Genomic DNA, 461,373 nt, shown 5'->3' on the forward strand with positions numbered 1-461,373 from the left:
ATAACGCGGTGGCCGGCGATCGCGTCGTCAATCATCGCGACGTAACGGGGCTCAAAAATATTCAGTGGCAGTTGGCCGCGCGGCAGGAGGAGCGCCCCGGCCAGAGGAAACAGCGGGACCACGGCGGGGCAATCCTGCGGACTACGATAGGTCTGGTGGGTCGACATCTCGATCAGGACCTAAATATGCAATGTCGATGCCGACCGGAGCCCCGCAGCGAGTATGGCCTGCGGGACCGGATGGCATCAGGCGAACAGCAGGGATGACAGGCGCCGCCGGCCGGCCAGCGTCGCCTCATCCGTCGGGCCCCAGGCCTCGAAGAACTGCAGAAGCTGCTTGCGCGCGCCGTCGTCGTTCCAGTTGCGATCGCGGCGAACGATCTCGAGCAGATGATCGGCTGCTTCCTCGCGCTTACCTTGCGCGTTCAGGGCCACTGCGAGATCGAAACGCGCCTGATGATCGAGGGGATTGGCCGCCAACCGTTGCTCGAACTCCGCGAGATCACCGAGTGAAGCGGCCTGTTCGGCCAGCTCGAGGGCGGCGCGCGCCGCCGCTATCGCGGGATCGTTGGCCTTGTCGGCCGGCGCCATGTCGAGAAAGCGGTGGGCGCCTTCAAGGTCATTGAGTTCCACATGAAGCTTGGCGAGCGCTCCGATAGCGCGGGCGTTGTCGGGCTCCTGCGCCAGCGCCTCGGCATAGAGCCCTGCCGCGCCAGCCGCATCTCCGGTCGCGGCAAGCTGGTCCGCACTGTCCAGCAGTTCGGCTACCGGCCCCGGCCCAAGTGGTCCGACAAGCCGCTCGATGAATGCCTTGACCTGGCTCTCCGGCAAGGCGCCGACAAAGCCGTCGGCTGGCTGGCCGCGGCTGAAGGCAACGACCGCCGGAATGGACTGAATACCGAGCTGACCGGGGATCTGGGGGTGCTCGTCGATATTGAGCTTGACGAGCTTCACCTTGCCCTGCGCGGCATTCACGGCCTTTTCGATCACCGGCCCGAGCTGCTTGCATGGTCCGCACCAGGGTGCCCAGAAATCCACCAGGACCGGCTGGCGCATGGACTCCGCGATCACATCCTGCCGGAAGTCCGAGGTTGTTGTATCCTTTACCAGGGAATCGGCCTGGCCGGACGTATCTGCGAGCATGAAGTCCTCATCTCTCCTGGCGCATCTGGGGCAGAGCCCCCGACGCCGTCCTCACCTTCGGGCGATAGCGTCGACGAGCGCGCTCCCGTCCATGATCCGCCGACTCATCGAACAAGTCACTGCATAAGTCCACCTGATATCGCAACCCAAACTTGATATGAGACGGGTATGCGCGGGTGACCCCGCATTGGTCAGATAGGAAGTCACACCTCTTCCGCAAAGGGCACTGTCCCTGATGTCCAACGGGTTCCCTCTCCGCAAACAGGGCCTGCAGGTCCGTCGCCGAAGCAAGCCCCGAATCCCCACGTTAGGGATAATCCGCCCTCGCCCGCTCAAGGCGAGCGCACGTGAGCGGAGGAAAGCTGGCGTCCAAAACCGTGGGCCTATGTTCCGCCGGCGACCATCCTGGGAGAGGGGTGTATTGCCACGCTTTGCAAAGGGGGCGGTTCGGCAGGGGCGGTGATGCTCAGCCTCGTCTCAGCTCGGCCAAACGGAAAAACGTCCCGTAGTCTTGACCGATTCTAATTTGTAATTATTCTAATGAAAGTGAATTGCCGGCCTGTTGCGGCCGAAATGGAGTGATGACCATGGATAGGACCACGTCCTGCACAAGCTGCATCTTCTTTGACACCCACGCCGGGAATGGCGGTAGCCCGGCTGCCGACGCGGGTCTTTGCCGTTTCAATCCTCCCGTTTCCCAGCCCGGTCCCGACGCCCATGGTCTCTGGCCGGTGGTAACCACCGACGATTGGTGCGGGCATTTCACGGCCCAGCGTCAGGGCACCCGCGTGGCCTGATTTCCTGACTTAGTCCCAATAAAAAAAGCCCGCTGACGGTCCGTCGGCGGGCTTTTTTCATTTGATATCAAAGCGAATCGGGATGGCGAGGGGGATCGTGGCCCCCCCTATGTCGGCTGGCGGTGCTGGAACAGGACTGGCCCTCCGGACAATCGCGACAGCTTCCTGGTCCAAGAGCGCGGCGCCTGAACTCCGGGCGACACGGGCAGATAAAACACGCCCTGAGCGGTCGATTGTGAAGGCGACAACCGGATTGCCCTGCTGACCTCTCGCCTGCGCGGCGCCGGGGAAGCGGGAATAACGCCGCAGATGCGCACTCACAAAGCCTTTCCAGTTCGCTGACGCGCGCGAAGGCGCCTGCGTCACGCCTTGTGACGGCGCGGCGGCGGTCTGCGCGCGCGGGGCGTCGCTGGTCGGTGGCGCGGAATTTCGATCCGAACGCTTGTCCTTGCGCTCAACCTCACGACGACGCTCGAGCCGGCGAACCCTCGGCGGCTCCTTCTTTTCAATCTTCTTCACCTCCTTCTTGACCTCCTTGGGCGGAAGCGGAGGCGCTGGCGGCGTCAGGACAGCGGCGGCGTTGGGCACATCTGGCAGTTCCGGCACGTCGACGTCCGGCGCCTCCACCATCGGGCGCGGCGGCTCCGGTTTCGGTGGCAGTGGCTCAGGCTCGGGTTCGGGTGGAGGCGGCTCTGGTGCGGGCGGCGCTGGCTCAGGCGGTAGAGGCGGTTCCGGTTCCGGCGTTTCAACAGGTGGCTCGATCGGCTTTTCCGGTTCGGGCTCGGCTTCCACCATCAGCGGCCCGACTTCCGTTTCCGGTGGCGCTTCAGGAGACACCGGGAGGGGTGCCAGCTCGATCAGCACGGCCGCACCGGTCGGGTCGGTCGGGCCAGGATCCTGCGGCCAGTTCATGACGCTCCAGGCACCCGCCGCATGGGCGGTGACCACCAGCAATGCGGCCAGCCCCCAGCGGGCGACTTGACGGGGCGCCCCCTCCTCCCACCGGGAAGCTCCCAAGGGCAACTGCGAACTCACTGTGCCGCCCCGGGAGCCGCGGCCGCAGGTGCGCCCCGACTTGACGCGTCTTGGCTTGAAGCCGGAGCAGCTTGGCCCGGAGCAGCTTGGCCCGGAGCACCCTGACTTGGCGCACCTTCAAGGCCCACCAGCCCTATCTTGAGATAGCCCGCGGATCGCAGGAGGTTCATCACCTCCATGACGTCGCCATAGGGCACGGCCTTGTGGGCCCGCACGAAGACACGTTCCTCGCGATTGTTGTCGGTCTGCGCATCAAGGGCCATTTGGAGCATGCTGCGGTCCGTAGGCGTATCGCCGAGGGCGAGCGTCAGATCCTCCTTGACGGTCAGGAAAAGCGGCTTTTCCGGGCGGGGTTGCGGCTGCGCGTTGGAGGTCGGCAAATCCACCGCGACATCCACAGTCGAAAGCGGCGCGGCGACCATGAAGATGATCAGCAAGACCAGCATCACGTCGATGAAGGGCGTGACGTTGATCTCGTGGTTGTCAGCGAGCTCCTCGTCGCGATGATCCAGACGGACACCCATGACGGCTTACTCGGCAGCGGCGAACAGGCCGGGCTTGCGCCGCCCGTTCGCGGCAGCGCGGCGATCGAGATCGCGCGACAGGTGGCGCAGCACTTCGGTGCCTGCGTCGGCGAGCATGGCCCGATAGCCGGTGATGCCGCGGGCGAAGACGTTATAGATGATCACGGCGGGAATAGCCGCAACAAGGCCGATCGCCGTCGCGAGCAGCGCCTCGGCAATGCCGGGCGCGACCACCGCCAGGTTAGTCGTGTTCGACTTCGCTATACCGATGAACGAATTCATGATGCCCCAGACGGTGCCGAACAAGCCAACGAAGGGTGCGGTAGCGCCGATCGTCGCGAGAAGCCCGGTTCCGCGTGTCATGAGCCGGCCGGCCCGAGCCTCGATCCGTGACAAGGCCGCTGACGCGCGCTCCTTGATGCCGTCGGCAGGCAGGTCCGCCGAAACCTCCTCCTCCTGCTTGGCCGCGCGAACGAGAGCCGCAACCACGCCCCCATCCAGCCCGCCCTGCCTGAGGTTGCTTTCAGCTTCCACCAGGCTGCGCGCTTCGAGGAGGCCGGTGAGCGAGCGGCGCGCACGGCGCTTGGCGGCGGCAAGCTCTATGCTTTTGGCAAGCCACACCGTCCAGGTGATCAGGGAGGCGAAGGCAAGACCAACCATCACGGCTTTCACGACGAGATCCGCCTGCATGAACATGCCCCAGGGGGACAGATCATGCGGCAATCCGCCGGCAATAGGGCCTTGCAGGGATGGCGCCTCCGGCAGCACAGCTTCCGTTGCCGGCGCAGAGGTCGGCACCCCGTTACCTGTCTGCGCCTGCGTGGTAAGCGCCTGACCGTTGAGAGCCTCCCGGCCATTCGGCGTGCTCGAAGGCTGCGGAATTGGAGGCTGTATCGCGGCCGGCGAAGCAGCGGTCGGCATGGTCACCGGATTCTGCCTCATCGGCGACGGCCCCACAGCCGGGTGTCCGGCAGGAAGTTGAACGGACGTAGCGCCGGTCCCGCTGCTCTGCACGGGCTGGGGCTGCTGCGCCGCAAGCGGGCTGAAGCAAGCCGCAGCGATCAAGAGGGCGCAGCCACATATGAGGCGGTGAGGCCAATGTTTCGACCGGGATGCGACGCTCAGCGGAGAGGGCATGTTGAGCCGGAGCGCCAGGGCCATCGGCTTCATCACTCCCACCGCGGAAGACGGGCGAGAGTGATCGACATGCGTCAGTCCGTGAATCGCAGGCATGAGCCACATCCCTATTGGCATCTAGCAGATTGGCCACTGGCTGGCTGATCCGGCCGAAGCAGGAATTGGCTGGCTTGCGGTATATTCAGACGTCGTAAAGCAGCGGAGCGGTTATTCCTCTCCCTCGCTCGCTCTCACATACGTCAAATATTAGGGCTAGGAATAGTCCATCAGAGCATGGCTGCCTAGTTTCTATATCACTTTAGATATATTCAAAACTAAGAACATCCGCTCTATATCTTAGAACTCATCTAATTACAGGATCAGCCCTAGTCTTCAGCTGGAGCTTTCTTGAAATCACCTTCGCTGACCCCTCGACGCCAGTAGGCAACAGCGAGATGGCTGCTGCGGTCAAGGTTCATATCTTTGCGCCAGTAGCTGCGGATGGCACGAAAGGCTTCGAACTCGACCCCCGCCCAAGCGAAGACGCTTCCCTCCGATGGCCATTCGATCGCACGTACCGCATCCGGCAGCAGAGTCGTGGAGCCGGGTTCCGCGCCGTTGCGATGAAGAAAGCGCAAGGAGATTCCAGGTGGGTGCTGGATGATCTGCTCCTCGCTGACGTCGCTCACCTCGACCAGTGCGATCCCTCGAGCGGTCGCGGGCATGGCCTCCAGGATGCGCGCGATAGCCGGGAAGGCGGTCTCATCCCCGACAAGGCAATACCAATCAGCCTCGGCGATCCCCCGCCCGCCAGGCCCCATCACGCCGATAACGTCTCCCGGCTGCGCGCGCAGCGCGAAAGCGGCCCCCGGTCCGGCGTCCTCATGCATGACGAAATCGACGTCGAGCTCGCCTGCCCGCACATCGACGCGCCGGACCGTATAGGTGCGCACCGTCGGCCGACGCTCGCCCTCAGGCCAGACCGGCAAGCCATTGCGTCCCATTACCGGCCACGCCGGCTCCAAGCCGGCAGGGGGAAGCAGGAGCTTGACGTGAAAGTTACTGCTGTCGAAACGCGCCAGATCCTGACCCGCGAGCGTGATCCGGCGCAGATGTGGCGTTATATCCGCTATCCTCGACACAAGCATCTCGCGAAAATTCAAAAGTTCCGTGCGGTCACAGCCATCGCCCGTCCAGGCGATGTCCGGCTTCTCGGCCTTCGCCAGTTCCTCGAAACGCAGCGCCAACAGGAACTTCACCCGGGCGAGCGATGCCTCATCGGCAGCCTCGGCCCGCAGCATGATGCTGCCGACGCCTGCTTCGAGAATTCCAGATCCGAAAGTGAAATCCGCCCGTCCGGCGCTCTCGCTCCAGGTAATCTTGGCATGGTCCTGTGCAAGGCGTTCGCAGAGTGTCGCGATGACATGTGACGAGAGGCTCGTGCGGACCCGCGCTTCACAGACCAATGTGGCCATCGGTTTAATCTCCTTAGCACTCGCAGCGCGCTGTTTCGATGCCGCGGGCCTTCCCGCCGACCTGCCGTGATCCGGCAAATCCATGCGGCGGCCGCACCTGGCCAGACCTCCGCTTCATTTTGGAGGACGCCCGCATCCGAGCGCTTTTTGCGCGCATTCAGCGGCGCAGCGCAAGAGCTAAGTAACGGAACTGATTATATTTTAACTGTTCTACATCGAAAGCGGCCGGTTAAAGCGCGGTATTTCATCTCGTTAGCCGGCATCTGGTGAAACACACGAAATGTATGTTTTCAAGCTCGATCGATATGGCCGAGATCACGCCCCGGCTCAAGCTGGTCGCGAACGCGTTGCTTCAGAGTTTTTACATCTGGAAAGCCATTGTCCCTCTGGCGCTCCCAAATAACGACATCATTGCAGTCGATCTGGAAAACACCGCCGGTGCCCGGAACAAGAGCGACCTCGCCGAGATCCGCACCGAATGTCGACAGAAGCTCCTGCGCCATCCAGCCGGCCCGCAGCAACCATTGGCACTGGGTGCAGTAGGTGATGACGATGCGCGGCTTGTTCGTGTCCGTCATGGCTTTCCGCTCGCGGTTCGGCGATGGATATGTCTCGCATAGGATGCCTAGGCGCAAGCCTACGTGCAAGCTCCACGCAAGCAGGGCGGCCAAAGCGCCTGACGAACCGCGTGAGCCCCCGATCACAGGGGCACTCACTTGGCCAAGCAATCGGACTGAGTTCAGAGTATAGGACAAGTCCTGAATCTGCCGCGCCATGAGCGTGGAACATACCGGCGCCACAAGTGGGCTTCGCCTCCGCCGAAATGCCCGAATTCCCACGGCGGTGCCACTGGGCGGAATTGCTTCCAGAACTGAACGGTATTGCGGACAAGCGCGTCGGTTTGGTTTCTATAGATCCAACGGAGCTCAGAGCCTGTGCAGGAGCGGGACTTGTCGCCCTTGTCCTTGAAGTCCAGTTTCCGACCACCGTGCCATGTCGCGTTCTTTTCCACAACCGCAGCCATATCCAATTGATCGAGAATGAAATGGGCAGCTATCGTAAACTTGCCGGTGGCGGCCCAGTGTAATCCGCCTTTGCATTTCCGCCGCAAAGTCTCTGATGAGTAAACCGGCCAATCCCTTCGCAACTCATACGTGCCGTCAAGAGCAGAGCAATAGACTGGATGGCGGCGCAATGCCCTCCAAAAATCGGCCTGCCGATGAGATAAGGGGTTGAAGTCGTCGGTGCTCCCCCGATCGCGAGCTTCCTCTTCCGACAACGAATAGCTGTCGATCATCGGGAATGGCTCTTCGGATAACTCCGCGTCCAGCCCCCAATGTCCGCAGTATGCCGCCCTTGGAAGGCGCAGGCCATACAGAAGATCACCTCGCTCATATCGCTCTTTGAAAGGGGGATCCATGGGCATAGATGCCGCCGCCATATTTGGAGTGAAACCATGCCTCCACATCGAACAATCAAAATACAAGTAATATGATTGTGCGAAGAGAGGCGTACACTCCAAATAGATATACGCGTCATATATCGATATGCGCTGCAATGACTGCAGGATCGACATCAGATAGCGTCGCCGGGGACCATCGCGGAGTTCTGTCCTTATCGATGACCGCTGCTCGTACGCCCTCATAGAAATCATGGCCCCGAAGGGTTTGGCAGGCAGCAGCGTACTCCGCATCGAGGCAAGCCTCGAGGGACGTGGCCAAACGAGCCCGGCGCAGGAGAGCCAACGTGACCTTCACACTTGTTGGCGAACGACTGAGGATCGTCTCTGCCGTTTCCAGCGCGAACGGTGAACGGTTAACCTTCAGCATCTGGATGATTGCTGAGGCATCATCGTTGCTCATCAATTGATCGATAAGGGGCTGTTCTGCCGAAAGCTTGGACGCCCCCGCAGGCTGCGCAAGCGCGGCGATGACTGCTTCCACGTCGGAACCCGTCGCGCCGGCCGGCAGCGCCAAGAGGCCCGCCAGAAGTTGGCTTTTATGGGTTGAAGGCATGAAATGGTCGGCGAAGCCGGTGAATATGGCATCAGCCGCATCCACGCTGTTACCGGTAAGCCCCATGTAAGTGCCGGTCTCGCCCGGCGCGCGCGCCAACAGCCACGTCCCACCGACATCGGGAATGAAGCCGATGCCGGTTTCCGGCATCGCCAGGCGGGTGCGTTCTGTGACGATCCGATGGCTTCCGTGGGCCGATAACCCGACGCCGCCGCCCATGGTTATTCCATCCATGAAGGCGACATAGGGCTTTACGAACCCGGCAATTCGCGCATTTACCGCATATTCGGTGCGCCAAAAGGCCTCGGCGCGGCCGTCGTGGGCGCGGCCACTATCGGCGACCGCGCGGATATCACCACCAGCGCAGAAGCCACGCTCGCCGGCCCCGTCTATGAAGACAAGCCCGATCGCTCCGTCCCGCTCGGCCCGATCCAGCGCGGCGGCCAGGATCTCCACCATTTCAAGCGTCAGACTATTGAGCGCCTTGGGGCGATTGAGCCTGATATGCAAAAGGCTCTTCCGACGCGCCACGAGAACGGGCGCGTCGGGGTCGTCCCACGTCACGTCTTGATCGCTGTCAGGTCCCTGCACGCTTGTTCAGCCGGTTTGCGACAAGATCATCGACCACTCCCGGGTCCGCCAGGGTTGATGTATCGCCGAGGCTCCCATGTTCATCCTCGGCGATCTTGCGGAGGATGCGTCGCATGATCTTCCCAGAGCGCGTCTTCGGCAACCCCGGGGCGAACTGAATCAGATCAGGCGTGGCAATCGGCCCTATCTCATGGCGTACCCAGGCCACGAGTTCCTTTCGCAGGTTCTCGGAGGGCTCGACGCCAACCATCAGCGTGACATAGGCGTAAATGCCCTGGCCCTTGATGTCGTGAGGATAACCCACGACGGCCGCTTCCGAGACGTTGTCATGGGCAACGAGGGCCGACTCGACCTCAGCGGTGCCAAGCCGGTGACCGGACACATTGAGGACATCGTCGACGCGGCCGGTGATCCAATAATAGCCGTCCTCATCGCGCCGGCAGCCGTCACCCGTGAAATAACGGTTCGGATAGGCGGAGAAATAGGTGTCCATGAAACGTGCATGGTCCCCATAGACCGTGCGCATCTGTCCTGGCCAGGAATCCGCCAGCACGAGATTGCCAGCCCCTGCCCCTTCGATAATCTTGCCGTCAGCGTCGAGTAGCTCTGGGCGGACGCCGAAGAAGGGGCGTGTAGCCGAGCCGGGCTTGAGATCTGTTGCGCCGGGTAGCGGTGAAATCAGGGTCGCGCCGGTCTCTGTCTGCCACCATGTGTCGACGATCGGGCAGCGGCCGTCACCCACGACGCGATGATACCACTCCCACGCCTCCGGATTGATCGGCTCGCCCACGGAGCCCAAGAGCCGCAAGGAAGCGCGGGACGTTTGCTTCACCGGTTCGTCGCCGGCCTGCATCAGCGCGCGCAGCGCGGTCGGGGCGGTGTAGAAGATGTTGACCTTATGCTTGTCCACCACTTCCCACATGCGGGACTTGGTCGGATAGGTGGGAATTCCCTCAAACATCAAGGTCTTGGCGCCATTGGCCAGTGGCCCATACACGATATAGCTGTGGCCCGTGACCCAGCCCACGTCGGCCGTGCACCAATACACCTCATCGCCATGGTAGTCGAAGATGTACTGGAAGGTCATCGAAGCATACACGAGGTAGCCGCCGGTTGTGTGCAGCACTCCCTTGGGCTTCCCCGTAGAGCCGGATGTATAGAGGATGAACAGCGGATCTTCGGCGTTCATCTCCTCACAGGGACATTCTGCGGTGACCAACGCTGCCGCCTCGTGCAGCCACACGTCGCGGCCCGGCTCCATATTCACCGGCGAGCCGGTGCGTTTGACGACGATCACATGCTCCACGCCGCCTGCAATGGCGATCGCTTCATCGACATTCACCTTGAGCGGCACCTTACGGCCGCCGCGCACCCCTTCGTCCGCGGTGATCACCACTTTCGATCCACAGTCGGTGATACGGCCGGCCAACGAATCCGGCGAGAAGCCTCCGAATACGACCGAATGCACAGCTCCAAGCCGGGCGCAGGCGAGCATGGCATAGGCCGCTTCGGGGATCATCGGCATGTAAATCGTGACCCGATCGCCTTTTTCCACGCCTCTCAGGCGCAGGACATTGGCGAGCCGGGCAACTTCGTCATGGAGTTCCTGATAGGTGATGTACTTGTGTTCGCCGGGATCATCGCCCTCCCAGATGATCGCGACCTGGTCCGCACGTTCTGGCAGATGCCGATCGATGCAATTGTACGCGACGTTGGTAACGCCATCCTCATACCACCGGATTGAGACCGCCCCGGGCGCAAAGCTCGTGTTCTTGACCTTGGTATAGGGCGTGAACCAGTGAATGCGCCGCCCGTGCTCGCCCCAGAAGGCTTCAGGATCGTCGATGGACGCCTGGTACATGGCTTCGTAACGCGCCTTGTTGACATAAGCGCGGGCAGCCCATTCCGCGGGCACCGGATAAATCTTGTCCGACATTGGTTTCCTCCCGGTCGGCTTATGAAACGGACGCTGACGCTACCAACCGCGGCTCAGTTGATTATGCGAATCGGCCTATCAATCGGCAAGCGCAACGCATGCCGGTCTGCATTGGAATAAAGGCTACAACGGTTTGAAATCACTAGGACCTTAGTAGAAGCTGCCAAGTGTCGCACACGTGCGACAATCCTTCGCGGCAGTTTCAGCCCTGCAGACGACGGCAAAGCGCGTCAAGCTGATCCAAGGTGAGATAGCGGATCCGCATTTCGCCACCACGTGCCTGATGGTTGATGGTCACCGCCAGCCCCAGAACATCCTCAAGCGCTTTTTCGAGAGCCCGCGTATCTGGGTCCTTTTCCGCCTTCGCGCGAGCGCGCGGCACACTCGCCTTTCCGCCATCGCGCGCCTCGTCCTGGGCGATGCGCTCGACGTCACGGACATTGAGTCCTTTTTCGATGACTTGCCGCGCGACAGTCTCCGGATCTTCCAAGCCGAGCAGAGCCCGCGCGTGGCCGGCTGACAGCTGACCGTCATTCACAAGCTCCTTCACACCGGCTGGGAGCTTGAGCAATCGGAGCGTATTCGCGACATGGCTCCGGCTTTTGCCGATAACTTGGGCCAGATCGTTTTGCGTATAGTCAAAGTCGGCAATGAGCCGTTCGTAGCCCGCCGCCTCTTCCATCGGATTGAGGTCCGCTCGCTGCACGTTCTCGATGATGGCGATCTCAAGAGCGGTCTTATCGTCCGCCTCGATAACCACCACGGGAACCTCGTGCAGACCGGCACGCTGGGCCGCACGCCAGCGACGCTCGCCGGCAATGATCTCAAAGACATCGATCAAATGGGGTAGCGACCGGACAACGATGGGCTGAATTACGCCCCGCTGCTTGATCGAATCAGCGAGTTCGGCCAAGTCCTCGTCGACAAAGGCCTTCCGCGGATTGCGCGGGTTCGGCCGCAGAAACTCCACGGGAACGAGGCGTTGACCGGGTGCGCGCGTACGTTCCAACGCGCCAAACTCCTCGCCGACATCGCCGATGAGAGCAGCTAGGCCTCGGCCAAGACGGGAACGTGCGGGATCATCGGCCATAGGAATTCTCCAGAACGACGGGGCCTGCAATCAGGCTGCGCACAAGCTACGCTCGCGCTGAATCACTTCGGACGCCAATTTGAGATAAGCCTGAGCTCCCGCGCATTTGAGATCGTAGAGCAAAACGGGCTTACCATGTGAAGGCGCTTCGGATACCCGAACATTCCGGGGTATGACCGTGTCATAAACCTTCTGGCCCATGAACTGCCTGACATCAGCGACCACTTGGCCCGCAAGATTGTTACGGGGGTCGTACATTGTCAGGACAACGCCATGGATCGTGAGCCGTGGATTAAGCGCGGCCCGAACCTGATCCACGGTCTTCAGGAGTTGGCTAAGCCCTTCCAGGGCAAAAAATTCGCATTGGAGCGGCACCACAACTGCATCGGCGGCTGTCAGCGCATTGATGGTAAGTAGGTTGAGAGAAGGCGGACAGTCGATCAGCACATAGGTAAAACCGCCGGTATGGCCGTCCGAAGATGGCAATGCCGAAACGGTCTTGATTGCCTGCATCAATCGATGCGCTCGATCGCGTGATGAAGCGATCTCGAGCTCTACACCTAGAAGATCGAGCGTCGATGGGGCCACCGCCAGATTGGGAACGGCGGTATCGATGACTGCGTCTGCCAGCTGGGCAGCCCCTGTCATAACATCATAGGTCGAAATACGACGGCTGCGGCGATCAATCCCCAAACCGGTCGTTGCGTTACCCTGCGGGTCGAGATCTATGATCAATACACGTTCACCGATGGCCGCAAGCGCGGTGCCAAGGTTTATCGCCGTTGTAGTTTTACCGACGCCCCCCTTCTGATTCGCCAGAGCGAGAACACGTACGGCCTGGGAATGCAGCCTCTGGATCGGCTCCACCTGTGGTGGCTCGATGGTATGGCTATCGGTCATTGCGTCGCCTATCCCCGCTCAAGCTCAGAGGCCGCGCTCACGATGAGAATCCGCGCTTCGGGATCCGTTAAGCTCGGCGCGATATCGGCCGTGATTCTCCAAGATTTAGCGGCCTCGGTCAATTCGGCATCGAGATCCTGGCCCTTCGGAAATATCCCGACTGCTCCGGTTCTCAACAGATCTTTGACCATTGGCATTAATCGGACCACTGGCGCCAAGGCGCGCGCCGTCACGACCTCCACCTGCCCGGCAAACTGATTCGCCACATTTTCAATGCGGCCCTCGTGAACGTGAGCCGGTGCGCCGGTCGCGCGAATAGCAGCCCGCAAAAACGCACATTTCCGGCTGTTGCTCTCGACCAGATGGACTTCTGCCTCCTCAGATTCGCTGAGGAGAATTGCGATGACGAGCCCCGGCAGCCCAGCGCCCGATCCAAGATCGAGCCACCGGCGCGCGGCGGGCCGGAGGCGGAGAAGCTGCGCCGAGTCAGCGATGTGCCGTCCCCAGATGTCGTCCAGGGTTCCTGGCCCCACCAAGTTCTTGATCGATTGCCACCGCCGAAGCTCGTTGACGTAGGCGCGGAGCTTGGCCTCGGTTTCACGTGAAACACCAGCGACACTGGTAATGTCCAGACCGCCGTTATCGCTCGCTGACGCCATCAACCTGAACTGCCCGATTGTTGCGGATAAGAATCGATAACGCTTCTATATCACCGCGAGCGTCGATGCGAAATGACCGCTACGTAACGGTTGCGAATCGACCGCCTTTCCCAAGTGCTATCCCAGCGAGAATCGTCATCGCCGCAGGCGTCATACCTTCGATCCGAGCCGCCTGTCCAAGCGTTTCAGGCTGAACCTCCACGAGCTTCTGCCTGATTTCATTGGACAGCCCCGGCATGGTCAAGAAATCGACCGCCGGAAGCTTAACTGCTTCATCAGCACGATACGTGGCGATGTCAGCAGCTTGACGTTCGGTATAGACTGCGTACGTCGCATCGGCTTCCAGGCGAGCAGCCAAGCGGTCGGGCACAGTGGACAGCTCGGGCCATATGCCGGCGAGCCTCCTCATATCAACGCCGGGGTAGGATAGAATCTGGAAGGCCGAACGCCGCTGTCCATCCCGGTTGAGCGACAAGCCGAACTTCTCTGCCTGATTGGGAGTCAAGTCGAGAGAGCGGAGTTGCGCGCGTAGGCGGACCAGCGATTCCTGCGAGGCGCGGAAGGATTCCGCTCGTTCACTTCCGATGCACCCTATCGCAAGACCACGAGGGGTTAATCGCTCATCGGCGTTGTCGGAGCGGAGGGTCAGCCGGTACTCCGATCGAGATGTGAACATGCGGTATGGCTCACTCACTCCTTGGGTGACGAGGTCATCAACCATAACGCCCATATAGCTCTCGGCGCGGTCGAAGATAATCTCCGGCTGGTTACCTGCGCGACGCGCCGCATTAAGTCCCGCGATCAATCCCTGAGCGCCCGCTTCCTCGTAGCCGGTCGTACCGTTGATCTGGCCGGCAAGGAAGAGCCCGCGGCAAGTTTTGACCTCCAGGGTAGCTCTCAGATTGCGTGGATCGACATAGTCATACTCGATAGCATAGCCGGGCCTCAGAACAGCCGCTCGCTCAAGGCCGGGAATGGTCGCGATAAACGCGCGTTGAACGTCCTCCGGCAAAGACGTCGAAATCCCATTGGGGTAGACCGTTGGATCGTCCAACCCCTCTGGTTCGAGGAAAATCTGGTGCCCATCTCGATCACCAAAGCGCGTAATCTTGTCCTCAACGGAAGGGCAATAACGCGGGCCTCTGCCAGTGATTGAGCCCGAGTACATTGCTGACCGATGGATATTCTCGCGGATGACCGCGTGGGTCGCCTCGGTTGTCCGCGTAATGCCGCACTCTATCTGAGGCGTTGTGATGCGGCCGGTCAGCGTCGAAAAGGGCTCGGGCGGGTCATCGCCCGCCTGCATCTCCACAATGGCCCAATCGATCGTCCGCCCGTCAAGGCGGGCCGGAGTGCCTGTTTTCAATCGTCCAAGCGATAAGCCCAGCTGCATCAAGCTCGTAGAAAGGCCGTTCACCGGAGCTTCGCCATAGCGGCCTCCGGCGCGCTTCACCTCGCCTATATGGATCAACCCGCGCAGGAACGTTCCTGTTGTAATCACGACAGAACCGCAGCCGACGTCACGACCGTCGGCCAGTCGCACGCCGGAAACGCTGTTTTCCGAGAAGATAATCCTGTCTACTTCCGCTTCGAGGATTGTCAGATTCGCCGTGGCATCCAAGGCCTGCTGAACAGCCTGGGCGTAGAGCTTGCGGTCGGCCTGCGCACGAGGTCCGCGCACAGCTGGGCCCTTGCGGCGGTTGAGAACGCGGAACTGGATGCCGGCCGCGTCGGCCGCTCGCCCCATAACACCATCAAGAGCGTCGATCTCCCGGACCAGATGGCCCTTACCGAGCCCACCTATCGCCGGGTTACATGACATCGCGCCAATGGTCGCGCGACTATGCGTTATAAGCGCGGTCCTGGCACCCAGACGCGCGGATGCGGCCGCGGCCTCAGTCCCGGCATGGCCACCACCTACAACAACCACATCAAACTTCGTCAACATATGGATCTCCAGCCGGATCCCAGAACTTCTGACGTCTGCGTCGCTCACCCCGTTTCACGTGAAACAGCGGAACGATGGCTTATTTTCCAATACAAAACGACGAGAAGATCCGGTCGAGGATCTCCTCGACTCCCACATGGCCTGTCACACGCCCTAGATCTCGCAAAGCAAGCCGAAGATCCTCCGCGAGAAGCTCAGTAGGTTTGTGTGGCTCCAATCCTCGCTGAAGCGCCGCGAGCGCCCTGGTCAACGCGTCTCGATGGCGCTCGCGGGTAACCAGCGCTGAACCGTTACCGAGCGCTTCCCGGGCGCGTTCGGCGACCTCGTCCAAAAGCTCGGCTATACCTCGGTCTTTCGTTGAAGAAATAACCAACCCGGAAAATCCTTGAGGCGCGTCCTCAACGTCGCTTTTTGTCCATATCTGCAAAGTCGGCGTTTGCCAATCAGCCGCTTGGGGGGCTGAGTCGAACGCCTGTAGCGAAAGCACCAAATCTGCACGCTGCGCCCGAACGAGGGCGCGGCGAATACCCTCCTTCTCCACCGCGTCGTCGGTAACGCGGAGGCCCGCTGTGTCGATCAGCATGACCGGAAGCCCGTCGATATCGAGCGCGGTCTCCAATATGTCCCGGGTTGTACCGGGAATGGGCGTCACGATCGCAGCTTCCCTTTGCAGCAAACGATTAAACAGAGTGGACTTACCGGAGTTGGGGGCCCCAGCGATGACAACCGTGAAGCCCTCGCGGAGGCGCTCGCCGCGACGGCCGTCGGCGATCGCCGCAGCAATCTCATCCCGAACCGCCATAATCCGCGGCGCTACCGCCTCAGCCAAGCGATCTGGCACATCGGCCTCGTCGGAGAAATCGAGGTCAGCCTCAACTTCCGCCAAGCAATCTGCAAGACGGTTCCGCCAGTCCAAAATGACGACGGAAAGGGCGCCGTCCATCTGACGTTGGGCTTGCCGGCGTTGCAGCTCGGTCTGCGCCTCCACGAGATCGGCAATGCCCTCCGCTTCACTCAGATCAAGGCGCCCGGCGAGAAATGCACGACGCGAGAATTCGCCCGGCTCAGCAAGGCGGCAACCCGGTATGGCCAACAGCGCGCTGATGACAGCCCTGATCACGGCGGTCCCGCCATGAACATGAAACTCAGCCATGTCTTCGCCGGTGAAGCTCGCTGGCTCCGGAAACCAGAAGACGAGCCCACGATCTAGGATTTCTTCTGTGGCTGGCGCGCGGAGGTACCGCAGGGATGCGCGACGCGGTGCCGGGCACCCCCGCGCGATCGTTTCGAGTGCGAATCGGCTGGCGGGGCCCGACAGGCGCAGTATTGCCACTGCTGAACGGACCGGGCCGGTTGCGAGGGCGAGGATCGTTTCCCTTCCCGTGGCGTTCTCATGATGTAGGGGGGCCATACCGGTCATCAGAACAAGTCAGCCTTCGTCTATTCGGTCTGGTTTGAGCGGAAAGGCGTGGCACACTGCATTAAGCAACGGAGCTCCGATATGAACCGCCTGGGTAACCAGACCAGTCCCTATCTCTTGCAGCACCGACACAATCCGGTCGACTGGTGGCCCTGGGGAGCCGATGCTCTCGCGGCGGCCCGCCGGGAGGGCAAGCCTATTCTCCTATCGGTGGGCTATGCGGCCTGCCACTGGTGCCACGTCATGGCACACGAAAGCTTCGAAGACCCCGGGACAGCCGCGGTCATGAACGAACTCTTCGTCAATATCAAGGTCGATCGCGAGGAGCGGCCGGATGTGGATCAAATCTACATGCAGGCGCTCCATATGCTCGGCGAACAGGGGGGCTGGCCGCTCACCATGTTCCTGACACCTGACGGCGAGCCATTCTGGGGTGGAACCTACTTCCCGAAGACCGCACGTTTCGGGCGCCCGTCTTTCGTCGCCGTGCTTCGAGAGGTTGCTCGACTGGTCCGTGAGGAACCTGGACGAATCGCGCACAACCGAAATGCTCTGCTCCAGAATCTCCGCGCGACCGTGGCCGCGAGCCCCGATGCCTCTCTTGGGGAGAAGTGGTTGCTGGAGGTGGGATCAGCTCTTAAGCGCGCTTTTGACCCCGTCCATGGCGGGCTGAAAGGTGCGCCTAAATTCCCAAATCCCATGCTTCTCGAGTTCCTGTGGCGCCACGCCGTGTCATCACACGACACGGAAGCAATGGCCCTGTTCCAGTTATCGATGGAGCAGATGGCGCGTGGAGGTATCCACGACCATCTCGGCGGAGGGTTCGCCCGCTACTCCGTGGACGATCGGTGGCTCGTGCCGCATTTCGAGAAGATGCTCTATGACAATGCGCAACTCCTGCCCCTGTTCGCGCTCGCCGCGGTGAAAACCGGTAGCGCCCTCTGCAGAGAGGCGGCAGAAGGAATCGTCGCCTGGTTGAACCGGGAAATGCGCCTTCCTGGCGGCGTCTTTGCGGCGAGCCTAGACGCCGACTCCGAAGGCGAGGAAGGCAAGGCCTATGTGTGGTCTGAAGCCGAAATTGACGAGTTGCTCGGAGCGGAGTCTGCGCTGTTCAAGACGGTCTACGGGGTGACGCAAGAAGGTAATTGGGAAGGCTCCACCATCTTGAACCGGCAGAACCGAGTCATGGTTGATCCCGCCAAAGAGGCCCAATTGGGAAGGCTTCGAGATCGTCTCTTGGAACACCGCAACAAGCGCGTTCAGCCAGGACGGGATGACAAAGTTCTGGCCGATTGGAACGGGCTGATGATTATCGGGCTCGTGCGCGCCGGGCTGCTGCTTGACCGGCCGGACTGGGTTCAGGCGGCGCAAGAGACCTATCGTTTCATACGCGAATCGATGGTTAGAGATGGTCTCCTCGGTCACAGCTGGAGGGATGACCGCTTACTTTTTCCGGGGTTTGCCACAGATCATGCCGCGATGATGCTGGCCGCCGTGACGCTTTACGAAGCGAGCGGAACCCGGCACTACCTTGAGGATGCATCGCGCTGGAGAGATCTGTTAAGAGATCATTACGCAGACGAATCGGGTGTGCTTTACCTGGTCTCGGATAGCGCGGATGATCTGGTAATACGACCGCGGCAGACAACCGACGAGGCCACACCGAATGCAAATGGTCTCTTCGGAGAGTCTCTGGCGAGACTTGCCGCACTTTCGTACGGGACGCCGGATGAGGAACTATCCAGGCTGGCGGGGTATGCGAAGGTCGCACCACTCAACCACGCCTCGATTCTGAACGCGTTGGACTTCTATCTCCATGGCGCGGCTGTTATTGTCGCCGGGTCAGAGAGAGAAGCGCTTCTGGCTGCAGCCCGATCCGTTCCTTATCCGAATCGGACAATTATGGATCTCAAGGACGCCGGTGATCTCCATGCCGATCATCCCGCGAGGACCCAGGCTGAGAGAGCCGGATTGGGAAGCGCCTTCGTTTGTCAGGGGCAGAGTTGCTCGCTCCCTATCAGCGATGCGGCTCTCCTCCGCCAAACTTTGCGGTCGTCCTTGGACAAGACTGAGTGATCCGTGAGAATAAACCCCACGCAGCAGAGGCGCGGCCGTGGGGTTACCGTGAAAGGAGCCGATCCTTCAATCTCGTAGTGGGGTCATACTGGTCCGAGAAACCGGTCGACCAACCGGCTAGCTCAATCGTTCAGGCAAAATACCAGTCGCTGGTGGACGGGTTCCATGCGAGTGAGTGCAGGTAGTCGCTCTGGCTCACGTTTTCCGCGCTATCCGCGAAAGCGATGAGAAGGCCCTCTCTGCTAAAGCCGTTTTGCAACTGGCTAATCCAGAATGCTGCCCCCGCGCTGTCGCTGGCCCGACCCAACACATTCTCATACATGACCTCAACCAAGTCGGCGTTGGTCATGGTGTATGCATTTCCATATGCCTTTGTGAACTCGGCGCTCTTGAGGAGCGAGCCTACGATATCCTGCTCCGAGACCCCGCTCACCTGCACGTCATACCAGAAGTTCAGACCCGCAATGTCCGCTTTACGGCCAAGCCCGGCCTCGTAGAGGCGGCCAACAGCCTCCGCATCGGCCTTATTGGAGCCGAAGGCTTCCTGCTCCCGATGGAAGTTGATGGTGTCGTTGGCGTCGTTGGACAGAAACCCGGTCAGACCAAGGCCGCCCAACCCTTCCCATGGTATGTCGCCAATGAAGCTCTCCTTGCCCGGGAGATAGTAGGCGATTTCGCCCCAACTCAAGCTCACGTCATTGAAATGATAGAGCTCCACCTGCCGCCCTGGATCGAGCCAGTCGAGCACGATGACCGACGTGTCGCTCGCGGTGTCCCAAAGAACCAGATGGCGATTATCGATCGTCGCGATGTGGCTCGTGGGTGATGACCACGAGATGCCCAGCATCGTCACATAGTCATGCCCGCCGCTGTCCGAGATGACCATATCGCCGTTGACGATGTAGCCATCCTCACCCTTGCCGCCCATGGCGAGGTTGAGACCGCCGCGCGCCTTGCCTTCGATCGTGTCATTGCCGCCATACCCATAAGCGACGGAATAGGAACTTCCGAGCGTCAGGTAGTCCCGAAACGACACACCGCTCGTTGGTGTCAGATTGATAACCATGCCAGAAATCCCGCTTTGACTGCGTCTTTGCCCCGTTTCGAGATAGACCGAGGTCCCCGAAGAGACGTTGCAATTGCCGAGCCTGGCTAGCCGAAGACGGCCACTGGCTTTCTCGACGAGGGATTGCGGGCTGTCAGCGCAAAAGAAAAGCCGCCGGAGCAGAGCCGGCGGCTTATAGAGAGAAGAGATAGAGGCAACCGAGCGAAGCGGCGGTCCTACCTGTAGTCCTTCAATCGTCAGGTATTCATGGAATCGAAGAACTCGCCGTTGGACTTGGTCTGCCGCAGCTTGTCGAGCAGGAACTCGATGGCGTCGACCGTGCCCATCGGATTGAGAATCCGCCGGAGCACGTAGGTCTTCTTGAGGATATCGGCCGGCGTGAGCAGCTCCTCCTTGCGCGTGCCGGACCGGGTGATATCCAGCGCCGGGAAGACCCGCTTGTCGGAAACCTTACGGTCGAGAATGATCTCCGAGTTGCCGGTGCCCTTGAACTCCTCGAAGATCACTTCATCCATGCGGCTTCCGGTGTCGATGAGGGCTGTCGCGATGATCGTCAACGAACCCCCTTCTTCGATATTGCGAGCCGCGCCGAAGAAGCGCTTGGGCCGTTGGAGCGCGTTTGCGTCCACACCGCCGGTCAACACCTTGCCGGAAGAGGGCACGACGGTGTTGTAGGCGCGGCCAAGGCGAGTGATCGAGTCGAGCAGGATGACCACATCGCGGCCATGCTCGACCAGGCGCTTGGCCTTCTCGATCACCATTTCCGCAACCTGCACGTGGCGCGCAGCCGGCTCGTCAAAGGTCGAGGAAATGACCTCGCCCTTCACGGAGCGCTGCATGTCGGTGACTTCCTCAGGGCGCTCATCGATGAGCAGAACGATGAGGTAGCACTCGGGATGATTCGTGGTGATTGACTGGGCGATATTCTGCAGAAGCACCGTCTTGCCGGTACGTGGCGGCGCCACGATGAGGGCGCGCTGGCCTTTACCGATCGGAGAGACAATGTCGATGATTCGCGCCGAGTAGTCCTTCTTCGTCGGATCCTCGATCTCCAGGCGCAACCTTTCATCGGGATAGAGCGGCGTCAGGTTGTCGAAGTGAACCTTGTGCCGGATCTTCTCCGGATCCTCGAAATTGATCGTGTTGACCTTGAGCAGCGCGAAATAGCGCTCGCCTTCCTTGGGACCACGAATAGGTCCTTCGACGGTGTCGCCGGTCCTGAGTCCAAAGCGGCGGATCTGCGACGGAGAGATGTAAATGTCATCCGGGCCCGGCAGATAGTTGGAATCGGACGACCGGAGAAATCCGAATCCGTCCTGAAGCACCTCGACGACGCCCTCGCCGATGATCTCAATTTCACGCGCAGCAAGCTGCTTCAAAATCGCAAACATCAATTCCTGTTTGCGCATGATGCTGGCGTTCTCGACTTCGAGCTCCTCGGCTGAAGTCAAAAGCTCGGTCGGCGTCTTGGACTTGAGGTCCTGAAGCTTGATCTCCCGCATGGAGACTCTCTCAAAATGTAAGGGGCGTGCCTGGGGAAGGCCGGCCACGGAAAGAAGGGGAACTAACAGGTAGAAGGGCAGCGGCTAGGGATTAACGAGCTACCGGGGAGAGGCGTCGCGTGGCAGGGATCCACGCCATCCGCCAACCTGTTTCAAGGAAGGATGGGATTTCCATATCCGTTTTTGAAGAGGCTCTCAAGCCCCGGTATCACGGCTTCAAAAAGGTTTGACCACGACGAGGATCACAATACCGATCATCAGAACAGTCGGTATCTCGTTCACAATACGATAGAATCGCGCCGTGCGCTTGCGGATGTCGCCCGCTAGCCTGCGCTGTTCGCCAGCAAAAAAACCGTGAATGCCAGACAGAAAAAGAACCAGAAGAAGCTTCCCGTGAAGCCAGCCCGATGAAAACCAGCCTCCGCTATAGGCTATGTAGAGACCGGATATCCACGTCGCGCCCATTGCGGGATTGATGATCGCCTTCAAGAGGCGGCGCTCCATGACCTTGAAGGTCTCCGACCTCTCGGAACCGACCGGCGAATCCGCGTGGTAGACGAAAAGGCGCGGCAAATAGAGCATACCCGCCATCCAGGCGATGACAGAGATAACGTGGAAGGCTTTGATCCATTCGTACATGAGGATCAGCCTAACCCGTCACGCACCCGCTTGACGAGCCTTTCCACATGCGGAATCGGCGTCTGCGGCAGAATGCCATGGCCGAGATTGAAGACATGAGGACGCCCGCGGAAGGCACCAAGGATCGCGTCGATCGCATGATCGAGGGCATCCCCACCTGAGAGCAGAACCCCGGGGTCGAGGTTGCCCTGTACCGGGCGGATAGCCTGAACGTCACGCGCGCGGTCCAACGCCACTCCTTGGTCCAGGCCCACCGCGTCGACACAGCTTTCTGCAGCGAACAGCGGGTAAAAGCGGCCACTCCCCTTCGGAAAGCCGATAATCAGGGCCTTGGGAATCTCCGAGCGGACGCCCTGCACAATTCGGCTGATCGGCTCGAGGCACCATCGACGGTAGAGGGCTTCATCCCTGACGAGCGCGCCGGCCCAGCTGTCGAAGATCTGGACGGCGTCGGCGCCAGCTTTCAGCTGGTTGACCAGATATCGAGTCGATTGCGCGACAAGGAGGTCGATGATCTCGGCAAAGAGCTCAGGCTGCTGGGCAGCGAGATCGAGAGCAGGAGCTTGGTCCGGCGTGCCTCTGCCTGCAACCATATAGGTCGCAACCGTCCAAGGCGCCCCGCAGAAGCCGAGTAGCGCCGTTTCGCTTGGTAAGGCCGCTCTCACCCGGGCGACCGTCTCGAGCACGGCACCGATCTTCTCGGGATCGAGATCCGTGCGCAGCGCTGCGACATCCGCAGGCGTTGTAACCGGCTTTAGCCGTGGTCCCTCTCCCTCGACAAACCACAAGTCCTGCCCAAGGGCGTGCGGAACAACGAGAATATCGCTGAAGAGGATGGCGGCATCGAAGCCGAAGCGGCGAATGGGTTGAAGTGTGACCTCCGTGGCCAGGCTCGGCGTATAGCAGAGGTCAAGAAACGATCCCGCTTCAGCACGCAAGGCACGATATTCCGGGAGGTACCGGCCAGCTTGGCGCATCATCCAGAGAGGGGGAGGGGTCATTGCCTCTCCGGCGAGCGTTTTAAGAATCGGGGAGGCCGAGCTTTCGGAGGCTTGCAGGACGCTGGTCACACCATCTCTCTCTTCAAATCTAATCTTATTTTAGAGTCTAGATTCTGTTGTTTCTACTGGTCAGGGCATGACGCATGCGCCAGTCCCGTCCACAACCAGTCCCCAGATTGCTCGCGCGGTATGGCCGGGGAACGGCGGCCAGGCGAGGCGCCGCATATCTTAACAAACCGTTAATCTTCATGGTTTGTTAACGATTGCGGCGCGATTGAGTCGACGCTGTCCCCGCTTGCGTCGAATGACCCGGCCGGAATCCATCCATAGGAGGCTGGCTGTTGATCGCTTCGACCACTCAAGCCACAGTGTGGCGTCGGGTCTGGATACAGGCGGGGGTTCTCCACAGTCGTCAACGCTTCATCCACTTGGCTGTTAGATGACTTGGCATGGCTCCATCCGCTGGGCCCGCCGCAGGAAGGTTGGGAAAAACACTTGAGTCGCAGCTACTTCCATATTCATCTCGTATCCGATTCGACGGGTGAGACGCTCATTGCGGTCAGCCGTGCTGCGGCCGCCCAGTACGAAGGGATCTCGGCGATCGAGCATGTCTATCCCTTGGTGCGGTCGAAAGCGCAGCTGGAACGGGTCATCGCGGAGATCGATGCCGCGCCGGGCATCGTGCTCTATACCCTGGTCGAACCGGACCTGGCGGCAATGTTGGAAGCGGCCTGCGCAGCCGCGAGTTCTCCTTGCCTCCACGTCCTGGATCCCGTCCAGCGGCTGTTCGAATCATACCTCGGCATGGCGTCGCAAGCGCGTCCAGGCGCCCAGCACACGCTGAACGCGGACTATTTCCGGCGCATCGAGGCGATGAATTTCACGTTGATGCATGATGATGGGCAAATGGCCGATGACGTAGATGCGGCGGATGTCGTGCTGCTCGGCGTCAGCCGGACGTCGAAGACGCCGACCAGCATTTATCTGGCGAACCGAGGCATCAAGACAGCTAACATTCCACTGGTGCCGGGTGTTCCCGTGCCGCCGCAGGTGATGGAAGCACGCAAGCCCTTGATCGTCGGGCTGATCGCGACACCGGAACGCATTGTCGAGATCCGTCGCAACCGTCTTCTCAGCCTGCGTGCGGACGAGGATTCGGACTATGTAGACCGGGATATGGTAGCGGAGGAAATCGCTCAGTCGCGCCGGTTGTGCTCACGGAACAATTGGCCCGTGATCGATGTGACGCGTCGTTCAATTGAGGAGACGGCCGCGACGATCATCGAGCTGCATCGCGACCATCGTTTGAAGTTTATCGCGCTATGACATCGACCAACCTGTGGCTTTCGCCTGATGCGCTGATTCTTGCGTCGACGAGCGCGACGCGGCGCTCACTTCTCAGCGCGGCGGGGATTCTCCTGGAAACGGACGATCCAGCTGTCGATGAACGTGCCGTTGAGGCACCGCTCAAAGCGGCCGGCGCGTTGCCGCGGGATGTCGCACTGGCCCTTGCTCGTGCCAAGGCCCTGGCCGTCAGCCAAAATCATTCAAAACGGCTGGTGCTCGGGGCTGACCAGACGTTGGATTGCGAGGGGCGATCCTTCTCAAAGCCAGGGAATATGGAAGCCGCGCACCGCCAATTGATGGACCTGGCCGGTCGCACGCATCATCTGCATGCCGCAGCGGCCCTGGCCCGCGACGGTGAGATCGTCTTTGAGACGATTGCGAGCGCTGCGCTTACCATGCGCCCCATAGACGCGGCATTCGTCACACGCTATCTCGCGACGGCAGGGGAGGCAGTGACTCGCAGCGTGGGTGGCTATCAGCTGGAAGGCCTCGGTATCCACCTGTTTTCAGCGATCACCGGGGATCATTTTACCATTCTCGGCTTGCCCCTGCTTTCGATTCTTCCGGCGCTGCGCCGCGAAGGCGTTCTTGCTTGATAGGAAGCGACCGATGTCAGCCACCCTGCCCAAGGCCTGTGTTATTGGCCATCCCATCGGTCATTCCCGCTCACCGCTCATCCATGGCCATTGGCTTCACGAGCATGGGTTGGCCGGCGCCTATGAGAAGGTGGATGTGGCCCCGGACGATGTTGCTGCCTTTGTGATGAATTTGAGCGAACACGGCTACGTCGGTGCGAATGTCACGGTCCCCCATAAAGAAGCCGTCATTCCGCACATCACACATTTGAGTGATACGGCCGTGGCTCTTGGTGCCGCCAACACGCTCTGGCTGAACGAGGACGGCGAACTCTGCGGCGACAACACCGATGTCGCAGGCTTTCTCGGCAATCTCGACGAACATGCGCCCGGCTGGGATGCCCGCACCGAGGTTGCCTTGGTGTTGGGCGCCGGTGGTGCGGCCAAGGCGGTAGTCTATGCGTTGTTGACCCGGGGTGTCCAGCGTGTGGTGATCGCCAATCGCAGCCTCGGCCGAGCTGAGGCACTGGCGGAACGCTTCAAGGGATCATCCAATGGCCGGGTAGAGGTGACGCCTTGGCAGGATCTCGACAAGCTCCTGCCGCACACGAAGCTTCTCGTGAACGCTACCTCCCTCGGCATGTTTGGCCAAGACCGTCTCGCGATCGACCTGTCCGGCTTGTCCGTCAACGCCGTCGTCAACGATATCGTGTATGTTCCCCTTGAGACCGAGCTTCTTGCTCAGGCACGGGCGCGCGGCATTCTGGGCGTGGATGGCCTTGGCATGCTTCTCCACCAGGCGGTGCCGGGTTTTGAGCGCTGGTTCGGTATACTGCCGCGCGTTACGCCCCGGCTACGGGAACATATCGAGGCGGACGTCCTTCGACAGTATCCGACGACGTGAGCGGCATGACGTTCATTCTAGGCCTCACCGGCTCCATTGGCATGGGCAAGTCAACGACTGCCGCAATGTTCAAAGCGCGGGGGATACCCGTTCATGATTCCGACGAGGCGGTCCACCGGTTATATCAGGGTGCGGCCGTACCGCTGATAGAAGCGGCTTTTCCGGGCACCACGACTGATGGAGTAGTCGACCGCGCCAAGCTCGGTGCGATCGTCATTGGTCATCCCGACCGGATGGCACGGCTCGAACAACTCATTCATCCGCTTGTCCGCGCCGACAGGGATGCCGTGCTCGCGGAGGCGCGGCGTTCCGGAGCCGCGCTGATGGTCTTTGACATTCCGCTGCTCTATGAGACCGGGGCGGAGAAGGATTGTGACGCGGTTTTAGTGGTGACGGCGTCACCGGATATTCAGCGCGCGCGTGTTCTGGCTCGCCCCGGCATGACACCCGAACGATTTGCGATGATTCACGTGAAACAACTCCCGGACGCTGAGAAGCGGAGAAGAGCGGATTTCATTGTGGACACCGGCCTCGGGCTTGCGGAGGCGGAGGCACAGGTCGACGCGATCATTGCTAGAATCAGGGCTCGGACAAGCGAGCGGCGGGGTGACTGAATGCGTGAAATCGTACTCGACACGGAAACGACCGGCCTCGATCACCTGACCGGAGACCGCATTGTCGAGATCGGAGGCGTGGAGCTCATCAACCATTTGCCGACGGGCCGCACTTTCCACAAATACATCAATCCCCAATATCCGGTCGCCCCGGCTGCCTTCGACGTGCACGGCCTTTCGAACGAATTTCTCTCCGACAAGCCGCTGTTCCAGGACGTGGCAGCGGAATTCATGGAATTCATCGCGGATGCCCGTCTTGTGATTCACAACGCGGCCTTCGATGTCGGCTTCCTCGATTCCGAACTCACGCGTCTCGGCTTTCCACGCATAGAAGCGGCCAATGTCGTCGACACATTGATGTTGGCGCGCCGCAAACACCCGGGCGGGCAAAACAGCCTCGACGCCTTGTGTTCACGCTATGGCATCGACAATTCTCGTCGCACGAAGCACGGCGCCCTGCTCGATTCAGAAATCCTGGCGGATGTCTATCTGGAGCTCATTGGCGGGCGGCAAACGGATCTCGGCCTGGCCGTGGCCGGTGCGGCGCGTGCAGCCATCACCCTCGTTGAAGGCTCCCTGCGCGCGATGCAACGGCCGGAACCGCTTGCCTCGTTCTTGACCGATGCCGAACGAGAGGCTCATCGCAGTTTTGTGACTGGCTTAGGCGAGGCCGCTATCTGGAGGCGCTACGGGCTTACGTCTGAGGCTTAAGCTGAAGCGCCAGCTTGTCGGGCCACTTAGTAGCGGTGAGCGCCGCCAGCCCCGGCCAAGCCCCACGCTTGGACGGGGCGAGTAGAGCGGGCATTCCTCGAAGGAAATGCCCGGGAAATGATCAGGCCTGCGCGGCCGGCTGCTGCGGCTGCACTTCCGCCAGCTTCTGGCGGTAGAGCGCGGCGAAGTCGATCGGATCGATGAAAAGGGGCGGGAAGCCGCCGTTGCGGACGCTGTCCGCCACGATCTGCCGGGCAAACGGGAAGAGGAGGCGCGGGCACTCGATCATGACAGTCGGGTGCAGATGCTCCTGCGGGATGTTGCGCAGGCGGAACACGCCGCCATACACGAGCTCGAAGACGAACAGGACGTCGTTGCCGATGGTGGCCTTGCCTTCAAGGGTGAGGTCGACCTCGAAGTCTGTCTCCGCGAGCTGGTTGGCACCGACATTGACCTGGATCGAGATTTCCGGGCCCTGCTGCTGCGGCGTCAGAGAGCGCGGGGCGTTCGGGTTCTCGAAGGACAGGTCCTTGATGTATTGTGCGAGAGCGTTCAGCGAAGGCGCCGTATCAGTCGGGGCGCCAGTGCCGTTGGTTGAGGTGTCGGTCATGACGAAACTTCTCCGGATGGACGGATGATGGAAAGCGGGGTTCCGGAAGGCATCCGCGCTCCCCGGACCAGGACTCGTCGACCGGCGACGGATCCCTGTCGGAGCCGGGCCGTTCTGAACGGATACCGAAGCCTTGCAATGTTCCCAGCTTCAGTCGCTGGGGGCTAACATGGAAGCCGGTCACCGACAAGGCACCATAGTCCCAATCCCGCGTCCTTGTGAGCTAGCCATCTCTTGTTTGCCGCAACAGTGGATGTTACGAGCGCAAGGCCCCATATCTACGAAGCGGTATCGGACAAGGATGGTCTTTGTGGCTATGAATCGAACCGTGGGACTTGACGCCGGGGAACGAGCACGAGACGACTGATAGCCATGCAAGACGGTTTCGACGTAACGACTATAGTCTTCCTCGCGCTCGCGGTGTTCGTGATCTGGCGCCTCCGTTCGGTGCTCGGCCAGCGCACCGGTAATGAGCGTCCCCCGCAGGATCCTTTCGCCCGTCGCGATCCACCGATGAAGCCCGCCAACGGAAGTGCGAACGGTGATAATGTCGTGCGCCTGCCGGGCGCGGCGAACGACACGGGCCTCGGCGGCGAGGGCAACCCGAATCGCTGGAAAGGCATCGCCGAGCCAGGGACACCGCTGGCGGCCGGACTTGATGGCCTGGTGCGCGTCGAGCCGAGCTTCAATCCGCAGGAATTCCTGGCGGGCGCCAAGATGGCCTACGAAATGATCGTGATGGCCTTTGCTCAAGGCGATCGTAAAACCCTGAAGGGCCTTCTCTCGAAAGAGGTGTTCGAAGGCTTCGATCGTGAAATCGGAGAACGCGAAAAGCGGGGCGAGAAGATCGAGACCACCTTCGTCTCGATCGACGGCGCCGATCTTCTTGCCGTGGATCTCAAGGGCAAGCTTGCGCAGGCGACGGTGCGCTTTACCTCGAAACTCATCACGGCCACGCGTGATGCCTCGGGCACCGTGGTAGACGGCAGCGCCGAGACGGTTGTCACGGTCACCGATGTCTGGACCTTCGCGCGCACCCTCGGCGGCCGCGACCCCAACTGGCAACTGGTCGCGACTGAAGCGGCACAGTAGCGGGTCCGGCACGGTGCGGCGCGGCATCGGATACGGATTCGGGCAGACCGGTGTGTTAAAGCGCTTTCTGCTCGCGCTCTCGGCGGGCGGAATTCTCACCTTCGGCGGGCTGTTGCCTGCCTTTTCGGCGCCACCCACTGAGGTTGGCGGGGCACGGCTGGAGCCCGTTCCTTTTGAGACGCTGGGCGGCTGGCGTAGGGATGACCACAGAGCCGCCTTCGCGACGTTTCGACGATCCTGCGAGGCGATCCAGAAAAGCGGTGACCAACAGCGGTGGATCACGCCATCGTCGTCCGCGCTGATCGGGATTTGCCAGCGCGGCTTGAAGCACCCTCCGAAAACCCGATCTGCGGCGCGCAGGTTCTTCGAACAGAACTTTGCAGCCTTCCGGATAGTGACACCAAAAGGCTCAGGCTTCCTGACGGGCTATTTCGAGCCCGAGTATCGCGGGCGATTGCAGCCGGACGACCTCTTCTCAACGCCGCTTCTCGGCCGCCCTGCCGACCTCATTACCTTCGCTGATGGGGAGCGTCTGCCCGCGCCGCACACGGCGCTTACGGCTGCCCGGCGCACAACGAGCGGCGCTCTCGAGCCTTATCCGGACAGGGCAGCAATCGAGGATGGTGTGCTCGGCCCCAAGGCGCAGCCGCTCGTTTACCTTGACCCGATCGACGCCTTTCTTGCCCATGTTCAGGGGTCGGTTCGGGTCCGAATCGACGATGGCCGCATTATCCGGCTCGCCTACGCCGCCCGCAACGGACATCCCTACAGTTCGCTCGGCCGCATGGTGGCTCTTGAGACAGGCCTGCCACCCGCAGAGCTCAACACGCCCAAGCTCGTGGCTTGGCTCAAGGCCAATCCGGATGCCGGACGGCGCCTGATGCGGCAGAACCGTTCGTATATTTTCTTTCGCGTCGCGAATGAGCTCGATCCGAAGCGTGGGCCTCTTGGTGGGTCATCCGTCCAGCTCGTGCCGGGGCGCAGCCTCGCGATCGATCGGAACCTTTGGTCCTATGGTCTACCGTTCTGGATCGATGCGGAGCTGCCGCAGCCGGACGAAAGCACGAAGCCGTTCCAGAAGTTGATGATCGCGCAGGACACGGGCTCGGCCATACTCGGGCCAGCGCGGGGCGATATTTTCTTCGGGAGTGGTCCTGCAGCCGGGGACAAGGCGGGGCTGATTCGCCATCCTGGGCAGTTCATCGTGCTGCTCCCCCGCGAGATCCCGCGGCCTAGCGGAGCGGACCGATGAGACGCCGGCGCGGCCGGACACTCGACAAGGAGGAGATCACGCTATGGCACCACGTGGTGAAAAGCGTGAAGCCCTTGCCGGGCCGCGCCGTCCCGGTCTTACCGCCGGATGAGACTGCCCCCGGGCCAGCCAATCAAACCGCCGCCGAATCAAACGACATCGCCAAGGCAACGGGGGATCTTGCGGGGAAATTCGGCGGCAAAGCCGGGAAGAAGGTCGCGCCTCCCAACCCTGCCACTCCCAAGTCTGCCATTCCCAAGCCTGCCACTCCCGACTCTCGTGCCCCGAAGGTCCCCCCGCTCGCACCGCTGGAGCGGCGGCAACGTCTAGCGCTACGACGGGGCACGGAAGCCATCGAGGCGGTGCTCGATCTGCACGGTATGCGACAGATCGAAGCGCACGCGGCGCTGACCGGGTTCGTACGGAGGGCTCAGCGCGAGCAGAAGCGAGTCGTCGTGGTCGTCACCGGCAAAGGCGGCGGCGAAGGGAGCAGTAAGTTGATGTTCGGCGAGCGCGGCGTTTTACGACGGTTGGTTCCCCAGTGGCTTGCCTCGCCGGAGCTGAGATCGGTCGTGCTCGGCTATGGAGAGGCCGGCAGGCATCACGGCGGCAGCGGCGCGCTTTACGTGCGGCTTCGCCGGAGTCGGGAGACGCGGCCATGACTCCATTCGGCGCGCGTATTCGCGAGCTGCGACGCGAGCGTGGCGCAACCTTGAAGGATATGGCTGAGGCTCTCGATGTTTCGAGCGCCTATCTGTCCGCCCTGGAGCATGGCAGGCGCGGCCGGCCGACCTGGGCACTCATGCAGTCCATCCTGCAGTATTTCAACATCATCTGGGATGAAGCCGACGAACTCATCAGGCTCGCCGAACTCTCTCATCCCCGCATCGTGATCGACACCGCCGGCCTCAGCCCGGAAGCGACGCTTCTCGCCAACCGTCTGGCAAGGGATATAGGTTCGCTGCCGGCTGTGCAGGTGAGGCGGTTGCTGCTCATCCTGGGAGAGCGTGACGAGAGCGTGAACCCCAAAGCTTCTACCTCCGAGAACTCCGCCTCGAGCTGAGCACTTGTACTCATACGGCCGCGCTTGACCCCTCACGCGGTGCGATGCTTAGTGCGCGGCCAGAGGGCAGATTTGCTCGCCGCCCCTTGAGTAAGCGGCCCGCAAGATAGACCTGCTCGAGGCTCGAAAGGGAAATGGATGACGCGCCGCTATGACGTGCTGGGCATTGGCAATGCGATCGTCGATGTCATCGCTCGCACGGACGAGGAGTTCCTCCTCACCCACAATCTGCGCAAGGGCGGGATGACACTCATCGACGAAGCCCGGGCGGAAGCGCTCTATCAGGCCATGGGGCCCGCAACCATCATATCCGGCGGCTCGGCATCCAACACCGTCGCCGGCCTTGCTTCGCTTGGCGCGTCGGCCGCCTTCATCGGCAAGGTCAAAGGCGATGAGCTTGGCGGATTGTTCTCCCACGACATCCGGGCGCTCGGCATCAACTTCGAGACGACCCCCGCTGCCGACGGCCCGGCCACGGCGCGCTGCTTCATTCTGGTGACGCCGGACGGCGAGCGCACCATGAACACCTATCTCGGCGCAAGCCAGGATCTCGCGCCCGCAGATATCGACGAGGAGACCGTCGCGTCAGCGGCGATCGTCTATCTCGAGGGCTATCTGTGGGATCCGCCCGCGGCGAAGGAGGCGTTCGTCAAGGCAGGACGCATTGCCCACGGGGCCGGCCGCAGGGTTGCGCTGACCCTGTCTGATTCATTCTGCGTCGATCGCTACCGCGAGGAATTTCGAGGCCTGATGCGCACGGGCGCGGTCGACATCCTGTTCGCGAACGAGTCTGAGCTGACAAGTCTCTACCAGACGGCCGATTTCGAGACCGCCTTGGCGTATCTGCGGGAAGAAAATCTGCTCGGGGTGGTCACCCGTTCCGAGAAGGGCGTCGTCGTGGTGACGCGTGAGGAAACGCTCGCTGTTCCCGCTGAACCTATCGAGACGCTTGTCGACACCACGGGTGCCGGTGACCAGTTCGCCGCGGGCTTCCTGTTCGGCCTTGCTCGCAACTTCGACCTGCGCACCTGCGCCCATCATGGCGCGCTCGCGGCCAGCGAGGTGATCCAGCATGTCGGCGCCCGGCCGGAGCAGGAACTCAAGCAGCGCGCGCTGGACAACGGCTTGCCGGTCTGAGCGGTTGCCCCAGCACTTTGTGGTGGTCTTGGGGTTCCTTCTCCCCGGCGGGGAGAAGGACAGGATGAGGGATCCGGCAACACTTAGTCGCCCTCACCCGGATGCTGCGCGTTCGACCTCTCCCCCGCCGGGAGAGGTGGCCCGCGCTTTACGCGGCTGAGTGGCGAGGCGATCTCCCGCCTATAGCCGCCGCAGCGCGACCTCCTCGATGCGGTGACTGTCACCTTTTTTCAGGATGAGGCTGGCGCGTCGGCGCGTCGGCAGGATGTTCTCGCGCAGGTTCGGCAGGTTGATCCCTGTCCAGAGGCTTTCAGCGGTTGTCAGAGCCTCCTCGCGCGACACGACGGCGTATTTGGCGAAGTAGGATTTCGGGTCGCGGAAAGCCGTCTCGCGCAAGCGCATGAAACGGCTCACATACCAGTCGTGCAGGTGCTGCTCGTCCGCATCCACATAGATCGAGAAATCGAAGAAGTCCGACACGAACGGGATGGCCTTGCCGTCACGCGGGAGGCGCGCAGGCTGCAGCACGTTCAATCCTTCGACGATGAGAATGTCGGGGCGGTCGACGACAGTCGTCTCGCCGGGCACGAAGTCATAGACGAGGTGCGAATAGACAGGCGCTTCGACCTGCCGCTTGCCCGCTTTGATATCCGTCAGGAAGCGCAGGAGGGCCTGGGTGTCGTAGCTCTCGGGAAAGCCCTTGCGCTGCATCAGCCCGAGCCGCTGGAGCTCCGCATTGGGCAAGAGAAAGCCATCGGTGGTGATGAGATCCACCTTCGGTGTGTTCGGCCAGCGTGCGAGCAGCGCCTGCAGGACGCGGGCCGTTGTCGACTTGCCCGCCGCAACCGAACCGGCAACGCCAATGATATAGGGCACCTTGCCGTTCTCGTCCGCCAGCAGAAAGCGCTGGGTAGCGCGGAACAGCCCCTGAGTCGCCGCCACATAGAGCGATAGCAGGCGCGACAATGGCAGGTAGATCTCTGACACCTCCGACAGGGAGATGATGTCGTTGAGGGACTGCAGGCGCAGAACCTCGTCCGCGGTAAGGGTTAGAGGCGTATCGGCGCGCAAAGCCGCCCATTCCGCGCGCCGGAATACCCGGTATGGCGACAGTTCGGCCTCGAGGTCAGGAAACGGGGTGACGCGATCATCCATGGACGGATTCCAGTCGTCGAGGGTCAGCGCTTGCGCTGGGCTTTCTCCGCAAGCCCGGATTGGGACGTGCGACGCTGTAATTCTGAGAGAACATCGGCGATGCTCACATCACCCGCTTCGAGCACGACGAGCAGGTGATAGATCAGATCCGCCGCCTCGTAGGTCAGGGCCTGCCGGTCGCCCGCCATGGCGGCGATCACGACCTCGACCGCCTCTTCGCCCAGTTTCTTGGCGGGTCCTTCCGGGCGGCTCGCCATCAGCTTGGCCGTATAGGACTGATCAGGTCCCGCTTTGGCCCGTGTCGCGACGATCTCTGCCAGGTCGGCGAGCGTAAAGGCGTTTGTCGGCACGTCCGTATCGGCGTCAGTCATTGGCCTTGCGTCCAAACCCAAAAAAGGGGCGGTCGATGTCAGCGCGCCCGATGGTGGGGACCGCTTCGTGGGGGATCCAGACGCATCGCCAAGCCGGCATCGGCCATATAAGCCTTGGCCTCACTTATACTATAGTCTCCGAAATGAAAAATTGACGCCGCCAGCACGGCGCTCGCATGGCCTTCACGCACGCCGGCGACGAGGTGGTCGAGATTTCCAACACCGCCGGAGGCGATGACCGGGATGGTTACTGCGTCGGCGATAGCCCGCATCAGGGCGAGATCGTAGCCGGCATGGGTGCCGTCGCGATCCATCGAAGTCACGAGCAGTTCACCGGCGCCCAGGCTCGCCACTTCCGCGGCATAGGCCACCGCGTCAAGCCCCGTCGGATTGCGCCCGCCATGGGTGAATATCTCCCACTGATCAGGCGCACCGGGCAGGGAGGTCTTTTTGGCATCAATGGCGACGACGATGCATTGGTCGCCGAATTTCTCCGCCGCCTCGCGCACGAACTGGCGGTTCTTCACCGCAGCCGTCATGATCGAGACCTTGTCGGCGCCGGCCAGCAGGAGCGTTCGGATGTCTTCCACGCTGCGCACGCCCCCGCCGACGGTCAGCGGCATGAAGCAGGCCTCGGCGGTGCGCTGCACCACATCGAGCAAGGTGCCGCGATCTTCGTGACTGGCCGTGATGTCGAGGAAGCACAGTTCGTCGGCTCCAGCAGCATCATAAGCAATCGCAGCCTCGACGGGGTCGCCGGCATCCCGCAGATCGACGAATTTAACGCCCTTGACGACGCGGCCGTCCTTGACGTCAAGGCAAGGAATAAGGCGGACCTTCAGCATGAAAGTCTCCCCTTATGACGCGAGCGGCGTGGGAGCGCGCCCAGCCGTATTGATCAAGGCCATGGCCTCGGCCGGATCGAGCCGCCCGTCATAGAGCGCCCGCCCGGTGATAGCCCCCTCGAGAATGGCGCAGTCAGGTTCGAGCAGCCGTTTCACGTCATCGATGGAGGCAAGGCCGCCGGAGGCGATGACCGGGATCGACACGGCGCTCGCAAGCCGCAGGGTCGCCTCGATGTTGAGCCCCTTCAGGATGCCGTCGCGGGCGATGTCGGTGTAAATGATCGCAGCGACGCCCGCATCCTCGAAGCGCTGCGCGAGGTCCTCCGCCGTCATCTCCGAAAGGCGGGCCCAGCCTTCCACCGCGACACGGCCGTCGCGGGCGTCGATGCCAACGGCAATCCGGCCGGGGTGGACGCGGGCTGCCTCGCGCACGAACTCGGGATCCCGGACCGCGGCGGTTCCGATGACGACACGCGAGATGCCGCGCTCGATCCAGCCATCGACAGTCTTCATGTCGCGGATGCCGCCGCCGAGTTGCAAGGGCATCGGGCTTCGCGCGATGATCCCCTCCACGGCGGCTGCGTTCATCGGCCGGCCGGCGAAAGCGCCGTCGAGATCCACCACATGGAGCCAGGAAAAGCCCTGCGCCGCGAACGTGGCGGCCTGCGCGGCCGGATCATCGTTGAAGACGGTGGCTTGGTCCATGTCGCCCTGGACGAGACGCACGCAGCGACCTTCTTTCAGGTCGATGGCGGGAAACAAAATCATGGCCGCCACCTCAGGAAATTGGCGATCAACGAGAGACCGAGCTCCTGGCTCTTCTCCGGGTGAAATTGTGTGCCCGCGACATTGTCGCGGGCGACGATGGCGGCAATCGCACCGCCGTAGTCCGTCTCCGCCACGAGATCGGACGGATCGCGCGGCTTCAGCGCATAGGAGTGGACGAAATAGGCATGCAAGCCGGAGGGCCCGGTCTCGATGTTCTTGAGGAGTGCATGCTCTCGTGTGGCGCCCAGCGTGTTCCATCCCATATGCGGGATCTTTAAATTGGCGTCATCAGGCTCGATCTGGGCAACGTCACCGCCGATCCAGTCGAGCCCGGCAGTCGTCTCATACTCGAGGCCGCGCGTTGCAAGCAGTTGCATGCCGACGCAGATGCCTAAAAAAGGGGCACCACGACGTCGCACGGCCGTTTCAAGCGCCTCGACCATGCCTGGCACCGCATCAAGTCCCCTGCGGCAGTCAGCGAAAGCTCCAACCCCGGGCAGAACGATCCGCTCGGCGCCCAGGACGACGTCCGGGTCAGACGTCACGGTGATCGCCTGCTCAAGCCCGGACTCACGCGCCGCGCGCTCGAAAGCCTTGCGGGCGGAATGCAGATTGCCGGAGCCGTAGTCGACAATGGCCGTCGTCATCGTGGACCCTCCTGGTCAGGGAACAGGCCGAGCACCGGATGCGTGCCCGACGCGCCGGAGGCGGCAGCCTGTCGGGGCTGGTCGAAGGCGACCGTTGCAGCGTTTGGCACGGAGGTGTCAACGCGCGGCTTGCGGGCATTGAGCCAGGCGGAGAAGGCCCGCGTCTCCGCATCCGAGTAGCTGTCAGCGACGACGACACCCGCTGGGCGGAAGCCGCGCCGCTCCAGCCTCCGCCGCCGAAGCCCGTTGGCCTCGAGCGCAAAGAAGGCAGCGATGAGCAGGGAGATCACTGTCACGGCGATAGATGGCAGACCAAACCACTGCAGGCCGGCGCTGACCCCGAACGTGACCACCGCCAGCGCCAGGGCTATCAGCCACAGCCGGTGGTAAAGGCACCAGAAAACCTGAAAAATGAATGCGCCCCAAGCGAAGCCGTCCTTGAGAAGAACAACGTCGCCAAGTGCTGCCGGATCGCCCGGCATGCCTTCAGCCGGGACATGCAGCGTATACACCGCCATCACCTAAACTCCCGCACTAAACCGCCCTAAAGTGCGCCCTTTGTCGAAGGGATGCGCTCGCCTTCGCGTGCGTCCACGGAGACGGCGGCACGCAAGGCGCGGGCCAGTCCCTTGAAGCAGCTCTCTGCAATATGGTGCGCGTTGTCGCCATAGAAAGTCTCGACGTGGAGCGTCAGGCGCGCGTTGACGGCGAAGGCTTGAAACCATTCGCGCACCAGCTCCGTGTCGAACTGGCCGACTTTCTCCGTGGGGAAGGTTGTGCGGAAGACGAGGAAGGGCCGGCCGGAGATGTCGACCACAACCCGGCTCAGCGTCTCATCCATCGGCAGATCGACGCTCGCGTAACGCTGAATGCCGCGCTTTTCACCGAGCGCCTTGAGCACGGCCTCACCAAGGGCAATGCCCACGTCCTCGACCGTGTGATGCTGGTCCACATGCAGGTCACCGGTGACTTTGACCTTCATGTCGAACAAGGCGTGGCGCGCGAAGAGTTCGAGCATGTGGTCGAAAAATCCAACGCCCGTCGCAATTTCAGCCTTGCCCGAGCCGTCGAGAGCCACCTCGACGGCCACATCGGTTTCGCTGGTGCGGCGTTTCACGGTCGCGGCCCGCATCGCTTGTCTCCTTCGGCGCCTGCCTCTTGCAGTCTGGCAGTCCGGCTGCTTCTAGCAAGACGCGGGGCGCTGCGCCACCATCGCTTCAGGCTCCCTCCACCTCAGGCGTACGCGCCGCAAGCTTCGCGCCCCTCGGACCTCGCTCGCACGCGAAAGTCTGGACCTTGGCGAAAATGGGCTTACATGAAACCGCGACAGTCCTATCGGCCGTCGTCTATTCCCGTTCGCATTCAGAAGCTGGCCAGATCCCCATGCGCATGCACAATCCGAGCTCCCACCTTGACGGCGACCAGGGCGGCGTCTTCCACGCCACCACAATCCTCATGGTGCGCAAGAACGGGAGGGTGGTGATCGGCGGCGATGGGCAGGTCAGCCTGGGCCAGACCGTTATCAAGGGTAATGCGCGCAAGGTGCGGCGGCTCGCGCAGGGCAAGGTCGTGTCTGGTTTTGCGGGAGCCACCGCAGACGCCTTTACCCTGTTCGAGCGGCTCGAGGCCAAGCTCGAGCAGTTTCCCGGGCAGCTCACGCGCGCTTGCGTCGAACTTGCCAAGGACTGGCGGACAGACCGCTATCTGCGTCGGCTGGAAGCCATGATGCTGGTGGCGGACAAGGATGTCGGCCTGCTTCTGTCGGGCACTGGCGACGTGCTTGAACCGGAGATCCAGCACGGGGCGGCTATCATGGCTATCGGATCTGGAGGCAACTACGCGCTGGCCGCGGCGCGCGCGTTGGCGGACAGTGAGCACGATGCAGAAACCATCGTACGCCGCGCGCTCGGCATCGCGGCTGACATATGTGTCTATACCAACAGCAATCTCGTGATTGAGAGTATAGATTCATGATGCAAGAGAGCGTAATCGCCACCGCGGTCAGCCGTGGCATCCTGTCGGCCGATCAGGCCGGCGCGCTCAATCGTCTCGCGGCCGAACTTGCGGGCGAAGCACACCCGCCGATCCAACGCACGCCCGATGACGAGGCGTTGCGGCTTATCACCGGTTTCGCCGATATTTTCGTGACCCTTGGCCTCGTTTTGTTCCTCGGCGCGGTGCGATATATCGGCGGGGTGCTTCTGCCGGATCTTGGTCTTTCGTGGCTTGTCCTGGCGTTGGTTGCCTGGCTTCTGGCCGAGTTCTTCACACGTCGCCGTCGTATGGCGCTGCCGAGCATCGTACTGCTTGCCGTTTTCGCCAGCGCGACCTTTCTTGCTTTGCTCCACGGCTTCGCGGTGCTGACAGGAGACGCAGACATTGCCGCTGGTAACTATCTGGCCTTCGTCAACGGCTATCCCATGTTCACGAGTGTTGCGGCTCTGGTAACGAGCGTGGCCGCATTCCTGCACTACCTGCGCTTCCGGGTACCGATCACCGTCGCGGCCGGCGTCGTCGCCCTCGCCGGCGCTCTTTTCGCGGGTCTGCTGGCGGCGGCTCCCGAGATCGTGCGTCCCCATGTGACAGCCCTGCTTTTCGTGCTCGGGGTCGCGATCTTCGTCCTGGCCATGCGTTTCGACATGTCCGACAGGGCGCGGCTGACCCGTCGAACGGACGTAGCTTTCTGGCTTCACCTCGCCGCTGCGCCAATGATCGTCCACCCCCTCTTCGCGGGTATTGGTGCGGACTTTGGCGCGGTCAGCCTCGGTCAGGCGATAGCCATACTCGGCGCCTTCCTGGCGCTCGGTATCGTGGCGGTGATCATCGACCGTCGGGCGATCCTCGTTTCAGGCCTCATCTATGCCGGTATTGCCTGCGGGACATTGCTGCGCAACGCTGGCGCGTCAGACCTGATGTTGCCGGCGACGCTGCTCGTGCTCGGCGCCTTCATTCTCCTGCTCAGCGCCGGCTGGCAGCCCCTGCGCGGTCTGCTCCTGCGGGGATTGCCGGCGAATCTCACCCTCCGACTTCCAAACCCAGTGACCTGATTGACCTGATCATGACCAATTTTTCGCCCCGTGAGATCGTCTCCGAGCTCGACCGCTATATCGTCGGCCAGAACGACGCCAAGCGTGCCGTGGCCATCGCCCTGCGCAACCGCTGGCGTCGGCAGCAGCTCACGGGACCGTTGAAGGAAGAGGTTCTGCCGAAGAACATCCTGATGATAGGCCCCACGGGGTGCGGTAAGACCGAGGTGTCGCGGCGTCTCGCCAAGCTCGCCGGCGCGCCCTTCCTCAAGGTCGAGGCGACCAAGTTCACCGAGGTCGGCTATGTCGGCCGTGACGTGGAGCAGATCATCCGCGATCTCGTCGAAGTCGGCATCGGCCTCGTCCGCACGGCCAAGCGCCGGGATGTAGAGGCGAAGGCGCATCTGGCGGCGGAGGAACGGGTGCTGGTGGCGCTGGTTGGCCCGAACGCGAGCGCGCCGACGCGTGATTCGTTCCGCCGAAAGCTTCGGGCAGGCGAACTTGACGACAAGGAAATCGAGATCGAGGTGCAGGCACCGGCGCCCGGAATTTCCATGTTCGATCTCTCGGGCATGCCGGGCGGCTCCATGGGCGCCATCAATCTCGGCGATATCTTCGGCAAGGCTATGGGCGGTCGGTCCAAGACGCGCCGTGTCACTGTGAAAGAGGCCTATGAGCCGCTGCTGGCCGAGGAGAGCGACAAGCTCATCGATCAGGATCAGATCACCCAGGAAGCTGTCCGTGAGGTGGAGCAAAACGGGATCGTCTTCCTCGACGAGATCGATAAGATCTGCGCCCGCGGCTCGGATACCGGGCGGGGTGGTGGGGCTGACGTCTCGCGCGAGGGTGTGCAGCGCGATTTGCTTCCCCTGATCGAGGGAACGACCGTCTCCACCAAGCACGGCCCAGTGAAGACGGACCACATCCTGTTCATAGCCTCCGGCGCTTTCCATGTGTCGAAGCCGTCCGACCTTTTGCCGGAACTGCAGGGCCGCCTGCCGATCCGCGTGGAGCTGCAACCGCTGAACGAGGCGGATTTCCGCCGCATCCTCACGGAGACCGAGGCAAGCCTGATCAAGCAGTCGGTGGCGATGATGGAGACCGAGGGCGTGACGCTCGTCTTTGCCGATGACGCCATCGATGCCATCGCCAAGGTGGCGGTGGACGTGAACAGCTCGGTCGAGAACATCGGCGCCCGCCGTTTGCAGACGGTGATCGAACGCGTGCTCGACGACATCTCCTTCACGGCGCCGGACCGGGGCGGCGAAACGGTCACCATCACCGGCGACTATGTGCGCGCGGGCGTCGGCGATTTGGCCAAGAACACGGACCTCAGCCGTTTCATTCTGTGAGTTCTGGCGCCACCGCCGCGCCCAAATGTTTCACGTGAGACAGGTCGGCCGGGGATCCACCCCACCCGACCTCGCTGCGCGAGGCCACCCTCCCCCTGAGGGGAGGGATCGGCACGCGCGTTCACGGAGGCGCGATCCTCCCTTTCCAGGGAGGGGCCAGCCGCAGGCTGGCGGAGGGGGACACGCGTTATCCCGGGAGGTACGCCCGTTCCAAGGCCGCGAAAATTAGCCGCTGATCCCCACCGGCGAATAAGCTAGACCTCAGGCATGTCGCTCGCTCGCTCTAGCCTCCTCGTCGGTTCGGCGGCCATCGCCTCGCGCCTCATCGGTTTCGCGCGGGATGTGATGATCGCGCGCGCGCTCGGCGCCGGTATGGCCGCGGACGCCTTTCTGCTTGCCTTTCGGCTTCCCAACGTCGCGCGTCGTGTCTTCGGGGAAGGCGGGCTCAATGCGGGCTTCGTACCGCTCTACAGCCGGATCCGCGCGGAACGGGGCGAGGTGGAGGCGGGGCGCTTTGCCGGTCAGGCCATGAGCAGCGTCGCGGTCGTCCTGCTCGCGGTGACCGCGTTTGTCGAGCTGGCTGCGCCTCTCGTCGTGATAGCTTTGGGGGCCGGCTATGCCGCCGAGGTAGATAAATTCGCGCTGGCGGTGACTTACACGCGGCTGGCCTTCCCGTTTGTTGCGCTGGCGGGGCTCGCATCGCTCGTCGGCGCCTACCTCAACGCCGACCGGCGCTACACGGCGGCCGCCCTCGCGCCGGTGCTGGTGAATGTCCTGATGATCGCCGTGCTGCTGATGCTCGACGTGCCTGACGAGGAGACCGCGATCCGGCAGGGCTGGTGGCTCGCGCTCGCGGTCAGCACCTCCGGCCTCGTGCATCTCGGGATCGTCGTCGCGGCGCTGCTGCGCCATCCCGGCAGTTTTGCATGGCACCGGCCCAGGCTGACGCCCGACATCCGCAGGCTGGCGCGCCGCGTGCTGCCCGCGACAGCCGCAAGCGGCGCGACTCAGCTCGCGGTCGTTGTGGCGACCGCGGTCGCTTCCCAAGAGGCTTCGGCGGTGTCGTGGCTCTACTATGCCGATCGCGTCGCGCAGCTTCCGCTCTCTCTCATCGGCGTGGCGGTGGGCACGGTCTTGCTGTCTGAGGTGGCGGCCCGTCTCGCTGCGGGCGATCATAAGGGCGCGGCCGTCGCGCAGGCACGAGCTCTGGAAGGGGCGCTCGGGCTCGCGCTGCCGGCGGCGGTAGCCCTCGTCATACTCGCCGAGCCGATCAGCGTGATACTCTTCCAGCGTGGAGCCTTCGGCCCGGAGGATGCTGCGGGCACGGCGGTCCTTCTGCGCATGCTGGCCCTTGGCCTTCCCGCAGCTGCCATCGCCAAGGTTCTGGCACAGCCCTTCTTTGCCCGGGAGGCGCTACGCATACCCATCGTCGGCGGGCTCTCATGTCTCGTAGTGACGGGCCTCGCCGGCTATGCGCTCAAATCGGTGCTGGGGATTGCCGGAATCGGCCTCGGCCTTAGCCTTGGCCTTGGCGTGAATGCCTTGGTGCTTTGGGGCGCCGCTCGGTCGACGAGCGAAGCGTCGCCGGTCGGTATGACTCGCCGCGTCATGCTCATGCTTGCTGCCTCGCTCGTGATGGGCGTAGGCCTTGAGGCGGGCATGCGCTGGCTCGCGCCATGGCTCCTCGTGGACCATCTCGCCGCGAGAGCAGGAGCGCTTGCCCTGCTGTGTTGCGGAGGGCTTGCCCTTTACGTCGGTATGGCCTTTGCGACCGGGGCGATACCGCCACAGTTTCTGCGATGGCGTCGCTCTTGAGCTGTGCTATCACGCGGCACCTTGCGCTCAGGCCGGCGCATTGCGATAAGGCCGCACGTTTTTTCATGCAGGTGTTGCCGACGCGTAGCGGGATGGATGGGCCATCCACGACAGGCGCCGGTCTATCCGCATAGGCTGGGGTTGACGGAGTCATCATGGCGGCTTTTCAGGAACGCGTTTTCTCTGGCGTGCAGCCGACGGGAAACCTTCACCTTGGCAATTATCTCGGCGCGATCTCGCGCTTCGTTCCGCTGCAGGACAAGTATGACTGCATCTATTGCGTGGTCGACATGCACGCCATCACCGTGCCGCAGGACCCGGTGGAGCTGAAGCGGCAGATCCGTGAGGTCACGGCCGCCTTCCTCGCCGCCGGCATCGATGCCAGGCGCCATATCGTCTTCAACCAGAGCCAGGTGACGGAACACGCCGAGCTTGCCTGGGTATTCAACTGCGTCGCGCGCATCGGCTGGATGAACCGCATGACGCAGTTCAAGGAGAAGGCTGGCAAGGACCGAGAGAATGCCTCGCTCGGGCTCTATGCCTATCCCTCCCTCATGGCCGCTGACATCTTGGCATACCGGGCGACGCACGTGCCCGTGGGCGAGGACCAGAAGCAGCATCTGGAGCTGACCCGCGACATCGCGCAGAAGTTCAACAACGACTATGCCGCGTCCATTGCCGCGAACGGATTCGGGGACGCCTTCTTCCCGCTGACCGAGCCGCTGATCCAGGGGCCGGCCATGCGCATCATGTCCTTGCGCGACGGCACCAAGAAGATGTCGAAGTCCGACCCGTCGGACTATTCGCGGATCAACTTGACCGATGACGCGGAGACCATCGCTCAGAAGATCCGCAAGGCGAAGACCGACCCGGAGCCCCTGCCGTCGGAGGAGAAGGGGCTCGAAGGTCGCCCCGAGGCGGACAACCTCGTCGGTATTTTCGCGGCGCTGAAGGGCATTCCGCGCACGGACGTGCTGCGCGAGTATGGCGGCGGTCAGTTCTCGGCGTTCAAGGCGGCGCTGATCGACCTCGCCGTCGACCGGCTTGGCCCGCTGGGCGCCGAAATGAAGCGCCTCGTCGACGATCCAGCCTATATCGATTCTGTGCTAATCGACGGTGCTGCCCGGGCCCGCGCAATCGCGAAGCCGACGATCGATGCGGTGAAGGACATACTCGGTTTCGTCAGGGCGAAGTAAAACGCATCGCCTGCATCAATCGTTTCGCATACGATTCGAGCCCGGAAGGCATAGCGCTCCGGCACCCCACCCCTCACCCCTCCCCCGCAAGGGGGAGGGGCGCGGCGACGTAGTGCATTTCCGTCAAATCGGGTGTCGGGAAACGTGAAGGCCAGGGGCTTTTGTTCAGCAGTCTCAACGCGAGACACGCCCCTCGCCCTTGCGGGGAGGGGTAAGGGGTAGCGAACGCCGCGCTTGAGATTGCCGCCATCTGCCAAAGCGCACGCTTAGCCATATAAAGACTTCTTTATGTCTTTATTGCGCGTCTCGCCGCAGCCTGCTATAGAGGCCGCGCTATCGCATCAGAACGGAATCGCGCCATGTCCACCGCTGCCCAGGACTACATCGTAAGGGATATTTCGCTGGCCGATTGGGGCCGCAAGGAAATCGCCATTGCCGAAAGCGAGATGCCCGGCCTCATGGCGGTCCGCGAGGAGTACGGCGCGGCGCAGCCGCTCAAGGGCGCTCGCATCGCCGGCTCGCTGCACATGACAATTCAGACGGCCGTCCTCATCGAGACCCTGAAAGCGCTGGGCGCCGACGTGCGCTGGGTGTCTTGCAACATCTATTCGACCCAGGATCACGCTGCCGCCGCGATCGCAGCGAGCGGCACGCCGGTCTTCGCCGTGAAGGGCGAGACGCTGACCGACTACTGGGATTACACCCGCAAGCTGTTTGAGTGGCATGGCGGCGGTGTGCCGAACATGATCCTTGACGACGGCGGCGACGCGACGCTCTTCGTGCATCTCGGCCTGCGCGCCGAGAACGGCGATACCGCCTTCCTCGAGAAGGCCTCCTCGGAAGAGGAAGAAGTGCTCTTCGCGCTTCTGAAGAAGACGCTCGCCGAGAAGCCCAAGGGCTGGTTCGCCGAGATCGCGCAGTCGATCCGAGGCGTTTCGGAGGAGACGACCACGGGCGTGCATCGCCTCTACATGATGGAGAAGGACGGCAAGCTCCTCTTCCCGGCGATCAACGTCAATGACAGCGTCACCAAGTCCAAGTTCGACAATCTGTATGGCTGCCGCGAGTCGCTGGTCGACGGCATCCGCCGTGGCACCGATGTCATGATGGCCGGCAAGGTCGCCTTCGTCGCGGGCTTCGGCGATGTGGGCAAGGGCTCGGCCGCCTCACTGCGCCAGGCCGGTGCACGTGTGATCGTTTCCGAGGTCGATCCCATCTGTGCGCTGCAGGCGGCGATGGAAGGCTATGAAGTCGCCACCATCGAGGACGCCCTGCCGCGTGCCGACATCTATGTCACGGCCACCGGCAACAAGGACATCATCACCGTCGAGCATATGCGGGGGATGAAGGATCGGGCGATCGTCTGCAACATCGGCCATTTCGACAACGAAATTCAGGTCGCGGGCCTCAAGAACTTCAAGTGGCACAACGTCAAGCCGCAGGTGGATGAGGTCGAGTTCCCCGATGGCAAGCGCATCATCCTGTTGTCGGAAGGCCGCCTGGTGAACCTTGGCAACGCCACCGGCCATCCGTCGTTCGTGATGTCGGCGTCGTTCACGAACCAGACGCTCGCGCAGATCGAGTTGTTCACGAAGCAGGGTCAATACGACAAGAAGGTCTACACCCTGCCCAAGCACCTCGACGAGAAGGTCGCCCGGCTGCATCTCGCCAAGATAGGCGTGAAACTGACGGAGCTCAGCGCCGAGCAGGCCGCCTATATCGGCGTGACGCCGCAGGGGCCCTACAAGCCGGATCATTATCGTTACTGATCCGAATCAGCGACAGCCGGCGAACCTTGTCGGCAGCAAAGACACAGCACCCGGCCTTCAACAGCCGGGTGTTTTTTTGCGTCCGTTAACCACTTCCTGAGGGAGTCTGGCAAACGATACAGTGAAACTGATTCGGCCATTACCCGGTTTTGCCTGCTCGCGCCGCCCGATGGGAAGTGACGCGAGCGGTTTGCGATAGCGGGGGCGGACATCCTGGTTTTGAGGCTTGGGCGCGTGGGTCGGCTCAGGCAGAATCTTGAGAGAAGCGGGTTGAATCGCGTGGCGATGAAGAGGGGGATCGTGGCGAGAATGGCGCGTTTCGGACATCAGCGGAGCCAGAGCAAGGCCAACGCCGGCTCCAGACCTGTCCTGGCGCCAGCCGCAGCGCTCGGTGGCACGGTTTCCGTCCTGACACTCGGCATTTTCGCAGTCCCTTCCATGGCCCAGCCTGCGCCCGGGGTGGCAGAAGGCTTCTCCTTGGCCGGCTGGCTAGCCCGCGCGCCGGGCTCGGGTGGATATCTCGAAACAGCCGTTCCGTTGGCCATCATGGGTGGGCTCACGCTTTTTGCCGCGGCGACCGCCTTCTTCCACCTCCGCGAACGCCGGCGCGCGCAGGAACGGGAAGATGTGCTGGCCGCTGAAGTGGCGCAGCTGCAACTGCGGTGTGATCGGGCCGACGTGATCTTTGCGGCTGAGCGCCGCGTGGTCGTCAGCTTCGGCCACAAGGATGACGATCCCGTCATCGAGGGAGATGTTTCCGTTGTCGGCGAAGGCGCCTCACCGCGCCGCATTCTCGCGTTCGGCTCCTGGCTCACCGCCGCGAGCGCCCAGGCCCTGGAAACCTCTCTTGGCCATCTCAAACGGAACGGCGAGGCATTCCATCTGGTCCTGCGCTCGGTCTCCGGCCTCTATTTCGAAGCGGAAGGCAGCGCGATCAGCGGACAAGCCGTGCTGCGCCTGCGCGAGATCACCGCCGAGCGGCTCGAACTCGTGCGCGCGCATGATGCGCTGATAACCACGCGCGGCGATCTGGAAGGCTTGCAGGCGCTGCTCGACGCCCTGCCCCAACCGGTCTGGCTACGGGATGGGGACGGCGACGTCCTCTGGGTAAACGCAGCCTACGGCCGTGCCGTGGAGGCGAAGGATGCGCGTGACGCCATCGATCGCCGCCTTGAGCTGCTGGACGAACCGGCGCGCTTGGCATCGCAAGACGCTCGCGGCGGTGGTGGCACCTATAAGGCAAGGGTTGCAGCCATTGTCGCGGGCCAGCGACGCACGCTCGACGTCGTGGAAACCCCGACCGGAGAGGGTAGCGCCGGTATAGCCACCGATGTTTCAGAGCTAGAAGCGATGCGGCTCGATCTGCAAAGGCAGATGCAAGCGCATGTGCGCACGCTGGATCAGCTCCCGACCGCCGTGGCGAGCTTCGACGGCAACGAGCGCCTGGTGTTTTACAACGCGGCCTACCGTGAGTTCTGGCAGCTCGACGCCGAATTTCTTGATTCGCGGCCAAAGGATGGTGAAATCCTGGACCGGCTACGCTCCGAGCGCCGTCTCCCCGAGCAGGCGGACTTCCGTGTCTGGAAGAACGAGATCCTGGCCGGATACAAGACTTTGGAGACTCAGGAGCATTGGTGGTATCTGCCGGACGGACGGACCCTGCGGGTGATAGGCAATCCCGCCCCGAAGGGCGGCGTCACCTATCTCTTCGATGACGTCACGGAGCGCGTCCAGATGGAATCGCGCTACAATGCCCTCGTTCGGGCTCGCGGCGAGACGTTGGATTCGCTCCGGGAAGGTGTGGTTGTCTTTGCGGCCGATGGCAGTCTGACGCTCTTCAACCCCGCCTTTGCCACGATCTGGAACCTGGAGCCCTCGCTGCTGGCGGGGCATCCTCACATCGACGCGATCGTGGCCCTCTGCGGCCACCTCTCCGAAGATTCGGATTGGAGCGAGTTGCGTATGGCGGTTACGGGCCTCTACGATACACGCACCAGCCACTCCCAACGCATCAAGCGCCCGGATGGCACGGTCGTCGATTGCGTGACAGCACCGCTGCCCGACGGCTCTACGCTGATAACCTTTACCGATGTCACGGCGGCGGTCGATGTGGAGCGGGTCCTCACGGAGCGTAACGACGCGCTGGAGAAAACCTCGCGTCTGCGCGACGATTTCGTCCACCACGTCTCCTACGAGTTGCGTTCGCCGCTCACCAACATCATTGGCTTCACGCAGCTTCTGGGCGACGAGACCGTCGGCGCGCTGAACGCGCGCCAGCGCGAATACACCTCCCACATCACGAAATCGTCGGCCGCGCTGCTGGCCATCATCAACGATATTCTCGATCTCGCCACCATCGACAACGGCTCGATCGAGCTCGACCTTGGGCCGGTGGACGCGCGCGAGACCATCGCGGCCGCGGTGCGCGGGTTGGACGACCGCCTGGTGGAGCGCAATATCCAGCTTGATATCGAAGTGGCACCGAACATCGGCGTCTTCATTGCGGATGCCAAGCGCGTGCGCCAGGTGTTGTTCAACCTCCTGTCGAATGCGGTCAGCTTTTCCGCGGTTGGGCAGAGGGTCAAGGTTTCGGCCTACAAGCAGAACGACGAGATTCTGTTCTCGGTGGCCGACGAGGGACCCGGTATTCCGCACGAGATCAAGGCCCATGTCTTTGATCGGTTCGAGAGCTACGCTATCGGCTCCCGGCATCGCGGTGTCGGCCTCGGCCTCTCCATCGTGCGGTCCTTCGTGGAGCTGCACGGCGGCCATGTTGAACTCGACTCGGGCACGGGCCGCGGAACAACGGTAGTGTGTCATTTCCCGGCAGCCGGCGGGCTCGCCCGCGTCGCGGCCGAATAAGAGCAGTGTGACGCGATGACGGCGGTGACAGTAATGGCGTTCGACGACACCACAGACGGCTCGGCTGCCGCGACGACCATCAACAGCCTCCTCTCACCACCCGCTCCCGCCCTCGTGCGCGAAGACAGCCGCACGGCGGAGGCGGCTTGGGATTTTCCCATCGACAATGAGGCGGGAACTGAAGCCCTGGCGCAGCTTCTCGCAGAGGAGCTCAGGCCGGGCGACCTCGTGACTTTGTCCGGCGACCTCGGCGCCGGAAAGACCACCTTCGCGCGGGCGCTGATCCGCATTCTGGCGGACGACCCCGACCTCGAGGTGCCGAGCCCAACCTTCACCCTGATGCAGCTCTATGAGACCGGCCATGGCACCGTAGTCCATGCCGATCTCTACCGCGTTGGCGACGCCTCGGAGCTGGAGGATCTCGGCTGGGACGAGGCGAGCGAGGAAGCCATCGTCCTCGTCGAATGGCCAGACAGGGCGGCGGGCGTTCTCGCCGCGGATAGGCTGGATGTCGCGCTGACCCATGTGAATGGCGACAACTACGAGGCGCGGCGTGTCAGGCTCACTGGCACCGGCCGTTTCGCGCCTCGCCTTGCGCGGCTGCAATCCCTTCGCCGGCTGCTGGAGAAGACAACCTGGGGCGAGGCGCGTCGCGAGCATATTCAGGGCGACGCATCGGTTCGCCTGTACGATCGCCTGCACAAGGCCAGCGGTGAGACCGCGATCCTGATGATCGCCCCGCCACGGCTGGCTGGACCGGCGATCCGCAACGGGCGACCCTATCACGAGTTGGCGAAGCTCGCCGAGCGCGTCGATGCCTTCGTCGCCGTGGCGCAGGGCCTGCGCGCGGAGGGCTTCAGCGCACCCGAGATCTATGGAGCCGATCTCGACCAGGGCCTCGTTTTGGTCGAGGATCTCGGCCAGGAGCCTGTAACGAATGCGGATGGCCCCATCCCGGAGCGCTACCGCGAGGCCATCGGCGTGCTCGCCGCGTTGCACGACAGGGAGTTGCCGAGCGTTCTGCCCGTTATGGACGGGCGCGAGCATACCCTGCAGCCCTATGATCTGGAGGCGCTCCTGATCGAGGCCGAGCTGCTGCTGGACTGGTACGCGCCGCACAAGGGCGGTGGTTCCCTGGGCGCCGCCGCCCGTTCCGATTTCATCAAGGTCTGGACCGAGCTTCTTGGACAGGTGATGAATGGCCCGCAGACCTGGACGCTGCGCGACATGCATTCTCCTAACCTGTTCTGGCTTCCGGAGCGGCAGGGGCTGGCGCGCGTCGGGCTGATCGATCTGCAGGACACGGTGCTGGGCCACCCGGCCTACGACGTGGCGGCCTTGTTGCAGGACGCGCGGGTGACCGTGCCTGCCGCGCTTGAGTTGGAGCTCGTCGCCCATTACGCGAAGCTTCGCCGGGCACAGAATCCGGACTTCGACATGGCGAGCTTCGCCGAGGCCTACGCGATTTTGGGCGCGCAGCGTGCGACCAAGCTGTTCGGCATTTTCGTGCGCCTCGACAAGCGCGACGGCAAACCCCAATATCTCGATCATCTGCCACGGATGCAGGACTATCTCGCCCGCAATCTCGCACATCCGGTGTTGTCGGAGCTGAAGCTCTGGTATGAGGCTCGCCTGCCGGGCCTTGTCGCCCGCCCCCCCGCATAGCGGCCGCTTCCTTCGATCCGGAGGACGGCCTCCTCAAGATCGATCCACGATGACAGACGGTTCGACGATAGATTCTTCCGCGAACGCTGGCCGCAAGGCAGATCAGCACGCGGGCCGAGAAGCTGGACAACTGCCGATCACCGCCATGGTGCTCGCCGCCGGCCTCGGCAAGCGAATGCGCCCGATCACGGCGACGACCCCGAAACCCCTCATCCGCATCGCGGGCCGCTCCCTGCTCGATCATGGGCTCGATCGGCTGGCGGCCGCCGGGGTGAAGCGGGCCGTCGTTAACGTCCATTACCTGGCCGATCTCGTCGAGCAGCACCTGAAGCGCCGCAAAGCGCCGGAGATCATCATATCCGACGAGCGCGGAAAGCTCCTCGAGACAGGAGGCGGCGTCAAGAAGGCTCTGCCCCTGCTCGGGGAGGATCCGTTCTTCATCATCAATACCGATTCGTTGTGGCTTGAGGGGCCACATGGCAACATCGCGCGCATGGGGCGGATCTGGGATCCGGCGCGCATGGATATTCTGCTCCTGCTTGCCTCCGGCGCCACTAGCATCGGCGACGAGGGCTACGGCGATTTCACGATGGATCCGGCTGGCATCCTGCGGCGGCGCGGGGAACGGGAACTCGCCCCGTTCATTTACGCCGGTGTGGCAATCGCCAAGCCCGAGCTGTTCGCGGATACGCCGGACGGGCCGTTCTCGCTGAACCTCCTGTTTGACCGTGCCATTGCCGCGGGCCGTCTCTATGGCGTGAGGCTCGACGGCCAGTGGCTACATGTGGGCACGCCGGCCGCCGTCAAACTCGCTGAAGAGACCTTCGTCGCGAGCGCGAGGTAGGATGGTTGGGAGGTAAGCTTGGCTAGGGCGCCATCGCCAAGAGTCTTCACCATTGCGCCAGGCGCGCCTTTCCTGCCGACTCTGGTCGAGGCTCTGGCTTCCGGGCGCCTTGTGCCCGGCCTCCAGCTTTCCGACGGGACCGTCGATCCGCTGGTCCTTGCCGATACCACCATCTTCCTGCCCACGCGGCGCGCTGCGCGGGCGCTGACCACCCTTCTTGCCGAGCGCTGCGGCGGACGCGCTGTGCTTCTGCCGCGCATCGTTCCGCTGGGCGATGTGGACGACGCCGAGATAGCGTTGGCCGCCGACCTCGGCGCGATGGGCGAGGGGGACTTCGCTGGCCTGCCGCCGGCTATCGGTGAGACCGAACGGCGCCTCATCCTGACGCGGCTGGTGCTCGCCTGGGCCAAGGCCGTCGATCGGGCCCTCCTGCGGCTCGACGATCACGAGCCGTTGCTCGTGCCTGCCTCTCCCGCAGATGCGCTCGGGCTGGCGGGTGATCTTGCCCGCCTCATGGATGCGCTTGCCACGGAGGGGATTGCCTGGGAAAGCTTGCACAGCCTCGTGGAGGACCGCTACTCCCGTTACTATGGCATCACGCTCGACTTCCTGAAGATCGCCGCGGAGACTTGGCCCCAGATCCTGGTGGACCGCGGCGTGAGCGACCCTGTCAGCCGTCGCAATGCCATCATCCTCGCTGATGCCGCACGGCTCGCCCGCGAGCGGCCGGAGGCGCCGATGATCGTTGCGGGGTCCACGGGCTCGGTGCCCGCGACCGCCCATCTCATCGCGGCGGTATCGCGGTTGCCGCAGGGCGCCGTCGTTTTGCCGGGCCTCGACCGGGGTCTTGATGAGCTCTCGTGGCGCGCCATCGCGGATGCGCGTCACGGCCACCCACAGGCCGCCTTGCAGCGCCTCATCGCCACCATCGGTATCGACCGCGCCGATGTTCAGGAGCTCGCGGATCTCGCCCCTGAGGTCGCCGCCCGCGCAATTTTTCTTGCGGAGGCGCTGCGTCCTGCCGAGACGACCCATGTTTGGGCAGAGCATCGAAGGGGAACCGACGATCTCTTCGCCAGAGACTTCGCCGCCACCACGGACGCCGCCCTTGCAGGCTTGATCCTCGTGGAGGCGCCGGACGAGCGCTCGGAGGCGCTGGCCGCGGCCCTCGCCATGCGCGAGACGCTGGAGACGCCGGGCGCGACGGTCGCGCTCGTCACCCCGGACCGTATGCTGGCGGAACGCACTATCGCCGAGCTCGCCCGGTGGGATATCGCGGTAGAGGATTCGGCCGGACTCCCGCTGAGCCGAACCCGCGCGGGAAGCCTTGCCCAGCTCGTCGCGGACGCGGCGCTTGCCGACTGCGCGGCACCACAGCTGCTGGCGCTTCTCAACCATCCCGACGCGACTTTCGGACAGAGCTTCGCGACGGCACGCCAAGTGGCGGCGGAGCTCGAAATCGGGCTGCTGCGCGGTCCGGAGGCACCACCTGGTATCGCCGGTTTGAAGGCCATTCTTCCCGAACGTCAGAGGGAAGCGGCGAGCCGTCGCAGCCCGCGCCCCTTGCGGCGCCTCGGCCCAGCCGCGTGGAACAGGGTGGCAGCGCTGCTTGACGCGCTCCAGGCCGCCTTCGCGCCGCTCGAGCGACAGATTCTCGCGGATGGTCAGGTCGATCTCGTCGCCATGGCCTCAGCGCACGACGAGGTGTTGCGCGCGGTTTCAGCACGCACGTCGGATGAGGATTGGGACCCGCCGCGGGCAGATGGCTGGGGTGATCTCGCCAGCCTGTTCGACGATCTCGCGGTCGTGCAGTCCGCCGAACTCATCGGCCGCCCCGGGGATTATCCCGCGTTCTTTGCAGGGCTTCTCGCGGAGCGCGTGCTGCGCCGGGGCGAGGCGGCCCATCGGCGCGCCAAGGTCTTCGGCCTGCTGGAGGCTCGTCTCCTGACCGCTGACAGGATCGTGCTGGGTGGCCTCGACGAAGGCATCTGGCCGCCGGCCGTCCGGACGGACGCCTTCCTCAATCGGCCCATGCGCACCGCGCTGGGCATGAGTCCGCCGGAGCGGCGCATCGGCCAGACTGCCCATGACTTCGTCGAGGCGCTCGGCACGCGTGATGCCGTCATCACCCGCTCGCTCAAGCGCGAGGGAGCGCCGACCGTGCCGTCGCGTTTCCTGCAGCGCATGAAGGCGCTGGCGGGGAGCGAAGCCTGGGAGGCGGTTCGTGCGCGGGGCCGCGCCATCCTCGCCTGGGCCGAGGCCATCGATCGGGTGCCCGCTGAGCCGCCCTTGCGCCGGCCAATGCCGAAGCCGCCGCTCCACCTCATACCGCGCTCCCTCAGTGTCACTGAGGTGGAGACGCTGGTGCGCGATCCCTATGCCATCTACGCCCGGCATGTGTTGAAGCTCGACCCGCTGGACGGGCTTGCGGTGCCGCCGGGCGCCGCGGACCGAGGCAATCTCGTCCATGAGGCGCTCGGCCGTTTCGCCCTGGCCTATCCGGCGGCGCTTCCGGCCGATGCGCTCGCCGCCCTCACGGCGATCGGTCGCGAGGTCTTCGCTCCGTATGGCGCCTACCCCGATGTCATGGCCCTGTGGTGGCCGCGCTTCCTCAGGCTGGCGGAGGCGTATGTGGCCTGGGAGGCCGCCCGTCGGCCGGGGCTGGCGCGGCTTCACGCCGAGATTTCCGGGGGGCTCGATCTGGTGCTCGCGGACGGGTCGAGCTTCGCCCTGCGCGGGCGGGCCGACCGCGTCGAGGAAAGCAGCGACCGTGCCGTCATCGTCGACTTCAAGACGGGTCAGGTGCCGACACCCAAGCAGATCTTCGCAGGCTTCGCGCCGCAGATGACGCTGGAAGCCGCGATGCTGGTGGCCGGCGGTTTCAAGGGCCCGGCGCCGATGCCCGCGGACCGGATTGACCTTCTGTATGTTGGCGCCAGCGGCGGCAAGGAGCCTCTCAAGCCTCGACCCGTGCAACCGGAGCGAGGCGAGACCCGGAGCGTCGCCGATCTCGTCGCAGAGCACCCCACCCGACTGGCGCAGCTCCTGTCACGCTATTGCCGAGGCGAGATCGGTTTCGCGTCGCGTCCCTTTGCGGAATATGCCAAGCGCGAAGGGGTCTATGACCATCTGGCGCGGGTGCGCGAATGGTCCATCGGCGGCGACGACGGAGGCGGCGAATGAACGCTCCGCCATCATCCACCCGGGTGTCCTCTGCCGATGAGGTGATCGGCCGGGTCATCGCCCAGCAGCACCGGGCCGCCGATCCCGCCGCCTCCGCCTGGGTGTCGGCTAACGCGGGTTCCGGCAAGACCACCGTGCTTGCCAACCGGGTGCTTCGGCTCCTGCTCGCCGGCGCGGAGCCCGGCCGCATCCTTTGCCTCACCTTCACCAAGGCCGCCGCGGCCAATATGTCGAACCGCGTGTTCGACGATCTCGGCCGGTGGGTGGCGCTGGATGACGCTGCGCTCGATGCCGCCTTGCTCCGCCTCACCGGCAAGCCTTCGACCGCCGATCTCCGCTCTGTCGCCCGCCGGCTCTTCGCCCGCGCCATCGAAACGCCGGGCGGGCTTAAGATCGAGACCATTCACGCCTTCTGTGAGCGCGTGCTGCATCTTTTCCCCTTCGAGGCGAATGTCCCGGCGCGCTTTGAGGTGCTGGACGACACGGACGCGGCCGATCTCCTCGCTCGGGCACGCGTTGCCGTGATCAGCGATGCCATCGCCGGTCGCGCGCCCGCGCTCGAGACTGCGCTGTCCCGGCTGGTGGAGGAGGCGGGCGACGTCACCATCGACAAGGCCCTTGCTGAGGCATTGCGCGCCAAAGCCTTGCTGCGGCAGGGTGTTTCGAGCTCGGGCGGCGTCGCGATCGAGTCCATCAAGGAGGCGCTCGGGCTCGCGCCCAACGACGATCGCGCCGGCGTCGAATGGGCGATCCTGGGCGAGGGCATCCCCGAGGCCGAGTGGCCCGACATCATCGCGGCACTCGCCGCGGGGCAGAAGACGGACAGGGATCTCGCCGATTGCCTCGGTAGCGCGCTCGCCGCGACGAACCAGGCGGACAAGCTTGCCGCCTATCAATCGCTGTTCTTTACCAAGGCTGGAGAGCCGCGTTCTGATAGTCGCTTCGGCACGAAAGCCATCGATCCAGTCCTGATCCAGCAGCTCCGCGACGAGCGTGATCGGCTCTGCGGGTTGTCCGGACGGCTCAGGGCGGTGCTCGCCGTCGAGCGCACGGCCGCCCTGCTGACGCTGGCAAGTGCTGTCTTCAAGCGTGTCGAGGCCCTCAAGAACGCGCGCGGGGCGTTGGATTTCGACGATCTCATCGGACGGACGGTCGATCTCTTCGCTCGCCATGAGGCGGCCTGGGTGCTGTACAAGCTGGACGCCGGCATCGACCACATCCTGGTCGACGAGGCGCAGGACACAAGTCCGGCGCAATGGCGCATCCTCAAGGCGCTCGCGGAGGAATTCACCGCCGGCGAGAGCGCCGCGCTGACGCAGCGGACGCTGTTCGCGGTCGGTGATCCCAAGCAGTCTATCTACGGCTTCCAGGGCGCGGCGCCGCGCGAGTTCGATGGCAGCGGGCGTTATTTCCGTCAGCGCGTCGAGGCTGCCGGCCAAGCCTTTGAGGATGTGCGCCTGACCGTATCCTTCCGCTCGGCGCCAGAGGTGCTGAAGGCGGTTGATGCGGTCTTTGCCGATCCCCAGCATTTCCAGGGGCTGTCGTTCGATGACCTCGCCGTCGGCACGGTGCATGAGAGCGCCCGGCCGCAGCTCGCGGGCCTTGTCGAGTTCTGGGAGACCGAGCGCCCCACAGAAGTGGTCGATTCAGAGGCCTGGACGCTGCCGGTCGATGAGCTCGAAGAAGGGTCACCCCAGGTGCGGCTGGCGCGGCGTATCGCGCGCGCCGTGAAGCACTGGACCGGAAAGGGCGACGACGGCCGGCACTTCTCACCCGGCGATATCCTCATCCTCGTGCGCAAGCGCGGAGGGTTCTACGAATCTCTGATCCGCGCGCTGAAGGACACCGGTCTGCCGGTCGCGGGCGCAGACCGGCTCAAGGTCACCGAGCACATCGCGGTGCGCGATCTCGTCGCCGCCGGCCGCGCGGCTTTGTTGCCAGCAGACGACCTGACGCTCGCAGCGCTCCTGAAATCCCCTCTCGTCGGCTTGGACGACGATGATCTCATGCGGATCGCCGCTGAGCGGCCCGAGGATGGCTCGCTCGATCACGCCCTGGCGCTGGCGGCGGAAGCCGGCGATATCAGGGCCGCGCGCACCGTCGCGCTGCTGGCGGAGTGGCGGCAGCGGGCGCGCCGGGGCGGCCCCTTCGCCTTCTACGCTCATCTTATCGGGCCTGGTGGCGGACGCCGCCGGCTGGTGGCGCGTCTCGGCGCAGAGGCGGGCGACGCTATCGACGAATTCATGGCCGCAGCGCTCGGCCATGAGCGGCGGCAGGCGCCCTCCCTGGCCGCCTTCCTCATCGCTTTCGGCGAGGCTGAGCGCGAGGTGAAGCGCGACCTCGAAGACGGTCATGATGAGATCCGCGTCATGACCGTGCACGGCGCCAAGGGGCTGGAAGCACCCGTTGTCATCCTCGCCGACGGTTGCGACGTCCCCAGTGGGCGCACCGATCCGAAGCTTTTCGCCATCGCCGGCCGCGATGGCCTTGCCTTGCCGATCTGGTCTCCCAGGAGCGAGCTCGATCCCCCGCCGGTCGCGGACGTACGTGACAGATTGCGGCGCGAGGCGGAGGAGGAGCACAACCGTCTGCTCTATGTGGCGATGACTCGGGCCAAGGAGCGGCTGGTGGTCGCGTCCTACACGAGCCTTGGCCGTGACACGAAGACCGGTGATTACAAACCGTTGCCGGACAAGAGCTGGCCGGCAATGATCCGCAAGGGACTTGAGGCCGGCGCATACGGGCTGGTTCAGGCCCGGGCCCCCCACGGCAACGGCACCGTATGGCGTTGGCGAGATCCGGCGCGGGTGGCGAGCCCCTCCCAGACCCCGAACGTCACCTCGTCCGCTTCGCCGACCCTGCCCGCCTGGCTCGATCGCGCTCTGCCGCCCGAAGCGGAGGCGAGACCCCCTCTCAGGCCATCGAGCGCCCTCGGCGCGGCTGATCAGCTTCCGGAGGCCGCAAGTCTTTCCTCCGCCCCCCTTGGCGGAGCCTTGGGCTTGCCGCTGCCGCGTTCACGGCGGGATGAGGACGCCCGCCGCGTTGCCCGGCTTGGCGGCGACTTCCTGCACAGGCTCCTGCAGCATCTACCAGAAGGCTTCAGCCGTGGCGGTGAGAATGCGGCGCGGGAAATCGCGAAGCTTCTGGAGGTACGCGCGGCAGGGCTCGATGCGGTAAGGCGAGAGGCCATTCTCGCTGATGCGCTGGCGGTGCTCGTCCGGCCGGACCTCGCGGCCCTGTTCGGTCCGTCAAGTCGCGCTGAAGTGCCGATCGCCGGCTCGATAATTATCGATGGTGAGACTGTGCCCGTCTCGGGCCAAATCGACCGTCTGGCCGTGACCGACGACGCAGTCCATGTCGCCGATTTCAAGACGAGTCACTGGCCGCCCGCAACGCTTGAGGCGGCTCCACCGGGCCATCTCGCGCAGCTTGCGGTGTATGCGGCCTTGCTCGCGGAGGTTTATCCCGATCGGCCCATCCGCGCCTTCCTCGTCTATACGCGAGGGCCACGGGTGTTCGCCGTGCCGCCGGAGGCGCTCGAGGCTGCACTCATGCTTGTCAAGCAGGCGTGACTTGTGCTGCCTGCTCCTTGACCCACCCCGGGACGCTTCTTACGTTCCTCATCCAACGGACGGCCATGGGCTCTCCCGTGCAGCCTGCCACCACGAAAGGTTTTTTCATCATGGCGACCATCAAGGCAACCGATGCGAGTTTCGAGGCCGACGTCCTGAAGGCCGGCGAGCCGGTGGTTGTGGACTTCTGGGCGGAATGGTGCGGCCCCTGCAAGATGATCGGCCCGGCCCTTGAGGAGATTTCCACGGAGCTCGCCGGCAAGGTCAAAGTCGTGAAAGTGAATGTGGATGAGAACCCGGCGACCGCCGCGCAGTTTGGCATCCGTTCCATCCCGACGCTGCTCCTCTTCAAGGACGGCAAGCTCGCCGGCCAAAAGGTCGGCGCGGCGCCAAAGAGCGCCCTCTCGGACTGGATCTCCGGTTCGGTCTGATTCGATCCGGCGCCTGCGGCGCCGCGTTTTTCGAGAGAGTGAAAGAAAGCCCGGCGCTCTCGCGGAGCCGGGCTTTTTTATTGACGCAGTCCGTGTGGCAAGCAGGGTGACACGCACAGGACCGCCGGCGCTGATCCCTTCCCTTCAGGGGAGGGGGCGCCGCAGACGCCGGGTGGGGCTGCGCCGGGACTGATCCGTCCGGAAGATGGCAGCAACAGTTTATTGCCAGCGGAGCACCATTCCCGGCCTCGTCACTCCACCCGACCTCGCTGGCGCGAGCCCCCTAAGGGAAGGGATCGCTGTGGCAGTTTGCCACTCGCTGCGCATCAGCGGCGAGGAAACGCGGGGTGGTTTCCGCTGCAATCCGGCGGACGCTCAGGTCGGCGGAGTTCCGTTCGCCGCCAGCACTTCGCCAGCGAAATAGAGCGACCCCGTGATCAGGATGCGGGGAGGATGCTCCCAATCCTGGTGTCTGAGGGAGGTAAGCGCAGCCTCGACACTGGCATGAGCCGACGTGACGAAGCCGAGCTCCTGGGCGATTTCGGCGATTTCCTCGGCGGAGCGCGCCGCGAGCTGCGTCGTCATCGACACCGCCAGCAGCTCGCGGGCAAGGCCAGCGAAGGGGGAAAGGAAGCCGACCGCATCCTTGGTGCCGAGCATACCGACGATGAGCACGAGAGGCGCGGGCCTGCTCTCTTCCATGTCAGCCATGGCGCTGGCGACGGCGCGGCCTCCATCCGGGTTGTGCCCCCCGTCGAGCCAGATTTCAGCGCCGTCAGGCGCATGCCCGATGAGATCGCCGCGTGTCAGGCGCTGCATCCGTGCTGGCCAGTCCGCGGTTTTGACTCCCGCCTCATACGCGGTGACCGGTAGACGATCGAAGCCGCCGGTTCGCAGCGCCGCGATCGCGGTGCCCGCATTGATATGCTGGTGGCGGCCAGTCAGGCGAGGCAGCGGTAGATCGAGGAGGCCGCGCTCGTCCTGATAGACGAGGCGCCCGCCTTCCTCATGCACGGAAAAATCCTGTTCGCCGATGATCAGCGGCGCCCCGATGCGCTCGGCTCGAGCTTCCAGCACGGCTGAGGCCTCTGGATCCTGCGGCGCGAGGACCGCGGGCACGCCGCGCTTGAAAATCCCGGCCTTGGCCGCGGCGACACTGGTGATGCGGTTGCCCAGATATTCAGGATGGTCCAGTGAGACGGGCGTCACCACCGTCACCAGCGGCTCCGAGATAACGTTGGTGGCATCGGCCTCACCGCCGAGCCCCACTTCGAGAAGGAGGACGTCAGCCGGATTTTCCGCAAACAGCAGAAACGCCGCAGCTGTCGTGATCTCGAAGAAGGTGATCGGCTCGCGGCCGTTGGCCTCCTCGCAGCGACGGAACGCATCGAGCAGGCGCTGCTCGTCGACGATGCGGCTGCCGCCGGGGGCCCCGAGCCGGATGCGCTCGTGGTAACGCACCAGATGCGGCGAGGTATAGACATGCACCGCCAGCCCCGCAGCCTCCAGAATGGCGCGCATGAAGGCGATGGTGGAGCCCTTGCCGTTCGTGCCGGCGACATGGATGACCGGCGGAAGCCGGTTCTCTGGATGGCCTAGGGTCGCCAGCAAGCGCGCGATGCGGCCGAGCGAAAGGTCGATCACCTTGGGATGGAGCGCAAGAAAACGCGCCAGCAGGGCATCGGATGAATCCATTGCTTCTTGCTCCGCGCAGCCTCGCCGGCGACCTACTCCGCGGCGGCTTCCAGCATCTGCTGCGGTTCCGGCGCTGGCTCGTCCTTCACCTCCGCCGCAGGCGCGGCGGGCATTCGCATCAGGAGCCGGCTCAGGCGGGCGATCGTTGCCTTCAAGTCATGGCGATGGACAACCATGTCGACCATGCCGTGATCCTTGAGATATTCCGAGCGCTGGAAGCCCGGCGGCAGCTTTTCGCGGATGGTTTGCTCGATGACGCGGGGTCCGGCGAAGCCGATGAGCGCGCCTGGCTCGGCGATATGAACGTCGCCCAGCATGGCATAGGACGCTGTGACGCCGCCTGTGGTCGGGTTTGTGAGCACGACGATATAGGGGAGCTTCGCGTCTCGCAGGCGCTGCACGGCGACCGTCGTGCGCGGCATTTGCATGAGCGAGAGGATACCCTCTTGCATGCGCGCTCCGCCTGACGAGACGAAGAGAACGAAAGGCGTGCCACGGCTGCGCGCGGTGTCGAGGCCCGTAATGATGGCCTCGCCGGCCGCCATGCCGAGCGATCCGCCCATGAATTCGAAATCCTGGACCGCGATTGTCGTCTTCTGGCCCTCGACATCGCCGACGCCGACCAGTACCGCGTCCTGCATGCCGGTCTTGGCCTTGGCGTCGCGAAGGCGATCGACGTAGCGCTTCTCATCCCGGAACTTGAGCGGATCGACCGCAGCTTCAGGCGTCGGAATCGCTTCCCACCGGGCGTCGTCGAACATCGCCTTCAGGCGATTGGCCGCCGTCATGCGCAGGTGATAGTTGGAACCGGGAATGACGTAGAGATTCGCCTCCACGTCCTTGTGGAACACCATCTGCCCCGTATCTGGGCATTTGATCCAGAGGTTCTCCGGCACTTCGCGCTTGAAGAGCGTTTTGATCTTCGGCCGAACGACGTCGGAGATCCAATTCATCGTTTATCCATCCTTCCAGATGTCGCGGCTATGAACGCCGGGCAGTCCTTCAAGCCTCGACGCGTTGGCCGTCACGTACACCGGCGGCAAGTTCCCCGACGAGGCTGGCTACGGCTTCCACGGTCCCCGCCCCAGCCTTGCCGTCTGCATCCAGCGAGCGGCGTACCGTTTCGACCAGGGCCGATCCGACAACCACCCCATCGGCCACCTTCGCCACCTCGGCTGAATGGGCGCGGCTCTTCACACCGAAGCCCACTACAACAGGAAGGTGGGTATGCGCCTTGATCCGGTCAACCGCCAAGCCCACTTCCGCAAAGTCGGGGGTCGCCGACCCAGTGATACCGTTAATGGAGACGTAATAGACGAATCCGCTGGTGTTCGCGAGCACCGTCGGCAACCGCCTGTCGTTGGTGGTCGGGGTTGCGAGCCGGATGAAGGCGACGCCGGCTTCAAGCGCCGGCAGGCAGAGTTCGGCGTCTTCCTCCGGTGGCAGGTCCACGACAATCAGACCATCGACACCGGCTGCCTTGGCATCGGCGAGGAAGCGCGGGACACCGTAGATATAGATGGGGTTGTAGTAGCCCATCAGGATGATCGGCGTGTCCTTGTCGGCTTCACGGAAGGCCGCGACCATGGCGAGGGTCTTCGCCAGGGTTTGCCCACCTTTCAGTGCGCGCTGCGACGAGAGCTGGATGGCCGGGCCGTCCGCCATCGGATCTGTAAAGGGCATGCCGATTTCAATGAGATCGGCACCGGCACCGGGCAGGGCCTTGATGATGGCGAGCGATGTATCGGGATCGGGATCTCCCGCCGTCACGAAGGTGACCAGCGCGGCGCGTCCTTCCGCCCTGACGGCGGCGAATCTGGCCTCGATGCGGCTCATGACAGGCTGCTCCCCAGCATATCCGCGACTTGCGACACATCCTTGTCGCCGCGGCCCGAGAGGTTGACTACCATGATGTGGTCGCGCGGACGCTCGGCGGCGAGCTCGACGGCCTTGGCGACCGCGTGGGCGGATTCGAGAGCGGGAATGATGCCCTCGAGCTTGGAAAGAAGCTGGAAGGCGGCGAGCGCCTCAGCGTCAGTCGCCCCGATATAGTTCACTCGGCCGACGTCATGCAGCCAGGAGTGCTCTGGGCCGATGCCGGGATAGTCGAGGCCAGCCGAGATCGAATGGGCCTCGATGATCTGGCCGTCGCCGTCCATGAGGAGATACGTGCGGTTGCCATGCAACACCCCCGGACGGCCGCCGCTGATCGAAGCGGCGTGGGCATCCGTGGCGAGACCGTGTCCCGCGGCCTCGACGCCGAAGATCTCGATGCCACGGTCATCCAGAAAGGGGTGGAACAGGCCGATGGCATTGGAGCCGCCGCCGACACAGGCGACGAGCGAGTCTGGCAGCCGTCCCTCGGCTTCCATGATCTGCTTGCGGACTTCGTTGCCGATGATGACCTGGAAGTCACGCACCATGCTGGGATACGGATGGGGCCCCGCCACCGTGCCGATGCAGTAGAAGGTGTTGTTGACGTTGGTCACCCAGTCGCGCAGGGCATCGTTCATCGCGTCCTTCAGGGTGCGTGAGCCCGACTGCACGGGAACGACCTTGGCGCCCAGCATCTCCATGCGGAAGACGTTCGGCTTCTGCCGCTCCACGTCCACGGCGCCCATATAGACCACGCATTCGAGGCCGAAGCGCGCGCAGAGTGTGGCCGTCGCCACGCCATGCTGGCCGGCGCCGGTCTCGGCGATGATGCGCGTCTTGCCCATGCGACGCGCGAGCAGGATCTGCCCGAGCACGTTGTTGACCTTGTGGGAGCCCGTATGATTGAGCTCCTCGCGCTTCAGATAGATCCGGGCGCCGCCGTTGCCGCCATTGGCGGCCGCTTGCTCGCGCACATGCTCAGTCAGCCGCTCCGCGAAATACAGCGGGCTCGGGCGTCCGACATAATGCGTGTGATAGCGCGCCATATCCTTGGCGAAGGCCGGATCTGCCTTGGCGGCGGCATACGCCGCCTCCAATTCGAGCAGGTTGGGCATGAGGGTCTCGGCCACGAAGCGGCCGCCGAACTGCCCGAAATGCCCGTGTTCGTCGGGTCCGGTCCGATAGGAATTCGGCTCGCTGGTCACGCCAATCTGTCCCTCGTCTGTCCGCCGTCGACGCCTGCTGCGCGGGCGGCCCTGATGAAAGCCTCTATCCGGGCAGGGTCCTTGATACCCGGCGCCCGCTCGACCCCTGACGAGACATCAACACCCCAAGGGGCGACGAGCTTGATGGTTTCGGCCACGCTCGCGGGATCAAGCCCTCCTGACACCATGAACGGCAGTGCGAGGTCAAGCCCGGCGACGAGGTTTCGGTCAAAGGGCAGCCCGTTTCCGCCCGGGAGTGCGGCGTCCTTGGGGGCCTTGGCGTCCAACAGTATGCGGTCCTGGCTTCCGGCGGCGGCGAGCGTCGCCGCGAGCTCTCGCGCCCTGGCGACATCGTCCGCGGAGGCAATGCCGACGGCTTTCATCACGGGCCGACGGTAGCGCATCCGGATGTCCGCGATGCGCTCGGGCGTCTCATGACCATGGAGCTGCAGGATGTCCGGCCTGGTTGCGGCGATAATGCCCTGGAGTGCGGCGTCATCGGCATTGACCGTGAGGGCCGCGATGGCGGCGCGCCCCCGTGCCTGCTCCGCCAGAGATCGCGCGGTCTCGAGATCGACATGGCGAGGGCTCCTGGCAAAGAAAACGAGCCCGATGATGTCGGCTCCGCTATCGAGCGCCGCGGCCATGGTGTCCGGCGTGCTTAGCCCACAGATCTTGATGATGGTCACAATGGAGTGCCCTCATGGCCATGGAGCGCGTTGCCAAACCATGGCGACGGCTTTTCGCATGAAGCATGCTCTGGAACGATGAGAATGGATCACGCCGCGCTGCTTAAACCGGCTCAAATGGGCGGAATCGTGGCTATCGCCTGAGACTGCGGGCGGTGCTCCACGCGACCCACACGCATGCGCTCCAGTTCGCGCCTCTGCTGGCGCACGACCTTGCGGTGTTTCCCCTGCGCGGCCCAAACGACAACGCCGCCGATCACGACCCCCAGCATGACGCACAGGAACAGCGCGACGAACAGCGGCATCTCGAGGCTCGCCATCGGCTGGTCGGGGGAGAATGGATCGAGCGACACCCGCACGGCGCCGCGGTTCGCCACAGACAGGAGCACGACAATCAGGGCAAGCGGCAGGAGCACGAGAGCTTTCAGGAACCGCTTCATCGTGATGCCTCCTGTCGTATCAAAACATGTCAAGCGAGACTGACAGCGGCTCGCGTGAAGAAAATGCAAATACGGAGGGGAGCTTCCGATTGGATGGAATCGGAACCCCCTCCGGGATCGGCTCTTTGCCGCTCAAGACAAGGTCACGCCCGCGCGCGGGCCGCGCCACGGCTGCGCGTCGTTGGAGTGGCGCCGTTGAGCCGCTGGCGCATTTCCTTGCCGGTCTTGAACACGGGTATCATCTTTTCTGCGACCGATACGGTCTCGCCCGTGCGCGGATTACGGCCCACGCGGGCGTCACGCTTCTTCACGGAAAAGGCCCCGAAGCCGCGCAACTCCACCCGGTCGCCACGGGCCAAGGCCCGCGTGATCTCGTCCAGGATGGCATTCACGATGTTCTCAACATCTCGCTGGTAGAGATGCGGGTTTTGCTCAGCAATGAGCAGCACCAGTTCCGACTTGATCATGTGCCCCGCTTAGTCCTTGAAAAATCACTATTTTTCGAGTGCAGGGTGCCAGAGGGCGAGAAGTCCGTCAAGGCGGTCAGCGGCTAATTGATTGTCAAGACGGTCAAAAATCGTCGCAATGTTAGTCAGGCCCATGCCGTGCGCGCCGATCGCCAATGCACTCCACAACCCAAAGGTTCCATCCGATCCGGAGCGTTTCCACTCGCGCACCGGAAGATCTCGGGTGACTTTCTTTTCCTGCTCCAGCCAACGAATAGCGTCACGGCGGTCGCCAATCTGATCGATGAGGCCGAGCTCGGCCGCCTGGTGGCCGGTGAACACTCGCCCGTCCGCAACGACGGTCAGCTGTGTGTCGTCGAACCTGCGCCGCTCGCGCACCAACCGCTTGAACCAGGCGTAGCTGTCGGCGATGAGGGATTCGAGGGCAGCGCGCGCTGCGGGAGAGGTGGGCTCGAAGCCATTGGGCGCTGCCTTCAATGGGCTGGATTTCACCTCTTCCATCTTCACCCCGAGGGTGTCGAGAAGGCCTTCCACATTGGGATATTGCATCAGCACGCCAATCGAGCCGACGAGGGATGTCTCCAGCGCAACGATGCGATCCGTGCCGATGGCTGCGATATAGCCGCCAGACGCAGCAAGACCGCCGACCACGGCGACCGTGGGCTTCTTCGCCGACAATTCCCGCAGCGCGTTATAGACCCTCTCCGCACCTGAGGTGGTGCCACCGGGGCTGGATATCTGGACGATGACCGCGCGCACGGCCTGGCTCTCGCCGACATCACGAATGAGGTTGAGCGTGCGCTCGTCGCCGCTGATGAAGCCGGACAGGGATATCCGCGCGATCTGCGCCTGACCGCCGCTGACCTTGTCGCGGAAAGCCCAGGCGACAACTCCGACGGCGAGAATGAGCACGAGGAACGCCGCCGCGCGCCACCACGTCAGCTTGCGTCGGAGACGCTTGCGATCGATAAGAAGATCGGCCTCGAAGGACATCGGCAAGGTTCCTCAGCAACGCAGATGGCATGCGATGCCGTCTGATTTAGTCCCCGATGGGCGAGCCGACAAGGCTTCAGGCGGCTATGGCGGCGCGTTGACGATCGAGCGCGATCAAAGCAAGGCCGCTCGCGACGGATCGGAAAGCATCGCCCACATGGATGCGTTCGGGCCCGAAGCGCCGGTCGAACAGGGCGCGTACGCTCGGCACATGCGAGGTTCCGCCCGTCATGAAGACCGCCTCGATGGCTTCGGGCGCGATGCCAGCACGGGCGAGCGCCTCATCGAGCGCGCCCTCGATCGCGGTGACGTCGTCTGCGATCCATCGGTCGAAATCCGAGCGCTTGATCGTCGCCTCGATCTTCACATCCATTTCATTGAACGACAGGAGCGCCTCGTCCGCTGACGACAGCGTGATCTTGGCGGCTGAGACGGCTCGGTAGAGGGCGTAGCCAAGATCATATTCGATGACGGCCAGAAGATCCTCCAGCTTGGCCGGTTCCTCGGAATCCCTGATCAGGGCCTTGAGCTCGGCCATGGTCTCCCGGCTTTTCATCAGCGAGAGGCGGTGCCATTGCGCGAAGGCGGCGTGGTAATGCGCCGGTACCGGCAGCCACTTATCAAAGGAACGGTAGCGCGTGTTCTTGCCGAGACGCGGTGAAACGGCGTGCTCGATGATTCGATAATCAAAGCTGTCTCCCGCCACGCCGACGCCGGCATGGGAGAGCGGAATGGCCTTGAGCCGCCCGGCATCTCCGCCGGGTTCGAAGCGCATCACCGAGAAGTCGCTGGTGCCACCGCCGAAGTCGGCGACGAGCATGGTCTCGGCGCGTGCGAGGTTACGCGCGTACCAGTAAGCGGCACCCAGCGGCTCATAGGCGTAATCCACCTTCGCCATGCCGCCGGCCGCATAGGCCGCGGTGAGGCGGCGTAGCGCCAGCTCCTCGTCCGGCCGGTCTCCTGCGAAGACGACCGGACGTCCGGAAATCAGCGAGAGGTTGTTAAGCCCCTCGAGATTGGCTGTGAGATCGCCGAGGAACACGCCGATCAGATCTTCGAGGCTGTAAAGCTTGCCGAAGAGGCGCGTATCCTGGAAAGCGCGGCTGGACAGATGGGTCTTGAGCGACTGCAGAAAGCGGTGCTCGCTCGTCATGTCGATCGCCATGGCAAGCGCGTCCGGGCCGCTGGCATGGCGGATCGTGGTAGCCGGCGGGCGCCCCTCGCGCCAGAACATCAGCGCGGAACGATAGGCATCCACCGGCCCAGCATGGGTGGGGAAGCTGCGTGTCGAGACACGTCCGTCGGGATGAGCCAACGCAACGACGCTGTTCGTCGTGCCGAAATCGATGCCGATGGCGGCAATGTCGCCTTCGATCCTATCAAAGGGGGCATTCACAGCGACTGTCACGTCCGGGCTCCTGTGGGAGCAATTCCAGGAAAGAAGAAATCGGTTCTTCCGTCAGGAATTGCGTAAAAACAACGGGGTGCGGATAGAAAAACCCGCGCGGATCGCTCCGCGCGGGTCTAATTTTGCGAAAGGCCGCGAGCGCCGCGGCCCTATGATCACTTCTTCTCGTTGGCGCGCTTGAGGGCGGCCCCGAGAATATCGCCGAGCGAGGCGCCCGAGTCGGACGAACCATACTGAGCGATGGCTTCCTTCTCCTCGGCCACTTCCAGCGCCTTGATGGACAGCTGGATACGGCGCGCCTTGCGGTCGAACTGGACCACGCGGGCATCGACCTTCTCGCCAGGGGCAAAACGCTCCGGACGCTGGTCGCCACGCTCGCGAGCGAGCTCGGCACGGCGGATGAAGGAGGTCATGTCGGTATCGACGATCTTAACCTCGATGCCGCTGTCCTTCACCTCGAGAACCTCGCAGGTGACGATGGCGCCCTTCTTGAGCTCGCCGGCATCGGCGAAGGGGTCACCCTCGAGCTGCTTGATACCGAGCGAGATGCGCTCCTTCTCCACATCGACGTCCAGAACGACGGCGCGCACGACGTCGCCCTTCTTGAACTCTTCGATGACCTGCTCGCCCGGACGGTTCCAGTCGAGGTCGGTGAGATGGACCATGCCGTCCACGTCGCCGTCGAGCCCGATGAACAGACCGAATTCGGTCTTGTTCTTGACCTCGCCTTCGACGGTGGCGCCGGCCGGGAACTTCTCGGCGAAGGCTTCCCACGGGTTCTGCAGGGTCTGCTTGAGACCGAGCGAGATGCGGCGCTTGACCGGATCGACCTCGAGGATCTGCACTTCGACTTCCTGGGAGGTCGAGACGATCTTGCCAGGATGGACGTTCTTCTTCGTCCAGGACATCTCGGAGACGTGGATGAGACCTTCGATTCCCGGCTCCAGCTCCACGAAGGCGCCGTAGTCGGTGATGTTGGTCACGCGGCCCTTGAAGCGCGCCTCGAGCGGATAGCGGGCGGCGATGCCTTCCCACGGATCGGCCAGAAGCTGCTTGATGCCCAGCGAGATGCGGTGCGTCTCGTGGTTGATCTTGATGATCTTGACCTTGACCGACTGGCCGATGGTGACGACGTCGGTCGGGTGGTTGACGCGGCGCCATGCCATGTCGGTGACATGGAGCAGGCCGTCGATGCCGCCGAGGTCGACGAACGCACCGTATTCGGTGATGTTCTTGACCACGCCCTCGATGACCTGACCCTCTTCGAGGTTGGCCACGAGCTCGGAGCGGGCCTCGGCGCGGGTCTCCTCGAGGACGGTACGGCGCGACACGACGATGTTGCCGCGGCGACGATCCATCTTGAGGATCTGGAAGGGCTGGGGCTGTCCGATCAGCGGAGTGACGTCGCGCACGGGGCGGATGTCGACCTGGCTGCGCGGCAGGAAGGCGACGGCGCCGTCGAGATCGACGGTGTAGCCACCCTTGACCTGGTTGAAGATGACGCCCGTGACCTTCTCGTTGGCCTCGAAGGCCTTCTCGAGCTTGACCCAGCTCTCTTCACGGCGCGCTTTGTCACGCGAGATGACGGCTTCACCAAGCGCGTTCTCGACGCGCTCCAGATAAACCTCGACCTCGTCGCCCACCTTCAGGGACTGGTCGCGGCCGGGGCCGGTGAATTCCTTGAGCGCGACGCGGCCTTCGGTCTTCAGGCCGATGTCGATGACGGCCACGTCCTTCTCGATGGCGACGACGGTGCCCTTGACGACGCTGCCCTCGTGAGACTCGTGCTCACCGAAGGATTCCTCGAGAAGCGCCGCGAAATCCTCGCGGGACGGGGCGTGATTGACGGAAACGGACATTCGTTCTCCACTGCCAGTGTACCGGCGTACAGGTTGCGTTTCGCTCCACGACCTCGGCCTCGCACGGCTTGGCGAGCCATGCGACTTTCGCCACGTATCGCTCCGCAACCAGGCCCAAAAATCTCGGTGGCCATTAGCGCAAGGGAGACACGGACGTGCCGGCACATCGAACCGATGGTCGGGAACGATTGGTATGTCCGCGCGAGCCCCGCCGGCGGCGGGGTTCGCAACAAGATGTTGGATCTTGGAACACGAAAAGGGCGCGGTATGACGCACCCTGACGCGCTGCCAAAAGATGCAGCGTCTTGCTGGACGGCACAGCTATATAAGACGCACTGGGGACTCCGCAAGGCCTCTGCGCGACCAAAGACCGCACAAAATCGAGAGAAACCCCGATCTAAGAGATCAAAAACCAGACTTTTTGCCGTTACTGGCGGATGAAGGTGAAATAGCCTGGTATTCGTCCTTCACGCAGGGCTTTCGCCTCATAACGTGTTCCGGGCCACCCCGCCCACGGCTTTCGCCAGTCGTCGGGCCCTTTTGCGCCCCACGCGAAGTCGGACGAGCGCATGATCCGGGCGAGTGTCCAGGCTGCATAATCGTCGATGTCCGTCGCAAAGCGGAATTCCGCTCCGGGCTTCAGAATGCGCGCGAGGGCTTGCAAGGTCGCATCGGAGACGAAGCGCCGCTTGCGATGCCGCCGCTTCGGCCAGGGATCGGGATAAAGGAGGAAGGCGCGCCCGATGCTGGCCGGCGCCAGGCGAGGCAGAAGGAGCGCCGCATCCTCGTCAAACAACCGAATATTGTCGAGTCCACGTTCTTCGATGCCCGCCAATAGCTTGGCCATGCCATTGATGAAGGGCTCACAGCCGATGAAGCCGATATCACGATTGGCTTCCGCTCGAGTCAGCAGATGTTCGCCACCGCCGAAGCCGATCTCGAGCCATAGATCGTGCATGGGACGGCCGAACAACGCCTCCGATGGCGGCAGCGTCCCTTCCGGCACCATGAGGTGCGGCAACAGCACGTCCATGAGTTCGGACTGGTGCCCGCGGAGCTTGTGGCCCACCCTGCGGCCCCAGAATGCGCCGCGTCTTTCTTCCGTCTCGATCATACCCGTCTCGTACCGTCACGTTGACGGTTCAAAAATGGCAATGGCCGGGCGAACCCGGCCAATCCCTCCGCATGCAATGTCCGGTGTTCACACCAGGGCGTTGCGGATGTTCTGCGCGATGTCCGTACGCTCCCAGGAGAAGCCGCCGTCGGCTTCGGCAGGGCGGCCGAAATGACCATAGGCTGCGGTCCGTGCGTAGATCGGGCGGTTGAGCGCGAGATGCTCGCGGATGCCGCGTGGCGAGAGGTCCATGACGTCGAGCAGAACCTTCTCGAGCTTGGCTTCATCGACTTGGCCGGTGCCGTGCAGGTCGACATAGAGCGAAAGAGGCTTTGAGACGCCGATGGCGTAGGAGACCTGGATGGTGCAGCGATCGGCCAGCTCGGCCGCCACCACGTTTTTCGCCAGATAGCGCGCGGCATAGGCGGCGGAGCGATCGACCTTCGTCGGGTCCTTGCCGGAGAAGGCGCCGCCGCCATGCGGCGCGGCACCGCCATAGGTGTCCACGATGATCTTGCGGCCGGTGAGACCGCAGTCGCCGTCCGGGCCGCCGATAACGAATTTGCCGGTGGGATTGACGTGCCAGACCGTCTCGCTCGAGATCCAGTTCTCGGGCAGCGCCGAGCGGATGTAGGGCTCGACGATGTTGCGGACATCGTGCGACGTCAGCGCTTCATCGAGATGCTGAGTCGACAGCACGATCTGGGTCACGCCGACCGGCTTGCCATTCTCGTAGCGAACCGTGACCTGGCTCTTGGCGTCCGGCCCCAGCGCGCCGGTCTCACCCGAGCGGCGTGCATCGGACAGGATCTTCAGGATGCGGTGCGCATAATAGATCGGTGCGGGCATCAGCTCCGGGGTTTCACGACAGGCATAGCCAAACATGATGCCCTGGTCGCCAGCGCCTTCATCCTTGTTGCCGGCGGAATCGACGCCGACTGCTATGTCAGCGGACTGAGCATGCAGGAGGACGTCAATATCCGCCTTCTCCCAGTGAAAGCCGTCTTGCTCGTAGCCGATGTCGCGGATGGCAAGTCGCGCCAGATGGGCGAGGTATTCCTGCGTCAGGCTTTCAGGCCCGCGCACCTCGCCGGCGATAACAACGCGATTGGTGGTAGCGAGCGTCTCGCATGCCACGCGCGCTTCCGGCAGGGCCGCCAGGTAGGCATCGACGATGGTGTCGGAAATGCGATCGCAGACTTTGTCCGGATGGCCTTCGGAAACGGATTCGCTCGTGAAAAGATAATTCTGGCGAGGCACAGTCGACCCTCTCTCGGCGCGAGCCGTTGCGCTGCTCGCAGATGCGGGAGTTGTGACAGCCCGGCCGCGTTGGGTCAAGGTGAAAGACAGGAATCGTTCGATAAAAAGAACGGAACGATATGCCTTATTCCAGCTCCGATTCTTCACCCGCGAGCGCCGTGACGAGATCCACTATGCGTCTGCGCACTTTCGGATCGCGGATGCGGACGAAGGCTTTCGTAAGTTGGACGCCCTCGCTGGTCGATAAAAAGTCCGCGACATAGGCCGTGGACGGCGCTTCCGAGAAGCCCCCGTCACCATTCCCAGGGACGGGCGCATCTGTGAAAAAGAAGTCAACCGGTACACCCAGCACTTGCGATATCTGCTGAAGGCGACTGGCACCAATGCGGTTGGTGCCCTTCTCATATTTTTGAACCTGTTGAAAAGTGAGGCTTAGCGCCTCTCCCAGCTTTTCCTGGCTCATCCCTACCAGCATGCGCTGCATGCGCACGCGGCTACCGACATGCTTGTCGATGGGATTGGGAGTTTTCTTCACGCTCTAATCTCCATCACCCCGATGGGCCACCCACCACAATCCAAGCCGCGACCTTGGACGTCGCGGGGGCTAACACTAGATCATCTCCCGAAAGAGAGGGAACAGCTTTTTCCAGGAATTGATCGTTAAATATTTGATTTTGAGCAGCTTGTTGCTCGGCGGCCTGCTTGTCGAGGGTTATATACCCTGCGAAAACCGGCGGCGCCGCAGCGAGAGGATCAAAATCGCTGCGCACCATATAAGCGGAAACGCGACAAATACATTGCTGAATTGCGCATAAGGTGTCGAGGCGAGTGCGACGGGCAAGCGGGCATCGACGACGCCCTCCTGTCCCAACCCGAGCGACGCGGTGACCCGACCATAGGGATCGATCACGGCGGAAATCCCGGTATTGGCTGCCCGGATCAGGGGCAGGCCTTGCTCGATAGCCCTGAGGCGCGCCTGCGCAAAATGCTGGTGGGGACCGGCCGTCATCCCGAACCATGCGTCATTGGTCAGGTTCAGGAGCAGGGCGGGCCGCGTTCCGGCGGGAATGACGTCCTCGGGAAATATCGCCTCGTAGCAGATGAGCGGTGCTGTCTCAGGCAAGCCTGGAACGGCGAGCGGCGCGCTCTTTGCGCCGGCCGCGAAGGTGCCGGGCACCTCGACGAACTGGCGAAGGCCGAACCGCTCCAGCAATCCGCCGAACGGCAGATATTCACCAAAGGGAACGAGATGCACCTTGTCATAGGTGGCGCGCAACGTTCCCTGTCCGTCGACCACTTGGATGCTGTTGTAGATGCGATAGTTTTCGCCGGGCAGGCGATCGTCCGCACGCGCCGCGCCGGTGATCAGGATGCGGTCTGCACCGAGCACTGCCCCGATTTGCGCAAGCGCCGCGGGTTCCCGCTCCAGCAGGAACGGAAAGGCGGATTCCGGCCAGATCACATGGGTCGGCTCGCCGAGCGCCGTGTTGGTCGGCCGCCGGGTGACGGAAAAATAGTGGTCGAGGATTGCCTGAGCGCGGTCCCGTCGGAATTTCTCGTCCTGAGGCACGTTGGGCTGCATGATCCGCAGCACGACGCCGGGGACGGTCGCTACGTCTTGCAGGGGAACGCGCGCGAACCCGTAGGCGCCCATGCCGGCGAGCGCGATGAGCGCGACAAGCGGCGGCCCGATACGGCGCTGAACGGAGCCGCGATCGGCCAGGGTCGCAGGGCTCGCAAGGCAGGCAATCGCGACGAAGGTCAAACCCCAGAGGCCAATGATCGAGGCGATCTGACCCATAATCGGCGTGGCGGCGATCTCCGGACCCTGAGCGAGCGCCATCCCCAGCACGTTCCACGGAAAGCCGGTGAGGATATGTCCGCGCAGCCATTCGGCAAGCGTCAGCGCCGCGGCGAGGGTGATGATCCGTGCCGGCCCCGGCGACCACAAGGCGCGCGCCAGCGCAAAGCCGAGGGCGAAGAAGATCGCCAGTCCGGCTGGAAGACCGAGCACACCGAGCGGCAGAGCCCAGAGAAACTCGTCAGCCTGAACGAAAAAAGCTGCGCCTAGCCACCACAGACCCGCCACGAAATAGCCGAAGCCGAACCACCAGCCATCCGAGGCGGCGCCCCGGATGGCGCGCCAGAAGGGTTCCTCACGGCCGGCGCGGCCATCGAGAAGCCAGACCGCAGTCGTGAGCGAGAGAACGAGGACGGGCCACAGGCCAACGGGTGGCATGGCAAGGGCGCCGATGGCGCCGGCAATCCAGGCAATCGCGCGGCGCGGCCAGACACGCGCGGTCGGCAGACGCTGGGCCACGCTTATGACAGCGGCTGAGATCACGCTGCAGTATCGGAGCGGGGCGGCTTAAAGGCGTCCGCTGGGGGTGCCTCTCCCAAAGGTGAGGTCTCGCCCGCGCTGGTCGCAGCGTCTGAGACCGCGCGCCGATGTATGCGCACGCGCTTGACGCGGCGCGGATCGGCATCCAGCACCTCGAAGGTCAATTGCTCCGGTCCGTCAACGGTTTCGCCCTGGGTCGGGACACGCCCCGCCATCGTCACGATCAGGCCCCCGATGGTATCGACGTCTTCGGCCGTGTCAGCGGCTTCGAGATCGATGCCTATGGCGGTAGAGACCTCCTCCAGCCCGGCACGGGCATCGACAATGAAGGTATCGCCTTCACTGGCTTCGATCTGCGGATCCTCGTCGTCGTCATGCTCGTCGGCGATATCGCCGACGATCATCTCGACGAGATCCTCCATCGAAACCAGGCCGTCGGTGCCACCATACTCGTCGATCACCAGCGCCATATGTGTGCGCGTGGCCTGCATCTTCACGAGCAGGTCCATGGCCGGCATGGATGGCGGGACAAAGAGGACGGGGCGCAGGATCTTTGCAGAAGCAAGCGGGGCCGACAGGTCGATGGCGAGGCGCGCCATGGCGATCTTGGCAAGGCTGGGCGCCTGCGCTTCTGTCCGGCTCGCGAGATAATCGACGAAATCGCGGATATGGACCATGCCGCGCGGGTCATCGAGCGTTTCGCCATAAACGGGAATGCGGGAATGGCCGGCGGTGCGGAACAGATTCAGCACTTCGGCGAGGCTCGCTTCAGCATGAATGGCGACGATATCGGATCGCGGCACCATCGCATCATCGACGCGCATTTCGCGGAGATCGAGGACGTTCTTGAGGAGCGAGCGCTCCTGGGCATTGAAGTCGCCACCCGGCCCGGTGGCTTCCAGGGCATCAGCGAGGCCCTCGCGAATGGACGGGGTGTTTCTCAGGCCGATACCGGCGAGAAGCCGGTCTATCCAGCGTTCACTGGGGGGCTCCCGGTGCGCCGGACCATCGTCCTGTCCCGTACTTCGGTCGTCACTCATGGCCTCTTTCATCGCTCCATCAAACATCAGGTGGTTCCGTATAAGGGTCGGCAATGCCGATCCTTGCAAGCGCGGCCACTTCCCGCGCTTCCATGGCCTCGGCTTCCGCCTCGTCCAGATGATCGTCACCCAGAAGGTGCAGTATACCGTGAATGACGAGATGACACAGATGGTCGCTCACCGTCTTGTCATCGGTCGCCGCCTCACGGGTTATCGTTTCCTCGGCCAGCACGATATCGCCGAGATGCGAACTCTCACCCACCGCATCAGGCTCGGCTGCCGGGAAGGACAGCACGTTGGTTGGCTTGTCGAAGCCGCGCCACTGGCGGTTGAGCTCACGGATGTGGGCATCGTCCGTCAAGACAAGGCTGACTTCGGCCCCCGCGGCCGGCTTCACCGGCGCTTCGGCTAGCGCGGCCGCCACGGCGCGCTGGATGAGCGACGCGACAGGCAGGGCTGACCAGTCCCCGGCCTCGATTGCGACATCGACCACGAGCCCATCCACGACAAGACTCTCGTCCAGGGTGTCGGCCCCATCGTCGATTTTGGCATCCGCCGCGACCAATGCGGGCGGGTTGCGCGGTTCAGGGCGAATGGTCAACGCCTGCGGTCCTCTTGCCCCGCTTCACGAAGCCGGGTTGTCTCTTCCTCATAGGCTTTGACGATGCGCTTCACCAGCTCATGACGAACGACATCGCCTTCCCGGAAGCGAATATGGCCCACGCCTTCGACTTTTGACAGGAGGCGCACAGCCTCTACCAAACCCGAGCTTTGGCCTGGCGGCAGGTCTATCTGCGTGGGATCACCGGTCACGATCATGCGTGAGCCTTCGCCAAGGCGCGTCAGGAACATCTTCATCTGCATGGTGGTGCAGTTCTGTGCCTCATCCAGAAGGATGGCAGCGTTCGTGAGTGTGCGCCCCCGCATGAAAGCGAGCGGCGCGATCTCGATGAGACCCGTCGACAGCCCCCGCTCCACCAGCCGCGCCTCCATGAAATCATAGAGCGCGTCATAGACCGGCCTCAGATAGGGGTCGACCTTCTCCCGCATGTCGCCCGGCAGGAAACCGAGGCGCTCGCCAGCCTCCACCGCCGGCCGCGACAGGATGATCCGCTCGACGAGGCCTTGCTCGAGCAAGGAGACCGCATGGCCCACCGCGAGCCAGGTCTTACCGGTTCCGGCGGGCCCCTCCGCGAACACCAGCTCATGCCGGCGCAAGGCTCTGAGATAGATGTCCTGCGCCGCGTTACGCGCCTTCACGGAGCCGCGCTTGCGGGTGACGATCTGCTCGAAGCCTCCGGGGCGGGGCTCGGTTTTGGTTTCTTCCTGCGGGAAAAGGAAGCCCTGCTGGGCGCTTTCTTCGATCGCGCCGTCGACGTCGCCAAGGGTGATCTGAGCTCCCGCCTTTACGCGCTGTGCCAGGCTTTCCAGCACATGGCGGACCCGCTCGGTGAGATCAGGCGGGCCTTTGATGACAACGTGGTTGCCGTTGGCAGTCGCGCGGACATCGAGCCGGCGCTCGATGTGAGCGAGATTCTGGTCATAGTGGCCGAAGACCAGGCTTGCGGTGCGATTGTCGTCCAGGGTTACGAGAATTTCGTCGGCCTCGCCGCTACTGGCGTCAGGTCCGCCGCCAGGGCGGCCGAGGACAAGTGGATCACCGACTGCACGTCCCCGCGACACGCGTTGCGACACGTCGTCCCCTCCCTTGAATGCCTTCTCCGGCACCTGTCTGACGTCACGGCTCACAATGCGCCTGCCCTCTCCCTGGCGGAGGTGGCCACCGCACCGACCGGGCGGCCGAACAGGCTGTTCGGACCGGTCTCGGTGATCTCGACGGTGACGATATCGCCGATAGCGACATTCTCCGCCTCGAATTGCACGGCCTGTAAATAGGGCGACTTGCCGGCCACCTGGCCAGGATGGCGCCCCTGGCGTTCGACAAGGATGTCTGTGATGAGCCCGACGGTTGCGCGGTTGAAGGCCCGGCGGCTGTCATCGAGTTCTGTCTGAAGGATGGCGAGGCGCTCGGATTTCACCGCTTCCGGCAGCTGGCCGTCGCGAACGGCGGCGGGGGTGCCGGGGCGTGGGCTGTATTTGAAGGAATAGGCGCTGGCGAAGCCGATGTCGCGGACGAGCCGCATCGTCTCCTCGAAGTCGGCATCGGTTTCGCCGGGGAAGCCGACGATGAAATCCGAGGATAGGGCGATGTCCGGCCGTGCCTGACGGACGCGGTCGATGATGCGGCGGTATTCGTCGCCATCATGCTGGCGGTTCATTGCCGCCAGAATGCGGTCGGAGCCGGATTGCACGGGCAGATGGAGGTAGGGCATCAGCGCCGGCAGGTCACGATGGGCCGCGATCAGGGACGCGTCCATGTCGCGTGGATGGCTGGTCGTATAGCGCAGGCGCGCTACGCCGGGCATCTCCGCGAGGCGCTCCAGCAGCATGCCGAGCGTCCATGCGCGGCCGTCCGGTCCTTCGCCGTGATAGGCGTTGACGTTCTGGCCGATCAGCGTCAGCTCGCGCACGCCCGCGTCCACGAGCTGCTCGGCCTCGGCCAGGATCTTGAGGACGGGGCGCGACATCTCGGCGCCGCGCGTATAGGGCACCACGCAGAAGGTGCAGAACTTGTCGCAGCCTTCCTGCACCGTCAGGAAGGCAGAGACGCCGCGGGCGCGGGTAACCGCGCGCGGGGCGGCGGGCAGGTGGTCGAACTTGTCTTCCGCCGGAAATTCGGTCTCCACCACCTTTTCACCGTTGCGGCTGCGGGCGATGAGGCCCGGCAGGTGATGGTAGCTCTGCGGACCGACGACGAGATCGACAACGGGCGCGCGGCGCGTGATTTCCGCGCCTTCCGCCTGGGCAACGCATCCGGCGACGACGATCGAGGTATCCTGACCCCGGGTCGCGCGCTCGCCCTTGAGCTCACGCAGGCGGCCGAGCTCGGAATAAACCTTTTCAGCCGCCTTCTCGCGGATGTGGCAGGTGTTGAGGACCACGAGATCGGCATCTTCCGCCGTCTCGACCTCGACATAGCCCTCCGGGCGCAGAACGTCCGCCATGCGCTTGGCGTCATAGACGTTCATCTGGCAGCCGTAGGATTTGATGAAGACTTTCTTTACGTCGCTCATTCGTTCAGATGCTAGCACGCGGTTGGCCGATCGGTCAGGAGAAAGTAGGGGACCGCGTTTCTGTCGCAGCCCCGGTCGAGCCACCTCGGCGCCCGATCTCGCGACGGATCTCACTCCGCCCCTCGATCCGGCAGCCTGGCCGGCGAGCTCGCCGTGCCGGTTGTCGGCCGTCGCGTTGCCTTCTCCTTATGCCACTCAGCCCCTGTTTAAGCCGCCAGGCGGCCCGAGGAAATAGGCCGCGCATGACAATTGCGCCAATAGGCGCGGATCACGCAAGGCCACGCGCAGCCCGGGCCGCCCGCATTGCGGCGCGAACCTGCGCCTCCGCGAGTCGTGTCACGGACTTGCGGTCCGTCCTTGCATCGACAGTAATGGGGTCGCCCCATGTCAGTATCACGTCGATTGGCGCGCCTTTGAGGATTGCGCCGAGGTGTGGTGCCAGGTCCATATCGCCGTACCAGGCGATCTCGGCTTGGTCCGCGTCGCTGAGGGGCAAACCGCCTCGCCTGGCATAGGTGATCGTGAGGGGCTGGAGACTGACGGGCGCTTCGCCATCGCCCGTCAGCGTGTCGCGCACGGCGCCGACCAAGGAGGATCGGAACGGCAGTATGCGGATGCCGTCGCCGGTCGTTCCTTCTGGAAAGAGGACGACCGCGTCCCCGCGGCCGAGCCGGGACGCCACCATGGTGTTCGTGGCGGCTGTCGCCGTGCGTCGCGTGCGATCGATGAACACCGTGCGCTGCAGCCGGGCCAGAAGGCCGACCACAGGCCAGGTCCCGACCTCCGCCTTGGCGATGAAGGAAACGGGCGCGGCCGCGGAGATCACGGGAATGTCGAGCCATGACACATGGTTGGCGACGATGAGGGCAGCGCGGTTCTTCACGCGCTCGCCCCGAACCACCAAGCGCACGCCCAGAATGCGGCAAAGCATGCGGTGATAGATCTGGGGGATGACCTTGGCGGCGCGCGAGCTCGTCCGCACGGCCGCCCATTGTAGCGGAATGCCAACGAGAGTGATCGGCGCGATCATCGCCAGCCGCAGGATCTGCTTGGGATGGGGAACCTTCATCGACGAGGGGGTCTCCGTCAGGACGACGAGCGCCGCATCAGCTGCGCCGCGACACGCCGTCCGTCCGGCTTCACATAGTAGCTTTCGCGTCGTCCCGTGTGGAGGAAATCGAAGGCCTCGTAGAGGGCGATTGCCGGCCTGTTGCCTTCTTCAACCTCAAGGAAGATGTCGGTAACGCCGCGGGCCATGACCCGGCCGAGATGGGTTGCGAGGAGGGTCTTGCCGAAACCCTTCCCATGGTGTCGTCGGGCGATCACGACCGTCAGAAGTTCCGCCTCGTCGAGGACGGCGCGGGACAAAGCAAAGCCGCTCGGCTGGCGATCACGCCCCAGAAAGAGGCCATCGCCGACGATCATCGGGTCGATGATCATGGCTTCGAGGTCGGCGGCACTCCACGGTCGCGCGAAAGCCTCTGCGTGCAGGGCGGCCATGGCACGGGCGTGGTCCGGTCGCAGGGTAAGGACGTGGGCGTCGGCTGGAGGCCTCCGCAAGCGGTCGAAGATCATTGCGGAGCGGGCTGCCTCGGGATCTGTGCCGCAGTCTGAGGTTTGGCGTCCGCCGGACGCAGATAGAAAGGCTTGGGCAGGGCGGTTGCCGGATCGGCGGTGAGGCCGAGGCGCGCTATCCAGGAGATGTCGGGGGCCATGCTCACCCCTTCCGTCGAGACTTCTACGCCGAGCGCCCGCGCGTCCGCGGCGACAAGGCCTGCCCCGGAGCCGACCAGGGCGGCCGGACCAGCGCCGAGGGCGCGGGCCGCATCCCGGATCGAGATATGGCGGGCATTCACGACGCTGCGCCCACCGGGCGCAACAGCCTGGAAGAACACATGCCCGTGCCGGGCATCGATGGCGGCGCCGACCAGGCGCTGCTGGCCGCTCGCTACCAAGGGGGCGGCGAAAGCCGTCAGCGTCGTGACGCCGACAACCGGAATCTTCGCGGCGAGACCAATGGCGCGCGCCGCCGCGATACCGACGCGGATGCCGGTGAAGCTGCCCGGCCCGATGCTCACGGCGACCCGGTCGAGGCTCTTGAAGCCACCATCGACCCGCGCCATGACCCGTTCCACCAGCGGTAACAAGGCTTCCGCGTGGCCGCGCTCCATGACGAGGGACTCGGCCGATAAGGGCGTCGCCGCATTGTCCTGCTGGACGCAGGCGGCGCACACGCCGAGCGCGGTGTCGATGGCTAGAATACGCAAACCTGGCAGCCTTTCCGCCCTTTAATGCGGGCACCCTCCATGGCAGCGCCCGCTTGTATCAATTCTGTGTCGCCTGAAACAGCATCACCGTCAAACGGCCTGGACCTCGCGCACATCCGGCAGGAAGTGACGTAACAGGTTCTGGATGCCGTGGCGCAAGGTGGCGGTGGATGAGGGGCAACCGGAGCACGATCCCTTCATGGCGAGGTAGACCACGCCGTCGCGGAAGCCGCGAAATGTAATGTCGCCCCCGTCGCCCGCAACCGCCGGCCGCACGCGCGTTTCCAGGAGCTCCTTGATCGTCTCGACGGTGTCCGCATCTTCCTCCGCGAAGAATTCTTCGTCGGTGTCGAGCTCGTCGGCCGCGTCGGACCGCAGCAGCGGTTCGCCGGACATGAAATGTTCCATGATGGCGCCGAGAATGGCGGGCTTCAGGTGCTGCCACTCGCCGTCGCTCTTGGTCACCGTGACGAAATCGGAGCCAAAGAACACGCCGGATACGCCGTCAATGGCAAACAGCCGCTCCGCCAATGGGGAACGGTCCGCTCCCGCGCGGTCGGGCAGGTCCAGCGGCTCGCCCGACTTGACCTCTCGGCCTGGAAGGAACTTGAGGGTCGCCGGATTGGGCGTCGCCTCGGTCTGGATGAACATGCGTCTCTCCTCACGCAGCCGGTTCAAGGCCGGCGGTGTCGGTCATGCCGACTTGTCGCGTCGGCATACGGCCGATGGCATTATGCCATATCCGTCCGTGTTCGAATTAGACGAAATTGGCTCTGTCGGCGAGTGTGATGTGGCGACGCGGGCTCAATCAATCAATGCGAGCCCACGCTGTCCGCGCGGCTTGATCATATCCTTCATGAAGCGCCATCAGACCGAGGTCCCGCGAGATCGAGCATCATCAGCTCCTCGTCGCGATAGTCGCCGGGCCCCAGCTTGAGCGCATGGCGCTCCAGCCCATAGGGCGTGAAGCCGCGCGACAGGTAAAGCGCGCGAGCCGACGGATTATCCGTGGCCACCGACAGCTGCAGGATTTCAACCCCGCCATGGGCTTTCGCATGAGCAATCAGCGCGTCGATCACAGCGGCGGCAAGACCTTGCCGGCGCCAGCCGTTGCGGACATAGACGCCCCAGACGAGGCCCTTGTGAAGCTGTTTGAGGGACCCCGCGACCATCAGCCCGGCAACGGCGACAAGATGCTCAGTCCCAGGATCGGGATCATGCACAAACGCGCCAAAAATCACGCTCGGCGGATGGTGGGGAATACGCGCCTCGACCGCCTCATCCGACAGCTCCGCCCAATCCGCGGCCAACGCCCCGAACGAGCCGGGATGAAGGGTCAGCGCTTCCAGCCGGATCGCGCGGAAGGCGGGCGCGTCGCTCCGCATGAGTGGGCGAATGGTCGGCATCCGTTGCGTGGGCTTCATCGCAGCAGGTCTCGCTGGAGCGGCAGGGGTCCACCAGGCGAGAATCCGCCGGGCTGGCGTTCGTCAGGCGAGCGCATCGATTTCTTCCGTGCTGAGGTGCCCCGGCACGATGGCGACCGGCACGGGAAAGCTCGCCGCAGTGCGGGAGGCGAGTGCCGACACAAGCGGGCCCGGACCGTCGCTGCCGGTGCCGGCCGCCAGAACCAGCAAGGCGATGTCCTCGTCATCATCGATGAATTTGACAAGCTCATCTGCCAGCACGCCGATCCGCGTGGCGCATTCGGGCTCCAGCCCGACCATGCCGCGCACATAGGCCGCGGCCCGTTCCAGCGCGGCGGCCGCGTCGTCCTCGGCTTCCGCGCGCATGACATCGCCGACACCCAGCCAGTCCTGCATGTCGGCTTCTGGCTTGATACAGAGCAGGACGAGCGAAACGCCGGTGCGCACGGCGCGCCGAGCGGCAAAATGGATCGCGCGCTCGCATTCCGGCGAATCATCGACGATGGCGAGGAACTTCGCGTGATGGCCGGCTTCATAGGCGCGTCGCGGTTTACCCATGGATCTCTCCGAGGAACGCTTCAGGGCGATGATGCTGGCAGGCTGAATCAATGCGGGCAAGAGGCCTTGATAAGCGTTGCTGCCGCGAGGCAAAATTCAGGCACCAACTTCCGTAGGCGCCTTCTCGGCGCCGCAGCGCCTCTCGAATCGGCTACAGTGCCTACTGGATCTCTCATCCAGGCGACTGCACAGGATGGTCAGAGGGGCTTACTCGTCCTCGCCGAAGCGGGAGGTCACGAGGTTGGTGATGGCGTCGAGGCAGGCTTCCGCATCGTCGCCTTTGGCGGTCACAAAAATCGTCGTGCCCTGCGCGGCGGCGAGGATGAGCAGTCCCATGATGGAACGCCCGCCTACGGTTTCGCCGCAGCGTGTCACCGTTACGTCGGATTCGAACGCATCAACCGTCTGAACGAATTTGGCGGAGGCGCGGGCATGCAGTCCCTTGCGATTGATGATCGCCAGTTCACGTACCAAAGCTCCGGGCGGCGGCACGAACGGCTCACAGTCCTCGACGTCGTCGGTCGTGCTCATATCGCGCTCTTGGCTTTCATCCCGGTGGCGCTCACTTGCCAGCCAGGACGTGGCTTGCCACGTTGATGTACTTTCTGCCGGCATCCTGCGCCTGGAGAACCGCATCCTGAAGCGGCAGCTCGTCCCGAACGCTGACGAGCTTGATCAACATCGGCAGATTGATGCCGGCGACCACTTCCACCTGGCGTCCACCCATGACCGAAATGGCGAGATTGGATGGGGTTCCGCCGAACATGTCGGTTAGAACCACCACACCGTCTCCCGTGTCGACATGGTCGACGGCGGCGACAATGTCACGCCGACGCCCTTCCATGTCGTCATCGGGACCGATCGTGACGGTCTCGACTTGCGTTTGCGGGCCGACGACATGCTCCAACGCCGCACGGAATTCCGTGGCGAGGCAGCCGTGCGTCACGAGCACTAAACCGATCATTCAGCAACCTTGCGGCACCCCCATATTGGGGAGCGCTCATTTTGTGCATTGCGGCGGCAAGCGCAAGTGCAATACGTCTAAGTCTTCATCATTTCGTCATCAACAAACCCTGAAAAGGCGTGCTGGGTCATCAAAAAGTCCAATATATCGAGGGCTATTGCTGCACTGCCACATAAGCTCAGCCTCGGCAGCAGAACCCCACGAATGTCAGTTCGTTGGGCTGCCGGCGCCGGCATCCGCGCAGGGTACGTCTTCTCACAGTCCACAACCAGTCGCACGATGCAGGCCGGCTCGAAGTCGACCTTCACGATCCCGATGCTGCGGACTTCCAACATCCCGGCGATGGGGGCTGGAACTTCGGCGATGAGGCGCCCGCCAGCCGGGGTCAGCCGCACGCGATCGTCCGCGACCAGTGCGGCAAAACGTCCGTCCCTGCGCGCATCCACCACGAGGCGGCGTGCGAGCTTCGATTTCCCCGACCCAGTAGACCCGCGAATGAGGACCCCGGCCTCACCCACGACAACACAGGACGCGTGGATCGTGCCTTGGTCCGAGCGGCTGCATGCAGGGCTATGAGCCGCCCGTGAAGCGCCCCCTGCCATCGCTCACGACGAGGGTGTTGCTGCCGCTGCCGGCAGGCGGACAATGAAGCGCGCACCGAGGCGGGGACGATCGCAATCGGCAGGCTGTCCGGCATCCTCGCCCGCCGGGACTTCCGCGAAGCGGTTCTCCGCCCAGATGCGACCGCGGTGCGCCTCTACGATCTGGCGTGAAATGGAAAGACCGAGACCGGAATTCTGACCAAAGCCCTGGTCCGGCCGGTCCGTGTAGAAGCGTTCGAAGATTCGTTCGAGTGCATGGGGAGGAATGCCTGGCCCGTCGTCCTCGACGATGATCTCGACCTCCTGAGGCAACCGCTGCAACTCGACACGGATCTCCGCATCCGGTGGCGAGAAGGACGCGGCGTTGTCGATGAGGTTGCGCACGACTTGTCCAAGGCGGCCGTCATTCCCTACGACAAAGAAAGCGCTGTTTCCGAGCGAACTCTTGTTAACTGTGACCTTGATGGGCACCGATCCCGTAGGCTTCAGCTCGTTGGCGACGCCCGCGACGGTCTGCACGAGGCGTTCGAGGTCCACTGGCTCGGCCTCCGCGCGCGCGAGTTCCGCATCAAGGCGGGACGCGTCGGAAATGTCGCTGATCAGCCGGTCGAGCCGCCGCACATCCTGCTGAATGACCTCGAGCAGCCGGTTTCGTGCGTCCGCCCGCTTGGCGAGGGGGAGGGTTTCGACCGCGCTGCGCAGGGAGGTGAGCGGGTTCTTCAGCTCATGGGCGACGTCCGCCGCGAAGCTCTCGATGGCGTCGATGCGGTTATAGAGTGCCCGCGTCATATCCCGAAGGGCCCCGGAAAGATGGCCAATCTCGTCCGAGCGATCGGTGAAATCGGGGATTTCCTGGCGCGATTTGATGCCGCGCCGCACCCGCTCGGCAGCATCAGCAAGCCGGCGCACGGGACCGGCGATCGTGCCGGCAAGGAGCACCGAGAGGATCGTCATCACACCCGCGGACACGGCAAAGACACGCAGGATAGCCCAGCGTTCCGCCGAGATGATCGCGTCGATATCGCCGCCCTGCGTCGAGAGCAGCAAGGCCCCCCTGACTGTGCGGAATCTCTGGATCGGCACAGCCACAGAGACGATCGTCTGGCCACGGTTGTTGACGCGGACCACCGTTCCCGGCGTTCCGATGAGAGCCTGCTGGACCTCGGGCAGTGAACGCCCGTTGATGGGCGCGAGCTCGTCGATGAGGGGAGACGACCCCTTGCCGAGCAGCTTCCAGAATCCTTGCCAGACGCGTTCGAGCAGGGGCGGTTTGTTTTCCACAAGGGGCGGCAGGTCGTAACGGAGAATATCGCCGCGCGAGTAGAGCGAGCGGGAATCAAGAAGCAGCAGGCCGTCACGATCATAGATGCGCGCCCGCGTGCGTGTCGGGGTGACTAGGCGCCGCAGCACCGGGGCCACCCGTTCGGGATTGATGGAAAACTCCAGCGGCGACAGCTCGTCGTTCATGCCGAAGCTTTCGCCGGCCTGCAATTGCAGGAGCTTGTCGGGATCGAGCGTCAGGGTATCCGTCTCGACGGTGGCCGAGGCGGCAACCGCTGCGGCGATGATCTCACCCTGGGTGAGGAGGCTCTGAACGCGCGCATCGATGAGGCCGGCGCGGAACTGGTTGAGATAGAGGAAGCCGAGCAGGAGGGCGACGAGCCCGGCCAGGTTGAGCACGACGATGCGCCGCGTCAGGCTGGAGGCGCTGCGCGAGGCAAGACCGGCCGCGCCGCGCCGGAGGGCCCGGGCAACGCCGCTGAGGAAACGCCGCGCTCCGCTGGAATGCATGCGTTCCGAACGATCAATCGGCTCGACAGCCATTGTCCTCGTCTAAGCCTTTCCGTGGAGCCGCCAACTCCGATACCAGCCCTGCGGCCGGATGTGCATGGCTATTGGCGCTGAAGCGTGCTGCGATGCCTTTCGCAGGAAGGGTGCTCCACCTCTCCAGGATCGATCACCTCCTCATCTTCTGGATGAGTCGGTCCAGAAAGCAGCGTGATCTGGAGCAAATCCACGTCAATGAATGTGCTCGTCTATTCGCAAGCGAATTGTCCGCAACAGGCGGACGTGCCCTATGCCTCCTTGAAGCGATAGCCAACGCCGTAAAGCGTTTCGATCATGTCGAAGCTGTCGTCCACCGCCTTGAACTTCTTGCGCAGCCGCTTGATGTGGCTGTCGATGGTCCGGTCATCGACATAGACCTGGTCATCATAGGCAGCGTCCATCAAGGCGTTGCGGCTCTTCACCACGCCCGGGCGTTGGGCGAGCGCCTGCAGGATCAGGAACTCCGTCACCGTCAGGGTCACCGGGTCGTTGTGCCAGGTGCAGGTGTGACGCTCGGGATCCATCTTCAGCAGTCCGCGCTCCAGAGCCTTGGCGTCGTTTTCGCGCGAGGCGGTCTGATCACGCGGGCTGACACGACGCAGCACGGCCTTGACGCGCTCCACGAGCAAACGCTGTGAAAACGGCTTCCGGATAAAATCGTCGGCGCCCATCTTGAGGCCGAACAATTCATCGATCTCCTCGTCCTTGGAGGTGAGAAAGATCACAGGCAGGTCGGTTTTCTGGCGCAAGCGGCGGAGAAGCTCCATGCCGTCCATGCGTGGCATCTTGATGTCGAGGATTGCAAGGTCCGGCGGGTTGGTTTTCAGCCCGTCAAGCGCGGAGGCGCCGTCGGTATAGGTTTGAATGCGGTAACCCTCTGCCTCCAGTGCAATGGAGACCGAGGTGAGGATGTTTCGATCGTCGTCGACGAGGGCGATGGTCGGCATGCGTCTCGCTCATCATTCCGTTTCGCGCGGCCCCAAGAGCCATAAGTGCGGCCGCAGAGGCGTCACGTGCAGTGTCACCTCGCGTCCTACGGCGGCCGAAATAAGGCAGCGCGGCCCACTATCTTAGCCTGATTGGCGTCTTCGCACCATCGCGCAGGCCAAAAAGCACCCACCCCCGGCCAAGCGATCCTCAATTTTTGAGCTCCGATGGGGCAGTCTGTGGGCATTGTCCGAATGAAGATAAGTTCAAGAACATTTCCGTTTGGCACAAGACCCGCTTCCGCTTCCCGCACTTGTCGATAATGCAATTGTGCCGGCGCAGGCGGGCCTATAGCGAAGAGGCGAGAAGCGGCGTGGAGATGGACGTGACAAGCGGCCAGCGCTCCTGGCACGTCATGCAAGACCGCCGCGTCATGCAGGTGCCCGACTTCAGCCTGTGGCGCCTGACGGACACTGCTGCCCGTTTCGGAACGGGCGTGTCGATCGCTGAGGCGAGCTCTTCAGGATGCCCAATACAAACCACCGGGCTGACATGGCACGTGTCGCCACTCTTCTGGCGGGCGCTCCCGATGGACCATGGGCGTGACAGGCATCGATCCCGATGGACTCGACCTGAGCTCGCCGACAGCGACCGCGAATCTCATTTCCGCATGGGGTCGACGCGCCGGAAGTCGTCGCGCCGCTTGCTGCTGTACTTGCTTACCAAGGTGCCGAAGATCGTGATCAAGCGTTACAAATGCGCGGAATTGTCAATTAAATGCCGCAAATCCGCTTGCAAAGCTGACGCTCCTGACGAAAAACGCCACTGAAGTCGTCGGCGGTCGGGCAATAGTGCGGCCGGACGGGCATTCAGCCGGGCTCAAGGTGAGAGCTGGCAGCGTGATCTTGGGAGATATGATATGTCCGAACCAGAGCGCCACCTACCACCCACGGGAGATGCCGGTGCGAAGACCGCCATGAAGGCGGCCGCCGCGAGCGCCGCCTCCTTCGACCAGATCGGCGCCGCCAAGACGCTCCTGCGGAGTACGCGTTACGGCGCGCTCGGCTCGCTCGATACCGAGCATGCGCCCTACACATCTCTCGTCAATGTCGCGACGGATGTCGATGGCGCGCCTGTCATTCTGATTTCGCGCCTGGCTCTCCACACCAAGAACATCCTCCGCGACTCCCGCGTCTCGCTGATGCTGTCGCATGTCGGTGGCGGCGATCCTTCAGCTCATCCGCGCATCAGCATCAAGGGCCGCGCGTCGCTCACCACGGATGAAAACTCGCGCCGGCGCTTCCTGGCGCGGCATCCTGCATCCGCCGGCTACGCCAGCTTCGCGGATTTCGGCTTCTACCGCATCGAGCCGGAAAGCGCCCACCTCGTCGCAGGCTTCGGGCGTATATACAGCCTCAAGGCCGAAGAGTTCATGACGGATCTCACCGGCGCCGAGGCCATCGTCGCAGGCGAGGCGGGCGCCGTCGCCCACATGAACGAGGACCATGCAGACGCGCTGGAACTCTACGCGGTGAAGCTTCTGGGGCAGGAGCCAGGTTCGTGGGTTGCGACCGGCATCGATCCTGATGGTCTCGATCTGATGCTCGGAGACAAGACGGCACGCCTGCCTTTCCCCAAACCGGCGGAAGGCACGAGCCTCTCCCTGCGAGGCGTCCTGAAGGACCTGGCGCAGGAAGCCCGCCGGGTTGCCTGATATACGAACTCATTCAAGCGCCCGTCCTGATGAGATCAGGGCGGGCGCTGTCTATCTGTCGTCCGCTTGGCTTTTAGTCTAACGTCCGAGTGTACGTCGTCCTGGCGAGAGGTTTTGGGGGGTTCTCGTCACCATTGTGAGAGGCATGGCAAAAACGCGCATGGCAAGGGAGACAAACGTGGCGAACGCCGGACTGTTCAACGAAGCACATGGCGCCGAAACATTCGGCTTCCGTAAGCTCCAGGGTGTGAACTGGAACTTTCAGGCACCGCGCCTCTATGAGGAGTCTTTGAAGCGCGGTGAGGCGAAGATCGCCGCCGGCGGCGCTTTGACCGCCGACACAGGCGTCCATACCGGGCGCAGCCCGAAGGACAAGTTCGTCGTGAAGGACGACGTTACCGCCGACGCCGTCTGGTGGGACAACAACGGCGCGATCACCCCCGCGCAGTTTGATGTGCTCCTCGAGGATTTTCTCAAGCATGCCGAGGGTAAGGAGCTTTTCGCCCAGGATCTCTTCGGCGGAGCTGATCCGGCCTATCGTGTGAAGACGCGGGTCTTCACGGAATATGCGTGGCACTCGCTGTTCATCCGTAACCTTCTGGTGCGGCCGGAACTCGGCGATCTGCGCAATTTCGTGCCCGAACTCACCATCGTCGACCTGCCGTCGTTCAAGGCAGATCCCGCACGCCACGGCGTCAGGAGCGAGACGGTGATCGCCTGCGATTTCACGCGCAAGATCGTGCTCATCGGGGGCACCTCCTACGCGGGTGAGATGAAGAAGTCGGTCTTTACCTACTTCAACTACATCCTGCCGGCCGAGAACGTCATGCCGATGCATTGCTCCTCGAACGTTGGTGCGCGTGGTGATGTGGCGATTTTCTTCGGCCTCTCCGGCACGGGCAAGACGACCTTGTCGTCGGATCCGGAGCGCACGTTGATCGGCGATGACGAGCATGGCTGGAGCGAGCGCGGCGTCTTCAACTTCGAAGGCGGCTGCTATGCAAAGACCATCCGCCTGTCGCGCGAGGCCGAGCCGGACATCTACGCGGCGACCGAGCGCTTCGGAGCGGTTCTCGAAAATGTTGTGCTCGATCCCTTCACCAGCGAGCCGGACTTCGACGACGATTCCAAGACCGAGAATACGCGTTGCGCCTATCCTCTGGACTTCATCGCCAATGCGAGCCCCACGGGCCGTGCCGGTATTCCCAAGAACGTCGTGATGCTGACCTGTGATGCTTTCGGCGTCCTGCCGCCGATCGCCAAGCTGACGCCGGCGCAGGCGATGTATCATTTCCTGTCGGGCTACACCGCCAAGGTGGCCGGCACCGAGAAGGGCGTCACCGAGCCTGAGGCAACGTTCTCGACATGCTTCGGGTCGCCGTTCCTGCCGCGCCACCCCTCCGTCTACGGCAATCTGCTACGTGATCTCATCGGAAAGCACGGCGTGGATTGCTGGCTGGTGAATACCGGCTGGACGGGCGGCAAATACGGGATCGGGCGGCGCATGCCGATCCGCGTCACGCGCCGTCTTCTCACGGCGGCGCTCGACGGCTCGCTGAATCGTGCCGATTTCCGGCAGGATCCGTATTTCGGCTTCGCGGTGCCAACGTCGGTGCCTGGTGTCGAACCGCATATCCTGTACCCAGTCAAGACCTGGGCCAACAAGGCGGATTTCGCAGAGACGGCGAAGACGCTGATCGGTATGTTCCAGAAGAACTTCGGCAAGTTCGAGGGCCACGTCGATGCCGACGTACGCCAAGCCGGGCCGCATAGCTCGCTGGCGGCCTGAAGCAGGCCGATAACCGACACGCAGACAGTGAAGGCCGGGGGGCCCCGGCCTTTTTGTTGTGTTATCAGACGGAGCGTGTCGCGCCGCCGTCCACACGCACCTTCGTGCCCGTTACGTAGGATGCCCGCGTGCTTGCTAGGAAGGCGACCACATCGGCGAATTCCTGCGGATCGCCGAGGCGTCCGGCGGGAATGGTCGCGATGGAGCTCTTGGCGACCTCTTCGACGCTCTTGCCGCTCTGCTTGGCATTGGCCGAATCGAGTTCGGCTATGCGCTCGGTCGCGATCCGGCCGGGCAGCACGACGTTGACGGTCACGCCGTTGGCGGCCACTTCGCTCGAGAGTGTCTTCGACCAGCCGATCAAGGCCGAACGAATGCCGTTCGAGAGCGCCAGCCGCGGGATGGGCTGCTCGACGCCGGAGGAGGCCACGGTGATGATCCGCCCCCAACCCCTTTCCTGCATGGGTGGCAGAAGGAGCTGGGTCAGATGGATGAGATTGGCCGCCATGGCCTCGAACTGCTTAAGCCAGCTCTCTCGGGGTGCTTCCTGAGCGGTCGCGGGCGGCGGTCCGCCGGAATTATTGACGAGAATATCGACGCCACCGTTTGCCGTCATGGCCGTGGCGAGCGCTTCCACGCTGGCAAGATCGAAGAGATCGACCGTGGCCGGTGTCACCCGGGCGCGGACGTCGGGGGGCAGATCCGCCGTCCAGCTCGCGATCTTGTCGAGGTTGCGCGAGGCGGCAACGACATCTGCGCCCTCGACCGCCAGCGTTCGGGCAATGGCAGCACCAAGGCCACGGCTCGCACCCAGAACCAGAGCGCGTTTTCCGGACAATCCTAGATCCATCGTTCCATCTCCATCTCATCGCGACCCATGTTTAACACGGTCTTAGGCCGATTGGCGCAGGATGGGAATGTCGGTCCTTCGAGAGTCCGACAAACGGGGGGATGGGGACGAGCCTGCGGGTTGTGGATGACGAAGCTGGATATGTGGAGGAAACACGTTTCGCAATGCCCGGCGCGTGATTTGCATTTCGGTTGGATGAAGTATCGGATTTTATAGATATTAATAAGAAGCAGAATAAAAAATATAAGTGATGTATTTTTCCTAAATCTCGCGAATTGGCCAATGTTGGTGGTTCGTGAAAAGTACTGGCAACTATTATTGTGTGGTCGATTGCTATGTCTTTGTCGTCTTATTTTGGGGCAGGGGCTGCCCAAGATGTTATTGCTTCGCGTTTGCGGTCCGGTATCGGCACGCTCTGGCAACATGTTCCGGCAAACGTCCGCAAGACAGTGCGGCTCCGAGTGGTCGGCACGCCAAGGCGCAGTGGAGCACGTCCCTCGGCGCCGGGAGGCTCGGTCTATATTGCGGGGGTTCTGGAGGGAGCTTCTCAGGCTGGCTGGTCGGCCCGGCTCATGCAGACGCTCGCCGTGGAAGCGGGGCTGCCGGTCGGGAAGATCGATATCGCCCATGCCTTTCGGACGGTCAGGGGGCGACGTGAGAAAACCCGAGCGACGGGTGCGGGAACCCTTTTTGTCCATCTGGGACCGGATCAACTCGCCTACGGCCTCTCCTATATCGAGGAAGAGGCCCTCGCGGATAAATTCGTCATCGGCTATTGCCCATGGGATCTGGAGCAGCTACCGCCCGAAACAGCGGCGCAACTCTCTCTGCTGGACGAGGTGTGGGTGCCGAGCCATTTCACCCGTCGTGCCTTTCAGGCGGCGGGTGTCCGCCGTCCGATCCGCGTCATTCCCTATATCCTCGATGTACCTCCAGCGGTTCATGCGGATCGCAAGCGCTTCGGGCTCGACGAGGACAGCTTCATCGTCGCCTCCGTCGCCAATCTCAATTCAGGATTTGCTCGCAAGAATCCGCTGGCAACCATCTCCGCTTTTCAAAGGGCGTTCTCCCGTCATGAACAAGTCACGCTCGCCTTGAAGATCAATAAGGCCGACCAGGCCTCGGCCGGCTACGCCAAGTTGCGGAAGATTGCGGAGCAGGATTCAAGGATCAAGCTGATCAGTCGTGATCTCGCGGACGACGACATGTGGCGCTTTCTCGCCAGCGCCGATGTCGTGCTGTCACTGCATCGGGCGGAGAGTTTTGGAGTGACCCTCGCCCAGGGCATGCTCCTTGGCCGTCCGACCGTCGCCACGGCCTGGTCCGGAAACCTCGATTTCATGCCGCAAAGTGGCAGCTGCCTTGTGCCTAGCCGCCTCGTTCCGGTGGAAGGCGCTGACAAGCTGGAGGGTTGCCAGGGGCAGGTCTGGGCCTCACCGGATGTGCCGGCCGCGGCGGATATTCTTCGGCGTCTGTATGGCGACCCCAATTTGCGGCTCATCCTGGGGGAGGCCGGCCGCCAAGCGGCGCGGCGCTTCATGCAGCATCACCGCTTGCGCCTTGTCGGCGAGTTACGCAGCTGGGCCAATCCACAGCGGATATCTGCCGCCGCTGTTGCTGGTATGGCGTCGAATTTCGGCCAGGGCAACGGCGACCGTCTGGTCGGTTGAAGACAATCGAGCCGCGAGATCTGCGCGGCACGATTGCCTGTTCCGTCGAGTCGTGCTCAGGAGGCGGGCGGAGCCGAGGGAGCGGCGACAGGCTGGGCGGCGAGGGCTTCGCGGAGAGCCTGCTCCTTGCTATGATCGAGCGAGGTCTTGATGACAGTTCCGCCGGTCCCACGCAGGTCTTCGAGCACCTTGTCGCCTGTGACGTTCTGCACGAGAACGAACAGGGCGGCGTTGCCCGGCTGGAGCGTCTCGCTGAGCTCCTTCATGAACTTGTCATTGATGCCGTAGTCGGTGAGGGCGCCGCCAAGTGCCCCCGAGGCCGCGCCGATGGCTGCGCCAACGAGCGGCATCAGGAAGATGGCACCGATTAGCAGGCCCCAGATACTACCGGAAGCAGCCCCGACAGCTGTCGTGTTCATGAGCTGGTTAAGCTTCACGTGGCCGCTTTCGTTTTTTGTGGCGATAACGGCATCGCCGATCTGGATCAGATACTCCTTCTGCAAGTTGAAGAGGCGCTGGCGAACTTCTTCTGCCTTTTGTTCGGAGGGGTATACAACGACGACGAGATCGGACATGGGACACTCCACAGGGTGAGCGTCTGATAAGACGCGGGCGGAGCCTATCACCAAGCCAGAAGGCCCGCCAATGCTTCACTTTGCTTGGATATGCCAGCGATCACGCTGCTCGGCATATCGGCCTGCAACATTTCGCCGTTCCATGCATTATCGAATGAGGTAGCCCAGGAGGACTCGAACCTACGCTGATCGGCATGGCCGTGAGCACGGCCGGTGAGACGATGCCCATGTCATACGGGCTTAATTATGGACCCGGTGCGTCATGCTGGCGGCTCTCGTTACGAGTTTAAACCGAAAATTCAACGCGATCAGTTAGCGTGTATTTGGGTTAAGCGATTGATGTCTGCTCATCAATAAGAATTGAATGTCGTGGGAGAACCTAAATGAAACATCTCATTATTATCGGGTTGCTTGCCGTAGGCTTGGCTGCGTGTAATCCGAACGATCGGACCGATCGGACCATCGGTGGTGCGGCTATCGGTGCCGGGGCTGGTGCCTTGGTTGGTGGTCTCGCGACGGGACGCGCCGGTGGCGCACTCGCAGGCGCAGCCATTGGCGGTGTCGGCGGCGCGATCGTTGGTAATGCGACAACTCCCACCTGCCGTACCTACGTCTACCGCGGTCGTCGCTATCAGGAATGCTAAGGAAGCGCCGGGCGGACCAGTCGCCCGGCTTTTTCAAGGCGTCTGAGATGAATCACATTGAGGTGGATGCGTCGGCTATCCCCGGCGAACTATGGTTCGCTGGGTCCGCAGCACATTGCCGTTGGCAGCTACGGGAGTTCGTCATAGCTCCGACAAAGATGCATCAGGCCATTGGAGGGCTCTCCGCGGATAAGGAGGGCAACGGTGTGCGTAGTCTCAGTTCCGGATGCTCTTCAAATCGCTGGAGCGGTGTCATCCAGCGCCGGAGGGTCTGCGCGGCGGTAAAACGCGCCGTGAACGGGTCTTTGCCGTAGACAACCCAGGATATTGTTTCGCCTAGCTCCAGCAGCGCGAAGGCGCCGGCTGGTTCGGGTCCCGTTGTGAAGCTTTCTGTCAGCGATTGCAGCGTCAGATGGGGAATGCCATCCACGGTCGTCAGCGTGTTCCAGTGGACGTGGCCTGACAGGCATACGACGGGAACCCGCGCCCGCGACAGCACCGCCCGCGCGCGCTCGGCGCCAGGATAGGTCGAAGACGCGGGGTTGCGTTCGAAGTAATAGTTGCCGATCTGACTATGACCCGAAACCGGGACATGGCTCATGATGGCAAGCGGACGGTCAGCGGCATCCACTGTCGCGGCGAGCCAGAGCAGGTCCGCTTCCCTCAGCACGAAGCCGCCCGGCCGATAGATCTTTGAATCCGCGGCCCAGAAGACGAGGCGCCATTCTCCAAGATCGACCACGCGATGTCCGAGGGGCTGTCCCAGGATCGCCTCGTTCTCCGCAACGGAGAGATGATCGCGATCATGATTGCCGCAAAGGTGGAAGCGTGGCGCCATTATCGGCGCGAAGGCGTCCGCCACCTCCTGCTCGAGCCTGAGGTCCGTCTCATGGTCGCGGTCGGAGATGCGGTCGCCGAGATCGATCACAGCATCCGGCCGCGCGTCGCCGACGAAGCGGCGGAATTCCTCCATCAGCGGCAGCGCCTCGACGCCAACCTTGGTGAAACTATTGTCGCCATGGTGGATGTCGGCGACGAAGGCGAGACGAAGGGCTTGGCTCATGACAGGCTCTCAAGAATGGCACAACAGCCGGTACTTCAGTGATCGGGAAGGGAGCCGGCGCCAGCCGGCTCCATAGATATCACCGGGACGCGAAGTTCACGCGGCCGGCCCGGAAATCGAGCACATAGGGGATGTGGCCGGGCAGCGGCCGCCAAGCGAGCGACCGCTTCATGCCGTAGGACTCGTAGGGTTGGTAGAGCGGCAGGACTGGCGGGTCATTCTTGATCGCCTGCATCAGGTCGGCATAGGCTTGCTTGCGTTCCGCGAGATCCGTCGAGAAGCGGAATTTGTCCCACAAAGCGATATAGGCCTCGTCAGCCTTGAAGCGTCCTTCTGAGGCGGAATTGCCAGTTGGTGCCCACATGATGCCGAACGCACCGGCGGGATCGGGGAAATACATCGGGTTCGACCAGCCACGCGCCATCATGGTCGGGTCGGCGCCGGTCCATTGTTCGGTGACGTTGAGCTGGGTCTTGACGCCGACAGCGCCCCACATTTCCTGAATCGCCTGCGCGGCGAGCAAGCCGTTGGTGTAATAGGCCGCCTGAATATCGTAGCGGATCGGGAAACCGTCATAGCCGGCCTCCTTGAGGAGCCCCCTTGCCTTTTCCGGATCATACTCGAAGGTGTTGAGCTCAGGCATATACAGAGGCCCAAACTGCTCAAAGCTATGCGACGTCGGCACCTTGGCCTTGCCGAACCAGAGCGCCTCATTCAGCGTCTTGCGGTCGATCGCATAGGACAGCGCTTGCCTCAGCTTCGGATTGGCCATCTTCGGGTTTTGCGTGTTGAAGATGACGACGTGGAAGAGCGGCGTCTGCATGCCTTCGACCTTGAGCTTCTGATCGGAGGCGATCGGGTCGAGCTGGTCCGGCGGAACGTTCGTGATAAGGTCGACTTCGCCGTTCTTGAGGGCGGTCAGGCGGCCCGAAAGTTCCGGAATGCGGGTGATGGTAACCTTCTCGAAGGGGGCCTTCTCACCCCAGAACCCATCATGGCGTTCATAGACAAGGCGCTGGTTGGGCACAAATTCGGTGATCTTGTAGGGGCCGGTGCCGACCGGCTTCAGCGCGAAGGCCTCGAAATCGGCAGCCTCGGCGATGTTCGGGTCGCCGGTCAGGCCCATGATGTATTTCTTCGGGACGATCATGCCCTGTTGCACGTTGAGCAGCGTTTCGAACAGCGGCTCGGGCTTCGTTGCGGTGAGACGGATCGTTTCGGCGTCCAGGACCTCGACCTTGGCCATATTCGGCAGGGTATCGCGCTTGCGGACCGTGTAAGGCGCGAAGGTCGAGTTGATGATGCGGTCGAAGGAGAAGACCACGTCTTCCGCCGTCATAGGATCGCCGTTGTGGAAGGTCACGCCCGGGCGAAGCTTGAGCTCGATCTCTGTCGGCGAGACCTGCTTCCAGCTCAGCGCGATGCCGGGCTGCCATACGCTCTCGGCCCGCGTGGCGTCCTTGCCGATCAGCGGGTCGAACGCGTTGAAATAGAACTGTGAGCCGACGTTGGAGAAATCGCGGCCCGGATCGAGCCAGGGCGCCATGTTCTGGACGCCGACTTTAAGTTCCTGTGCCGCGGCAACGCCGCTGAGCGCCGTAGTCGCCAGGGCGGCGAGCGCTATCGTCTTCAGGGTCTTCAGCATGACGGGGAGGTCCCTTTGCGGATGAGCGGAATGAGGCCTTGAGATCGGTTCGTGCGGACAGACTTTGGTGATGCGTGAAAGAGGCGGCGCACGGGTCTGGCGCTTGGGCGAATGGCGCGTCACCATCCACGCAGGCGTGGATCGAGTCGGTCACGCAGCGCATCGCCGAGCAGCATGGCGACGAGGCTCACGATGACGATGAGCAGAGCCGGCACGGCCACGATCCAGGGCGCCGAAGCCATGTAGTCGCGGCCCTGTCCGACCATGGAGCCGAGCGTCGCCGTCGGCGGCTGAACGCCGAGCCCGAGGAAGGACAGCGCCGATTCGAGCAGGATGAGGTTCGAGAAGTTCAGGCTCGCCATTACCACGACCGGCGAGATGAGGTTCGGGAGCATATGCACGGTGGCGATGCGCCAGCCGCTGGCGCCGACTGAGCGGGCGGCCTCGACGAACGGCATCTCCCTGAGGCTCAGCACCTGCGCCCGGATCAACCGCGCGAAATGCGCCCAATAGGCGATGCCGAGCACACAGATCAGCACCGTGACATCAGTGCCGGCGATCGCCACCACGAAAAGGGCGACCAGCGTGAAAGGCAATGACATCATGATGTCGACGAGGCCCATGACCAGCGCGTCGACCCAGCCGCGCACCAGTCCGGCGAGGAGACCGAGCGCCGCGCCGAGGGCAAGGCCGAGAAGCGTGCCGAACAGGGCCAAAAGCAGCGTCAGCCGCAGGCCATGGAGGCAGCGGGAGAGGAGGTCCCGGCCGAGTTGGTCGGTCCCGAGCCAGTAGGCGGGATTGGCGCCCGCGAAGCCGACCGGAGGCTTCAACCGCGCCAGGAGTTTCTGTTGATCGGGATCGAACGGCGAAATGACAGGCGCTAGAATGGCGAGGCTGACGAACAGGAGCGCGAGCAGCCCGGCGATCGCGATGAAGGAATTGGGGCCGTTGGGCCAAGCCAGCTTGAGCCGCGGCAGGCGGCGCGTCGGAGCGGCGAGCTTGGAAGCCGTGATCTCGGTCATGGCGGCTCAGGCTCCTGCGATGCGAACGCGCGGATCAGCCGCCGCATAGGCGAGGTCGATCGCGAAATTGACGAGGATCACGGTGCCGGCGACGACGAGGACGCCGAATTGCAGCACGGGGTAGTCACGCCGCAGCGTCGCGCCGACAAGGAGGTCGCCGATGCCGTTCCAGGCGAAGACGGTCTCCACCACCACCGTGCCGGAAACGAGCGTTGTGATCTGCAGCCCGAGCACGGTGATGACCGGGATCAGCGCGTTGCGCAGCCCGTGCTGCAGGATGACCACGCGCTCGGACAGGCCCTTGGCGCGGGCGGTGCGCATGTAGTCCTCGGAGAGGACATCGAGCATGGCGTTGCGGGTGTAGCGCGTCAGCGCCGCGATGAAATAGGCCGAAAGCGCGGCTGTCGGCATCAGATAGTGCCAGAGGGTGGCCGAGCCTGCGCTGGGGAGCCAATGCAGCGTGTAGGAAAAGATGAGGAGCAGCAGGATCGCGAGCACGAAATTCGGGATCGCGTAGCCGAGGAAGGCGATGAAGAGCACGCTTTGGCCGCGGGCCTGACCGCGCCAGAGCGCCGCCAGAATGCCGAGCGGAACGCCGACCGCGATGGTGAGCACCAGTGTCGCCACCAAAAGCGATGCGCTCTGCCAGAGCCGTTCGCCGAAAATGACCGCGACCGGCCGCCGTTCCATCAGGCCCAGTCCAAAATCGCCGGAGGCGAGGGATTTCCAAAAGAGCGCGTATTGCTCGATCACCGGCCGGTCAAGGCCCCAATAGGCAATCATCTCGCCACGGGATGCCGCGTCGAGGCCTTCGGGCATCAGGAAATCGATCGGGTTGCCGGTCAGCCGCGTCGCGAGGAACACGGCCGTAACGATCGCCCAGAGCGTGATCGCCATCCGAACGAGGCGACCGCCCAGGAATGCGAACATCACGCCCTCCATCTCAGTCGGGATCAGGTCGGCATGCGGCTTCAGCCCATGCGACCGCCTCGTTCTCGCAGTCTTCCATGACAGGATAATGAACATTGCTCAGCTAATGATGCATTTGACACTGAGATAATATTAGTCCATGCAAGCCTTGCTCGAAGTTGGGATGCATGCCTTGCGCGCATTGGAAGATATCAGCGGCTGCCTCGTCGATCTTGATGGAACGCTGGTGAGTGGCGGGCTGCCGCTGCCAGGTGCCGCAGATTTTCTGGACGCCTTCGCAAACCGCTGTGTCATCGTCTCGAACGATGCCGAGCACACGCCTGTGGAATTGGCGCGCAGCCTGAGGCGGCTTCGGTTGAACGTCCCCGCTGAACGCATCCTGCTGGCAGGAGCGAGCGCGCTCGATGGTGTCGCGGCCGAGCGCCCGGGCGCACGGGTTCTCATGCTGGCGAGCCGCAGTCTGATGCGCTACGCGCGCGGCAGGGGGCTAGCGCCCGTGGCCGAGCGGCCGGATTTCGTATTTCTCGGGCGGGACCGTCAATTCACGTACGAGCGGCTGGCAATTGCGGCCAATGCGGTGCGGAGCGGTGCCAAGCTCGTCGTCGCCAATCCCGATCTTGTGCATCCCGGCGTGGGTGGCCGCGTTGTTCCTGAGACTGGAGCGCTGCTTGCGGCGTTGCTGGCCTGCACAGGTCCGGTTCCCTATCGCCTCGTTGGCAAGCCGCAGCCAGCCCTCTTCGAGGCCGGTCTTGCCCTCCTCGACCTGCCGCGCCACCTCGTGGCTATGGTTGGCGACAATCCTGCGACGGATGGGGAGGGCGCGCGCCGTGCCGGCTTGCGTTATGTGGAGATGACAGGCGGGTTTTTTCCTGACGCTGCTCGGGAGGGCGTGTGGCTCCAAGCAGAAGATGGCCTCGCCATTCCCGCAGGGGTCCCCTGAACAGCGAAAGGCGCCAGCGTGAGTGGGATTGAGGTCGGAGACAAAACGCGAGTGCCCGCCGTCGTCGGGCTGGATGGTGTTCTTGAACGCCTGACAGCTTTGCGGGCTAGCTTGCCGCCGACTGCGGCGCGCATTGCCGATTTTTTCCTCGCCCATGCGGCGGAGGTCGTCCATATGTCGGTCACGGAGGTGGCTGAGCGTGCCGGAGCGAGCGAAGGCAGCGTCATCTCGCTATGCCAGCAACTGGGCGCGCGTGGATTTCAGCAAGTCAAGATCGCCCTGGCGCGTGATCTCGTGCAACCCGTCCAGTTCATCCACGAGGATCTGTCGCCGACCGACGCGACCGGCACGGTGATCGAGAAGATCTTCCGCAGCGACCTGCAGGCTCTGCACGACACGATGAAGGTGCTCGATACCGGGGCGATGGAAGCGGCCGCGCACGCGATTCGCAAGGCGCGTCGGGTAGAGCTTTATGGCATCGGCAGCGCGGCGCCGATCGCCGAGGATGCCAACTACCGGCTTTTGCGCATCGGCGTCGAGGCCAAGGTGGTGGTCGATTCGCATGTGCAGGCGATCAGCGCGTCACTGACCGGGCCTGGCGTTGCGACGATCACCATTTCCCATTCCGGCTCGACCCACGAGACCGTGACCGCGACGAAACTCGCGCGGGAAGCCGGCGCGACGACGATCTGCATAACCAATTTCGGCAAATCGCCGTTGCTGGCGTATGCCGATATCGTGCTGCATACCATGGCGCGCGAGACGCAGTTCCGAACGGAAGCAATGACCAGCCGCATCGCTCAGCTCGCCGTCATCGACGCTCTCATCGCCTGCCTGTCCCTTGCCGATTATGACAAAGCATTGACGACGATCAGCAAGACTTTCGATGTGCTTTCGACGAAGCGCTTCTAGAATTAGATCAACAATTGAATGATTGGCGAGGCTGAGGCTCCGAAACCTCAGGTCATCCCGGAAGCCGCAAATCGTCCGGGATGACCGCTGTATACCATCCTCAATGCCGGGCTGGCCCAAGATCCTGAGCTGCCTAGGTTGTCTTCTTTGTCACGAGCGTCAATGTGCCGTCTTGGCTCAAGCTGGCCACGATGACTTGCGCTGACGTGCGCCCTTTTGATGTCAAGGCCGACTTGATTGCAGGCGTCGCTTCGATCGACGCGCGGAGCTGCTGAAGTTCGGTGGGGCTTCGTTGCGCCGCGGCGTTATTGACTTCCGTCCTCGTGGCCTCCGGCAGTTCTTCGATGTCGAAGACCCTGACACTTCGTATCTGTGGCGCTTCCTGGGGAACCTGTTGAGAAGTGGTTGGAGGCTTTGCAGCAGGAGCTTGTGCATAAGCGACGGGGGAAAACGCGAGGGTTGTGCTCGTCGCGAGTACCATCATGAGTCGCATCGATCATTCCTCATTAGCCGTTTCAGAAGCCATCTAGGCTGCAGGCGCAATGCGAGCGCAATCTGTCAGGCGGAGGATAACTCCGTGGTGATTATGTGTTCGTTATGTGAGCGTCACAGTAAGTAATGGCAAAAATCTGTATTCAGGATTGAATTGTTCCATGCCGCGCAAAAAAATAAAGGGATGCATATGGCCTTAGGAACAAAGGATGGACGTTGTAGGTCGTGCCTGGGTCTCACCATTGGTAACTAATATAAATTGCGCGAGGTGGTTGGGCGCATGTTCTCCTCCTTTGCCAAGCCTGCGCTGCAGCCGAGTCTGCACTATTCGCCTCGCGGAGCTTGTTTTGAAATACTATTTATAGGTCGAGACCGTGAGTAAATGCTACGTTCGCATCGTGTCTTCGTGCGGACGATGGGGTAGAGGTCTCGGCAAACAGTTTGGATATCTTTGATATCGAGGAGTACTGCTATGACCAATGGCTTCGAAAAAGTCGCCAAGTTGTTCAAGGATGCGCGTTACCAAGAGCGAAAGCATGGCGATGATGGCTACAATCTTTATCAGGACATGACGACAAAAAAATTCTGGATCGGGACGGAAGACAACCCGCGACAGGTCTGGTTGGTCGATCCAGCCAAGATCGAGGAGGCTCAGACGAGTTCGAGTTTCAAGCACTTCATTCCATCTTACCTTCAGCCTGCCAACGAACCGCTTGTTTCTAAGGCAAGCCACCGCAGCGTGCGAGATGTTAGCGCGTCGGACCTTGCGGAACATAGCGCGGGTTTTCACGCGCCAGATGCACCAGCAAAGGATGTCGAGGTTACCGGCGTTGATCCCAACGTTGAGATCCAGGCACTCCTGATGGCCGGCTTATGAGATGCGCAAGGCGGCATCTGAAATCCGCGTCCTCGAGATGACCATTCTAGGCGGCGCTATGATTTGCCGCACCACCAATCTAGACCCGCGGTGTGGCCCGTTCTGAAACTCCCGCCCCAATCTTGTGCGGGGATGAAAAAATGAAGACGAAAGCGACAGTTGCTCGACATCATGTCCTTTGCTCTAAGAGCGGGCATGACAACGATCGCTGTTCCGGGACTACTCTCTTTCACTATCGCCATCCTGGTGTACTTCACCGGAGCGGGGCTCAATCGCTTGATCGCGCCGCTGCGCCGCTGGAACATTCCCGAGGCCGTTACCGGCGGTCTCGTCGCAGCGGTCGCGACGCTTGCTGCCTACCACGTTTTAGGCACTACGATTGGCTTCGATCTCGAGGCGCGCGACATGCTGCTCCTCTATTTCTTCACGGGGATCGGGCTGAATGCCCGCCTGTCAGACCTTATGACAGGCGGGCGTCGGCTGGCTGTCCTGCTGGCGGTCACCATCGTTTTCCTCGTCCTGCAGAACGTGATCGCGGTCGGCAGCGTTGCCCTGCTCGGCCTGCCGGAGGGACTTGCCCCGTTCCTCGGCTCGGCTTCGTTGATCGGCGGCCATGGCACGACGATCGCCTGGGCCCCGATCATCGAGCAGCGTCTGGGAGTCTCTCAGGCCCTGGAGGTCGGCATTGCCAGCGCCACGCTCGGCCTTGTCATCGCGAGCCTGGTGGGGGGCCCAGTCGCGCGCTTGCTCATCGCGCGCTATGGCTTGAGTGGCCCTGTTGAGAAGGCCCCGATCGTCGGTCTGCCGGATGATCCGGAAGGTGGCTCACGAAGTGAGGTGAGCGCGGTAAGTCTGCTGCGGACGGTCCTGGTGCTCAACATCGCCATTCTGATCGGCTTCGCCCTGGATGAGCTGGTGGACGAATTCGGCATCAATCTGCCGCTGTTCGTCGCTTGCCTCATGGTCGCGATCGTGATGACGAACACCATCCCCTATGTCTTCCGGGGCCTGCTCTGGCCGACACGGACCAAGGCGCTGTCGCTCGTCTCTGACCTGTCGCTGAGCGTTTTTCTCGCCATGTCCTTGATGAGCATGCAGCTCTGGACGCTGGGGGATCTAGGCCCTGCCCTGCTCGTGGTGCTTGGCGTCCAGACAGTTGCGGCGGTCGCTTATATCCTGTTCGTGGTGTTTCCCGCCATGGGCCGCGACTACGACGCGGCGGTGGTTTCGGCCGGGTTCAGCGGCATTTCCCTTGGCGCAACGCCTACCGCCATCGCCAATATGACCGCTGTGACGAAGGTGCATGGCGCCGCTCCTGTCGCCTTCATCATCCTGCCGCTCGTCTCCGCCTTCTTCATCGACATCGTCAATGCGGTGGCGATCGGGTTCATGGTGCGGTGAAGGTGGCGCCGGTCACCGAAAGGCGTTCTGGCGCAGCCATTCAGTAAAGGCGGCCGCGCGGCAATCGGATCGAGGGCCGGCCTTCTCGCGAAAATAAAAAAGCGGCGGTCCTGCCTGAGGCAGATGCTTCGCCGCTTGTCACAATGGTGCCCAGGAAAGGACTCGAACCTTCACGCCTTGCGGCACAGGTACCTGAAACCTGCGTGTCTACCAATTCCACCACCTGGGCAGGTGGCCTTCCCATCAGGGCCGGCAGGCGCTCTTTAGAGGGTCGCCGCATCACCTGTCAACGGCATTCGTCATGCCGCGGTCATATCCAACTTACTGTCACGGGAAAACGCCCGGTGTGTGGGGAACGGCGGTGCTCTGCGGTCTCACCATGGCATTCGCCTCCAGGAGAGGCGCGCCGCGAGACGTCTTTGCCTGACGGGCGGAGAATCCCGCCGCATCTACGCCGTTCCGTCTTCGTGGCCGCGCGAGAGCGGATATTGGTGCAGCGGTTGCATACGCATGACGGAGCCGTCGGCAGTACCGCTGCGAGGGGAAGGGCACCGTCTGTCTGAAGCGGCCTTGGGTCACGCATCGTTCGGTTGAGGGCGAAGCCTCGCAGCGACGCAATGGCACGTGTGATTTGATGGATTCTTCACTGCCGCATGGTTCCCTCCTGCGGCAAAGCGCTCTATGGAACACGTGTCGAGATCAATTCCAAACAGGCGGAGGCTTTCGATGACAGCGGGAGTAGTGGGGACGTCCTCACAGCTCATCACCGTCTTCGGCGGATCGGGCTTCATCGGTCGTCATGTGGTGCGTGCGCTCGCCCAGCGCGGCTATCGTATCCGTGTCGCCGTGCGGCGGCCGGACCTCGCCGGCTTCCTGCAGCCGCTCGGCCGTGTCGGACAGATCCACGCGGTACAGGCCAATCTGCGCTACAAGCAATCCGTCCAGAATGCGGCACGCGGCTCGGACGTCGTCATCAATCTGGTTGGTGTGCTCAAGGAAGCCGGCCGTCAGAATTTCGCGGCGGTTCACAGCTTCGGTGCCCGCTCGGTGGCCGAGGCAGCCGCGACGGCGGGCGCCCGTCTTATTCATGTGTCCGCGCTCGGCGCCGATGCGCAGTCGGAATCGCTCTACGCCCGCACGAAGGCAGCCGGAGAGGCTTCGGCGTTCAGCCATGTTCCCACGGCAACCATCTTTCGTCCGTCGGTCGTGTTCGGCCCGGAGGACGGGTTCTTCAACCGCTTCGCGGCGCTCGGCAGCCGCATGCCGGTCGTGCCGATCACTGGCGGTGCCACGCGTTTCCAGCCGGTCTATGTCGGCGACGTCGCTGAAGCCATTGCCCGCGCTGTCGACGGTGCCGTTGCGGAAGGCCATGTCTACGAGCTCGGCGGGCCTGAGGTGAAGACACTTCGCGAAATCGTCGACTACACGCTTGGCGTCATCGGCCGTCGCCGGCTTGTCGTGGATCTGCCGAAGGCCGGCGCCTCACTTCTGGCGGGCGTCGTTGAGTTCGCCGACAAGCTTACCTTCGGTATCCTGCCGGACTATCTCGTGCTCACGCGCGATCAGGTCGCGTTGCTGGGCCATGACAATGTCGTATCGGCGACGGCCATCGATACCGGCCGCACGCTCACCGATATCGGGATCACGCCAACGCCCTATGAGGCGACCGTCCCGGGCTATCTCTGGCGTTTCCGCCGCGCTGGCCAGTTTGCCGACATTCGGGCTATCTGATCGGAACGTGCTAGTACGTCTGCGAGCGTTCGGGAACCCGGCCGCGCGCCGCCAGCCCCTTATGGATATGAACCATGAGGGCGACGCCGAAAAGCGGCGTGAATAGGTTGACGATGGGAATGGCCACCATCACCGCGAGCATGAGCCCGGCGATCAGGACCGTGCCGCGATTGGCGACGCGCATGGCCGCTGCTTCCGGCATGGGACGGAAGCGGCCGGCGGCGAGTTCGAAATACTCCCGTCCGAGCAGGTAGCCATTGGCCAAGAAGAAGGCCACGATATTCACGACGGGCACGAAGAACAGGATCAGCGCCACGCCGTTGACGAGCAGGGCGAGGCCGGCGAAGCGCAGGCCGTAAAGTAGCGAGCGTCCGAAGGACAATGGCTCGCCGGGTCGGTCGCCCGGATAGTGACGCTCCTCCACCAGAGCCGCCGCATCATCAAGGAAATAGCCGGCGACGACAGCCGTCACGGGTGCGATGATATAGGCAAGCCCAATGAAGATGCCCACTCCCGCGAAGAAGAAGGCCAAGCTGTCGATGAGCGGGTAGTTCGACAGGATGTCACTGCCGTCCATGAAATGGGCGATGACCCGCGTCAGGGCGAACCAAACGATCGCAAGCAGCAGGATCGTCAACCCCAGCGAACGCCACAGGAGGCGGCGGAAGCCTGGCGACAGGACTTGTGAGGCCGCCTTGATTGCAGCCTGCAGGACGAGGGAAAAGGATGCGAACAGGGGCAATGCGATCACAACATGCTGGGCAGGATACGGTTCGGCGGCTTGTGCCCATCGAGAAAGGCACGAATATTGACCATGACCTTGTCGCCCATGTCGATACGCCCTTCAAGCGTGGCCGACCCCATATGCGGCAGCAGCACCACCTTGTTGGCCTTGGCGAGGCGCAGCAGCCGCGGGTTGACCGCCGGATGATGCTGAAACACGTCGAGACCAGCGCCATGCAGCTCATTGGCTTCGAGCATGGCGATGAGGGCGGCCTCATCGATGATCTCACCACGCGCCGTGTTGATGATGACCGCGTCAGGCTTCATCAGCTTCAGGCGGCGCGCTGACAATAGATGGTAGGTCGCCGGCGTATGAGGACAGTGGATCGAGACAATGTCCATCCGCGCCAGCATACGGTCGAGGCTCGACCAATAGGTTGCGTCCAGCGCCGTCTCGGTATCTCCCGGCAGCCGGCGCCTGTTGTGATAGTTGATCGAAAGCCCGAAGGCGCGGGCTCGGGCAGCAAGGGCCTGGCCGATCCGCCCCATGCCAACGATGCCGAGGCGCTTGCCGGTGATGCGCCGCCCGAGCATCCAGGTCGGAGACCACCCAGCCCAAGGCTCTTCGTTCGGGATGATCCGGGCGCCCTCCGGCAATCGGCGGACCACCGCGAGCATGAGGGCCATGGTCATGTCGGCGGTGTCCGCCGTGAGAACACCGGGGGTATTGGTCACGGTGATGCCGCGCGCCGTCGCCGCTTCGACATCGATGTGGTCCACGCCGTTGCCGAAATTGGCAATGAGACGCAATTGCTCGCCGGCTTCGGCGAGAACGCCCTCATCGATCCGGTCGGTGATCGTGGGTACGAGAACTTCGGCCGTCTTCATCGCGGTGATCAGGTCGGTGCGCGAGAATGGCTGGTCGGTACCATTGAGCTGGACCGAAAACAGCTCGCGCATTCGCGCTTCGACCGGCTCCGGCAGACGGCGTGTAACGACGACGAGAGGCTGTGGCTTGCTCATCTTCTGGATCTCGGCCTCAGAGCGAATCCAACTTGGACTGAATCGCCCGATACAATGAAAGTCAGGCAATTGCTCGTATTTTTAGGCGGCGCAAGTCCGCAGCAGACGGATTTGCTCTAGCGGAACGGCAACCAGGTCGCAAGAGAGCGAAGCTGCGGGCGGCCGTCAAGTCGCGGCTGTGGCGCAGCGGCCTGCGCGGTTGCGCGGGCTGGTTCTGTGGAAATTGACACGGCGTGCCGGTGGGTGATGATGCATCGCAGACCCATTAGGCTGCCGTTAACGCATAACGCCACAGATTGGCGGGGCTCGTGCGTTTGCCGCATGTCTCGACCATCCCGATGTTACCTGCACCGATTTCAGACTGAGAAGACGATGCTGATCCAATCTGCGAACGTGATACGCCTCGCCTGCCTTCTGATGGTTGCCGCAGTACCGATTGTTGCCATTGTGACTCACGGGACCCAGGACGCCCGGGCGGCCAGCAGCGTGCCGGCCGGAAAACCCGCCGCCAGCGCATCAGAGAGTGTCAAAGCCGAGAGCATGCAGGTGGCCGCTGCTCCCGCGCAGCCAGCGACGCCTGTCGGCACGGTGAGCGGCCTGCCCGTTCCCCGTTACGTCAGCCTGAAATCTGATCGGGTAAATCTACGGGAAGGTCCCTCCAAGGATCATCGCGTCACCTGGGTTTTCCAGCGCGCCGGATTGCCGGTGGAAGTGACGGCCGAGTTCGAGACATGGCGTCGCATCCGTGATTCAGAAGGTGCTGAGGGTTGGGTCCTGCATAGCCTGTTGTCCGGACGCCGGACCGCGCTCGTCGCACCTTGGGAAAAGGGTCAGACCTTCGACATGCGCGATCAAACCGATGCAAATTCGCCGGTCACCGCGAGGCTCCAGGCGGGGGTCATCGCCAACGTACGCTCCTGCGACGGCACGTGGTGCAGTGTGATGGTGCGCGACGTCGCGGGCTATATGAAGCAGGACCGCCTATGGGGCGTTTATCCGCACGAACAGGTCAAGTGACGGGAAGCACCCGACGCCGAGGTGGTGCGCCGCAGAAAGCCTTGACGCACCGGATATTCTGAAGATCCGAACCTTTCGCCTCAATCCATTGACCGGTACGCTTCCCTACCAGGATGGGCGTCGGCGATGGGCAACATGTTCCAGCGCGCTCAGAAAACTCGGGGCCCAGCCCGCGATGTCTGTGGTCTCGAGCCGATCCCACATCGATTGCCAACGTTGCCGCCGCTCTTCCAGCGGCATCGCGAGAGCCTGGCTCAACGCGTTGGCGGTGCCGTCCATATCATAAGGATTGACCACCAACGCACCGTCGAGAACGCTGGCGGCGCCGGCGAAGCGCGAGATCACGAGGACGCCGGGATCCTCCGGGTCCTGTGCCGCGACATATTCCTTGGCGACGAGATTCATGCCATCGCGAAGAGGCGTGACCACCCCGACCTTGGCGACGCGATAGAGACCGGCGAGCTCAAGCCGCGTATGCGACCTGTTGACGTAACGTATGGGCGTCCAGTTGGCTTCGCCGTAACGCCCGTTGATGCGCCCGGCGGTTTCACCGAGAGCACGCTGCATGGCCGCGTATTCCGGGATGTCGCCCCGGCTCCTGGGCGTGATCTGCAGGAAGGTGACATGACCACGCCACTCCGGTGCTGTTTCCAGCATCCGCTCGAAGGCATCAAGCCGCTGCGTCAGTCCTTTGGAGTAGTCGAGACGGTCGACGCCCATCAGCATGGGCCGGCCATTCAGGCTCTCCGCAACCTCGGTGACAAAGCGCGAACGGCTGGCGCGCTTCGCCATTTTGGCAAAGCCGAGCCTGTCGATGCCGACGGGATAGACCCCTGTCCGCAGCTCGCGTCCGGCGACTGAAAACACATGGTCCTTGCGCGCGAAGGCTCCGAGTTCCTCGACAAGGTAACGGCCGAAATTGACCGCGTCACGCTCCGTCTGAAAACCGACGAGGTCGCAGGCTGTGAGCGCATGGCCGATCTCGATGTGGTTCGGCAGTGCGAGGAAGATATCGGGCGAGGGCCACGGAATATGCTGGAAATAGCCGATGCGGTTGTTGACGCCACGCGCTCGTAAAGCCTCCGCGAGCGGGATGAGATGATAGTCGTGGATCCAGATGAGATCGTCCGGATCGATGTGCTTGATCAGGAGATCGGCGAAATAGCTGTTCACCCGCCGGTAGCCCGCAAGGTCTCGCCGCGCGAATTCAGTTAGGTCCAGCCGGTAATGCAGCAGCGGCCATAAGGTACGGTTCGCGAAGCCGTTGTAATATTCGCCGAAATCCTCGCTGGAGAGATCGCAGAGGGCATAGGTGATCTTGCCATGCTCCACGAGCGTCGCGTCGGATTGCGGCGCTCCGATCTTGCCACTCCAGCCGAACCACAGGCCTCCTCTGTCGGCGAGGACATCGTTGAGCGCCACGGCCAGTCCACCTGCGGCGACCCCGCTTTTCTTCGTGGGAACACCGACACGGTTGGAAACGACCACCAGCTTGCTCAAAAGGCCTCCTCCCAGGATCGCGACAGTGACAAGGCGGCGTGGATCAGCCCCACCATGGAATAAGTCTGGGGGAAGTTACCCCAAAGCTCACCCGTCTCGACATGAATGCCTTCGGAGAGAAGGCCGAGACTATTACGGCGGCCGAGCACGTGCTTGAACAATTCCCGCGCTTCCGCCCCACGGCCAATCTTGGCCAAAGCTTCAATATACCACAGCGTACAGATCGTGAAGGCCGTCTCAGGCTTTCCGAAATCATCCTCTCCGGCATAACGGAAGAGATGATTGCCGCGCTTGAGGCGCTTACCGATCAATTCCACTGTTGAACGGAAACGCGGATCATCCGCCCGTACCAAGCCGATGTCCGCCAGGAGTAGCAAGGCTGCATCAACATCCGTGCCACCGAATGACGAAACGAAGCTTTGCAGTTCCTCGTTCCATGCTTCCGCAAAAATTCTTGAGCGCAGCCGGTCGGCATGCTCGCGCCAATACGTTGCGCGATCGGTGAGTTCGAGCTTCAGTGCGATACGCGCAAGGCGGTCACAGGCGGCCCAGCACATGGCGGCCGAATGGGTATGGACGCTCGACAGCGTTCGGTATTCCCACAAGCCGGCATCGGGTTCGTTCCAGAGAATAGCCGCGCGTTCGCCCAGGGCCTCGAGACGATAGAACAGATCAAGATCACCCCGCACATCCAGCCGTTCGTCGAAGAAGCACTGGGATATCGCCAGGATCACGGAACCATAGCCGTCGTTCTGCCGCTGCAGATAGGCAGCGTTGCCGCGGCGGACAGGCCCGTATCCGCGGTACCCCGGCAGCGCTTCGAGCGTATATTCGTCGATTTTGGCTTCGAACTGCAGTCCGAACAGAGGCTGCAGCTCCCGATCCGCGCTGCGGGCCACCACATTGGCGACATAGCTAATGAAGTCTTCCATCGTCTTGGTCACGCCGAGACGATTGAGCGCGCGAACCGTGAAGAATGAGTCGCGAAGCCAGCAGTAACGGTAATCCCAGGTACGGCCACTCGTGCCGTATTCCGGGATAGAGGTGGTGAGGGCCGCAACGATGCCCCCGGTTTCCTCGTAGGCGCAAAGCTTCAGCGTGATCGCCGCGCGAATGACCACGTCCTGCCATTCGTAGGGAATCGCGAGATAGCGTACCCATTCCCGCCAGTATTGCGTCGTTTCCTCGAGGAAATGACGAAAGACCGCGCTGGGGGCTTCGTTCAGCGTTTCATCGGAGCCGAGCACGAAAGTGAGAGGCCTGTCGAGGACGAAAGCCACCTCGTCCAGGATGAGGCCTGGCGAGGCATCCGTCGTCAGCCGCAGCGTCTGCTCCCCAAGGCGGTAGCGGATGTGGTTCGAACCCCGCGTGATTTCCGGAGCGACCTGGCCAAAATCCGCGCGCGGTTTGATGCGGATCGTCACCTGTGGCGTACCGACCACCGGCTCGATCTGGCGCATGAGCATGGCAGGCCTGAAGATACGCCCGCTGAATTTAAAGCGGGGCGCGAAATCGATCACGCGAACACGCGCACCGTCGGCTGTCTCGATGAGTGTTTCAAGAATCGCGGTATTCGGAAGATAGCGTCGCTCAGTCTTGACGACATTCTCGATGTCGATCGCAAAGGCGCCATCGCCTTTATCGATACTGCCGAGCAGGGCGTGAAAGACGGGATCACCGTCAAGCCGGGGGTAGCAGCACCATACGATGCTTGCCTTGTCATCGATCAGTGCCGCGAGTGCGCTGTTGCCGATCACGCCAAGATCAAGATTCCCAGCCACAGGTTCGGTGCCCGCAGCCACATGGGCAGGCTCGCTCAGTTCCTCTGATATCATGCAATCGCTCCGACCGGCTCCAGATTCTCGGCGCCGGCCAGAGCGATGAATTTCCGAACGCTAGCGGGGTTGGGAAGGGACAGGTTCGCGCCCGCCTCCTCCGCTGGCCGGCCAATAACAACCGCGACGCCACCCTTCTCGCGCGCGGCCGCAAAGGCGTCCTCATCCGTTCGGTCATCGCCGAAGAACACAGGCAGGCGACCGGCAAAAGGCTCCTCACGCATGAAGGCCATCAGCGCGGAGCCTTTGTGGGCACCTGTCGTGCGCAGCTCGACGACAGCCTTGCCCGGCAACACGTCGAGCATTCCATCGCTTCCCTCAGCAAGACGGGTCAATAGCCGCTTCACTGGAAGGCGCTGCTCGGGCGCAGCGCGATAGTGCAAAGCGATGGAGAGATCCTTATCCTCGACGAGGACGCCCGTCATGTCGTCGAGCGCCGCCATGATCGTCGCGCGCGCTGCTTCGAGCATCGGTGGCGCTCCGATCCGCTGCAGCACGCCACTGGCATCTCGCCGCTCGAGGCCGTGCAACCCCCCGATCGGAGTCACCGCATTCTCGAAGCGCCCGTCGAGCCATTCAATGGATCGCCCGCTCAAGAGGGCAAGCGCATCGCCGTACCGGTGAGATAGGCGACGCAGGCCATCCGGCAGGTCTCGGGGAACCTCGACGGCATCGGGTGACATGGCAATCTCGATCAGCGTGCCGTCGACATCGAAAAAGAGGGCGTAGTCCGCCGGACGCTCGACGATTGTCTTCAGCAGCGACGAGGCCGCAACAGAATCGTCGTCTGTTCTATTGACTCGAGACACCATACTCTTTCCAGCTCCATCCGGGCCGGCTCCGGCCTCAGAAGCGTGAAAAATCAAGCCTTCCGGCGCAAGCGAACGATGACGTCCACGCGCGCGACCTCCATGCCGGGAGGTGGCTCGGGAAGATCACTGACCGCGACTGCGGGCGCCGGGATATCCAAGAGCGTGTCATCCCCTTCGAGAAAGAAGTGGTGATGGTCGGACACGTTGGTATCGAAATATGTCTTCGATCCATCAACGGCAAGTTCCCGCAGGAGGCCAGCCTCGGTGAACTGGTGGAGAGTGTTATAGACGGTTGCCAGGGACACAGGCACACGCGCCAGCGTCGCCTCCTCATAGAGCATTTCGGCTGAAACATGCCGATCGCCCTTGGCGAAGAGGAGCCAGCCCAACGAGATGCGTTGGCGGGTGGGACGCAGGCCTGCCTTGCGCAAATGCTCACGCAGGTCGTGGACGGGGCAGCCGTGGCGCGGCGACGGTTCGGCGAAAGTCCCGTTGGCGCGCTGCGAAGTCTCTGTCGAATCGCGCGCTACGCGGACCTGTACGGTCTCCGTCATCGTTCCACTTTCCAGATCTCAAGGGCCAATTGTCTCTATCACCTTATAACAATAAGAACTTTAGGCTTTCGCCGCAACCCGCGCGCCCCGCGGCGGGCCGATCAAATGTCCGGCAGACGTTGGCCTTGCCGATGCTACATCGGCCTTGCCACGTCATTCGCGCACAATGACATTCTGCGCTGGACAGCCGGGGGGACGGCCCGTTGCGGGAGCGGTGATTGAGCATCCTGCGCTAAAACGCTGCAGCCCCGCTTTCGGCCATCAAGGCTGTATGTTACGACATCGTTGAATGAGCCGGCGCAGAACGAGCCAGCCAAACGTGACGAAATGATGAAGAGGTTGCCTGAAGGATATGGAGCGGCAGTCCAGTTTTAATTACGAAGAGCTTCTGGCTTGCGGCCGCGGCGAGATGTTCGGCCCTGGCAATGCCCAGTTGCCTCTGCCGCCGATGCTGATGTTCGATCGGATCTCGGAAATCGCCGAAACCGGCGGGGCTTCGGGGAAGGGCTTGGTGCGGGCTGAGCTGGACGTCAGGCCGGACCTCTGGTTTTTCCCATGCCATTTCAAGGGTGATCCTGTCATGCCGGGCTGCCTTGGGCTTGATGCTCTCTGGCAGCTCCTTGGCTTCTATCTCGGCTGGCTCGGAGCGCCGGGGCGGGGACGGGCGCTGGGTGTGGGCGAGGTGAAATTCGTCGACCAGGTCCTGCCGACCGTGAAAAAGGTCGTCTACGGAATCGACCTGAAGCGCGTTTTTCGTTCCAAGCTGGTTCTCGGCATCGCCGATGGCTGGCTGGAGGCGGACGGCAAGCGCATCTATCTCGCGCAGGATCTGCGTGTCGGATTGTTCCAGGTCCAGGCAGACGCACAGGGCGGCTGATCGTGTCACGCGCGCCGCGTCGTAGTCAGTCGAGAGAAGAGACTGGACTTGACGGCGCCGAGTGGCCATATCGCGGGGCAGAAATGGCCGCGAGGTCGAAGGCAAGGCAGAGGATATTGCGATGAAACGCGTTGTGGTGACGGGGATGGGCATCGTCTCGTCCATCGGCAACAACACGCAGGAGGTGCTTGCATCGCTGCGCGAGGCACGCTCCGGCATCGTCTTTGCAGACGACTACGCCAAACTGGGCTTCCGCTGCCAGGTCCATGGCGCCCCCACGATGGATCCCGCCGAGGTGGTGGATCGGCGCGCCATGCGCTTCCTTGGTGAAGGGGCGGCCTGGAACCACGTGGCCATGGAACAGGCGATCCACGATTCCGGACTGGAGCCGGATGAGGTCTCCAACATCCGCACTGGCATCATCATGGGCTCTGGCGGCCCGTCGACGCGCACGCTCGTGGAAGCAGCCGATACGGCCCGGAGCAAGGGTCCGAAGCGGATCGGCCCGTTCGCCGTGCCCAAGGCCATGTCCTCAACGGCTTCCGCGACGCTCGCGACCTGGTTCAAGATCAAGGGCGTCAACTATTCGATCTCGTCGGCCTGCGCCACCTCGAACCACTGCATCGGTAACGCCTACGAGACCATCCAGATGGGCAAGCAGGACGTGATCTTCGCGGGTGGCTGCGAGGAGCTCGACTGGAGCCTGTCGATGCTGTTCGACGCCATGGGCGCCATGTCGTCGAAGTACAATGATCGTCCACAGGTCGCGTCACGCGCCTACGACAAGAACCGCGACGGCTTCGTCATTGCCGGTGGGGCTGGGGTGCTGGTGCTCGAGGAGCTCGAGCATGCGAGGGCCCGCGGCGCCAAGATTTACAGCGAAATCGTTGGTTACGGCGCAACGTCCGATGGTTACGACATGGTCGCGCCCTCCGGTGAGGGCGCGGTGCGCTGCATGCGCATGGCCCTGGAAAACGTGAAGGTGCCGGTCGACTACATCAATCCGCACGCCACCTCGACGCCGGTCGGCGACGAGAAGGAGATCGAAGCGATTCGCGAGGTGTTCGGCGACAAATGCCCCCCTATCTCGGCGACCAAGTCCCTCACCGGTCACTCCCTCGGCGCGACGGGGGTCCAGGAGGCGATCTATTCGCTTCTCATGATGAACAACGGCTTCATCTGCGAAAGCGCCAATATCGAGGAAATCGACCCGCTCTTTGCCGACATGCCCATAGTCCGCAACCGGATCGACGATGCGAAGCTTGGCTGCGTACTGTCGAACTCGTTCGGTTTTGGGGGCACCAACGCGACGATCGTCATGAAGCATGTCGATCTCTGACGCTGAGTGACGCCGTGTATCGTTCTCAGCGTACGGCGTATGTGGATTTCGGAACTTTGCCGTGCGGTTTGCCTGGCGAGGGCACGGCACCTGTGGACATCGGTTTTCAGATCAAGATTAGAGAGCGGCAGGTGGCGTAATATCAGCGCGCCGCCGCACTTGTCATGCGTATCTGGGCTTAATTCCCGCCGTGGTCGCACGCGATGTGATCAGCTGCGGATAGCCATCATGAACTGGCTGCCTCAAGGCTGCCACGGATAACCCTACTCGGTAGCAAGGACGTCAGGAATGGTCACCACGGGACTGATGCAGGGGAAACGCGGTCTCGTGATGGGCGTTGCGAACGACCATTCCATTGCGTGGGGCATCGCCAAGGCCCTGAGCGACCATGGCGCTGAGCTAGCCTTCACCTATCAAGGCGATGCGCTCCGCAAACGCGTGGCTCCGCTCGCGGAATCGGTCGGGTCCTCGCTTGTGTTGCCCTGCGATGTCGAGGATCTTGCATCCGTGGACGGGTTGTTTGCGACCCTCCAGGAGAATTGGGGTGCGCTCGATTTTGTCGTTCACGCGATTGCCTTTTCCGACAAATCGGAGCTCAAGGGGCGTTATGCGGACACTTCGCGTGAGAATTTCTCGCGCACCATGCTGATTTCCTGTTTCTCCTTCACGGAGATCGCCAAGCGTGCCGCGGCGCTGATGCCGAAAGGCGGCTCACTGCTTACCTTGACCTACGGCGGGTCGACCCGCGTGATGCCGAATTACAACGTCATGGGTGTTGCAAAGGCAGCGCTCGAAGCGGGCGTGCGCTACCTCGCCGGGGATTTCGGGGCCGAGGGGATTCGCGTCAATGCCATATCGGCGGGGCCGGTGCGAACCTTGGCGGGCGCGGGCATCACCGACGCCCGGTTGATGTTCAACTATCAGCGGGCGCATGCGCCGCTTCGCCGCACTGTGACCATCGAAGAGATCGGAGGTGCGGCCGTATATCTCCTCTCAGACCTGTCGACCGGGGTGACCGGCGAGATCCATTATGTGGATTCCGGCTATAACATTATCTCCATGCCTCGGCCGGAAGTGCTTAAGGCGCAGGAGGTCGCGGAAACCGTGGCCGAGGCGGTGGCTGGCGAGACGATAAAGGCGGACTGAGCCTTCCACTATGGCACCAGCCATGCCACCAGAAACGAGGTGGTGATCACGGAGCCGAGCGTGGTGAGCAGGATCGCGCGGGAGGTCACGCCCGCGTCCAGCCTGTAATATTTGGCGAGCATGAAGGGGCCGGTGCCGATGGGCAGCGCACTCAGCAGAAGGGCCGTGCTCGCCCAGATATGCGGCAGCCCGAAGACGCTGAAAGCCAGAAAGCCGGTGATCGCTGGTTGAATGAACAGCTTGAGCAGGACGACGCTCCACACCCCTCCGTGAGGAACGGCCGTTTGTCTCTCCGCGAGAAAAAGGCCGATCGTGACGAGCGCGCAGGGGCTTGCCGAGGCACCGAGTAGTTCCAGGAAACGGTCGATCGCCACGGGCAAGCCTAATCCTGACGCGGAATAGGCAGCGCCCAGAACGGGCGAGAGCATCAACGGGTTCTTCAGGAGCCCCCATGCCACCTTGGCGAGGGTGTGGACGAGGTTTGGCGTCGCGGCGCGGTCCATCTCGATGAAGACGATCGCGATGCCGAAGATGATGCAGGTCGTCATCAGCATGGCCACAGCCGCCGCCGGAAGACTCGGCGCACCGAAAGCCATCAGGGCAAGCGGCAGACCCATATAGCCGGTATTGGGGTAGGAAGCGGCTAGCGCGTTGACGGCGCGGTCAGCAAGGCTGGCGTGGGACCGCATCGAAAACAGCATCATCAGGCCGAAGGTGGCGATCATACCCCCGCCGAATGAAAGGATATACGGCCCGTTGCCGAGCATTGCCCAGTCGGTTTGCACCATCGCGCGGAATAGCATGGCGGGCAGCGCGAGATAGATGACGTAGCGGTTGAGCACGTCGGTTGATTGTGGCGCCAGAACATTGAGCCGGGCCGCACCGAAACCGAGGGCGATCAACGCGAACACCGGAAAGACCGTGGCGAGAACCGTCTGCAAACGTGGGGCTCCACAACGAACGCAGCGGAGCAGCTCTCCGGCAGCAGCCCTTTCGGAGCCACCGCGCGTGATATCGGAGGAGCATCGTCTTGAACAAACCCCGGCCGCGAGGGCAACGCAACGTCTCTACGCGATCGCGCGGAAACCGGCCAGTGCAGCGTGCGCAAGGCGGTCGCGACATCCGCTCATGCGAGCCCATGCGATACGATCAAGTCGTCGAGCCTGTCGCCGCGGACGGGCCTGTCCCCGCCCGGCCCATCCCACTCCATGATGGCCAATGCTTGAACCGTCGGCATCCCGGCACAAGTCAAGATGAATACCGGGATATAGGGTTGAGATCAGCCCCGAACGTATAAGAGCTATCTCCGGCTAACCTTGCGAGGAATCGCGTCGCAGCGTCCTAATCCGCCATTGATTCAGGTCCGCAGACAGGCAAAGGGCCGGTCGAAGGACCGCAGGGTCTGAATCCATTGCGCGAAAGCGGCCTCAACGCCACTGACCATGGCGGCGACACTGAAATGATCCTCGTAGCGCTTGCGGCCAGCACGCCCCATGCGCTCGCGCTCATGCGGCGACAATGCGAGCTGGACCACCGCGTCGATGAAATCCTCCATATCGTCGGGATTAACGAGAAGGCCTGTCTCGCCGGGCAGCACGATATCCGCACCGCCCCCGCGCGCTCCGGCGATGACCGCTTTCCCGTGCATCATCGCCTCGACATAGACGAGCCCGAAGGACTCGTAGCGCGACGGCGCCAGAATGAAGTCCGCGCGTTCGTACCAGGCGCGCAGTTCGTCCGCTGGCACGTTTCCGCAGAAGGTGATGCGCGCCTGTGTTTCGGGATCCGCTTTTGCGAGAAAGCGCTGCCGCAGGGTGGCGCCGGTCTGGTCAATGGGCACGTCCTCTCCCACGAAGACGAGATCGAGGTTGGGGGCGGCATCCAGCAGATGCGGTGCCGCCGCCAATAGCGCGTCAACACCCTTGCGAGGTTCCAGCCGGCCTATGAAGACCGCCGTGACGCGGCCGTTGTCGTTCGACGGCAGCGGAGATTGGCGGCGGCGGTCGGGCACGCCGTGCGGCACGATGGTCGCCCGTTGCCCGAGCAGACCGGGGAGCTTGTACACACGCTCCAGGTCGCGAATGATCGGACCTGAATTGGACAGAAGGAACGGAGCGTTGGCGAGGATCCAGCGCTCGGCCGCGACCACCTCATCGAGCATCGTCTGCTGGATGACGTCGCCACCCTGCCAGTCAGGCTTGTGAGGCCTTGCCAGGCCGTAGGTCGTGTGGAGCGATACGGCGGTCGGCAGAAGGCCGCTCGTCAGACAGGCGAAGGGTTCGAGATCCCAGATCGGTCCGGAGACAAGATCGAGCCCGCGCAGGGAGTGGATGCGCATGGCCTCGTCGAAGCAGCGGACCGACCGTGCCTCGAGATGTCGCACCGCCGATGGCAATTTCAGCCGCGACGGAGTGATGGTGCGGCGGTGGGTCAGCCGATGCACGAAAACACCACGCTCGAAGTCCACGCTTTCACTGTGGCCCGGCGCGGCATCGGCGATCACCGAGATCTCATGCCCCTCGGCGGCGAGGCCTTCGGCGAGCGTTTGGGTCCAATTGCCGATCCCGCCCATGGGCCCAGACGTATATTGCTGCGAAAGCAGGCAAATTTTGAGCCTGTCGCCGTTGAAGCGGAGGCGGCTCGGTCTGAACACCATGGGAGCGGTCGCGGGGGGTGTCAGGGGGGTGAGCGGTGGTCGTGTCGCTGCGGCCCGGCCATCGGCCTCGCCCTGCGTGAGATCCGTGATGAGCGAAGCCTTGCGGGCGAGATCGATATGCCCCTCGCGGGCGAGCAGCGCGATGTCCCGGTTGCGGTCCCGCCGAAAGCGGAGGAGCCGCTTTTCGACCGTCGCGGCGTCGACATGATCCCGGCCGTGGCGCAGGGCGAAGTAATGGGTGCTGCGCGAAATGGCATAGAGGGACTGGGGTATGCGCGCGGCGTTGCGAATGTGGCTTGGTGCATATTTGTGATGCACCTCCGCCTGGGGAACCGCCACGTTGCGATAACCCGCATCCATGATGCGGAAGTTGAGATCGGTCTCCTCCAGGAGATAGCGATAATTCTCATCGAATCCGCCGAGTTCCACGACGAGGTCGCGCCTGAACGCGACGTTGGCGCCCGTTGCCGACAGCACCCGGTCCGCGCCCGGGCGCTGATCGAGATTGGCCGACTGCTCACTCATGAAGGTCTCAAGCCGACCCGTCCGGTCGCAGGTTACGACGCGCACCTGGAATCCGACGCCTGTGTGGTCGCGAATGAAGCCGCCGGCTGCCCCGACCTGAGGGTCCTCGAACGGCCGCACAAGCGCCTCAAGCCAAGTGGGCTCAGGAATAGCGTCGTCGTCGAGGAAAGCAACGATCTCGCCGCAGGAGAGGCTGACACCGATATTGCGGGACGCCGATAGGTTGGCTGTGTCGCAGCGGGCGACCCGGATGCTGTCACCATAGGCCGCGAGGATCGCGTCCGTGCCGTCTTCGGAGGGGCCGTTGACGACGATGACCTCGAAATTCGCATAACGCTGCAATTTGAGCGCGGCCAGGGTATTGGCCAGATAGGAGGCGCGATTCAAGGTGTTGATGATCACGCTGACGGTGGGAAGCTCATGCCTTTGCATCACGACTCTCGCATTTCAATGATGAGGTCGACGGTCGGCCAGGTGCCGGCTGTGCCGCGCCGCAGTCCAATAAGCCGGCAGCCCTGCTGCTCGAAGATCTCCAGCACCAGCTGGGGTGACAGCTGCCTTGCCTCGCTTCGCGTCGCCGTCTCCCGGGGGGCGGCAAGGAAGAGCGACAGGCGATCGAGAAGCCGCAGGCACAGCACAGCCCGATCGCGCATGGCGTTGCCGAGTGCTTGAGCAAGCGCGCGCACGGCTTCCGGGGTCTCGGTCCCTGACAGCGGGATGGTCGCGGCTGCCAGCGCTGCTGGCGCGCAGGCGGTGATCTGGGCCAACAGTGTGGAGCGATCCGTTGTGTTTAGATCGAGCGCGATCTGTTGGGGCGCGCTTGTCTCATCCAGCGCAAGAATGGCAGCCACGGGCGTTGCTGAGGCCTCGACCGGCCCTGCTTCCCGCACCAGGCGCGGCACGTCGTCCAGCTGCGCTGCTTTGACACCGGCGACTATGAGCGCGAGCTGATCGAGATCGGCGCGAAGCGCCTGTACGGACGCGCCCACGACATGCAGCTCATCGGCCAGTCCGTCGAAGCTGCGCGGCGCGGGCAGAAATATCGCCTTGCCGAGCCTGACGATCCCCGTGACGACAAGGCCAGCAAAGGGAATGCGGCGAAGAAGGCGGTAAAGCCTCTTCATGGTGTCGATGGCGGCACTCATGCGGGTAATACCCTGCTTGTCGCGCGGCGCGGCTCATCCCCGCACAGCAGGGCATCGACACTGGCGACCGAGGCCTCGTTCCAGGCGCTCATATAGGCGGTGAGCTTCGGGAAGAGTTCGTTTGTTGCCGCAAGGGCGTCCCGAATCTTGCCCGCCAGATGATGCGGCTGACCCGGCCGCTCGGCCACGTAGACGGCGCGCAAGTCCGGGTGGTCACGAAACAGGTGACAGGAAGGGCCGATCAGGCAGGGTACGCCCTCGGCTAAACTCTCGAGAGGTAACATGGGCAGGCATTCCGAGGTCGTGATGGAGAGGGTGATCGCCGTCTTACGAAGGGCCGCCTTGAGATCCTGTGGCGCCAACGGGTCGGGAGATATCTCGCCCGTGCTGAGACCAATCTCCTCGATCAGGGCCAGGGCACGGTTGTCGAAACCGGCACCGCTGACAGTCACGTGGCGGAGTTCGGAAAGTGCCAGCAGCGTGGCATAAGGGAGCTTCCGGTATTCCGACGATCCGGACAGCCAGATGCCGGCAGAGTCCCGTGCGCTGGTCGGACGGACGGTGGCTGGGTCGACGGCGATGCGGTTCTGCACGAAGGTTGCATTGAACCCGAGCGAGCGCAGAAAACCGTCGAGGCCTCGCTTCACGACCCCGATGCGGCGGATATGGCCCGCTTGGGCCGCGTCGAGCCACATTTGAAGCAGACCCCAATCCGCGGCCTCGCCCATTTGCAGAAAACTCGAATGCCACAGCAGATCGGTCTCGATAGGCCGCCGACGGCGAATGGCCTCGACCAGCTTGCGCATGGAGGGATCGCAACCTGACATCACAAGCTTATCGATAGGAAGATAGGCGATCCGCGCGGCGCAGGTCTCAATCTCAGCCGTCGAGAGATCTTCCGGATGGCTGTCGTCGACCGGAATTGGAAGTGAACGGTCAAACAGATTGACCGTCGAGGCTGCTGGTCCGCGCCACCGCGGCGTGTAGAGAGCGAGCGTGACGGCCTGGGCATCGGACTGAGCCGGTGCGGCCATCGCCGTCGCGATGTGGCGATCGAGGGCACTTTCCAATGCCCTTATGCGGAGATGACGCGCGCTTGTGCGGCGCTGGCTTGTCCGAGCCGTAGGCCGTGCCGCGCCTATGCTCACGGGGCGGGCTGTCGCGTCATCGAGCGTAGCGGTCAACGGCGGAGCATCGGCTGGCTCGATGCGGACAAGCCCCGCGTGAGGGTGGCTCAGCAGCTCGACCTCGCCGCCGGTGAAGGGCAGATGCAGCACATCGCCGGCCGCGAGGCGGATGGCGAGCGGCAGGCGAACACCATGGCCGACGCGCAGATTGCGGATGCGCTCGCCGCCGGTCGGCAGTGCCAGGGTGGCGAGATCGACAGGCCTGCCCAGGGCTGTGGTGGCCCCGGTGACGATGACGGGTTCGTCCGGCAGCCAGCGTGCCAGAAGTGAGGGCACCGGCATGACTAGGGTCTCGCCTCGCGCCGGGCGCATCGCGCGCGCCACCTTGAGGCTGGCCAGCGAAGCTGGATGCACTGCGCGTCCGGGGACACGCCGGATGAAGCGGCGGAGGAGGGAAAACTGTCCGATCATCGTCAGGCCGCCGGTGATATCAGGAGCTGGGAAATCGCTTCCGTCCGGGCCGGGTTCGCGTGCGGGGTCTGTACGATGCTGTCATGCAGCATTGCCCATTGCGCATGGTAGTTGCGCGCGAGCATACAAAGCATCGCACCGAGCTCGTCGGACTGTTCCCAATACGGTGACGACATGGTAGCGGCGACCGTTTCGGGCAGCGGGACGGCACCTGGCCCAACAAGGACGAGCCCGCCTTGATCCAGGACGACGAGCGCTTCCAGATCAATGGCGCCATCTGGGAAGGGGGCCACATAAACGACCGGCGTCCCGGCGAGCCGCGCGAGCGCGTCCTCGATCGCGAAATAGGGGAGAAGCCTTTTTCCAAGCCCGAAGGTTCTCAGCAGGGTCGCGAGATGGCTGAGTTCCTCGGGCACGAGAATGGCCCCCACGCGGTCACCGATCTCTGCAACAGCAATGGCGACTGCTGCCGCGATGTGACCATGGGTGGGTGTCTCTCCCGAGCCGCGCCCGATTAAAAGAGCGACGCGCCCCATGCGCGGCCGCCGGCGTGCCGGAGCCGGCGTGAGCCGGCACGGGATGGCCGAGCCGCCAAGCGCCGTGATGGTTCCCGTCAACGCTTCGTCGATGGCGAGGAGTTTGAAGCGGTCGCCGGCTTGACGCTGGCAGCCGACGAGATCGCGCAGAGCGTTCCAGTCGCCGGACCGCCAGCGGATCCCCGAACTGAGAACATAGAGGATATCGACGTGGGGGATGCGCCGGACCAGGATACCCGCGACCGCCCGCGCCAGAGGGCCGTCCATCAGCACGGCGCTGGACAGCTCGGCGCTGCGCAGACAGGCTTCGACGAGCCGTGCGCTCTCGTCCCCATCGGTCAACGTGCTGAGGTCGAGATGGATGCGTGCCGCCGGCACGGGAGGCGCCAGGTAGCGGCTCAGGGCGCGCCCACCAACACCTTCGACGATATGGCACGCAGAGCCGGCCCCTGCCGCCGTATTGCTGCTCGTTGGCACGGTCGTGACGTCCGGGGCTTGCCCCATCGCGGCGCTGGCCTGATCAGCGGCAGCTTCGGCCACCGCCAGACGGCGCCGGCTTGAGCGCGGCACTTTTTCCGTTTTTGTAGCATGCAGCTCAGATTGAGGCGTGCACGCTGAAGGCTCGCGAGCATCCACGGCGATCTCGTTATGGAAATGAATAAAAAATGAATAAATAAGACAATGATATATGCAATCGAGGTTAATATATTGCTAATAATAATAAAAAAATCAATATAGTTCTTCATGTAATTTACGCATATTCTCGTAATTTACGTTATAATAAATAGTAATTTGATAGAGACTGTACATGTCGGATCTAAATTGATGTCGCGCGTCATAGATGCGAAACGCGAAAAGCCGTATATCGATGGTATTCTCTGATCTTAGGCGTTTTATGGAACCCTTGCGCGTGGTGGGGAATTGCGAAATGCGCAGGCTGGATAGCGTGTTGTGCTGGTCGCGCGGAGCGTATGGCGCCTTGCGAACATCGCACGGCTGGCTTATGTCGCGCGCTGGTGTCGCTGGCGCCGTCGACGTCGGGTGCGATCTGCCGTCGAACGCATTCTTTGGCCGGGTGGAGAATCCTGGTGGAAAATGCCTGCGTTTCATGATGCCTTGCACGGGGGTTACGGCTTTTGCCCGGGATCCCGGCGTGGCCCACTTTGCGGGCCGGCACGGACGAGAAACTGAGGTTGTGAGATTGACCCGCGAAACGAACGGACCGAGCGCAGATCAGCAGCCTGCGAATACGGATGGCTCAAGTGGTGGCAACGCCATGTGGGGCGGGCGATTTTCCACCACGCCAAGCGCGCTGATGGAGGCGATCAACGTCTCGATCGGCTTCGACAAGCGTCTGGCGGGTGAGGATATCACGGGCTCCCTTGCCCACAGTGATATGCTCGCCGCGACCGGCATCATCACCGAGGCGGATCGCGACGCGATCCATGCGGGTCTCGAGGCCGTCCGTGAGGAGATCACCGAGGGGCATTTCGCCTTTTCCACGGCGCTCGAAGACATTCATATGAATGTCGAGGCTCGCTTGCGCGAGATCGCCGGTCCAGCGGCCGGCCGGCTGCATACCGCGCGCAGCCGCAATGACCAGGTTGCCACCGACATCCGCCTGTTCGTGCGTGACGCCCATGACCGCGCCGACGCCGGCTTCACCGCGCTGATGCGTGCCCTTCTCATCCAGGCCGAGCAGCATGTGGCGACGGTGATGCCTGGCTTCACGCATCTTCAAAGCGCGCAACCCGTGACTTTCGGTCATCATCTCATGGCCTATGTCGAGATGATCGGGCGCGATCGCAGTCGCATGCGCGATTCCCGCAAGCGTCTCAACGAATGCCCGCTTGGCGCCGCGGCTCTTGCCGGCACGTCCTTTCCCATCGACAGGCATATGACGGCCAAGGCGCTCGGCTTTGATGGACCGACGCGTAATTCGCTCGATTCAGTGTCGGACCGGGATTCGCTTCTGGAATACATGACGGTGGCCTCTATTGCGGCCGTCCACCTGTCGCGCCTCGCCGAGGAACTCGTGGTGTGGATGACGCCGCAGTTTGCCTTCGTGCGTCTTTCGGACCGCTGGACCACAGGCTCCAGCATCATGCCGCAGAAGAAGAACCCGGACGCGGCCGAGCTCGTGCGAGCAAAAACGGGACGGATCTTCGGTGCGCTGATGGGCCTCCTGACTGTCATGAAAGGTTTGCCGCTCGCCTATTCCAAGGACATGCAGGAAGATAAGGAGCGTCTGTTCGACGCAGTCGATACACTCGAACTCGCGCTGGCCGCGACGGCTGGGATGATCGAGGATCTCACCGTCGATGAGGGCCGCATGGCAGCCGCTGCCGGCGCCGGTTTCTCCACCGCCACCGATCTCGCCGACTGGCTGGTGCGCGCTCTCGACATGCCCTTCCGCGACGCCCACCACGTCACAGGCCGGCTGGTCGCGGAGGCCGAACGGCAGGGCGTTGATCTGGAAGATTTGCCTCTCGAGGCATTCACTTCGGTCGAGCCGCGCATCACCGCGGCGGTTTACGATGTGCTCGGCGTCGACAATTCGGTGAAATCGCGTACCAGTTTCGGCGGCACGGCACCTGCGCGTGTGGCGGAGCAGATCGCCTGGTGGAAGAGCAAAATCTGAGCAAGGCCCGAACCAGCCCCTCCATGTCGAAACGTGTTGCGATTATCGGTGCCGGCCCTGGCGGGTTGATGGCGGCGGAGCGCTTGGCCCGGAAGGGTCATTCCGTCACCGTCTTCGAGCGTATGCCAAGCCCGGCTCGCAAGTTCCTGATGGCGGGACGGGGGGGACTCAACATCACCCACAGCGAACCGCTGGCGCTTTTTCTAAAGCGATACGGCCGCTCCGAAGCTTGGTTGAAACCCGCACTGGAGCAGTTCTCGCCCCCAGATCTGCGCAGTTGGGCAGCCGATCTTGGTATCGAGACCTTCGTAGGTTCGAGCGGGCGCGTTTTCCCACGGGCCATGAAGGCTTCGCCGCTGCTGCGCGCCTGGCTCGCGCGGCTCAACGGCTTGGGCGTCGAGATCAGGTTGCGCCACAGCTGGCGCGGCTTCGACGAGGCGCGCCGGCCGGTGATCGAAGGGCCAACTGGTGAGACGGCAGCGTTCGAGACGGACGCGACGCTTCTCGCATTAGGAGGAGCGAGCTGGCCGCGCCTTGGCAGTGATGGCAGCTGGCGCCGCCCGCTCGTTGATGCCGGTGTCGCCGTGGCATCGTTTCAGCCTGCCAATTGCGGATTCGCCGTTTCCTGGTCGAGCCACATGAGCGAGCGCTTTTCGGGCGCGCCCGTCAAGCGGATCGCTCTGATGACGGGAAGCCGGCGCGTGCGAGGCGAGGCGGTCATCACCCGTCTCGGTATCGAGGGCGGGGCTGTCTATGCCCTCGCTGATGTCCTGCGCGATGAAATCGCGCGCTTCGGCAAGGCGATGCTGGTGGTCGACCTGCGGCCCGACCTGACGGTTGATGAGCTCGCCCGTCGGCTCAGCCGCTCGCGCGGCAGTCAGTCTCTGTCTAATCATCTGCGCAAGGCGGCGGCCCTTTCGCCTGTGGCGACGGCGCTCCTCAGGGAACCCAAGGGACCCTTCCCGCAGACCCCGGATGCCCTGGCGCGGCATATCAAGGCGTTGCCGCTCGTGCTCAACGCCGCACATCCCCTCGAGCGCGCGATCTCGACCGCTGGCGGGATCGCGCTCTCGGAACTCGACCAGCGCTTCATGCTGCGCCGCCTTCCAGGCGTCTTCGCCGTTGGCGAAATGCTGGATTGGGAGGCGCCGACAGGCGGCTACCTGCTTCAGGCGACGTTCTCGACCGCTGTCGCGGCGGCCGAGGGCGTCGATGCCTATCTCACGACCTGATCAATGCGGATGCGGTTTCCGTGTCCCGAGCCGCGAAAACGCTCCTTCTCGCCTTTGATGACTCTTCGCCGGAAGGCCGTTTCAGGCCTTCGCCGGATTAGCCTTTGGTGGCGTCAGGCCAAATCTCTCCCCTGCCTCTGCGAAGACCTTGAATGTGGCGGGATCGATCGGGATGCCGTTGAGCTTGCGCTCTTCCTCGATACGCCATTCGCGGTCGCCGGGCGCCATCGGCGGTTCGGCGCCTTCCGCCGGCTCCATGCCGCGTAGCGACGCCAGATAGCCGGTCATGATTCCATCATACACAGCGCGTGGCACAAAGGCGTCGGGATCGATGGCGAGGACGAACTGGCCGAGTTCGCGTGGCTTCCCGACACTATCCCAAGCAGGAATGTCCACACTCGCACGCATCCCGGTCAGCGCCGCGGAGAGGACTTCGGCAAGGCCCCCGAGACCGGCGCCCTTGAAGCCGAACAGGGCGCCGCCGAGAGGCAGCAGGCCGGTCGCGCGCTGAGAATCCGTCGTTGGCTTGCCCTCGCTGTCGACGGCCGTGTCCGGGGGCACCCCGATGCCCAGCGAGCGATAGAGCATGACCCGGTTGACGGGAATGGAACTGGTAGCGAAATCGAGCAGCCACGGCCGCTGTCCTGCGACCGGCGCGCCAATCGCGAACGGATTTGTTCCGTGGAACGGCAGTTTGCTCCCGTGCAGATGGACGAAGGCGTCGGTATTGCAGGTTGCCAGGCCGATCAGCCCTGCGTCGACCGCCTGCATCGGGTATGCGCCCGCGGCTCCGAAATGGTTGGAGCGCTGGATTGCGACCGCGCCGATACCTGCTTCCCGGGCAAGCGCTATCGCGTGATCCATCGCCACCGTCGCGACGAACCCGCCGTGGCCATTGTCACCATCCAGGACGCCCGCGCCCGGCCGTGTCCTCGTGAACTTCGGCCTGGGCTGCTTGTTGATGCAGTTGCCGTCGATTTCCTTGATGTAATGGGCCAGGAGGCGAACGCCGTGGCTGTCTACGCCGAGCCGGCTGCCGTGCATCATCACGCGCGTCACGGCCTTCGAACTGGGTTCATCCATGCCGATCCGCAGGAAGACGTTTTCGACAAACGCTGCCAATTCGTCAGGCCGCACGCGCGGTTCCGCGTTGATGGCGCTGTAGCCCTTCGCCGGATTGAGATGGGACTGGTCGTTCTGGTCCATAGTGCCGCCTATCCTCGACCTTGTATTGTGTCGAACTTCACCCCTGTCGCTGATAGCCCGCAGGCCGCCTCGGCGGCAAGCGCGTTTTGGATGAGTGACATGTCAGCGCGAGGCATGTCTTGACGCTTGTTCTTGCCAGCGTTGATTATGCGCCCCCTTGCTCATCCCGGCGCGGGATGTCCCGTGTCTCTCCATGCCGCGAAAGGCCTGTCCCGTGACAGTCGATCCTGATCTCGTTCCGATTCTTGCGCGCATCAAGGCGGCCCCCGCCGTCGATTATCGCACCATGCCGATGGACGAAGCGCGGGCGATCTTCACCGCCGGACACGAGCCGTTCAATCGCGCGCCACCGCCGCTCGCCGCCGTCACGGACTTGGAATTGCCCGGCCAGCACGGCTCGCTTCGCGCCAGGCTTTATCAGCCGACAACCGCCGATGACGCGCCGGTGGTGGTCTACGCGCATGGCGGCGGCTGGACGTTCGGCTCGGTCGATACCCATGACGGCACCATGCGCAGGCTCGCCTTGCGATCGGGCGCTACGGTACTCGGCGTCGACTATCGTCTTGCACCGGAGCACCCCTTCCCGATGCCCCTGGAGGATGTGCTCGCCGCCATCCGTTTCGTCGAGGAGGGTGGGCTCGGCCGGGTTGTTGGCGCATCACGGATCGCTGTCGCGGGCGATTCCGCCGGCGCCAATCTCGCGCTTGCGGCCCTGCTGGCACGGCGGGACGCGGGGCTGCCACAGCTTGGCACCGCGGCCCTGTTCTACGGCTGCTACGCGCCGGACCATGGCACGGCGAGCCACGCACGCCTCGGGGATGGTACCTATCTCCTCTCGACGGCCAGCATGCAGTGGTACTGGAGCAACTTCCTCGGATCACTGCCTCAGAACACCGATTCGCTCGCAGCGCCGCTGCGCGCCAAGCTCGATGGTCTGCCGCCGCTTTATCTCAACGCCGCCGGGCTGGACCCCTTGCTCGACGACACCTTGACCCTCAGCGCCGCGCTGGCGGAAGCTGGCGTGAGCTTCCGTCTCGATGTGATTCCCGGTGTCGTGCACGGCTTTCTGCGCATGGCTGCGGAGCTTCCAGCGGCCGACAAGGCCTTGGCTGACGCGGGAGCGTATCTCGCTGCGCGGTGGGCCGCTTGATATCGGAGACAGTTTGCGTTGCGACGGAAAAAGGCTATTCCACCCCCGCACAGAACAGGCGAGGGGCGCAGCAAGCTGTGCATTTTCTGCATGTTTGTACCCAAACCCCAAAAGGGAAGGCTGGGATAGCGATATGACCCTATTGCATGACGACCGCCTGTTTCCGGCCGACGAGGCCACACGCGCTGTCGCGCGCCGGCTCTATGCCGAGGTCAAGGACCTGCCGCTCATCTGCCCACACGGCCACACGGATCCGCGCTGGTACGCGGAGAATTCAGCATTTCCCGATCCGGCGCGCCTTTTCGTGGTGCCGGACCACTATATCTTCCGCATGCTCTACAGCCAGGGGATCCGCCTTGAGGATCTCGGCATTCCAGCGGTCGACGGCTCGGCTGTTGAGGAGGACCCCCGCAAGATCTGGCGGCTGTTCGCCAGCAACTATCATCTCTTCCGCGGCACGCCCACGCGCATGTGGCTCGATCATGCTTTCGCGACGCTGTTCGGCCTAACGGAGCGCCTGTCGGCCGACAATGCGGACGCGATCTACGACACGATCGCAGCCAAGCTGGAGAGCGATGCGTTTCGCCCGCGTGCGCTCTTCGAGCAGTTCAACATCGAGGTCATCGCGACGACCGAGAGCCCGCTTGACGATCTCGCGCACCATGCCGCGATCCGCGACAGCGGATGGAAAGGCCGCGTCGTCACGGCCTACAGGCCGGATCCGGTTGTCGATCCGGAATTTGACGGCTTCCGTGACAATGTCCGCCGCTTTGGCGAGATCACGGAGACCGATGTTTCCACCTTCGCCGGCTATCGCGAGGCGCATCGCAAGCGGCGCCAGGTCTTCAAGAGCTTCGGCGCGACCTCGACGGACCATGGGCACCCCACCGCCCGCACCGCGGACCTCTCCCCCGTCGAGGTCGAGGCGCTCTATGCCCGCGTCATGGCTCAGGGGCAGGCGACGCCGGAGGACGCGGAGCTGTTTCGCGCGCAGATGCTGACCGAGATGGCAGCGCTCAGCGTGGAGGATGGACTGGTGATGCAGATCCATCCGGGTTCCCAGCGCAACCACAACCCCGGGCTCTTCGCGCGGTTCGGCCGCGACAAGGGCGCTGATATTCCGAGCGCCACCAACTACGTGCGCGATCTCAAGCCATTGCTCGACCGCTTCGGCAACGAGCGTGACCTGACGATCATTCTCTTCACCCTCGACGAGACGGCCTATTCGCGTGAGCTCGCGCCGCTGGCCGGGCATTACCCCTGCCTGAGGCTTGGCCCCGCCTGGTGGTTCTATGACAGTCCGGAGGGCATGCGCCGCTACCGCGAACTGGTGACGGAAACGGCAGGTTTCTACAACACCGTCGGCTTCAACGACGACACCCGCGCCTTCCCGTCCATTCCCGCGCGCCATGACGTCGCGCGGCGCGTCGATTGCGGCTATCTCGCCGAGCTCGTGGTGACCCACCGCCTGGACGAGGATGAAGCCGCCGAAGTCGCCCACGATCTCGCCTACCGGTTGGCCAAGGAGGCCTACAAGCTGTGACGCATCCGCCCCGTCTCAACGCCGCCCGCCTTGGTGGCTTGCCTGCCGCGATCGAACGTCCGACCTATGATCGCGCGCAGGTCCGCAGCGGTATCGTCCATCTCGGCATCGGAGCCTTCCACCGGGCGCATCAGGCCGTCTACACCGAGGACGTCCTGAAATCCGGTGATCTCGCCTGGGGCATCGTCGGCGCGAGCCTCCGCAGCCCCGACACGCGCGACGCCTTGGTGCCGCAGGACAGCCTTTACACCATCGCGGTCCGCGAGACCTCAGGCGAAAGGCTGCGTGTGGTCGGCAGCATCCTCGACGTGGTGGTCGCCCCGGAGGATCCTGAGGCCTTGATCGCCCGCATGAGCGATCCTGACGTGGCCATCATCAGTCTCACGGTTACCGAGAAGGGTTACTGCCATGACCCGGCGACCGGTCGGCTGGACGAGGCGCATCCCGACGTGGTCCATGACCTCGCCAATCCGCAGCGTCCGCGTTCGGCGCTAGGCTTCATCACGGCCGCCATTGCCCGGAGGCGGGCTGCCGGCACGCGGCCTTTCACCGTGATGTCCTGCGACAACCTTCCGGCCAACGGACAGACTCTCAAGGGCATCCTGACCCGTTTCGCCGATCTGGTCTCGCCCGAACTCGGCCACCACGTGCGGGAGGCGATCAGCTTTCCCGACACGATGATCGACCGCATCGTGCCGGCGACGACCGATGCGGACCGCAGCCACATCGCTGGCGTGCTCGGCCTGACCGACGCTTGGCCGATCATGACCGAGCCTTTCACTCAGTGGGTGATCGAGGACCATTTTGTCTCCGGCCGGCCGGCTTGGGAGGAGTTTGGCGCCACGCTGGTGAAGGATGTCGCGCCCTACGAGGCGATGAAGCTCAGGCTGCTCAATGGCAGCCACTCGGCGCTCTCCTATCTGGGCTATCTCGCCGGATACCAGACCGTAGCCGAAGCCATTGCGGATGAGGCGATTGCGGCTTATGTCGCCGCGCTCATGGAGGATTCCACCGTCACGCTGACATTGCCCGCGGGTGCCGATGTCGCTGGCTATAAGCATTCGCTCATCGAACGCTTCCGCAATACGGCGCTGAAGCACCGCACCTGGCAGATCGCCATGGACGGCTCGCAGAAGCTGCCGCAACGGCTGCTAGGCACGATCCGCGACCGTCTGGCGCGCGGGCTGCCGGTCGCCCGACATGCGCTCGCTGTCGCGGCCTGGATGCGGTATGTCACGGGCGTAGACGAAGCCGGTGAACCGATTGACGTGCGCGATCCGTTGGCGGCCGAGTTCAAGGCGCTTGTTGACGCCGCAGGGCGCGATGCTGACAAGCTCGCCGTTGCGCTCCTCGGCGTACGCGCGGTGTTCGGTGAAGATCTCGCTTCCAATGCCACGTTCGTCAAGGCCGTGACCGAGGCGCTGGCGAGCCTGTTCGACAAAGGCGCGAGGGCGACTGTGGCCGCCTACGGGTGAGGCCGCTCCGCAAGCGAGTGTCGTCTTACATGTCCTCGCCCCCCCGGCGAGGACATGATTGATCAGGTCCCGGTCTGCAGCATGGGATAAACGAACAGGAAAAAATGCGCCGCATTCAGCCCGAAATGGGCGATGATGGCCGCCGGGAGGCCTCCGAAGCGGAAGGCGCAGCCGTAGGCAAGCCCAGCCAGACCCGCGAGGAGCATCCAGACCGACCCCCCGGAAAAATGAGCAAGGCCGAATACGGCCGACGAGAGTAACAGCGCAATCCAGTCGCCGTGCCGCCGGCCTTGAAGACAACGACTGAGGCCGCCTTGCAAATAGCCGCGGAATACCACCTCTTCCATGGCAGTGACGATGAGAAGATTGTTCGCAAGCCATAGCCCGCTTGATGCCGGCCATTTGGGCGACCACGCTGTCATCCCGGCTGCAAGAGCGATCGGCAGCGTCAGCATGATCGCCAGCGCCGCCCCCGCGAGCCCGATCGGCAGTTGGCGGAGCGCGTAGCGCGGCCTGAGCCAAGGCAGGACCAGCAGCAGCCATGCGCCGCTGAGGGGCTTGTCCAGATTGAAGTACATCGTGAAAGGCACGGCGTCGGGGGTCAGCCGTTCCGGCCCGATGATGCGCCAGTTGTTGAAGCCCGGCATCCAATGCAGGCTCAAGGCGATGGTAAGGGCAACAAACAGGCCGTGGCCGAGATAGCGTGCAAGCCTGGGGTGGCCATCGGTGACCGCATAGGCGGCTGCGATCAGAAGTATAAGGGCTATAAGGCTCGGACTGCTCAATTGGCCGGTCACCAACGCCAGGCCGTAGCTGGCGATCAGGAGACCAAACCCTGCCCCGCGGTGTATTGGCGCCAGCAGGGCAGCAATCGCGGAGAACAGAAGTATCGGCTGCAAGAGTTGCATAGGCAACATGTCCGGTGACGATCTGTTGGCGAGGATTCGGACAGCCCAGTGCATGCCATCGAAAATGGGTGGCCACGGCTTCAGCATGCGGGCGAGCCCCAGGCGCGGAAAACGAGCTATCTGGATGCTTCGACCAGATAGGGTTCTAGGAGCGCGAGAGACATCGCCGTTGTCGTTGTGATTTCGGCTGATCGTGTCGTGCGATGGGGATTCTTTTTGTTATTTCCAAGCAGGCCAAGCCCTGTTGGCCGCAACTGAACGCCGGCTTGTGCGACAATGGAGCCGGTCAATCGACCGGCTTTGCCGTCACGAAGTCGATGGTGAATTGTCCGCAATCGCCAAAATCGATCACGGCCTTGTCGCCGGCCGTCACCGTATGGATTCCTGTCACCATGCCTGTCGAAACGACGTCCCCCGCCCGTAGCGTGAAGCCCAGACGCGAGAGCCTGTTCGCCAGGAAGACCACGGCGGCGAGCGGCGTGCCCGGCACGCTGGCCGCGGTGCCTTCGCCCACGGCGGCGCCATTGACCGTGGATTTCGCGGTGAGGCTCTCCCAAGAACGGGATTGCCAACCGGCGATCTCTGGTCCCAGCACGACACCGGCATTGCAGCCGAAATCGCTGATGATTGAGCCTGGCCCGAGATCATTGAGGTTGACGAGCGGACTGCCGGCGATTTCCGCGCCCACATGAATGCCACCGATCGCCGCCGCCACTTCCGCTGTTTCAAAGGGCTTTGCGCGCGGTGGCAGATCTTGAGCCATGACCGCGACGAACTCCGCTTCCGCTGCCGTGTAACCGTCGGTGATGGATGGCATGGTCGCGGTGCCGCCGTCCGGCACGTCGATGACGTGGTAAATCGGGCCGATCAACCGCTCCTCGGGAAAGGTTGTTCGCCAGTCCGGCTTGACCATGGCCACCTTCCAGCCGCGCAGATTCGCGGGATGGGCCTCCATGGCCGCCTTCTGAACGGCATAGGCAGTCTCGAAGCTGTCGGGCACCGCACCAGGAAAATTCGGCAAGGCGCGGGCTTCGGCGCGGGCTTTGGCGAAAGCCAGCGCGATGGCCGCCACGGCGGATGGCTCGCTCATCGATCGTTCCTCCGGATCAGGAATGTTGTCAGCCAAAACGATGCAGGGTGGAGCCATGCCGTTTGAGCCAGGCTTCTGCCTCGTCTGTGCGGGGGCAGAGCCGGCGCGTCAAGCGCCAGAATCGCTCCGAGTGGTTCATTTCCTTCAGGTGCGCCACTTCATGGGCCGCGAGATAATCGAGCACATACGGCGGCGCCAGGATAAGCCGCCAGGAAAAGTTGAGCCGGCCCTGTGCCGAGCAGGATCCCCAGCGGCTTTTCGTGTCGCGGATGCTGATGCTGCGGGCGGGAATGCCAAGTGTCTTGGTGTGGCGTGCCACCGCCTCCGTCAAATCGCGGGTGGCCTCGCGCCGGAGGAAGTCCAGGACCCGGCGCGGCACATGCGGTGTTTCGCCGGTGACGGCGAGGATAGGCGCGCCGGCCGCGTCGACGGTCGCTTCCGGCACGCCGCGTGTCTTGGACCAGTGGACGATGCGGTGTGGCGTGCCGCGCAAAGGAACGAACGCGCCCATCTCGAAAGGTGTCCTGTCTGGAACTCGCTTCAGGCGGGCCGCCAGCCATCCGCTCTGGGCTTCGGCGAAGCGTCTTGCCGCGGCGAAGTCGCCGCGCTCCGGCAAGGTCAGGACGGCTTCTCCGGTTGCGTTCGACACACGCAGCGTGAATCGACGCGCCGCCGCGCGCCGGCGTATAGCAACCCGGAACGTCTCCGCGCCGTGGCGCACGGCAATATGGTCCGGGTCAGGAGCCGACCGTTTGAACAGACTGATGCGCATGCCGATTCAGGACCGTAGCAGGTCGGCCATCAATAGCACATCAGCATGACGCTATGGATGCGACAATCGGGGGCGTCACGAGGAACAAAGAAAGCCTCAGGCGGCCTCTCCCTTCACTTTGGCGCGCCGCACCGGACGAACTTCGGTTGCCCGACCATTGAACTTCTCGGTGAAAGCGGTGATCTTCGGCGCGATTTCCTGGCGGAAGCGGCGGCCGTTGAACACGCCATAGTGGCCAACACCCGGCTGCAGATGTTGAAGCTTCATCGAAGCGGGAAGATTCTTGCAGAGCTCATGGGCGGCCTGCGTCTGCCCGACACCCGAAATGTCGTCACGCTCGCCTTCCACGGTCATCAATGCCACCCGCCGGATGGCAGCAAGGTCAACAGGTTTGCCCCGGTGCTGCATCTCGCCCTTTGGCAGGCTATGCTTGACGAAAACCTCGTCGATGGTCTGCAAGTAGAATTCAGCCGTCATGTCCATTACGGCGAGATACTCGTCGTAGAACTCGCGCTGCTTGTCGGCCGAATCGCCGTCCCCGTCGACGAGGTGCTGGAACATCTCCCAGTGAGCAGTCAGGTGCCGGTCGATGTTCATCGCCATGAAGCCTGACAGCTGCAGGAAGCCCGGATAGACCTCGCGCATGAAGCCCGGCTGCGTGAAGGGCACCTTCACGATGCAATTGCGGCGGAACCAATCGGTCCCGCGCTCCTGCGCCAGGAGATTGACGGCCGTCGGCGAACGGCGGGTGTCGATGGGCCCACCCATGTGGATCATCGACGCCGGCACGTCCGGATCGTTCTCCGCCTCCATCAGCGCGACCGCCGCGATGACCGGTACCGATGGCTGGCACACGGCCAGCACGTGGAGGTTCGTCGCGAGTTCGTGCATCATCTCGATGACGTAGTCGATATAGTCGTCGAGATCGAAGCTGCCTTCGGATAACGGCACGAGCCGGGCATCGACCCAATCGGTGATATAGACGTCGTGGGTGGGGAGGAACGCTTCGACCGTGCCGCGTAGAAGCGTGGCGTAGTGGCCGGAGACCGGCGCGACGATCAGGAGCTTCGGCTGGTTCAGCCGCTTGGCCTTGCCGCCCCGATCAAAATGGAGCAGCCGGCAGAACGGCTTTTGCCAGATGATCTCCTCGCGAACCCGGCAGGTCATGCCTTCGACGACGGTTTCCTTCAGCCCGAAGGCCGGTTTGCCATAACGGCGCGTCGTGCGCTCGAAGAGTTCGCAGGCGGCAGCGACTGTGCGACCGTAGGCGGTGTAGGTGAGCGGATTGATCGGGTTGTTGAACGTCAATCTCGCCGCATCGGTGACGGCGCGGGCCGGGCTGACAAGAGCGTGCGCGGCCTCATACCAGAAATAGGCAAAATTCATTCTCTACCCTCGTTGGGAGAGGTTACAGAGGAAGGCGCAACAGGGCTCGCTGCGATGCTGCGTCGCAAAATCAAGGCGCGATCTTAACCTTATTCCTGTAATCGTTCAAACCTCGTCCACAGTGATGCAACGCACAATCGGGGCAGAGCGTTCCTCTGTGCCCGCGGCTGTAGGTTTGCCGGAACCCTCGGTGAGCTCGTGCTTCCGCGAGAGCCGGATCATGTCGTGTCGGCTTCGCGATCCCGACAGACTTTCCAAAAACCCAGCCTGAAGCTGTGCTTAGCGCTTGCGCGACGCGCCGGTAAGCGTTAGCCCGACATGCAGTCGGGCGTGCCCGGCCGGAATGGATTCATGGCCGTTAACGACACAGCAACCATACGGCGCACTGCCCAGCATCTGAGGGTCGATACCCTCGTTCGGCTGCGCTCTTTGGCTGTTGTTGGCCAAAGCGCTGCCGTGGTCGGCGTGCATTTTGGGCTCGGTTTTCCCTTTCCCTTCGCGTTCTGCTTCGTCGCCATCGCGGTGTCGGCCTGGCTGAACTTCGCGCTTCGTATCCGCTATCCGATCAGCCACAGGTTGAGCGAAAACGCGGGCTCTCTGCTGCTTGGCTACGATATCCTGCAGCTGTCTGCCTTGCTCTACCTCACGGGGGGCCTGGAAAACCCCTTTGCGATGCTTCTGCTGGCGCCCGTGATGATCTCGGCGACGGCCCTGCAACCCTGGCGGACACTGGCGCTTGGCTTCATGGCCATGGTCTGCGTCACGATCCTGGCCTTCTTCCACCTGCCGTTGCCCTGGTACCCCGGCGAGACCCTGCATCTGCCGTTCCTGTATGTGGCCGGTATCTGGTGCGCCATTCTGCTCGGCTTGGCCTTCACTGGTGTCTACGCATGGCGCGTCGCGGAGGAGGCGCGGCAGCTTGCTGACGCGCTGGCGGCGACGGAGTTCGTGCTCGCCCGCGAGCAGCACCTGTCGCAGCTCGATGGCCTCGCCGCGGCCGCCGCTCACGAACTCGGCACGCCACTCGCCACCATCGCGCTGGTGGCCAAGGAGCTCGATAAGCTCGCGCCGAAGGACGGCCCTATGGCCGAAGACATCACTCTGCTGCGGGAGCAGGTCGAGCGCTGTCGCAAGATTCTGGGCACCCTGACGTCTCTCGGCACCGGCGAGGCGGGACCGCTCGAGCGCCTGACGCTTCGCGATCTCATCGAGGAAGTGGCGAACCCCCAGCGCTCCTTCAGCACGCCGCTCACCCTGAATGCTAGCGGCGAAGGTGCACAACCCGTCTGCCGTCGCAGCCCGGGTCTCCTCTATGGGCTTGGTAATCTTGTCGACAACGCGGTCGATTTCGCAGCCTCGGGCGTTGTGATCGACGCATCCTGGACGAAAGACACAGTGAGCGTGGTCGTTCGTGACGACGGCCCGGGATTCGCTCCGGAGGTTCTGCTTCGTCTGGGAGACCCCTATGTCACCACACGGGGATCCGACCGTCGGGGCGGTGGCGAGCCCGGCGAAGGCCTCGGCCTTGGCCTTTTCATAGCAAAGACCTTGATCGAACGTTCCGGGGCGACGATCGAGTTCAGCAATGCGGCCGCACCGGACAGCGGCGCCGTCGTCACCGTGACATGGCCGCGGGATGTGTTTGAGCGCGATATCGATCCGCTTCCCGACGTCGGCCAATGGCGATGAAGCAGAAAAATTGCACAATTGATGCGATTTCGGAGGCTCTGATCCTTTAGAAAAATGTCACAAATGCCTATTTCGTGATCGATCAGCATTGATCGACGTCAAAGGGGCGGCTAGGGAAAGAGATCATCGCGGCGAGGGACGCGATAAGAGAGAAGTGACAGAGCGCAGATTACGTCTAAGGCGGATCTTCCTCTTGAGCAGCATGCTCCAGCCTGGGATTGCTCTGTGGTTGAGGGCCCCAAGGTTTCGCGTGGCCCACCTGCGTGAGGTGACCGGATGGTAGACTCCGAGCAGCAAACTGAGATCGAAGGCGACAACAGCCTTCTGATCGTCGACGATGACAGGCCGTTCCTGACCAGATTGGCGCGGGCGATGGAAACCCGTGGCTATGGCGTGCGCGTTGCGGAAAGTGTCGCCGAAGGCATGGCGGCCATCGATGAAACGGCACCGGCTTTCGCAGTCATCGATATGCGCCTTGGTGACGGAAATGGCCTCGATGTCGTCACCCGCCTGAAGGAACGCCGCCCCGATGCGCGCTGCATCGTGCTCACCGGCTATGGCAATATTGCGACGGCGGTCACGGCGGTGAAGCTTGGGGCCTTCGACTACCTCGCGAAGCCGGCTGACGCCGACGAGATCCATGCCGCCCTCATGGCGCAGCAGGGCGAGCGCGCCCAATTGCCCGAAAATCCCATGTCAGCGGACCGGGTTCGCTGGGAGCATATCCAGCGCGTGTATGAACTCTGCAGCCGCAACGTGTCGGAAACCGCGCGGCGGTTGAACATGCATCGCCGCACCCTTCAGCGGATTCTCGCCAAGCGCGCTCCGCGCTAGACATTTTCAGCAATTTGAAGCGCCTGCCGCCGTCGGCCTCATCCCTGCCTTGCATCGGGGAGCGGAAGGTGGCGCGTCGCACTGATCGGAATGGCCGAGACAAAGCCCGGCCATGACGACTGAGGCTCAGCGGTTTTCTCAGTTGGCAACGTAGCAGCAGGACGCTTGGTCAAAGCAAGGCGCTTGGCGCGCCATCCGGGTCGGTCAGGCTGTGCAGGCGTGCCGCAGCCGCCTGCGCGAAGCGGATGGTGAGCGCCTTGCGCCGTGCCGCGGCGAGTGGCACTCGCTCCGGCGAGCGGAGGATGGCAGCGCCATAGGCATCCGCAACGATGAGCCCGGCTTCCTCCGGCAGCACCTCGATCGGAAAATCCTCCGCGACCGCGAAGAACAGGTAGTCGCTGAAGGCGTGGTAGTCCCGCCATTTGTTGTCCGCCCGGAAATCGGCGAGACTCGACTTCACCTCGATGATGGTGATTTCACCCGCGGGGCTGAGTGCGATCACGTCGGCGCGCCGTCCGGAGGCCAAGGTCAATTCGGTCACCGAAACCTGGCCGAGACCTGCCATCAGCCGGCAAACACCGCGTTGGATCTTCAGGGCGGTCGGGGATTGACGACCGTCGGTCAGACGCAGGGCCAGCGTTTCGATGCGCCAGTGGTGGATGCTGACGGTATCGTCACCCATTTCGGAGCCCCAGGCTCGTAGGACCTATGGCCATACTCCGTACCATTGCCGCGTCATCTCTCTCATCGTGCATCTAATCACGGCCGCCAAGTCACGATCCATCCTCAGGTCACGATCGCCATGTCACTGTCGCAATTCCGGCACCCACGAGGAGGCCACCGCCGGTGCGGTTCACGGCCTTCAGCACCTTGGGGCGGCTGACGAGGCGGCGGGCCGAGGAGGCGAGCATCGCATAGCCGGCCGCGTTGAAGAACGCCAGCGTGACGAAGGTCGCGGCCAGAATGATCATCTGTGGCAGGAGCGGACGGCCCTGGTCGAGGAACTGCGGAAGAAATGCCACGAAAAAGACGATGCTCTTCGGGTTCAAGGCTGTGACCAGCGCCGCATGCGAGAACATGGCCATTGGGCGTGCCGTTGTGGGAGAGGCGGCGCTCTGCAGTGATGGATCTGCCCGCCACAGCTTGATGCCGAGATACACGAGATAGGCGGCCCCGAGCCATTTCACGATCGTGAAGACAAGAGCGGATGCGGCGAGGATGGCTCCCAGACCCATGAGGGAGGCAACGACGGCGATCGTATCGCCGACAGTGACCCCGAGCACGAGCGGCATCGCGGCCTGCCGACCCTGGCCAAGGGCATAGGACACCACGAGCAGGATCGTCGGACCGGGGATCAACAACACCACAGCCGACGCGGCCACGAACGCCATCCAGGCCTTCAAGCTGATCCAGCTTTGCGTATCGAGGAGGAAATCTCCGAGAAAACCGATCTCCATCATTATCCTCTGAATGATCTTCGGCAAATCGACCGCTATTGCCGGCCAGTTTCCGGTTTGAACCGCTTGTTGCGCATCGCACGCGCACCACCGACGATGAGGAGACAGAGGCCGACGGTCAAGCTCAGAGCCCCGGACAGCGAGGTTGCATCGGCGACGAAGCCGAGCATCACCGGTCCGATGAGAACGCCGCCGTAGCCCAGCGTCGCCACCGCCGCCACCGCCTGCGCCGGATTCTCGGCGCTGCCGGCGCTCGCCGTGCTGAAGCCGACCGGTGCCACATTGGCAAGGCCGAGGCCCGCGACGCCGAACGCCAGAACCGCGACCAGCGGATGATTCAGGGCGATGCCGAGACCGAGGCTCCCGGCGGCGAGAAGCGCGCCGCCAGCCACCAGCATGACGGGTCCGACGCGCCTGCGGATGCTGTCGCCGAGAAAGCGCGAGATCGCCATTGCGCCAGAGAAGACAGCGAAACCGAGTCCTGCCGAGCTCGCCGGCACATCAAGGGTTTCACGGAGATAGACGGCACTCCAGTCAAGCAGAGCGCCTTCCGCCATGAAGGCGAACATGACCACGGCGCCGATTGCCAGGGTCGCACGGTCCGGCATAGCCAGCTTCGGGTCGTCACTGGTCGTGGCGGCCGTCTGCGGTTGGATGTACCGGACGGCGACCAGAACAACGGCAGCGAAGACGATCGCAAGAGCCGCCGCTTCGATAGCGGCCGGGAGGAGGGCCAGGCTGAGACCCCCCAGCCCTGCGCCCACCAGACCGCCGAGGCTCCACATGCCGTGGAGAGAAGACAGAATGGGACGGCCGAACTGATGTTCAACGGCGGTGCCATGGGCGTTCATGGCAACGTCCATCGCACCGCCGGACGCTCCGAAGAGAAAGAGCACCGCGAAAAGCGCCGCCGTCTGAGGCATGACCGGCAGAAGCGCGAGGAGAATGCTGAAAGTAAGGCCCGTGGCGCCAAGCACCCGCCTCGCGCCGAAGCGCGCCAGGCCGACGCCGCAGGCGGGCATGGCGATGAGCGCGCCGGCCGCCAGGGCCAGAAGCGCGAGACCGAGCAGGGAGGGAGACAGATCGTGAACCGTCTTGATGACTGGGATATGGGCCGCCCAGGCACCGAACACGGCACCATTGACCAGGAACAATACCGCGGTGGCCATGCGGTCCCGGCGCAAGCCAGGCGATTCGACGCGCAACATGGCGAGGCTCTACATCTTGCAAGGCTCGACGTCTTGATGGTTTGTGAGGGAGCCCTATTTTTCCGCCCGCCGCAAGGGTGCATGCCGTCGGCGCTGCATTGCGAACCACGCAGTTGACATTCCCAAGGATCCGATCGGCCCCTTGCGATCAGCCGCTTTGTCTGCGAGGGAACGGCTCTCGCTACGATTTTTGCGAGGTCTCGTGCGTGGAGCCGACAAGCAATGACGACTGACAATGACGCGGTGGTGCCGCGCCGGCGAGGCTATACAGGCACCTCCCGCGATCCCGACCGCACGAGCCAGGCGATTCTCATGGCTGCCACGCGAGAGTTCGCGGATAAGGGAATCGGCGGGGCGCGGGTCGATGCGGTCGCAGAGCGAGCCGGCGTCAACAAGCGCATGATCTATCATTACTTCGGGGACAAGCAGCGCCTCTACATGGCGGTGCTGGAGGAGGCCTATGCGGGAATTCGTTCCGCCGAGGCCGCGCTCAAGCTAGAAACGGCAGATCCGGAAGATGGCATCCGCCGGCTCACCGCCTTCACGTGGCAATATTTCCTGGATAACCCGGAATTCTTGAGCCTGCTCGCCACGGAAAACCTGCATAAGGCCGAGAATCTCAAGGAATCGGCCAAGGTGCTGAGCCTGCATTCGCCATTCATCGAAAAGCTGCGCGAGCTTCTCGACAAAGGCGCGGCACAGGGCCGTTTTCTGCCGGGCCTCGACCCGGTCGATGTCTATATCAGTATCGCCTCGCTGGCGGCATTCTACCTCTCCAACCGCCACACACTCTCGACGATTTTCGCCCGCGACCTCGCAGCGCCGGAGCGCCTTGCCCATTGGGGCGAGCATATCGTGCACGTGGTCCTCTCATCACTTCGTGTCGGGAAATGATGAGAGGACCTTTAATGTAGATTTTAAATTCGATTATGAAATGCATTGGTTATTGCAATTTCTATATTTTGAAAATCACACCAACGCTCGAATTTCGGTATAAAGATTATATGTCAGTAACGCTCGGCATTTGTTTCCGAACGTATAAGTGTGAAGCTGGAGCTATAGAATCGACCAGCGTCTCCTCGGGGGCCAAGCGGGTCTTTCAAATCTGGTGTCTTCCTCCGTTCGACATTTTTTTGGCATCCTTGCGTTAAGCGGGTGCGCCTGATTTTTTGCCGTGTCCAGACGCCGCTTTGTTATCGGCCCAGATTAGATCGCTAAGTAATGCCCGCGTGCCGCAGCTTTTCAAAGGAAAGAAATAGAGGAGATATATGGATCTCTGCTCATAGCTCACCTCGATGAAAGTGTATCATCAAGATAAACGAATTGATGTCAATTTTGTGAATATGAAATTATATCAGATAAATAATAATTGTCTAATATATCTACTGTACATTGCTTATCGAGCGAGCTTGCTCGGAACATTCAATGTGCGGGAGGCTGTTTCTGTTAGCGCCATGATCGGGTCGATCTGACTGCTTCGTTCGCCGGTGTCATCTGCGGCTCGTTCCAGCGGGTCGGAAAGGCGCCGGATCTCGGCAGCCCTTGGTGCGTGGCAAGCCGCAGGGCCCAGGGTTAGGAGCCCCTGGTATTGTCCGTCAAGCCCTGAGCGAGGCGAGGATCAAGTCGGCGACATGGGCGCGTCGCGCCCCGATCTCCATCTTGCCAGGGAAGTTGCGGTCGAGGATCACCGAAAGGGTGTGTATGTTGGAGAAGTAGAAATAGGAAAGCCCGGCAATCGAGATCCACAATTGGGCGGGGTCTACCCCCGTGCGAAAAAGGCCCGCTGCAACGCCCCGGTCCAGGATCTCGCTGATCATTCCGATCAGCGGTGAATGCATCTCCTTCACACGCGATGACGTCTTGAGATGCCGGGCCTGGTGCAGGTTTTCGCTGTTGAGCAGATTGATGAAGACGCGATCGCCGACAAAGGCGTCAAAGGTGAAAGTGACGAGGCGCCGCATGGCCTCTTCCGGCGCAAGACGGCCCAGATCGAGCTTGACCTCGGCCACGCGCGCGCGCTCGTAAGCCGCTTCGAGAACAGCGAGCCACAGGCCGCGCTTCGAACCGAAATAGTGATAGATCATTCGCCGGTTGGCCTGGGAGCGGCTCGCGATCGCGTCGATGGATGCGCCGGAGAAGCCGCTGGCCGCGAATTCGACCGTCGCGGCCGCGAGGATCTTGGCGCGAGTGGCCTCAGGATCACGCGTGCGCGGCGGTTGCCCAGTCTCAACCTTCGCAGTCTCAACCTTCGCAGTCTCGACCTTTGCAGGTTTGGCCTTCGCGGGCTTGGTCGATGTGGTTCTTGATTGCACCGCCTCGGCCGCGGTCTTTGTGTGCTCCGCCCATTCAAGCGACATTCGTATGGCCCTCCACCTGCGTGAGGCTCGCCCAGTCTGGCGTCGCCCCACTGGCGAAGCCCGGCGTAAAGAGCGGGGCAGTGGGGAGTTCCCCCGCGCCTACGGCCAGCACGAAAGCATCGCCCTGACGTTCGTAGAGGCCAGGCATCGCCGCGGCGAACCTGGCGGCCTCGGCGGTCGGCGCCGTGCCAAAGCCGCGGACGTAATGGTGGCCGTTGCGTTCCACATGGCTGATTCCGAGGCAGGCGACCAGCGCTGTATCCTGCTGTACGCCGAGCCCGGCCTGGCAGGTGAGGTCTTCGCCGGAGACGAACCAGTGCCCGGCCGCGCCGTCGCGACGGTTCCAGGCCGCCGCCCGCGCGGCGTTGATCAACGACTTGTAAAGGCCTTTGCAGGTCTTTGATGAAACACCGCGATAGCCGAGCGCCGCCGCTTTGGGGAAGGCGTCATAGCCGCCGTCGGCTTCGTCGATGATGAAAGGAATGTCGCCCGCGTCCTCGATTGGGGTTAAAAAGGTGGCGGCGCGGTCAAGGGGCTGCTCAATATAAAGAAGCCTGGACTTAAGCCGGCTGAGGAACGGCTCTTTCCGCAGGGCGGTGGTCAGTTCAGCCAGGCGGGATCTGTCATATTGCTCGTTTGCATCGAGGCTTGCCAGGAAGTCAGGCACGAGCGCCTCGAGAACCGGCGCCAACGCGCGGAGCCGCGCGCAATCCGCTGCCACATCGCCGCTCAGCTTGATCTTGAAATAACGAGGCCGCGCATCGCCAAGTTCGTCCGCCAGCGCATCAGGCGCATCCACAAAGCCGATCGTGTGGCGAAGACTGACACGAGGCTGAGGGGTGATACCCTGGAGGAATGTATCGATATCCTCCTGCGCCACGTCATTGGTGAGCCGGCTATCGAGTCCGATGGCATTGGTGCGGAGACCTGTGGCGAGATCGAGTCCGCCGAGCTTCAGGACACCATCGACAATGGCCTTGTCGATCAGCGCCGGGCCGTAAGCACCTGCGAGGGAGGGAAGGCCAAGCTCGCCGGTCGCCCTGATCTGCTGCTGATAAACCCTGGCATGATGACCGAAGGCGCTCTCCGGGGTGTTCGCAGCCCTGCGATAGAGACCTGCCGCGGTCGTAAGGCTCAATCGAAGGTCGGCGATGGTGTCTGCCGGGGTCTTGGCCGGGTCCTTGTCGAACCATTTCGGCATCATCATCTCGGCTGCGACACCGACAGCGCTGCTTCCGTCTCCACTGCTCAGACGCACCCGGACAAAGGCTTGCGGAGCTTCCGTCACCGTCACGGCGCCGAAGCGAAATGGCAGGCGGAACGCCATGGGGCGTTCGAAAAGCGCAATGTCGTCGATGGTAACGCGAAGGCTCATAATGCTCTCAGTCGAGATGCCCGCGCGCGTAGAAATGCCCGCGAATGGTCTGGGTCAGCGAACTGAACAGGGGATTGCCCATGTCTTCGAGGCGGCGCGGGCGCGGCAGCTCAACGTCGTAAATAGCGGCGATCGTCCCGGGCCGCTCCGACATGACGACGACGCGATCGGCAAGGAAGACGGCTTCCGGGATGGAATGCGTGATGAGCAGGATCGTCTTGCGCGTTTCCTGATGGATGCGCTGCAGCTCGAGGTTCATGCGCTCGCGCGTCAAGGCATCAAGCGCGCCGAAAGGTTCGTCCATCAGCACGATCTTCGGATCATGCACCAGCGCGCGGCAGATGGACGTGCGCTGCTGCATGCCACCCGACAATTGCCAGGGGTATTTGTTTTCAAAACCCTCCAGGCCGGCGGTCTTGAGGAGCTTGCGCGCCCGCTCAAGATGGGAGGCGCGGTCGAGCTTCCGCACCTCGACAGGCATCATCACATTGCGCAGCACAGAACGCCAAGCGAGCAGAACCGGGCTCTGGAACACGATGCCAACGTCATCTGGCGGCTCTGTGACGGCCTTGCCTTCTATAAGGATCTCGCCGGCAGTCGGCGGGATCAGGCCGGCGACAAGCTTGAGCAAAGTGGACTTGCCGCAGCCGGAGGGGCCCACGACGGCGACGAACTCGCCGTCGTGGATGTCGAGATCGATTGGCTTCAACGAGGGTACGTCGCCATCGCGAGTGCGGTAAGTCTTCTGCAGACCTCTGACCTCGATAAGCCGCCGTTTGGCCTTTGGCTCATCCATTCCGTTCACCACTCTCAACGACAGCGACATACGTCCTCCCCCGGCGAGCCTGTTGATCTCAATCCATGGTCTGTACTTCGTGAGACCTTGGGCGATTTACTCAGCCGCCAGCGGCCTTTGGCAAGTAATCGCGGCTATAGAAGCTCTTTACGTCGTTCTTGGCAGAAGCCTCGAGGCCACCATACTCAACAAGCAGATTGACGGAATCGATCATGTTCTGGTCGGTGACGTGGAAAGGTGGCAGGTTCTTGGTCTCCGCCGTGCGATAGAGCGGGATGGTGAGCTCGAACCCTTCCTTGAGCGTCCCCGGCTGGCCGGCCTTGGGCAGGGCCTTGAGGATAGCCTGGACGGCCCCGTCCGGATCCTTTTCCGCGGCGAGAATGGCCTTGGTGGTGGCGGCCATGAAGCGTCGCGTCAGGTCCTCGTTCTTCTTGAGGAAGTCGCGATTGGCAATAATGCCGGAGGACACCAGGTGAATGCCGTAATCTGCGAACATGATGGGAAAGACGTCCTTGCCGGTCGCATCCTTGATTTTCATGCTCTGGTCCATCGAATAGCCGAGAAGGGCATCCGCCTGGCCACTGATGACAGCGTTAAGCTTGGTCTGTGCGTCGCCGGAGAGGATTTTCATCTCGTTCTCCTTCAGACCGGCGCTCTTGAGAAAGAGCGGCCAGATCTGCGACATGGAATCGCCCGGCGTGGTTGCGATGGTCTTGCCTTTCAGGTCTTCCGGCTTGCGCATGTTCTTGTCAGAAAAGCCCATGACCGACATGGGGCTTGTCTGCAGCAGCACACCCGGCGACGTGACCGGCGCGCCCTTGGCCGCGGCGCGGATCATGGTGGCCACGTCGGCATAGCCGAAGGTTGCCGTATTGGCCGCTACCGCCTGGATGGTGACGGCGGAGCCGCGACCTTCCTGGATGTCGAGGTCGATGCCCTCGGCGGCATAGAAGCCCTTCTCCTTGCCATAGTAGAACGGCGCGTGCTCACCGTAGACATACCAATTGAGCATCAGCGTGACCTTGTCGGCCGCTGCTGCGGGAAGAACGAACGAGGGAGCCGCCAATGCAGCGGCGCCTGCGAGTATCGATTTAAGAACAGATCGTCTCAACATAACTCATTCCTCCGGTAATGGCGGTCCGCCTTCTCTGTGGCGGTTACGCAAGTGGACTTAATGGGCGTCAAGCAGTTGCGAAGAATTCCTGCCGCTGGCTGGCATGCCAGGGGATAGCGAAGCGCTCGATCAGATCGACGACCCAGAACAGGATGACGCCGATCGCTGCGAGCAGCACGAGCGCCGCGAACATCGTCGGCAGTTCGAAATTGCCGATCGAGCGCTGCAGCACGAAGCCAAGTCCCGAATTGGCGCCGACGAACTCGCCGACCACCGCGCCGACAACGGCAAGCGTCACGGAAACCTTGAGGCCGGCAAATATCGCCGGCATGGCGTGGGGAAGCTTCACCATCACGAAGGATTGCAACCACGAGGCTTTCATGGCGCGGGCGAGATCCCGCATGTCCGGATCGAGAGACTTGAAGCCCTGCACGCCGGAGACGATGACGGGAAACACCCCGAGCAGAAAGGCCGAAATGACCTTCGGCGTCATGCCAAAGCCGAACCACACCACGAAAAGCGGCGCGATGGCGACCTTCGGGATTGATTGAGAGAAAACCAGCAACGGATAGAGATAGGACTCGATCGTGCGCGATCCCGCGATGAGCATCGCAAGCGGTATGCCGATGGCCGCCGACAGCAGGAAGCCCCCGATTGTCGCGAGCGTGGTCGGCACGCTTTCGGCCAAAAGCATCGGCCCCTCAGCGCGGAAAGCCTTGATGACGTCAATCGGCGCCGGGATCAGGTAGGGCGGAATATTGAGCAGCCTGACCGTGACGTCCCAGAGCACGATCAAGAGAACGAGCAAGCCAAGCGGCCTGACCCAGGGCGAATCCACAATGCGAGCGAGCGTACGGACCGACGTGGTCGCCATCCAGTAACCTCCACCAGAGCGTTTCCCAGACTGCGCTTTCCGCGCATGTTGTAACTAACTGGTGATTTACTCAGGCGGACGCACGGGTGTCAAGCGAACGAGCGAGGACCTCGACCAAAGTCGTAGGTGACGCCCTCTGCCGCTAACGCTGGAGCCGCGTTCTCGGCGCGACGGCACATGGTGCGCGTCCGTCGCTCTTCCCTCTGGATCTCGTTCCCGTCGCTGCGCGACGCCGGCAATGACGCGCTGCGGATGAAAAAAGGGGAACCGCCGCCCGCTGAGCCCTCCCTCCAGCGGAGAGCGGCCTCGCGCCAGCGAGGTCGGGTGGGGCACCCCGGCCGGAAAAGGTAAGCGTGTTGCCCGTCCGGCCTGGTCAAGCACCAGAGCCACCACCGGGCGCCCGAGGCGCACCTCCCCACAGCGGGATCAGCGCGTCGCCAATGCAGCGTGCCATACCCGGCGGGCCGCGCTGCAGGCCGGGAAGGGGATCCATGGAAATGGGAACTCAGAGAACGAGGCCGACCGCTCGCCGATCCGCTTACATATCGTCGAGCGGATACAGCGGACGCGTCACATTCATGAGCTTGAGGCGGCGCAGGTTGCAGGCGCTGGCGCCCGGGGTGTCGCCGGCGAGGATGCGCGCGGCGAAGGGGGCATAGGATACGCGGAAATGCGAGGGCGACTTGGCGAAAGCCAGCGCCGGATAGCGCAGGTCGAGACCGAAGGCCGTATAGACGCCGGTGTCCCATTCAAAACCGCCGAGGCTGCGCAGCACGAGCCTGATCGCGCCGATGTGGACCACTGCGGTTGGCCCCTGGTGCGTCTCCAGCCCCGCCGCACCCGCATCGCGCATGACATAGGTCCCGTCAGAGAGGCTGCGCACGATGCCGGTGATCTCGACCGGCTCGCCCGCTGACAGGGAATGGCCGACCGAGAGCGTCACCTTGGCACCGGGGCCGGCGGCGAAGGCTTTCTGCACGGCGGGCGCATCGCGCAGCGTGATATAAGTCATGCGCTCGGCCTTGTCGGCGCCGAGGGCCAGCAGCCGTTTCAGGATGGTGGGATCGTCGGCGGGGGCCCCGCTGGTCGGCGCGTCGCCACCATCGCCTACGACGGTAAGCCCGGGCGAACCCAGCCCGATGCGAATGACTTCGTCGATCGGTATGAGATCCGGCTCGAAGTCGCCGCGCGCCGCCCAGGCGAGATCGGCGAGGTGGTTGGCCGCGCCGGCCGCCGCCCCGCTGTCGCCATCGGCGCAGACGAGGGCCGCGAAGCCGAGATCCGGGACGTCGAGCCAAGGCTGAACGGGGAACAGCGAGGCGTGCAGCACATTGGCGTCCCGCTCCTCCGCTCGGCGGGCTTCGGCGACGATGGCTGTCAGCGGGCCGTCGTCGGTCCGGCAGCGCACCGGGCTCAGCAGGAGAGGACGTTTTGCGAAGGCCATGACCGGGCGGCGGCGCCCCGCGAGCACCTCCATCATGAGGTCAGCGACCCGCACCCCCGTGTCGAACATGTCGATATGGGGATACTCCCGATAACCGATGAGGAAGACGTTCGGCTGCAGCATGCGTTCGGTGATATGGCCGTGCAGGTCGAGCGACACCCCGATGGGCAGGTCTGGATGCGCCGCGCGCACGCGCTCCAGGATTTCGCCTTCGGCATCGCCATTGTCCTCGACGGCCATGGAGCCGTGCAGCGCCAGGAGGATTCCGTCGAGAGGACCGGCGTCACGAAGGCGCTGCAACAATTCCCCGAGGATAGCCTCGAAGGTGTCGCGGGTCAGTGCCCCGCTCGATGCTGCATGGGTGGCGAGCAGGGGGACCGGCGTCGCACCCGCCGCCGCGAGCACGCTGAGAAAACCCGGCACCTCGACGCGGGCGGTGCCGTAGCCCGTGAGAACATCTGCGCCGCGTCTGAGATAGTGCGCCTCGAAATCGGCCACTGTCGTGGGGGTTGGCGAGAAGGTGTTGGTCTCCTGCATGAAGCAGCCGACCGCTATTCTTTTGCCCGCGCCATTCCCCGCCATCGGCCTCTCCCCTCTCATCGTTCAGTGTGCCGTTACAGGCTCATCTCGCTCTTGACCTCACGCGCGGCGCCGGCGACGGCAGCGAGTGTTTCGTCAATGACGGCATCGTCATGCTCGCTCGAGAGGAACCACGCCCCGCGTTCCAGCGCACGCACGCCCCGTTTCAGCAGTGCCGTGGTGAAAGCCACATAGGCCTGACGATTGACGCGGGTGAGATCGCGATAGTCGCGTGCGGGCTCGCTCAGCCCGAGGGCCACGTGGAACACCTGCGGATAACCAGCCACCGAGGCCGGTATGCCGGCTTCGGCGAGAGCATCGCGCATGCCGTTCATCAGACGGGTGCCGCGGGTTTCCAACGTGGCGAACAGCTCCGGTGTCAGCGCCTTGAGCGTCGCGACGGTAGCCGCCATCGAGAGGCACTGCGCATTATAGGTGCCGCCATGGACGACGCCGCCCGTCGCGAAGAGGTCGAGCAGGTCGGCACGGCCGGCCAGTGCGGCCACGGGGAAGCCGTTGGCGATGGCCTTGCCGAAGGTGGCGAGATCCGGGGTTACGCCGAAGCGCTTCTGGGCGCCGCCTGGCGAGAGGCGGAAACCTGTGATCACCTCGTCAAAGATCAGAATGGTGCCTGTCCGGGTGCAGGCTTCGCGCACGCCTTCGAGATAACCTGATGCGGGGTGAATGGCGCCGGCGTTGCACATGGCCGCTTCCATGATGACGCCGGCCACGTCGCCCTTGGCGAGCCGCGCTTCGAGCCGCTCCAGATTATTCCACGCCATCACCTCGATACCGCCGGCGGCCTCAGCCTCCTGGCCGACGCTGCCTGCGACCGGCACAGGCGCATCCTCGGGTCCCGCGGCGTTGAGGGCCGGCGCTGTCGACCACAGAATATTGTCGAACCAGCCGTGATAGTGGCCCTCGAACTTGAGAATGATGCGGCGGCCGGTTGCGGCCCGCGCCAGCCTGAGCGCGCCTTGCACGGCTTCTGATCCGGAGGAGCCGAAGCGCACGCGCTCGGCACAGGGCACCATTTCGCAGACCCGCCGCGCGGCCTCTGTTTCCACCGCGCTCTGCCCGGCGAAGAGGATGCCCCTGTCGGCTTGTGCCTTCACCGCATCGCGCACGCCGGCGGGGCTGTGGCCGAGGATCATCGGCCCCATGCCGAGGTAATAGTCGATCAGCCGGTTGCCATCGATATCGAACAGGTAAGGCCCCTCGCCGCGCTCGAAGACGAGCGGCGTCGGCGCGATGCCGAGGCGGAAGTTGCTGCTGACACCGCCGGGCAGCCATCGCATGTTGTCCTTGATCTGCCGGGCTGAACCATCGAACGAAAGGGGCGAACGGGAGATAGATGAGCTGGCGGACACGATCGGCGTTTCCCACGGTTGTGCATCGTAAGCCAAGCAGACCAAAGCTCCATTTTCTTGTAAAGGAACATTGGTTTCGTCCCGCGGAAAAATCTGGTATCGCAGATGTGCTCTGTCGGACAAGGACGAAGACGATGCCAACAACGCCCAACAATTACATCGTGCAGCCCGTCTTCAAGGCGCTGAGGGTGCTGGAGCTGGTCGCCGAGAAGGGGCACGACGTCTCGCTGACCGAGGTAGCCTCTGAACTCAAGATGCCCAAGACGACCGTCTTCCGTTACCTTCAAACGCTGACGGCCGCCTCCTTCCTGCGCCATGATGCGCAGAAGGATCGCTATGGCGTGGGCGGCCGTTTCCGCAGTCTCGCTCGGATCGACAAGAGCCTGCATGGCTTGAGGACGTTGGCTTTGCCGGAAATGCAGCGGCTGCTCGACATCTTCAACGAGACGATCAATCTCGCCATCGTCTCGGAGGGACACGTGGTTTATGTCGAGATGCTGGAGGCCAAGCGTGCTCTGCGGATGCAAGCTCGCTTGGGAGATCGCCATCCCATGCACTCGACCTCTCTCGGCAAGGCAATCCTCGCCTTTCTGCCCGAAGACGAGCGCAAGAGCTTTCTGGCGACGCCGCTGGATTTGAAGACGATCAATACCGTCACGGACCGCATGGCCCTGTCGAGGCAGCTCGCCGACATCAGGCGCCGTGGCTATGCGATCGAGACCGGCGAGAACGAGGATGGCTCCATGTGCATCGGGGTGCCGATCTTCGATGAGGATGCTTACCCCGTCGCGGCGCTCAGCCTCTCGGCGCCAGAGCGCCGCATGAGCACCGAGATCACGGTGGAGGCGGTGGCCATGCTGCGCAAGGCCGCGGCAGCGGTTTCCACGGCGCTCGGCTATGCTCCGGAAGCGAGGCCGGCACCGTCCTCAGCTGCGGCGGGTTGAAACCGAAGGTTTTCGGTTTGCGTTTCGCGTGAAGAAACACCGCGTTCTTGACACGAACCGGAGCCAGTCCCTAGCTTCGGGGCAATGCGTCCATCCGCGCATGCTCAAAAACCGCGGCGTCCTGGATGGTCCGAGCAGCAGAGGGAACCTTGGATCATGGAAACGTTACGACGTTCTTCGACGACGCGGCGCGGGTTTCTGCAGTCCGTGGGAGGTGCGGCGACCTTGGCGGCCGCGGGTGGATATCCTGAGTGGGTGTTCGCGCAGACACGCAGCGGCGTGTTGAATGCCATGCTCAATGTGGAGCCGGCGACCCTCAACTACGCTCTGCTCAATACCAGCGTCATCCAGTCCGTATGTGGATCAATCAACGAGTCGCTTCTTCTGTTCGACTGGCAACTGAAGCCACAGCCTAACCTTGCGCGTAGCTTCGATATTTCGCCCGATGGTCTCGTCTATACTTTCGAGCTGGAGCCGGATGTCAAATGGCATGACGGCAAACCCTTCACATCACGAGACGTGGTGTTCACCTGCGCGAAGATGCTGCGTGAACTCAATCCACGCAGCCGGGCGGCGATGGATCGTTGTGAATCCATTACGGCAGAGGGTGACCACAAAGTCGTATTCAAGCTGAAGGAACCCTTTAACGCCTTTATTCTGGCCTTCATGGCGTCGACTGGGCCGATGATGCCGGCTCATATCTATGAAGGCACGGATTATCGCAACAACCCCGCGAATACAGCGCCGATCGGCACTGGGCCCTTCAAGTTCGCCCAATGGTCTAAGGGCAATTTCATCAAGCTCGTGCGCAATGATAACTACTGGCGCAAAGGCCAGCCCGGACTCGACGAAGTGAACTTCCGCATCATCGCCTCGGCTGAGCAGCGTGCCGTTGCGTTAGAGACAGGCGCGGTCGACATGGCCTTCGGCGATGATCTCGACCCGATCGACGTGCCGCGCTTCCGCGAGAATCCCGGCCTCGTGATGGTGCAGAATGCCTATGACGCGGTCGGCGAGATCACGCTGATGGAGATCAATCAGCGGACGGCGCCATTCAACGACCGTCGCTTCCGGGCAGCGATCATGCATGCCATGGATCGCAACTTCCTGGTGGATCAGCTGAATTTCGGCCTCGGCCGCGTTGCGGACAGCCCGATCTTCTCCACCGTTCCTTACTACGATCCCAAAGTTCTGACCCAATACGAATATTCCCCTGACAAGGCCAAGGCGTTGCTCGACGACATGGGGCTGAAGCCCGGCGCGGGCGGTGTCCGCCACAAGTTCTCGGTTCTGATGCTTCCGAACCAGGATGGTCCGTGGCGTCGGGCCGGCGAATATTCGAAACAGGCCCTCGCGGATGTCGGCCTCGACGTGGAGCTGCAGTCGACGGACGTCGCCACATTTTACAAGCGAAACGGCGATTGGGACTACGACGTGATGTGGAACAGCTACGGGCAGTTCGGCGATCCCGCCATCGGCATGTCGCGCTTCTTCCTCTCGAACAATATCCGCAAGGGCGTTCCGCAGACGAATACCCAAGGCTATTCGAATCCGAAGGTCGATGAGCTTCTCCAGAAAGGTGCCACGGCCGTCAAGCGTGAGGACGCGCAGGCCGCCTATAGCGAACTGCAGAAGATCCTGACCGAGGACGTCGCGATGTTGTGGATGTATGAACGCCGCAAGCCGCTCTTCCACGCCAAGAAATTCAAGGATGTGGTGGTGGGGCCGAACGGCCCTTGCGACGGCTTCGGCGCCGCCAAGCCCGCATAGTCTCGCCGGTCATTTTCTCGAGCAGGTCCGCTTGGTGCGGACTTGCTTCATTCATGAACAGACGAGCAAGCGATCGGCTTGGATGTCACCAGATGTTCGGTCAAGCTGGCTCCCATCCAGGCCGGATTGGCTCCCGACGGGATAGTCTCGTGACGATTCCCGCTGCCATCGTCTCTGCAGGCAGCCTGTCGGCCGCGCCTGCTTTTCCCATTTGTGTTTCGCATAAGGAGAAAGAATGTCCACGAAAGCGGCCTTTCTCGCGCGTCGTGTTGTTCAAGCCGCGATGGTTGTCGTTGGCGTGGTGTTTCTCTCGTTCTTCCTCGTTCGGCTCGCCCCTGGCGACGCGGCGATGGCGATCGCCGGTGAGACCGGTTACAGCGACCCGCAATATGTCGCTGATCTCCGAAAGGAGTTTGGCCTCGACAAGCCGGTCCTCACCCAGTTCGGCATCTACCTCGCCAAGGTCAGTGTCGGCGATCTCGGCTTTTCCTATCAGAAGCGGCAACCCGTCTACGATCTCATCATGGAGCGTCTGCCTGCGACGCTCCTTCTGGCGGGTGTCGTCATCGTCGTCTCGCTCGTCATCGGCATCTTCGTCGGCGCGGTATCCGCAAAATATGCCGGGCGACTTGTCGACGGCATCCTGCGGGTCTTTCTCATGGCCTTCTATGCCATGCCCTCCTATTGGCTCGGCCTCGTCCTCGTTCTGATGTTCTCGGTCCATCTCGGCTGGCTGCCGGCCTTCGGCATCGAGACCATGGGCGGGGACCCGGCGCCGATGGCGCGGGCGCTGGATATCAGCCGGCATCTCGTGCTGCCGGCCCTGACGCTTGGCCTCTTCTTCGCCGCCATCTATGCACGGCTGACGCGCGCTGCGATGCTCGAGGTCGTCAATCTCGACTTTGTCCGCACAGCGCGCGCCAAGGGGATTTCCGAGACGCGCCTGTTCATGCGCCACGTGCTGCGCAACGCGCTTATTCCCGTCGTGACCTATGCGGGCTTGCAAACGAGCGCGCTGGTTGGCGGGACGGTTCTGGTGGAAACGGTGTTTTCATGGCCCGGGATCGGGCGGCTCGCCTATGACGCGCTCATCGCTCGGGACAACAATCTGCTCATCGGCATCTTCATCTTCACGTCGGTTCTCGTGGTGTTGTTCAATCTCCTGACCGATCTTCTTTATGTGGTGCTCGACCCGCGCATGGAGCTCGGCAAATGAGCGCTCTTCGCCGCTTTCTGCGCAATGGCACGGCTGTCATCGGCCTCTTCGCTTTTCTTGCCATCGTGGCCTTCGCCCTGCTGGCTCCGGTGATCTATCCCGGCAACCCGCTGTCCATAGCAGGAGCACCACTCAGGCCGCCCGGCTCGCCGAACCTCATAGCGGGCAGCGACATGCTGGGTCGCAATGTTGCGGCGGGTCTTGCCTATGGCGCGCGCGTCTCGCTGATCATTGGGCTTCTCTCGGCCTTGCTGGCCATCGTCATCGGCGCGGTGCTGGGTGCGCTCGCCGGTTACTTCGGGCGCTGGATCGATGATGCGATCATGCGCTTCACGGAGTTCTTCCAGATCATCCCGAGCTTCATCCTGCTCATGGTGCTGATCGCTTTGATGCGTCCTAGCGTCACGGCCACGATCTGCGGCATCGCGCTCATCAGCTGGCCGCAGGTGGCGCGCATTGTCCGGGCGGAGTTTCTCGTGCTGCGAAGGGCCGAATTCGTTGAGGCGGCGCGGGTGCAGGGCTTTTCGACGACCCATATCATCACCCGTGAAATTGCCCCAAACGCCCTGTCGCCAGTCATTGTTATCGGCTCGATCCTCGTTGCCAATGCCATCCTGACGGAATCGGCCTTGAGCTTCCTCGGCCTCGGCGATCCCAACCTCATCAGCTGGGGCTACATGATCGCAGCATCGCGCTCGGCCATGCGGCTTGCCTGGTGGACCACCGTGATGCCGGGCCTCTGCATTGCGCTGACGGTTCTTGCGCTAAACCTCGTCGGCGACGGTCTCAACGATGCGTTCAATCGTCGCCTGGGCGAGGGCGGGCGGGCTTAACGGCGGCGCGCAGATGCCCCCATCCCCCTTTCCCCATTAAGGGAAGGGCGGCGCCGCAGGCGCCGGGTGGGGACATCTTGAGGTGATAGTCTGGCGTTTGGGGTGAGCTCCACCCGACCTCGCTAGCGCGAGGCCGCCCTCCCTTCGAGGGAGGGATCGGGGTGGGGCGCAGCCCGCGGCTCCCATATTGAACCGTCAGGTTCAAGCGTCCGGCAAGTCTCACCCGCCGAACAGCTGCTCCAGCAGACCGCGCTGGCGTGGAGCCTGGCGCGGCTGCGGCTGGGCCGCCAGGCGGTCGCCGCCCACTGAGCCGGGCGGCACCAGCGTCACTTCATCCTCGGCCGTCACGCCCTGGTTCGCGGCGATCTCCCCGCCCATGGACTGGTAATTCGGCGTGGCAGGCTGATAGCGGATGCCCGGCAGCGGCACGGGCTTCTCACCCTGAATGGCCACCTTCATGTAGCGACTCCAGACTTCGACAGGCAGGTTGCCGCCGGAGGCGCGTCTGGTCGGCGAGTTGTCGTCGTTGCCGATCCACACACCGGTAACGCCCTTGCCCGTGAAGCCGATGAACCAGGCGTCGCGGTAATCCTGTGACGTGCCTGTCTTGCCGGCGACTTCCCAGCCCGGGAGCTGGGCGCCCTTGGCGGTGCCAATGGTGACGGCCTCCCGCAGCATGCCGTTCATCATGCCGAGCTGCGCGGGCTCGATGACCCGGCCGAGATCGACGGCGGTCCGCTTGTACAGCACCTTGCCGTCTGCGGATTTCACGGTCTTCACCGCGTACGGGATGACTCCGATGCCGCCGTTGGCGAAGGCATCGAAGGCCGCGACGAGCTCGATCGGCGTGACTTCCGAGGTGCCAAGCGCGATCGATGGATTGGCCTGGAGCGATGAGGTGATGCCCAGGCGCTGGGCGGTGCGGACGACGGCCCGCGGTCCCATTTCCACCGCGAGCTTCACAGCAACCGTGTTGATGGAATAGGCGAGCGCCGTGGCGAGCGTGATCGGTCCATTGTAGCGCCGGTTTGCGTTCGCCGGTTGCCAGCCGCGTATATTGATAGGGGAGTCCTCCCGCACGGTGTCCGGCGTGAGGCCGTTTTCTAGCGCGGCGAGATAGACGAAAGCCTTGAACGAGGAGCCCGGCTGCCGCTTCGCCGTGGTCGCGCGGTTGAACTGGCTGTCGGAATAATTCCGTCCGCCGATCAGCGCACGGATGGCGCCATCCGTGGCGAGCGACACGAGAGCGCCCTGACTCGCCTTGTATTTGGCACCCTTCTGGTCAAGCTCCTCGACCAGCGCGCGCTCGGCAGCCGCCTGCAGGCGATTATCGATCGTCGTCTCCACGACGATATCCATGTCGACCTTGCCGACATAGTCGTCGAGCACGTCCATCACATAGTCGGCGGCATAATTGGCCGAGCCAGCGCCCTTCGCCTTCACGGCCGTGGCGGGGGCGAGCACGGCCGCCTTGGCCGCCTTATCCGTGATGAAGCCCGCGTCGACCATGGCACCCAGCACGACTTCCGCCCGGGCGCGGGCAGCCTGCGGGTTGCGGCTCGGTGCAAGGCGCGATGGCGCCTGAACGAGGCCCGCCAGCATGGCGGCTTCGGCGAGGGAGACCTCGCTCGCGTGCTTGCCGAAATAGCGCAGGGCGGCCGCCTCGACGCCGTAGGCTCCGGCACCGAAATAGACGCGGTTGAGATAGAGCTCGAGAATTTGGTCCTTGGTGTAGGTCTGCTCCAGCCAAAGCGCGAGGATCGCCTCTTGGATCTTGCGCGAAAGGGTGCGTTCCTGCGTCAGGAACATGTTCTTGGCGAGCTGCTGCGTGAGGGTGGAACCGCCCTGCGCCACACCGCGGCTGGTGACATTGCGAAAGGCCGCGCGGGCAATGCCGACCGGATCGACGCCGAAATGGCTGTAGAAGCGCCTGTCCTCGATGGCAAGGAAGGCCATCGGCAGGTACGGCGGCAAGTCGTGGATGGCGATCGTCTGGCCGCCGGTGTCGCCGCGGTTGGCGAGCAGCGAGCCGTCCGCCGCCATGATCGCAACATTGGGAGGGCGCTTCGGAACGGTGAGTTCCGACATGGGTGGCAACTGCGCGAAGTGATAGGCCACGACGCCGGCAAGTCCAACGACGCACCATACCGCAAGTACGATGAAGAGGCCGAAGACGCGTCCGAGGAATGAACGCTTGCGCCGCTTCCTCCCTTTTCCAGCACCGCTGCCGCCACGGCCGCCCCGGCCGTTGCCGCCACCAGATCCACCCTTCTTACGCGGGGACGCTGCCATCATACTATCCTCGGTGCGGCTGTCGTTGCCGGGGTCGGCACCTCTGTCGTCGCTCGTCATGGTGACGTCGAAATCAGACTCCCCCGCGAAAGGAGATGCGGCTGCGAAGCCAGTATCAGACGTGAAAGAAGGCTCCCTGCGCTCGCCTGGCCTCGCCGCAGGCTCGCCCTTTCGACCCCGCGCACCCGACGCGCGGCCGCTGAAGCCATGTTCGCCGAATGATCCCCCCGCACGGTCGCGGGGCGAGAGCACGATGTCGGCGTCGCCGGCGAAAACACGCTCTTCGCGCGCTTGGCTAGGCTGGGCGCTCCCGCGCGGCCCCTGTCGGCGCCGCATCTCCGGCGCCCGTGAGCGTTGATCGTGGTAAAAGGCCGCCTCGTCATCCGGGTCATGCCCGCGGCGGTCGAAGTCCCGCATGTCCTGTCCTCGAGCATTGATACCGGCGCTTCCGGGCCGCGGCACGGTCGCTGCCATTGTCCCCGCCGTTGACCAGGCGCATGGCTCCTATCGGCTCGTCCGCCGGCGCATGCAAGGAGTCCCCGCGCATAGCGCATGAATTCCACCTCGCATTTCCGACAATCCACGAAAGGCATCGTAAATGTGGCAGATTAAGGGGCTGTTACCCTGAATGACGGGTGATGATGAAGTTTCTTGGCGCGGTGTGACCTTGCTGCTTGCACGAGGCCTTTCGGTGCCGCAGCATGTCACTCCCGAGTCGACATATGGCTGCATCCTAGTCCGTCCGGCCCGGAGTGCAGGGCCGAATGAACACGATCGTTTTCGTCAACTCGCTGCTCTTCGGCGGCGCCGGGCTTGTGGCCATCGGCATTCTGTCCAGCCTGATGGCCTCCCGTTTCGGCGCGCCCTTGCTCCTGGTGTTCATTCTGATCGGCATGGTGGCGGGCGAAGCAGGGCCGGGCGGCATCCTTTTCGACGACTACCGGGCCATGTATCTCATTGGCTCCCTGGCGCTGGCCATCATCCTCTTCGATGGTGGGCTCCGCACCCGGCTGGCCAGCGTCCGTGGCGGTGCTGCCCCGGCGGTGCTGCTTGCCACGGTTGGTGTCGTCATCACCGCCGGGCTCACCGGCCTCGTGGCCATGCCACTCCTCAACCTGGATTATCTGCAAGGATTTCTGACAGGCTCGATCGTTGCATCCACCGATGCCGCGGCCGTGTTCTTTCTCATGCGGGCGCGAGGTCTGCAGCTCAAGCGCCGGGTGAACGCCACCATCGAGGTCGAATCGGCGACCAACGATCCGGTCGCCGTCTTCCTGGTGGTACTGCTCGTTACCCTCATAGGCGCGCAGGGACATGCCGGGCTTGATTCGGAGATCGCCAACATCCCGCTGCATCTGATGCGCCAATGCTTGATCGGTGGTGGCCTTGGCATAGGCGGGGGGCTCGCCATCGCCTGGCTCATCAATCGGGTCACTCTGCCGGCTGGCCTCCATCCGCTGTTCGTCATCTCGCTCGCCGTGATGATCTACGGACTCGCTGGCATTCTCGATGGTTCGGGCTTCATCGCCGTCTATCTCGCCGGCCTCGTCGTCGGCAACCGTCCCGTGAGGGCCTTCGCCTCGATCCTGAGCTTCCATGATGCGGCGACGTGGCTCTGCCAAATCATCATGTTTCTCGTCCTCGGCCTGCTCGTCTCCCCCGAGAGGCTGATGGCGCATGCGTTGCCGGCCCTTGCCGTCGCAGCTTTTCTCATGCTGGTTGGTCGTCCCGTGGCGGTCTGGCTCTGCCTGACACCCTTCCGCTTCAGCCGCCAGGAAAAGACCTTCGTCTCATGGGTCGGTCTGCGTGGCGCCGTATCAATCTTCCTCGCTGCCATCCCCCAGCTGACGCAGGTGCCTGACGCCGAGCTCTATTTCAACGTGGCCTTCTTCGTGGTGCTGGTCTCGTTGCTGGTGCAGGGCTGGAGCGTGGCCTTCGTGGCGCGGCACACGGGGGTTGCCCTGGCCGATCCGGCTCCGGAGATCAGCCGCGTCGAGATTGATCTGCCGGGCAAGGTCGACTTGGAGATGGTTGGCTATCCGCTTCTCGCCGACAGTCCCGTTATCCAGCGTGGCACTCTGCCGTCCTGGGCGCGAGCGGTCTTGATCGTGCGCAACGATTCTGTGCTCACGCCGGAGGAGGCAGGCGTGCTCAGCGTCGGTGATTACGGCTATTTCCTGGTCCCACCAGATCGTATCCGCCGGCTGGACCGCCTGTTCGCCGCATTCGAGGGCCACCAGAGCCGTGCTTTGACGGCCGTGTTCACCTTCTCGCCGGACATCAAGTTCGCCGATCTCGCCAGCGCCTATGGCGTCGAGCCGGACGAGAGCTTGCAAGGTCTGACATTGGGCGCGATGTTCGCCGACACCTTCGAGGAAGGCGTGCGCGAAGGCGATCGGCTCGATATCGGCAATATCACCCTGATCGCCCGCAGCGTGCGGGATGGCGTCGTGACGGCGATCGCCCTCATCGTCGGCGACACTGCGGAGGACGCGCCCCTGGCCCAATCGCGTATTGTGGCGCCGGCTCTCGCGCGCATCCGTGCTGCCGCGCAACACACGGCCAACCGTATAGCAGAGGTTCTACACCGTCGGAGTTCAGGCCGCGTTAAGTGAAGGCGCACGTACCGAGAAGGGTGTGACCGTCGCCTCCCTGCCATGCTGCACGACGGCAATTGAGTGGGGAGGCAGGGCCTGCCAGCCGTCGCGGCGCATTTCCAGGGGTTCGGAGGCGAAAATGACCGCCCGTGGCCGGGTGAGCATATAAAGACTGGGGGGATAGTCATCGCATGCCGTGCGAACCGCCCACGTGGTCTCCCCGTTCGAAAGCGTGGCGGTAAAACGCAGCGGCGCTGTGATGCCAGCCGCGAGCATGGTGTTCTTCACGAGAGCGAGCATATCGGCGAGTGCGTCATCCGGCGCCATGCCAGCCTCGACACGCGCCAGCGTCAGCAGGAACAGAACCTCGGAATCGGTCGTTCCCTGGCGCATGTCATAGAGGCTGTCGGGAAGGACGGCCTCGAGCTGGCGCTTGATGCGGACATAGTCACCAATCTGGCCATTATGCATGAACAGCCATGGGCCATAGGAAAACGGGTGGCAGTTGGCCCGGCTCGTCGCTGTGCCGGTCGCTGCTCGCACATGCGCGAAGAAGAGAGGCGAGCGCACCTGCGCGCAGAGCGAGCGCAGGTTCTCGTCGGACCAGGCCGGTCGGAGATCGCGGAAGATACCGGGGATGGGCCGCTCGCCATACCAGCCCAGCCCGAAGCCATCGCCGTTGGTTTCCGTCTTGCATTCCAGGGCATGCAACGACTGGTGGATGAGGGAATGGTCGGAGGCGCAGATCAGATCCTCCAGCAGCACCGGTTCACCGTGGTAAGCAAGAAAGCGGCACATTCCAACGGACCCTCTCGCGCCTCGCGCGGCCGAACGAAAACGACGACAGGCGCGGGCCGCCACGTGCGGCACTGTCCTGCGGGCTCCCGTGATCGCGAATCACGCTGTCATTGCCAGCGTCTCACGAAAGCCTTAACCAGAGTAGCCGCCAAGCTTGCGGCAAGCCGGCATCCAACAGCAACCAGCACAAGGGGGCGCCTTGAAAAAGGGCAGTATCATCGCAGCGAGCGCCACCGCCTTCCTGGCCAGCGCGTTCCCAGCCGCGGCGGCTGAACTCGATGGCTCTTCTCTGGCGCTGCTTTGGGCCACGCCCTTTGTCGGGATCCTCTTGTCGATCGCGCTCGGACCGCTGTTTTTTGCCCATGTTTGGGAGCATCATTATGGCAAGATCGCCCTGATCTGGGGTATTTTAACGGCTCTCCCGCTCGCGCTCCTCGAGGGTGCGGATGTTGCCTTCGAGGCGCTCATGCATACGGCGCTTCTGGAATATGTGCCGTTCATCGCGCTTCTCTTCGCGCTCTTCACCTGCGCCGGCGGCATCCTGGTGCGCGGCAACCTGCGCGGCAGTCCCGCGACGAACACCGCCATCCTTGCCATCGGGGCGGGTCTCGCCAGCATCATCGGCACGACGGGCGCCGCCATGGTGCTCATCCGTCCGCTGCTGCGCGCCAACGACGATCGCCGGCACAATGCCCATGTGGTCGTGTTCTTCATCTTCCTCGTGGCGAATATCGGCGGTTCGCTGACGCCGCTTGGTGACCCGCCGCTGTTTCTGGGTTTTCTACGCGGCGTGGATTTTTTCTGGACCACGCAGCACCTCCTCCCTCAGACGCTGCTCGTCGTGGGGATCCTCCTGGGGGGCTTCTTCCTCCTGGATTGGCGCCTCTACAAACGGGAGGAAATCGGCCCCCGTCTGCGCGATCCGACCCCCGAGAGCCGTCTTGGGGTCGAAGGGTTGGCGAATTTCGTCCTGATCGGTGTGATCATCGCCGCCGTTCTCGTCAGCGCGACCTGGAAGCCGGGCATAGCCTTCGATCTCCCCGGTGCGCGGGTCGAGTTGCAGAACGTGCTGCGTGATATCGTGTTCGTGCTGGTGGCGCTGGCCTCGCTGGCCCTGACCCGGCAAGGTATCCGGCAAGCCAATGGATTCAGCTGGGGCCCGATCCTTGAGGTCGCCAAGCTCTTCGCCGCGATTTTCACCTGCATGATCCCGGTTATGGCCATGCTCAGGGCGGGCTCCTCCGGCGCATTTGCGCCGCTGGTCAACCTCGTGACCGGCCCTGCGGGAGAACCTGTGCCGGTCGCCTATTTCTGGCTGACCGGCATTCTGTCCTCCTTCCTCGATAACGCGCCTACCTATCTCGTCTTCTTCGAGCTGGCGGGCGGGGATGCCCAGCACCTCATGCGCGAGGGGGCGCTGATCTTGACAGCGATCTCGGCCGGCGCCGTTTTCATGGGGGCCAACAGCTATATCGGCAACGCGCCGAATTTCATGGTCTATGCCATCGCTCGCCACCGCGGCGTCAAGATGCCGAGCTTCTTTGGCTATATGCTGTGGTCGGGCGGCATTCTCATTCCGGTATTTCTGCTGGTGACGTTGTTGTTCTACCTGTGAGGCGTTCCGATATGCTTCGACGGCCAGGGGCGAAATCCCGCATGCTGCTCCAGGCGATGGCTGCCGCGGGACATGTTGCGAAGAAGACCGCGAAGGTAACGGCCAAATGCGCCGTCAAGGGCTCCTTTGAGACCGCAGTCAAAGTGACAGCCGTCGGCAGCGCCGTAGGAGCTGGTGTCGCTCTCGTTCTCGCGGCCGGTCCAGTTCAGGCCGATAGTGCCCCACCGCCACGCCTGTTCGCCTGGCAGGATGATTTCGTTGGCCGCCTGGAGGCGCTGGCGCTGCTGCAGACCCTCAACGCCGAACTCCTTAGCAACCCAAGCGCTACCCTCACCTTGGAGCGCTGGTGCGCGCGGCACCAGCTCGCCTCACCGGTACGCGTGGTGGCGCGGCTGGTGCGCGGTGCCGACAAGGCGCCGACGGCGGCAATCAGACAGACGCTCGCGGTGGCGGAAGAAGAACCCGTGCGCTATCGGCGCGTTCAGCTTGTCTGCGGCGACTTCGTACTATCGGAAGCGGACAATTGGTATGTGCCAGCCCGGCTCACGCCGGAGATGAACCGGCTGTTGGACGAAACCGACACAGCTTTCGGACGTGCGGTGCAAGCGCTTCAGTTCCGGCGGCGGACGCTTTCAGCACGCTTGTTATGGACGCCGCTCCCGGACGGGTGGGAAATGTCGAGCCGACAGGTTCGGACGCCGGCCACGGGCCCTCTCGCCGTTCCCACCGAGGTCATACGGCATGAAGCAGTGCTGAGCGTACCTGACGGCACGCCCTTCAGCGTTGTGGTCGAAACTTATACTGACAAGGTGCTCGCCTTCCGGCGGCCGAGTGACCGCTAGAACGGAGCGCCCTTCAAGGCTTTCGGTTTGCGGCGATACGCGGCGCTATCAAGTCAGCCGCGACGCGTCCATCCGTCGCCTCCGGAGAGGGCGCCGCCGCAGGCGCCGGGTGGGGTTCACCTCACGCTGATCCGACCAAATAGCCAACAGATGCTGGCCAGAAGAGCATCGTCTCTTCCTCGTGCCCCACCCCCTCGCTGGTGCGAGGCCACCCTTTCATAAAGGGGGGCAGCGCGGGCTTTCAGACATGTCAGCCTGGAAGCCGCGAAGCGACGGCCCGGGATCTGGAAGCGTCGCCTCGCTCTCGCTCGGCCGGATGCCGGTATGCGGCTGCCGATGCCGATCGCGCTTGGGGAACGGCCTCAGACGTCGAGGTTCGCCACGTTCAGGGCGTTCGCCTGGATGAACTCACGGCGCGGCTCCACCGTATCTCCCATCAGCTTGACGAAGATATCGTCCGCGTCGGTGACTTCCTTGATCTTCACCTGCAGCAGGGAGCGCACATCGCGGTCGAGCGTGGTGGACCAGAGCTGGTCCGGATTCATCTCGCCGAGCCCCTTGTAGCGCTGCAGCTGAATGCCCTTGCGGCCCGTGGTCGCCACCGCGTTGAACAGGCTGACCGGCCCGTCCACGGCGATTTCCTCGTTGCGGCGGATGAGCTTCGAGGGGCGCGCGTAGGTCTGCAGGCTGGCTGCATGCTCGTCGAGCTTCCGGGCCTCGGACGAGGCGAGCAGCGCGGCATCGAGGCTCGCCACCTGCTTGACGCCGCGAACGACCCGGCTGAAGACGAAGCCGCCCGCTTCGGCGCGGCCTTCCCAGCCACGTTCCGTTTCCTCTGCAAGAGCGTCGAGACGGCGCGCGATGTAAGCGGCGGCCTCATTCGCGGTCTCAGGCTCTTCAGCCACCTGCGGGCGCAGCGCACCGGCGATGGCAGCTTGCTCCACGACGGCGCGGTCATAGCGGGTGTGGAGGTTGCTGAGGACATGCCGCACGAGCCGCGACTCATCGACGAGAGCCCTCAGGTCGAGCCCTGCTCGCTCCTCGCCGTTGGCGAAACGCAGCAGGGCTCCGTCGAGCCCACCCTCAAGGAGATAGTCTTCCAGCGCACGCTCGTCCTTGAGATACTGCTGCGACTTGCCGCGGGTGACCTTATAGAGGGGCGGCTGGGCGATGAAGATATGCCCGCGCTCGATCAGCTCCGGCATCTGCCGGAAGAAGAAGGTGAGCAGCAACGTGCGGATGTGGCTGCCGTCCACGTCCGCGTCCGTCATGATGATGATCTTGTGGTAGCGCAGCTTGTCGGCATTGAAATCCTCGCGGCCGATGCCGGTCCCGAGGGCGGTGATCAGCGTGCCGATCTGCTCCGAGGACAGCATCTTGTCGAAGCGCGCGCGCTCGACATTGAGGATCTTGCCACGCAGCGGCAGCACGGCCTGATATTCCCGGTTGCGGCCCTGTTTGGCGGATCCACCGGCCGAGTCACCCTCGACGATGAAGAGTTCCGCCTTGGCCGGATCGCGCTCCTGACAGTCGGCAAGCTTGCCGGGGAGCGAGGCAATATCGAGCGCGCCCTTGCGCCGGGTCAACTCACGCGCCTTGCGGGCGGCTTCGCGCGCGGCCGCCGCTTCCACCACCTTACCGACCACGGTCTTGGCATCGGAGGGGTTCTCCTCGAGCCAGATCGCGAGCGCCTCGTTGACGACGCCCTCGACCGCCGGCCGGACCTCCGACGACACGAGCTTGTCCTTGGTCTGGGACGAGAACTTCGGGTCCGGTACCTTCACGGAAACAACGGCTGTCAGACCCTCGCGGCAATCGTCACCGGTCAGGCCGACCTTCTCTTTCTTGGAGAGGCCCGAGCTTTCGGCATAGCCGGTGATCTGGCGCGTGAGGGCGCCTCGGAAGCCGGCAAGATGGGTTCCGCCGTCCCGCTGGGGGATATTGTTCGTGAAGACGAGCACATTCTCGTGGTAGCTGTCGTTCCACCAGAGAGCCACCTCGACGCCGACGCCGTCGCGCTCCCCGCGAATCACGATTGGCTTGTCGAGAAGGGACGATTTGGTGCGGTCTAGATAGTGGACGAAGGCCTCGACGCCCCCCTCGTAGAACAGCTCCTCGACCTTGCGCTCGGCATGGCGATTGTCCGTCAGGATAATGCGCACGCCGGAGTTCAGGAACGCCAGTTCACGCAGGCGATGCTCCAGGGTGGCGTAGTCGTATTCCACCATGCTGAAGGTTTCGGGCGAGGCGAGGAAGGAGACTTCCGTGCCGCGCTTGTCCACCGGGGCTTCACCGACGACGGCGAGCGGCGCTACCACGTTGCCATGCCGAAACTCGACGAAATGCTCCTTGCCGCCGCGCCAGATGCGCACCTTCAGCCAGGTCGACAGTGCGTTGACCACGGATACGCCAACGCCATGCAGGCCGCCGGAGACCTTGTAGGAATTCTGGTCGAACTTCCCGCCCGCATGCAGCTGGGTCATGATGACCTCGGCCGCTGAAATGCCCTCGCCGGGGTGAATGTCAGTCGGGATCCCGCGGCCGTTATCGGATACGGTGACGGAGCCGTCGGCATTCAGCGTCACGGTGACCTGCGTCGCATGACCGGCGAGCGCCTCGTCGATCGCGTTGTCCACGACCTCGTACACCATGTGGTGGAGGCCGGAGCCATCGTCGGTATCGCCGATATACATGCCCGGGCGCTTGCGGACGGCATCGAGGCCCTTGAGCACCTTGATGGAATCGGCGCCATAGGACTCTTCGTTCACGTCGCGGGCGGGTTCAGCCATGGATGGGTCCAATCCGATATCGGTAAGGATTGCTGCGATCGAGCCGCAGCCTTTGATTCGACAGCATAAATCTAATCATTCGGGCGTGAGATTTCACGCCCGCGCGGGCACTTTTCCCTTGAGAATGCGGCTTTATCGCGTTGCCACCGCAACGGCTGCGCCGGCCATCACGGTCCCACTGCCCCGATTGAGCCAACGCATGGCGCGCGGGGAGGTGAAGAGCCGGCGAACGCGCGTCGCCAGAAGCACATAGCCGGTGAACACGCCGGTCAATACAGCGACGATGACGCCGGCAAGCTCGACGAAGGCCAGAAGGCGAACATCCGCCAGATTGATGATGTTGGGCAGCAGCGCGAGGTAGAACATCATGGTTTTCGGGTTGCCCAGCGTGAGCATGAGACCGCCGATGAAAGCGCGCACGCCCCGCTCACCGCGACCCGCTTCAGCGCTGGTTCCAGGAACGGCCGAAACCGGTGCGAACCAGAGCTTCCACGCCAACCAAAGCAGGTAGGCCGCGCCGAGATATCGGATCATGAGGAAGAGCCCATGGAATGTCTGGGCGACCACGGCGAGACCGAGCACCGCGGCCGCCAGCCAGATGACGTCCCCGACAATAAGGCCGGCTAGAAAGGGAGCGACGCCTGCCGCTCCGCGCGCAAGCACGCGCGCCAGAATGGCGGCGACCGCCGGCCCGGGCGATGCGCCCGCCGCGGCGAGCACGCTGGCGAAGACGGCGAGGCTTATCAGGTCAAGGCCGGACATTGTCTCAGCTTCTCATGATAGGGCGTTGAACAGCGAAAACGTTGTTGTTGCTCATATCAGAAATGGCGCGCTGCGCGAAGATAGCGATCCACGCGCCCAGCCGCCGGCGGGCGATCAAATTGGGCTTGTGCCATAAGGTGTTACCGCACCCCCTGTTACCAGGAAGCGTGCTGAGCCCTCCGGCAGGTCAGTGAAGAGCGCAGGATCGGCGCCCGTCATCCAGACTTGAGATCCCAACGTCCGGAGTTCCTCGTAGAGTGCGGCGCGTCGGCGTGGATCGAGATGGGCCGCGACCTCATCCATCAGCACCAGTGGTGCGATCCCGCTCATGGTCGCGACAAGCCGGGCATGGGCGAGCACGAGCCCGATCAGCAGCGCCTTTTGCTCGCCGGTCGAGCATTGGCTGGCGGGCATCCCCTTGCCCCGATGATGAACGACGAGTTCGCTTGTCTGCGGCCCCGTGAGCGTGCGGCCGGCCGCCTTGTCACGCCCTCGGCCGTCATGCAGCAGACGGCGATAGTAATCCTCGACCTCGACGGCCGCTGTCGCGTTGACCATCGCCTCGATCTCACCGTCCAGCCGCAGCTCGGCCGAGGGAAACGGTGAGGCATCATTGCGGGTCGCTTCGATTAGCGCGGCGAGCCGTGCCACCGTTTCTGCCCGCGCCGCGGCAACGGCGACACCAAGCTCTGCCAACTCCCGTTCCACCGCGTCGAGCCAGGCACGATGGGGGGCATCCTCGGCTAGAAGCCGGTTGCGGCCGCGCATGGCCTTCTCGAATGCATTGACGCGTGTGCCGTGGCCGGCGTCGACAGCCAGAACGAGCCGATCCAGGAAACGACGGCGATCGCCGGCAGCACCGGAAAATAGTCCGTCGAAAGCCGGCGTCAGCCACACGACCCGGATATAGTCCGCGAAGGCCGATGCGGACGCCACGGCGGTTCCATCGACCCGGCACTTACGGCCGGAGCTGCCATCTGCGCTCGGTTCACTGCCGATCCCGAGGCGTATCTCATCAAAGGCTGATGCCAGGATCGCGGACACGGCGAAGCCCCCGCGCCCACCAAGGCGCGCGAGTTCGCCGAAGTCTGCCCTGCGCAACCCACGCCCCGGCGTGAATAGCGACAGCGCCTCGATAAGATTGGTCTTGCCCGCGCCGTTGTCGCCGACGAGCGCAACCAGCGGCGCCTCGCCAACGTCAAGATGGAGGTCTGCATAGCTGCGGAAATCCGCAAGCATGAGGCGCTTCACGCGCGGAGCTGTCGCGAGCTCCTGAATCGTCGCGTCCCCGCATTTTGCCTGGTTACTAGTAGCGGGGTTCGAGAGAACCACCGCTCCGCTGTGTCCACATGTCGCCAGCCAGCGGCCACATGTGTCAATCGCTTCGCGGCCGGCATCTCGCCGCCAGAATGTCTGATCCAGCTGAAAGCGCAACGCTCCGACTACAGGAACATCATTCGCGCAAGGCCGTTCCGACCCTTAAGGCAGTGTTGTGCCCTCGCCGGTCAGACCCGCATGGGCATCAGCACGTACAGTGCCGATGCGCCCTCGCGATCCTGCACGAGCGTGGGCGAGCCGGCGTCGGCCAGCTTGAACAGGGCCGTATCCCCGTCGAGCTGGCTCGTGATATCGAGGAGATAGCGGGCATTGAAGCCGATATCGAGGCCGCCCGCCTCATAGTCGACCTCCAGCTCCTCGGTTGCGCTGCCCGAATCCGGGTTGGTGACCGAAAGAACCATGCGGCCGTCGCTGAGGGCGAGCTTCACTGCACGCCCGCGTTCGGACGAAATGGTCGATACCCGATCCACCGCCGCGCTGAACACATCGCGATCGACGACGAGCTGCTTGTCATTGTTGGCCGGGATCACCCGCTGATAGTCCGGGAAAGTCCCGTCGATCAGCTTCGACGTCAGAACCACGGCGCCGATCGTCAGCCGCACCTTGGCGGGCGACAGCTCGACCGTAATCTCAGCTTCCAGGCCGTCGAGCAGCTTCTGAATCTCGGCAACGGCCTTGCGCGGCAGGATCACTCCGGGCATGCCGACTGATCCGGCGGGCGCTGGCACATCGACCCGCGCTAGCCGATGGCCGTCTGTCGCGACGGCGCGGAGCACGGTTGTTCCGGGCTCCGCCTCGATCGTGTGGATGAAGATGCCGTTGAGATAATAGCGCGTCTCCTCCGTCGAAATCGCGAACTGCGATTTGTCGATGAGGCGCTTCAATTCGATTCCTGGCAGGCTGAAGCGGTGGGGAAGGTCGCCCGCTGCGAGATCTGGAAAATCGCTTTCCGGCAGAGCCTGCAGGTTGAAACGCGAGCGCCCGGCTCGGATCAGCATCTGTGTCCCGTCGCCGGTCGTCTCGAGCGAAACTTGCGCGCCGTCCGGCAGCTTTCGCACGATGTCGTAGATCACGTGGGCCGGGACCGTAATGGCGCCTTCGATTTCGACATCGGCAGGAAGCGTTTCCGTCACCTCGAGGTCAAGATCGGTTGCCTTCAGGCTCAATTGACCGGCCACGCCCTTCAAAAGGACGTTGGACAGGATCGGAATCGTTGTGCGCCGCTCGACGACGCGATGGACATGACCGAGCGACTTCAAAAGCGTCGCCCGTTCGACGGTGACCTTCATCGAACGTTCCGTTTCTCTCTAACGCAATGTCCCGTGCAAAACAGGCTGGAAAGAAACCGGCCCGCCCAACGGGTGGGCAGGCACAATGCCGTCTCGCCAGCGCTTTCGCAAGGGCACTTGTTGAGCAAGCCACGGTTCCCGATGGCAGCCGCCCGGGAGCGGCCGCTTTCCGGGAGACTTACTCCTGCAGCATGCGCTTCAGGAGCTCGACCTCTTCGTTCAATGAGCTGTCGTCGCCGACGGCCTTTTCGATCTTCCGCACCGCATGGAGCACGGTGGTGTGGTCCCGTCCGCCGAAGCGCCGGCCGATTTCCGGCAGCGAACGCAAGGTCAGGATCTTGGACAGATACATTGCGATCTGGCGGGGCTTGACCACGGCCGCCGTTCGGCGCTCGGACAGAATGTCGGCACGCGAGACATTGTACCGGCTGGCTACCAGCTTCTGGATGTCCTCAATCTTGACGCGCTTGGGGTCCTTGGTACGCACGAGGTCGCGGATAGCAGCCTCGGCTGTCTCCAAAGACATCTCCGACCCCGACAGGGTGGAATGCGCCAGGAGGCGGTTAACGGCACCGTCGAGATCACGGCCATTGGTCGTGATCACGCGCGCGACGTAGGACACCACGGGTGCCGGCACAGAGAAGGCCGGATGGACGGATTGCACCGCCGCGATCCGCGCCATCAGGATGCGATTGCGCAGTTCCTCGTCCAGCGAGGCCATCTCGACCACGAGCCCACCGGCAAGGCGTGAGCAAACGCGCTCGTCCAGCGCCTCGAGATCAGCGGGCGGACGATCCGCGGCGACGACGATCTGCCGGCCGGCATCGAGCAAAGCGTTGATGGTATGGCCGAACTCCTGCTGGATCGACTTGCCTTGCAGGAACTGCACGTCATCGATGACGAGAAGATCGATGCCGCGAAGCTTTTCCTTGAAGGCGAGTGCGGTTTGCGCCTTGAGCGCCGCCACGAAGCCATACATGAAGCGATCGGCGGTGAGATAGATGACCCGCTTTCCGCAGCGTTGCGCTTCGTGGGCCACGGCCTGGATCAGATGCGTCTTGCCGAGGCCAACGCCTGCGTGGAGATAAAGTGGGTTATAGAGGGGCGTCGCGCCATCATCTCGCGCCACCCGCTCAGCGGCAGCATGCGCGAGCGCATTGGAGCGGCCAACGATGAAGGACTCGAACGTCAGGCGGCTGTCGAGCGGGTTGCCCGTGAGGTCAGAGCCTTCGCTCCGCTGTGCCACCGCCGCTGCAACCGGTTTCTCGAAAACCGGCTGTGTGACGCTCGCCTCCGCAAACCCCTCGCGTGCGACGGCTGGACGCGGCGCGGGGGGCTCCGCCGGCCGCGCCGCTGCGACAGCGTCACGGTTCACCGAGCCACGGACGGATAAGGCGAGACGGGTCACTTCCGCGCATTCGGCGCGGAACAGGTTCAGCACGCGGTCAGCATAGTGGGACTCGATCCAGCTCTTGAGAAAACGCGTGGGCACGGTCAGGCGCGCGACGCCCTCGGTCACGCCATCCAGCTCGAGACGTCCGAACCAGCTGGTAAAAACATCTTCCCCCAGCTCGACGCGCAGCCGGCGCCGCACCCGCGTCCAAGGCTCACCGAATACCGGCTGATCGCCAACGGCGCTCGTGCTCACCACCGCAGCCCCCATGCCACCCTTCGCCAAGTCACCCTTCCCCAAAACACCGCTTCCCAACGCACCATTTCCCAAGATACTCGACCCCAAACCATGCGTGACCTTGGCGCTTCCCTTGAGGACATCGCCAAGGTTGCCCGGACTGATACCGGGACCACGCGCCGCTGTTGCTAAGGCTTCGGAAGGCCGTAAACCCTGGCCGGACAAAGGGCCCTTTTCAGGGCTTCCACGTTCTCCGGCGAGTTTCGTCCCTTCGTTCACCTTATACATCGACCGCAGCTCCTTTTTTTGTTTTAACGCCCGACCTCTGAGCGCAAACCATCTCCACGGCACAATCGACGATTGTGCCGCTGTTGGATCTCCAACGAACAAACCTTAAGCCGCGCCTGCCCTTAAAAAGGTACGCAACAAGAGGCGTGCGGAGACTGTTTCGAAATTACGCAGAGTCAACGGGACCAGGTGCGCAGCAACCAAGAACTTTACAGATCAGGAAGCCGCATAACACCGGCATAATCTGTGACGATGCTTTCCACACTGCTCGATAAGCAGAGGTCGCAGGATGTATATAGAGCGACCTGACAGCTGTTGAACAGACAAAAAATCACCGCCCCCTCCTGAAAAAGAGGTTGAATTCTTCCAACTTTCCCGCTGAAGGCCTCAAGGCGAAAGCCTCAAGTTCCCTAACACTACGACACCCTCTTGGGCGGGCGCAACACATCAAACGGTTGTGGAGGCGCCAAAGCTCACCTGCCGGCGAGTTGCGGCGACCGCAGGGCAGCTTGCAAACAGTGTAAATTGTTGTTGATGCTCGGTTTTCGTAATGGCTCAGCTCAAGCTGAATCGCCAGCCTAGGGAAATGATTTGCGACACGATAGGTCGTCCGTCCTCACATCCCCGGGGGCAGATTCGCCCCTCGCCACACCCTTTGCCCGCTAAGGATCTGTTCTGACGGCGTTTTATCTGCGCAGTTGGGTTTGCGAGATGCCCGCGATTCAGCAATTGTTTGTCAAGAGTAAAAGCAGCGCATGTAGCGCCTGAAATGCGTATTCGACGGCGTGGAATAAAAAAAGTCCGGCAAAAGCCGGACTTTTCAAAGCAATCGAATAGTATCGATCGACAGTATCGATTAAGCGCTGAGCGCCTTGATGCGGCTCGCCAGGCGAGACACCTTCCGCGACGCCGTGTTCTTATGCACGACGCCCTTCTGAGCGGCGCGCATCAACTCGGGCTCAGCCGAGCGCAGGGCCACAACGGCGGCGGCCTTGTCGCCGCTGCCGATGGCTTCCTCGACACGGCGGAGGAAGGTGCGGACGCGGCTCTTACGCGCCTTATTCACGGCCGTGCGGCGTGCAATCTTGCGAGCCGCCTTCTTGGCCGACGCGGTATTAGCCATCTCTAACCTCTTGATCGTCCCCGATCTGTCCGCACAACCGGTAGCGGCGAGCGATCGGGATCGGCAGTTGTTAACAGTGAAAGAGGGCAGCGCCGAACGCCACCCATCCTGATGGGCGGCTTATACGGCCTCGCGGTCCAAGCGTCAACGCTCGTCTTGCATTCTTCTGCATGCCGGCCCGACAGAGGCGGACCTGATAGGACGGTGAAGGGGCGACGCCTGTGCTGGAAGCCATCACCGCTGGCAGCTAGCGCAGAAGAATGTCGAGCGCCCAGCCTGGGTCATCCGCGAGATCGTGCCGCGGCATCCCGGCGTGGGGCAGGGATCCTGCTCCCGGTCGTAGACCCGGAAGCCATGCTGAAAATAGCCGAGCGAGCCATTCGGCTGCGCATAGTCGCGCAGGCTGGAACCGCCGGCAGCGACTGCCTCGGACAAGACCTCGCGGATTGCGGTTGCCAGTCGCTTCGCACCCGCTGTTGGCCGGCCAGCCGCCGTAACGAGCGAGCCCGCCGCTCGAGCGGGTGAAAGTCCGGCCCGATGCAGCGCCTCGCAGACATAGATATTGCCAAGACCGGAGATCAGCCCCTGGTCCATGAGGGCGGCTTTCAGGGGAGCTTGCCGCCCGGCCATCAGGCGGGCGAGCAACTCGGCATCCAGCTCGTTGCCGAGAGGTTCCACGCCAAGCTTGGCGATCAGCGGATGCTGCAGCAGATCCGCCCGTGGCACGAGCACCATAAAGCCGAAGCGCCGCGCGTCGTTGTAGGTGATGGTCAGCCTGTTGGAGAGGTGAAACACCACGTGATCATGGCGGCGGTCGCCGCCTGCCTGGTGATGGTAGGCGCCCGGCATCGCGCGCCCGTCCTTCGCTTCGATCAGGAAGCGGCCGCTCATCCCGAGATGCATGATAAGGACGTCGCCGCTGGAGAGGTCGGCGAGGAGGTACTTGGCGCGTCGCCCGAGGCCGAGGACGCTTTGGCCGCGCAGCCTGTCCGGGAAGTGCTCGGGAAAGGGAAATCGCAGGTTCGGCCGTCGCTGTTCGACAGATGTGATCACCACTCCGACCATGGCCGGTTCCAGGCCGCGCCTGACGGTTTCAACCTCGGGAAGTTCGGGCATAGATGTCCTGCTGCGCTGCACTGCCGCAGCGTCGATCCAATGGGTGAGCCTCAGATAGCAACAGGCAAGCGCGGATACCAGAGCGGTCGCTCGCCAGGACGACCATGGCGGGCCGAGCCTTGTCGCGAGATGATTTAAGGAGATGCGTTGGCTGGGTCGGCCTCGTCCGGAGCCGTTGTGCCAGAGGAGGCAGACGCCGATCACGCCGCATCCGCACGCAAGGCGTGATATCATCTCACATCCCACGGAATGCGATCATTTCCAATAAGATAGAGGCGGAGAGCGACCGAATGGCACTTTCCCCTTTTGGGGCTCTTGATCTATGTTCGGGCGATTTCGACTGCATCAGCAGTTTTTAATAGGGATGCGATATCACGGTGACCCCGGCGAATGACCTGACGCATTTCGGCTTTTCCGAGGTGCCCCTCGATGAAAAGCAGACGCTCGTGAACGACGTCTTCCACAAGGTCGCGCGCCGTTACGACGTGATGAACGATCTCATGTCAGGCGGCCTGCATCGCGCTTGGAAGAACGCGCTGGTCTCGTCGCTGCGACCGCCGCGGAGCCGCCCCTTCGCCCATCTCGACGTGGCGGGCGGCACCGGGGACGTTGCCTTCCGGGTGCTCGACGCGGGCGGGCCGGAGACACGCGTCACTGTGCTCGATATCAATGGAGACATGCTGGAGGTCGGCAGGGATCGCGCGGGAGCGCGGTATGGTGATCGTATCACCTTCGTGGCCGGGAACGCGGAGACGCTTCCCTTCGGCGATCGTGAATTCGACGCTTATACGGTGGTGTTCGGCATTCGCAACGTGCCGCGCATCGACAAGGCGCTGGCCGAAGCCTATCGCGTGCTGAAGCGGGGTGGACGGCTGCTATGCCTCGAGTTCAGCCATGTCGATGTGCCCGGCGCGGACGCGTTCTATCGCGCGTACTCCTTTAATGTCATCCCGGCTGTGGGCCGCATGGTGACCGGTGATGCCGAGCCCTATCGCTACCTTGTCGAGTCAATCCGCCGCTTTCCGACGCCCCAGGCCTTTTCCACCATGCTGGAAGATGCCGGCTTCCGCTCGGTGAGCTATCGTCCGATGACCCTGGGCGTTGTGGCGCTCCATTCGGCGTGGAAGCTTTGATGGGTTGTCCATCCGGCTGGTCTGGCGCGCGGGGGAGGCGATAGGTGGCGCTTTCCGATATCTGGCATATCGTGTCCTTCGCCCGGGTAGGCTTCGTGCTGGCGCGCGAGGGGGCCTTTGGCCTGTTCGACCAGTCCCTCTTACCGCCGGCGGCAAGGGCCGGCGTTCGGATCGCGCGGCTTATCGAGCGACGCGGTCGTGGCGATGGTGCAGAACGCCTGGCCGCCGCATTGACGCGGCTCGGTCCCTCATATGTCAAGTTCGGCCAGTTCCTGGCGACCCGTCCCGATGTCGTGGGCATTCGCGTGGCGCGCGATCTCGAGGCGCTGCAGGATCGAATGCCTGCTTTCCCAAAGGCCCAGGCGGTCGCGATCGTTGAGGAAACGCTCGGGCAGCCGCTCGTCCAGGTCTTCGCCAGTTTCAGCGATCCGGTTGCAGCCGCCTCCATCGCCCAGGTGCATCGCGCCCGGCTCGTTGACGCGCGGGGTGGCCGCGAGGTCGCGGTGAAGGTGCTGCGCCCCGGCGTGCGCGAGCGCTTCAACGCGGATCTTTCTGCCATGCGGTTCGGGGCCCGGCTGGCAGCGCGTTTTCTGCCGGACATGCACCGCCTCAAGCCGGTTGAGGTCGTTGAGACGCTGGCGCGCTCCGTCGTCATGGAGATGGATCTTCGGCTGGAGGCGGCCGCGCTTTCAGAGCTCGCCCAGAATACTGCGGCAGACGTTGATTTCCGCGTGCCGGCCGTTGAATGGGACATGACCGGCCGCGACGTGCTGGTCAACGAATGGGTGGAAGGTCTGCCCCTCTCCGATCTTGCCGGCATCGAGGCGGCAGGGCATGACCGCGTCGCGCTCGGACGCGCGGTGATCCAGACCTTCCTGCGTCAAGCCCTGCGCGACGGCTTCTTCCACGCCGACATGCATCCCGGCAATCTCTTCGCGGCGCCCGACGGTCGGCTCGTCGCCGTGGATTGCGGCATCATGGGGCGCTTGAGTCTGGAGGAGCGCCGCTTCCTCGCGGAGATCCTCTACGGCTTCATTACCCGCGACTATCAGCGTGTTGCAGAGGTGCATTTCGAGGCCGGCTATGTGCCGCATCGCCATAGCGTCGCTGATTTCGCCCAGGCGATCCGCGCCATCGGCGAACCGATCCACAAGCGGCGCGCGGACGAGATCTCAATGGCGAAGCTGCTGACTCTTCTCTTCGAGATCACGGCGCTCTTCGACATGCAGACTCGCACGGAGCTGGTGATGCTCCAGAAGACGATGGTCGTGGTCGAGGGCGTGGCGCGCAATCTCGATCCGAAGCTTGACATGTGGTCCACAGCCGATCCCGTGGTCCGGAGCTGGATCGAGCAGAACCTTGGGCCTCTCGGGCGGCTGGCGGATATCAGTCGCAATGCCCGCGAGTTCGGGGGCTTCCTCGGCCATCTCCCGGGTCTGCTCACCCGTGGCGAACGCCTGGTGGCCGACGTGGAACGGATGGCTCGGGAAGGTGTCCATCTCGATCAGGACAGTGTCGCGGCCATTGGCCGAGCGGAAGCACGTGGGGGGCGTGCACGCACAGTCGCGCTCTGGCTGATTGTCGCTCTGCTCGGCTTAATCTGGCTCGCCATGTAAAGACCGTTATTTCGCGCTGAATTCTGCGAAATGGGGTAAAGCCCGCGCTTGGAATGTGCTAATCGTGGGCGCAACGCGCAAGCAAGAGGCGCCGGAGTTTTGGATTGCAGAAGCGTATTCTTCTCATCATTGCCGGCGGGATCGCGGCCTACAAGTCTCTCGATCTGATCCGTCGCTTGAAGGAGCGGGGCTACGCCGTCCGCGCGATCCTGACGCGTGGCGGCGCCGAGTTCATCACGCCCTTGTCTGTCGGCAGCCTGTGCGGCGAACGCGCCTTCACCGACATGTTCTCCCTGACAGATGAAGCGGATATCGGCCATATTGCTTTGTCGCGGCAGGCAGACCTTCTGGTTGTCGCACCGGCGACCGCAGATATCCTTGCCAAGATGGCTCAGGGTCACGCGGACGATCTCGCGAGCACGGCACTGCTCGCGACGGATAAGCCCATTCTGGTCGCGCCGGCGATGAACCCACGCATGTGGGAGCATCCAGCCACACGGCGCAACATGGCCCAGCTTTTGGCAGACGGCGTGCGTGTCGTGGGTCCCAACAGCGGGCGAATGGCCGAGCGCGGCGAGGAAGGTCCGGGGCGCATGGCCGAGCCGCTGGAGATCGTTGCCGCGATAGAGCAGGCGTTGGAAGGCACGGCCGGCCGATCGGATGCAAAACGAGCTCTCGCGGGCAGGCGGGTCGTCATTACCTCAGGGCCGACGCATGAGCCGATTGACCCCGTCCGCTATATTGCCAATCGCTCCTCCGGCCGCCAGGGGCATGCCATCGCGGCGGCTGCCGCGGCCCAGGGTGCCGAAGTGATCCTCGTTTCGGGTCCAGTATCGATTCCCGATCCAGCGGGCGTAACGGTTCACCATGTGGAGACGGCCGTGGAGATGCTCGAGGCGGTCGAGGCGGCGTTGCCGGCTGATGTCGGCATTTTCACCGCGGCTGTCGCCGACTGGCGGGTGGCGGGCGAAGCCCTGCAGAAAATGAAGAAGACGGGCACCGCGCCAAAGCTCGCCTTGGTCGAAAACCCCGACATTCTGGCGACTGTCGCGCACCGCCGCGTGAATAGACCAAGGCTCGTGGTGGGTTTCGCCGCCGAAACAGAAAACGTCGTCGCCTACGCTCAGGCCAAGCGTCAGCGCAAGGGTTGCGACTGGATCATCGCCAATGACGTGAGCCACGCCACGGGCATCATGGGCGGAGAGAACAATACGGTGCATGTGGTGACCGCTGATGCGGTCGAGGACTGGCCTGATCTGCCGAAGACCGAGGTCGCCGCGCGGCTGGTGGAACGTATCGCACGCGTATTCCAGGAGAATAATGTATGAGCGTTGAAGTGGGGTTGCGCCGCCTGGCGCACGCCGAGGGTCTCCCGTTACCGCGATACGAGACACCGGACGCGGCCGGACTTGATCTGACGGCGGCCGTACCCGATGGCCAGCCCCTGACGCTGCAGCCGGGCGCCCGCGCGCTTGTGCCCACTGGGCTCGTGATTGCTTTGCCGCGCGGATACGAGGGGCAGGTGCGGCCTCGCTCCGGGCTCGCGCTCAAGCAAGGCCTGACCGTCGCGAATGCTCCCGGCACCATCGATGCGGATTACCGGGGCGAACTCGGCGTCATCCTGATTAATTTGGGCGAGGAGCCCGTCGTCATCACACGTGGCATGCGCATTGCCCAACTCGTCATCGCGCCCGTCATCCAGGTCGCTCTGCGCGAGGTTGAGACCGTCGACGCGACGGCGCGCGGTAGCGGGGGCTTCGGCTCCACCGGCGCGTGACGAACTAACCGAGAGGAGCCATCCGCCATGATCTTGCTCTCCAGGCGCAGCCTTCTGGCCGTTGCCGCGGTGGTTGATGTTGCCATCCATGCGAGGCCGACCCCCGTTGCAGCGAAATTTCTCGCGGCGCGCCACAACTTGCCGCCGCGTCATCTTGAAACCGTGCTGCAGCAACTCGTACGCGCTGGAATTCTGAAAGGGGTACGTGGCCCGCGCGGCGGCTATGAGCTGGCGCGGGAGCGCCGCCGGATCTCAGCCGGCGATATCGTGCGGGCGGCGATGGATGGCGACGACGACAGCGGTCTGCCGGTTCCCGACTCGGTCCTCGTTGATCGCGTCATTGGCCCCACGATCCGCGAGGCTAGCGAAACCTTTCTGGCGAAGCTCGATCAGATCACCGTGGAAGACCTGTGCCGGAAGGCCGATGCGACGGCGGTCTTCGCCGCGCCCGCTGCTGCGGAAGATTTTACGATCTGAATTGTAAAATATTTCATTTGTCGCCATACTATTGTTATATGAACGTTGAAATCAGTCCGGGACGTACGTCCCGCGCAACGGAGAAAGCGCCATGGCGGACAAATCGAGTGCATCCACGGGGCCGGGCCGCGGCCGTGTGTACGACTCCATCACCGAGACGATCGGCGATACCCCGCTCGTCCGGCTTCATCGACTGGAGCAGGAGCGTGGCCTGAAGGCTCGCCTGCTTGCCAAGCTCGAATTTTTCAACCCGATCGCGAGCGTCAAGGATCGCATCGGCGTCAACATGATCGCGGCCCTCGAAGAGCAGGGCCTCATCAAGCCGGGCGCGACACTGATCGAGCCGACCTCGGGCAACACGGGGATCGCACTCGCCTTCGTTGCGGCCGCGCGTGGTTACCGCCTCATTCTGGTGATGCCGGAGACGATGTCCATCGAGCGGCGCAAGATGCTGTCGCTTCTCGGCGCCGAGCTCGAGCTGACCCCCGGTCCCCAAGGCATGCGTGGCGCGATCAACCGCGCGGAGGAATTAAAGGCCTCGATCCCGGGATCGATTATTCCGCAGCAATTCCACAATCCGGCAAACCCGGACATTCACCGGCGCACTACAGCGGAAGAAATCTGGAACGACACCAAAGGCGAGGTCGACATCGTCGTCTCGGGTGTCGGCACCGGCGGCACGATTACCGGCATCGGGCAGGTGTTGAAGCCGCGCAAGCCTTCTCTTCATATCGTCGCCGTTGAGCCGGAGGATTCTCCCGTCCTGTCGGGTGGTCAGCCCGGCCCGCACAAGATCCAGGGCATCGGCGCGGGCTTCGTACCGGAGGTGCTGGACCGTTCCGTGATCGACGAGGTCGTAACTGTCGGTAATCAGACAGCTTTCGACACGTCACGCCTGCTTGCCCGCACTGAAGGCATCCCGGTGGGAATTTCAGCCGGCGCTGCACTGGCGGCAGCCCTTGAAGTTGCGGCCCGGCCGGAATCGGCGGGCAAAACCATCGTCCTCATCGTCCCCGATTTCGCCGAGCGCTATCTTTCGACGGCCTTGTTCGAAGGCCTGTGAGAAGGCCGCGGTTTTTACGTCACTGAGGGCAATTTTTCTGTGTCATCCCGGGCGACCTCAAGGCCGAGCCCGGGACCCAGAGACGATGCCGTTCGTGGTTTATCCACCGCAGTGAATTGCGTGGGTGCGCCTTGCCGGAGTGATTCCCGTACCCGGCGATTTGTTGCACACGGACTCGGATCGATCTGCGCGATTGCTGAAGACCGCAATAAAAAAGGCCGGCGAAAGCCGGCCTTTTTCGTTCCAGTGAACGGAGGTCGCGCCTTACTCGGCGGTACCTTCCTTCTGTTCGGCCTTCTGCTTGGCCTCCAGATCCTCGCCTGTCTCCTGGTCCACAGCCTTCATGGAGAGGCGGACCTTGCCGCGCTCGTCGAAGCCGAGGAGCTTGACCTTGACCTTCTGGCCTTCCTTGACGACGTCCGTCACCTTCTGAACGCGCTGCGGAGCCAGTTGGGAGATGTGGACGAGACCATCGCGAGAGCCGAAAAAGTTCACGAAGGCGCCGAAATCCGTGGTCTTCACCACGGTGCCCTCATAGATCGCGTTCAGCTCAGGCTCGGCGGCGATGCCCTTGATCCAGTTGATCGCGGCGGTGATGGACTTTCCATCCGAAGAGGCGACCTTGACGGTGCCATCGTCGCCGATGTCGATCTTGGCGCCCGTCTTCTCGACGATCTCGCGGATGACCTTGCCACCCGACCCGATGACCTCGCGGATCTTGTCCTGCGGGATCTTGATGGTCTCGATGCGCGGGGCATATTCACCGAGCTCGGCGCGAGCCGAGGTCAGCGCTTTGCCCATCTCGCCGAGGATGTGCAGACGACCGCCCTTGGCCTGGTCGAGGGCGACCTTCATGATTTCCTCGGTGATGCCGGCGATCTTGATGTCCATCTGCAGAGCGGTGATGCCCTGGTCGGTACCGGCCACCTTGAAGTCCATGTCGCCGAGATGGTCCTCATCGCCCAGGATGTCGGACAGCACCGCGTAGCGCTCACCTTCGAGGATCAAGCCCATGGCGATGCCAGCCACGGGCCGGCGCAGCGGCACGCCCGCGTCCATCAGCGACAGCGAAGTGCCGCAGACGGTCGCCATCGAGGACGAGCCGTTGGACTCGGTGATCTCGGAAACCACGCGCAGAGTGTAAGGAAACTCATGGTGCGGCGGCAGCATGGGGTGAACCGCGCGCCATGCGAGCTTGCCGTGGCCGATTTCGCGCCGGCCGGGCGATCCGATGCGGCCCGTCTCGCCGACAGAGTAGGGCGGGAAGTTGTAGTGGAGCAGGAAGGTTTCCTTGTAGGTGCCTTCCAGCGAGTCGACGAACTGCTCGTCATCACCTGTGCCCAACGTCGCGACCACGAGAGCCTGCGTCTCACCACGGGTGAAGAGGGCCGAGCCGTGGGTGCGCGGCAGGAGGCCGACTTCCGAGACGATCGGGCGAACGGTCTTCACGTCGCGGCCGTCGATGCGAGTGCCGGTGTCGAGGATGTTCCAGCGCACGATCTTGGCCTGGACTTCCTTGAAGACGGACTTGACCTGCTCGGCCGGAAAGCGCGCCTCGCCTTCCTCGGGAAGAAGTGCCGCAACGACCTTGGCCTTTGCGGCATCGACCGCTGCGTAGCGGCTCTGCTTGTCGACGATCTGATAGGCGGCGCGCAGATCCGCCTCGGCGATCTCGAGAACCGCCTTCTCGATCTCCGAGACATCCGGGGTGACGATGTCACGCGGCTCCTTGGCGGCCTTTTCGGCAAGGCGGATGATGGCCTCGATCACCGGCTGGAAGGCGTTGTGACCGAACATCACGGCGCCGAGCATCACCTCTTCCGAAAGCTCCTTGGCTTCCGATTCCACCATCAACACGGCGTCAGCCGTGCCGGCAACGACGAGATCGAGGTCGGAAGCTTCCTTCTCGGTGACAGCCGGGTTGAGCTTGTACTCGCCCTTGACATAGCCGACACGCGCCGCGCCGACCGGGCCGGTGAAGGGCACGCCGGAAAGGGTCAGCGCTGCGGAAGCCGCGACCATCGACACGATGTCGGGATCGTTTTCCAGGTCGTGGGTGAGCACGGTGACGATGACCTGGGTGTCATTGCGCCAGCCGTCGAGGAAGAGCGGACGAATCGGGCGGTCGATCAGACGGGAGACCAGCGTCTCCTTCTCGGAGGGGCGTCCTTCGCGCTTGAAATAGCCACCGGGAATGCGGCCAGCGGCATAGGCCTTTTCCTGGTAGTTCACGGTGAGCGGCATGAAATCGACGCCGGGCTTCGGCTCCTTGGCCGCCACAACCGTAGCGAGAACCGTCGTTTCACCGTAGGTCGCCAGAACCGCGCCATCGGCCTGACGGGCGATGCGGCCCGTCTCAAGGGTCAGCGTAGTGCCGCCCCAATTTATCTCTTCACGTTGAATATCGAACATGGGTTTATCTCTCATGGTCTTTCGGGCCCGAAGGCCGGAAGCCGCTTGAGGCGACGCCATGAGCAAGACGGCGAGAGGCTCGATCCTTGATGAGCATCCGGCGATCCTGCCATGGTCGTCTGGCCCGGCCGTTCACGTAACACGCCTGGCCGTTCAAGCAACCTGTGTAAGGGAAGCTGCTGGACGAGCCCGCATGTCCCTCATGAAGGGCGGTCAACCCTTGCTGTCCGCCCAGGACGTAGCGCAAAACACGGCCGATCTGCCGATTTCACGATACGCGCCTATTGCAGCACCATGCTGCGATTCGAATGATAGCCGCGACTGCGGGTCCGCTAACCCTTGTCACTGGCCACGAGCCGCGCGATCCAACCAGCCGGCTATCAGGCAGGCCGACATGGCCTGCTCTTGTTTCGACCCTATGGGGCCGTCTTCCTAATGTCGTCTGCCGCCCGACCTGGCCGTCCCGGCCGCGCGATCTGTACACCGGAGCGGACTGGTCCTGACGAGATCAGAACGACCGCTCTTCTCGTTCGCATCCGAGCATCCGATGCCACGCGGGCTTGAGCTCTGATGCCTTGGGGCGGCGAGCCCCTTAAAAATCGGGCGCGCCATCCCCGTCTCGAGGCCTGAAACCAGACGATCCCGGCACCGTTGTCGGTGGCGGGATCGCGATGCCGATCAGCGACGGAGGCCGAGGCGCTCGATCAGGCTGCGGTAACGGGCTTCGTCCTTCTTCTTCAGGTAGTCGAGCAGCGAACGGCGTTGCGAAACCATCTTCAGCAGTCCGCGCCGCGAGTGATTGTCCTTCGCGTGTGTGCGGAAATGCTCGGTCAGATTGACGATGCGCGTGGTCAGGATTGCAATCTGCACCTCGGGAGAGCCGGTGTCGTTGGCAACCCGTCCATAATCCTTGAGGAGCTCTTGCTTGCGCTCGGCTGTAATCGACATCGATATCTCCTTGACGTTGGCCTGGCCGGGATGTCGTCCAGCGAGGTCTGTTAAGGCGGCACGCGTGCCGCATGCTGCCGTGCTATACACGAATTGCGCGGGAAAGCCAGCGTGAAGCGTGGTCCCGCTCGAGTGCGCCGCACTCCAAGCTGTGGCTCGACGCTCACAGCCCTCCAGACAGATTGAAAACCCGCCGCGGCACGATCTCACCGCCCGCGATGTCCGCGACGGCCACCAGCCGCCCCTGGCAAGTCACGGCGAGGGGCCCCTCGATGATCGGCGCGTCGCGACCTCGCAAGAGAACGCCCTGGCCCCGTGCCAGCCGCGCGGCGTCAGGCCGGCTGACGGCGACGGAAGGCAAATCGTCCAGAGCCGCGTCCACGGGCAGAACAGCCGAAAGGGCTTCCCCGGTCGCGTCTTGCCCGGCCTTCTGGAGGTCCTCGAGCGATACTGAGCGATCGGTCTTGAAGGGCCCGACCCGTGTCCTGCGCAGGGCGGAGACATGGCCGTAGCACCCAATGGCAAGGCCCAGATCGCGCGCGATGGCGCGGACATAAGTGCCCTTGCCGCATTCGGCCTCGAAGACGCTGTGGTCCGGTGTGTGACTGACGAGCGTAAGCCGGTCGATTCTGACCGGCCGTGCCTCAAGCTCGACCACCTCCCCGCCGCGGGCGAGGTCATAAGCGCGCTCGCCTGCGATCTTGATCGCGGAAAAGCGCGGGGGCACCTGCATGATGTCGCCGCTGAAGCGTGGCAGGACCGCGAGAATGGCAGCTTCGTCCGGGCGCGCCTCGCTGGTCGCCGTGACGCTCCCCTCGGCATCGTCCGTGTCGGTCTGGCTGCCCCACGCGACCGTGAACTGGTACGCCTTGCGGCCGTCCATCACGAAAGGCACCGTTTTCGTCGCCTCACCGAGTGCGATCGGCAAGAGGCCCGAGGCCAGCGGATCGAGCGTACCGGCATGGCCGGCCTTCTTCGCATGCAGCACCCGCTTCACGACGGCTACCGCATGGGTCGAGGTCATGCCGACCGGCTTGTCGAGCACCACCCAGCCATGCACGTCGCGCTTGCGGCGCGGGGGCTGCGCACCACGGCCGGAAGCGGGCGTAGCGGGCGGGAAGCTGGGGGGCTCGTCGGCGATGTCGCTCATCGTGGCGCGCTCAAGGGGTCTCATTCATCATCTGCTTTTGAGGGACGGGCATTCGGGTGTGCTTTCATGCCATCCGCGTTCGCTTCGTCTTCGTCTTCGGCCGGATGGGAGGAGAGGTCGGCCTGCACTCTGCTGGAATGCAGCAGGCTATCGATGCGTGCCGCTTCGTCGAAGGTCTCGTCGAGCCGGAAGCGAATATCGGGCATGAATTTGATGCTGAGGCGCCGCGCCAGCTCGCCGCGCAGGAAGCGGCGATGACGCTGGAGGGCTTCGACGACCGCCTTCTCGTCCTTGCCGCCCAGCGGCATGACATAGATCGTCGCGAGCTTGAGATCGGGCGACATCCGCACTTCGGGGATGGTGATCACATGTGAGGTGACGACGTCGTCGATCAGATCGCCGCGCGTCAATATCTCGGCCATCGCGTGACGGACGAGTTCGCCGACGCGCAATGCGCGTTGGCTCGGGCCGGGGCCCGTGTCGAATCTCTTTTTCGGCATAGTTCCTACCCCCCGGGATCGGACCGGGCTTCTCATAATCACCGTCGTCATGGCCGGGTTTGTCCCCGGCCATCCCAATCGGCATATCTCATCCTTCGAGGTTCATTGGAGGAAGCCGCCTAGGCGCTGCGTTCCACCAGTCTGAATGACCGGGACAAAGCTCGGCCATGCCAGGAAGAGGATCAAAGCGTGCGCTTGATCTCCTCGACGCGATAGCACTCGATGAGATCGCCGGCGCGCATATCCTGATAATTCTCGAAGGCCATGCCGCATTCCTGACCGGCGACCACTTCCTTCGCGTCGTCCTTGAAGCGCTTGAGCTGGCTGAGCTTGCCTTCGTGGATGACCACGTTGTCGCGGATGAGGCGCACATTGGCACCGCGCTCCACAGTGCCGTCCAGCACGCGGCAACCCGCGATCTTGCCGACCTTCGAGACGTCGAAGATCTCAAGGATCTGCGCTTCGCCGAGGCGGTGCTCACGGAGCGTCGGGGCGAGAAGGCCCGACATCGCTTGTTTCACATCGTCCACAAGGTCGTAGATGATGTTGTAGTAGCGGATCTCGACGCCCGTGCGCTCGGCAGCTTCGCGGGTTTCCTTGTTGGCACGGACGTTGAAGCCGAGGATGACGGCGTTGAAGGCCTCCGCGAGCGTGACGTCGCTCTCGGTGATACCGCCGACGCCCGAATGCAGCACTCGGGCGGTGACCTCCTCGTTGCCGAGCTTCTCAAGTGCGCCGACGATAGCCTCGACCGAGCCCTGCACGTCGCCCTTGACCACGAGCGCGAACTCTTTCCGGCCTGTGCCTTCCTTGAGGTCGCGCATCATGTCCGTCAGCGAACGGGCGGCCGTCACGCCACGTGCCGCGGCGCGATCACGCTTCTGACGCTCGCGATAGCCCGTGATCTCGCGGGCACGCGCCTCATTCTCGACGACCGCGACGCGATCGCCGGCCTCGGGCGTGCCATTGAAGCCGAGCACCTCGGCCGGAACCGATGGGCCAGCCTCCTTGAGCTGCTCACCGGTATCGGCGATGAGGGCGCGGACGCGACCATATTCGGCGCCGGCGACGACGATATCGCCCACCTTCAGCGTGCCGCGCTGGACGAGCACCGTCGCGACCGGGCCACGGCCACGATCGAGCTTGGCCTCGACCACCGTGCCTTCGGCGGCGCGGTCCGGGTTTGCCTTGAGCTCCAGAATTTCAGCCTGCAGCTGCAGGCCTTCCAGAAGCTTGTCGAGATTGGTTCCGACCTTCGCCGAGACCTCAAACTCCAGCGTGTCGCCACCCATGGATTCGACCACGATCTCGTGCTGGAGCAATTCCGTGCGCACGCGCTGCGGGTTCGCATCCGGCTTGTCGATCTTGTTGATCGCCACGATCAGCGGCACATTGGCCGCCTTCGCGTGGTTGATGGCTTCAACCGTCTGCGGCATGACGCCGTCATCAGCCGCCACCACGAGCACGACGATATCCGTCACCTTCGCGCCACGGGCACGCATTGCCGTGAAGGCAGCGTGGCCGGGGGTGTCGATGAAGGTAATCTTGCCTCCGAGCGGTGAGGTCACCTGATAGGCGCCGATGTGCTGCGTGATGCCGCCGGCTTCGCCGGACACCACGTTGGCATGGCGAATGGCGTCGAGCAGCGAGGTCTTGCCGTGGTCGACGTGGCCCATGATGGTGACGACCGGCGGACGCGCCGCGAGGGTGTCCTCGTCGTCGGGCGCATCGAACAGGCCCTCTTCCACGTCCGATTCAGCCACGCGCTTCACGGTGTGGCCGAGTTCCTCGGCGATGAGCTGGGCGGTGTCGGCGTCGATCACGTCGGTGATCTTGTGCATCTCGCCCTGCTTCATCAGCAGGCGGATGACGTCGACGCCGCGCTCGGCCATGCGGTTCGCCAGTTCCTGGATCGTGATGGTCTCAGGAATCGTGACTTCGCGGCTAAGCTTTTCCTTCTGCTCGGTCGCAGAACCCTTCATGCGCTGCAGACGACGGCGATAGGCGGCGGCCGAATGCGTACGCTCCTCCTCCGCCGTATGGGCCGTGGCGAGCGTCAGGCGCCCACGGCGACGATCGTCGGTCCCGGGCGTCTTGGGAGTCTTTGGCGGCGGGGCAGGGGGACGTCCCGGCACGCCGCTCGGGCGACGAACGACGCGCGGCGCTTCCGATTCCGCCTCAAGGGGCCGCGGACGGCTGGAGGGAACGGTCGCATTGAGGGGCGCCCGGCGTGGCGCCCCGCTTGGCTGGCCTGCCCCAGCGGGACGCGCGGGGCCGCCGTCGCTCGGGCCGGCGTCAGACCGGCGCGGTGCTGGGGGCGCTTCCGCGCGCGGCGTCGGGGATGCCGGGGCCGCGGGCTGGCCGGCGGTTTCGGCGCCGAGGCGACGACGCGCCTCTTCCTCGGCCTTGCGCTTGCGGTCATCTTCCTGGCGGCGACGCTCGTCTTCCTCGCGCTTGCGGGCTTCCGCCGCCTCGCGCTCGGCACGCTCCTGCGCCTCCCGGATAGCGCGACGCTTTGCTTCTTCCTCAGCCTGGCGACGCTCTTCGGTCTCGCGGCGCTTGGCTTCCGTCAACGCTTGCAGGCGTGCGTCGCGCTCATCCTCGGTCAAGGTCCGGAGGACCACGCCGGTGGGACGCGAAGTCGCTTGGGTGGGGCGCTGTGACTGCTGGCCGGGCCGCTGTGGCGGCCGCGCCGGGGTCGGTGCCGGCTTGGGCGGAGCAACGGGAGGCGTCGGCGCAGCGGCAGCGCCTTCCTTCACATCGCCCGGTCCGATGACGCGACGCTTCACCTTCTCAACCACGACGGACTTCGTCCGCCCGTGGGAGAAGCTCTGGCGCACCACGCCCTGTTCGACTGGGCGCTTCAGCGTCAACGTCTTCGACGTCACGCTCAGCGTCTTGTCGGTCGGGTTTTTTGTATCACTCATTCCGCTCGAATCCTGCGCCTTCGCGTTCATCCATCACCGGGCCTCGCGGCCCTGTGCCCAATTCGTCCACTGTACCGTCCGACGGGCCCGCCCTGGGTTCGTCATCCGCCACATAGCGCGCCAATCGACGCCAGCGCGCCATAAACACTTCGCTGCCAGGGCCTGCGATGAGGGCTGCATGTATCACATGTGCCCGGCCCAATGCCAAATCCAAATCGCCTTCGGCGAAAACATCGACGACAGCAACGGTCGCCGAGGTCTCCGGAAAGCCCCTCCGCATCGCCTGCGCGACTTTGCGCCGGCCATCCGGAGCTGCCTCGCTGGCGTGAAGCACGGCTGCCACCTTGCCCTTTTCCGCCGCCTCCTCGACCTTGCCGAAACCGGTCACCACGGCGCCTGCCTTATTGGCGAGCGCCAGCGCCTGCAAGGTATCGCGGCGGAGCAAGGCCGCCACTTCGTCGGCGAGCGCCGGCGAAGTCACGACGTCCTGCTTGAGGCTGCGCCCGAAGGCGCGCCGCTTGACCGCTTGCCGCACCGCTGACGCGGTTCCGGTGACCCAGACGCCGCGCCCCGGAAGCCGCCGGCGCAGGTCAGGAACCATCGTCCCGTCAGGGCCGGCAACGAAACGGATCAGCTCATCGGGATCCTTGACCTCGCGCGTCACCGCGCAAAGCCGTTCCTCCCTGCGCAGATCCACCGTTGCGTCGCGTCGACGCGACATGGCGGTCTCCCATCCTCATCTATCAGCAGCCGGGGCTTCGCTGCCCTCGGCCTGCGTCTGTTCGTCGCCTTCTACGGCGTCGGCCTCGGCGGCCTCCGTCTCCTCGCCGTCTTCGGCTTCCTCGGCGGCCTGCTCCAGCTCGCTGGCATCAATCCAGCCCATGCGGACGCGGGCCAGCATGATCATGCCTTCCGCCTCGGCCTTGGATACCTCGAGATCATCGAGGATACCCTTGTGCTTGGTCGTCTCCTGACCCTTGCGCTCGGTCCATCCGGCCAGTTCGTCGGTGGCGCAGCCGGCAAGATCCTCGATCGTCTTGATGTCGTTCTCGCCGAACGCGACCAGCATGGCGGTCGTCACACCGTCGATCTCGCGCAGTTCGTCCGAGACGCCAAGCTCCAGGCGGCGTGCATCGAGCTCCGCCTCGACACGGGCCAGGTAATCCTGCGCACGCGCCTGGATTTCAGCAGCCGTATCGTCGTCGAAGCCCTCGATCGTTGCAAGTTCCGAGGGCTCCACGAAGGCAATTTCCTCAACCGAGCGGAAGCCTTCTGAGGCAAGCAACTGGCCGACGACCTCGTCGACGTCGAGCTGCTCCATGAAGGTGTTGGTGCGCTCGATGAATTCCTTCTGCCGACGCTCCGATTCTTCGGCCTCCGTCAGAATGTCGATGTCCCAGCCGGTGAGCTGGGAGGCGAGCCGCACGTTTTGCCCGCGACGGCCGATGGCGAGCGACAGCTGCTCGTCCGGCACCACCACCTCGATGCGCTCGGAGTCTTCGTCGAGCACCACCTTGACCACCTCGGCGGGCTGCAGCGCGTTGACGATGAAGGTGGCGTTGTCGACCGACCACGGGATGATGTCGATCTTCTCGCCCTGGAGCTCACCAACCACAGCCTGCACGCGCGAACCACGCATACCGACGCACGCGCCGACGGGATCGATGGAGGAATCGCGCGAGATCACAGCGATCTTGGCGCGAGAGCCGGGATCACGCGCCACCGCCTTGATTTCGACGATGCCGTCGTAAATCTCCGGCACTTCCTGCGCGAACAGCTTCGCCATGAATTGCGGATGCGTGCGCGAGAGGAAAATCTGCGGCCCACGCGTCTCGCGGCGAACGTCATAGACATAGGCGCGGATGCGGTCGCCCGGGCGGAAAGTCTCACGGGGAATGAGCTCGTCACGCCGCACGATCGCCTCGCCGCGGCCGAGATCGACGATCACATTGCCGTATTCGGCGCGCTTCACGACGCCGTTCACGATCTGCCCGATGCGGTCCTTGAACTCCTCGTACTGGCGATCGCGCTCCGCTTCGCGGACCTTCTGCACGATGACCTGCTTCGCGGACTGCGCCGCAATGCGGCCGAAATCAAACGGAGGCAGCGTATCGGAGATCACATCGCCGATCTGGGCGGCGGGGTTGTGACGCCGCGCCTGGGCAAGGCCGATCTGGGTCGATGAATTCTCGACATCGTCCACGACGAGCAGGTGACGCGCGAGGCGCAGTTCGCCGGTGCGCGGATTGATTTCCGCGTGAATGTCGGTCTCGGCGCCATAGCGGGACCGCGCCGCCTTGGCGATCGCATCCTCCATGGCCGCGAGCACGATACCGCGGTCAATCACTTTTTCCCGCGCGACGGCGTCGGCGATCTGCAGGAGCTCGAGCCTGTTGGCGCTCACCGCCATGTCGTCAATCCTCTCGTTTGGTCACTCGTTGGTGGAAGGCTTCTCACCAGAAGGCTTGCCAGCCTTCTTGCTCTGGCGATTGGACCCACCTTTGGTCCTGACGTCCTTGGTCTTGGCGTCCTTGACCCGGCCTTTGCCCGCCCAGCCGGGCCTGTTGTCGTTGTCGGCCTCGTCCGGCACCGTATCCACATCCTCGATGTCGACATCGTCGCCGAGATCCTGCAGTTCCCCGTGCTTGTCACGGCGAAGCGTCTCGCGGATCAGCTCGTCCGTGAGGACGAGACGCGCTTCGGTGATGTCGGCAAGCGGCACCGCCACGTTCACAGCCTCGTCAGGCTTGGCGTCCAGGCGCTCGATCCGCGCCGCCTCGCCGTCCAGGCCGCGCAGCAGGCCGCGGAAACGCTTGCGACCCTCGACCGGCAAAGCGGTCTCTACCTTTGCCTCATGGCCTGCCCATCGCTCGAAATCGGATCGACGCACTAACGGCCGGTCAATTCCCGGCGACGAGATCTCGAGGTGATAGGCGCGATCGATCGGATCTTCGAGATCGAGCACCGGCGACACGGCGCGACTGACAGCTTCACAGCCCTCGACGGTCATGGAACCGTCAGGCCGCTCAGCCATGATCTGCACGGTGCAACCGTTCATGCCGTTGATCTTGACCCGCACCAGACGGAAGCCGAGATCGGCGAGCACGGGCTCGACGATGGTGGCCACGCGCGCGGCCACGCCTTTTTCGGCGATCACACGTTGTTCCATCAGATGCAGATCAGTCTCGGTCAATAGGGGCCCTACTCGATTTTCCAGAACAAAAAGGAGCGGACCCGCAGGGGCCCACTCTCCGTCACGGTTCACCATGAACCATTCTGGATGATCAGGATGCGGGGAACATAGACCTCAAGCCGCTGAAGTGCAAGACCAGCGCGGCAGAAAACCGGCCCCGGCTTTACAGCATGCCGTCCGGGCGTTCGCCGGCAGCCCAGGCGATGGCCTCTTCCAGCCGGTCGTTTCCCCAAAACAATTCACCGTCACCGGTAAGAAAGGTCGGAGAGCCGAAAAGCCCACGGGAGCGGGCCTCTTCGGTTTCGGCGCGCAACCGTGCCTTCACGTTCGGGCTTTGCGACTCGGCGAGGGCACGGCCGGGGTCGATGCCGAGGGTTCTCAACACGGAGGTCAACACATCCACGTCGGACATGGGCCGGCCTTCACCGAACGTGGCGGCGAACAGTGCCCGGGAAAACGGGCCGGCCAGGTCACGATCGCGCAGATGAAGGCCGAGGCGAACGGCTGCCAGGCTGTTGGGTGGAAAATTCGCCGGAGGCTTGAAGGGTAGGCCGTATTTCGCGCTTTGCCGCGCGAGATCGCGCCAGTGGTAGCGTCCTTTCGCCGGGAAAAGATTGAACGGCGAATCCGACCAACCCTGCGCTGCGAAAATGGGACCGAGCAGAAAGGGCCGCCAGCGGACATCGACAGCATGGATTTCCGCAAGGGCTTCAATCCGCATCGCCGCCAGATAGGCGTAGGGCGACGCGAAATCATACCAGAAATCCAGCTGATGGCGGTGCACGCTGCGCTCCATTTTATTGAGTCAAGCACCAGTCAGGACAGCGGGAAGATGGCGTCAATACGACGGCGATGTCGAGATCGAACAATATCGAGACACAAAATACCTGTGGCACCGCCACGCATCTTTTCGCACGGGACACGCGCGGGTGCGCTTTTTTTGGACAGCCTCGCCAAAACGTCGCATCTTTGTCGTATCCGCGGTGCGCGATGGCTTGCGCCCCTTGGCGCGCGCACTATAGTCCCGCGGCATCCCATGCAGGCAGCGTAAGCGGCCGCGTTTGTCGACGAGATCTGAACCCATGTCCCTGAGCCCATCGTCCGAGAAGCCTGTCAAGAAAGTCGTGCTCGCCTATTCCGGCGGTCTCGACACCTCCATCATCCTGAAGTGGCTTCAGACGACCTACGGCTGCGAAGTCATCACGTTCACCGCCGATCTCGGGCAGGGCGAGGAGCTTGAACCGGCACGACAGAAGGCGCTGTTGCTCGGTATCAAGCCGGAAAACATCTTCATCGAGGACCTGCGCGAGGAATTCGTTCGCGATTACGTTTTCCCGATGTTCCGCGCCAACGCGCAGTATGAGGGGCTCTATCTGCTGGGCACCTCGATCGCCCGGCCGCTGATCGCCAAGAAGCAGATCGAGATCGCCGAGAAGCTCGGTGCCGACGCCGTCGCTCATGGCGCCACCGGCAAGGGCAACGACCAGGTGCGGTTCGAGCTCGGCTACTACGCGCTGAAGCCCGACGTGACCGTCATCGCCCCGTGGCGCGAATGGGATCTGACGTCGCGCACGGCACTCCTTGAGTTCGCCGAGAAGCACCAGATTCCGATCGCCAAGGACAAGCGCGGCGAGGCCCCCTTCTCGGTGGACGCGAACCTCCTGCATGCCTCGTCCGAAGGCAAGGTGCTGGAAGACCCGGGCCAGGAAGTGCCGGATTACGTCTATTCCCGCACTATCAATCCCGAAGACGCGCCCGATACGCCCACGCTCATCACGATCGGCTTCGAGAAGGGCGACGCGGTCTCCATCGACGGCGAGGCATTGTCGCCGGCTGCCTTGCTGACGAAGCTCAACGCGCTTGGCCGCGCCAACGGCATCGGTCGCCTGGACCTTGTCGAGAACCGCTTCGTCGGCATGAAGTCGCGCGGGATGTACGAGACACCTGGCGGCACCATCCTCTATTTCGCCCATCGCGCGATCGAATCGATCACGCTCGACCGCGGCGCAGCGCATCTGAAGGATGAGCTGATGCCGAAATATGCCGAGCTCATCTACAACGGCTTCTGGTTCTCGCCCGAGCGCGAGATGCTGCAGGTGCTCATCGACAAGAGCCAGGAATTCGTCACCGGCACAGTCCGTCTCAAGCTGTACAAGGGCGGCGTCCATGTCGTCGGCCGCGACAGTCCATATTCGCTCTACGATCAGGATCTCGTCACCTTCGAGGAAGGCGCGGTGGCCTATGACCATCGCGATGCGGCCGGCTTTATCAAGCTGAACGCGTTGCGCCTGAGGACGCTCGGACAGCGTAAGAAGAAGCTCGGCCTGTGACAGCCACTGGGGCGACGCCCACGGATCCTGCGCCGCCCCCCTCTTCTCAGCCCGCCGCAACGCGGCCGCGGGCCGCGAAGCGACCAGCCAGGAAAGAAGCGGTTTTGCGGCTGGGCCGCATCGCCGGGGTTCCCGTCGAAATCGACGGCGGCTTTCTCCTCGTGGCGATCCTTCTGGCGGCGCCGTATTGGCTCGCGGGCAGGCCCCAGACCATCGCGCTCGGCGCGGGCTTCGTCGTGCTTCTCGGGATTTCGGTTCTGGTGCACGAACTTGCGCATTCCAAGGTTGCACGGCTGTTCGACATTCCTTCGCAGGCGATCCGGCTCAACGCCTTCGGCGGTGTCGCCCACCTCAAATGGATGCCGAAGACACCCTGGAAGGCGGTGGCCATCCTGCTGGCAGGACCCGTGAGCAACCTTGTTCTCTACGGGCTGTTCGAGGCCGCGTCGGGCTTCACAACCCGTGAGACACCGCCTTTGCTCCGCGCCTTCCTCGATGTCGGCAGCTGGATCAACGTTTCGCTCGGGCTGTTCAACCTGCTGCCTGCCTTTCCGCTCGATGGCGGCCGCAGCGCATATGTTATCCTCGCGCCTGTCATCGGAAACAGAAGAGCGGGTCTGGCAATCGCGCTCTGCGGCCTTGCCCTCGTTGCTGCGCTGGCCGCATTTTCGTTCAGCCACGGTCTCTGGCTGCTCGTGATCGCGCTCATCCTGGCCCAGCCTAATCTCGCGGTGTTCAAGCGGGCTCGTCAGGGGGCCGCCTGAGATCTCCCGAGCCGTCCTGCCAGGCGAGGTTGCTCAGGACCGGCTGCGCAGCCCGAAATGGACCAGAATCGCCAGAAGCCCCATGACCGGCATGATCGTCATCAGCGCGATATAGGGGTCGGCGAAGAACGCCGAGATGGCCGAGCCCGCGAGACCGCCGGCAATCTGCAGGAAGCCGACCATGGCTGCGGCTGCCCCCGCGATGCGCGGAAAATTCGCGAGCGCGCTGGTGGTCGCGCCCGGCATCGTGAGTGCGAGGCCGAAGGCCCACAGCATCACGGGTACCATGACTGTGACGAACGACGGCTCGTGAAACAGCGCGATGAAAAATCCGAGCGAGGCGGTGAGGGTGAAGCAAAGCCCGATGGAAATGATACGTTCGGCACCGAGATAGGTGATGAAGCGCGCGGTAAGGAGAGAGCCGAGGGCGTAGGATCCGGATTGCAGCATCATCCCAAGACCGAAAATGATCGGGCTCAGGCCCACTTCGCCGATGAGAACGAAAGGCAGAAGGGTGGCGAGCGTGTAGAGACCGCCGGTGACCAGCGCAAGAAGGAAGCCGGCCCGCAGAAAAGCCCGGTCCGTGAGCAGCGTCTTGTAGCTCGCCATGAACTGCCGTGGCCGGGCCATGGCCGGATCAGGCCGATTGTTGGTCTCGCGCGTCGCGAACAGAAGGACGCCGATTGCCGCAGCGGCGTAGATGGCCATCAAGACGAACAGCGCACGCCAGCTGAAAACACTGAGGGTGAGGCCGCCAAGCACCGGCGACAAGGCGGGCCCCACGGCGAGCATCAGGCCAATCAGGCTCATGATCCTAACGGACGAGGCGCCGGTAAACTGGTCGCGCACCATCGCCCGCGAAATGGCGACGCCCGCGGCGGCTCCCGTACCCTGCAGGATGCGCCCGGCCAAAAGCCAACCGATCGACGGCGACCACAGCGCAATCAGGCTGCCGACGAGATGGAGCGAGAAGAAGCCAATTGCGATGGGGCGCCGTCCATAGGCGTCTGACAACGGGCCACAGGCGAGTTGCGCCAGAGCATAGCCGATGAAATAGGCGGTGATGGTCAGCTTGATGGCGGCGGACGATGTCGCGAGTTCATCGACGAGTGTTGGCATCGCGGGCGTATACAGGGCAAGGCTGACCGGCCCCAGCGCGACCAGGAACGCCCCGAGTATGGCCGTATACCGCTCCGTCATGACCGTTGGCATGCGGATTTCCGCCCCTCCCCCAGGGCGGGCCTGGTGTCGGGACGCTCCTACCAGGCCATGGACGCCGGGGCGTCGCGGGCGAAGGAGCGGTTTGCTCCTGACATGTCTATGGCCGTTTTCCAACCTGCCATGCCCATCGTCATCAGGCTGCACCTCCCCAGGTACCAGCCGCCTGATAACGAATCTTGCTTAGGGGGGAGAGGCGGCGAGGTCAATGTGGCGGCGGCTTCATCCATTAGCCAATTGCAACGCTACACGTTGCCGTGGCAGCGATTTCGCCGTATATGCAGTGCAACATGCGCGGCTGCGGACCTCGGGAGGTTCGCGGCCCGTTATTCATATTGTCATCGTCAATCTGCTAACAACCGGCCCTGATCCGTAAGGTTCCGAGAGGGTCGCGGCCAGGAAAACCCATGAATTTGCGTAACATAGCGATTATCGCACACGTCGACCACGGAAAGACCACCCTCGTCGACAAATTGCTCCAGCAGTCGGGCTCGTTTCGCGAGAACCAGCGCGTCGCCGAACGCGTCATGGATTCCAACGACCTTGAGAAGGAACGGGGCATCACCATCCTTGCCAAGGCGACCTCCGTCGTCTGGAAGGATGTCCGCATTAATATCGTGGATACGCCCGGCCACGCCGATTTCGGCGGCGAGGTAGAGCGCATTCTCTCCATGGTCGACGGTGCCATCGTTCTCGTCGATGCGGCCGAAGGTCCCATGCCGCAGACGAAGTTCGTCGTCGGCAAGGCGCTTAAGATCGGCCTCAAGCCGATCGTGGCGATCAACAAGGTGGATCGTCCCGACGCACGCGCGGCGGAAGTCATCAACGAGGTGTTCGACCTTTTCGCCGCGCTCGACGCGACCGACGAGCAGCTCGACTTCCCGATCCTCTACGGCTCTGGCCGCGACGGCTGGATGGCCCACTCGCCCGAGGGCCCGAAGGAGGATGGACTGGCGCCGTTGTTCGACCTCGTGGTCAAGCACGTCCCGCCGGCCAAGGTCGAGGAAGGTCAGTTTCGCATGCTAGGCACGCTGCTCGAGGCCAACCCCTTCCTCGGGCGCATCATCACCGGGCGCATTGCGTCGGGAACGGTGAAGCCGAACCAGACCATCAAGGTCATCGATCGTGACGGCAACCTGGTCGAAAACGGCCGTGTCTCCAAGATTCTTGCCTTCCGTGGCATTGAGCGTCAGCCGATTGAGATCGGCGAGGCGGGCGATATCGTGTCCATCGCCGGGCTCGTGAAGGGCTCCGTTGCCGACACCTTCTGCGACCCTTCGGTCACCGAGGCGATCCAGGCCCAGCCGATTGATCCGCCGACCGTCACCATGTCCTTCATCGTCAATGATTCGCCGCTTGCCGGCACCGAAGGCGACAAGGTCACGAGCCGCATGATCCGGGATCGCCTGTTCAAGGAAGCGGAAGGCAACGTTACGCTGAAGATCGAGGAATCGCAGGACAAGGATTCGTTCTTCGTCTCCGGACGTGGCGAATTGCAGCTTGCCATTCTCATCGAGACGATGCGCCGCGAGGGCTTTGAACTCGCCGTTTCGCGTCCCCGCGTCGTATTCTCCCAGGGAGAGAATGGCGAGACGCTGGAGCCGATCGAAGAGGTCGTCATCGACGTCGACGAGGAATATTCCGGCACCGTCGTGCAGAAAATGTCCGAGCGCCGCGCCGAAATGGTCGAGATGCGCCCCTCCGGCGGCAATCGCCAGCGGCTGGTGTTCTACGCGCCGACCCGCGGCCTTATCGGTTACCAATCGGAATTGCTGACGGACACGCGTGGCACGGCGATCATGAACCGGCTGTTCCATGCCTACGAGCCCTTCAAGGGCGAGATCGCCGGCCGCAACAACGGCGTGCTGATCTCCAACGAGCAGGGCGAGGCCGTCGCTTACGCGCTCTGGAACCTTGAGGATCGCGGCCCGATGGTTATCGAACCGGGCTGGAAGGTGTACCAGGGGATGATCGTGGGCATCCACACCCGCGACAACGACCTCGAGGTCAATGTGCTGAAGGGCAAGAAGCTCACCAACATTCGTACCACCTCCAAGGACGAGGCCGTCCGCTTGACCCCGCCGGTCAAGATGACGCTGGAGCGGGCTTTGGCCTGGATCCAGGACGACGAACTGGTCGAGGTCACGCCGAAGTCGATCCGCTTGCGCAAGACGCTGCTCGACCCCAATGATCGCAAGCGCGCCGAGCGCCAGAAGGAAGCCATGAGCGCCTGATCGCCTCGCGGGAATCCGGTGGGTCCCGCCTCTGGGAGCTTGTGTCGAGGACGCGCATCGCCAGATGCGCGTCCTTTTTGTTTCGGGTCACGACGCGGGGTGACACGATCCACGCCCTCTCTGAATGTCGATTGATCACGCAAGAGTGTTGTGGCTCCAGGGCTGCGTGCCACATACAGGAGACGATCGCCCTGCTGGAGTGAGAGTTCGCTTATGTCTCGCCAAGCCATGCCCCGCCAAGCCATGCCCCGCCGATACATGTCCCGGAACATCCAGCACTGGCCTCTCCGATGACCGTTGCTATCCGTGAGGTCGCCATCACTGGCTACCGCTCTGTGCGTGCCATTCGCTTTCCACTACGCCAGCTCAACGTCTTCGTAGGCGCCAATGGCGTCGGCAAGACGAACCTATACCGTGGTCTGCAACTGGTGCGGGCAGCAGCGGCCGGCACATTGGCGCGGGAGCTCGCCGCCGAGGGCGGTATGGAATCCGCGCTTTGGGCCGGCGTACGAGATCCCAGGAAGCCGGCGCGTATCAAGCTGGGCGTCGAGTTCGGCACCACCGGGCCGAGCTGGGATGAGACCGACGACCCACCACGATCCAGCCTGGCGCAGGGCTATGAGATCGAGGTTGGCTTACCCATGCCGGGCTCCGGCGGCCGGGCCGCGGTCGCAGCCTTTCCGCTCGAACCGCAGATCAAGGCCGAAACGCTGACGAGCCTCGAAGGGCGCCGTCCGCGTATTCTTCTGGAACGGCGCGGGCCGATGACCAAGGCGCTCGATGCACAGGGGCGCAAGCAGAGCCATGCCGACGGGTTGATGGCCTCCGAGACCGCGCTTGGCTCCCTCGACGATCCCATTCACTTCCCCGACGTGGCGATTGCCCGCCGGCTCATGCTGGACTGGCGCTTCTATCATGACTTTCGCACGGACGCGGCGGCGCCGCTGCGCCGTCCCTGCCTCGCGGTGACGACGCCGACGCTATCCTCCGACGGCGCCGATCTTGCTGCTGTCTTCGCCACGCTCGTGCACATCCGCGAGGACACGACAGAGCTTGACGCGGCGATTGACGATGCTTTTCCCGGTGCGCAGCTCGTCTGCCCCGTGCCTGGCCGGCATGCGTCCTTCGGCATCATCTTTCCCGATTACCCGAAACGGGTCTTCGAGATGGCTGAGCTATCCGACGGCACCCTGCGCTATCTCGCACTGATGGGGGCGCTGCTGTCCTATCGTCTGCCGGGATTCGTCGCTCTCAACGAACCGGAGACCAGCCTCCATCCCGATCTGCTCGGGCCGCTGGCGCGGCTTATCGCCCGGGCGGCGCGGCACGCGCAGATCTGGCTCGTCACACACTCAGAGAAACTCGCGGCAGAACTCGCGCGCCATGGGGGCGTCACGCCGCGCACCATCATTCGTCGCGATGGCGGTACCTGGATCGAGGGTCTGCGTCTCGCCGGCAATTTCGCCGACGACGAAAGCTGAGCGTGAACGCCCTGCGCGCCGCTATTGCGGGCCGAGCTTCTCGATCAGAGCCCCGAGATCGCGATGATCTTCCTCGGTGCAGTCCGCGAGCGGCGGACGCACCGGGCCGGCGGACCGGCCGACGAGGCGGGCACCGGCCTTCACAATCGACACGGCATAGCCGCCGCCGCGATTGCGGATCGCGATATAGGGAATGAAGAATTCCTTCAGGAGGCGCGACGTGGTCTGGCGGTCTCCTTCGCGCACTGCCTTGTAAAATGCGATGGCCGTGCGCGGGATGAAGTTGAAGACGGCAGAGGAATAAACGGGGAAGCCCGCAGCGTTGTAGGCCTCCGCGAAAACCTCGGCCGTGGGCAGGCCACCGAGATAGCTCACGCGATCCTCGAGGCGGTTGCGGATGATGGTGACGGCTTCGATGTCGCCCACGCCGTCTTTGAAGCCGATAAGGTTGGGATTGGCGTCCACCAGCTTTTCGAGGGTCGCCACGTCGAGCTTGCAGACATTGCGGTTATAGACAACGACGCCGATCCGCACGGATTTGCACACGGCGTCGATATGGGCAGCGAGCCCGCGTTGGGTCGTCTCGGTCAGATAGTGCGGCATCAGCAGGATGCCTGCGGCACCAGCGGCTTCGGCGTTCCGTGCCATTTCGATCGCCAGCCGTGTGCCATAGCCCGCCCCTGCTATGATTGGCGTATTGTTGCCGCAGGTTTCCACCGCCGCACGGATAACGCGCTGGTGCTCGGCAGGCGTCAGCGAGAACGCTTCACCCGTGCCCCCGGCGGCAAACAAGACCGTGGCGCCATAGGGCATCAACCATTCGAGGCGGCCGCGGTAGCCAGCTTCGTTGAAATCGCCGTTCTCGTCAAAATCCGTGAGGGGAAAGGACATCAGGCCCGAGGACAGGACGTGCTTGAGCTCTTGGGGATCGATGGCGCGGGCGGGTGGATGGTTCACTGTCAGAAATCCTTCGGGTGAGCCGTCCCGGTGATCAGCGGTATGCGCCGTCCACCAGATTGGCGTCGATGAAGTCGAAATTGATGTCCTCACCCAGGCCCGGCCTGTCGGAGAGATGCACGAAACCGTCGGCGTCCATGGGATCCGAGAGGCTGTGCAGATATTCGGCACCGTCATCATATTCGAGGAAGGGATGAAGGAGCCCGCGCTCGTACCAACGGCAATTCTTGGCGACTGCAGTCACGATGAGATTAGCCGCGCCATTGCCGTGCACTTCGCAGTTCATGCCGAAGGATTCGGCGAGATGCATGGACTTGAGCGCAGGTGAGATACCCCCCACATCGTGCACCCCGGTGCGGAGAATATCGCAGGCTTTTGCCGAGGCCCATTCCGCACGGGTGAAATGCTTGCCCGCCGCGCTTTCGGGGCCGAGCACCGGGATGTCCAGCGCCGCCGTCAACCAGGCGTAGGAGGACTGGCTCTGCTCGTCCATCGGCTCCTCAATCCAAGCGAAGCCGAGCTTTTCCAGCCCTCGGCCGAGCTCGTAGGCTTCCGTGCGCGAATACCAATGGAATGCATCTATCATCAGGTGGATGTCAGGCCCCACGGCTTCGCGTACGGCGGCGCAGGCCTTGAGATCGGCTTTCACGTCCGGTGCCCAGGACACTGGCGGCATCCAGGTGTGCAGCTTGATGCCCTTGTAGCCACGCTTCACCAGCATTTCCGCAAAGCGCCCATAGTCCTCGGGGGTGGCGAGGCCCCCTTCGAGCTCGTCGCCGCACATCGTGGAGCCGTAAGCGGGGACCTTGTCCCGATACGCGCCGATGAGCTTGTAGACCGGTAGCCCGAGCTTGCGCCCGGCGAGATCCCATAGGGCGCAATCGACGACGGCAAGTGTCCGATCCGTGAGCTGAGCCGCGCTACCGCGTTGCCAGTGGGCGAGCTCCTGCCACAGCCGCTCGCGGTCGAAGGGGTCCTGGCCCAGCAGCACGCGCTTCACGAAGGCTTCGATCAGGTGCGGTCGCACGACCTCCGGCGTCGCAAAGCAATGGCCCTCGGTCCCATCATCGCACACGATGGTGAGCAGCGCCTGTCTCACCTTGTGCGGTTCGCCGGGGTGCGCGTGGCCGGCCGAATCCTGGTGGCGGCGTGTCGTGTGACGAAATACGCGGACCTTGATATCGACGATCTGCATCAACGCCGCCCCCCGGATATCTCTGGCGATGCATGCGACCGTAACAACTTATATGACAACCGACAAGCACGGTTTGCGCAGGGCAGAGGCGGAGGCGGCGCGTAGGCTGTCGTCAGCTTCGTGCGGGAACAGGGTCCCGCGTGGAACGCTGTGATGGCCTCGATAGCGCCATGAACGCTGCAGGCTCAGCTTAGGGCAACGGACGTGCCGCGTAGCGTGCCGATCTGGAGAATTTGGCAACGCCTTCAAGAAGCACTGGCGCCGCGGTGCCCTAAGCGGGGGCGGCCACAAAGGTTGAGAACGTCGCAAACGGGACGGCGAGGCCGTGGAACGGTCATCCACACATGGAGGTCTGCGCGGGACGCAATGGTCCCTTCCGCTAAAAAAAGCCCGCCCTCTTTCCGGAGGGCGGGCTTTGAACAAACGCGAGGCGAAGCCTTACGCGGCTTCGTCCTGCAGGTCCTCTTCGTCCGCCTCGGCTTCCGCGTCAGCTGGCGCGGTCTTCGTGGCACGACGCGGGGCCTTGGCGAGCGCATCGTCGATCAGCTTCATGGCTTCGGTCTCGGTGATCTCATTGACCGCCGAGATTTCGCGCAGAATGCGATCGATCGCCGCTTCATAGAGCTGGCGCTCGCTGTACGACTGTTCCGGCTGGGCGTCCGAGCGATAAAGATCGCGGACAACTTCTGCGATGGCGATGAGATCACCGGAGTTGATCTTCGCCTCGTACTCCTGAGCCCGGCGCGACCACATCGTACGCTTCACGCGGGCACGACCGGTCAATGTCTCAAGGGCCTTGCCGACAAGCGGCGACTCAGCCAATTTGCGCATGCCGACGCTCGCCGCTTTCGCGGTCGGGACGCGCAGCGTCATCTTGTCCTTCTCAAAAGTGATGACGAACAACTCGAGCTTGTAGCCTGCCACCTCTTGCTCTTCGATGGCGACGATTTGTCCGACGCCATGAGCGGGATAGACGATGGATTCACCCGTCTTGAATCCCTGACGCTGGGCGGTCTTCTTGGCACTCGTCATGATAGTGATCGCCTCCTGATCGCGTTCGCTTCAGACCGAACGCTACTGTCGCAGACCGGCTTAGGCCGGCCGGCACGCACGCAAAAAATTGCCACGACGTGCAAGAAACTCACACGCTGACATCAGAGCCGATAGGGAAACACGACACCCCGCGAGCTAGACGCCTGAATAGGGTCTGCCGACTGCATTCATGTCATTGCTTATTGAACCCGTAACAACAGGGCAGCAAAAGGCGCCCATGGCGTTAATCGACCATGAGGCATACCCTAACACAAAAAACGGGGGAAATCAAAGGACTGCCGGGCTGATCGCCTCGCAAGGCAACGATCAAGCCTTTAATCGTGATCAGTCGCTCTGACCAGGATTCGGGGAGAAGTACGCTTCGAGCTTATTAGGCACGCCGTCCATGTCCTTTGCGTCGGCCGGCGGCTCCCCCTTCTGCGAAATGTTTGGCCAGGTTTTCGCGTAATCCGCGTTGAGCTTCAGCCAGGACTCCAGTCCCGGCTCCGTATCCGGTTTGATAGCCTCAGCGGGGCATTCCGGTTCGCAGACGCCGCAATCAATGCATTCGTCGGGATGAATGACGAGCATGTTCTCGCCTTCATAGAAGCAGTCCACCGGACATACCTCGACGCAGTCCATGTACTTGCAACGAATGCAGTTATCGGTGACGACGTAGGTCATCGACCTCTCCGCTGACGAGCTGGCGAGGCCCGCAGCCCCTGTTTGAACGCAATACCGCAATCCGGCGGCGCTTCGATGGTCGAAACGCGCTCGTGATCTAAAACCAAATGCAAGCCCTTACAAGAGTGGACTTGTCGCACGAGCGAGCGATTGGTCATATAAATACCAGCATAATTTGTATTTAGGAGATATTGTTGTGATTTTTCTGTAAATAAGGTGCCGGCCTGTGCGGGTCAACCCCTCTGCACGCTGTCGCGCTGTTCGAGTGCCCGGTTCGCGGCGGAGTTCCGAAGAAAGGTGAAAGCCGGCACGGTTGCCGGCAAAACATATGGGCCGATCTTTGTGTGGAGCGGCCTGCTAGTCCTCCGTCGCGGTGTCTGCGGCCGTGATGATGCCTTCTGTCCGATCACGATAGAGCGTTCGCGCTTCCGGTGCTGGGCCGCGGCGATGCCCAAGCGCCAACACCTCCACGACGAGAGTGGCATGTGCCAGCGCCAGCGTCAGAATGTCGCCGGGCTTGATGAGACGGTCTGCGCCGTCCAGCCGTCGCCCATTCAAGCGCACATGTCCGCTCTCAACGAGCTTGCCGGCGAGGGTACGGCTCTTGGCCATGCGCGCATGCCACAGCCATTTGTCGATCCGTATCCGCTCGCCGGACGCAGGCTTCACCCTTTGCGGCCCGCGCGGGCTTCAAGCTCTTCCTTGAGCGCGAGGAGCTTTGCGAAAGGCGAATTGGGATCAGGCGCCTTGTCGGCGCGCGGTTGTGGCCGATCCTGCCAGTTACCGCTTCTGCCGCCGCGATGCCCGCCGCCGCCTCCGCTGTCGGGCCGTCCGCCTTCCTTGCCAAAAGAGCCGCCGCCGCGCTTGCCGCCCTTGCCAAACTCACCTTTGCCGAACTCGCGCCCACCTTCGCGATTGGGAGCTTTCGCCTTCCAGTCGCGCTTCGGACGATCGCCGCTGGTATTATCGCGCTGCTGCCGGTGGGAGTGTCCCTCGCGGGATTGCCCGTCTTGGGCAACGGTTGTGCCCGCTTCTCCCTGTGGAGCACGTCGCCCCTGGCCTTGATTGCGCTCCCCAGCCCGTCGGTCTGAACGCCCTTCGCCGGGTGCGCGGTCATTGCGCCGGCGCGCTTGAGCATGGTGATTCTGGCGGTGCGGCCGCCACACCTCGATCATTTCAGGCTCTGTCGGCTCGACCGCGGCCGGCTCTACCTGTGCTGATTCGTCCTCCGGCGCAGGCGCAGCCTCGGCCACAGGCGCGTGCTCCGCGGTGACCGGCTCGGCCGCCGTCGCTTCCGCCGCCGCAGCATCTGTCTCGACCTCGGCCATCGCATTCGTGGTGACGCTTGCCTCCGCCTCAACAGCGGCCTCTACGGCCGTTTCAGCCGCGGGTTGCTCGTCGGCCTCTGCCGCGAGTGGCATGGACGCCGTATCGTTCGGGCTGTCGGCGGCTTCGGCGACGGAGGCAGCGTCCGCCATATCGGCCGCCAGCTCGGTCTCATCGACTGAAACGGTTGCCTCTCCGGTCCCCGCGTCCGGGGCCTCGGCCTGCGCGGGCGCGGCGGCTTCAGCAGCCGCCTCGGCACCCGATGCCCCTTCCGCGGCAGGGCGAATGAGCTGGGGAGCCGGTACCAGCGGGACGGTGATGGCCGGGCCGGGGCGCCGGTCGACCACGTAGCCGAGAGATTTCAGAATAGATGAGAAGTCTTCACCGGAGCAGCCGGCGAGCGACGTCATGCCGACTGTCACCACGAAACCGTCGCCGTCGGCTGCGCCAGCCGGAGGCTCGCCAGGGGTCGTGCCCGGGCGATAGCCAATCGCCGGCCGGATCAGGTCCGCCAGGCGCTCGAGGATGTCGATACGGACGGCGCGGCCGCCGCAGACGCGGAAACCGGCGGCGCGATAAAGCCCGCGCGGCACTTCCGTGTCAGCTGGGAAAGACGTGCGGCCTGAAGCGGCGAGATGGGGGATCTCGTCGAGGCCCTTCACATCAAGCCCGCCATGCTTCAACGCCCAGAGCTGGGCTGCGAGGCCGCGCGGAGCTGGCTTCAGCAGCAGCGGCAAATAAAGATGGTAGGCGCCGAAGCGCACGCCGTAGCGGCGGAGCGCCGCGCGCCCGTCCTGGTCCAGCCCCTTTACGTCCTGCGCGACGCGGGCGCGTTCCAGAACGCCGAGCGCCTCGGTGATCTGGAAGGCGATGCCGCGGGCGATGCCGGGAATGTCGGCGGCTTCCTCGAGAGCGATCAGCGGGCCGAGGAGCTTGGTGATATGCGCCTTGATCCAGGTCTGGAGACGCGCATCCACCTTGTCGCGCGGCGGCCCGGACAGTTGTTCGTCCGCCAGCAGCCTGAAGCGCGGGGTGAGCAGCTTGTCGCCCGCCACGAGCTTGGCGACAGCTTCGCCCATCCAGCGGATGGTGCCATCGTTGGCCAGGACAAAGGTATCGTCCGGCGCCTGGGAAAAGCGCTCGGCACGGGCCTCAATCTCGCCAGCGAGGGCCTTCTGGGCCGCCGCCCTCAATGCCTTGGCCTCCTGGCCATCGGCCTGGGGATCTGGGGCAAACTGAAATCCGTGCAGCCGACCGACATGCTGGCCTTCGACCAGGACGTCGCCGCTGGCGGTCACTTCCGCTTCGAGCATCGCATTCTCTCTCAAGCGCCGCATGAGTACGCTGGTCCGCCGATCAACGAACCGGCTCGCCAAACGCTCATGCAGAGCATCCGACAGCTTGTCCTCTACCTGACGGGTGGCCTCCTGCCAATGCTCAGGATCACGTAACCAGTCGGGACGGTTGGCAACGAAGGTCCAGGTTCGCACCTGCGCGATGCGGGCCGAGAGGGTGTCGATATCCCCATCGGTCCTATCCACCAGCGCGACCTGCCGACGAAACCAGTCATCCGCTATCACGCCCTGGGTCATCAACGCACGGTAAATCGTCACGATGAGATCGGCATGCGCGGCCGGCGCCACACGCCGATAGTCCGGAATGCGGCAGACCTCCCACAGCTGTGAGACGGCTTCAGCTCCGGTTGCGAGCCGCCGGATGTCGTCATCACGAGAGGCGATCTCGAGCGCATTCACGTCGTCGGCGAGTGGCGCGCGAGTCAGCCCCTTCTCGGTCGGCAGAACGGCCAGGCTCGCCTGCAAGGCGCCGAGCGAGCGGAAGTTGAGGTCCGCATTACGCCATTGCGCCACACGGACCGGGTCGAAGCTGTGGCTTTCCAGCGCTTCCACCAGCTCCGCGTCGAAGGGAGGGCAACGTCCGGTCGTGCCGAAGGTGCCGTCCCGCATATAGCGTCCCGCCCGTCCCGCAATCTGGCCGAATTCCGCGGGATTCAGCTGGCGGAAGCCAAAGCCGTCGAATTTGCGGTCGCCGGCGAAGGCGACATGGTTGACCTCGAGATTGAGACCCATGCCGATGGCGTCGGTGGCGATGAGATAGTCAACCTCGCCCGATTGATAGAGCGCGACCTGCGCGTTCCGCGTCCGCGGGCTGAGCGCGCCCAGCACGACGGCAGCGCCGCCCTTCTGGCGCTTCACCAGCTCGGCGATTGTGTAGACCTCCTCCGCCGAGAAGGCGACGATGGCCGAGCGCGGGGGCAACCGCGTGATCTTCTTTTCGCCGGTGAAGGTCAGCGTCGACAGGCGCGGGCGTGAAACGATGTTGGCACCGGGGATGAGCGTCTCCACCAGCGGACGCATGGTAGCGGCGCCAATGATCAGCGTTTCCGCATAGCCGCGGCGGTTGAGCAGCCGGTCCGTGAAGATATGACCTCGGTCAAGATCTGCAGCGAGCTGGATCTCGTCGATCGCGCAGAACGCGACATCGAGATCGCTGGGCATCGCCTCGACGGTGGCGACCCAGTAGCGCGCGCTAGGCGGCTTGATCTTTTCCTCGCCGGTGACGAGCGCGACGGCATCAGCGCCGACGCGCTCCACCACCCGACCATAAACCTCGCGCGCGAGCAGCCTCAGCGGCAGGCCTATGACGCCGCTGGTGTGGCTGACCATCCTTTCGATAGCGAGATGTGTCTTGCCGGTGTTGGTGGGGCCGAGAACCGCGGTCACACCGCGCGCCCGCATCTGCGGTGAGAGCGACCGTGCTGCCGTCAGGGATGAAACCATGAAACCCGATGCCGTAGAGACTGGACGGAAACGCCGTGACCGCAACTCCCGCAACGGCCCTGAACGATGTGGCTCGCCTTCTGTATCACATCGATACGTAAAGCGCGGCTGAATTTATGCATTGGAACGAGTCTAGAACGAATCGCGGCCGAATCGCTGACTCCTGCAGAATCAGGTTTCGTTCTCACACGAAATATAGTGGTTACCGTGCTGAATAGACACAAGCTAAATACAGGTATCACACGACGATCGACTGGTTAGGCTGACTTGAGAACGCAGCGAAGCGTGAGATGGCCTCGAATGTTCTCGGTGCTTATCGCGGCCGCGCATCGCCGTGGCTGCCGGAGAGTTGCCAGCCAGCTGCCTATAGCGGCTCCCGCGGGACCTTGCCTTTTGTTCAGTTCCGCGCGCGGACCGGCATTTGAGGATTGTTGCCGTTCACATTCACGCGGGTGGCCTCGATGACCGTCGTGCCGAGTGGGGTGCGCACCGAGATACGATAGGGAATGAAAACGCGGTCTTCGCCGACGGGCATCAACCACGCCTCCATATCCTTGTTGTTTTCCATGAATTTGGTGGCTGTCCGGTCGGCCCGATGGCCAGAGATGGGCAGATAGCGCGCCCGGCATACGGAAACGGGGCCAGAGTAGGTTGGACTGCGCACAGTCTCCTGGCGAGCGTAGGACAGCTTCACGTCAAAGCGCGTGGCGCCGTCGAAGATAGGAATCGTGCGATTGCAGGCGGCCTCGCTCGACGCGTTCCGGGACGACGCCGGCATCAGCAAGGCAGAAAGTGGATCGACCACGCCGCGCTTGTTCTGCTCGGTCACCGGGATCCGGTCCGGTCTCGGTTCGATCGGGGGCTTGATCTCGACGGCCTGCACGCTGCCGCCGGCCAAAGCCATGCGGACAGTTATCGACTTTTCCGAGTTGGCCGTGGTCACGGCGAAGGTCGTGGGCACGATGCGGTCGCCCGAGATGCTGCCGGTCGACGTGGCCGCCCCCTTGCCGCCCGTGATGACGCCAGCCAAGCCCGTGAGCTGCGACCAGACATCGAGTTTATACTGATCTTTCAGCACGTCAGCCTTGATGGCGGCGACCCCGATTTTCAGGCCGAGCAGGGAAATATCGTAGTTGGCCTCGATCGACGCGGCGCTCGCAGGGAGTGGCGCGAGCGCCAAGATCCCGAGCATCGCCCGGCGAAAGCCGCTCGCCGCATAGCCAGCCTTGCTTTTCCAACGCCGGATCATACTGTTGCACTCTCCATCGCGCGACACCCGGGATCCCGCGATCTCACATGTCGGCACCCGCCGCGAGCCGAATCGCTCGCCTTTGTCGGATGAAAATCCGTTCGAATCGTGACGCATCTTGCGTCCGATCGCAACGAAATCGCGCAGGATCCTTGACGGTGCCTGATCACATCTACTATACACGCGCAACTTTCATTCAGACATCGGCGCCTCTTGGCCCGGCTGAGGTCGGGACCAGCTGCTGTTAGCTTTGCAAGAGTGCACCAACCAAGTTAAGGACTAAGCGTCATGGCGCGCCGCTGCGAACTCACGGGTAAGGCCGTTCTGTCTGGTCACCTCGTGAGCCACTCCAATCGCAAGACCAAGCGGAAGTTTCTTCCGAATCTGGTCAATGTGACCCTTCAGTCGGAAGCGCTGAGCCGCGGCATCAAGCTGCGCATCTCGGCTGCGGCCCTGCGCTCGGTGGAGCACCGTGGTGGGCTTGATGCCTTCCTCGCCAAGGCGCCGGAGACGGAGCTGGCTCAGAACCTGCGTGTCCTGAAGCGCGAAATCGCCAAGAAGCAGACGGAAGCGGCTGCCGGCTGAGGCTGGGAAGCTTCTACGCCTCTGGGCTTTGCTGCAAGATGATCGCGCTGACGTCGTCGGCGCGATTTTTGCTGTTTGCATCCCGGCCCGTCTGCCGCGGGTCATGATGCCGAAAGGGTGGTTTGAGCCGATGGACAGCACGCGCACATTCACGAGCCTTGTATCGCGGCTTTGGCTGCCCGTGACGGCGATGGCGGCCATCGTCGTCCTGTCCAACGTGGCGGTGCAATATCCGTTCACGCCCTTCGGCCTTGCCGACTATCTCACCTGGGGTGCTTTCACCTATCCCGTTTCGTTCCTGATCACCGATCTCACCAATCGGCGCTATGGGCCGAAGCTCGCGCGCCGGCTGGTGATCGTCGGCTTCATCATCGCAGTCATCGCGTCCATCGCGGCGGCGAGCCCGCGTATTGCGATTGCCTCGGGCACGGCCTTCCTGGTCGGTCAGCTGCTCGACATCTCAGTGTTCAACAATCTGCGACGCCTTGCCTGGTGGCGTGCACCGCTGATCGGTAGCCTCGTGGGCTCGGCGATCGATACCGCGCTCTTCTTCACGCTCGCCTTCGCCGGTGACGTTACGGATGTCGCGACATACGGCATCGCCGGCTTTGTGGTGACCGCGCCGGTCTGGGTGGCTTGGGCAGTAAGCGATTTCGTCGTCAAGGTGGCGATGGCGCTGCTCATGCTGCTGCCCTATGGCGCGCTACTCAACGTTGTGCTTCCGGCGGAGCGGTTCCAGCGCAGCGCGGGCTGATAGGCTTGTGCCGAATTGCTGCGAGGGCGGCACATCCTCCCCGGTTGCAACGTTCGGATTTCTAGGGGTGAACGCCGGCAAATCGTTGTCGTGTTTCAGCTATTGCGCCTTTACCGGCGGCGCGATCGATGCGGTTTCTGGCGGCAGCAGGGCGAATTCCAGCAGCAGGGAGCGCTGGAACATCGAGAAATTATCGTCTGATATCAGCGTGAGGATGGTTTCGCCGGCGGCGTTCCGGTGCGCGGCCAGCCCTTCCATGTTGTCGATTTCGGCGGCAAGATCTGCCGTCAGCAGGATTTCCCCATCGATGACGGCGCCGGGCCGCACCGCGGCGCGATCCACGAGGCGCAAGCGCGTAGCGAGGCTGAAGGGCGGCACATAGCGGCGCTCCAGCAGTACAAGGTCGCCGCCTGGCAGAAATGCCATGTCGGTGATGGCGAAGCCATCATGGCGGACGACGCTGAAGGTGCCTTTTCGCGAGCCGGTGAGGATGAAGCCGTCTGGCCCTCCGGCGCGCGGAGGCTCCTCCGCAATGCTCACCACGGCGCCCGCAACAGGACTTCCGGGGGGCGCGACACCAATCGATTCAAGGCCTCTGTTCCGGCCGAGCGCCTTTACCTCGCGTGGCAGCGGCACGGATTTGGCCGGGCCCCGCGGCCCCTCCTGACCCCAATCGAAGCGCAGCACCTCATGTGTGCGTTCGACGGGGATATAGGCCACAGGGCCTGCCATCGCGAGGCCTTCGGTATCGTAGGAGCGCGTGGAAGCGAGTGGCCGGCCGGTTGGCGAGGGGAGCTGGCCCATGACGGCGCGATCGAGGCCGACCATCCGCCCACCGGCCTCTATGACATCGGCGCTCAGCCAATAACCCTTGTCGGAAATGGCGGTGAGACGCCGCCCGTCGGGCGATCGCGCCAGGCCGGAAAAGCCGCCGAAGGCTGGGTGAGGGGACCGCAGTTGCAAACCGCCGCGGAATTCCAGGCGGCCGAAGCGCTGCCGATCTGGTGCGCTGCCTGTGAAAGCGGAGATTGCCGTTGCGTTGATCGCAATCGGCTCTGGCCCTTTCGCCAGAACCTCCGAGATGGCCGCGCCCTGCGGCACGGCGACCGCGACGGCCAGCATGGCGAGACCGATCCGCAGGGAGCGGTTCGTGGCCAGCCATGCGGGCGATCGTAGTTGCATGGCTTGCGATCAGGCGTAGGCCGAGCGGCGTGCACGCACACCGGCTCCACGCTTCGGAGCGGGCTTCTCCTCGAAGAGCTCGGCCAGCTTTTCCGTCATGACGCCACCGAGTTCCTCGGCGTCGACAAGCGTGACGGCGCGCCGATAATAACGCGTGACGTCGTGGCCGATGCCGATGGCGATGAGCTCCACGGGCGAGCGCTCCTCGATCTCGGCGATGACGTGCCGGAGATGCCGCTCCAGATAGTTGCCGGGGTTGACGGACAATGTGGAATCGTCAACCGGGGCGCCGTCGGAGATGACCATCAGGATACGTCGTTGCTCCGGACGGCCGAGAAGGCGCTTATGGGCCCAATCAAGCGCTTCGCCGTCGATATTCTCCTTAAGCAGGCCTTCCCGCATCATAAGGCCGAGATTCCGGCGCGCTCGGCGCCAGGGAGCGTCGGCAGCCTTGTAGATGATGTGGCGCAGGTCGTTCAGCCGCCCAGGGTTGACGGGCTTGCCATTCTGCAACCAGGACTCACGCGATTGTCCGCCTTTCCAGGCGCGCGTCGTGAACCCGAGAATCTCGACCTTGACACCACAGCGCTCCAGTGTGCGTGCCAGCACGTCCGCGCAGGTGGCTGCAACCGTGATAGGTCGCCCACGCATGGAGCCCGAGTTATCGATCAGCAGTGAGACGACGGTGTCCTTGAAATCGGTGTCTTTCTCGCGCTTGAACGACAGCGGCTGGAAGGGGTCCGTCACAACCCGCGAGAGGCGCGCGGGATCGAGCATGCCCTCCTCCAGATCAAACTCCCATGAGCGGCTCTGCTGCGCGAGCAGACGCCGCTGCAGGCGGTTCGCGAGCCGCGCCACTACACCCTGGAGATTGTCGAGCTGCTTGTCGAGATAGGAGCGCAGCCGCGCCAATTCTTCCGGATCACACAGCTCTTCGGCGGCGATGATCTCGTCGAACTGGTTCGTGTAAACGCGGTAGTCAGGGCCGCGCGGCTCGTTGTGCCGAGGCGGTGGTGGGCGCCAGGCCTCCTCGGCGTCGTCCTCCTCGAAGGCGTCGCTGTCGTCGGGTACCTCGCCCTGCGGCGCTTCGGCCGTTTCGCTGGTGCCGTCCTCCATCTCGTCGCTGGCTTCGTCCGTCAGCTCGATGTCACCCTGCTCGGCGCTGGCGTCCTCCTGCGATTCGCCTTCGCCCTGTTCCTGCTTGTCGCCCTCTTCCTGGCTGTCGTCGGATTCGTCCTGCTCGCCCTCTGTGTCGGCATCTTCGGCCATGTCGAGATGCGTAAGGAGGTCACGGATCCCTCTCGCGAAAGCGCGCTGATTCTCAATCGTGCCGAGCAGGCTGTCGAGATCCTTGCCAGCCTTCGCTTCAATGACGTCTCGCCAGAGATCGACAATGCCCTGGGCTGCTGCCGGCGGCGGGCGGCCAGTCAAACGCTCACGCACCATCAGGGCGATTGCATCCTCGAGGGGGGCGTCGTCACGGTCCGTGATGCCCTGCAGGTTCGCGCGCTGGAAGCGCTCCTCGAGCACGGCGGTCAGGTTGTCGCCGACCCCTGTCATCCGCCGGGCGCCGATTGCCTCGACACGTGCCTGTTCCACCGCATCGAAGATGGCGCGGGCCGCCGCGCCCTGTGGCGCCAGCTTGCGATGCGTCACATCGTTGTGGCACGCGAGCCGGAGCGCCATGGCGTCAGCCTGGCCGCGCAGCAGGGCCACGTCGTGGGGCGACATGCGCCGGGGGGGCTCGCTCAGGCGCGCCCGGCCGGGCGTCAGCGCCGGCTTGTCTGACGAGAACGCGACCTCCAGCTCCGGCTGCCGCGCGATGGCGCGCAGCGTCGTCGCTACGGCCTGCTTCAGCGGTTCTGTCGGCGCCTCCTTCGGCGAGGACGGCTTGCGATTGGAAATAGACATGGGTCTCCTGCCGCCGGCCGATTATGGCATCGGACGCGGCGGCTCCATCATCAGCTCAGGGCGACGTTCACGGTCGATTCCGGCAGCTCCTTGCCGAAGCAGCGCTGGTAGAACTCGGCGACCAGCGAGCGCTCGAGTTCATCGCACTTGTTGAGGAAGGTCAGCCGGAAGGCAAACGCGATGTCGTTGAAGATATCTGCATTTTCCGCCCAGGTGATCACCGTGCGCGGCGACATCACGGTCGACAGGTCGCCGTTGATGAAGGCGTTGCGCGTCATATCCGCCACGCGCACCATCTTGCTCACGGTGTCGCGGCCAGCCGCGTCGCGATAGTGCGGCGACTTGGCCACGACGATATCGACCTCGCGGTCGTGCGGCAGGTAGTTCAGCGTCGCGACGATCGACCAGCGGTCCATCTGGCCCTGGTTGATCTGCTGCGTGCCGTGGTAGAGGCCGGAGGTGTCGCCGAGACCCACCGTGTTGGCGGTGGCGAACAGCCGGAAGGCCGGATGCGGGCGGATGACGCGGTTCTGGTCGAGCAGCGTGAGGCGACCCGAAACCTCGAGCACGCGCTGGATCACGAACATCACGTCCGGGCGGCCGGCATCATATTCGTCGAACACGAGCGCGATATTGTTCTGCAACGCCCAGGGCAGCATGCCATCACGGAATTCGGTGACCTGCATTCCATCCTTCACCACGATCGCGTCCTTGCCGACGAGATCGACGCGGCTGACGTGGCTGTCCAGGTTGACGCGCACGCACGGCCAGTTGAGGCGCGCGGCGACCTGTTCGATATGGGTCGACTTGCCCGTGCCGTGATAGCCGGTGATCATCACGCGTCGGTTGCGGGCGAAGCCCGCGAGAATAGCGAGGGTGGTGTCCCGATCGAACAGATAGTCCGGGTCGAGGTCGGGTACATGCTCATCAGGCTCGGAATAGGCGGGCACTTCGAGATCGGTTTCGATGCCGAACACCTTCTGCACGGACAGCTTCATGTCCGGGATGCCTGACTTGTTCTCACTCGTCGCTTGCATAGGTCCTCTCACTCCGTCGCGGCAAGCTCATGCCGCTCGTGGGGCGACTCGCATAAGTTCTCACGCCGCCGATGCGATATCTCGCCACGATAACCATGGATTGCCGTCAGGTCTCTGCCAACACCCCTCCACAGCCCCAGGCCATGGAAGCGGCGGGCCGACAGCGACCCTGGAAACGAGATACAGGGCCGCGTGCAAACAGGCAAATGGGCGAGCACCTCGCGGGGCCAAAATAAGCCGCGGCAGAAGCGCCCGCCAGCGCTCGCACCAGCGTCGTGCTTTCCGGATCCGCCGTGGTCAGCACAATCCAAGTGCCTTCAACGTGTTGTAGGCGCGGATAATGGCTTGCAGCCGCTCCTCGAAGGCCCGGTCGCCGCCATTCGCGTCAGGGTGAAAACGCTTCACCAGCAACTTGTAGCGAGCCTTGATCGTGACGGCATCCACCCCTTCGTCGAGGCCGAGCGTGTCGAGCGCCTGCAACGCGGGCTTCGAGAGCCTTGGCTTGGCCTCCTCCTGGCGCGCGGCCTGGTTGAATGCCCGCGCCCCGAAGACACCGAACGGATCCTCCACATTGGCTCCGGCCGCCTTGCCATTCTCACTGGCCGAACGCGTGGCGCCGCGCGCTGCCGCGTTCATGCCCATCGTCCAGGTGGGGCGGTGGCCGAGGACGGCATCCTTCTGGAAAGCGGCAACCGCGTCATCGCTCATGCCGTTGAAATAATTATAGGACTGGTTGTAGGCGCGCACATGCTCGAGGCAGAAGCGCCAGTACTCGTTCTCGTGGCCGCGTCCCTTTGGCGCGCGATGATCACCCGGCTTGTCGCAACCGGGATGCTCGCACACATGTGTTGCCGCCGCCGCCGGCTTGCTGGCCGTCGACTTCACCCGGATGCGATCGAAGAGGCGCGAATTCAGATTCATGACCATCAGATTATGTTTGCGCGAACAGCATGGACAAGTGGTTTAAAGACACGGCAGCCCCGCCATAAACTCGACCCTGGCCTTGGCTGGAGCCTCAACCACGGGGTTTGATCCGCGGACTGAGGCATTCGCACCCGATGGCGACGACCCGCACAGAGCCGCGTCCCTTGCAGCTTCCCCTCGGGCTATCCTCGGACTACGAACGTGTGACCCACTTCGCGAGAAGGAGCCCCCATGGTCCGCGCCGACAGGATCAATGCCAAGCTAACCGCCGGTCTCGAGCCGCTCGCCCTGAGCGTCATCGATGAGTCGCACCAGCATGCCGGACATGGCGGCTGGCGTGAAGGCGGAGAAACACATTACCGCATCACTATCGTCGCGGATGCTTTTACAGGCAAGTCGCGCCTGGAAAGGCACAGGCTCGTCAACGCGCTTCTCAAGGATGAATTCGCCGACGGCCTGCACGCTCTCGCCATAGAAGCAGCAGCGCCTGGCGAGGCAGTGCGTGGCATTTGACTGTCATATTCTGCCGCGATGATGACGCATGAGTCGCTAATATGGTGGCATTCTTCGCCATCTGGTAACTTTTCTCGTGTGAAACTATGGGCCTTGCCCGGAACCTGCCGTATTATACGGTTAGCTGTCGCTGCGTTCCGGCGGCTAGCCTCGATTGATAAGCGTCGAGAATGTTGAGCGTTATCCGCTGCTTATGACTGCAGGATCGTGTGAGTGCGCGCATGAAAGAGCCGGCGTCCCCAGGGGGCTGGTATTCTGTGCCCCTTGATTAAGGTTGGATAATGACGAACGTGATCTCTCGTTGGGCGGTTGCCTCTTTCGTCGCCGTGGCGGCCACCGGCATTTCGATAGCATCCGTTACGCCAGCTACCGCCAATCCGACCTTGGTCGTCGATGTCGCCAGCGGGCGAGTGCTGCAATCCACCCAGGCCTCCGATCTTTGGTATCCGGCTTCCCTCACGAAGCTGATGACGACCTATCTCGTTTTCCAGGAGATCAAGGCGGGCCGTCTCGCTCTCGACACACCCCTCAAGGTGTCCGCAAGGGCGGCCGCGGAAAAGCCGTCGAAAATCGGCGTCCGGCCAGGATCCGAGATTACCGTCGACAACGCGCTCAAGATGATGCTCGTGAAGTCGGCCAACGATATTGCCGTGGTGCTGGCCGAAGGTGTCAGCGGTTCGGTTGAGGCGTTTGTCGCCCGCATGAACCAGACAGCCCAGTCCATCGGGATGTACGACAGCTACTTCGCCAACCCCAATGGCATGCCGGACGATCGCGCCCGCACCAGCGCGCGCGACTTGGCGGTGCTCGCCCGGTCCCTGATCGTCGATTTTGCTCCCTACCGCGGCTATTTCGAAATCGGCTCTATCCAGCTCGGCAAGCGCACCTTCCAGAATACCAACGGCCTCGTCGGCCGCTATCCCGGGTCCACGGGCATGAAGACGGGATTCATCTGCGCATCTGGGTTCAATGTGGTGGCCACCGCCCAGCAGGGCAACCGTGAGCTTCTCACTGTGGTGCTGGGGGCTCCGTCTGCCGTGCAGCGGACGATCCAGGCCGCCGAGTTGTTCGACTCCGGCTTCTCGCAATGGGGCGGAGGCGGGCCAACCGTCGACAGCCTGCCGCGTGCGGCGCAGGCGGAGCCTGTTAATCTCTACAACGAGATCTGCGGCAAAAATCGCGCACCCTATCTGGTCGATGATGACAATGCGGCGCCGGTCAGTGCGTCGGCTAGCGACGGCGGCAGTCTTGCCAGCTTCTTCTCCAGTGGGCAGCGTGTGAATGGCGCGGCCGCTGTGCGCGGATCCTCGCCAAATCGCCTCGCCCCGCGCGAGAAATTCGTACCGCTCGCCGTTTTCATTGGTCGCACGCCCGGTGCGGAGCCGGATCCCGCCGCCGTTGCGGAGGCAGCGAAGCCGAAGGCCGCCAAGGCGACCAAGCAGGCGGTCAAGACCAACGCGAACGGGCGTAAGCAGATCGAGATCAGCCGTTCCGGAAAAGGTGTGCCGGCTGCTGGAGCCACTGCCTTCGCACCCGTCGAGCAGCCGGGCGGCAGCGCTTCCGGTGCCCTTCAAAAAGCGATCAAGCCAGCCAAGAAAGCGGTCTCAGCCGACAAAGCGGCAGCGGCCAAGGCCTCAGCGCCGACGCCGGCGCCTCGCCCCGCCGCCAAATCTGGCGCCGCTGCCAAGAGCACTGCGAAGACCAAGCCGTTAAGCCTGAATTCCGTCAAGGATTGATCTTTTCGGCAGATGCCGGGCATGCATGAAGCGCATGTTCTGTTCGAAGTGATATAATGTTACATAAGGGCGAGGCATTGATGTCTCGCCCTTTTTCATTGTGTTTGATGGATCCCCGCGCCGTGTCCATCGTGCGGTGCGCCGTGTGATCAGCCCAGGAATGTGACAGATGACATTGCCAGAGGAACCACGCCGGGCGCCGCGCCCAAAGGGACCGATACCTGCGATACCACTGACGATTCTCACCGGCTTTCTCGGCGCTGGAAAGACAAGTCTTCTCAACGCCCTCCTGCGCGAGCCGGATCTGGCCGACACGGTCGTCATCATCAACGAATTCGGGGAAATCGGCCTCGATCATCTTCTCGTCGAAAAGGCCGACGAGGGCATGGTGACCTTGGCTTCAGGCTGTTTGTGCTGCACGATTCGTGGCGATCTCATTTCCACCCTCGAGGATCTTCTGCGCCGCCGTGACAACGGCCGCATCGTGGCTTTCCGCCGGGTGGTCATCGAAACCACGGGACTGGCCGATCCCGCGCCTGTTCTGCACACGGTCCTGTATCATCCTTATCTCGCCAAGCGGTTTGCAATCGATGGGGTGATCACCGTCGTCGATGCGGTCAACGGCGCGGCGACGCTCGACACCCATATCGAGGCCCTGAAGCAGGCGGCCGTCGCTGACCGTCTTGTCATCAGCAAGACGGATCTGCCGGAAACGAGCGAGGCAGACGTCACGGCGTTGAAGCGCCGCCTCGCCGCGCTCAACCCGGCCGCGCCGATTCTGGACATCGCCCAAGGCGAGGCTAAGCCCGCCGCCTTGCTCGGGATCGGGCTCTATGACGTTGACGGCAAGATCGCCGACGTGCGGGCCTGGCTGCAGGCGGAGGCGTTCGACGACAGCCATCGCGACGGGCATGGCCATCACCACGGGCATGATCACGCCGGTGATGATCATCATCATGGCCATCGCGGCCATGACCACGAGGGGCACCATCACCATCATGACGTAAACCGGCACGACGCCCGGATCCGTGCGTTCTGCCTCACAAGCACGCGGCCGATCACCGCCCATAACCTCGATCTGTTCCTCGATCTCCTGCGCGCTTCCCATGGTCCCAATCTCCTGCGGGTCAAGGGCCTCGTGGCGCTCGCCGACGATCCTGACCACCCGATGGTCATCCATGGCGTGCAGCATGTCTTCCACCAGCCGATCCGGCTGGATCGGTGGCCGGACGGGGACCGACGCAGTCGTCTAGTCTTTATTCTGCGCGATCTCGATGAGAGCTTCGTATCGCGTCTGTGGAACGCCTTCCTCGGCGAACCTTCGATCGACGCTCCCGACGCCGCGGCCTTGACAGCCAACCCTCTGGCGCTCGGCGGGGGACGCTAGGCGGAGCGCTATTCGGAGGAGTCACGCCTCGGTCGCTTCGTGGCGTACGATTTTGGGACAATGCCCGCTATCCCAGCGACCCATTGGATGCAACCGCGGGCCGGCCACAGGCGTGGCCGGTGTATCGCGCCATGCCGTACGACGGGGCACGTTCAACCAAGATCAGGTGCGCACCGATTGGGCGTGCGCCGCACCCCCCGTAAAAAATAGTAATATATACAGAAGCTTCTTTTGAAGTCGCCCCAGCCGCGCTGCAAACTGGATCGCTCAACTTCCGATTTCAGTAACTGCGTCATGCGATGAAGATGCGTCGTGAGTGGTCGTAGGGCTCCGTTGTCATCCACTCCGCTCTATCCTGTGGCACAAGACTTGTGCTGCTCGATCGCAAACCCCCGATCCGTCGGGATGTTGTCCTCTTCCGGGACGAGGCAGGTCGAGTAGGGTGGGATTCGGAATGTCCGACGTCTTTCCTTCTGTAGTTGCGGAGCGTGCACCAACGGGTCCCGTCTTGCGGACGACCACCGCAGAACGTATCCGGCTTGTCCCCGCGCCTGTACCGCACCCTGTCCCCATCCCCGTGGACTCGCCGCTTCGGGTCGAGCAGCGCCTGCTCCGTAACATGGGTGAATATGAGGAGCCTTGGACAGATCTCGTGCAGCGGACGTTGGAAGAGAACCCCTTCTATACGCCCGCATTCGCGGGGCCGGCGGCGCAGCATCTTCCGGACGGCCGCTATGTGACAGCAATTCTCGTCTGGGCCGGGCCCGCTGCGCAACGAATGCTCGTCGGGTTCTTTCCCGTGATCCTGCCTCGTTCGGGCGCGCTGCCTGCAGCCGCGCGCCTCTGGCAGCCGCCGCTAATGGCCTTTGGCGTGCCGTTGGTCGATCGCGATCGCGCCAAAGCCGTGATAGCCGCCTTCCTCGATCACCTGGGCCGGCGTGGGTTGCGAGGAACCGGTGTGCTGTTCCCGCTCCTGGCTGAGGATGGACCATTCGCCGTCGCGTTGCGCGCTGTCATTGGCGAGACGAACCGGCAGATGCGTGTCTTCGCCCGCCATCGCCGCGCAATTCTGCCGGCGTCGAGCAGCCCAGACAGTTTCGTCACGCTTCAGTCCGCGCGCAAGCGCAAGGAGCTGCGTCGCCAGTTGCGACGCCTCGAGGACCTGGGCGCGGTCAGTTTCACGCGGGCTCAGGCGCCCGGCCCGGTGCGCGACGCGGTCGAGCAATTCCTCGCCATTGAAGCATCCGGCTGGAAAGCCAAAGCTGGCACCGCAATCCTCCAGCAATCCGGGGATGTTGCCTTCCTGCGTACCATGACACGCCGGATGGCGCATGAAGGGCGCTGCGAGGTGCATGTTCTCAACGTCGGTCAGCGTGCGATTGCCGCAGGCATCGTTCTGAGAAGCGGTGACGAGGCCTTCTTCTGGAAAATCGCCTATGACGAGGCCTTCGCGCGCTTCTCGCCCGGGGTGCAGCTGACGCTCGCGCTCAGTCACGCGCAGCTAGATGATCGGACGATCGCCTATACGGATTCCTGCGCGATCGCCAACCATCCGATGATCGATCATCTTTGGCGAGAGCGCTTGACCATAGCCGACATCCTCGTAGGAACCCGTTCCGGCTCATCCATGGCGATGCGCCTTCTCGCACGGCATGAGAAAGGCCGCCGCAGGCTACGCGTAGTCGCAAAGGCCATGTGCCACCGCATCGCGGGATGGTTTGCCCGTCGCGATTAGCGCATTATCCGATCATTCCGATCGCTGAGACGCCGTGTCACGACCATGTCGAGCTTTGGCTTCGTTCGGTGCACATGTCGTGTTTGCCCTGGCGCTCCAGCGATGCCGCCACAAAAGGAAACGGCCGCCTGAGGCGGCCGTTTCAAGCTGGTGATGTGCTTGATGGATCGATGTTTAGCGCAGGACTTGCATGCGCAGCTCGGTCAGGCGCATCAGCTTGGTCGAAGCGGCCAGACGGCCCGCGTCGTTGGTCGCGGAAGCCACGAGCGTCTCGACCGACGTGATCTCGATGTCCAACACTTCGGGGCTCAGCTCCGCCACCGGAACCGCGTAGTCCGCGAGGATGGAAATGTTGTCGGGGCGGATCTCGGCGATGCCACCACGAACGAACAGGCGCTGCGAAGAGCCCGCACCTGCATCAATCGTGATGATCCCAGGCTGCAGAACAGCGATGACCGGCGCATGGCCGGGCATCACCTGCATTTCGCCGTCGACTGAGGGGACGATGACGCTGGCGACGTCGCCGGAGAAGAGAAGTCTTTCGGGCGCGACCAGCTCAAGCGGAACGGTGGCCATGGCTCAATCTCTTTCGATCTCGCGCGCGTCTGCAGCGCAGTAAACTCAATCTGACAGGCCCGGCCGCCTATGGCCGAGCGCCTGGCTTTCTTGCGCGGGAAGCGCGGGTGGCGCGCATCCCTGCGCCCGATTCGGCTTACGCGGCCTCGGCGGCGAGGCGCTGGGCCTTCTCGACCGCCTGTTCAATGGTGCCGACCATGTAGAAGGCAGCCTCCGGCAGGTGATCGTACTGGCCTTCAACGAGGCCCTTGAAGCCCTTGATGGTGTCTTCGAGGGCGACGAGCTGGCCGGGAGCGCCGGTGAACACTTCGGCGACGAAGAACGGCTGGCTGAGGAAGCGCTCGATCTTGCGGGCGCGGGCCACCGTGGTCTTGTCCTCTTCCGAGAGCTCGTCCATGCCCAGGATCGCGATGATGTCCTGAAGGGCCTTGTAGCGCTGCAGGATCTGCTGCACGCGGCGGGCGATGTCGTAGTGCTCCTCACCGACGATCAGCGGCGACAGCATGCGCGACGTCGAGTCCAGCGGGTCCACGGCCGGGTAGATGCCCTTCTCGGAGATGGCGCGCGACAACACGGTCGTGGCGTCCAAGTGGGCGAAGGAGGTGGCCGGGGCCGGGTCGGTCAGGTCGTCGGCGGGCACGTAAATGGCCTGCACCGAGGTGATCGAGCCCTTGTTCGTGGTCGTGATGCGCTCCTGCAGGAGGCCCATGTCGGTGGCGAGGGTCGGCTGATAGCCCACAGCCGAAGGAATACGGCCGAGGAGAGCCGACACTTCCGAGCCCGCCTGGGTGAAGCGGAAGATGTTGTCGACGAAGAACAGCACGTCCTGACCCTGGTCGCGGAACTGCTCGGCGACCGTGAGGCCGGTGAGCGCGACGCGGGCGCGGGCTCCCGGAGGCTCGTTCATCTGGCCGTACACCAGGGCGCATTTGGAGCCGGCGACGCCGCCCTCATGCGGATCCTTGTTCACGCCCGACTCGATCATCTCGTGATAGAGGTCGTTGCCCTCGCGGGTGCGCTCGCCGACGCCGGCGAACACGGAGTAACCACCGTGCGCCTTGGCGACGTTGTTGATCAGCTCCTGAATGAGCACGGTCTTGCCGACGCCGGCGCCGCCGAACAGGCCGATCTTACCACCGCGGGCGTAAGGGGCGAGCAGGTCGATGACCTTGATGCCGGTGACGAGGATCTGCGCCTCGGTGGACTGCTCGGAGTAGCTCGGAGCCGGCTGGTGGATGGCGCGGTGCGCCTCGGCCTCGATCGGGCCGGCTTCGTCCACGGGCTGGCCAATGACGTTCATGATGCGGCCGAGCGTGCCCGCTCCGACCGGCACCGTGATCGGCGCGCCGGTATCGGTCACCGGCTGGCCCCGAACGAGACCTTCCGTCGTGTCCATGGCGATGCAGCGCACCGTCGACTCACCGAGCTGCTGGGCCACCTCGAGCACCAGGCGGTTGCCCTGGTTCGTCGTTTCCAGCGCGTTCAGGATCTCCGGAAGGTGCCCGTCGAACTGCACGTCGACGACGGCACCGATGACCTGAGCAACGCGCCCATTCGTTACCGGCTCTTGCTTCGTTACCATGGGGAAACTCCCGTCCGAGCCCGTCCGGGCCTCATCAAACCAAATTCCACTGCCGCCAGGGCGGCCTAGTCAAAATGCGTCAGACCGCCTCGGCGCCCGAGATGATCTCGATCAGTTCCTTCGTGATCATCGCCTGACGCGAGCGGTTGTAGAGCTGCGTCTGCTTCTTGATCATTTCGCCGGCGTTGCGCGTCGCATTGTCCATGGCAGACATCTGCGCACCGTAGAACGAGGCGTTGTTCTCGAGCAGGGCGCCGAAGATCTGCACCGCCAGATTGCGCGGCAGCAGGGTGGCGAGGATCTCTTCCTCATCCGGCTCGTAGTCATAGACGAGGCCGGCAACCTCCCCGTCATCGGCGGCCTCGACATTGGCCGGGATGACCTGCTGGGCGGTCGGGATCTGGGCGATGACCGAGCGGAAACGCGAGTAGAAGAGCGTCGCCACGTCGAACTTGCCTTCGTGGAACAGCGCGATGACCTTCTTCGCGATGTCCTCGGCATGCTCGAAGCCGAGCACCCGCACGGAGCGAAGCTCCACGAATTCGATGATATCCTTCGCGAAGCTGCGACGCAGCTGGTCGTAACCCTTCTTGCCGACGCAGAAGAACTTCACGCGCTTGCCTTCGGCGATCAGCGCATTGGCGCGCTCGCGGGCCAGGCGGACGATGGCAGAGTTGAAAGCGCCGCACAGGCCACGTTCGCCCGTGCAGACGATCAGCAGATGCGTCTCGTTCTGACCCGTGCCGACCAGAAGGCGGGGTGCACCCTCGCGCGAGGGCATCGCATTCGCCAGATTGGCCAGGACGTGAGACATGCGCTGCCCGTAAGGGCGCGCGGCCTCGGCCGCCATCTGGGCGCGACGGAGCTTCGCCGCGGCCACCATCTGCATGGCCTTGGTGATCTTCTGCGTCGCTTTGACGGAGGCGATGCGATTGCGAAGGTCTTTTAAGCTCGGCATCAGGACCTACCCTCTCCCCATGGCGGGGGAGAGCTGGAGAGGGAATGAAGCGCAAACGAGGGAGAGATAGGAAGTTGCCTTTCTCTCCGTGCCCGCTCCTCCAGGAGGGGAGGGGCTTTTCACGAATGCGCCCAGCGTCAACAAGGACAATCTATTACGCGAACGTCGCCGTTACGCGAACGTCTTGGCAACGTCCTCGACTGCAGCCTTGAGCTTGCCGGCGGTCTCGTCGGAGAGATCCTTGGAGGTGCGGATCGCTTCGAGAATCTCCGGGTGCTTCGTGCGGACCGCGCCGAGCAGCGCTTCCTCGAAGCCACGCACGCGGTTGACCGGCAGCGGATCGAGATAGCCGTTCACGCCGGCGTAGATCACCACAACCTGCTCTTCCATGGTGAGCGGGGAGAACTGCCCCTGCTTCAGGAGCTCGGTGAGGCGTGCGCCCCGGTTCAGAAGACGCTGGGTGGTGGCGTCGAGGTCCGAGCCGAACTGGGCGAAGGCGGCCATTTCACGATACTGGGCGAGCTCGCCCTTGATCTTGCCGGCGACCTTCTTCATCGCCTTCGTCTGCGCCGATGAGCCGACGCGCGACACGGACAGACCAACGTTCACCGCCGGGCGGATGCCCTGGTAGAAGAGATCCGTCTCAAGGAAGATCTGGCCGTCGGTGATCGAGATCACGTTGGTCGGAATATAGGCCGACACGTCGTTAGCCTGCGTTTCGATGACCGGCAGCGCCGTCAGCGAGCCCTTGCCGCTCGCGTCGCTCATCTTGGCGGCGCGTTCGAGGAGGCGGGAGTGCAGGTAGAACACGTCGCCCGGATAAGCCTCGCGGCCCGGCGGGCGGCGCAGCAGCAGCGACATCTGACGGTAGGCGACGGCCTGCTTGGACAGGTCGTCATAGATGATCACGGCGTGCATGCCGTTGTCGCGGAAGAACTCGCCCATGGCGCAGCCGGCGAAGGGCGCCAGGAACTGCATCGGGGCCGGGTCGGAAGCCGTGGCAGCCACGATGATCGAGTACTCGAGAGCGCCTTGCTCCTCGAGAACCTTCACGAACTGGGCAACGGTGGAGCGCTTCTGGCCGATGGCGACATAGACGCAGTAGAGCTTCTGCTGCTCATCGGCGCCAGCGACATTGAGCGACTTCTGGTTGAGGATGGTGTCGAGCGCGACGGCGGTCTTGCCGGTCTGGCGGTCACCGATGATCAGCTCGCGCTGGCCACGGCCGATCGGGATCAGGGCGTCGATCGCCTTGAGGCCCGTCGCCATCGGCTCGTGCACGGACTTGCGCGGAATGATGCCCGGCGCCTTCACGTCGACCTGGCGACGCTCGGTCGACTCGATGGGGCCCTTGCCGTCGATCGGGTTGCCGAGGGCGTCCACGACACGGCCGAGGAGGCCCTTGCCGACGGGGACGTCCACGATGGCGCCCGTGCGCTTCACGGTCTGACCTTCGGCGATCTCGCGGTCAGAACCGAAGATCACGACGCCGACGTTGTCCGTCTCGAGGTTGAGCGCCATGCCGCGCACACCCGATTCGAACTCCACCATTTCACCGGCCTGGACATTGTCGAGGCCATAGCAACGGGCAATACCGTCACCAACCGAGAGGACCTGTCCGACCTCGGTGACCTCGGCTTCCTGGCCGAAGTTCTTGATTTGCTCTTTGAGGATTGCGGAAATTTCCGCGGCGCGGATGTCCATCAGCCGACCTCTTTCAACGCGAGACGGATCGAATTCAGTTTGGAGCGCAGGCTGGCATCGATCATACGGCTGCCGAGCTTGACGATGAGCCCGCCGATGATGGCGGGGTTAACCTTGACGTTGAGCGCGATGTTGCCACCGGCGACGTCTTTCAACGCGGCCTCGATGTCGGCCAGCATTTTCGGAGAAGGCTGTTCCGCGAGCGTCACTTCCGCCCGGACGATGCCCTTCTTGTCGGCGACGAGGCTCCTGTAGGCCTCGATCATGCCCGGAAGAGCGAACAGCCGGCGTTTCGACGCGACGAGGCGAATGAAATTCGCCGTGAGGCCACCGATGCCGGCTTTGGCGAGAATGGCCGTGACGGCCTTCTCCTGCTCCTCGGCGGAGAACACGGGGCTCTTGACCAAGCGGGCGAGGTCAGGGCTCTCCGCGATCAGACCACTGAATCGGTCGAGGTCGGCACCGACGGCATCCACCGCCCCTGCTTCCTCTGCGAGATCGAGCAACGCCTTTGCATAGCGCTCCGCGACACCCGACACCATTGCACCCCCGTTAGCCACCGGGCCTCTCTTTCGTCTCAAGGGCGACGTCGTCACCGATTGCTCGGCGGCGCCTAACCCTGTTTGGCTATCTTCTGATAGGGTTGGGACAAGCTGAACCCTTATCCCAAGACGGGGGTGCACTAGCATAAGGATGCGGGCTGTGCAACCGAACCCGGCACACTTTCGCCGCCTTTGCGGAGTCGCACCCACGCGGGAGAAAATGTGATGATCCGGTGCGGCTGATCCCGATGCGCCGGTGCGGCGGAGTTCGTCCCGTTTGCGGGGTCCCGCGTGCCTCCCTGCGCGGACTGTGCTAAGCCTTTGCCCTTGATGATTTGGGCTGGAGGGCTGGTGGATGCCGCGCGCGGAACGCATTGCCGGGATGAAGGATGACGTTGTTGCGTGGCGGCGGGATCTGCATGCGCACCCTGAATTGCTCTACGAGGTCGTGCGGACGGCGGGCGTCGTGGCCGACAAGCTGCGCAGCTTCGGCTGTGACGAGGTTGTGACCGGAATTGGCCGCACGGGAGTCGTGGGGATCATCCGCGGGAAGGGCGCCGGGCCGGTGATCGGCCTCAGAGCCGACATGGACGCGCTCCCCATCGAGGAGGAGACCAATCTCCCCTATCGCTCGACGACACCCGGACTGATGCATGCCTGCGGCCATGACGGCCATACCGCCATGCTTCTCGGTGCGGCGCGCTACCTCGCCGAGACGCGCGACTTCGCGGGCACGGCTGCCGTCATCTTCCAGCCGGCGGAAGAGGGCGGGGCCGGTGCCAGGGCGATGCTCGACGACGGCCTCCTGGATCGCTTTGGCATCCAGGAAGTTTACGGCATGCACAATATGCCCGGGATGGTTCCCGGAAGCTTCGCGATAAGGCCCGGTGCCATGCTCGCCGCGGCGGATCGGTTCCGCATCGTCATCGAGGGCAAGGGCAGCCACGCTGCTCATCCCCACGAGGGGGTCGACAGCGTCGTCGCCGCCAGCCAGCTGGTGCTGGCGCTGCAGACTATCGTCGCCCGCAATGTCGACCCGTTGAAGAACGCGGTCGTCTCGGTGACGACTATCAATGGTGGCGATGCGTTCAATGTGCTGCCGCAGCGTGTGACATTGACGGGAACGGTCCGAACGCTGGATCCCGCGATCCGCGATCTCTGCGAGGAGCGACTGACAGCGCTGGCGCGCGCCGTCCCGGCCGCGCTCGGCGCGACGGCCGAGGTAGAGTTCTGGCGCGGCTATCCCGTCACCATGAACAATCCCGATGCGGCGCGTTTCGCGGCCGAGGTCGCTCAGGGGATATCGAGCACCGGTGAGGTCGACACGGGCATCCAGCCGATCATGGGGGCCGAGGACTTCTCCTACATGCTCGAGGAGCGGCCCGGGGCATTCATCTTCATCGGCAATGGCGAAAGCGCCGGGCTTCATCATCCGCGCTATAACTTCAACGATGAGATCGTGACGGCCGGCATCGGCTATTGGGCGAGCCTCGTCGAGACACGCTGTCGCGCTCCCGCTTGACGCGGCCGCGCTCGCCGCAGGCATAGCAGGGAACCAATAGCATAGGGTCCGGCGCTTGCGCATGATTGCCGCGCTTCTGCCCGCGCACCCGGCTGGCCTTCGCCGCCGGGTTGCTGGCGTCTATTGTCAAGCAACATCATGGCCGCGCGTTCGTGGCGGCACCTCGAGACATCGCGGGAGCGTGGCTCCATGTGGTCATTTCAATAAGTGCCTCATACCGAGCAATTTCGAGAAGAATTCTCGCTGAAATAGAAATTCCAGGAAAGCGCATTGTAATTACTTCTATTTATAAATAAAAAAGTAGATCTATATAGTATATCACCACAAGAAAATGTGTGAGGCTATATTCCACGCGTGATAATTCACGCGAGGGAATGTGATGAATCAAATAACTGAAAACAAAAGATTTAAGCGCGAAGACATTGAGCTTCTTGAAACCGATGAGACATATAAGCTGGAACTCGAAGCGATTCGAAAGAAGGCGCTAGAGAGATTGCAGAAGAAGGCCGAAGCTAAGGCTAAGGCCGAGGCCGAGGCGGCGCAGAAGCTCGCGGATGAGCAGAAGGCCAAGGCCGAGGCCGAGGCGGCGCAGAAGCTCGCGGATGAGCAGAAGGCTAAGGCCGAGGCCGAAGCGGCGCAGAAGCTCGCGGATGAGCAGAAGGCGCAGGCCGAGGCCGAGGCGGCGCAGAAGCTCGCGGATGAGCAGAAGGCTAAGGCCGAGGCCGAAGCGGCGCAGAAGCTCGCGGATGAGCAGAAGGCCAAGGCCGAGGCCGAAGCGGCGCAGAAGCTCGCGGATGAGCAGAAGGCGCAGGCCGAGGCCGAGGCGGCGCAGAAGCTCGCGGATGAGCAGAAGGCTAAGGCCGAGGCCGAAGCGGCGCAGAAGCTTGAGGCGGAGCAGAAGGCGCAGGCAGAGGCCAAAAAGCAGGCATGGGCTGATGCCGTCAGGCAGGAGATCGAGCGCCGCCTTCCGGAACAGGAAGGTATGCTGAACGATGCAAGTGCCAAGTTTGTGCATAGGCTCTTGAAGAGCAATACACAGGATTACGAAGACCTGACATCGGTCATGGCGAGGATCCGGAAGGACCTCGAAACTTCATCCGCTGAGAGCGTGAAATTGGAGCTGGATAAGGCTACACAGGCATTGGCAAAGCTGAAGGCTCTCCAGCCGGAGATCCAGGAGGCGATGCAGAAGGACCTGCAGGAGCAGATTGAGGCCCTTCGGCAGGAGGTACGAAAGCCGGAACTCCCTGAAGCGCCAGACTTAGCCCCTGGCACGCCGGTGTGGCTCATTGCGGTGAGGGAGGCGGCCCTGGAGCGCGGATCTGAAGCGTTCGATGTCGTGGTGAAGCAGGAGCCCACATATTGGAACCAGTGGCAGGAGAGGGCGGTTCAGGAAGAAAATACCTTCGGGGATGCGATCGCCGCCGCATCGCAGGCGTACGTGACCGAGCTGAAGCTTGCGGCGGAGAAGGCGCAGGCGGAGTCGGATGCAAAGTCCTTCAAGATCGAAGCAATCGGCAATGCGAGCGACATCTACAAGCTGGATGCATCCGCGTCAGGATCGGTTGATCTTGGAGATGGCAAAGATGCAGTCGAGCTGACGGGCAACAGGTCAGACTATAGATTCAGCAAGGTCGATTCAGTTTGGCATGTGTCCTCGAAAGCAGAAGGTCGTTCTGTCGATCTTCAACTCGTGGACGTTGAATACGTCAAGTTCAACGATGGCATAGTAATCCTGGATGCGACTGAGGAGAATGTCAAAGCTTTGCAATTCGTTAGGGCTATGGGGGGATCGGACGCCGATTTATCCACCATTCTCTATGCCGCTGAGAAACTCGATTTTTACAAACCTGAAGCCCTCATAAAGCACCTCCTGCCGCGGCTCCAGCTTGATGATAGCGATCTCGTGCCCTACCGCAGTGAAGACTATGTCAAGCAATCCTACCGCCAAATCTTCGGGCGAGAGGTTGATGAGGGTGGGTTGAAACACTGGACAGTGGAATCACAGATGATGGATGAGGCCAAATTTCTCTACACTCTTTGCCGTTTCGAAGAGGCTGAGAACTACATGAAGAAGGCAGTGGCCGTTGACGAGACCGCACATGTCGGCGACGTCTTCGCTTGATATTTAGAATGAGCTAAAGCTGCTACTTAACTGCGGATCTGCGGCGAGGCGCTCCATGGGCGCCTCGTTTCGTTTTACTGGCCGATTGGGCAATAGTCTAGAGGTCGGTGCCATGCGGCTGATATATCGAATATATAGATAAATTCACTTATTCTTTGTGATAATATGAAATTGATTTACGATATTCGGAGAAATTATGAATAAGGACGTGTTTATATTTGACGAATCGGGTACTGTTCCTCAGGAATCACTCGAGGCTCTGAGTTATTGCTATGCACGGGCGGTGGTGGATTGGTTAGCTTTTCTGCCCTCTCCGCATCCGCTCAGTCTCAAACTTACCGTCGTTCCCAAGCTTGAGGGACAGCGTTTCGCCGAGACGCATATAGTTGGTCTGAAGACGACGGCTCGTCGCGGCGACGCGGAAGGAATGCGCCTCATGACGCATTCTGCCTTCAAGGCGATCACGGGCAGCGACAACGATCCCGAAGAAGCTGATATAGATGTAAGGATCAGCCGAGACGTTCTGGAGAAACTATCTTTCGATGGTGCGTTCGATGAGCAGCGGCGCTTCGACGCCACAACGCTGTTCCATCATGAGGTCGCCCACGCTCTCTTCATGACCGGTGGGGTGGGGCCCGGGAGAGGTAATATTACCGGCTGGGATGGCAATATCGCCATGGTGGATGGCGCTCCCCGCTTCATAGGCGACAATGTTCTGGCATTGTTTCCCCACGGTGTACCCCTCGACAATGACAGAGTCCATGTCGAGGAAACGTTCGCTGCGCAGTATCATTCAGCGCTGGGGCCGAAGGCTCCAGAGAACAGCGCTGAGGGTCTCTCATTTCTTGATCTGGCTATTCTCTCGGACTGTGGTCTGCCGACGCCTCTCGATGACCGGATGACCTTGGGGGATTGGAACCAGGGCGAGATCGACATGGGTGAAGGAGTCGATACCATCGTCGTCCAAGCGACGCGGAATGCATATACCATATCCTATGAGGACGATGGCATCCGCCTCCATCTGAATGCTCGGTACTTTCCAGCAGGGAAACCGGAGGAGGGATTCGCACCCGAGTTGAAGTTCATCAATACTGAGAGAATTCAGTTCGCCGATACCATGCTCGCGCTGGATCTGGATGGGAACGCGGGCAGCGCCTATCGCTTAAGCAAGGCGGTCTACGGCGACAATCTGCCAGGTAGGGTTGTCGCCGAAGGATTGGGCGCTCTCGACAAAGGCAAGACGTGTCAGCAGTTGGCCTGTGATCTCGCCGCAACGGATCAATTCGCCACCCGCTTTGATGCGGTCGAGGACGATGGGCTGATAAACCAATTCTATCGGGAGATCCTCGGACGGGAGCCGGATGTCGCCGGCAAGACGTTCTGGCGAGAATGCATGCAGGACGGACTCGGCAAGGAAGGGCTCCTAAGCCATTTTGCCCAATGTCCCGAATACAAGGAGATCACCGCCACCGAGCTCGGCCGCGTCCTCGCTATCAGCACGGGTGATCTCCCGTGATCCGGCAAGAGCGGTAAACTACAGAAAACTCTGCGGATCAACGTCGATGGTCACGCGGATGCGTTGCGGCGGGCGCGGCGCGCGTGCGAGCCAAGCCCTGAGATAAGCCTGGAGGTCGGTCTCGCGGGTGGCACGAACCAGGAGGCGGAAACGATAGCGGCCGCGCACCAGCGCCAGCGGCGCCTCGGCAGGGCCGAACACATGCACGTCCTGCGGCGTCTCGGCTGTGCGCGCCAGTGCGCGGGCGTGGGCCTCGGCCTCGTTCCGGTCAGGCGCCGCGACGATGATGCCGGCGAGCCGGCCGAAGGGGGGCAGGCCCGCCGCTTCGCGCTGAGCGATCTCTTCCCGGTAGAAGCGTTCGGCATTGCCGGAGAGCAGCGCCTGCAACACGGGGTGGTCGGGCTGGAACGTCTGGATGAGTGCACGGCCGGGCTTCTCGAAACGGCCGGCGCGCCCCGTCACCTGCTGCAGCAGCTGGAAGGTGCGCTCGGCGGCGCGCGGGTCGCCATTGGCGAGGCCGATGTCGGCATCGACGACGCCGACCAGCGTGAGCCCCGGAAAGTTGTGTCCCTTGGCCACCAGCTGGGTGCCAATGACGATACTGAATTCCCCGTTGGCCACGGCCTGGAGTTCGTCGCGCAGCCGTTCCGTGCCGCCCGGCATGTCGCTCGACAGGACGATACTGCGCTTGTCCGGAAAATGCTCGGCGACTTCCTCTGCCAGCCGTTCGACGCCAGGCCCGCAGGCGGTCAGCGCATCCACCGTGCCACACGCCGGGCAATTGTCTGGCCGCCTTTCGATGTGGCCACAATGGTGGCAGACGAGCGCGCGGCGGTAGCGATGCTCGACCAGCCAGGCTGAACAATTCGGGCACTGGAAGCGATGCCCGCAGGACCGGCAGAGAGTCAGCGGCGCATAGCCGCGGCGGTTAAGGTAGAGCAGCGCCTGCTCGCCCTGGTCGAGCGTCTCGCGCATCGCGTCCACAAGCGGTGGCGACAGCCAGTGGTCGCGCGCGGCCGGGCTGCGGCGCAGGTCGATCGCGTGGATCGTGGGCATGGCGCGGCCGCCGAAGCGTTCGGGCAGGGCGAGATAGCGGTACTGCCCCGATTGCGCGTTGACCTTGGTCTCGATCGATGGTGTCGCCGAGGTGAGAATCACGGGAAAATTTTCGATGCGCCCGCGCACCACGGCCATGTCGCGGGCGTGATACTGCACATTGTCTTCCTGCTTGTAGGCCGTCTCGTGCTCTTCATCGACGACGATGATGCCGAGTTCGCGGAACGGCAGGAACAGAGCCGAGCGCGCGCCGACGACGACACGCACGTCCCCAGCGGCGACGCCAAGATGGATACGCTCGCGCCGACGGGCCGCGACGCCCGAATGCCATTCGGCTGGTCTCGTCCCGAAGCGGCTGGCGAAGCGCTCCAGGAACTGGGCGGTCAAGGCAATTTCCGGCATCAGGATGAGCGCCTGTTTGCCACGCGCCAGCGCCTCAGCGATCGCCTCGAAATAAACCTCCGTCTTGCCGGAGCCGGTCACGCCCTCCACCAGCGTGACGGAGAATGCGCCCTTACCCACGGTCTGCCGCAGGGCATCCGCGCTTTCCTGCTGGACTAAGGAAAGGTTCGCCTGGGCAAAGGTTGGGTTGGGCGGCAGCGCGACCGGCTCCTGCGCCAACGCCACCGTCTCCAGCGTGCCCTCGTCGACCAGTCCGTTCACCACGGCCTGGCTTACGGCAGCTTCTTCGGCCAGCGCCTTCTTGGTGAAGACGAGCCCCGCCTGGGCCAGCGCCAGCACGCGTTGACGTCCTGGCGTCACCCGGGCAGGCGGCGGCCCGGCGAGCCGCACACCAACGCGAACTGCTTCCGGGCGGCTCGGGTCGGGCATGCGGAGCGCAAGCCGCAGGGCAAGGCCGCGCGGCGAAACGGTGTACCAGGCAATCCATTCGACGAGCTTCCGCAGGGCCGGGCCCATGGGCGTCGTATCGACGCGACCAACGACGGCTTTCAGGTTGCCGCCTTCGCCGGGCCGCGTTTCCCACACGACGCCGACGGTCTCGCGCGGCCCGAGCGGCACCACGACCACATCACCCGCGCTCAGGTTGAGCCCCGCCGGGACCTTGTAGGAATAGGCCGTATCAAGCGCGACGGGCACGAGCACGTCTACGACCTGGCCGGACGATGCCTTGATCGTGGGGCTTGCCTCGGTGATGCTCATGACGTTCAGATGCTGATGGCGGCAGGGCTCATGAGGGCAGGCATAGCACTGCCGGCACAGATGTTCACCCTCGACGCGCGAGTGCGGCGCGAATGGCGTTCAGCCTCAACCGGCGCCGTTCACCCGCGATTAGGACGAATCATGGATGATGATGGCATGTCGAGACATCAGCCGAGACGTCATCAGCTTCCGCGCACCGATGATTCGCGAGCGCCTTCCTCGCCAGACGGCGAGCCGGACGAGACGGGTCGAGCGAACGACGCCGGGCAGGGTCTCTTCGTCGCAACCACGACCTGGCTATCATATCTCGCCGCCGAGCGCCGTCTGTCGCCCAAGACAGTCGAGGCCTATGGGCGTGATCTCAGGCAATTCCTGACCTTCCTCACCGAGTACCAGGGAGAGCCGGCCACCTTGCGCACCATCGCGGCCCTTGGCCCGGCCGATATCAGGGCATTCCTCGCGGCCCGGCGACGGGATGGCATCGGCAGCCACTCGCTGATGCGCCAGCTCGCGGCACTGCGCTCCTTTGCGCGGCACCTCGAACGGAGCGGTCTGGGCAATGCGTCTGCCTTCGCGGCGGTGCGTGGCCCCAAGGTGAAGAAGAACTTGCCACGCCCACTCGCGGTTACGGCGGCGAAAGCCGTCACGACAATTGAGAGCAGGGCGGGCGATGATCGGGCGGAGTGGATCCTGGCGCGCGATGCGGCCGTACTGGCGCTGCTCTATGGGTCCGGGTTGCGGATCAGCGAGGCGCTTGGTCTCCAGCGCCGTCACGCACCCGTCGACGGGCAGATGGATATTACGGTGACGGGCAAGGGCGGCAAGACGCGCAGCGTGCCCGTGTTGCCGCAGGTATCGCGTGCCATCGCGGATTACCTCGCGGCCTGCCCCCACCCCTTGCCGCCAGAAGGGCCGCTGTTCGTGGGAACGCGCGGTGGCCCGTTGTCGCCGCGGATCATCCAGCTCGTCATGGAAAATCTGCGAGGCGCGCTCGGGCTGCCCACCAGCGCAACGCCGCACGCCTTGCGTCATTCCTTCGCAACGCATCTCCTCGGTCGTGGGGGAGATCTCAGGGCCATTCAGGAACTGCTGGGCCACGCCTCCCTGTCGACGACGCAGAACTACACGAAGGTCGACGCGGCAAGGCTGCTCGCCGCCTATGATGCCGCTCATCCCCGAGCATGAAAGGTTGGGCGAGATCTGCCTAATCAGGCGGTTCTGCCGAAGCGGCGGGCGCGCCGGCGCAGATGTGTGATACGGCGCCCAAGCTGGCCCTGAACGCCAACGCGAAACCGTACGGCGGCGATGGCTGCGTGGAGCGCCCGGCGCGCGGGCTCGGTCTGGCGGTGGGCCCAGGCGCGAATGTCCAGGAGATGCCGGTAAAGCCAGGCGAACCACCACAGTTCTAGCAGCTTTCCGCGGCAGAGCTCAAAGAGGTAGGCCGTGACGCCGAGCCCGAGCATCTTCGCGGCGACAAGCAGACCAACGGCCAGGAACCAGTGCTCATTGGCGAGAAGCCAGAGGGCGAGAAGCTTGATCGGCAGCAGCAGGCTCGCGGGCACGATGAAAAGCGCGGCCACGGCCAGCGGGGGCAGGCGATCGATGAAGGCGGCTAACGTCCTCGTCCATTCCGCCCACGGCAGGAGACCGACGAGCGCGGCCACGACGGGTGCGAGCCTGTCCCACAGCCAGGCTTCCACCAGGAAGAGCACAGCGAGAAGGAACCACAACGGCTTCAGCAAGCGGCGCATCGATAATGTCCTCCAAGCATCGCCATCCGCTCGTGCCCGCCTTTCGTGGTGTTTGCAAGGCATTCCGACGGCTTCCGGGTGGCCGCCACAGCCGGCGGCTGAGCTTGTCAGCTCATGCCATAGAGGTCCTTGGCGCGCCGACGCATTTCATCGTGCGAAATATCCTCGATGCGGGTGGAGACCCACCAGATATGCCCGAAAGGATCCTTCAGCTTTCCGCCGCGATCGCCGTAAAACTGGTCTTCGACCGGCTTCAGTATAGTCGCTCCTGCGGCTTCCGCCTTGGCGACAGTAGCATCCGCATCCTTGACGTAGATATGCAAGACGACCGGTGAACCGCCGATGGTTTCCGGGCTGAGCGCCCCGTACTCCGGAAATTCGTCGCAGAGCATTATGCTGCCCTGGCCGATGGCGAGTTCGGCATGGCCGATCTTGCCCGCTGGATCGGAGATCTTCAGCGTTTCCTTGGCGTCGAAGACCTGCCTGTAGAAGGCGATGGCTTCGTTCCCGCGGCTGACGCAGATGTACGGCGTCGGGGCGCCGTTGTCCGGAATGGAGTTCACGCTTCCTGCCATGACCATTCTCCTCCTATCGCACACTATTGCGTGAGATGCCTGATGTTAGGGCAGAACGATACCCACCCCCATCTTGTTCTCTACGATATGCCGTGTAGCCTGCTAAGGGGCCAATTTGGGGGAACCGATCCCTGGGTTGGGCCCAGGACCCTTGAAGGAGAAAGACGATGCGTTCACTGATCCTCGCCTTGACCCTCGCCGCCAGCGCGGCTTTTGCCCCTGCCGCTTTTGCGGATTGCGGCCCGAAGCATACCTCGTCGCTTGACACCCAGCAGTCGATCCAGGCTCCGTCGAGCACACAGACAGGCTGACGCCGACTCTCACCGGCGCCACCACAGACGACCTCCAGAACGAATAGCAGCCGTCCTCTGCCGAGGCGGCTGCCTTTTTTATGGGCCTGACAATCTCGCGTAGACCCTCACCCTGTCCCTCTCCCTCTGGGGAGTAGGAATGCCGAAGGTCTGGTGCCGTGGCCGGCCTGGAACGGTTCTTGACCTCTCCCGGCGGCAGAGGTCGCGCCGTAGGCGCGGGTGAGGGCACCCGCTTCAAAGGAATGATCAAAGCCCGTCCCAAACCTCCCCGGCGACCATCGTGCTGCCCGGGGAGAGGTCCGCGCGGACAACAGATGCCTCGCCCACTCGGCGGCCGGAAATCCTCTCGTTGTCCCTTCCCCCTGACGGCATTTGCACAGCCTTGGTATAAAAAATCCCCGGCGCGAGGCCGGGGATCAACATCTCCAGTGAAGTCCGGCGCGTTTACATGTGAATAGCGCGCTTCTCCACGGCCAGAGCCGCTTCCTTCACCGCTTCCGAGCGGGTCGGGTGGGCATGGCACGTGCGGGCGAGATCTTCCGACGAGCCGCCGAATTCCATCAGCACGGCCACCTCGTGGATCATCTCGCCGGCCTCGGGGCCGATGATATGGCAGCCGAGCACCCTGTCTGTCTTCGCGTCCGCCAGGAACTTCACGAAGCCGTCGGTGGTCTGGTTCACCTTGGCGCGGCCGTTGGCCGTGAAGGGGAACTTGCCGACGTTATAGGCGATGCCGGCTTCCTTCAGTTCTTCCTCGGTGCGGCCGACGGAGGCGACTTCGGGGAAGGTGTAGACGACGCCGGGGATGACCTCGTAGTTCACATGGCCCGCCTTGCCGGCGAGGATCTCGGCCACGGCGACGCCCTCGTCCTCGGCCTTGTGGGCGAGCATCGGGCCGGCAATGACATCGCCGATGGCATAGACGCCGGGAACCTTGGTGGCATAGTGGCCGTCCACGACGACGCGGCCGCGCTTGTCGAGCTCGACGCCGAGCTCAGCGAGGCCGAGGCCATCGGTGTACGGCGTACGTCCGATCGCCACGAGCACGATGTCGGCATCGAGCGTCTCCGCAGCACCCCCGGCGGCGGGCTCGACGGTGACCTTGGCGCCGCTTTTGCCCGTCTCGACCTTGGTGACCTTGCTCGACAGCTTGAAGGAGAAGCCCTGCTTGGACAGGATGCGCTGGAACTGCTTCGCGACCTCGCCATCCATACCGGGCAGAATGCGGTCTAGATACTCCACCACCGTGACCTCGGCACCGAGGCGTTGCCAGACCGAGCCAAGCTCGAGGCCGATGACGCCGGCGCCCACGACGATGAGCTTCTTGGGTGCCTTGGTGAGCTCGAGCGCGCCGGTCGAGGACACCACGACCTTCTCGTCGATGGTGACACCGGGAAGCTTGGCGACATCCGAGCCGGTCGCGATGACGATGGACTTCGTGGCGATCGTCTGCACCGAGCCGTCCTCGGCCTTCACAGAGACCGAACCGGCGGCCGGAATGCTGCCGGTTCCGAAGAAGACGTCGACCTTGTTCTTCTTGAGCAGGAATTCCACGCCCTTGACGTTGCCGTCGACGCCTTCCTGCTTGAAGGCCTGCAGCTGCGCGATGTCGATCTTCGGCGCCGATACCCCGATGCCCATTTTGGCAAAGGCGTGTGAAGCCTCGTGGAATTTCTCCGAGGCGTAGAGCAGCGCCTTGGACGGGATGCAGCCGACGTTCAGGCAGGTGCCGCCATGGGTCTTGCGCTTCTCGACGACGGCCGTCTTCAGGCCGAGCTGGGCGGCCCGGATGGCGCAGACATAGCCGCCCGGTCCAGTACCGATGACGACAAGATCGTAAGCGTCAGCCATTTCGTGTTCTTTCCTTCTTACAAACTGCTTCAGCGGCCGCCCGATACATCGATCGTCGTGCCGGTCACATAGCTGGCCTTGTCGGAGATGAGCCACAGGATCGCGTCCGCGACCTCGTCAGCACTGCCCTCGCGGCCCATGGGAAGCATGCTGCGCATCCGCGCGACGCGGCCGGGATCGCCTCCACTCGCATGGATATCCGTGTCGATGATGCCTGGTCGGACGCCAGAAACGCGGATGCCCTGATCGGCGACCTCGAGGGCGAGCCCGCGGGTGAAGCTGTCTATGGCGCCCTTCGCGGCGGCGTAGTCGATGTATTGGTTTGGGCCGCCCAAGGCTGCCGCGCGCGAGGACACATTGACGATCACGCCGCCCCGGCCGCCGAAGCGGGTGGACATGCGCCGCACGGCCTCGCGAGCGGCGACGAGGCTGCCCACGACGTTCACCATCATCATGCGTGTGATGCGCTCGACCGACATGTCAACGAGCGGCGCCGCGCGATCGACGATGCCGGCGTTGTTGATCAGCCCCGCGAGTGGCCCGAGCTTGTCAGCCTCGGTGAACAGATGGATGACGTCGGCTTCACTGGCAACGTCACCCTTGACCGCAACGGCCGTGCCGCCAGCCGCTGTGATGAGCTCCACGACGCTCTCGGCAGCCGCGGCGTCGGACACGTAGTTCACGACCACGCGGTATCCCGCGGCCGCGGCCTTGAGCGCGGTGGCGCGGCCGATGCCCCTGCCACCGCCTGTGATCACCAGAACGCCATCCATCGCACCAGCCTTTCCTTCAGAACCTCACCGCGAGTCCCGGTTCTGGATCGAAGCGGTGGTCCCGAGCGACCAGCGCCCAAGCGACTATAGAGTCGGGATCAGAGGTCCAGCACGAGACGTGTCGGATCCTCGAGGTTTTCCTTGATGCGGACCAGGAACGTGACCGCTTCCTTGCCGTCGATGAGACGGTGGTCATAGGACACCGCGAGATACATCATCGGCCGCGCGACGATCTGGCCGTTCTTCACCACAGGCCGCTGCTCGATGCGGTGCATGCCGAGGATCGCAGACTGCGGCGCGTTGAGGATCGGCGTGGAGAGGAGCGAGCCGTAGACGCCGCCGTTGGAGATCGTGAAGGTTCCGCCCTGCATTTCCTCGATGGTCAGCTTGCCCTCACGCGCGCGCTTTCCGAACTCGGCAATCTGCTTCTCGATGCCGGCGATCGACAGCTGGTCAGCATCGCGGACCACCGGGACGACGAGACCCTTGTCCGTGCCGACGGCCACACCGATGTGATAGTAGTTCTTATAGATGATGTCCGTGCCGTCGATCTCGGCATTCACGGCCGGCACGTCCTTCAGCGCCTGCACGCAGGCCTTCACGAAGAAGCCCATGAAGCCGAGCTTCACGCCGTGCTTCTTCTCGAACACGTCCTTGTACTGGTTGCGCAGGTCCATGACGCCGGACATGTCGACGTCGTTGAACGTCGTCAGCATGGCGGCGGCGGACTGGGCTTCCTTGAGGCGGCGCGCGATGGTCTGGCGCAGCTTGGTCATGCGGACGCGTTCTTCACGCGAGGCATCGTCTGGGGCCGAGGGTGCGCGCAGTTGCACGGGCTGAGCCGGCTGGGTCGCCGCGCCGGTGGAGAGCGCGCCGAGAATGTCGCCCTTGGTCACGCGGCCATCCTTGCCGGTGCCCGCGACCTTCGCGGGATCAAGGCCGGTTTCGGCGGCGATGCGGCCGACGGCAGGGCCGTTGTCTCCCTTGGCGGCGGCGGGGGCCGCTGCTGGAGCAGGAGAAGGAGCTGAAGCCGGCTTCGCTGCGGGCGCATCGGCCGGGGCTGCCTTGGCCGGGGCTGCCTTGGCGGGAGCAGCACCTGCGCCGCCTTCGGTGACGGAGCCGAGCAGGGCGCCAACCTCGACAGTGTCGCCTTCCTTGGCCGTGATCTCTGCCAGAACGCCGGCGGCCGGAGCGTTCACTTCCAGCGTAACCTTGTCGGTTTCCAATTCCACGAGCGGCTCATCGGCCTTGACGGCCTCGCCCTGTTTCTTGAACCACCGGCCGATGGTGGCCTCCGTCACGGATTCGCCGAGTGTCGGCACACGGATTTCGGTCGCCATGATGTTCGCTTCTTACTGTCTGCCGGCCGGGCCGGATGGATGACGATCTAAGGCCTTGCGGCCAGTTTGGTTGGCGGGACGATGGCTTCCCTCAGGAAGCCAACGCCTCGTCGAGGAAAGCTTGCAGCTGTGCGAGATGCTTCGACATCTGGCCGACAGCTGTTGAAGCCGAGGCGGGACGGCCGACATACCGCGGACGCTTTGCCTTGAGTCCGGAATGGTCGAGGACCCATTCGAGATAGGGCTCGACGAAGTTCCACGAACCCATGTTCTTGGGTTCTTCCTGGCACCACACCACCTCTGCATTGCGGAAGCGGGAGAGGATGCCGGCAAGCGTCTTCGCCGGGAACGGATAGAGCTGCTCGACGCGCAGGAAAAAGATGTCGTCGATGCCGCGCTTCTCGCGCTCCTCATAGAGGTCGTAGTAGACCTTGCCGGAGCACATCACGACCCGGCGGATCTTCTCGTCCTTGACGAGCTTGATCTTCTCCTTCGGCAGACGCTCGGCGTCGTCTCGGAGAATACGGTGGAAGCTCGTGCCCTCGGCCAGCTCGTCCAGCGTCGAGACGCAGCGCTTGTGGCGCAGCAGCGACTTCGGCGTCATCAGGATGAGCGGCTTGCGGAACTCGCGCTTCAGCTGCCGGCGCAGGATATGGAAATAGTTCGCCGGGGTCGTGCAGTTCGCGACCTGCATGTTGTCCTCGGCACAGAGCTGCAGATAGCGCTCCAGGCGGGCGGAGGAATGCTCCGGCCCCTGGCCTTCGTAGCCATGCGGCAGCAGCATCACCAGGCCGGACATCCTGAGCCACTTGCGCTCGCCCGAGGAGATGAACTGGTCGACGACGACCTGGGCGCCGTTGGCGAAGTCGCCGAACTGCGCCTCCCACAGGGTGAGCGCATTCGGCTCAGCCAGCGTGTAGCCATATTCAAAGCCAAGCACGGCCTCTTCCGAAAGCATCGAATTGATGACCTCGTAGCGCGCCTGGTTCTCGTCGAGGTTGTTGAGGGGCGTGTAACGATCCTCGTTTTCCTGGTCGAGCAAGACTGAATGGCGCTGGCTGAAGGTGCCCCGCTCGACATCCTGGCCCGACAGGCGAACCGGATGGCCTTCGAGCAGAAGCGAGCCGAAGGCAAGCGCCTCGCCCGTCGCCCAATCAATACCTTGGCCTTCCTCGATCGTCTTGCGGCGGTTGTCGAGGAAGCGCTGGATCGTACGGTGCAGATGGAAGCCTTCCGGCACCTTCGTCAGACGCTCGCCCATGGTCTTGAGCGTCGCTTCCGGCAGGCCTGTCGCACCGCGGCGCGGATCATCGGCATCCTCGCGGACAGCCTTGAGGCCCGACCAGCGGCCATCCAGCCAGTCAGCCTTGTTGGGCTTGTAGGTCTGCGCCGCTTCGAACTCGCCCTCGAGCTTCGCGCGCCACGCGGCCTTCGCTTCCTCAACCTCGCTCTCGGCCAGCACACCCTCGGCCACGAGCTTCTTGCCGTAGATCTCCAGCGATGTCGGGTGCTGGCGGATCTTCTTGTACATGATCGGCTGGGTGAATGCCGGCTCGTCGCCCTCGTTGTGGCCGAAGCGGCGGTAGCAGAACATGTCGATGACGACGGGCTTGTGGAACTTCTGACGGAACTCGATCGCGATCTTCGCGGCGAAGGTCACGGCTTCCGGGTCGTCGCCATTCACGTGGAACACCGGCGCCTCGACCATCTTGGCGAGATCCGACGGGTAAGGCGAGGTGCGCGCGTAGCGCGGATTGGTCGTGAAGCCGATCTGGTTGTTGATGATGAAATGGAGCGAGCCACCGGTGCGGTGCCCCTTCAGGCCGGACAGACCGAGGCATTCCGCCACGACGCCCTGGCCGGCGAAGGCCGCGTCGCCATGAATGAGCAGCGGCAGCACCTTGGAACGCTCGACTGTGTCGCCGAGCTGGTCCTGCTTGGCGCGGACCTTGCCGAGCACGACAGGGTCGACGATCTCGAGATGCGAGGGGTTGGCGGCGAGCGAAAGGTGGACGCGGTTGCCGTCGAACTCGCGATCCGACGAGGCGCCGAGATGGTACTTCACGTCACCGGAGCCTTCCACGTCGTCGGGCGCGAAGGAGCCGCCCTTGAACTCGTGGAAGATCGCGCGATGCGGCTTGCCCATTACCTGCGCGAGCACGTTCAGGCGGCCGCGGTGGGCCATGCCGAGCGCGATATCACGAACGCCCAGAGCGCCGCCGCGCTTGATGATCTGCTCGAGCGCCGGAATCATTGACTCGCTGCCATCGAGGCCGAAGCGCTTCGTTCCCGTATACTTGACGTCGAGGAACTTCTCGAAACCTTCCGCCTCGACGAGCTTGTTGAAGATCGCGCGCTTGCCCTCACGGGTGAAGCTGATCTCCTTGTCGGGCCCTTCGATGCGCTCCTGGATCCAGGCCTTTTCGGTCGGATCCGAGATATGCATGAACTCGACGCCCAGCGTCTGGCAATAGGTGCGTCGCAGGATCTCCAGCATCTGGTTGATGGTGGCGAACTCAAGCCCGAGCACATTGTCGATGAAGATCTTGCGATCGTAGTCCTGCGGTCCGAAGCCGTAGGTCGCGGGATGCAGTTCCTCGTGATCGCCGCGCGCTTCCAGCGCGAGCGGATCGAGGTCGGCATGCAGATGGCCACGCATGCGGTAGGCGCGGATCATCATGATGGCGCGAACGCTGTCGCGAGCCGCCTGCTCAACCTCGGCCTGGCTGAGCTCGACGCCCTTGGCCTGGGCCTTGCCCTTGATCTTGTCGCCGATCGCCTTTTCGACGCCAACCCAGTTGCCGTCCAGGGCGGAAACGAGTTCGCCATTGGCGACGATCGGCCAGTTCGGCCGCTTCCAGGATGCGCCGCGCGCGTTCTCGACGATCGTCCCCGCCTCGTCCTTCAGCCCGGCAAAGAACGTCTGCCACTGCTCGTCGACGGAGGACGGGTTCTGCTGGTAGCGGGCGTAGAGCTCCTCCAGATAGGCGGCATTGCCGCCATAGAGGAAGGAAGTTTGAGCAAAGATGTCGTTCACGTCCTGGCGTGCCATCGTCTTCATCCTGGCCGGGACCTCTGCAGCACACGCAAGGTGGCGCTGCGAAGGCATATGCGCGGCCGTTGAAGGCCGGCTTCTCCCGCCGCAACCCGGTTTCGCGGCGAGAGGGACCGCCTGGGGCGTTCCGTTTCCATGAAATTGGATCTCTTGGATCCCCGCCGATCATATGGCGATCGAACCGCAATATTCCCAGAAGGTTTCCAGACCCTTTCCTCTTCGACCCTCAGGTGAGGATCCGCAACTTCAAGACAAGACAGATGTAAACCTGGCCCGGCGCGAACCGGACCAGGCGAAAAGCTGTCTTTATCCCTTCAAGACCTCGACCAGGGTCTTGCCCAGGCGGGCCGGTGACGGGGACACGCGGATGCCCGCCGCCTCCATGGCCGCGATCTTGTCTTCAGCGCCGCCCTTACCACCCGAAATAATGGCGCCAGCATGGCCCATGCGGCGGCCCGGAGGAGCCGTGCGGCCGGCGATGAAACCGACCATCGGCTTCTTGCGGCCCTTCTTCGCCTCACGGGCGAGGAACTCCGCGGCATCTTCCTCGGCCGAGCCGCCGATCTCGCCGATCATGACGATCGACTCGGTCGCGGGATCGGAGAGGAACATGTCCAGCACCTCGATGAACTCGGTGCCCTTGACGGGATCGCCGCCGATGCCGACCGCCGTTGTCTGGCCGAGGCCTTCCTGGCTGGTCTGGAACACCGCTTCGTAGGTCAGGGTCCCGGAGCGCGAGACGATGCCGACACTGCCGGGGCGGAAGATATTGGCCGGCATGATACCGATCTTCGACTGGCCGGCGGTGACCACACCGGGACAGTTCGGCCCGATGAGGCGCGACTTCGAGCCATCGAGCGAGCGGCGCACCCGCACCATGTCGAGCACCGGAATGCCTTCCGTGATGCAGACGATCAGCGGGATCTCGGCATCGATGGCCTCGCAGATGGCGTCAGCGGCGCCTGCCGGCGGCACATAGACAACCGAGGCATCGGCGCCGGTCTGCTCGCGCGCCTCGCGCACGGTGTCGAACACAGGCAGCCCGAGGTGCTTGGAGCCACCCTTGCCGGGCGAGGTGCCGCCAACGAGATTGGTGCCATAGGCGATGGCCTGCTCCGAGTGGAACGTGCCGTTCTTGCCCGTGAAGCCCTGGGTGATGACCTTGGTATTCTTGTCGATGAGAATGGACATCAGCGGGTCCCCTTCACGGCCGCGACGATCTTCTGCGCCGCGTCATCGAGATCGTCGGCCGGGATGACGTTCAGGCCGGATTCGCGAATGATGGTCTTGCCTTCCTCGACATTGGTGCCTTCGAGGCGCACGACCAGCGGCACTTGCAGGCCGACCGCCTTCACCGCGGCGATGACGCCGCGGGCAATGACGTCGCATTTCATGATGCCGCCGAAGATATTGACGAGGATGCCCTTCACGTTGGGATCCGAGGTGATGATCTTGAAGGCGGCCGTGACCTTCTCCTCCGAGGCGCCGCCGCCGACATCGAGGAAGTTCGCGGGCTCTTCGCCGTAGAGCTTGATGATGTCGAGGGTCGCCATGGCGAGGCCCGCCCCGTTGACCATGCAGCCGATCGTGCCGTCGAGCGCGATATAGGCGAGGTCGTACTTGGAGGCCTCGATTTCCTTCTCGTCCTCTTCCGTCACGTCACGCAGGGCGACGACGTCGGGGTGACGGTAGAGCGCGTTGGAATCGAAGGAGACCTTGGCGTCGAGGCACTTGAGATGGCCGTCCTTGGTGACGATCAGCGGGTTGATCTCCAGCATCGCCATGTCCTTGGCGATAAAGGCGGCGTAGAGCTGGTTGATGAGCTGGCCGGCCTGCTTGGCGAGGTCGCCGGTGAGGCCGAGCGCCTGGGCGACCGTGCGGCCGTGGTGCGGCATTACGCCGGTCGCAGGATCAACCGAGAAGGTGTGGATCTTCTCGGGCGTCTTGTGCGCGACTTCCTCGATGTCCATGCCGCCTTCGGTCGAGACCACGAAAGCGACGCGGCCTGTGGCACGATCGACAAGGGCCGAGAGATAGAACTCGCTCTCGATGTCGGAGCCGTCCTCAATATAGATGCGGTTCACCTGCTTGCCGGCAGGCCCCGTCTGAATCGTGACGAGGGTCTTGCCGAGCATCTGGCCGACGAAGGTCTTGACCTCGTCGACAGACTTGGCGAGGCGGACGCCCCCCTTCTCGCCGGCCTCAGGCTCCTTGAACTTGCCCTTGCCGCGGCCGCCGGCGTGGATCTGGCTTTTCACCACCCACAGCGGGCCGCCAAGCTCCTTGGCGGCGGCTTCGGCCTCATCGACCGAAAAAACGGCCCGACCGGCCGAAACGGGGGCGCCGAATTCCTTGAGAATGGCCTTGCCCTGGTACTCGTGAATATTCATCCGTTTAGCCTTTCAGCTGCGGAACTGGCCGTTGTCCGGCAGAGGCCGGATACATCCGGCGCTCTCGATGAAGACAGAAGCGGGCCACAATAAGGTGTGCCGATAACCGCTGTTTCGGAGCACCTCTTGCGGCCGCACTTATCACGCAAAAGCGGGATTGATGCCCTTGCAGGCTTCGATGAGGCCTTCGACCGCCGCGACCGACTTGGCGAATTCCGCCTTCTCGGTCTCGTTCAGCTCGATCTCGACAATACGCTCGACACCGTTGGCGCCGATGACGATCGGCACGCCGACGAAAACGTCATTCACGCCGTATTGGCCGGTGAGATGGGCGGCCGCCGGAAGCACGCGGCGCTTGTCCTTGAGATAGCTCTCGGCCATGGCAATGGCGGAAGCCGCGGGCGCGTAGAAGGCCGAGCCGGTCTTGAGCAGGTTGACGATCTCGCCACCGCCCTTGCGGGTGCGCTCGATGATGGCGTCGAGCTTCTCCTGGCTGGTCCAGCCGAGCTTGACGAGATCGGTCAGCGGGATGCCGGCAACGGTGGAGTAGCGGGCGAGCGGCACCATGTCGTCGCCGTGACCGCCGAGCACGAAGGCGGTGACGTCCTCGACCGAGACCTTGAACTCTTCCGCGAGGAAGTAGCGGAAGCGGGCCGAGTCGAGCACGCCGGCCATGCCGACGATCTTGTTCTTCGGCAGACCGGAGGCCTTTTGGAGAGCCCACACCATCGCGTCGAGCGGGTTCGTGATGCAGATCACGAAGGCGTTGGGGGCATATTGCTTGATGCCCTGGCCGACGGCGTCCATGACCTTGAGGTTGATGCCGAGGAGGTCATCGCGGCTCATGCCCGGCTTCCGGGGCACGCCAGCGGTGACGATGATGACATCGGCGCCGGCGATATCGGCGTAAGACTGCGTTCCCGAATAGGCGGCATCGAAACCGTCGACCGGGGAGGACTCCGCGAGATCAAGGGCCTTGCCTTGGGGGGTGCCCTCTGCGATGTCGAAGAGGACGATGTCGCCGAGTTCCTTGAGACCAGCCAGATGCGCGAGCGTGCCGCCGATCTGGCCTGCGCCGATCAGAGCGATCTTCTTACGGGCCATAGAAAACGTCCTTGGCTTTGAAGGGGAGGGATCGTGCCCTCGGAATACCGAGGTTCTTTGCCTCAAAGGCAGCACTGCATCAAGTCAAGGTTGTGACAGCCACATTGGCAGGCTGCGCGAGGGCGTAATGCCGCCGCTGGGAAAGCGGGCAGGGCAAAGCATGAAATTGTTTCACTTGCAGATACTTACGCGATTCAGCGATGAGTTTCCTGCCGCTCTGATCGTTGTACTTCGGGCTGGTAACAGAAATTGAAAATTGTAACTTTTTGGCTTGCTCGGCCCTTAAATCAGGCCGACTGACAGGGCCCGCAGGGCCACCCGCACGACGGCCGCGAGGCGCCTGTCGAGCACGTCACGCGGTGCCCCGGTATCGGCCAGAACCGCGCTCGGATGGGTGAAGCGATAAAGTACGTCCGTCAAGAAGGAGAGGGCACCTTCTCGATCGCGCGGCTCGAAAGCGCCCGTCGCGATGCCCTCGTCCACAACGCGCTCAACCAGCATGCGGATGCGTCCGCGATGCCGGCGCGCGACAGCCCGGTTCTCCAGCGTCGCCGTGACGAAGAGACGGAACACCGGCGCGTTTTGCTCCATCAGCGTGCGATAGAGCCGCGCGAGGTCGAGGACCAGCCGTTCCAGCTTGTCGTCGGCCGGGTCCGGCGCACTCGCCACGTCCGCGATCACAGTCTCGATCGGTTTCAGCGCTTCGCCGACGACCGCATCGATCAGCGCATTCTTGGATGGGAAATAGCGATAGACATTGGCATGGGTCATGCCCGCTGCTTCCGCGACCGCGACCACGGTCATCTTGCCGGGGCCGAACTTCCGCACGTGCTCGTTGGCAATGGCAATCAGTCGTGCATCAACTCTGTCGGAAGCGGTATCGGAAGGCTTGATCGACTGAGGTTTCGCCGACGGATTCCTAGGCATGCGGGCCTCCGGTGGGCCTAGATGCTGCGCGGTGCCTAACCAGGAGGTCCAGCCGCCCGCGGACGTCTCGGCCGCGAAAGTTCATCGGCCGGGGCGAGCATGTGGGCATCAGGTCTCTACGAGGCCGGTGCTGTCACCCGAGCCTGTGGAGTCGCCGCGTCCATGGGGAGCCGAGAGATACTCCTCCGACTGCATTTCGATCAGGCGGGAGACGGTGCGATCGAATTCAAACACCTCGCGCCCCTGATCGGCTTGATAGAGATTCTGCGGCTCAACCGCCGCGGAGGCGAGAAGCTTCACATGTCGGTCGTAGAGCGTATCGACAAGAGTGATGAACCGCTTGGCTTCATTGCGGCGCTCGAAAGTGAGCGCCGGGATATTCTCGACAATGAGAGTATGGAAGCGCTCTGCGAGCGCGAGATAGTCGGAGGCGCCGAGCGGCTTGCTGCAGAGATCGGCGAAGGAGAAGCGCGCGACACCGCCGGCCGCGCGAGGGACCTCGACGGGATGTCCCTTCACCGTCAGCGTCATGGGCGCGCCAGCAGCGCCCGTGAGTGCGTGGAACATCTTGTCCAGTCGCTGCCGGGCGCTGTCGTCGTCCGGTACGATGAAGACCGGGCTCCCCGCGAGTTTTTCGAGCCGGAAATCCGTGCGCGATTGCAGCTTGACCACGTCCATCCGCTCCTTGAGGAGAGCGATGAACGGCAGGAATAACGCCCGGTTGAGCCCATCCTCGTAAAGCCGGTCAGGCACCACGTTGGACGTGGCGACTACCACCACGCCCCGCGAAAAGAGATTCGTGAAAAGACGCCCGAGGATCATCGCGTCGGCGATGTCCGTCACCGCGAATTCGTCGAAGCACAGCAGCTCGGCTTCCCGCGCGAGCTCGGTCGCGACATGGGGAATTGGATCCGTGTCCTTTTCCTCGCCGCGCTTCACCCGCTGCCGGAAGCTGAAAATGCGCTCGTGAACATCGCTCATGAAGGCGTGGAAATGCGCCCGCCGTTTGAGCGCAACCGGAGCTGCCTCGAAGAAGAGGTCCATCAGCATGGTCTTGCCGCGGCCGACAGAGCCCCAAACATAGAGCCCACGAACGGCCGGCCCGTTGTCGCGCTCACGCCGGCCCAGCAGCCACGCGAAGGGGCGCTTTGGCGCGGTCTTGGCCTTCTCAGCCTGCCGGAGTGTCTCCACGAGCCGATCGAGTTGTGCGATGAGCGCGAGCTGTGCCTCGTCACGCTCCACCGTGCCCGTAGCGACGAGCGCTTCGTAGCGCGCCGCAACGGATTCACCGGCTGCTGCCGGCAGTTCCTGGCGGTGTGTTGGGGGGCGAGAATGAACGGTCACGCACCACGCAATAACGCTTTCGGGGCTCAAGAACAATCGTGCGTCCGTGCGCGCCTGGAAAACCGTGGCGTGAGTGCCGCGGCCTTGCGGATTTGGTAACCGCAACGCGTGATGGCGATAGACAAGATCGCCGTCGCAGCTTAAGCGGTCCGCATGCTGCGCCGCCTCTACGACTGGACATTGTCGCTTGCCGCAAGCCCTCGCGCTGCCTGGGCGCTGGCGCTCGTCTCTTTCGCCGAAAGCTCGTTCTTTCCGGTTCCCCCGGATGTGCTTCTCGTCCCCATGGCGCTGGCCCGGCCGGACAAGGCCTTCTTTTATGCCGGCGTGTGCACGGTCGCATCGGTCGTCGGCGGCCTGTTCGGCTATGCCATCGGTGCGCTGCTCTATGACACCCTCGGCGCCTGGATCATCCAGGCGTACGGGTATGGCGACAATGTCGAAGCTTTCCGGCAGGCCTATGCCGCCTATGGCGAGTGGATCATCCTGATCAAGGGTCTCACGCCGATCCCCTATAAGCTTGTCACCATCACATCCGGCTTTGCGGGCTATGATCTTTTCTGGTTCACGATACTGTCAATCATCACGCGAGGCCTGCGGTTCTATATTCTCGCCGCGCTGGTCAACCGTTTCGGGGCACCCGCCAAGGAAATCCTGGAGCGCAACCTCGGTCTGGCCGCAATCATCCTGTTTGCCACCATCATCGGCGGTTTCGTGGCTGTCCGCTATATATTCTAGGGGCGCATCGCAGGCGCCTCGCCTCACGAGCGTTCAATGTCCCTTCTCTCGCGTCCGCGCCTCATTGCATTAACGATTCTCGTCATTTGCGTCGCCCTCATCGGCGGCGCCTATTACTTTGAATATGTGCTGGGCCTGATGCCCTGCGAGCTCTGTCTGAAGCAGCGCCAGCCCTACTATCTTGCGATGCCCGTGGCGGCGGCGCTCGCGATCCTCCCCGATGAGCGGCGTGACCGGCTGTTCGGAAGCCTGCGCTGGATCGGCTTCGGCATCCTCGTCATCGCATTCCTCTATAATGCCGGCCTCGGGGTCTACCACAGCGGCGCCGAATGGCATTTGTGGCAGGGCCCCGCGGATTGCACGGGTCCGGTCAGCAACAATGTTGGCCTGAATGATTTCCTCAAGAACTTGCAGACCACCCGCGTCGTGCGCTGTGACGAGGCGGCCTGGCGTTTTCTCGGGGTGTCGCTAGCAGGATGGAGTGCTTTCGCCTCGCTCGGCTTGGCTGTCTTGGCGCTGGCTGGGCTCAGGACAGCGAGGAAGCGTTAACCCTGAGCGTGATCCCGGTCGGCAGCCATATCGCATATATTGACATAATGCGTCGGATACCCCCTATATCTAGTGGTCACGGTCGCTCGATTCGAGCGCGAGAGAGGGAATTCGGACACGGCGTTCGTGCGTCGTGAGGCCGGAGCTGCCCCCGCAACTGTAAGTGGCGAGTCTGCGTCCAACTGACGTCACTGACGCCGCAAGGCGTCGGGAAGGCAGGGCGTGGCCGGAGACCCACAGCCAGGAGACCTGCCGCGACGATTGAGATTGTCCTCGGGCGGGGTGCCCCGGTGGATCGCCAGGGCCAGCGTCGGCGTGACAGCCGAACGTTTTCGCTCGCGCGTCCGCTCGGCCTTTGCCCCCACATCATTGGGGTTTGTTGCCGATGTCCCTGACGACCGAAACCGCAGCCCAACCGTCCCACACGTCCAGGATGGCGATGGAGATGCCCCGCGCTGCCGCGGAGCCGGGCTACAAGCTCATCCGCCGCAACGGTGCCGTGACGCCATTCGACCCGTCCAAGATCGCCATCGCCTTGACCAAGGCCTTCCTCGCCGTCGAGGGATCGGGCGCCGCCGCCTCGCGCCGGGTGCATGACATCGTGGCGGATCTCACCGACCAGATCGTCACTGCGCTGATGCGCCGCGCCGATGCTGGGCGCACCTTTCACATCGAGGATGTGCAGGACCAGGTCGAGCTCGCGCTGATGCGTAGCGAGCACCACAAGGTGGCGCGCGCCTATGTGCTCTATCGCGAGGAGCGGGCGCGCGAGCGGGCTCGCGCCGCCGGTGAGGCGAAGGCGGTGACGCCCGAGCCGCGCCTTCGCATGAAGGGCGCCGACGGCGAGCTCGTGCCGCTCGACGAGGCCTGCCTTGCCGCCATCATCGCGGAAGCCTGCGCCGGCCTCGAAGGCGTGGCGCCGGAGGCAATCCTCGCGGAGGCGCGCCGCAACCTTTACGATGGCATCAGCCGGGACGAGCTGGCGCTCGCGCCGATCCTCGCGGCCCGCACCCTCGTTGAAACCGAGCCGGACTATGCCAAGGTCTCGGCGCGGCTCCTGAACGACAAGCTGCGGCGCGAGGCCCTGAGCTTCGTCTTCGGCCGGACGGAGGAGGCGGCCCAGGCCGAGATGGCCGAGCGCTACCCGAGCTATTTCCATGCCTATGTGAAGACGGGCATCGACAACGAACTGCTCGATCCGGAACTCGCGCGGTTCGACTTGACGCGTCTTGCCGCCGCGCTGAAGCCCGAGCGCGACCTCAATTTCGACTATCTCGGCTTCCAGACGCTCTACGACCGCTATTTCCTGCATGTGCGCGGCACCCGGTTCGAGCTGGCGCAGGCCTTCTTCATGCGCGTCGCCATGGGGGTTGCCCTGCGCGAGGTGGACCGGGAGGAGAAGGCGATCGAATTCTATGATCTCCTCTCATCCTTCCATTTCATGTGCTCGACGCCGACGCTGTTCAATGCCGGCACGCGCCGCTCGCAGCTCGCCTCCTGCTTCCTGACGACGGTGTCGGACGACCTCGACGGCATCTTCAAGGCCATCAAGGACAATGCCCTGCTCGCCAAATATTCCGGTGGTCTCGGCAATGACTGGACGCCGGTGCGCGGCCTCGGTGCCCATATCAAGGGCACCAACGGTGAGAGCCAGGGCGTCGTGCCCTTCCTGAAGGTGGCCAACGACACGGCGATAGCCGTGAACCAGGGCGGCAAGAGGAAGGGCGCGGTCTGCGCCTATCTCGAGACCTGGCACGTGGATATCGAGGAATTCCTCGATCTCAGGAAGAACACCGGCGACGACCGCCGCCGCACCCACGACATGAACACCGCCAACTGGGTGCCGGACCTCTTCATGCAGCGCGTCGAGGCGGACGGCCCGTGGACGCTGTTCTCGCCGGACGAGGTGCCGGACCTGCACGATCTCTACGGGCCAGCCTTCCGCGAGGCTTACGAGGCCTATGAGGCGAAGGCCGCGCGCGGGGAGATGAAGGTGTCCAAGCAGGTCCGGGCGCTTGACCTCTGGCGGCGCATGCTGACCATGCTGTTCGAGACCGGCCATCCCTGGCTCACCTTCAAGGATCCCTGCAACATCCGCTCGCCCCAGGGGCATGTCGGCGTGGTGCATTCCTCGAACCTCTGCACCGAGATCACGCTGAACACCTCCCATGACGAGGTCGCCGTCTGCAATCTCGGCTCCGTCAATCTGGCGGCGCATGTCACGGCCGACGGCCTCGATATGGAGAAGCTGGCGCGCACGGTCAGAACCGCGATGCGCATGCTCGACAATGTCATCGACATCAATTTCTACACGATCCCGGAGGCACGCCGCTCGAACCTGCGCCACCGGCCGGTCGGCCTCGGGCTGATGGGCTTTCAGGATGCCCTGCAGACCCTGCGCGTTCCCTATGGCTCGGACGCGGCGGTTGCCTTCGCGGACGAGAGCATGGAGGCGATCTCCTTCCATGCCATCGCGTCCTCGGTCGATCTGGCAGCCGAGCGCGGCCGCTATTCGTCCTTCGAGGGGTCGCTGTGGTCGCGCGGGATTCTGCCGATCGATTCCGTCCGCCTGCTGGCGGAGGCACGCGGCATTGCGCCTGACGATGCAGTCGGCGAAGGCGTTCTCGAGCTCTCGTCAAGGCTCGATTGGGAGGGGCTGCGCCAGCGCGTGGTGACGACCGGCCTGCGCAATTCCAACTGCATGGCGATCGCGCCCACGGCGACGATCTCCAATATCTGCGGGGTCAGCCAATCGATCGAGCCCGCCTACCAGAACCTCTTCGTGAAATCGAACATGTCGGGGGACTTCACCGTGGTAAACGCCGCGCTGGTGCGCGACCTCAAGGCGCGCGGCCTGTGGGACGAGGTGATGGTGTCGGATCTCAAATATTTCGACGGCAGCGTCGGCCAGATCGACCGGGTGCCCGACGATCTCAAGGCGCTCTATGCGACGGCCTTCGAGATCGATTCGGCGTGGCTGATCGAGGCGGCCGCCCGCCGGCAGAAATGGATCGACCAGTCACAATCGCTCAACCTCTATATCGCCAACCCGTCCGGCAGGAAGCTCGACACGCTCTATCGTCTGGCGTGGCAGCGCGGCCTGAAGACCACCTACTACCTGCGCTCGCGCTCCGCGACCCATGTCGAGAAGTCGACGCTGAAGGGCACGGACGGCAAGCTCAACGCAGTTTCCGCAGTGGTGCCGGCTGCTGCGCTAGCAGCCTCGCCGATCCTTGTCGCCGCGACACGCGGCGTTGGCGGGGCTCGCGTGAGTGAAGCTGAAGCGGAACTGGGAACGGCGTGGGGCAAGGCCTGCTCGATCGACGATCCTGATTGCGAAGCCTGCCAGTAAGGCCGGCGCCTGCCCGGAATCGGATTCCTCACCCCTGGGACAATCGACGTTCAAGAACTGCCTAAGCATTCCCATCGTCATCACCGGGCTTGTCCCCGAAATCGGGTTTACCCGATTTCGGCTCCTGATAGGGAACTCGGCAACAGCCGAGTTCCTGTGATCCCGACCGGAAAGGCGCCTCAATACATCGGGATGGCCTGGACAAGCCCGGCCATGACAGCTGAGAATACTGAATGTCGATTGAGCCTAGAGGGAAGGGGTTGCCCGCAGTGCAGGGGCGGGGTGAAGGTCCTCGCCATTGGGGCACTGCTCAAATTCATCTTGGAGAACAAAAGAATGCTCGATTGGTCAGAGCCGAAGGCCACAGCCGCGCTCCCATTCCAGCCCTTGCCGTCCGGCCAGCATCCCGCCGGGGATGCCACCGGCCTCGGTGCCATCGATCGCGGCGGCCAGCGCGTCACCGTCGACGACAAGGCGATGATCAATTGCCGCGCCGACGTGAACCAGTTGCTGCCTCTCAAGTATAAATGGGCCTGGGAGAAGTATCTCGCCGGTTGCAACAACCACTGGATGCCGACCGAAGTTTCCATGCAGGCCGATATCGCCCTATGGAAGTCACGCGATGGCCTGACTGACGACGAACGGCGCGCCATCAAGCGCAATCTCGGTTTCTTCGCGGCGTCCGAGAGCCTCGTGGCCAATAATATCGTGCTGGCTATCTATCGGCACCTCACCAATCCCGAATGCCGGCAGTATCTGCTGCGCCAGGCCTTCGAGGAGGCCGTCCACACACACACCTTCCAATATATCGTGGAAAGCCTCGGCCTCGACGAGGGCGAGCTGTTCAACATGTACCGTGAAGTGCCGTCGATCACCGACAAGGCGGCCTGGGCGCTGAAGCACACCCAGCATCTCGACGATCCCGATTTCAAGACCGGCACGCCGGCGGCGGACCAGGCCTTCCTGCGCGATCTCGTGGCCTTCTACGTCGTGTTCGAAGGCATGTGGTTCTACACGGGCTTCGCGCAGATCCTGTCGCTGGGTCGCCGCAACAAGATGGTCGGCATTGCTGAACAGTACCAGTACATCCTCCGTGATGAGAGTATTCACCTCAATTTCGGCATCGACGTCATCAACCAGATCAAGCATGAGAACCCGCATCTCTGGACATCCTCCTTCCAGGAGGAGGTGAGGGGTATGCTGCGCGAGGCGGCGGAGCTCGAGGCGGCTTATGGCAGGGACACCATGCCGCGCGGCTTCCTCGGCCTGAATGCCGCGCTTTGCGAGCACTACATGCATTTCATCGCCAACCGGCGCTGCGCGCAGCTCGGACTGTCGCCTGTTTTCGCCGAGACGGACAATCCCTTCCCCTGGATGTCGGAGGCGATGGACCTGAAGAAAGAGAAGAACTTCTTTGAAACGCGGGTCATCGAATACCAGAACGGCGGCGCATTGAGCTGGGACTGATTCTCCTGCCGTAAGGCGCGTTTCCGGGAACTTGTGCGTCGATCTGGCCCCCTTGCCACCCGGTCCTCTTGTGCGTGTGGGTCGCGGGCGCAGGGGGCGCATGGTATTCACCGAGACAGCTGTGCAAAAAACAATCAGCTTTCGAGGCTGGACTTTATCGGGCTTGCTATGGCAAATAGCTGCCCATGGCGACGGCTTCGTCGCTGCGTGCGGGTGTGGTGGAACTGGTAGACGCGCCGGACTCAAAATCCGGTTCCGAAAGGAGTGTCGGTTCGATTCCGACCACCCGCACCACCTTTTCCCGGAAAATCTGGATCGCAAGTTCGCCGTGCGAAGCCGAGGCGAGTTGGAAATGGCGCGAGATCGGCCGCCAATTGGCGCGCGGCCGATCGCGGCATCGCGAGGCAATTGGTGCAAAGCCTCTCCCATCGGTACGCCGTCGTGGGGCAGGATGGATTACTTCAGTATCCATTCCTGGTGAGGGACCGCGTTCGACGAGGATGAATCATGTGCAAGTCTGCATCAATTGCTTTTGGGATCGCATTTGTTGTGCTCAACGGCACCCTCTTCGCCCAAGCCCAAGCCCAAGCCCAAGCCGTCCCGATCCCTTGTCACCGTGGATAGCTTCGTCCGAGCCGAAACGGATCGTTATCTCACCGACAATGCCAAGGAAGCAGGCGGCATCGGCAAGTTCCATCATGTCCGCGAGCCCGCTTCGATCGACAATCAAACGGTCATCCGCCTGAACCGGGACACGGTGTACTCCTTCGCGGTGTTCGATCTGGCGGCGGGGCCGGTAACGATCGCGATGCCGGACGCTGGCAAGCGCTTCATGTCCATGATGATCGTCGACCAGGATCATTATGTGCCAAAGGTGATCTACGATTCCAAGCCACACACGCTGACACGGAAGGACATCGGCACGCGATACGCGTTCGTGGCGATCCGCACTCTCGTGGACCCCAATGACCCAAAGGATCTTGCCGAAGTTCACAGGTTGCAGGATGCGATAAAGGTTTCGCAGAAGGATACCGGCAAACTGGAGCTTCCCAACTGGGATCAGAAGAGCTTGACCGAGATCCGTGACGCGCTGCTCAGCCTGGCAAAGCACACGACCTCGTTTGCCGGTTCATTCGGCGCGCGTGGAAAGGTCGACCCTGTCCATCATCTGATCGGCACAGCAGCCGGCTGGGGCGGCAATCCCGACAGGACGCGAGCTATGACAGTTTCAGCCCCCAAAAGGACGACGGCAAGACGGTCTACAGGCTCAACGTGCCGAAGAACGTGCCGGTTGATGCCTTTTGGTCGGTTAGCCTCTACAATGAAAAGGGATTCTTTGAGAAGAATTCCTACAATGCCTACTCTGTCAACGACATCACCGCAAAGAAAAACGCAGATGGCTCTGTAACCATCCAGTTTGGCGGTTGCGATGGCAAGATCCCGAACTGCCTGCCGATCATGAAGGGCTGGAATTATACTGTCCGGATGTATAGGCCGCGCCCGGAAATACTCAACGGAAAATGGACGTTCCCCAAGGCTCAGCCGGTAAGCTGACTGCGGTTCACGGCCGTTTCTTAAAGAAACGCCGGGCCGACCGCCTTGAGGCAAACTCGGGCGGTCGATGGCGAGCCGTCGCCAACGATTGATCTTCGCCTGTCTGGCTTCCCGTGACCATGCCATACATGCTACGCCCGTGTATGTTGATAAGCCGTACAGTTGAGGAACGAGATGTGGCAGCCGCGACTGATTGAAAGCGCCCGCATGAAGTACCTCGGGATTGTCGAGGCACTGCAGGCAGATATTCAATCAGGCAGGGTGGCGCGGGGAGAGAGGCTTCCGCCGCAGCGCGCCATCGCGGAAGCGCTCAAGGTGGACCTCACGACGGTGACGCGCGCTTTCAACGAGGCCCGCCGACGCGGCCTCGTTGAAGCCCAGGCCGGACGCGGAACCTTCATCAGTGAGGGGCGCCATGGGGCTGGTGCGGAAGAGCAGGCGCCGCCGCTGATCGATCTCAGCATGAATATTCCGCCCCAACCGCCCGAGGCGGATTTCAAGCGGGCGTTCCCCCACGGAATCGCGGCAATCCTCGGTAGCTCGCGCGGCATGTTGAGCTTGCATTATCAGGCGAGCACCGGCGCGGCGCCTGATCGACAGGCAGCCGCAAAATGGCTCGCGCAGCGGCTGGAGGGCGTGACCAGCGATCGAATCGTGGTCGCGGGCGGCGCGCAGAGCGCGCTCTTTGCGATATGCGAACTCTTGTTCGCCCGTGGCGACGTCGTTGCGGCCGGAGCGATGACCTATCCGGGCCTGAAGGCTGTCGCAGCGCAGAAGGGGCTCTTCCTGGAACCGCTGGCCATGGATGAGGAAGGCATCATTCCCGACGCCTTCGCGCAGGCCTGCCGCGAACGAGCGCCAAAGGCGCTTTACCTCATTCCCTCGATCGATAACCCGACGACTGCGACATTGTCCGAGGCGCGGCGGCGTGCCCTCGCGGCCCTGGCGCGGCAACATGGCGTCACGATTATCGAGGACGATCCCTACGCGCTGCTAAGGCCTGAGCGGCGGCTTGCGCTGGCCGAACTGGCAGGTGACATAACCTGGCATATCGCCACGCTTTCAAAATGCGCGACACCCGCCTTGCGCGTGGCCTATGTGGTGGCCCCGGGCGCCTCGCAAGCCATGCGTCTCGCCGGCGCGCTGCGTGCCACCCTTCTGATGGCGCCACCGCTGATGTCGGCCCTGGCAACACGGTGGATCGTCGATGGCACGCTCAACCGAATCGCCACGTCTATCCGCGCCGAGAATGTGGCGCGGCAGAAGTTGGCAGCCTCCATTCTGGAGGGCGTGAGCTTCGATGCGGATCCCCATGGGCACCATCTGTGGCTGCGGCTACCCGCCCATTGGTGCGCGGCTGATTTTGCGGACCATGCAGATCGCGCGGGGGTTTCCATCGTGCCGAGCGCGGCCTTCGCCGTTGTCGCTCATCCCCTCGAGGCCGTCCGGATCTCGCTGGGCGTTGCCCCGGATCGGGGTGCTCTCGAAGACGCTCTGACGTTGCTCGCGGGCCTCATGTCCCAGCCTTCGATCGCAGCTCGCGCCGTGGTGTGACGGGCTGTCCGATCCATTCCCGAATATGAAATGCCCGATGCGAAGAATACTCCACATCGGGCATTTGCTTAGATTTCAAATCCTTTCGTCAATTCCAGCGCCTGTCTCTCGAAGAGACGGCGATAGATGCCCTCCGGCTGGCGGACGAGCGTGGCATGGCTGCCTTCCTCCACAACCCGGCCGGCGTCGAACACGAGAAGCCGGTCGAGCGACTGCACGGTGGACAGCCGATGCGCGATGACGAGTGTCGTGCGCCCGACCATCAGCTTCTCCATGGCCCGCTGGATAAGCGCCTCGCTCTCCGAATCCAGGCTCGAGGTTGCCTCGTCCAGGATAAGGATAGGCGCATCGGCGAGGAAGGCCCGCGCAAGCGCCACACGCTGGCGCTCGCCGCCTGACAGCTTGACGCCACGCTCACCCACCAGCGTTTCATAGCCCTTTGGGAGCTTCGTGATGAAGGCATGGGCGCTCGCCTGCTCAGCTGCCGCGATGATCTCCTCGCGGGTGGCGTTCGGCCGAGCATAGGCGATGTTTTCCGCAAGCGATCGATGAAACAGGATAGGCTCCTGCTGCACGATGGCGATGCGGCTACGCAGGCTGGCCTGCTGCAGATCGGCGATGTTCTGGCCGTCGATCAGCACGGCGCCGCCCGTTACGTCGTAAAGGCGCTGCACAAGCTTGACAAAGGTGGTCTTGCCCGAGCCGGAATGGCCGACAAGGCCAACCTTCTCCCCAGCCTTCACGCGGATCGAGAAATTCCGAAAAAGCGGGGTCGGATGCGTGCCGTATCGGAATGAGACATGGTCGAAGACAATCTCGCCGCGCGTGATCTCGGCAGGCAGGGCACCGGGGCGATCCGCCACGCCGATCGGCTCCTCATGCAGCTTAACCATTTCCTCCATGTCGTTCACTGAGCGTTGGAGATGGCGGATATGCATGCCGACGTCGCGCAGATGGCCTTGCAACACGAAGAACAGCGTGAGCACGAAGGTGATGTCGCCGGGGCTTGCAGCACCCCGCTGCCAGAGGATGAGCGCCGAGGCCAGAATGGCGGCCTGCATGGTGACCATCATCAGGCCCTGCAGTCCCACATTCATCACGGCACGGTTCCATGTGCGCCGGGTACGCCCGCGCCATTTCGTGATCACGCGCGCGAGCTTGCCATCTTCCCGCAGTTCAGCACCGAAGGCCTTCACGACCGCGTTGCAGCTCACGGCGTCCGCCAGCGCGCCGCCCAGCTTTGTATCCCAGGCGTTCGACAGCGCGGCGGCGGGCGCGACGTAGCCCACGGCCATTGCGCAGGTCACGACGATGAAGAGGAGCGAGCCAAGCCCGACGACAAGACCCATGACCGGCCAGGTGAAGCCGAGAAGGAGCGTCGCGCCGACGAGGGTGATCAGGGACGACAGCAGGGCGACAAGGAGCGTGTCGTTCAACAGATCGAGCGCCCACATGCCGCGGCTGATCTTGCGCACGGTGGAACCCGCGAAGCTGTTGGCGTGCCAATCCGTGGAGAGCCGCTGCACCCGCGCGAAAGTCTCCGCGGCCATGTCGCTCATGATGCGCAGCGTCAGCTTGACGATGCTGTTCATGACGAACTGGCGCAGGATGATGGCAGCAAGGCCGAGTGCCAGGAGGATGGCGAAGGCGGTCCAGGCGGCATCGACAGTCGCCGGGTCGTTGAAGGACCCGCGCGCGATTGCATCGACGAGCTTGCCCGCGAAATAGGGCGTGAGCACCTCGGCCGCCGTCGCCAGGACGCCAAATAGGACGATGAAGCTCACGCGCTGCCACTGGGCTGCCCAATGAGTGCCCGTGAAGCGAAAGACCGACACGATCGTATCGGCACGAAGATCGATGGGCTTGCGCTGAAGAAAGCGCCGTGCGCGGCGCAGAGCGCGCGCACCCTCTTGAACGGTCGACATTGCAGGATCTCACAGAGTAGCAGACGGCAGTGTGGCACCGGGCGGGTGCTGCCGGATCAGGTCTTCGGCAAAGCGCAGACGCGACGACAAGGCCCCGAAGGGCTGTCGGTCAACGTGGCATTCGCACGGAGCTAATGATGTGAGCGACGTTTCTCATAGCAGCATCTTGGTGCCACAGGACTTGGCCGGCTTCAAGCCGAAACAGGGATCGTTGGTTCTTTTGATCGGCGACTGGCAGATTTGCATCAGTCGTCAGCGAGTATTGTCAGCGGTATTGATGAGTCGATCACTATAAGTGAACAATAAGCCTCCGCCGGTGACGGAGGTCGGCGGCAGTCGCAGGCAATGTTGAAGATACACATAAAGCGGAAGCGCGCCGCGCGGGGACAGCGATGAACATCAGACGCGAAAGAGGGGGAGATCAGCGGACCATTCACGCGCTGGTCGAGGAAGCGTTCCGCAGTGCACCCCATAGCAGCGGGACGGAGGCATTGATCATCGACGCCTTGCGCGAGGCCGGCGCGTTGACCCTCTCGCTTGTCGCCGAGGCGGAGGGCGTCGTCTGCGGTCACATCGCCTTCTCGCCGGTTATGGTCGCCGGGGCGGAAGTCGGATGGCATGGCCTCGGGCCTCTCGCGGTCCTCCCTCGCCAGCAGCGTCAGGGCATAGGTTCGCAGCTCGTCATGGAGGGTCTTGCGGCTTTGCGCGCCGCCGGAAGCCACGGCTGCGTCGTCCTCGGCGATCCTCTCTACTACGGCCGTTTTGGCTTTCGCGCATGCGCTGAATTGAGCCTGCCCGGCGTGCCGGCGGCATACTTTCAGGCGCTGCCTTTCAGCGCATTGGTCCCGAGGGGGGCAGTAAATTATCACGCGGCATTTGACGTGATGCCGTAGGCGTCTCGGCGATCCATCCCTAGCGAAAATGCCCCTTGTCAGGGGGAGAGTGGCCGATTATATAGCTATGCATATAATAGCTATCTATAAATTGGTTGTCCTCCTATGAAATCGGAACTCGGCGCGGCGTTCACTTTCGAGCTCGCAACGGCCGGCCGGAAAATGCGCAAGCTTTTCGACCGTTATGTGCGTGAACGAGGACTGACGTTGCCGCGCGCCCGCGCCCTCTTGTTCCTCGCGCAGGACCGCTCCTGGAATCAGACCGAACTCGCCGATGCGCTCGAGATCGAGCATCCATCGGTGGTGCGCTTGCTGGACGGTCTCGAGCGTCAGGGCCTGATCACGCGCTGCGCCGTCGTCGGCGATCGGCGCGCCAAGCAGATCGAACTGACCGTGTCCGCGCAGGCGCAGGTTCGCGAACTTGAGGAACTGACCGAGCGGCTGCGTTTCGACCTGCTGCAAGACATCGATGCCGCGTCGCTCGAGGTGGCCTTGAGCACCTTGCGTCGCTTTGTTGCCAATGCTGAGCGGGCCGCTGCCGCGCAGCGAGAGGAAACGTCCCATGTCAGCCTCGGCTGAGCAAGCTGCACCCGTCGGAGGGGCTGCCCCAAATCAAGGTCAAGCCGCCCGGGTGACATCACCCCCGGACGGCGATGCTGCGCAGGGCGAGAGCCAGCAACCGCAGCCTGCGGCCGCGCCGCCTGCCCCCCCGCCACCAACCCTGAGCCGTGCGGCCATCTTCGTTGCCGCCTCCACCTTGCTGTGGCTGACACAGGGGCTCGGCATGAACTTGGTCGCGGCCAATACGCCACAGATTCAGGGATCTCTTGGCGCCACACTGACGGAAACAAACTGGCTGATTGCTGCCTATATGGCGCCGAACGTCAGCCTCACCATCCTGTTGACGAAGATCAGGACTCAGTTCGGTCTGCGGCGCTTTACCGAGATCAGCATCGTCGTATTTGTACTGACGTCGCTGCTGCATCTCTTCGTCTACGACCTGTGGTCGGCCCTGCCGGTGCGTTTCCTGGCGGGCGCTGCGGCTGCGCCCATATCGACGCTCGGCTTTCTCTACATGCTGGAAGCCTTTCCACCGGCGAAAAAGCTAAGCTGGGGGCTCAGTCTGGCACTGATGCTGTCGGGTGCAACGCCGACGATCGCGCGGCTCATCTCGCCCTATCTCCTCGATCTTGGGCAGTGGCGGCATCTCTACCTCATGGAGATCGGGCTTGCGCTCATTGCGTTGCCAGTCGTCTATCTCTTGCCGCTCACCCCTATTCCGCATGCCAAGGTTCTGCACTGGAAGGATTTCATCACCTACCCGCTGATTGCCCTGGGCTTCGGGCTGCTCGCGGTGGTGCTGTCTGTCGGCCGCTATTACTGGTGGTTCGAAGCGCCTTGGATCGGTGTCGCGCTCGCGGTTGCCGTGATGGCGATCGCCTGCGCCGCGGCCATCGAGATCAACCGTGATACGCCGCTCATCAATATCCGCTGGCTGACGAGCCCCGAGATCCTGCATCTCACATTGACATTGCTGGTCTTCCGGATGGTCCTCACCGAGCAGACCTCGGGAGCGCTGGCGCTTTTCCAAGGGCTCGGCCTCTTCAATGAGCAGAGCCGGCATCTTTATCTCGTAATCCTCTTGGCTTCCGTCGCGGGCGGCCTGGTGTGCGGTGCGATGCTCAAGATCGAGCGCGTCCACCCCATGCATGCTGTCGCGCTCTTCTGCATCGCTGTCGGCGCCTATATGGACGGGCATGCAACCAGCCTGACGCGACCTGAAAACATGTATGTCAGCCAGGCATTGATCGCGTTCGGGGGCGCATTGTTTCTGCCGCCGGCGATGCTCGCCGGGCTGATGAAGACCATGAAGCAGGGGCCGATGTTCATCACCAGCTTCCTCGTCGTGTTCCTGTTCACGCAGAGCCTTGGCGGATTGATCGGCTCGGCAGCTTTCGGGTCATTCATCATCATCCGCGAGAAGTTTCACTCGGCCCACCTCGTCGAGCGCATCGTGATGACGGACCCGCAGGTGGCAGAGCGCGTACGTCAACTCGCTGGCGCTTTCGGCAAGGTGCTGACGGATGGCCAGCTCCTCAATGCGGAGGGATTGGCAACCCTGTCTCAGCAGGTCACGCTTCAGGCGACCGTGCTGGCCTATAACGATGCGTTTCTTCTGATCTCCGCCCTCGCGGCGGCCGCCTTCGTCGTGGTCGTCGCTCAAATGGGGCTCTCCTCTGCCCGCGGCTGGCTTGCGGCCCGCCGCGCCGCTCACGTCTGACCTATCGATCGAGAAACTTAGAAGATCATGTCTACGTCACAAGTCATTCGGGCCGGTGCTGCCATCGCCGTGGGCATCGTTGGTTCCTTGCTGATCCTCCGGTCCTGGCAACTGCCGCCGTTCCACAGCTCAGTCGAGACCACGGAGAACGCCTATGTGCGTGGCAAGGTCACAACCCTGAGCCCTCAGGTCACCGGCTATGTCGTTGCCGTCAATGCGCAGGACTACCAGCATGTTCATGCCGGTGATGTCATCGTGCAGATCGACGACCGCATCTATCGGCAAAAGCTGAAGCAGGCGGAAGCGACGCTCGCGATGAAACGCGCTGCGCTGCAAAACTCAGAGCAGAGCCAGCGGGCCGCCGAGGCCCGGATCCGGTCGAGCGAGGCGCAGGTGGCAAGCGCCCGTGCAGCCCTTGAGGTCGCGCAATCGAATGCGGAGCGTGTGGAAGCGTTGCTGCCGCGCGGCGCAACGACGCAAAGCGCGGCGGATCAGGCCCATGGCACGCTCGCCCAGGCGCAGGCAGCGCTGCATCAGGCGGAGTCCGCCGTGGATGTGGCGCGCCAGGATCTTCAGTCGATCATCGTCAACCGGGACTCGCTGAAGGCGGAGATCGAGAATGCCGCAGCGGCCGTCGAACTCGCCAAGATCGATCTGGACAACACCCATATCGTCGCCCCGGCCGACGGCCAGCTTGGCGAAGTCGGGGCCCGGCTTGGCCAGTATGTTTCTGTGGGCACGCAGCTTGCCGCCCTCGTCCCCGAACAGGTCTGGGTCGTCGCCAATTTCAAGGAAACGCAGCTTTCCGGCATGAAGATCGGCCAGCCCGTTTCCTTCACCGTGGATGCCTTGCGCGGAGAGACGCTCACCGGTCGCATCGAGCAGTTCTCACCCGCGGCGGGTTCCGAATTCGCCGTGCTCAAGGCCGACAATGCCACCGGCAACTTCACCAAGGTGACGCAGCGCTTGCCCGTGCGCATTGCGATCGATCCAGGCCAGCCGTTGGCAAAACGCCTGGCGCCCGGCATGTCGGTCGTCGTGTCGGTTGATACCGCTGCAAAAACCTCAGCGGCGGCACCTGTCTCGCCGCAGCCGACAGGTCCGAATCATGTCCCCCCTGGGCAGCCCATGGCAGAACGTCGTTCAAGCTAGCTGAGCCTTGGCAGCGACGGCCGCGCCTGCTGCCAAGCGATCCTTGCTGCCGATGAGGTGGATACGCATGGCCGCGCGGGCACCCTCGGGCTCCTTCTCTTCGATGGCGGCGAGGATGGCTGCATGCTCCTCGTTGAGGTGCTTGAGATAGTCCGCCCGGTTGGCGCCAGTGATTTTGAAGGTTTCAAATTTCGTGCGCGGGATCATCAACTCGCCGAGATAGTTGAAAAGCTGCAGGAAATGGACATTCCCTGACGCCTCCGCGATGCTGCGATGGAAGGCGAGGTCCGCTTGGATCGCGTCCTCGCCAGCCTCTGTGGCCTGCACCATCGCCTTCATGGCCTTGCGCATTTCCCTGAGGTGCTTTTCATCACGCCGGCTTGCCGCGAGCCCGGCTGCCTCCACTTCAAGAGCGACCCGGAGCTCAAGAACAGCGATCGCCTCATTGACCAGCTTCAGGTCGGGATCGTCGATGACGAAGGATCGCAGAGGCACCTGGCGCTGTACGAACACCCCCACGCCCTGCCGCGTCGAGACGAGCCCACCTGCCTTCAAGTTGGCGATAGCCTCGCGCACTACAGTGCGGCTGACGCCGAACTCCTCGATCAGGTCCTGTTCGGTCGGGAGTTTTTCGCCACGTGGGTAGTCGCCAGCCTGAATACGCTGGCGCATGATCGTGACGATCTGCTCCGACAGGCTGCCGCGGCGAAATTCTATTCTCGGCATGATTCTGGTCTCGCGCTGTCCACGTCCTGTGCCGCTCCCGGCGTTGGTCTTGCAAACAGCGGACATCATACAAGTAATTGCCGCCGCTGCCACATCGGATCGGGGAGAAAGCTCGTGGAGGGGGCCTGACGTATTTTCTAAAGCCGCAGGTGAGGCCTGATGGTTGCGATGCAGGCGCAGGAAACGCCCCCAACTCTGTTGGTTCAGCCTTTAAGGGGGTGAGACAAGGCCTGGGACAGGCTCAGCGCCACCGGAGAGCTGCTCCATCAGGCGGGATCATTGATCTGGCCACATGCTCTTCTTTCGCCTAAAACAGCAGTGTTCGGGGGAACTGGCAGGTTACGCTATGAGTGGAGTGTGGTTTTTAAGCCTATTAAATCCGATAATTGCATCCGCTTTCGCGTCAATTTTCTTCGTGATCTGGCTTCACCAGCGAGGACGAGGCTACATTCTTTATATCTTCGGCGCGGCATTGTTTTATGTTGCCGGATACATTGCTCACGTTTTTCGGTTTGGGGAAAGCATCGGCGGCAATCCCCCTTTTCCAGCCATGTTTTATTCAGCCAGCGTCATTCTGCTATTTTATGGGATTTTCAGCCGTAAGAAAATAAGGTTCGGCTATTTCCTGATGCCAGGAATTATTGCGACTATGATCGCGCTAATATTATATTTTTATTTTGTAGCGAATAGCGTATATATGAGGGTCTATATCATTAATTTCGGCTTTGGCATCCTGTTTCTCGTAGCGGCTTATCGTCTGAGGCGCGCGGGCAACTTCGGAGCAGCAGATCGTATTCTTTTCTGGGTCCTTGTCGCGTCTGGCATTCAGTTCTTTCCTCGGACCATTCTCGCCCTTGAAGTGTTCGATCGCGGCCTCCTTCCGCGCGATTTTGGGCGTTCGATCTTCTGGCTATGGCTCAACTTCTCTCTCGTCATCGTCATTGTCGGCATCGCGCTCGCCGTGTTGACGGCCGTTGTCCTCGATATCATCGACGATCTCAAGAAGGACAGCAGCACCGACCTCATGACCGGGCTTCTCAATCGTCGCGGGTTCGAGGAACGTGCAGGCGCCATGCTTCTCGGAGAGGAGGGCAGCCCCGTCAGCATGGTCTACTGTGACATTGATCACTTCAAGGCCATCAACGACACCCACGGGCATGCCGCCGGTGACCGCGTCATTCAGGAATTTGCCGACCTCCTTGCCACCGAGATGCGGGCGGAAGACATCGCCGGTCGCATTGGTGGAGAAGAATTCGCGATCCTGCTGCCCGATGCCGATATCGAGGGCGCCAGGGCTTTCGCGGAGCGGGTGCGGCGCAATCTCGAGGCGCGCCGTTTCGAGACCCTGGCCGGGCGGCCGCGCGTGACGGCGAGTTTCGGTATCGCTACCCGGCGGGCCGGAGAGTATCTCCATGAACTCACGCGTCGCGCCGACAAGATGCTTTATGAGGCCAAGGGGGGTGGACGAAATTGCGTCTACCCCCCGGGCGACAACGTGTTGGACTTCCCCTCGCAGGCGAAGGCTTGACTACTTCGCGCTCCCTTCGATCGGGGAACCGTCAGACGACTCTCACTTCGATATCACCGACACCTTCGACATGGCCCTTCATGACATCGCCGCGGGTGATCGCGCCGACGCCCGCGGGCGTGCCCGAGAAGATGAGGTCGCCGGGGGCGAGCGTGAATAGGCCCGAGAGATAGGCGATCGCTTCGGGCACCTTCCAGATCATCTGGTTGAGATCACCGGTCTGGCGGCGCTCACCGTTGACGTCGAGCCAGATGGCCCCGGCGGAGGGATGGCCGATCAGCGACGCGGGAACGATGGGGCTGCAAGGAGCCGAATGTTCGAAGGCCTTGCCGACTTCCCACGGCCGGCCGAGATCCTTGGCCTTGCCCTGCAGGTCACGCCGGGTCATGTCGAGGCCGACGGCATAGCCGAAGACGTGTTCGAGCGCCCGCTCCACGGGGATGTCATGTCCGCCCTGCCCAAGTGCCACGACCATCTCGATCTCGAAATGCACGTCGCTGGATTGCGGCGGATAGGGAAAGCCGGCATCGGGGAGCAGCACATTGTCCGGGTTCTTCTGGAAGAAGAACGGCGGCTCCTTGTTTGGATCATGGCCCATCTCAATGGCATGGGCAGCAAAGTTGCGGCCGACACAATAGATCCGGCGGACAGGAAAGCGTGCGTCGGTGCCCTTCACCGGCAGGGAGGGAAGGACAGGCGGATTGACTGCATACTGGATTGCGGATGAGGCATCGGCCATGGATCGCTTCCTTCGTTACGGCAGGGGCTCGATGAGCGGGAGCTCGACGACCAAGGTCATGGGAGCAATTCCGTGGCAAACCTGCAACGGCTTTCCGCTCCAAATCGTCTAGATCAAGGAGTGTTCAGGCGCGCATGGCGTCGAGGGGCCAGCGTGCTTTAGCCGGCGCGGTGAGATCATCGGTGAGATCAAGCCTGAGACGTTCGAGCCCAGCCCAGGCGATCATCGCGGCGTTGTCCGTGCAAAGCGCCGGTGGCGGCGTGACAAGGCGCAGGCCTGCTTCCACGGCGAAGCGCTGCAGCGCGGCCCGAATCATCTGATTTGCGGCGACACCGCCAGCCACGACCAGCGCAGTCGGGTTTCCTGCCGCCGCGTGGAAGGCCCGCAAGGCGACCCGGCTGCGGTCCACGATCACATCGACGACGGCGGCCTGGAATGAGGCGCAGAGATCGGCAATGTCCGTGGCGCTGAGCGGCGCGATCCGCTCGGCCTCCAGGCGGACCGCGGTCTTCAGGCCGGAGAGGGAGAAATCCGGCACATCCCGCCGGAGCATCGGCCGAGGCAGAGCGAAGCGCTCGGGGTCGCCACGCATGGCCTCCTTCTCGACCTCCGGTCCGCCGGGATAGGGCAGGCCGAGCATTTTCGCCGTTTTATCGAAGGCTTCGCCAATCGCATCGTCGATGGTTGTGCCTAGCCTGACATAATCACCCACGCCGCGCACACAGACGAGCTGGGTGTGTCCTCCGGAGGCGAGGAGCAGCAGATAGGGAAAGCCGACCGAATCGGTCAGCCGGGCGGTGAGCGCGTGGCCTTCCAGATGGTTGACGGCGATGAGGGGCTTGCCCGCGACGAGTGCCAGCGCCTTCGCCGCAGTCAGGCCCACGATGACCCCGCCGATCAGCCCAGGGCCTGCCGCCGCGGCGATGCCGTCCATGTCCGAGAGTTCGAGGCCGGCCCGCGCCAGGGCTCGCGCCACGAGGAGATCGAGCGCCTCCACATGGGCCCGGGCGGCGATTTCCGGCACCACGCCTCCATAGGCGGCATGCTCGGCAATCTGGCTGAGAACTTCATTGGCGAGGATATGGCCACGTCCATCGCCGTCGCAGGAGACGACGGCCGCCGCCGTCTCATCGCAAGTGGTCTCCAAACCGAGTATACGCATGGTCACCAAAGCGGGCCGGTATCCCGCGACGTTGTTTCGGAATTGTTCTGGAACCACCTATAGTCCGAGCGGCGATCCTTCGCCATCTAAAGTCTTACACCTAGAGTTCGCCTGGCCTCGCAGGACCAGGGCCCACGGAGTGCGTTGCAGTGTCGATCATTTTTCCCGAGCGCATGGTCATCGGAACCCGCGCCAGCCCGCTCGCCCTCGCCCAGGCCGAGGAGACGCGAGCGCGGCTTGTCGCGGCGGCCGGCCTCGCGCCGGAAGCCTTGCCGTTGCTGCCGCTGACCACCACGGGGGACAAGATCCAGGACCGCGCTCTGTCCGAGGCCGGCGGCAAGGGGCTTTTCACAAAGGAGCTCGATGCCGCGCTCTTCGCGGGTTCAGCCGACCTGACGGTGCATTCGGCCAAGGATCTGCCGACCGAGCTGCCGGAGGGCCTCGTGATCGCCGGCTATCTGCCGCGTGAGGATGTGCGGGACGTCTTCATCAGCCGCCGCGCCGACAGTCTGATGAGCTTGCCGGTGGGGGCGGTGGTCGGCAGCGCTTCTCTGCGGCGGCAGGCGCAGATCCTGCGCGCTCGCCCTGATCTCAAGGTAACACTGCTGCGTGGCAATGTCGCAACGCGGCTTGCGCGCCTCGACGAGGGCCGTGTCGACGCCACTCTCCTGGCCCTCGCCGGATTGAAGCGGCTCGGCAAGGTGGATGTCGCCACGGCTATCCTCGATACGGATGATTTTCTGCCCGCCGTCGGGCAGGGCGCCATCGCGCTCGTGGCGCGGGCCGGCGACGCGGCGGTGCTCGCCGCGGCGGCAACAATCGCCGATCACGACACCGGGGTGGCGCTCACCGCCGAGCGCGCGTTCCTCAAGGTGCTGGACGGCTCTTGCCGCACGCCGATCGCGGGCCACGCGACAGTGGACGGCGGGCGCTTGCGCTTTCGTGGGCTGTTGCTGGCGCCTGACGGCAGCCGCTTCGTTGCTGTCGCGCGCGAAGGAGACATCAGGGAGGCGGCTGCTCTCGGCGAGGAGGCGGGCCGAGCGGTCATCGCTGAGGCCGGCCCGGACCTTCTGCGCGGGTGAGCAAGGGGCGGCCATGCGTATTCTTGTCTTTCGTCCCCAGGCTGCCGCCGAACGCACCGCGGCGCGCCTTTCCCTCCTCGGTCATGAGGCGGTGCTGACGCCGGCGACCCGCATCGTTCCCGTTGATACACCACGGCCGGAGGGACCTTTCGCAGCGATCGTGGTGGGAAGCGCGAATAGTTTCGTCATCGCGGCGGACGATATGATTCGCGCCGTGCCCGTCATCGCGGTGGGAGAGCGCACGGCGGAGGTGGCGCGGGCGCGCGGCTTCACGGATGTGGAAAGCGCTGATGGCGATCGGATCGCCATGGCGGCGCTCGCCCGGCGGCGGTTTCCGGCGGGTGGTCGCGCCCTCGTTCTGCAGGGGCGCGATCACAAAGCCGACACAATGGCGCTCCTGGCTGACGCCGGCCTGACGCCCGTCAGCTGGATCGTCTATGCGGCTGCGGCCGTGGAAGCCCTGACTAGCGAGGCCGAGGAGGCCCTTCACCGGGAACAGATCGACGCGGTTCTCCATTACTCGCGCAGGAGTGCAGAGGTGGCGCTTTCCCTTGTAGATCGTGCCCATCTTGGGCGACCATTTTTCGCAGCCCGTCAGGTGTGTCTGTCGCCTGATGTGGCAGAGCCATTGCGCAGGGCGGGCGCGCAACAGATCGTGGTGGCCGTCGCGCCACGGGAGGAGGCCTTGCTCGCGGCGTTGAGTGAGGCTTGAGGCTCGCCACCGGCGCCGCACAGGTGGTATGACGCAGGGATGAACCGACAGCGAGGCGCATTGATTCACGGGGAGCAGCCAGAATGACCGATGACACGGCCATGACCCCTCCGCCCAAGCCGGGCCGGGGCAAGCTGCGGCGCAACCCCACCACACTGGATCTGACCGCCTCGCCCGCTCCCGCTCCTGATAGGGATCAGGCGGTGAAGCCCACGGACGAGGTTGGCGGTGCATCGGACGCGAGCCAGCCATCGATGCAAGACGCTCCCATCGAAGCCGCAGCGAGGCCCTCCGCCGTGGAAGCGGAACCCGCTCGTCCAGCTGGCGAGAGCAGCGGAACTGAGGGTTTCATGGAACGGCCGAATGAAGGCGCGGGCAGCGAAAAGGACAGCATCGACGAAACGTCGGCGGCCGATATGCAGGATGACGGAGCCAACCGCCTGCGCGCGGCGGCCTCTGGCATTCCACCATCGGGAATTGCATCGAACCCAGCCGGCCCTGGCAGCTCATCCTCGCCGCCGCAGCCCCCGCCCGAGTCGTCAGTCTCGGTGAAGGCACTGGCGCTTGCAGCTATTGCGGGCGCCATTGCGGGCGGGTTGGTCAGCTTTCTGCTGATGCCGACCTCAACGCCGGTCGACGAGACCGCCTCGCGTCTCATGGCGCTGGAACGCCGGGTTGCAGCGTTGCCTGCGGCTCTGCCCCAGGACGACGTGAAGGCCCTTGCGACCCGCGTCCAAGGGCTTTCTGAAGAGGTCGCTGGGCTCGGACGTGATGTGGCAGCGGCGGCCGCCACTGCGGATCAGGCCGCCAGCCGCGCCGCAGCCTTGGAGAAGGCTCCCCAGCCAGCACCGGCGCAGCCATCTGTCCCACCGCAGGTCGTTCAGGCGCAGGAGCAGCGCCTGAACGCGCTCGAAGGTGCCATTGACCGTCTCGACCCCGCGCGCCTGGCAGCGGCCACATCGGACGCTTCGACCCGTGCTGGCCGCGTGGCGACGCTGGCTGCCCGGGCTGTCCTCGCCGAGGATCTGCTCGGCCGGATCCGGCGCGGCGAGCCTCTCTCGCAGACGGTTGATCGCTTGGCTGCACTTGGGGTCCCGGAGCAAAAGCTCGCTCCGTTGCGCCAGGCGTCGGGTGCTGCCGTGGCGAGCCTGTCCACGCTGCGCGCAGAGTTCGAGGACTTGGAAGATCGGCTGGCACAATCCCAGGAGGCCCAGCCCGAGGACTTTACCAGTCGTGCGCTCGCCAGCATCAACCGCCTCGTTCGGATACGCACTGTCGGCGGCGATGCGGTGACGGACGGCGTGGCTGCGGTGAATACGGCCCTCGCGCGCGGCGATGGCGCGGCTGCGCTGACCGCCTGGCAGGCCCTGCCGGAAAGCGCCCGCAAGACCTCCGCACCGTGGGGGGCGGCGCTGGAGCGCCACGTGGCGGCGGAAGGTGCCGCTCAGACGCTCTCCGACGAGACCGTTACGGCTCTGGCCGGCGAGGCCACCGGCGCCGGCACGGGGGCGCGGCCATGATCAGGGTCCTCGCTTTCCTTGCATTGCTCGCGCTAGTCGCCCTCGGCGCCTCGTGGCTTGCCGATCGCCCCGGCGAGGTCGCCGTGATCTGGCAAGGCTATCGCATCGAGACATCGGTCGCGGTGCTCCTGGCGGCTGTGCTCGCGCTTGCCTTTCTGCTGGTGTGCCTGTGGTCGCTGTTGCACCTCGTTCTGCGGCTTCCGAGCGTCATGAGTTTTGCCTCGCGGGCACGACGGCGCAATCGAGGCTACGTAGCGGTTTCGCGCGGCATGGTGGCGGTTGGAGCTGGCGATCCGCTCGCCGCCCGGCGCCACGCCAGTGACGCGGAGCGCTGGCTCGGACGGGAGCCGCTGACCCTGCTCCTGAAGGCCCAGGCCGCGCAGATCTCCGGCGATCGCACGGGCGCGGAGGCGACCTTCACCGATATGCTCGACGATGCCGAAACGCGGGTTCTCGGCCTGCGCGGACTGTTCGTCGAGGCGCGGCGCAAGGGCGATGCGGTCGCCGCGCGCGCCTATGTGACGAAGGCTGTAGAACTCGCTCCGGGCGTTGCTTGGGCCAGCGAGGCCATGCTCGAGTTCCAGTCGGCTGAGCGGGACTGGCGGGGAGCGCTCGCCAAGCTCGAACAGCGTGTCGCCTTGCGAACCATTGACAAGGGCACAGCCAAGCGACAGCGCGCCGTGTTGCTGACAGCCGACGCGCTGGACCGAGCCGACAAGGAGCCGGAAGCGGCACTCGCGGCCGCGCAGGCGGCCGTGAAGCTCGCGCCAGATCTCGTGCCGGCCTCAGCCTTGGCCGGCCGTCTCCTCGCTGCCAGCGGCAAACTCCGGAAGGCGGCCAAGGTTCTGGAAGCAAGCTGGAAGATCGATCCGCATCCCGACATCGCGGCCGCTTATCTTGATATACGTCACGGCGATTCGACCCATGACCGTCTGGCTCGCGCCGAGACGCTCGCCAAGCTCAAGCCGCGCCATCCGGAATCGACGCTCGCCGTCGCCGAGGCCGCGATTGCCGCGCATGAATATGCCAGGGCAAAACAGGCGCTGGCCCCGCTCCTTGCCGAGCGGCCGACCGTGCGCGCCTGCCTTTTGATGGCGGATATCGAGGAAGCGGAGCACGGCGCTTCGGCTGCGCTCCGTCAATGGCTCGGCAAGGCGGCACGCGCGCCGCGTGACGCGACGTGGATGGCCGATGGTGTCACTTCAGACCATTGGGAGCCGGTGTCGCCTGTCTCGGGGCGCCTTGACGCCTTCCAGTGGGTGGCACCGGCCGAGCAGATCGCCCACGGGCGCGTGCACAGCGACGCTGACGCGGTGCTTGCCGATGGCGATGAGCGGACAGTCCTTTTACCGGCTGCGCCGGATGACGAGCCGGTGAGCAAGGACGCGTTCCCTGCTCCTGCGACAGAGGCGTCCTCTCCTAGTCCCTCGACTCCTCCTGCAATAACTCCCGTCTCACCGGCTCCCGCGTCATCGGCCGAGCCGGCGCCGGTCGCGGCGGCCAGCGGTCTGTCACCGGAACCTGCCGCGCGGCCCGCTGGACAGGGCGGTGCTGCTGCGTCGCCGGAGCCGCCGCAGGCAGAACCAGCCGGCGAGGCTTCTCGCGTCATGAAACCGGAGAGTATGCCGCCTGAGGCCAAGCCGGCGCTAAAGGCGACCGCGGAGAAAGCGGAGATGTCCACGAAGCGCGTTTCCGGACCGGTGGTTTTTCCCGTTGCCCGTCCTCCGGACGATCCCGGCACGGAAGACGTGGCGCTCGATGACCCGCAGGCTGGCGAGCGTCATCCGTACATGGGCCGCCTTTGAATGAGGCGGCAAGTCTTTGCGCCATTTGTGTCTGACCTGCGACGGTCGAGCCTCTCTAGAGGGCGCTCGTCGACGCGCGCTGGTTAAATCGGACGGACGTGCAGAGTTTGGCAAAGAGGATCTTGCCAAAACGCCCCCAATGCGGATATGAGAGCGCCAGCCAAGAGTGACTGTCGATGCCGCGGTAGCTCAGCTGGTAGAGCATCGCATTCGTAATGCGAGGGTCGGGGGTTCGAATCCCTTCCGCGGCACCACTCCTCCATCCAACACAGTCCGGTTTAGTACTGAATCCGTTGAGAACAATGGGTTTGTGTCGGCGTGCCGGATGTGTCCCGCTAAGTGTGTTGGTTTCCAACGTGAAATCGTTGGTATTTTAAGTGGTAGTTTCAAAAGCCACTTGGCTGCGATACCAACCACCACCACGCGGCACTCATCTATCACGCGACCATCGCTGTCTAGGGCGCATGGATTCGTCAGATCCAGCAACACATCCAAGGCTGCATAGAGATCAGTGATTTTCCTCCTTCGGCTGTTGTGCAAGCCGGTTGGGAAAGCGCCGGCGTCGTCGAAACCGAAGCGCCGACTACGCCATCCAAACTAGAAGGTCGGTGGGGTGTTCGCCCATAGAACTCGGGCGGGCGTCTCGCCGGGATTGTTGTAGGCGTGCGGCAATTCGGAATGGAAAAGGAAGGAGTCTCCCGCTGTCAGCCGATAGGTGCGACCGGCAACTTGCAGGTCAATCATACCTTCGAGGATGAAGCCCATTTCCTCGCCCACATGGCTGATGGCTTCGTGGCCACCGCCTTGCGGGGCGACGATGTGGATATTCACCTGTAACAGGGATTTCGGCCCCAGCGGAACAACCTGTTCGAGCAGGACGCCACTGGAATTGGCCCTCGCATTCATCTGGATGCGGGGGCGGCTTCCGCTTCTGACGATGAAGGCCGGCTCCTCGTCCGCCCGATCGGAATCGAAGAGGTGAGAAATATTGATGTCGAGAGCGGCGACGAGGCGATGCAATAGAGTGAGCGACGGCTGAACCTTGTCGCGTTCGAGCTTGGAAATGAAGCTCTCCGAGCAGTTGGTGATCTCAGATAGCTGCTTCATGCTCAGCCCCTTGATCTTGCGCGCGTGGCGAAGCCGCCCGCCGATATGTATCTGATCAACGTTCTCGACCACTTTCAGCAATCCTCGTTGGATATGGCGTGCATCGCCATCATGCGTTTATGCACAAGGCATGACTTTTAGTAAAGTAGCTTGACAAGAGGGAAATTCCTGGTTCTCTTTGTCAATATTGCCGGAGGGTACCGGTTTTCAACTGTCCGAGAAAGGGCGTCGAGTAAGCCCCGTGCGGGTGGAACGAAACCCGGCTTGTGTTCACCACTGCAATGATTTCCACGGCGAAGAAAGCGGCCGACACGCTGTGTTTTCAGGATCTTTTCCATCGCCCTGTAGGCAGGAGAGCCGCGTATGACGTTGAAGCTTATCGAGGCGGCACCGCAATGGCCGGGCGGCGCCCGCTGTGCTGTTTGCATCTCGTTCGACATGGACGGCGAAGCGCTTGTCCACCGGCGGTTCCCAGACGCTTCGCCAGATCAGGTCGCGCTTGCCGCACAATTGCGGTACGAGCCGACCATTGCAGTGCCAAGATTGCTCCGTCTCTTTGCGGCGCACGGAATCCGGCAAACCTTCTTCATTCCTGGCTGGTGCATCGACCACTATCCGACGACGATCGAGCAGATTCTAACGGGTGGACACGAGATCGCCCATCACGGCTACGCACATGCCCGGCCGAACGTGCAGACGCCGGAAGCGGAGCGTGAGAGCCTTCAAGCGGGGATCGAAGCCATCGAGCGCGTAACCGGCTCCAGGCCCTTGGGCTATCGCGCGCCGGCATTCCAGCATTCGCGTCATACGGTGTCTTACTTGCTCGATGAAGGATTCGAGTACGATTCTTCGTTGTTCGGTGACGATGTGCCATATCTCATCGGCGACGGGTCCCGTGCTCTGCTCGAACTGCCGACGGACATCACGCTGGACGATTGGACCCAATTCGCATGCCTGCCCGACTTTGGCTACATGATGCCGATCGCGTCACCGCAGAAGGCGCTTGAGATGTACAAGGCCGAGTTCGACGCCGCGTGGCGTCACGGCGGCATGATGGTCACGGTCTGGCATCCATTCCTATCGGGCAGGCTGGCGCGGGTCGAGATGATCGACCAGTTGCTGCGCCACATGCAGGAAAAGGGCGACGTCTGGTTCGCCACGACGGCCGAGATCGCTCAGCATTGCCGTGGACTGATCGATTCCGGGGCCTGGAGCCCGAGGACGGACCGGCTTCCGTTCAGCGATGGTCCACTGCCTCCCGGCACGCCCGGCTGATCCCATCTCGTTCACCGTTCTTCTCAAAGGTTTCATTCGCGCAATGTCGGATCAAGCACGCACGGTCGACCGCGTCAGAATATTGGGGCGGCTGGGGGAGATGTCCCGGATCGGGGCCCTGGAAAACGGCGGCGTCTGCCGCTTGGCGCTTTCGCCGGATGAGACCGAGGCGAAGGCGCGGCTTATCGGCTGGGCGCAGGCCTTGGGATGCGTCGCCTACATCGACGATATCGGCAACCTTTTCCTGCGGCTGGGAGGGGCCGATTCTGCCGAAGCGCCGGTGCTGGTTGGATCCCATCTCGATACTCAACCCGTCGGCGGCAATTTCGATGGCGTATTGGGCGTCATCGCCGCGCTCGAATGCCTGGAAATCATGGCGCGGCAGGATGAGCGGGCCTTCATGCCTGTCGAGATCGCGGTCTGGTGCAACGAAGAGGGGGCGCGGTTTAACCCGACGACGATGGGGTCCGCGGTCCATGTCGGGCATTTTCCGCTTGGCGAGGCGTTGGCTGTCACCGACGCCTCGGGGCAATCTGTCGAAGCGTCGCTTCGGCAGTCCACGGCCAGCCTTCGCGCGGCGGGTATCGGCCTGTCGCATCGCGACCTTGGGGCGGGATACAAGGCTTATGTGGAACTCCACATCGAGCAGGGACCGGTTCTTGAGAACGAGGGCGTTGGCATCGGCGTCGTCACCGACGTTCAGGGGCTGGTTCAGTACCGGATCGAGGTTTCGGGCGTGGCGGGCCATGCCGGCGCCGTTCCGATGGAAGGGCGGAAGGATGCTTTGACGCGCGCCCGCGCCTTGATGGCGGAACTCGATGCGGAACTGGGTGCCTTCGGGGGCCTGCGTTTTACGGTCGGCCGCATCAATGTGGCGCCCGGATCGATCAACACCATCCCGGCGAAGGCCGAATTCACGCTGGACGTGCGGCACCCCGACCCGCAGGTGCTGTCGCAAGTCAGCCGGCGGATCGAAGCCCTTTGCGCGCACGCACAGCTGACACGGCTCATCTATCAGGCGCCGATCCCGTTCGATGCGGGGATCGTCAGCACGATCGAACAGGTGGCGGAGCAATACGGGGTGAGTTCGCGCCGCATGGTTTCAGGTGCGACGCACGATGCCGCCCATGTCGCGGCACTCTGCCCGACCGGAATGATCTTCGTGCCTTGTCGTGGCGGGATCAGCCACAACGAGAACGAATATTGCGAACCCGACGATGTCGTCCAGGGCGCGCAGATACTCGCCGAAACGATTATGGCGCTGGCCGGGAGACAAGCTCAATGACGAGGCTCGTCGTAAGCCACTATATGCCGGTAGATCACGGCACGCATGTGGACTTTCTGGTCCCATGGACGCGCAGGATAGAAAAAGCGTGCCCATCCCTGAAATTCGAGATCCATTGCGAAGGTTCGGATTATGGGCTGCTGGAAAACCAGTACGACCAGGTCCTGTCCGGCGCCGTCGACATCGCGCATTCCCCCGCGTCTTTGCCCGCCGGCCGCTTTCCAATGACGAACCTGATGAACCTGCCGTTTCTCGTGGAAGCTTCGCAGCAGGCCAGCGATCGCCTGTGGGCTGCTCATGCGCCGTACCTGGAACGCGAGTTCAGCCCGCTCCATGTCCTTGCGCTCCATGCCGACAGCGGCGGCGTCCTGCATATGCGTGACACGCCGGTGAGGTCGCTGGAGGACCTTGCCGGCAAGCGCATCCGCACCCCCGCCGGCGCAATCGCACGGGCTATTGCGGACGTGGGGGCCGAGCCGGTCCACCTGTTGCCACCGGCCATAGGCAAAGCGGCGCGGGAAGGCGAGATCGACGGCGCCATCATGGCCTGGGATGTACTCGCCTATACCCAGACGAAAGACATCTTCCGCTATCACTATACGGACGTCTTCTATGTCTCACCGCTCTATTTGGTGATGAATGCGGAAAGTCGCGCAAGACTGACGGACGAGGAACGGCGCGCCCTGGATGAACACTCCGGCGCCGACCTGACCAAACGGTTCGGGGGATACTGGAAATCTTGGGCCGCGCCCGGACGATCGCTGGCGACCGGCGAAGGGCATGTTCTGGAGGCCCTTCCGGACGCAGTCCTGTTCAGCCTGCGCGAAGCGGCCGCGCTGCACACAAGGCGGCATGTCGAACGGCTGGTGGGGGAAGGGCTCTCCGACGCGGCGGGGGTAGTCGAGATCTTTTCAGGGCGAGGCAGGACCGTCTAACGCCCGGCACACAACGGAGAGAATCCTCAATGCCACATTACCCAACTTGGGACGAAACATTTCGAGGCAAGGTCTGGCGTACGACGCATTTTCCTCGCATCGAAGAAGACATGCCGACCTTTCTGGGCGTGCGGCATGCCTTGACTGAGGACGACATACAAGGCTCCGACGTCGTGATCATCGGGGCGCCTTTTGTCGCCGGCTGGGGCCAGAAATACAGCGGGGTCGACAAGACCGAGTGGATTTCCGCGACGCGTCGGGTGCGGCAGCAATCCATTCGCTACCGCTCCGGCTACATCCAGGATTTCGATCTCGACGTCTTCGAGCACCTCAAGGTCGTCGATTTCGGCGACGCCGAAATCCCTGTCGAGACGAGCTATGACGGGCGCGCGCAGAAGATCCTTGAGGCGCAGGAAGCCACGATGGTCAAAGTAAGGGCCGCGCTCAAGGCCGGGGCGGTGCCGATCGTCATCGGCCAGAATTCGCCCTGCGGCTCCTATGCGGTTGGCCGCCCTATCGCGGAGTCGGTCCAGGGCAAGGTCGGCATGGTCAGCTTGGACACGCACTGGGACGCCTGGCCGTATGACTGGGCAACCATGAGCGAGCACGTCGCAGGTTCGACGAACTGGAAGGACAAGCTCTATCGCGATTGCCCAAATTTCTCGATGGCCAATCTGGTCGAGATCGGCGAGCGGGGAATGCTCGAAGATCCGGCGACCATCCGGCGCTTCGTCGCTGCCGGCACGGACTTCATCCCGATGTGGCGGCTGCGCACCGAACTGGGCATCGAGGGAACAGTGAAGGCGCTCGACAGGGCATTCGACGGCACCGATGCCGTCTATGCGCATTTCGACATGGACGTGCTCGGCGGAGCGGGTCCAAGCGAGGGCGATATTCTCGGGGAGTTGGCCGAACCCATCGGCATGACCGACTACGAAGCCATCCGGCTCGGACACGAGGTCGGCCTGCGCGGATGCAATGGGCTTTCCTTCATCTGCATCCCTCCCGGCTCGGCCGTCACCTATCGGGTGATCGTCTATGTGATGATGTATTTCATGGCCGGTTTGGCAAAGCGGAAGATAGCTCGGGCTGCCAAGTGAGAGCGCGGAGGCCCTCCAGGTACCTGGCCGCCGACAGCAATGCGACGTCAGCACCGCAGTCCCGGACAACAGGAAACACGTTAGTCAAGTCGCTTGATAAATAGTAATGTATCTTGAATGAGCCCGTGACCGTGCTAGTATGTTCGATGTGCTGAACGGTCGAAATGATCGGAGTCTGACGTGTCGACAGATGTCCTGCTGGTTGTAAATGTGGACAGCGATCCTGATCCGGTCTCGACCTATCAGGAGGATGCAGACGTTCTCGCCAAGTATGCGCGTATGCGCGACATACTCGGCCGGCATGCCGGTGGGGCTGCGGCATGGACGATCCTGACAGGGCCGCTTTATCGGGATCGTTTCTACGAACCCCCGTATGTCGGGTTCTGGCGCGATCTGGTCCAGGACGGCGCCGACCTGGTGTTGCATCCGGAGGAGGATCTTTACGGCCCAGGTCCCGGCACGGGTCCGGAAACGTGCAGCTACTACCACACCGACCACATGCGTGAGGTCATCCTCTCTCGCGCGCAAAGGATGCGGGAGGCGGATCTGCCGCTTGCGGCATACCGGGGCGGTTATCATGGCTTCACCCCCGATATCGGGAAGATCGTCCAAGAGGCCGGCATCCGGATCGAGCTTTCCTGTGCGCCGGGCATCGTCTGGCCGCAAAAGGCGGCGGACTGGGGCGATGCGCCGCTGTCTGCCTACTATATGTCGGGTCGTCGGCAGGCAGACGTCGCCGCGGACGGCGAGGAGGCCCCACTCTTCGAAATTCCCTGGGCCTGGGACGGCGTAGCGCCGGGCACGTCGCGCCGCTTCGTGGTTGGCGAAAACTACATGATCAACGAGTTCTCCAATCTACAGGCGATGAAGCGCGTGTGGGACGCCGTAACGAAACGTGCGCGTGAACGCGGCGAGCAGCAGATCGTTTCGATGGTCTGCCACACCTACACGATGGGCCAGGCTGAGTACGAAGAACGTCTGACCTCGATCTTGGACTACGTACTGTCCAACCACGGGCGGATCGTCTCGCCGACATCCGCCAAGGCGATTTATGACCAGCACGTGTCCTCCAAAGCTGATGGAATGGACAGGTCATGTCGTCTGGCGGCGCAGAACCAATAGGGTTGTACCGGTTCTAATTGATCCTCGCGGCGGGGCTTGAGTGCCCTCGTTCGTGATCGACGGCCGCAACAAAACAAGACGAATACCCAGGGTCGGAAGGCTTCAGGGAACAACACGTCAACATAACATGAGGGGTAGTAAGCAATGAACTTGAAATCAATTGGAATCGCCGCATTCGGAAGCCTGTTCCTGTCCGCCGGGTTGGCGTGCGCAGGGGAAATTCCGAAGAGGATCGTCGATGCGGGGAAGTTCACGCTGACCATCAACGCGACATTCACGCCGATGGAATTCGTCGATCCTAAAACCAATACTTTCGTCGGTCTGGATATCGAACTGGTCGACGCGATCGCCAAGCGCCTGGGGCTGGGAGTGACGCGCACGGACGGGCTATTCAACCAGCTTATCCCGGCGCTCACTACCGGTCGAACGGACTTCATCCTGTCAGGTATGATCGACAATGAAGAACGGCGCAAATCATTTGATTTCGTCAACTACATGAGGGCGGGTGCCCAGTTCTTTGTGCTCACGAAGAGTGAGGTCAAGGATCCGGTCGAGCTTTGCGGAAAGGCTGTCGGAACGATCAGGTCCGCCGCCTATATGGACCTGCTTCAGGCATGGAACCAGAAACATTGCGTGGACGCCGGGCTGAAGGCGATGAATATCATCGGTGCCGAAAGCTCTCCGGATGTACGCTTGCAACTGAAGCAGGGTCGGATCGAGGCCGGTGTGCAGGGCGGCGAGAGCATTCCCTATACCAGCGCGCAAGAAGGCGGGATTTATCGGCTGATCGGCGAACCCCTGATCACTGCTTATTATGGCGCGGCCTTTCGCAAGGAAGATTCCGCGTTCCGCGACAAGTTCGCCGATACACTGCAGGAACTGATGGACGATGGGACCTATGGCGCCATCTTTGCGAAATGGGACCTGACATCGCATGCAATCCCGAAAGTCATGATCAACAGCGAGCCGCGTAAGTGATCGGCCAGCCAGATACAATCTCCGTCGGGGCAGCTGGCGCCTTGACGGAGAAGTCAATAAAAATATCGCAATTTCAGATCATCCAGCGCCCGAAGTTCGGGCGCTGGATCTCTGGAGCTCTGGTGCTAATCGCCCTCGCCCTGATCGGCTATTCTTTTGCCACCGGACAGATCGAATGGGAGTATTTTGGGACATTCATGACGGCACCGGCCATTCTCGCCGGTGTTGCGAACACCGTTTTGCTCGCCGTTCTTGCGATGGCCATCGGCGTGATCCTGGGCACGGTCGTAGCGGTCATGCGCGGTTCCGGCAATCCGGTGATGGAATGGACGGCGTCCGGGTACATCTGGCTATTTCGCGGCACGCCCGTGCTACTGCAGTTGATGCTCTGGTACAATCTCGCCTTGGTGTTCCCGAATTTCGGGATTCCCGGTGTCTGGTCGGTACGCATGATCGACGTCATGACACCATTCTGGGCTGCATTGATCGGTCTGGGGTTGAACCAGGGCTCCTATACCGCCGAAATCATCCGCGCGGGAATGCTGTCTGTCGACGCTGGCCAGTATGAGGCCGCGAAGACAATCGGCATGACCCGTCTAAAGGCACTGCGTCGTATTATACTCCCGCAGGCGATGCGCGTGGTCATTCCACCGCTCGGCAACGAATTCATCCTCATGGTGAAGACAACTTCGTTGGCCAGCGTGATTCAGTTCTCGGAGCTGCTCTACAGCGCCAGCTCGATATATTACGCCAATGCGCGTGTGGTTGAGCTACTGCTAGTGGCTGGTGCCTGGTATCTCGTGGTCGTCTCAGTCCTGACGTTGCTCCAGATACCGCTCGAACGTCACTTTTCGAAGGGGAGTGCGCCCCGATGACGGCTGAGTTCACTTCAGGCGACCGCGGCGAACCGGGAAAGGACGCGGTGAAGCCTCTTATTCGGATTTGCAACGTTACTAAGAAATTTAAGGATTTCGTCGCGCTCGACAATGTCTCGTTCGAGGTCTACCCGGGGGAGGTCGTTTGCCTGATCGGCGGTTCCGGTTCAGGCAAAACGACGCTCCTGCGCTGCATCAACCAGCTACACGACATCGACGACGGCGCCATCTGGCTGGATGATGAGCTTGTCGGCTATAAGCAGCAGGGCGATCGGCTCTATAAGCTGAGCGAGAAGCAGACCATCCGCCAGCGGTTAAAAAGCGGCATGGTCTTCCAGCGCTTCAACCTCTTTCCCCATATGACGGCGTTGCAGAATATCACCGAGGGTCCGATCCAGGTTCAGCACGTTCCGCGCCGCGAAGCCGAGGAGTCCGCGCAAAGATTGCTGGCACGGGTGGGCCTCGCCGACAAGGCCGGGCACTATCCAGCCGAGCTTTCGGGAGGGCAGCAGCAGCGGGTTGCGATTGCGCGAGCATTGGCAATGAACCCGCAAGTGATGTTGTTCGACGAGCCGACATCGGCGCTGGATCCGGAGCTCGTCGGCGAGGTTCTTGCCGTCATGCGCGAGCTGGCAAGTTCTGGCATGACGATGGTCGTCGTGACCCACGAACTGGGTTTTGCCAGGGAGGTTGCCAACCGGGTCGTGTTCATGGACCGGGGCACGATCGTCGAACACGGCAGGGCGACGGATGTTCTGGTGAACCCCATGGAGGCGCGCACCCGGGCCTTCATCTCCGCCGTTATCAATTAAAGTAACAACTGAAAATTCTTCACGGGTCAACGGTTGGGCGTCCTCGCGTCAGTGGGGTGCGGCAGCCATCGGAAGCAAGTGCTTCAAGGCGGATATCGCCGGGAAGCCACTGCGGCAGCTCTATCGATGCAGACGGGGCCGAGCGGGCGAACAGCCGCGCGGAGAGACAGAAAACCTCGGTATTGACGGCGAGGTCGCGGCGCCGAGCATCGGGATGAGTTGGATTGGCATAAAATGGATGGTTTCTGTTCGCGGCATTGCTAGGGTGGCTCGAAGCCTCGCGAAGGCCGGTTGCGACGAAGGTGAAACGATGAAACGTTGCTTGAAGTTGGCTGGCACCACACTGATGGCTGTCCTCGCCCTATCTTCGGGCGCAGCTGTAGCCGAGGTGGCGCCAGAGACGATCCGATCGCTTGGGGCACCCGATTCAGTGCAGACGCGCATCGGCACGTTGGAGTTCAAGGATGGCGCGCCCACGGCTGAAACCGCGAGCAAGGTTTATGATGCGCTTGATTTCACCCGCGCGCTCGACGTCTACAACAACAGCTTCCGCGGAGCTTCCGCTCTGGCGATTGTGAAGGGATTTGCAAACATCGGCGCCAAGCCCGGCGACGTCGCGATCTTCTCCGATCTGATGGACGCGAGTTCGCTGTTCCTGACAGCCAACGCCGACACGGTCTATTACTTGACCGCACTCGATCTGAGCAAAGGTCCGGTGGTCGTCGAACAGCCATCGGGGGCTGTCGGCACGATCAATGATATGTGGTTCTCCTGGATCATCGATATCGGCGCCCCTGGTCCGGATCGCGGGCTCGGTGGCAAATACCTGATCGTCGGTCCCGACTACACTGGCCCCCTGCCTGAGGGCGGCTACTTTGTCGCGCGTTCGAAGACGAACCTTGCCCTCTATGCTGCGCGGGCCTATCTTGTCGACAATGACCCCAAGCCGGCCGTCGAGAACGTCAAGCGCAATCTCAAGATCTATTCCTATCGTCCGGGCTCCTTCGGAACGAGCATCGCACAGGCGCTCGAGGGCACCGTGAGAATAGAAGGTGAACCACCGATCCCCGAGACGAAGTTCATCGAGATCAGCGGGCGATCGTTCAATACGATTCCTCCGAGCGACTATGGCTTCTTCGAATTGATCAACGAGAACGTCCAGAACGAGCCTGCCACGAGCTACGACATCGAGCTTGCTGGACAGCTGGCGGCAATCGGCATCGTGCATGGCAAGGCGTTTGCGCCCGACGAGCGGATGAAGAAGATTCTGTCGGAGGCCGCAGCCGTCGGCCAAGCAACAGGTCGTGCGCTCAACTGGCGCTATGCGATGAAACATCCCGACTGGGCTTATTACGACGGATCGCACTGGGGGAGCATGCTTTGGGAAGGCGGCGCGTTCTTCGAAACGCCACCGCCTCGCTTCGAGAAGGGCATGTTCATGCCGCTGCCGCCTACGGGCGCGCGCACGCTCGATTCGCGCACCGCCTTCTACTATGGCTATACGCTCGACTCGCCCGGCATGATCATGCGTATTCTGGGCGTAGGCTCGCAGTACCTGATGGGCTTTCTTGATGCGGAGGGGGCTCCCTTTGACGGCGCCAAGACCTACAAGGTGACGCTGCCCAAGGATATTCCGGCGGAGGCATTCTGGTCGTTCACGCTTTACGACAACCAGACACGCTCTATGCTGCAGACGCCGCAGAAATATCCACGCGCCGGCAGCCAGAGCTATCCATCGCCGGCGGCCGAAGCCGCCGCCGACGGCACCACGACGGTCTATTTCGCTCCGACGCAGCCAGCAGGCGTCGCGCGCGGCAACTGGATTCAAACCGACCCACAGAAGGGCTGGTTCACGATCTTGCGCCTGTACAGCCCGCTGCCGTCATTCTTCGACAAGACCTGGCGACCGAGCGAGGTCGAATTGGTGAGGTGACCCATATGTGCGGCGGTCGCCTTCTCCAAGCTTGACGCCCTTGAGAGGGCAGCAACAACGCTGACCGTCTTCAAAGGTGCGAGCACTGAGGGAGCACATATAACTTGTGCTGTTCAGCAATGTCCAAGTGGAGCAGGTCCGCGGAAGGCGGACTTGCTCTTTGGCCCGGTGCGGTTTTGCCACGTGCGGTAATACTCTACGACCCGAGGGATCGGGCGGTGCGCAGGTTGCCGCGGGGCCGCAGCATGGCACGTAGCACAAGAGTCAGTAGCCCGGCGGTGCAGGCCACTGCCGCGAGTAATTCGAAGCCGGCCGTGAACCGGTCGGTCGCTTGCTTGATGAAGCCAACCGCATAAGGGCCAACGAAGCCGCCGAGATTGCCGATGGAGTTGATCAGCGCAATACCTGCCGCGGCCGCCGTGCCCCGCAGGAACAGGGGTGGCACGGCCCAGAAGGGGCCGAGCGCCGCATAGATGCCGACTGAGGCACATGTCACGGCCGCGATGGCGAGGACAGGCGACGAGACATGCACGCTCGCCACTAATCCCAGCGCGCCGAGGAAGGCGGCTCCCGCCACATGGAGCATACGCTCACCCGTGTGATCACTGTGCCGGCCCCAGATCAGCATGGCGAGCGCGCTCAGCGCATAGGGCAGGATGAGGATTAATCCGACCTGGCGCGTACCATAGCCCATGGCATGGATGATCTGCGGCAACCATAAGCCGATGCCGTAGAGGCCCACGACCAGCCCGAAGTAAATGAGGCCGAGCATAAGCACGCGCGCGTCACCCAGTGCCGGCCACAGGTTATGGTGGGTCGCTGCAGGATAGCCTTCGCGGTCGGCGGCGAGCCGCGCCGCGATGATCCGCCTCTCCTCCACGTCGAGCCAGCGTGCGTCGACGGGGCCGTTCGGCAGGAGAAAGAGCACCACGAGGCCAAGCAGGACGGCGGGCAACCCCTCGATGATGAACAGCCACTGCCAACCGGCCAGCCCGAGAAGGCCGTGGGTCTCCATGATCAGTGCCGAGAGTGGGGAGCCCACTGCGCTGGCGATGGGCACGGCTGCCATGAACAACGCGATGTAGCGTGCACGCATGGCGAGCGGAAACCAATAGCCGAGATAAAGGATCATGCCGGGCAGAAAGCCGGCTTCCGCCGCGCCCAGCAAGAAACGCAGGATGAAGAAGGAGGTCGGCCCGGTCGCGAAGGCCGTCGCGGCGGAGATGAGACCCCAGGTGATCATGATGCGACAGATCCAAAACCGCGCCCCAACCTTTTCCAGGACGAGATTGGATGGGACCTCGAACAGGAAGTAGCCGATGAAGAAGATGCCGGCGCCCCAGCCATATACCTCGGGGGAAAAGCCGAGATCGACGTTCATGGTGAGCGCGGCGAAGCCAACGTTCACCCGATCAAGGAAGCTGACCAGATAAAGCAGCATCATGAATGGGATGAGCCGCCGCGCCGCCTTCGCGAACGCTCGTCGCTCCTGGGCGGTCAGGTCTGTCGTTGCTTCCATGATCCACCCGTCGCCCCATTTGGTTGCGACGTTCATGGCTCCGCCAAGCGGGGCCGTCAATGCTCCGCAACAGGCAAAGCCGTCGACCTGGATCCCGGTCAGGCCGAACCTGCCAGCTCGCGACATCGCCGCGTGAAGACCTGATCCGGGTGGGGACTTGAGCCAGTGCCTTTGAGCGCGACTGTCCCGAACGGATTCGTGACTAATCGTCCAGAACCAGCTTGTCGAATACCGATATTTGATTTCTTGAGGTATTAGCCGCTAACGAAATCAGGGCCGCGGCATATTCGGAGGCGGCATTGATATGCGCGCATGGGCGATCAACTTCGAAATCGTTCGCAATGCCATATGTCTCTGGCGGCAAAAATGCACGGTGGCCGGAATAAAAATGCGTCGCGTGAACCTGAATTCACACGACGCTGTAAAGGCGTCTGGCCGATCCAACTTACAAATACTTGTCGATGCTGCGAGAAGCAAGGGACGACAGGGCTATTGGTTGATCTCAGGCTCTACGAGTTTGGCGAGTTTCCGGAGAGATTCCTGCCAGCCGAGGTAACAGGCTTCCGCAGGAATGATGTCGGGGATGCCCTGCTGCTCGATACGCAGCTCAGTACCGACAGAAACGGCTTTAAGTGTTACGGTGACTTTCATTTCGCCGGGCAGGTTAGGATCGTCGAAGCGGTCCGTATAGACGAGCTTTTCTCCCGGAACGAGCTCGAGATAGGTACCACCGAAAGAATGACTCTCACCGGTGGTGAAGTTTCGGAACGACATCCGGTGCTTCCCGCCTTCCTTGGCGTCGAGCTCATGGACGGTGCAGAGGAAGCCAAAAGGCGGTAGCCAGCTTGCCACGGCATCGGGCTCTACGAACGCGCGATACACCTTCTCCGGCTTTGTAGCGATGACGCGATGAAATTGAACGGTGCTAGGCATGATACGTTCCTCTTGGTTCAGTTTCAGACAGGGGATGGTCGGGTTGCGGCCGGAACAGCAGCTCGAGGTAACGACGCAGATGGCTTATGCTTTCTGCAGCGACGCCCGCACCGCCTGTTGCCTTGGCCAGGATGAATGCGCCTTGCAGAACAGCCTGTGTGTGCAGGGCGAGCGATTTCGCGCTCCAGTCTGGTGACAGCCCTCGGCTGTCGATCGCCGCCTGGATGTCGGCCTCCAGGGTTGCGGCGTGGCCGGCTATGCTGCGCTCACAGGCCTCGCGAATGGAGGGAGTGCTTCCGTAGGCTTCCTGCACCATGGTTCCGACGAGGCAGGTGAATTCCGGTACGTCGCCCTGAAGGAGCTCCTTGCGGAAATCGACATAGCCCAGCACGCGATCCAGCGGATCGGCGTGATCATGGTAGGGCGCGGCAGCGAACAGAGATCCCGTGCTCTGCGACCAGTAGTCCGCAGCTGCGACGGCGAGCTCGTCCTTGCTCTTGAAGTGATGAAAGAAGGCTCCCTTCGTCACACCCGCGGCCGTGCAAAGCTCATCGACTGAGGTGGCTGAGTAGCCTTTGGCGCGGATGAGGATCAGGGCCGCGTCGAGCAGCTTTGATCTGGCGTCGGGTTTTCCGGTGGCGCGGGACATCAGTTTTCCTCTCGTGACAATCAAATACCAACCGGTTGGTATGTTGTCAATCGCGAAAATCGTGCGGGCTCACGATCGGCATCACGCGGGCGAGAGAGCCTTCTGATAGCTCTTGGCAGCTGGACGGGCGGGTTACTGGAAGAGTTTCGACGTGGCCTGTCGTCCTGTTCCCGCAACCGGGCCGCAGCGGATTAATTCTGCAGCCCCGCATCCCTTGCCTCCGGGTCTGGAGACGATGCGTCTTTCAGAGGATCGCGACGGCCCGCGTCCACCCGGCCGAAGCCTTGCGAATTTTGACGGGAAAGCAGGAGACAGTGAAGCCGGTCGGGGGGAGCACTTCCAGCTGGTGCAGCTTTTCGAGATGGCAGTAAAGGCGTTCGCGCCCTGCCTTATGCCCTTCCCAGACGAGGCCGTAGTCGCCGGTCTCCTCAACCTTTTCTCGGGTGAAGTTGAATGGAGCATCCCAGCTCCAGGCATCGGTGCCCGTTATCTTGATGCCCTGCCGGGCCAGGAACAGCGTCGCCTCGCGGCCGACACCGCAGCCGGCGGTAACATAGTCTTTACGCGAATAACGGGAGCCCGCGCGCGTGTTAATCAGGACGATATCGAGGGGCTGGAGCGTGTGGCCGATCCTGTCCAGCTCCGCCGTGACGTCGTCGACGGTCGCGACATAGCCATCAGGGAAGTGGCGGAAATCGAGTTTGACGCCGGGCTTGAAGCACCAGTCGAGAGGGATTTCATCGATGGTCGGGGAGGGCTCCCCACCTTCGACGAGGTCATGATTGGTCGTGGGGTGAAAGTGATAGGGCGCATCGAGATGCGTTCCATGATGGGTCGTCACCTCCAGCGTCTCAATCGCCCAGGCTGCGCCGTCCGGGAGATGATGCGCTTGCAAGCTCGGGAAGGACGTCCGCATGCGATCGATGGTCACGTCATGGCCGAGATAGGTGATCCGCGGGCGGGAAAAATCCGGATCGCTCACCACGTCGTTCTCAATGGGGATGGAGAGGTCAACGATACGCGCCATCAGCACAATGTCCGTGTTGTCATTCTGGGGATCGGGCCATCAAAGCCCGAGATAGGCGCGTCGGATCGCGGAATCCGCCGCAAGCTCCGCTGAGGCACCCGTTGTCGTGATATGGCCGGTTTCCAGCACATAGGCGCGGTCGGTGGCCGCAAGTGCCATCTCGGCGTTCTGTTCGGCGAGCAGCACCGTCATCCCCCGGGTCTTGAGCAGGCCGATGAGTTCGCGAATCTGGTCGACGATCAGAGGGGCAAGGCCGAGCGTGGGCTCATCGAGCATCAGGACTTTAGGCCGTGACATCAGGGCGCGTGCGATAGCGAGCATCTGTTGCTCGCCGCCGGACATGCTGCCGGCAAACTGGCTGCTGCGCTCGCGCAGGCGGGGGAACAGCTCCAGCATGTCCTCGCACAAGGCTGGAAAGTCACCGCCGATGAAACCCATCTCGAGGTTCTCGAGCACCGTCATCTGCGGAAAGACATGGCGGCCCTCGGGCGACAGTGCGACGCCGCTGGCGACGCGCACATGGCTCGCCTGTCCGCTGAGCTCCGTGCCATCGATGCGGATCGAACCCGAGGACGTCGCGAGGCCGAGAATCGCCTTGAGGATGGAGGATTTGCCGGCGCCGTTGGCACCGATGAGCGCGACCGCTTCACCACGGCCGGCTGCCAGCGAGATGTCGTCGACCGCCCTGACCTTGCCATAGGTGACACAAAGTCCGGAAAGCTCAAGCATTCCGCGCCTCCTCCGCCTTGTAGCCGCCGAGGTAGGCCTCGATGACAGTCTTGTCCGCCTGGATTTCGGCCGGCGTGCCCTGGGCGATCAGGCGGCCGCGATCGAGCACGATGATGCGGTCGCAGAGCGCCATCATCATGCGCAGGTTGTGGTCGACGAGAACGATCGTCAGGCCGCGCTGGCGCAGGCCACGAAGCAGGTCTGCAAGGCGGTTGGCCTCGGTGTGGTTGAGGCCGGCCGCAGGCTCGTCCAGCATCAGGAGGCGAGGCCGCGTGGCCAGAGAAACAGCGATGGCCAGCATCTTCTGCTCGCCATAGGGAAGCGATCCCGCTTCGGGCGAGGCACGCTCCGCCAAGCCGACGAGGGCCAGGCAGTCCCAGGCGCGCTGGATGCGCTTGGCTTCCCTTGAGCGCCAACCGGTGCCGCGGAGTACCGAACTCAGAAGGGATGCGGGCTCCGAACAACTTGTGGCTGCGAGCACGTTCTCGAAGACGGTCTGGTTGCCGCAAAGCGCAGCCTGCTGGAACGTCCGTGCCAGTCCATGCGCGACGAGGCTGCTCGGCGCTTCACCTGTTACCTTGCGCTCGCCATAGCGGACCTCACCTTCCGTTGGCGGGGTGAAACCGCTGATCAGCGAGAGGCAGGTCGTCTTGCCGGCACCGTTCGGGCCGATGATGCCCACGAGTTCGCCGGGCTCGATGCTCATGCGGACGTTGTCGACCGCAGTCAGCCCGCCGAACCGTTTGGTGAGATCCGTCACCGTGAGGCGCGGGGAGGGCTCGAAGGCGATCTCGCCGCCCTTGTCCGGCGCGCTGGGCGTGCGGAAGGGGGACGTCAGACGGAAGAGAGGCGCGAGCCCGCCCGGTTGGATGCGGATGACGGCCAGCAGGATCAGCGCGAAGATCGCGATCCGATATTCATCGACGAAACGCAGCGTCTCGGGAAGGGCCGCGAAGATGGCGCCGCCAAGAAGCGGGCCGATCAGCGTGCCCTTGCCGCCGAGAATGGCGATCAAGAGTCCTGTCGCCGAGAACATCGGATTGAACAGATCCGGTGTGAGGACGAGCGTGCGCGGAATGAACAGGACGCCGGCAAATCCCGCCAGCCCCCCGGAGAGTGCGATGGCGATGACGCGCTGGCGCACGGTGCGAATGCCGATGCTCTCGGCGAGATCATTGGATTCGCGGATGACTTTCCAGGAGCGGCCGGTGGGGCTGTTGAGCAGCCGGTGCACGATGAACACGGCGAGGCCAAGCCCGAGCAGCGTCGCCAGGAGGTAGTATTGGTGGAAGACGAGACCGAGTGACTCGATCGCCTCGACGCGCGGGCGCCGCACGATCAGGCCGAGCGGCCCGCGCGTGAGATCGACCCAGTTGGAGACGACGAGGCGCAGGATTTCGGCCGTCGTCAATGTGGCGATCGCGAAATAGGCGCCGCCCAGCCGCACTGAGGCGAACCCGACCAGCGCGCCGAGGAGTGCGGCCGGGATCGGCGCGAACAACAGGGTCACCCAGTAGTTGATGCCGAAATTGATGATCACCAACCCGGCGACATAGGCGCTGAGCCCGAAGAAGGCGGCGTGGCCGAAGGAAATCAGGCCGAGATAACCCACCGTGAGGTTGATCGACAGGCCGAAGATCGCAAGGACCGCGGCATAGGCCAGGAGGCCGCTGTAATAGCTTTGCCCGGCGAGCAGGAAGGGTGCCGCTACCGCGAGGGCGATGGCCAGGATGATCAGGAGACGTCTCATCGGGCACGCCCCGCGAAAAGGCCATGCGGCCGGATGAGAAGGCACATCAGAAGCAGAGCGTAGATGATGGCGGTGCCCATTTCCTGTGGCATGAAGGCGCTGGCCAGGGCTTCGAGCAGGCCGAGAAGCAGCCCGCAGACGACCGCGCCCGTCGCATTCCCCATGCCGCCGATGACGACGACCACGAAGGCGGTGATGATGGCGTGCTGGCCCATGGATGGCGTGAAGAGGCTGACTGGCGCGATGAGGGCTCCGGCCGCCGCCGCTATGCCGGCCGCTCCGAGGAAGGTCAGCGTGCGGATGCGCGCGACATCGATGCCGACGACCTGCGCGGCGAATTCGCTCTGGGCGACGGCCCTGATGCGGCGCCCGACGAGCGTACGACGCAGGACATATTCTATGGCGAGCAGGATGACGATGCCCGCAGCCAGCACAAGCAGCCGGTGGTTGGTGATGACGATCGAACCCAGCGATATGGTCCCCTCCAGTCCCTCGACGCGCGACGGATTGGGCCCCCAAGTGGACAGGACCGACTGATGGAGCAGCAGGCTGACCGCGAACGTGCTGAGCAGCACCGTGGATGGCCCATCCTTTGTCGGCAGGACTGGCCGCACCGCGATCAGGTCAACGAGGGCCGCGATGATAATGACGGCAACGACGGCCAGGATGAGCGCGAAACCGTACGGCAGACCGAGCATCGTGGTCGCGACGACGGCCATGAGGCCGCCCAGCATGTAAAGCTCGCCGTGCGAGAAATTGATGACGTGGAGCACGCCGAAAATCATGGTCAGGCCGAGCGCCACGAGGGCATAGGCCATGCCCTGGGTCAGCCCGTTCACGCCTTGCTGAAGGAGAAGTTCAAGCATCGCATTGTTCCGGCATGCAGCCGCGGGAGGGCGCGCGTGACGCGCAACCTCCCGATGGCGTTTGGACCTGTCGAGGCGGCTATCGGTCGACTACGATCTCGCCAGACTTGACGGACAAACGGAGCAACTCACCGCTGGAAGCCTGGCCGTCCTTGTCGAAGGTGACTTCGCCACGGGGCGTTTCCCATTTGCCTTCATGGATGGTCTTGGCGATCTTGGCGGTGTCGTCGGCGGTCCCCGCCTTATCCATCGCCTTGGCGGCAATCCAGACGGTTTCAAAGCCGAGAACTTCGATCTTCTCGGGCTTGCGACCGAATTTCTTCTGGAAAGCTTCGACGAAACGCTTGTTGAAAGCATTGTCGATCGCCGGGACGTAGATGTCCGCGCTGAAGGCCTGCTCTGCGGCTGCGCCGGCGATCTTTACGCCTTCGGAATTGAGGATGCCTGGCATCAGGCAGCGGTTGCCCTTGAATCCGAGGTCGGAGAGGACGCGCAGGATATTGCCGTACTGCTCCATGTTGGAGCCGACGATGCAGATCGTGTCCGCGCCGGATGCGCGCGCGTTCGTGGACATCGCCGCGAAATCATTCTGCTGCATGCCGAACGTGTCGGAATACACCAGCTTGTTGCCGAACAATTCCTTCATATGTTTGATCGTGACCTGGCCGAAGTCGCTGTTCTCCGCGAGAATAGCGACCTTCTCTGGCTTGATCGTCTCCACAAGAAACGCATCAAACGACTTCGCGTCTTGCGCTGTCGTCGTATTCATCCGGAAAACCTTGTCGTATCCGGATTTCGTGACGTCCGGATGCTTCGGCACAGCCGCGATGAAAATGGCGTCCTCGCCCTCGACCACCGGAATGGCCGCCAGCGCCACGCTGCTGGAGATCTCGCCGGCAATCACCTTCACACCGTCCTGCGTGAGCAGGCGCTGAATCGCCGCGACCCCCTCGGGTGGCGAGAAGTTGGTGTCGTATGTAACAAGCTCGATCTTGCGACCGCCAAGAATGCCGCCATCCTGGTTGAGCATCTCGGCCGCAAGCTGGGCGCCCTCGACATTCTGCTTGCCGATGAGAGTCTTGATCGGATTGATCAAGCCGAGCTTGACCGGTTCAGATGCATTTGCCTGGCCAGTCACGGCAAGGATGGCGCCGAAGCTGAGCGCAACCAAGTGGCGCTTAAGAATTATCATGACATTTCCTCCCTATATGCGCGGCACACAATCCAACTTTCGCGCTTGTGTCAAGCGCTTGCTTTAATCAGTTGACTGCATTACACGAGGGTGTGGAGGAAATCGCATGAGGCATGTTCAGGATGTCGCATCAGACACGCGCGAGCGGTTGATGGACGTCGCGGAGCGTCTATTTGCTGAGCGTGGCTACAGCAACGTGCCGACAAGGATGATCGCAGAAGAGGCGAGCGCCAATACCGCAGCCGTTCACTATCATTTCGGCTCGAAGGAGCGTCTGCTAGAGGCCGTTTTCCATCGCCGCCTTGAGCCGATGAACAGGGAGCGGATCGCCAAGATAAAGGAAGCGATGGCAGCATCCGTCGACAGTCGTCCGGATGTCGAGGTGGTGCTGCGCGCGTTCATCGAGCCGACCCTGCGCAAACCTCGGGACGATGGCGAGCGCGCGTTTCGCCTTTTGTCCGGCCGCGCATCCACGGATCCCAACCCCGAGGTCAAGCGGATCCTGTTTCAGGCCTATGATGAAGTGGCCCGGTCTTTCGCCGATGCCATCTCCAAGGCCTGCCCGGAGCTGTCGGCCGAGGAGCTGTTCTGGCGGGTCGCCTGCGTTTACGGGGCGATGCTTTACATCCGTGCCGACAACGGCCGCCTGCAGCCCGTCTTCGGCGAGGAATTCAGCCTCGCCGATCCCGAAGGTGCGCTGCGCTACGCCATCGCCTTCATGAAGGCAGGCATGCAGGCCGCCCCCGCCGGCCCTGTCGACTGACGTTCAAACTGGAGAGATCAACGGTGCCCACAAAGATCTTGCTCAAAGGCGGGCAGGTGATCGGCGGTCCGCGCGAGCCGGCGGACCTGCTGATCGAAGGCGATATCATCGCCGCCATCGGTCCGTCGATCGAAGCTGCCGACGCTGAGATCATCGACGTGAGCGGCATGATCGTCGCGCCGGGCTTTGTCGATACGCACCGGCATATCTGGCAGACCTCGATCCGTGGCGTCGCGGCCGACTGGAGCCTTGTGGAATACATCCGCTTCATCCGGCTCGGCTATGCCACCGCTTACCGGCCGGAGGATGTCTGGATCAGCACCTACGCGGGCGCGCTCGAAGCCCTTGACGCCGGCATCACCACCATCTGCGATTTCTGCCATATCATGCGCACGCCCGAGCATGCCGATGCCGGCATCGACGGGCTGGACCGCTCCGGAATACGAGGCCAGTTCTACTACGGCTTCTATGACGTACCGTCCGAGCCGCGCAGTTTCGCCGATCACGACGCTCGTGTGCGGCATGCGCGCCACTTCTTCGATGCACGTTTCCGCACGCGTCCTGCGAGTTCGCTCGTGACGATGGGTGTCGCGCTGACCGAGTTCAACCTCATACCGGTCGCCCATACCGCCGACGAGATCACCGTCGCGCGTGACTTCGATATCCCGATGACCATGCATATGGGCACGCTCTCCACGCCCGACAGCGTCGCACGCCTGGCGCAAGCCGGCCTGCTCGGCCCTCGCATGCTCCATGTTCATTGCAACGCGTCGAGCGATGATGAGCTGAAGGCGATCGCCGACAGTGGCGGGGCGCTCAGCGTCACGCCGGAGACGGAGCTGCAGATGGGCATGGGCATTCCCGTCATCAACCGCGCCCTGGCGGTGGGGCTGCGTCCCACGCTCGGGATCGATATCGTTTCCGATTATTCCGGCGACATGTTCGCCCAGATGCGCATCGCACTCCAGACGGCCCGCGCGGTCGACAATCAGAAGATCCTGGATGCCGGTCGGATGCCGCCCGAGATCGATCTGAAGGTCGCGGACGCCTACGATTTCGCCACGATCGATGGTGCCAGGGCAATCGGGCTCGATGCGCAAGTAGGCTCGCTCGCGGTCGGAAAACAGGCTGATATCATCACGGTTCGGCAGGATGGCATTCATCATGCGCCGCGCACACCTGACCCTGTCGCCGCCCTCGTTCTCCAGGTGCGGCCGTCCGATATCGACAGCGTCTTTGTCGCCGGAGAGGCGCGCAAGCGCGATGGCCGCCTCGTCGGCGTCGATGTCGAGGCGGTGAGGGCCCGCGCGCAGGCTTCGTCGGACCATCTGGCTGCCGCTTTCGCCGAGGCCATGCAAAAGACCGGGCAGACGGCCACCCGCGCAACCTATGGCTCGGAACTCGCGCGCGCCACGGGAGGGCATGTATCATGAAACTCGCCAGTCTCGCGGACGGGCGTGACGGCCGCCTGGTCGTCGTTTCTCCGGATCTCAGCCGCGCGGCGGACGCTGGCGCCATAGCGCCGACCCTGCAGGCGGCGCTGGATCATTGGGCCGACGCGGCACCACGGCTACAAGAACTCTCCGAGCGGTTGGCGAACGGAACGGAAGCCGGCTTTGCTTTCGACACGGCGGCCTGTGCGTCGCCGCTGCCGCGCGCCTTCCAATGGGCCGACGGCTCGGCTTATGTGAACCATGTCGACCTCGTGCGCCGCGCGCGCGGCGCGGAACTCCCGGCCTCTTTCTGGGTCGATCCGCTGATGTACCAGGGCGGCTCCGACGCATTCCTCGGGCCGCGCGAGCCAATCACCTTGCCGGATCCCGCATGGGGCGTGGACTTCGAGGGCGAGATCGCCGTCATCATCGACGATCTGCCGCTCGGCGCCGGCCGAGTAGAAGCGCTCGACGCGATCCGGCTTGTGATGCTGTGCAATGACGTTTCGCTCCGCAATCTCATCCCGGGCGAACTGGCGAAGGGCTTCGGGTTTTTCCATTCCAAGCCCGCCTCCGCCTTCTCGCCGGTGGCCGTCACCCCTGAGGCGCTGGGTCCGGCATGGAAAGATGGCCGGCTCAACCTGCCGCTCCATAGCTGGCTCAACGGTGTCGATTTCGGCAAGCCGAACGCGGGTCAAGACATGACATTTGACTTTGGCACGCTGGTCGCCCATGCGGCGCGCTCCCGCCGGCTTTCGGCGGGAACCATCATCGGGTCGGGCACGGTCTCAAACCGTGGCGAGGATGGCGGCCCGGGCCGCCGCGTGGATGAGGGCGGCGTCGGCTATTCCTGCATTGCCGAACTCCGTATGATCGAGACGATCCAGACGGGAAAGCCCGTAACCCCCTTCATGCAGCCCGGCGACCGTGTCCGTATCGAGATGTTCGACGGCGAGGGAAGGTCGATCTTCGGTGCCATCGACCAGCGCTTTCTCCCCACCGACCCTGCAGTGAAGGCGGCGTAGCATGACGGCCGGTTTGGTCTATCGCATGCCCTATGGCTTCGGTCCGAGTGCCGGACCGCGCCAGGGGCCGGATGGTCGCCCATTCGATTGGACGCATGCGCCCCGCAAGCGCTCTGTCGCCGTGAGCTATCTCACGGATGCGGCGCTTCTCCGCAATTTGCTCCCCCCCGGTTTTTCGCTCGCCGATGAGCCCGTGGTGACAGTCGAGCTGCAGTATTTCACGGAATTGGAATGGCTCGCCGGCCGCGGCTACAACACACTTGGCGTCAAGTTTCCCGCGACCTTTAGGGGGGCTGTCGATGAAGTCACCGGGATGTTTCTCGCGGTCTTGTGGGAAAACCTGCCGGATCCGATCCTGACTGGCCGTGATGAACTTGGGTTTGCCAAGCTTTATGCTGATATACCGGATCCGCGCATTTTCCGGGGGCGTGAATACCACGGCGCCATGTGGTTCGGCCATCGCTTCATCGACATAGAGCTTGATGCGATCGAGGAAGCGCCGCCCGCCTCGCCGTCAGGCCCGGCGGCCGGCGGCACGTTGCACTACAAGTATGTGCCCGCGACGGGACAGTGGGGCGAGGCCGACGTCGCCTATGCCTGCCACACGCCGCCCGGTGCAAGCCAGCAACGCACTATCGCGGCCTTCCGTGCCGAGGGCACGGTGACTATCCACGACACGCACTGGGCTGACATGCCAACGCAGTTCCACATCGTTCGCGCGCTTGCCGCCCTGCCCATGATCGAGGCGCGGGGCGCCGTGATCATCGAGACTCGTGGCGGCAAGGATCTGTCTGACCAGCGCCGCCTGACCTGAGGACCGGATATGAGCACGGGAACACTGCCGCCGTTCCGGCGGATCATCACGACCAACGCGGAGGGTGGTCGCTCGCGCATTCTGGCCGATGCGCCGGTTCCGCATGTCCTCCAGTCCGCTCCCGGGCGTGGATTGATCAACCTGTGGGCGACCGAGTCCACCCCGCCTTCGCTCGACAAGCTCGATGACGCTGCCTGGCCGGTTCAGCTCGAGCCGCCTGCAGGTGGTACCGTCTTCCGCTTCTTTCAGCTCGGCCCGCGGACGGTGTCCAACGAGGATCCCGATGTTGCCGAACGGGCCGCGGCGGCCGCATTCGCGCGCATGGGCGCGGCGCATCTGCGCGTCGATACAACTCGCCATCCCTCGATGCACAAGTCCCATACCCTCGACTACATCATGCTGCTCAAGGGCAGGGTGCTGCTGGTCCTCGATGAGGACGAGACAGAGCTGCAGCCTTTTGACGTGGTGATCCAGCGTGGCACCAACCACGCATGGGTCAATCTGGAGGACGAGCCGGCGCTTTTGATGGGCGTACTCATGGACGCAGCGCGTCACCCCACCGGTGGCGAACAGCCATGAAGCCCGCGCCCTTCGATTACAGGAGGCCCGCCACGAAGGCCGAGGCGCTTCGTTTGCTGTCGGACCATCGCGACAACGACGCGAAGATCCTCGCGGGTGGGCAAAGCCTGGTGCCAATGATGAACTTCCGCATGGCGCAGCCGGCGGTGATCATTGATATCAATCGGCTCTCGGAGCTCGCCTTCGTGAAGGATCTGGGCGAGCACATCGCCATCGGCGCGCTCACCCGCCATAACGACGTCATGCGTCATCCTCTTGTCCGAGCCCATCTGCCGCTGCTGGCGATGGCCTACGAGAATGTCGCCCATCACACTATTCGCAACCGCGGCACGATTGGCGGCAATGTCGTTCATGCGGACGCTGCATCCGAGGTGCCCGCCGTCCTGACCACCCTCGACGCGGAATTCGTGATCGAGAGCACCGAGGGCGTCCGCATCGTCGGCGCCGATGACTTCTTCCTCGGCGTGTTCACGACCGCCGTCGAAGCGCATGAACTGCTGGTTGAGATACGCGTACCACGCCCGAACGCCCATGCCGGCGTGTCTTTCGAGGAGGTCAGCCTCCGCAAGGGCGATTTCGCGATCGTGTCCGTCGCGGTGGAGATCCTGGCCAGAGACGGCAGGTTTGAGTCCGCCCGCATTGTCATAGGCGGCGTGGAGGAACGCGCCTTGCGTGCTGGAACCGCCGAGCAGGCGCTGGCCGGCACCGGCCTTTCCGATGATGCGATTCATGCGGCCGTAACGGCGCAGATCGACGAAATTTCTTTTTTCGACGCGCCGGGCATATCGGCCGAATACCGCCGTGATGCGGCCAAGGCCTTGCTGGAGCGTAACATCCGGGCAGCGGCCACACGGGCAGGGAGGATGAATTGAGCCACATCACCATCTCCGTGACCATCAATGGCGAGCTCATCGAGACAACGGTGGAGCCGCGTCTGCTCGTATGCGATTTCCTTCGTGATCATCTCGGTCTCACAGGCACGCATGTCGGCTGCGAGCATGGGGTGTGCGGCGCCTGCACCGTGCTTGTGGACGGACGCACCGCGCGCTCCTGTCTGCTGTTCGCCGCCCAGCTCGATGGGGCGCAGGTCGAGACCGTCGAGGGTCTGCTGCTTCCCGACGGAGAGCTTTCGCCGCTGCAAGCCTCCTTCCGCGACAATCACGGGCTCCAGTGCGGCTTCTGCACGCCCGGCATGCTGATGACTGCGACCGAGCTGCTCCGCCAGGGCGGACTGCTCGATCGTGAAGAGGTGCGCGAGGCGATTTCAGGCAACCTGTGCCGGTGTACGGGCTATGAGACCATCGTCGATGCGATCCTGACCGCGAGCCGTGATCAGGCCAAGGAGACGGTATGATGTCTTCGGATCGACGCAATTTTCGGTGGATTGGTCAGAATCTCAAGCGCCCGGAGGATGTGAGGCTTGTCTCCGGTCGTGGGCGCTTTGTTGACGATGTGAAGCTGCCACGTATGGCGCATGCGGCCGTGCTCGCGAGCCCGCATGCGCATGCCCAAATCGTGTCGATCAATCTTGATGCGGCGCGCGCCTTGCCCGGCGTCTATCTGGCGGTCGGAGGCCGGGAGTTTGCGGAGAGCGTTGGCCCCATGCCGACGCTGTCGTCCCCACCCATCGTGCAGCATTGTATCGCGGTTGATCGTGTCCGGCATGTCGGTGAGCCGGTCGCCGCAGTTGTCGCCGCGTCGCGTTACATTGCCGAGGATGCGCTTGCCCTCATCGAGGTCGACTACGAATTGCTGCCGGCTGTGGTCGACCCCGAAGAGGCGATGGCCGCCGAGGGGGACGCCGTGCTGCACCCGGAGCGCGGCAGCAACGTCGTCCACAGCAGCCGCCATGTCTGGGGGCCGTTGGACGAGGCCTTTTCCTCGGCAGCCCATGTGGTGCGCCGCCGTTTCCGATGGCCGCGCGTTTCTCCGCAGCCGATCGAGACGTCGGGTGCCGTGGTCGATTACGACCGCGCCGAGAAGAAGTTCACGGTACATTCGAACATGTCCCAGCAGAGCGTCATCGGCGCGCGGCTGGCGCGGGCGCTTGGCGTCGATCCCTTCCAGATGAACTTCCATATCAGCGATGTGGGTGGAAGTTTCGGCGGCAAATCGTCTCTCTACCATGTGCCCTTGATCGCCGCCGGGCTCGCGCGGCTTGCAGGCCGCCCCGTCAAATACGTCGAGGATCGGCTAGAGCATATGGCGAATGGCAACCAGCATGCCTCGGACCGCATCTATGATGCGGCCCTCGCCGTGTCCGCTGACGGCACCTTCACAGGCCTGAGCCTCAAGGTTATCGACGACTACGGCGCTTATTTCATGATGAACACCGGTTCCCACGGCAATGCTCTTGCCCAGGCGACCGGCCCTTATCGTATTCCAGCGCTCGAATATGATCTCACCGCCGTCCTGACTAACAAGACGCAGCAGGCGCCTTATCGCGGTTTCGGCGGCGAGGTTGGCAACTTCGTGCTCGAACGGCTCGTCGATGCGGCCGCGCAGGAAACGGGTTTCGACCGCATCGCATTGCGCCGCCGGAATTTTATCGACAACGCCGAGTTCCCCTACCGGATTCCGAACGGCAATATCTACGATAGCGGCGACTATCACCGCGTGCTCGACCGGGCGCTCTCCCATATCGACCTCGATGCCTGGGAGGCCCGGCGTGTGAGCGCCCGTGCCGAGGGCAAGCGGATCGGGATCGGCGTTGCAACGGTGAACGAGCGCAGCGTGCTTTCGGTGACGGAGCTTTGGTTTCTCGATGAAAAGCCGGCCTTCCCCCAAACGAGCAGCCCCGAGAGCGTGCGCATCCGTATCAATGCGGACGGCATGGCCGTTGTCACGATCTTCGCGCCGCATTGGGGCAATAGTCCCGAAACAGTCGCCAAGCAATTGACGGCCGAATACCTCCAGATGGATCCCGATCACATCGCGGTGAACTATGCCTCGACAGAAAACGGCTTGATCTCGAAGGGGCCTGTTGGTAGCCGATACACTGTCATGCTGGCAGGAGCGATCGCGGGGGCCACGGCGACGTTGAAAACCAAGCTCATCCGCTTCGGTGCGCATATGCTAGGTGTCGCGGAAGACGAGGTGGAGGTGCATGACGAATCTGTCTCCGTGATCGGCGACCCATCACGCCGGCAGTCATTCGCGGATATCGCGCGTGCGGCGCACAGCTTCCGTTTATCTTTTCCGGGCGGCGAGGACTTTCGCAGCGGCCTCTCCGCCGAACATACCTATGATCATCCCTATACGACGATGCCGAAGGCTGACAGGTCCGACCTCGGTGTCTTCTATCCCATCGTCGGCCATGCCTGCCACATCGTGGTCGTGGAGATCGATGAGCGGACGAACCAGACGCGCATCGTGAAATACATCGCCGTCCATGACGCGGGCACGATCGTCAACCCGCGCATCGTTGAAGGCCAGATCAGGGGCGGCATCGCGCAGGGCATCGGCACCGCCCTCTATGAGATCTATCGCTACGGCGAGGGCGGCCAACTGCTGACGGCCTCTCTCGCAGATTATGCCATACCGACCGCGCATGAAATCCCGGACATTGTCGTCGATCATGTGGAGACACCCTCGCCCTTCACGGAGTTCGGCATCAAGGGATGCGGGGAGGGAGGGCGTCTCGCCTGCATGCCCGCTGTGGCGTCGGCGATAGACGATGCTTTTCGCGCGGAAGGCCTGTTCGTAGCTGAACTCCCCGTCACCCCGTCTCATTTGCACGCAATGAGAAGCGGGTCGGGCTCTTCGCCGGAATAGTGCATCCTCCATAAGTCTGTATTCGACCAATGGGGATTGGTCCGATGATTGTCTTAATAAGGTGAAAGCAAGTTGATTCTCTGAGCATCCTCCGATCTCGTTGAATACGAGATTTCATTGGCATGGCCGGGCTTGCCCGGCCATCCCGATAAGAAAGGCCGATTGTTTCGATTCCCGGCACCGGGTCGGGATGACGGGTCGGGTATTTCAACCAGATCGGAAAACAGTCGCCGCTGCACCATCGATCATGCCGCAGGCGTTGCTGTGTGACGCGCAGATACTCCAACATGGGAGAGATTTGATGGCTTTGCTGATTGAAGGTGAGGAGCGGATCGCCGCGCCGGTTCAGGTCGTGTGGGATGCCCTGAATGATCCCGCCATTTTGCAGCAGTGCATCCCCGGCTGCCAGTCCCTGGAAACTACCGATGTTGGCGCGATGGAGGCAACGGTCGTTCTCAAAATCGGACCGATAAAGGCGACATTCGCCGGCTCGGTGACATTGACCAATCTCGATCCGCCCAACGGCTACACCATCCAGGGAGAGGGAAAGGGCGGCGTCGCCGGCTTCGCCAAGGGCGGCGCGGACGTTGCTCTTACGCCGGATGGTCCGGAACATACGCTTCTGCGCTATACAGCAAAGGCGGATGTCGGCGGAAAGATCGCGCAGCTCGGAAGCCGCTTGATGATGTCAACGGCCAAGAAACTATCTGGAGAATTCTTCTCGGCTCTTGCAGAGACCATCGGCGCGGGCGCAAAGGAAACAGAGCTCCGTGAAGATGGCGCTTCCGGATAGGAAAAATATTCTGACCGGTGGCGACGGATCCAGGAATTTTACTCGATGAGGCAGAATCGTTCCCGCAGGACATCTATTCGCGGGGACCATTTTTTAGTCAATCTCACCGAACCTCAGTGGCGCAAGGCTAGGCCGATAAACCGACGAATACTGGCTGATAATTATGCCGCCATTGGTTTTTGTCGTGTTGACAAATATCGTGCTTCTATGGTCGCATGACGGGTATGAGCGACGAGAAGATCAAAGGTCCGGCATCCTATTTTCCTTCCATCGAGAAGAAATATGGTCGCCCGATATCTTACTGGAAGGGCTTGGTTCGTGCGGAGCTCCCTGCCAAGCACATGGAACTCGTCGCCTTCTTGAAGGAACAGCATGGGATGGGGCATGGCCATGCCAATGCGATCGTTGCTCATACGCTAGCCGAGGGCGACACCTGATCCACGTTGCGATCTGGAAATCATGAGCATGAGTTCCGGTTAAAGGCTGTTCTTTGAGGAGCAGTCCTGGCCGTGGAACCCTTCTGCTTTGTCGCTCATTCAAAGACCAAATCCGCGGGGACTGATTCAGGCTCGCCGTTGATTTTCGCGTGCGACCATCTTGCCGGATGAATAGCGGGCCTGTCGTTTTGACGGGACGCCCTCCACTTCTCCACCTCTCCAGATCCCGGAAGCTTGAGCCGCGGCATACGCATCCGGGCGGTCCGCGGATTTACTTTCAGTCAGCGCGACATGGCGGCAGTGGTCCTCACCGGTCTGAACCGCTCCCGCATATGCAGCTTGACCGGGTGAGATGACCATACTACCGTATGACAATCTTGGACAAGAAAACCGAGCCGCAGCCTGACGCGGCCTCATTGCGGGAGGATCAGAGATGGCGGAGCCTGTGCATGTTGGCATCGTTGGACTGGGACGCTGGGCGCGGGTGTTGACGCGCGCTGCCAAGAAATCGGATGCGATCAAGATCATGGCGGGGTTCAGCCGGTCGGAGGAAAAGCGGGAAGCCTTTACGCGCGACACCGGCATTCCGACCACGCCGGACCTGAAGTCCTTGCTTGCCGACCCCTCTATTAGGGGCGTCATCCTGACGGTGCCGAACGAACAGCACCTGCCTGTCGCCGCCGAGGTCGCGAAGGCCGGCAAGCATGTTTATACGGAAAAGCCCATCGCCAGCACGTTGGAGGATGGCCTCGCCATCGCCGCCCTTGAGAAGGAGCACGGCATAACGGTCACGGTCGGGCATAGTGCCCGTCTGATGGCGGGCGTGCGCCGTATCCGCGAGGCGATTGACGCCGGAGAGCTTGGCCGCGTCGCGCTGATCGAGGCGAATTTCTCCAACGAGCGCGCCCTGGAGCTCACGCCGCAGACATGGCGCTGGTACAAGCATCGCGCGCCCGGAGGACCGTTATCCCAGCTCGCCATTCATATGTTTGATCTTGTTCATTACATCGGTGGCGAAATATCCCAGGCGAGTTCCATTGCCTCGAAACTGTCGCCGGTAGGCGCGGAGGTAGATGATCAGTCGCTGACCTTGTTGAAGTTTCAGGACGGCAAGGTCGCCTATGTCGGCTCAAGCTGGACGGCGCCTGGCATCTTTTCGCTCAGGGTTTTCGGTTCAAAGGGCCTGATGCATTACGAGATCGACTTCGGTGTGTGGGATACGCCGGATGAAATACATAAGTCCTCTTCGCTTTACATCCAACGCGGCAAGGATGGGTTCGGGAAACGTGAAGTCCTCCAGGATAGCGAGAGTGATATGTTTCGCGTCGAGCTTGAGCTTTTTGCCGAAAGCTGCCGTTCGGGCAGAGGCAACGAGTTGAGCGCTGACAACGGCAACGTGGCTGTGGCTTGCGTCTATGCAGCCCTCCAGTCCATCGAAAGCAACGGCCAACTCGTTAAGCTCGCCGACGTCATGGCAGCCGCCCGCGCCCGGGCCGGCGAGGGCGACCGCCATGTCGCCTAGCGCCTCCAGTCGCTATTTCTGCGATCTGACGCAGCCGGAGATTGTCGAGCAGTTCAAGCGGCATCCCCTGGTCATCCTGCCGGCGGGAAGCGTGGAGCAGCACGGTCCGCATCTTCCGACCGGGACGGATATCTTTGCCGCCAACGTCATCTCGCACGCGGTGGCGGAACGGCTCGACGGCCTGGTCCTGCCGGCGCCTGCCGTCGGCGTGACGCCGATGCACATGCCGTTCGAAAGCACGATCACCTTGTCGCCCGATACCTATATGCGGGTGGTGTCGGAGATCTGCGCATCGACGGCCCAGCACGGGGCGCGCTATCTCCTGATCCTCAACTGGCACGAGGGCAATATTCCTTCGCTCGCGATTGCGGCGGAGGATCTTCACCGCAAGCACGGCATGACCGTGTTGACCGTCCAGGCCTGTTATGTCGCGGCCGACATGTATGGGCACGAATGCAACGGCCTGACGCATGGCGGCGAGATAGAGGCGCTTGCGGTCCTCGCCTATCGTCCCGAGCTGGTGCATCTCGATCGGGTCGCCTATTGCTCGGATCAGTCCCATGGCCTGAAGATGGACAAGCTGCGGCGCACGAAGAGCTATCAGCCTGTATTGACGGACATCCGCTGCATCGCGCCGACAGGTTGGTACGGCATGCCGCAGAAGGCGACCAAGGAGCGCGGCGAGGCCATGCTCTCGGCACTCGCCGATGCCATCGCGAGCGAGGCGAGGGAAATCTTTGGCCTTCTCGACGATGTCCTCGGCGGCACGGCGGAGGTCACGCAGATCAGGCGGGCGACACCGTGACCCGGCTTGTGCGGGCCTCTGACGGGCGCAGGCTCGGCCTTCCCGGCCGTAGCGCACGCGAGATTGCGGATGGCGGCTTGGGCGATGCGATGACGGTTCGTCATGTCGAAATCGCGATGAGCCAACCTGGTTCCGTTCAGCGCGGCCCGCATGTCCATAGCGACGTCGCTGAATGCATCTATGTCCTCAAGGGAGCTGGCGTCACCGAGACAGAAAGCGGCAACTTCGCGCTCCAGCCTGGTGATTGTGTGATCGTGCCAGCGGGGGAACTGCACGTGACGCGGAATACGGGGGCGGGGAGCCTCGAGCTGCTATGCTTTTTTCCCATCGGAGAGATCGCGACTCGGACGCGGGAATTCGCATCCTGGGATGAAGCGAGGGCCTCACGATGAACGTCGATGTCTTATGCCTTCGGCCGGAAGCCGACTTCACCCGGGTGGGCGTGGAGCCGCCCCGCAAACTCGCGATCGCCTATCGCACGCCCGGCGACGCGGATGTCGCCGGACTGCTCGGGCAAGCTCGCGCGCTGGTCATTCCGGCGGTCGGGCCGAAGCTCGATCCCGCGCTTTTTGCCCAAACGCGCTTGCGCCTCGTCCAGGTCACCGGAGCCGGGGTCGATCGCGTGGATCGGGAAAGCCTCGTCCATCGAGATATTCCGGTCTGCAACGTGCCGGGCGGGAGCAATGGCGCCTTGGCTGAATATGCCGTGACCTGTTCGTCACTGCTGTTGCGTCGCTTGATGTGGTCGAGCAACGAGATTCGTCGGGGCAACTATGCCTCCTTTCGGGCCAGCATGGTCGCCGACAATCTTGCCGGCATCGACGGGCTCATGGTCGGCCTCGTCGGTTTGGGTACGATCGGCCTTGCGGTGGCGGATGCCTTCGCGAAGGCGGGCGCCCGGCTCGCCTATCATGATCCATCGCCGCGGGATGCAGATGCCGCGCGTGAACTGGGCGCGCGCGCCATGGCCTTGGATGACCTTCTCAGCGAGGCCGACGTGGTGAGCCTCCATGTACCCTTGCTCCCGCAGACCACCAACATGATAGGCGCGGCGCAACTCGCACGGATGAAGAAAGGCGCGATCCTCATCCAGGCTGCCCGTGGCGGCATCGTGGACGAGGAGGCGCTGGCGGCGGCGCTCACCTCCGGCCATCTCGGCGGAGCTGCGGTCGATGTCTATGCCAAGGAGCCGCCCGAGCCGACGAACCCGCTGCTCGCCCTGACGGGAGAGGCCGCGGACCGGCTGCTACTGACACCGCATATCGCGGGGGTGACTCGCCAGGCATCAGCGACGCTGTTCCGACGGGCCTGGGACAATGTCGAACGTGTGCTGATTCAGGATATGCCGCCCGAATGCCGCGTTTTCTGAAATGCGCCATGGCGCGCCGCAGAGTATTGTACAAGGTGAGTACCTGATGGAATAATCGAGGTAGACAATAATGATTGCTTGAAGGCAATCAAAGGGGAGGAAGACGTTATGGCTTGGATGCGCCAGCCGATTGACTTTCTATCGGCATATACGATCGTTTCCCGTAGAACCGGCCTCATGTTCGCTGCCGTTGCCGCATTGGGCCTGAGTGGACAGGCTCCTGTCTACGCGCAAACGATGACCGCACCGGAAGGCAGCATCGAGATTACCGTCGGATCCGGTCCTGGCGCCACCCCTGATGTCATCATGCGCCGGGTGGCCAAGATCCTCAATGACGAAAAGATCGTCACGAATCCGATCGTGGTCCAGAACCGCACGGGTGGCGGGTGGACAGTGGCCGCCAATTACGTTCTCGGCCACCCTGGCAATAAGAACATTCTCTTCGCCGTTGTACCAACAGTCTACGCCACGCCAATCGTGCAGGGATTGCCGAATACTTACGAAAAGGTCACACCACTAGGAATGCTGGCGCGCATAGATCTTCTCGTCGTGGTCCGCGCCGATTCGCCCTACAAGACCCTCGCTGATTTCGTGAAGGCTGCGAAGGAGAAGGAGCGGGCACTCTCGATGGCTGGGGCGAATGTCGGCTCTACCGACCACATCGTCAATGCGCTCATCGAGAAAGCGGGAGGCGTCAAGCTGAACTACGTACCCTTCGACGGCGGAGGAGGGCAGGTCATCTCATCCCTGCTCGGCGGGGTGGTGACGGCCATCACGCTGCCGCCGGACGAAGCGATGCCGTTGCTGCAGGGCGGCAAGGCCAGGGCGATCGCTGTGCTGAGCGAGCAACGGCTGGCGGAGCCGTCGTTGAAGGATATTCCCACGGCCCGCGAGCAAGGCGTGGACGTCGTCTGGGGTCAGTACTACGGCATCGCCGGGGCGCCGCAACTGGACCCCACCGTTGTCGCCTGGTGGCAGGATAAATTCACGAAGATGGTCGCCACGCCGGCATGGACGGCCATGATGAAGGACATGTATCTGACGAGCGCATACGTGCCCGCGAACGAGGCGCGTCCGGCGATGGACAAGGTTTATCAAGGATTCGCCAGCGTTCTCTCGGAATTGGGGCTGGCCAAGAAGAAGTAGGGAGGGCTGCATGCGACGCATGGATATCGCCGCGGGCATTTTCCTGCTCCTGTGCTCGGCGCTCGTCGCGCTCGGTACGCGGCACTTGCCGTATTGGGCGGACTTCGCCCCGGGCCCAGCCTTTGCCAGTATCTGGGTGGCCATCGCCGGGTTTATGATCGGCGCCGCGCTTGTCGTGCAAGCGGTCCGCCGCAAGACCGATACTCCGGTTGAGTGGCCGGATCGTGCGGGCGCCCGTCAGGTGCTGCTCGGCATCGGGACGCTCTGGCTGCTTTTGATCCTCATGCCCTTGTTGGGGACGGCGGTCAGCGGGCTGATCTTCGTTGTGCTTTTCTTGCTTGTTGTCGCGCGCCGCCCCATCGTCCCGTCACTGATCACATCCGTCGTTACAGTGGCGTTGATCGAGGGGGTATTCGGTCTCTGGCTCAATGTCGATCTTCCGAAAGGCCTCGTTGGTTTCTGACGACGAAACCGGCCAATCGCAGAACAAGGCCACGTGATGGAATCTCTCGGTCTGCTCCTGCACGGCTTTGAAGTCGCGCTCACGCCGTCGAATCTCATAGCTGTATTCGTCGGCGTCCTCCTGGGCCAGGTTATCGGAGCATTGCCGGGCATTGGCCCCTCGTTGGGCATGGCTCTGCTCTTGCCGATTTCCTTCGGACTACCGCCGATCACTGCGATCGTCCTGCTCTGCGGGATCATGTATGGCGCGATGTACGGCGGCACCCTGACGTCGGTGCTCATCAATGTTCCTGGTGAGTCGTCGGGGATCATGACGACCCTTGAGGGCTACAAGCTGGCGCGGCAAGGACGCGCCGGAGCCGCGTTGTGTATCGCTGCCATCGGATCTTTCATCGGCGGCACGATTACAATATTTCTTCTAATATTCGCTGCTCTGGCTATCAGTAACTTCGCGCTTAACTTCGCGCCGCCGGAATATTTTCTTCTTGCAGCGCTGGGCATCACCGCGACAGCCAGCATGGGCGAGGGCTCGCCTATCAAGGCGCTTTTCATGGCGGTGATCGGCCTCATGATCGCGCTCGTCGGCACGGACCCAATTCTGGGCACAGAACGGCTGACGTTCGGTCAGGTGGATCTTCTCGACGGCATTGATTTTCTCCCCATAGCGATTGGCGTCTTCGGCATTGCGGAAGTGCTGGTGTCCCTCGAGAGGCTGGTGGATCTCGAGCCCATGAAGACGCGGCTGCGTGATCTCTGGCCACGATGGCGCGACTGGGTTGAATGCCGCATGGCCATCGTTCGTGGAACGGCCATCGGTTTTGGTCTCGGCCTCCTGCCGGGGGTCGGGCCGACGGCATCCACCTTCATTGCCTATGCGACCGAGCGACGCTTCAGTAAAAACCCCGAGCGGTTCGGCAAGGGCGCGCTCGATGCGGTGGCGTCGGTCGAGACGGCAAATAACGCGTCCGTTGTCGGGTCGCTGGTGCCCATGCTGACACTCGGTATTCCCGGTTCTGGCCTGACGGCGGTATTGCTCGCCGCCTTTACCCTGCAGGGCATCCGGCCTGGTCCCTTGCTGATGACCGATCAGCCTGATCTCGTCTGGGGGCTCATCGCAAGCATGTTCATTGGCAACTTGATGTTGCTGATACTCAATCTGCCGCTCGCGCCCTTCTTTGCGTCGCTGCTGCGCGTACCCTATGCCTATCTCGCACCGGGGATCCTCTTGCTGTCGATCGTCGGCGCCTATGCCACCAACCTCCGGCTCTTCACCGTGGGCCTTGCCATTGCCTTCGGTGTCATCGGCTATGTGATGATCAAGGCGAGGTTGCCGCGCGCTCCGCTCATCCTCGGCATCGTCCTCGCCCCGATCCTTGAATCGTCGCTGCGGCAATCGATGATTTTGTCCCATGGCAGCCTCGACATCTTCGTGACACGGCCGCTGGCGCTTGTGCTTCTGCTCACTGTGATCGCGTCGCTCGCTTTGCCGCTAATGAGCGGCCTCTGGCGTTCAACACGGCGCGCACGCGCGCAGGTCGGCATTCCGACCACGTGAGGCAGGCGGCACGTTGCAGTTCAGCCGGTTTCGCGGCACAAGTGGCGCGGATGTCATGGTAGGTCGTGCCGGTTATCCGACCGGCTGAACGTTTTCGGGAGTCCATTGCACGTGTCGTCCGTCAACGTCAGTCGTTCGCTCGGAGAGGAAGCCCTTCCAACCATCGAGAAGGATGCTGCCCCCCTGCGGCGCAAGGTGGTCGATACCTTGCGGCTTTCAATCGTTCACGGCCGCCTGGCACCGGGAGCGCGGCTCGTCGAGCGGGAATTGATCGACATGCTCGGGGTTTCGCGGACCGTGGTCAGGGAAGCCCTGCGCCAGCTCGAGTCCGAGGGCTTGATTGATGTTGTTCCCAACAAGGGCGCCGTGGTTCGCAGCCTGACCTTGGCTGAGGCTAAGGAAATCTATGCGATCCGCGCCGTTCTGGAGGGCTTGGCGGCGCGGCTTTTCTGCGAAAATGCCACAAAGGCCGAGCATCAATCCCTGGTCGCTGCATGCGAAGGGGTCGCTGCCGCCTATGAAGGGGGCGATGCGTCCGCCATCATCGAGGCGAAGAACAGGTTCTACGACATTCTGGTCAGAGGCGCGCGCACAGAAACCCTTTGGCGCATGATCGGCGATTTGAACGCCCGCATCTGGCGCTGGCGTGTTTTGGGGCTGGCCCATCCTCGGCGCTCACCCAAACGTTCGGCGGAGAGCGTCGCGGCTACATATGCGCTGGTTGAGGCGATCGAAAAGGGCGACGCGAAACTTGCGGAGGAACTCGCGCGCGCGGAGGTCAATCGCGCGGAGGTGGAGGCGACGCGTCTCGTTGCTCAAGAGGAAGCGCAAGGTTCTTAATCCCTTTACGTCTTTTCGCGTATATAACGCCATTGCCACGGCGCGCGTCGATGTGCCATCCAGCGCGCGGATCTCACGAAGGGGCGTAGGGGGCATTGACGCCGGAGGAACAACGTCGCTACCGCTTGGCGAAGCGCAGGATTCGGGAATTCGAGCCTGTTCCGGTCGTCGTGGCCAACAAGGGCGGCGTGGAGATATGCCGGCTCGATGACGCGGTCATTCTGCTCATCGGAAAGTGGCCTTCGGCTTTTGCAACCAGTGCCAAGAGGCTGACTGCCATATCCCTTTGCCGTGAAGCGCTCGAGGGCCGGATTTGGCCTGACATCGCGCGCAAAGCCTTTGTCTCCGCCGCAGAGGAGGCCGGGGTTCTGGATCCGGGACAGCCGGCCGCAGAGCCGCAGGTGCCTCGCCGCCCCTGATTTCCAATCCAGCGGCTGGAGCACGGCGATGGTATTGCCGATAGCCAGATTTGAGAGCGAGCGGGCGGATTGATGACTTGGATGGCGTTACATGCTGCTTGCCGGATCGCGCTATCTGCCGACCGCGAAATCCTGCATGCCGCGAGGGTTCGCGGCAGAGCGCAGGATCGGCGCGCCTTGCGCCGTCTCGCGGCCGACGGCGCATAGCCGGCCGAGCGACCAGTCGCCCGCCACCGTCACGTCATGGCCACGCCTCCGGAGGGCGGCGATGACATCCTGCGAAAAGCGCCCCTCCACGGACAGGGACCGCGGCTTGAAGTCCCGGGGCCAGAATGAAGCGACCAGATGATTGGTATGGAAGGCTGGCGCGTCAATTGCCTGTTGCAGCCCATAGCCATGATGCAAAATCCTGAGCAGGAATGCGATCGACCACTGCTCTTGCTGATCCCCGCCCGGCGTGCCGAAGCCGAGATATGGCAGGCCTTCGCGCAGTACGAGCGTGGGCGTCAAGGTCGTCCGCGGACGTTTGCGGGGTGCGAGCGATGAGGGCAGGCCCGGGGTGAGCCAGAACATCTGTGAGCGCGTCGAAAGCCCGAAGCCGAGTTCAGGAATGACCGGGCTGGCCTGAAGCCAGCCGCCGGACGGGGTGGCGGCCACCATGTTGCCGAAGCGGTCCGTCACGCAGATATGGCAGGTATCCCCCTCGCGGCGTTCCACATGCGCCGCCAGCGCGGCCTCGGCCGAGCTACCGCTCGCGAAGGTCGGCTCGCCGATGGCGGCTTGAAACGTGGGCTCGCCAACTCCCGCGGGCTTGTGGTCTTCCGTGGCCTCCCGCAGCGGCACGGGCGCGGGCCTCCGCCCTTCCGGCGCGCCCGGCCGAAACTCCGCCGCGCTTGTCGACGCGACGAGTTGTCGCCGCTGCGCGATATATTCGGGATCGAGCAGCGCCGCGAGGGGCGCCTCGCCATCGCCGAGCCAAGCGTCCCGATCGGCCATGGCGAGCTTACCCGTCTCGGTGACAAGATGGACGAACTCATCCCCCAGCGGGTCGAGATCATCGAGAGGAAAGCCCTCAAGCAGACCAAGCCATTGCAGGAAGGCGGGACCTTGGGTCCAGGCGCCGCATTTCAAGACAGTCACGCCGTTGTAGTCACGGCTGACGGGTGCATCATAGCTCGCTCGCCAGCATGCGAGATCGTGCGCGGTCAGAAGTGCCGCGTGGCGCTTGCCGGATGAATCGAGGACCGGTTCACGGCCGGCGCGATCAATGGCTTCAGCAACGAAGCCCTCGTACCAAAGTGCTTCCGCCCTCGTGATCTCCGCCTCGCGACTGCCGCCTGCGCTTTCATCGACGATGCGCTGATAGGTCGCCGCCAGCACGGGATTGCGGAACAGTGCGCCGGCCTCCGGCGCCTTGCCACCGGGGAAGTAGACCGCGGCCGAACTGGTCCATTCGCTCTCGAAGAGGGCGCGCATGGATTCGATCGTGCGCGCAACACGGAGCGTCAGCGGATAGCCACCGCCCGCGAGCTCGATAGCCGGTTCAAGTACGTCCTTCAGGCGCAGCGTCCCATGGCCTCGCAGCAGCAGGAGCCAGGCGCTGAAAGCTCCGGGCACGCAAGCCGCGAGATGACCGGTGCCGGGCACCATATCAAGCCCAAGTTCGCGGAAACGCTCGGGGGTCGCGGTCGCCGGCGTCACGCCCTGCCCGCAAATTCCTTCGGCCTTTTCTGTCCTCGCATCATAGAAAAGGATGGGCACCTCGCCAGCGGGGCCGTTGAGATGGGGTTCAACGACCTGCAGCGCGAAGCCAGCGGCAACCGCCGCGTCAAAGGCATTGCCTCCCCGCTCCAGGATGCGCATGGCCGTGGCTGCCGCGAGCCAATGTGTTGCCGCGGCACAACCGAACGTGCCGCGGATTTCCGGCCGCGTGGTGAAGGGACCGTTGGAAAAGACCGTGACCATGGTTCAGGAACGGAAGTAATCGGGGCGTTTCAGGACAATGGAATGCAAGCTTGCCGAAAGGGGGCCGTCCGTTTCAGTCGCTGCCTTCGCGGCCGCCCAGGCAGGATCGTCGCGGAACTTGTCCCAGCCGGCTTTCATCGCCGTCTCATCAGCCCATTCCATTACATACCAGATCTCACGGGCGCCATCGGTCGTTTCCCAGTAATCGTGGACCTTCAGACCATATTTGGCGAGAAGAGGAAAGACATGCTCCTCGAAGCGCCGCGCCAAAGCATCGGCCTTTCCTGCAACGGGAATGTAGTGGCGGAGTTCGTAGATCATTGATTGCATCCTTCTGCTTGAACCGACGTCTGTGTGCAAAGGCTCAACAGCCGCGGTCTGTGGCGCAAGCCGCTAGGCGCATGAATGTTTCAGGCCCCAACGCAACCTGATGTGTTTCTGCGCCATGAATCAGGGCCAGAAGCTGATCAAGACAAGGCGTCGCGACAGCATGTCGGCGTGCCGCGGCCACAACTGGAGCCAGCATCGCATTCACCTCTGTCGGGCGGTGAAGCTCGGCGAGGTCGCGCCAGATGCCCGTACGCGTGTTCTCGTAGCGCCGCCAGGCGACACGCTGCCCAGCCCACACATCATCGGGCCCGAAGGCGAGGCTGCCTCGGTCGAGCAGGCGCATCGGCTCAAGGCCGTCCGCCGGCTCAAGCCGCGCGCACTCCGCGAGCGCCACCGCGACTACCTCACTGCCCGCCGCCGCGAGAACAGCGCAAACGGCGGGATCGTCGTAAAGCTCGAGGACATCGCGATCGGCGAGGGCCGTTGCCGAATAGATCGCCGCAAGGACAAGCTTGCCCCAGGCATGCCCGAGAATGTTGTTGGTCATCTCGGCCGGCTGCAGCTGGCCGAGCAGGGCGACAGCCTCCTCTGTGCGCGGCCTTGCTATGCCGTCGATCTCACCGACATGAGTTTCGCCATAGCCGAGGAGCGCCAGTTGCCCCGGCGACTTGTAATGCGCACCGATGGCAATGACCGCGCCGATGGTGCGCTCCTGCCCGACAGTCGAAGCGACGGTGAGCATGCCGAGCCCGTTCTGCAGGGGAAGGACCCAGCCCTTCGGCGAAAGATGCGCGCGAACGGTCGCGAGCGCCGCCTCTGTGTCCCTGGCTTTCACCGCCAGGATGACACGGCTGAACTCTCCGACGAGCGTCGACGGATGATGAGCCTCGAGCCGCGCATGGAGCGGGCGTACCCCGGCAACCACGAGGCCGTTCTCTTGAATCGCTTCGACGTGGGCGGGATTGCCGTCAACCGCGACCACGTGCTCTCCCGCTGCCGAGAGACAGGCCGCGAGCGTGCCGCCGATGGCGCCGGCGCCAATGACCAGGATCGGATCCCCGATGGCTTCTGCGTTCATTTGAAATTGGCGTCAAAGGTGAGTGGCACATGGGTGCGACCGCAATGGGAGCCGCCGTTGACCTCGAGCGTCACACCGTTGATCCATTCCGCGCCATCAGAAGCAAGGAAGCTGACGGCTTGCGCAATATCGTCCGGTCGGCCCGTCCGCCCGAGCGGGATGCCGCGCAGGCTCAGATTGATGTAAGCATGATTGTCCGGGCTCTCTTCCTCGACCACATGATCGAGCACAACGCCCGGCGCCACGCCGTTCACGCGGATTCCTTCGCGGCCGAATTCGATGGCGAGCACCTGCGTCAGCATGTTCACCCCGGCCTTCGCCGCCGCATAATGTGCACTGCCAGCGCGCGCGGATGTGCCGGCGCCGGACGATATGTTGACGATCACACCGCGTGTCTTGGCGGCGATCCAGCGTCGGCCATAGGCGCGGCACATCAGCATGGTGCTGCGAAGGTTGAGCGCCATGGCGCGATCCCATTCCTCGACCGTCATGGCGACGACCGGCTGGTTCAGATATTTGCCGGCGCAATTCACCAGGATATCCACCGGACCAGCCAACCTCTCCGCTTCGTCTACCATCCGCTCGACGTGGTTCTCGTCCGTGACGTCGCCGATCACCGCAGCGAGCGAAGGACCGTCGGCGTCCGCAGTCGCGACCATGGCAGCCAGGCCCTCGGCGTTGATGTCAGAGGCAACGACTTTCGCGCCTTCGCGCCGCAGATCCGCGACGATGGCGCGGCCAAGAAGTCCGGCGGCTCCTGTGACAAAGGCGGTGTGTCCAGCCAGGCGCATGGGTCAGGCTCCCTTCCCGGAGGTGAGAATGTCGAGGCAGGCGTCGAGCGCTGCATTGGCTTCACGCAACGCGAAGAGCACGCGGTTCACGCCGCGCCGTGCTGCGCCGATCGCGAATTTCTCAGCATCCGATCCGGGGCTCGTTGCGGCAAGTCGGCCCAGGGCTGCGAATGATGGATACGCCGGTTGCGGGAGCGCCGGGTCATGGTCGAAGCGGTCACCGGAGGTGTAGTCGACGGGAACAAGGGCGCGCGATACCGCCATGAGGCAGGCGTTGATCCGACCGGCCTCGTCGTCGGTGTGCTCTCCCGTGGTAAGTGCGGCAAGCGCCTCGGCGCGGCTCCTCAAACCTTCGGCGCGGGTCCGGAGCGGCGCGAGATCGAAACGATCGCCCAGGCTTTTTGCGAAACCGTCGATCTGCGCAAGGAGCATGTCGGCGTGGGCGGCATAGTCGATCGGCAGGATCCTGGCGGTCAGAAGACCAGCGACCGCATGAAGGTAGACGCGGGTGTCACGGACAGCGATCTCCTCGTCCATCTTGTCGAGTGTGTCTTCAGGTGTGTGCCACCACCAGCCCGTACCCGCGCCCTGCTTGTTCGGACCGCCGAACAGGAAGGATGCAGCGGGTGCGGCGCCACTTGCGGGATGCTCGCCGAGATTGGAAAACATCGCGGGAATACCGATGCCCCAGAACGACTGGTCTCCCGCCCGGGTGATGCGATGGCCGAAAAGCTCCTGGTCGCCCTCCGCGCGGATGACCTTGCGGCTGAACGGAACGAGTTCCGCAGCCGCCTGCACATCCGTCAAGACGGTGTTTCCCTTCGCGCAGGTCGAATCGATGTTCACATGCGCGACCGCGCGCGTGGCAAGCTCCTCCCAATGCGTATCGGCATACCACGTCGAGCTGGAATAGCGCCCCTGTGAATGGCCGGACCAGAAGAAGATCTTCAGGCCTCGTTGCCAGCTCTTCCGTGCTTCGGCGCTCAGCCGGGCCACTTCGAGCATCGTGGCATTGGCACCGCCATTGTCCATGACACCGTAGTACCAGGTGTCGTGATGGCCAGAGAACAGGACGTAGGGCTCGTCCGTAGCCGCTCCGGCGCGATCCAGAGACGCGACGAGGATCGGCGTCTTGCGCCAGCCGGTGTCGACAGCGGCATTGAGCGTGACCGGCATATCGGGGGCAGATCCGAGCTTCCCCTTGAGGCGGTCGCCATCGGCTTTCGCCAGCGTCACGACCACAGTCGCGGGGAGATTGCCAACGGTTTCGTCCGTCGGGCTGCCCCAAACGGGGGAGATGCACATCTCATGCGCGTGGACGCTTGGGCTGAGGTGGATCTGACCGATGGCACCCGCCCGACCCGCGCGCTGCGAAACCGCAGGTGTCGCGATGCCCTCTACGAGGACGATCTTGCCGCGGACGTCGCGCGCGGCAAAATCCGCCGGGCTGCCGGGACCGACCGGCACAACCTCGCCCTCCAGGCCGCCAGCCGGAGAACTGCGCGAGAACGACTGTGTGATGGCGGGCAGCGTCTCGCCGGCGATGGTGACCGAGGCCTCGCCAGGCAAGCTGATATAGGCGTCGTGCAGGATGAGCTCGGTCGCATAACCATAGCTGTCCAACGCGGTGCGGACATAGGCAAGGCTGTCCAGCTCACCCTGCGTTCCCGCATGTTTGGTCCATTGCGCGAAAGCCGTGAGATGCTGCATCAAGCGGGGGCCTTCGACGCGCGCGGCTAGCGCCTGGAGCTCGATGTCATTCATGGTCCGGGTTCCGCTGAAGTCTGCAGGGTGGTGATCTTGCGCCGGCCGAGCACGAGGCTCGTCAGGACGAGCAGGAAGATGGCGAATACGATAAGCACGGACGAGAGCGCAGCGATGGTGGGATCCTGCCACCGCTGCAGATAGAGGAACATCTCGATCGGCAGCGTGCTTTCGCCCGGCCGCATCAGGAACATCGTGGTCTCGACCTGGTCGAAGGAGGTGACGAACGCGAGCAGGCCGGAAATGAAGACGCTGACGGAGATCTGTGGCAGGATCACCTTGAGGAAGGTGGGCAGCGGCCTGGAGCCGAGATCGAGCGCGGCCTCCTGCAGCGACCAGTCGAAATTGGCCAGCGATGCCGCGACGATGGCGATGACGAAGGGAACACAGATCAGCGTGTGGGTGAGAACGAGGTTCCAGTTGCTGCCGTAGAAGCCGATCTTGACCACCAGCATGAAGACGGCGACGCCCAGCACCATCTTGGGCAGGACGACGGGCGACAGGAAGACGGCTTTGAGGGCAGAGTGTCCGCGTGGCCGATAGCGGACCAGCGCGTAGGCAGTCATGGTGCCGACCACGAGTGATGCGGCTGTGGCGACCAACGCGAGGATCAGGCTCCGCAAGGCGGCGACGTAGAAGGTCGTCTGCGCGGCGAGGTTCGCGTACCAACGCAGAGAGTACCCCTCCGGCGGGAAAATCGCGTAGCTCTGGGCGGAGAACGACGTCAGAATCACGATGGCCAAGGGTGCCAGAATGAAGATGACGGCCGCGACCGTGAAGATCCCAAGCGCGAGATGTCGCCAAGCCGGCAGCGCTTTTGCGCGTGAGTGACGAGCCGCCATCACACAGCCTCGCTGTATTTCGACAGCCGTCCGAACGCGACCACCGCGATAAACGCCATGACGAGCAGGCAAAGCCCGCCGACAGCCGCGACAGGCCAGTTGATGTCACTTGTCGCAGTATAGATCTGGATCGGCAGCACGAGCACACGTCCCCCACCCAAGATTGCCGGCGTGACGAAGGAGCCGAGCGACAGGGTGAAGCAGATCTGCGCACCCGCCACCACGCCAGGAAGTGTGAGGGGAAGGGTGATGCTGCGGAAAGTCTTCCACCAGCTCGCGCCAAGATCTTCCGCCGCTTCGCGCAGCGTCGGGTCGAGCCGCAGCATGGAGGCCAGGATCGGGAAGACCACGAAGGGCAGGAAAACATGGGCGAGACTGATGACAGTACCCGTCATGTTATAGACGAGGGAAACCGGCCCGGATGTCAGGCCGAGACGGGTCAGGATGAAGTTCACCGGCCCCTGATCGGCAAGCACGACAGTCCAGCCATAGCTGCGGACGACGACGCTGACGAGCACGGGGGCAAAGACGATAAACGCGACGAGTTTCTGCAGGCTGGGGCTGCGCATGCGCCACATCGCATAGGCAAGCGGATAGCTGATCACCAGGCAGAGCAGTGTCGACACCACGGCGAGCTGGAGCGTGTCATAGATCGTGATGAGATAGAGCTCATCCGTCATGAAGCGCCAGTAGGTCTCAAGGGTGAAGGTTTCCTCAAGCCGTCCACCCCGAAAACGATAAAAGCTGTAAAGCAGGAAGATCCCGACCGGCAGAAGGAAAGCCACCGCCATCAGGAGGCACATGGGCGTCAGCAGCAGCCAGGCCGAGCGTTCGGCTTTCGCGCGGGCGGACCCGCCGCCCTCACGGCCTGAAGAGGCGGCCATCGGCGGGCTCCCAGGTAAGGGTGACGGGGGTGCCCTGGGTGAAGACGGCGGCACCGGCACCGTGGGGCTGCTCGGCAGTGATCTCCACCGATGCGGCGTCGAGCCCCACCACATATTGCACGGTCGAACCGCCGAAGATCATCTGCCGCACCACGCCGGTGGCCCGCGCTGATCCCAGATGATCCAAGCCGGGATGATCCAAGCCGGGATTATCCAGGCCGGATGCACCAACGCCGGCCTGCGCCGCGCCGATGCGCACCCGCTCGAAGCGCAGCGCCAGGGTCGCCTCTCCGGACAGCGCCTCGCGCGCCACCGCCACGAAGCCGAGATCGCCCAGCCGCACCCGCGCAAGCCCCTCGCCCGCCGGCCCCTCCACCGTCACCGGCAGCAGATTGGCATGGCCGATGAAACCCGCCACGAAGCGCGTCGCCGGCGCGTCATAGAGCTCCTGCGGCGAGGCGATCTGCTCCACCCGCCCGGCATTCATCACCGCCACCTTGTCCGACATGGCGAGCGCCTCGCCCTGGTCATGGGTGACGAAGATGAAGGTCGTTCCGATCTCCTGCTGGATACGCTTCAACTCGATCTGCATCTGGTGGCGCAGCTTGAGGTCGAGCGCGCTCAGGGGCTCGTCGAGCAAGAGCACCTTCGGCTGCTTCACCAGGGCCCGCGCCAGCGCCACGCGCTGCATCTGCCCGCCGGAGAGCTGGCCCGGCTTGCGGCCGGCAAAGCCCGAAAGCCCGACGAGCGCCAGCGCGTCACCCACCCGGCTGCGGATCTCGGCGCGCGGCCTTCCCTCCGCCTCCAGCCCGAAGGCGACATTGGCCTCCACGCTCATATGCGGAAACAGCGCCCAGCGCTGGAACACGATGTTGGTCGGCCGCCGGTAGGGCGGCACGTCGGTCATGTCCTGACCGGCGATGCGGATCGCGCCTTCATCGGGCGCCTCGAAACCCGACAGCATCCGCAACGTCGTCGACTTGCCGCAGCCCGATGGCCCCAGCAGCGAGAAAAACTCCCCGCTGCCGATTCCGAAGGAAATGTCGTCGACCGCAAGATGCGACCCGAAGCGCTTCGTCACGCCAACGATCTCTACCGTTCCTGACACGTTGCAAGGTCCCGGATGCAAGCTTTGGTTAAGGCGAGCTGATTTCGAAGCTGGAGCAGGTAAGGCCGTGAGGTCACCACGGCCGGCGCCAGCTCAGCGCATCTTCAGCTTGATCTCGCGCGCCCAGCGGTCGCGCCAGTCGGCGGCTACGGTCGCGATATAGGCGAAATCGATCTGAATGGCGTTCTTGGCGATGGCGGGGTTGAGGATCGGGTTCTCGACCTGCTCCTTGGACAACGTCGCGTTTGTCACGAGCGGAACCGACGAGGTGACAAGCGCGTAGCGGCCAGCCCGATCCGGCGTGAGGAGCTCGTTGAGCAGATCCTCGCAGACCGCGCGTTGGGCCGGGGTTACGCCCTTGGCGATCGCCATATAGATCGGAAATGCGATCGCGCCTTCCTTCGGCACGGCAAAGCCGACCGGTGAACCTTCCTTGATCCAGACATCCGAGACGGAGGAGAACCACGGCGCGATCGGTGCGTCGCCACGGATCACGAGGTTTTTCAACGCGTCATTGGAATCGACCAGCGCACGGAAATTCTTGGCATTCTCGGACAAGAGCTTGAAACCCGTGTCGGGGTTCTTTTCATCTGCGCCGTTGAGCTTCGAGACTAGACCGATAAGCCGCAGGTCATTGTCAAAAGTGACGATCTTGCCTCGGCTGTCCGGACTCCAAAGTACGCTCCAAGAGGTCGGCGGCTCTTTCATCACGCGCGTGTTGTAGAGGAGGCCGATGCCCATTGCTTGATAGGGAACGCCGCGCGCATCAGGACGCGCATAGGATTCCAGTGTGTTCGCCATGTTGGGAATGTTCGCCTTGTTCAGGGGTTCCCACATGTCATCAGCGTCACCACGGTTGATGGTATCGGCGTTGAAGAAGCCGCAGTGGACGAGCGGCTGATCTGGCGTCGTGCGGCGCGCCGTGACCATCTTGGGATAGATGATCGCGTTCGTCGTCTCGACAATATCAATGCCAGCCTTGGGATTTTTCTTGAGATAGTCAGCGATGACTTCCTTCGGCACCACATCGGAGCCGGATCCTGCGAACATGAAGAATGAGATCTTCCCATCCCGTTCAGCCTGCGCAAACGTTGGCGAAGCGCTCGCCACGGCTGCCGCTAGGAGACTTGTCGCGAGTAACAGGGCTTTCGCCGACATCGTTGCACCCTCTCTGTTTGTCGCTTTTGACGCCCTGGCTGTGCATTTGCGCAAAAGTGACTTTATGATACGCAATGCATAATGCTAAACTTCGATTTGATACGCAGTCAATAGATTCATATGCGAATCTGATGCGCAAAGTGGGAATTTTTGAGCAACAAGATGCCTATTGCGAAGCAGGGGGAAGGTGACGTGAACGGTATGAACCTCGATGGGCTGGACAAGCGCATCATCGCTGCGCTTTCCCAGAACGGCCGCCAGCCCTATCGTGAGATCGCCCGCGATCTGAAGGTGTCTGAGGCGACCGTCCGCCAACGCGTCAGCCGCCTGACGGATTCCGGTCTCATCCGCATCGCCGCGGTCGGCAATTTCATCGCGCTCGGTTTTGACGTCGTCGCGCTCATTCATCTCAAGGTGCCGCCGGCCCATGTCGACGACTATGCCCGCCGGATAGCGGAGTATCCGTCCGTCCGCTTCGTCTCGATCTCCTTTGGCAGTGCCGACATCATCGTGCAGAGCCTCCATACGACGATGAACTCGCTGCATCATTTCATCCGCAACGAAATGCCGGCGCAGATGCCGCATATCACCTCGGTAGAGGTCTTCCCGCAGGTGGAGACGCTGAAGAGTTCGTGGACTTGGGAAACCTGGTTCGGACTCGAGCAAGAGGAGGGCTTCCAGCCCACGTCTCCGGTCGATGACCCTGAATAGTCGCACTGCGCGACCGCAACGACCCGTTACCCCAAGATGTATGGATCGCCGAAATGATCGTCGAAATTCGCACTTATACGTTTCGCTCGGGCACGATGGCTCAATATCTGAAAGCTTTCGAGCGCGTCGGCTTCGCATTGCAAAAGAAATACTTGGGTGAATGCATAGGTTTTCTCACCTCTGAAACAGGGCCCATCGAGCAGGTGGTTCAGATCTTCGGGTATGAAAGCTGGGAGGACCGTGAAAGCCGGCGAAAGGCGCTCTATGCAGATGAAAGCTTCAAGAGCATGAGCGAGGAACTGCATCCACTCATCCAAAGTAAGGACAGCCAGATCTTCCGCTCGGTTCCCTTCGCGGCGCGATAGACATCGCGCCTTGCTTTAGGGTGTCGCAATCTCGGGTTGCGCGCCGCCCCGGCCGGCCTCACTTGTGTCTCACCGGCCGATCGCGACCCGACCATCCTCGACCTTGACGGCGCCGCCGGCCGCAGACCCGGCTCCTAGATGTCGCGCGATCACTCGACAGTCAGTTTGAGCACCACGCGTGGAGCGCGTGGTGAACGGTGTTGCTTGGCGATGGCTTCTTTCGGCGCGCCTTGACAGAAGCTGATAATCATTTAGATGATTTAGAAAAAGCATTCTTCAGGGAGGGTAGGGTGTCCGAGCCGGCACGTCATATGCTGATCGCGGGAGCCACAGGGGTGGCGACCCAGTTTCTCCTCGATATCGCGAGCGCCGCTCCAGGCTGGAAGGTGACTGGTCTGTGCCGCAGGCCACCTGACAATGCTCAGCCGAACGTCAGCTATGTAAGCGCCGATCTGCTTGATCTCGATTCCTGCAGGAAGGCCGTTTCTGGGCGGGACTTTACCCATATCGTCTATGCCGCCCGCGCGCCCCACGCGCTCTATACGGCGATGAAACCCTACGCGAGGGTGGGGATCGAGGAGGTTCAACCCAATCTCGCCATGCTGCAGAATATCGTGAACGCCGCCGGCGGCCCGGATCTGCGCCACGTCCACGCAGTCATGGGCAGTAAGTGGTACGGGATACATATTGGTCCGGTCAGGACTCCGATGGTCGAAGCCGACGCCGGTCACATGCCTCCGAACTATTATTTCAGCCAGCAAAAGTTTCTGGAGGAAGAATCGGCCCGGGGAGGCTGGTCGTGGTCAACCAGCCGGCCCAACGTTATCACCGGAACGAGGGACCGGGCTGGCCCGAATTTCATTTCGACGATTGGCGCCTATGCTGCGATATGCCGTCATCTTGGGCTGCCCTTGGATTTTCCGGGTAAGCCTGGGCACTATACCAGTCTTCAGGAACTGTCGGACGCGGAGGTGCTGGCAAAATCGATCTTCTGGATGTGCCAGTCAAAGGAAGCCGAGAATCAAGCTTTCAATGTCACGAATGGTGATGTCTTCCGCTGGGAGGATGTATGGCCGGATGTGGCGCGCCATTTTGGCATGCAAGTCGGCCGCGTCAGGCACATGTCACTCATCCAGTGGATGGCCGATAAGGGAGAGGTCTGGAATGACATCGTCCGCAAGAACGGCTTGCGGCCCTTGGCGTTAGACCAGGTCGCCTCATGGGCTTTCGCCGATTTCGTCTTCGGTTGGGATTATGATGTCATCTCCTCGACAACGAAAATCAGGAAGGCAGGCTTCCATGAAGTTCTGGATACGGGAGAGATGATCCTCGCCCAGCTGGGGGATTTCCAGCGCCGCGGAATTCTCCCCTAAGTTCAAATTACATTCAGCGTTCCTCGCTGCCATGGCCGGGCTTGTCGCGGTCATCCGGCGAACTGAGCTGCCTTTCCGGTCAGGGTGATCGGAACTCGGCTGTCGCCGGATGCGCGTTCAAGAGCCAAAAATCGGGTGAATCCGATTTCGGAACGAGCTCAGTGATGGCAAGGGTATCCAGGCTCCGAGCTAAAGACGGGCCACAGCGAGCGCGAGCGTCTGGGCACGCGTTACAAGCGTATCGAGCTCGATATACTCGTCCGGTGTATGGGAGCCGCCTCCGACGGGGCCGACCCCACAGAGAGTAGGGATGCCTTGGGCGCAGGGGATGCCCGCATCCGAGCAGCCGCCGGAAAATTCCTCGCCGAAATGGTAGCCAAGCGACGCGGCTGCGGTGTCATAGATCGCGTAGAGGGCGCGCTCCGGCTCCGACTGTACGAGAGGCAGGAATTCGCCGGTAATCGCCAGCTCGGCAGTCGAGCCAGCTACATCCTCCTCATCGACGATGGCTTGCACCGCAGCGAGCATGCGATCCCGCTCGGTCGGATCGGTGTAGCGAAGGTCGAGCTCGGCGAAAGCATTCGGAGCCACGGTGTTCAGCGTCAGGCCGCCGCCGACCACGCCGACATTCACGGTTGTCCCTCCCTTAAGGTCTGTCAGCGCATGAAGCCGGATCGTCTTTCGCGCCAGCGCCTCGATGGCGCTGATGCCGTGGCTGAAATGTGATCCGGAATGCGCTGCGCGGCCATGGACGTCGATCCGCATGAACAGGCCGCCCTTGCGGGCGACGGTTACATTGCCGCTCGGCCGGCCGGGCTCGCCATTGAACACCGCCCGCATGCCTTTGACCTCCCGGGCGATGATATCGCGGGACCAGGGCGATGCGATCTCCTCATCTCCCGTGAACAGGCCTATGACAGGCCTGCGCGCTACACCGAGTGCCGCCAGCGCCGCCAGAATGAAGGCATTGATAACGAGCCCGCCCTTCATATCGGCGACGCCAGGGCCATAGGCGCGATCGCCGAGAATGGTGAAAGGCCGACGCGATGCCTCGCCGCTCGGGAAAACGGTGTCCCGATGACCAAGCAGCATCACCGGAGCATCATTGCCCCCGCCGGAGGGGACAGTCGCTCGAATGATGTCGCCGAACGTCTCATGGGAGATGATATCGCTTCGGACCCCCGCAGCATCGAGAAAGTTGATGATGCGTGCGCCGACTGCATCAACACCCTTCTTGTCGTAGGTATTGCTGTCGATATTCACAAGGTCTGCCAACATAGCGACCATGGCGTCTCTTCGCTCGGTGAACCATGCTACGAGCACCTTTTCCGGATCCGAGTCCGCCATAGCTCTACTCCAAGTCAAAACCTCGCGGGAGCGTCCTGCTCCAACGAATGAGAACTGCTTCACTGGCCGAATGCCCACGGCCAGGGCCCATCGGAACTGTCAGCTTGGCACGATCAGCTTTGCTGAGGAGCGGGCACTCTTCTGCCGCATGGCGTTCAAGACCCGAACTTCGTCTGAATCAAACCAGGTCAGGGCCGTGGCTGCATCAGGAAATTCGATCACCGACATGCGATCGAACGACGAGTCGCCCTCGAGACGCTCCGTGAAACGGCGTGCCAGGGGCTTGCCGCCATGCTTCTGTATCGTCGCGGGTACCTGGCTCCGATACTCCTCGTAGGCTGCGGGATCGGTAACCTCAACCTCGATCACAACATAGGCTGGCATGATCACGCTCCTAAAGGCTGGAGGGCGTCAAGCGGGCTGCGAGTTCTTCCTGCGCCTGTTTGACAGCCGACAAATGCTCGGAAGGATTGGAGATTGGCAGGGCCGAGCTCTCGTTGTTGCGAAAGCGGCGAACCGCTTCCTCGACCGTCGCGCCGACCGCCTGGATATGGGCAATCATCGCCGCCTGGGCCGCGTCACCGTCGCGAGCCCGAAGGGCCTTGAGAATGGCCAGATGCTGCTCTGCGTGCGTCTCTGATTCCGAGCGACCATAGAAGGGAAGCATTTCTTCGGTGATCGCGTATTCGTAAAAGTCGCCGATGATCTTGATCAGCCGGTGACGATGTGATGCCCGTGCAATTGCCCCGTGGAAGATATTGTTGAGTGCCGCGCGTTCGGCGATCGAGGTGGAATCGATGGCCGAGATACTTGCGTGGCAGACAGCATCGATCTCGTCGATCTCGACATCAGTGGCATGTTCGGCTGCCAGGCGCGCGGCGTAACCCTCCAGCACCTGGCGAATGCCGAAGATCTCATGCAGCTCTGTGGCCATATCCGCCACCACCTTGGCCGTGCCGTCCTCTTTCACGAAGCCCTGGGCCAGCAGGCGGGATATGGCGTCTCGCACGGGCGTGCGGCTCACGCCGAAATCCTCAGCAACGCGGCTCTCAACAAGGCGCGTGCCTGGCGGAAGTGTGCCGCGCAGGATGGCACGCTTCAGCTGCTCATACACTTGAGGCACAATCGTATTGCGCGCCTTTATCTTGTCGAAGCTCATCGCTATTCCATTGCTACCGCACGAAAAGACGGCGATCCGACTTGGTGAGCCGCTCGGCGCCTGTAGGTGTCACCAGTATCGTATCACTGAAAGCAAGACCCTGTGCGTAAGTGTACATATGAAAGACCATCCCGGCCTCGAGCGTCCAGTCCGACTGCGGGAGAAACGCACGCGTGAAGTCGCTGGTCTTCGGCAATCCAATATATCCCAAGGTGTACCCGGTGAAGTTCGTATAGGTCTCGCGCAATCCCGAATCAAGCACAGCGCGTCGCAGGATTCCATCCACGTCACGAGCCGGTGCGCCGGGCTTCATCGCCTCGAACTGCGCCTGCTGCGCCGTCAGCAGGATGCTGGCTGCGCGCGCGAGGTCGGGCTCCGGCTCACCAAGCACGGTGGAGCGCATGATCCGCGCCCCATAGCCGCGGACGAGGGGGATTGATTCCACGTGCAGAATATCGCCATGCTCAAACCGATGGTCGCCGAGGCGCCCGTGCAGAGAATCGGTTCTCTTGCCCGCTGCGAGCAATGCGCTGCGCCCATTGTCCGCGCCCTCACGAAGGGCCGTCGCGTACAACACCGCAGCACACTCGCGCTCGCTGACGCCGGGCGCGGCCGCGTTGATGCTTGCAATCAGCGCGGCGTCCGCAATGCGCGAGGCTTCCCGCAAATAGGCGATCTCGCGTTCCGACTTGATGAGCCGGATTTCCCAGATCACCTTGGAAAAATCGACAAAGCGCGCGTTGGGCAGGCTGCTCTCAATCGCCCGGAACCGGCCGACGGGGAGAAAATGCGAGTCGAATTCCACGGCGATCGAGCGGGCTGCCCATCCGTTCTTTTGCACGACGGCTGAGAGAATCGCGACGGGGTCCTCATCATCGCCGAACGACACATAGTCCTTCACCCAGGACTGTTCGGTAAAGGTCGGCGCATCGAGCGCGCGGACAATCACGACCGGGTCGCCATCAAGCGGGAGAAGGGCCGGCTGGTAAATCGCCGCTGGCGGGACATAGCCGAACAGATAGGCCATGTGCTCGACGCAATCGACGAGCAGGACATCTGCGCCCCGAGCCCGCATTTCGCCGCGCACCTTGGCGATTCTGGCCTCATACTCAGCAGCCGGGAAGGCCCGGTGGGCCGTATCCGCTTCAAGGACTACGCTCATCCTCATTCCCCCTATTGCATCACTGTGAGCGCCCGGGTGGCGTCGTTGAACGACCGCCCGCCTTCATCGGTGACGAGCATGATGTTTTCAATGCGCACACCCCAGCGCCCCTCCACATAGATGCCGGGCTCGTTGGAAAAAACCATGCCAGGAGCCAGTTTGAGAGTATTGCCATCGATGATGTAAGGCTCCTCGTGAGCTTCGATGCCCAGGCCATGGCCCAGCCTGTGAAGAAAGCGGGCCCCATGCCCGGCTGCCTCGATGACCTGCCGGGCGGCGCGATCGATCGCCTGCGCTTCCATCCCGGGGCGGATGGCGCCGGCCGCGGCCTCAAAGGCGGCATTGACGACATCGTAGATCGCGACGAAAGATGGGTCCGGCTCACCCGCCACGGGGGTACGGCAGGTGTCCATGTAGTAGCCGTCGAGGGTCGCTGCGAAATCGATGACCACGGGATCGCCGGGTTGGATCACCCGCTCGGAATGATGATGGAGAGGCGAGGCGCCGTTCGGCCCGCTGCCGACATCGCACCAGGCCATGGGGTCGAAGCCTTGCGCTGCAACACGCTCGCCGATCTGACGCACCACGTCCCGTTCGGTGACACCGACAAGGCGGCCGTTTGCGAAGAAGTCGGCCCAGATTGCATCGAAGCGGTGCGCAGCATCGGTCAGGAGTGCGATTTCCCGCTCGTCCTTGTGCAACCGGGCGGCAGCCGTGATGGGCGAGGCGTCGACGAAGCGGGATTGCGGACAAAGATCTTGCAAACGCAGCAGAAACGAGCTCCAGAAGTGACCGTTCACCGCAATTGTCCGGGCGCTGATGTCTTCCCCATAGGCGGCAACGCGCGTGAGCGGGCTGTCTGTCTCGCCCCACGCCTCGACATCGAAGATCTGCTCCAGATCCTGCACGAGTGGAACCTGAAGGCGCGGAACGAGGATGCGCGGCCGGCCCGTTCTGGGCAGCAGCACCGCGTTGAAGCGCTCGGTCAATGGCAGCTTCCGGCCGATCAGATGGTACATTTCGGCAGACGGCGCGATGATCGCCAGATCGATGCCATTCTGTATCAACCCATCTTGCAGAGACGAGACACGGTCCGAGACGAGGGCATTCATGCTGAGGGTTCCTGCTGTCTGGAGGGCCACTCCCCGTAATGGCGTCTGAAGAACATGAGGGGGACACCACCTTCGGCTTCACCGCGCAAGACGAGTCCCACGAAGATGAGGTGATCGCCGGTTTCGATTGTTTTCACGACCCGACACTCGGCAAAAGCCAGCGCGCCGGAGATCAAGGGCAATCCAAGTTCCCCCTCAATGATGGGAAGGCCCGCGAATTTATCGTCCGCACGGGATGCGAAGCGTTCAGCGATAGCCTGCTGGCTGCGGTCGAGAAAGTTGACCGCGAAGCGTTTACTCGCGGCAACGACCTGAGCGGTGAAACGGTCCCGCCCCAGACAAACCAGCAACTGGGGCGGGTTGAGCGACACCGAACTGACGGCATTCGCTGTGAGTCCCACCGGCCTGCCTTCGGCACTGCGGGTTGTGATGACCGTCACTCCCGTCGGGAAGGAGCCCATGATCTCACGGAATGCCGTCGATGAAACAGCGTCGCCGACGGTCTGGTCATGACGCATGGTCATTGCTGATCTCCGTTGCGCGTTTTGACGCAGAACTTCCAAAGTAAACGGCGCCATCGTGTCAGGCCCAACGTCGTGCCTTCTTCACGAGGTTTGCGGCAATCATGACGACGACTGTCAGCGCTATCAGAAAGGTGGATACGGCAGCGATCGTTGGCTCGATCTCCAGCATGACGCTGTTCCAGATGCGCACGGCTAATGTCTGCGCATTGGGACCTCCCAAAAAAAGCGGAATGACGAGTTCATCGAAGGATGTGAGAAACGCGAACAAGCCTGCCGAGATGATGCCGGGCGCGATCAGGGGCAAGGTGACTTTGCGGAAAGCCTGGAACCGGTTGGCGCCCAGGCTCATCGCGGCATTCTCAAGCCGCGAGTCCACACCTTGAAGCGTTGCGGAAAGAACAACGATCGCAATCGGCATGACGACGATCGTATGGCCTATCGCGATTGCAACGACCGTGCCGCCCATCCCGATGCGTGCAAAGACGAAATAGAGCGCGATCGCTGTGATGATCACCGGCACGATCATCGGCGCAAGCAACAACCCATACACCAGCGTCTTGCGTGAAAAATCACTGCGCACAAGAGGGATGGCGGCGAGCGTTGAGACGACGATGGTGAGGCCCGCCGACAATGTCGCGACCTGAACACTGACCCAGATGGCGGACAACCAGTCCTTGTTCCCAAAGAAGCGTTCATACCACTGCAATGAGAGGCCGGGTGGTGGAAAGCTGAGGTATTGGGCCGAGCTGAACGACACCGGGATGATGATCAGCACCGGCGCCATGAGAAAGGCGAGCATGACCCAGGCAGCGATCCGCACCGGCAGGCTTGGATTGATGAGCGCGTCCGATCCCATGGCTACACCTTGCTCGTAAGGAGCTGCTTCAGCCCGACGACGCGGGCGTACAAGCCGAAACAAGCCAATGTGATGATGAGCAGGATAACGGCGATCGCCGAGGCAAAGTTGAAGTTCAATAGAACATCGACCTGATACGCGATGATGGAGGCCAGCATCTGGTCACGATCCCCGCCCATCAGCCTGGGCGTAATATAGAAGCCGGCGGCGAGAATGAAGACGAGGAGGGAGCCGCCCGCAACGCCAGGCATGCTGAGCGGAAAGTAGATCCGCCAGAAAGCCGACCAGCGACCGGCACCGAGGCTCTGTGCGACGGCGACGAAGCGCCCGTCGATGCCGCGCATGACGCTGTAGAGCGTCAGCACCATATAGGGCAGCATTGTATAGACCATGCCGATCATCAGGCCGCTTCGGTTATAGATGAGCTGTGTCTCCCCAAGGCCGAGCGTCACTAGAGCTGTATTGACTATCCCGTTAGGCCTGAGGATCACCATCCAGCCATAGGTGCGCACGAGAATACTCGTCATGAATGGCAACATGACGCACAACATCATGAACGAACGGGCTGCCGGACCGGAGTTGGCAAGGACATAGGCCAGCGGGTAACCCACGACGAGGCTGAAGACGGTGGTCAAGAACGCGATTTCGATCGTCAAAAGCAGTACGCGGATATAGATCGCGCGGGAAAAGAAGGCCTCGTAGTTTTGAATGGTGAAGCCGCCTTGACTGTCGCGAAAGGAACGAAGTACGACGTCGAATAACGGATAAGCGAAGAATACAGCCAGCAACGCCAGCGCGGGTAGCAGCAGCCAGAGCTGCCCTCCGCGCCACGATGCTTTTGTCTCCTCTGCGGGTGCCGCGGTTTGGGAGACGCGCACGGTGCCCTGAGTATCCACTTGAACGCTCATGTGTCAGTGCCCTCCGGCGGGTGCCGGTGGCAGGATGCGGGCGTCGGCTCGCGACCAGCGCACGCGCACCGCATCGCCCTCTGCAAACCGCCGGTGTTCCATGCTCTGGCGCGCGGCTTTGACGACGAGCGTTTCCATGAGCGCCGGTCGGTTTTCGCCGACAGCCACATGGTAGCGAATGGCATCGCCGAGGTAGGTGACTGCGGCTATGCGGCCCTCCCAGCTATTCTCCGGCTCATCCGCGGTTTCGTTGCTTTCGATGCTGAGGCTTTCAGGGCGCAGCGATGCTGCCACATGGTCTCCTGCCTGGAATCCATCGGCCCGGGCGATGATCCGCCGTCCCGTCGGATGGTCAATCCGCAAGGTTCCATCAGTATGCGCGGCCATGACGACGCCGCGTACGAGGTTTGTGTCTCCCATGAAGCCCGCAACAAAAGCGGTGGCTGGGCGATCGTAGAGATCTTCTGGGGAGCCGCTCTGCTCAATACGTCCACCTTGCATCACCACAATCTGGTCGGCCATAGTGAGGGCCTCCTCCTGGTCATGGGTGACATAGATCACCGTGACATCGAGACGGCGCTGGAGGGCCTTCAGCTCGATTTGCAGCGATGAGCGAAGCTTCTTATCGAGCGCCCCCAGGGGCTCATCCATCAAGAGGACGCGTGGCTCAAAAACGAGCGCGCGCGCAAGGGCCACACGCTGCTGTTGACCGCCGGACAACTCACGCGGATACCGTTTGCCAAGCCCGGCGAGTTCCACGGTTTCGAGCATGCGCGCGACGCGCTGGGCGATTTCGGCCTGGGGAACGCGGCGCATGACAAGCGGGAAGGCGACGTTGTCGAACACTGTCATATGAGGGAAAAGCGCGTAGTTCTGGAAGACGACACCGAGATCACGCTTTTGCGGTGGAAGAGCCGCGATGTCCCGGCCGGAGACGAGAATCCGGCCCCGGGTCGGGGCAACGAAGCCGGCGATCATCATCAGCGTCGTCGTCTTGCCCGAACCGCTCGGGCCCAAAACCGTGCAGAACTGGCCCGCGCCGACGGATAGGTCAATCCCGCTCACAGCAACGAAGCTGGCGTAGGTCTTCCAAAGATTTTCGAGGATGATCGGGGTTCCGCCTGCTCCGTCGTGCATATGGCTCATCGACATACCCTGCTGCTCTCAAAATGGACTGATCGCGTCGAGACGTGAAGGAAGCGGGAAGTCTGGCGCTCTTGTACGGTCAAGATCGTCGTTGAACCGGAATACCCGCATGCCGCGGTCGACATTGCATGACGAGGTATTTCCGTATCAGGGCCTCGCTCTATTCACGAGACGGTGGTTGTGCGCGCGATGGCGGCGCACAACCACGATACCTTATCCGAGAAGAAATTCTTCCCAGCGGGTTGCGACCTGCGCCCTGTTCTTGAGCCACCAGTCCGCGTTCTGCTCGAAACCTTTCTGCGCGATGGCCGGGAAAGTCGGCAGCGTTTCGGCAACATCTTTAGCGATGAACTCGAACGCACGCCTGTTCTCGGGGCTGAGCCCGATTTGCGGCAGGGTCCTGGCTTGGGCCTCCGGGCTGGACGAATAGTCGAGAAGACGCAGGGCTGCGTCGCGGTTGGGGGCGTTCTTCAACACGGCCGTATATTCGGTGAGCCGCATCGCTTGGTTCCATTCGACCGCCAGCGGCGCTCCCCCCTTGCGCAGGGCCTCCACACGATTGGTCCAGAGACTCCCGAGGACCGCGGTCTTCTCGGCGAGAAGGGAGGCTCCTAACGCGCCGCTATCGAAGAACTTCACGACATGCGGTTTGATCTGCCGAAGCTTGGCGAACGCACGGTCGATATCCAGTGGGTAAAGCTGCTCCACCGGGACTCCATCGGCCAGAAGCGCAAACTCAAGGTTGGGAGCAATGGCCTTTGCGTCCTGCAGCATGCGCTTCCCGGGGAAGCTGTTCACATCCCAGAACTGCTTCCAATCTGTCGGATGGGTCTTCGGGAAAGCTTCGGTGTTATAGACAAGCGCCTCGGCAAAGGAGGCATAGCTGATGAAGTCAGGCCCGACCGTGCCGATATCTTTCGGATCGGTATATTCGAAGCGCGATACATCCAGAGGCTGCAGCGCGCCTTTGGCCTGAAGTGTCAGGATTGCAACTGCATTGCCCTCGACAATATCAAGCTCGCGCGAGCCGGCTTCCACCATAGCCAATAATTTGCCGGTGTTGGCCGCGACACCGACAACCTCGATGCCGGTCTTCTGCGTGAAACTGTTCCAGGTGCCCGCTTGCAAGGCATCCTGGTACGACCCTCCCGAGGTTCTCACCAGCACGCGGCCGCCGCTTTGCGCGCGGATGACATTCGGTGCGGCGATCGCGGCCGCGCCGACCGCGATGCCACCTATGACGGACCGACGCGAATAGGTCGATCGGCGGGTTATGCCATCAGAGTGCGTGTTATCGGTCATTGTGTTCCCCTGTTATTGATGAGAATACCGACTATTTACGCGATAGCAGAGAGCTTCTCCTGCGGGTTGAAGCCAAAATCACGCCATGTCTTGGGCTGATCAAGCTTTTGACCATACTTCGTCTTTGAGAACTGGCGTCCTCCGTCGAGAATGCCAGCTGCAAGTTGCCCCATCAGCTGCGTATCCCGCGTGTGCAGCATGCTGGCCTTCACTTCGCGCCAGAAACGCTCAAAGGGGTGGAAGGTAAACAGCGCCCGCGCGCCGCAGATCTCGAAGGCCTTGTCTGCGGCGTTGAGAGCCACTTTCTTGGACGTATGCAGCGCACGATAGGATGCAAGGATGGCCTCGTCAAAGCGTTCCTGGTCCCATAGCCACACAGCATAGGTGTACGATGCGCGCGCCGCCTGGATACCGGACTCGATCTCGGCAAGATTGTACATCAACACTTCGTCGCGGCTGAGGTAGTTCCGCGCTTTGATGAATTCGACGATGTTGTCGACGATGCCCTGTGCGCAGCCTACGAGATGCGCGGCATGAGAGCATTCATAGGTATAAGGGTCCTTCTGAACGAAGTCGCCCGGTTCGCCCATGACATCCTGCCAGGGGATGAACACGTTATCCAACTTCGCTGTCCAGGAAACCGTGCCGCGCAGGCCGATGGATTCACTCCAGCTATCCTCGAAACTGAGGCCGGGCGCGGTTCGGGGCACAATAGAAATGACGAGGCCCTCGCCATTGCTCTTCGCCCCGGGGGCTAGAGCCCAGAAAGCGAGGAGGTCGGCGGCCGGGGCCATGGAGCAAAAATGCTTCTCGCCAGTAGCGCGGAAGCCGCCATCGACCGGCTCGAAGAGAGAATCGAAGGTCAGTTTTGTTGCAACGTTTTCTGCCTTGAATTGCCGTGGATTGACCTCGCTGCCGAGGGATCCCATCAGCGCGTCGTCATTGACGATCTGGCCGAGCCATCTCTCTTTCTGTGCCTTGCTGCCCATGCGGCTGACGAGGCCAACCTGGTGGAAGTGAATCAGCAAGTTCCACGCCGTTGTGGGGCAAATGCGCGCGAGCTCTTCGGCAACGGCAAACTGGGTCATGCCCAAGCTTCCGCGCCGTTGCGGATTGAACCCCCCGAATTCTCTGGGAACCTGCAGAAGGTGGAATTTCTGCTTCTTCAGCTCGGCGAAATTCTCTTCGGGAAACGCGGCTTCCCGGTCGTATTTGTCAGCATTGGCCTGGAGCAGGGGGCCGAGCGCGCGGGCCCGTTCAACCCATTCGCGTTGTTCGGCGCTGAGTGAAAAATCCATGATCTGCCCACCTCTGTATACGGGATACAGAATTCTGGACTCGGAATGCACGACCTGTCAAGCAGCGATGCGTGCGTCGCTAGCCGGAGGAGCTGATAAGGAGGAAATTCCCGGAACTGGCGGTGCAGACCGCATTGATAAGCCTGCGCTCCTGCAGGGCGCGTGGTGTTGAGATCCATGAACGAAGAATGATGTCGCGGCAGGGTCCGCGTCGCACGTTCGTAAGCGAGTGGCGTGCGTTACGTGCAGGGATTGGAGCCGAGGGCATCATGCAGAGCTGGCCGGCCGCCGTCGCATCAGGAGCTGACGGACCTGGCGCCCGACGCGCTCCATCGCGGGTCGTTGCCATGATGTCTCGCAAGGGGTGCGAGCTTGTACAAGCGGTAGGCGAGGCTAGCCTGCTACGCGGTCAAATGGGAGGCTCGGCCTTGGGACCGTTGGCCTTGATAGCGCTGATTGGCTGGCGCGCCATCGCGCCAACCATTCGCGTCTCTATCTCTGAACTCGAACTTGGCGCCGGGTTTACTCGAGGCGCGGGTCCAGCACGTCGCGCAGGCCATCGCCGAACAAGTTCAGCCCCAGGACCGTCAGGCCGATCACGATGCCAGGGCACAGGGTGATCCACGGCGCCTCGACCACATAGTCCCTGCCGTCCGCGATGATATTGCCCCAGCTTGGCGTCGGCGGCGGCGGTCCCACTCCAAGAAAGCTCAGAGCGGCATCGGCCAGAACCGCATAGGCAAAGATGAAGGTCAAATCGATAATAAGGGGGGCCATACTGTTGGGCAGGATATGTCGGAGCAGAATACGGAAGTTATTGACCCCCGCCATTCGCGCGGCTTCCACATATTCGGAGTTGCGCAGCACCATTACAGCGGCGCGCATGATTCTTGCTGTGCGCGGCATATAAGCGATCGATAGCGCGATCACCACATTCACCACGCCGCTGCCCAGAGCGGCCGCAATGCCGATCGCCAGCATGAGCGATGGAAAAGCCATCAAAGCGTCCATCACGCGCATGAGGAAGCCATCGAGCTTGCGATAATAACCAGCGAGCGCGCCGATGAGGGTACCGCCCAGGCCCGCTATTGCGACAACCGCAATGCCGATGAACAACGAGAGATGCCCGCCGTAGACGACGCGCAGGAATATATCCCGCCCGTAGTGATCCGTGCCGAACCAATGCTCTGCCGAGGGCGGCAGGAACCGGGTGCGGAAGCTCAGGCGCATCGGATCGCCGGTGAGGAGAAACGGTCCGAGAAGCGCAAAGGCGGTGATGACTGCGACGATAGCCGCGCCAATCATCAACCCCTTGTGCGCAATGCACCGCCGGAGGAGGCGCGAACTTTGGCTCGCGCTCGACCGGCCGTCGGTAAAGGCTCCCTCGGCGGCCGCAAGGGCAACTGTGGACTTATCCATTCTTCACCCGCGGGTCGAGATAGGCGTAAAGAAGGTCGATCGTCAGGTTTATCAGCACCATCGCCAGTGCGACGGCTAGAAGCGAGCCCTGGATAACCGGATAGTCACGTCTCAAGATGCCTTGCACTACCAGGCGTCCCACTCCGGGCAGAGAGAAAATCTCCTCAATGACGACGGCACCGGAGAGGGCGACATTCACGAGGATGCCGATGACCGTCACGACGGGGATCAATACGTTGGAGAAAGCATGCCGGCCGATAACGGTGTTTTCACCCACGCCCTTTGCCCGCGCGGTCCGCACGTAGTCCTGTCTCAGGACCTCCAGGGTCGTTGCGCGGGTCATCCTGGCGAGAAGGCCGATCTGGAAAGCCGCGAGGGCGAGCGCTGGCAACGTGAGGGACCGGAGACAGCCTATAACGCTTTCGCTCAACGGCACATAACCGCCTGATGGTAACCACTCCAGCTGTACCGAGAACAGCAGGATCGCGGCAATGCTGAGCCAGAACGTCGGAAGGGAAACGCCTAGCAAAGCAATCGTCATGATCGCTGTATCGGTCCAACGATTATGATTGTAGGCCGCGATAAGGCCAGCGAGAATCCCCAGCGGTATCGTCAATACCATTGAATACAAGGTCAAGAGTAACGTGACGGGAAAGCGCTCGGCGATGGCCTGCGCCACGCTGCGCCCGAGCATGTAAGACATGCCGAGATCGAGCTGGGCGAGATTCGTCAGCCAGAGAATAAACTGCTCGAGAATGGGCCGATCGAGCCCAAGGCTGCTGCGGATCGATGCGATCTGATCAGCTGTCGCATCCGGTCCCGCGATCACCTGCGCGGCATCGCCGGGGATGATATGAATGAGACCGAATGCAAGCAGACTGACGAGAAGCAAGACTGGAATTGCGCCAGTCAACCGGCGCGCAATATACACCATCATTGCTTATCAAACCCAGTGACTGCGTTACGTGTACCAAATGTCCCAAAGACGGATTCCGTCATATGGCACGAAGTTGGCAATGGAAGATTTCGTCGCCTGCTTGATATTGCGATCGCCAATCTTCAGCTGCTGGACCTGGCTGTTGAGATGCGTCTCGATCACCTGCCAAGCGGCTTTCTGCTCCTGCTTGGTTGTGGCAGCCAGCAACTTGACCCAGGCCTCCTCCATGGCCGCGTCATCCTTGTAGAACGACCAGTTGCTGCTGCCTGAAACCAGCCGTTGGTACTGGAACGGTCCGAGCAGCGGCTGGATGGCATAGGCCGTGCTGAACAGGTTGTGGGTGGTCGGATCGTTTCTGCGGGCATTGGCGCCCGGCCAATCGAGAACATCGAGGCGAATTTTCATGCCGGCGGCTTTAAGCTGTTCGGACATGACAACAGCGACTTCCTGGAGAGAGGGAATATCACCGCTGGTCAGTATGACGATTTCCTCGCCGCGATAGCCGGCTTCGGCCAACAAGGCTTTCGCGCGCGCGGTGTCGTTCAGATTATAGATCAGCTGGTCCGCGTTGCTCGGGTAGAATTCGCTGTCCTTGTAAACGAACGACGGATTCAGCTCGTAGGCGCCTTCAGCGGCGATGGCCATAAGTTCTTCCTGGCCGATCGCGGCCTGAATGGCCTGTCGAACCAGAAGCTTGTCCGTCGGAGCTCTTTGGACATTTATCGGAACGACGTTGATGCTGCGCTTCGTCTGTTCGTAGATTTTGAAGCGGTTGTCCTTTTCCAAACGATCGGCTGCCTGGATAGGCACTTCATCCAGGATGTCGTATTGGCCGCTTTGCAAACCGGCCACGCGTCCGCTTGCTTCGGAGACCACCGCAAAAGCGATGTCATCGACATAAGCCTGCCTGTAGCCGCCATATCCATCCCGCGCCTTATAGGCGGTATTTGGCGCGTAATCGGCAAACCGGCGCCCCCGGAGCCGTGTCACGCCGTCCCAGTCTACGAATGCGAAGGGCCCCGTCGAGATCGGCTGCGCCTGATTGGCCTCCTTGTCGCATTCCTCTGCCGGAATGATCGTCATGGGTGAAGCGGGCGATTTGATCAGCTCCAGCCAGCTGGGCATGGACGATTTCAGCTCGACGACCAGCGTAGTGGCGTCCGGCGTGCTGATCCGGTCGACGTTGGCGAGGCGCGCCTTTTCCGGGCTGACGCGCGCGTAGCGCTCAAGCGAGCGCTTCGCATCCGTCGCGCTCATTTCCTTGCCATTATGAAATGGCACGTTCTTGCGGAGCCGGAAAGTGTAAGTGCGGAAGTCCGGAGAGACGTTCAGGTCTTCTGCCAGCTGCAGTTGAGCCGATCCGCGCTCATCAATGGTGACCAGTGTCTCGCACATATGCATAAGCACGTTGCGCGCCACTTGCGATCGCGAAAAGTGAGGGTCTACCGTTTCAGTCGCTGCGCTCATTGCGACAGTAACGCTTCCTCCTTTCTTCGGCTGAGCCGCGCCTTGCGCTGCGGTGTACGCTGGCAGGCCAAGTGTTCCCGCTGCGATACCGGCAGACGCCTGCAGCATTTGCCGTCTGGTCACATCGATCATTTTGCAATACCCCTCGTTTTTGTTGCACGGTCGCTTCGCGCTCTCTGCGACCACACCTCTCTAGGATTTGACGCGCTCTCGCGTGTCGTGAGCGCGTCGGAATGCTTTTCGTTCGCTTAGAACACCGGCGTCGGGAGCGGTCGGTTTTCGAAGAACGCGCTGACATTGGCAATGACGAGGTCGCAGGCGTCTTCCCACGTCTCGAACGTTCCCCCGCCGCGGTGCGGCATCAGCACGACGTTCTTGGCCGCCACCAAGTCCGACGGGACTTTTGGCTCATGCTCGAAAACATCAAGGCCAGCCCCTCCGATCACACCACGCTTCAGGGCCTCGACGAGTGCGCTCTCATCGACGATGGAACCGCGTGCGATATTGACGATGATGCCTTTCGGCCCAAGCGCCTCCAGCACCGGCGCATCGACAAGATGATGAGTTGCGGCGCCGCCCGGGCAGGCAACGACCAGGAAATCGGCTCGGCTGGCCAGCTCCCGGGCTGTTCCGCAATACTCGAAGTTCACGTCCGCGCGCGGGCGACGGTTATGATAAACGACCGGCATGTCAAAGCCCGCGGCGCGGCGCGCGATTGCAAGTCCGATCCGGCCGAGACCCAGAACGCCAAGCGTCCGTCCGTGCATGCGTGGCACGAGGGGGTAGTCCTCGGTCTCCCAGCTGCCTGACCGCACGAAGGCATCGCCGCTGGTGATGTGGCGTCCGACGGCCAGGAGCAGTGCGAACGCCATGTCCGCCACGCAACCGTCTGTAACATCCGGCGTGTTGGTCAGGCGGATGCCACGGTCACGCAAGGCTGCGGTATCAATCCGCTCGTAGCCGGCGCCTCCGTTAGCCACGAGACGCAGGCGAGGTAATGCGTCCAACAGGCTCGCGCTCAGGGCGCCGGTCGATGTCAGGGCTTCAATACGAGCGGCAACGTCCCCATCGAGATCCGCAGGGTCTCCCGTGGTGAGCTGGTGCAGGGAGAAGTGGCCGGCGAGCCGATCAAGATACCAGTCCGGCCGGCTTCCGACGACGAGCAACTCCCGCTTTTGCATATCGATCCTCCAAGAACCTGTCTAATCGTATACCGCCGCACGACAGGGTAGACGCACATTCTGGTAAAGGCGAGCCAGCCCGACGTTGAGGGTCAAGCCTATGACGATCGCTGTTGCGCTATAATCGTATAACAGTATACAATCTGTGCATGGTCAAGAGGCGCTTCGATCAATCAGCGGCTTTTTCTTTCCCGGCCCAACTCAGCGGAGAGCCCGCGGCGGCCGTCGACTGGGTGCCGCTGCGGCCGCGCACGCTTGTGGACATGGTGATCGAGGCTGTCGTGGCGGCGGTTTCGAGAGGGCTCATCTTGCCGGGCGATCGGGTCGTGGAGACGGAACTCGCCCAGCGCCTCGGCATCAGTCGTGTGCCGGTACGGGAGGCGCTGCGGGTTCTTCAAAGTCAGGGTCTCGTCACGAGCGAGCCCCATAAGAGCACACGGCTCATGCCCGTATCGCGGGCTCGGATCAACAATCTTATCGAAACGCGTGTTGCGCTTGAAACAACGGCTGCGTTACGGGCCATTCGCGAAGGGCGAAATGGCGAGGCGGAATTGCGCATCCTCAATGATCGCCTGGCACAGATGGAATATGCCAGCGCCCAAGATGACGCGTATGGTTTTGCGATGGCCGACGCGGACTTTCATCGCGCGCTCTGTCAGTTCAGCGGCAACGACGTTCTATGCGAGGTCTGGGAAGGTCTTTCCCGCCAAGCGACGATCTTTTTTGGTCTTTCAACGCTGTCAAAGCCTATGGCCGAAATCATCGAGGAGCATTTGCTGCTTATTGATGTTTTCCGCGGCGGCAAGATCGCGGCGGTGACGCATGCGCTCCAGGAGCATATCGTCGATCAGACGCGAAAGGTTGATTTCGAGGGGATCGTGGCAGCGCGGCGCGCCGAACGCGACGCGATCGCGCGTGAGACGTCAGTCTGACGACGGCAACGGAGCGCCGTACAGCTGTACGAGCTGCACCAACGGCCGCGCGGTCCCGGCGCCGAGACCCGCTTTAGAGGCGTCTATCGCGGGCGCATTGATACCACGGCATTGTCGCCGCCGTCCGCGCTTCCCAGGCTTCAATGTCCGACAGGTGCTTGGAGGTGAGGCCGATGTCATCCAAGCCTTCCAGAAGGACCAGTCGCTCCGCGGCGGGTATAGCGAAGGGGACAGGCTCGCCGCCCGGGCCTGAGAGCGTCTGATTCTCGAGGTCGGCAGTAAAAGGCGCGCCGTCCGCGTCTACGACACGTTGGGCGAAGGATGCGAAGCGGTCCGTCTCAAGGGTGACCGGCAGCACGCCGTTCTGAAGGCAATTCTCCCGGAACTGGTCGGCGAGGCTCGGCGCGACGACGCAGGAAATGCCGTTCGCAAGAAGGGCCCAAACCGCAGCCTCGCGAGAGCTGCCGCAGCCGAAATTCGCGCCCGTCACCAAAATTGCCGGATTCTGGAATTGCGGCAGGTTCAGCACATGGGCCGGTACGGGATCGCCCTTGTCGTCCCACCGGGAGCGCATGAAAAGCATCTTCCGATAGTCAGGCTGAAGTTTGCGGGCGAGCTGAATGGGTGAGATCTCGTCCGTGTTGATGTCGTCCTCGAGCATCGGGACCGCTGAACCGGTCGTCTTCGTGAAAGCCTGCATTCACGCCTCCGGAAATTGGCGAACGTCGACGATGGAGCCGGCGATCGCCGCCGCGGCTGCCATTCCCGCGCTCACGAGATGGGTTCGCACGCCGGGGCCTTGGCGGCCTTCGAAATTGCGATTCGTGGTGGAAATCACCCGCTCACCAGGGCGCCCGCGATCGCCGTTGCCGCCGGCGCACATCGAGCAGGCCGACTCAGCCCAGTAGAACCCCGCGTCGCGGAAGACGGCATCGAGGCCGAGAGCCTCGGCCTCGCGTCGAACGATCGTCGAGCCCGGGGAGATCATGGCGACCACGCCCTCGGCGACCTTGCGGCCGCGCACGATGGCTGCTGCCTCCTGCAGGTCTGGAATACGGCCGTTGGTGCAGGATCCGATGAAAACCCGGTCCACCTTCAACCCCTGCAGCGGCTCGCCAGCGCGCAGATCCATATAGGTGAGTGCCTTGGTCAGCGCATGCTGGTCGGAAGCGTCCTCGCCGAGCGAGACAGGCACGCTTTCGCGAATCCCGATCACCTGTCCAGGAGTAATGCCCCATGTGATCTGCGGCTCAAGCGCGGTGCAGTCGATGGTGATGTCCCGGTCGAACTCCGCGCCCTGGTCGGAATGCATCGTGCGCCAGTAAGCCTCCGCGCGAGCCCAGTCGTCACCAGTCGGCGCGAATGGCCTTCCCTGCAGCCAGGACAGGGTGGTCTCATCAGCCGCAACAAAGCCGCTACGCCCGCCCATTTCGACGGTGAGATTGCACAATGTCATGCGGGCTTCGATACCCATGGCACGGACCACGGCGCCGGCATATTCGACGACGTGTCCATTTGCCCCGGAAACGCCGATTGTGCCTATGATATGCAGCGCCACGTCCTTTGCCGTCACATGCGGTTGCAACCTGCCCTCGAGGTTGATGCGCATGGTCTTCGGCCTCTTCATAGCGAGGACCTGTGTCGCCAGCACATGTTCCAGCTCTGTCGTCCCGCAGCCGAACGACAGCGCGCCGAGCGCTCCGACCGTCGCCGCGTGACTATCCGGAACGCAATGCGTTGCCCCGGGGAGCACCATGCCGAGTTCGGGTCCGATGACGTGGGAGATACCCTGGTCGGGATCACCGACGTCAAAAATGCGGAAGCCGAACTCAGCGGCGCCGGCGCGTTGTGCCTGAAGGAACGGTGTGCCCTCGGGATTTGTCGTGTCGTCACGGCCGGGTCGGCTGGAAATTGTATGGTCCTGGACGGCGAAGGTCAGGTCGGGCCGGCGAACCCGCCGCCCTGCCTTGCGCAGCTTCTCGAACGCCTTGGGTCCATGCAGCTCATGGACGATATTGCGGTCCATGTAGATGATCTCGCGACCATCGATACGCCGCGCCACGAGATGGGATTCCCAGATCTTCTGAAAGAGCGTGCGGGCGACCATCGCTGCGTCTCCTGGAGCAAGTCTGTCTGCCGTGAACTTGCTCGGCTGAAAATCGGACATGTTCTAGATGCTTGGCTTCACCAAAGCCATCAGCGTGCCGGCATACTCGGAAGCCATCTCGGGGGATAGCTGCGGTGCTTTCCCGAGATACCGCTTGATCGTCTCCAGCAGGAGCCGCTTCCGTGATGCAAGAGCCGAGAGATAGGCGGAGCAGCTTTCGCCGAAGGCCTCTGCCGGGAACACCTTGCTCACCAGACCAAGACCGCGCGCCTCCTCAGCGGAAATTGCCTCTCCTGAGTAGATCAGATGCGCCAGCGCTTTCTCAGGCATCTTCCGTATGAGCGCGGACATCGCGAGGGTCGCGGGAATCGAATGCTTGATCTCGGGCAAGGCAAAGCGTGCGCTGTGCGCGGCCAGGGTGATATCGCATCCGCCGGCCAATGCCGCGCCGAACCCGATAGCATTGCCTTGGACGCAAGAGACGACAGGGATGGGACATGTCGCGATGGCATCGTACACATCCAGCGTCACGCCCATCTGTTTCTGGCGTGCATCCCAAGGCCGTGCTTCCGCCGGCTCTCCCTTGCCATTGCGGCCGAGGCAAAAGGCTTCTCCGCCCGGTGCAATGGCGACGACCGAGACGTCGGGATCGGCGCCAGCCATGCGGATCGCGTCGCTGAGCATCGCCATCTGTTGACGTGTGAGCACGTTTCCGGTGTCGGGACCGCCCAGGTCAATCCAGGCGATAGCCGCTTCCGTCCTGACCAATCGCGGTCCGCTATCGGCAATTGTGAGCATTTTCCCTCAGATTGCATACGAGATTTATAATAATGCATTTTTAAATGATCGACTAGTGTATTAATCGAGCGATTTCTCGTACAAGCATCCTTGCAGTTGGGAGCAGGTGCATGAGTCGATTCGAGATCGCCGAGGACGGTTGGGACGAACGGCAGCGAGCCTTCGCGGAACACTTGCGGGGCAGCGCGCGGGGCAAGATCGGCCAGCCCTTCCTCAATCTCCTGCCGGTGCCGGAACTCGCGAAACGGGTTGCCGATCTCGGCGAGTGGCTGCGTTTCAAGGGTGCGTTGGAGGCGGACGTGCGGGAGCTGGTCACGCTTGCAGCCTCCGAATTCTGGCGTTGCCCCTATGAATGGCTCGCCCATGCGCCGCTCGCCCGCAAGGCCGGGTTGAGCGTGCCGGTGCTGGCCAGTCTGGCACGAGGAGAGAGCGGCGACGCGCTGACGAGCTCTCAACGCGTCGCGCTTGAAGCGGCCCGGGCCGTGCTTCGCTCCGGCAAATTGGATGACGCGCAGTTCCAGCGGGTCAGCGAGGTGTTCGGACGCGAGGGGGCGCTCGAGATCGTTTGCCTCTGCGGGTATTATGGGCTGCTTGCCATGGTTCTCCATGCCGGTTACGCGGATGCCGAGCAGCCCGACTGGCAAGACACGCTCGATGCCACGCTTGAGGCCGCCGGCTGACGATGCGGGCCGTTCTCCACGCAATCGGCGCTTTGCTGATCGGCGCTTGTGGCGGCGCGGTTTTTCTGTTTCTCCACCTGCCATTGCCGTGGACGCTCGGCTCACTGAGCGCGGTAGGCATTGCCGCGGCCCTCGGCAGTCCTTTCCTCATTCCGGCTCAGGTCCGGCACGTCGCCCGCCCTGTGGTCGGCGTGCTGGCCGGCAGCACCTTTACCGCAGAAGTACTGGCCAACATGGTGCTCTGGTGGCCGATCATCCCAGCGATGCTCGTCTATACCCTCGCGACCGCGTTCCTAGGCTGGCTCTACTTCCAAAGGCTGTGTAAATTCGATCGGGGGACGGCACTCTTCGCGAGCTTTCCCGGAGGTCTTGGCGAGCTGACCTTGCTTGGTGGCTCGCTCGGCGCGGACAGTCGTAAGCTCGCGCTCGTCCATTCGGCCCGTGTCATCACGGTCATCTTTTGCGTGCCGTTTCTGGTTCAAGCGCTGGTCGCCGCGCCCTTGAGCGGCGGCAATGTCGCGGTCGCGGCGACCCATAGCAGCATCATCGCGCCGCTCGACTGGGTCATCCTTGGCGCTTGCGTGGTTGGCGGCTATATGGCGCGCAATGCCTTTCGCCTCGTTGGCGGCGCAATGGTCGCGGCCCTGCTGTTCAGCGCGGTGGCCCACGCAAGCGGCCTGACTGGCGCGCAGCCGCCCTCGTGGCTGGTCGCCTTGGTCCAGGTGACGATCGGCGCTATCGTTGGCTCGAGATTGGGGGGCACCACGCATCGCGAGCTCGGTCGCACCATGCTCCAGGGTGCACTATGGTCACTCGTGCTCATCGGCCTTGCCGTCGTGACGGCCTTCGCCTGCAGCCGCCTCATCAGCTTCGACGTTCCGACCCTCATTCTGGCGCTTTCGCCCGGCGGCTTGGTTGAAATCACTCTGCTGGCTTATGCGATTGGCTTCGAGGTCGCCTTTGTCGTTACGACTCAGATCTGCCGGATCGTCGGCACGATGGTGCTGGCGCCGCTGATGTTCCAGCTTTTCGAGAACCGAAATCAATAGCGATGGGAGACGAAGACGACATGAGCGGAACCGTATCGGCGGAAATGATCCAGCGCGGCGCGGAGGCGACGCTCGAGGTCCTCAAGCAAGGCGAGGGTCCATTGGTCGTTATGCTGCCTTCGCTCGGCCGCCCGGCGACGGACTTCGATCCAATCGCGCAACACGTCGCCCAGCGCGGATACACCGTGTTGCGGCCGCAGCCCCGAGGAATTGGTAGGAGTACGTCGTCCGCACCTTACAAGGACCTCCATGACTGCGCCGCTGATATCGCGACGGTGATCGAGGCTTTCGGCGGTGGTCCGGCCTTCGTGGCCGGACATGCATTTGGCAATCGGGTAACACGAATGCTCGCAACAGATCGGCCGGATCTAGTCAGCGGCATATCGATCATCGCGGCGAATGTCGGCATCGCCCCGAGTGGTCCAAAGATGCGCGCCGCCATTCGGGCAAGCGCCAATGCCGAGCTACCTGATGATGAGCGGCTCGAGGCCCTGCGTTTTGCATTTTTCGCGCCGGGCAACGATCCGACAGGCTGGTTGAAGGATTGGTATCCCGAAGTGTTGGCGGCCCAGCGTCACGCGGGTGACCAGACGCCGCGGAGCGAGGACTATGCCGGCGGCACGGCGCCCTTGCTTTATCTGCAGCCGGACACCGATCCGCTCGCCCATGTTGAGGATGCGGAAATCTTCAAACGAGAGCTGGGCGACCGGGTCACGGTCGTTGTCATCCCAAACGCGAGCCATGCGGCATTGCCTGAGCAACCGGACTTCATCGCTGCGCAACTGCTGTCATTCATGGAACGCGTTCATCCTGCGAGGCCGGCATGACGAACCTGCACTGGACCGAACGCGAGGGCGTCAGCCTCCATTACAAGCTGTCTGGCGTCGGCAGGAGCTTGGTCCTGATCCACGAGCTGTCCGGGACGTCGGACAGCTGGGACGAGGTCCTGAAGCGGCTCGGGGAGGGCTACCGCGTGCTGCGCGCGGACCAGCGCGGTGCGGGGCTTTCCGAAAAAACCCGGCAACCGTTCGACGTGGCCACAATGGCGGAGGACACCCTCGCTGCCATTACGGCCGCTGGGCTGGAAGCCCCCTATACGATCGCCGGCATAGCCTCGGGCGCCGCGATCGCCGTCGAATTGGCTGCAAAGCTGCGCGGTGACGTCGAGCAGCTCCTGCTGTGCTCGCCAGCGCTGAAGGCCAATCCCGACAGGCGTGATTATCTCCTCCAGCGTGGAGCGAAGGCGTGTCGGGAGGGCATGCGCTCGGTGATCGACGTTGTGTTCGAGCGCTCCTTTCCTGAAGACATGATCTCGGATCGCGCGGTCTACGAGGAATACCGGGCCCGTTTTCTCGCCATTGATCCGTTCTGCTACGAGCAGGCGAACGCCATGCTCGCCAATGTCGACGTCACTGACGCGAAGTCAAAGCTCGGCTGCCCGGTGCTGGTGCTTGCCGGCACGCGCGATCTCCTTCGCCCCGTCGATCATGTGCGCGCCGACATCGCGGGCATAGCGCGCTGCGATCTGCGTATCGTCGACAGTGGTCACATCATGATCTTGCAGGCGCCGGAAGCAGTCGCTGAAGCGCTGCGTGACCTTCACCAGTCGAGAGGCGCGAAGGTGTAAGTGTCACCGCTCCGCGCGATGAGACCGCGGTAAGGCCATCCAAAATGCATGGGCATGACGATGGCCCGGCTGCGTGCCGCCTGGGCTAGAAATGCTGCCCGCGTCTCCCGGGCGCGCTCGGGCCAGATGCAGTACCGCGTGTTGAGTGCGGGAAAGCGGATCTGCAGCGGGCTGTGCATGATATCCGCCGCAAAGACAGCGCTTCCGCCCGCCTTGTCCGTCAGCCATAGCGCGACTTGTCCTGGCGTATGACCGGCTGCGTCCTCGACCCTGAAGTGGTCGAGCAACAGATCGCCCGGCTCGAAGAGGTCGACGAGCCCGGCATCGATCAGCGGGATTACGCTGTCGGCCCACGCGCCACTGTTAATGCCCGTCTCGCCCGCTCCGTAGCGTTCACGAACGTAGTCGAATTCCGCCCGTGGCATATGGTGGCGCGCACCGGGAAAAGCGGGACGCCAGACGCCCTCGCGCATAACCGTGCATCCGCCGACGTGGTCAGCATGCAGATGGGTCAGGATGACGTCCGTGACGCTGTCAGCGGTCGCGCCTGCTGCCGCCAGCCAGGCCGGGGCGAGCGTGTTCAGCATGTTCTGGCGCTCCGCCGGGCGTGGCTTTCCGTTGCCTATACCGGGATCAATGAGCACGGTCGTCGTGCCGAACTGGACCATCCAGATCTGGATGGTAACAACAAGCCGGTTGGTCGAGGGCTGATAGTGATGGGGAGCGAGCCAGCCGGCTTCGCCGTCGAGTGCGATCGCCGGCAGATCCGGAAAAAGGAAGGCCGGGTCATGGGTCGGCCCGGACATCTCCAGGACACGCGTGATGCGGAGGTCGCCGAATCGGTAGGACTGGCATAGCATTCCGGCCTCCATGGGATGGATAAAAGCAAGCAGCCAGCCCCATCGTGAGGCCGGCTGATGACAATGGGCTAGAAGAGCTCAGCGCGCGACGAGCTTGATGCCGGCTTTCTCGAGGATACCCCGCAACTGTTCGGTGTACTCGGTAATGAACTTCGAGGTTTCCTCGGGAGTTGTGAAGGCCGGCTCGAAGCCATTCTCCACGACATAGTCCTTCCACTCTTGCGTCTCGGTCGCCTTCCGAATCAGGTCGCTGTAGTACGCGACCGCTTCCTTCGGCATTCCCGGAGGCGCGACGATGCCGCGGATCTGCGGCAGGTTTGGAATGTTGAAGCCCGCCTCCTGCAGCGTCGGAACATCGGGGAAGCCCGGGAGGCGCTTTTCTGCCACTGCGGCGATCACGCGCATCGCGCCACTGCGGACTTGGGCGGTCGCTTCACCGGGCTCCACGATCATCATGTTGACGTGGCCGCCAAGCAGCGCTGAAAGCCGCTCGCCGCCGGAGGGAAAGGAGATGAACTGCCAGTCAGCGCCCGTCGCGCCCATCAGCAACTGGCGCAAGACGTTCTCGCGCGCGAGAACCGATCCCCCGGACTGGCTGAGCTTGCCGGGCGCGGCCTTGGCAGCGTCGATGAAGTCCTGAAGTGTCTTGTAGGGGGAGTCTGCCTTGACCGCGATCAGGCCTGGCTCGCGGATGACCAGGGCAACGGGCGTCATGCTCGTCAACGGGTTCGTCGCCTCGGCCGAGACCAGCGGATCCGTGATCCAGATATTCGTGAACACGCCGAGCGTGTTCTCGTTACCGGCCTTGCTCGCCAGATACGCGGCCGCGGTTGTGCTGCCGCCGCCCGGTTTGTTGGCGACCTGGATACGAACAGGCGAGAGCTTGTTCTTCTCGATGACTGAGATCAGCGCTCGGGCAAAGACGTCGTTGCCTGATCCCGGGCCGGCATGGACCGCGATCTCAAGTGGGCGCTTGGGCGTAAACTGTGCCTGCACTGTCGAAGCAGAAGCAAATGTCACGGTGACGGCGAACGCCGTCGCCACCCAGGCAGAGAGTTTCATGCGTTCCTCCTATGGATGCTTGTTGATATCGTTCAGGCGCCTTCACTGATCGCGCGGACACGGGCGCGATTGAACCAGCTGACCAGCGGCAAGAGCAGGATGACGAAAGCCGCTATCAGCAGGATCAGCGAGATCGGACGCTGGAAGAAGGTTGTAAGATCGCCCTGCGACATCATCAGCGACTGGCGGAGGGCACGCTCCATGGCATCACCGAGCACAAAGCCGAGAATGAGCGGCGCGCTTGGAAATCCAGTCTTCGCCATAAGGAAGCCGAGTAGACCGAATGCCGCGAGCAACTCGACGTCGAAAATGCGCTCCGAAACACTATAGGCTCCGATGATCGACAAACCGAAGATCACGGGAAACAGGATCCAGGTCGGAACGCGCAGCAACTGGGCGAAGAGCGGCACGAGTGGCAGGTTGAGCAGAAGCAGGACCACATTGCCGACGTACATGGAGGCCACGAGCCCCCAGAATATATCCGGCGACTCGGTGATCATCAGCGGACCGGGACGGATGCCCCAGAGAACGAGCGCGGACAATAGGATGGCCGTGGTGCCGCCACCTGGAATGCCGAGCGTCAGCAATGGCACAAGCGCGCCGCCAGTGTCCGCGTTATTCGCGCCTTCCGGTGCCGCCAGCCCTTCCGGCGCCCCCTTGCCGAACAACTCTTTGCGCTTCGAGACGGCCTTCTCGATGCCGTAGGCGATAAATGAGGCAATGGCTGATCCGGCGCCCGGCAGCACGCCGATGATGAAGCCCGTAAACGAGCCGTTGACGAATGCGAAACGCGAGGCCTTCAGTTCCTCACGGCTCGGCAGGAGATTGCGGAAGCCCTTCGGCACCGGGATCAGCGTGCCTTCCTGTCGATGCTGGATCGTGGTCAGGATTTCCGCGATAGCAAAGACACCGATCGCGATCACGACAAAGTCGAGCCCGCCGAGGAGCTCACTGCGGCCAAAGGTGAAGCGCGATTGCGCGGAGAAAAGGTCGATACCGACAGTAGATAGCCATAGACCGACCAGAAGCGCCAGCAATCCCTTGAGGAGCGAGGCTCCTGAAAGCAGGACGACGAGCGAGAGGCCGAATGCCATCAACGCGAAATATTCCGGCGCCGAGAATGACAGGGCGAAGCGGGCGACCGCCGGGGCGACGAGCGTCAGCAGCACAATACCGACCGTGCCCGCGATGAAGGACGCGATCGCGGCGATGCCGAGCGCCGCGCCGGCGCGGCCGTTGCGCGCCATTTGGTAGCCATCGATGCAGGACACGACAGAGCTCGACTCGCCCGGCATGTTGAGCAGGATCGATGTGGTTGAGCCCCCGTATTTGGCGCCATAATAGATGCCTGTCAGCATGATGATGCCGCCGGCAGGATCCATGTTCAGTGTCAGAGGCATCAGGATTGCGATCGTCGCAGCCGGCCCGAGCCCGGGCAGAATTCCGACGACGGTTCCGAGAAAGCAGCCGACGAAACACCAGAGGAGGTTCTGCGGCACTAGAGCGATGCCGAAGCCATGGGCGAGCCCGTTGATAATGTCCATGGTTCAGATACCCAGCGCGCCGATAGGCAGATCGAGCTGCAACAACATGACGAATATGATCTTGAAGGCCGCAGTGATCGCCACAGAAGCCACGATGGCTCGGATGAGGGGCTGGCGGAACACGACCCGAATCAGGCAAAGACAAAGCAGCGCGAGAGCGACCACGAATCCGAGATAGGGCATCAGTGCGGTTGCGATAACGAAGGCCAGCCAGGTGACGAGGGCGCGGCCAACTCCACGCCAGTCGATTGGCTCATGGGCCGCACCTATGCCCTTGAAGAGCGCGCATCCAATCAGCCCCAGTGACAACACCACGATACAGATGCCGTACCAGAGGGGAAAAAACCCCGGTCCGGGCCCGTTCGTGGTCATATAGTCCCAGGTGGAAGCCTTCGAGATGATATAGGTGCCCAGGCCGGCCAGGAGAGCGCCAGAGACGATATCCCCGTCGCGGATGACGTTGCCCAGTCGTGACATGAAGGACGCCCCCCTGCATTATGCACTTTATGGCAGCAATTTATGCATCGTGCAGTATTGCGTCAACATAAATCGAATTCTTGTATGCAAGATGACCTGTTTCGTATTGAATCCCGCGGGCGGCGAGGTTAAATCGCCGGGCGCCGCGTTTGGGTGCTGTCAACATTCGCGGACAGGTTTATGCGTCTTACGAGTTGGTGGCGGGACGGAGCGACGGTGAATGGATGTAGCGCCGAATTCGCGGAACAAGCTGCGTAACAAGATCGAGGAGGATATCGTCAATGGCGTGTTCCTCCCGGGGCAGCGCATGGATGAGGTATCGGTCGCCGAGCGGTTCGGTGTCTCGCGAACTCCGGTACGCGAGGCGCTGATGCAACTGGCTTCAATCGGCCTGATCGAAATCCGCCCGCGGCGGGGCGCCATCGTCGCACAGATAGGGCCGGAACGTCTCGTGCAGATGTTCGAGGTGATGGCCGAATACGAAAGCATGGCCGGACGTCTGGCGGCGCGGAGATACACGGATTCCGACCGGGAGGCGATTTCAATTCGCCACGCGGCCTGTGCCGATGCCGTGGCGCGCGATGACGCGGTGACCTATTACGAGGAGAACGAGGCTTTCCACTTCGCCATCTATGCAGCGAGCCACAATGATTTCCTGATTGAACAGGCTACCGCGCTGCACAGGCGCTTGAAGCCTTACCGCCGCCGCCGCCAGCGCTTCCGCAAACGCATGCACGTTTCTTTCGCCGAGCACGAGCAGATCGTCGACGCCATTTTTGCGATGGACGGCGAGCGGGCATCCAGCCTATTGCGCTCTCACATCATTATGCAGGGCGAGCAGTTCAACGACTTCATCGCCTCGCTGCAGCTCGACGACATGGGCGAGCAGCCCGGCCGTTAGCTAGCTCTTGGCCGGCCCCGCCGCGCCAGAACTTCCGCCGCGCGATCGTCGTAGGATTTTTCTCTGGCCTGGAATTCCCCCAGCCTGACCAGCTCGTAGTACTCAGACAAGGGCATGAGCTGGTCTGCAAGGTCAACCGTGCTGCCGGTCGCCGCCAATCTGGCGATCGCGCTGCGCACGCCTTGTGCAGCCGCAAACAAGCTGATCGAGGGCAGCGTTACAGCCGCGACGCCGATCTCTCGCATGCCTTCCAGCCCTGTTGGATGGTTGCCGGCCGCCTGCGACAGCGTCGCGAAGTGGGGTCCGGGGATTTCCGCCATCGAACGGGTGATCTGCTCGCGCGTATCGGCGCCCTGCGGTTTGGCCATGTCAACGCCGGCCTCGATGAACATTTGGCAGCGCTCAATCGCGTCGTCGAGCCCGGTTAGGCTCAGGCAATCAGTCCGCGTGCCGATGAAAAAGTGCTCGTCGGTCCGGGCATCGAGCGCGGCCGCAATGCGCGATAACATGACCTCGACAGGCACGACCTGCTTTCCCGGCAGATAGCCACAACGGTTTGGAAAGACCTGGTCGCTGAAAAACAGACCGGCCGCACCTGTCGCCTCAAGCGCGCGGACCGCCTTCGCGACATTATGCACACCGCCGAAGCCTGTGTCCGCGTCGACATAGACCGGTATCTCGACAGCGCCGACGATACGCGCATAGTGATCAACCATGTCACGCATGTTCGACTGGCCGCCATCCGGCTCTCCCATCATCGAACCGATCGCGGCATAGCCCCCTGCGACAAGCGCGTGGAATCCCTCGGCCTCGATGATCCGTGCCGAGAGTCCATCATAGGCTCCGGGCATGACGAGCAAATCCGCGTCATCCACGAGTTCCCGGAATTTTGCGCGTCGGCTCATATGGAAGGCTCCTGCAGCCTCTGCTTCTATCTAGAACCGATATTTAGCGCGCAGCGGTACCAATGTACACAGAGATGCAATTTTTGTGGACAATCTGCGCCATTCCGTGGGCAAGAATCCGAGGGCGTCCCGCGATACGACCGCGACCGCGAGCCATTCATCGGACATCAGACAAATATTCGATAAGATCACGGTGCGACTGTGGCCTTGTACGGTCTTCTCGCCCATTATCCGCAACGGGAGTGACGCCTCACAGGCACTCAATCAGATCACGCAAGCCGGAGAAGCCGATGCTGTCTGCAGAAACCCGCCAGAAGCTGAAATCCGTGAGCACTGCGACGCTGAGCACGGCGCTGTTCAAGCGGGGATTGCGCAACCAGTTCATCCAGGATGTCAGCCCTTTGCATTTCAAAGGCGACAATATGGTGGGCGAGGCGTTCACGCTCCGCTACATCCCGGCCCGTGAAGATCTGAACACGATCGATGTCTTTCGTGATCGCGCCCACCCGCAGCGCAAGGCCGTTGAAGAATGCCCGCCGGGCGCCGTGATGGTCTTCGATAGCCGCAAGGACGCGCGTGCCGCATCGGCTGGTGCCATTCTGGTGTCCCGGCTCATGATGCGGGGGGCGGCCGGCGTCGTGACTGACGGGGGCTTCCGCGACAGTCCTGATATCGCCGCGCTTGCTATCCCAGCGTATCACCATCGCCCTTCAGCACCGACCAACCTGACCCATCATCAGGCGCTTGATATCAACGTGCCGATCGGCTGTGGCGATGTCGCTGTGTTTCCCGGTGATGTCGTCGTGGGCGACGGCGAGGGCGTGATCGTCATCCCAGCCCATCTCGCTGATGAGATCGCGCGTGAAGCGGTGGAGATGACGGCGTTTGAAGACTTCGTCCAGCAGGAGGTCCTCAAGGGCCGTTCGATTCTCGGTCTTTATCCACCCACAGATCCCCAGACGCAGACAGACTACACGGCGTGGCGTCAAGCCAACGGTCGTTAGCGCCCTGGGTGCGGGTTCTGGCCCGATGGGAATAAACTATCGAACAGACTGTCTTCGGAACTGGCGCCTTTCCCACGTTTGTGTTCACTCCAGCTGAACAGAATCGGTGTTTTATGGTCGAAAGGCCGCCGCCCGATTCCTGGTTTGCGTGGGATGAGCTGTATGACGAAAGCCTCGCTTTACAATCCGGTATCCCTGCTCGCGCTCGTACGCGAGCTGGTCGAGCGCGTGAGCAGCGGTGATGCAAAAGCCAACGCCAACGCTGCCGATGGGGATGATGGGCGGCTCGCCCTGGCAACATTGCTGGTGCATGTCGCCCGGATCGATGGGGTCATAGTGCCTGCAGAATGGACACGCCTCGAAGCGGTGCTCAGGGAGGAGTTCGCCCTCACGGCAACCGATGCTGAGGCGCTGGTCGTCCAGGGCGATCTGGCGGACCGGGGCAGCGCGGATGTCGAGACATTGATCGCGCCCTTGCGGCGCCGCCTTGATATTGCCGCAAGAACGCGGCTTCTCCATTTGGCTTGGGATTTAGCGCAGGCGGATGGTGAAGTGCGCGAGCTCGAGGGCGATCTCATCTGGCAGCTGGCGCGTTTGCTTGGTCTCGATGAGGCCGTCGTCGCCGATCTACGCCACCATCCTGTTGATTCACGTGGGGATCACTGAACTATGCACGATAGAGCGGCCCGTCTGCTGGATAGGCGCCTGCAGGTGGGGCGGGCACGTGTGAGACAACCTGTCCTCATGATTCTGCACCAGGAGCATTCGTCTCCCGGACGGGTCGGCCGCCTGATCTCTGCTCAGGGACATCCTCTCGACATCCGCCGGCCGCGGTTCGGAGATCCGCTGCCGGATACGCTCGAAGCCCACGATGGCGTCGTCATCTTCGGTGGGCCGATGAGCGCGAATGACGACGAGATTTGGCTGCGCGGCGAGATCGATTGGATCGGCCGTGTTCTCAAGGAGGAAAAGCCGTTCCTGGGCCTTTGCCTTGGCGCGCAGATGCTCGTCAAGCATATGGGCGGCCGTGTCGCGGCTCATGCCGAGGGGCGGGCTGAAATCGGCTATTTCCCGATCCATCCCACCTTCGCCGGAGAAGACTTCGCGAGGCACCTTGGCGTGCCTTGGCCGTCCCATGTCTATCAATGGCACCGCGAAGGGCTCGATGATCCTGCCGGTGTGTCGGTCCTTGCGACAGGGACGGACTTTCCCGTTCAGGCCATCCAGGTTGGGCCGGCCGCCTTCGGATTCCAGTTTCATCCCGAGGTGACGCACGCCATGGTCTATCGCTGGACGACACGTGGTGTGGAACGGCTCGCCTTGCCAGGGGCGCAGGAAGCCCGGCTCCACCATACCGGACGGTTCATGTATGATGGCGCCATCGCCGCGTGGCTTGACATTTTTCTGACACGTTGGCTGCAGGGAGCGCCGATGGCGATCCCTGCCACGACGGCGTCCGTGGCCGGTTGATACCGTATCAGCGAGAGATTGTGACCGGCGCGCCTGATTTGGCGATCACGCCATTATAGGCGCCTGAGCCTCCCTTGAGGCGAGCGACAACGCTGCCGCGGGAATAGAGATAAACCTCGTCGTCGCGCAGATCCCAAGCGTTGACGCTCTGGAGGTCCTTGTTGGCGCAGCCCGATGTGGATGCCCGATACAGGTCCAGCGACGGGGAGCTCGACAGTGTAACGCGGCACGAGCCGCCGGTCGCCTCGCGGGCGGTCCATGTGCCGGTGATCGATGTGCGCGATGTCGGCGCACGCGGCGTCGATGCTCCTGAGCTGCCCCCCGGGGTACCAAGGCTTGCCATGTTGTCGGGTTTTGGCTGGCCAAGCATGGGATCGACGGGAGCAGGTGCGCCGGGCGTCGGGAAGTTCGGATCCGAGGCCACGGATGTGCCGGGCGCTGGCGGTAGGGGGCTCGCAATGACGGTCGGTGCAGGCCCGGGCGCAATGGGCTCCATATCGTCGCTGAGGGCACGCGAGGAAGCTCCGGGACGGGGCTGAATCGCGCCGCCGGAACGGTCGGAGAAACGATCGGAGCTTGTGCAGGCACCAAGACCCAGCAGCAACACGGCTGCTACGACTGGCCATTTGGATCCAAAATCACGCACGATCAACTGCATCCTCTGCGCTCTCCCGCAAACCCGCCCGAGTTCGGTCAAGACCTGCGTCAGCTCGGAACTCCCTCAATGGTGTGCCTTAAGCAGAGGCATTGAGCAAGCACTGAGCACCGTCAACCCTTAACCATGGCTATCAAAATCAGCCTATGCGGCTTCGGTATGACAGACGGCCTCGATATTATGGCCGTCCTGATCACGGACGAAAGCACCATAATAATTGGGATGATAGTGAGGCCGCAGGCCCGGCGCACCGTTGTCCGTCGCGCCCGCCGCGAGCGCAGCGGCGTAGAATGCGTCCACGATGGCGTGCGTTTCCGCCCGAAAAGCCACGTGTAGCGGCGGCGAGGTAGGACCACCGGCAGCTATCCAGAAATCAGGCTTCCCGTCACGCCCAAAGCCTGCGGTGGCGTCCGGAAATTCCATGACCAAGCCATAGCCGAGAGGCGCCAACGCCTTGATGTAGAAGGCTTTGGCCTTGGTATAATCGGAAACCAGAAGGCTCAGATGGTCGATCATGATTGCCTCCCTTTTGGCCCAGGCAGGCATCCGGGAAGGGCCATCCCGGGTCCCGCGTTTATACTTGGCGGACGACCATCATCTGCTTGATCTCCGCGATTGCCTTCGCGGGATTGAGGCCTTTCGGGCACACGTTCGCACAATTCATGATCGTGTGGCAGCGATAGAGGCGGAACGGGTCCTCAAGCTGGTCCAGACGCTCACCCGTAGCCTCATCGCGCGAATCGATCAGCCAGCGATAGGCCTGCAGCAGCGCGGCAGGGCCGAGATAGCGATCGCCGTTCCACCAGTAGCTTGGGCAGGAGGTCGAGCAGCAGGCGCAGAGGATGCACTCATAAAGCCCATCGAGCTTCTGGCGGTCCTCATGGCTCTGCCGCCACTCCTTTTCCGGAGCCGGCGTCGTGGTCTGGAGCCAGGGCTCGATCGACGCATGCTGGGCATAGAAGCGCGTGAGATCGGGAACGAGATCCTTCACCACCGGCATGTGCGGCAGTGGGTAGATCTTCACGACGCCCTTGCGCTCGACCTCGTCGATGCCCTTGGTGCAGGCGAGCGTGTTGGCACCGTCGATGTTCATGGCGCAGGAGCCGCAGATGCCTTCGCGGCAGGAGCGGCGGAAGGTCAGAGTCGCGTCGACCTTGTTCTTGATCCAGATGATCGCGTCGAGCACCATCGGGCCACAATCGTCCCGATCCACCGTATAGGTGTCGATCCGCGGATTCTCGCCCGTATCCGGATCCCAGCGGTAGATGCGGAAGTCGGTCGTGCGCTTGGCACCGGCCGGCTTCGGCCACACCTTGCCTTCAGTCATCCGGGAATTTTTGGGAAGGGCGAATTCGGCCATATCCTGAACCTCAACGACCGCCGATAGGGCGCGCCAACGCGATCAATAAACGCGAGCCTTGGGCTCGATGTACTGGATCTCGTTCGACATGGTGTAGCTATGCACTGGCCTGTAATCGAGCGCGACGCTCTTCTTCGTCTCGTCGACCCAGGCCAATGTGTGTTTCATCCAGTTCACGTCGTCGCGGTTCGCATAGTCCTCGCGAGCGTGGGCGCCACGGCTCTCGGTACGGTTGGCCGCACCTTCCATGGTCACGACGGCCTGGGTGATGAGATTGTCGAATTCCAGCGTCTCGACGAGGTCTGAGTTCCAGATGAGCGAACGATCGCTGACACCCACGTCCGCGGCGCCTGTCCAGACTTCCTTGATCAAGGTCCGCCCTTCTTCCAGCACCTCGCCCGTGCGGAACACGGCGCAGTTCGATTGCATGGTGCGCTGCATCTGCAGGCGGAGCTCGGCTGTCGGCGTGCCGCCGCTCGCATAGCGGAACTTGTCGAGGCGGCTGAGGGCGAGATCCGCCGAATCGGCCGGGAGATTCGCGTGCTTTTCGCCGGGCTTGACGAGCTCGGCGGCGCGAAGGCCCGCAGCACGTCCGAAAACCACGAGGTCGATCAGCGAATTGGAGCCAAGGCGGTTGGCACCGTGGACCGACACGCAGGCAGCCTCGCCGAGCGCCATCAGGCCGGGGACGATGAAATCCGGATTGCCATCCTTCAGCGTCACGACTTCGCCGTGGTAGTTCGTGGGGATGCCGCCCATGTTGTAGTGCACGGTCGGCAGAACCGGGATCGGCTCCTTGGTGACATCGACACCGGCGAAGATCTTCGCCGATTCGGAGATGCCGGGCAGGCGCTCATGCAGGACGGCGGGATCGAGGTGGTCGAGGTGCAGGAAGATGTGATCCTTGTCCTTGCCAACGCCGCGACCCTCGCGGATTTCCATGGTCATGGAACGCGAGACCATGTCGCGCGGAGCGAGATCCTTCACTGAAGGCGCATAGCGCTCCATGAAGCGCTCGCCCTCGGAATTCGTGAGATAGCCGCCCTCGCCACGCGCTCCTTCGGTGATCAGGCAGCCTGAACCGTAGATGCCGGTGGGATGGAATTGCACGAATTCCATGTCCTGCAAGGGCAAGCCGGCGCGCAACACCATCGCGTTGCCATCGCCCGTGCAGGTGTGAGCAGAGGTCGCGGAGAAATAGGCACGGCCATAGCCACCGGTCGCCAGCATCACGAGATGGCCGCGGAAGCGGTGGAGCGTGCCGTCGTCGAGCTTGAGCGCGATCACGCCGCGGCAGCGGCCTTCCTCATCCATGATGAGGTCGATGGCGAAATACTCGATGAAGAATTCGGTGTTGTTGCGGACGGCCTGGCCATAGAGCGTGTGCAGGATGGCGTGGCCCGTGCGGTCCGCGGCGGCACAGGTGCGCTGGGCGGGCGGACCCTTGCCGAAGTCCGTGGTCATGCCCCCGAACGGCCGCTGGTAGATCCGGCCATCTTCAGTGCGCGAGAAGGGCACGCCCCAGTGCTCGAGCTCGTAGACAGCGGCCGGCGCGTTGCGCACGAGATATTCGATGGAGTCCTGGTCGCCCAGCCAGTCCGATCCCTTGACGGTATCGTACATGTGCCACTGCCAGTTGTCGGGGCCCATGTTGGCGAGGGAGGCGGCGACGCCGCCCTGGGCGGCGACCGTATGCGAGCGCGTGGGGAAGACCTTGGTGATGCAGGCGGTTCGCAGGCCAGCCTGGCTGCAACCCACCGTCGCGCGCAGGCCGGCGCCGCCGGCACCGACGATAATCACATCGAAGGTGTGATCGGTGATCGGATAGGCACGACCGTTGATGCTGGGCGTCGATGCGCCGAAGGTCGTGGTCTGGGACGCCTGAGCCATGACTTAAATCCCGAAGGCGATCTTGAGAACCGCAAAGGTCGCAGCCGCGCCGATGACGACGGCGAAGAAGGTGTTGGCGATCACGGCGACGACCTTGGCACCTTCAGAATGCACATAGTCCTCGATGATGACCTGCATGCCGATGCGCATATGGATGACGCCCGACAGGATGAAGAGAAGCAGCAGGATGGCGATCAGCGGCTGGCTGATGGCCAAGCGCGCGGCTTCGAAATCCCTTCCCGCCACCGAGACGACAATGATGATGAAGGCGATCGCCAGCGGCACGTTGGCGACGGCGGTCAGCCGCTGCAGCCAGAAATGTTCCGTGCCGGATTTCGCCGAGCCGAGGCCACGGACGCGGCCGGCCGGGGTGCGAATGGAGAACTTGAACTGTGACATGGCGCTTCCTCAGCTCAGGCTCAGGCCGACGGCCCACACGAGAAGCGTGAGCACAGCAGACGCGATGAGGCTGCCTTGGGCAAGCAGGAGGCGCTCCTTCGGCTCGAATCCACGACCAAGATCCCACATGAAATGGCGAAGGCCGCCCATCATGTGGTGGAGCAACGCCCAGGTGTATCCGAACAGGATGAGGTAGCCCAGCCAGGATCCCATGAACCACTGCACCCATTCAAAGGCGCGGGGGCCGCTCGCCAGGGCGACAAGCCAGATCACCAGGAGCAGAGTGCCGACATAGAGTGCGCTACCGGTAACACGGTGCGCGACCGACATCGCCATCGTCCAGGTCCAACGCCAGACTTGCAGATGGGGAGAAAGAGGCCGGCTGTGAGCCGGTTGGGACGTGGGCGCTTTGGCCTCGGCCATGGGCGGTCTCCGGAGACCTCTCGGAACAGGTGGGTAGTCTAGAGTTAGTCGAAGTTGTTCCGGTTGGTACTCAATATGGGCGGCAATCGCAATGCAGTAACGGGGGTGGCCTGGTGACAAAATCGAAATTCTGTCATTTTCCGCGCCTGACGATATGCCTTACTGCGTGGATCCGTCAAAGTTTACAGAACGTTGGCCGGGATTGTCGGCCACGGCCGTTTCCGACCGGCCGATAGCCCAACACCGGCTGCCACGGCGGCCGCAGTCGTGATTTTCACATCCGCAACAGACAGGAGCCCGTCGGCAGGCGTGTCTTCGTCGGCTACGATGATGACGCGATAGCCGAGGCTGACTGCTTCGGTGGCACCTCGTATGAGGTGAACAGGATCGCTGGCGGTTGCGAGGACCATGGTCGTGATGCCGGCTGCCGTTAGGCGAAGATCAAGCCCGGTTTCGGAGAAAATGCCACCCACGCCATAGACCATCACTGGGATATCCGCATCCGCGCCCTGAACCGGGTCATGCATCGGCGTCAGGATGGCGCGCGGCATGTCCGCTGCGCGCCAGGCGGAAATCAAAGCGGCCAGCGGCTCTTCCCTGAGTGCAGGCGCGGCTGCCCCCGCGCTGAGAACGATGAGGGCGGTGTCCTGCGGCAGGCGAACTGGCGTCGTCATGGCCCTGGTCCGTAATGGGGTGAGTTATACGGCGACATCTTCGAGGCCGCGGCGCAGGCGCGCGGCGGTCAGGGTGTTCCTCAACAGGCAAGCGATGGTCATCGGGCCAACCCCGCCAGGGACGGGCGTGATGGCGCGGGCCTTGCCAGCCACGGCGTCGAATTGGACATCGCCGATGAGACGCGTCTTTCCCTCGCCGAGTTCTGGCGCTGGGATGCGGTTGATGCCGACGTCTATGACAATGGCGCCGTCCTTCACATGGTCGGCACCGAGCATGTTGGGCCGGCCGACGGCTGCAACGAGGATGTCGGCACGGCGGCAAACCCCCGCGAGGTCGCGCGTTCGTGAGTGGGCGATTGTCACGGTGGCGTTCTGTTGAAGAAGCAGCTGGGCGATGGGCTTGCCGACAAGATTGGAGCGGCCGACAACGACAGCGTCAGCTCCGGAGATGTCCGGTGCCACTGAGTTGATGAGCATCATCGAGCCGAGCGGCGTGCAGGGCACAAGCCCGACACGGCCGCTTGCGAGGCGCCCTGCGCTGGCATCGGTCAAGCCGTCGACGTCCTTGAGCGGATCAATGGCGGCAATGACCGGCGTCGCGTCGAGCCCTCGCGGCAGGGGGAGCTGGACCAGGATGCCATCGACTGCGTCGTCGGCATTGAGACCTCGCACCAGAGCTTCCAGATCCTGCTGGCTCACGCTCGCCGGCAGCTTGTGCTCGATCGAGCGCATGCCGACTTCGACCGTCTGCTTCGCCTTCGACCGGACGTAGACCTGGCTCGCTGGATCATCGCCCACCAATACGACAGCGAGGCCGGGAACCTGCCCAACAGATGCATCAAAAGCGGTCACGGCTCGTGTGAGCCGTTCGCGCAAGCCGGCTGCGAAAGCCTTGCCGTCGATAATGGTCGCGCTCACTGATCTGCTCCTCGATCACCGGTCTGCGATAACATACCGAGCATTTCAGTAAGGCGCCCGGTGATATCCGTTGCATTGCCGGCCAGCGCTATCGTCTTGAGACGCATACGATGCCCGCTTTTCAAGCTGGCCGCTGAGGCCGGCAGCCCGGCCGCTTTCGCCAGCATCGTCAAAAGTGCGGCGTTGGCCGCGCCGTCTTCGGCGGCAACCCGGACGCGCGCCTTGATGACCGCGCGTCCATCCGACAGAACAGCGATACCGTCGAGAGCATCACGTCCCCCCCGCGGCGTCAGGCGCACGCTGACGATGAGGGTGCCTGTCTCGTCGGCACGCCAAGGATATGTCTCCAAAGAAGGATATACCTCAGAAGAGGATGCTGTAGGCATATTCCCGGATCAGGCTGGAGATGAACCACAGCAACAGCAGCAGAATCACCGGCGAGATATCGACGCCGCCGAGATTGGGAAGGATATTGCGGATCGGTCGCAGCGCGGGTTCCGTAATCTGATACAGAAAATTGCCAATGGCCCGCACGATATCATTGCGCGGATTGATCACATTGAAAGCCACCAGCCAGCTCATGATCGCCGAGGCGATGACGAGATACGAGTAGATATCGATGACGGTAAGAAGGAGATTGATGAAAGAGATCATGGGCGCGCCTGACGTTGCATCACCGGGTCTGTGTAGCCGTGGTATCCCGGCGGCACAAGAATTCAACGCGAAAGGCGGGGCCGCGTTTGGCGCAGGTCGGTCTTGAACAATTCGTCTGAGGGCGGGTTTGGACGATTGACATTGCCTATGGAGGCGCCCTACAACGCGCAAACCCGCCGGGTCGGGGGCTGTAGCTCAGATGGGAGAGCGCTGCAATCGCACTGCAGAGGTCAGGGGTTCGATTCCCCTCAGCTCCACCAGCCTTCTAGAGGCTATCTGGAATTTCACTCCGATCAATAAAAGTTCTCCGCACTGCTCGGCTTGCGCCGAGCCTGTCCGCGCGGCCACGTTCTCATGCCGCAGGGGAAAAGAGTGCAAGCACCAGCGCCTTGAGACGGAGAAGCGCAGGCTGCTCTGATTCCACGGTCTGCTCGAAAGCGGCGAATGAGTGGTCGAGCCGGTCGAGTTCCCCTTGCTTCTCTCCCTCTCCAAGAAATGAATGGGCGATGGCGTTCCGGGCGATCGCCTTCAACTGCCGATAGCCAAGGCCGTGGTCACGGGCGGCGCGGTAGTATTCGTTGCCGAGATCGATACGGGAGACCCCCGCATCGTCCGTTGCGAGCACCACGGGCACGCCGGAGGCGAGATAAAGCGAAATCGGGTGTTCCTTGCCGCGTACGCCCAGAATAACGTCGCTGGATGTCAGGGCGATTTCGATGGCGACGCTGCGGCGGCGCATCTCGGCGAGCAGGCTGTCCATGTCCCGCTCGAACACGACCGCGGTCCCGTGGCCAATACGGCGAGCGCCGGCCGTCTCGACCGCATCGCGGATATGGAACTCGAGATCAGGCGGCGGAACGAGCCCCATCCACAATTCACCGGCATGTAGCGCGACCGGGACATCATCGCGCGCGAGAAAGCGGATCCAGCGCATGTGGGTGCGATAATCCCGCAGCGAGATCCGGTAGTCTTCCGGCCCGACGTAGTTGATGCCGACCACGACGTGCGGAGCTTTGCGGACCAGGGCCGTCGCGAGCGCCGTCTGCGCAAACACTTCGGTGGGTGCGCTGTTTCGGTTGATCTGGGCGATGAAACGGAAGGTGACGCCACAGCCGGGCTTCTGCTTGTCAGATCCGCAGTCCCGTAGACTCTCGATCCGGTTGATCATGTCGGAGAGCTGCTGAGCTCTCGCGGTCACCAGTTCGGCCAGGCCATGGCGTTCGAGAGCTTCCAGCATCGCGGCGGGCTCTGCTTCTTCGGTAATCGCCTGCGCCATCCGCTGGCGCTGTTCCCCTTCGAAGAAAGTCGCCATGAACTCCACGTACTGCACGGCCTCGGCATCATATTGGCGGAGCTGGTCCACGGTCATCTCGGCAATGCTTTGCACCGTTTTGTCCCAGTGGTCGCCACCGGTCGCGGCATTGAACTTGCCAAAAGTGCCGAAGAACTGATCGTGGCCTGATGGCACCTCGCGAGACGGCAGGAACCAGCGCATCGACAGCGCATTGAGCAGGAGATCGTAGTTCGTCTGGCCGTTACGTCCGGACACGACCTCGGAAACAGGGATGGCCGATGGATCCGGCCCGCACGGCTGATCTGGGGTGGCGCCAGGGGGTGGCACCATCATCGTCATGTCGGAACGCCTCAGACAAAGCCCATCGCGTATGGCCCACGCGACATAACGCTCCGCGTAGACGGCACCGGACAGATGGGTGTGGAGGTCACCCCCTTTCGGCATGCGGCGAAGGAAGGCCCGCATCCTTAAGCGGTCCTCACGTGAGGCTTCGAAATGGGCCGCCGTCGCAATTTCCGACGCGTTGCCCATGACAACGACGACGCGCGCAAGAAGCCCGATCGCCGCGAGCAGGAGAATGATCCAGACAAAACGACGCAAGGCCGAACCCTTGATGCGGAAAACGGTTTAGCCTAGCCCAAGCTCCTGCCGAGGGGAATGCGGCACCGATGGCGAAGGCGACAGATATCGACCATTCCTATGAGGAACCGGTTGATCCAGCATCTGCGTGGGGATCGCGCCCAGGCTTTTGTCGATTGAAGACCCAACCGCGCGCGAGCGGACCTGCGAGGGCTTCACAATCTGGCCGGTTCGTGTGTATTGACCTTGGGCGCCAATGATAAGGAAACATGAGGTTCCCCGCGCTTCCGGTCGCGACGGCTGGCGCCGAGGATCGCCGGTCTTCACTAGGGAAGCAGGCGAGCCTCTCTGGAGATCCTCGCATATCTCGCGATCGGATCATGTGGTGTGAGCATGCAGAGCCGGCCTCCCTTCATCCGTTACCTCGACAATGCGCGGGAGGGGCGACTCGGCATCGGGCTTCTCGTCACCGGCTGCGTCGTCACCGTTCTGATCTGCTTTATCGCGCAGTTCTTCATCGTGGCCTTTGCGAGCCTTTTCTTCAGCCTCGTCGAGGGCGAGGGGAGCGGCGAGGAAGCTGTTCTCACAACGGCGGATCTCCTGGCGACCCCCAGCGGCATGTTCATCATGCTTGCGTCCATCGGAACAATCTGGATTGGCGTCTGGCTCGCTTTGGCGCGGCTGCAGAAGCGCCCGCCGGCGAGCGTGCTCGGCGTGAACGGGCGAATCACGCGCGATCATTTCGTCCGGGGGACCCTCGCCGCGCTCTTCGCTAGCTTCATCGCGGAGTTCGCAGCCTATGTGGTAGACCCCTCACTTGCTCCCGGTGATATCGGTTTCGGAACGTGGCTTGTCTGGCTCCTCCCCTTCGTGGTCATTCTCCTGGTCCAGACGTCGGCGGAGGAGGTCCTGTTCAGGGGCTATATCATGCAGATTCTTGGCGCCCGCTTCACCAACCCATGGATCTGGGCGGGCATTCCGACGCTCATCTTCACCCTACTCCATTGGGACGCCGAGGCGACCGGCTGGATGAATGCGGCGCTCCTTGCGAATATCGCCGCCTTCGCGGCCGTGACGGTCATTGCGGTCGTCATCACCGGTGACCTTGGGGCGGCGATGGGCATGCACTTCGGCGCGAACCTGTTTGCTTTTCTGATCGTTTCCCATCAGGGCGTGAGCAACTCGGTGGCGCTGTTTCAGGCACGGTCCTTCGAGGCGCCGGACTGGACGGTGAGCGATGCCATATCCTTCGGCGCCATCGGTGTCGCGTCGATCGCCGGAACATTGTGGCTTCTTGTCGATCCACGCTCGCCGCTGCGCCTGCGGTGACCTCGCCCGCTGAGGAATGAAACGTCTGGCATGACCGAGACTTCCCGTCTGCATCGCATCAGGTTTGATCGGGTCGAGCTGGCGCGTGGTGGACGCAAGCTGTTCGATGGGCTCGATCTGACCATCTCCGAGCGGCGGGTCGGGCTGATCGGGGACAACGGCTCTGGCAAAAGCTCGCTTCTGCGGCTGATCAACGGCCTCATATTACCAGACGGCGGCGACGTGTGGTTCGGCGGTCGTGACACGCGGCGCCATCGCAGGGAGCTGCCGGGGGAGATCGGCTTCGTCTTCCAGAATCCTGACCATCAGATCATCTTTCCGACGGTAGGTGAGGAGGTCGCTTTCGCCTTCGGCAATCGCGGGCTGAAGGGTCGCGCTGCCGAACGGGAAGCGGCTTGTTTTCTTGCCGAGCACGGCTGCCACGGCTGGGAGAGCCGGGCTGTGCATGAATTATCTGGCGGGGAGCGCCAGCGGGTCGCGATCATCAGCGTGCTGGCGGCCCGGCCCTCGCTGCTGCTTCTGGACGAGCCTTTCGCCAGTCTCGACCTGCCGATGCGCATGGCGTTCCGGCGGCTGATCAGGGAATTGCCGCTGCAGATCGTCATGGCCAGCCACGATCTCGAGCTGCTTGCGGACTGCGATCGAGTGGTCTGGCTGGAGCGCGGTCGAATCGTGGACGATGGCTGTCCCGATCGTATTCTGCCGGCTTATCACGACGCAGCGGCGCGCCGCGTCATGGCGCCATGATCTCGGCCTATCTCGCGCGTCCAACCTGGCTGCACCGGGTGCCTGCCGGAGCGAAGCTCATCGCCGTCGCCGCGATCAGCATAGCCGTGCTGCCGATTGCGGATTGGCGGCTCCTAATGTTTGGCCTCTGCATCGTTCTTGGCGTCTATGCGACGCTGGGACGCGAGGCGCTCATGCACGTCACGGCGCTGAGGCCGCTGCTACCCATCCTTTTCGGTATCGGGCTTCTGCAAATGTGGGCCGACAGCTGGGAGGCCGCGGCCGTATCGCTCTTGCGCATCGTGCTGATGGTTCTGGCCGCCGATCTGGTAACGATGACGACAACGCTGCGCGCGCTGATGGCGGCGGTGGAGCCGGTGTTGCGGCCCCTGCGCCTCTTCGGGCTCGATCCTGAAAGGTTATCGCTGGCGGTCGCGCTCGTACTGCGGTTTGTGCCGGTACTGCTCGCCCTCTGGCAAGCCCGCGAGGAAGCATGGCGGGCCCGCTCCAGCGGCCGGCGCCCGCTGCGCCTCGTCGCAAACTTTGTGGCGGAAACACTCGTGATGGCCGATCATGTGTCGGAATCGCTTGACGCGCGGGGCTTTTCATCGCGAGAAGCTGGGAAGCATAAACGGCATCCGATATCGGCGAAATCGTCGGCCGGCTGCGACAGGGAGTAGGTATGGACACGCGTCATCTCGTACGCATCGCTCTGTTCGCGGCTCTTCTCGCCGTGCTCGGCCTGTTTCCGGCTTTCAATCTCCCCTTCGTGGCCGGCGTGCCGATCACCATGCAGACGCTTGGGGTGATGCTGGCGGGCGTCCTACTTGGCGCGCGATACGGCACGGCCGCTATCTGCCTCTTTATTGCGGTCGTGCTGCTGGGTGCGCCGCTTCTAGCGGGAGGACGTGGAGGCATCGGCGTACTCGCAGGGCCAACAGCAGGCTTCCTCATCGGCTGGATACCCGGCGTTGCCGTGACCGGCTGGACGATGGCCCGGCTGTCACGACTGCCTGTTCTCTGGGCGGGCATCGCCGCCTCGGTCGTTGGCGGCATTATGGTCGTCTACGCGCTCGGTATCGCCTGGCTCGCGTTCTCCGCAAAGCTCAGCCTTGAGCAGGCCGCGCTCGGCAGTCTTCTGTTCGTGCCGGGCGATCTCATCAAGGCGGTTGCGGCAGGCTGCGTTGCCGAGGCAACCCGGCGGCTCCAGCCATCCCTTTTCGTTCGCGAGCATTGAGCATTTTCCTCCAGATGCGCGGGCATGCTTCTGGAGGGGTCGATACACATAAAGCCGATCAGCCCGTCATTGCTTCCGAGGAGTCGGGGAATGCAGACCTTTTTCGTACAGATAAAATGCAAGCTGGGTAGAACTTACGAGGTGGCGAGCGAGATTGCAGATCGCGAAATCGCCTCGGAAATCTATTCGATTGCCGGCGACTACGACATACTCGTGAAGTTTCATGTCGATGCGGATGTGGACATCGGCCACTTCGTCGCCGAAAAGGTGCAGACTGTGCCTGGTATCGCGGATACGCGCACACTCATCACCTTCAAGGCATTCTGACGAACAGCGCGCCTCGCTGCCGCCCCGGCGACCCTTCTTTCACGCAGCGCGGCGCGTCGCTTCCGAAGCGGGATGCCAGCGCGATTTCTCATCGACCAGTCCAAGCCGCAAGGCGATGACCGCTTCGAGCTCTGCGCGCCGGCGCGGTGACTGGCGATTGCGGAGGGCGATCACCGCCGTGAGCTCAGTCATGATGATGTTGTGCAGGGCGATGCACTGCCTGCGATCGAGACCTAGTCGATCATAGGTCTGGTACAGGCACGTGATAATCGATTGCCTGTCGCAGTTTGTATCGGCAAGAAGCGTCATGATCGCCGCGCCGTGAATCCGGCTTAATTGCTCGGATAGCTCAGGGGTATCCCGCAAAATATGAGCATAGACCGGATTGACGACGTCATGGATGACCGGGAAGGCCCAGGAAAAGGAGATAGTCAGCTGCTCTGCGTCGTAGTCAGTATTCGCAAGGGCATCGGCTTCTTCGATATCGGAAAATGACGTTGGCCACGCATAGCCCATGGCAGCCCCCTATCTTTGCAATGACTCTATTCAAGATCAGTATCGTTAATAAATATTTAATAGGCTAATATTGAGAGTATATTAACCTTCTTATGACTCCGCGAAGAGCCTAGCCTTCTTCCAGTGGCAGCTCAACCTGAGAAACGTCCCCATAGAGTTGTCCTCAGCGCTTATCGTGGGCTAGTTTTTGCAAAGATTAACCCGACATGACAGCCCGCCGGCCGGATGGCGATGAGGTATCATGGAAATTGCGTTGGGAGCGATTTGCCTCCCCCCGTTCGCCCAAATTCTGGTATGTCCATGGTTGCATTTTCAGCCGCATTGACCGGTGCCGCGCCCATGACGTCAGACAGTTCGCACGAAAAGTCCAAACAAGAGAACCTTGCCCCGGATTCCGCCGGTTCAGCGGCTGCGAGGATACCGGCTGCTATTGCGAGGCGCCAGCTTGGCGGGACGGATCTCGAGGTTCCCGTTCTCGGCTTCGGTACGGCGCCGCTCGGGGACCTTTACCAGCGTCTTGACGAAGACGCGGCGCTGGCGACGATCACCGCCGCGATCGAGGGGGGTATACGGCTGTTCGATAGCTCCCCGTTGTATGGCAGCGGCCTCGCCGAGCATCGCCTCGGCACCGGATTGCGTCGCCTTCCGCGTGATCAGGTCATCGTTTCAACCAAAGTCGGCCGCGTCATGGACCCGTGGCGGCCGTCGTCGGCGCCCGTATCCTCCGGCGCCGCCAAGGACGTGGCTGCGCCCGGTTTCGCCGGTGGCCTGCCGCACCGCGCGCAGTTCGATTATTCCTACGACGGCACGCTGCGATCACTCGAACAGTCGTTGCTGCGCCTGGGCACGGATCACGTCGAGATCGCGCTGGTCCATGACATCGATGTTTGGACCCACGGCCCGGAGGCAATCGAGGGGCGGGTCGCGGAGGTGATGGCAGGCGCTTATCCGGCCCTGCGGCGGTTGCGTGACGAGGGCGTCGTGCGCGCGATCGGCATCGGTGTCAACGAGGCGGACATGTGCGAGCGCTTCGTGCGCATGGCCGATCTCGATTGCGTGCTGCTTGCCGGGCGCTATTCGCTTTTGGAGCAACCCGCGCTGGAGAGCTTTCTGCCGTTGGCGCTGGAGCGCAAAGTCGGTGTGATGCTGGGCGGTGTTTTCAATTCTGGCATTCTCGCCACGGGCGCGGTCCCGGGGGCGCGGTACAATTACAAGCCGGCACCGCAGCCGATCATGGAGCGTGTCGCGGCGATCGAGGCCGTTTGCAGCGCGTATGGCGTACCGCTTGCCAAGGCAGCGATGCAGTTTGCGCTTGGGCATCCCGCAGTCGCGACACTCATTCTCGGCGGTGTTGCTCCCGATGAGGTGCGCGCCAACATCGCGGCGTTCTCCACGCCGGTGCCGGCGGCTCTGTGGGCCGATCTCAAGGAGAAGGGCCTGCTGCAAGCACAAGCCCCCGTGCCGGCATGATGGCAGCGAACGCCGCAAACCGCATTCCAGCCTCCACAACCGACTGACTGATGAGGAAAACACATGCTCAAGGGCGTTGATCCGCTGCTGACGCCGGATCTCCTGTGGGTTCTCGCTGCCATGGGGCATGGGGATGATATCGCTATCGTTGACGCCAATTTCCCGGCCGAGGCGGTCGCCCGTGCAACCGCATCGGGCAGGCTTGTGCGGCTACCGGAGTTGAATCTGGCGCGGGCCGTGCGAGCCGTTCTATCCCTCCTGCCGATCGATGATTTCGTCTCCGACCCTGTCCGTCGCATGGAAGTGGTCGGCGATCGCGACACGGTTCCCCCCATCCAGCAGGAGGTTCAGCGTGTTGTTGATGCGGCAGCGGGGCGTGCGCTGCCGGCGGAGGGGATCGAGCGCTTCGCGTTTTACGATGCCGCCCGGAAGGCCTTCGCTGTTGTCCAGGTTGGTGACCTCAGGCCCTATGGGTGTTTTCTCGTTCGCAAGGGCGTGATCTTGGCGGACTAGGCGCTCTGGTGCCATTGACGCGGACTCGTTTACGCGGATCTAACATGTTAGGCGTAACTGCTCGATTGGAATTAATCCAAGCGACGAGCGGGCGTGCGCGGTGGCTCTTGCGTATTGCGCCGTTCATGACAATTTGTGCGATGAAATCGAAGGAGCGAGCCGCAGTGTCAGCGGCTTGAGGAAAATCCATCCATGGATCAGTTAGTTTCGGACCGCCCCCGGGCTTCCCGTACCATCCGGCTGAATGACGCCGACAACATCATCGTCGCCGTCGATCCCATCGAGCCAGGGGCGGTTGCCGAAGGCGTCATCGCTACGGCCCGAGTGCCGCGCGGGCACAAAATGGCGATTGTGCCGATTGCACCGGGCGAGCCGATCCGCAAGTTCGGGCAGATCATCGGCTTCGCCTCCAGCGCGATCGCGCCCGGCGATTGGGTGCACGAACACAATGTCGAGATGCATGAGTTCGCGCGCGAGTATCATTTTGCCGAGGATGCACGCGACGAGCCCGTGCTGCCGCTCACCGAACAGGCGACGTTCCAGGGCTTCCGCCGCGCGAACGGCAAGGTCGGCACACGCAACTACATCGGCATTCTCACCTCGGTGAATTGCTCGGCGACCGTGGCGCGCTATATCGCCAAGGAGATCGAGCGTTCGGGCCTGCTCGACGATCATCCCAACATCGATGGCGTCATTCCGCTGGTGCACGGAGGCGGCTGCGCTCTCGACGTGAAGGGCGAGGGGTACGAAATTCTCAAGCGGACCCAATGGGGCTATGCCACGAACCCCAATATGGCCGGCGTACTCATGGTGGGGCTCGGCTGCGAGGGCTTCCAGATCAGCCGCTGGATGGAAGCCTATGGCGTGAAGGAGAGCGACACTTTCCGCTCCTTCGTTATTCAGGATGTTGGCGGCACCAAGAAGACAGTTGCCGCGGGCGTCGAAGCCATCCGCGACATGCTGCCGATCGTCGCGCAGGCGAAGCGCACCACGGTGCCTGCCTCGGAGATCGTGCTGGCGCTGCAGTGCGGTGGGTCGGACGGTTATTCCGGCATCACGGCCAATCCGGCGCTCGGCGCCGCTGTCGATATCCTCGTCCATCAGGGCGGCACCGCAATTCTGTCGGAAACGCCGGAGATCTACGGCGCGGAACATCTGCTCACGCGCCGCGCGGCTGATCGCGCGACCGGTGAAAAGCTCGTCTCCATGATCCAATGGTGGGAGGACTACACCGCCCGCAACAAGATGGAGATGAACAACAATCCGTCGCCCGGCAACAAGGCCGGTGGTCTCACCACGATCCTCGAGAAGTCACTGGGCGCGGCTGCCAAGGGTGGCACGAAGACGCTCGCCGGGGTTTATCACTACGCCGAGCCCATCGATCGGCATGGCTTTGTCTACATGGACACGCCTGGCTACGATCCGGTCTCGGCCACGGGACAGGTAGCTGGCGGCGCTAATGTGCTCTGCTTCACCACCGGTCGCGGCTCCGCCTATGGCTGCAAGCCGACCCCTTCGATCAAGATCGCCACGAATACCGTGATGTACGAGCGCATGATCGATGACATGGACCTCAACTGCGGTGATGTGCTCGACGGTGTCTCGATTGCCGACAAGGGCAAGGAGATCTTCGAGAAGGTCCTGAAGGTCGCCTCGGGAGAACGCTCAAAGTCCGAGGAAAACGGTTACGGCGATACAGAATTCGTGCCGTGGCAAGTCGGCGCGACTATGTGAGGACGCCGGAGGGGTGATCGCGGCCGGCTTTCCGGCCGCGGTTGCGAGTATTTGCGGCGTCGGTGGCGATTGCGGGGATGTGAGCGTGAATGGTAAGGGGCGCGAAGCCCAGGGTTTGGCCACGTTAGGTCCGACCCACGTCAATTCTGACCAAGCCACGTTCGATCGGTTCGCTTTATCGTGACAGCCCGCTCCATCCTGTTCCTGATCACCGAAGACTGGTTCTTCGTCTCGCATTTCCTGCCCATGGCGCGGAAGGCGCGGGAGATGGGCCTCGATGTAACGGTGGTCACACGCGTGCGGGCGCACCGCGCCGAGATCGAGGCGACAGGCGCGCGCGTCATCGCGCTGGATGCGGAACGGCGCAGCCTCAACCCCCTCTCGGTCCTGCGCTATCTCAGGGCCCTCGTTCAGATCCTCAGAAATGAGCGCCCCGACATCCTGCACTGCATTGCGCTCAGGGTGATATTGCTCGGTGGGCTCGCCGCGCGCTTTGCGAAGATCCGCAACCGCGTCTATGCGGTCACTGGTTTCGGCTTCTTCGGGGCGCGGCGGGATCTCGTCGGCCGGCTGGCGCGTCTCGGGCTCAGCGCCGTTCTGCGCGGGCCGCTGGACGGTGAGGGAACGCGTTACCTGTTCGAGAACGAGGATGATCCGCGGGTCCTGGGGCTCAGACCGACCGACCCACGGGTTCTGATCGTGGGGGGCGCGGGTGTCGATCCGGACGCCTATTCGATCACGGCCATGCCGGCCCTCCCGCCGCTGCGCGTGGCTGTGGTGGCGCGTATGCTGTGGTCCAAGGGCATTGACCTCGCCGTCGAGGCTGTGCGCCGCGCGCGTCTCGCGGGCGCCGATGTCTCGCTGTCGCTATACGGCGCGCCTGATCCATCCAATCCCAAGGCTGTGCCGGCAGAGCGCCTGCGTGCGTGGGGAGAGATTCCCGGCGTTCACTGGCATGGCCCGACGCGTGATCCGGCGGCCGTGTGGCGGGATCACCATGTCTGCCTATTGCCATCACGAGGCGGGGAGGGGCTACCGCGAACCCTTCTCGAAGGCGGCATTTGCGGCAAGGCTCTCGTGACGACCGATGTCCCTGGCTGCCGCAGCCTGGTGCGGGACGGCGTCGAGGGCTTCGTGGTGCCGGCGGAGGCAGGCGCCCTTGCCGAAGCCTTGCAACGCCTTGCAGCCGATCCCGCGCTCGTCGCGCGGTTCGGTGGCGCTGCACGCAGCCGCGTCTTGACGGGCTACACGGAACGGCATGTCATGGACGCGGTGGGCGGCCTCTATGGCGGACTTCTGGACGAATTGCCCCTCAATGGCCGAATGGAGGTGAAGCCATGATCGGCGACACCGCGGCGGAGCGTCGCGCCTTCATCGAGGCCCACACCCGTCTCGTGCCGGTGCCCCATGCGCCGGAGCTTAGTCTCTATGTCGCTGACGAGGCGACGGAGCTCTGGCAGAAGACCGAGGAGGAGATCGGGACGCTTGGTCTGCCTCCGCCTTTCTGGGCATTTGCATGGGCTGGTGGGCAAGCACTGGCGCGCTATGTCATCGACAATCCGGATGTCGTGCGTGGCAGGCGGGTGCTGGACTTCGCAGCTGGATCCGGGCTCGTGGGCATTGCTGCGGCGCGCGCGGGCGGTATTGACGTGACATGCGCCGATATCGATGGCTTCGCCGTTTCAGCCATCGGGTTGAATGCCGCCGCAAACGGCGTTGCGGTGACCCCGATGACACAGGATATCATCGGCCTCGACGAAGGCTGGGACGTGGTTCTCGCCGGCGACATCTTTTATGAGCGCGATCTCGCCGGGCGGGTCAGTGGGTGGCTTTCCTCGCTGGCGGTGCGTGGAGCAACCGTGCTGATCGGCGATCCTGGGCGCAGCTATCTGCCCAAGGACCGGCTGGAAGCGCTTGCGACTTACCGTGTGCCAGTGACGCGAGCGCTGGAGGACAGTGAGATCAAGCAATCCTCTGTGTGGCAGTTTCGCCGTGGGCAGCCGCGATCGGAGGCTGCCGCGTTGTGAGTTGTCCAGCGGTGTGCTAGCGCGGTCGCCATGAAATCGATCAAGCTGCCCGAGTTGTCCGGCGATACCCTTCCGATGCTTTTGCGTCTGTGGCACGAGTGGGTGAAGCCGCACTGGCTGACGTTGGCCGTGTCGTTGGTTTTGGTGGTGGTGATTGCGGCGACGACGGGCACATATCCGCTCCTGATCTCCAAGGCCTTCGACGCTTTCACCGCGAAGGACGAGCGCGCATTGCTGCTGGCCCCACTGATCGTCATCGCCGCGACCCTTGTGCGCGGCTTCGCCATGTATTTCCAGACGGTGCTGACCAACAAGGTGGTCACCCGTATCGAGGCCGACATGCAGAGCGCGCTCTACGCGCATCTCATCGACGGCGATCTGGCGCAGCTTTCGCGCGAAAGCCCGGCCATGCTCACCCAGCGCTTCAGCACCGATTTCATCTATATCAAGGAGGCGATGGCGCGGGTCTTCACCGTGTTGCTGCGCGACGGTGCCACGATGATTGCACTGGTCGTCGCGATGCTGTGGATCGATCCGGTCCTCACGCTTCTCGCCGGCGCGATCGCGCCTTTCGCCAGCCGGCCGATCGCGAGGCTTGGCAAGCGCCTGCGGCGGGTCGCGACATCGACCCAGGAAGAGATCGGGACCATGGCGAGCCTCGTCTCGGAGAGCCTGGGTGGCGCGCGCGTGGCCAAGACCTTCGGGCTGGAAGGTTACCTCAAGGACCAGGCGCGCGGGGCCTTTGAGAAGGTGCGCGACCTCAAGATGAAGGCCGCTAACGCCCGCGCCCGGCTGGACCCGCTCCTCGAGGTCGCTGGGGGGATCGCGATTGCGGCGGTGCTGGCCTACACCGGCTGGCGCATTCTCGCCGGCACCAGCACTGTCGGCGACTTTACCGGCTTCGTCGCCGCTCTAATCTGGGCGGCCCAACCTATCCGCACGCTCGGCAATCTCAATGCCATCGTCCAGGAAGCGATGTCGGCACTGAAACGCTTCTATGCCGTGATGGACGAGAAGGCGACCATCGTGGACAAGCCGGGCGCCAGGCCGCTCGCGCTCGGCAAGGGCGAACTCGCCTTCCGGGATGTGCGCTTCGCCTATAACGCGGAAGCTTCCGCGCTGGACGGGATCAGCCTGACCTTGCCAGCCGGTCGGACGGTGGCGCTCGTCGGGCGTTCCGGCTCGGGCAAATCGACATTGATGGCGCTTGTCCCCCGCCTTTATGACGTCACGGGCGGGTCCGTGATGATCGATGGCCAGGACGTCCGCGATGTGACAGTGGCGAGCCTGCGGTCATCGATCTCCGTGGTCAGCCAGGAAGTGGTCATCTTCGACGATACCATCCGTGCCAACATCGCCTTTGGCCGTCCCGGCGCGAGTGACGCGGAGATCGAGGCCGCGGCCCGCGCCGCAGCGGCACACGACTTCATCATGCGGCTGCCGGAGGGTTACGAGACGCGCGCGGGCGATCGCGGCTCGCGCTTTTCCGGCGGCGAGCGCCAGCGGCTGTCGCTCGCCCGCGCCATTCTCAAGAATGCGCCGATCCTGCTTCTCGATGAGGCGACGTCGGCACTCGATGCGGAATCTGAGCGGCTCGTGCAGGACGCTCTTGCGGAGCTGATGCAGGGCCGCACGACGCTGGTCATAGCCCACCGGCTTTCGACGGTGCGGCAGGCTGATCTCATCGTGGTGATGGATCGGGGACGGATCGCCGAAACCGGCCGCCATGACGATCTGGTCGCAGCCGGCGGCCTTTATGCCAATTTCCATCGGCTGCAGCTGGCTGATGATGGTGAGACGCAGCCGGCGTAATGACTACTCGCGACGCAGCAGGCGGTCGACAGCCATGTCGGACCAGAAGCGTGTTTTGAAATCGCGCTTCAGCGCCTCTGGGTCGTAGTGCTTGTCCACCCAGGTGAAGAAGTCGATGCCCTTGGCTTCTCCTTCGCGTTCGTAGAGATCGAGGAAGGCGTCGAGAATGCCCGTTTTGGCGAAACGGAAATGGCCATAGCGGGCTGAGAGCTGGCGCTTGGCTTCAGCAACGGGCTTCTTTTCGGCGATCAGAAGGAAAAGCGCGGCCATGAAGCCAGCGCGGTCGGCACCGGACTTGCAGTGGACGAGTACGGGATACTCGAGGTCCGCCAACAGGTCGCGCGCGGCGAACAGGGTTTCCTTGTCCGGCGCCTCGCGCGAACGCAGCACGAACTCCTTCAGGCTAAGACCGGCCGCCGCGCAGGCGTCACGCTCGAGCGGCCAGGAGCCATAGTCGCGTCCTCCACGCAGATTGATGATCGTCCTTATCCCCTGCCGGGCGATGGCGCGCAATTGTGCTGGCGTGGGCTGCGCCGCTCGCCAGAAGCGGTCGGTCACGCGGTGACGGTTGAGATAGATAACGCGGAAGATGCCGTGATCGACGAACAGCATGCTGGCGAAAGCGTTCGCGCGGTCGAGGAGCCCGCCAAGCGGACGGTCCCATCGGGCGATGCGGGCCATGCGCCGGGCGTAGCGCAATTCAGGCTTCAGTAATCGGTTGAGCACGGATCCTCGAAATCAGCCTCTATGGCCTCGCCCATAGCAGGCCGTTGGCGAACCGGCAATCACCGCCGGTCCAGGGAATGGGGATGCGGCATGGGAGAAAGATATTTCCCCTTGCGCCAGTCCCCGTGCAATCTGAGCATTCGCCTCGCGTTTCTCAATGTTGTGAAGGGGATTTTAGTCAAGTCGCCGCTACCCCCTTTTACGGCCCTTGTCGCAGACCCCGATATGGCCTTAGGATCATTGTTATGGGTGAGCTCGTCGTCAGTGTCCGTCGTCCAGTCCCCGCCGATGTGCCGGGTCTCACGGACGTGCATGACGCAGCCTGGAGGGAAGCCTACCGCGGCGTCCTCCCGGGTCTGGCGCTTGAACGCATGATAGCCAAGCGCGGGCCGGTCTGGTGGTCGGCCATGATCCGCCGTGAACGTCCCCTACTTGTTCTCGATCTTGGAGACCGCATCGGCGGCTATGTGAGCTATGGTCCAAGCCGCACGCTGAACATGACCCAGCGCGGCGAGATCGACGAGCTCTATCTCGATCCATTGTTCCAGGGGCTCGGCCTTGGCACGCGACTGTTTGCCACGGCACGCCGAGATCTCGCGTCCAGCGGCCTCAAGGGGTTGGTGGTCTGGGCGCTGGCTGACAATGCGCGGGCCTGTACGTTCTACGAACGGTTGGGTGGCCGGCGTGCCGGAACGGCTCCGGTGCGTTTCAGCGGGGTCACGCTGGAGAAAGTGGCCTTCACTTTTCCTTAGAGCTGCCGGAGCACGGCGCGGTGCCCGGCTACGCTGAGCCGTCGCCTTCCAGGTTGGCTCGACGTTTCAAATTCGATTGGCTGGCTATTCGGGGCTTGCGGCCCCATGGGGCGGGCGGCTATGAACGCACGCCGACATGGTGCAATGCAACAATGCGTAAGAGGTCCCTATGCGTCTCGATGCCGTCAAGATCGGCTCCAATCCCCCCGATACCATCAATGTTGTGATTGAGGTGCCTATCGGCGGCGAGCCTATCAAGTATGAGCTCGACAAGGAGGCCGGAACCCTGGTTGTGGACCGCTTCCTCTACACGGCAATGCGCTACCCCGGCAATTACGGCTTCATTCCGCACACCCTGTCGGACGATGGCGACCCCTGCGACGTGCTGATTGCCAATACGCGTGCGATCATCCCGGGTGCGGTCATGGCTTGCCGCCCTGTTGGAGTTCTCCTGATGGAGGACGAATCCGGCGGCGACGAGAAGATCATCGCGGTTCCCGCGCCGAAGCTGACGAAGCGCTACGATCGGGTGCAGAACTACAGTGACCTGCCCGACATCACGTTGAAGCAGATCGAGCATTTCTTCGAGCACTACAAGGATCTCGAGCCCAACAAATGGGTGAAGATCTCGCGCTGGGGCGATGCTGACGAGGCAAAGGATCTCATTCGCAAGGCCATCGAGCGCGCCAAGAAAGGCGCGTAATCAAGAGACGCTCCTTATCGGGCGCAACTTTCGGTAATGCGCGCGGCGCTGATCCCTTCTCTCGAGGGAAGTGGCGTCGCAGGCGCAGGCTGGGCATGCAGCCTCCGCGCACGTCCGCCGGCATGTGCTCGCCCGACGTCTCGCTGGCGCGGGACTGCCTTCCTCCTCAAAGGAAAGGAACCCGAAAGGCGTCACGGCCATCTTTTCCGTGTCCTGCGATAGCGACGCGCCGGTGGGGCTACCGCTCGGACAGAATTCGCTCGGCCATGACAAGATGGAGCCGTTCGACCATCCGCCCTTCGAGCGAGATGGCGCCGGCACCCGCGTTCTCAGGGAGCGCGAAGGCGGCAATGATTGCCTCTGCCTCGGCGATCTCCTCGGCAGAGGGAGCGAAGGCCGCCTTGGCGGGAGCGATCTGGCTCGGATGGATCACCGTCTTGCCATCGAAGCCCAGGTCGCGGCCCTGGGCACATTCTGCCGCGAAGCCTTCCGTATCTCCGATCACGTTATAGACCGCGTCCAGGGCGGCAAGGTTGCCAGCGCGCGCGGCGACCACGATCGATGACAGCAAGGGCAGGAGGGTCGCACGACCCGGCCCGACGCGCAGGCGGGTTTCCTTGGCGATGTCGTTAGCCCCGACGACAAGGCACGTAAGACCTGTTTCCGGCGCAGACATGACGATTTCGCGCAGGTTCAGGAGGCCTGCCGGCGTCTCGATCATCGCCCACAAGGCCAGCTCGGCTGGCGCGCCCGCCTGGCTAAGGACCTTGCGGGCGCGCAGGAGATCATCCGCCCCGGACACCTTGGGGATGAGCACCGCCTCGGGCCAATACGGTGCGTCGGCGAGCGCCGCGACGTCCTCGATCCCGAAATCCGTGTCGAGGCCATTGATGCGCAGGATGACGCGGAGCCCGGCGAGCAGGCCCTCGGGGCCGAGAACCTCTCGCATCGCTCCACGCGCCGCAGCCTTCATGGCCGGTGCCACCGCATCCTCGAGGTCGAGGATGATCGCATCGGCCTTGAGCGACCGCGCCTTCTCGATCGCGCGGCGATTGCTGGCCGGCATATAGAGCACGCTATGCAGCGCACCCGCAGGCGCCGCTTGTGGTGCTGGGCGCGTCATCATACCCGTCCGCTATTCAGCGACCCACCCGCCATCGATCTGCTGCAGCGACCCGGTGATCGACCGCGCCGCATCGGACGTGAGGAACAGCGCGAGCGCCGCCACCTCTTCCACCGTGACGAATTCCTTGGTGGGCTGGGCGGCGAGCAGCACGTCGCGTTTAACCTGCTCTTCCGTCAGCCCGCGTGCCTTGGCCGTGTCCGGGATCTGCTTTTCGACAAGCGGTGTCCAGACATAGCCGGGGCAGATCGCGTTGCAGGTGATGCCGAAGGTCGCTGTTTCGAGCGCCACCGTCTTTGTAAGGCCGGCGATGCCATGCTTGGCCGCGACATAGGCCGATTTGAAGGGCGAGGCGACAAGGGCATGAGCCGAGGCGGTATTGATGATGCGGCCCCATTTGCGCGCCTTCATCCCCGGCACGGCGGCGCGAGTGGCATGGAAAGCCGCGGAGAGGTTGAGGGCGATGATCATGTCCCACTTCTCCGGCGGGAATTCCTCGATCGGTGCCACGTGCTGGATGCCGGCGTTGTTCACGAGCACATCGACCGCGCCGAAGGTCTTCTCCGCCTCGGTGATCAGCTTGGCGCATTCCTCACCCTTGGTGAGGTCGGCTGCGACATACGCGGCCTTGACGCCGAAGTCCTTCTCGATGCCGCTGCGCTCCTTCTCGATCGCCGCGGCGTCGCCGAAACCGTTGATCACCACATTGGCGCCGTCGCTCGCGAAAGCACGAGCAATGGCAAGGCCGATCCCGCTCGTTGACCCGGTCACGACAGCCGTCCGCGATTTCAGTGACATGATGTTACTCCTCAGGGAAAATCAAAGCGTGATCTTGAGGCGAAGGGAAGGAAGCTCTTCGAGGGTATTCAACCGGCTGCCAAGCCTTAACAGCTGCCAAGCCATACTACTCGCATGCTGCGACGCAACTGCAAAGCGCAGAGGCTCTATCACTCTTGCATGAAGCCATTGTCACAGGGCAGTCGTAAGGCCCCTTCAAGTTGCTGGCGAGCGTCACGATGTATGGAGGTGAGGCAGGGTCGAACCCGGCCACACTGGCGCGTGACGCACGGTCCGTGATACGCAAGTGGCGAGATACTGGAGCCCGGCGGCGCTAGCCGGTATGATCGGACCGGCGGCTTCGAGGCCGCGGGCAGACGGCAGCGGTGGCGGGACAGCGGCAAGCGAGGTGAGATTGCCGGCAGTGACGATTTCCAAGAACGCGATTTCCAAGAACGCGGTGTCTGGGACGAGGTCTCCATCCCGAACGGGTCTCCGCCCGGACGATGCGGGACATCCCGGCCACGGCCATCTGCAAGGCCATGGCGATGCTCATGGTCACTCTCACGGGCATGGTTGCGACCACGCGCAGGTGCGTGCGGCCGAGGCGCCGCAGGCGCTCGCTGCGGCCGAGGCCCTGTGCGAGCGCCTTGGCGTGCGTTTGACACCTATCCGTCGCGAGGTTCTGGAAACGTTGCTCGCTACCCATCGCCCCTTGGGCGCGTATGATCTCGTCGAGGATCTGGCCCGGCGTCACGAACGACGGATGGCGCCGATCACCGTTTATCGGGCGCTGGACTTTCTCCTCGAACACGGCCTCATTCACAAACTCGCCACGCAGAATGCCTTTGTCGCCTGCCCGCACCAGCATGCCACCGACGAACTCGTGATCTTTCTGATCTGTGAGAGTTGCGGCGGGGTCGACGAGGTATCCTCACCCGAGCTGAGCGCCGCCATGCAGGGCATCCGCCGCAAAGCGCAGTTCACGCCGCGCGCCGAGGTGATCGAGATCACCGGCCTCTGTGGTCATTGTGGTGCGAAGGCGTGAACCTCCAAGGCTGTCGCACCTGCGCCTTGAAGTGCTCCGCGCCGGCGGATAAGAGTGTCCACCCATGAGTTCCGCCCTGATGGCCCTACCCGAAGCTATGCCTGAACTGAGTGGTCCGAAGCCGCGCCACCGCACGGTCGGGGTGACCGTTGGGAACGTGATGGTGGGCGGCGGCGCCCCTGTCGCCGTCCAGTCCATGACCAATACCGACACCGCCGATATCGACGGTACGGTGGCGCAGGTTGCCGCGCTGGCGCGCGCGGGATCTGAGCTCGTGCGTATCACCGTTGACCGCGATGAGGCGGCGCGCGCCGTCCCGCACATCCGCGACAAGCTCCGCGCGCGCGGCGTCAATGTACCGATCGTCGGCGACTTTCACTTCATCGGGCACAAGCTGCTGGCCGACCATCCCGCTTGCGCCGAGGCGCTTGATAAATATCGCATCAATCCAGGCAACGTCGGCTTCAAGGAGAAGAAGGACCGGCAGTTCGGCATGATCGTCGAGGAGGCGGCTCGACGCGGCAAGGCGGTGCGGATCGGCGCCAACTGGGGCTCGCTCGACCAGGAACTCCTCACCCGGCTGATGGACGAGAATGCCGCGGCCGCCCGTCCGTTGCCGGCTCGCGCCGTGACGCAGGAGGCAATGATCCAGTCGGCGCTTATCTCGGCGGAGAGGGCCGAGGAGATCGGCTTGCCCCGCAATCGCATCATCTTGTCCGCGAAGGTATCTGCCATCCAGGACTTGATCGCCGTCTACCGTGAGCTTGCCCGCCGTTCGGACTATGCGCTCCATCTCGGCCTTACGGAAGCGGGCATGGGCTCCAAGGGCATCGTGGCGTCGTCAGCCGCCCTTGGCATTCTTTTGCAGGACGGCATTGGCGATACTATTCGCTTCTCCCTGACGCCCGAACCTGGTGGGGATCGCACGCTGGAGGTGAAGGCGGCGCAGGAACTCCTGCAGACAATGGGCTTCCGCACCTTCGTGCCGCTGGTGGCGGCTTGTCCGGGTTGCGGGCGGACCACCTCGACCGTTTTCCAGGAACTGGCGCGTGACATACAGACATGGATCTCCACGTCCATGCCGGAATGGAAGGCGCGCTATCCCGGTGTGGAGGCGCTGAACGTCGCCGTCATGGGCTGCATCGTCAACGGTCCCGGCGAATCGAAGCACGCCGATATTGGTATTTCGCTGCCGGGAACGGGCGAGATGCCCGCCGCTCCCGTCTTCATCGACGGTGCCAAGGCCATGACGTTGCGCGGGCCGACGCTTGCCGCCGACTTCAAGGCTCTTGTCTCCGACTATATCGAGCGGCGCTTCGGCACCGGCGAGAGGCGCGCGGCCGAATAGGGCGTGTCTTCCGTGGCCGGCGAGAGCACGAGGCACGGAATTGGTTCGGTCGATTTTCGCGGGTGGGGTGCCTATGTGGGTTCGCTGGCAGTCGTGGGAACTGTGTTCAAGCTTGGGCGTTGATGCGTCATGCGTTGCCGGTTCCGGTCCGCTGCAGATGCACCGAGGGGCTCGGGTGAGATGATGGGCCATCGGGTATTCCTGCCAGAAGCCGACACCATGGCAGGTCTCCATGCATAAGGATGTGGCGTTGAGAGAGCGGGACGGCGCCGACGCCGTCCCCGATGCCGATGATGGCGAAGGCCAGTCCCATTCGGCGTCCTTTCCCATATTGATGTTGGGTGCGGTCGGGGTCGTCTTCGGCGATATCGGCACCAGCCCGCTCTATGCGATGCGCGAAGCGATCGCGGTCGCGACCGGGGGCTCGGCGGTGACGCTGCGAGAGACTGTGCTCGGCGTCCTGTCGCTGATCCTGTGGTCGCTGATCCTGGTTGTGACTTTCAAATATGTGCTGGTCCTGCTGAGAGCGGATAACAACGGTGAGGGTGGCACGCTCACGCTGGTGGCCCTTGTTCAGCGCAGCATACGAAAAGGCCGGATGGCCGTCCTCATGCTCGGCGCGCTGGGAGCGGCCCTCTTTTACGGCGATGCCGTCATCACGCCGGCGATTTCGGTTTTATCGGCAGTGGAGGGCGTCAAGCTCACCACCCCTGAGCTCGACCCCTATGTCGTCCCGATCACGCTCTTGATCCTGGTCGCCCTGTTCACGGTCCAGAGCCGCGGAACGGGAAAAGTCGCAGCGCTCTTCGGGCCGATCATGGCGTTGTGGTTTCTGAGCCTTGCCGGGCTCGGGCTCATCCATATCGCCGATGATCCGGATGTCTTCCGGGCGATAAACCCGATCCACGGCATTGCCTTTCTCGTGCATCACCCCGGTATCGCGCTCTTCATTCTCGGCGCCGTCTGTCTGTCCGTGACAGGTGCGGAGGCGCTCTATGCCGATCTCGGGCATTTCGGACGCGGGCCGATACGGGCGGCCTGGCTCTGCTTCGTGTTTCCCGCACTGGTGCTCAACTATTTCGGACAAGGCGCGCTTGTCCTGAGCAATCCGGCGGCGGCGGACAACCCGTTCTATCGCATGGTGCCGGAGGCGCTCCTGGTACCTTTCATCTGCTTGGCGACCCTGGCCACGATCATCGCCAGCCAGGCGGTTATCACCGGAGCGTTCTCGCTGACGCGCCAAGCGATCCAGCTCGGTCTGCTGCCACGCATGTTGATCCGTTTCACCTCCGCGTCGCATTCGGGGCAGTTCTACATCCCGCGTGTCAACTCGCTGCTTCTGATCGGCGTACTGCTTCTCGTCGTCATGTTCGGCACATCAAGCGCTTTGTCCCACGCCTATGGCATCTCCGTGTTTGGGGCGATGGTGGTCGACGGCATTCTGGCCATCATCTTTATCTGGAAGGGCTGGCGCTGGGCTTTCATGGCTGCCTTCGCGCTGATGGCACCCTTCCTGACCATCGATCTCGCTTTCCTCTCCGCCAACCTGCTGAAGTTATTCTCGGGAGGTTTCGTGCCGCTGATGATGGCGGCCGTGCTCATCCTCATCATGTGGACCTGGGTGCGGGGTAGCGCGATTCTCTTCTCGAAGACCCGCAAGACGGATGTGCCGCTGACCGAGCTTATCAACATGCTGGAGAAGAGCCCTCCGCACCGGGTCAAGGGCACGGCGGTTTTCCTGACCAGCGATCCGGACACAGCGCCTTCGAGCTTGTTGCACAACCTGAAGCACAACAAAGTTCTGCATGAGAAGAACGTAGTCCTGACAGTGCGCACGGCTGACACTCCGCGCGTGAGCAACGCCGAGCGCGTCGCCGTCGAGCATCTGACAGACAGCTTCTGGCGGATCGAGATGAAATTCGGCTACATGGAAATGCCGAACGTGCCCCGTGGCCTCGCCATCCTGCGCAAGCTCGGCTTCAAGTTCGACATCATGTCGACATCGTTTTTCCTCTCACGCCGTTCCATCCGGCCTGCCGCCCAGTCGGGCATGCCCTTGTGGCAGGACAAACTTTTCATAGCGCTCGCGCGCAACGCCAGCGACGCGACGGACTTTTTCCAGATTCCGACGGGCCGGGTCGTCGAGGTCGGCACCCAGGTATCGGTGTGATCAAGTCTGCCGCTGCGCGGTGAAACGGGCCGCGTCGCGCAGGATGTCCGCCTGGGGGCCGAAGCCGGAGAGCGCCGCGATCGCCTCCGCGGCGAGGGCGTCCCGCTGAGCTCGCGCGGCCGGCAAACCCAGTATGTCCACGAGGGTTCCCTTGCCCTTGCCGGCGTCCTTGGCCGTGCGCTTGCCCATCGCAACCTCGTCGGCTTCCCGATCAAGCACGTCGTCGGCGATCTGGAAGGCTGCGCCGAGCGCCTTGCCATAAGCTGCCAGTGCGCCTCGTTCCCTCGCAGTTGCGCGACCGAGAATGGCGCCAGCCTCCACGGAGAAGGCGAGCAGCGCGCCGGTCTTCATGGCCTGCAGGGTGCGGATGCCAGCCTCGCCGGGCGGGCCGTCGCCGTAGCGCCCTTCCGCCGTGAGGTCGAGGACCTGACCGCCGACCATCCCACCGAGCCCTGCGGCCCGCGCAAGCCCACGCACGAGCTCAAGATGGACCTGCGCATCCTCGGGGGCATGCGGCGTCGCCGCGAGTTCGAAGGCCAGCGTCAGCAGGGCGTCTCCCGCGAGAATTGCGGTCGCCTCGTCGAAGGCGACATGGACGGTCGGGCGGCCGCGCCGGAGGTCATCATCATCCATGGCGGGCAGGTCGTCATGGACGAGGGAATAGCAATGCAGCACTTCCACTGCGCAGGCCGCGTTCATCACATGGTCCATGTCACGCCCGAGAAGCCGCGCTGCCTCGATGACGAGGAAAGGGCGCAGCCGTTTGCCGCCCCCAAGGACAGCATGGCGCATCGCGGCCATCAGTCGTTCGGGGCGAGCGATCTCACCTTCGCGAGCTTGAGGCGCGAGAAAGCCGGCAAGGGCCTTCTCCACGCCCGCAGCGACCTGCGTCAGGCGATCCGCGAATGCGACATGGCTGTCCTGCTGCAAGTCGTGCTCCCTTGCGTGTCCTCATTCCGCATGGCCCGTCCTTCGCATGCCTGACGGAATTTTGCAGCCCCTTACGTCAGTTCGGTCTGTTTTTCGGTAGCTTGTCTGGGCTAAGCTGCGACGACAATTCGTATCATCCGGAGGCGGCGTTCGCGATCGGCGGGGCCTGGCGCTGATCACATTGGGAGGTGCGCGCTTGCATGTGCAGAAGGCAGCGACGTCGGATGTAGTGGAGGCTGCCACGAGCCCGACGAAAACACGCAGATCCAGGCGCCGCTTTCCCATTCGCCGCATGGTCTGGCGCGTTGTCTTCATCATCCTGGCGCTGCCCGTCGTCATCGCATTGCTTTATCGTTTCGTACCTCCCGTATCGACACTGATGATCGGGCGGTGGATCGCGCTGGCCCCGGTCGACCGGCAATGGGTGCCGCTCGAGAGCATATCACCGGAGCTTGTCAGGGCTGTCGTCGCTGCGGAGGACGCGCGCTTCTGCAGCCATGGCGGGGTGGACTGGGTCGCGTTGAACGATGTTCTCGATGGTGCGGGGGATGACGGACCAGCACGCGGTGCGTCGACCATCACCATGCAGACCGTGAAGAACGTCTTCCTCTGGCCCGGCCGATCCTACATCCGCAAGGGTCTCGAAATCCCGCTGTCGATGATGGTCGATATCGTCTGGGGAAAGCCGCGCACGATGGAGGTCTATCTCAACGTTGCCGAATGGGGCGAGGGGATCTTCGGGGCCGAGGCGGCGGCGCGGCATTATTTCGGTAAGGCGGCGAAGCAGTTGTCGCGGCGCGAGGCGGCCTTGCTCGCGGCGGCGCTCCCGAACCCGCTTCAACGCGACGCCCGCCGTCCAAGCCGCTACATGTCCGTCTACGCCGGTCGCATCGGCGCGCGCATGCCCGGCGCGACGATTTCTTGCACGCACCTGTGATCTCAGCGAAGTTCGATCCCTCTGGCTGATGGGAGATCCGGACACGGATGTCGAGCGTGTCGTGAGCCCGGCCGCATTTCCGCCGACCAGGGTTTTAAATCTCTCATAGGGGCTAGCCAGCGCGCGCCTGACCCTGTATAAGCCCGCATCCTTTTGATTGCTGGATGATCCGGGAGCCTGAAGCCGCTCGCGCTTATCCACGGCTCATCGCGCGGAGTTTGTCATGGCCGTTCCGAAAAGAAAAACATCGCCATCGAAGCGTGGCATGCGCCGGTCCGCCGACGCTCTGAAGCAGCCGACCTATGTCGAGGACAAGGATTCTGGCGAGCTGCGTCGTCCGCACCATGTCGACCTCAAGACCGGCATGTACCGGGGCCGTCAGGTTCTTAAGGCACGCGCCGAAGCCTGATAAGGATAGCGTCCTGCTTCTTCGTAAAGGCCCGGCTCTGCCGGGCTTTTTGCTTATGCGAGCTGCATTGGCTGCTGCCGTGGTGCCCTGCGTGCAATTTCGCTCACCTGCTCGCTATAGTAGATTGTGTAAATTTGCCGGCAACCCTTTCATTTCTTGACGTTTCATTAACCAATTCCAAACAGCATGCGCTATAGTGACCCAGAACGCGGGGTACGGAGCGCGCGAACCGGCGTGGCCGTTCCCAAGATCGAAAAGAGTGGCCTGTTTCAGGGCTTCCAAGGCGGATCGGAATGGCGCAGAAGGCGCAAATGAGGGATCTGCAGTCGGAGTGCCCGCCTGATGCGGGGGCTGCCGGCGTGATGACGAATTGGGCTCACCTGGCCGAGGCCTTGGCTTCCGGCATGAGTGAGGCGGGACGCAGCGGCGTTTCTTTCACCCTTCTCGTTCTGGCCCTCGATAATCTCGATGATTTGAACGGCAGATTCGGGTCCGATGCAGCGGACGAAGCGCTGAACATTGTCGCCGGCCGGGTCGGCAAGGTCGCGCGTCGCCGTGACCAGATCATCCGCCACGCGAGCAACCGATTCGCGGTGTTGCTGCGCGGCTGCCCCGTCGCGCAGGTGCGTGGCATTGCCGAACGTATGGCGCGTGCCGTGGAGGCTACCCCCGCCAATACAAGGCGCGGCGCGGTCCAGCTCAGGGTGCGCATGGGCGCTGCGCAGGTTCCTGATCAGGGCTGCAGCGTGGAGGCCCTCCTGCACCATGCCAGCGATGCCTTGCGGTCGGCCAAGCAGCGGTTCGCTGATGGCCGGCGATCCGCTGAGTTCGCGCTCGTGACCCAGGTCATCGCCGACCAGGAAGTCGCGGCGCCGGCAGTGGTCACCTCGCCGGAGCTCGGTACGTTGGTGGATCCTGTCCGGCTGCTCAACGAGCAGCAGGTCATGCTCGCTGGCCAGCCCGTGGTCTCTGCCAAAACCCATGAGCTTGCCTTCCACGAGGCCCTCGTACGCATCAGGCTTGCAGACGGCACCATCATGGGTGCGGCTGAAGCGGTCCCGCTCGCCGAGCGCCACGGGGTCATCCCGCTGTTCGACTACCGTGTTCTCCAACTGGCGGTAAACCACCTCATCAAGGCGCCGACCGCACGGCTCGCGATCAACATCTCTCCTTTGACACTGCGAACCAACGACACCTGGGCGGCTTTTACGGCCCATCTCGGCGCAAATCCGTCGGTCGCGCAGCGGCTCATCGTCGAGTTGACCGAAACTGCAGCGATCGATGATCCGCATATCGTGCAGGGGCGACTGGCCACGCTGAAGCTTCTCGGAGTGACCATCGCTATCGATGATTTCGGTTCCGGGCATACCTCCTTCAGACATCTCAGGAGCTTCCCAGTCGATATCCTCAAGATCGATGGCAGCTTTGTCTGCAATCTTTCCCGGTCGCGGGAAGATCGCTTCTTCACACGCACCTTGGTTGAACTTGCACAGCACCTCGGCATCGCCACCGTAGCGGAATGGGTCGAGGACCGGGAAACGGCATCAATTCTGGCCGACTGGGGCGTGACCTACCTTCAGGGGGACTACATCGGCCCCGCCGCATTATGGGATGAAGGGCCGCAGCTCTCCACCGCACGCCGTCGCCGTGTCCTGCCGCCCCTCGTTGATTTGCGGGCAAGCTAGCCCACAAATCCTGCCATTGCGGATTAGCCAGAGACATCTCTCCCGCGCTCACCTGCGTCAGGGAGGTCCTGATCGCGGATTGCCCGAGCGATCCGATCTTTGGCCCGGCGCTGGCCTGGCAGGGGCCAGGTACATCCCAGGTAACCAGGCGATCGGATCTTGACCGGGCCGGTTCGATCAATCCTTACCGATCCGATCGAGCCTGGCCTGCATTTCCGATACCTGCCGTCTGAGCTCGCCGAGATCGTCCTCGTCCATGGGCGCTTTGGGTGTCGGGGGCGCGGCGTTTGAGGCGCTCGGCTGAATTCCGGCTCCGCCTGAGAACGGCGTGAAAAGACGCAGGGCCTCGCTGAACATTGTCATGTTGGCGCGAACCTGCTCCTCCATCGCCTGAAAGGCCGCGGCGGGTCCAAATGTTTGGCTCATCGTCTCCCGCAGCTTCTGCTGGTCCCGCGTCAGGTTATCGATCGAAAACTCGAGATAGCGCGGCACGAGTGCCTGCATGCTGTCGCCATAGAAGCGGATGAGCTGCCGGAGGAAAGCTACGGGAAGAAGGTGTTCACCGTGTTTGTTCTCTTCCTCGAAAATGATCTGGGTCAATACGGAGCGGGTAATGTCCTCGCTCGTTTTCGCATCATAAACGACGAAATCTTCACCGGTCCTGACCATGTTGGCCAGATCTTCCAACGTCACATAGGTGCTGCTGCCCGTGTGGTAGAGGCGTCGATTAGCGTATTTCTTGATGACGACCGGCTTGGTTTCATTCGCCATGGCTGCCTTTGTCCGATTCCCTGTCAACCTTAGCTACAACGGCTGTATCCTTGAGCTTTTTGCCCTACTTAAGCCTCTTGTGCGTCGCAGCTCCGCCCATGAGAAGGATATGACGTTATATGGGCATCGGAAACTCATTTGTTTGCGATGCACACTGAGAGGATCGGCTCGTGGTGTGAAGCTGATATGCTTGACGCCTGTCAAATGCGCCAGCCAAATAGCATCTATAAGAGAAGAGCACTGCGATCTCTCGCGGGGCTCGCCGACAGAACAGGAGACTGAGGATGGCCTCGGACGATATCGTCATTGTTGCAGCGGCACGCACGCCCGTGGGCTCGTTTAACGGGTCTTTCGCATCGTTGCCGGCCCACGTGCTGGGTGCCACTGCGATCACCGCAGCGCTTGGCAAGGCCGGCGTTGCCGCCGACGAGGTGGATGAGGTGATTCTTGGCCAGGTACTTGCAGCGGGCGAGGGCCAGAACCCGGCCCGTCAGGCGGCCATGAAGGCCGGCATTCCCGTTGAGAAAACCGCTTGGGGGCTCAATCAGGTCTGCGGCTCGGGCCTGCGCGCGGTTGCCCTCGGCCTGCAGCAGATCGCCAATGGCGATGCGGACATCATCGTCGCTGGCGGCCAGGAATCGATGAGCCTGTCACCGCACGCCGCGCATATGCGCGCCGGCACCAAGTTCGGGGACATTCAATTCGTCGACACGATGATCAAGGACGGGCTCTGGGATGCCTTCCACGGCTATCACATGGGCGTAACTGCCGAGAACGTCGCGACCAAATGGCAGATCTCGCGCGAGGAGCAGGATGCCTTCGCGGTCGCCTCGCAGAACAAGGCCGAGGCCGCGAAGAAGGAGGGCCGTTTCAAGGATGAGATCGCGCCGGTCACCGTCGCCTCGCGGAAGGGCGACATCGTGGTCGACACCGACGAGTATATTCGTGATGGCGCCACGCTCGAAGCTATGGCCAAGCTGCGCCCGGCTTTCTCGAAGGAGGGCACTGTCACCGCGGCTAATGCGTCAGGTCTGAACGACGGCGCGGCGGCGCTTGTGCTGATGAGCGCGGCGGCTGCCGAGAAGCGCGGCTTGAAGCCGCTGGCGCGGATCGTGTCCTGGGCCACGGCGGGTGTCGAGCCGGCCGTCATGGGCTCCGGGCCCATCCCGGCGGCGCGCAAGGCCCTCGCCAAAGCCGGCTGGAAGGTGGACGACCTCGATCTCATCGAGGCTAACGAGGCCTTTGCGGCACAAGCCATCGCCGTCAACCGGGATCTCGGCTGGGATACCAGTAAGGTCAATGTCAACGGCGGTGCCATCGCCATCGGTCATCCGATCGGGGCGTCGGGCGCGCGCATCCTGACGACGCTGCTGCATGAACTCGTCCGGCGTGATGCCAAGAAGGGCCTTGCCACGCTCTGCATCGGCGGCGGCATGGGGATTGCTTTGACGGTGGAGCGATAAGCCCCGCGTTTGGGCTTGGGCGCCCACTCTCCGGGCGATCGCCCAATCGGCCTGGCGTCGGCAACTTCCGGCGCCAGGCATGGTGAGTATGTCTGACAGCTGGCGTTCACAAGAATCGATTGTGGGAGGTACTCATGTCCAAGGTAGCGGTGGTCACAGGCGGCACTCGTGGCATCGGCGCCGCGATCTCTAAGGCGCTTCACGCTGACGGCTACAGAGTCGCTGCGACCTTTGCTGGAAATGAGCAGGCTGCGAGTGCCTTCTCCGCTGAGACTGGTATCAAGAGCTACCGATGGGACGCCGGTGATCCCGAGGCTTGTACCGCTGGACTGAACCGCGTTGCCGAAGATCTCGGCCCGGTCGAGATCCTGGTGAACAATGCAGGCATCACCCGGGACAGCATGTTCCACCGCATGAGCTACGAGCAGTGGTCGGCGGTCATCCACGCCAATTTGAACAGCATGTTCTGCATGACCAAGCCCGTGATCGAAGGTATGCGCACCCGCGGGTTCGGGCGCATCATCAATATTTCCTCCATCAATGGCCAGAAGGGGCAGGTAGGTCAGGTGAACTATTCGGCCGCGAAGGCCGGTGTCATCGGTTTCACCAAGGCGCTTGCGCTTGAAAATGCTCCTAAGGGCGTCACGGTGAATTGCATTTGCCCGGGTTACATCGACACCGATATGGTGGCAGCAGTTCCGGCAGACACTCTCGCCAAGATCGTTTCGGGCATTCCTGCTGGCCGGCTTGGCAAGGCGGAGGAAATCGCCGCTGCCGTCGTGTTTCTCGCGTCGGACAAGGCCGCGTTCATGACCGGCTCGGTCCTGACCATCAACGGTGCCCAATATATAGCCAACGGCTGATCCTTGATGCATAAGCCACGCTAGAGTGTCGCGCCCAGAAGCTGCAGGCGGTTCTGCGCGCGGACGTCCTCTATCGTGACGGCTCTGGACCTTTTGTTCCCAGCCAGATTCAACGGCAGCAAAATGTTCCAGGCGCGGGGATCGCGGGGGTGGCAGGCATGATCGCGTTGACGGGGGCGACCCGGATCGGCCTGGGTGCCATTGCTCTCTGGTCACTTCTCGCCGCGTTGACGGCGGCATCCGGCCAAGTGCCGCCGTTTCAGCTCGCAGCCATGACTTTCGCCCTCGGCGGCCTTCTCGGTTGCGCCTCTTGGATCATAAAGCCCTCCGGCATCGCCGCGTTGCGACAGCCGTGGCGGGTCTGGTTCGTCGGCGTCAGCGGCCTTTTCGGCTACCACGCCCTTTATTTTGCCGCACTACGCATCGCGCCGCCGGCGGAGGCGGGACTGATCAACTATCTTTGGCCTTTGCTCATCGTCTTGTTCTCGTCGTTGCTCCCGGGCGAGAAGCTGCGGCCGGCCCAGGTTCTCGGCGCCATCCTCGGCTTCGGCGGCGTGCTCGTCCTCATCTTCAGCAAGCAGGACCTGTCCTTCAGCGGGGCCTATGTCCCGGGATATCTCTCGGCCTTGGGCGCCGCCGTGATCTGGGCGATCTATTCCCTGGTGTCGCGTGCCTTCGGGACGGTTCCGACGGATGCGGTCGCCGGTTTCTGCCTTGCCACATCATTTCTGAGCGCCCTGTGCCACCTCGCGTTCGAGGTGACGATATGGCCGGAATTCTGGTGGCAATGGCTGGCAATTGTGGTTCTCGGCATCGGGCCGCTCGGCGCCGCCTTCTACTGCTGGGATTTCGGTGTGAAGCGGGGCGATATCGGATTTCTCGGGGTTGCCGCCTATGCGACGCCGGTGATTTCAACCCTCCTCCTCGTCGCACTCGGCTTTGCCGAGGCCACCATCGCATTGGCGATTGCCTGCGCGCTGATCGTATTCGGCGCTTTCGTGGCATCCCGTCCCGCTGCAAGCCGGAAGCCAATGCGCAGTCGGCAAAGCTGATCAGCGTCGGCAGAGCGGGCGGGATTCTTTCCGTCAGGCCGAGCGCCGCTTCAGAACTTGTCCTTCCACCGCCGCAGAGCGGCGAAGACCTCGGCGGCACGCCCGTTTTCGAGGCCCACGGCCTTCGCCAAGGCGGGCTCGTTCGCGCGCAGGAAGGGGTTCGTCGCCTTTTCCTCACCAAGCGTCGAAGGGATGGTGAGCTTGCCAGCGGCACGGAGGGCATCGATGGCGGCGGCTCGCTTCTGCAGGGCGGGATCGTCCGGGGTGACGGCCAGCGCGAAGCGGGCGTTGGATTGCGTGTATTCGTGGCCGCAATAGAGGCGGGCGGCATCCGGAAGGGCGGCGAGCTTCTGGAGGGATTGCCACATCTCCTCAGGCGAGTTCTCAAAGAGACGACCGCAGCCGAGCGCAAACAGGGTGTCGCCGGCGAACAGCGCCTCCTCCTTCGCAAACCAGTAGGCGATATGGCCGGCGGTGTGCCCGGGCGTGGCGATGACCTTGGCCTCAAGCGTGCCGACTTTCACCACGTCGCCTTCATGCACGGCGACGTCGAGCCCTGGAATGGCGTCGGCCTCGGCGCCCGGGCCCGTGACGGTGAGATCATAGCGGTCCTTGAGCGGCAGGATACCTTCGACGTGGTCGGCATGCTTATGCGTGACCAGGACATCCGTCAGCGACCAGTTCCTGGCGGCGAGGACCTCCAAGATGGGGTCGGCTTCCGGCGCATCGATGGCGGCCGTCGCGCCGCTCGCGGGATCATGGATCAGCACGCCGATGTTGTCGCTGCGGCAGGGAAACACCTCGATCAGGGCAGGCATCGGCGACCTCATGGGGCTGGGTGGGGATTGCGCCGGTAGCGCGAAGAGCAATTATAGCCGCGATCATGCCTCGCGGGCTTAGCGCGAAAATGGCGATATGTGCGGCGGAGGGCAAGACCAGAGTGCCGCTTGCGCATACCGGCCGTCAGCCCCATTGATAGCCGGACGCGCCCTGGCAACCTTCAGGGACTGTGGGAGAGGCCATGCCTGTCGATGTCGTCGATCTGAAGAGCTTCTACGCGACGCCGCTCGGTGTGGTTGCCCGCCGATTGGTAGGGCGCGCCATTGACAGCCTTTGGGGCGACATGCCCCGGCAACGGCTCCTCGGTATTGGCTATGCGACGCCTTACCTCACGGCGTTCCGCCCTCGCATGGAACGGACGCTTGCCTTCATGCCCGCCATGCAGGGGGTGGTGAACTGGCCGCCGAATGGCATTTCCTCGTCAGCGCTCGTGGACCCCGCCATGCAGCCGCTGCTCGATGCGTCGATCGACAGGGTCATCATCGTGCATGCGCTGGAGACGAGCGACGCGCCGGAGGATCTGTTATCGGAAGTGTGGCGCATCCTGACGCCGGGCGGGCGGATGATCGTTGTGGTGCCCAACCGGCGCGGTCTCTGGGCGCGCATGGACACGACCCCCTTCGGACAGGGGCTGCCTTACAGCCGTTCGCAGCTCACGGGGCTCCTTAGACGCAGCCTGTTTTCCCCTGAGAACTGGGGAGAGGCGCTCTATGTGCCTCCCTTGCGCGGCCGTTTGTTCCTGCGCGCGGCGGTTGCATGGGAGCGGGCGGGTGCACGGCTCTCACTGCCCTTCGCTGGCGTCCATGTCATGGAGGCGACCAAGCAGCTCCACCGGCCTGTCATGGTGCGCAAGGTCCGCCGCTCACGGAGCCTCAGCCCAGTTCTCTTGCCGACGCCCGGCCCGCCCGTGCCCACCGGACGCGTGCGAGCCGCGCATCGAACCTCGGATATGTCGCCATGAAGCGGGTATGCGTGCGGTGGCGCACGGGCGCGCTGGGGCAACCGATGTCGGTGGACGGCGGGATATTGACTTGCAGCCTTCCTGACGCCAAGGTCCGGCCTTCGCCGGCCCCTGTGACGGAGGCTGTGTTCGGCCCTTCGATCTCGGGGTGTTGAAGGGCTTTGCTGACCCCTATTGTGAGTTGATGCGCAGCTATCTCGATTTTGAAAAACCCGTTGCTGAACTCGAAGCCAAGGTCGAGGAGCTGCGAGCGTTAGCCCAGTCCGGCGACGCGGTCGCCATTGGCGAGGAGATTGGCCGGTTAGAGGCCAAGGCCTCGCGCGCGCTGGACGAGCTCTATGCCGCCTTGACCCCCTGGCAGAAGGCGCTCGTGGCGCGCCATCCGCAGCGGCCGCATTTCATCGATTACTGCACCGCCTTAATCGACGACTTCACCCCTCTCGCGGGCGATCGCAAGTTCGGTGAGGATGAGGCCATCGTCGGCGGGTTCGGTCGCTTCCGGGGCGAAAGCGTATGCGTGATCGGCCAGGAGAAGGGCTCCAATACCGAGGAACGCATCCGCCATAATTTCGGCATGGCGAAGCCCGAGGGCTATCGCAAGGCTGTACGCCTGATGGAGCTCGCCGGACGCTTTTCGTTGCCGGTCATCACCTTCGTCGACACGGCGGGCGCTTATCCCGGCATTAACGCCGAGGAGCGTGGTCAAGCCGAAGCCATTGCCCGGTCGACGGAGGCTTGTCTCGCGCTCCCCACTGCGAGCGTTTCCGTCATTATTGGTGAGGGCGGCTCCGGTGGTGCTATCGCGCTCGCTACCACCAACAAGGTGCTCATGCTGGAGCACTCGATTTATTCGGTGATCTCGCCGGAAGGTGCCGCGTCCATTCTCTGGCGCGACTCTTCCCGCGCTCAGGATGCTGCGACCGGAATGAAGATCACCGCGCAGGACCTTCTGAAATTCGGCGTCATCGACGCAATCATCGCTGAGCCGTCTGGTGGCGCCCACCGGGATGCGGCCCATGCGATTGCGTCGACCGGCGATGCGATCGCGGCCAGTTTCCAGGATCTGTCGGGCCTGTCGCCGGAGGAAATCCGCGACCGGCGGGCTGAGAAATTCCTGGCCATCGGCAGGCGGTTGTGAAACCTTTCTAAATCCGTCAGAGTGCGGAAAGATGAAGCCGAGTCGTCTGTTCGCTAGCGTGCCGACCCAGGAAGTGCCACTGGTTTGCCTTAATTTGGTAAGATTGGGGTAACGCTTCCGGGCGTAAAAGCTAACAACCGGTGACCTTTGTTGACCGGTCGAATGATTGGATGGCTGATGTTCAAGCGCGTCGCATTGATCGCCGTCGTGGGATTGGGCCTAGCCTCGTGCCAGGACGGAAACGGCTACAATCGCAGCGCCCGTGCAAACGCTCCGCTGCCGGCAGCCACGCTGGCGCTCATGTCCGAGAAGGGCATGACGAAGTCTTCTCCTATTCTCATCCGCGCCTACAAGAAGGAAGCGGAACTCGAGGTCTGGAAGAAGGACAACACCGGCCGCTACGCGCTACTGAAGACATATCCCATCTGCCGCTGGTCGGGACAGCTCGGCCCGAAGGTGCGTGAAGGCGACCGGCAGGCGCCGGAGGGTTTCTACAACATCACGCCCGCGCAGATGAATCCCAACTCGAACTTCTTCCTGTCGTTCGATACGGGCTTCCCCAACACCTATGACCGCGCCAACGGCCGCACTGGCTCATTCCTCATGGTTCATGGCGCGTGCTCGTCACGCGGCTGCTACTCCATGACGGATGAGCAGATCGCCGAGATTTATGCGCTCGGACGCGAGGCCTTCAGTGGCGGTCAGCGCTCGTTCCAGTTCCAGGCCTATCCCTTCCGGATGACGCCGGAGAACATGGCCAAGCACCGCAAGGATCCCAACATTGCCTTCTGGCAGATGTTGAAGCGCGGTTCGGATAATTTTGAAGTGACGCGCGAGGAGCCGAAAGTCGGCGTCTGCGGCCGCCAGTATGTCTTCAACGCTGTCTCGGCGAGCGGTATCCGGCTTGACCCCGTCGCGCCTTGCCCCGCCTTGCGTGAGGACGAAGCTGTCGCTTCGGCCGTCAAGGCCAAGCAGCAGCGGGATGACGCCAAGGTCGCCGAACTGGTTCGCTCGGGCACGGCGGCCGTCCGCCTTGTTTATCAGGATGGCGGGCAGCACAAGTCCTTCAGTTCTGCGTCCAACAACTTCGGCGGTTCGGATGGCGGCGTCATGATGTTCGCCGCGCGCAGCAGCGCCAAGCCTCTTGAGAATGTGAGCCGCCCTGAAGCGTTGTTGAACGGGCCAGAGGAGATCGTGCTGGAGGAGGGCGTCGCCCCGAAGCCTACTCAGCCGGTCACCGCTGTGGCTGCCCTTGCGCCTGCCAAACCCACAGCGAACGATGTGGTCTCGACGTCGTCCACCGCGCGTGACGAGGCAGCGGTGCCCGCGCCGGTTCTCGCCTCTGCCGGCGCGACCGAAAGCGCTGCCCCCAAGAAGTCATTGTTCCAGCGCGTGATGTCCTGGGCGGATTCGGCGCCAGCAAAACCTGCGGCGCCAGCGGCGGAAGCTCTCTCGCAGACGGTGCCTGCTGCAGCGCCACTGCCGCCGCAACGGCAGCAATCGTCGAATAGCGGAAAGGCCGGCGCGACCGACAAGCGCGCGGAACTGCCCGCGAAGGACGCAAGCGAGGCCTCGTCGCGGAGCGTATGGCCGCTCTCCCTGTTCTGATCCCGGAAGCATGTCCGGCAAAGCGCATGAGGCCGTTGTCGATGGACAGCGGCCTTTTTTCTTTGGGGGAGCTCGTGAAGCTGTCCTTATTCCTGGAGGAGGGCGCGGGCACGCTCAATCTCGCCAGGGAGGATGAGCTTCCGGCTGTGTTTCCAATGAATTTATATTTCATCGTCATATTACGATAAGCTTTTATTGCGCATGAGAGAGCGCGCCGTACCGCTCCCCGGCCGGGGCTTCCGGCAAGAGGAACAGTTCATGGTGGTCAGGATCGGTATCACCGCTGTCGTTTTGACCGTCGCTGCCTTTGGCATGGGGAAAGCGCTTGCCGCGCCCGAGAGTGGCCAGTCGCCCAAGTCGGCGCCGAGTGAAGCTGCAGTTGCGCCTGTGCCGAAATCGGTGGCTCCGGCAGAAGCCTCCGTTCCTTCGCCCGGCCGGGACAAGGTGCGATTGCGCGCCCTCGTGCGCGAGCAGGCGTTGAAATCAGGCTTGCCGCCCCAGATCGCGGACGCGGTCGCGGAGGTTGAGAGCGCCTATAATATCTCTGCTTCGGGCAGCTACGGTGAAGTCGGGCTGATGCAGGTGTTGCCCTCGACCGCACGGATGCTCGGCTTCAGCGGCTCGCTCGCGGAACTCGCCGAACCCGCCACCAACATCCGCTATGGCGTTACCTATCTCACCGGCGCCTGGAAGCTCGCGGGCGGCGACATCTGCACGACAGTCATGAAATACCGAGCAGGGCACGGGGAGACACGCTTCTCCTATCGCTCGGTGCACTATTGTCAGCGCGTGCGCGCGATCCTGACCGCGCAGGGATATCCCGTTACGGGGGAGGTCCCAACACCCACCTTTGGTGACCCGGTCGTCGGCGCGATCGGGCCAGTCGCGCGCGGCAAGAGTGGCCGCCGCAAGAGCCGGGTGAACTGGGCTACCTATGATTCCCGCATGCGCAACCTGACCAAGGTTGGCGCTTCCACCCTGCGCATCATGCAGTGAGGTCTTGCCGGGCAGGCGGCAAGCCCCAGATTGCAAGACAGGGCGCCACAGAATTCTCCGATCCAATTGAACCGATGGGGCTTCGTTGTCATGGCCGGACTTGTCTTGGCCATCCGGACACATAGCGTCTGGACTTTGACAATCGGGATCCCCGGCGCGAGGCCGGGATGACCCCGGTGGATCGGTTATCTCAAATTGGATTGAGGAGGAGGGCTACGGAGCGGCGCGGACGACCAGTACCGTAAACCCCTCACCGGACACTGCACGTCTGTCTGACCTCCCCTAACGGAGAAGTGAGCACGTCCGCCGGGCGATCGCTCAGATGAACCGCCCGTGACAATGCTTGAACTTCTTGCCTGAGCCACAGGGGCAGGGATCGTTGCGGCCGACCTTGCCCCACGTCGAGGGGTCGGCTGGATCCACAGCGACGGCTTCCGCCTGCGGGCGGGACGCTACGAGCGTGTCGGCATAGCCCGCCATCTCCTCCTCGCCGCTGAACGGGTTGAGGTGATGGGCCTCCATCGGCGGCAACTCGGCCTCTGGGGGCGGCGAGAACATCACCTCGACTCGCATCAGCTGCGTCGTGACCTGCTCGCGGAGGCGCCCGATCAGGCCGTCGAAGAGCTGGAAAGCTTCGGACTTGTACTCGTTCAGCGGATCGCGCTGGGCGTAGCCGCGCCAGCCGATGACCTGGCGCAGATGATCGAGCGTGGCGAGATGCTCGCGCCAGAGATGGTCGAGGGTTTGCAGCAGCACCTGCTTCTCGACGTAGTTCATCACCTCGGGCGTATTCTTCTCGACGCGCTCTGCATAAGAGGCATCGACAGCCGCCTTGAGGCGCTCGCGGATCTCGTCGTCCGCGATACCTTCTTCCTTCGCCCAATCCTCGACCGGAACGGTGATGTTCAGCTCGTTGGTAATGGCCTCGGAGAGGCCGGCGACATCCCACTGTTCGGGGTAGGAATTCTCAGGGATATGACGCGTCACCAGTTCTTCGGCGACACCGTGGCGCATCTCGTCGATGGTCTCGCGGACCGATTCCTGAGCCATGAAATCACGACGCTGCTCGAAGACCACCTTGCGCTGGTCGTTCATAACGTTGTCGTATTTCAGGATGTTCTTGCGCATGTCGAAGTTGCGCGCTTCGACCTTGCCCTGTGCCTTCTCGATCGCCTTGTTGATCCAGGAATGGACGATCGCCTCGTCCTCTTTCAGGCCAAGACGCTGCAGCATCGTGTCCATGCGGCCTGAGCCGAAGATGCGCATCAGGTCGTCTTCGAGCGACAGGAAGAACTTCGAGCGGCCGGGATCGCCCTGGCGGCCGGAACGGCCACGCAGCTGATTGTCGATGCGCCGGCTCTCGTGACGCTCGGTGCCGATGACATAGAGCCCGCCAGCGGCCAGCGCGCGTTTCTTGAATTCGGCGATCTCCGCGCGGATCTCGGCTTCGCGAGCCGTCCGCGCCTCGCCCTCCGGCATATCAGCCAGTTCCTGCTCCAGCCGCATGTCCGCATTGCCGCCAAGCTGGATATCCGTGCCGCGGCCGGCCATGTTGGTAGCGATGGTGATGGCGCCGGGAACACCGGCCTGCGCCACGATGAAGGCTTCGAGCTCGTGGAAGCGGGCGTTCAGCACTGCGAAATGCTTGGATGACTTCCCCGAGCGGGCGGCCTCGAACACCGGCTTCAGCGCGTCGGGCTTGTTGAAATCGATATGCTTGTAACCTGTCTTGGACAGGAAGTTGGCGAGTACTTCCGACTTCTCGATCGAGGTGGTGCCGACGAGAACCGGCTGGCCTTTCTCGGCCGCCTCCATGATGTCGCGGGCGATCGCCTTGTACTTCTCGGCATCGGTCCGGTAGACCTCATCGTCCTCATCGATACGCTTGACCGGCAGGTTGGTCGGGATCTCCACCACGGGCAGGTTGTAGATGTCCAGGAACTCGTCGGCCTCGGTGGCGGCCGTGCCGGTCATGCCGCCGAGCTTCTTGTAGAGGCGGAAATAATTCTGAAAGGTAATCGACGCGAGGGTCTGATTCTCGGGCTGGATCTGGACGTGTTCCTTCGCCTCGAGGGCTTGGTGCAGGCCCTCCGAGTAGCGCCGGCCCTGCATCATGCGACCGGTGAACTCGTCGATGATGACCACTTCGTTGTTACGGACGATGTAGTCCTTGTCGCGCTGGAACAGCGTATGGGCGCGCAGTGCCTGGTTCACGTGGTGCACCAGCGTCGCGTTGGCGGCGTCGTAGAGAGAGCCTTCCTTCAGCAGGCCGGCGCCTTCCAGCAGCTCTTCGATATGCTCATTGCCGCTCTCGGTCAGCGAGACCGCGCGCTGCTTCTCGTCGAGATCGTAGTCCTCGCGCTTGAGCTTCGGGATCAGCACATCGATGGCATTGTAGAGATCGGAGCGGTCGTCGAGCGGCCCGGAGATGATCAGCGGCGTCCGCGCTTCGTCGATCAGGATCGAGTCGACCTCGTCGACGATTGCGAAATTGTGCCCGCGCTGGACCATCTGCGCGAGATCGTATTTCATATTGTCGCGCAGATAGTCGAAGCCGTATTCGTTGTTGGTGCCATAGGTGATGTCGCAGGCATAGGCTTCGCGGCGCTGGTCGTCGTCCAGCCCGTGGATGATCACGCCGACTGTCAGCCCGAGAAAGCGGTAGATGCGCCCCATCCATCCGGAGTCGCGGCTGGCGAGATAGTCGTTGACGGTGACCGCATGAACACCCTTGCCGGACAGGGCGTTGAGATAGACCGGCAGCGTCGCCACAAGGGTCTTGCCTTCACCCGTCCGCATTTCGGCGATCGCGCCTTCGTGAAGCACCATGCCGCCGATGAGCTGCACATCGAAGTGCCTTTGGCCGAGCACACGCTTGGCTGCCTCGCGCACGGTGGCGAAGGCCGGAATGAGCAAATCATCGAGTGTCTTGCCGGCGGCGAGCTGCTGACGGAATTCCTCCGTCCGGGCGCGCAGCTGCTCGTCTGAAAGGGCCGCGAGTTCGGGCTCAAGCGCATTGATGGCCTGGACTCTGCTGGTATAGGTCTTCAGGCGGCGGTCGTTGGCTGAACCGAATATTTTTTTCGCAATAGCGCCGAGCATCGAGATTCTTTCCGGACGATCAATTCCGGCCCGGGAAGGCATCCCGCGCCGTCGGTCACACGATTAACCCCCAAGGGGCGCCGGGTCCAGCACAACAGCGGGGACATGAGCCCCACCAATCGACTTTATGGCGTCGACCTTGATTCCGCCCCTATCGCACGCCGATGTGTCGAAGCGGCGAAGCCCCGTGCTGTTCGGCGAAATGGGTGTATCATGAGGATCTGTCAACCCGGTTACTGCCAAACAGGCCTTATGGCGCTATATAGGGGCGCCAGCTCGCTGTGGGGAGGTCGCAGCGTTGGGCGCGATGTGGGCGGACGCTGGCTCTCAGGGAGAGCTCCCGCCAACATAAGGTCTTGCCAAGCAACGCCGCTTCGGCCACTCATGCAAGCCACTTATGCTCATATGGCTGGTGCGCCCTCGTGGCCGCCAGCCGTCCATCGGCCCCCGGTCGCATCGCGGAAGCACCCATGAACCTTCGTCGCTTCTTTCTAACCACTGCCGCCACCGCCCTGATGGGCTTGCCCGGCTTGGGCGCGCTCTCCGTGCCTGCCATGGCCCAGGGCGCTGCGGCTCCGGCGGCGCCTCAGCCGGCCGCGCCGGCCGCTTCCGCTACCAACCCGGACAAGCCGCTTGCCACTGTGAACGGCGTGGCGATCACCCAGCGGGATCTCGACGTGGCCAGCGAGGATCTCGGGGACCGGCTGCCTGCGATGCCGGAAGCCCAGCGCCGGACTTATCTCTTGAACTATCTCATCGACATGAAGATTCTGGCGCAGGCTGCCGAAAAAGCCAAGATCGGCGACACGCCGGACTTCGCGCGCCGGTTGGCCTACTTCAGGGACAAGGTGCTGCTGGACGACTATCTGGCCGCCGAGGTGAAGAAGGCCGCGACGCCTGAAGCAGCCAAGGCGCTCTACGAAGATACCGTCAAGGGCATGAAGCCCGAAGAAGAGGTGCGCGCCCGCCACATTCTCGTGGAGAATGAGGCCGACGCGAAGAAGATTGAAGCACGGCTCAAGGCCGGCGAGGACTTCGTGAAGGTGGCTGCGGAAGTCTCGAAGGATCCGGGTTCCGCCAAGGAAGGCGGGGATCTCGGCTTCTTCACCAAGGACCGCATGGTGCCGGAATTTGCCGAGGCCGCGTTCAAGCTCAAGCCGGGTGAGATTTCGGCGCCTGTGAAGAGCCAGTTCGGCTGGCACGTCATCAAGGTTGAGGAAAAGCGCGAAAAGCCAATTCCGACGTTTGACGAGGTCAAGGAGCAGGTCGACAGCTATCTGGCGCAGAAGGCTCAGCAGGACATTATTGTGGGCTTACGCAAGGATGCGAAGATCGAGCGTCTGGACGAGCCGCCGGCAACGCCCGCCCCGACACCAAGCGCGCCAGCGCCCGCAACACCGGCCGAGCCCAAGAAGCCCTGATCTGGTGACGGGGATAACGTCCTGCAGATCGGGAACGATAGGCAGGTGGCCGCGACCGGCAAGGCATATTTGACCTGATGACCCAGGAGTACGGCATGGCTTGCATGCCGTGCCCCAGCTTATACCTCCGCGTCGCACCGAGCGGCGTAAGTCTCCTTCTCCCGATCGGCCCAACATGGCAAAAGAACATCCCGTCTCGCCACTTGCCCCCAAGACCGTTCCCGCGATGCCCCCCATCGCCGGCGTGCGCTTCGCGACCGCCGCGGCCGGCATCCGCTACAAGGACCGAACGGATGTGCTGCTCGCCATCTTCGATGAGGGCACGAGCGTGGCGGGCGTGTTCACGCGCTCCAAGTGCCCGTCGGCACCGGTTGAATGGTGCCGGGACCGGCTGGCCGGCGGAAAGGCACGGGCGCTTGTCGTCAATTCCGGCAATGCCAACGCCTTCACCGGCCGCAAGGGCCGCGAGTCGACAGCGCTCACGGCAAAGCTCGCGGCTGCCGCGGTAGGCTGTGCGGAAAGCGAGATTTTCCTGTCCTCGACCGGCGTTATCGGCGAGCCGCTCGATGCCACGAAATTCGAGGGCGTACTGGCCGACTGCGCGCGTCGTGCCTCGCCAGAGCCGTGGCTCGATGCCGCCAAGGCAATCATGACCACCGACACCTTCCCCAAGGTGGCCACGCGCGCCGCTGATATCGATGGCATTACCGTGACCATCAACGGCATCGCCAAGGGGGCCGGCATGATTGCTCCCGACATGGCGACGATGCTGTCCTATGTCGTCACTGACGCGCCGATCGCCGCCCCGGTTCTGCAGGCGCTCCTGTCCGGTGGGGTCAAGGGCTCCTTCAACGCCATCACGGTGGACAGCGATACATCAACCTCCGACACGCTTATTGCCTTTGCGACGGGCGCCGCGGTGGCCCGCGGGGTGAAGCCCATCGAGGCGGTAGATGATCCGCGGCTCGCTGCCTTCAAGGTGGCTTTTGACGCTCTGCTGCTCGACCTGGCCCATCAGGTCGTGCGCGACGGCGAGGGTGCACGCAAGTTCGTCGAGGTCCTGGTGCGTGGCGCCGTGGACGACGCTTCCGCCAAGCGCATCGCGTTGTCGATTGCCAATTCGCCGCTGGTGAAGACGGCGGTTGCCGGCGAGGACGCCAATTGGGGCCGTGTGGTCATGGCCGTCGGCAAGGCCGGCGAGCCCGCCGAACGCGATCGCCTCGCGATCTGGTTCGGCGATATCCGCGTCGCCGTCGACGGCGAGCGCGATGGCGCCTACGACGAGGCCGCGACGTCCGCCTACATGCGCGGCGAAGATATTTGCATCACCGCGGATATCGGGCTCGGCAGTGGTTCGGCCACGGTGTGGACCTGCGATCTCACCAAGGCCTATGTCGAGATCAACGGCGACTACCGCTCGTGAGTGTGAAGCTCACTCTTGTTGCGGCTTGCGCCCTCGTTGATGGCGACGGGCGCATCCTCCTCGCCCAGCGCCCACCGGGCAAGGCGCTCGCGGGCCTCTGGGAATTCCCGGGGGGGAAGGTGGAGGCCGGTGAGCGCCCGGAGGAAACGCTGATCCGGGAACTCAACGAGGAACTCGGCATTACCGTGAAGCAGGAATGTCTCGCGCCGCTCACTTTCGCGAGCTATCCCTACGAGACCTTCCATCTCCTGATGCCGCTCTACATCTGCCGGCGCTGGGAGGGCATCGCCGCTCCGCGCGAGGGGCAGACACTGAAATGGGTTCGGGCTACGGCGCTGCGCGACTATCCCATGCCCCCTGCGGACGAGCCGCTGGTACCCGTGCTGGTCGATCTTCTGCGCTAGGCCGAATTCGTGAGCCGCGCTGTTCCTCCCCGACGGGAGGGTGGCGCCGCTCTGGCCGAGACGGTGGCACTTGCGTGGTCCCTGGAGGATCGTTCCCGCCCCCTGGCCCCCCCCCACCCGACCTCGCTGCGCGAGGCCACCCTCTCTGAGGGAGGGATCCGCGCGCCGGCCACTCAGGGGGCGACGGTCGCGAACAGTGGTTACTCTGCCTCACCGCCCGTCTTGATCTCCTTGGTGTTCAAAGCATCTGCCAGCCGTACCTTGGCCGAGCCGGGTTTGAGCGGCTTCTGCTGACTCTCGTGCGGGACCCAGCCCGAAACCCAGAGGATGTCAAAAGTGGCCGGCACGCGGCCGTCGTCATCGGCGAAGCGCTCGTAGTAGAGCGCGACCGCATGGGCGAGCGTCTGCCGCTTCAGGGGCTTGCGACGGCGTTCTACGAGACTGTTCGTCAGGCCCATCGCGCGCAGGTCGCGCAGTAGGCCGATGGGGTGCTCGTAGCGAACCTTGACCGTATCGATATCAGCGACCGGCAGAGCAAAGCCCGCGCGCTGTAGCAGCCCGCCCATGTCGCGGATGTCGATGAAGGGCGCGACGCGGGGGCTGACCCCTCCCTCGATCTCGCTTTCGGCCTCCGCCAATATCTGGCGCAGCTCCGTTAGCGTGGAGCCGCCGAACAGGGCTGCGAGAAACAATCCATCCGGCTTGAGACTTCGGCGGATCTGCACGAGCGACCCAGGCAGGTCGTTGATCCCCTGGAGCGCCAGGAGCGAGACCACGAGATCGAAGCGGGCTTCCGCGAAGGGCAGCGCTTCCTCGTCCGCCACCAACGCGGCATCCCGCGTTCGGCTGAGAGCCGCAGCGGTGGGCGCAGCCCGGATGATGCGCCGCGCTTGCCCTGAGGCTGTGAGAGTCGAGACGGCGGCGTTAGTCGGTGTGCCGAGATCAAGCACCAGATCGAAGTCGCGCTTCACCGCTGCTAGCCGATCGGCGAGATCCTCGCCAGCCCGTGCCACCAGGAAGTCGATGAAACCCTCGCGGTGGGCACGCTCCAGGCGACGGCGGGCGAGGGCACGGTCGAAGACGATGGGCGCGGCCATGGAGGGTCCTTGATCCTGATCGAGCAAGCAGGAGGTGGTGTCGCGTTATCCTGCGCTTCGGTCCGGGGGTCAAAGACTATCGCTTCCGGAGGACCCGCCCGTTGTTCGCGGGGGGACCCATCGGACAGCCCTGGATGAACCTTTCACGTGTGCCTCCAACCGCCTAAACTCCAAGCGGGGGGGGGGGGGGATGGCATGGCGGAATACGAGAGCGGCTGGCTGCGGCGCTCGACCGAGGTGTTGCATAAGGGCGCGGAGGCGGTGGCGAGCCGGCTCGCCAGCCTGATTTATCCGCCTACTTGCATTGCCTGCGGCCATGCGACCGCCGAGCCCCATGGAGTCTGCGCAGCCTGTTGGCGCGAACTGCCATTCATCACTCGGCCTTACTGTGAGCGGCTGGGCACCCCCTTCGCGGTAGATCTCGGCGGGCCACTCCTGTCCCCGGCGGCCATTGCCAACCCGCCGGTATTCGAGAGGGCCAGGGCGGTCGCCCGTTACGACGGCACCGCCCGCGAATTGGTCCACCGCCTGAAATACGGTGATCGCCTTGAGCTTGGCAAGGCCATGGGCAGGATGATGACGACGGCCGGTGCGGAGCTTTTTGCAGAGGCCGCGCTTATCGTGCCGGTGCCGCTGCATCCGCGGCGTCTCTGGTCCCGCCGGTTCAACCAGGCCATGGTCCTGTCACAGGAAATCGCACGGCGCAGCGGCTTGCGTTGTGACGGACTCGTGCTCCACCGCCGCAAGAATACGCGGCCGCAGGTGGGGCTCACGCGCGCGGAGCGCGCTGCCAATCTCCAAGGCGCGTTTCATGTGCCGGACAACCGGCGTTTGGGGGGCGAACGCGTCATTCTCGTTGATGATGTGCTGACGACCGGCGCGACGGCCAATGCCGCCTGTCGGGCGTTGCTGCGGGGCGGCGCATCCCACGTCGATATATTGACCTTCGCGAGGGTTGTCGCGGAGGCATGATGACACCTATATGTCGCTTGAGCACAACTGTTGTGAACGGCGTCCCGCTATGGCTGATGTAACGATCTATACGAAGTCGTGGTGCCCCTATTGCCAGTCGGCGAAGGAGCTATTGACCTCGAAGAACGTGACTTTCACGGAGATCGAGATTTCAGGCAAGGCCGACGAACGTGCGGCGATGATCGCGCGTGCCGGAGGGCGGAGCACCGTCCCGCAGATCTTCGTCGGCGACCGTCACATTGGTGGGTGCGATGATCTTTACGCGCTCGAACGCCGCGGCGAGCTCGACGCGTTGCTGAAATCCGCCTGACTCCCGTGAACACACGTCTCCACCGGCCGACCGCCTGATCGTATTTCCGGAACAGTCCCCGACCCATGATCCGCTACAAGCTCGTCTGCGATAAGAGCCACGGTTTTGAAAGCTGGTTCAAGAACAGCGACGCCTTCGAGGCGCAGGTGTCGCGGGGCTTCGTGACGTGCCCGGTCTGCGGATCCGACAAGGTACAGAAGGCCATCATGTCGCCAAGCGTCGCGCGGACGGATCATGAACGGTCGAGGACGACTCCATCTGCAGAGGCCGTCAATGAGCCGGCTGGCAGCCCTCCCCGGGTTGCGGTGCCGCAAGCCGCATTGCTGACGGAGCGGGAACACCAGCTCCGTGAAATGGTGCGCGCGCTGCGGCAGCACGTAATCGAGAACGCGGCTTACGTTGGAGATGAATTTGCCGACGAGGCCCGCCGTATTCATGCGGGAGAGGTGGAAGAGCGCGCTATTTATGGCGAAGCGACCGGCGAGGAGGTCCGCGATCTCCTCGAGGAGGGTATCGAGATCCTGCCGCTGCCCCCCGCCCCCGAGAAGGGCAACTGAGCTCGGTTTCTACGGACTGAGCCTGTCGGCGGCATAATGATGCAGCACGATTCCGCTCGATGTGGCGACATTCAGGGAGTCCATGGTTCCGGCCATGGCGATGCGAACGGTCTGCGTTCCCTCCAGAAGATCGGCGGACAGGCCGGGGCCTTCCGCGCCGAAGATGAGGGCCGAGCGCCGAGCGGGACGCGTCTCGTGCAAGGACGTCGCGCCTGACGGGCTGAGGGCCACAGATGTGAAGCCGTTCTCCGCCAGCGCGGCCAGCATGTCCCTGCCGTCGATTGCGCGCCCGTAGGGCACGACAAAGCAGCCGCCGACCGAGACGCGGATAGACTTGCGGTACAATGGGTCGCAGCAGGTTGCGTCAAGCAGCACGGCGTCGGCACCGAAGGCGGCTGCATTGCGAAAGATGCCACCCATGTTGTCGTGATTGGCGATGCCGACAAGGCCGACGACCAGTGCCGCCGGTGGAAGCTGTGCGAGAAGCTCCCGCGCGCCCGGTGCGGATATGCGCCTGCCGATGGCAAGCAGGCCACGATGAATGTGAAACCCCACGATCTGGTCCATCACGGCCTGAGCGGCGACGAAGACGGGAAGTCCGTCCGGCCAGGCGGACCTGTCGAAGCTCGGCAAGCGCTTGTCGCTGATGAGCAGGGATTCGACCGTAAAATGCCGCTGACGCCTGAGCACTGCCAGGACGACCTCGCCCTCGGCGACGAAGCGCTCGCCGCGTCCGACAAGGTCGCGCTCCCGGACCGCCCGGTAGTCCGCGATGGCGGGATCGTCCGGATCCTGGACGGGGATGAGGATGGCCATAGCCCGACGTTCCTGCCTCTGGAGTGCGCCGAATTCCGATTTGATACCGTGACGCGTCATTCCGGGCGGCGGAAAAGGCCCGAGCCTAGAATGCATGAATACGACGGGAGACCGAGAAAGCGCCTACCCGGGGGGGGGGGGCTCCTGTCCACCACCCTGTTCGTGGATTCCGGGCCCGCTATGCGCGTCCCGGAATGACGGCTTGTTTCTCGCGGAGGGCCGGAACTCCTAGCCTCCGCTCTCTATCTCTTCGCGGAGCAGTTCGAGGCGGAGCCACTCTTCCTCGGAAGCGGCAAGATCCGCCTCTGCTTTGGATATTGCCTCCGACGCCTTCGTGAAGCGCGCTGGATCGCGCGCATAGAGATCGGGATCCTCAAGCACGGCCTTTAACTTGGCGATGTCGCGCTCCAGCGCCGCCATGCGTCCGGGCAGGCTTTCAAGAGCGTGCTTGTCCTTGAAGCTGAGCTTTGGCTTTGGCGCAGCTCGCTCCACCGGCTCGGAGCGCGGTATCGGTGCCTGGTCCGCCGACTTCCCCGCGCCGCTGCCGGTACCGCGCGTCGAGAGCTCCACGCCTGCGCCGCGCTGGGCGAGCATGTCGGTATAGCCGCCGGCATATTCCTGCCAACGCCCCTGGCCCTCTGCCATCAGCACGGATGTCACCGTACGGTCGAGAAAGTCACGATCGTGGCTGACCAGAATGACGGTGCCGCTGTAGCTATCGATCATTTCCTCGAGCAGGTCGAGGGTTTCCAGATCAAGATCGTTGGTGGGCTCGTCCAGCACCAGAAGGTTGGAAGGCAGGGCAAGCGCCCGCGCCAGCATCAGCCGCCCACGCTCCCCCCCGGACAGCTTGCCGATGGGCATGTTGGCCTGCTCGGGCGTGAACAGGAAGTCCTTGAGATAGGACATGACGTGCTTGGGCGTGCCGCCCACCATCACCGTGTCGCTGCCGCCACCCGTCAGCGCGTCGCGCAGAGTGGCATCGGGATCAAGGCCGGCGCGGCGCTGGTCCAGGCTCGCCATGGCGACGTTGGCGCCGATCCGCACCGCGCCGCTGTCGGGGGCGAGCTGCCCGGTCAGCATATTGATCAGCGTGGTCTTGCCGGCGCCGTTGCGCCCAACGATGCCGATACGGTCACCCCTGGCGATGCGGACCGACAGGTCGCGGACCACAGGTTCCGCGCCATAGACCTTGGAGATGTTGACAGCCTCTATGACAAGCTTGCCGGAGATGTCCCCCTCGCTTGCCGTCATCTTGACATCGCCAACGGCGCGTCGAGCGTCCCGGCGCTCTTGGCGCATGGCGTGCAGGGCACGCAGACGTCCCTGGTTGCGTTTACGCCGGGCAGTCACACCATAGCGTAGCCAGTCATTTTCCTGGGCGATGCGGCGGTCGAGTTTGTGTCTGTCGCGTTCTTCTTCCTCGAATAGGGTATCCCGCCATGTTTCAAAGGCGGCGAAGCCCTGCTCCAGCCGTCGTGTGATTCCACGGTCGAGCCACACCGTCGCCCGTGACAGCGTCTCCATGAAGCGGCGGTCGTGGCTGATAAGGACGAGCGCGGAGCGCAGCGAACGCAGCTCGCTTTCCAGCCATTCGATGACCGGCAGGTCGAGATGGTTGGTGGGCTCGTCGAGGAGGAGAATGTCCGGTTCCGGCGCGAGCAGCCGCGCCAGTGCGGCGCGGCGCGCCTCTCCGCCGGACAGGCGCGCGGGGTCCTCTGTTCCGTTGAGACCAAGCTGTTCGAGCAGATATTGCGCCCTGTAGGTGTCGTCGCCTGGCGCCAGCCCCGCCTCGACATAGGCGAGCGTGTTGGCGAAGCCCGTGAGGTCGGGCTCCTGCGGCAGATAACGCAGGGTCGTGCCTGGTTGCAGGAAGCGTTGGCCGCTGTCCGGCGCGATGAGGCCGGCGGCGATCTTCAAAAGCGTGGACTTGCCCGACCCGTTGCGTCCCACAAGGCAAAGCCGCTCACCAGATCCAACGGACAAAGATGCCTGTTCGATGAGGGGCGTTCCGCCAAAGGTCAGCGCAATATCCTGGAGCAGCAAAAGAGGTGGCGCCATGGTCCCTATCGGGTTCGTTCAAATGGATCTTGGTCTCAGCCTTCATCGGCATGAAACCGACAGAGTCGAGACGGGGGTGATAACGCCCGCGCAGGAGCATTGGAAGAGCGGACGAAGTCGCGCGTATTGCGCCGAATCAATGATTTATCGCCAAGAGGTAGCGTTCATCATTTGTCATCCTTATCATGATCGAATGGATTTTAAGGAATTGCAGTTGTTGATAGGCACGCTGATCGCGCGACGCTTTGTGTCGCCGCGGTTGCCGGGCCCCCCGAGTTGAGTTGCGTTCAGTGAAAGTCCAGCCCTTCAATCCCGCTCCCGACAGGAGATGCCGCAGCCCCGGGGCTTCGCCCGGCAGAAAGCTCCGAGCCAGCCTCATGGCCGGGACGCAGCTCAGCGCCTGGGCGCCGTCGAGGGTGTGGGCGGTCGGCATGGGATTGTGCCTTGTTTCGCTGGTAGCCGCGCCGGGGGAACTCGCGGCGCAGACCGCGGGAGGTGGCGGCAGCACCTCCGGACAGGCGGAGAGGACTGACAATCGCTCGTTCTTCGACCGCCTCTTCGGACGCAAAGCGGAGCCGGAGCAGCCGCAGATTCCGGTGCCGGATGCCGTCCCCTATGAAGTGACCATCGACGTTGTCGGCGATGACGACACCCTTGAGCAGCGGATTCGGGACGCTTCCAACCTCGAGGAGCTGAGGAGAAGTCCACCATCGGGGGCGGAGGGGCTGGTGCAGCGCGCTGCGGCTGACCTGCCGCGACTGTTCTCGACGATGGCGGCGCTCGGCTACTACGAAGCTAAGATCACGGTGACCGTCGCAGGGGTTGACGTGGACTCGACCGCCGCGGCGGCGCGCGTCAACAGCGCCCGGCGCGCGGGTCCTGTGCCTGTGGTCATCAATGTCAATCCGGGCCGTCTGTTCACCTTCGGCAGCCTGAAGGGCGTCAATGCGGCGACAGGCGCCGTGGTCGATCCGCCCGAGGCATGGGCGAAACTGAACTTCGCGCCAGGTGACCCGGCGGAGAGCAGCGTCGTGTTGTCCGCCGAGGCCGCGCTCGTCGCGCGTTTTCGCGACATCGGTCATGCCTTCGCCAAGGCGGTGAAGCGTGACGCCATTGTGGATTATGCGACCGGGCAGATGGATGTGACGCTGCGCGTCGAGCCGGGTCCCCTGGTACGCTTCGGCGATGTCCGGGTCTCGGGTACCGAGCGTCTCAATCCCGGCTTCATTCGCCGGCGGGTGACCTTCCGTCCCGGGGACGTGTTCTCCACGGCCGCGCTCGATGATTTCCGCAGGGAGCTCAATTCCTACGACGTTTTTGATTCCGTGCGTATTCGCGAAGGCAGCGCTCTGAATGATGCCGGGGAGCTGCCGATCGACGTTGAAGTGAAGGAGCGTCTGCCGCGCTTCGTGGGTTTCAGCGCAAAATACTCGAATACAGATGGTCCCTCGGTGAATGCCTATTGGGGGCACCGCAACCTGTTCGGCAATGCCGAGCGCCTGCGGCTCGATGCGACAGTCGCTGGGGCATCGGGCAAGATCCTGGGCGCCGATGGCCAGGAGGTGCCCTGGCGCGACAGGCTGGGCTTTAACTTCGGCGCAACCTTCGAGGTGCCGGGTATCTTCACGGTGCGGGATGACCTGATCGTGAAGGCGAATTATCTGCGCAACGTTACTGAGAACTATACCCAGCAGGGCTTTCTCGGGTCTGTGGGCGTCAAGCGTGAGTTCTCGAAGGAGTTTACGGCCCAGGTCGGCCTGAGTTTCGAACGCGCCAAATTCATGCGCGCCTACGGCGACGTCAGCGGCAGCGGTCGTTACTATACCCTCGTCGGCATTCCGGTGGAGGCCACCTACGACACCACGGATTCGAAGCTCGATCCGACGCGCGGCTTCCGGGTGACAGGCACCGTCACTCCCTATCCGAGCTTCCTCGGGTCGACCATCGGAATGACGGAGATGAAGGGAGCCGTCTCCGGCTATCTCAGTTTGGACAAGGATTCCCGCTATATCCTCGCCGGACGGGTTCGCATGGGCAGCATTGTCGGTGTGGGTCTCTATGATATTCCGCCGCCCCACCGCTTCTTCGCCGGCGGCGGCGGCTCCGTCCGCGGTTACGACTATCAGAGCATTGGCCCCAAGGACGCGTTCGGCCGCGTCATCGGTGGGCGCAGTCTTCTCGAGGGGTCTGTCGAGATGCGCATGAAGGTCACCGACACCATCGGCGTCGTGCCCTTCGTTGATGCGGGTGGCGCGTTCCGCGACAGCGTGCCGTCCTTTGATGACGACATCAAATATTCGGCGGGTATCGGGCTCCGCTACTACACCAGCCTCGGCCCGCTCCGCCTCGACGTCGCCCGTGGTCTGAACCGTGACAAGGGCGATCCGCCATATGGCATTTACATGAGTCTTGGGCAGTCTTTCTGATGCGACGAGTTTCCTTCCCTGTTCTGCGCGTGGCATTGACGGCCCTGGTCGGGCTGGTCGTTGTCGTGGCGCTCGGGCTCGTCGTGTTGACGCGGACGGATTTCGGTCGCGCCGAAATCGTGCGCCTTGTCGAGCGTTTCGCCAGCAGCGATGGCATGACGATCCGGATCGGACGTCTCGAGGGCGCGCTTCCCGCTGAGATGCGTGTGCGCGATGTAACGATTGCTGACCCACGCGGCGTGTGGCTTTCCATCGATCAGGCGGATCTGCGCTGGCGTCCTCTCGCCCTGATCAGCGGCCGGCTTGATGTGGAACTCGTGCGTGTTGGCCATCTCGACGTGGCGCGCGCGCCGGACATGCCTCCCGCGCCGGCTCCTGCGGAGCCGTCTTCCGGGATGCCGCAATTGCCGTTCGGTGTTTCGCTGCAGCGCATGGACGTCACGCGTCTGACGTTGGGCGAGCCGCTGCTTGGCGTGCCCGCCGCTTTGTCGCTCACCGGCATGGCTCGTCTCGTGGATCCGGCGCAGGGTCTTGTTCTGGACATGTCTGCGGATAGGGTCGACGATACGCCCGGCCGTGCGAGCATTCAGCTCAATTTCCGCCCGGATACGCAGCAGCTCAAGCTCGCGGTTGACGCGAGCGAGCCGCCGGGCGGCCTTGTTTCCCGCCTTGCCGCCTTGCGCGGCGAGCCGCCCATTTCTCTCAACATCAGCGGCGATGGTCCGCTGGACGATTGGAGCGGACGTCTGCGCCTCACTCTGGGTGACAAGGCCGGAGCGGAGGGCGAAGCGACGCTGAAACGTAGCGGAACCTCCCGCAGCCTCGATGCCACGCTGCTCGCTGACGTGGGCGCGGTTCTGCCGGAAGAGCTCGAGCCTCTGGTCGGCCCCACGACCATCAAGGTCGACGCCTCATTCGAGGATGACGGTGCGATCACATTGCGCAACGTCGCGGCTTCGAACACCGCTTTCGCGCTGACCGGCGACGGCGTAATCGCGCAAGGCGGAGCCGTGGCTGGTAACGCGCGGCTCAGTCTTGGCGAGGTCGCCCCATTCGCGGGCTTTCTCCCCAAGGTTCCGGGCCCGGATGGCCGCATCGTGCCGATGGCGTCCTGGCAGTCTCTGGTTGCGGATCTTGCTCTCGGCGGCACCGTCAACGCGCCCGAGGCCACGCTGAAGCTGGCCGGGCGCGATATCGGGATTACCGCCGCAGGTGGCCGGTATGACACCGGAGCTGTATCGCTCAACGCGACCGTCCGCGGCGATGGCCCGCTCATTGCCGAGGCGACCCGGTTCGCTATCAAGCTCGACGGCATCGCTGACGCCTTGTCGGCAAGCGATAAGGCCGTGGCGTCGGCGCTCGGGCCGCGGCTTACGCTGGCGGCTGAAGGAACGGCCGAACGAAGCGGCCGGCTCGACATAGCCGCCGCGCGCATCGAGGCATCGCCGATCGTCGCCACCTATGCTGGGCAGGTCGATCCCGCGTCCATCAAGGGCAAGCTCACGATCGAGCGTGCTGACATGGCCGCGTTGCGCGGCTTCGTCGAGCCGGACCTGAGCGGACAGGTGCAGCTTACCGCCGATGTCGACGCCGCCTTCGACATGAGCCGGCTCATCGTGACGCTCGATGGCGCTGCGCAAGATTTGAAAACCGGCATCGCCATCGCGGATAATCTCCTTGGCGGGCGTGCGACCGTGAAGGGTACCGTGCGCCGCGCCGGTGATGGCAGCTTTGGTTTTGAGACCTTCTCAGCCGATGCCGCCTATGTCTCGCTGACCGCTGACGGCTCAGCGACGGACCAGCGGGCGAATGTGGTTGCCAAGATCGCGCTGCCGGATCTCCAGCGACTCGATCCGCGCGTCTCCGGTCGCGGCGATATCTCAGCCAATCTCACCGGCAGCCTTTCCCGTCTCGACAGCCAGGCAACCATTCAGTTGCGCGATGCCAAGGCCATGGGGCGGCCCATCGAGCGGCTGGTCTTGAACGTCACTGCCTCCGACGTGCTGAATGCGCCGCAGGGCGAGCTCAAGCTCGACGGCAGCGTGAACGGCAAACCAGCCCGCGGCAGCGGTCAATTCGCGCGCAAGGCGGATGGCGCCTCAGACGTCCGGGATCTCGACATAACGCTCGGTTCGGTGGCCGTGCGTGGTTCGCTGTCGGCGTCGCCGGCCTCGCTCGTGACGGGCCAGCTTGCGGTTACGGCCGGCGATCTGCGCGACCTCGCGCCGCTTGTGCTCGCCGAGATCGCTGGCCGCCTCGAACTGATGGCCAATTTCGACGCGCCTGATGGCAAGCAGGCGGCGCGCATAACCGGCTCTGCAAATCGCATCGATGCCTTCGGCGTCACGCTGACCGACGCGAAGATCAACGCTACTGGGCGGGATCTTTTCAAAGCGCCGGCCTTCAATGGCCAAGTCGATATCGATGGAGTCGCAACCAGCGGCCTCACGGTGTCACGTGCCCGTCTTACCGCAGAGGGCGAAGGCAATACAACCGACGTCAATCTTAACGCGGTGGTGCAGGGAGCGGATCTTGCGACTTCGGCCCGGATCACGCCGACCGATGGCGGCATTGATGCCTTGATCCGGAGGCTCACCCTGTCGCGCGGCCAGACGTTGTCGCTGTCGCCGGATGCACGCATCAGCCTGCGCGATGGAACTGTCACGCTGTCCAACGTCGAAGTGCGTGCAGGCGCGGGGCGATTGACGGTCGCCGGCTCGGCTGGCGAGCGGCTGGACGTGCGCCTCGCCGCTCGGGCCATTCCGCTCGCTATCGCGGAATTGTTCGCGCCGGGCCTCGGCGTGACGGGAGCGCTCAATGGAGATGTGACCCTGTCGGGGACCGCCGCTCAACCCTCGGGCCGCTACAATCTCACCATCACCAATCTCACCGCGCCACAGATCAGTGATGCGGGTCTTCGGCCGCTCGGCGTCAATGCCGAGGGCACTCTCGGCAACGGCCGCGTCAATGTGGATGCGCGCGTGACCGGTCTCGCGAATTCCAACCTGCAGATCAGCGGCTCGGCTCCCCTGGGAGCTGGCGCGCTCGATCTCGGCGTCAACGGCCGCATCGACCTTGGCCTCATGAATGCGCGCCTCTCGGCCGCCGGCCAGACGCTCACCGGACAGGCCATCGCTGACCTCCGTATTCGCGGGACTGCGGCGGCGCCGACAGCCGCCGGAACGGTCCGCATCACCAATGGGCGCTTCCAGGATGCCGCTAACGGTGTCACGCTCACCAATATCGAGGCGGTGATCAACGGATCGGAACGCGAGCTCGTTATCACCAGCCTGACTGCGCGGGCGCGGAATGGTGGCGCCATCACCGGCTCGGGACGGGTGGCACTGGATCCGGCAGCGGGCTTCCCCGGGCAGATCGCCATCAAGGCGAACAACGCGCAGCTGATGGCAACTCCGGTCGTAAATGCCACGGCAAATGCGGATCTCGCTATCGCCGGCGCGCTCGCGACACGGCCGAGCGTCACCGGCTTTGTTGAGTTCTCGGCGCTGGAGATCACCTTGCCGAAACGTTTCCCGTTCTCGGCGACGCCGATCCCGGTTACGCGTGTCAATGCGCCGCCGGCCGTGCGGGCTCGCGTCGCTGCGGAACAGAGGGCGGCGGCTGCACAGGCCGCCAATCCCTTCGCAGCGACTCTCGACATTCGTGTGGCTGCGCGCAGCGGCATCGTGGTCCGCGGGCAGGGCATAAACGCGCAGCTCGGGGGCCAGCTGACCATCCGTGGGACAAGTGCATCGCCGCAGGCCGAAGGTGCCTTTACGCTCCGTCGTGGAACGCTCTCGCTGCTCGGTCGTCAGCTCACCTTCACGCGTGGTGAGGTGTCCCTCGACGGCGATTTCGATCCCCGCATCGATTTCGAGGCTGAATCGACGGCGGCCGGAATTACAGCCCGTATCCTCGTAACGGGGAAAGCTTCCAATCCGCAGCTAGAGTTCAGTTCGTCGCCGGAGCTGCCCCGCGATGAGGTGCTTGCCCGCCTTCTGTTCGGCAGGCCCTCTGGCAGCCTCTCAACCGGTCAGGCGATCCAGCTCGCCCAGGCCCTGGCCGAGTTGACGGGCGAGGGCGGCGGTCCGCTCGGCGCCATCGGTTCGTCGCTGGGTCTCGACTCGATCGATCTCGGGACGACAAATTCCGACGGTTCGGGCGGCGTGGCGGTCGGTATCGGCAAACAGATCAACGATCGCATGCGGTTGAGCATCAAGCAGGGAGCAACCCCGGAATCGAGCCGAGCCGCGGTTGATATCGACCTTGGCCGCAACATAAAGCTTGAGGCCGAAGCGGGTGCGGGCGGCGGCGCCGTTGGCATCGGCATGGAGTGGAACTACTAGCCTCTTCGGTCCGACGCGCTTGCCGACGCTCAGGGGATCTCGGGGCAGCGGAACTGCCGAAGATCCTTCAGGCTGAACGGGTTGATAATACTGGCGGCGATGAGGCGCAGGGTCGCCGAGCGCGAGCCCAAGGTGTAGCGCAGGATAAAGCGGTCAGGCGCCTGTCCCTCAAGTTTCGGCGCGCCAGCCTCGATCAATCGCAGAAAGGCGAAAGGGCCACGAAAATCGAGGCTGCCCGGTTCATTGCTGAGCCAGGGCGTGAGTTCTAGCTGCGCCGTGAGTTGCCCGTCGGCCGGGGGCCATTGCATGGTCCACAGGCGCGCTGGATCATGCCGGTAGACCAGGGTCTGTCCACCAATCGCGTAGGTCAATGTCTCGGCTGTCGCATCCAGCCGCAGGGGTTCCAGACTGAAGCGAACCGATGGCGCGGCCGGATTATCGGTGAAGAAGGCATCGCGTATGCGTGCAGCGCGCTGAAACTGTTCCAGCGCCGGGCGGTCGATGTCGAACGCCATGCCATGTACGGGGTGGACCTGCCAAGCCGGTGCGCTGACATCCACGAAGGGGCGGAGGTAGGTTGTGAAGAATTTTTCCAGCCGCCCCTGCGGTCCGAAAAGAGACGCGAAATCGTCAAGCGAGATCGACTGGCTAGCACGCCCGGAAAAGGGATAGCGGTTGCTGGTGACGAGCCGGCAGAACGGTTCCACCTCCCGCCATGCGGCTGCGACGCGGTCTTCCGTCGCGGCCGACGTCATGTCGGCGGCGGTATGGGCGACCTCATTGGCGATCCGCGCAAGCGGAGGAGGAAGGCTCGCGGCGCTATCCGCCAGCTGCCCGGCGGATGACCCGGCTGACAGGGGGGTAGCGGCATCCTGGGGGAGGTAGGCCGTTTGCGCCATCTGCCGGCCGAGAGCCCCGAAGCCGTCGATAGTCTGCCGAAGCCGCGATGCTCCGGTGTCGCCAGTCGCGACAAGTTCCCTAAGCCATGCGAAGCGCGTGGTGACCGGCTCACCCGTCATGAGGGTTCGCGGCTGGACTGCCCCCGCAGGGTTTGCGGATGCTGGCGGCGCGGCTGGCGTGAGATCCGTCTCCTGGCTGGCGGATTGGTAAAACCGCTCCAGAGGAGATGCCGGACCTGCAAGCTGGATCAACTGCTGGCTTGCCTGTTGCAAGGTGGGGGCTTGCGTCAAGGCGATGTCGTCGAGTAACTCGTTCCACGTCTCCACGTAAGCGGTGAAATAGTCCTCCGCGATCTCCTGCTCCAGTACCTTTGCGAGATCGCGGTTATCCGGTCCGGTCGCCAACGGAATGACCCATCCCTCTTTCGCGAGCGTTGCCGAAACATCCCGCAGCGCCGGGGCGACAACTGTCAGAAATCCGGCCCGCGTATAGAAGGCAGGAATGCCTTCGCTCAGGGGCTTGCCCGAGCGTCGGACGAGCAGACGACCAGCCATCGGCCCCGCGGCATCGATAGGGCGCCATGCGGACAGGCCGGCGGCGCGCACACGGGCCTGCAAGGTGGCGAGACCCCGCAGGACGAGGGTATTGATCGAAAGCGCCGCGCGTGCTGCTGCGATGCGGGTTTCGTCGAGCGATGAATGTGCCAGCGGGTGGGCCAAAAGCGCGCGGATATGGGGTGTCAGCCGATTGGCCGCGCTCTCATCCAGCTCGGGAGCTGTCTCTTTGCTATTGGCGATAAGCCAAGCCTGGGCTTCCTCCCGCCCGCCGTGGCGTTGTCCACCAAGCGTGAGGTAGGTCTTCAATCTGTCGAAAAGCGCGAGCTCCTCCGGAGGCGAGAGATTTTGCGGGCTCTCGGTCGGTAATGCGGCCTGGAGGTTGAGAAGGAGGCGAGGCAAGAGAAGCTGGATCTGCGCCCGATCATAGGCTCCACGATGCGCAGTGAGAAGCACATCGCGCGCGCTACCCAAGGGCAAGCCCGCTCCAAGCCCGGCCACGACCGGAAGATCCGCCGCCAACCGGTCGAGTACCGGCAGAACGTGTTTTAGATCGGGCGCGGGGGCCTCCGCATCTCTGTTGAGAGTGCGGATGGCGCTGTCGCTGGCAGCCAGGGATTGTTCGACGTCGTTCAGTGACTGATTGGTTTCCTCCAGCCTGTCCCGCCAGACGAGAGCGAGTGGGACGCTCCCCACGAGAAGGGTCAGCGCCGCCAGCGGTGCGAGCGTCGCCCGCCATGCTGCCCGCCACGGGTGATGTCGACTGGCCAGGCCCGCTTCCGGTAAGACGTCACGGTGAAGAAAGCGTGCGGCGATGCCGGGGCTCGCGGTTCTGGCCGCTGTGCTGTCTGCCGGATGGAATTGGCTGACGTCGAGGGCAAGTGACCGCGCCGCGCCATGAAGGAGGCGATCCTTGGGGAGATGGGTCTCACCTGTCGCAGACTGAACCAGCTGAACACCACGCAGAACGGGCGACAGCTTGCTGCAATCAGGCTGCAGGATTGCAGCGGCGAATTGTGTGATCCGATCAGTCAGGAGCGCGACCTCCACCGGAAATTCCAGAATGCAGCCGGCGTGGTCAACCCGCGCGACCGTTCCGGCGCGACGGACGCTATGGCGCGCGAGACGAAGAAGCATCGCACGCAGACCGTCGTGCAACGTCCGGATCTGCTCCTTCGCCTGCCTTGTGGGCGAGGAGGCGGGTGTCGTCCCGGTTAGATCGAGAAGCGTGAGGTCGTCGAGCTCGGCGCAACCTGCGTAATAGCCGCGCAGATTGTTGATGCCGGTGATGACGAGATAAGCCGGAAGGAAGGGCCCGGCGATCTGCGTCACATGCGCGATACGATCGCGCCAAGCTTCCGCGAGGGCGGCACGCTGGTCAGCCGGGGCGTCGAGGAGTTCCGTGGCACCGAGCTCTACGATGAGGCCATTGAGCGGCTGCAAGGGACGCATCCGTTGGATAAGCTTGAGCAGGCCGTGCCAGCGTGCTTCGGTTTCGATCTCGTCCCTTTCCACACTCTTGCGGAAGGTTTCGACAGGAGCGGCCGCCGCTAACGCCAGCGCCTGGCGCCCCGACCACACCGCGGCGAGCGGGTTCTGATCCGTGGACGTCGGCTTTGCTGGGCGTTCCGCTTCGAGTTTCAACCCCATGGTCTTGAGCAAGAGACTGGCGGACTCTTGTGTCGAGCCCAGGACCAGATACCAGGGAGTTGCGTAGGCGATGGGCCGCAGGCCACGCCAACGGCCGCCGGTGCGGACCAAGACCGTCCTGATTTGGTGGCGAAGCCTCGCGAGGTCCGCAGCTATGGCGCGCTCCGCCGCGGCGCGCGAAACGTCCGCGGGCCCCCGTCGTCGCACCAGGAGCACGACCACCGCTATGGCGGCCATAAGACCGATCAGCGCGATCAGGAGGATGCGTGGGAGCACAGCGGCGAGAGGCTGCATGTCCGCAATAGTGAGGAGCGGTGCCCCGAACCAAACGGCGGCCGCCAGCTCGAGCGCGAGAACGAGCACCACGGTGACGAGAAGCCAGACTGTCTTGGTCATGGGACACGGTCCTCATGGGGAGCGACTGGGAATGAAGCGCTTGTCGGGACGAGGATCTCGACCCGGCGGTTGTGGGCGCGTCCTTCCGGCGTGCTGTTGCTTGCGAGCGGTTCGCGATCGCCACGGCTTTCGGGGTGGATCGTCGTGGCGGGGGGAAGCCGTGCGCGAAGAGCCCCAGCGACGGCTTCTGCCCGGCGCATGGCGAGAATGGCGTTCGAGCCGATCTGGGGCGTATGGATAGGCTGGCTATCCGTGTGCCCGATGACCGTTATCGCCGCCGGCATGCCCTGCAGCACGGTGGCAACGGCTCCAAGCAACTGCCCCCCCGTTGCGGACAGGGTCGTGCTCGCGCTGGCGAAGAGCCTCCCGTCGATGAGCCGCACAATAACGAAGTCGGGCTGATCCACGATGCTGACGCGCCCCTCGGCGATTTCAGAGGCAAGCATGCGCCGCAGGCGCGCGGAGGTTGTCTCAGGCGCCGGCACCTTCGCTTCGACCTTGGACATCTGGCGGCTGTGCAAAAGGGGCACCTGCTGCGGAGCCTCGGCGGCGCGCGGTTTGGGAGCGCTATTCGGTATCAACAGCGCGGCCTTTGCCGCCGCCGCCTCCACTCTGCTTTTAAGCGCTAAAGTCATGACCACGCTCGCGCCCAGGACGGCGACCGATAACGTGATCGCGATGGCGAACACCGTTCTCGACAGCTGGGGGGCGCGATGCGGAGCGTCGACAGGTAGCGCGCGGGCGAGCAATCGTGTACCCCGAATGTCGGCCGTTTCCTCGAGCAGTCTGCTGAGGTTTGCACGGATGAGCGCAAGTTGAGCTGCACCATTAGGCAAGATGCGGAACTTGCCCTGGAAGCCAAGCGCGAGACATAGCGACATTAGCGTGAGCTTATCCGCATTCTGTTTCGGCTCGCGCTCCAGCTGCGCCAGGAGATCAAAGAAGCGTTCACCGCCGCAGGCTTCGTTGAACATAAGGCTGACGAGCGTGTTACGCGCCCACGCATCTCCCCCGCTCCAGGCCGCGTTGAGCGCCAGGTCATCGAACGTCGCAGCAAGGGCGTAACAGGCAGCGGCGCGGGTGCCCACATCCAGCTCGCTGTGGGTCCCGATACGGCGAATCTCGGCAGCGAGGCAATCACGCAGCGCGCCGACATCGCGGGGCGTGAAGCTCGCGAACCGCCCGGCCAGCCAGGTTAACTGCGCCGCGCTCGCGAGAAGGGGGGTATGCGCAGCAGCAGCGAACGCTCGCGCGACATCCAGACTATTCTCGTCTGGACCGAATGGGGCGGACATCGCCGCCATTGGCGACGGGAAGATCGACCGCTCTCCCGGCAAGGACGGGGCCGACGGCGCAAGCTGCTGCGCGGAGGGCGCCGGAGTGGCGAAAGGATTGTCGGTGCGCATCCGCCCTAGCCCCGCAAGGCCCATACCTCAAGGGTGAGACCCGGGAACTCCCCCGTCACATGGAGGGCAAGGCTCTCTGTCGCTTCGACCTGCTTCCATAGCGGGCCAGTGCGGTCACATTCGAAATAGCAGTTGCCGGGACTGAAGGGGATCTGCCGCGGCGCGACCGGCAACGGCCGCAGCTTCATGCCCGGAAGCGCGGCATTCGCGAGATGCTGGATCTGATCCCCAGAGCCGATCTTGAGCTGTGCCGGGAGCCTTTGGATAAGTGTTTCTGCCTCGATATCCGCCCGCGCCGCCACGACTATGGCTGCGTCCGCGAATAATCTTGGGTGATGCAAGCTGTGATCATCAGTTGCTACGATACGAATTCCATCTCCCGCGTCGACGAGCGGGATAAGGACAGCACCACGATCCGGAACCCCTCCGAGATAAAGGCGAATTGCGGCGAGGAGCGGCAGGAAGCTGCGTGCGGGATCGTCATGGCTGTAGCGATAGCTGTCGGCCATCGGTGCTGCTGGCGTGACGATTGCCGCCAGCTCGCCGACAAGCCCGAGCAGAAGCTGAAAGACCGTCTCTGGATGGTGGAGGCCATGCTGGTTGATGTGCTGCAGCTGCAGCCGATGCCGATTGATGCTCTGGAGCAACAGGAGTTCGGCAGGCCCGGTTGTGTCCAGTCCTGACCGCAGACGGCCAGTAAGCCCTTCGGCACTCTGGCTGAGGAGCCCCTCAGCCTCGATAAGCAGACCCGAAACGGGCGGCGACGCGGCGATCACGAGCGCTGGGGGGCTGTGCAGATCGTCAAGCTGCACACCAGTCGCGGCGTCGACGCTGGCTATGCGCGCCACCGGCAGCGAAAGGTCGGAAGGCGGCGCTGCAGGCGTGCCGAGGGCGTAGCGCAGGCGCAGCTTGCCAATATCGATCTCCGCTGTGCCACCGTGCAGGCTATGCGTATCCAGTGCGGAGATCGAGACGGTCCGGCACCGGGCGGACGGGACCTCCTCCTCCGAAGCGGTAATTTCGATCGAGCCCGAGCTGCGCGGCGGCAGCGTGAGATAGACGAAGGCTCCATTCGCGGATGGTGTCAGCGGCAGAGGTGCGAGCCGTCCATCGCCATCCTGAAGGGAAAAGGCCGTTCCATCCTCGAAGACACCTGCACATTGGCGCAGGCCGAAATGGCGCGTCGCCAGCAGCTCGCGATCAATATCGATATGCGTCACGCCCCACCCATAAGGCCGCAGGACATGACAGCGACGACGAATGAGTTGTTCTAGATAGCGCGTCTCCTGCTGGAAATGTTGTGGCCGGATAAACATCCCTTCCGACCATGAAACCTTGCTATACTCAGACATTTAATGGGATTGCCTCAAAAGAATTACTCGCGCATTAGGAAAAGCCGATAGGCGAGCCCCTGCTGAGCTGAGAGCCAACCGCCCGCGGCAACGTTAGCGCGCGGGCTGAACCACGATGCCGGAGCCGTCAATGGCGATCGCCACTTTGGCATCCTTACCCGGCTGAGTTTGAAAACTGCTGCGCCATTGCAACCTGTCGAAATGCGCAAAACCGGCGATGACGCCAAGCGCGCTCGTCTGCGCGGCCAGCTTGCCCGAGACGGCCTTACGGGCACCCGGTGATACGACCGTCGAATGTGTAGCTAGCAAACTATCACCAAGTGTTTGTTTCCCTTTGGTATATAAGCTGTCGAAGTTGGCGTCTTGAAAGGGCGTCAGAGACGAGAGCTCGAATATCTCGACAACAACGGGCGAGGCCCGGCCATCGTCATCGGGATTTACTGTTGGCCCGGCAACGATCGTCGCGTCCAACATCGCCGCGCGTGATGGCGCATTCGAGGCGCAGCCGCCCAGCGCAATGGAGGAGAGGCATGTCATGATGCACCCAAGCGTATATCGCCGTGTTAAGCTGCCAATGTATCCGTCGGATAGTCTTAAAAAAGGCCCTTTGCCTTGAGCATTGCCTCGCCATGCAGTCGTGCCTGTCCCGCGCCACCGTCGCGCTTCACGAAATCTCACGCGCGAGGATCGTGCGCAAAATATGCAGCACCATCGGCACGCATGCGGCTGGTCCATATCGCTAATCTTCCCAGGAACGTGTGTCCGGCATCCGGAACGGCTGCATGGCGGGCTCTATCTTAAATGCTGCGAATGCGACGATGCGTGTTTTTCGTCTCTCATTCTGCGCACCGCGTAAATCAATCGTCGAAACCTTTCCTCCAAAGTATTAAATTCCGTATTTAAAGATAAGACGTCAAACGCATTAATTTCAGCAGAGCGTGCATTGCAATACGCGCGTATATCGTGCCGGTGTCCAATGCGGAGCAAGTGGAGGATCTGGATGCCGGCTGCGGCTAGAATGGGTGACTTGGTAAGGCAGACATCGCCGCATTGCCACGCCCCGATCCACCCTGCGGCGCCGGTGCCAGCGCCTTGCGCCCATCCGGCTATGCCGCTGGCCTTGCTAAAAGGTGAGCCGACAGTGCTCATTGGCGGTCTTCCCGCAGCGCGTCTTGGCGATGTTTCCGCGCCTTGTGTGATGGCCGGTTGCCTGCCAGGAGGCCCGGGAGTAGTTTCCGGCGCGTCATCGACCGTATTCATTGGCGGATTGCCCGCCGCGCGCGTGGGCGATGAGACCCTGCATGCGGCCTGCGTCGCGCCCATTCCGGCGCCAACAGGGCGTATTCAGTCGCCGGGATGTCCGACGGTGCTGATCGGCGGTTAGCAATGCGCCTGGTTCATTATGAAGCCCTGTCTCCGCGGTGTCCCGGCTGTTTGGCGCGGTGGCGTGAGGATATAGCCACATCCCCGCCCGCGCCGTTGCGACTGTTGCCGGGCAGCGCCAGCATAGATCAAGATGTTCAGTCGGGGGTCTTGCGTTGTCCGGAGTGTGGTGGCGGTTATCCAATCATCGAGGGCTTGCCGATTTTGGTGAAAGATCCGGCAACGTTCTTGTCGGAACAGCTCGTCTACGCCCTTCTCCCCCAGGACTGGCCCGCTGCGCTGCAGGATTGGTTCGGCGAGGCGTTCGCCCAATCCAGCTGGTTTCCGACCATGCAGCGCCACCTCTCGACTTATGGCTGGGATCATTACGGCGCCGGTCCTGATGCGGCGGCCAGCGCCGGCAATCCGCAGCCGGGTGGCGTGCTTGCCTGTCTTTCGGCCGGTCTCGATGGAATGCCCAGTCTGCCGCAGGGACCTGTCGTCGATGTTGGTTGCGCCTGTGGCCGTGCAACCTTCGCGCTGGCCCAGCGTACGGACGCGCTCGTGCTGGGGCTGGACATCAGCATCCCATTGCTACGCCTTGCCCAGCAAGCACTGAGGGGGGGCAAGATCACATATCCGTTGCGGGATATTGGTAACCGCTTCAGTATTCAGGCGATCGCCGCGCCACTCCCGCGCCGTGAGAACGTTGATTTTTGGGTTGCGGACGCGCATCACCCCCCGTTTCTGCCTGCGTCCTTCGGGTGTTTGGCCGCGCTCAATCTGCTGGACTGCGTTGCAGATCCCGCTCAAGCCCTCAGATCAATGTGTGAAATGATGACAGAGGATGGCTTGGCTGTCCTCAGCATTCCCTACGATTGGGGAGAGGCTGCGACGCCGATGAGCAAGTGGATCGGCGGGCGCATGGAAAATGATGCATCAGCACACGATCCGGAATCTGTACTGCATAAATATATCACCGATATGGGATGTTGCATTCTCAAGGATATCAAGCGTCAGCCCTGGCGTTTGCGAATCCATCGCCGTTCCACGGTGTGCTATGATAGTCATGTGTTGCTGGTAAGATGGCGGGAAGCAGCGCAATGAGGATGGCGGCGCGAGACGCGCCTCCCAATCGGCACGTCACAACTATATATCGCTATAACATGCTTGAATATCCTGTATATCAACGAAGAGTTGCGCTTTGCGCTTAATGTATTGTAGCAGGGTTTCGGGGGGTGCATTTCCCGATGCGGCGTCATATTCTCGATTCCGGTATCGAATTCTGTTGAGGGATTGAGTGTATGTCGATATATCTCAAGCACGATAAGATAAAAGGATCTGTGACGAACCCCGAGTTTAAGGGGGCTCTCGAGCTTACAAGTGTGGAATGGGGGGTTGGGCGGTATATCGGCCAGAAGGTCGGGAACTCGGCCAATCGTGAGGCCGGCGAGGCGACCATCAGCGAGGTCCATATTCGTCGTAAGGTCGATGGAAGCTCTCCGACGTTGTTCGAGCATGCGTCCAAGATAAAGGACGCGTTCAAGGTCGAATTGATCTTCATATCGTCGGGGAATTCAACCTATCTCCGCATAGAGTTGGAGAACGCCATGCTTTCCTCTTATTCTTTTACGGGGCGTGGTGATAGCGAAGACGAAGAGAATTTCTCCATCTCCTTCACGAAGATGGAATATAAATATATCACGCGAGGTGCCGACAATAAGCCTGGAACCAATATCGTCGGATCTTTTGATGTCGCCGCGGCGGCTTGACAGCGTCAGGTGATGAGCGCGACAGAACCATGGATGCACATCGAGGGGCCGCTGGAGGAGGGCTGTCTCAAGCCCTGCACCCTCAGATGCGAGGAGGGGCTGTCGCGCCCTTTCGATCTGCGGATCGAGGCGCTGTCATCCAGAAGTTTTATCGAGCCTGGTGCCCTGCTCGGGCGGGTGGTAACGGTGTTTGTCGCTAACCCGACTGGCCAGAAGCGTATGTTCTCTGGAGTTGTACAGGATTTCTGGCTCGGCAATCTCGTCGGTCGTGGTCAACGCCTGATCACACTCGCCATCGTGCCGCGCTTTGTTTTCCTGAGACAAGCGCGGGACAATCGTGTCTTCCAGGATATGACGGTTGCCGATATCTTAAAACGTATTCTCCATCAGGATCACGGTCAGGACGTTGAATATGTGTCATCCGCAAGCAGTGGCAGGCGCGACTATATTGTCCAGTACGGAGAGACAACCTTCGATTTCGTGGAGCGGCTTCTCGCTGAAGAGGGCTTGTTCTATTATTTTCGGCATGAGCGCGGTCGCCACGTCATGGTCATCGGGGACGACGAGGCCGCTTTCATGGATCATCCAGATGGCGATTTGCATTTCAGCGCCAATGCGCCTGTAGGCGGCGGTTTGAGCGCATGGGGCTCCGGGTTTGTCGCCCATGCGGGGCGCCATACGATTGGCGGTTTTGATGAGTTGAAGCCTGCCGGAACGGTTCGCGAGACAGCAACTGCACATCAGACGATTGAGCCAATGGCGGCGATCGAGTGGTATGACTATCGCGGCCTCCCCCTGCGTGACGGCGCCGCGGCAGTCGCCGCCCGTCGCGGTATGGAGCGTGACGAGGCCAAGTTTCAGAGCGCGCGTGGCGAAAGCCTCCATGCTCGCCTCGCGCCCGGCATACGCTGTAAGCTAGCCAAGCATCCGGTGAGCGCCGAATGTGGCAAAGCCTGGGTTGTGGCAGAGGTCAGACACGAGGCGGCCGCCGGGGCTGGGTCCCCCGATGGCGGGGAAACGTTCTATCGCAACAGCTTTATCGCCGTACCGGCTGATATGCGTTTCCGGCCGCAGCTGCGGGAACCGCGGCGCATGCCGGGATTGCAGACAGCTATTGTTGTCGGGCAGGCCGGTGAGGATATCGTTTGCGATGAGCATGGCCGCATCAAGATTCAGTTCCATTGGGATCGCGATGGAAAGAAGGACGAGCATAGCTCATGCTGGGTTCGCGTGATGCAGTCTGTAGCCGGTAATCGGTGGGGCTCCATTTTTATTCCGAGAGTAGGCCAGGAAGTCGTCGTTCAGTTCCTCGAAGGCGATCCGGATAGACCGCTCGTGATTGGAGCGCTTTATAACGGTGACAATCATCCGCCGTGGGATTTGCCGGCGGGAAAGACGCAGTCCGGTATCGCGACGCGGACCGTTCCAGGCGGCCAGATGGCCAATGCCAACATCCTGCGGTTCGACGATAAGAAGGGCTGTGAGGAGGTGTTGCTTCGCGCGGAGCGCGACACTCGACGGGAGACCGGCCGCGACGAGGTCGTCACGATTGGACATGATCAGTCGATTAGCGTCGACAACGATCGGAAGCTGACGATCAAAAACGGAAGCGAAAGCGTTATTATATCCAAGGGAGACAGGAATGTATCGCTGGCGGAGGGGAAATACACGCTGAAGGCGGCGACATCTATTATCTTGTCTTGTGGCGACAGTTGCATCGAGATGTCACCAACCGGCGTGACGATCAAAGCCAACGCGGTTACGATCCACGGAAAAACTAAGATCGATATTGACGGCGCCGTGACAAACGTAAAAGGACAATCCTCCGTCGTCGTCAGCGGCGGGGTCGTTCGTATAAACTAGACTTGCCGTTTATACGATAGGTTCTATTGATATTGAGCGTAGGCTGGTCTGTGAACTTCGACAATTTGTTTAAGATTGCCGACATATCGACGGTGTCTTGTATCGCAAATGCGGGCCTCGCGGCTCCGGCCGTCTCGCCCGCTCTGGAAGCGGCCGCCGCACCGCGGGCCTATATTGCGCAGCTGGTCGACGCCGGTCTTTGGTCCGATGCTATCCGGTTTCTCGCCTTCGCCCTGCCAATGCGAGAAGGTGTGTGGTGGGCCTGCCTCTCTGCACGTCGCGCCGCGTCGGGTGGGCTGAGGAGTGAGGGGGCGGAACGAGCCGCGATAGCCGCGGCGGAGGCATGGGTGTGGGCGCCCGCTGAGGAGGCGCGACGCGCTTGTCTCGCCGCCGCGGAGGCCATGGCCTATGACGGCCCGGCCGGCTATGCAGCGCTCGCCGCTTACTGGACAGGCAACCTGGCACCGCCCGATCAGCCGGAGATTCCGCCGGATGCGCGATTGGCGCCGACAGCGGTGGGGGCTGCGGTTCTGCTGGCCGCTCTCGGCCGCTGCGGTAACGAGGTCGAGGCGCATTATCGGCTCGCCGTGGCTGAGGCGCTTGATATCGCGCGTGGTGGCGATGGCCGTGACATGCGCGCGCTTTCACCGGAGTATGCCGGATGACGGTCGGCATCGTGGATATCAACACGATCGTGGCACCCTTTGCCGGCGAACAGCCGGCCGGATTCGATACACGCGGTGACAGCACTGCATCGGTGAGCTACCACGAGTTGAAGGACGCCCGCGCTGCGGCCCGCGCCGCGGAACGTCGCGCGGCCTATGATGAAGAGAGTGCCAGCGCGAGTTCGGCAGAGGCAGTTCAGGCTTGGCGGATTGTCGCAGCGCAGGCGGTGCAACTGCTTGCCACGGCCAGCAAGGATCTCGAGGTTGCAGCCTGGCTAAGCGAGGCTTTGCTGAGACTGCACGGGTTCGCGGGCCTGCGCGACGGTTTTCGTGTGATTGCGGGACTTGTCGAGACGCATTGGGAGGATCTGCACCCTCAACCAGACGAGGATGGTCTGCAGCGCAGGTTGGCGGGCATCGCCGGGCTAAATGGCGAAGGCATGGAAGGGACACTCATCGCACCCATCCGCCTGGCGGCGCTTGTCCCCCACGCATCGGGTGACTTCGCGTTGTGGCACTATGAGCGCGCTGCCCGGATGGAGCGGCTGAGCCCCGTGTCCGCGCGGGAGGCGGCAATCGCCGAGGCTGGATTCAGTCTCGAAACGGTTGCCATGGCGGCGCGCGCCCTGCCTCGGAGTAGCGCAAGTGAAATCTTCGGATCTGTCGTCGACGCCCATGCTGCCGTGAAGGCAGCGGGCGCGGCATTGGATGAGGCGGCGGGAGGAGCGGCGCCATCACTGCGGCAGATCCTGAATGTTCTGGAAGAGGTCCGAGAGGCGTGTTGCTATCTTGGACTTGCCCCCGGTGACGGCGCGACTGGTGAAGAAGAAGACCTGCCGGTGGAAGCCTCGCAAGCATCTCAGGACGGTTGTACGCAAGGCGGCTACACGAGCCGCGATGCGGCTATCGCTGAAGTCGTCCGCATCGCCGCTTATCTGCGCCGGATCGAGCCGCATTCACCGATCTCGTACACCCTGGACGAGGCCGTGCGGCGCGCGCGCCTGCCACTGATGGATCTCCTCCCGGAGTTGATCCCAGACAGGGACGCGCGCCGCCTGTTTCTGATGGCAGCCGGTATCAACCAGATGGATGACGACCGCGAATAGCCAGGCCGAACTGCGTGCGGGAATTAAGAGCGCACGCAAAGCGATGCAAGGAGCTCAGAATGACGGATGGAATTCATCAGAAGCTGGCGCGCGTACGTAAGCCGCGTGTTCATGTTACATACGATGTCGAGGTCGAAGGCGCCGTCGTTCAGAAGGAACTTCCTTTCGTCGTAGGCGTCATGGGTGACTATGCCGGCGATGCCGCGGCCTCCCTGCCGCCTTTGCGCGAGCGCAAGTTCGTGCAGATCGACCGTGACAATTTCAATGATGTCATGGGCCGCGTCGCACCAGCCCTTTCGTTGCGTGTTGACAATACTCTCACGCAGGAAGGGGACAGCTTTTCGGTCGATCTTGCCTTCCGCACCATGGAGGATTTCGAGCCAGCCAATGTTGTTGCGCAAATCGAGCCGCTGCGACGCCTCCTGGAAGCGCGCAATCATCTGCGCGATCTCATGGGAAAAATAGATAGGTCCGAGAATCTGGAGCTTCTGCTCGAGGACGTGTTGCAGAGCCAGCAAAAAATACTGGCGCTGTCGTCAGAGCTCGGCATCGAAAAACCCGAAGATGGGAAGGAGTAGCTTCAATGTCCGAGACAGAAACAAAGGTTGAAGTTCTCTCGCCTGAGGCTGCTGACTGCGGCATCCTGGGGTCGATCGTTGTCGCGACCCCACAGACGGACCCGGACCGTGCGACGGAGCTGACGCGGACCCTCGTGCGCGAGGCGATGCGCGGCACTGTGACCTACGATCGCAATCTTGTCAGGACGCTGAGTTCCGCGATCGAGCGCATCGACCGGGAGCTGTCGCGGCAGCTGGCAGCCGTCACCCAGCATCCGGCATTTCAGAAGCTGGAAGGATCCTGGCGAGGTCTGCATCACCTCGTCTTTAACTCAGAGACGGGAAGCAACCTCAAGATCAGGATGATGAATATCAGCAAGCCTGAGTTGCACAAATCCCTCACGACTGCCGTAGAATTCGACCAGAGCGTGATATTCAAGAAAATCTACGAAGATGAGTTTGGCACCCCTGGTGGGGAGCCTTATGCGGTCCTCATCGGGGACTACGAGTTCTCGGCGAGCGCCAGCGATGTCGAGACGCTGAGCGGTATGGCACAGGTGTCAGCTGCATCCTTTGCCCCGTTCATCGCAGCAGCGGCGCCGACTATGTTCGGCTTGACGGATTATACGGAACTCTCCCGACCGCGCGATCTCTCCAAGATCTTCGAGAGCCACGAATATATAAAGCTGAAAAGCTTCCGTGAAAGCGATGACGCACGCTTCGTGACCCTCGTCATGCCACGCGTACTGGCCCGGCTGCCGTATGGAAAGAACGGCCGGACGATCGACGCGTTTGATTTCGATGAGGCCGATCGTGAGGTGAGCAGGCCGGGGACGCCTCTGTCGCACGATCAATTCACCTGGATGAATGCTGCCTATGTCCTCGGCACGCGCCTGACGGATGCGTTCGCCAACCACGGCTGGTGCACAGCCATTCGCGGCGCAGAGGGCGGCGGCAAGGTTCGGGCCTTGCCGAGCTACGCCTTTGTCAGCGACGACGGCGATATCGATCAGCAGTGCCCGACAGAGATCGGCATTACAGACCGGCGCGAGGCAGAGCTCTCGCGGCTGGGTTTTCTCCCTCTGTGCCACTACAAACATACAGACTATGCCGTGTTCTTCGGCGCGCAGAGCCTGCAGAAGCCGACAGTCTATGATCGGCCGGAAGCGACCGCGAACGCGGCCATTTCAGCACGGCTTCCCTATGTCATGGCCATGTCGCGCTTCGCGCATTTCCTGAAGGTCATGGCGCGTGACAAGGTTGGCTCTTTTGTTGAGGCCAGCGAGTGTGAGGCTTGGCTCAATCGCTGGATCATGAACTACGTTAACGGCAACGAAGGCGCGACCCAGGACGTTAAGGCCAAGTATCCGCTGGCAGAGGCCAAGGTATCCGTGCGGGAAATACCCGGGCAGCCCGGCTCCTATCACGCCATTGCATGGCTGCGTCCATGGCTGCAGATGGAAGAACTGACGACGTCCATGCGTCTCGTAGCGCGTATTCCGCGGATTGAATGAGCGAAATGCCAGTGCGGAAGAGCGAGCGCGGCGAGATTGAGCGCGCGCGCCTGCTCAGCGAGCTGGGGCGTCTTGTCGCGTGGATCGATGCGAGGATGGGGGCGCAGGTTGACGCGGTGCTGCACCATCCGCGTTTCCAGAAGCTCGAAGCGGCTTGGCGCGGGCTCGCCTATCTCGTTGGTCATGGGTTCCGGCATCGTTCCATCGTCATACGCATGCTCACGATAACGCATGATGAGCTGGCAAAAGATGTTGCGCAGGCGCTGGAAGTCGATCAGACGCAGCTTTTCCGCCTGATCCATGCCGAAGAATTCGACATGCCTGGTGGGCTTCCCTATGGCCTGCTGCTGGCTGATCTGCCGGTGCCGAATGCGGCTCCCGTCGAGGGGCGTGGGGACGACCTCGGGTGGGTAGCAGGGCTTGCCGCGGTCGGCGCGGCAGCCTTCGCCCCGGTTATCGTCCCGGCGGCCGCCTCGCTTTTCGGAATATCGTCTTTCAGCGAAATGTCGGCGACAAGCGATATCGAGGCCTTGCTGGCGGATGGGGATCATCGACGCTGGCAGGCGTTGCGGAAGAGTGATGAGGCGCGTTTTCTCGGTGTGGTCGTGCCGCGCGTGCTCATGCGCGCGCCCTATCGGCAAGAGGGTCGCCTGCGCCATGGTTTCTCCTACAGCGAGAGCCTGGCGCGGGGGCATGATGCCTTTCTTTGGGGCAGCGGAATCTACGCTTTTGCTGCACGCGTGGTCGATGTATTTGCCCGGCACGGATGGCTCGGCGACCTCACCGGCACCGGGAGCGAGGAGGACAGGCGGGGTTTGATCGCCGATCTTCCGAACGCTCCATTCGGGCTCGGCCACTGCGACGGTGATGGCATCGGCTTCGAACGGCGTGGGGTCGAGATCAACCTGTCCGACCACCTGGCGCATCGCCTGGCCGATTGCGGCTTCATCGCGCTTACGCCTTGTGCCTACAGGCCATGGCTCGCCATCTTTGATTGTCCCGCACTCGGCATCGGTGCTGCCCGTGGGCCGACACACACGGCAGATAGGATCGCCGGCATGCTGCCGCATATTCTCAGCCTTTGCCGTTTTGCACACTACATCAAGGTCATCGCACGCGATAGGATCGGCAGTTTCACGGACGTTGGACGTTTCGAGGATTACCTGGGTGGTTGGCTGAAGTCCTATTGCATCGGAAATCCCGATGCGAGTGCTGCGCAGAAGGCTCGCTACCCCCTGAGAGAGGCGCAGTTGCGGATCCGAGCCGTGCCAGGCCGTCCGGGAGCGCTCGCCTGCGTCATCCATCTCGTTCCGCATATCGAGCCGCGACAGGCTGTCGTCGGTTTCGACCTTTACACGGAATTCGAAGGCCGCGTCGACAACCAGGCGCGGCCTGCGTGAAAGGGCGGATCCCATGAGTTCCTCGCGTCAATCCGGAGCGGCGGAGCAATTTCCCGCTTCCCTAAGAGAGCGGCTGGCGATCGATGGCGTTGTCCACGTCGACTTCATGCGCCTGCGCGATCGGCTGCGCGGCGACATCGAAGTGGTATTGAACACCCGGCAGCCAGCGGGGCCGCTGCCGTCCGGTCTGCCGGAGTTGCAACGCTCACTCTTGTGTTTCGGCCTCGCGGATCCATCCGCCTCGAGCGTCGACGGGTCGGGCCGGGAGGCGTTCTGCCGCAAGATTGAGCAAAGCTTGCCCATCATCCTGCCGCAGCTCATGTCGGTCCGCGTTGAGGCCGTTGGTGAAGACCATCGAGAGAATACCTGTGTCCACCTGCGTATTAGTGCCGTTGTCTGTTTGGCGCTGGGCTCGCGAAGTCTGTTGTTCGATACCCGCTACACCCTTGATACCGGACGATTCACCGTAGAAAGCGCGGGAGAATAATGAACGATTTCCTGCGCGCTTATAACGACGAACTCGCGCATCTTCGGCAGGCGGGACAGCGCTTCGCAGCAGCGCACCCGGATATTGCCAGTCGTCTGCGCTTCAACGCTGAGCAGATCGACGACCCTTTCGTCGCGCATTTGATGGAAGCCTTCGCCTTCCTCACGGCGCGGCTTCGGCAGAAGCTCGATGATGACTTGCCGGAATTGACCGATCCGCTCCTGGAGCGGCTCTACCCCCATCTCATGGCACCTGTACCCTCGACGGCTATCCTGCAGTTCAAGCCAAGGCCGGACCTGACCGCGCCATACCACATTCCGGCCGGCGAGATGGTCGAGAGCGAGCCGGTGGATGGACATCGGTGCTGTTTTCGGACGGTCTACCCGGTCGTACTTTGGCCGCACGGTCTCGTCTCAGCTGACCTGGTTGGCTCCCTGCCGTCTGCCGACGCGACGCCGCTGGCGCGTGGCGCCCGCGGTATGCTGAAGCTCATTTTCGCGCCGCTCGCAGGTGCAGCCGCGCCGACGCCGTGGCCGCAGAGCCTGAGGCTCTTCCTGCGCGGCGCTCCGCAGGAGGCGCGGCGTCTCTACGCGCTTCTCAATAGGGAGATCGCCGCCGTGGGCTTTCGCCCTTACCGTCAGGGCCCCGCTGAAGGGCCGGCCGTGCGGCTTTGCGATCCGGATTGCGTCACGCCAGCCGGGCTCACGGCCGCCGAGGGGCTGATGCCTTATGGGCGGCAGTCGCAGCTCGGATATCGGCTTCTCAGCGAGTACTTCGCTTGCCAGGACAAGTTTATGTTCCTCGACATCGCTTTTCCCCCCGCTCTCGCCGGGCAGATGCCGGAGCCGGGCACGGCGGGCATCGAGATATCACTGCATCTCAGACAATGGCCTGCAACCCTTGAACGCCAAATATCGGCCGAGAGCTTCGCGCTTGGCTGCGCCCCGGTCATCAACCTTTTTCCTCACAGTGCCGAGCCGGTTCGCGTCGTCCATGGCATGGGTGATCACCGCGTCGTTCCCGATGCGCGCCGTCCGGAGGCCTTCGAGATGTATCGCGTGGATAAGGTGCAGATCACCCGCCGCGATGGCAAGGTCGAGCCCTGCTTGCCGCTGTTCTCGGCGACCGAAAGGCAGGGGCTCTTCTGGCAGGCCAGCCGTCGCGACGATTTTGCGGGCCGGGCGAGCGAGATTGTCCTCTCGCTTGTTGATGGCGAACGCCGCCCGCTGGATCTCATCGGGTCGACACTCACCGTCTCCGGCTTGTGCAGCAACGGCGACCTGCCGGCACGGTTGCCTTTTGGCGGGGGGCGCCCCCATTTCATCCTGGCAGCCACCGCTCCCGTGGAGAGCGTGACCTGTCTGACACCGCCGTCACCGGTTTTGCGCCGCCATCACGACACAGGCAGTCATCGCCGGCTGATATCCCATCTTGCGCTGAACCATCTTTCGCTGTCGGGCGGCGATAACGCGTTAGGGGCGCTCAAGGAGATTCTCACGCTGCACGATCTGCGCGCCACGACGGAGAGCAGGGCGGCGATCGCCGGTTTGCGCGGCCTGGCCGCGAAGCCGGCCATTGCCCGCCCGCCCGGCGGCCACGGCGCGTTGTGCCGCGGCCTCGATCTCGTGGCGACATGGGATTCCGCGCGTATCGAGAGCGGTGAAGCTTTCCTGCTTGCGGCCATCCTCGAGCGCTTTCTTGCACTCCACTGCGGGATCAATGCCTTCACACGGCTTTCGCTGGCCTGCGAAGGCGGAGAAATCGTCAAGACGTGGCCGGCACGGGCTGGCGAACGGATCATCCTGTGAATCAGGAACTCGTAGAAGCGCTTCGCTGGATCGGGCTCGATGCTATGTCCTTCGTTGAGGTCATGCGCTTCATCGAGGCAGCCAGACCTCCCGCGTGCCGTGCCGGCCATGTAGTCCTGAAGGGCAGCACGCGGCTCGGCTTTCCGGCCGCTGAGGTGGAGCGTCTTGAGGGCACGGCGGATGGCGGTCTCGTCTTGACCGTCGCGGCGGCGGGGCTGGCGGGTGCGCTTGGCGCATTGCCTATCGTGCATACCGAAGCAATTCAGCGCCTCCTGCGCGCCAAGGATCTCGGCCTTCGCGATTTCCTCGACATATTCAATGATCGGCTGCTGCATCTTCTCTATGAGGTGCATGCGAAATACCGGCTGCCGGTTGCCTACGGCCGACGGGAAAGAGCTGTACCGGACACTATCACGGAGGTGATGCTCGCTCTCATTGGGCTGGGGCTGCCCGGCCTGCGCGGGCGCCTCGGTTGGGACGACGAATGGCTCCTGCCCTTCACAGCGACGCTTGCTCGTCCCTGCCGTGGGGCTGGGGATGTGGCTGCGGTGCTGTCCGCCATCACCGGCTGGCCGGTCCATATCGAGCCCTTTGATGGCCGGTGGGTCGACCTGCCGGCTGCGGAACAGAGCAGCCTCGGGCCAAGGTGCGATCAGCATTCGCGTCTTGGCGTTGACACCATCGCCGGCACGCGGGTCTTCGATCTGGCAGGTGGTGTTCGGGTTCGTCTGGGCCCGCTGCGCTACCCGGATTTTCTGGCGCTGGTGAGCGGCGGGACAAAAGCTCGGGATTTCACCGCGTTAGCCCGTTTTGCGATCGGATCCGAATTCGCTCTGACGTTCGACGTCATTCTCATACGCCACGACGTGCCTGCTTTCCGACTTGCACAGGGGGCGACGAACGGGCGGCGGTTGGGCTGGGACAGCTGGCTGGGGTGCCCGAAGGGCGATCCGGTCGTGACGCCGCACTGCCTGGACGTGTGAATGGTGCCTGCATCCGGAAGAATGAGAGGGCTATACGCAATTCGCCATTCTCCTCGGCCTTCGAATTGCCCATATGTAAAGCGTTATCGGTTCTCGTGAGAGTGTCTGAATTGTCTGATCGAGGGATGTCCACCATGCGGCCGCGCATACTTGTTGCCGAGGGCAATACGGCGGAGGCGCGCCGGCGCCGGGTTTCGTTAGCCGGCGCCACCTATAGCGAAGCCTACGCCGACGTGCTGCGTGGCCTCGCCCCGAACGCGGTCATTGACATCTGCTACCCGGCCGACGCCGGCGCCAACCTGCCGGACGCGGCGGGGCTTGAGGGTTATGACGGCGTCGCCATCACAGGCTCGGCGCTCAATGTCTATACGGCCGAACCCGAGGTTGTGCGGCAGGTGGACTTTGCACGGGCTGTGTTCGCGTCCGGCGTGCCCTTCTTTGGTTCTTGCTGGGGGCTGCAGGTGGCGGCAACCGCCGCAGGCGGCAGCGTCCGCCGTTCGCCCAAGGGGCGGGAGATGGGGCTGGCCCGCAAGATCCACCTGACCGAGGCCGGCCGCGACCATCCGCTCCATACGGGCAAGGGTCCAGTCTACGACGCGCCGGCGATTCACACCGACGAAGTTGACGTTCGGCCTGCCGGAATGACCGTGACGGCGACCAACGCCTTTTCCGAAGTCCAGGCGGCTGAAATCCGCCACGCCGGCGGCACCTTTTGGGGCGTGCAGTATCATCCGGAATTCACGATCACCGACATCGCCATCATCGTTGCGAGCCGGACCGAGACCCTGCTCGACGAGGGCCTGTTTCGTGATGCGGCTGACATTCGCGCCTATGTCGCCGACATCGAGGCCCTGGCCGCGGACCCAACGCGTGCCGATATCGCCTGGAAATTCGGTATCGACGCGGATGTCATCGATCCGGCTCTCCGCACGCGCGAATTGCGCAACTGGCTCGAGGCGATGGTCGCCCCCGCGATGAGCGCACGCGGGCGGGCCTGAGCCGGCCCCTCACCCGGCGCTACGCGCGGACCTCTCCCTCAAGGGAGAGGTTAGGGGAGCCTTCCGCAGGGCCTTCTTGTGTAACAAGCCCTCGTTAGCGTTCCTTCTCCCCGGCGGGGAGAAGGACAGGATGAGGGCGCGCCCGGCAAGAAATGCGACGGGCCTCGTGATTCCCGACGGACACCATTGTGCAGAGCGGGCAGGTTGCTCTATTGCGATGGCCGAGGTCCGAACATGACAACCATCGCCACCCCGTCTCTCGCTGATTTTCGCCGCGTCGTCATCAAGGTGGGCTCATCGCTCCTGGTCGACAGCGCGACATCCCGCAAGGGTAGTCGTCTGCGCCATGCCTGGCTCGCGGCGCTTGCCGAGGATATCGCCGACCTGCATGCCCGTGGTGCTGATGTGCTCGTTGTATCGTCGGGCGCTATCGCGCTCGGCCGCACGGTGCTCGGCCTGCCGGGCGGCGCGTTGAAGCTTGAGGAGAGCCAGGCCGCGGCAGCGGTCGGCCAGATCGCGCTGGCGCGCAACTGGGCGGAGGCGTTGTCCCACCACGGCATCACGGCCGGCCAGGTGCTTGTGACGCTGGCCGACACCGAAGAGCGGCGCCGCTATCTCAACGCCCGCGCCACCACCGCGAAGCTGCTCGAGATGCGTGCCGTTCCCGTTATCAACGAGAATGACACCGTCGCCACCAGCGAGATCCGCTATGGCGACAATGATCGGCTGGCGGCCCGCATCGCCACCCTGGCTGAAGCCGATCTCCTCGTCCTCCTGTCCGATATCGACGGGCTCTACACGGCGCCCCCGGCGAGTGATCCGACGGCGCGCCCCATCCCGGTAGTCGAGGCCATCACGGCTAGCATCGAAGCGATGGCGGGGGGCGCGGCGTCGGAATTCTCACGCGGCGGCATGCGCACAAAGATCGAGGCCGGAAAGATAGCAACTGCGGCCGGCGCCCATATGGTCATCGCGGACGGCCGCGTGAAGAACCCCTTGCGGGCGATCGCGACCGGTGCCCGCTGCACCTGGTTCCTCACTCCGTCCAATCCCGTCACCGCCCGCAAGCGCTGGATCGCCGGCACGCTGGAACCGCGCGGCACGGTGCATGTGGACGCCGGCGCCGCCCGGGCGCTGCGCGGTGGCGCAAGCCTCCTGCCGGCGGGCATGAAGCGCGTGGATGGCGCTTTTCGCAGAGGCGACGCGGTGATCATCCGCGACGAGGCCGGGCGTGAGATCGGGCGTGGCCTCATCGGCTACGATGCAGAGGAGGCGCAGCGCATAGCCGGAAAATCGAGCCGCGCGATCGAGGCCGTGCTCGGCTACGCCGGCCGGGCGACAGTCATCCACCGGGACGATCTGGCGCTGGTCGGCCGCGACGATGCGGATATCGCGATCATCGCCTCTGACGCAGGATCTGCTTGACCGGGGCCCGCAATCCCTTACCTAACAAGGTTCGGGAGGGCTGGAGGCGAAACGGCGTTAGCGGCCCAACCCGGAGCAAGTCCGGCTTGGGCGAATGCCAGCCAATCCGGGACATTTGCTCCTGTTATTTGGACGGGGCGAGTCCGGATGGTCGGGCTTGGGCTTGAGCGGAGGCACGGTGATGGGCAAGGTGGTGAGCTTCGGCGAGGCGGGCAATGCGGCGCGGCATGCCGGATTGCCACCGGCTGACAGCGCTGCCGACGTACCGCAGCTCATGGCCGAAATGGGCCGGCGGGCCAGGGCGGCTGCGCGCGTGCTCGCGCTCGCGCCTGCCGCAACCAAGGCGGCAGCGCTGGAAAGGGCGGCCGATGCCATCCTCGCGGCGACCCCGGCGATCCTGACCGCCAATGCCGAGGATGTCGCCGAGGCGCGTGCCAACGGGCAGGCGGCTTCCTTCGTCGAACGTCTGGAGCTGAACGAGGCGCGTGTCGCCGCTATGGCTGAGGCCGTACGTCTCGTGGCCGGCCTGCCGGACCCGGTGGGCCGCGTGCTGGCCAGCTTTGAGCGGCCCAACGGCCTTAGGATCGAGCGCGTTGCGACGCCGCTCGGTGTAGTCGGCGTGATCTTCGAGAGCCGCCCTAATGTTACCGCCGACGCGGCCGCGCTTTGCGTGATGGCCGGCAACGCCGTGATCCTGCGCTCCGGCTCGGACGGACTGCGGTCAGCTACGGCGATAGCGGCGGCTTTCGCCAAAGGCCTGAGTGAAGCTGGTCTGCCGTCAGATAGCGCGCAACTCGTACCCGTGCGCGATCGCGCGGCCGTCGGCTTGATGCTGACGGGGCTCGAAGGCGCTATCGATGTCATCGTGCCGCGCGGCGGCAAGAGCCTCGTTGCGCGCGTGCAGGAAGAAGCTCGGGTGCCGGTGTTCGCCCATCTCGAAGGCCTGTGTCATGTCTTTGTGCATGCCGCAGCCGACCTCGGCATGGCGCGTGACATCGTTCTCAACGCCAAGATGCGCCGGACCAGCGTCTGCGGGTCCGCCGAGACGTTGCTCGTCGACAAGGCGTGCGCGACGACTCATCTCGCTCCGCTTATCGCGGCACTTGCGGATGCGGGCTGCGAGATCCGCGGCGATATGATCGCCCAGGCGACTGACCCCCGCGTTAAGCCGGCCGATGAGGAGGACTGGCGGACCGAGTATCTGGACGCCATCATCGCGGTACGCGTGGTCGACGGGCTTGATGGCGCCCTTGCGCATATCGAAACGTTCAGCTCTCACCACACCGACGCGATCGTCACGGCGGACGAGGAGGCCGCGGCACGGTTCCTGCGCGAGGTGGATTCGGCCATCGTGCTGCACAATGCCTCCACACAGTTTGCCGACGGCGGCGAGTTCGGGTTCGGCGCGGAGATCGGGATCGCGACCGGTCGGATGCACGCGCGCGGACCGGTCGGAGTCGAGCAACTGACGTCCTTCAACTATCGCGTGCATGGCAGCGGTCAGACACGGCCTTGAGCGAGGGACAGCCGCGCCGAGAGGCGCTTTTTCCCGTCCTGCCGCCGCACGGCCCTGGCCTTGCCATTGGGTTGTTCGGCGGCACCTTCAATCCGCCGCATGAGGGACACCGGCTGGCGAGCCTCGTCGCGATGAAGCGCCTGGGCCTCGACCGGGTGTGGTGGATCGTGACACCCGGCAACCCTTTGAAGGACAACGCGCGGCTGCCGCCGCTGGCGGAGCGGATGGCGGCGGCGAAGGCCGTCGCCGAGCACCCGCGAATAGATATCACCGGGTTTGAAAGCGCCATCGGCACGCGCTTCACCTATGATACCCTGGCCTATCTCAGGCGGCGCTGCCCGCGCACGCGCTTCGTCTGGATCATGGGTGCGGACAACCTCGGCACCTTTCACCGCTGGCAGAACTGGCGGGCCATTGCAGCCCTGATGCCGATAGTCATCGTTGATCGGCCGGGAGCAACGATCAAGGCGGCCCGAGCGCCGGCGGCCGTTGCTCTGCATTCCATGCGGATGTCCGAGCGATCCGCGGGCGCCCTTCCGGGCGCGGCGCCTCCCGCGTGGGTTTTCCTGCATGGACCGCGGTCAGCGCAATCCTCCACAGCGCTCCGCGCGCAGGCGAATTTGCCCGCGCCGGCTATGGATTGAAAGGTTTCTGGCCCATTGTCATTGAAGATAAGACCAACCGCCGCTATCTTTGGGGATGTGGCAATTGCGCCATGTGAAGCGAGGAACTGGCACTGAATCCTTTGCCCATGCTTGGAGCGAACAATGGATCGCTCCATCCGGCAGCCGGAGTTACAGCCGAGGCTCCCGGGAGTGGTTATGGCGGCGACGCAACTGCGATCGCTGTTCATTGTCTCGAGGATATGAAAGCCGAGGAAACGGTCGTTATCGATCTTGTCGGCAAGACCTCGATCGCTGATACCATGATCGTGACATCCGGACGTTCGCACCGCCATGTCGGGGCGATCGCGGAGAAGGTTGTCGAAGCCCTCAAGACCGCAGGCTACGGCCCGATGCGTGTCGAGGGGACGACGACCTGCGATTGGGTCCTGATCGACGCCGGCGATATCATCGTCCACGTCTTCCGACCGGAAGTCCGGGGCTTCTACAATCTGGAAAAGATGTGGGGCGCCGATAGGCCGAGTGAGCGTGCGGCCCCGGGCGCCCAGTCCGGTGAACGCGAGGACGCTTCCGTCAATAAGCGGGCGCACGGCTGAAACCATGCGCTTGACGGTGGTGGCGGTCGGCCGCCTCAAGGCGGGCCCGGAGCGCATCCTCGTCGAGCGCTACCTGGAACGGTCCACGCCGCTGGCGCGGACGCTCGGCTTCGGCGCGATCGACATGGTCGAGCTGCCTGAAAGCCGCGCAAAACGCGCTGTCGAGCGCAAGGCGGAGGAGGCGGCCGCCATTGTCGCGCGCTGCGGCAATGGCGTCGTTCTGGCCTTCGACGAGACGGGTGCATCCATGCCGAGCCCTGCCTTCGCACAGCGCTGCGCAGACTGGCGTGATCAAGGCGTGGACGGCATAAATTTCGTGATCGGCGGGCCTGACGGGCTCGATACACGGGTGCGCGAGCAGGCGGCTGCCATCATGGCCTTCGGCGCCGCCACGCTTCCTCACCAACTCGTGCGTATCCTCGTCGCCGAACAAATTTATCGCGCTATGACAATCCTAACGGGTCATCCGTATCATCGGGTATGATCGATTCGCGAAAGCGAGCGATCGCCTTCGGATCAGCAGATTTGCCGAAATTATAACGCTTTCAAGAGTTCGCCTTTGCCTTTGATGTCCTGCCTCTCGACGGGCAAATTCCTCGGAGCCCGGCTGGCAATCGCCTCGGTCGCCGCGGGAGCGTTGATGGTCGCCGCCGAGGCTTCGGCTCAGACCGCCGCGCCTCAGCCGGGCACGTCAGCGCCGGCTCAGCCTTACGCCCCGCTCGAACAGGCCCAGCGCGCACAGGAGGACAAGCTCCAGCGCGAGGAAGAACTCAAGGCTATCGAGAACGAGATGCGCGCCCGTGCCGAGGCCAGGGCCAAGCTCGACGCGGAGATTGCGTCGCTGCAGGCGGATCGTGCGCGGCTCAACGCGGCGCTGATCGAGACGAATCAGAGGGCTACCGCGGCGGAGACCCGCGTCAGCCAGATCGAGCAGCGCCTTTCCGTGCTCAATTCGAGCGAGCAGGCGATTCGTCGGTCCCTGGCGGGGCGCCGCGATGTGATCGTCGAGGTGCTGGCTGCCCTGCAGCGCATGGGTCGGCGGCCTCCGCCAGCCGTGCTCGTACATCCCGATGACATGCTGGAGGCTGTGCGCAGTTCCATCCTGCTCGGCGCGGTCGTGCCTGAGTTGAAAGCCGAAACGGAGGCGCTCGCGTCCGATCTCTCGGAACTCGTACGTTTGCGAGAGACCATCGCCCATGATCGCGAAGCTTTGAAGACCGATCTTGCAACCCTGGCGGGGGAGCGGGCGCGGCTTTCTGGGCTCGTAACGGCACGTCAGCAGCAGCTTGGGGATGTCGAAAAAACGGCGGATAGCGAGGCCTCGCGGGTGGCCGCGCTGTCGTCTCAAGCCAAAAGCCTCAAAGATTTGATCGATCGCATGGAGAGCGAAATCGCATCCGCTCAGCGCGCGGCGGAAGCAGCGCGGCGCGCGGCGGCAGCTCAGGCCGGGCAGGAAACCCCTGCTGGCACAGCGTTTCGGGATCCTGCGCGGCTCTCGCCCAAGATCGCCTTCGCGGAGGCGCGCGGCCTTCTGCCGCTGCCGGTCAGCGGCTCAAGATTGCGTGATTTTGGCGCGTCAGATGGCTTTGGTGGGACGACGAAGGGTATCTCCCTCGCGACGCGTCCGGCGGCCACGGTTGCCTCGCCCGCGGATGGATGGGTAGCTTTCGCCGGGCCTTTCCGTTCCTTCGGACAACTCTTGATCATCAATGCCGGTGGCGGGTACTATATATTGCTAGCCGGAATGGAACGGATCAACGTGGCACTCGGGCAGTTCGTGCTGGCGGGAGAGCCGGTGGCTGTCATGGGTGAAACGGCATCGCCGCTTTCAACGGCGTTTATAGGCGGATCGAACGGTCCCGTCCTCTATGTGGAATTCCGCAAGGACGGTGGATCGATCGATCCGAGCCCGTGGTGGGCGAAATCGCAAGGCGAAAAGGTACGCGGATGATGCGTAAAGTTACTCTCGTGATGGTTGGCGCACTGATCGGCGCGAGTGCCGCCGTTGTCGCCACGCAGTCGCCTCTCCTGACGAGCACGAGTGCGATTGCCGCGTCCGCTGAGACCTATCGTCAGTTGACGTTGTTCGGCGACGTGTTCGAGAAGATCCGGTCGGACTATGTGGAAAAGCCGGATGAAAGCAAGGTCGTCGAAGCCGCCATCAGCGGCATGCTGTCCTCGCTTGATCCGCATTCGAGCTATATGGACGCCAAGAGCTATCGGGACATGCAGGTGCAGACCCGCGGCGAGTTCGGCGGCCTCGGCATCGAGGTGACGATGGAAGACGGTCTCATCAAGGTGGTGAGCCCGATCGACGATACGCCTGCCGCACGTGCCGGCATCCTGGCGAACGACGTCATCACGACGATCGATGGCGAGCAGGTCCAGGGCCTAACCCTGAACCAGGCCGTGGACAAAATGCGCGGCCCGGTCAAGACGGACGTGAAGCTGAAGGTCATCCGGTCCGGCCAGAAGGATCCGCTCGACGTGACCTTGACGCGCGACGTGATCCGCATCAAGGCGGTGCGTTCCCGCGAGGAGGACGATATCGGCTATCTCCGCGTCTCGCAGTTCAACGAGCAGACGTTCGAGAACCTGAAGGATGGTATCGAGAAGATCGCGGCAGATATCCCGCAGGACAAGCTGAAGGGATACGTGATCGATCTGCGCAATAATCCGGGTGGGCTGCTGGATCAGGCCATCCTCGTCTCCGACGCCTTCCTCGATCGCGGCGAGATCGTCTCGACGCGTGGGCGCAATGCGGATGAGACGCAGCGCTTCAATGCCAAGCTCGGCGACTTGGCGAAGGGCAAGCCCGTCGTGGTGCTCATCAATGGCGGGTCGGCGTCTGCCTCGGAGATCGTCGCCGGCGCCCTCCAGGACCACAAGCGCGCCACGGTGCTCGGCACCCGCTCCTTCGGCAAGGGCTCCGTGCAGACGATCATTCCGCTCGGCTCGAATGGTGCGCTGCGCCTGACGACAGCCCGCTACTACACGCCGTCCGGCCGCTCCATTCAAGCCCGCGGTATCGATCCTGACATCGAGATCATCCCGAATGTGCCGGATGAGTTGAAGGGCAAGGACGAGAGCAAGGGTGAGGCGGGTCTGCGTGGTCACTTGAAGAACACCGACGACGAGCGCGGCGCTTCGTCGAGCTATGTCCCGACGGATGCAACGAAGGACAACCAGCTGATCGCTGCCTTTGACCTTCTGCGGGGCAAGGCTAATCCGGCTCTGCAGTCCAAGAAGGCGGATGCATCCGGGGCTCAGAAGGACGGTGCTGCTCCTGCCAAGAACTAATGGCGGGAGCGTGATGGGCGACGGCTCGACGGGCGAGGGCGCGCGATACCATGCTGCGAATGGCGCTGCGCCTGGAGCAGCCGAAGCGTCCGGAATTTGATCCCCCGTCCGCCAACCGGCAAGAGTACGCCGGTGATTTTCTAGAACGGCCCCTGTGCAACCGCGCAGGGGCCGTGCGCGTTTCCGCACCGGCCGGTACGATCTGTTTCTGCCGGCGATCAGCCTGAGGGAGAGCGTTGTGGCGGATAAGAATGCAAAAACCGGCGCCGATCTGAGCCCCGCCGAAAAGGCCGCTTTGCCCTACCGCCCCTGTGTGGGGGTGATGCTGCTGAACGCGCGTGGCGAAGTCTTCGTCGGACGGCGCGCGGCGAGCAACGATCCTGAACGGGTAACTGAGTCATTCGCCTGGCAGATGCCGCAGGGCGGGATCGATGACGGCGAGGACCCGTTGACCGCGGCCCACCGTGAGCTTTACGAGGAAACGAATGTTCGCTCGTCGCGCCTCCTGGCTGAAGCACCCGAATGGTTCGAATACGACCTGCCATCCGAACTGATCGGCAAGGCATGGAAGGGCCGTTATCGCGGCCAGACCCAGAAGTGGTTCGCGCTCGGCTTTACGGGCGATGAGCGTGAGATCGACATTCGCACGCCCGCGGGTGGCGCCCACAAAGCGGAATTCGAGGATTGGCGCTGGGAACCGATGGCGCGCTTGCCGGAACTCGTGGTGCCGTTTAAACGGCCGGTTTACGAGCAGGTCGTCGCGACCTTCCGGCATCTGGTGGGGTAGCTGGCGTCCGCTCCATCCATCCCCGGGGTTGACCATTCCACAGTCATCAAACCGTCAATAGCGATGCGCTATGGTTGTATTTTTGTCGGGAATATCAACTAGAAAGCGTGTCTTTTGATTCGACATTGATTCAAAGCGGTGAGGTACTATCGAAGGTGATATGGCTGGTGTTGCGAGGGGGAACGCGATAGCGAGGTCGCGGGCAAAAATACGATGAAGCATAGGAACGAAGTGCAGCTGGCGGCCGGGAACGATTGCATCGAACGCCTCTATGAAGCGGTTCTGGCGATCAAGCGTCATGGACAGGGCGCGCCGCGCACGGTCAAGCTCGCCCAGGAGGGCGTCGCCAAGATGGCGAAGAAGCTGGTTGAGGAAGCGGCGGAAGTGGGGCTAGACGCCGTCCAGGGCAACCGCACGCAAGTCATTCGAGAAAGCGCCGACCTCCTCTACCATCTCACCGTTCTCTGGGCGGAAGCCGGCATCGTTCCGGACGATGTCTGGGAAGAGATGGAACGTCGCGAGAAGCTCTACGGCATCGCTGAAAAGTTGCTCAAGTCGGGCAACCGCGGCTGATTGCAGGGGAAGCCTGCCGCATGGGCTTGTTCCATCGGCTCGTCGTCACAGTTCCCTGATATACTAGGCGTCAGGTCGCCGGCGCGGGGCGAAGCCCTGCCTTCCTTTTGAGGTTGTCGGTGAAGCGCCCGGCTTGAATGTCCCATGCCAACGCCGCGGGGCTGCGCGCGCAGATGCCGGCGAGAAACCACAAGAGAGCGGCGGTCTTGATGGTGGCGAAGGATACGCTGATGCACAAAAGCAGAATGATGTAGAAGGCGACAAATAGCGTGAAGCGCCGCGGTTGGCCTTCCGGCACGCGGATGAACACGAAAAGTGCCCAGACCCCCGCAAAGCCAAGAACGCCGAGCTGCGAGAGGGCGTACGCATAGCCCGAGTCGTTGAAATCAGTGCTTGTGTAAACAAGGCCCATGGCTTCGCCGAGGCCGAGCGTGTTGATGAGCTGCCCGGCGAGCAGAAAACGGCCGAAAATCGTGTTGTCCCAAGCGATATTGCCCTTCACCGCGGCGTAGGTGATGAGGGCGATGATGGCAAGGAAGGGTGCGACAAACACCATGCCAGGGCGAACCAAGGGCGCGACCAGATAAAGCCCCAGTGTAATCCCGCACAGGTACATCCCGAACCGTGCATCACCGAGCACGAGGATCGTCATGATGGCGAGCGTCTTGGGAATAAGGGCCCGGGGCCTGTGGAAGTCGCGGCTCAGCACCCAGGCGAAGGCGACCGCTCCGAAATTGCCGACAGAGACCGGCTCGAGGAAGACCGAGGAGACCCGATGCTCGCCGAGAAATGGCAGAAGCGTCCGCCCCTCGAAGCGCGTGCCGGAGATGAACAGGCCGGATTCGCCTGTGGTCGCTGCAGCGTCGACCGAGCCACGCGAAACGTAATAGCCGATGACGTCGAAATACTTGAGGAAGGTGTCGAGGAACATCCATTCGAACAAGGCCGCGCCGAGTACGACCAGGATCGACCATGTCACCGCCCGATCACCAAGGGCGAGATTGCCCCGCGTCAAGCCGAGGATGTAGAAGACGACCGGTATCATCAGGTCGCGCAGGATCTTTGGATCGATGACGCCGCGGAACAGCATCAGCGCGCCGACATAGGAGAAGATGGCGAGAAGCACGAAATAGAGCGCGGCGGACCGGTCGGCGACCAGGAGAAAGGTGCAGCCGACCAGCATGACCTCGACCAGCATGACCATGCCGGCGCCAGCGCCCATGACATTCGTGTTCACGAAGCACAGAGCGAAATTGAACGAGAGCGCTGCGAGCAGGATGGGAAGCACCAGGGACTGGCGAAAGTCGCTCTGCGCTGGAGCCATGGTCACGGTCTGAAAACTGTTTGCTGCGTATGCAACGCTCATAACGCGAAGCCTGGATGAGAGCTAGAGGCCAATCGATATCCAGCGCCGGTTCGCGCGTCCATCGTTCGGAGGGGACGCTATTGGTGCCGTGTCTAAGCCTCGACAAATACCATGCCGACCGAACGTGGGCGCAGGGCGCGGATCGAAGCCAGCGTCTCGTTCAGGGCGCGCTGGCGGGTGGCACCCTGGTCAACCAGCACCAGGACCATGTCCGCCGAGGCGATGAAGCGCTGCACGGTGAGGTCGTCCTGCGGTCGGGCGGCATCGATGAGGGTGAGGCTCGGGGCGTCAGTGCCCGCGGCGCTGATATCGTCGAGCAGCGCGCGCTGCGAGCGAGCCATTTGGCCGGTGGCGGTCGCGCCCATGGGCAGGATACGAAGGCTGGCGCCAGCCGGCAGCGGGGTGATGACGTTCTCGCCGCTCGCCGCCTCGGTTGCTAGAACGCGCTGGGAGAGCTGTCGGCCACGGGAGTCACCGTCCACGAGCAGGGTGCGCTCACCATCCTGGGTGAACGTAACGGCGAGGTCGACCACGATCTTTGACCGCATATCACCGGCCAGGCCACTGGCATCAGGAGAAACGATCACGACGGTGCGCGCCTCGGAGGGCGGCAGCATGCTTTCCAGCGAGAAGGCAAGCTGGCCGAGCAGAAAGGGTTTCGTGACGGTGAGCCGATCGATCGTCTTCAGGTTGCTGCGCCCACTGCGGATCGCAGCCGGAAAGTTGAACTGGCTAGCGGGCGCGTGGCGCCATGCGCCGGGAACACTGGCGAGGACGGGCAGACCACTGGCGGCGGCCGCCTGGTTGGCCTCACGTAGACGGTCGTCGATCTGGTCGAGGCCCCAGGCCAGCGTAGTGCCGAGCCCTGCGCCGAGCAGCAGGCCGGCGGCTATGATCAGGATAGGCGAAGCGCCGCTACGGTCGCGGGGCAGCACGGCATCACTGATGACACGCGTGTTGCTGGTGTCCACGCCCTGCTGCTCGCTCAGCTCCTTGCTGCGCTGCAGGTAAGAGGCATACACGGTGCGGGACGAATCCGCCTCACGCTCCAGCTCCCGAAGCTGCACGCTCGTCTCGTTGGTGGAGAGCACATTGTTCTTGAGCGCGGCGGCTCGCTTTTCGAGGTCGGCAACTGTCGCCTTGGCGCGCTCGAGGTTGGCGGAGGTGGCTGTCGCCACCCGGCCAATTTCGGCGCGCATGAGCTGGCGAATCTGCTCGGCCTGGGCGGCGATCGCCTTCATCTGGGGGTGCTGCGGCAGCAGCGACTGGCCGAGCTCGGCCTGCTGGCGCATGAGGGCCGCATACTGCTCCTTGAGGGCGGTGATGCTGCTGGCCTGCAGCGTCTCGGGCAGGACGAGCGCGTCGATGGCGCGATTGTTCTGGATGGACTTGATCTGATCAACGCGCGACTGCAGTTCAGCCACCTGCGCCTGGGCCGCCAGCAACTGCGTGTTGAGGCCGCGCAGGTCCTGCTCATCGGCCCGGCCGCCATCGATGCCGATGATGCGGTGGTCCTTCTTATAGGCCTCGACCTTACCCTCGGCGACAGTCACGCGCTCGCGGAGTTCCGAGAGGCGTGCAGCCAGGGCCGCGTTGGCGCGGCCAACGGCCTCCGCCCGGGCGCGCTGTTCCTCACCGATATAGACCTCGGCGACGGTGTTGGCGACGTGCTGGGATGTCTGGGGATCTTCCGTCACGACGCCGATGTCGATAACGAAGGAACGATCACCGCGGCGCACGGTCAGGCTCTTCTGCAGCGCCTTGAGCGCCTTGGAAAAGCGATCCTCGCGCTCGCCCGAGCCAAAGATCGACATGACCTGGCTGCGCAGGCCAGCGGGACGCGCGCCGAACAGCGGGTCGTTCTCGAGGCCTGCCCGATCGATCACCTTTTCCAGCACACTGCGGGATTCGATGACCTGCCGCTGGCTTTCCATGGCGATCAGGTCGTTGTCGCCAGTCGTCGCTCGATTCGCGATGTCATTGTCCAGGATGCGCAAGCCGCGCGTGTCGATGAGCACCTGCGTGGTCGCGGTGTACTTCGCCGGCGTTACGGCAACATAGCCAATAGCGAGGGCCGTGGTCGTGACCGCGATGGCGCCGATGAGCGGCAACCTGCGGCGCAGGCCTTGGAGGGTGGCCCACGGATCGAAACGGGTCGTGGCTTCGCCGATGAAAGGTTCACTGACCGCGTTCATGGCGCGCAGATTGCCCAAGGGTTCGAAGCGTGAACTCATAACAGCCATGGTTGCCTCACAGGCTCCGCAAGGAGCTTTTCGTCTGGTCTCTCCTGATCCGAGGCTAGAGTTTGTCTCATTTTGAGACGTTCACGCGGTATCAGGAGCACCGACAGCTTCTATTCCGCAAGCGGCAGGCCACGGCTGAGCAATCAGCGACATGAGGTAATTGGCTGTAAAAAATCACTGATATAACAAAATATTAACGGGATCTGCCCCGTTCGGCGTTTCTCCTTCCGTTGGGCGGCTCGTCTGTCCCGGTGCTGGATTCCCTGGAAATTCTCATCGCTTTGGCACAGGCCGGCAGGATGCAGGAATGGTGAGGCCGATCGCTTGTGCCAGTTCGGCCGCCGGGCATAGGGTGCCCTGTGGCCCCTCCAGCCCAAACGGCGGGCTGCTCAGAAGCCAGAGCGTCCAACCCCAGCCGTTGCGCGCAATAGCTGCCGAAACGTCGCTGAGCCAGCGCGCCCGTGATGCATCATCGCTGACCAATGCTCCGGCCGGCCGCATCGCGCCGAATTCCGTGACGACGATCTGCGCCGGATCGATGTCGTTGCGCTGCTGCCATTCCTTCAGGGGCGTGAAGGCCTCGTCGATCGCGGCCCGGCCGGGCGCAGAGGTGAAATACCAGCGGATCGCCTCCTCGGCTGCCTGGCGCTCTTTGTCGCGCTCCGCGGATGGCCAACGGGATGACACGGCGAAGGCGGCATTCGTTCGGGCGAGGGTTTCATCAAGACGCCCGTTTGCGGCTGGATAGGGGACGCCGCGTATCTCAGCGAGGAAGGGCAATGTCCAGGTCGAGCCCTGATGGGTGAAGACGAACGGGTCATAGAAGTGCGCGCTGACGAGATTTCGCCTGTCCTTGAAAAGGCTGCCGTCGAGCATGACAAGGCCTTTGATCGTCGACCAGCAACCCCCCGTCAGCAGGAGGGGCAGCCTGATGTTGCCTTTGCGCAGGCCGTGGACAAGGACTTGCTGGTGCGCGGTCCAGTCGGTTCCGCTTTCGGCACGGCATGCCTGTTGCGGCTCGTTCAGCAACTCAAGAGCCACGGGCGGATGCGGAGGAAGCTTGTCGAGCCGGCTCGCAACTTGGCCGGCTAGCGCCTGATAGCGCCGGAACTGCCGGCCGTTGACTCCATCGAGAAAGGCTTCGGGCAACGCCCCGTTCAGGCCGGGGGCCATCAGGGTTGCGATGACACCGAGGCCTGCCGCCTGATGGCTACGCACGGTCCCAATAATGTCACTAAGCAGTCCCTCGCGCCCGGGCTGGTCGGCTTCGAGCAGCGGGCCGAAATCGATCGGCATCCGCACGTGGTCAAAGCCCAGCGCGCGGAGGCGGGGGGGCTCGGCCCTATCGGGCGTGGCGTAGGGCGAGGCTGTATAGGCCAAGTGCCCGGCGCGCGCGATCGTGGCGGGGAAGGCGAACCAGGTGACATTGGTACCGCGCCGGAAGGCCGGCGTTGTCTGGTCCGGCGGCGCGGGCGTGCTGGCCGATGCCGGCGACAGAACCAGCATCAGGCTGCTCATGCAGGCGATGCGGCGAAGCCATGCCGCCCAAGCGGCGAGCAAGGACATGGTCAGTGCGCGACCTGCAGGAGGTCAAGATAGGAATCGACCATGCGCTCGCGCGCGTATTTCGCGGTTACGGCGCGCGCAGCTTCGCGCCGCACCGCAGGCGGGGGAGGATTGCGCAGCATCTGCGCGAGCGCATCCTTCCAGCGCTTGACATCATGAGGATTGGCAAAGCGAATGGGGGCTATTTCGCCGGTCGCGAGCACCTCGCGCAGCACATCGAGATCCGCAACCACCGAGGGCAACCCAACCATCGCGGCCTCCACGGCGGCAAGCCCGAAGGTTTCCCAGACGGACGGAAAGGCGAAGACGTCCGCTGCCGCGAACAGGTCCGGCACATCGCTCGGGGAGACATTGCCGAGCAGGATCAATCGCTCGTGAACGCCGAATTCGCGGGCCAACGCCTCGATGTGAGTGCGCTTCGGACCATCTCCCGCGATCACCAGCGATGCCGCCGGCAAGGCGGGCAGGGCCTTAACGAGGACGTCCTGATTCTTCTGGTCGACGAGGCGTCCGACATTGAGAATGAGCTTGCCGGTCGCCGGCAGATTGAACCGTTGGCGCGCCTCCGCCATGGTCAAGTGAGACTGCGGCGCATCGAGACCGTGTTCGATCAATCGGAGATCGCGACGATAGGTGACGGGGTAATGGGAGAATTCGTTCTGTGTGAAAACGGAATTGGCAATGTTGGCGGTATACCCGCCGGTGGTGCCGACGAAACGGTCCAGCCACCGCACGAAGGGTGCGGTTTCCCCGGGGATGGCCGTCTGATGGACAATCCTGTTTTTAAAGCCACCAAGCCGCCCCGCCGTGCCCACGAGGATAGACGCCGTAGCCTGATAGGCGATGAGCGCGTCGCAGCCGCCCGCCATGATGCGGCGTGCCATGGCGATCGCCGCCACGAGCTTATCCTTTGCAGGCATGAACGGGCGCGGGAACATGATCGCGGTTTCAACCTCAACGCCGTGCTGGACCAGCCCCTGCTCGATCATGTGAGCCAGGGTCTGAATGCCGCCAATCTCGTCGGTATGGAGGATTTGCAGGACTTTCATCACATTCCCTGACAGTCGGTGGCTTGTAAGGGCGCGCGAGACATTGGATAGGATGCGGGGCGGGCTGCCCGGTCCGGTCGTGTCACCCAACGAAGCAAGGTCACATGCTGCTTTTCCTTGCCGCGCGCGTTCTGTCGGCGGTCGGCAATCTGGTCGCCCTCGCCATCTTCTCGCGGATGGCAGGCCCTGTGACCTATGGTGAGTATCTCCTGATCTTCGCCTGGACGAGTATTGTCTACGGCTTCTCCACACAATGGATGCGATTCGCGTTCTTCGGCGTATATCGCCGCGAAGCCGCTGGCGATTATATCGCCTCCTTCAGCGTCTTGTTGAGCGCGGCGCTCATCGGCGTGGCCATCGTGCTCTCCGGGCTGTGGGTTGCGGGGATCGCCACGCCGGGATTCCTCACGGCCGTGTTCATCCTGCTGGTCAGCATGGCGGGGTATGAGGCTCTTCTGGAGATCAGCCGTACGCGCCTGAAAGCAGGCACGGTCGCGGTGCTCATGCTGCTGCGCGCGGGTTTGGTCATCGTCTTCGGCGCGGCCGCGCTGACGATGACCGGGAGCGCCGTCTCGCTCGCCTTGGCTGTCGCCCTGGCCCATGCGGGTGCCGCCATTCCGGGCATCATGGCCATCCGTGACGTCAGGCTCGCGCCGAGCAGGCACGCCATGCGCGCGCTGGTCGTCTACGGTTGGCCGCTCCTCATATCCTTTGGGGTGATGGCAGTCGGCCAAAGCGTCGACCGTCTTTTGCTCGCGCATTTCGATGGCGCGGGGGCGCTTGGTCCCTATGGCGTCGTGGCTGACTTTCTGCGCCAAGCCTTCATGGTGGTTGGCGAATCGATTGCCATGGCGCTTGTGACCGTTGCCAAGCAGCATGCCAATTCGGGCGAGCGGGAAGACGCGGACCAGGTCTTGCGGCATGCCTTCAATGCCTGCATGGCAACCGCCACTTTTGGCGCGGTGTTCTTCCTCGTTTTCGGAGATGTGGTGGTGCGGCTTCTCGTCGGCGAAGCGTTCTATGAGCCGACGCGCACACAGATTCCCCTGTTTGCCATCGCCTTTGGCTTCATGACGATGCGCAACTTCTATTTCGCGCAAGTCATCTATTTCTCGAACGCCAGCCATCTCGAACTCATCGGGTCGCTTGTCTTCGTGGCAACGTCCGCCCTGCTTGCCACTCTCTTGGTGCCTTGGCAGGGCGCCATGGGTGCGGCGATCGCATTGATGTCGGCGCATATCGTTGCCTGTGTCCTCTTCGTGGTCGTCGGTCGGCGGCATTATCGCATGCCGGTGGATAACAAAGGCTTTGTCATCATCAGCCTGATGGCGTTGGCGACCTTGCTGGCGGATGTCGCCATCCAGCACTTCATTGCCGCGCCGACGCTGGCCATAGCGGCCAAGGCTCTGGTTTTTGCCGCTGCTGGCGGCGCGGTCATCCTGCGTTTCAACCTGCTGCACCTCTCTCGCCCTCGCGGGAAAGGGGAGGCATAGCAGGGTCATCCCTGTGTCCAGACTGGCATGCTTTGCGGCGCAAGCCGCTCCCGAGCGACCCGCGCCAGGAAAGCGAAATTGCCCCTGAGATAGCGGCGGGCCATGCGGCGAGGTTCCAGCAGAAGGCGAAAAATCCACTCGCATTGCAGGCGTCGCACGAGCGCCGGCGCTCGTGGCTTCGTGCCCGAGGCGAAATCGAACAAGCCGCCGACCGACAGGCCGGCGCGGCATCCGGTGGCGATGAGGTGACGGCTCATCCAGAGCTCCTGGCGTGGGCTCCCGAGCGCCACCAGCACGAGATCGGCGCCTGATGCCGCGATCTCGCCTGCCACATCGGCGGCCTCCGCATCGGTGAAATAGCCGTGCCGTGTCCCCACATAGTCATGCTGCGGCGCGCGTGCCTGGAAGGCTGAGAGAACCTTCTCGGCAACGCCCTCCGCCCCACCCAGGAGGAAAATGCGGAAGACCCGGTTCGTCTTCTCCAGATAGAGCGGCACGAAATCGGTGCCGTTCAAGTTGTCCGGAAAGGCCTGCCCGTGCAGGACGCGGGTGGCAATATCGAGTCCGATGCCGTCGTTCAAGACGAGCCCGCGCCGGAAGGCGGCGGCCACATCGGCGTTTTCCCAGCACAGATTCGCGTTATGCGCATTGAGAAATGCGACTTGCAGTGGCGCGCCTGCCTGCGCAGCCTCGCAGAGGCCATCGATCTCGGCGATCATGGCGTCGCTGGTGGCGGCATACACGGGGATCCCGAAGATCGGCCTGATGGCATTGGCACGGTCGGCGCCGGTTAACGCGCGCTGTCCGGGAATTGTGCAATGCGCCTGTGCCATTTTAATACACTCCACACACTTCTCGCGGGCCTCGCTGTTCAGATTGCAAAAGCTGAACCAAAAGCCGGCTTCAGTGTGCGACGACTTCGAGCCAAGCAGGATTCAGGTTTTCAGGCAGTCGCGACGATCTCCCAGCGGGTGTGCGTGAACTGGCGCGGCCTTTGCATTTGGGATCAGCGAAGCGGCGGTTGGTCCCAAGCAAACACACTGTCCGCCCTCTCATTTTCCCTGAAGGGGATTGGTTATGTCGCTCGCCACCACCGAAACCGCCGTTTACCAGAACAAGTTCCGCCGCCGTCGCCTCGAGCGCTTTCTCGGCCTGGTCGATGAGGTGCTCAAGACGAAGCGCAGCTGCCGCGTGCTGGATGTCGGCGGTGGAGTCGCCTATTGGAAAGGGCTTGAGGATCTGTGGAGCGACCGGCCTCTCCATATCACGCTGGTCAATCTGACCGCAGAGCAGGTGCCTGACAGCCGGTTCCTGAGCCTTGCTGGCGATGCCTGCAGCATGCCCGGCTTCGACAACAATGCCTTCGACATCGTCCATTCCAATTCGGTGCTGGAACATGTCGGCAGCTTTGCCAACAAGCGCCGCATGGCAGATGAGATCCAGCGCTTGGCGCCGCGCCATTTCGTGCAGACGCCGAATTTCTGGTTCCCGATCGAGCCGCATTTCCGCACGCCAGCCATTCATTGGCTGCCTGAGCCGCTCCGCGTAGCTGCCGTGATGCGCCGGAAGCTCGGCTTCTACCCCAAGGCCGAGACCCGTGACCAGGCCTACGAAATTCTGAGTGACGCGAGCCTGCTGGATGTTCGCGACATGCAGTCGCTGTTCCCAGCCTCGACGATCGAGCGGGAAAAGTTCTACGGCTTCACCAAGTCACTGATTGCTGTTCGCGGTTGAGCCGAGGCAACCGTGGACGGCGGGCGTCAGCGCCCGTGGCCCCGCCGTTGCTTTGCGTGGATCGAGCTACGGGAGGCCCATCCGCGCGAGGGCTTCTTTCACCGTCACACAGGCAAAGCCGCGCGCGGTGACGGCCTTGATTACGTCCACCATGAGCCCAGGCGAGGCACCGATCCAGCTCGGGGTCTCGGTGACGTCATGGGTGTAGAAGATGACCCAGCCGCTTTGCGCGGCAGCGGCATCAAGAGTTCGCGTCAGTTTTTCTCGGGTGAGCGTCCGATCGTAGAGTTCGGTCACCCGGAGCATCGCACGGTCGATGCGGCCGGCATTCACCCCTTCATAGACGCTGCGGCAACTCATGAAGCGGCGCTGCAGGTCGAGCTTCCGAGGCAGCGACTGCCGCCCGAACGGGTAAGCGAAATTCGGCAGGTCGATTGGACCGCAGATGGCGCTCAGCGCTGCGTGATTGGCATCGCACTGCGCCGCGAGCTCTGCCGCACTGAGCTCATCGACCTTTCTATGATCGTGGGTATGGCAGCCGATTTCGTGCCCTCTTTCGTGCAGACACCGGATGTCGTCGGCCGTGGCCAGCTTCCAGAACGTATCTCGGGTACCCAGAAGGCCGGCGGCGACATAGAAGGTGCCCTTGATGCCATGGGCGTCGAGAACATCCGCACCCTTCTGCGCGGCCGAATCGGGGATGTCGTCGAAGGTGAAGCTGACCAGCGGCTGCCGGCTGCGCATTGTGAGCGGCTGCGTATTGAGATGGCGGCCCGCCTTGCTGGACAGGCCCGCGATGATGTCCGCCGGCTTCATCGGCCGCTGGCTCCCTCGTCATTGGCTTTCCGGCCGGCAGTGCCTCGCGTGCGCAGCCGTTCGCGGAGCCGAAATCCCGCGCAATACGCGAGACCCAGAGCAGTCCGCGGCGTAAGCAACGTGAACAACGGGAATGACCCGGTCATCCACGCATCCTTCCAGCGTTCAGTGCCACAGCCGAGATCGATCACGGCGCCGTCGGAACCAGCGAGATGCCGCAGCACTTCCAGCAGAAGCACCGAGCCTATGGACGTCTTGCCAAACCGGGCTCGGTCAAGGCTTGGCAAGATATAGTAGAGGTGATTGCCGCGGCGGTAGCCGAGATGTGTCGCCGCGAGCTGCCCGTCGATAGAGGCGGCCGCCACGGTCCTCAGAGCCTTCGCCTCGGGCCGCTCCGCCAGCTGCGTGAAGAACGCCCGCTGGCCGGGCAGATCCAACACGTCAAGGCCGATCGTGCTGATGTACTGCGCGCTTTTGTGGCGGAGGGTGAAATCGAGAATGGCCGGAAGCGCGGCGCCAGGCGGATTGAAATCCATCGCAACCCTGTTCTGGCGTTGCAGCTTCATGAGCTTGCTTTCGGCCTGCCGCGCCTGTCCAAGACGCGCGGGATCCCTGATATAGGCATCGAGATCCGGGCCTGGCGCGATGTAGGAGCCGCGATCGTCGCTCGCCTGAATTTCGAGATGCATCAGCGGGTTCGGGGTTCCGAGGACGGTGGGCGCGATCTTGCGCAGGTCTAGCGCATCAACGCGCGGCAAGGCGCCGACTGCAGCGCGCCACAGACCGCGGAAGGTATCGGCCTCGAATCGATAGCCGCGGCGGATCACCGGAGCGCCGTAATCGGCGACCCCGCCGTCCATGAACCGCAGGATCCGCGTTCCCCAGCGTATTTCTCGCGCAAAGGCAAAACGGCAAACGGGGCCGTCATCATCGCTGATAGTGACGAGCAACCCCTGCGAGCCGCGTGCCACGCCGATGGTGTCGATCCACAGTTCGAGGAATTCGCGGGCCTGAAAGGCATGAAAATCGAACACCCCGCCGTCGCCCACCGACGGCCAAGCGATTTCCGCCAACTGCTCGCCGGAGTGAACCTCGATTAGAAATGACGCATGGCGCAGGCTGGCAATCGGCAAGGGGCGGCAGATCCATCTCTTGGATGTGAATGGCAAAACGGCCAATCAACTCATGGACGCGGCACGCTCAATAAGACAAGCCCATGATTAGCGCATAATGGAAAATTCGCGTCACGTCAGTTTTACGCGGTGGTGAGGCGGATGCGCCGGGCCAATGCTCCGATTGGCTCGGCTATCCCTAAAAACTCCTCCGCAGAACGATCTGTCCTGTGCTGGAGCCCGCGTTGCCGCAACGTATCGCGGTTGACGTGCCGCCCGAGTTCGCCCGCGATGGCGGCCGCGAGGTCGCGTGGCTCTCGGGTTGGCACCAGCCTTCCGTAGAGGCCATGGTCGAGGATTTCACGGGGACCGTAAGGGCAGTCGATCGCAACCACCGGCGTGCCGCAAGCCAGCGCCTCGACCAGCGAATTGCCGAAACCCTCATAGAGTGAGCTCGATACAGCAAGCTCCGCGCCCTGAAGCCACGCGAAAGGATCCTCCGCATAACCAACAAAGGTGATGCGATCGCCGAGGCCGAGACGGGCCGCGAGTCGCTCCAGCTGAGGCCGCTCCCGCCCTTCACCGACGATGAACAGCTGCCAGTTGATATTCTGCGGCATGAAGGCCATGGCGTGGATCAAATCGCGATGGCCCTTCTCCGCGGAAAGCCGTCCTACGGTCACGATACGTCCGGCTTGCCGCCGAGATGTCGGCGCGGCGGCGGTGAGGGCCGCCGCGACATCCGGTGTGATGACCGGTTTGGTGTGGAGCACCGAGATCATGGCTTCGGGCACGCCGAACAGATCGATGAGATCCCGGCGCGCGCCCTCGGTCAGCGTGATGACATGGTCGGCTAGGCGGTAGAACCGCGCCATCCGATAGGCGAGCCTGTTCTGGATATAGGGATCGTTCTTGATACCGGCCGAGGGGACGCCGACCTCACGCAGGATGACCGCAGGGCGGTGCCGGCGTGAGAGGGAGCGGCCGGCCAGCACGCAGGCAATGTTGAGGCTGGCTTCTGAGCTCAGCACGATGTCGAGCCGTGCATCGCGAAAGGCCCGCCGCAGCCGTTGGATAGACAACCGCAACCGCGGGGCGAGAGCGAGAACCGTGATGTTCGGCTCGAGAAGCGCGAGAAGCGGCCCCTCGCTGCGCAGCACGATGACCGTCACCTTTGCGCCCAGCCGCGCCAGCGCATTCGACAGAAGCACAGCGTCCCGTTGCGCGCCACCCCCAGCGAATCCGCCGATGATGACGCCGATCGATATCTGAGCTGCTGACTGATCCATCGCTCCCATCGGAGGGCGGACATGGAGTGCAATGACCCTGTCCTCCCCCGGCCCCTTCGTCTCTTAGCTTGTGGGGAAGCAGCCTTCAACGCTCGAATGGCGATGGAGCACGTCGCTGACGCAGTCCGGCGCCGTGTCTCGCGCCGTATCGGCGTAAAAGCCGTGTCGCGATCCCGGATAATTCCCCTGGATGCAGGACGTCAGGATTCATTAACGATTCCCGTCCAGCGCGGAAGCGTTTTATCCCCGACCAATCACGGAAAAATAAAAGAAATCAGAGCCGCGACTGCCCGCATGCACAAGCGGCTATCGTTGGCACGCCATCTGCAATTCACACGGCAGAGGACGGTTATTGTTTCAATAAGAGACAAGATCTTGTCCCGACGACTTCGTTAGGGGCAGCGGTATGTCCAAGACAGACATCATTTCGACGCAGGCTGATTTTCCCAGCGAGGGCACGACCCTCTCGCGAAACGTGTTTTCCGCGGCCGCGTTCGCGGGGGACGTTGCGGTGATCGTCGGCGCGTCGTGGCTGACTGGAGTGGTCTACCATTGGATCGCCTATGGCGATTCCGGCCCTTTGGCGCTGTTCCTCAATGCTGGCCTCGCAACGGCGGTGCTGTTCGTCGCTTTTGGCGTGCTCTCGGGCGCATACAATCACACGCGCTATCTCTCGTTCGGCTCGCATTTCACAAGCGTGATGCGCCTATGGACGCTGGCGTTTCTGTCTGTCGTGCTGCTTCTTTTCCTCCTGAAGACTTCCGAAAATTACTCCCGGGGCGCGTTTCTCCTCCTCTACGCCGTTTGCCCGCTCGCGCTCCTCGTTGGCCGCTATGGGATGGTCACTCTGGTGTCCGCCGCCAACAACCGCGGGCTGATCGCCGGGCAGCGCCTTTATGTGGTTGGCGGCCAGAGCGATATCGCGGCTTTCCTCAAGCGCTACAGGCCGGCTGAATTCGGCGTGAAGGTCGTTGGCACCGCGATCATCGGGCCGCGCTCGGGGGAGGCCGAGCACGATAGCGCCGCCAACTTGCGATATGCGGTTGAAAGCGCGCGGCGCCTGAACTCCGACTCGGTGTTCATCGCGCTCCCCTGGTCGGACCTCGCGACCATTGACGAGACGGTCAAGGCTTTCTCCAAGATACCGGCTGAGATTCACCTCAGCCCGGAACGGATCCTCGAGCGCTTCGAGGATGTGAGTCTGGTGCAGCGTGGTCCGCTCTCCAGCCTCCAGCTCGCGCGTCCGCCGCTGGCGCCTTACGAGGTCATTCTCAAGCGCAGCTTCGATATCGTCGTCGCGAGCCTCGCTCTCATCATGCTGTCGCCGCTCATGCTCTTCGTGGCCGTGCTCGTGCGGCTGGACTCCAGGGGCCCGGCGCTGTTCGTCCAGCGGCGCTTCGGCTTCAACCAGAAGGAGTTTCACATCTATAAGTTCCGCACCATGACGACACAGGATGACGGCGACGTTGTCCATCAGGCGACGCGAAACGATCCGCGCGTGACGCGCGTCGGCCGTCTCCTGCGCCGCTGGAACCTCGATGAGCTACCGCAGCTTTTCAATGTCTTGCGCGGGCAGATGTCGATCGTCGGGCCGCGTCCGCATGCGCTGGCTCATGATCGGGAATATGAAGCGAAGATCGGATCCTATGCCCGCCGTCATAACATGAAGCCGGGAATCACCGGCTGGGCCCAGGTGAACGGCTATCGTGGCCAAACCGACACCGACTCAAAGATGGAAAAGCGGGTCGAGTTCGATCTCTATTACATCGACAACTGGTCGCTGTGGCTTGATATCAAGATTATGGCCATGACGGTGTTTCACCCTCATTCTTATCGGAACGCCTTCTGATCACGTCAGTCGGCGTGCTCGGCTTGGCCGCCTGCGTCTTTTCCGTCGCGATGCCTTGCGGGCGACGCGCTCCAGTGGAGGCGGATCAATGAAGCGCGTGGCCCTGCCAAGCCCACTGCTGGAGGGGCTCGGTCTGCGCTGACAACAATGTGCGATCCTTTCTTAGAGAAATCAGGCTCATTTTTGAGGCGCACGCTTTAGGGTGCGTGCGAGCTGAAGAAGATGGATTGCTATAGATATGCTGCACCGGGTGACGGGATTGGGCGATGTGGGAATCCTGTTACCCGTCGGCGTCGTCATCACGTTGTTCTGCTGGTTGGGCGGTCACCGCCGCCTAGCGCTCCAGTGGTGCATCCTCCTGATCGCCGGCATGGGACTGACCGGCCTTGCCAAACTGGCCTTTCATGTCTGCGGCGACATGCTGACAGGCGATCGCATCCGTAGCCCGAGCGGGCATGTGGCGCTCAGCATCATTGTTTATGGTGGACTGGCGATCAGCCTTGCGGGCGGCCGCTCGCGCATCACCAAGGGGGTATTTGCTTTCGGTGGCGCGCTGCTCATTCTTCTGATCGCCTGGAGTCGGGTGCGGCTTGGCTACCATACGCGCTCGGAGGTACTGGCTGGGTTTCTTCTGGGCGGGTTCTGCCTCGCGGCTTTTGCCGCTACATATCGGCAGGAACGGCTCTCGATCGTCAGCTTCGTTCTGATTGCCGTGGTTCTCGCGGCCCTGGCCTATCTGCTGCGCCAGTTTTCGCTCACCCCGGAGCATCATGTCCAGGATCTCGCGGCGCAGATCCAGCAATGGCTTGATGTGTGCCGATAATGGCCGGTGCCGGATATGCCGCGATAGCTCGCTGCAACGCCGCTTCCAGGCACGAGGTCCTGGTGCATGTCACGCGGTCGCGGGTCTGATGGTAACCCGTGCCACACGTGAGCGTGGCCCTGAGGAAAACGCCTGATAGGAGGGTCGGGGGCGCATTATAACGCGTTATCGTTGTTCGGGACGTGTGGGAATGCTCTATATCCCCCCGCGCCACATGATCCACGGCGCAAGAACCGTTTGATGTTTTTCAGAAGATCTCGCGAGATCTTCCTTTTTCTCAATTTAAAATAATTACAAACTGAAAAATGCTGCATTCGACTTGCGGTATTTCATGCCATTTTGTGACTGAATCATATTGCATTTGCGAATGACTCGCTTATAGGTGTAGTCGAGGAATTCAAAATGTCAGATCATCTACGCCTTTCCACAGCGCGCGGCGTTCCCGTGCATTCCGAATTGGCCGCTCTGCTTGAGAGCCCGATGGCGCCTGTGAAAACCGGTTGTGGCTTCCACGACGTGCGGGAAATTCTCCGCGCAGCCGGCCTTCGGCCGACGCGTCAACGCCTGATGCTGGGCTGGCTCCTCTTCTCCAAGGGGCATCGTCATGTGACGGCGGAGCTTCTTTACACAGAGGCCACGCGCGCGAAGGCGGCTGTGTCCCTCGCCACGGTCTACAACACGCTTCATCAATTCACCGAAGCGGGCCTTCTGCGGCAACTGGCTGTCGATGGGACCAAGAGCTATTTCGACACCAACGTCTCGGTGCACCACCATTATTTCATCGAGGACGACCAGACACTGGTCGATATTCCGGATGGGGTGATTTCGGCCAGCGCGCTTGCCGGACCTCCGCCGGCCGCGCCGGAAGGGATGGACCTCGTCGGCGTAGAGCTCATCGTGCGGGTCCGTCGCAAGGACCGTAAGGCGATGCCGCGGCACACCGGCGAAGCCTGATACCGGCCGAAAAATTCAACGGAATATGTTTGCGATGCGCTGGCGCTTGAG

404 protein-coding genes, 4 tRNA genes, 2 pseudogenes and 1 riboswitch (1 of these 411 running past the window's edge) are annotated in these 461,373 nt (G+C 63.0%); of the genes and pseudogenes, 193 read left to right on the forward strand and 217 right to left on the reverse strand.

What is annotated here, in order from left to right:
• Window positions 1–167, reverse strand: partial view of an LON peptidase substrate-binding domain-containing protein gene (locus KIO76_RS06570; protein WP_213322014.1) — the beginning only. The gene continues 499 nt to the left of window position 1, outside the view; the window shows 167 of its 666 coding nt (coding positions 1–167); its start codon is at window positions 165–167; its stop codon lies beyond the left edge, outside the window.
• Window positions 168–245: 78 nt separating this feature from the next.
• Window positions 246–1,142 carry a thioredoxin gene (gene trxA, locus KIO76_RS06575; protein WP_213322015.1) on the reverse strand — a complete coding sequence of 299 codons (897 nt, stop codon included), beginning with the start codon at window positions 1,140–1,142 and terminating at the stop codon, window positions 246–248.
• A 581-nt stretch (window positions 1,143–1,723) separates the two neighbouring features.
• Between trxA (KIO76_RS06575) and KIO76_RS06580 the strand changes: the two genes are divergently transcribed.
• A complete protein-coding gene (locus KIO76_RS06580; protein ID WP_213322016.1) occupies window positions 1,724–1,939 on the forward strand; it encodes a hypothetical protein in 216 nt (71 codons plus the stop codon).
• A gap of 57 nt (window positions 1,940–1,996) precedes the next feature.
• Here KIO76_RS06580 and KIO76_RS06585 read toward each other — a convergent pair whose 3' ends face one another.
• The 13 genes from KIO76_RS06585 to mnmE form a co-directional block, all read right to left on the reverse strand.
• Window positions 1,997–2,974 carry an energy transducer TonB family protein gene (locus KIO76_RS06585; protein ID WP_291976089.1) on the reverse strand — a complete coding sequence of 326 codons (978 nt, stop codon included), beginning with the start codon at window positions 2,972–2,974 and terminating at the stop codon, window positions 1,997–1,999.
• Window positions 2,971–3,498, reverse strand: a complete 528-nt coding sequence (exbD, locus tag KIO76_RS06590; RefSeq protein ID WP_213322017.1) for a TonB system transport protein ExbD — start codon at window positions 3,496–3,498, stop codon at window positions 2,971–2,973. Before exbD ends, KIO76_RS06585 begins: the two co-directional genes overlap by 4 nt.
• Window positions 3,499–3,504: 6 nt before the next feature.
• Window positions 3,505–4,440, reverse strand: a complete 936-nt coding sequence (gene exbB / locus KIO76_RS06595; protein WP_249729513.1) for a tonB-system energizer ExbB — start codon at window positions 4,438–4,440, stop codon at window positions 3,505–3,507.
• A 560-nt stretch (window positions 4,441–5,000) separates the two neighbouring features.
• Window positions 5,001–6,089 carry a siderophore-interacting protein gene (locus tag KIO76_RS06600; RefSeq protein WP_249729514.1) on the reverse strand — a complete coding sequence of 363 codons (1,089 nt, stop codon included), beginning with the start codon at window positions 6,087–6,089 and terminating at the stop codon, window positions 5,001–5,003.
• Window positions 6,090–6,379: 290 nt separating this feature from the next.
• Window positions 6,380–6,667: an Rdx family protein gene (locus tag KIO76_RS06605; protein ID WP_213322018.1), complete on the reverse strand. Its 288-nt coding sequence runs from the start codon at window positions 6,665–6,667 to the stop codon at window positions 6,380–6,382.
• Window positions 6,668–6,828: 161 nt separating this feature from the next.
• Window positions 6,829–7,386 (reverse strand): hypothetical protein, encoded by a 558-nt coding sequence (locus KIO76_RS06610; protein ID WP_213322019.1) that lies wholly within the window; start codon window positions 7,384–7,386, stop codon window positions 6,829–6,831.
• Window positions 7,387–7,624: 238 nt separating this feature from the next.
• Window positions 7,625–8,668, reverse strand: a complete 1,044-nt coding sequence (locus KIO76_RS06615) for an enoyl-CoA hydratase/isomerase family protein (protein WP_213322020.1) — start codon at window positions 8,666–8,668, stop codon at window positions 7,625–7,627.
• 13 nt (window positions 8,669–8,681) lie between these two features.
• Window positions 8,682–10,631, reverse strand: coding sequence for an acetate--CoA ligase (acs, locus tag KIO76_RS06620; protein ID WP_213322021.1), 1,950 nt, complete (start codon window positions 10,629–10,631; stop codon window positions 8,682–8,684).
• 202 nt (window positions 10,632–10,833) lie between these two features.
• Window positions 10,834–11,721, reverse strand: coding sequence for a ParB/RepB/Spo0J family partition protein (locus tag KIO76_RS06625; RefSeq protein ID WP_213322022.1), 888 nt, complete (start codon window positions 11,719–11,721; stop codon window positions 10,834–10,836).
• A 30-nt stretch (window positions 11,722–11,751) separates the two neighbouring features.
• A complete protein-coding gene (locus KIO76_RS06630) occupies window positions 11,752–12,621 on the reverse strand; it encodes a ParA family protein (protein ID WP_213322024.1) in 870 nt (289 codons plus the stop codon).
• A gap of 8 nt (window positions 12,622–12,629) precedes the next feature.
• Complete coding sequence (rsmG, locus tag KIO76_RS06635) at window positions 12,630–13,280, reverse strand: 16S rRNA (guanine(527)-N(7))-methyltransferase RsmG (RefSeq protein ID WP_213322026.1); 651 nt, start codon at window positions 13,278–13,280, stop codon at window positions 12,630–12,632.
• 79 nt (window positions 13,281–13,359) lie between these two features.
• Window positions 13,360–15,228, reverse strand: coding sequence for a tRNA uridine-5-carboxymethylaminomethyl(34) synthesis enzyme MnmG (mnmG, locus tag KIO76_RS06640; RefSeq protein ID WP_213322028.1), 1,869 nt, complete (start codon window positions 15,226–15,228; stop codon window positions 13,360–13,362).
• A gap of 79 nt (window positions 15,229–15,307) precedes the next feature.
• Window positions 15,308–16,648, reverse strand: a complete 1,341-nt coding sequence (gene mnmE, locus KIO76_RS06645; protein ID WP_349629367.1) for a tRNA uridine-5-carboxymethylaminomethyl(34) synthesis GTPase MnmE — start codon at window positions 16,646–16,648, stop codon at window positions 15,308–15,310.
• 81 nt (window positions 16,649–16,729) lie between these two features.
• On the opposite strand from mnmE, the gene KIO76_RS06650 reads away from it, so the two are divergent.
• Window positions 16,730–18,724 (forward strand): thioredoxin domain-containing protein, encoded by a 1,995-nt coding sequence (locus KIO76_RS06650; RefSeq protein ID WP_213322032.1) that lies wholly within the window; start codon window positions 16,730–16,732, stop codon window positions 18,722–18,724.
• Between the two features lie 130 nt (window positions 18,725–18,854).
• On the opposite strand, the gene KIO76_RS06655 is transcribed toward KIO76_RS06650, so the two are convergent.
• The 4 genes from KIO76_RS06655 to hemE form a co-directional block, all read right to left on the reverse strand.
• The gene (locus tag KIO76_RS06655) at window positions 18,855–19,790 is read right to left on the reverse strand and encodes a DUF4214 domain-containing protein (protein WP_213322034.1); all 936 of its coding nucleotides are present in this window, start codon (window positions 19,788–19,790) and stop codon (window positions 18,855–18,857) included.
• 236 nt (window positions 19,791–20,026) lie between these two features.
• A complete protein-coding gene (gene rho / locus KIO76_RS06660) occupies window positions 20,027–21,292 on the reverse strand; it encodes a transcription termination factor Rho (RefSeq protein WP_213322036.1) in 1,266 nt (421 codons plus the stop codon).
• Between the two features lie 216 nt (window positions 21,293–21,508).
• Window positions 21,509–21,931: a protoporphyrinogen oxidase HemJ gene (gene hemJ / locus KIO76_RS06665; RefSeq protein ID WP_213322038.1), complete on the reverse strand. Its 423-nt coding sequence runs from the start codon at window positions 21,929–21,931 to the stop codon at window positions 21,509–21,511.
• Window positions 21,932–21,936: 5 nt separating this feature from the next.
• Window positions 21,937–22,989 (reverse strand): uroporphyrinogen decarboxylase, encoded by a 1,053-nt coding sequence (gene hemE, locus KIO76_RS06670; RefSeq protein ID WP_213325094.1) that lies wholly within the window; start codon window positions 22,987–22,989, stop codon window positions 21,937–21,939.
• Window positions 22,990–23,427: 438 nt separating this feature from the next.
• Between hemE and KIO76_RS06675 the strand changes: the two genes are divergently transcribed.
• The 5 genes from KIO76_RS06675 to dnaQ are packed head-to-tail and all read left to right on the forward strand — an operon-like array spanning window position 23,428 to window position 27,083.
• On the forward strand, window positions 23,428–24,258 hold the full coding sequence (locus KIO76_RS06675; protein ID WP_213322040.1) for a pyruvate, water dikinase regulatory protein: 831 nt from the start codon (window positions 23,428–23,430) through the stop codon (window positions 24,256–24,258).
• Window positions 24,255–24,875, forward strand: a complete 621-nt coding sequence (locus KIO76_RS06680; RefSeq protein WP_213322042.1) for a Maf family protein — start codon at window positions 24,255–24,257, stop codon at window positions 24,873–24,875. The genes KIO76_RS06675 and KIO76_RS06680 overlap by 4 nt, the downstream gene beginning before the upstream one ends.
• 13 nt (window positions 24,876–24,888) lie before the next feature.
• Window positions 24,889–25,758: a shikimate dehydrogenase gene (locus tag KIO76_RS06685; RefSeq protein WP_213322044.1), complete on the forward strand. Its 870-nt coding sequence runs from the start codon at window positions 24,889–24,891 to the stop codon at window positions 25,756–25,758.
• Between the two features lie 5 nt (window positions 25,759–25,763).
• Window positions 25,764–26,372, forward strand: coding sequence for a dephospho-CoA kinase (gene coaE, locus KIO76_RS06690; protein WP_213322045.1), 609 nt, complete (start codon window positions 25,764–25,766; stop codon window positions 26,370–26,372).
• Window positions 26,373–27,083, forward strand: coding sequence for a DNA polymerase III subunit epsilon (gene dnaQ / locus KIO76_RS06695; protein WP_213322047.1), 711 nt, complete (start codon window positions 26,373–26,375; stop codon window positions 27,081–27,083).
• A gap of 121 nt (window positions 27,084–27,204) precedes the next feature.
• Here dnaQ and secB read toward each other — a convergent pair whose 3' ends face one another.
• On the reverse strand, window positions 27,205–27,693 hold the full coding sequence (secB, locus tag KIO76_RS06700; RefSeq protein ID WP_213322049.1) for a protein-export chaperone SecB: 489 nt from the start codon (window positions 27,691–27,693) through the stop codon (window positions 27,205–27,207).
• A gap of 372 nt (window positions 27,694–28,065) precedes the next feature.
• Between secB and KIO76_RS06705 the strand changes: the two genes are divergently transcribed.
• The 5 genes from KIO76_RS06705 to KIO76_RS06725 all read left to right on the forward strand — a co-directional run bounded on the left by KIO76_RS06705 (window position 28,066) and on the right by KIO76_RS06725 (window position 32,237).
• Window positions 28,066–28,785 carry a Tim44/TimA family putative adaptor protein gene (locus KIO76_RS06705; protein ID WP_213322051.1) on the forward strand — a complete coding sequence of 240 codons (720 nt, stop codon included), beginning with the start codon at window positions 28,066–28,068 and terminating at the stop codon, window positions 28,783–28,785.
• Between the two features lie 52 nt (window positions 28,786–28,837).
• On the forward strand, window positions 28,838–30,037 hold the full coding sequence (gene mltA / locus KIO76_RS06710) for a murein transglycosylase A (RefSeq protein WP_291976090.1): 1,200 nt from the start codon (window positions 28,838–28,840) through the stop codon (window positions 30,035–30,037).
• Window positions 30,034–30,699 carry a Smr/MutS family protein gene (locus KIO76_RS06715; protein WP_213322055.1) on the forward strand — a complete coding sequence of 222 codons (666 nt, stop codon included), beginning with the start codon at window positions 30,034–30,036 and terminating at the stop codon, window positions 30,697–30,699. The genes mltA and KIO76_RS06715 overlap by 4 nt, the downstream gene beginning before the upstream one ends.
• On the forward strand, window positions 30,696–31,100 hold the full coding sequence (locus tag KIO76_RS06720) for a helix-turn-helix domain-containing protein (RefSeq protein WP_213322057.1): 405 nt from the start codon (window positions 30,696–30,698) through the stop codon (window positions 31,098–31,100). The genes KIO76_RS06715 and KIO76_RS06720 overlap by 4 nt, the downstream gene beginning before the upstream one ends.
• A gap of 138 nt (window positions 31,101–31,238) precedes the next feature.
• Window positions 31,239–32,237, forward strand: a complete 999-nt coding sequence (locus KIO76_RS06725) for an adenosine kinase (protein ID WP_213322059.1) — start codon at window positions 31,239–31,241, stop codon at window positions 32,235–32,237.
• 180 nt (window positions 32,238–32,417) lie between these two features.
• Here the strand turns inward: KIO76_RS06725 and coaA are convergent, their stop codons facing one another.
• Genes coaA through hisB form a run of 7 tightly spaced genes read right to left on the reverse strand, consistent with a single transcriptional unit; the run spans window position 32,418 to window position 37,155 of the window.
• A complete protein-coding gene (gene coaA, locus KIO76_RS06730; protein ID WP_213322061.1) occupies window positions 32,418–33,392 on the reverse strand; it encodes a type I pantothenate kinase in 975 nt (324 codons plus the stop codon).
• 23 nt (window positions 33,393–33,415) lie between these two features.
• Window positions 33,416–33,763, reverse strand: a complete 348-nt coding sequence (locus KIO76_RS06735; RefSeq protein ID WP_213322063.1) for a phosphoribosyl-ATP diphosphatase — start codon at window positions 33,761–33,763, stop codon at window positions 33,416–33,418.
• Window positions 33,764–33,801: 38 nt separating this feature from the next.
• The gene (hisF, locus tag KIO76_RS06740; protein WP_213322065.1) at window positions 33,802–34,608 is read right to left on the reverse strand and encodes an imidazole glycerol phosphate synthase subunit HisF; all 807 of its coding nucleotides are present in this window, start codon (window positions 34,606–34,608) and stop codon (window positions 33,802–33,804) included.
• A gap of 12 nt (window positions 34,609–34,620) precedes the next feature.
• Complete coding sequence (gene hisA / locus KIO76_RS06745) at window positions 34,621–35,385, reverse strand: 1-(5-phosphoribosyl)-5-[(5-phosphoribosylamino)methylideneamino]imidazole-4-carboxamide isomerase (RefSeq protein WP_213322067.1); 765 nt, start codon at window positions 35,383–35,385, stop codon at window positions 34,621–34,623.
• Entirely contained in the window at window positions 35,373–36,023 is a 651-nt protein-coding gene (gene hisH, locus KIO76_RS06750; RefSeq protein ID WP_213322069.1) for an imidazole glycerol phosphate synthase subunit HisH, read from the reverse strand. The genes hisA and hisH overlap by 13 nt, the downstream gene beginning before the upstream one ends.
• Window positions 36,020–36,541, reverse strand: a complete 522-nt coding sequence (locus tag KIO76_RS06755) for a DUF2628 domain-containing protein (RefSeq protein WP_213322071.1) — start codon at window positions 36,539–36,541, stop codon at window positions 36,020–36,022. The genes hisH and KIO76_RS06755 overlap by 4 nt, the downstream gene beginning before the upstream one ends.
• A gap of 26 nt (window positions 36,542–36,567) precedes the next feature.
• On the reverse strand, window positions 36,568–37,155 hold the full coding sequence (gene hisB, locus KIO76_RS06760; protein WP_213322073.1) for an imidazoleglycerol-phosphate dehydratase HisB: 588 nt from the start codon (window positions 37,153–37,155) through the stop codon (window positions 36,568–36,570).
• A 257-nt stretch (window positions 37,156–37,412) separates the two neighbouring features.
• Here hisB and hslV point away from each other — a divergent pair, with 257 nt between their 5' ends.
• The 12 genes from hslV to trxA (KIO76_RS06820) all read left to right on the forward strand — a co-directional run bounded on the left by hslV (window position 37,413) and on the right by trxA (KIO76_RS06820) (window position 57,738).
• Window positions 37,413–37,997 (forward strand): ATP-dependent protease subunit HslV, encoded by a 585-nt coding sequence (hslV, locus tag KIO76_RS06765; RefSeq protein WP_213325095.1) that lies wholly within the window; start codon window positions 37,413–37,415, stop codon window positions 37,995–37,997.
• Window positions 37,994–39,070 carry a hypothetical protein gene (locus KIO76_RS06770; protein WP_213322075.1) on the forward strand — a complete coding sequence of 359 codons (1,077 nt, stop codon included), beginning with the start codon at window positions 37,994–37,996 and terminating at the stop codon, window positions 39,068–39,070. The genes hslV and KIO76_RS06770 overlap by 4 nt, the downstream gene beginning before the upstream one ends.
• 11 nt (window positions 39,071–39,081) lie before the next feature.
• Window positions 39,082–40,401, forward strand: coding sequence for an ATP-dependent protease ATPase subunit HslU (gene hslU / locus KIO76_RS06775; RefSeq protein WP_213322076.1), 1,320 nt, complete (start codon window positions 39,082–39,084; stop codon window positions 40,399–40,401).
• Between the two features lie 267 nt (window positions 40,402–40,668).
• Window positions 40,669–42,216 carry a murein biosynthesis integral membrane protein MurJ gene (gene murJ, locus KIO76_RS06780; protein ID WP_213322078.1) on the forward strand — a complete coding sequence of 516 codons (1,548 nt, stop codon included), beginning with the start codon at window positions 40,669–40,671 and terminating at the stop codon, window positions 42,214–42,216.
• A gap of 155 nt (window positions 42,217–42,371) precedes the next feature.
• Window positions 42,372–43,412 carry a tryptophan--tRNA ligase gene (gene trpS, locus KIO76_RS06785; protein WP_213322080.1) on the forward strand — a complete coding sequence of 347 codons (1,041 nt, stop codon included), beginning with the start codon at window positions 42,372–42,374 and terminating at the stop codon, window positions 43,410–43,412.
• A gap of 359 nt (window positions 43,413–43,771) precedes the next feature.
• Window positions 43,772–45,181 carry an adenosylhomocysteinase gene (ahcY, locus tag KIO76_RS06790; protein ID WP_213322082.1) on the forward strand — a complete coding sequence of 470 codons (1,410 nt, stop codon included), beginning with the start codon at window positions 43,772–43,774 and terminating at the stop codon, window positions 45,179–45,181.
• Between the two features lie 309 nt (window positions 45,182–45,490).
• Window positions 45,491–48,043: a sensor histidine kinase gene (locus tag KIO76_RS06795; RefSeq protein ID WP_249729517.1), complete on the forward strand. Its 2,553-nt coding sequence runs from the start codon at window positions 45,491–45,493 to the stop codon at window positions 48,041–48,043.
• A 15-nt stretch (window positions 48,044–48,058) separates the two neighbouring features.
• Complete coding sequence (gene tsaE, locus KIO76_RS06800; protein WP_249729518.1) at window positions 48,059–49,708, forward strand: tRNA (adenosine(37)-N6)-threonylcarbamoyltransferase complex ATPase subunit type 1 TsaE; 1,650 nt, start codon at window positions 48,059–48,061, stop codon at window positions 49,706–49,708.
• A 145-nt stretch (window positions 49,709–49,853) separates the two neighbouring features.
• On the forward strand, window positions 49,854–50,552 hold the full coding sequence (locus KIO76_RS06805; protein ID WP_249729773.1) for a nucleotidyltransferase family protein: 699 nt from the start codon (window positions 49,854–49,856) through the stop codon (window positions 50,550–50,552).
• Window positions 50,553–50,570: 18 nt separating this feature from the next.
• A complete protein-coding gene (gene addB / locus KIO76_RS06810; RefSeq protein ID WP_213322085.1) occupies window positions 50,571–53,735 on the forward strand; it encodes a double-strand break repair protein AddB in 3,165 nt (1,054 codons plus the stop codon).
• Window positions 53,732–57,307, forward strand: a complete 3,576-nt coding sequence (addA, locus tag KIO76_RS06815) for a double-strand break repair helicase AddA (RefSeq protein ID WP_213322086.1) — start codon at window positions 53,732–53,734, stop codon at window positions 57,305–57,307. Before addB ends, addA begins: the two co-directional genes overlap by 4 nt.
• Window positions 57,308–57,417: 110 nt before the next feature.
• A complete protein-coding gene (gene trxA / locus KIO76_RS06820; protein WP_213322087.1) occupies window positions 57,418–57,738 on the forward strand; it encodes a thioredoxin in 321 nt (106 codons plus the stop codon).
• Between the two features lie 375 nt (window positions 57,739–58,113).
• On the opposite strand, the gene KIO76_RS06825 is transcribed toward trxA (KIO76_RS06820), so the two are convergent.
• From KIO76_RS06825 to KIO76_RS06965, 29 genes are all read right to left on the reverse strand, one after another.
• Window positions 58,114–59,433: a bifunctional folylpolyglutamate synthase/dihydrofolate synthase gene (locus KIO76_RS06825; protein ID WP_213322088.1), complete on the reverse strand. Its 1,320-nt coding sequence runs from the start codon at window positions 59,431–59,433 to the stop codon at window positions 58,114–58,116.
• 32 nt (window positions 59,434–59,465) lie between these two features.
• Window positions 59,466–60,386 carry an acetyl-CoA carboxylase, carboxyltransferase subunit beta gene (accD, locus tag KIO76_RS06830; RefSeq protein ID WP_213322090.1) on the reverse strand — a complete coding sequence of 307 codons (921 nt, stop codon included), beginning with the start codon at window positions 60,384–60,386 and terminating at the stop codon, window positions 59,466–59,468.
• Between the two features lie 49 nt (window positions 60,387–60,435).
• On the reverse strand, window positions 60,436–61,269 hold the full coding sequence (gene trpA / locus KIO76_RS06835) for a tryptophan synthase subunit alpha (RefSeq protein ID WP_213322092.1): 834 nt from the start codon (window positions 61,267–61,269) through the stop codon (window positions 60,436–60,438).
• A complete protein-coding gene (gene trpB / locus KIO76_RS06840) occupies window positions 61,266–62,513 on the reverse strand; it encodes a tryptophan synthase subunit beta (RefSeq protein WP_213322094.1) in 1,248 nt (415 codons plus the stop codon). Before trpB ends, trpA begins: the two co-directional genes overlap by 4 nt.
• Window positions 62,510–63,205: a phosphoribosylanthranilate isomerase gene (locus tag KIO76_RS06845; protein WP_213325099.1), complete on the reverse strand. Its 696-nt coding sequence runs from the start codon at window positions 63,203–63,205 to the stop codon at window positions 62,510–62,512. The genes trpB and KIO76_RS06845 overlap by 4 nt, the downstream gene beginning before the upstream one ends.
• Window positions 63,206–63,315: 110 nt before the next feature.
• Window positions 63,316–63,642, reverse strand: coding sequence for a lipopolysaccharide assembly protein LapA domain-containing protein (locus KIO76_RS06850; protein ID WP_213322096.1), 327 nt, complete (start codon window positions 63,640–63,642; stop codon window positions 63,316–63,318).
• 143 nt (window positions 63,643–63,785) lie between these two features.
• Window positions 63,786–64,109: an integration host factor subunit beta gene (locus tag KIO76_RS06855; protein WP_213322098.1), complete on the reverse strand. Its 324-nt coding sequence runs from the start codon at window positions 64,107–64,109 to the stop codon at window positions 63,786–63,788.
• A 27-nt stretch (window positions 64,110–64,136) separates the two neighbouring features.
• The gene (gene sppA, locus KIO76_RS06860; RefSeq protein ID WP_213322100.1) at window positions 64,137–65,102 is read right to left on the reverse strand and encodes a signal peptide peptidase SppA; all 966 of its coding nucleotides are present in this window, start codon (window positions 65,100–65,102) and stop codon (window positions 64,137–64,139) included.
• Between the two features lie 76 nt (window positions 65,103–65,178).
• The gene (locus KIO76_RS31560) at window positions 65,179–66,510 is read right to left on the reverse strand and encodes an Hsp70 family protein (protein WP_291976092.1); all 1,332 of its coding nucleotides are present in this window, start codon (window positions 66,508–66,510) and stop codon (window positions 65,179–65,181) included.
• Between the two features lie 155 nt (window positions 66,511–66,665).
• On the reverse strand, window positions 66,666–68,369 hold the full coding sequence (gene rpsA, locus KIO76_RS06870) for a 30S ribosomal protein S1 (RefSeq protein ID WP_213322101.1): 1,704 nt from the start codon (window positions 68,367–68,369) through the stop codon (window positions 66,666–66,668).
• Window positions 68,370–68,796: 427 nt separating this feature from the next.
• Window positions 68,797–69,483, reverse strand: a complete 687-nt coding sequence (trmB, locus tag KIO76_RS06875; RefSeq protein ID WP_213322103.1) for a tRNA (guanine(46)-N(7))-methyltransferase TrmB — start codon at window positions 69,481–69,483, stop codon at window positions 68,797–68,799.
• Window positions 69,484–69,570: 87 nt separating this feature from the next.
• Window positions 69,571–70,743: a methionine adenosyltransferase gene (metK, locus tag KIO76_RS06880; RefSeq protein WP_213322105.1), complete on the reverse strand. Its 1,173-nt coding sequence runs from the start codon at window positions 70,741–70,743 to the stop codon at window positions 69,571–69,573.
• Window positions 70,744–70,867: 124 nt separating this feature from the next.
• Entirely contained in the window at window positions 70,868–71,227 is a 360-nt protein-coding gene (locus KIO76_RS06885; RefSeq protein WP_213325101.1) for a helix-turn-helix domain-containing protein, read from the reverse strand.
• A 228-nt stretch (window positions 71,228–71,455) separates the two neighbouring features.
• Window positions 71,456–73,087, reverse strand: coding sequence for an apolipoprotein N-acyltransferase (lnt, locus tag KIO76_RS06890; RefSeq protein WP_291976095.1), 1,632 nt, complete (start codon window positions 73,085–73,087; stop codon window positions 71,456–71,458).
• Entirely contained in the window at window positions 73,084–74,124 is a 1,041-nt protein-coding gene (locus KIO76_RS06895) for a hemolysin family protein (RefSeq protein ID WP_213322107.1), read from the reverse strand. Before KIO76_RS06895 ends, lnt begins: the two co-directional genes overlap by 4 nt.
• A 19-nt stretch (window positions 74,125–74,143) precedes the next feature.
• Window positions 74,144–74,647, reverse strand: coding sequence for an rRNA maturation RNase YbeY (gene ybeY, locus KIO76_RS06900; RefSeq protein ID WP_249729777.1), 504 nt, complete (start codon window positions 74,645–74,647; stop codon window positions 74,144–74,146).
• Between the two features lie 74 nt (window positions 74,648–74,721).
• Window positions 74,722–75,807, reverse strand: coding sequence for a PhoH family protein (locus KIO76_RS06905; RefSeq protein WP_502761877.1), 1,086 nt, complete (start codon window positions 75,805–75,807; stop codon window positions 74,722–74,724).
• 62 nt (window positions 75,808–75,869) lie between these two features.
• On the reverse strand, window positions 75,870–77,258 hold the full coding sequence (miaB, locus tag KIO76_RS06910; RefSeq protein ID WP_213322109.1) for a tRNA (N6-isopentenyl adenosine(37)-C2)-methylthiotransferase MiaB: 1,389 nt from the start codon (window positions 77,256–77,258) through the stop codon (window positions 75,870–75,872).
• 268 nt (window positions 77,259–77,526) lie between these two features.
• A complete protein-coding gene (locus KIO76_RS06915) occupies window positions 77,527–78,327 on the reverse strand; it encodes a lysophospholipid acyltransferase family protein (protein ID WP_213322111.1) in 801 nt (266 codons plus the stop codon).
• A 17-nt stretch (window positions 78,328–78,344) separates the two neighbouring features.
• A complete protein-coding gene (locus tag KIO76_RS06920; protein WP_249729519.1) occupies window positions 78,345–78,758 on the reverse strand; it encodes a GNAT family N-acetyltransferase in 414 nt (137 codons plus the stop codon).
• 71 nt (window positions 78,759–78,829) lie between these two features.
• Window positions 78,830–79,525: a tRNA (adenosine(37)-N6)-threonylcarbamoyltransferase complex dimerization subunit type 1 TsaB gene (tsaB, locus tag KIO76_RS06925; RefSeq protein WP_213322115.1), complete on the reverse strand. Its 696-nt coding sequence runs from the start codon at window positions 79,523–79,525 to the stop codon at window positions 78,830–78,832.
• Window positions 79,526–79,615: 90 nt separating this feature from the next.
• Window positions 79,616–80,176, reverse strand: a complete 561-nt coding sequence (locus tag KIO76_RS06930) for a NifU family protein (protein ID WP_213322117.1) — start codon at window positions 80,174–80,176, stop codon at window positions 79,616–79,618.
• A 203-nt stretch (window positions 80,177–80,379) separates the two neighbouring features.
• Window positions 80,380–80,949, reverse strand: a complete 570-nt coding sequence (locus tag KIO76_RS06935) for a GNAT family N-acetyltransferase (RefSeq protein WP_213322119.1) — start codon at window positions 80,947–80,949, stop codon at window positions 80,380–80,382.
• 63 nt (window positions 80,950–81,012) lie between these two features.
• Window positions 81,013–81,507: a universal stress protein gene (locus KIO76_RS06940; protein ID WP_213322121.1), complete on the reverse strand. Its 495-nt coding sequence runs from the start codon at window positions 81,505–81,507 to the stop codon at window positions 81,013–81,015.
• Window positions 81,508–81,714: 207 nt separating this feature from the next.
• Window positions 81,715–82,038 (reverse strand): HPr family phosphocarrier protein, encoded by a 324-nt coding sequence (locus KIO76_RS06945; protein ID WP_213322123.1) that lies wholly within the window; start codon window positions 82,036–82,038, stop codon window positions 81,715–81,717.
• 31 nt (window positions 82,039–82,069) lie between these two features.
• Window positions 82,070–82,471, reverse strand: coding sequence for a PTS sugar transporter subunit IIA (locus KIO76_RS06950; protein ID WP_213322125.1), 402 nt, complete (start codon window positions 82,469–82,471; stop codon window positions 82,070–82,072).
• A 77-nt stretch (window positions 82,472–82,548) separates the two neighbouring features.
• A complete protein-coding gene (locus KIO76_RS06955) occupies window positions 82,549–83,073 on the reverse strand; it encodes an HPr kinase/phosphorylase (protein WP_249729520.1) in 525 nt (174 codons plus the stop codon).
• A gap of 3 nt (window positions 83,074–83,076) precedes the next feature.
• Window positions 83,077–84,897 carry a sensor histidine kinase gene (locus tag KIO76_RS06960; protein ID WP_213322129.1) on the reverse strand — a complete coding sequence of 607 codons (1,821 nt, stop codon included), beginning with the start codon at window positions 84,895–84,897 and terminating at the stop codon, window positions 83,077–83,079.
• A 251-nt stretch (window positions 84,898–85,148) separates the two neighbouring features.
• On the reverse strand, window positions 85,149–85,847 hold the full coding sequence (locus KIO76_RS06965) for a response regulator transcription factor (RefSeq protein WP_213322131.1): 699 nt from the start codon (window positions 85,845–85,847) through the stop codon (window positions 85,149–85,151).
• A gap of 353 nt (window positions 85,848–86,200) precedes the next feature.
• Here KIO76_RS06965 and KIO76_RS06970 point away from each other — a divergent pair, with 353 nt between their 5' ends.
• The 3 genes from KIO76_RS06970 to KIO76_RS06980 all read left to right on the forward strand — a co-directional run bounded on the left by KIO76_RS06970 (window position 86,201) and on the right by KIO76_RS06980 (window position 89,330).
• A complete protein-coding gene (locus KIO76_RS06970; RefSeq protein WP_213322133.1) occupies window positions 86,201–86,656 on the forward strand; it encodes a hypothetical protein in 456 nt (151 codons plus the stop codon).
• Window positions 86,657–86,746: 90 nt separating this feature from the next.
• A complete protein-coding gene (locus KIO76_RS06975; RefSeq protein ID WP_249729521.1) occupies window positions 86,747–87,541 on the forward strand; it encodes a HugZ family pyridoxamine 5'-phosphate oxidase in 795 nt (264 codons plus the stop codon).
• Window positions 87,542–87,701: 160 nt separating this feature from the next.
• Window positions 87,702–89,330 carry a phosphoenolpyruvate carboxykinase gene (locus KIO76_RS06980; RefSeq protein ID WP_213322134.1) on the forward strand — a complete coding sequence of 543 codons (1,629 nt, stop codon included), beginning with the start codon at window positions 87,702–87,704 and terminating at the stop codon, window positions 89,328–89,330.
• Between the two features lie 64 nt (window positions 89,331–89,394).
• On the opposite strand, the gene KIO76_RS06985 is transcribed toward KIO76_RS06980, so the two are convergent.
• Window positions 89,395–90,180: an SDR family oxidoreductase gene (locus KIO76_RS06985; RefSeq protein ID WP_213322135.1), complete on the reverse strand. Its 786-nt coding sequence runs from the start codon at window positions 90,178–90,180 to the stop codon at window positions 89,395–89,397.
• Window positions 90,181–90,752: 572 nt separating this feature from the next.
• On the opposite strand from KIO76_RS06985, the gene KIO76_RS06990 reads away from it, so the two are divergent.
• A complete protein-coding gene (locus KIO76_RS06990) occupies window positions 90,753–91,850 on the forward strand; it encodes a glycosyltransferase family 4 protein (protein ID WP_213322136.1) in 1,098 nt (365 codons plus the stop codon).
• 56 nt (window positions 91,851–91,906) lie between these two features.
• On the opposite strand, the gene KIO76_RS06995 is transcribed toward KIO76_RS06990, so the two are convergent.
• The gene (locus tag KIO76_RS06995) at window positions 91,907–92,425 is read right to left on the reverse strand and encodes a DUF1269 domain-containing protein (RefSeq protein WP_213322137.1); all 519 of its coding nucleotides are present in this window, start codon (window positions 92,423–92,425) and stop codon (window positions 91,907–91,909) included.
• A gap of 383 nt (window positions 92,426–92,808) precedes the next feature.
• Here KIO76_RS06995 and KIO76_RS07000 point away from each other — a divergent pair, with 383 nt between their 5' ends.
• A complete protein-coding gene (locus KIO76_RS07000; protein WP_213322138.1) occupies window positions 92,809–93,069 on the forward strand; it encodes a YMGG-like glycine zipper-containing protein in 261 nt (86 codons plus the stop codon).
• A gap of 163 nt (window positions 93,070–93,232) precedes the next feature.
• Here the strand turns inward: KIO76_RS07000 and KIO76_RS07005 are convergent, their stop codons facing one another.
• The 4 genes from KIO76_RS07005 to KIO76_RS07020 form a co-directional block, all read right to left on the reverse strand.
• Window positions 93,233–94,132: a metallophosphoesterase family protein gene (locus KIO76_RS07005; RefSeq protein WP_213322140.1), complete on the reverse strand. Its 900-nt coding sequence runs from the start codon at window positions 94,130–94,132 to the stop codon at window positions 93,233–93,235.
• A gap of 79 nt (window positions 94,133–94,211) precedes the next feature.
• Window positions 94,212–95,777, reverse strand: a complete 1,566-nt coding sequence (locus KIO76_RS07010) for an ABC transporter substrate-binding protein (RefSeq protein WP_213322141.1) — start codon at window positions 95,775–95,777, stop codon at window positions 94,212–94,214.
• 119 nt (window positions 95,778–95,896) lie between these two features.
• Complete coding sequence (locus tag KIO76_RS07015) at window positions 95,897–96,799, reverse strand: ABC transporter permease (protein ID WP_213322143.1); 903 nt, start codon at window positions 96,797–96,799, stop codon at window positions 95,897–95,899.
• 6 nt (window positions 96,800–96,805) lie between these two features.
• On the reverse strand, window positions 96,806–97,729 hold the full coding sequence (locus tag KIO76_RS07020; protein WP_249729522.1) for an ABC transporter permease: 924 nt from the start codon (window positions 97,727–97,729) through the stop codon (window positions 96,806–96,808).
• 172 nt (window positions 97,730–97,901) lie between these two features.
• On the opposite strand from KIO76_RS07020, the gene KIO76_RS07025 reads away from it, so the two are divergent.
• The 4 genes from KIO76_RS07025 to gltS all read left to right on the forward strand — a co-directional run bounded on the left by KIO76_RS07025 (window position 97,902) and on the right by gltS (window position 102,351).
• Window positions 97,902–98,669 (forward strand): HAD-IIA family hydrolase, encoded by a 768-nt coding sequence (locus KIO76_RS07025; RefSeq protein WP_213322145.1) that lies wholly within the window; start codon window positions 97,902–97,904, stop codon window positions 98,667–98,669.
• 51 nt (window positions 98,670–98,720) lie between these two features.
• Window positions 98,721–99,581, forward strand: coding sequence for a MurR/RpiR family transcriptional regulator (locus KIO76_RS07030; protein WP_291976097.1), 861 nt, complete (start codon window positions 98,721–98,723; stop codon window positions 99,579–99,581).
• 964 nt (window positions 99,582–100,545) lie between these two features.
• Window positions 100,546–100,950 (forward strand): hypothetical protein, encoded by a 405-nt coding sequence (locus tag KIO76_RS07035; RefSeq protein WP_213322147.1) that lies wholly within the window; start codon window positions 100,546–100,548, stop codon window positions 100,948–100,950.
• Window positions 100,951–101,145: 195 nt separating this feature from the next.
• Window positions 101,146–102,351: a sodium/glutamate symporter gene (gene gltS, locus KIO76_RS07040; protein WP_213322149.1), complete on the forward strand. Its 1,206-nt coding sequence runs from the start codon at window positions 101,146–101,148 to the stop codon at window positions 102,349–102,351.
• A gap of 144 nt (window positions 102,352–102,495) precedes the next feature.
• Here the strand turns inward: gltS and KIO76_RS07045 are convergent.
• Window positions 102,496–102,580 (reverse strand) — tRNA-Leu (locus KIO76_RS07045).
• A gap of 497 nt (window positions 102,581–103,077) precedes the next feature.
• On the opposite strand from KIO76_RS07045, the gene KIO76_RS07050 reads away from it, so the two are divergent.
• Complete coding sequence (locus KIO76_RS07050) at window positions 103,078–104,082, forward strand: complex I NDUFA9 subunit family protein (RefSeq protein WP_213322151.1); 1,005 nt, start codon at window positions 103,078–103,080, stop codon at window positions 104,080–104,082.
• A 10-nt stretch (window positions 104,083–104,092) separates the two neighbouring features.
• Here the strand turns inward: KIO76_RS07050 and KIO76_RS07055 are convergent, their stop codons facing one another.
• Window positions 104,093–104,824, reverse strand: a complete 732-nt coding sequence (locus tag KIO76_RS07055; RefSeq protein WP_249729781.1) for a sulfate transporter family protein — start codon at window positions 104,822–104,824, stop codon at window positions 104,093–104,095.
• A gap of 5 nt (window positions 104,825–104,829) precedes the next feature.
• Entirely contained in the window at window positions 104,830–105,828 is a 999-nt protein-coding gene (locus KIO76_RS07060) for a 2-hydroxyacid dehydrogenase (protein WP_213322153.1), read from the reverse strand.
• 540 nt (window positions 105,829–106,368) lie between these two features.
• Between KIO76_RS07060 and KIO76_RS07065 the strand changes: the two genes are divergently transcribed.
• Window positions 106,369–106,845: an SH3 domain-containing protein gene (locus tag KIO76_RS07065; RefSeq protein WP_249729782.1), complete on the forward strand. Its 477-nt coding sequence runs from the start codon at window positions 106,369–106,371 to the stop codon at window positions 106,843–106,845.
• 105 nt (window positions 106,846–106,950) lie between these two features.
• Here KIO76_RS07065 and otsA read toward each other — a convergent pair whose 3' ends face one another.
• From otsA to irr, 4 genes are read right to left on the reverse strand one after another with little or no spacing between them, the layout of a single operon-like run.
• On the reverse strand, window positions 106,951–108,345 hold the full coding sequence (gene otsA, locus KIO76_RS07070; protein WP_213322155.1) for an alpha,alpha-trehalose-phosphate synthase (UDP-forming): 1,395 nt from the start codon (window positions 108,343–108,345) through the stop codon (window positions 106,951–106,953).
• Entirely contained in the window at window positions 108,342–110,180 is a 1,839-nt protein-coding gene (locus KIO76_RS07075) for a glycoside hydrolase family 15 protein (RefSeq protein WP_213322157.1), read from the reverse strand. The genes otsA and KIO76_RS07075 overlap by 4 nt, the downstream gene beginning before the upstream one ends.
• Window positions 110,177–110,992: a trehalose-phosphatase gene (gene otsB / locus KIO76_RS07080; RefSeq protein ID WP_213322159.1), complete on the reverse strand. Its 816-nt coding sequence runs from the start codon at window positions 110,990–110,992 to the stop codon at window positions 110,177–110,179. The genes KIO76_RS07075 and otsB overlap by 4 nt, the downstream gene beginning before the upstream one ends.
• Before the next feature lie 50 nt (window positions 110,993–111,042).
• Entirely contained in the window at window positions 111,043–111,546 is a 504-nt protein-coding gene (gene irr, locus KIO76_RS07085) for a Fur family transcriptional regulator Irr (RefSeq protein WP_213322161.1), read from the reverse strand.
• Between the two features lie 352 nt (window positions 111,547–111,898).
• Here irr and fabA point away from each other — a divergent pair, with 352 nt between their 5' ends.
• The 3 genes from fabA (at window position 111,899) to fabI (ending at window position 114,908) form a co-directional block, all read left to right on the forward strand.
• Window positions 111,899–112,423: a 3-hydroxyacyl-[acyl-carrier-protein] dehydratase FabA gene (fabA, locus tag KIO76_RS07090; RefSeq protein ID WP_213322162.1), complete on the forward strand. Its 525-nt coding sequence runs from the start codon at window positions 111,899–111,901 to the stop codon at window positions 112,421–112,423.
• A 121-nt stretch (window positions 112,424–112,544) separates the two neighbouring features.
• On the forward strand, window positions 112,545–113,762 hold the full coding sequence (gene fabB, locus KIO76_RS07095) for a beta-ketoacyl-ACP synthase I (RefSeq protein WP_213322164.1): 1,218 nt from the start codon (window positions 112,545–112,547) through the stop codon (window positions 113,760–113,762).
• A gap of 288 nt (window positions 113,763–114,050) precedes the next feature.
• Window positions 114,051–114,908 (forward strand): enoyl-ACP reductase FabI, encoded by an 858-nt coding sequence (fabI, locus tag KIO76_RS07100; protein ID WP_249729523.1) that lies wholly within the window; start codon window positions 114,051–114,053, stop codon window positions 114,906–114,908.
• 8 nt (window positions 114,909–114,916) lie between these two features.
• On the opposite strand, the gene KIO76_RS07105 is transcribed toward fabI, so the two are convergent.
• The 5 genes from KIO76_RS07105 to KIO76_RS07125 all read right to left on the reverse strand — a co-directional run bounded on the left by KIO76_RS07105 (window position 114,917) and on the right by KIO76_RS07125 (window position 121,938).
• Entirely contained in the window at window positions 114,917–115,849 is a 933-nt protein-coding gene (locus tag KIO76_RS07105; RefSeq protein WP_213322166.1) for an AEC family transporter, read from the reverse strand.
• 416 nt (window positions 115,850–116,265) lie between these two features.
• Window positions 116,266–118,521, reverse strand: a complete 2,256-nt coding sequence (locus KIO76_RS07110) for a glycosyltransferase (protein ID WP_213322168.1) — start codon at window positions 118,519–118,521, stop codon at window positions 116,266–116,268.
• Window positions 118,521–119,234, reverse strand: a complete 714-nt coding sequence (locus KIO76_RS07115; protein ID WP_213322169.1) for a hypothetical protein — start codon at window positions 119,232–119,234, stop codon at window positions 118,521–118,523. The genes KIO76_RS07110 and KIO76_RS07115 overlap by 1 nt, the downstream gene beginning before the upstream one ends.
• Window positions 119,231–120,832, reverse strand: a complete 1,602-nt coding sequence (locus tag KIO76_RS07120) for a hypothetical protein (protein WP_213322171.1) — start codon at window positions 120,830–120,832, stop codon at window positions 119,231–119,233. Before KIO76_RS07120 ends, KIO76_RS07115 begins: the two co-directional genes overlap by 4 nt.
• A gap of 2 nt (window positions 120,833–120,834) precedes the next feature.
• Window positions 120,835–121,938 carry a hypothetical protein gene (locus tag KIO76_RS07125; protein ID WP_213322173.1) on the reverse strand — a complete coding sequence of 368 codons (1,104 nt, stop codon included), beginning with the start codon at window positions 121,936–121,938 and terminating at the stop codon, window positions 120,835–120,837.
• Window positions 121,939–122,644: 706 nt separating this feature from the next.
• Here KIO76_RS07125 and argH point away from each other — a divergent pair.
• Window positions 122,645–124,009 (forward strand): argininosuccinate lyase, encoded by a 1,365-nt coding sequence (gene argH, locus KIO76_RS07130; RefSeq protein ID WP_213325117.1) that lies wholly within the window; start codon window positions 122,645–122,647, stop codon window positions 124,007–124,009.
• A 23-nt stretch (window positions 124,010–124,032) separates the two neighbouring features.
• Window positions 124,033–125,241 (forward strand): TIGR03862 family flavoprotein, encoded by a 1,209-nt coding sequence (locus tag KIO76_RS07135; RefSeq protein WP_213322175.1) that lies wholly within the window; start codon window positions 124,033–124,035, stop codon window positions 125,239–125,241.
• Between the two features lie 81 nt (window positions 125,242–125,322).
• Here the strand turns inward: KIO76_RS07135 and KIO76_RS07140 are convergent, their stop codons facing one another.
• Window positions 125,323–126,447, reverse strand: coding sequence for an Ldh family oxidoreductase (locus KIO76_RS07140; protein WP_213322176.1), 1,125 nt, complete (start codon window positions 126,445–126,447; stop codon window positions 125,323–125,325).
• A 214-nt stretch (window positions 126,448–126,661) separates the two neighbouring features.
• Between KIO76_RS07140 and KIO76_RS07145 the strand changes: the two genes are divergently transcribed.
• The 3 genes from KIO76_RS07145 to KIO76_RS07155 all read left to right on the forward strand — a co-directional run bounded on the left by KIO76_RS07145 (window position 126,662) and on the right by KIO76_RS07155 (window position 130,615).
• Complete coding sequence (locus tag KIO76_RS07145) at window positions 126,662–127,597, forward strand: alpha/beta hydrolase (protein ID WP_213322178.1); 936 nt, start codon at window positions 126,662–126,664, stop codon at window positions 127,595–127,597.
• 133 nt (window positions 127,598–127,730) lie between these two features.
• A complete protein-coding gene (gene uxaC / locus KIO76_RS07150) occupies window positions 127,731–129,140 on the forward strand; it encodes a glucuronate isomerase (protein ID WP_213322180.1) in 1,410 nt (469 codons plus the stop codon).
• Window positions 129,137–130,615: a mannitol dehydrogenase family protein gene (locus tag KIO76_RS07155; RefSeq protein WP_213322182.1), complete on the forward strand. Its 1,479-nt coding sequence runs from the start codon at window positions 129,137–129,139 to the stop codon at window positions 130,613–130,615. The genes uxaC and KIO76_RS07155 overlap by 4 nt, the downstream gene beginning before the upstream one ends.
• Window positions 130,616–130,677: 62 nt before the next feature.
• Here the strand turns inward: KIO76_RS07155 and KIO76_RS07160 are convergent, their stop codons facing one another.
• The 4 genes from KIO76_RS07160 to KIO76_RS07175 all read right to left on the reverse strand — a co-directional run bounded on the left by KIO76_RS07160 (window position 130,678) and on the right by KIO76_RS07175 (window position 134,771).
• Complete coding sequence (locus KIO76_RS07160; RefSeq protein ID WP_213322184.1) at window positions 130,678–131,523, reverse strand: CPBP family intramembrane glutamic endopeptidase; 846 nt, start codon at window positions 131,521–131,523, stop codon at window positions 130,678–130,680.
• A gap of 286 nt (window positions 131,524–131,809) precedes the next feature.
• Window positions 131,810–132,613, reverse strand: coding sequence for a 2-keto-4-pentenoate hydratase (locus KIO76_RS07165; RefSeq protein WP_213322185.1), 804 nt, complete (start codon window positions 132,611–132,613; stop codon window positions 131,810–131,812).
• A 28-nt stretch (window positions 132,614–132,641) separates the two neighbouring features.
• Window positions 132,642–133,385 carry a M48 family metallopeptidase gene (locus KIO76_RS07170; protein WP_213322186.1) on the reverse strand — a complete coding sequence of 248 codons (744 nt, stop codon included), beginning with the start codon at window positions 133,383–133,385 and terminating at the stop codon, window positions 132,642–132,644.
• Window positions 133,386–133,481: 96 nt separating this feature from the next.
• Window positions 133,482–134,771, reverse strand: a complete 1,290-nt coding sequence (locus KIO76_RS07175) for a polyhydroxyalkanoate depolymerase (protein ID WP_213322187.1) — start codon at window positions 134,769–134,771, stop codon at window positions 133,482–133,484.
• A 351-nt stretch (window positions 134,772–135,122) separates the two neighbouring features.
• Between KIO76_RS07175 and KIO76_RS07180 the strand changes: the two genes are divergently transcribed.
• Complete coding sequence (locus KIO76_RS07180; RefSeq protein WP_213322188.1) at window positions 135,123–136,460, forward strand: ActS/PrrB/RegB family redox-sensitive histidine kinase; 1,338 nt, start codon at window positions 135,123–135,125, stop codon at window positions 136,458–136,460.
• A gap of 276 nt (window positions 136,461–136,736) precedes the next feature.
• Complete coding sequence (locus tag KIO76_RS07185) at window positions 136,737–137,294, forward strand: ActR/PrrA/RegA family redox response regulator transcription factor (protein ID WP_213322190.1); 558 nt, start codon at window positions 136,737–136,739, stop codon at window positions 137,292–137,294.
• 169 nt (window positions 137,295–137,463) lie between these two features.
• On the opposite strand, the gene KIO76_RS07190 is transcribed toward KIO76_RS07185, so the two are convergent.
• The 3 genes from KIO76_RS07190 to KIO76_RS07200 all read right to left on the reverse strand — a co-directional run bounded on the left by KIO76_RS07190 (window position 137,464) and on the right by KIO76_RS07200 (window position 139,959).
• Window positions 137,464–137,976 carry an MmcB family DNA repair protein gene (locus KIO76_RS07190; RefSeq protein ID WP_213322192.1) on the reverse strand — a complete coding sequence of 171 codons (513 nt, stop codon included), beginning with the start codon at window positions 137,974–137,976 and terminating at the stop codon, window positions 137,464–137,466.
• Window positions 137,977–138,085: 109 nt separating this feature from the next.
• On the reverse strand, window positions 138,086–138,703 hold the full coding sequence (locus KIO76_RS07195) for a LysE family translocator (RefSeq protein ID WP_213325118.1): 618 nt from the start codon (window positions 138,701–138,703) through the stop codon (window positions 138,086–138,088).
• Between the two features lie 83 nt (window positions 138,704–138,786).
• The gene (locus tag KIO76_RS07200) at window positions 138,787–139,959 is read right to left on the reverse strand and encodes an MFS transporter (protein WP_213322194.1); all 1,173 of its coding nucleotides are present in this window, start codon (window positions 139,957–139,959) and stop codon (window positions 138,787–138,789) included.
• 222 nt (window positions 139,960–140,181) lie between these two features.
• Between KIO76_RS07200 and KIO76_RS07205 the strand changes: the two genes are divergently transcribed.
• Window positions 140,182–140,853, forward strand: coding sequence for a TetR/AcrR family transcriptional regulator (locus KIO76_RS07205; RefSeq protein WP_213322197.1), 672 nt, complete (start codon window positions 140,182–140,184; stop codon window positions 140,851–140,853).
• Between the two features lie 701 nt (window positions 140,854–141,554).
• Here KIO76_RS07205 and KIO76_RS07210 read toward each other — a convergent pair.
• From KIO76_RS07210 to KIO76_RS07240, 7 genes are all read right to left on the reverse strand, one after another.
• A complete protein-coding gene (locus tag KIO76_RS07210) occupies window positions 141,555–142,316 on the reverse strand; it encodes a TetR/AcrR family transcriptional regulator (RefSeq protein ID WP_213322199.1) in 762 nt (253 codons plus the stop codon).
• A complete protein-coding gene (locus KIO76_RS07215; protein ID WP_213322200.1) occupies window positions 142,306–143,691 on the reverse strand; it encodes an enolase-like domain-containing protein in 1,386 nt (461 codons plus the stop codon). Before KIO76_RS07215 ends, KIO76_RS07210 begins: the two co-directional genes overlap by 11 nt.
• 7 nt (window positions 143,692–143,698) lie before the next feature.
• Complete coding sequence (locus KIO76_RS07220; RefSeq protein ID WP_213322202.1) at window positions 143,699–144,517, reverse strand: ABC transporter ATP-binding protein; 819 nt, start codon at window positions 144,515–144,517, stop codon at window positions 143,699–143,701.
• A 70-nt stretch (window positions 144,518–144,587) separates the two neighbouring features.
• Complete coding sequence (locus KIO76_RS07225; protein WP_213322204.1) at window positions 144,588–145,601, reverse strand: ABC transporter substrate-binding protein; 1,014 nt, start codon at window positions 145,599–145,601, stop codon at window positions 144,588–144,590.
• 67 nt (window positions 145,602–145,668) lie between these two features.
• On the reverse strand, window positions 145,669–146,475 hold the full coding sequence (locus KIO76_RS07230) for an ABC transporter permease (RefSeq protein ID WP_213322206.1): 807 nt from the start codon (window positions 146,473–146,475) through the stop codon (window positions 145,669–145,671).
• Window positions 146,476–147,013: 538 nt separating this feature from the next.
• Window positions 147,014–148,501 (reverse strand): M81 family metallopeptidase, encoded by a 1,488-nt coding sequence (locus tag KIO76_RS07235; protein WP_213322208.1) that lies wholly within the window; start codon window positions 148,499–148,501, stop codon window positions 147,014–147,016.
• A gap of 32 nt (window positions 148,502–148,533) precedes the next feature.
• Complete coding sequence (locus tag KIO76_RS07240) at window positions 148,534–149,868, reverse strand: aspartate aminotransferase family protein (protein ID WP_291976099.1); 1,335 nt, start codon at window positions 149,866–149,868, stop codon at window positions 148,534–148,536.
• A gap of 134 nt (window positions 149,869–150,002) precedes the next feature.
• Between KIO76_RS07240 and KIO76_RS07245 the strand changes: the two genes are divergently transcribed.
• From KIO76_RS07245 to KIO76_RS07260, 4 genes are all read left to right on the forward strand, one after another.
• Window positions 150,003–150,812, forward strand: a complete 810-nt coding sequence (locus tag KIO76_RS07245) for an IclR family transcriptional regulator (protein ID WP_213322210.1) — start codon at window positions 150,003–150,005, stop codon at window positions 150,810–150,812.
• 156 nt (window positions 150,813–150,968) lie between these two features.
• Window positions 150,969–152,582, forward strand: a complete 1,614-nt coding sequence (locus KIO76_RS07250) for an ABC transporter substrate-binding protein (RefSeq protein ID WP_213322212.1) — start codon at window positions 150,969–150,971, stop codon at window positions 152,580–152,582.
• A gap of 235 nt (window positions 152,583–152,817) precedes the next feature.
• Window positions 152,818–153,798, forward strand: coding sequence for an ABC transporter permease (locus KIO76_RS07255; RefSeq protein WP_213322213.1), 981 nt, complete (start codon window positions 152,818–152,820; stop codon window positions 153,796–153,798).
• Entirely contained in the window at window positions 153,795–154,631 is an 837-nt protein-coding gene (locus KIO76_RS07260; RefSeq protein ID WP_213322214.1) for an ABC transporter permease, read from the forward strand. The genes KIO76_RS07255 and KIO76_RS07260 overlap by 4 nt, the downstream gene beginning before the upstream one ends.
• Before the next feature lie 219 nt (window positions 154,632–154,850).
• On the opposite strand, the gene KIO76_RS07265 is transcribed toward KIO76_RS07260, so the two are convergent.
• Entirely contained in the window at window positions 154,851–157,340 is a 2,490-nt protein-coding gene (locus KIO76_RS07265; protein WP_502761839.1) for a transglycosylase domain-containing protein, read from the reverse strand.
• A gap of 347 nt (window positions 157,341–157,687) precedes the next feature.
• Between KIO76_RS07265 and KIO76_RS07270 the strand changes: the two genes are divergently transcribed.
• A complete protein-coding gene (locus KIO76_RS07270; protein ID WP_213322215.1) occupies window positions 157,688–159,538 on the forward strand; it encodes a potassium/proton antiporter in 1,851 nt (616 codons plus the stop codon).
• On the opposite strand, the gene KIO76_RS07275 is transcribed toward KIO76_RS07270, so the two are convergent.
• Entirely contained in the window at window positions 159,521–160,318 is a 798-nt protein-coding gene (locus tag KIO76_RS07275; protein ID WP_213322216.1) for a class II glutamine amidotransferase, read from the reverse strand. The genes KIO76_RS07270 and KIO76_RS07275 overlap by 18 nt on opposite strands.
• Window positions 160,319–160,517: 199 nt before the next feature.
• On the opposite strand from KIO76_RS07275, the gene KIO76_RS07280 reads away from it, so the two are divergent.
• Window positions 160,518–161,933, forward strand: coding sequence for a sodium:proton antiporter (locus KIO76_RS07280; protein ID WP_249729525.1), 1,416 nt, complete (start codon window positions 160,518–160,520; stop codon window positions 161,931–161,933).
• Between the two features lie 41 nt (window positions 161,934–161,974).
• A complete protein-coding gene (locus tag KIO76_RS07285; RefSeq protein ID WP_249729526.1) occupies window positions 161,975–162,775 on the forward strand; it encodes a hypothetical protein in 801 nt (266 codons plus the stop codon).
• Window positions 162,776–163,137: 362 nt separating this feature from the next.
• Here the strand turns inward: KIO76_RS07285 and gyrB are convergent, their stop codons facing one another.
• The 7 genes from gyrB to mutM form a co-directional block, all read right to left on the reverse strand.
• Window positions 163,138–165,564, reverse strand: coding sequence for a DNA topoisomerase (ATP-hydrolyzing) subunit B (gyrB, locus tag KIO76_RS07290; RefSeq protein WP_213322217.1), 2,427 nt, complete (start codon window positions 165,562–165,564; stop codon window positions 163,138–163,140).
• Window positions 165,565–165,696: 132 nt separating this feature from the next.
• Window positions 165,697–166,326, reverse strand: coding sequence for a LysE family translocator (locus KIO76_RS07295; RefSeq protein ID WP_213322219.1), 630 nt, complete (start codon window positions 166,324–166,326; stop codon window positions 165,697–165,699).
• Window positions 166,327–166,440: 114 nt separating this feature from the next.
• Window positions 166,441–167,565, reverse strand: a complete 1,125-nt coding sequence (gene recF / locus KIO76_RS07300; protein WP_213322221.1) for a DNA replication/repair protein RecF — start codon at window positions 167,563–167,565, stop codon at window positions 166,441–166,443.
• 266 nt (window positions 167,566–167,831) lie between these two features.
• Window positions 167,832–168,953, reverse strand: a complete 1,122-nt coding sequence (dnaN, locus tag KIO76_RS07305) for a DNA polymerase III subunit beta (RefSeq protein WP_213322223.1) — start codon at window positions 168,951–168,953, stop codon at window positions 167,832–167,834.
• A 178-nt stretch (window positions 168,954–169,131) separates the two neighbouring features.
• Window positions 169,132–170,616 (reverse strand): chromosomal replication initiator protein DnaA, encoded by a 1,485-nt coding sequence (dnaA, locus tag KIO76_RS07310; RefSeq protein WP_213325124.1) that lies wholly within the window; start codon window positions 170,614–170,616, stop codon window positions 169,132–169,134.
• Window positions 170,617–171,727: 1,111 nt separating this feature from the next.
• A complete protein-coding gene (rpsT, locus tag KIO76_RS07315) occupies window positions 171,728–171,994 on the reverse strand; it encodes a 30S ribosomal protein S20 (protein ID WP_213322225.1) in 267 nt (88 codons plus the stop codon).
• A 234-nt stretch (window positions 171,995–172,228) separates the two neighbouring features.
• Entirely contained in the window at window positions 172,229–173,110 is an 882-nt protein-coding gene (gene mutM / locus KIO76_RS07320) for a bifunctional DNA-formamidopyrimidine glycosylase/DNA-(apurinic or apyrimidinic site) lyase (protein WP_213322227.1), read from the reverse strand.
• Between the two features lie 377 nt (window positions 173,111–173,487).
• Here mutM and ubiE point away from each other — a divergent pair, with 377 nt between their 5' ends.
• From ubiE to cysK, 6 genes are all read left to right on the forward strand, one after another.
• Window positions 173,488–174,243: a bifunctional demethylmenaquinone methyltransferase/2-methoxy-6-polyprenyl-1,4-benzoquinol methylase UbiE gene (gene ubiE, locus KIO76_RS07325; RefSeq protein WP_213322230.1), complete on the forward strand. Its 756-nt coding sequence runs from the start codon at window positions 173,488–173,490 to the stop codon at window positions 174,241–174,243.
• Window positions 174,244–174,287: 44 nt separating this feature from the next.
• The gene (gene ubiB, locus KIO76_RS07330; protein ID WP_213322232.1) at window positions 174,288–175,859 is read left to right on the forward strand and encodes a 2-polyprenylphenol 6-hydroxylase; all 1,572 of its coding nucleotides are present in this window, start codon (window positions 174,288–174,290) and stop codon (window positions 175,857–175,859) included.
• A gap of 104 nt (window positions 175,860–175,963) precedes the next feature.
• Window positions 175,964–177,187, forward strand: a complete 1,224-nt coding sequence (gene coaBC / locus KIO76_RS07335) for a bifunctional phosphopantothenoylcysteine decarboxylase/phosphopantothenate--cysteine ligase CoaBC (protein WP_213322234.1) — start codon at window positions 175,964–175,966, stop codon at window positions 177,185–177,187.
• On the forward strand, window positions 177,184–177,636 hold the full coding sequence (dut, locus tag KIO76_RS07340) for a dUTP diphosphatase (RefSeq protein ID WP_213322236.1): 453 nt from the start codon (window positions 177,184–177,186) through the stop codon (window positions 177,634–177,636). Before coaBC ends, dut begins: the two co-directional genes overlap by 4 nt.
• A 27-nt stretch (window positions 177,637–177,663) precedes the next feature.
• Window positions 177,664–178,113: an RrF2 family transcriptional regulator gene (locus KIO76_RS07345; RefSeq protein ID WP_213322238.1), complete on the forward strand. Its 450-nt coding sequence runs from the start codon at window positions 177,664–177,666 to the stop codon at window positions 178,111–178,113.
• A 91-nt stretch (window positions 178,114–178,204) separates the two neighbouring features.
• Complete coding sequence (gene cysK / locus KIO76_RS07350; RefSeq protein WP_213322240.1) at window positions 178,205–179,176, forward strand: cysteine synthase A; 972 nt, start codon at window positions 178,205–178,207, stop codon at window positions 179,174–179,176.
• Between the two features lie 264 nt (window positions 179,177–179,440).
• Here cysK and pnp read toward each other — a convergent pair whose 3' ends face one another.
• From pnp to KIO76_RS07395, 9 genes are all read right to left on the reverse strand, one after another.
• On the reverse strand, window positions 179,441–181,588 hold the full coding sequence (gene pnp, locus KIO76_RS07355) for a polyribonucleotide nucleotidyltransferase (RefSeq protein WP_213322243.1): 2,148 nt from the start codon (window positions 181,586–181,588) through the stop codon (window positions 179,441–179,443).
• Between the two features lie 678 nt (window positions 181,589–182,266).
• A complete protein-coding gene (gene rpsO / locus KIO76_RS07360) occupies window positions 182,267–182,536 on the reverse strand; it encodes a 30S ribosomal protein S15 (protein ID WP_213322245.1) in 270 nt (89 codons plus the stop codon).
• 163 nt (window positions 182,537–182,699) lie between these two features.
• Entirely contained in the window at window positions 182,700–183,686 is a 987-nt protein-coding gene (gene truB, locus KIO76_RS07365; protein ID WP_249729789.1) for a tRNA pseudouridine(55) synthase TruB, read from the reverse strand.
• A 20-nt stretch (window positions 183,687–183,706) separates the two neighbouring features.
• Window positions 183,707–184,186, reverse strand: a complete 480-nt coding sequence (gene rbfA / locus KIO76_RS07370; protein ID WP_213325125.1) for a 30S ribosome-binding factor RbfA — start codon at window positions 184,184–184,186, stop codon at window positions 183,707–183,709.
• Window positions 184,187–184,368: 182 nt separating this feature from the next.
• Window positions 184,369–187,113 carry a translation initiation factor IF-2 gene (gene infB / locus KIO76_RS07375; RefSeq protein ID WP_213322249.1) on the reverse strand — a complete coding sequence of 915 codons (2,745 nt, stop codon included), beginning with the start codon at window positions 187,111–187,113 and terminating at the stop codon, window positions 184,369–184,371.
• Window positions 187,106–187,834 (reverse strand): RNA-binding protein, encoded by a 729-nt coding sequence (locus tag KIO76_RS07380; protein ID WP_213322250.1) that lies wholly within the window; start codon window positions 187,832–187,834, stop codon window positions 187,106–187,108. The genes infB and KIO76_RS07380 overlap by 8 nt, the downstream gene beginning before the upstream one ends.
• Window positions 187,835–187,849: 15 nt before the next feature.
• Window positions 187,850–189,523, reverse strand: a complete 1,674-nt coding sequence (nusA, locus tag KIO76_RS07385; RefSeq protein WP_213322252.1) for a transcription termination factor NusA — start codon at window positions 189,521–189,523, stop codon at window positions 187,850–187,852.
• A gap of 21 nt (window positions 189,524–189,544) precedes the next feature.
• On the reverse strand, window positions 189,545–190,282 hold the full coding sequence (rimP, locus tag KIO76_RS07390) for a ribosome maturation factor RimP (RefSeq protein WP_213322254.1): 738 nt from the start codon (window positions 190,280–190,282) through the stop codon (window positions 189,545–189,547).
• A 187-nt stretch (window positions 190,283–190,469) separates the two neighbouring features.
• Complete coding sequence (locus KIO76_RS07395; RefSeq protein ID WP_291976100.1) at window positions 190,470–191,090, reverse strand: 2-hydroxychromene-2-carboxylate isomerase; 621 nt, start codon at window positions 191,088–191,090, stop codon at window positions 190,470–190,472.
• A 298-nt stretch (window positions 191,091–191,388) separates the two neighbouring features.
• On the opposite strand from KIO76_RS07395, the gene KIO76_RS07400 reads away from it, so the two are divergent.
• Entirely contained in the window at window positions 191,389–192,636 is a 1,248-nt protein-coding gene (locus KIO76_RS07400; RefSeq protein WP_213322258.1) for an argininosuccinate synthase, read from the forward strand.
• A gap of 104 nt (window positions 192,637–192,740) precedes the next feature.
• On the forward strand, window positions 192,741–193,400 hold the full coding sequence (locus tag KIO76_RS07405; protein ID WP_213322260.1) for a site-2 protease family protein: 660 nt from the start codon (window positions 192,741–192,743) through the stop codon (window positions 193,398–193,400).
• 33 nt (window positions 193,401–193,433) lie between these two features.
• Here KIO76_RS07405 and KIO76_RS07410 read toward each other — a convergent pair whose 3' ends face one another.
• The gene (locus tag KIO76_RS07410) at window positions 193,434–194,612 is read right to left on the reverse strand and encodes a multidrug effflux MFS transporter (protein ID WP_213322262.1); all 1,179 of its coding nucleotides are present in this window, start codon (window positions 194,610–194,612) and stop codon (window positions 193,434–193,436) included.
• A 413-nt stretch (window positions 194,613–195,025) separates the two neighbouring features.
• Here KIO76_RS07410 and typA point away from each other — a divergent pair, with 413 nt between their 5' ends.
• Both typA and KIO76_RS07420 read left to right on the forward strand, forming a co-directional pair.
• A complete protein-coding gene (gene typA / locus KIO76_RS07415) occupies window positions 195,026–196,852 on the forward strand; it encodes a translational GTPase TypA (RefSeq protein ID WP_213322264.1) in 1,827 nt (608 codons plus the stop codon).
• Window positions 196,853–197,142: 290 nt separating this feature from the next.
• The gene (locus KIO76_RS07420) at window positions 197,143–198,333 is read left to right on the forward strand and encodes an AAA family ATPase (protein ID WP_213322266.1); all 1,191 of its coding nucleotides are present in this window, start codon (window positions 197,143–197,145) and stop codon (window positions 198,331–198,333) included.
• 21 nt (window positions 198,334–198,354) lie between these two features.
• On the opposite strand, the gene kdgD is transcribed toward KIO76_RS07420, so the two are convergent.
• The 7 genes from kdgD to KIO76_RS07455 form a co-directional block, all read right to left on the reverse strand.
• A complete protein-coding gene (gene kdgD / locus KIO76_RS07425) occupies window positions 198,355–199,290 on the reverse strand; it encodes a 5-dehydro-4-deoxyglucarate dehydratase (RefSeq protein ID WP_349629368.1) in 936 nt (311 codons plus the stop codon).
• Window positions 199,291–199,324: 34 nt separating this feature from the next.
• On the reverse strand, window positions 199,325–200,485 hold the full coding sequence (locus KIO76_RS07430; RefSeq protein ID WP_213322268.1) for a mandelate racemase family protein: 1,161 nt from the start codon (window positions 200,483–200,485) through the stop codon (window positions 199,325–199,327).
• Between the two features lie 438 nt (window positions 200,486–200,923).
• Window positions 200,924–201,517, reverse strand: coding sequence for a CarD family transcriptional regulator (locus KIO76_RS07435; RefSeq protein WP_213322270.1), 594 nt, complete (start codon window positions 201,515–201,517; stop codon window positions 200,924–200,926).
• A gap of 345 nt (window positions 201,518–201,862) precedes the next feature.
• Window positions 201,863–202,201, reverse strand: coding sequence for a ferredoxin FdxA (gene fdxA / locus KIO76_RS07440; RefSeq protein ID WP_213322272.1), 339 nt, complete (start codon window positions 202,199–202,201; stop codon window positions 201,863–201,865).
• 357 nt (window positions 202,202–202,558) lie between these two features.
• Window positions 202,559–202,870, reverse strand: a complete 312-nt coding sequence (locus KIO76_RS07445; protein WP_291976101.1) for an RNA-binding S4 domain-containing protein — start codon at window positions 202,868–202,870, stop codon at window positions 202,559–202,561.
• Window positions 202,867–206,325, reverse strand: a complete 3,459-nt coding sequence (locus tag KIO76_RS07450; protein ID WP_249729527.1) for a helicase-related protein — start codon at window positions 206,323–206,325, stop codon at window positions 202,867–202,869. Before KIO76_RS07450 ends, KIO76_RS07445 begins: the two co-directional genes overlap by 4 nt.
• A 397-nt stretch (window positions 206,326–206,722) precedes the next feature.
• Window positions 206,723–207,574, reverse strand: coding sequence for a DUF3108 domain-containing protein (locus tag KIO76_RS07455; RefSeq protein ID WP_213322276.1), 852 nt, complete (start codon window positions 207,572–207,574; stop codon window positions 206,723–206,725).
• A 288-nt stretch (window positions 207,575–207,862) separates the two neighbouring features.
• On the opposite strand from KIO76_RS07455, the gene rpmB reads away from it, so the two are divergent.
• Together rpmB and KIO76_RS07465 are read left to right on the forward strand one after the other, a co-directional pair.
• Window positions 207,863–208,159: a 50S ribosomal protein L28 gene (gene rpmB / locus KIO76_RS07460; protein ID WP_213322277.1), complete on the forward strand. Its 297-nt coding sequence runs from the start codon at window positions 207,863–207,865 to the stop codon at window positions 208,157–208,159.
• Between the two features lie 130 nt (window positions 208,160–208,289).
• A complete protein-coding gene (locus KIO76_RS07465; RefSeq protein ID WP_213322278.1) occupies window positions 208,290–208,913 on the forward strand; it encodes a queuosine precursor transporter in 624 nt (207 codons plus the stop codon).
• Between the two features lie 99 nt (window positions 208,914–209,012).
• Here the strand turns inward: KIO76_RS07465 and KIO76_RS07470 are convergent, their stop codons facing one another.
• From KIO76_RS07470 to KIO76_RS07485, 4 genes are all read right to left on the reverse strand, one after another.
• The gene (locus KIO76_RS07470; protein ID WP_213322279.1) at window positions 209,013–210,095 is read right to left on the reverse strand and encodes an esterase-like activity of phytase family protein; all 1,083 of its coding nucleotides are present in this window, start codon (window positions 210,093–210,095) and stop codon (window positions 209,013–209,015) included.
• Window positions 210,096–210,104: 9 nt separating this feature from the next.
• Window positions 210,105–212,006 carry a cobaltochelatase subunit CobT gene (gene cobT / locus KIO76_RS07475; protein WP_213322280.1) on the reverse strand — a complete coding sequence of 634 codons (1,902 nt, stop codon included), beginning with the start codon at window positions 212,004–212,006 and terminating at the stop codon, window positions 210,105–210,107.
• Between the two features lie 50 nt (window positions 212,007–212,056).
• Entirely contained in the window at window positions 212,057–213,043 is a 987-nt protein-coding gene (gene cobS / locus KIO76_RS07480) for a cobaltochelatase subunit CobS (protein ID WP_213322282.1), read from the reverse strand.
• A gap of 297 nt (window positions 213,044–213,340) precedes the next feature.
• Window positions 213,341–213,964, reverse strand: coding sequence for a J domain-containing protein (locus KIO76_RS07485; protein WP_213325128.1), 624 nt, complete (start codon window positions 213,962–213,964; stop codon window positions 213,341–213,343).
• 234 nt (window positions 213,965–214,198) lie between these two features.
• Between KIO76_RS07485 and KIO76_RS07490 the strand changes: the two genes are divergently transcribed.
• From KIO76_RS07490 to KIO76_RS07505, 4 genes are all read left to right on the forward strand, one after another.
• Window positions 214,199–214,480, forward strand: a complete 282-nt coding sequence (locus KIO76_RS07490) for a BolA family protein (protein ID WP_213322284.1) — start codon at window positions 214,199–214,201, stop codon at window positions 214,478–214,480.
• A gap of 290 nt (window positions 214,481–214,770) precedes the next feature.
• Entirely contained in the window at window positions 214,771–216,216 is a 1,446-nt protein-coding gene (locus KIO76_RS07495) for a D-alanyl-D-alanine carboxypeptidase family protein (protein ID WP_213322286.1), read from the forward strand.
• Window positions 216,217–216,385: 169 nt separating this feature from the next.
• Window positions 216,386–217,603, forward strand: coding sequence for a CobW family GTP-binding protein (locus KIO76_RS07500; RefSeq protein WP_213322287.1), 1,218 nt, complete (start codon window positions 216,386–216,388; stop codon window positions 217,601–217,603).
• A 454-nt stretch (window positions 217,604–218,057) separates the two neighbouring features.
• The gene (locus KIO76_RS07505; RefSeq protein ID WP_213322288.1) at window positions 218,058–219,338 is read left to right on the forward strand and encodes a GNAT family N-acetyltransferase; all 1,281 of its coding nucleotides are present in this window, start codon (window positions 218,058–218,060) and stop codon (window positions 219,336–219,338) included.
• Window positions 219,339–219,512: 174 nt separating this feature from the next.
• Here KIO76_RS07505 and atpC read toward each other — a convergent pair whose 3' ends face one another.
• The 5 genes from atpC to KIO76_RS07530 form a co-directional block, all read right to left on the reverse strand.
• Window positions 219,513–219,914 (reverse strand): ATP synthase F1 subunit epsilon, encoded by a 402-nt coding sequence (gene atpC, locus KIO76_RS07510; protein ID WP_213322289.1) that lies wholly within the window; start codon window positions 219,912–219,914, stop codon window positions 219,513–219,515.
• A gap of 136 nt (window positions 219,915–220,050) precedes the next feature.
• Window positions 220,051–221,496, reverse strand: a complete 1,446-nt coding sequence (gene atpD, locus KIO76_RS07515; protein WP_213322290.1) for a F0F1 ATP synthase subunit beta — start codon at window positions 221,494–221,496, stop codon at window positions 220,051–220,053.
• A 79-nt stretch (window positions 221,497–221,575) separates the two neighbouring features.
• The gene (locus tag KIO76_RS07520) at window positions 221,576–222,454 is read right to left on the reverse strand and encodes a F0F1 ATP synthase subunit gamma (RefSeq protein WP_213322291.1); all 879 of its coding nucleotides are present in this window, start codon (window positions 222,452–222,454) and stop codon (window positions 221,576–221,578) included.
• A gap of 171 nt (window positions 222,455–222,625) precedes the next feature.
• Complete coding sequence (gene atpA, locus KIO76_RS07525; RefSeq protein ID WP_213322293.1) at window positions 222,626–224,158, reverse strand: F0F1 ATP synthase subunit alpha; 1,533 nt, start codon at window positions 224,156–224,158, stop codon at window positions 222,626–222,628.
• The gene (locus KIO76_RS07530; RefSeq protein ID WP_502761840.1) at window positions 224,158–224,718 is read right to left on the reverse strand and encodes a F0F1 ATP synthase subunit delta; all 561 of its coding nucleotides are present in this window, start codon (window positions 224,716–224,718) and stop codon (window positions 224,158–224,160) included. The genes atpA and KIO76_RS07530 overlap by 1 nt, the downstream gene beginning before the upstream one ends.
• A 337-nt stretch (window positions 224,719–225,055) precedes the next feature.
• Here KIO76_RS07530 and KIO76_RS07535 point away from each other — a divergent pair, with 337 nt between their 5' ends.
• Window positions 225,056–226,222, forward strand: coding sequence for a M20 aminoacylase family protein (locus tag KIO76_RS07535; protein WP_213322297.1), 1,167 nt, complete (start codon window positions 225,056–225,058; stop codon window positions 226,220–226,222).
• 484 nt (window positions 226,223–226,706) lie between these two features.
• Here the strand turns inward: KIO76_RS07535 and KIO76_RS07540 are convergent, their stop codons facing one another.
• A complete protein-coding gene (locus KIO76_RS07540) occupies window positions 226,707–227,237 on the reverse strand; it encodes a hypothetical protein (RefSeq protein WP_213322299.1) in 531 nt (176 codons plus the stop codon).
• On the opposite strand from KIO76_RS07540, the gene KIO76_RS07545 reads away from it, so the two are divergent.
• Window positions 227,205–228,347 (forward strand): hypothetical protein, encoded by a 1,143-nt coding sequence (locus KIO76_RS07545; protein ID WP_213322301.1) that lies wholly within the window; start codon window positions 227,205–227,207, stop codon window positions 228,345–228,347. The two genes, KIO76_RS07540 and KIO76_RS07545, sit on opposite strands and share 33 nt — an antisense overlap.
• 196 nt (window positions 228,348–228,543) lie before the next feature.
• Window positions 228,544–229,863 (forward strand): DUF4214 domain-containing protein, encoded by a 1,320-nt coding sequence (locus KIO76_RS07550; protein ID WP_213322303.1) that lies wholly within the window; start codon window positions 228,544–228,546, stop codon window positions 229,861–229,863.
• An 18-nt stretch (window positions 229,864–229,881) separates the two neighbouring features.
• Here the strand turns inward: KIO76_RS07550 and KIO76_RS07555 are convergent, their stop codons facing one another.
• Window positions 229,882–232,080, reverse strand: coding sequence for a primosomal protein N' (locus KIO76_RS07555; protein WP_213322305.1), 2,199 nt, complete (start codon window positions 232,078–232,080; stop codon window positions 229,882–229,884).
• A gap of 156 nt (window positions 232,081–232,236) precedes the next feature.
• Here KIO76_RS07555 and KIO76_RS07560 point away from each other — a divergent pair, with 156 nt between their 5' ends.
• Window positions 232,237–233,265, forward strand: coding sequence for a tyrosine recombinase XerC (locus KIO76_RS07560; protein WP_213322307.1), 1,029 nt, complete (start codon window positions 232,237–232,239; stop codon window positions 233,263–233,265).
• 23 nt (window positions 233,266–233,288) lie between these two features.
• Here KIO76_RS07560 and KIO76_RS07565 read toward each other — a convergent pair whose 3' ends face one another.
• Complete coding sequence (locus tag KIO76_RS07565) at window positions 233,289–233,831, reverse strand: hypothetical protein (RefSeq protein ID WP_213322309.1); 543 nt, start codon at window positions 233,829–233,831, stop codon at window positions 233,289–233,291.
• Between the two features lie 107 nt (window positions 233,832–233,938).
• Window positions 233,939–234,406 (reverse strand): VOC family protein, encoded by a 468-nt coding sequence (locus KIO76_RS07570; RefSeq protein ID WP_213322311.1) that lies wholly within the window; start codon window positions 234,404–234,406, stop codon window positions 233,939–233,941.
• 167 nt (window positions 234,407–234,573) lie between these two features.
• Between KIO76_RS07570 and KIO76_RS07575 the strand changes: the two genes are divergently transcribed.
• Entirely contained in the window at window positions 234,574–234,717 is a 144-nt protein-coding gene (locus KIO76_RS07575) for a hypothetical protein (RefSeq protein ID WP_213322313.1), read from the forward strand.
• 444 nt (window positions 234,718–235,161) lie between these two features.
• Here KIO76_RS07575 and lpdA read toward each other — a convergent pair whose 3' ends face one another.
• The 9 genes from lpdA to zapE all read right to left on the reverse strand — a co-directional run bounded on the left by lpdA (window position 235,162) and on the right by zapE (window position 247,501).
• The gene (gene lpdA / locus KIO76_RS07580) at window positions 235,162–236,568 is read right to left on the reverse strand and encodes a dihydrolipoyl dehydrogenase (protein ID WP_213322315.1); all 1,407 of its coding nucleotides are present in this window, start codon (window positions 236,566–236,568) and stop codon (window positions 235,162–235,164) included.
• 29 nt (window positions 236,569–236,597) lie between these two features.
• A complete protein-coding gene (locus KIO76_RS07585; protein WP_213322317.1) occupies window positions 236,598–237,341 on the reverse strand; it encodes an SDR family oxidoreductase in 744 nt (247 codons plus the stop codon).
• A gap of 98 nt (window positions 237,342–237,439) precedes the next feature.
• On the reverse strand, window positions 237,440–238,681 hold the full coding sequence (odhB, locus tag KIO76_RS07590; protein WP_213322319.1) for a 2-oxoglutarate dehydrogenase complex dihydrolipoyllysine-residue succinyltransferase: 1,242 nt from the start codon (window positions 238,679–238,681) through the stop codon (window positions 237,440–237,442).
• A 91-nt stretch (window positions 238,682–238,772) separates the two neighbouring features.
• A complete protein-coding gene (locus KIO76_RS07595) occupies window positions 238,773–241,733 on the reverse strand; it encodes a 2-oxoglutarate dehydrogenase E1 component (protein ID WP_213322321.1) in 2,961 nt (986 codons plus the stop codon).
• 309 nt (window positions 241,734–242,042) lie between these two features.
• Entirely contained in the window at window positions 242,043–242,927 is an 885-nt protein-coding gene (gene sucD / locus KIO76_RS07600) for a succinate--CoA ligase subunit alpha (RefSeq protein WP_213322323.1), read from the reverse strand.
• Window positions 242,927–244,126, reverse strand: a complete 1,200-nt coding sequence (gene sucC, locus KIO76_RS07605; RefSeq protein WP_213322325.1) for an ADP-forming succinate--CoA ligase subunit beta — start codon at window positions 244,124–244,126, stop codon at window positions 242,927–242,929. Before sucC ends, sucD begins: the two co-directional genes overlap by 1 nt.
• A 141-nt stretch (window positions 244,127–244,267) precedes the next feature.
• Entirely contained in the window at window positions 244,268–245,230 is a 963-nt protein-coding gene (mdh, locus tag KIO76_RS07610; protein ID WP_213322327.1) for a malate dehydrogenase, read from the reverse strand.
• A gap of 282 nt (window positions 245,231–245,512) precedes the next feature.
• Window positions 245,513–246,157: a TetR/AcrR family transcriptional regulator gene (locus tag KIO76_RS07615; RefSeq protein WP_213322329.1), complete on the reverse strand. Its 645-nt coding sequence runs from the start codon at window positions 246,155–246,157 to the stop codon at window positions 245,513–245,515.
• A gap of 108 nt (window positions 246,158–246,265) precedes the next feature.
• Window positions 246,266–247,501, reverse strand: coding sequence for a cell division protein ZapE (gene zapE, locus KIO76_RS07620; RefSeq protein ID WP_502761841.1), 1,236 nt, complete (start codon window positions 247,499–247,501; stop codon window positions 246,266–246,268).
• Window positions 247,502–247,654: 153 nt separating this feature from the next.
• On the opposite strand from zapE, the gene KIO76_RS07625 reads away from it, so the two are divergent.
• The 7 genes and pseudogenes from KIO76_RS07625 to KIO76_RS07655 all read left to right on the forward strand — a co-directional run bounded on the left by KIO76_RS07625 (window position 247,655) and on the right by KIO76_RS07655 (window position 256,712).
• Window positions 247,655–248,236: a YqaA family protein gene (locus tag KIO76_RS07625; protein WP_213322331.1), complete on the forward strand. Its 582-nt coding sequence runs from the start codon at window positions 247,655–247,657 to the stop codon at window positions 248,234–248,236.
• 36 nt (window positions 248,237–248,272) lie between these two features.
• Window positions 248,273–248,785, forward strand: a complete 513-nt coding sequence (locus KIO76_RS07630; protein ID WP_213322333.1) for a disulfide bond formation protein B — start codon at window positions 248,273–248,275, stop codon at window positions 248,783–248,785.
• Between the two features lie 62 nt (window positions 248,786–248,847).
• A riboswitch (cobalamin riboswitch) is annotated at window positions 248,848–249,056 on the forward strand.
• Between the two features lie 114 nt (window positions 249,057–249,170).
• Entirely contained in the window at window positions 249,171–252,137 is a 2,967-nt protein-coding gene (locus tag KIO76_RS07635) for a ribonucleoside-diphosphate reductase subunit alpha (protein ID WP_213322335.1), read from the forward strand.
• Between the two features lie 336 nt (window positions 252,138–252,473).
• A complete protein-coding gene (locus tag KIO76_RS07640) occupies window positions 252,474–253,604 on the forward strand; it encodes a ribonucleotide-diphosphate reductase subunit beta (RefSeq protein ID WP_213322337.1) in 1,131 nt (376 codons plus the stop codon).
• Window positions 253,605–253,813: 209 nt separating this feature from the next.
• A tRNA-Leu gene (locus KIO76_RS07645) sits at window positions 253,814–253,898 on the forward strand.
• 322 nt (window positions 253,899–254,220) lie between these two features.
• Window positions 254,221–255,158, forward strand: a pseudogene (locus tag KIO76_RS31725) (DUF1214 domain-containing protein).
• A 174-nt stretch (window positions 255,159–255,332) separates the two neighbouring features.
• The gene (locus KIO76_RS07655; protein WP_249729530.1) at window positions 255,333–256,712 is read left to right on the forward strand and encodes an aminotransferase-like domain-containing protein; all 1,380 of its coding nucleotides are present in this window, start codon (window positions 255,333–255,335) and stop codon (window positions 256,710–256,712) included.
• Window positions 256,713–256,780: 68 nt separating this feature from the next.
• Here KIO76_RS07655 and KIO76_RS07660 read toward each other — a convergent pair whose 3' ends face one another.
• Window positions 256,781–258,637, reverse strand: coding sequence for an ABC transporter ATP-binding protein (locus KIO76_RS07660; protein ID WP_213322339.1), 1,857 nt, complete (start codon window positions 258,635–258,637; stop codon window positions 256,781–256,783).
• 392 nt (window positions 258,638–259,029) lie between these two features.
• On the opposite strand from KIO76_RS07660, the gene KIO76_RS07665 reads away from it, so the two are divergent.
• From KIO76_RS07665 to KIO76_RS07680, 4 genes are all read left to right on the forward strand, one after another.
• Window positions 259,030–259,530, forward strand: a complete 501-nt coding sequence (locus tag KIO76_RS07665) for a GNAT family N-acetyltransferase (protein WP_213322341.1) — start codon at window positions 259,030–259,032, stop codon at window positions 259,528–259,530.
• 105 nt (window positions 259,531–259,635) lie between these two features.
• On the forward strand, window positions 259,636–260,109 hold the full coding sequence (locus KIO76_RS07670) for a MarR family winged helix-turn-helix transcriptional regulator (protein WP_249729531.1): 474 nt from the start codon (window positions 259,636–259,638) through the stop codon (window positions 260,107–260,109).
• A complete protein-coding gene (locus KIO76_RS07675) occupies window positions 260,093–261,811 on the forward strand; it encodes an MFS transporter (protein ID WP_213322343.1) in 1,719 nt (572 codons plus the stop codon). Before KIO76_RS07670 ends, KIO76_RS07675 begins: the two co-directional genes overlap by 17 nt.
• Window positions 261,812–261,838: 27 nt before the next feature.
• Window positions 261,839–262,963 carry an HlyD family secretion protein gene (locus KIO76_RS07680; protein WP_213322345.1) on the forward strand — a complete coding sequence of 375 codons (1,125 nt, stop codon included), beginning with the start codon at window positions 261,839–261,841 and terminating at the stop codon, window positions 262,961–262,963.
• Here the strand turns inward: KIO76_RS07680 and KIO76_RS07685 are convergent.
• Window positions 262,955–263,689, reverse strand: coding sequence for a FadR/GntR family transcriptional regulator (locus KIO76_RS07685; RefSeq protein ID WP_213322347.1), 735 nt, complete (start codon window positions 263,687–263,689; stop codon window positions 262,955–262,957). The two genes, KIO76_RS07680 and KIO76_RS07685, sit on opposite strands and share 9 nt — an antisense overlap.
• Before the next feature lie 292 nt (window positions 263,690–263,981).
• Between KIO76_RS07685 and KIO76_RS07690 the strand changes: the two genes are divergently transcribed.
• Window positions 263,982–265,217, forward strand: coding sequence for a GGDEF domain-containing protein (locus KIO76_RS07690; RefSeq protein WP_213322349.1), 1,236 nt, complete (start codon window positions 263,982–263,984; stop codon window positions 265,215–265,217).
• 31 nt (window positions 265,218–265,248) lie between these two features.
• Here KIO76_RS07690 and KIO76_RS07695 read toward each other — a convergent pair whose 3' ends face one another.
• Together KIO76_RS07695 and tsaD are read right to left on the reverse strand one after the other, a co-directional pair.
• Window positions 265,249–265,956: a fumarylacetoacetate hydrolase family protein gene (locus tag KIO76_RS07695; RefSeq protein WP_213322351.1), complete on the reverse strand. Its 708-nt coding sequence runs from the start codon at window positions 265,954–265,956 to the stop codon at window positions 265,249–265,251.
• 124 nt (window positions 265,957–266,080) lie between these two features.
• Entirely contained in the window at window positions 266,081–267,118 is a 1,038-nt protein-coding gene (tsaD, locus tag KIO76_RS07700) for a tRNA (adenosine(37)-N6)-threonylcarbamoyltransferase complex transferase subunit TsaD (protein ID WP_213325133.1), read from the reverse strand.
• 173 nt (window positions 267,119–267,291) lie between these two features.
• Here tsaD and hemC point away from each other — a divergent pair, with 173 nt between their 5' ends.
• The 5 genes from hemC to KIO76_RS07725 all read left to right on the forward strand — a co-directional run bounded on the left by hemC (window position 267,292) and on the right by KIO76_RS07725 (window position 272,491).
• Entirely contained in the window at window positions 267,292–268,200 is a 909-nt protein-coding gene (gene hemC, locus KIO76_RS07705) for a hydroxymethylbilane synthase (protein ID WP_213325134.1), read from the forward strand.
• A gap of 13 nt (window positions 268,201–268,213) precedes the next feature.
• The gene (locus tag KIO76_RS07710) at window positions 268,214–268,912 is read left to right on the forward strand and encodes a uroporphyrinogen-III synthase (RefSeq protein WP_213322353.1); all 699 of its coding nucleotides are present in this window, start codon (window positions 268,214–268,216) and stop codon (window positions 268,910–268,912) included.
• Window positions 268,913–268,995: 83 nt separating this feature from the next.
• On the forward strand, window positions 268,996–270,432 hold the full coding sequence (locus tag KIO76_RS07715; RefSeq protein ID WP_213322356.1) for a COG4223 family protein: 1,437 nt from the start codon (window positions 268,996–268,998) through the stop codon (window positions 270,430–270,432).
• Window positions 270,429–272,237 carry a heme biosynthesis protein HemY gene (locus KIO76_RS07720; RefSeq protein WP_213322358.1) on the forward strand — a complete coding sequence of 603 codons (1,809 nt, stop codon included), beginning with the start codon at window positions 270,429–270,431 and terminating at the stop codon, window positions 272,235–272,237. Before KIO76_RS07715 ends, KIO76_RS07720 begins: the two co-directional genes overlap by 4 nt.
• A gap of 178 nt (window positions 272,238–272,415) precedes the next feature.
• Window positions 272,416–272,491, forward strand: a tRNA-Thr gene (locus tag KIO76_RS07725).
• Window positions 272,492–272,834: 343 nt separating this feature from the next.
• On the opposite strand, the gene KIO76_RS07730 is transcribed toward KIO76_RS07725, so the two are convergent.
• Complete coding sequence (locus KIO76_RS07730; protein WP_213322360.1) at window positions 272,835–273,416, reverse strand: cupin domain-containing protein; 582 nt, start codon at window positions 273,414–273,416, stop codon at window positions 272,835–272,837.
• Between the two features lie 291 nt (window positions 273,417–273,707).
• On the opposite strand from KIO76_RS07730, the gene KIO76_RS07735 reads away from it, so the two are divergent.
• From KIO76_RS07735 to KIO76_RS07775, 9 genes are all read left to right on the forward strand, one after another.
• Window positions 273,708–274,619 (forward strand): polysaccharide deacetylase family protein, encoded by a 912-nt coding sequence (locus KIO76_RS07735; protein ID WP_213322362.1) that lies wholly within the window; start codon window positions 273,708–273,710, stop codon window positions 274,617–274,619.
• A 43-nt stretch (window positions 274,620–274,662) separates the two neighbouring features.
• Window positions 274,663–275,904 carry a M20 family metallo-hydrolase gene (locus KIO76_RS07740; RefSeq protein WP_283771418.1) on the forward strand — a complete coding sequence of 414 codons (1,242 nt, stop codon included), beginning with the start codon at window positions 274,663–274,665 and terminating at the stop codon, window positions 275,902–275,904.
• A complete protein-coding gene (locus tag KIO76_RS07745) occupies window positions 275,901–276,839 on the forward strand; it encodes a type 2 periplasmic-binding domain-containing protein (protein ID WP_213322366.1) in 939 nt (312 codons plus the stop codon). The genes KIO76_RS07740 and KIO76_RS07745 overlap by 4 nt, the downstream gene beginning before the upstream one ends.
• A 110-nt stretch (window positions 276,840–276,949) precedes the next feature.
• Entirely contained in the window at window positions 276,950–277,939 is a 990-nt protein-coding gene (locus KIO76_RS07750) for an arginase family protein (RefSeq protein WP_213322368.1), read from the forward strand.
• Between the two features lie 180 nt (window positions 277,940–278,119).
• Complete coding sequence (locus KIO76_RS07755; RefSeq protein ID WP_213322370.1) at window positions 278,120–279,061, forward strand: polysaccharide deacetylase family protein; 942 nt, start codon at window positions 278,120–278,122, stop codon at window positions 279,059–279,061.
• Between the two features lie 144 nt (window positions 279,062–279,205).
• Complete coding sequence (locus tag KIO76_RS07760) at window positions 279,206–280,039, forward strand: ABC transporter substrate-binding protein (RefSeq protein WP_283771419.1); 834 nt, start codon at window positions 279,206–279,208, stop codon at window positions 280,037–280,039.
• A 56-nt stretch (window positions 280,040–280,095) separates the two neighbouring features.
• Window positions 280,096–280,914, forward strand: coding sequence for an amino acid ABC transporter permease (locus KIO76_RS07765; RefSeq protein ID WP_502761878.1), 819 nt, complete (start codon window positions 280,096–280,098; stop codon window positions 280,912–280,914).
• A complete protein-coding gene (locus KIO76_RS07770) occupies window positions 280,911–281,726 on the forward strand; it encodes an amino acid ABC transporter ATP-binding protein (RefSeq protein ID WP_213322374.1) in 816 nt (271 codons plus the stop codon). Before KIO76_RS07765 ends, KIO76_RS07770 begins: the two co-directional genes overlap by 4 nt.
• 310 nt (window positions 281,727–282,036) lie before the next feature.
• Complete coding sequence (locus KIO76_RS07775) at window positions 282,037–283,659, forward strand: DUF1254 domain-containing protein (protein WP_249729532.1); 1,623 nt, start codon at window positions 282,037–282,039, stop codon at window positions 283,657–283,659.
• Between the two features lie 196 nt (window positions 283,660–283,855).
• On the opposite strand, the gene KIO76_RS07780 is transcribed toward KIO76_RS07775, so the two are convergent.
• The 8 genes from KIO76_RS07780 to KIO76_RS07815 form a co-directional block, all read right to left on the reverse strand.
• Window positions 283,856–285,214 (reverse strand): MFS transporter, encoded by a 1,359-nt coding sequence (locus KIO76_RS07780; RefSeq protein WP_249729533.1) that lies wholly within the window; start codon window positions 285,212–285,214, stop codon window positions 283,856–283,858.
• A 453-nt stretch (window positions 285,215–285,667) separates the two neighbouring features.
• Complete coding sequence (locus KIO76_RS07785) at window positions 285,668–286,111, reverse strand: SRPBCC family protein (RefSeq protein WP_213322376.1); 444 nt, start codon at window positions 286,109–286,111, stop codon at window positions 285,668–285,670.
• A complete protein-coding gene (locus KIO76_RS07790; protein ID WP_213322378.1) occupies window positions 286,104–286,760 on the reverse strand; it encodes a TetR/AcrR family transcriptional regulator in 657 nt (218 codons plus the stop codon). The genes KIO76_RS07785 and KIO76_RS07790 overlap by 8 nt, the downstream gene beginning before the upstream one ends.
• A 244-nt stretch (window positions 286,761–287,004) precedes the next feature.
• On the reverse strand, window positions 287,005–287,790 hold the full coding sequence (locus KIO76_RS07795) for a cyclase family protein (protein ID WP_502761879.1): 786 nt from the start codon (window positions 287,788–287,790) through the stop codon (window positions 287,005–287,007).
• 36 nt (window positions 287,791–287,826) lie between these two features.
• Window positions 287,827–288,516: an ABC transporter ATP-binding protein gene (locus tag KIO76_RS07800; RefSeq protein ID WP_213322382.1), complete on the reverse strand. Its 690-nt coding sequence runs from the start codon at window positions 288,514–288,516 to the stop codon at window positions 287,827–287,829.
• Window positions 288,509–290,266: a branched-chain amino acid ABC transporter ATP-binding protein/permease gene (locus KIO76_RS07805; protein ID WP_213322385.1), complete on the reverse strand. Its 1,758-nt coding sequence runs from the start codon at window positions 290,264–290,266 to the stop codon at window positions 288,509–288,511. The genes KIO76_RS07800 and KIO76_RS07805 overlap by 8 nt, the downstream gene beginning before the upstream one ends.
• Window positions 290,263–291,132, reverse strand: coding sequence for a branched-chain amino acid ABC transporter permease (locus tag KIO76_RS07810; RefSeq protein ID WP_213322386.1), 870 nt, complete (start codon window positions 291,130–291,132; stop codon window positions 290,263–290,265). Before KIO76_RS07810 ends, KIO76_RS07805 begins: the two co-directional genes overlap by 4 nt.
• Window positions 291,133–291,211: 79 nt before the next feature.
• Window positions 291,212–292,324: an ABC transporter substrate-binding protein gene (locus KIO76_RS07815; protein WP_213322388.1), complete on the reverse strand. Its 1,113-nt coding sequence runs from the start codon at window positions 292,322–292,324 to the stop codon at window positions 291,212–291,214.
• Between the two features lie 106 nt (window positions 292,325–292,430).
• Here KIO76_RS07815 and KIO76_RS07820 point away from each other — a divergent pair, with 106 nt between their 5' ends.
• The 19 genes from KIO76_RS07820 (at window position 292,431) to KIO76_RS07910 (ending at window position 310,060) form a co-directional block, all read left to right on the forward strand.
• On the forward strand, window positions 292,431–293,087 hold the full coding sequence (locus tag KIO76_RS07820; protein WP_213322390.1) for a TetR/AcrR family transcriptional regulator: 657 nt from the start codon (window positions 292,431–292,433) through the stop codon (window positions 293,085–293,087).
• Window positions 293,088–293,110: 23 nt separating this feature from the next.
• The gene (locus tag KIO76_RS07825) at window positions 293,111–294,520 is read left to right on the forward strand and encodes an amidohydrolase family protein (protein ID WP_213322391.1); all 1,410 of its coding nucleotides are present in this window, start codon (window positions 293,111–293,113) and stop codon (window positions 294,518–294,520) included.
• Window positions 294,517–295,545 carry a fumarylacetoacetate hydrolase family protein gene (locus KIO76_RS07830; protein ID WP_213322393.1) on the forward strand — a complete coding sequence of 343 codons (1,029 nt, stop codon included), beginning with the start codon at window positions 294,517–294,519 and terminating at the stop codon, window positions 295,543–295,545. Before KIO76_RS07825 ends, KIO76_RS07830 begins: the two co-directional genes overlap by 4 nt.
• A gap of 1 nt (window position 295,546) precedes the next feature.
• Window positions 295,547–296,359, forward strand: a complete 813-nt coding sequence (locus KIO76_RS07835; RefSeq protein ID WP_213322395.1) for an acetoacetate decarboxylase family protein — start codon at window positions 295,547–295,549, stop codon at window positions 296,357–296,359.
• A 9-nt stretch (window positions 296,360–296,368) separates the two neighbouring features.
• A complete protein-coding gene (locus KIO76_RS07840; RefSeq protein WP_213322397.1) occupies window positions 296,369–296,938 on the forward strand; it encodes a cupin domain-containing protein in 570 nt (189 codons plus the stop codon).
• Window positions 296,935–297,810: an FAD binding domain-containing protein gene (locus tag KIO76_RS07845; protein ID WP_213322399.1), complete on the forward strand. Its 876-nt coding sequence runs from the start codon at window positions 296,935–296,937 to the stop codon at window positions 297,808–297,810. Before KIO76_RS07840 ends, KIO76_RS07845 begins: the two co-directional genes overlap by 4 nt.
• Window positions 297,807–298,292, forward strand: coding sequence for a (2Fe-2S)-binding protein (locus KIO76_RS07850; protein WP_213322401.1), 486 nt, complete (start codon window positions 297,807–297,809; stop codon window positions 298,290–298,292). The genes KIO76_RS07845 and KIO76_RS07850 overlap by 4 nt, the downstream gene beginning before the upstream one ends.
• On the forward strand, window positions 298,289–300,712 hold the full coding sequence (locus KIO76_RS07855; RefSeq protein ID WP_213322403.1) for a xanthine dehydrogenase family protein molybdopterin-binding subunit: 2,424 nt from the start codon (window positions 298,289–298,291) through the stop codon (window positions 300,710–300,712). The genes KIO76_RS07850 and KIO76_RS07855 overlap by 4 nt, the downstream gene beginning before the upstream one ends.
• Before the next feature lie 301 nt (window positions 300,713–301,013).
• A complete protein-coding gene (locus tag KIO76_RS07860) occupies window positions 301,014–301,505 on the forward strand; it encodes an SRPBCC family protein (protein ID WP_213322405.1) in 492 nt (163 codons plus the stop codon).
• Window positions 301,506–301,729: 224 nt separating this feature from the next.
• Complete coding sequence (locus KIO76_RS07865; RefSeq protein WP_213322407.1) at window positions 301,730–301,942, forward strand: DUF4287 domain-containing protein; 213 nt, start codon at window positions 301,730–301,732, stop codon at window positions 301,940–301,942.
• A 433-nt stretch (window positions 301,943–302,375) separates the two neighbouring features.
• Window positions 302,376–303,464: a Gfo/Idh/MocA family protein gene (locus tag KIO76_RS07870; protein WP_213322409.1), complete on the forward strand. Its 1,089-nt coding sequence runs from the start codon at window positions 302,376–302,378 to the stop codon at window positions 303,462–303,464.
• Window positions 303,454–304,269, forward strand: a complete 816-nt coding sequence (locus KIO76_RS07875) for a creatininase family protein (RefSeq protein WP_213322411.1) — start codon at window positions 303,454–303,456, stop codon at window positions 304,267–304,269. Before KIO76_RS07870 ends, KIO76_RS07875 begins: the two co-directional genes overlap by 11 nt.
• The gene (locus tag KIO76_RS07880) at window positions 304,266–304,661 is read left to right on the forward strand and encodes a cupin domain-containing protein (RefSeq protein WP_213322413.1); all 396 of its coding nucleotides are present in this window, start codon (window positions 304,266–304,268) and stop codon (window positions 304,659–304,661) included. The genes KIO76_RS07875 and KIO76_RS07880 overlap by 4 nt, the downstream gene beginning before the upstream one ends.
• Window positions 304,658–305,638: an NAD(P)-dependent oxidoreductase gene (locus KIO76_RS07885; protein ID WP_213322415.1), complete on the forward strand. Its 981-nt coding sequence runs from the start codon at window positions 304,658–304,660 to the stop codon at window positions 305,636–305,638. Before KIO76_RS07880 ends, KIO76_RS07885 begins: the two co-directional genes overlap by 4 nt.
• Before the next feature lie 177 nt (window positions 305,639–305,815).
• On the forward strand, window positions 305,816–306,784 hold the full coding sequence (locus KIO76_RS07890; RefSeq protein WP_213322417.1) for a Bug family tripartite tricarboxylate transporter substrate binding protein: 969 nt from the start codon (window positions 305,816–305,818) through the stop codon (window positions 306,782–306,784).
• 10 nt (window positions 306,785–306,794) lie between these two features.
• Window positions 306,795–307,247 (forward strand): tripartite tricarboxylate transporter TctB family protein, encoded by a 453-nt coding sequence (locus KIO76_RS07895; RefSeq protein ID WP_213322419.1) that lies wholly within the window; start codon window positions 306,795–306,797, stop codon window positions 307,245–307,247.
• A 36-nt stretch (window positions 307,248–307,283) separates the two neighbouring features.
• Window positions 307,284–308,801, forward strand: a complete 1,518-nt coding sequence (locus KIO76_RS07900) for a tripartite tricarboxylate transporter permease (protein ID WP_213322421.1) — start codon at window positions 307,284–307,286, stop codon at window positions 308,799–308,801.
• Between the two features lie 111 nt (window positions 308,802–308,912).
• A complete protein-coding gene (locus KIO76_RS07905) occupies window positions 308,913–309,641 on the forward strand; it encodes a GntR family transcriptional regulator (protein WP_213322423.1) in 729 nt (242 codons plus the stop codon).
• Window positions 309,642–309,766: 125 nt separating this feature from the next.
• On the forward strand, window positions 309,767–310,060 hold the full coding sequence (locus tag KIO76_RS07910) for a DUF982 domain-containing protein (RefSeq protein WP_213322425.1): 294 nt from the start codon (window positions 309,767–309,769) through the stop codon (window positions 310,058–310,060).
• A gap of 111 nt (window positions 310,061–310,171) precedes the next feature.
• Here the strand turns inward: KIO76_RS07910 and KIO76_RS07915 are convergent, their stop codons facing one another.
• The 9 genes from KIO76_RS07915 to KIO76_RS07955 all read right to left on the reverse strand — a co-directional run bounded on the left by KIO76_RS07915 (window position 310,172) and on the right by KIO76_RS07955 (window position 319,980).
• The gene (locus tag KIO76_RS07915) at window positions 310,172–312,025 is read right to left on the reverse strand and encodes a gamma-glutamyltransferase family protein (protein ID WP_213322427.1); all 1,854 of its coding nucleotides are present in this window, start codon (window positions 312,023–312,025) and stop codon (window positions 310,172–310,174) included.
• 3 nt (window positions 312,026–312,028) lie between these two features.
• Complete coding sequence (locus KIO76_RS07920; RefSeq protein WP_213322429.1) at window positions 312,029–312,346, reverse strand: NIPSNAP family protein; 318 nt, start codon at window positions 312,344–312,346, stop codon at window positions 312,029–312,031.
• 43 nt (window positions 312,347–312,389) lie between these two features.
• Window positions 312,390–313,433, reverse strand: coding sequence for a ketopantoate reductase family protein (locus KIO76_RS07925; RefSeq protein ID WP_213322430.1), 1,044 nt, complete (start codon window positions 313,431–313,433; stop codon window positions 312,390–312,392).
• Entirely contained in the window at window positions 313,430–314,224 is a 795-nt protein-coding gene (locus tag KIO76_RS07930) for an SDR family NAD(P)-dependent oxidoreductase (protein ID WP_213322431.1), read from the reverse strand. Before KIO76_RS07930 ends, KIO76_RS07925 begins: the two co-directional genes overlap by 4 nt.
• A gap of 3 nt (window positions 314,225–314,227) precedes the next feature.
• Window positions 314,228–315,988, reverse strand: coding sequence for a M28 family peptidase (locus KIO76_RS07935; RefSeq protein WP_213322433.1), 1,761 nt, complete (start codon window positions 315,986–315,988; stop codon window positions 314,228–314,230).
• Window positions 315,985–316,830 (reverse strand): ABC transporter permease, encoded by an 846-nt coding sequence (locus KIO76_RS07940; RefSeq protein WP_213322435.1) that lies wholly within the window; start codon window positions 316,828–316,830, stop codon window positions 315,985–315,987. Before KIO76_RS07940 ends, KIO76_RS07935 begins: the two co-directional genes overlap by 4 nt.
• Complete coding sequence (locus tag KIO76_RS07945) at window positions 316,830–317,714, reverse strand: ABC transporter permease (protein ID WP_213322437.1); 885 nt, start codon at window positions 317,712–317,714, stop codon at window positions 316,830–316,832. The genes KIO76_RS07940 and KIO76_RS07945 overlap by 1 nt, the downstream gene beginning before the upstream one ends.
• Window positions 317,692–318,822, reverse strand: coding sequence for an ABC transporter ATP-binding protein (locus KIO76_RS07950; RefSeq protein WP_213322438.1), 1,131 nt, complete (start codon window positions 318,820–318,822; stop codon window positions 317,692–317,694). Before KIO76_RS07950 ends, KIO76_RS07945 begins: the two co-directional genes overlap by 23 nt.
• A 93-nt stretch (window positions 318,823–318,915) precedes the next feature.
• Window positions 318,916–319,980, reverse strand: coding sequence for an ABC transporter substrate-binding protein (locus KIO76_RS07955; protein WP_249729534.1), 1,065 nt, complete (start codon window positions 319,978–319,980; stop codon window positions 318,916–318,918).
• Window positions 319,981–320,142: 162 nt separating this feature from the next.
• Here KIO76_RS07955 and KIO76_RS07965 point away from each other — a divergent pair, with 162 nt between their 5' ends.
• From KIO76_RS07965 to KIO76_RS07975, 3 genes are all read left to right on the forward strand, one after another.
• A complete protein-coding gene (locus tag KIO76_RS07965; RefSeq protein ID WP_213322444.1) occupies window positions 320,143–320,691 on the forward strand; it encodes an Lrp/AsnC family transcriptional regulator in 549 nt (182 codons plus the stop codon).
• Window positions 320,692–320,744: 53 nt separating this feature from the next.
• Entirely contained in the window at window positions 320,745–321,056 is a 312-nt protein-coding gene (locus KIO76_RS07970; RefSeq protein WP_213322446.1) for an NIPSNAP family protein, read from the forward strand.
• Window positions 321,057–321,256: 200 nt separating this feature from the next.
• Window positions 321,257–322,429, forward strand: coding sequence for an SDR family oxidoreductase (locus KIO76_RS07975; RefSeq protein ID WP_213322448.1), 1,173 nt, complete (start codon window positions 321,257–321,259; stop codon window positions 322,427–322,429).
• 189 nt (window positions 322,430–322,618) lie between these two features.
• Here KIO76_RS07975 and KIO76_RS07980 read toward each other — a convergent pair whose 3' ends face one another.
• The 15 genes from KIO76_RS07980 to KIO76_RS08050 all read right to left on the reverse strand — a co-directional run bounded on the left by KIO76_RS07980 (window position 322,619) and on the right by KIO76_RS08050 (window position 338,247).
• Entirely contained in the window at window positions 322,619–323,776 is a 1,158-nt protein-coding gene (locus tag KIO76_RS07980; RefSeq protein ID WP_249729535.1) for a M20 family metallopeptidase, read from the reverse strand.
• A gap of 99 nt (window positions 323,777–323,875) precedes the next feature.
• On the reverse strand, window positions 323,876–324,160 hold the full coding sequence (locus KIO76_RS07985) for a DUF1330 domain-containing protein (RefSeq protein WP_213322450.1): 285 nt from the start codon (window positions 324,158–324,160) through the stop codon (window positions 323,876–323,878).
• A gap of 10 nt (window positions 324,161–324,170) precedes the next feature.
• Window positions 324,171–324,935 carry a GntR family transcriptional regulator gene (locus KIO76_RS07990; protein ID WP_213322452.1) on the reverse strand — a complete coding sequence of 255 codons (765 nt, stop codon included), beginning with the start codon at window positions 324,933–324,935 and terminating at the stop codon, window positions 324,171–324,173.
• A 13-nt stretch (window positions 324,936–324,948) separates the two neighbouring features.
• Window positions 324,949–326,097: a M24 family metallopeptidase gene (locus KIO76_RS07995; RefSeq protein WP_213322454.1), complete on the reverse strand. Its 1,149-nt coding sequence runs from the start codon at window positions 326,095–326,097 to the stop codon at window positions 324,949–324,951.
• 11 nt (window positions 326,098–326,108) lie between these two features.
• Window positions 326,109–327,209: a M24 family metallopeptidase gene (locus KIO76_RS08000; protein ID WP_213322455.1), complete on the reverse strand. Its 1,101-nt coding sequence runs from the start codon at window positions 327,207–327,209 to the stop codon at window positions 326,109–326,111.
• Window positions 327,206–327,733 carry a flavin reductase family protein gene (locus tag KIO76_RS08005; RefSeq protein WP_213322456.1) on the reverse strand — a complete coding sequence of 176 codons (528 nt, stop codon included), beginning with the start codon at window positions 327,731–327,733 and terminating at the stop codon, window positions 327,206–327,208. Before KIO76_RS08005 ends, KIO76_RS08000 begins: the two co-directional genes overlap by 4 nt.
• Before the next feature lie 58 nt (window positions 327,734–327,791).
• On the reverse strand, window positions 327,792–328,589 hold the full coding sequence (locus tag KIO76_RS08010; RefSeq protein ID WP_213322458.1) for an ABC transporter permease: 798 nt from the start codon (window positions 328,587–328,589) through the stop codon (window positions 327,792–327,794).
• 2 nt (window positions 328,590–328,591) lie between these two features.
• A complete protein-coding gene (locus KIO76_RS08015; protein ID WP_213322460.1) occupies window positions 328,592–329,497 on the reverse strand; it encodes an ABC transporter permease in 906 nt (301 codons plus the stop codon).
• Window positions 329,498–329,500: 3 nt separating this feature from the next.
• Complete coding sequence (locus tag KIO76_RS08020; RefSeq protein ID WP_249729536.1) at window positions 329,501–330,643, reverse strand: ABC transporter ATP-binding protein; 1,143 nt, start codon at window positions 330,641–330,643, stop codon at window positions 329,501–329,503.
• 213 nt (window positions 330,644–330,856) lie between these two features.
• Complete coding sequence (locus KIO76_RS08025; RefSeq protein ID WP_213322462.1) at window positions 330,857–331,945, reverse strand: ABC transporter substrate-binding protein; 1,089 nt, start codon at window positions 331,943–331,945, stop codon at window positions 330,857–330,859.
• 35 nt (window positions 331,946–331,980) lie between these two features.
• Window positions 331,981–333,243 carry an acyl-CoA dehydrogenase family protein gene (locus KIO76_RS08030; RefSeq protein ID WP_213322464.1) on the reverse strand — a complete coding sequence of 421 codons (1,263 nt, stop codon included), beginning with the start codon at window positions 333,241–333,243 and terminating at the stop codon, window positions 331,981–331,983.
• 522 nt (window positions 333,244–333,765) lie between these two features.
• Window positions 333,766–334,662: an ABC transporter permease gene (locus tag KIO76_RS08035; RefSeq protein ID WP_213322466.1), complete on the reverse strand. Its 897-nt coding sequence runs from the start codon at window positions 334,660–334,662 to the stop codon at window positions 333,766–333,768.
• A complete protein-coding gene (locus tag KIO76_RS08040) occupies window positions 334,655–335,599 on the reverse strand; it encodes an ABC transporter permease (protein ID WP_213322467.1) in 945 nt (314 codons plus the stop codon). The genes KIO76_RS08035 and KIO76_RS08040 overlap by 8 nt, the downstream gene beginning before the upstream one ends.
• Window positions 335,600–335,623: 24 nt before the next feature.
• Window positions 335,624–337,198 carry an ABC transporter substrate-binding protein gene (locus KIO76_RS08045; protein WP_213322469.1) on the reverse strand — a complete coding sequence of 525 codons (1,575 nt, stop codon included), beginning with the start codon at window positions 337,196–337,198 and terminating at the stop codon, window positions 335,624–335,626.
• A gap of 116 nt (window positions 337,199–337,314) precedes the next feature.
• The gene (locus KIO76_RS08050) at window positions 337,315–338,247 is read right to left on the reverse strand and encodes a 2-hydroxyacid dehydrogenase (RefSeq protein WP_213322471.1); all 933 of its coding nucleotides are present in this window, start codon (window positions 338,245–338,247) and stop codon (window positions 337,315–337,317) included.
• A gap of 149 nt (window positions 338,248–338,396) precedes the next feature.
• Between KIO76_RS08050 and KIO76_RS08055 the strand changes: the two genes are divergently transcribed.
• Window positions 338,397–339,179, forward strand: a complete 783-nt coding sequence (locus tag KIO76_RS08055) for a GntR family transcriptional regulator (protein WP_213322473.1) — start codon at window positions 338,397–338,399, stop codon at window positions 339,177–339,179.
• Window positions 339,180–339,252: 73 nt separating this feature from the next.
• Here the strand turns inward: KIO76_RS08055 and leuD are convergent, their stop codons facing one another.
• The 3 genes from leuD to KIO76_RS08070 form a co-directional block, all read right to left on the reverse strand.
• Complete coding sequence (gene leuD, locus KIO76_RS08060) at window positions 339,253–339,879, reverse strand: 3-isopropylmalate dehydratase small subunit (RefSeq protein WP_213322475.1); 627 nt, start codon at window positions 339,877–339,879, stop codon at window positions 339,253–339,255.
• Entirely contained in the window at window positions 339,880–341,286 is a 1,407-nt protein-coding gene (gene leuC, locus KIO76_RS08065) for a 3-isopropylmalate dehydratase large subunit (protein ID WP_213322477.1), read from the reverse strand.
• Window positions 341,287–341,349: 63 nt separating this feature from the next.
• On the reverse strand, window positions 341,350–342,084 hold the full coding sequence (locus KIO76_RS08070) for an enoyl-CoA hydratase/isomerase family protein (RefSeq protein ID WP_213322478.1): 735 nt from the start codon (window positions 342,082–342,084) through the stop codon (window positions 341,350–341,352).
• A gap of 110 nt (window positions 342,085–342,194) precedes the next feature.
• Between KIO76_RS08070 and KIO76_RS08075 the strand changes: the two genes are divergently transcribed.
• Genes KIO76_RS08075 through KIO76_RS08090 form a run of 4 tightly spaced genes read left to right on the forward strand, consistent with a single transcriptional unit; the run spans window position 342,195 to window position 345,440 of the window.
• The gene (locus tag KIO76_RS08075) at window positions 342,195–342,764 is read left to right on the forward strand and encodes a carboxymuconolactone decarboxylase family protein (protein WP_213322479.1); all 570 of its coding nucleotides are present in this window, start codon (window positions 342,195–342,197) and stop codon (window positions 342,762–342,764) included.
• A gap of 2 nt (window positions 342,765–342,766) precedes the next feature.
• On the forward strand, window positions 342,767–343,813 hold the full coding sequence (locus KIO76_RS08080; RefSeq protein ID WP_213322480.1) for an AbrB family transcriptional regulator: 1,047 nt from the start codon (window positions 342,767–342,769) through the stop codon (window positions 343,811–343,813).
• A gap of 20 nt (window positions 343,814–343,833) precedes the next feature.
• Window positions 343,834–344,640 (forward strand): alpha/beta fold hydrolase, encoded by an 807-nt coding sequence (locus tag KIO76_RS08085; protein WP_213322482.1) that lies wholly within the window; start codon window positions 343,834–343,836, stop codon window positions 344,638–344,640.
• A complete protein-coding gene (locus KIO76_RS08090; protein WP_213322484.1) occupies window positions 344,637–345,440 on the forward strand; it encodes an alpha/beta fold hydrolase in 804 nt (267 codons plus the stop codon). Before KIO76_RS08085 ends, KIO76_RS08090 begins: the two co-directional genes overlap by 4 nt.
• On the opposite strand, the gene KIO76_RS08095 is transcribed toward KIO76_RS08090, so the two are convergent.
• From KIO76_RS08095 to KIO76_RS08110, 4 genes are all read right to left on the reverse strand, one after another.
• Window positions 345,413–346,300, reverse strand: coding sequence for an MBL fold metallo-hydrolase (locus KIO76_RS08095; RefSeq protein WP_213322486.1), 888 nt, complete (start codon window positions 346,298–346,300; stop codon window positions 345,413–345,415). The genes KIO76_RS08090 and KIO76_RS08095 overlap by 28 nt on opposite strands.
• A gap of 78 nt (window positions 346,301–346,378) precedes the next feature.
• The gene (locus KIO76_RS08100; protein ID WP_213322488.1) at window positions 346,379–347,362 is read right to left on the reverse strand and encodes a Bug family tripartite tricarboxylate transporter substrate binding protein; all 984 of its coding nucleotides are present in this window, start codon (window positions 347,360–347,362) and stop codon (window positions 346,379–346,381) included.
• A 32-nt stretch (window positions 347,363–347,394) separates the two neighbouring features.
• Entirely contained in the window at window positions 347,395–348,906 is a 1,512-nt protein-coding gene (locus KIO76_RS08105) for a tripartite tricarboxylate transporter permease (protein WP_213322490.1), read from the reverse strand.
• A gap of 3 nt (window positions 348,907–348,909) precedes the next feature.
• On the reverse strand, window positions 348,910–349,383 hold the full coding sequence (locus KIO76_RS08110) for a tripartite tricarboxylate transporter TctB family protein (RefSeq protein ID WP_213322492.1): 474 nt from the start codon (window positions 349,381–349,383) through the stop codon (window positions 348,910–348,912).
• A gap of 220 nt (window positions 349,384–349,603) precedes the next feature.
• Between KIO76_RS08110 and KIO76_RS08115 the strand changes: the two genes are divergently transcribed.
• Window positions 349,604–350,284 (forward strand): GntR family transcriptional regulator, encoded by a 681-nt coding sequence (locus KIO76_RS08115; protein ID WP_213322494.1) that lies wholly within the window; start codon window positions 349,604–349,606, stop codon window positions 350,282–350,284.
• Here the strand turns inward: KIO76_RS08115 and KIO76_RS08120 are convergent.
• On the reverse strand, window positions 350,281–351,189 hold the full coding sequence (locus tag KIO76_RS08120; RefSeq protein WP_213322496.1) for an isocitrate lyase/PEP mutase family protein: 909 nt from the start codon (window positions 351,187–351,189) through the stop codon (window positions 350,281–350,283). The two genes, KIO76_RS08115 and KIO76_RS08120, sit on opposite strands and share 4 nt — an antisense overlap.
• Window positions 351,190–351,479: 290 nt before the next feature.
• Here KIO76_RS08120 and KIO76_RS08125 point away from each other — a divergent pair, with 290 nt between their 5' ends.
• From KIO76_RS08125 to KIO76_RS08135, 3 genes are all read left to right on the forward strand, one after another.
• Entirely contained in the window at window positions 351,480–352,193 is a 714-nt protein-coding gene (locus KIO76_RS08125; protein ID WP_213322498.1) for a ribonuclease activity regulator RraA, read from the forward strand.
• Between the two features lie 162 nt (window positions 352,194–352,355).
• Entirely contained in the window at window positions 352,356–352,859 is a 504-nt protein-coding gene (locus tag KIO76_RS08130) for a tellurite resistance TerB family protein (RefSeq protein WP_213322500.1), read from the forward strand.
• Between the two features lie 3 nt (window positions 352,860–352,862).
• The gene (locus KIO76_RS08135) at window positions 352,863–353,663 is read left to right on the forward strand and encodes a glutamine amidotransferase (protein ID WP_213322502.1); all 801 of its coding nucleotides are present in this window, start codon (window positions 352,863–352,865) and stop codon (window positions 353,661–353,663) included.
• A gap of 7 nt (window positions 353,664–353,670) precedes the next feature.
• Here the strand turns inward: KIO76_RS08135 and KIO76_RS08140 are convergent, their stop codons facing one another.
• From KIO76_RS08140 to KIO76_RS08185, 10 genes are all read right to left on the reverse strand, one after another.
• Window positions 353,671–354,321, reverse strand: a complete 651-nt coding sequence (locus tag KIO76_RS08140; RefSeq protein WP_213322504.1) for an AprI/Inh family metalloprotease inhibitor — start codon at window positions 354,319–354,321, stop codon at window positions 353,671–353,673.
• 141 nt (window positions 354,322–354,462) lie between these two features.
• On the reverse strand, window positions 354,463–354,834 hold the full coding sequence (locus tag KIO76_RS08145) for a VOC family protein (RefSeq protein ID WP_213322506.1): 372 nt from the start codon (window positions 354,832–354,834) through the stop codon (window positions 354,463–354,465).
• Between the two features lie 58 nt (window positions 354,835–354,892).
• A complete protein-coding gene (locus KIO76_RS08150; protein WP_213322508.1) occupies window positions 354,893–355,678 on the reverse strand; it encodes a succinate dehydrogenase iron-sulfur subunit in 786 nt (261 codons plus the stop codon).
• A 42-nt stretch (window positions 355,679–355,720) separates the two neighbouring features.
• Window positions 355,721–357,568 (reverse strand): succinate dehydrogenase flavoprotein subunit, encoded by a 1,848-nt coding sequence (gene sdhA, locus KIO76_RS08155; RefSeq protein ID WP_213322510.1) that lies wholly within the window; start codon window positions 357,566–357,568, stop codon window positions 355,721–355,723.
• 3 nt (window positions 357,569–357,571) lie between these two features.
• Window positions 357,572–357,967 carry a succinate dehydrogenase, hydrophobic membrane anchor protein gene (gene sdhD / locus KIO76_RS08160; protein WP_213322512.1) on the reverse strand — a complete coding sequence of 132 codons (396 nt, stop codon included), beginning with the start codon at window positions 357,965–357,967 and terminating at the stop codon, window positions 357,572–357,574.
• Window positions 357,968–357,976: 9 nt separating this feature from the next.
• Window positions 357,977–358,390 carry a succinate dehydrogenase, cytochrome b556 subunit gene (sdhC, locus tag KIO76_RS08165; RefSeq protein ID WP_213322514.1) on the reverse strand — a complete coding sequence of 138 codons (414 nt, stop codon included), beginning with the start codon at window positions 358,388–358,390 and terminating at the stop codon, window positions 357,977–357,979.
• A gap of 182 nt (window positions 358,391–358,572) precedes the next feature.
• Window positions 358,573–359,064, reverse strand: a complete 492-nt coding sequence (locus tag KIO76_RS08170) for a cysteine hydrolase family protein (RefSeq protein ID WP_213322516.1) — start codon at window positions 359,062–359,064, stop codon at window positions 358,573–358,575.
• A 24-nt stretch (window positions 359,065–359,088) separates the two neighbouring features.
• On the reverse strand, window positions 359,089–359,982 hold the full coding sequence (folD, locus tag KIO76_RS08175) for a bifunctional methylenetetrahydrofolate dehydrogenase/methenyltetrahydrofolate cyclohydrolase FolD (protein ID WP_213322517.1): 894 nt from the start codon (window positions 359,980–359,982) through the stop codon (window positions 359,089–359,091).
• A complete protein-coding gene (locus tag KIO76_RS08180; RefSeq protein WP_249729537.1) occupies window positions 359,979–360,332 on the reverse strand; it encodes a DUF167 family protein in 354 nt (117 codons plus the stop codon). The genes folD and KIO76_RS08180 overlap by 4 nt, the downstream gene beginning before the upstream one ends.
• Before the next feature lie 13 nt (window positions 360,333–360,345).
• Window positions 360,346–360,636 (reverse strand): YggT family protein, encoded by a 291-nt coding sequence (locus KIO76_RS08185; protein WP_213322521.1) that lies wholly within the window; start codon window positions 360,634–360,636, stop codon window positions 360,346–360,348.
• A gap of 184 nt (window positions 360,637–360,820) precedes the next feature.
• Between KIO76_RS08185 and KIO76_RS08190 the strand changes: the two genes are divergently transcribed.
• Window positions 360,821–360,896, forward strand: a tRNA-Ala gene (locus KIO76_RS08190).
• A 92-nt stretch (window positions 360,897–360,988) separates the two neighbouring features.
• Here the strand turns inward: KIO76_RS08190 and KIO76_RS08195 are convergent.
• Window positions 360,989–362,530 (reverse strand): adenosine deaminase family protein, encoded by a 1,542-nt coding sequence (locus KIO76_RS08195; RefSeq protein WP_213322523.1) that lies wholly within the window; start codon window positions 362,528–362,530, stop codon window positions 360,989–360,991.
• Between the two features lie 372 nt (window positions 362,531–362,902).
• On the opposite strand from KIO76_RS08195, the gene KIO76_RS08200 reads away from it, so the two are divergent.
• From KIO76_RS08200 to KIO76_RS08220, 5 genes are all read left to right on the forward strand, one after another.
• On the forward strand, window positions 362,903–363,838 hold the full coding sequence (locus tag KIO76_RS08200; protein ID WP_249729800.1) for a CPBP family intramembrane glutamic endopeptidase: 936 nt from the start codon (window positions 362,903–362,905) through the stop codon (window positions 363,836–363,838).
• A gap of 30 nt (window positions 363,839–363,868) precedes the next feature.
• Entirely contained in the window at window positions 363,869–364,585 is a 717-nt protein-coding gene (locus KIO76_RS08205; protein ID WP_213322527.1) for an energy-coupling factor ABC transporter ATP-binding protein, read from the forward strand.
• Complete coding sequence (locus KIO76_RS08210; protein ID WP_213322529.1) at window positions 364,582–365,244, forward strand: energy-coupling factor transporter transmembrane component T family protein; 663 nt, start codon at window positions 364,582–364,584, stop codon at window positions 365,242–365,244. Before KIO76_RS08205 ends, KIO76_RS08210 begins: the two co-directional genes overlap by 4 nt.
• Window positions 365,245–365,246: 2 nt before the next feature.
• Window positions 365,247–365,801 (forward strand): biotin transporter BioY, encoded by a 555-nt coding sequence (locus tag KIO76_RS08215; RefSeq protein WP_213322530.1) that lies wholly within the window; start codon window positions 365,247–365,249, stop codon window positions 365,799–365,801.
• Between the two features lie 90 nt (window positions 365,802–365,891).
• Window positions 365,892–366,128, forward strand: coding sequence for an Lrp/AsnC ligand binding domain-containing protein (locus KIO76_RS08220; RefSeq protein ID WP_213322531.1), 237 nt, complete (start codon window positions 365,892–365,894; stop codon window positions 366,126–366,128).
• Between the two features lie 39 nt (window positions 366,129–366,167).
• Here KIO76_RS08220 and KIO76_RS08225 read toward each other — a convergent pair whose 3' ends face one another.
• Window positions 366,168–366,644 (reverse strand): hypothetical protein, encoded by a 477-nt coding sequence (locus KIO76_RS08225; RefSeq protein WP_213322533.1) that lies wholly within the window; start codon window positions 366,642–366,644, stop codon window positions 366,168–366,170.
• A gap of 339 nt (window positions 366,645–366,983) precedes the next feature.
• Here KIO76_RS08225 and KIO76_RS08230 point away from each other — a divergent pair, with 339 nt between their 5' ends.
• From KIO76_RS08230 to KIO76_RS08255, 6 genes are all read left to right on the forward strand, one after another.
• Window positions 366,984–368,114 (forward strand): aldo/keto reductase, encoded by a 1,131-nt coding sequence (locus KIO76_RS08230; RefSeq protein ID WP_213322535.1) that lies wholly within the window; start codon window positions 366,984–366,986, stop codon window positions 368,112–368,114.
• A gap of 63 nt (window positions 368,115–368,177) precedes the next feature.
• Window positions 368,178–368,627 carry an RbsD/FucU family protein gene (locus KIO76_RS08235; protein ID WP_213322537.1) on the forward strand — a complete coding sequence of 150 codons (450 nt, stop codon included), beginning with the start codon at window positions 368,178–368,180 and terminating at the stop codon, window positions 368,625–368,627.
• Window positions 368,628–368,819: 192 nt separating this feature from the next.
• Window positions 368,820–370,361, forward strand: a complete 1,542-nt coding sequence (locus KIO76_RS08240; RefSeq protein ID WP_213322539.1) for a UxaA family hydrolase — start codon at window positions 368,820–368,822, stop codon at window positions 370,359–370,361.
• 180 nt (window positions 370,362–370,541) lie between these two features.
• Entirely contained in the window at window positions 370,542–371,702 is a 1,161-nt protein-coding gene (locus KIO76_RS08245) for a glycosyltransferase family 4 protein (protein WP_291976125.1), read from the forward strand.
• Window positions 371,699–372,388: a class I SAM-dependent methyltransferase gene (locus KIO76_RS08250; protein ID WP_213322541.1), complete on the forward strand. Its 690-nt coding sequence runs from the start codon at window positions 371,699–371,701 to the stop codon at window positions 372,386–372,388. Before KIO76_RS08245 ends, KIO76_RS08250 begins: the two co-directional genes overlap by 4 nt.
• Window positions 372,389–372,418: 30 nt before the next feature.
• Complete coding sequence (locus KIO76_RS08255; RefSeq protein ID WP_213322544.1) at window positions 372,419–374,200, forward strand: ABC transporter ATP-binding protein; 1,782 nt, start codon at window positions 372,419–372,421, stop codon at window positions 374,198–374,200.
• Between the two features lie 3 nt (window positions 374,201–374,203).
• On the opposite strand, the gene KIO76_RS08260 is transcribed toward KIO76_RS08255, so the two are convergent.
• On the reverse strand, window positions 374,204–374,926 hold the full coding sequence (locus tag KIO76_RS08260) for a protein tyrosine phosphatase family protein (protein ID WP_213322546.1): 723 nt from the start codon (window positions 374,924–374,926) through the stop codon (window positions 374,204–374,206).
• A 245-nt stretch (window positions 374,927–375,171) separates the two neighbouring features.
• On the opposite strand from KIO76_RS08260, the gene KIO76_RS08265 reads away from it, so the two are divergent.
• Together KIO76_RS08265 and ppa are read left to right on the forward strand one after the other, a co-directional pair.
• Complete coding sequence (locus tag KIO76_RS08265; RefSeq protein WP_213322548.1) at window positions 375,172–375,678, forward strand: GNAT family N-acetyltransferase; 507 nt, start codon at window positions 375,172–375,174, stop codon at window positions 375,676–375,678.
• A gap of 169 nt (window positions 375,679–375,847) precedes the next feature.
• The gene (gene ppa / locus KIO76_RS08270) at window positions 375,848–376,381 is read left to right on the forward strand and encodes an inorganic diphosphatase (RefSeq protein ID WP_213322550.1); all 534 of its coding nucleotides are present in this window, start codon (window positions 375,848–375,850) and stop codon (window positions 376,379–376,381) included.
• Window positions 376,382–376,619: 238 nt separating this feature from the next.
• On the opposite strand, the gene KIO76_RS08275 is transcribed toward ppa, so the two are convergent.
• The 3 genes from KIO76_RS08275 to KIO76_RS08285 form a co-directional block, all read right to left on the reverse strand.
• Window positions 376,620–377,504 carry an HpcH/HpaI aldolase/citrate lyase family protein gene (locus tag KIO76_RS08275; protein WP_213322552.1) on the reverse strand — a complete coding sequence of 295 codons (885 nt, stop codon included), beginning with the start codon at window positions 377,502–377,504 and terminating at the stop codon, window positions 376,620–376,622.
• Between the two features lie 12 nt (window positions 377,505–377,516).
• Window positions 377,517–378,302 (reverse strand): 3-hydroxybutyrate dehydrogenase, encoded by a 786-nt coding sequence (locus KIO76_RS08280; RefSeq protein ID WP_213322554.1) that lies wholly within the window; start codon window positions 378,300–378,302, stop codon window positions 377,517–377,519.
• A 213-nt stretch (window positions 378,303–378,515) separates the two neighbouring features.
• Window positions 378,516–378,719: a hypothetical protein gene (locus KIO76_RS08285; protein ID WP_213325373.1), complete on the reverse strand. Its 204-nt coding sequence runs from the start codon at window positions 378,717–378,719 to the stop codon at window positions 378,516–378,518.
• A 154-nt stretch (window positions 378,720–378,873) separates the two neighbouring features.
• Here KIO76_RS08285 and KIO76_RS30895 point away from each other — a divergent pair, with 154 nt between their 5' ends.
• The 3 genes from KIO76_RS30895 (at window position 378,874) to KIO76_RS08300 (ending at window position 382,847) form a co-directional block, all read left to right on the forward strand.
• Window positions 378,874–379,329 (forward strand): Fur family transcriptional regulator, encoded by a 456-nt coding sequence (locus KIO76_RS30895; protein ID WP_291976124.1) that lies wholly within the window; start codon window positions 378,874–378,876, stop codon window positions 379,327–379,329.
• A 64-nt stretch (window positions 379,330–379,393) separates the two neighbouring features.
• Window positions 379,394–380,677: a flavodoxin-dependent (E)-4-hydroxy-3-methylbut-2-enyl-diphosphate synthase gene (gene ispG / locus KIO76_RS08295; protein WP_213322557.1), complete on the forward strand. Its 1,284-nt coding sequence runs from the start codon at window positions 379,394–379,396 to the stop codon at window positions 380,675–380,677.
• A 232-nt stretch (window positions 380,678–380,909) separates the two neighbouring features.
• On the forward strand, window positions 380,910–382,847 hold the full coding sequence (locus KIO76_RS08300) for a potassium transporter Kup (protein WP_249729538.1): 1,938 nt from the start codon (window positions 380,910–380,912) through the stop codon (window positions 382,845–382,847).
• On the opposite strand, the gene KIO76_RS08305 is transcribed toward KIO76_RS08300, so the two are convergent.
• Window positions 382,848–383,777, reverse strand: coding sequence for a polyprenyl synthetase family protein (locus KIO76_RS08305; RefSeq protein WP_249729539.1), 930 nt, complete (start codon window positions 383,775–383,777; stop codon window positions 382,848–382,850).
• 292 nt (window positions 383,778–384,069) lie between these two features.
• Here KIO76_RS08305 and mtgA point away from each other — a divergent pair, with 292 nt between their 5' ends.
• From mtgA to KIO76_RS08320, 3 genes are all read left to right on the forward strand, one after another.
• Complete coding sequence (gene mtgA / locus KIO76_RS08310; protein WP_213325146.1) at window positions 384,070–384,714, forward strand: monofunctional biosynthetic peptidoglycan transglycosylase; 645 nt, start codon at window positions 384,070–384,072, stop codon at window positions 384,712–384,714.
• 223 nt (window positions 384,715–384,937) lie between these two features.
• Window positions 384,938–385,123, forward strand: a complete 186-nt coding sequence (gene rpmF, locus KIO76_RS08315) for a 50S ribosomal protein L32 (RefSeq protein WP_213322559.1) — start codon at window positions 384,938–384,940, stop codon at window positions 385,121–385,123.
• Window positions 385,124–385,434: 311 nt separating this feature from the next.
• A complete protein-coding gene (locus tag KIO76_RS08320; RefSeq protein ID WP_213322561.1) occupies window positions 385,435–386,808 on the forward strand; it encodes a bifunctional diguanylate cyclase/phosphodiesterase in 1,374 nt (457 codons plus the stop codon).
• A gap of 177 nt (window positions 386,809–386,985) precedes the next feature.
• Here KIO76_RS08320 and phaR read toward each other — a convergent pair whose 3' ends face one another.
• The gene (gene phaR / locus KIO76_RS08325; RefSeq protein WP_213322563.1) at window positions 386,986–387,579 is read right to left on the reverse strand and encodes a polyhydroxyalkanoate synthesis repressor PhaR; all 594 of its coding nucleotides are present in this window, start codon (window positions 387,577–387,579) and stop codon (window positions 386,986–386,988) included.
• Between the two features lie 284 nt (window positions 387,580–387,863).
• Here phaR and KIO76_RS08330 point away from each other — a divergent pair, with 284 nt between their 5' ends.
• The 3 genes from KIO76_RS08330 to yddG all read left to right on the forward strand — a co-directional run bounded on the left by KIO76_RS08330 (window position 387,864) and on the right by yddG (window position 390,957).
• Window positions 387,864–389,042 (forward strand): acetyl-CoA C-acetyltransferase, encoded by a 1,179-nt coding sequence (locus KIO76_RS08330; protein ID WP_213322565.1) that lies wholly within the window; start codon window positions 387,864–387,866, stop codon window positions 389,040–389,042.
• Between the two features lie 134 nt (window positions 389,043–389,176).
• Window positions 389,177–389,905, forward strand: coding sequence for an acetoacetyl-CoA reductase (gene phbB, locus KIO76_RS08335; protein WP_213322567.1), 729 nt, complete (start codon window positions 389,177–389,179; stop codon window positions 389,903–389,905).
• Window positions 389,906–390,063: 158 nt separating this feature from the next.
• A complete protein-coding gene (yddG, locus tag KIO76_RS08340; protein ID WP_213322569.1) occupies window positions 390,064–390,957 on the forward strand; it encodes an aromatic amino acid exporter YddG in 894 nt (297 codons plus the stop codon).
• 50 nt (window positions 390,958–391,007) lie between these two features.
• Here the strand turns inward: yddG and gloB are convergent, their stop codons facing one another.
• Window positions 391,008–391,775 (reverse strand): hydroxyacylglutathione hydrolase, encoded by a 768-nt coding sequence (gene gloB, locus KIO76_RS08345; RefSeq protein ID WP_213322571.1) that lies wholly within the window; start codon window positions 391,773–391,775, stop codon window positions 391,008–391,010.
• A 203-nt stretch (window positions 391,776–391,978) separates the two neighbouring features.
• Between gloB and KIO76_RS08350 the strand changes: the two genes are divergently transcribed.
• The 4 genes from KIO76_RS08350 to KIO76_RS08365 all read left to right on the forward strand — a co-directional run bounded on the left by KIO76_RS08350 (window position 391,979) and on the right by KIO76_RS08365 (window position 396,500).
• Window positions 391,979–392,758, forward strand: a complete 780-nt coding sequence (locus KIO76_RS08350) for a class I SAM-dependent methyltransferase (protein WP_213322572.1) — start codon at window positions 391,979–391,981, stop codon at window positions 392,756–392,758.
• A 184-nt stretch (window positions 392,759–392,942) separates the two neighbouring features.
• Entirely contained in the window at window positions 392,943–393,896 is a 954-nt protein-coding gene (locus KIO76_RS08355; protein WP_213325147.1) for an acetyl-CoA carboxylase carboxyltransferase subunit alpha, read from the forward strand.
• A gap of 177 nt (window positions 393,897–394,073) precedes the next feature.
• Entirely contained in the window at window positions 394,074–395,504 is a 1,431-nt protein-coding gene (locus KIO76_RS08360) for a L,D-transpeptidase family protein (protein ID WP_213322573.1), read from the forward strand.
• Between the two features lie 258 nt (window positions 395,505–395,762).
• The gene (locus KIO76_RS08365) at window positions 395,763–396,500 is read left to right on the forward strand and encodes a lytic transglycosylase domain-containing protein (RefSeq protein WP_213322574.1); all 738 of its coding nucleotides are present in this window, start codon (window positions 395,763–395,765) and stop codon (window positions 396,498–396,500) included.
• 318 nt (window positions 396,501–396,818) lie between these two features.
• Here KIO76_RS08365 and secA read toward each other — a convergent pair whose 3' ends face one another.
• The gene (gene secA, locus KIO76_RS08370) at window positions 396,819–399,602 is read right to left on the reverse strand and encodes a preprotein translocase subunit SecA (RefSeq protein ID WP_213322575.1); all 2,784 of its coding nucleotides are present in this window, start codon (window positions 399,600–399,602) and stop codon (window positions 396,819–396,821) included.
• 470 nt (window positions 399,603–400,072) lie between these two features.
• On the opposite strand from secA, the gene KIO76_RS08375 reads away from it, so the two are divergent.
• From KIO76_RS08375 to KIO76_RS08385, 3 genes are all read left to right on the forward strand, one after another.
• Complete coding sequence (locus tag KIO76_RS08375; RefSeq protein ID WP_502761842.1) at window positions 400,073–401,023, forward strand: peptidylprolyl isomerase; 951 nt, start codon at window positions 400,073–400,075, stop codon at window positions 401,021–401,023.
• Between the two features lie 175 nt (window positions 401,024–401,198).
• Window positions 401,199–402,446: a bifunctional glutamate N-acetyltransferase/amino-acid acetyltransferase ArgJ gene (argJ, locus tag KIO76_RS08380; protein WP_213322576.1), complete on the forward strand. Its 1,248-nt coding sequence runs from the start codon at window positions 401,199–401,201 to the stop codon at window positions 402,444–402,446.
• The gene (locus tag KIO76_RS08385) at window positions 402,443–402,850 is read left to right on the forward strand and encodes a (deoxy)nucleoside triphosphate pyrophosphohydrolase (protein WP_291976123.1); all 408 of its coding nucleotides are present in this window, start codon (window positions 402,443–402,445) and stop codon (window positions 402,848–402,850) included. The genes argJ and KIO76_RS08385 overlap by 4 nt, the downstream gene beginning before the upstream one ends.
• A gap of 200 nt (window positions 402,851–403,050) precedes the next feature.
• Here the strand turns inward: KIO76_RS08385 and KIO76_RS08390 are convergent, their stop codons facing one another.
• A complete protein-coding gene (locus KIO76_RS08390) occupies window positions 403,051–403,947 on the reverse strand; it encodes a methyltransferase domain-containing protein (RefSeq protein ID WP_213322578.1) in 897 nt (298 codons plus the stop codon).
• A 195-nt stretch (window positions 403,948–404,142) separates the two neighbouring features.
• On the opposite strand from KIO76_RS08390, the gene KIO76_RS08395 reads away from it, so the two are divergent.
• The 3 genes from KIO76_RS08395 to KIO76_RS08405 all read left to right on the forward strand — a co-directional run bounded on the left by KIO76_RS08395 (window position 404,143) and on the right by KIO76_RS08405 (window position 405,786).
• Window positions 404,143–404,919 (forward strand): ComF family protein, encoded by a 777-nt coding sequence (locus KIO76_RS08395; protein ID WP_213322580.1) that lies wholly within the window; start codon window positions 404,143–404,145, stop codon window positions 404,917–404,919.
• A gap of 49 nt (window positions 404,920–404,968) precedes the next feature.
• A complete protein-coding gene (gene grxC / locus KIO76_RS08400) occupies window positions 404,969–405,229 on the forward strand; it encodes a glutaredoxin 3 (RefSeq protein WP_213322582.1) in 261 nt (86 codons plus the stop codon).
• Window positions 405,230–405,294: 65 nt separating this feature from the next.
• Entirely contained in the window at window positions 405,295–405,786 is a 492-nt protein-coding gene (locus KIO76_RS08405; protein ID WP_213322584.1) for a DUF1178 family protein, read from the forward strand.
• Between the two features lie 9 nt (window positions 405,787–405,795).
• On the opposite strand, the gene KIO76_RS08410 is transcribed toward KIO76_RS08405, so the two are convergent.
• Entirely contained in the window at window positions 405,796–406,602 is an 807-nt protein-coding gene (locus KIO76_RS08410) for a TrmH family RNA methyltransferase (protein WP_213322586.1), read from the reverse strand.
• Between the two features lie 228 nt (window positions 406,603–406,830).
• Window positions 406,831–408,663, reverse strand: a complete 1,833-nt coding sequence (locus KIO76_RS08415; protein WP_213322588.1) for an ABC-F family ATP-binding cassette domain-containing protein — start codon at window positions 408,661–408,663, stop codon at window positions 406,831–406,833.
• Between the two features lie 377 nt (window positions 408,664–409,040).
• On the opposite strand from KIO76_RS08415, the gene KIO76_RS08420 reads away from it, so the two are divergent.
• Both KIO76_RS08420 and KIO76_RS08425 read left to right on the forward strand, forming a co-directional pair.
• Window positions 409,041–411,089 (forward strand): autotransporter assembly complex protein TamA, encoded by a 2,049-nt coding sequence (locus tag KIO76_RS08420; RefSeq protein WP_213322590.1) that lies wholly within the window; start codon window positions 409,041–409,043, stop codon window positions 411,087–411,089.
• Window positions 411,089–415,435, forward strand: coding sequence for a translocation/assembly module TamB domain-containing protein (locus tag KIO76_RS08425; protein WP_213322592.1), 4,347 nt, complete (start codon window positions 411,089–411,091; stop codon window positions 415,433–415,435). The genes KIO76_RS08420 and KIO76_RS08425 overlap by 1 nt, the downstream gene beginning before the upstream one ends.
• Before the next feature lie 29 nt (window positions 415,436–415,464).
• Here KIO76_RS08425 and tssM read toward each other — a convergent pair whose 3' ends face one another.
• The 4 genes from tssM to tssJ form a co-directional block, all read right to left on the reverse strand.
• Entirely contained in the window at window positions 415,465–418,935 is a 3,471-nt protein-coding gene (gene tssM, locus KIO76_RS08430; RefSeq protein WP_213322594.1) for a type VI secretion system membrane subunit TssM, read from the reverse strand.
• Complete coding sequence (icmH, locus tag KIO76_RS08435; RefSeq protein ID WP_213322596.1) at window positions 418,932–420,341, reverse strand: type IVB secretion system protein IcmH/DotU; 1,410 nt, start codon at window positions 420,339–420,341, stop codon at window positions 418,932–418,934. The genes tssM and icmH overlap by 4 nt, the downstream gene beginning before the upstream one ends.
• A 5-nt stretch (window positions 420,342–420,346) precedes the next feature.
• Entirely contained in the window at window positions 420,347–421,693 is a 1,347-nt protein-coding gene (tssK, locus tag KIO76_RS08440) for a type VI secretion system baseplate subunit TssK (RefSeq protein WP_213322599.1), read from the reverse strand.
• Between the two features lie 93 nt (window positions 421,694–421,786).
• A complete protein-coding gene (gene tssJ / locus KIO76_RS08445; RefSeq protein WP_213322602.1) occupies window positions 421,787–422,230 on the reverse strand; it encodes a type VI secretion system lipoprotein TssJ in 444 nt (147 codons plus the stop codon).
• Between the two features lie 571 nt (window positions 422,231–422,801).
• On the opposite strand from tssJ, the gene KIO76_RS08450 reads away from it, so the two are divergent.
• From KIO76_RS08450 to hisE, 22 genes and pseudogenes are all read left to right on the forward strand, one after another.
• A complete protein-coding gene (locus KIO76_RS08450; protein WP_349629406.1) occupies window positions 422,802–423,077 on the forward strand; it encodes a PAAR domain-containing protein in 276 nt (91 codons plus the stop codon).
• Window positions 423,078–423,271: 194 nt separating this feature from the next.
• Window positions 423,272–424,162, forward strand: coding sequence for a methyltransferase domain-containing protein (locus tag KIO76_RS08455; protein WP_213322604.1), 891 nt, complete (start codon window positions 423,272–423,274; stop codon window positions 424,160–424,162).
• A 197-nt stretch (window positions 424,163–424,359) separates the two neighbouring features.
• Entirely contained in the window at window positions 424,360–424,827 is a 468-nt protein-coding gene (locus KIO76_RS08460) for an Hcp family type VI secretion system effector (protein ID WP_213322606.1), read from the forward strand.
• A 12-nt stretch (window positions 424,828–424,839) separates the two neighbouring features.
• Window positions 424,840–426,690 (forward strand): type VI secretion system Vgr family protein, encoded by a 1,851-nt coding sequence (locus KIO76_RS08465; protein WP_213322608.1) that lies wholly within the window; start codon window positions 424,840–424,842, stop codon window positions 426,688–426,690.
• A gap of 92 nt (window positions 426,691–426,782) precedes the next feature.
• Window positions 426,783–427,355, forward strand: coding sequence for a DUF6931 family protein (locus tag KIO76_RS08470; RefSeq protein WP_213322610.1), 573 nt, complete (start codon window positions 426,783–426,785; stop codon window positions 427,353–427,355).
• A complete protein-coding gene (gene tssA / locus KIO76_RS08475; RefSeq protein ID WP_213322612.1) occupies window positions 427,352–428,461 on the forward strand; it encodes a type VI secretion system protein TssA in 1,110 nt (369 codons plus the stop codon). The genes KIO76_RS08470 and tssA overlap by 4 nt, the downstream gene beginning before the upstream one ends.
• Window positions 428,462–428,520: 59 nt before the next feature.
• Complete coding sequence (tssB, locus tag KIO76_RS08480; RefSeq protein WP_213322614.1) at window positions 428,521–429,039, forward strand: type VI secretion system contractile sheath small subunit; 519 nt, start codon at window positions 428,521–428,523, stop codon at window positions 429,037–429,039.
• A gap of 5 nt (window positions 429,040–429,044) precedes the next feature.
• Window positions 429,045–430,532: a type VI secretion system contractile sheath large subunit gene (gene tssC, locus KIO76_RS08485; RefSeq protein ID WP_213322616.1), complete on the forward strand. Its 1,488-nt coding sequence runs from the start codon at window positions 429,045–429,047 to the stop codon at window positions 430,530–430,532.
• On the forward strand, window positions 430,529–431,932 hold the full coding sequence (gene tssC, locus KIO76_RS08490) for a type VI secretion system contractile sheath large subunit (RefSeq protein WP_213322619.1): 1,404 nt from the start codon (window positions 430,529–430,531) through the stop codon (window positions 431,930–431,932). The genes tssC (KIO76_RS08485) and tssC (KIO76_RS08490) overlap by 4 nt, the downstream gene beginning before the upstream one ends.
• Before the next feature lie 13 nt (window positions 431,933–431,945).
• A complete protein-coding gene (locus tag KIO76_RS08495) occupies window positions 431,946–432,419 on the forward strand; it encodes a GPW/gp25 family protein (protein WP_213322620.1) in 474 nt (157 codons plus the stop codon).
• The gene (gene tssF / locus KIO76_RS08500; protein ID WP_213322621.1) at window positions 432,419–434,227 is read left to right on the forward strand and encodes a type VI secretion system baseplate subunit TssF; all 1,809 of its coding nucleotides are present in this window, start codon (window positions 432,419–432,421) and stop codon (window positions 434,225–434,227) included. The genes KIO76_RS08495 and tssF overlap by 1 nt, the downstream gene beginning before the upstream one ends.
• On the forward strand, window positions 434,224–435,210 hold the full coding sequence (tssG, locus tag KIO76_RS08505) for a type VI secretion system baseplate subunit TssG (protein ID WP_213322622.1): 987 nt from the start codon (window positions 434,224–434,226) through the stop codon (window positions 435,208–435,210). Before tssF ends, tssG begins: the two co-directional genes overlap by 4 nt.
• Window positions 435,211–435,344: 134 nt before the next feature.
• Window positions 435,345–436,208, forward strand: a complete 864-nt coding sequence (locus KIO76_RS08510) for a type 1 glutamine amidotransferase (RefSeq protein WP_349629370.1) — start codon at window positions 435,345–435,347, stop codon at window positions 436,206–436,208.
• Between the two features lie 234 nt (window positions 436,209–436,442).
• On the forward strand, window positions 436,443–437,633 hold the full coding sequence (proB, locus tag KIO76_RS08515; protein WP_213322624.1) for a glutamate 5-kinase: 1,191 nt from the start codon (window positions 436,443–436,445) through the stop codon (window positions 437,631–437,633).
• Window positions 437,634–437,907: 274 nt separating this feature from the next.
• A complete protein-coding gene (locus tag KIO76_RS08520) occupies window positions 437,908–439,149 on the forward strand; it encodes a glutamate-5-semialdehyde dehydrogenase (RefSeq protein WP_213325153.1) in 1,242 nt (413 codons plus the stop codon).
• The gene (locus KIO76_RS08525) at window positions 439,146–439,793 is read left to right on the forward strand and encodes a nicotinate-nucleotide adenylyltransferase (RefSeq protein ID WP_213322625.1); all 648 of its coding nucleotides are present in this window, start codon (window positions 439,146–439,148) and stop codon (window positions 439,791–439,793) included. Before KIO76_RS08520 ends, KIO76_RS08525 begins: the two co-directional genes overlap by 4 nt.
• A 107-nt stretch (window positions 439,794–439,900) precedes the next feature.
• Window positions 439,901–440,368, forward strand: a complete 468-nt coding sequence (gene rsfS, locus KIO76_RS08530) for a ribosome silencing factor (protein ID WP_213322627.1) — start codon at window positions 439,901–439,903, stop codon at window positions 440,366–440,368.
• Between the two features lie 4 nt (window positions 440,369–440,372).
• Window positions 440,373–440,852, forward strand: coding sequence for a 23S rRNA (pseudouridine(1915)-N(3))-methyltransferase RlmH (gene rlmH / locus KIO76_RS08535; protein WP_213322629.1), 480 nt, complete (start codon window positions 440,373–440,375; stop codon window positions 440,850–440,852).
• 84 nt (window positions 440,853–440,936) lie between these two features.
• Window positions 440,937–442,319, forward strand: a complete 1,383-nt coding sequence (locus KIO76_RS08540; protein WP_249729807.1) for a murein hydrolase activator EnvC family protein — start codon at window positions 440,937–440,939, stop codon at window positions 442,317–442,319.
• Entirely contained in the window at window positions 442,319–443,668 is a 1,350-nt protein-coding gene (locus KIO76_RS08545) for a S41 family peptidase (protein ID WP_213325154.1), read from the forward strand. The genes KIO76_RS08540 and KIO76_RS08545 overlap by 1 nt, the downstream gene beginning before the upstream one ends.
• Window positions 443,669–443,906: 238 nt before the next feature.
• Window positions 443,907–444,455 (forward strand): RNA pyrophosphohydrolase, encoded by a 549-nt coding sequence (locus tag KIO76_RS08550; RefSeq protein WP_291976121.1) that lies wholly within the window; start codon window positions 443,907–443,909, stop codon window positions 444,453–444,455.
• Window positions 444,456–444,668: 213 nt separating this feature from the next.
• Window positions 444,669–445,013 (forward strand): annotated as a pseudogene (gene hisE, locus KIO76_RS08555) (phosphoribosyl-ATP diphosphatase); the annotation flags it as partial.
• An 85-nt stretch (window positions 445,014–445,098) separates the two neighbouring features.
• Here the strand turns inward: hisE and KIO76_RS08560 are convergent.
• The 4 genes from KIO76_RS08560 to KIO76_RS08575 form a co-directional block, all read right to left on the reverse strand.
• Complete coding sequence (locus KIO76_RS08560) at window positions 445,099–446,394, reverse strand: surface polysaccharide polymerase (RefSeq protein WP_213322633.1); 1,296 nt, start codon at window positions 446,392–446,394, stop codon at window positions 445,099–445,101.
• Between the two features lie 92 nt (window positions 446,395–446,486).
• Entirely contained in the window at window positions 446,487–448,637 is a 2,151-nt protein-coding gene (locus KIO76_RS08565) for a GumC family protein (RefSeq protein WP_213322635.1), read from the reverse strand.
• A 273-nt stretch (window positions 448,638–448,910) separates the two neighbouring features.
• Window positions 448,911–450,203, reverse strand: a complete 1,293-nt coding sequence (locus KIO76_RS08570) for a glycoside hydrolase family 5 protein (RefSeq protein WP_213322636.1) — start codon at window positions 450,201–450,203, stop codon at window positions 448,911–448,913.
• A gap of 2 nt (window positions 450,204–450,205) precedes the next feature.
• The gene (locus KIO76_RS08575) at window positions 450,206–451,252 is read right to left on the reverse strand and encodes a glycosyltransferase family 4 protein (protein ID WP_213322637.1); all 1,047 of its coding nucleotides are present in this window, start codon (window positions 451,250–451,252) and stop codon (window positions 450,206–450,208) included.
• Between the two features lie 104 nt (window positions 451,253–451,356).
• Between KIO76_RS08575 and KIO76_RS08580 the strand changes: the two genes are divergently transcribed.
• On the forward strand, window positions 451,357–452,745 hold the full coding sequence (locus tag KIO76_RS08580; RefSeq protein ID WP_213322638.1) for a lipopolysaccharide biosynthesis protein: 1,389 nt from the start codon (window positions 451,357–451,359) through the stop codon (window positions 452,743–452,745).
• Window positions 452,746–452,750: 5 nt separating this feature from the next.
• On the opposite strand, the gene KIO76_RS08585 is transcribed toward KIO76_RS08580, so the two are convergent.
• Window positions 452,751–453,578 carry a WecB/TagA/CpsF family glycosyltransferase gene (locus KIO76_RS08585; RefSeq protein ID WP_213322639.1) on the reverse strand — a complete coding sequence of 276 codons (828 nt, stop codon included), beginning with the start codon at window positions 453,576–453,578 and terminating at the stop codon, window positions 452,751–452,753.
• Window positions 453,579–453,822: 244 nt separating this feature from the next.
• Here KIO76_RS08585 and KIO76_RS08590 point away from each other — a divergent pair, with 244 nt between their 5' ends.
• Complete coding sequence (locus KIO76_RS08590) at window positions 453,823–454,479, forward strand: class I SAM-dependent methyltransferase (RefSeq protein WP_249729540.1); 657 nt, start codon at window positions 453,823–453,825, stop codon at window positions 454,477–454,479.
• Between the two features lie 66 nt (window positions 454,480–454,545).
• On the opposite strand, the gene KIO76_RS08595 is transcribed toward KIO76_RS08590, so the two are convergent.
• From KIO76_RS08595 to KIO76_RS08605, 3 genes are all read right to left on the reverse strand, one after another.
• On the reverse strand, window positions 454,546–455,295 hold the full coding sequence (locus tag KIO76_RS08595) for a polysaccharide deacetylase family protein (protein ID WP_213322640.1): 750 nt from the start codon (window positions 455,293–455,295) through the stop codon (window positions 454,546–454,548).
• The gene (locus tag KIO76_RS08600; protein WP_213322641.1) at window positions 455,292–456,428 is read right to left on the reverse strand and encodes a GNAT family N-acetyltransferase; all 1,137 of its coding nucleotides are present in this window, start codon (window positions 456,426–456,428) and stop codon (window positions 455,292–455,294) included. Before KIO76_RS08600 ends, KIO76_RS08595 begins: the two co-directional genes overlap by 4 nt.
• A gap of 122 nt (window positions 456,429–456,550) precedes the next feature.
• Entirely contained in the window at window positions 456,551–457,696 is a 1,146-nt protein-coding gene (locus KIO76_RS08605) for a glycosyltransferase (protein WP_213322642.1), read from the reverse strand.
• Window positions 457,697–458,102: 406 nt separating this feature from the next.
• Here KIO76_RS08605 and KIO76_RS08610 point away from each other — a divergent pair, with 406 nt between their 5' ends.
• The 3 genes from KIO76_RS08610 to irrA all read left to right on the forward strand — a co-directional run bounded on the left by KIO76_RS08610 (window position 458,103) and on the right by irrA (window position 461,322).
• A complete protein-coding gene (locus KIO76_RS08610; RefSeq protein WP_213322643.1) occupies window positions 458,103–459,545 on the forward strand; it encodes an undecaprenyl-phosphate glucose phosphotransferase in 1,443 nt (480 codons plus the stop codon).
• 238 nt (window positions 459,546–459,783) lie between these two features.
• A complete protein-coding gene (locus tag KIO76_RS08615) occupies window positions 459,784–460,368 on the forward strand; it encodes a phosphatase PAP2 family protein (protein WP_213322645.1) in 585 nt (194 codons plus the stop codon).
• Window positions 460,369–460,770: 402 nt separating this feature from the next.
• The gene (irrA, locus tag KIO76_RS08620; protein ID WP_502761843.1) at window positions 460,771–461,322 is read left to right on the forward strand and encodes an iron response transcriptional regulator IrrA; all 552 of its coding nucleotides are present in this window, start codon (window positions 460,771–460,773) and stop codon (window positions 461,320–461,322) included.
• Window positions 461,323–461,373: the final 51 nt, after the last annotated feature.

It is taken from the genome of Chelatococcus sp. YT9, assembly GCF_018398315.1.
GTDB lineage: Bacteria > Pseudomonadota > Alphaproteobacteria > Rhizobiales > Beijerinckiaceae > Chelatococcus.

Coding starts and splice junctions, on each gene's coding strand:
- trxA (WP_213322015.1), bottom strand. CDS start 1,142: ATGCTCGCAGATACGTCCGGCCAGGCCGATTCCCTGGTAAAGGATACA.
- KIO76_RS06580 (WP_213322016.1), top strand. CDS start 1,724: ATGACCATGGATAGGACCACGTCCTGCACAAGCTGCATCTTCTTTGAC.
- exbD (WP_213322017.1), bottom strand. CDS start 3,498: ATGGGTGTCCGTCTGGATCATCGCGACGAGGAGCTCGCTGACAACCAC.
- exbB (WP_249729513.1), bottom strand. CDS start 4,440: ATGAGGCAGAATCCGGTGACCATGCCGACCGCTGCTTCGCCGGCCGCG.
- KIO76_RS06600 (WP_249729514.1), bottom strand. CDS start 6,089: ATGGCCACATTGGTCTGTGAAGCGCGGGTCCGCACGAGCCTCTCGTCA.
- KIO76_RS06605 (WP_213322018.1), bottom strand. CDS start 6,667: ATGACGGACACGAACAAGCCGCGCATCGTCATCACCTACTGCACCCAG.
- KIO76_RS06610 (WP_213322019.1), bottom strand. CDS start 7,386: ATGATCGACAGCTATTCGTTGTCGGAAGAGGAAGCTCGCGATCGGGGG.
- acs (WP_213322021.1), bottom strand. CDS start 10,631: ATGTCGGACAAGATTTATCCGGTGCCCGCGGAATGGGCTGCCCGCGCT.
- KIO76_RS06625 (WP_213322022.1), bottom strand. CDS start 11,721: ATGGCCGATGATCCCGCACGTTCCCGTCTTGGCCGAGGCCTAGCTGCT.
- KIO76_RS06630 (WP_213322024.1), bottom strand. CDS start 12,621: ATGACCGATAGCCATACCATCGAGCCACCACAGGTGGAGCCGATCCAG.
- rsmG (WP_213322026.1), bottom strand. CDS start 13,280: ATGGCGTCAGCGAGCGATAACGGCGGTCTGGACATTACCAGTGTCGCT.
- mnmG (WP_213322028.1), bottom strand. CDS start 15,228: ATGTTGACGAAGTTTGATGTGGTTGTTGTAGGTGGTGGCCATGCCGGG.
- mnmE (WP_349629367.1), bottom strand. CDS start 16,648: ATGACCGGTATGGCCCCCCTACATCATGAGAACGCCACGGGAAGGGAA.
- KIO76_RS06650 (WP_213322032.1), top strand. CDS start 16,730: ATGAACCGCCTGGGTAACCAGACCAGTCCCTATCTCTTGCAGCACCGA.
- KIO76_RS06655 (WP_213322034.1), bottom strand. CDS start 19,790: ATGGTTATCAATCTGACACCAACGAGCGGTGTGTCGTTTCGGGACTAC.
- rho (WP_213322036.1), bottom strand. CDS start 21,292: ATGCGGGAGATCAAGCTTCAGGACCTCAAGTCCAAGACGCCGACCGAG.
- hemJ (WP_213322038.1), bottom strand. CDS start 21,931: ATGTACGAATGGATCAAAGCCTTCCACGTTATCTCTGTCATCGCCTGG.
- KIO76_RS06680 (WP_213322042.1), top strand. CDS start 24,255: ATGACATCGACCAACCTGTGGCTTTCGCCTGATGCGCTGATTCTTGCG.
- KIO76_RS06685 (WP_213322044.1), top strand. CDS start 24,889: ATGTCAGCCACCCTGCCCAAGGCCTGTGTTATTGGCCATCCCATCGGT.
- coaE (WP_213322045.1), top strand. CDS start 25,764: ATGACGTTCATTCTAGGCCTCACCGGCTCCATTGGCATGGGCAAGTCA.
- dnaQ (WP_213322047.1), top strand. CDS start 26,373: ATGCGTGAAATCGTACTCGACACGGAAACGACCGGCCTCGATCACCTG.
- secB (WP_213322049.1), bottom strand. CDS start 27,693: ATGACCGACACCTCAACCAACGGCACTGGCGCCCCGACTGATACGGCG.
- KIO76_RS06705 (WP_213322051.1), top strand. CDS start 28,066: ATGCAAGACGGTTTCGACGTAACGACTATAGTCTTCCTCGCGCTCGCG.
- KIO76_RS06715 (WP_213322055.1), top strand. CDS start 30,034: ATGAGACGCCGGCGCGGCCGGACACTCGACAAGGAGGAGATCACGCTA.
- KIO76_RS06720 (WP_213322057.1), top strand. CDS start 30,696: ATGACTCCATTCGGCGCGCGTATTCGCGAGCTGCGACGCGAGCGTGGC.
- KIO76_RS06725 (WP_213322059.1), top strand. CDS start 31,239: ATGACGCGCCGCTATGACGTGCTGGGCATTGGCAATGCGATCGTCGAT.
- coaA (WP_213322061.1), bottom strand. CDS start 33,392: ATGGATGATCGCGTCACCCCGTTTCCTGACCTCGAGGCCGAACTGTCG.
- KIO76_RS06735 (WP_213322063.1), bottom strand. CDS start 33,763: ATGACTGACGCCGATACGGACGTGCCGACAAACGCCTTTACGCTCGCC.
- hisF (WP_213322065.1), bottom strand. CDS start 34,608: ATGCTGAAGGTCCGCCTTATTCCTTGCCTTGACGTCAAGGACGGCCGC.
- hisH (WP_213322069.1), bottom strand. CDS start 36,023: ATGACGACGGCCATTGTCGACTACGGCTCCGGCAATCTGCATTCCGCC.
- KIO76_RS06755 (WP_213322071.1), bottom strand. CDS start 36,541: ATGGCGGTGTATACGCTGCATGTCCCGGCTGAAGGCATGCCGGGCGAT.
- hisB (WP_213322073.1), bottom strand. CDS start 37,155: ATGCGGGCCGCGACCGTGAAACGCCGCACCAGCGAAACCGATGTGGCC.
- hslV (WP_213325095.1), top strand. CDS start 37,413: ATGCACAATCCGAGCTCCCACCTTGACGGCGACCAGGGCGGCGTCTTC.
- KIO76_RS06770 (WP_213322075.1), top strand. CDS start 37,994: ATGATGCAAGAGAGCGTAATCGCCACCGCGGTCAGCCGTGGCATCCTG.
- hslU (WP_213322076.1), top strand. CDS start 39,082: ATGACCAATTTTTCGCCCCGTGAGATCGTCTCCGAGCTCGACCGCTAT.
- murJ (WP_213322078.1), top strand. CDS start 40,669: ATGTCGCTCGCTCGCTCTAGCCTCCTCGTCGGTTCGGCGGCCATCGCC.
- trpS (WP_213322080.1), top strand. CDS start 42,372: ATGGCGGCTTTTCAGGAACGCGTTTTCTCTGGCGTGCAGCCGACGGGA.
- ahcY (WP_213322082.1), top strand. CDS start 43,772: ATGTCCACCGCTGCCCAGGACTACATCGTAAGGGATATTTCGCTGGCC.
- KIO76_RS06795 (WP_249729517.1), top strand. CDS start 45,491: ATGGCGCGTTTCGGACATCAGCGGAGCCAGAGCAAGGCCAACGCCGGC.
- tsaE (WP_249729518.1), top strand. CDS start 48,059: ATGACGGCGGTGACAGTAATGGCGTTCGACGACACCACAGACGGCTCG.
- KIO76_RS06805 (WP_249729773.1), top strand. CDS start 49,854: ATGGTGCTCGCCGCCGGCCTCGGCAAGCGAATGCGCCCGATCACGGCG.
- addA (WP_213322086.1), top strand. CDS start 53,732: ATGAACGCTCCGCCATCATCCACCCGGGTGTCCTCTGCCGATGAGGTG.
- trxA (WP_213322087.1), top strand. CDS start 57,418: ATGGCGACCATCAAGGCAACCGATGCGAGTTTCGAGGCCGACGTCCTG.
- KIO76_RS06825 (WP_213322088.1), bottom strand. CDS start 59,433: ATGGATTCATCCGATGCCCTGCTGGCGCGTTTTCTTGCGCTCCATCCC.
- accD (WP_213322090.1), bottom strand. CDS start 60,386: ATGAATTGGATCTCCGACGTCGTTCGGCCGAAGATCAAAACGCTCTTC.
- trpA (WP_213322092.1), bottom strand. CDS start 61,269: ATGAGCCGCATCGAGGCCAGATTCGCCGCCGTCAGGGCGGAAGGACGC.
- KIO76_RS06850 (WP_213322096.1), bottom strand. CDS start 63,642: ATGAAGCGGTTCCTGAAAGCTCTCGTGCTCCTGCCGCTTGCCCTGATT.
- KIO76_RS06855 (WP_213322098.1), bottom strand. CDS start 64,109: ATGATCAAGTCGGAACTGGTGCTGCTCATTGCTGAGCAAAACCCGCAT.
- sppA (WP_213322100.1), bottom strand. CDS start 65,102: ATGTCCTTCGAGGCCGATCTTCTTATCGATCGCAAGCGTCTCCGACGC.
- rpsA (WP_213322101.1), bottom strand. CDS start 68,369: ATGTCCGTTTCCGTCAATCACGCCCCGTCCCGCGAGGATTTCGCGGCG.
- trmB (WP_213322103.1), bottom strand. CDS start 69,483: ATGATCGAGACGGAAGAAAGACGCGGCGCATTCTGGGGCCGCAGGGTG.
- KIO76_RS06885 (WP_213325101.1), bottom strand. CDS start 71,227: ATGCAGCGCATGCTGGTAGGGATGAGCCAGGAAAAGCTGGGAGAGGCG.
- KIO76_RS06895 (WP_213322107.1), bottom strand. CDS start 74,124: ATGAGTGACGACCGAAGTACGGGACAGGACGATGGTCCGGCGCACCGG.
- miaB (WP_213322109.1), bottom strand. CDS start 77,258: ATGAGCGACGTAAAGAAAGTCTTCATCAAATCCTACGGCTGCCAGATG.
- KIO76_RS06915 (WP_213322111.1), bottom strand. CDS start 78,327: ATGAAGGTTCCCCATCCCAAGCAGATCCTGCGGCTGGCGATGATCGCG.
- KIO76_RS06920 (WP_249729519.1), bottom strand. CDS start 78,758: ATGGCCGCCCTGCACGCAGAGGCTTTCGCGCGACCGTGGAGTGCCGCC.
- KIO76_RS06930 (WP_213322117.1), bottom strand. CDS start 80,176: ATGTTCATCCAGACCGAGGCGACGCCCAATCCGGCGACCCTCAAGTTC.
- KIO76_RS06935 (WP_213322119.1), bottom strand. CDS start 80,949: ATGAAGCCCACGCAACGGATGCCGACCATTCGCCCACTCATGCGGAGC.
- KIO76_RS06940 (WP_213322121.1), bottom strand. CDS start 81,507: ATGGGTAAACCGCGACGCGCCTATGAAGCCGGCCATCACGCGAAGTTC.
- KIO76_RS06945 (WP_213322123.1), bottom strand. CDS start 82,038: ATGAGCACGACCGACGACGTCGAGGACTGTGAGCCGTTCGTGCCGCCG.
- KIO76_RS06950 (WP_213322125.1), bottom strand. CDS start 82,471: ATGATCGGTTTAGTGCTCGTGACGCACGGCTGCCTCGCCACGGAATTC.
- KIO76_RS06955 (WP_249729520.1), bottom strand. CDS start 83,073: ATGGCAGGGGGCGCTTCACGGGCGGCTCATAGCCCTGCATGCAGCCGC.
- KIO76_RS06960 (WP_213322129.1), bottom strand. CDS start 84,897: ATGGCTGTCGAGCCGATTGATCGTTCGGAACGCATGCATTCCAGCGGA.
- KIO76_RS06965 (WP_213322131.1), bottom strand. CDS start 85,847: ATGCCGACCATCGCCCTCGTCGACGACGATCGAAACATCCTCACCTCG.
- KIO76_RS06975 (WP_249729521.1), top strand. CDS start 86,747: ATGTCCGAACCAGAGCGCCACCTACCACCCACGGGAGATGCCGGTGCG.
- KIO76_RS06980 (WP_213322134.1), top strand. CDS start 87,702: ATGGCAAGGGAGACAAACGTGGCGAACGCCGGACTGTTCAACGAAGCA.
- KIO76_RS06985 (WP_213322135.1), bottom strand. CDS start 90,180: ATGGATCTAGGATTGTCCGGAAAACGCGCTCTGGTTCTGGGTGCGAGC.
- KIO76_RS06990 (WP_213322136.1), top strand. CDS start 90,753: ATGCAGACGCTCGCCGTGGAAGCGGGGCTGCCGGTCGGGAAGATCGAT.
- KIO76_RS06995 (WP_213322137.1), bottom strand. CDS start 92,425: ATGTCCGATCTCGTCGTCGTTGTATACCCCTCCGAACAAAAGGCAGAA.
- KIO76_RS07000 (WP_213322138.1), top strand. CDS start 92,809: ATGAAACATCTCATTATTATCGGGTTGCTTGCCGTAGGCTTGGCTGCG.
- KIO76_RS07005 (WP_213322140.1), bottom strand. CDS start 94,132: ATGAGCCAAGCCCTTCGTCTCGCCTTCGTCGCCGACATCCACCATGGC.
- KIO76_RS07010 (WP_213322141.1), bottom strand. CDS start 95,777: ATGCTGAAGACCCTGAAGACGATAGCGCTCGCCGCCCTGGCGACTACG.
- KIO76_RS07015 (WP_213322143.1), bottom strand. CDS start 96,799: ATGACCGAGATCACGGCTTCCAAGCTCGCCGCTCCGACGCGCCGCCTG.
- KIO76_RS07020 (WP_249729522.1), bottom strand. CDS start 97,729: ATGTTCGCATTCCTGGGCGGTCGCCTCGTTCGGATGGCGATCACGCTC.
- KIO76_RS07035 (WP_213322147.1), top strand. CDS start 100,546: ATGACCAATGGCTTCGAAAAAGTCGCCAAGTTGTTCAAGGATGCGCGT.
- gltS (WP_213322149.1), top strand. CDS start 101,146: ATGACAACGATCGCTGTTCCGGGACTACTCTCTTTCACTATCGCCATC.
- KIO76_RS07050 (WP_213322151.1), top strand. CDS start 103,078: ATGACAGCGGGAGTAGTGGGGACGTCCTCACAGCTCATCACCGTCTTC.
- KIO76_RS07060 (WP_213322153.1), bottom strand. CDS start 105,828: ATGAGCAAGCCACAGCCTCTCGTCGTCGTTACACGCCGTCTGCCGGAG.
- KIO76_RS07065 (WP_249729782.1), top strand. CDS start 106,369: ATGCAGGTGGCCGCTGCTCCCGCGCAGCCAGCGACGCCTGTCGGCACG.
- KIO76_RS07075 (WP_213322157.1), bottom strand. CDS start 110,180: ATGATATCAGAGGAACTGAGCGAGCCTGCCCATGTGGCTGCGGGCACC.
- otsB (WP_213322159.1), bottom strand. CDS start 110,992: ATGGTGTCTCGAGTCAATAGAACAGACGACGATTCTGTTGCGGCCTCG.
- irr (WP_213322161.1), bottom strand. CDS start 111,546: ATGACGGAGACCGTACAGGTCCGCGTAGCGCGCGATTCGACAGAGACT.
- fabA (WP_213322162.1), top strand. CDS start 111,899: ATGGAGCGGCAGTCCAGTTTTAATTACGAAGAGCTTCTGGCTTGCGGC.
- fabB (WP_213322164.1), top strand. CDS start 112,545: ATGAAACGCGTTGTGGTGACGGGGATGGGCATCGTCTCGTCCATCGGC.
- fabI (WP_249729523.1), top strand. CDS start 114,051: ATGGTCACCACGGGACTGATGCAGGGGAAACGCGGTCTCGTGATGGGC.
- KIO76_RS07110 (WP_213322168.1), bottom strand. CDS start 118,521: ATGCAAAGGCATGAGCTTCCCACCGTCAGCGTGATCATCAACACCTTG.
- KIO76_RS07115 (WP_213322169.1), bottom strand. CDS start 119,234: ATGAGTGCCGCCATCGACACCATGAAGAGGCTTTACCGCCTTCTTCGC.
- KIO76_RS07120 (WP_213322171.1), bottom strand. CDS start 120,832: ATGATCGGACAGTTTTCCCTCCTCCGCCGCTTCATCCGGCGTGTCCCC.
- argH (WP_213325117.1), top strand. CDS start 122,645: ATGTGGGGCGGGCGATTTTCCACCACGCCAAGCGCGCTGATGGAGGCG.
- KIO76_RS07135 (WP_213322175.1), top strand. CDS start 124,033: ATGTCGAAACGTGTTGCGATTATCGGTGCCGGCCCTGGCGGGTTGATG.
- KIO76_RS07140 (WP_213322176.1), bottom strand. CDS start 126,447: ATGGACCAGAACGACCAGTCCCATCTCAATCCGGCGAAGGGCTACAGC.
- uxaC (WP_213322180.1), top strand. CDS start 127,731: ATGACCCTATTGCATGACGACCGCCTGTTTCCGGCCGACGAGGCCACA.
- KIO76_RS07160 (WP_213322184.1), bottom strand. CDS start 131,523: ATGCAACTCTTGCAGCCGATACTTCTGTTCTCCGCGATTGCTGCCCTG.
- KIO76_RS07165 (WP_213322185.1), bottom strand. CDS start 132,613: ATGAGCGAGCCATCCGCCGTGGCGGCCATCGCGCTGGCTTTCGCCAAA.
- KIO76_RS07170 (WP_213322186.1), bottom strand. CDS start 133,385: ATGCGCATCAGTCTGTTCAAACGGTCGGCTCCTGACCCGGACCATATT.
- KIO76_RS07175 (WP_213322187.1), bottom strand. CDS start 134,771: ATGAATTTTGCCTATTTCTGGTATGAGGCCGCGCACGCTCTTGTCAGC.
- KIO76_RS07180 (WP_213322188.1), top strand. CDS start 135,123: ATGGCCGTTAACGACACAGCAACCATACGGCGCACTGCCCAGCATCTG.
- KIO76_RS07185 (WP_213322190.1), top strand. CDS start 136,737: ATGGTAGACTCCGAGCAGCAAACTGAGATCGAAGGCGACAACAGCCTT.
- KIO76_RS07190 (WP_213322192.1), bottom strand. CDS start 137,976: ATGGGTGACGATACCGTCAGCATCCACCACTGGCGCATCGAAACGCTG.
- KIO76_RS07200 (WP_213322194.1), bottom strand. CDS start 139,959: ATGTTGCGCGTCGAATCGCCTGGCTTGCGCCGGGACCGCATGGCCACC.
- KIO76_RS07205 (WP_213322197.1), top strand. CDS start 140,182: ATGACGACTGACAATGACGCGGTGGTGCCGCGCCGGCGAGGCTATACA.
- KIO76_RS07210 (WP_213322199.1), bottom strand. CDS start 142,316: ATGTCGCTTGAATGGGCGGAGCACACAAAGACCGCGGCCGAGGCGGTG.
- KIO76_RS07215 (WP_213322200.1), bottom strand. CDS start 143,691: ATGAGCCTTCGCGTTACCATCGACGACATTGCGCTTTTCGAACGCCCC.
- KIO76_RS07220 (WP_213322202.1), bottom strand. CDS start 144,517: ATGTCGCTGTCGTTGAGAGTGGTGAACGGAATGGATGAGCCAAAGGCC.
- KIO76_RS07225 (WP_213322204.1), bottom strand. CDS start 145,601: ATGTTGAGACGATCTGTTCTTAAATCGATACTCGCAGGCGCCGCTGCA.
- KIO76_RS07230 (WP_213322206.1), bottom strand. CDS start 146,475: ATGGCGACCACGTCGGTCCGTACGCTCGCTCGCATTGTGGATTCGCCC.
- KIO76_RS07235 (WP_213322208.1), bottom strand. CDS start 148,501: ATGGCGGGGAATGGCGCGGGCAAAAGAATAGCGGTCGGCTGCTTCATG.
- KIO76_RS07245 (WP_213322210.1), top strand. CDS start 150,003: ATGCCAACAACGCCCAACAATTACATCGTGCAGCCCGTCTTCAAGGCG.
- KIO76_RS07250 (WP_213322212.1), top strand. CDS start 150,969: ATGGAAACGTTACGACGTTCTTCGACGACGCGGCGCGGGTTTCTGCAG.
- KIO76_RS07255 (WP_213322213.1), top strand. CDS start 152,818: ATGTCCACGAAAGCGGCCTTTCTCGCGCGTCGTGTTGTTCAAGCCGCG.
- KIO76_RS07260 (WP_213322214.1), top strand. CDS start 153,795: ATGAGCGCTCTTCGCCGCTTTCTGCGCAATGGCACGGCTGTCATCGGC.
- KIO76_RS07265 (WP_502761839.1), bottom strand. CDS start 157,340: ATGCGGGACTTCGACCGCCGCGGGCATGACCCGGATGACGAGGCGGCC.
- KIO76_RS07270 (WP_213322215.1), top strand. CDS start 157,688: ATGAACACGATCGTTTTCGTCAACTCGCTGCTCTTCGGCGGCGCCGGG.
- KIO76_RS07275 (WP_213322216.1), bottom strand. CDS start 160,318: ATGTGCCGCTTTCTTGCTTACCACGGTGAACCGGTGCTGCTGGAGGAT.
- KIO76_RS07285 (WP_249729526.1), top strand. CDS start 161,975: ATGCTGCTCCAGGCGATGGCTGCCGCGGGACATGTTGCGAAGAAGACC.
- gyrB (WP_213322217.1), bottom strand. CDS start 165,564: ATGGCTGAACCCGCCCGCGACGTGAACGAAGAGTCCTATGGCGCCGAT.
- KIO76_RS07295 (WP_213322219.1), bottom strand. CDS start 166,326: ATGTCCGGCCTTGACCTGATAAGCCTCGCCGTCTTCGCCAGCGTGCTC.
- recF (WP_213322221.1), bottom strand. CDS start 167,565: ATGCTTGCGGATTTCCGCAGCTATGCAGACCTCCATCTTGACGTTGGC.
- dnaN (WP_213322223.1), bottom strand. CDS start 168,953: ATGAAGGTCACCGTCGAACGGGCGACGCTTTTGAAGTCGCTCGGTCAT.
- dnaA (WP_213325124.1), bottom strand. CDS start 170,616: ATGGGGGCTGCGGTGGTGAGCACGAGCGCCGTTGGCGATCAGCCGGTA.
- rpsT (WP_213322225.1), bottom strand. CDS start 171,994: ATGGCTAATACCGCGTCGGCCAAGAAGGCGGCTCGCAAGATTGCACGC.
- mutM (WP_213322227.1), bottom strand. CDS start 173,110: ATGCCCGAACTTCCCGAGGTTGAAACCGTCAGGCGCGGCCTGGAACCG.
- dut (WP_213322236.1), top strand. CDS start 177,184: ATGAGCGTTGAAGTGGGGTTGCGCCGCCTGGCGCACGCCGAGGGTCTC.
- KIO76_RS07345 (WP_213322238.1), top strand. CDS start 177,664: ATGATCTTGCTCTCCAGGCGCAGCCTTCTGGCCGTTGCCGCGGTGGTT.
- cysK (WP_213322240.1), top strand. CDS start 178,205: ATGGCGGACAAATCGAGTGCATCCACGGGGCCGGGCCGCGGCCGTGTG.
- pnp (WP_213322243.1), bottom strand. CDS start 181,588: ATGTTCGATATTCAACGTGAAGAGATAAATTGGGGCGGCACTACGCTG.
- rpsO (WP_213322245.1), bottom strand. CDS start 182,536: ATGTCGATTACAGCCGAGCGCAAGCAAGAGCTCCTCAAGGATTATGGA.
- truB (WP_249729789.1), bottom strand. CDS start 183,686: ATGAGCGACATCGCCGACGAGCCCCCCAGCTTCCCGCCCGCTACGCCC.
- rbfA (WP_213325125.1), bottom strand. CDS start 184,186: ATGCCGAAAAAGAGATTCGACACGGGCCCCGGCCCGAGCCAACGCGCA.
- infB (WP_213322249.1), bottom strand. CDS start 187,113: ATGAGTGATACAAAAAACCCGACCGACAAGACGCTGAGCGTGACGTCG.
- KIO76_RS07380 (WP_213322250.1), bottom strand. CDS start 187,834: ATGTCGCGTCGACGCGACGCAACGGTGGATCTGCGCAGGGAGGAACGG.
- nusA (WP_213322252.1), bottom strand. CDS start 189,523: ATGGCGGTGAGCGCCAACAGGCTCGAGCTCCTGCAGATCGCCGACGCC.
- rimP (WP_213322254.1), bottom strand. CDS start 190,282: ATGGAACAACGTGTGATCGCCGAAAAAGGCGTGGCCGCGCGCGTGGCC.
- KIO76_RS07400 (WP_213322258.1), top strand. CDS start 191,389: ATGTCCCTGAGCCCATCGTCCGAGAAGCCTGTCAAGAAAGTCGTGCTC.
- KIO76_RS07410 (WP_213322262.1), bottom strand. CDS start 194,612: ATGCCAACGGTCATGACGGAGCGGTATACGGCCATACTCGGGGCGTTC.
- typA (WP_213322264.1), top strand. CDS start 195,026: ATGAATTTGCGTAACATAGCGATTATCGCACACGTCGACCACGGAAAG.
- KIO76_RS07420 (WP_213322266.1), top strand. CDS start 197,143: ATGACCGTTGCTATCCGTGAGGTCGCCATCACTGGCTACCGCTCTGTG.
- KIO76_RS07430 (WP_213322268.1), bottom strand. CDS start 200,485: ATGCAGATCGTCGATATCAAGGTCCGCGTATTTCGTCACACGACACGC.
- KIO76_RS07435 (WP_213322270.1), bottom strand. CDS start 201,517: ATGACGAGTGCCAAGAAGACCGCCCAGCGTCAGGGATTCAAGACGGGT.
- fdxA (WP_213322272.1), bottom strand. CDS start 202,201: ATGACCTACGTCGTCACCGATAACTGCATTCGTTGCAAGTACATGGAC.
- KIO76_RS07450 (WP_249729527.1), bottom strand. CDS start 206,325: ATGGTTTCATCCCTGACGGCAGCACGGTCGCTCTCACCGCAGATGCGG.
- KIO76_RS07455 (WP_213322276.1), bottom strand. CDS start 207,574: ATGATCCGGCGTTGGAAAAGCAAGGCTGGCTATGCGGCGAGCGGCTTT.
- rpmB (WP_213322277.1), top strand. CDS start 207,863: ATGGCGCGCCGCTGCGAACTCACGGGTAAGGCCGTTCTGTCTGGTCAC.
- KIO76_RS07465 (WP_213322278.1), top strand. CDS start 208,290: ATGGACAGCACGCGCACATTCACGAGCCTTGTATCGCGGCTTTGGCTG.
- KIO76_RS07470 (WP_213322279.1), bottom strand. CDS start 210,095: ATGCAACTACGATCGCCCGCATGGCTGGCCACGAACCGCTCCCTGCGG.
- cobT (WP_213322280.1), bottom strand. CDS start 212,006: ATGTCTATTTCCAATCGCAAGCCGTCCTCGCCGAAGGAGGCGCCGACA.
- cobS (WP_213322282.1), bottom strand. CDS start 213,043: ATGCAAGCGACGAGTGAGAACAAGTCAGGCATCCCGGACATGAAGCTG.
- KIO76_RS07485 (WP_213325128.1), bottom strand. CDS start 213,964: ATGAATCTGAATTCGCGCCTCTTCGATCGCATCCGGGTGAAGTCGACG.
- KIO76_RS07490 (WP_213322284.1), top strand. CDS start 214,199: ATGGTCCGCGCCGACAGGATCAATGCCAAGCTAACCGCCGGTCTCGAG.
- KIO76_RS07500 (WP_213322287.1), top strand. CDS start 216,386: ATGACATTGCCAGAGGAACCACGCCGGGCGCCGCGCCCAAAGGGACCG.
- KIO76_RS07505 (WP_213322288.1), top strand. CDS start 218,058: ATGTCCGACGTCTTTCCTTCTGTAGTTGCGGAGCGTGCACCAACGGGT.
- atpC (WP_213322289.1), bottom strand. CDS start 219,914: ATGGCCACCGTTCCGCTTGAGCTGGTCGCGCCCGAAAGACTTCTCTTC.
- atpD (WP_213322290.1), bottom strand. CDS start 221,496: ATGGTAACGAAGCAAGAGCCGGTAACGAATGGGCGCGTTGCTCAGGTC.
- KIO76_RS07520 (WP_213322291.1), bottom strand. CDS start 222,454: ATGCCGAGCTTAAAAGACCTTCGCAATCGCATCGCCTCCGTCAAAGCG.
- atpA (WP_213322293.1), bottom strand. CDS start 224,158: ATGGACATCCGCGCCGCGGAAATTTCCGCAATCCTCAAAGAGCAAATC.
- KIO76_RS07535 (WP_213322297.1), top strand. CDS start 225,056: ATGCCGCGCGCGGAACGCATTGCCGGGATGAAGGATGACGTTGTTGCG.
- KIO76_RS07545 (WP_213322301.1), top strand. CDS start 227,205: ATGCTGAACGATGCAAGTGCCAAGTTTGTGCATAGGCTCTTGAAGAGC.
- KIO76_RS07540 (WP_213322299.1), bottom strand. CDS start 227,237: ATGCACAAACTTGGCACTTGCATCGTTCAGCATACCTTCCTGTTCCGG.
- KIO76_RS07550 (WP_213322303.1), top strand. CDS start 228,544: ATGAATAAGGACGTGTTTATATTTGACGAATCGGGTACTGTTCCTCAG.
- KIO76_RS07555 (WP_213322305.1), bottom strand. CDS start 232,080: ATGAGCATCACCGAGGCAAGCCCCACGATCAAGGCATCGTCCGGCCAG.
- KIO76_RS07560 (WP_213322307.1), top strand. CDS start 232,237: ATGTCGAGACATCAGCCGAGACGTCATCAGCTTCCGCGCACCGATGAT.
- KIO76_RS07565 (WP_213322309.1), bottom strand. CDS start 233,831: ATGCGCCGCTTGCTGAAGCCGTTGTGGTTCCTTCTCGCTGTGCTCTTC.
- KIO76_RS07570 (WP_213322311.1), bottom strand. CDS start 234,406: ATGGCAGGAAGCGTGAACTCCATTCCGGACAACGGCGCCCCGACGCCG.
- KIO76_RS07575 (WP_213322313.1), top strand. CDS start 234,574: ATGCGTTCACTGATCCTCGCCTTGACCCTCGCCGCCAGCGCGGCTTTT.
- lpdA (WP_213322315.1), bottom strand. CDS start 236,568: ATGGCTGACGCTTACGATCTTGTCGTCATCGGTACTGGACCGGGCGGC.
- KIO76_RS07585 (WP_213322317.1), bottom strand. CDS start 237,341: ATGGATGGCGTTCTGGTGATCACAGGCGGTGGCAGGGGCATCGGCCGC.
- odhB (WP_213322319.1), bottom strand. CDS start 238,681: ATGGCGACCGAAATCCGTGTGCCGACACTCGGCGAATCCGTGACGGAG.
- KIO76_RS07595 (WP_213322321.1), bottom strand. CDS start 241,733: ATGGCACGCCAGGACGTGAACGACATCTTTGCTCAAACTTCCTTCCTC.
- sucD (WP_213322323.1), bottom strand. CDS start 242,927: ATGTCCATTCTCATCGACAAGAATACCAAGGTCATCACCCAGGGCTTC.
- sucC (WP_213322325.1), bottom strand. CDS start 244,126: ATGAATATTCACGAGTACCAGGGCAAGGCCATTCTCAAGGAATTCGGC.
- mdh (WP_213322327.1), bottom strand. CDS start 245,230: ATGGCCCGTAAGAAGATCGCTCTGATCGGCGCAGGCCAGATCGGCGGC.
- KIO76_RS07615 (WP_213322329.1), bottom strand. CDS start 246,157: ATGCCTAGGAATCCGTCGGCGAAACCTCAGTCGATCAAGCCTTCCGAT.
- KIO76_RS07625 (WP_213322331.1), top strand. CDS start 247,655: ATGCTGCGCCGCCTCTACGACTGGACATTGTCGCTTGCCGCAAGCCCT.
- KIO76_RS07630 (WP_213322333.1), top strand. CDS start 248,273: ATGTCCCTTCTCTCGCGTCCGCGCCTCATTGCATTAACGATTCTCGTC.
- KIO76_RS07635 (WP_213322335.1), top strand. CDS start 249,171: ATGTCCCTGACGACCGAAACCGCAGCCCAACCGTCCCACACGTCCAGG.
- KIO76_RS07640 (WP_213322337.1), top strand. CDS start 252,474: ATGCTCGATTGGTCAGAGCCGAAGGCCACAGCCGCGCTCCCATTCCAG.
- KIO76_RS07655 (WP_249729530.1), top strand. CDS start 255,333: ATGTGGCAGCCGCGACTGATTGAAAGCGCCCGCATGAAGTACCTCGGG.
- KIO76_RS07660 (WP_213322339.1), bottom strand. CDS start 258,637: ATGTCGACCGTTCAAGAGGGTGCGCGCGCTCTGCGCCGCGCACGGCGC.
- KIO76_RS07665 (WP_213322341.1), top strand. CDS start 259,030: ATGAACATCAGACGCGAAAGAGGGGGAGATCAGCGGACCATTCACGCG.
- KIO76_RS07670 (WP_249729531.1), top strand. CDS start 259,636: ATGAAATCGGAACTCGGCGCGGCGTTCACTTTCGAGCTCGCAACGGCC.
- KIO76_RS07675 (WP_213322343.1), top strand. CDS start 260,093: ATGTCAGCCTCGGCTGAGCAAGCTGCACCCGTCGGAGGGGCTGCCCCA.
- KIO76_RS07680 (WP_213322345.1), top strand. CDS start 261,839: ATGTCTACGTCACAAGTCATTCGGGCCGGTGCTGCCATCGCCGTGGGC.
- KIO76_RS07685 (WP_213322347.1), bottom strand. CDS start 263,689: ATGCCGAGAATAGAATTTCGCCGCGGCAGCCTGTCGGAGCAGATCGTC.
- KIO76_RS07690 (WP_213322349.1), top strand. CDS start 263,982: ATGCTCTTCTTTCGCCTAAAACAGCAGTGTTCGGGGGAACTGGCAGGT.
- KIO76_RS07695 (WP_213322351.1), bottom strand. CDS start 265,956: ATGGCCGATGCCTCATCCGCAATCCAGTATGCAGTCAATCCGCCTGTC.
- tsaD (WP_213325133.1), bottom strand. CDS start 267,118: ATGCGTATACTCGGTTTGGAGACCACTTGCGATGAGACGGCGGCGGCC.
- hemC (WP_213325134.1), top strand. CDS start 267,292: ATGGTCATCGGAACCCGCGCCAGCCCGCTCGCCCTCGCCCAGGCCGAG.
- KIO76_RS07710 (WP_213322353.1), top strand. CDS start 268,214: ATGCGTATTCTTGTCTTTCGTCCCCAGGCTGCCGCCGAACGCACCGCG.
- KIO76_RS07715 (WP_213322356.1), top strand. CDS start 268,996: ATGACCGATGACACGGCCATGACCCCTCCGCCCAAGCCGGGCCGGGGC.
- KIO76_RS07720 (WP_213322358.1), top strand. CDS start 270,429: ATGATCAGGGTCCTCGCTTTCCTTGCATTGCTCGCGCTAGTCGCCCTC.
- KIO76_RS07735 (WP_213322362.1), top strand. CDS start 273,708: ATGACGTTGAAGCTTATCGAGGCGGCACCGCAATGGCCGGGCGGCGCC.
- KIO76_RS07740 (WP_283771418.1), top strand. CDS start 274,663: ATGTCGGATCAAGCACGCACGGTCGACCGCGTCAGAATATTGGGGCGG.
- KIO76_RS07745 (WP_213322366.1), top strand. CDS start 275,901: ATGACGAGGCTCGTCGTAAGCCACTATATGCCGGTAGATCACGGCACG.
- KIO76_RS07750 (WP_213322368.1), top strand. CDS start 276,950: ATGCCGACCTTTCTGGGCGTGCGGCATGCCTTGACTGAGGACGACATA.
- KIO76_RS07760 (WP_283771419.1), top strand. CDS start 279,206: ATGAACTTGAAATCAATTGGAATCGCCGCATTCGGAAGCCTGTTCCTG.
- KIO76_RS07770 (WP_213322374.1), top strand. CDS start 280,911: ATGACGGCTGAGTTCACTTCAGGCGACCGCGGCGAACCGGGAAAGGAC.
- KIO76_RS07775 (WP_249729532.1), top strand. CDS start 282,037: ATGAAACGTTGCTTGAAGTTGGCTGGCACCACACTGATGGCTGTCCTC.
- KIO76_RS07780 (WP_249729533.1), bottom strand. CDS start 285,214: ATGAACGTCGCAACCAAATGGGGCGACGGGTGGATCATGGAAGCAACG.
- KIO76_RS07785 (WP_213322376.1), bottom strand. CDS start 286,111: ATGCCTAGCACCGTTCAATTTCATCGCGTCATCGCTACAAAGCCGGAG.
- KIO76_RS07790 (WP_213322378.1), bottom strand. CDS start 286,760: ATGTCCCGCGCCACCGGAAAACCCGACGCCAGATCAAAGCTGCTCGAC.
- KIO76_RS07800 (WP_213322382.1), bottom strand. CDS start 288,516: ATGCTTGAGCTTTCCGGACTTTGTGTCACCTATGGCAAGGTCAGGGCG.
- KIO76_RS07805 (WP_213322385.1), bottom strand. CDS start 290,266: ATGAGACGTCTCCTGATCATCCTGGCCATCGCCCTCGCGGTAGCGGCA.
- KIO76_RS07810 (WP_213322386.1), bottom strand. CDS start 291,132: ATGCTTGAACTTCTCCTTCAGCAAGGCGTGAACGGGCTGACCCAGGGC.
- KIO76_RS07815 (WP_213322388.1), bottom strand. CDS start 292,324: ATGATAATTCTTAAGCGCCACTTGGTTGCGCTCAGCTTCGGCGCCATC.
- KIO76_RS07820 (WP_213322390.1), top strand. CDS start 292,431: ATGAGGCATGTTCAGGATGTCGCATCAGACACGCGCGAGCGGTTGATG.
- KIO76_RS07830 (WP_213322393.1), top strand. CDS start 294,517: ATGAAACTCGCCAGTCTCGCGGACGGGCGTGACGGCCGCCTGGTCGTC.
- KIO76_RS07835 (WP_213322395.1), top strand. CDS start 295,547: ATGACGGCCGGTTTGGTCTATCGCATGCCCTATGGCTTCGGTCCGAGT.
- KIO76_RS07840 (WP_213322397.1), top strand. CDS start 296,369: ATGAGCACGGGAACACTGCCGCCGTTCCGGCGGATCATCACGACCAAC.
- KIO76_RS07845 (WP_213322399.1), top strand. CDS start 296,935: ATGAAGCCCGCGCCCTTCGATTACAGGAGGCCCGCCACGAAGGCCGAG.
- KIO76_RS07855 (WP_213322403.1), top strand. CDS start 298,289: ATGATGTCTTCGGATCGACGCAATTTTCGGTGGATTGGTCAGAATCTC.
- KIO76_RS07860 (WP_213322405.1), top strand. CDS start 301,014: ATGGCTTTGCTGATTGAAGGTGAGGAGCGGATCGCCGCGCCGGTTCAG.
- KIO76_RS07865 (WP_213322407.1), top strand. CDS start 301,730: ATGAGCGACGAGAAGATCAAAGGTCCGGCATCCTATTTTCCTTCCATC.
- KIO76_RS07870 (WP_213322409.1), top strand. CDS start 302,376: ATGGCGGAGCCTGTGCATGTTGGCATCGTTGGACTGGGACGCTGGGCG.
- KIO76_RS07875 (WP_213322411.1), top strand. CDS start 303,454: ATGTCGCCTAGCGCCTCCAGTCGCTATTTCTGCGATCTGACGCAGCCG.
- KIO76_RS07885 (WP_213322415.1), top strand. CDS start 304,658: ATGAACGTCGATGTCTTATGCCTTCGGCCGGAAGCCGACTTCACCCGG.
- KIO76_RS07890 (WP_213322417.1), top strand. CDS start 305,816: ATGTTCGCTGCCGTTGCCGCATTGGGCCTGAGTGGACAGGCTCCTGTC.
- KIO76_RS07895 (WP_213322419.1), top strand. CDS start 306,795: ATGCGACGCATGGATATCGCCGCGGGCATTTTCCTGCTCCTGTGCTCG.
- KIO76_RS07900 (WP_213322421.1), top strand. CDS start 307,284: ATGGAATCTCTCGGTCTGCTCCTGCACGGCTTTGAAGTCGCGCTCACG.
- KIO76_RS07915 (WP_213322427.1), bottom strand. CDS start 312,025: ATGGTCACGGTCTTTTCCAACGGTCCCTTCACCACGCGGCCGGAAATC.
- KIO76_RS07920 (WP_213322429.1), bottom strand. CDS start 312,346: ATGATCTACGAACTCCGCCACTACATTCCCGTTGCAGGAAAGGCCGAT.
- KIO76_RS07925 (WP_213322430.1), bottom strand. CDS start 313,433: ATGAACGCAGAAGCCATCGGGGATCCGATCCTGGTCATTGGCGCCGGC.
- KIO76_RS07930 (WP_213322431.1), bottom strand. CDS start 314,224: ATGCGCCTGGCTGGACACACCGCCTTTGTCACAGGAGCCGCCGGACTT.
- KIO76_RS07935 (WP_213322433.1), bottom strand. CDS start 315,988: ATGAATGACATCGAGCTCCAGGCGCTAGCCGCGCGCGTCGAAGGCCCC.
- KIO76_RS07940 (WP_213322435.1), bottom strand. CDS start 316,830: ATGGCGGCTCGTCACTCACGCGCAAAAGCGCTGCCGGCTTGGCGACAT.
- KIO76_RS07945 (WP_213322437.1), bottom strand. CDS start 317,714: ATGGCCGCCTCTTCAGGCCGTGAGGGCGGCGGGTCCGCCCGCGCGAAA.
- KIO76_RS07955 (WP_249729534.1), bottom strand. CDS start 319,980: ATGTCGGCGAAAGCCCTGTTACTCGCGACAAGTCTCCTAGCGGCAGCC.
- KIO76_RS07965 (WP_213322444.1), top strand. CDS start 320,143: ATGCCTATTGCGAAGCAGGGGGAAGGTGACGTGAACGGTATGAACCTC.
- KIO76_RS07970 (WP_213322446.1), top strand. CDS start 320,745: ATGATCGTCGAAATTCGCACTTATACGTTTCGCTCGGGCACGATGGCT.
- KIO76_RS07980 (WP_249729535.1), bottom strand. CDS start 323,776: ATGGCGGACTCGGATCCGGAAAAGGTGCTCGTAGCATGGTTCACCGAG.
- KIO76_RS07985 (WP_213322450.1), bottom strand. CDS start 324,160: ATGCCAGCCTATGTTGTGATCGAGGTTGAGGTTACCGATCCCGCAGCC.
- KIO76_RS07990 (WP_213322452.1), bottom strand. CDS start 324,935: ATGAGCTTCGACAAGATAAAGGCGCGCAATACGATTGTGCCTCAAGTG.
- KIO76_RS07995 (WP_213322454.1), bottom strand. CDS start 326,097: ATGAGCGTAGTCCTTGAAGCGGATACGGCCCACCGGGCCTTCCCGGCT.
- KIO76_RS08000 (WP_213322455.1), bottom strand. CDS start 327,209: ATGAATGCCCTCGTCTCGGACCGTGTCTCGTCTCTGCAAGATGGGTTG.
- KIO76_RS08005 (WP_213322456.1), bottom strand. CDS start 327,733: ATGACCATGCGTCATGACCAGACCGTCGGCGACGCTGTTTCATCGACG.
- KIO76_RS08010 (WP_213322458.1), bottom strand. CDS start 328,589: ATGGGATCGGACGCGCTCATCAATCCAAGCCTGCCGGTGCGGATCGCT.
- KIO76_RS08015 (WP_213322460.1), bottom strand. CDS start 329,497: ATGAGCGTTCAAGTGGATACTCAGGGCACCGTGCGCGTCTCCCAAACC.
- KIO76_RS08020 (WP_249729536.1), bottom strand. CDS start 330,643: ATGAGCCATATGCACGACGGAGCAGGCGGAACCCCGATCATCCTCGAA.
- KIO76_RS08025 (WP_213322462.1), bottom strand. CDS start 331,945: ATGACCGATAACACGCACTCTGATGGCATAACCCGCCGATCGACCTAT.
- KIO76_RS08030 (WP_213322464.1), bottom strand. CDS start 333,243: ATGGATTTTTCACTCAGCGCCGAACAACGCGAATGGGTTGAACGGGCC.
- KIO76_RS08035 (WP_213322466.1), bottom strand. CDS start 334,662: ATGGATAAGTCCACAGTTGCCCTTGCGGCCGCCGAGGGAGCCTTTACC.
- KIO76_RS08040 (WP_213322467.1), bottom strand. CDS start 335,599: ATGATGGTGTATATTGCGCGCCGGTTGACTGGCGCAATTCCAGTCTTG.
- KIO76_RS08045 (WP_213322469.1), bottom strand. CDS start 337,198: ATGATCGATGTGACCAGACGGCAAATGCTGCAGGCGTCTGCCGGTATC.
- KIO76_RS08050 (WP_213322471.1), bottom strand. CDS start 338,247: ATGCAAAAGCGGGAGTTGCTCGTCGTCGGAAGCCGGCCGGACTGGTAT.
- KIO76_RS08055 (WP_213322473.1), top strand. CDS start 338,397: ATGGTCAAGAGGCGCTTCGATCAATCAGCGGCTTTTTCTTTCCCGGCC.
- leuD (WP_213322475.1), bottom strand. CDS start 339,879: ATGCAGGCTTTCACGAAGACGACCGGTTCAGCGGTCCCGATGCTCGAG.
- leuC (WP_213322477.1), bottom strand. CDS start 341,286: ATGGTCGCCCGCACGCTCTTTCAGAAGATCTGGGAATCCCATCTCGTG.
- KIO76_RS08070 (WP_213322478.1), bottom strand. CDS start 342,084: ATGCTCACAATTGCCGATAGCGGACCGCGATTGGTCAGGACGGAAGCG.
- KIO76_RS08075 (WP_213322479.1), top strand. CDS start 342,195: ATGAGTCGATTCGAGATCGCCGAGGACGGTTGGGACGAACGGCAGCGA.
- KIO76_RS08080 (WP_213322480.1), top strand. CDS start 342,767: ATGCGGGCCGTTCTCCACGCAATCGGCGCTTTGCTGATCGGCGCTTGT.
- KIO76_RS08085 (WP_213322482.1), top strand. CDS start 343,834: ATGAGCGGAACCGTATCGGCGGAAATGATCCAGCGCGGCGCGGAGGCG.
- KIO76_RS08090 (WP_213322484.1), top strand. CDS start 344,637: ATGACGAACCTGCACTGGACCGAACGCGAGGGCGTCAGCCTCCATTAC.
- KIO76_RS08095 (WP_213322486.1), bottom strand. CDS start 346,300: ATGCTATGCCAGTCCTACCGATTCGGCGACCTCCGCATCACGCGTGTC.
- KIO76_RS08100 (WP_213322488.1), bottom strand. CDS start 347,362: ATGAAACTCTCTGCCTGGGTGGCGACGGCGTTCGCCGTCACCGTGACA.
- KIO76_RS08105 (WP_213322490.1), bottom strand. CDS start 348,906: ATGGACATTATCAACGGGCTCGCCCATGGCTTCGGCATCGCTCTAGTG.
- KIO76_RS08110 (WP_213322492.1), bottom strand. CDS start 349,383: ATGTCACGACTGGGCAACGTCATCCGCGACGGGGATATCGTCTCTGGC.
- KIO76_RS08115 (WP_213322494.1), top strand. CDS start 349,604: ATGGATGTAGCGCCGAATTCGCGGAACAAGCTGCGTAACAAGATCGAG.
- KIO76_RS08120 (WP_213322496.1), bottom strand. CDS start 351,189: ATGAGCCGACGCGCAAAATTCCGGGAACTCGTGGATGACGCGGATTTG.
- KIO76_RS08125 (WP_213322498.1), top strand. CDS start 351,480: ATGCTGTCTGCAGAAACCCGCCAGAAGCTGAAATCCGTGAGCACTGCG.
- KIO76_RS08130 (WP_213322500.1), top strand. CDS start 352,356: ATGACGAAAGCCTCGCTTTACAATCCGGTATCCCTGCTCGCGCTCGTA.
- KIO76_RS08135 (WP_213322502.1), top strand. CDS start 352,863: ATGCACGATAGAGCGGCCCGTCTGCTGGATAGGCGCCTGCAGGTGGGG.
- KIO76_RS08140 (WP_213322504.1), bottom strand. CDS start 354,321: ATGCAGTTGATCGTGCGTGATTTTGGATCCAAATGGCCAGTCGTAGCA.
- KIO76_RS08145 (WP_213322506.1), bottom strand. CDS start 354,834: ATGATCGACCATCTGAGCCTTCTGGTTTCCGATTATACCAAGGCCAAA.
- KIO76_RS08150 (WP_213322508.1), bottom strand. CDS start 355,678: ATGGCCGAATTCGCCCTTCCCAAAAATTCCCGGATGACTGAAGGCAAG.
- sdhA (WP_213322510.1), bottom strand. CDS start 357,568: ATGGCTCAGGCGTCCCAGACCACGACCTTCGGCGCATCGACGCCCAGC.
- sdhD (WP_213322512.1), bottom strand. CDS start 357,967: ATGTCACAGTTCAAGTTCTCCATTCGCACCCCGGCCGGCCGCGTCCGT.
- sdhC (WP_213322514.1), bottom strand. CDS start 358,390: ATGGCCGAGGCCAAAGCGCCCACGTCCCAACCGGCTCACAGCCGGCCT.
- KIO76_RS08170 (WP_213322516.1), bottom strand. CDS start 359,064: ATGACGACGCCAGTTCGCCTGCCGCAGGACACCGCCCTCATCGTTCTC.
- KIO76_RS08185 (WP_213322521.1), bottom strand. CDS start 360,636: ATGATCTCTTTCATCAATCTCCTTCTTACCGTCATCGATATCTACTCG.
- KIO76_RS08200 (WP_249729800.1), top strand. CDS start 362,903: ATGCAGAGCCGGCCTCCCTTCATCCGTTACCTCGACAATGCGCGGGAG.
- KIO76_RS08205 (WP_213322527.1), top strand. CDS start 363,869: ATGACCGAGACTTCCCGTCTGCATCGCATCAGGTTTGATCGGGTCGAG.
- KIO76_RS08210 (WP_213322529.1), top strand. CDS start 364,582: ATGATCTCGGCCTATCTCGCGCGTCCAACCTGGCTGCACCGGGTGCCT.
- KIO76_RS08215 (WP_213322530.1), top strand. CDS start 365,247: ATGGACACGCGTCATCTCGTACGCATCGCTCTGTTCGCGGCTCTTCTC.
- KIO76_RS08220 (WP_213322531.1), top strand. CDS start 365,892: ATGCAGACCTTTTTCGTACAGATAAAATGCAAGCTGGGTAGAACTTAC.
- KIO76_RS08225 (WP_213322533.1), bottom strand. CDS start 366,644: ATGGGCTATGCGTGGCCAACGTCATTTTCCGATATCGAAGAAGCCGAT.
- KIO76_RS08230 (WP_213322535.1), top strand. CDS start 366,984: ATGACGTCAGACAGTTCGCACGAAAAGTCCAAACAAGAGAACCTTGCC.
- KIO76_RS08235 (WP_213322537.1), top strand. CDS start 368,178: ATGCTCAAGGGCGTTGATCCGCTGCTGACGCCGGATCTCCTGTGGGTT.
- KIO76_RS08240 (WP_213322539.1), top strand. CDS start 368,820: ATGGATCAGTTAGTTTCGGACCGCCCCCGGGCTTCCCGTACCATCCGG.
- KIO76_RS08250 (WP_213322541.1), top strand. CDS start 371,699: ATGATCGGCGACACCGCGGCGGAGCGTCGCGCCTTCATCGAGGCCCAC.
- KIO76_RS08255 (WP_213322544.1), top strand. CDS start 372,419: ATGAAATCGATCAAGCTGCCCGAGTTGTCCGGCGATACCCTTCCGATG.
- KIO76_RS08265 (WP_213322548.1), top strand. CDS start 375,172: ATGGGTGAGCTCGTCGTCAGTGTCCGTCGTCCAGTCCCCGCCGATGTG.
- ppa (WP_213322550.1), top strand. CDS start 375,848: ATGCGTCTCGATGCCGTCAAGATCGGCTCCAATCCCCCCGATACCATC.
- KIO76_RS08275 (WP_213322552.1), bottom strand. CDS start 377,504: ATGACGCGCCCAGCACCACAAGCGGCGCCTGCGGGTGCGCTGCATAGC.
- KIO76_RS08280 (WP_213322554.1), bottom strand. CDS start 378,302: ATGTCACTGAAATCGCGGACGGCTGTCGTGACCGGGTCAACGAGCGGG.
- ispG (WP_213322557.1), top strand. CDS start 379,394: ATGAGTTCCGCCCTGATGGCCCTACCCGAAGCTATGCCTGAACTGAGT.
- KIO76_RS08300 (WP_249729538.1), top strand. CDS start 380,910: ATGCATAAGGATGTGGCGTTGAGAGAGCGGGACGGCGCCGACGCCGTC.
- mtgA (WP_213325146.1), top strand. CDS start 384,070: ATGGTCTGGCGCGTTGTCTTCATCATCCTGGCGCTGCCCGTCGTCATC.
- rpmF (WP_213322559.1), top strand. CDS start 384,938: ATGGCCGTTCCGAAAAGAAAAACATCGCCATCGAAGCGTGGCATGCGC.
- KIO76_RS08320 (WP_213322561.1), top strand. CDS start 385,435: ATGAGGGATCTGCAGTCGGAGTGCCCGCCTGATGCGGGGGCTGCCGGC.
- phaR (WP_213322563.1), bottom strand. CDS start 387,579: ATGGCGAATGAAACCAAGCCGGTCGTCATCAAGAAATACGCTAATCGA.
- KIO76_RS08330 (WP_213322565.1), top strand. CDS start 387,864: ATGGCCTCGGACGATATCGTCATTGTTGCAGCGGCACGCACGCCCGTG.
- phbB (WP_213322567.1), top strand. CDS start 389,177: ATGTCCAAGGTAGCGGTGGTCACAGGCGGCACTCGTGGCATCGGCGCC.
- yddG (WP_213322569.1), top strand. CDS start 390,064: ATGATCGCGTTGACGGGGGCGACCCGGATCGGCCTGGGTGCCATTGCT.
- gloB (WP_213322571.1), bottom strand. CDS start 391,775: ATGCCTGCCCTGATCGAGGTGTTTCCCTGCCGCAGCGACAACATCGGC.
- KIO76_RS08350 (WP_213322572.1), top strand. CDS start 391,979: ATGCCTGTCGATGTCGTCGATCTGAAGAGCTTCTACGCGACGCCGCTC.
- KIO76_RS08355 (WP_213325147.1), top strand. CDS start 392,943: ATGCGCAGCTATCTCGATTTTGAAAAACCCGTTGCTGAACTCGAAGCC.
- KIO76_RS08360 (WP_213322573.1), top strand. CDS start 394,074: ATGTTCAAGCGCGTCGCATTGATCGCCGTCGTGGGATTGGGCCTAGCC.
- KIO76_RS08365 (WP_213322574.1), top strand. CDS start 395,763: ATGGTGGTCAGGATCGGTATCACCGCTGTCGTTTTGACCGTCGCTGCC.
- secA (WP_213322575.1), bottom strand. CDS start 399,602: ATGCTCGGCGCTATTGCGAAAAAAATATTCGGTTCAGCCAACGACCGC.
- KIO76_RS08375 (WP_502761842.1), top strand. CDS start 400,073: ATGAACCTTCGTCGCTTCTTTCTAACCACTGCCGCCACCGCCCTGATG.
- argJ (WP_213322576.1), top strand. CDS start 401,199: ATGGCAAAAGAACATCCCGTCTCGCCACTTGCCCCCAAGACCGTTCCC.
- KIO76_RS08390 (WP_213322578.1), bottom strand. CDS start 403,947: ATGGCCGCGCCCATCGTCTTCGACCGTGCCCTCGCCCGCCGTCGCCTG.
- KIO76_RS08395 (WP_213322580.1), top strand. CDS start 404,143: ATGGCGGAATACGAGAGCGGCTGGCTGCGGCGCTCGACCGAGGTGTTG.
- grxC (WP_213322582.1), top strand. CDS start 404,969: ATGGCTGATGTAACGATCTATACGAAGTCGTGGTGCCCCTATTGCCAG.
- KIO76_RS08405 (WP_213322584.1), top strand. CDS start 405,295: ATGATCCGCTACAAGCTCGTCTGCGATAAGAGCCACGGTTTTGAAAGC.
- KIO76_RS08410 (WP_213322586.1), bottom strand. CDS start 406,602: ATGGCCATCCTCATCCCCGTCCAGGATCCGGACGATCCCGCCATCGCG.
- KIO76_RS08415 (WP_213322588.1), bottom strand. CDS start 408,663: ATGGCGCCACCTCTTTTGCTGCTCCAGGATATTGCGCTGACCTTTGGC.
- KIO76_RS08420 (WP_213322590.1), top strand. CDS start 409,041: ATGGCCGGGACGCAGCTCAGCGCCTGGGCGCCGTCGAGGGTGTGGGCG.
- KIO76_RS08425 (WP_213322592.1), top strand. CDS start 411,089: ATGCGACGAGTTTCCTTCCCTGTTCTGCGCGTGGCATTGACGGCCCTG.
- tssM (WP_213322594.1), bottom strand. CDS start 418,935: ATGACCAAGACAGTCTGGCTTCTCGTCACCGTGGTGCTCGTTCTCGCG.
- icmH (WP_213322596.1), bottom strand. CDS start 420,341: ATGCGCACCGACAATCCTTTCGCCACTCCGGCGCCCTCCGCGCAGCAG.
- tssK (WP_213322599.1), bottom strand. CDS start 421,693: ATGTCTGAGTATAGCAAGGTTTCATGGTCGGAAGGGATGTTTATCCGG.
- tssJ (WP_213322602.1), bottom strand. CDS start 422,230: ATGACATGCCTCTCCTCCATTGCGCTGGGCGGCTGCGCCTCGAATGCG.
- KIO76_RS08450 (WP_349629406.1), top strand. CDS start 422,802: ATGCCGCTGGCCTTGCTAAAAGGTGAGCCGACAGTGCTCATTGGCGGT.
- KIO76_RS08460 (WP_213322606.1), top strand. CDS start 424,360: ATGTCGATATATCTCAAGCACGATAAGATAAAAGGATCTGTGACGAAC.
- KIO76_RS08465 (WP_213322608.1), top strand. CDS start 424,840: ATGAGCGCGACAGAACCATGGATGCACATCGAGGGGCCGCTGGAGGAG.
- tssA (WP_213322612.1), top strand. CDS start 427,352: ATGACGGTCGGCATCGTGGATATCAACACGATCGTGGCACCCTTTGCC.
- tssB (WP_213322614.1), top strand. CDS start 428,521: ATGACGGATGGAATTCATCAGAAGCTGGCGCGCGTACGTAAGCCGCGT.
- tssC (WP_213322616.1), top strand. CDS start 429,045: ATGTCCGAGACAGAAACAAAGGTTGAAGTTCTCTCGCCTGAGGCTGCT.
- tssC (WP_213322619.1), top strand. CDS start 430,529: ATGAGCGAAATGCCAGTGCGGAAGAGCGAGCGCGGCGAGATTGAGCGC.
- KIO76_RS08495 (WP_213322620.1), top strand. CDS start 431,946: ATGAGTTCCTCGCGTCAATCCGGAGCGGCGGAGCAATTTCCCGCTTCC.
- tssF (WP_213322621.1), top strand. CDS start 432,419: ATGAACGATTTCCTGCGCGCTTATAACGACGAACTCGCGCATCTTCGG.
- KIO76_RS08510 (WP_349629370.1), top strand. CDS start 435,345: ATGCGGCCGCGCATACTTGTTGCCGAGGGCAATACGGCGGAGGCGCGC.
- proB (WP_213322624.1), top strand. CDS start 436,443: ATGACAACCATCGCCACCCCGTCTCTCGCTGATTTTCGCCGCGTCGTC.
- KIO76_RS08520 (WP_213325153.1), top strand. CDS start 437,908: ATGGCCGAAATGGGCCGGCGGGCCAGGGCGGCTGCGCGCGTGCTCGCG.
- rsfS (WP_213322627.1), top strand. CDS start 439,901: ATGCTTGGAGCGAACAATGGATCGCTCCATCCGGCAGCCGGAGTTACA.
- rlmH (WP_213322629.1), top strand. CDS start 440,373: ATGCGCTTGACGGTGGTGGCGGTCGGCCGCCTCAAGGCGGGCCCGGAG.
- KIO76_RS08540 (WP_249729807.1), top strand. CDS start 440,937: ATGTCCTGCCTCTCGACGGGCAAATTCCTCGGAGCCCGGCTGGCAATC.
- KIO76_RS08545 (WP_213325154.1), top strand. CDS start 442,319: ATGCGTAAAGTTACTCTCGTGATGGTTGGCGCACTGATCGGCGCGAGT.
- KIO76_RS08560 (WP_213322633.1), bottom strand. CDS start 446,394: ATGAGCGTTGCATACGCAGCAAACAGTTTTCAGACCGTGACCATGGCT.
- KIO76_RS08565 (WP_213322635.1), bottom strand. CDS start 448,637: ATGGCTGTTATGAGTTCACGCTTCGAACCCTTGGGCAATCTGCGCGCC.
- KIO76_RS08570 (WP_213322636.1), bottom strand. CDS start 450,203: ATGTCCTTGCTCGCCGCTTGGGCGGCATGGCTTCGCCGCATCGCCTGC.
- KIO76_RS08575 (WP_213322637.1), bottom strand. CDS start 451,252: ATGAAAGTCCTGCAAATCCTCCATACCGACGAGATTGGCGGCATTCAG.
- KIO76_RS08580 (WP_213322638.1), top strand. CDS start 451,357: ATGCTGCTTTTCCTTGCCGCGCGCGTTCTGTCGGCGGTCGGCAATCTG.
- KIO76_RS08585 (WP_213322639.1), bottom strand. CDS start 453,578: ATGGCACAGGCGCATTGCACAATTCCCGGACAGCGCGCGTTAACCGGC.
- KIO76_RS08590 (WP_249729540.1), top strand. CDS start 453,823: ATGTCGCTCGCCACCACCGAAACCGCCGTTTACCAGAACAAGTTCCGC.
- KIO76_RS08595 (WP_213322640.1), bottom strand. CDS start 455,295: ATGAAGCCGGCGGACATCATCGCGGGCCTGTCCAGCAAGGCGGGCCGC.
- KIO76_RS08605 (WP_213322642.1), bottom strand. CDS start 457,696: ATGGATCAGTCAGCAGCTCAGATATCGATCGGCGTCATCATCGGCGGA.
- KIO76_RS08610 (WP_213322643.1), top strand. CDS start 458,103: ATGTCCAAGACAGACATCATTTCGACGCAGGCTGATTTTCCCAGCGAG.
- KIO76_RS08615 (WP_213322645.1), top strand. CDS start 459,784: ATGCTGCACCGGGTGACGGGATTGGGCGATGTGGGAATCCTGTTACCC.
- irrA (WP_502761843.1), top strand. CDS start 460,771: ATGTCAGATCATCTACGCCTTTCCACAGCGCGCGGCGTTCCCGTGCAT.